General features: G+C 67.6%; 404 protein-coding genes, 7 tRNA genes, 1 other RNA gene and 6 riboswitches (2 of these 418 cut by a window edge). Of the genes, 214 read left to right on the top strand and 198 right to left on the bottom strand.

Annotation, left to right across the window (positions count from 1 at the left end; genetic code table 11):
- The 13 genes from KIH07_RS13200 to KIH07_RS13265 form a co-directional block, all read left to right on the top strand.
- A protein-coding gene (locus KIH07_RS13200; RefSeq protein ID WP_226492409.1) for a hypothetical protein crosses the window boundary here: on the top strand, positions 1-174 show its 3' end. It extends 1116 nt beyond the left edge of the window; only the last 174 of its 1290 coding nucleotides appear in the window; the start codon falls outside the window, past its left edge; its stop codon occupies positions 172-174.
- 99 nt (positions 175-273) lie between these two features.
- A complete protein-coding gene (locus KIH07_RS13205) occupies positions 274-873 on the top strand; it encodes a hypothetical protein (RefSeq protein WP_226492410.1) in 600 nt (199 codons plus the stop codon).
- Positions 873-1544 (top strand): hypothetical protein, encoded by a 672-nt coding sequence (locus KIH07_RS13210; RefSeq protein ID WP_226492411.1) that lies wholly within the window; start codon positions 873-875, stop codon positions 1542-1544. The genes KIH07_RS13205 and KIH07_RS13210 overlap by 1 nt, the downstream gene beginning before the upstream one ends.
- Positions 1545-1558: 14 nt before the next feature.
- A complete protein-coding gene (locus KIH07_RS13215; protein ID WP_226492412.1) occupies positions 1559-2326 on the top strand; it encodes a type II secretion system protein in 768 nt (255 codons plus the stop codon).
- 56 nt (positions 2327-2382) lie between these two features.
- Entirely contained in the window at positions 2383-4095 is a 1713-nt protein-coding gene (gene mshL, locus KIH07_RS13220; RefSeq protein WP_226492413.1) for a pilus (MSHA type) biogenesis protein MshL, read from the top strand.
- The gene (locus KIH07_RS13225; protein ID WP_226492414.1) at positions 4092-5051 is read left to right on the top strand and encodes a tetratricopeptide repeat protein; all 960 of its coding nucleotides are present in this window, start codon (positions 4092-4094) and stop codon (positions 5049-5051) included. The genes mshL and KIH07_RS13225 overlap by 4 nt, the downstream gene beginning before the upstream one ends.
- Entirely contained in the window at positions 5048-6586 is a 1539-nt protein-coding gene (locus KIH07_RS25360) for an ExeA family protein (RefSeq protein WP_264181837.1), read from the top strand. Before KIH07_RS13225 ends, KIH07_RS25360 begins: the two co-directional genes overlap by 4 nt.
- Positions 6570-8240 (top strand): GspE/PulE family protein, encoded by a 1671-nt coding sequence (locus KIH07_RS13240; protein ID WP_226492415.1) that lies wholly within the window; start codon positions 6570-6572, stop codon positions 8238-8240. The genes KIH07_RS25360 and KIH07_RS13240 overlap by 17 nt, the downstream gene beginning before the upstream one ends.
- A 3-nt stretch (positions 8241-8243) precedes the next feature.
- The gene (locus KIH07_RS13245; protein WP_226492416.1) at positions 8244-9518 is read left to right on the top strand and encodes a type II secretion system F family protein; all 1275 of its coding nucleotides are present in this window, start codon (positions 8244-8246) and stop codon (positions 9516-9518) included.
- Positions 9518-11752 carry a type II secretion system protein gene (locus KIH07_RS13250; protein WP_226492417.1) on the top strand — a complete coding sequence of 745 codons (2235 nt, stop codon included), beginning with the start codon at positions 9518-9520 and terminating at the stop codon, positions 11750-11752. The genes KIH07_RS13245 and KIH07_RS13250 overlap by 1 nt, the downstream gene beginning before the upstream one ends.
- Complete coding sequence (locus KIH07_RS13255; RefSeq protein ID WP_226492418.1) at positions 11749-12963, top strand: type II secretion system protein; 1215 nt, start codon at positions 11749-11751, stop codon at positions 12961-12963. The genes KIH07_RS13250 and KIH07_RS13255 overlap by 4 nt, the downstream gene beginning before the upstream one ends.
- Positions 12960-14273 (top strand): type II secretion system protein, encoded by a 1314-nt coding sequence (locus tag KIH07_RS13260; protein WP_226492419.1) that lies wholly within the window; start codon positions 12960-12962, stop codon positions 14271-14273. The genes KIH07_RS13255 and KIH07_RS13260 overlap by 4 nt, the downstream gene beginning before the upstream one ends.
- Positions 14274-14301: 28 nt before the next feature.
- On the top strand, positions 14302-15039 hold the full coding sequence (locus KIH07_RS13265) for a type II secretion system protein (protein ID WP_226492420.1): 738 nt from the start codon (positions 14302-14304) through the stop codon (positions 15037-15039).
- Positions 15040-15140: 101 nt separating this feature from the next.
- Here KIH07_RS13265 and KIH07_RS13270 read toward each other — a convergent pair whose 3' ends face one another.
- The 15 genes from KIH07_RS13270 to KIH07_RS13340 form a co-directional block, all read right to left on the bottom strand.
- On the bottom strand, positions 15141-17687 hold the full coding sequence (locus tag KIH07_RS13270; RefSeq protein ID WP_226492421.1) for a DUF6493 family protein: 2547 nt from the start codon (positions 17685-17687) through the stop codon (positions 15141-15143).
- A gap of 61 nt (positions 17688-17748) precedes the next feature.
- Positions 17749-19110 carry an SWIM zinc finger family protein gene (locus KIH07_RS13275; protein ID WP_226492422.1) on the bottom strand — a complete coding sequence of 454 codons (1362 nt, stop codon included), beginning with the start codon at positions 19108-19110 and terminating at the stop codon, positions 17749-17751.
- 8 nt (positions 19111-19118) lie between these two features.
- Positions 19119-21089 (bottom strand): B12-binding domain-containing radical SAM protein, encoded by a 1971-nt coding sequence (locus KIH07_RS13280; protein ID WP_226492423.1) that lies wholly within the window; start codon positions 21087-21089, stop codon positions 19119-19121.
- Between the two features lie 71 nt (positions 21090-21160).
- Positions 21161-22060, bottom strand: a complete 900-nt coding sequence (locus KIH07_RS25480; protein WP_226492424.1) for a lipase secretion chaperone — start codon at positions 22058-22060, stop codon at positions 21161-21163.
- 41 nt (positions 22061-22101) lie between these two features.
- Positions 22102-23022 carry an esterase/lipase family protein gene (locus tag KIH07_RS13290; RefSeq protein WP_226492425.1) on the bottom strand — a complete coding sequence of 307 codons (921 nt, stop codon included), beginning with the start codon at positions 23020-23022 and terminating at the stop codon, positions 22102-22104.
- 154 nt (positions 23023-23176) lie between these two features.
- Positions 23177-24568, bottom strand: a complete 1392-nt coding sequence (locus KIH07_RS13295) for an L-serine ammonia-lyase (RefSeq protein WP_226492426.1) — start codon at positions 24566-24568, stop codon at positions 23177-23179.
- Positions 24569-24608: 40 nt separating this feature from the next.
- Complete coding sequence (locus KIH07_RS13300) at positions 24609-25865, bottom strand: D-amino acid dehydrogenase (RefSeq protein WP_226492427.1); 1257 nt, start codon at positions 25863-25865, stop codon at positions 24609-24611.
- A 59-nt stretch (positions 25866-25924) separates the two neighbouring features.
- A riboswitch (glycine riboswitch) is annotated at positions 25925-26033 on the bottom strand.
- A gap of 18 nt (positions 26034-26051) precedes the next feature.
- Positions 26052-26146, bottom strand: a riboswitch (glycine riboswitch).
- A 63-nt stretch (positions 26147-26209) separates the two neighbouring features.
- Complete coding sequence (gene gcvP, locus KIH07_RS13305) at positions 26210-29137, bottom strand: aminomethyl-transferring glycine dehydrogenase (RefSeq protein ID WP_226492428.1); 2928 nt, start codon at positions 29135-29137, stop codon at positions 26210-26212.
- A gap of 167 nt (positions 29138-29304) precedes the next feature.
- The gene (gcvH, locus tag KIH07_RS13310) at positions 29305-29670 is read right to left on the bottom strand and encodes a glycine cleavage system protein GcvH (RefSeq protein WP_226492429.1); all 366 of its coding nucleotides are present in this window, start codon (positions 29668-29670) and stop codon (positions 29305-29307) included.
- 36 nt (positions 29671-29706) lie between these two features.
- The gene (gene gcvT / locus KIH07_RS13315; RefSeq protein WP_226492430.1) at positions 29707-30843 is read right to left on the bottom strand and encodes a glycine cleavage system aminomethyltransferase GcvT; all 1137 of its coding nucleotides are present in this window, start codon (positions 30841-30843) and stop codon (positions 29707-29709) included.
- A 76-nt stretch (positions 30844-30919) separates the two neighbouring features.
- Positions 30920-31024: riboswitch (glycine riboswitch) on the bottom strand.
- Positions 31025-31036: 12 nt separating this feature from the next.
- Positions 31037-31149, bottom strand: a riboswitch (glycine riboswitch).
- A gap of 6 nt (positions 31150-31155) precedes the next feature.
- Positions 31156-33318, bottom strand: a complete 2163-nt coding sequence (locus KIH07_RS13320) for a glycosyltransferase family 39 protein (RefSeq protein WP_226492431.1) — start codon at positions 33316-33318, stop codon at positions 31156-31158.
- Between the two features lie 240 nt (positions 33319-33558).
- Positions 33559-34221 carry a nucleoside/nucleotide kinase family protein gene (locus KIH07_RS13325; RefSeq protein WP_226492432.1) on the bottom strand — a complete coding sequence of 221 codons (663 nt, stop codon included), beginning with the start codon at positions 34219-34221 and terminating at the stop codon, positions 33559-33561.
- A 13-nt stretch (positions 34222-34234) separates the two neighbouring features.
- Positions 34235-35566, bottom strand: coding sequence for an ABC transporter substrate-binding protein (locus KIH07_RS25370; RefSeq protein WP_264181838.1), 1332 nt, complete (start codon positions 35564-35566; stop codon positions 34235-34237).
- Positions 35563-36882 (bottom strand): TAXI family TRAP transporter solute-binding subunit, encoded by a 1320-nt coding sequence (locus KIH07_RS13335; RefSeq protein ID WP_226492433.1) that lies wholly within the window; start codon positions 36880-36882, stop codon positions 35563-35565. The genes KIH07_RS25370 and KIH07_RS13335 overlap by 4 nt, the downstream gene beginning before the upstream one ends.
- Before the next feature lie 130 nt (positions 36883-37012).
- Positions 37013-38695: an electron transfer flavoprotein-ubiquinone oxidoreductase gene (locus KIH07_RS13340; protein WP_226492434.1), complete on the bottom strand. Its 1683-nt coding sequence runs from the start codon at positions 38693-38695 to the stop codon at positions 37013-37015.
- Positions 38696-38836: 141 nt separating this feature from the next.
- Here KIH07_RS13340 and KIH07_RS13345 point away from each other — a divergent pair, with 141 nt between their 5' ends.
- From KIH07_RS13345 to KIH07_RS13355, 3 genes are read left to right on the top strand one after another with little or no spacing between them, the layout of a single operon-like run.
- On the top strand, positions 38837-39619 hold the full coding sequence (locus tag KIH07_RS13345) for an SDR family oxidoreductase (RefSeq protein WP_226492435.1): 783 nt from the start codon (positions 38837-38839) through the stop codon (positions 39617-39619).
- A gap of 3 nt (positions 39620-39622) precedes the next feature.
- Positions 39623-40582 (top strand): DMT family transporter, encoded by a 960-nt coding sequence (locus KIH07_RS13350; protein ID WP_319004804.1) that lies wholly within the window; start codon positions 39623-39625, stop codon positions 40580-40582.
- Positions 40583-40596: 14 nt separating this feature from the next.
- A complete protein-coding gene (locus KIH07_RS13355; protein WP_226492436.1) occupies positions 40597-41016 on the top strand; it encodes an acyl-CoA thioesterase in 420 nt (139 codons plus the stop codon).
- A 15-nt stretch (positions 41017-41031) separates the two neighbouring features.
- Here the strand turns inward: KIH07_RS13355 and KIH07_RS13360 are convergent, their stop codons facing one another.
- Positions 41032-41628: a peroxidase-related enzyme gene (locus tag KIH07_RS13360; RefSeq protein WP_226492437.1), complete on the bottom strand. Its 597-nt coding sequence runs from the start codon at positions 41626-41628 to the stop codon at positions 41032-41034.
- An 80-nt stretch (positions 41629-41708) separates the two neighbouring features.
- Between KIH07_RS13360 and pcaC the strand changes: the two genes are divergently transcribed.
- The 3 genes from pcaC to KIH07_RS13375 all read left to right on the top strand — a co-directional run bounded on the left by pcaC (position 41709) and on the right by KIH07_RS13375 (position 44643).
- Positions 41709-42086: a 4-carboxymuconolactone decarboxylase gene (gene pcaC / locus KIH07_RS13365; protein ID WP_226494704.1), complete on the top strand. Its 378-nt coding sequence runs from the start codon at positions 41709-41711 to the stop codon at positions 42084-42086.
- A 40-nt stretch (positions 42087-42126) separates the two neighbouring features.
- Complete coding sequence (locus tag KIH07_RS13370; protein ID WP_226492438.1) at positions 42127-43113, top strand: Bug family tripartite tricarboxylate transporter substrate binding protein; 987 nt, start codon at positions 42127-42129, stop codon at positions 43111-43113.
- 243 nt (positions 43114-43356) lie between these two features.
- A complete protein-coding gene (locus KIH07_RS13375) occupies positions 43357-44643 on the top strand; it encodes an ABC transporter substrate-binding protein (RefSeq protein WP_226492439.1) in 1287 nt (428 codons plus the stop codon).
- Between the two features lie 11 nt (positions 44644-44654).
- Here KIH07_RS13375 and KIH07_RS13380 read toward each other — a convergent pair whose 3' ends face one another.
- A complete protein-coding gene (locus KIH07_RS13380) occupies positions 44655-45233 on the bottom strand; it encodes a LuxR C-terminal-related transcriptional regulator (RefSeq protein WP_226492440.1) in 579 nt (192 codons plus the stop codon).
- A gap of 71 nt (positions 45234-45304) precedes the next feature.
- Between KIH07_RS13380 and KIH07_RS13385 the strand changes: the two genes are divergently transcribed.
- The 3 genes from KIH07_RS13385 to KIH07_RS13395 all read left to right on the top strand — a co-directional run bounded on the left by KIH07_RS13385 (position 45305) and on the right by KIH07_RS13395 (position 47538).
- A complete protein-coding gene (locus tag KIH07_RS13385; RefSeq protein ID WP_226492441.1) occupies positions 45305-46006 on the top strand; it encodes a CoA transferase subunit A in 702 nt (233 codons plus the stop codon).
- Positions 46007-46075: 69 nt separating this feature from the next.
- Positions 46076-46714, top strand: a complete 639-nt coding sequence (locus tag KIH07_RS13390; RefSeq protein ID WP_226492442.1) for a CoA transferase subunit B — start codon at positions 46076-46078, stop codon at positions 46712-46714.
- 64 nt (positions 46715-46778) lie between these two features.
- Positions 46779-46950: riboswitch (yybP-ykoY riboswitch) on the top strand.
- 6 nt (positions 46951-46956) lie between these two features.
- Positions 46957-47538, top strand: coding sequence for a TMEM165/GDT1 family protein (locus tag KIH07_RS13395; protein WP_226492443.1), 582 nt, complete (start codon positions 46957-46959; stop codon positions 47536-47538).
- Between the two features lie 85 nt (positions 47539-47623).
- Here the strand turns inward: KIH07_RS13395 and KIH07_RS13400 are convergent.
- Together KIH07_RS13400 and KIH07_RS13405 are read right to left on the bottom strand one after the other, a co-directional pair.
- Positions 47624-47697 (bottom strand) — tRNA-Gly (locus KIH07_RS13400).
- 32 nt (positions 47698-47729) lie between these two features.
- Complete coding sequence (locus KIH07_RS13405; protein ID WP_226492444.1) at positions 47730-49205, bottom strand: inorganic phosphate transporter; 1476 nt, start codon at positions 49203-49205, stop codon at positions 47730-47732.
- Between the two features lie 302 nt (positions 49206-49507).
- On the opposite strand from KIH07_RS13405, the gene KIH07_RS13410 reads away from it, so the two are divergent.
- Positions 49508-49969: an RT0821/Lpp0805 family surface protein gene (locus KIH07_RS13410; RefSeq protein WP_226492445.1), complete on the top strand. Its 462-nt coding sequence runs from the start codon at positions 49508-49510 to the stop codon at positions 49967-49969.
- 185 nt (positions 49970-50154) lie between these two features.
- Here the strand turns inward: KIH07_RS13410 and KIH07_RS13415 are convergent, their stop codons facing one another.
- From KIH07_RS13415 to KIH07_RS13470, 12 genes are all read right to left on the bottom strand, one after another.
- A complete protein-coding gene (locus KIH07_RS13415; RefSeq protein ID WP_319004806.1) occupies positions 50155-51633 on the bottom strand; it encodes an NAD-dependent succinate-semialdehyde dehydrogenase in 1479 nt (492 codons plus the stop codon).
- Between the two features lie 104 nt (positions 51634-51737).
- Complete coding sequence (locus KIH07_RS13420; protein ID WP_226492447.1) at positions 51738-52814, bottom strand: ABC transporter substrate-binding protein; 1077 nt, start codon at positions 52812-52814, stop codon at positions 51738-51740.
- A gap of 84 nt (positions 52815-52898) precedes the next feature.
- Positions 52899-53183 (bottom strand): cupin domain-containing protein, encoded by a 285-nt coding sequence (locus KIH07_RS13425; RefSeq protein ID WP_226492448.1) that lies wholly within the window; start codon positions 53181-53183, stop codon positions 52899-52901.
- A 26-nt stretch (positions 53184-53209) separates the two neighbouring features.
- Positions 53210-54169, bottom strand: a complete 960-nt coding sequence (gene speB / locus KIH07_RS13430) for an agmatinase (protein WP_226492449.1) — start codon at positions 54167-54169, stop codon at positions 53210-53212.
- Positions 54170-54269: 100 nt separating this feature from the next.
- The gene (locus KIH07_RS13435) at positions 54270-54875 is read right to left on the bottom strand and encodes a GNAT family N-acetyltransferase (RefSeq protein WP_226492450.1); all 606 of its coding nucleotides are present in this window, start codon (positions 54873-54875) and stop codon (positions 54270-54272) included.
- A gap of 33 nt (positions 54876-54908) precedes the next feature.
- The gene (locus KIH07_RS13440) at positions 54909-55757 is read right to left on the bottom strand and encodes an isocitrate lyase/PEP mutase family protein (RefSeq protein ID WP_226492451.1); all 849 of its coding nucleotides are present in this window, start codon (positions 55755-55757) and stop codon (positions 54909-54911) included.
- A gap of 22 nt (positions 55758-55779) precedes the next feature.
- The gene (locus KIH07_RS13445) at positions 55780-56598 is read right to left on the bottom strand and encodes an ABC transporter permease (protein WP_226492452.1); all 819 of its coding nucleotides are present in this window, start codon (positions 56596-56598) and stop codon (positions 55780-55782) included.
- 12 nt (positions 56599-56610) lie between these two features.
- Positions 56611-57909, bottom strand: coding sequence for an ABC transporter permease (locus KIH07_RS13450; RefSeq protein ID WP_226492453.1), 1299 nt, complete (start codon positions 57907-57909; stop codon positions 56611-56613).
- Positions 57909-58937, bottom strand: coding sequence for an ABC transporter substrate-binding protein (locus KIH07_RS13455; protein ID WP_226492454.1), 1029 nt, complete (start codon positions 58935-58937; stop codon positions 57909-57911). Before KIH07_RS13455 ends, KIH07_RS13450 begins: the two co-directional genes overlap by 1 nt.
- 148 nt (positions 58938-59085) lie before the next feature.
- The gene (locus KIH07_RS13460; protein ID WP_226492455.1) at positions 59086-60171 is read right to left on the bottom strand and encodes an ABC transporter ATP-binding protein; all 1086 of its coding nucleotides are present in this window, start codon (positions 60169-60171) and stop codon (positions 59086-59088) included.
- A 349-nt stretch (positions 60172-60520) separates the two neighbouring features.
- Entirely contained in the window at positions 60521-61375 is an 855-nt protein-coding gene (locus KIH07_RS13465) for a DUF2189 domain-containing protein (protein ID WP_226492456.1), read from the bottom strand.
- A gap of 126 nt (positions 61376-61501) precedes the next feature.
- Positions 61502-61948 (bottom strand): bacteriohemerythrin, encoded by a 447-nt coding sequence (locus tag KIH07_RS13470; protein ID WP_226492457.1) that lies wholly within the window; start codon positions 61946-61948, stop codon positions 61502-61504.
- A 166-nt stretch (positions 61949-62114) separates the two neighbouring features.
- Here KIH07_RS13470 and KIH07_RS13475 point away from each other — a divergent pair, with 166 nt between their 5' ends.
- On the top strand, positions 62115-62855 hold the full coding sequence (locus KIH07_RS13475) for a 2OG-Fe dioxygenase family protein (protein WP_226492458.1): 741 nt from the start codon (positions 62115-62117) through the stop codon (positions 62853-62855).
- A 34-nt stretch (positions 62856-62889) separates the two neighbouring features.
- Here the strand turns inward: KIH07_RS13475 and KIH07_RS13480 are convergent, their stop codons facing one another.
- The 8 genes from KIH07_RS13480 to KIH07_RS13515 form a co-directional block, all read right to left on the bottom strand.
- Complete coding sequence (locus tag KIH07_RS13480) at positions 62890-64428, bottom strand: VWA domain-containing protein (protein WP_226492459.1); 1539 nt, start codon at positions 64426-64428, stop codon at positions 62890-62892.
- Positions 64425-65810 carry an AAA family ATPase gene (locus tag KIH07_RS13485; RefSeq protein WP_226492460.1) on the bottom strand — a complete coding sequence of 462 codons (1386 nt, stop codon included), beginning with the start codon at positions 65808-65810 and terminating at the stop codon, positions 64425-64427. Before KIH07_RS13485 ends, KIH07_RS13480 begins: the two co-directional genes overlap by 4 nt.
- 145 nt (positions 65811-65955) lie before the next feature.
- Complete coding sequence (gene bktB / locus KIH07_RS13490) at positions 65956-67140, bottom strand: beta-ketothiolase BktB (RefSeq protein WP_226492461.1); 1185 nt, start codon at positions 67138-67140, stop codon at positions 65956-65958.
- A 114-nt stretch (positions 67141-67254) separates the two neighbouring features.
- Complete coding sequence (locus KIH07_RS13495; RefSeq protein ID WP_226492462.1) at positions 67255-68034, bottom strand: SDR family NAD(P)-dependent oxidoreductase; 780 nt, start codon at positions 68032-68034, stop codon at positions 67255-67257.
- 14 nt (positions 68035-68048) lie between these two features.
- A complete protein-coding gene (locus tag KIH07_RS13500; protein ID WP_226494705.1) occupies positions 68049-68663 on the bottom strand; it encodes an RluA family pseudouridine synthase in 615 nt (204 codons plus the stop codon).
- Positions 68664-68719: 56 nt separating this feature from the next.
- Positions 68720-69208, bottom strand: a complete 489-nt coding sequence (locus tag KIH07_RS13505) for a HugZ family protein (RefSeq protein ID WP_226492463.1) — start codon at positions 69206-69208, stop codon at positions 68720-68722.
- A 15-nt stretch (positions 69209-69223) separates the two neighbouring features.
- The gene (locus tag KIH07_RS13510) at positions 69224-69838 is read right to left on the bottom strand and encodes an OmpA family protein (protein ID WP_226492464.1); all 615 of its coding nucleotides are present in this window, start codon (positions 69836-69838) and stop codon (positions 69224-69226) included.
- Between the two features lie 20 nt (positions 69839-69858).
- On the bottom strand, positions 69859-70338 hold the full coding sequence (locus KIH07_RS13515; RefSeq protein ID WP_226492465.1) for a FecR domain-containing protein: 480 nt from the start codon (positions 70336-70338) through the stop codon (positions 69859-69861).
- 158 nt (positions 70339-70496) lie between these two features.
- Here KIH07_RS13515 and KIH07_RS13520 point away from each other — a divergent pair, with 158 nt between their 5' ends.
- The 3 genes from KIH07_RS13520 to KIH07_RS13530 all read left to right on the top strand — a co-directional run bounded on the left by KIH07_RS13520 (position 70497) and on the right by KIH07_RS13530 (position 74109).
- Positions 70497-71501, top strand: a complete 1005-nt coding sequence (locus tag KIH07_RS13520) for a tRNA dihydrouridine synthase (protein WP_226492466.1) — start codon at positions 70497-70499, stop codon at positions 71499-71501.
- A gap of 33 nt (positions 71502-71534) precedes the next feature.
- On the top strand, positions 71535-73106 hold the full coding sequence (gshA, locus tag KIH07_RS13525; RefSeq protein ID WP_226492467.1) for a glutamate--cysteine ligase: 1572 nt from the start codon (positions 71535-71537) through the stop codon (positions 73104-73106).
- 112 nt (positions 73107-73218) lie between these two features.
- Entirely contained in the window at positions 73219-74109 is an 891-nt protein-coding gene (locus tag KIH07_RS13530; RefSeq protein WP_226492468.1) for a dienelactone hydrolase family protein, read from the top strand.
- 100 nt (positions 74110-74209) lie between these two features.
- Here KIH07_RS13530 and KIH07_RS13535 read toward each other — a convergent pair whose 3' ends face one another.
- Both KIH07_RS13535 and KIH07_RS13540 read right to left on the bottom strand, forming a co-directional pair.
- Entirely contained in the window at positions 74210-74506 is a 297-nt protein-coding gene (locus tag KIH07_RS13535; protein WP_226492469.1) for a 2Fe-2S iron-sulfur cluster-binding protein, read from the bottom strand.
- A 327-nt stretch (positions 74507-74833) separates the two neighbouring features.
- Complete coding sequence (locus KIH07_RS13540; protein ID WP_226492470.1) at positions 74834-75304, bottom strand: SRPBCC family protein; 471 nt, start codon at positions 75302-75304, stop codon at positions 74834-74836.
- A 117-nt stretch (positions 75305-75421) separates the two neighbouring features.
- On the opposite strand from KIH07_RS13540, the gene ylqF reads away from it, so the two are divergent.
- The 3 genes from ylqF to KIH07_RS13555 all read left to right on the top strand — a co-directional run bounded on the left by ylqF (position 75422) and on the right by KIH07_RS13555 (position 77475).
- Complete coding sequence (gene ylqF, locus KIH07_RS13545) at positions 75422-76363, top strand: ribosome biogenesis GTPase YlqF (RefSeq protein WP_226492471.1); 942 nt, start codon at positions 75422-75424, stop codon at positions 76361-76363.
- Positions 76364-76392: 29 nt separating this feature from the next.
- Complete coding sequence (locus tag KIH07_RS13550) at positions 76393-76794, top strand: carboxymuconolactone decarboxylase family protein (protein WP_226492472.1); 402 nt, start codon at positions 76393-76395, stop codon at positions 76792-76794.
- An 87-nt stretch (positions 76795-76881) separates the two neighbouring features.
- The gene (locus KIH07_RS13555) at positions 76882-77475 is read left to right on the top strand and encodes an NAD(P)H-dependent oxidoreductase (RefSeq protein ID WP_226492473.1); all 594 of its coding nucleotides are present in this window, start codon (positions 76882-76884) and stop codon (positions 77473-77475) included.
- Between the two features lies 1 nt (position 77476).
- Here the strand turns inward: KIH07_RS13555 and KIH07_RS13560 are convergent, their stop codons facing one another.
- From KIH07_RS13560 to KIH07_RS13570, 3 genes are all read right to left on the bottom strand, one after another.
- Entirely contained in the window at positions 77477-78487 is a 1011-nt protein-coding gene (locus KIH07_RS13560) for a transglutaminase family protein (RefSeq protein WP_226492474.1), read from the bottom strand.
- 129 nt (positions 78488-78616) lie between these two features.
- Positions 78617-81223, bottom strand: coding sequence for a circularly permuted type 2 ATP-grasp protein (locus KIH07_RS13565; RefSeq protein WP_226492475.1), 2607 nt, complete (start codon positions 81221-81223; stop codon positions 78617-78619).
- Between the two features lie 233 nt (positions 81224-81456).
- Positions 81457-84954: a DUF2126 domain-containing protein gene (locus tag KIH07_RS13570; protein WP_226492476.1), complete on the bottom strand. Its 3498-nt coding sequence runs from the start codon at positions 84952-84954 to the stop codon at positions 81457-81459.
- A gap of 143 nt (positions 84955-85097) precedes the next feature.
- Here KIH07_RS13570 and KIH07_RS13575 point away from each other — a divergent pair, with 143 nt between their 5' ends.
- The 3 genes from KIH07_RS13575 (at position 85098) to KIH07_RS13585 (ending at position 90117) form a co-directional block, all read left to right on the top strand.
- On the top strand, positions 85098-87611 hold the full coding sequence (locus tag KIH07_RS13575) for a DNA internalization-related competence protein ComEC/Rec2 (RefSeq protein ID WP_226492477.1): 2514 nt from the start codon (positions 85098-85100) through the stop codon (positions 87609-87611).
- A gap of 100 nt (positions 87612-87711) precedes the next feature.
- Positions 87712-89151 (top strand): circularly permuted type 2 ATP-grasp protein, encoded by a 1440-nt coding sequence (locus tag KIH07_RS13580; RefSeq protein ID WP_226492478.1) that lies wholly within the window; start codon positions 87712-87714, stop codon positions 89149-89151.
- Positions 89152-89154: 3 nt separating this feature from the next.
- Entirely contained in the window at positions 89155-90117 is a 963-nt protein-coding gene (locus KIH07_RS13585) for an alpha-E domain-containing protein (protein WP_226492479.1), read from the top strand.
- A 28-nt stretch (positions 90118-90145) separates the two neighbouring features.
- Here the strand turns inward: KIH07_RS13585 and mltB are convergent, their stop codons facing one another.
- The 4 genes from mltB to KIH07_RS13605 all read right to left on the bottom strand — a co-directional run bounded on the left by mltB (position 90146) and on the right by KIH07_RS13605 (position 95676).
- Positions 90146-91255, bottom strand: a complete 1110-nt coding sequence (gene mltB, locus KIH07_RS13590; RefSeq protein ID WP_226494706.1) for a lytic murein transglycosylase B — start codon at positions 91253-91255, stop codon at positions 90146-90148.
- A gap of 2 nt (positions 91256-91257) precedes the next feature.
- Positions 91258-93300, bottom strand: a complete 2043-nt coding sequence (locus KIH07_RS13595; RefSeq protein ID WP_226492480.1) for a transglutaminaseTgpA domain-containing protein — start codon at positions 93298-93300, stop codon at positions 91258-91260.
- Between the two features lie 166 nt (positions 93301-93466).
- Entirely contained in the window at positions 93467-94522 is a 1056-nt protein-coding gene (locus tag KIH07_RS13600; protein WP_226492481.1) for a DUF58 domain-containing protein, read from the bottom strand.
- A gap of 233 nt (positions 94523-94755) precedes the next feature.
- Positions 94756-95676 (bottom strand): AAA family ATPase, encoded by a 921-nt coding sequence (locus KIH07_RS13605; protein ID WP_226492482.1) that lies wholly within the window; start codon positions 95674-95676, stop codon positions 94756-94758.
- A gap of 26 nt (positions 95677-95702) precedes the next feature.
- Between KIH07_RS13605 and KIH07_RS13610 the strand changes: the two genes are divergently transcribed.
- Genes KIH07_RS13610 through KIH07_RS13620 form a run of 3 tightly spaced genes read left to right on the top strand, consistent with a single transcriptional unit; the run spans position 95703 to position 98791 of the window.
- Positions 95703-96656 carry a histone deacetylase family protein gene (locus KIH07_RS13610; RefSeq protein WP_226492483.1) on the top strand — a complete coding sequence of 318 codons (954 nt, stop codon included), beginning with the start codon at positions 95703-95705 and terminating at the stop codon, positions 96654-96656.
- A complete protein-coding gene (locus KIH07_RS13615) occupies positions 96649-97440 on the top strand; it encodes an enoyl-CoA hydratase (RefSeq protein WP_226492484.1) in 792 nt (263 codons plus the stop codon). Before KIH07_RS13610 ends, KIH07_RS13615 begins: the two co-directional genes overlap by 8 nt.
- Before the next feature lie 22 nt (positions 97441-97462).
- On the top strand, positions 97463-98791 hold the full coding sequence (locus KIH07_RS13620; protein ID WP_226492485.1) for a mechanosensitive ion channel family protein: 1329 nt from the start codon (positions 97463-97465) through the stop codon (positions 98789-98791).
- On the opposite strand, the gene KIH07_RS13625 is transcribed toward KIH07_RS13620, so the two are convergent.
- The 3 genes from KIH07_RS13625 to KIH07_RS13635 form a co-directional block, all read right to left on the bottom strand.
- Positions 98778-100073, bottom strand: a complete 1296-nt coding sequence (locus KIH07_RS13625) for a TRAP transporter large permease (protein WP_226492486.1) — start codon at positions 100071-100073, stop codon at positions 98778-98780. The genes KIH07_RS13620 and KIH07_RS13625 overlap by 14 nt on opposite strands.
- Positions 100070-100573, bottom strand: a complete 504-nt coding sequence (locus KIH07_RS13630; RefSeq protein WP_226492487.1) for a TRAP transporter small permease — start codon at positions 100571-100573, stop codon at positions 100070-100072. Before KIH07_RS13630 ends, KIH07_RS13625 begins: the two co-directional genes overlap by 4 nt.
- Before the next feature lie 104 nt (positions 100574-100677).
- Positions 100678-101691, bottom strand: coding sequence for a TRAP transporter substrate-binding protein (locus KIH07_RS13635; protein WP_226492488.1), 1014 nt, complete (start codon positions 101689-101691; stop codon positions 100678-100680).
- 369 nt (positions 101692-102060) lie between these two features.
- Between KIH07_RS13635 and KIH07_RS13640 the strand changes: the two genes are divergently transcribed.
- The 4 genes from KIH07_RS13640 (at position 102061) to KIH07_RS13655 (ending at position 106914) form a co-directional block, all read left to right on the top strand.
- A complete protein-coding gene (locus tag KIH07_RS13640) occupies positions 102061-102810 on the top strand; it encodes an electron transfer flavoprotein subunit beta/FixA family protein (RefSeq protein ID WP_226492489.1) in 750 nt (249 codons plus the stop codon).
- 148 nt (positions 102811-102958) lie between these two features.
- A complete protein-coding gene (locus KIH07_RS13645) occupies positions 102959-103891 on the top strand; it encodes an electron transfer flavoprotein subunit alpha/FixB family protein (protein WP_226492490.1) in 933 nt (310 codons plus the stop codon).
- 162 nt (positions 103892-104053) lie between these two features.
- Positions 104054-105844: an acyl-CoA dehydrogenase gene (locus KIH07_RS13650; protein ID WP_226492491.1), complete on the top strand. Its 1791-nt coding sequence runs from the start codon at positions 104054-104056 to the stop codon at positions 105842-105844.
- 89 nt (positions 105845-105933) lie between these two features.
- Positions 105934-106914: an NAD(P)H-dependent flavin oxidoreductase gene (locus KIH07_RS13655; protein WP_226492492.1), complete on the top strand. Its 981-nt coding sequence runs from the start codon at positions 105934-105936 to the stop codon at positions 106912-106914.
- Positions 106915-106994: 80 nt separating this feature from the next.
- Here the strand turns inward: KIH07_RS13655 and KIH07_RS13660 are convergent, their stop codons facing one another.
- Both KIH07_RS13660 and KIH07_RS13665 read right to left on the bottom strand, forming a co-directional pair.
- Positions 106995-109319, bottom strand: coding sequence for a penicillin-binding protein 1A (locus KIH07_RS13660; protein ID WP_226492493.1), 2325 nt, complete (start codon positions 109317-109319; stop codon positions 106995-106997).
- A 140-nt stretch (positions 109320-109459) separates the two neighbouring features.
- Positions 109460-110485, bottom strand: a complete 1026-nt coding sequence (locus KIH07_RS13665; RefSeq protein ID WP_226492494.1) for a LacI family DNA-binding transcriptional regulator — start codon at positions 110483-110485, stop codon at positions 109460-109462.
- 180 nt (positions 110486-110665) lie between these two features.
- Here KIH07_RS13665 and KIH07_RS13670 point away from each other — a divergent pair, with 180 nt between their 5' ends.
- The 5 genes from KIH07_RS13670 to KIH07_RS13690 all read left to right on the top strand — a co-directional run bounded on the left by KIH07_RS13670 (position 110666) and on the right by KIH07_RS13690 (position 115638).
- Entirely contained in the window at positions 110666-111214 is a 549-nt protein-coding gene (locus KIH07_RS13670) for a gluconokinase (RefSeq protein WP_226492495.1), read from the top strand.
- The gene (locus KIH07_RS13675; protein WP_226492496.1) at positions 111211-111702 is read left to right on the top strand and encodes a TRAP transporter small permease; all 492 of its coding nucleotides are present in this window, start codon (positions 111211-111213) and stop codon (positions 111700-111702) included. The genes KIH07_RS13670 and KIH07_RS13675 overlap by 4 nt, the downstream gene beginning before the upstream one ends.
- Positions 111703-111706: 4 nt before the next feature.
- Positions 111707-112999, top strand: coding sequence for a TRAP transporter large permease (locus tag KIH07_RS13680; protein WP_226492497.1), 1293 nt, complete (start codon positions 111707-111709; stop codon positions 112997-112999).
- 36 nt (positions 113000-113035) lie between these two features.
- Entirely contained in the window at positions 113036-114058 is a 1023-nt protein-coding gene (locus tag KIH07_RS13685) for a TRAP transporter substrate-binding protein (RefSeq protein WP_226492498.1), read from the top strand.
- Between the two features lie 263 nt (positions 114059-114321).
- On the top strand, positions 114322-115638 hold the full coding sequence (locus KIH07_RS13690) for an enoyl-acyl carrier protein reductase FabMG (RefSeq protein WP_226492499.1): 1317 nt from the start codon (positions 114322-114324) through the stop codon (positions 115636-115638).
- A 115-nt stretch (positions 115639-115753) separates the two neighbouring features.
- Here the strand turns inward: KIH07_RS13690 and KIH07_RS13695 are convergent, their stop codons facing one another.
- The 7 genes from KIH07_RS13695 to KIH07_RS13725 form a co-directional block, all read right to left on the bottom strand.
- Positions 115754-116689 (bottom strand): AraC family transcriptional regulator, encoded by a 936-nt coding sequence (locus KIH07_RS13695; RefSeq protein ID WP_226492500.1) that lies wholly within the window; start codon positions 116687-116689, stop codon positions 115754-115756.
- 102 nt (positions 116690-116791) lie between these two features.
- Positions 116792-117580, bottom strand: coding sequence for an L-iditol 2-dehydrogenase (locus KIH07_RS13700; RefSeq protein ID WP_226492501.1), 789 nt, complete (start codon positions 117578-117580; stop codon positions 116792-116794).
- A complete protein-coding gene (gene dalD / locus KIH07_RS13705) occupies positions 117577-118992 on the bottom strand; it encodes a D-arabinitol 4-dehydrogenase (protein ID WP_226492502.1) in 1416 nt (471 codons plus the stop codon). Before dalD ends, KIH07_RS13700 begins: the two co-directional genes overlap by 4 nt.
- 46 nt (positions 118993-119038) lie before the next feature.
- A complete protein-coding gene (locus KIH07_RS13710) occupies positions 119039-120073 on the bottom strand; it encodes an ABC transporter ATP-binding protein (protein WP_226492503.1) in 1035 nt (344 codons plus the stop codon).
- Between the two features lie 20 nt (positions 120074-120093).
- Positions 120094-120924: a carbohydrate ABC transporter permease gene (locus KIH07_RS13715; protein WP_226492504.1), complete on the bottom strand. Its 831-nt coding sequence runs from the start codon at positions 120922-120924 to the stop codon at positions 120094-120096.
- Between the two features lie 7 nt (positions 120925-120931).
- Positions 120932-121792, bottom strand: coding sequence for a carbohydrate ABC transporter permease (locus KIH07_RS13720; protein ID WP_226492505.1), 861 nt, complete (start codon positions 121790-121792; stop codon positions 120932-120934).
- Between the two features lie 188 nt (positions 121793-121980).
- Positions 121981-123237 (bottom strand): ABC transporter substrate-binding protein, encoded by a 1257-nt coding sequence (locus KIH07_RS13725; protein WP_226494707.1) that lies wholly within the window; start codon positions 123235-123237, stop codon positions 121981-121983.
- 282 nt (positions 123238-123519) lie between these two features.
- Here KIH07_RS13725 and creB point away from each other — a divergent pair, with 282 nt between their 5' ends.
- The 5 genes from creB to KIH07_RS13750 all read left to right on the top strand — a co-directional run bounded on the left by creB (position 123520) and on the right by KIH07_RS13750 (position 129261).
- Positions 123520-124221: a two-component system response regulator CreB gene (creB, locus tag KIH07_RS13730; protein ID WP_226492506.1), complete on the top strand. Its 702-nt coding sequence runs from the start codon at positions 123520-123522 to the stop codon at positions 124219-124221.
- 154 nt (positions 124222-124375) lie between these two features.
- Complete coding sequence (gene creC, locus KIH07_RS13735; RefSeq protein WP_226492507.1) at positions 124376-125815, top strand: two-component system sensor histidine kinase CreC; 1440 nt, start codon at positions 124376-124378, stop codon at positions 125813-125815.
- 83 nt (positions 125816-125898) lie between these two features.
- Positions 125899-127281 carry a cell envelope integrity protein CreD gene (gene creD, locus KIH07_RS13740; RefSeq protein ID WP_226492508.1) on the top strand — a complete coding sequence of 461 codons (1383 nt, stop codon included), beginning with the start codon at positions 125899-125901 and terminating at the stop codon, positions 127279-127281.
- A gap of 16 nt (positions 127282-127297) precedes the next feature.
- Positions 127298-127870 carry a metal-dependent hydrolase gene (locus KIH07_RS13745; RefSeq protein ID WP_226492509.1) on the top strand — a complete coding sequence of 191 codons (573 nt, stop codon included), beginning with the start codon at positions 127298-127300 and terminating at the stop codon, positions 127868-127870.
- Positions 127855-129261, top strand: coding sequence for a B12-binding domain-containing radical SAM protein (locus tag KIH07_RS13750; protein WP_226492510.1), 1407 nt, complete (start codon positions 127855-127857; stop codon positions 129259-129261). Before KIH07_RS13745 ends, KIH07_RS13750 begins: the two co-directional genes overlap by 16 nt.
- A gap of 233 nt (positions 129262-129494) precedes the next feature.
- Here KIH07_RS13750 and KIH07_RS13755 read toward each other — a convergent pair whose 3' ends face one another.
- Entirely contained in the window at positions 129495-129992 is a 498-nt protein-coding gene (locus KIH07_RS13755; RefSeq protein WP_226492511.1) for an Lrp/AsnC family transcriptional regulator, read from the bottom strand.
- A 133-nt stretch (positions 129993-130125) separates the two neighbouring features.
- Here KIH07_RS13755 and KIH07_RS13760 point away from each other — a divergent pair, with 133 nt between their 5' ends.
- From KIH07_RS13760 to KIH07_RS13770, 3 genes are read left to right on the top strand one after another with little or no spacing between them, the layout of a single operon-like run.
- The gene (locus tag KIH07_RS13760) at positions 130126-130434 is read left to right on the top strand and encodes a 4a-hydroxytetrahydrobiopterin dehydratase (protein ID WP_226492512.1); all 309 of its coding nucleotides are present in this window, start codon (positions 130126-130128) and stop codon (positions 130432-130434) included.
- Position 130435: 1 nt separating this feature from the next.
- The gene (phhA, locus tag KIH07_RS13765) at positions 130436-131332 is read left to right on the top strand and encodes a phenylalanine 4-monooxygenase (protein ID WP_226492513.1); all 897 of its coding nucleotides are present in this window, start codon (positions 130436-130438) and stop codon (positions 131330-131332) included.
- A 2-nt stretch (positions 131333-131334) separates the two neighbouring features.
- Positions 131335-132039: an SDR family oxidoreductase gene (locus KIH07_RS13770; RefSeq protein ID WP_226494708.1), complete on the top strand. Its 705-nt coding sequence runs from the start codon at positions 131335-131337 to the stop codon at positions 132037-132039.
- A gap of 5 nt (positions 132040-132044) precedes the next feature.
- On the opposite strand, the gene KIH07_RS13775 is transcribed toward KIH07_RS13770, so the two are convergent.
- The 5 genes from KIH07_RS13775 to KIH07_RS13795 form a co-directional block, all read right to left on the bottom strand.
- Complete coding sequence (locus tag KIH07_RS13775; protein ID WP_226492514.1) at positions 132045-132452, bottom strand: nuclear transport factor 2 family protein; 408 nt, start codon at positions 132450-132452, stop codon at positions 132045-132047.
- A gap of 25 nt (positions 132453-132477) precedes the next feature.
- Positions 132478-133389, bottom strand: a complete 912-nt coding sequence (locus KIH07_RS13780; RefSeq protein WP_226492515.1) for an RNA polymerase sigma factor — start codon at positions 133387-133389, stop codon at positions 132478-132480.
- Positions 133390-133450: 61 nt separating this feature from the next.
- Complete coding sequence (locus KIH07_RS13785; protein ID WP_226492516.1) at positions 133451-134977, bottom strand: amidase; 1527 nt, start codon at positions 134975-134977, stop codon at positions 133451-133453.
- A 4-nt stretch (positions 134978-134981) separates the two neighbouring features.
- Entirely contained in the window at positions 134982-135959 is a 978-nt protein-coding gene (locus KIH07_RS13790) for a Bug family tripartite tricarboxylate transporter substrate binding protein (protein WP_226492517.1), read from the bottom strand.
- On the bottom strand, positions 135956-136618 hold the full coding sequence (locus KIH07_RS13795; protein ID WP_226492518.1) for a TetR/AcrR family transcriptional regulator: 663 nt from the start codon (positions 136616-136618) through the stop codon (positions 135956-135958). Before KIH07_RS13795 ends, KIH07_RS13790 begins: the two co-directional genes overlap by 4 nt.
- Before the next feature lie 128 nt (positions 136619-136746).
- On the opposite strand from KIH07_RS13795, the gene KIH07_RS13800 reads away from it, so the two are divergent.
- From KIH07_RS13800 to KIH07_RS13860, 13 genes are all read left to right on the top strand, one after another.
- Positions 136747-137340 (top strand): TetR/AcrR family transcriptional regulator, encoded by a 594-nt coding sequence (locus KIH07_RS13800; RefSeq protein ID WP_226492519.1) that lies wholly within the window; start codon positions 136747-136749, stop codon positions 137338-137340.
- Between the two features lie 278 nt (positions 137341-137618).
- Positions 137619-138977 (top strand): MATE family efflux transporter, encoded by a 1359-nt coding sequence (locus KIH07_RS13805; RefSeq protein ID WP_226492520.1) that lies wholly within the window; start codon positions 137619-137621, stop codon positions 138975-138977.
- A gap of 74 nt (positions 138978-139051) precedes the next feature.
- A complete protein-coding gene (locus KIH07_RS13810; RefSeq protein WP_226492521.1) occupies positions 139052-139852 on the top strand; it encodes a hypothetical protein in 801 nt (266 codons plus the stop codon).
- A 3-nt stretch (positions 139853-139855) separates the two neighbouring features.
- Positions 139856-140464, top strand: coding sequence for a nucleotidyltransferase family protein (locus KIH07_RS13815; protein WP_226492522.1), 609 nt, complete (start codon positions 139856-139858; stop codon positions 140462-140464).
- Positions 140461-141141 (top strand): VOC family protein, encoded by a 681-nt coding sequence (locus KIH07_RS13820; protein WP_226492523.1) that lies wholly within the window; start codon positions 140461-140463, stop codon positions 141139-141141. The genes KIH07_RS13815 and KIH07_RS13820 overlap by 4 nt, the downstream gene beginning before the upstream one ends.
- Positions 141142-141538: 397 nt before the next feature.
- Positions 141539-142615, top strand: coding sequence for a DUF4062 domain-containing protein (locus KIH07_RS13825; protein ID WP_226492524.1), 1077 nt, complete (start codon positions 141539-141541; stop codon positions 142613-142615).
- Between the two features lie 565 nt (positions 142616-143180).
- Entirely contained in the window at positions 143181-143825 is a 645-nt protein-coding gene (locus KIH07_RS13830; RefSeq protein ID WP_226492525.1) for a hypothetical protein, read from the top strand.
- A 388-nt stretch (positions 143826-144213) separates the two neighbouring features.
- The gene (locus tag KIH07_RS13835; protein WP_226492526.1) at positions 144214-144621 is read left to right on the top strand and encodes a DUF6896 domain-containing protein; all 408 of its coding nucleotides are present in this window, start codon (positions 144214-144216) and stop codon (positions 144619-144621) included.
- 94 nt (positions 144622-144715) lie between these two features.
- Positions 144716-145336 carry a hypothetical protein gene (locus tag KIH07_RS13840; RefSeq protein ID WP_226492527.1) on the top strand — a complete coding sequence of 207 codons (621 nt, stop codon included), beginning with the start codon at positions 144716-144718 and terminating at the stop codon, positions 145334-145336.
- An 86-nt stretch (positions 145337-145422) separates the two neighbouring features.
- Positions 145423-145854, top strand: a complete 432-nt coding sequence (locus KIH07_RS13845; RefSeq protein ID WP_226492528.1) for a GNAT family N-acetyltransferase — start codon at positions 145423-145425, stop codon at positions 145852-145854.
- Between the two features lie 12 nt (positions 145855-145866).
- The gene (locus tag KIH07_RS13850) at positions 145867-146424 is read left to right on the top strand and encodes a DUF4256 domain-containing protein (RefSeq protein ID WP_226492529.1); all 558 of its coding nucleotides are present in this window, start codon (positions 145867-145869) and stop codon (positions 146422-146424) included.
- Positions 146425-146439: 15 nt separating this feature from the next.
- Positions 146440-146829 carry a DUF1801 domain-containing protein gene (locus tag KIH07_RS13855; protein ID WP_226492530.1) on the top strand — a complete coding sequence of 130 codons (390 nt, stop codon included), beginning with the start codon at positions 146440-146442 and terminating at the stop codon, positions 146827-146829.
- On the top strand, positions 146801-147229 hold the full coding sequence (locus KIH07_RS13860; protein WP_226492531.1) for an ACT domain-containing protein: 429 nt from the start codon (positions 146801-146803) through the stop codon (positions 147227-147229). The genes KIH07_RS13855 and KIH07_RS13860 overlap by 29 nt, the downstream gene beginning before the upstream one ends.
- Positions 147230-147269: 40 nt before the next feature.
- Here the strand turns inward: KIH07_RS13860 and KIH07_RS13865 are convergent, their stop codons facing one another.
- From KIH07_RS13865 to KIH07_RS13900, 8 genes are all read right to left on the bottom strand, one after another.
- Positions 147270-147638 (bottom strand): methylglyoxal synthase, encoded by a 369-nt coding sequence (locus tag KIH07_RS13865; protein ID WP_226492532.1) that lies wholly within the window; start codon positions 147636-147638, stop codon positions 147270-147272.
- Between the two features lie 25 nt (positions 147639-147663).
- Positions 147664-148155, bottom strand: coding sequence for a low molecular weight protein-tyrosine-phosphatase (locus tag KIH07_RS13870; RefSeq protein WP_226492533.1), 492 nt, complete (start codon positions 148153-148155; stop codon positions 147664-147666).
- Positions 148156-148175: 20 nt separating this feature from the next.
- On the bottom strand, positions 148176-149792 hold the full coding sequence (gene pgi / locus KIH07_RS13875; RefSeq protein ID WP_226492534.1) for a glucose-6-phosphate isomerase: 1617 nt from the start codon (positions 149790-149792) through the stop codon (positions 148176-148178).
- A 119-nt stretch (positions 149793-149911) separates the two neighbouring features.
- Positions 149912-150550: a bifunctional 4-hydroxy-2-oxoglutarate aldolase/2-dehydro-3-deoxy-phosphogluconate aldolase gene (locus KIH07_RS13880; RefSeq protein WP_226492535.1), complete on the bottom strand. Its 639-nt coding sequence runs from the start codon at positions 150548-150550 to the stop codon at positions 149912-149914.
- A 118-nt stretch (positions 150551-150668) separates the two neighbouring features.
- A complete protein-coding gene (gene edd / locus KIH07_RS13885; protein ID WP_226492536.1) occupies positions 150669-152492 on the bottom strand; it encodes a phosphogluconate dehydratase in 1824 nt (607 codons plus the stop codon).
- A 100-nt stretch (positions 152493-152592) separates the two neighbouring features.
- Positions 152593-153285 carry a 6-phosphogluconolactonase gene (pgl, locus tag KIH07_RS13890; RefSeq protein ID WP_226492537.1) on the bottom strand — a complete coding sequence of 231 codons (693 nt, stop codon included), beginning with the start codon at positions 153283-153285 and terminating at the stop codon, positions 152593-152595.
- The gene (gene zwf, locus KIH07_RS13895) at positions 153285-154760 is read right to left on the bottom strand and encodes a glucose-6-phosphate dehydrogenase (RefSeq protein ID WP_226492538.1); all 1476 of its coding nucleotides are present in this window, start codon (positions 154758-154760) and stop codon (positions 153285-153287) included. The genes pgl and zwf overlap by 1 nt, the downstream gene beginning before the upstream one ends.
- A 111-nt stretch (positions 154761-154871) precedes the next feature.
- Positions 154872-155885, bottom strand: coding sequence for a PfkB family carbohydrate kinase (locus KIH07_RS13900; RefSeq protein WP_226492539.1), 1014 nt, complete (start codon positions 155883-155885; stop codon positions 154872-154874).
- Positions 155886-156029: 144 nt separating this feature from the next.
- On the opposite strand from KIH07_RS13900, the gene KIH07_RS13905 reads away from it, so the two are divergent.
- The 5 genes from KIH07_RS13905 (at position 156030) to KIH07_RS13925 (ending at position 160803) form a co-directional block, all read left to right on the top strand.
- Positions 156030-157031, top strand: a complete 1002-nt coding sequence (locus KIH07_RS13905) for a sugar ABC transporter substrate-binding protein (protein ID WP_226492540.1) — start codon at positions 156030-156032, stop codon at positions 157029-157031.
- 258 nt (positions 157032-157289) lie between these two features.
- Entirely contained in the window at positions 157290-158249 is a 960-nt protein-coding gene (locus KIH07_RS13910) for an ABC transporter permease (protein ID WP_226492541.1), read from the top strand.
- A complete protein-coding gene (locus tag KIH07_RS13915) occupies positions 158249-159055 on the top strand; it encodes an ATP-binding cassette domain-containing protein (protein ID WP_226492542.1) in 807 nt (268 codons plus the stop codon). The genes KIH07_RS13910 and KIH07_RS13915 overlap by 1 nt, the downstream gene beginning before the upstream one ends.
- A 9-nt stretch (positions 159056-159064) precedes the next feature.
- The gene (locus KIH07_RS13920; RefSeq protein WP_226492543.1) at positions 159065-159517 is read left to right on the top strand and encodes an RbsD/FucU family protein; all 453 of its coding nucleotides are present in this window, start codon (positions 159065-159067) and stop codon (positions 159515-159517) included.
- Positions 159518-159645: 128 nt separating this feature from the next.
- A complete protein-coding gene (locus KIH07_RS13925; protein ID WP_226494709.1) occupies positions 159646-160803 on the top strand; it encodes an ROK family protein in 1158 nt (385 codons plus the stop codon).
- Positions 160804-160934: 131 nt separating this feature from the next.
- Here KIH07_RS13925 and KIH07_RS13930 read toward each other — a convergent pair whose 3' ends face one another.
- The 12 genes from KIH07_RS13930 to KIH07_RS13985 all read right to left on the bottom strand — a co-directional run bounded on the left by KIH07_RS13930 (position 160935) and on the right by KIH07_RS13985 (position 175810).
- Positions 160935-162578, bottom strand: coding sequence for an alpha-glucosidase family protein (locus KIH07_RS13930; RefSeq protein WP_226492544.1), 1644 nt, complete (start codon positions 162576-162578; stop codon positions 160935-160937).
- A 28-nt stretch (positions 162579-162606) separates the two neighbouring features.
- Entirely contained in the window at positions 162607-163962 is a 1356-nt protein-coding gene (locus tag KIH07_RS13935; RefSeq protein ID WP_226492545.1) for a GH1 family beta-glucosidase, read from the bottom strand.
- Positions 163963-164110: 148 nt separating this feature from the next.
- A complete protein-coding gene (locus tag KIH07_RS13940) occupies positions 164111-165286 on the bottom strand; it encodes a carbohydrate ABC transporter permease (RefSeq protein WP_226492546.1) in 1176 nt (391 codons plus the stop codon).
- Positions 165283-166287 (bottom strand): carbohydrate ABC transporter permease, encoded by a 1005-nt coding sequence (locus KIH07_RS13945; RefSeq protein WP_226492547.1) that lies wholly within the window; start codon positions 166285-166287, stop codon positions 165283-165285. The genes KIH07_RS13940 and KIH07_RS13945 overlap by 4 nt, the downstream gene beginning before the upstream one ends.
- A 141-nt stretch (positions 166288-166428) precedes the next feature.
- Positions 166429-167730, bottom strand: coding sequence for an ABC transporter substrate-binding protein (locus KIH07_RS13950; protein WP_226492548.1), 1302 nt, complete (start codon positions 167728-167730; stop codon positions 166429-166431).
- A 74-nt stretch (positions 167731-167804) separates the two neighbouring features.
- A complete protein-coding gene (locus KIH07_RS13955; protein WP_226492549.1) occupies positions 167805-168806 on the bottom strand; it encodes an ABC transporter ATP-binding protein in 1002 nt (333 codons plus the stop codon).
- Positions 168807-169037: 231 nt separating this feature from the next.
- Entirely contained in the window at positions 169038-170090 is a 1053-nt protein-coding gene (locus KIH07_RS13960; protein ID WP_226492550.1) for a LacI family DNA-binding transcriptional regulator, read from the bottom strand.
- A 199-nt stretch (positions 170091-170289) separates the two neighbouring features.
- Complete coding sequence (locus KIH07_RS13965; RefSeq protein WP_226492551.1) at positions 170290-171198, bottom strand: carbohydrate porin; 909 nt, start codon at positions 171196-171198, stop codon at positions 170290-170292.
- 414 nt (positions 171199-171612) lie between these two features.
- The gene (locus KIH07_RS13970) at positions 171613-172305 is read right to left on the bottom strand and encodes an ABC transporter ATP-binding protein (protein ID WP_226492552.1); all 693 of its coding nucleotides are present in this window, start codon (positions 172303-172305) and stop codon (positions 171613-171615) included.
- A gap of 194 nt (positions 172306-172499) precedes the next feature.
- Positions 172500-173480, bottom strand: a complete 981-nt coding sequence (gene miaA / locus KIH07_RS13975) for a tRNA (adenosine(37)-N6)-dimethylallyltransferase MiaA (protein ID WP_226492553.1) — start codon at positions 173478-173480, stop codon at positions 172500-172502.
- Positions 173477-174814, bottom strand: a complete 1338-nt coding sequence (locus KIH07_RS13980; RefSeq protein WP_226492554.1) for a multidrug effflux MFS transporter — start codon at positions 174812-174814, stop codon at positions 173477-173479. The genes miaA and KIH07_RS13980 overlap by 4 nt, the downstream gene beginning before the upstream one ends.
- A gap of 153 nt (positions 174815-174967) precedes the next feature.
- A complete protein-coding gene (locus KIH07_RS13985; protein ID WP_226492555.1) occupies positions 174968-175810 on the bottom strand; it encodes an alpha/beta hydrolase in 843 nt (280 codons plus the stop codon).
- A gap of 98 nt (positions 175811-175908) precedes the next feature.
- Here KIH07_RS13985 and KIH07_RS13990 point away from each other — a divergent pair, with 98 nt between their 5' ends.
- From KIH07_RS13990 to KIH07_RS14000, 3 genes are read left to right on the top strand one after another with little or no spacing between them, the layout of a single operon-like run.
- The gene (locus tag KIH07_RS13990; RefSeq protein ID WP_226492556.1) at positions 175909-176985 is read left to right on the top strand and encodes an HlyD family secretion protein; all 1077 of its coding nucleotides are present in this window, start codon (positions 175909-175911) and stop codon (positions 176983-176985) included.
- Positions 176982-177926, top strand: a complete 945-nt coding sequence (locus KIH07_RS13995) for an ABC transporter ATP-binding protein (RefSeq protein WP_226492557.1) — start codon at positions 176982-176984, stop codon at positions 177924-177926. Before KIH07_RS13990 ends, KIH07_RS13995 begins: the two co-directional genes overlap by 4 nt.
- Positions 177923-179056 carry an ABC transporter permease gene (locus KIH07_RS14000; protein WP_226492558.1) on the top strand — a complete coding sequence of 378 codons (1134 nt, stop codon included), beginning with the start codon at positions 177923-177925 and terminating at the stop codon, positions 179054-179056. Before KIH07_RS13995 ends, KIH07_RS14000 begins: the two co-directional genes overlap by 4 nt.
- A gap of 1 nt (position 179057) precedes the next feature.
- Here KIH07_RS14000 and KIH07_RS14005 read toward each other — a convergent pair whose 3' ends face one another.
- On the bottom strand, positions 179058-179735 hold the full coding sequence (locus KIH07_RS14005; RefSeq protein ID WP_226492559.1) for a GNAT family N-acetyltransferase: 678 nt from the start codon (positions 179733-179735) through the stop codon (positions 179058-179060).
- A gap of 19 nt (positions 179736-179754) precedes the next feature.
- Positions 179755-181773 carry a DNA mismatch repair endonuclease MutL gene (mutL, locus tag KIH07_RS14010; protein WP_226492560.1) on the bottom strand — a complete coding sequence of 673 codons (2019 nt, stop codon included), beginning with the start codon at positions 181771-181773 and terminating at the stop codon, positions 179755-179757.
- A 184-nt stretch (positions 181774-181957) separates the two neighbouring features.
- On the opposite strand from mutL, the gene KIH07_RS14015 reads away from it, so the two are divergent.
- A complete protein-coding gene (locus tag KIH07_RS14015) occupies positions 181958-182608 on the top strand; it encodes a DedA family protein (protein WP_226492561.1) in 651 nt (216 codons plus the stop codon).
- A gap of 36 nt (positions 182609-182644) precedes the next feature.
- Here the strand turns inward: KIH07_RS14015 and KIH07_RS14020 are convergent, their stop codons facing one another.
- Both KIH07_RS14020 and tsaE read right to left on the bottom strand, forming a co-directional pair.
- On the bottom strand, positions 182645-184075 hold the full coding sequence (locus KIH07_RS14020; RefSeq protein ID WP_226492562.1) for an N-acetylmuramoyl-L-alanine amidase: 1431 nt from the start codon (positions 184073-184075) through the stop codon (positions 182645-182647).
- Between the two features lie 61 nt (positions 184076-184136).
- Positions 184137-184715 carry a tRNA (adenosine(37)-N6)-threonylcarbamoyltransferase complex ATPase subunit type 1 TsaE gene (tsaE, locus tag KIH07_RS14025; protein ID WP_413465804.1) on the bottom strand — a complete coding sequence of 193 codons (579 nt, stop codon included), beginning with the start codon at positions 184713-184715 and terminating at the stop codon, positions 184137-184139.
- Here tsaE and queG point away from each other — a divergent pair.
- Positions 184698-185804, top strand: coding sequence for a tRNA epoxyqueuosine(34) reductase QueG (gene queG, locus KIH07_RS14030; protein WP_226492563.1), 1107 nt, complete (start codon positions 184698-184700; stop codon positions 185802-185804). The two genes, tsaE and queG, sit on opposite strands and share 18 nt — an antisense overlap.
- A gap of 14 nt (positions 185805-185818) precedes the next feature.
- On the opposite strand, the gene KIH07_RS14035 is transcribed toward queG, so the two are convergent.
- Positions 185819-186268, bottom strand: a complete 450-nt coding sequence (locus KIH07_RS14035; protein WP_226492564.1) for a MarR family winged helix-turn-helix transcriptional regulator — start codon at positions 186266-186268, stop codon at positions 185819-185821.
- A 119-nt stretch (positions 186269-186387) separates the two neighbouring features.
- Between KIH07_RS14035 and KIH07_RS14040 the strand changes: the two genes are divergently transcribed.
- Positions 186388-187194: a siderophore-interacting protein gene (locus KIH07_RS14040; RefSeq protein WP_226492565.1), complete on the top strand. Its 807-nt coding sequence runs from the start codon at positions 186388-186390 to the stop codon at positions 187192-187194.
- A 37-nt stretch (positions 187195-187231) separates the two neighbouring features.
- Here the strand turns inward: KIH07_RS14040 and KIH07_RS14045 are convergent, their stop codons facing one another.
- On the bottom strand, positions 187232-188803 hold the full coding sequence (locus KIH07_RS14045; RefSeq protein WP_226492566.1) for an acyl-CoA synthetase: 1572 nt from the start codon (positions 188801-188803) through the stop codon (positions 187232-187234).
- A 140-nt stretch (positions 188804-188943) separates the two neighbouring features.
- Here KIH07_RS14045 and KIH07_RS14050 point away from each other — a divergent pair, with 140 nt between their 5' ends.
- The 3 genes from KIH07_RS14050 to KIH07_RS14060 all read left to right on the top strand — a co-directional run bounded on the left by KIH07_RS14050 (position 188944) and on the right by KIH07_RS14060 (position 191600).
- Entirely contained in the window at positions 188944-189750 is an 807-nt protein-coding gene (locus tag KIH07_RS14050; protein ID WP_226492567.1) for an MlaE family ABC transporter permease, read from the top strand.
- 6 nt (positions 189751-189756) lie between these two features.
- Positions 189757-190770 carry a mammalian cell entry protein gene (locus tag KIH07_RS14055; protein ID WP_226492568.1) on the top strand — a complete coding sequence of 338 codons (1014 nt, stop codon included), beginning with the start codon at positions 189757-189759 and terminating at the stop codon, positions 190768-190770.
- A 170-nt stretch (positions 190771-190940) separates the two neighbouring features.
- A complete protein-coding gene (locus KIH07_RS14060; protein WP_226492569.1) occupies positions 190941-191600 on the top strand; it encodes a hypothetical protein in 660 nt (219 codons plus the stop codon).
- A gap of 70 nt (positions 191601-191670) precedes the next feature.
- On the opposite strand, the gene KIH07_RS14065 is transcribed toward KIH07_RS14060, so the two are convergent.
- From KIH07_RS14065 to KIH07_RS14080, 4 genes are all read right to left on the bottom strand, one after another.
- Positions 191671-191746: transfer RNA gene (locus KIH07_RS14065), tRNA-Lys, on the bottom strand.
- A gap of 7 nt (positions 191747-191753) precedes the next feature.
- Positions 191754-191829 (bottom strand) — tRNA-Ala (locus KIH07_RS14070).
- A 118-nt stretch (positions 191830-191947) separates the two neighbouring features.
- Positions 191948-192850: an NAD(P)-dependent oxidoreductase gene (locus KIH07_RS14075; RefSeq protein WP_226492570.1), complete on the bottom strand. Its 903-nt coding sequence runs from the start codon at positions 192848-192850 to the stop codon at positions 191948-191950.
- A gap of 128 nt (positions 192851-192978) precedes the next feature.
- Positions 192979-193698 (bottom strand): GntR family transcriptional regulator, encoded by a 720-nt coding sequence (locus KIH07_RS14080; protein WP_226492571.1) that lies wholly within the window; start codon positions 193696-193698, stop codon positions 192979-192981.
- Between the two features lie 97 nt (positions 193699-193795).
- Between KIH07_RS14080 and KIH07_RS14085 the strand changes: the two genes are divergently transcribed.
- Positions 193796-194680, top strand: a complete 885-nt coding sequence (locus KIH07_RS14085) for an alpha/beta hydrolase (RefSeq protein ID WP_226492572.1) — start codon at positions 193796-193798, stop codon at positions 194678-194680.
- Between the two features lie 203 nt (positions 194681-194883).
- On the opposite strand, the gene KIH07_RS14090 is transcribed toward KIH07_RS14085, so the two are convergent.
- Positions 194884-195852, bottom strand: a complete 969-nt coding sequence (locus KIH07_RS14090) for a GMP reductase (RefSeq protein ID WP_226492573.1) — start codon at positions 195850-195852, stop codon at positions 194884-194886.
- A 245-nt stretch (positions 195853-196097) separates the two neighbouring features.
- Between KIH07_RS14090 and KIH07_RS14095 the strand changes: the two genes are divergently transcribed.
- Positions 196098-198605 carry a UvrD-helicase domain-containing protein gene (locus KIH07_RS14095; RefSeq protein ID WP_226492574.1) on the top strand — a complete coding sequence of 836 codons (2508 nt, stop codon included), beginning with the start codon at positions 196098-196100 and terminating at the stop codon, positions 198603-198605.
- A 134-nt stretch (positions 198606-198739) separates the two neighbouring features.
- On the opposite strand, the gene KIH07_RS14100 is transcribed toward KIH07_RS14095, so the two are convergent.
- Together KIH07_RS14100 and KIH07_RS14105 are read right to left on the bottom strand one after the other, a co-directional pair.
- Positions 198740-199720, bottom strand: coding sequence for a porin (locus KIH07_RS14100; RefSeq protein ID WP_226492575.1), 981 nt, complete (start codon positions 199718-199720; stop codon positions 198740-198742).
- Positions 199721-199907: 187 nt separating this feature from the next.
- Positions 199908-202118 carry an esterase-like activity of phytase family protein gene (locus KIH07_RS14105; RefSeq protein WP_226492576.1) on the bottom strand — a complete coding sequence of 737 codons (2211 nt, stop codon included), beginning with the start codon at positions 202116-202118 and terminating at the stop codon, positions 199908-199910.
- A gap of 134 nt (positions 202119-202252) precedes the next feature.
- On the opposite strand from KIH07_RS14105, the gene KIH07_RS14110 reads away from it, so the two are divergent.
- Positions 202253-202723, top strand: coding sequence for a MerR family transcriptional regulator (locus KIH07_RS14110; RefSeq protein ID WP_226492577.1), 471 nt, complete (start codon positions 202253-202255; stop codon positions 202721-202723).
- Positions 202659-203042 (top strand): carboxymuconolactone decarboxylase family protein, encoded by a 384-nt coding sequence (locus tag KIH07_RS14115; protein WP_226492578.1) that lies wholly within the window; start codon positions 202659-202661, stop codon positions 203040-203042. Before KIH07_RS14110 ends, KIH07_RS14115 begins: the two co-directional genes overlap by 65 nt.
- Here KIH07_RS14115 and KIH07_RS14120 read toward each other — a convergent pair.
- From KIH07_RS14120 to KIH07_RS14130, 3 genes are all read right to left on the bottom strand, one after another.
- On the bottom strand, positions 203039-203320 hold the full coding sequence (locus KIH07_RS14120) for a hypothetical protein (protein WP_226492579.1): 282 nt from the start codon (positions 203318-203320) through the stop codon (positions 203039-203041). The genes KIH07_RS14115 and KIH07_RS14120 overlap by 4 nt on opposite strands.
- 125 nt (positions 203321-203445) lie before the next feature.
- The gene (locus KIH07_RS14125) at positions 203446-204210 is read right to left on the bottom strand and encodes an alpha/beta fold hydrolase (RefSeq protein ID WP_226492580.1); all 765 of its coding nucleotides are present in this window, start codon (positions 204208-204210) and stop codon (positions 203446-203448) included.
- Positions 204207-205214, bottom strand: coding sequence for a M14 family zinc carboxypeptidase (locus KIH07_RS14130; RefSeq protein ID WP_226494711.1), 1008 nt, complete (start codon positions 205212-205214; stop codon positions 204207-204209). The genes KIH07_RS14125 and KIH07_RS14130 overlap by 4 nt, the downstream gene beginning before the upstream one ends.
- 142 nt (positions 205215-205356) lie before the next feature.
- Here KIH07_RS14130 and KIH07_RS25375 point away from each other — a divergent pair, with 142 nt between their 5' ends.
- A complete protein-coding gene (locus tag KIH07_RS25375) occupies positions 205357-205485 on the top strand; it encodes a hypothetical protein (RefSeq protein WP_264181844.1) in 129 nt (42 codons plus the stop codon).
- Positions 205486-205498: 13 nt separating this feature from the next.
- Entirely contained in the window at positions 205499-205636 is a 138-nt protein-coding gene (locus KIH07_RS14135) for a hypothetical protein (protein WP_226492581.1), read from the top strand.
- A 30-nt stretch (positions 205637-205666) separates the two neighbouring features.
- On the opposite strand, the gene KIH07_RS14140 is transcribed toward KIH07_RS14135, so the two are convergent.
- The 5 genes from KIH07_RS14140 to KIH07_RS14160 form a co-directional block, all read right to left on the bottom strand.
- Positions 205667-207835 carry a PhoX family protein gene (locus KIH07_RS14140; protein WP_226492582.1) on the bottom strand — a complete coding sequence of 723 codons (2169 nt, stop codon included), beginning with the start codon at positions 207833-207835 and terminating at the stop codon, positions 205667-205669.
- Positions 207836-207999: 164 nt separating this feature from the next.
- The gene (locus tag KIH07_RS14145; RefSeq protein WP_226492583.1) at positions 208000-208749 is read right to left on the bottom strand and encodes a FecR family protein; all 750 of its coding nucleotides are present in this window, start codon (positions 208747-208749) and stop codon (positions 208000-208002) included.
- A complete protein-coding gene (locus tag KIH07_RS14150) occupies positions 208746-209561 on the bottom strand; it encodes a BPSS1780 family membrane protein (RefSeq protein WP_226492584.1) in 816 nt (271 codons plus the stop codon). Before KIH07_RS14150 ends, KIH07_RS14145 begins: the two co-directional genes overlap by 4 nt.
- Positions 209562-209578: 17 nt before the next feature.
- Positions 209579-210589 (bottom strand): homoserine kinase, encoded by a 1011-nt coding sequence (locus KIH07_RS14155; protein WP_226492585.1) that lies wholly within the window; start codon positions 210587-210589, stop codon positions 209579-209581.
- A gap of 17 nt (positions 210590-210606) precedes the next feature.
- Positions 210607-210954: a DUF2782 domain-containing protein gene (locus KIH07_RS14160; RefSeq protein ID WP_226492586.1), complete on the bottom strand. Its 348-nt coding sequence runs from the start codon at positions 210952-210954 to the stop codon at positions 210607-210609.
- An 80-nt stretch (positions 210955-211034) separates the two neighbouring features.
- Here KIH07_RS14160 and polA point away from each other — a divergent pair, with 80 nt between their 5' ends.
- The 3 genes from polA (at position 211035) to KIH07_RS14175 (ending at position 216342) form a co-directional block, all read left to right on the top strand.
- Positions 211035-213890 (top strand): DNA polymerase I, encoded by a 2856-nt coding sequence (gene polA, locus KIH07_RS14165; RefSeq protein WP_226492587.1) that lies wholly within the window; start codon positions 211035-211037, stop codon positions 213888-213890.
- Positions 213891-214458: 568 nt separating this feature from the next.
- Positions 214459-215358, top strand: a complete 900-nt coding sequence (locus tag KIH07_RS14170; protein ID WP_226492588.1) for a dienelactone hydrolase family protein — start codon at positions 214459-214461, stop codon at positions 215356-215358.
- Positions 215359-215466: 108 nt separating this feature from the next.
- The gene (locus tag KIH07_RS14175) at positions 215467-216342 is read left to right on the top strand and encodes a ZIP family metal transporter (RefSeq protein ID WP_226492589.1); all 876 of its coding nucleotides are present in this window, start codon (positions 215467-215469) and stop codon (positions 216340-216342) included.
- Positions 216343-216355: 13 nt separating this feature from the next.
- On the opposite strand, the gene KIH07_RS14180 is transcribed toward KIH07_RS14175, so the two are convergent.
- The 5 genes from KIH07_RS14180 to KIH07_RS14200 form a co-directional block, all read right to left on the bottom strand.
- The gene (locus KIH07_RS14180) at positions 216356-218929 is read right to left on the bottom strand and encodes a PAS domain-containing sensor histidine kinase (protein ID WP_226492590.1); all 2574 of its coding nucleotides are present in this window, start codon (positions 218927-218929) and stop codon (positions 216356-216358) included.
- Positions 218930-218942: 13 nt separating this feature from the next.
- Positions 218943-221531, bottom strand: coding sequence for a PAS domain S-box protein (locus tag KIH07_RS14185; RefSeq protein ID WP_226492591.1), 2589 nt, complete (start codon positions 221529-221531; stop codon positions 218943-218945).
- Between the two features lie 84 nt (positions 221532-221615).
- The gene (locus KIH07_RS14190) at positions 221616-222491 is read right to left on the bottom strand and encodes a sulfurtransferase (RefSeq protein WP_226494712.1); all 876 of its coding nucleotides are present in this window, start codon (positions 222489-222491) and stop codon (positions 221616-221618) included.
- Positions 222492-222575: 84 nt separating this feature from the next.
- The gene (locus tag KIH07_RS14195) at positions 222576-223466 is read right to left on the bottom strand and encodes a DMT family transporter (protein WP_226492592.1); all 891 of its coding nucleotides are present in this window, start codon (positions 223464-223466) and stop codon (positions 222576-222578) included.
- A gap of 107 nt (positions 223467-223573) precedes the next feature.
- Positions 223574-224713 (bottom strand): aromatic ring-hydroxylating oxygenase subunit alpha, encoded by a 1140-nt coding sequence (locus KIH07_RS14200; protein ID WP_226492593.1) that lies wholly within the window; start codon positions 224711-224713, stop codon positions 223574-223576.
- Between the two features lie 324 nt (positions 224714-225037).
- Here KIH07_RS14200 and xseB point away from each other — a divergent pair, with 324 nt between their 5' ends.
- From xseB to dut, 7 genes are all read left to right on the top strand, one after another.
- Complete coding sequence (xseB, locus tag KIH07_RS14205) at positions 225038-225307, top strand: exodeoxyribonuclease VII small subunit (RefSeq protein WP_226492594.1); 270 nt, start codon at positions 225038-225040, stop codon at positions 225305-225307.
- Between the two features lie 5 nt (positions 225308-225312).
- Complete coding sequence (locus KIH07_RS14210; protein ID WP_226494713.1) at positions 225313-226209, top strand: polyprenyl synthetase family protein; 897 nt, start codon at positions 225313-225315, stop codon at positions 226207-226209.
- Between the two features lie 37 nt (positions 226210-226246).
- Positions 226247-228142 (top strand): 1-deoxy-D-xylulose-5-phosphate synthase, encoded by a 1896-nt coding sequence (gene dxs, locus KIH07_RS14215; RefSeq protein WP_226492595.1) that lies wholly within the window; start codon positions 226247-226249, stop codon positions 228140-228142.
- A 249-nt stretch (positions 228143-228391) separates the two neighbouring features.
- Positions 228392-229471, top strand: coding sequence for a TRAP transporter substrate-binding protein (locus KIH07_RS14220; RefSeq protein WP_226492596.1), 1080 nt, complete (start codon positions 228392-228394; stop codon positions 229469-229471).
- Between the two features lie 176 nt (positions 229472-229647).
- Positions 229648-230268: a TRAP transporter small permease subunit gene (locus KIH07_RS14225; protein WP_226492597.1), complete on the top strand. Its 621-nt coding sequence runs from the start codon at positions 229648-229650 to the stop codon at positions 230266-230268.
- 2 nt (positions 230269-230270) lie between these two features.
- On the top strand, positions 230271-232079 hold the full coding sequence (locus KIH07_RS14230; protein ID WP_226492598.1) for a TRAP transporter large permease: 1809 nt from the start codon (positions 230271-230273) through the stop codon (positions 232077-232079).
- A gap of 25 nt (positions 232080-232104) precedes the next feature.
- Positions 232105-232554: a dUTP diphosphatase gene (gene dut, locus KIH07_RS14235; RefSeq protein WP_226492599.1), complete on the top strand. Its 450-nt coding sequence runs from the start codon at positions 232105-232107 to the stop codon at positions 232552-232554.
- 75 nt (positions 232555-232629) lie between these two features.
- Here dut and KIH07_RS14240 read toward each other — a convergent pair whose 3' ends face one another.
- A complete protein-coding gene (locus KIH07_RS14240) occupies positions 232630-233184 on the bottom strand; it encodes an FKBP-type peptidyl-prolyl cis-trans isomerase (protein WP_226492600.1) in 555 nt (184 codons plus the stop codon).
- Positions 233185-233198: 14 nt separating this feature from the next.
- Between KIH07_RS14240 and KIH07_RS14245 the strand changes: the two genes are divergently transcribed.
- From KIH07_RS14245 to KIH07_RS25550, 3 genes are read left to right on the top strand one after another with little or no spacing between them, the layout of a single operon-like run.
- Positions 233199-234350 (top strand): cupin domain-containing protein, encoded by a 1152-nt coding sequence (locus tag KIH07_RS14245; protein WP_226492601.1) that lies wholly within the window; start codon positions 233199-233201, stop codon positions 234348-234350.
- Positions 234351-234377: 27 nt separating this feature from the next.
- Positions 234378-234896, top strand: a complete 519-nt coding sequence (locus tag KIH07_RS14250; RefSeq protein ID WP_226492602.1) for a hypothetical protein — start codon at positions 234378-234380, stop codon at positions 234894-234896.
- Between the two features lie 27 nt (positions 234897-234923).
- Complete coding sequence (locus KIH07_RS25550) at positions 234924-235418, top strand: hypothetical protein (RefSeq protein WP_413465743.1); 495 nt, start codon at positions 234924-234926, stop codon at positions 235416-235418.
- Positions 235419-235522: 104 nt separating this feature from the next.
- Here the strand turns inward: KIH07_RS25550 and bamC are convergent, their stop codons facing one another.
- The 5 genes from bamC to KIH07_RS14275 all read right to left on the bottom strand — a co-directional run bounded on the left by bamC (position 235523) and on the right by KIH07_RS14275 (position 239585).
- On the bottom strand, positions 235523-236620 hold the full coding sequence (bamC, locus tag KIH07_RS14260) for an outer membrane protein assembly factor BamC (RefSeq protein WP_226492603.1): 1098 nt from the start codon (positions 236618-236620) through the stop codon (positions 235523-235525).
- A gap of 73 nt (positions 236621-236693) precedes the next feature.
- Positions 236694-237581, bottom strand: a complete 888-nt coding sequence (gene dapA, locus KIH07_RS14265) for a 4-hydroxy-tetrahydrodipicolinate synthase (RefSeq protein ID WP_226492604.1) — start codon at positions 237579-237581, stop codon at positions 236694-236696.
- Between the two features lie 79 nt (positions 237582-237660).
- On the bottom strand, positions 237661-238215 hold the full coding sequence (locus KIH07_RS14270; RefSeq protein WP_226492605.1) for a class I SAM-dependent methyltransferase: 555 nt from the start codon (positions 238213-238215) through the stop codon (positions 237661-237663).
- Positions 238216-238344 (bottom strand): hypothetical protein, encoded by a 129-nt coding sequence (locus tag KIH07_RS25380; protein ID WP_264181845.1) that lies wholly within the window; start codon positions 238342-238344, stop codon positions 238216-238218.
- Complete coding sequence (locus KIH07_RS14275; RefSeq protein ID WP_413465744.1) at positions 238341-239585, bottom strand: MFS transporter; 1245 nt, start codon at positions 239583-239585, stop codon at positions 238341-238343. Before KIH07_RS14275 ends, KIH07_RS25380 begins: the two co-directional genes overlap by 4 nt.
- A 167-nt stretch (positions 239586-239752) precedes the next feature.
- Between KIH07_RS14275 and KIH07_RS14280 the strand changes: the two genes are divergently transcribed.
- The 6 genes from KIH07_RS14280 (at position 239753) to KIH07_RS14305 (ending at position 247675) form a co-directional block, all read left to right on the top strand.
- Positions 239753-241723 carry a DNA topoisomerase IV subunit B gene (locus KIH07_RS14280; RefSeq protein ID WP_226492607.1) on the top strand — a complete coding sequence of 657 codons (1971 nt, stop codon included), beginning with the start codon at positions 239753-239755 and terminating at the stop codon, positions 241721-241723.
- Positions 241720-242481: a lytic transglycosylase domain-containing protein gene (locus KIH07_RS14285; RefSeq protein ID WP_226492608.1), complete on the top strand. Its 762-nt coding sequence runs from the start codon at positions 241720-241722 to the stop codon at positions 242479-242481. Before KIH07_RS14280 ends, KIH07_RS14285 begins: the two co-directional genes overlap by 4 nt.
- 23 nt (positions 242482-242504) lie before the next feature.
- Positions 242505-244844, top strand: a complete 2340-nt coding sequence (gene parC / locus KIH07_RS14290) for a DNA topoisomerase IV subunit A (protein WP_226492609.1) — start codon at positions 242505-242507, stop codon at positions 244842-244844.
- A 5-nt stretch (positions 244845-244849) separates the two neighbouring features.
- Positions 244850-245023, top strand: a complete 174-nt coding sequence (locus KIH07_RS14295) for a hypothetical protein (RefSeq protein ID WP_226492610.1) — start codon at positions 244850-244852, stop codon at positions 245021-245023.
- A 152-nt stretch (positions 245024-245175) separates the two neighbouring features.
- Positions 245176-246327 (top strand): MBL fold metallo-hydrolase, encoded by a 1152-nt coding sequence (locus KIH07_RS14300; protein WP_226492611.1) that lies wholly within the window; start codon positions 245176-245178, stop codon positions 246325-246327.
- A 67-nt stretch (positions 246328-246394) separates the two neighbouring features.
- The gene (locus KIH07_RS14305) at positions 246395-247675 is read left to right on the top strand and encodes an alanine racemase (protein ID WP_226492612.1); all 1281 of its coding nucleotides are present in this window, start codon (positions 246395-246397) and stop codon (positions 247673-247675) included.
- A 174-nt stretch (positions 247676-247849) separates the two neighbouring features.
- Here the strand turns inward: KIH07_RS14305 and KIH07_RS14310 are convergent, their stop codons facing one another.
- Both KIH07_RS14310 and KIH07_RS14315 read right to left on the bottom strand, forming a co-directional pair.
- Positions 247850-248434, bottom strand: a complete 585-nt coding sequence (locus tag KIH07_RS14310; RefSeq protein WP_226492613.1) for a hypothetical protein — start codon at positions 248432-248434, stop codon at positions 247850-247852.
- A gap of 131 nt (positions 248435-248565) precedes the next feature.
- Positions 248566-249036 (bottom strand): RidA family protein, encoded by a 471-nt coding sequence (locus KIH07_RS14315; protein WP_226492614.1) that lies wholly within the window; start codon positions 249034-249036, stop codon positions 248566-248568.
- Positions 249037-249116: 80 nt separating this feature from the next.
- Between KIH07_RS14315 and rmuC the strand changes: the two genes are divergently transcribed.
- The 4 genes from rmuC (at position 249117) to nhaA (ending at position 254460) form a co-directional block, all read left to right on the top strand.
- Entirely contained in the window at positions 249117-250643 is a 1527-nt protein-coding gene (gene rmuC, locus KIH07_RS14320; protein WP_226492615.1) for a DNA recombination protein RmuC, read from the top strand.
- A gap of 99 nt (positions 250644-250742) precedes the next feature.
- Positions 250743-252026 carry a sodium:proton antiporter NhaD gene (nhaD, locus tag KIH07_RS14325; protein WP_226492616.1) on the top strand — a complete coding sequence of 428 codons (1284 nt, stop codon included), beginning with the start codon at positions 250743-250745 and terminating at the stop codon, positions 252024-252026.
- A gap of 30 nt (positions 252027-252056) precedes the next feature.
- Positions 252057-253229, top strand: coding sequence for an MFS transporter (locus KIH07_RS14330; RefSeq protein ID WP_226492617.1), 1173 nt, complete (start codon positions 252057-252059; stop codon positions 253227-253229).
- A gap of 85 nt (positions 253230-253314) precedes the next feature.
- Positions 253315-254460, top strand: a complete 1146-nt coding sequence (gene nhaA / locus KIH07_RS14335) for a Na+/H+ antiporter NhaA (protein ID WP_226492618.1) — start codon at positions 253315-253317, stop codon at positions 254458-254460.
- A 13-nt stretch (positions 254461-254473) separates the two neighbouring features.
- Here nhaA and KIH07_RS14340 read toward each other — a convergent pair whose 3' ends face one another.
- On the bottom strand, positions 254474-255175 hold the full coding sequence (locus KIH07_RS14340; RefSeq protein WP_226492619.1) for a TetR family transcriptional regulator: 702 nt from the start codon (positions 255173-255175) through the stop codon (positions 254474-254476).
- Between the two features lie 178 nt (positions 255176-255353).
- Between KIH07_RS14340 and KIH07_RS14345 the strand changes: the two genes are divergently transcribed.
- The 3 genes from KIH07_RS14345 to KIH07_RS14355 all read left to right on the top strand — a co-directional run bounded on the left by KIH07_RS14345 (position 255354) and on the right by KIH07_RS14355 (position 261487).
- Entirely contained in the window at positions 255354-256646 is a 1293-nt protein-coding gene (locus KIH07_RS14345; RefSeq protein ID WP_226492620.1) for an efflux RND transporter periplasmic adaptor subunit, read from the top strand.
- Between the two features lie 11 nt (positions 256647-256657).
- Entirely contained in the window at positions 256658-259804 is a 3147-nt protein-coding gene (locus KIH07_RS14350; protein WP_226492621.1) for an efflux RND transporter permease subunit, read from the top strand.
- Between the two features lie 288 nt (positions 259805-260092).
- On the top strand, positions 260093-261487 hold the full coding sequence (locus tag KIH07_RS14355) for an efflux transporter outer membrane subunit (RefSeq protein ID WP_226492622.1): 1395 nt from the start codon (positions 260093-260095) through the stop codon (positions 261485-261487).
- Between the two features lie 108 nt (positions 261488-261595).
- Here the strand turns inward: KIH07_RS14355 and KIH07_RS14360 are convergent, their stop codons facing one another.
- From KIH07_RS14360 to earP, 4 genes are all read right to left on the bottom strand, one after another.
- The gene (locus KIH07_RS14360) at positions 261596-262468 is read right to left on the bottom strand and encodes a TIGR00730 family Rossman fold protein (RefSeq protein WP_226492623.1); all 873 of its coding nucleotides are present in this window, start codon (positions 262466-262468) and stop codon (positions 261596-261598) included.
- A 60-nt stretch (positions 262469-262528) separates the two neighbouring features.
- Positions 262529-263407: an AEC family transporter gene (locus KIH07_RS14365; protein WP_226492624.1), complete on the bottom strand. Its 879-nt coding sequence runs from the start codon at positions 263405-263407 to the stop codon at positions 262529-262531.
- 113 nt (positions 263408-263520) lie between these two features.
- Positions 263521-264075 carry an elongation factor P gene (efp, locus tag KIH07_RS14370; protein WP_226492625.1) on the bottom strand — a complete coding sequence of 185 codons (555 nt, stop codon included), beginning with the start codon at positions 264073-264075 and terminating at the stop codon, positions 263521-263523.
- Between the two features lie 149 nt (positions 264076-264224).
- A complete protein-coding gene (gene earP, locus KIH07_RS14375) occupies positions 264225-265364 on the bottom strand; it encodes an elongation factor P maturation arginine rhamnosyltransferase EarP (RefSeq protein WP_226492626.1) in 1140 nt (379 codons plus the stop codon).
- Positions 265365-265426: 62 nt separating this feature from the next.
- Between earP and uvrC the strand changes: the two genes are divergently transcribed.
- From uvrC to KIH07_RS14390, 3 genes are all read left to right on the top strand, one after another.
- Positions 265427-267547: an excinuclease ABC subunit UvrC gene (gene uvrC, locus KIH07_RS14380; protein WP_226492627.1), complete on the top strand. Its 2121-nt coding sequence runs from the start codon at positions 265427-265429 to the stop codon at positions 267545-267547.
- An 80-nt stretch (positions 267548-267627) separates the two neighbouring features.
- On the top strand, positions 267628-268197 hold the full coding sequence (pgsA, locus tag KIH07_RS14385) for a CDP-diacylglycerol--glycerol-3-phosphate 3-phosphatidyltransferase (protein ID WP_226492628.1): 570 nt from the start codon (positions 267628-267630) through the stop codon (positions 268195-268197).
- Positions 268198-268220: 23 nt separating this feature from the next.
- On the top strand, positions 268221-269126 hold the full coding sequence (locus tag KIH07_RS14390; RefSeq protein WP_226492629.1) for a DMT family transporter: 906 nt from the start codon (positions 268221-268223) through the stop codon (positions 269124-269126).
- Here the strand turns inward: KIH07_RS14390 and KIH07_RS14395 are convergent.
- Positions 269077-270048 carry a LysR family transcriptional regulator gene (locus KIH07_RS14395; RefSeq protein WP_226492630.1) on the bottom strand — a complete coding sequence of 324 codons (972 nt, stop codon included), beginning with the start codon at positions 270046-270048 and terminating at the stop codon, positions 269077-269079. The two genes, KIH07_RS14390 and KIH07_RS14395, sit on opposite strands and share 50 nt — an antisense overlap.
- A gap of 65 nt (positions 270049-270113) precedes the next feature.
- On the opposite strand from KIH07_RS14395, the gene KIH07_RS14400 reads away from it, so the two are divergent.
- The 6 genes from KIH07_RS14400 (at position 270114) to KIH07_RS14425 (ending at position 274913) form a co-directional block, all read left to right on the top strand.
- Positions 270114-271010, top strand: coding sequence for an alpha/beta fold hydrolase (locus KIH07_RS14400; RefSeq protein WP_226492631.1), 897 nt, complete (start codon positions 270114-270116; stop codon positions 271008-271010).
- Positions 271007-272098: a tartrate dehydrogenase gene (locus KIH07_RS14405; protein WP_226492632.1), complete on the top strand. Its 1092-nt coding sequence runs from the start codon at positions 271007-271009 to the stop codon at positions 272096-272098. Before KIH07_RS14400 ends, KIH07_RS14405 begins: the two co-directional genes overlap by 4 nt.
- A 292-nt stretch (positions 272099-272390) precedes the next feature.
- Positions 272391-272663, top strand: a complete 273-nt coding sequence (locus KIH07_RS14410; protein ID WP_066158910.1) for an HU family DNA-binding protein — start codon at positions 272391-272393, stop codon at positions 272661-272663.
- Positions 272664-272684: 21 nt separating this feature from the next.
- Positions 272685-272760 (top strand) — tRNA-Val (locus KIH07_RS14415).
- Between the two features lie 92 nt (positions 272761-272852).
- On the top strand, positions 272853-274772 hold the full coding sequence (locus KIH07_RS14420) for a SurA N-terminal domain-containing protein (protein WP_226492633.1): 1920 nt from the start codon (positions 272853-272855) through the stop codon (positions 274770-274772).
- 65 nt (positions 274773-274837) lie between these two features.
- Positions 274838-274913, top strand: a tRNA-His gene (locus KIH07_RS14425).
- A gap of 63 nt (positions 274914-274976) precedes the next feature.
- On the opposite strand, the gene KIH07_RS14430 is transcribed toward KIH07_RS14425, so the two are convergent.
- Positions 274977-276080: an oxidoreductase gene (locus tag KIH07_RS14430; RefSeq protein ID WP_226492634.1), complete on the bottom strand. Its 1104-nt coding sequence runs from the start codon at positions 276078-276080 to the stop codon at positions 274977-274979.
- Positions 276081-276121: 41 nt separating this feature from the next.
- Positions 276122-277108 carry an NADPH:quinone oxidoreductase family protein gene (locus tag KIH07_RS14435; protein ID WP_226492635.1) on the bottom strand — a complete coding sequence of 329 codons (987 nt, stop codon included), beginning with the start codon at positions 277106-277108 and terminating at the stop codon, positions 276122-276124.
- Between the two features lie 156 nt (positions 277109-277264).
- Between KIH07_RS14435 and surE the strand changes: the two genes are divergently transcribed.
- The 5 genes from surE (at position 277265) to rlmD (ending at position 282367) form a co-directional block, all read left to right on the top strand.
- Positions 277265-278086, top strand: coding sequence for a 5'/3'-nucleotidase SurE (gene surE / locus KIH07_RS14440; RefSeq protein ID WP_226492636.1), 822 nt, complete (start codon positions 277265-277267; stop codon positions 278084-278086).
- Positions 278083-278934, top strand: coding sequence for a protein-L-isoaspartate(D-aspartate) O-methyltransferase (locus KIH07_RS14445; RefSeq protein ID WP_413465745.1), 852 nt, complete (start codon positions 278083-278085; stop codon positions 278932-278934). The genes surE and KIH07_RS14445 overlap by 4 nt, the downstream gene beginning before the upstream one ends.
- A gap of 86 nt (positions 278935-279020) precedes the next feature.
- On the top strand, positions 279021-279944 hold the full coding sequence (locus KIH07_RS14450; protein ID WP_226492637.1) for a peptidoglycan DD-metalloendopeptidase family protein: 924 nt from the start codon (positions 279021-279023) through the stop codon (positions 279942-279944).
- A gap of 133 nt (positions 279945-280077) precedes the next feature.
- Positions 280078-280863 (top strand): 3'-5' exonuclease, encoded by a 786-nt coding sequence (locus tag KIH07_RS14455; protein ID WP_226492638.1) that lies wholly within the window; start codon positions 280078-280080, stop codon positions 280861-280863.
- Positions 280864-280900: 37 nt separating this feature from the next.
- The gene (rlmD, locus tag KIH07_RS14460; protein WP_226492639.1) at positions 280901-282367 is read left to right on the top strand and encodes a 23S rRNA (uracil(1939)-C(5))-methyltransferase RlmD; all 1467 of its coding nucleotides are present in this window, start codon (positions 280901-280903) and stop codon (positions 282365-282367) included.
- Positions 282368-282383: 16 nt separating this feature from the next.
- Here rlmD and KIH07_RS14465 read toward each other — a convergent pair whose 3' ends face one another.
- Both KIH07_RS14465 and KIH07_RS14470 read right to left on the bottom strand, forming a co-directional pair.
- Positions 282384-282740 carry a hypothetical protein gene (locus tag KIH07_RS14465; RefSeq protein ID WP_226492640.1) on the bottom strand — a complete coding sequence of 119 codons (357 nt, stop codon included), beginning with the start codon at positions 282738-282740 and terminating at the stop codon, positions 282384-282386.
- Between the two features lie 142 nt (positions 282741-282882).
- Positions 282883-283578, bottom strand: a complete 696-nt coding sequence (locus KIH07_RS14470; protein WP_226492641.1) for a Bax inhibitor-1/YccA family protein — start codon at positions 283576-283578, stop codon at positions 282883-282885.
- A gap of 253 nt (positions 283579-283831) precedes the next feature.
- Here KIH07_RS14470 and KIH07_RS14475 point away from each other — a divergent pair, with 253 nt between their 5' ends.
- The gene (locus KIH07_RS14475; RefSeq protein WP_226492642.1) at positions 283832-284239 is read left to right on the top strand and encodes a GlcG/HbpS family heme-binding protein; all 408 of its coding nucleotides are present in this window, start codon (positions 283832-283834) and stop codon (positions 284237-284239) included.
- Between the two features lie 256 nt (positions 284240-284495).
- Here KIH07_RS14475 and hemP read toward each other — a convergent pair whose 3' ends face one another.
- The 9 genes from hemP to KIH07_RS14520 all read right to left on the bottom strand — a co-directional run bounded on the left by hemP (position 284496) and on the right by KIH07_RS14520 (position 291438).
- The gene (gene hemP / locus KIH07_RS14480) at positions 284496-284696 is read right to left on the bottom strand and encodes a hemin uptake protein HemP (RefSeq protein WP_226492643.1); all 201 of its coding nucleotides are present in this window, start codon (positions 284694-284696) and stop codon (positions 284496-284498) included.
- Between the two features lie 38 nt (positions 284697-284734).
- Entirely contained in the window at positions 284735-285154 is a 420-nt protein-coding gene (locus KIH07_RS14485) for an ExbD/TolR family protein (RefSeq protein ID WP_226492644.1), read from the bottom strand.
- Positions 285155-285169: 15 nt separating this feature from the next.
- A complete protein-coding gene (locus KIH07_RS14490; protein ID WP_226492645.1) occupies positions 285170-285904 on the bottom strand; it encodes a MotA/TolQ/ExbB proton channel family protein in 735 nt (244 codons plus the stop codon).
- Positions 285905-285944: 40 nt separating this feature from the next.
- A complete protein-coding gene (locus KIH07_RS14495) occupies positions 285945-286598 on the bottom strand; it encodes an energy transducer TonB (RefSeq protein WP_226492646.1) in 654 nt (217 codons plus the stop codon).
- 140 nt (positions 286599-286738) lie between these two features.
- Positions 286739-286879, bottom strand: coding sequence for a hypothetical protein (locus KIH07_RS14500; protein ID WP_226492647.1), 141 nt, complete (start codon positions 286877-286879; stop codon positions 286739-286741).
- Between the two features lie 122 nt (positions 286880-287001).
- Positions 287002-289224 (bottom strand): TonB-dependent receptor, encoded by a 2223-nt coding sequence (locus KIH07_RS14505; protein WP_226492648.1) that lies wholly within the window; start codon positions 289222-289224, stop codon positions 287002-287004.
- Positions 289221-289577 (bottom strand): DUF3325 domain-containing protein, encoded by a 357-nt coding sequence (locus tag KIH07_RS14510; RefSeq protein ID WP_226492649.1) that lies wholly within the window; start codon positions 289575-289577, stop codon positions 289221-289223. Before KIH07_RS14510 ends, KIH07_RS14505 begins: the two co-directional genes overlap by 4 nt.
- Positions 289574-291178, bottom strand: coding sequence for a PepSY-associated TM helix domain-containing protein (locus tag KIH07_RS14515; RefSeq protein WP_226492650.1), 1605 nt, complete (start codon positions 291176-291178; stop codon positions 289574-289576). Before KIH07_RS14515 ends, KIH07_RS14510 begins: the two co-directional genes overlap by 4 nt.
- A gap of 5 nt (positions 291179-291183) precedes the next feature.
- Positions 291184-291438 (bottom strand): iron transporter, encoded by a 255-nt coding sequence (locus KIH07_RS14520; protein ID WP_226492651.1) that lies wholly within the window; start codon positions 291436-291438, stop codon positions 291184-291186.
- Positions 291439-291619: 181 nt separating this feature from the next.
- Here KIH07_RS14520 and KIH07_RS14525 point away from each other — a divergent pair, with 181 nt between their 5' ends.
- The 3 genes from KIH07_RS14525 to ahpF all read left to right on the top strand — a co-directional run bounded on the left by KIH07_RS14525 (position 291620) and on the right by ahpF (position 294282).
- Complete coding sequence (locus KIH07_RS14525) at positions 291620-291826, top strand: hypothetical protein (protein WP_226492652.1); 207 nt, start codon at positions 291620-291622, stop codon at positions 291824-291826.
- 92 nt (positions 291827-291918) lie between these two features.
- Positions 291919-292482, top strand: a complete 564-nt coding sequence (ahpC, locus tag KIH07_RS14530) for an alkyl hydroperoxide reductase subunit C (RefSeq protein WP_068166484.1) — start codon at positions 291919-291921, stop codon at positions 292480-292482.
- Positions 292483-292701: 219 nt separating this feature from the next.
- Positions 292702-294282, top strand: coding sequence for an alkyl hydroperoxide reductase subunit F (gene ahpF / locus KIH07_RS14535; protein WP_226492653.1), 1581 nt, complete (start codon positions 292702-292704; stop codon positions 294280-294282).
- Positions 294283-294358: 76 nt separating this feature from the next.
- On the opposite strand, the gene KIH07_RS14540 is transcribed toward ahpF, so the two are convergent.
- The 3 genes from KIH07_RS14540 to KIH07_RS14550 form a co-directional block, all read right to left on the bottom strand.
- A complete protein-coding gene (locus KIH07_RS14540; RefSeq protein WP_226492654.1) occupies positions 294359-300019 on the bottom strand; it encodes a CHAT domain-containing protein in 5661 nt (1886 codons plus the stop codon).
- Positions 300020-300210: 191 nt separating this feature from the next.
- The gene (locus KIH07_RS14545; protein WP_226492655.1) at positions 300211-301938 is read right to left on the bottom strand and encodes a cation acetate symporter; all 1728 of its coding nucleotides are present in this window, start codon (positions 301936-301938) and stop codon (positions 300211-300213) included.
- A complete protein-coding gene (locus KIH07_RS14550) occupies positions 301935-302243 on the bottom strand; it encodes a DUF485 domain-containing protein (protein ID WP_226492656.1) in 309 nt (102 codons plus the stop codon). Before KIH07_RS14550 ends, KIH07_RS14545 begins: the two co-directional genes overlap by 4 nt.
- Positions 302244-302625: 382 nt before the next feature.
- Here KIH07_RS14550 and KIH07_RS14555 point away from each other — a divergent pair, with 382 nt between their 5' ends.
- The 3 genes from KIH07_RS14555 to KIH07_RS14565 all read left to right on the top strand — a co-directional run bounded on the left by KIH07_RS14555 (position 302626) and on the right by KIH07_RS14565 (position 305150).
- Entirely contained in the window at positions 302626-302892 is a 267-nt protein-coding gene (locus KIH07_RS14555) for a DUF4212 domain-containing protein (protein ID WP_226492657.1), read from the top strand.
- Positions 302893-302908: 16 nt separating this feature from the next.
- A complete protein-coding gene (locus KIH07_RS14560; protein ID WP_226492658.1) occupies positions 302909-304711 on the top strand; it encodes a sodium:solute symporter family protein in 1803 nt (600 codons plus the stop codon).
- A 61-nt stretch (positions 304712-304772) separates the two neighbouring features.
- Positions 304773-305150, top strand: a complete 378-nt coding sequence (locus tag KIH07_RS14565; RefSeq protein ID WP_226492659.1) for a hypothetical protein — start codon at positions 304773-304775, stop codon at positions 305148-305150.
- 19 nt (positions 305151-305169) lie between these two features.
- Here KIH07_RS14565 and KIH07_RS14570 read toward each other — a convergent pair whose 3' ends face one another.
- Positions 305170-305991, bottom strand: coding sequence for a pyruvate, water dikinase regulatory protein (locus KIH07_RS14570; protein WP_226492660.1), 822 nt, complete (start codon positions 305989-305991; stop codon positions 305170-305172).
- A gap of 251 nt (positions 305992-306242) precedes the next feature.
- Here KIH07_RS14570 and ppsA point away from each other — a divergent pair, with 251 nt between their 5' ends.
- The 5 genes from ppsA (at position 306243) to KIH07_RS14595 (ending at position 314529) form a co-directional block, all read left to right on the top strand.
- Entirely contained in the window at positions 306243-308651 is a 2409-nt protein-coding gene (gene ppsA / locus KIH07_RS14575) for a phosphoenolpyruvate synthase (protein WP_226492661.1), read from the top strand.
- A 217-nt stretch (positions 308652-308868) separates the two neighbouring features.
- The gene (locus KIH07_RS14580) at positions 308869-309081 is read left to right on the top strand and encodes a hypothetical protein (protein WP_226492662.1); all 213 of its coding nucleotides are present in this window, start codon (positions 308869-308871) and stop codon (positions 309079-309081) included.
- A gap of 18 nt (positions 309082-309099) precedes the next feature.
- The gene (locus tag KIH07_RS14585) at positions 309100-311895 is read left to right on the top strand and encodes a sensor histidine kinase (RefSeq protein ID WP_226492663.1); all 2796 of its coding nucleotides are present in this window, start codon (positions 309100-309102) and stop codon (positions 311893-311895) included.
- Positions 311892-312266 (top strand): response regulator transcription factor, encoded by a 375-nt coding sequence (locus KIH07_RS14590; RefSeq protein WP_226492664.1) that lies wholly within the window; start codon positions 311892-311894, stop codon positions 312264-312266. Before KIH07_RS14585 ends, KIH07_RS14590 begins: the two co-directional genes overlap by 4 nt.
- A gap of 61 nt (positions 312267-312327) precedes the next feature.
- Positions 312328-314529 carry an exonuclease domain-containing protein gene (locus tag KIH07_RS14595; RefSeq protein WP_226492665.1) on the top strand — a complete coding sequence of 734 codons (2202 nt, stop codon included), beginning with the start codon at positions 312328-312330 and terminating at the stop codon, positions 314527-314529.
- 224 nt (positions 314530-314753) lie between these two features.
- Here KIH07_RS14595 and KIH07_RS14600 read toward each other — a convergent pair whose 3' ends face one another.
- Positions 314754-316613, bottom strand: coding sequence for a putative nucleotidyltransferase substrate binding domain-containing protein (locus KIH07_RS14600; protein WP_226492666.1), 1860 nt, complete (start codon positions 316611-316613; stop codon positions 314754-314756).
- A gap of 172 nt (positions 316614-316785) precedes the next feature.
- On the opposite strand from KIH07_RS14600, the gene KIH07_RS14605 reads away from it, so the two are divergent.
- From KIH07_RS14605 to KIH07_RS14650, 10 genes are all read left to right on the top strand, one after another.
- Positions 316786-317082, top strand: coding sequence for a hypothetical protein (locus tag KIH07_RS14605; RefSeq protein ID WP_226492667.1), 297 nt, complete (start codon positions 316786-316788; stop codon positions 317080-317082).
- Entirely contained in the window at positions 317073-317654 is a 582-nt protein-coding gene (locus KIH07_RS14610; protein ID WP_226492668.1) for a tetratricopeptide repeat protein, read from the top strand. The genes KIH07_RS14605 and KIH07_RS14610 overlap by 10 nt, the downstream gene beginning before the upstream one ends.
- 145 nt (positions 317655-317799) lie before the next feature.
- On the top strand, positions 317800-318060 hold the full coding sequence (locus KIH07_RS14615; protein WP_226492669.1) for a DUF4212 domain-containing protein: 261 nt from the start codon (positions 317800-317802) through the stop codon (positions 318058-318060).
- Positions 318061-318064: 4 nt separating this feature from the next.
- Positions 318065-320182, top strand: a complete 2118-nt coding sequence (locus KIH07_RS14620) for a sodium:solute symporter family protein (protein WP_226492670.1) — start codon at positions 318065-318067, stop codon at positions 320180-320182.
- A 201-nt stretch (positions 320183-320383) separates the two neighbouring features.
- Entirely contained in the window at positions 320384-320758 is a 375-nt protein-coding gene (gene rpsF / locus KIH07_RS14625) for a 30S ribosomal protein S6 (protein ID WP_068166413.1), read from the top strand.
- A gap of 40 nt (positions 320759-320798) precedes the next feature.
- A complete protein-coding gene (gene priB / locus KIH07_RS14630; RefSeq protein WP_226492671.1) occupies positions 320799-321071 on the top strand; it encodes a primosomal replication protein N in 273 nt (90 codons plus the stop codon).
- Positions 321072-321082: 11 nt separating this feature from the next.
- On the top strand, positions 321083-321364 hold the full coding sequence (rpsR, locus tag KIH07_RS14635; RefSeq protein ID WP_068166407.1) for a 30S ribosomal protein S18: 282 nt from the start codon (positions 321083-321085) through the stop codon (positions 321362-321364).
- Between the two features lie 13 nt (positions 321365-321377).
- A complete protein-coding gene (gene rplI, locus KIH07_RS14640; protein ID WP_226492672.1) occupies positions 321378-321830 on the top strand; it encodes a 50S ribosomal protein L9 in 453 nt (150 codons plus the stop codon).
- A 219-nt stretch (positions 321831-322049) separates the two neighbouring features.
- On the top strand, positions 322050-323477 hold the full coding sequence (dnaB, locus tag KIH07_RS14645) for a replicative DNA helicase (RefSeq protein WP_226492673.1): 1428 nt from the start codon (positions 322050-322052) through the stop codon (positions 323475-323477).
- Between the two features lie 85 nt (positions 323478-323562).
- On the top strand, positions 323563-323952 hold the full coding sequence (locus tag KIH07_RS14650; protein ID WP_226492674.1) for a VOC family protein: 390 nt from the start codon (positions 323563-323565) through the stop codon (positions 323950-323952).
- Here KIH07_RS14650 and KIH07_RS14655 read toward each other — a convergent pair.
- The 4 genes from KIH07_RS14655 to KIH07_RS14670 form a co-directional block, all read right to left on the bottom strand.
- The gene (locus KIH07_RS14655; RefSeq protein WP_226492675.1) at positions 323889-324590 is read right to left on the bottom strand and encodes a helix-turn-helix domain-containing protein; all 702 of its coding nucleotides are present in this window, start codon (positions 324588-324590) and stop codon (positions 323889-323891) included. The two genes, KIH07_RS14650 and KIH07_RS14655, sit on opposite strands and share 64 nt — an antisense overlap.
- Before the next feature lie 21 nt (positions 324591-324611).
- Positions 324612-326408 (bottom strand): PhoH family protein, encoded by a 1797-nt coding sequence (locus tag KIH07_RS14660; protein WP_226492676.1) that lies wholly within the window; start codon positions 326406-326408, stop codon positions 324612-324614.
- Between the two features lie 195 nt (positions 326409-326603).
- The gene (locus KIH07_RS14665) at positions 326604-327080 is read right to left on the bottom strand and encodes a peroxiredoxin (RefSeq protein WP_226492677.1); all 477 of its coding nucleotides are present in this window, start codon (positions 327078-327080) and stop codon (positions 326604-326606) included.
- Positions 327081-327325: 245 nt separating this feature from the next.
- Complete coding sequence (locus KIH07_RS14670; RefSeq protein ID WP_226492678.1) at positions 327326-327718, bottom strand: Mth938-like domain-containing protein; 393 nt, start codon at positions 327716-327718, stop codon at positions 327326-327328.
- Positions 327719-327876: 158 nt separating this feature from the next.
- Between KIH07_RS14670 and KIH07_RS14675 the strand changes: the two genes are divergently transcribed.
- The 8 genes from KIH07_RS14675 to KIH07_RS14710 all read left to right on the top strand — a co-directional run bounded on the left by KIH07_RS14675 (position 327877) and on the right by KIH07_RS14710 (position 335356).
- Positions 327877-329157, top strand: a complete 1281-nt coding sequence (locus KIH07_RS14675; protein ID WP_226492679.1) for a pyridoxal phosphate-dependent aminotransferase — start codon at positions 327877-327879, stop codon at positions 329155-329157.
- A 62-nt stretch (positions 329158-329219) separates the two neighbouring features.
- Positions 329220-330542, top strand: a complete 1323-nt coding sequence (locus tag KIH07_RS14680) for a homoserine dehydrogenase (RefSeq protein WP_226492680.1) — start codon at positions 329220-329222, stop codon at positions 330540-330542.
- Position 330543: 1 nt separating this feature from the next.
- Positions 330544-331986 carry a threonine synthase gene (thrC, locus tag KIH07_RS14685; RefSeq protein ID WP_226492681.1) on the top strand — a complete coding sequence of 481 codons (1443 nt, stop codon included), beginning with the start codon at positions 330544-330546 and terminating at the stop codon, positions 331984-331986.
- 1 nt (position 331987) lies between these two features.
- The gene (gene mobB, locus KIH07_RS14690) at positions 331988-332521 is read left to right on the top strand and encodes a molybdopterin-guanine dinucleotide biosynthesis protein B (RefSeq protein WP_226492682.1); all 534 of its coding nucleotides are present in this window, start codon (positions 331988-331990) and stop codon (positions 332519-332521) included.
- 34 nt (positions 332522-332555) lie between these two features.
- Complete coding sequence (gene glp, locus KIH07_RS14695; RefSeq protein ID WP_226492683.1) at positions 332556-333839, top strand: gephyrin-like molybdotransferase Glp; 1284 nt, start codon at positions 332556-332558, stop codon at positions 333837-333839.
- A complete protein-coding gene (gene moaD, locus KIH07_RS14700) occupies positions 333836-334087 on the top strand; it encodes a molybdopterin converting factor subunit 1 (RefSeq protein ID WP_226492684.1) in 252 nt (83 codons plus the stop codon). The genes glp and moaD overlap by 4 nt, the downstream gene beginning before the upstream one ends.
- On the top strand, positions 334084-334563 hold the full coding sequence (locus tag KIH07_RS14705; RefSeq protein WP_226494716.1) for a molybdenum cofactor biosynthesis protein MoaE: 480 nt from the start codon (positions 334084-334086) through the stop codon (positions 334561-334563). The genes moaD and KIH07_RS14705 overlap by 4 nt, the downstream gene beginning before the upstream one ends.
- 7 nt (positions 334564-334570) lie before the next feature.
- Positions 334571-335356 (top strand): GNAT family N-acetyltransferase, encoded by a 786-nt coding sequence (locus KIH07_RS14710; RefSeq protein WP_226492685.1) that lies wholly within the window; start codon positions 334571-334573, stop codon positions 335354-335356.
- Here the strand turns inward: KIH07_RS14710 and KIH07_RS14715 are convergent.
- On the bottom strand, positions 335314-336222 hold the full coding sequence (locus tag KIH07_RS14715) for a DMT family transporter (RefSeq protein WP_226492686.1): 909 nt from the start codon (positions 336220-336222) through the stop codon (positions 335314-335316). The genes KIH07_RS14710 and KIH07_RS14715 overlap by 43 nt on opposite strands.
- Positions 336223-336342: 120 nt before the next feature.
- Between KIH07_RS14715 and KIH07_RS14720 the strand changes: the two genes are divergently transcribed.
- The 3 genes from KIH07_RS14720 to KIH07_RS14730 all read left to right on the top strand — a co-directional run bounded on the left by KIH07_RS14720 (position 336343) and on the right by KIH07_RS14730 (position 341636).
- On the top strand, positions 336343-337266 hold the full coding sequence (locus KIH07_RS14720; RefSeq protein ID WP_226492687.1) for a helix-turn-helix transcriptional regulator: 924 nt from the start codon (positions 336343-336345) through the stop codon (positions 337264-337266).
- 111 nt (positions 337267-337377) lie between these two features.
- Positions 337378-339996, top strand: coding sequence for an ATP-dependent chaperone ClpB (gene clpB / locus KIH07_RS14725; protein ID WP_226492688.1), 2619 nt, complete (start codon positions 337378-337380; stop codon positions 339994-339996).
- Between the two features lie 209 nt (positions 339997-340205).
- Positions 340206-341636, top strand: a complete 1431-nt coding sequence (locus tag KIH07_RS14730; protein ID WP_226494717.1) for a coniferyl aldehyde dehydrogenase — start codon at positions 340206-340208, stop codon at positions 341634-341636.
- 52 nt (positions 341637-341688) lie between these two features.
- On the opposite strand, the gene KIH07_RS14735 is transcribed toward KIH07_RS14730, so the two are convergent.
- Positions 341689-341940 (bottom strand): hypothetical protein, encoded by a 252-nt coding sequence (locus KIH07_RS14735; RefSeq protein WP_226492689.1) that lies wholly within the window; start codon positions 341938-341940, stop codon positions 341689-341691.
- A gap of 289 nt (positions 341941-342229) precedes the next feature.
- Between KIH07_RS14735 and KIH07_RS14740 the strand changes: the two genes are divergently transcribed.
- Complete coding sequence (locus tag KIH07_RS14740) at positions 342230-344677, top strand: DUF1631 family protein (protein ID WP_226492690.1); 2448 nt, start codon at positions 342230-342232, stop codon at positions 344675-344677.
- A gap of 23 nt (positions 344678-344700) precedes the next feature.
- On the opposite strand, the gene KIH07_RS14745 is transcribed toward KIH07_RS14740, so the two are convergent.
- Positions 344701-345549 carry an AraC family transcriptional regulator gene (locus KIH07_RS14745; RefSeq protein ID WP_226492691.1) on the bottom strand — a complete coding sequence of 283 codons (849 nt, stop codon included), beginning with the start codon at positions 345547-345549 and terminating at the stop codon, positions 344701-344703.
- Between the two features lie 89 nt (positions 345550-345638).
- Between KIH07_RS14745 and KIH07_RS14750 the strand changes: the two genes are divergently transcribed.
- The 4 genes from KIH07_RS14750 (at position 345639) to KIH07_RS14765 (ending at position 350078) form a co-directional block, all read left to right on the top strand.
- Positions 345639-346901 (top strand): MFS transporter, encoded by a 1263-nt coding sequence (locus KIH07_RS14750; RefSeq protein ID WP_226492692.1) that lies wholly within the window; start codon positions 345639-345641, stop codon positions 346899-346901.
- Positions 346898-348607, top strand: a complete 1710-nt coding sequence (locus KIH07_RS14755) for a thiamine pyrophosphate-binding protein (protein ID WP_226492693.1) — start codon at positions 346898-346900, stop codon at positions 348605-348607. Before KIH07_RS14750 ends, KIH07_RS14755 begins: the two co-directional genes overlap by 4 nt.
- Before the next feature lie 118 nt (positions 348608-348725).
- Positions 348726-349421, top strand: coding sequence for a helix-turn-helix transcriptional regulator (locus KIH07_RS14760; RefSeq protein ID WP_226492694.1), 696 nt, complete (start codon positions 348726-348728; stop codon positions 349419-349421).
- Between the two features lie 6 nt (positions 349422-349427).
- Positions 349428-350078 carry a Crp/Fnr family transcriptional regulator gene (locus KIH07_RS14765; protein WP_226492695.1) on the top strand — a complete coding sequence of 217 codons (651 nt, stop codon included), beginning with the start codon at positions 349428-349430 and terminating at the stop codon, positions 350076-350078.
- 105 nt (positions 350079-350183) lie between these two features.
- Here the strand turns inward: KIH07_RS14765 and KIH07_RS14770 are convergent, their stop codons facing one another.
- The 4 genes from KIH07_RS14770 to KIH07_RS14785 all read right to left on the bottom strand — a co-directional run bounded on the left by KIH07_RS14770 (position 350184) and on the right by KIH07_RS14785 (position 355721).
- Entirely contained in the window at positions 350184-352118 is a 1935-nt protein-coding gene (locus tag KIH07_RS14770; RefSeq protein WP_226492696.1) for a hypothetical protein, read from the bottom strand.
- A 61-nt stretch (positions 352119-352179) separates the two neighbouring features.
- Positions 352180-353115, bottom strand: a complete 936-nt coding sequence (locus KIH07_RS14775; protein WP_226492697.1) for a phosphatase PAP2 family protein — start codon at positions 353113-353115, stop codon at positions 352180-352182.
- Positions 353116-353305: 190 nt separating this feature from the next.
- Positions 353306-355141: an adenylate/guanylate cyclase domain-containing protein gene (locus tag KIH07_RS14780; protein WP_226492698.1), complete on the bottom strand. Its 1836-nt coding sequence runs from the start codon at positions 355139-355141 to the stop codon at positions 353306-353308.
- A 142-nt stretch (positions 355142-355283) separates the two neighbouring features.
- The gene (locus tag KIH07_RS14785; protein WP_226492699.1) at positions 355284-355721 is read right to left on the bottom strand and encodes an SWIB/MDM2 domain-containing protein; all 438 of its coding nucleotides are present in this window, start codon (positions 355719-355721) and stop codon (positions 355284-355286) included.
- A gap of 260 nt (positions 355722-355981) precedes the next feature.
- On the opposite strand from KIH07_RS14785, the gene rraA reads away from it, so the two are divergent.
- Complete coding sequence (gene rraA, locus KIH07_RS14790; protein ID WP_226492700.1) at positions 355982-356488, top strand: ribonuclease E activity regulator RraA; 507 nt, start codon at positions 355982-355984, stop codon at positions 356486-356488.
- Between the two features lie 35 nt (positions 356489-356523).
- Here the strand turns inward: rraA and KIH07_RS14795 are convergent, their stop codons facing one another.
- From KIH07_RS14795 to KIH07_RS14810, 4 genes are all read right to left on the bottom strand, one after another.
- Entirely contained in the window at positions 356524-357339 is an 816-nt protein-coding gene (locus KIH07_RS14795; RefSeq protein WP_226492701.1) for a sulfite exporter TauE/SafE family protein, read from the bottom strand.
- A 159-nt stretch (positions 357340-357498) separates the two neighbouring features.
- A non-coding RNA gene (gene ssrS, locus KIH07_RS14800) (6S RNA) lies at positions 357499-357678 on the bottom strand.
- An 85-nt stretch (positions 357679-357763) separates the two neighbouring features.
- Positions 357764-358141: a cell division protein ZapA gene (locus tag KIH07_RS14805; protein WP_226492702.1), complete on the bottom strand. Its 378-nt coding sequence runs from the start codon at positions 358139-358141 to the stop codon at positions 357764-357766.
- Positions 358138-358371, bottom strand: coding sequence for a DUF904 domain-containing protein (locus KIH07_RS14810; RefSeq protein WP_226494718.1), 234 nt, complete (start codon positions 358369-358371; stop codon positions 358138-358140). Before KIH07_RS14810 ends, KIH07_RS14805 begins: the two co-directional genes overlap by 4 nt.
- A gap of 50 nt (positions 358372-358421) precedes the next feature.
- Positions 358422-358677, top strand: a riboswitch (cobalamin riboswitch).
- A 77-nt stretch (positions 358678-358754) separates the two neighbouring features.
- Between KIH07_RS14810 and KIH07_RS14815 the strand changes: the two genes are divergently transcribed.
- The 20 genes from KIH07_RS14815 (at position 358755) to KIH07_RS14910 (ending at position 379377) form a co-directional block, all read left to right on the top strand.
- A complete protein-coding gene (locus tag KIH07_RS14815; protein WP_226492703.1) occupies positions 358755-360587 on the top strand; it encodes a TonB-dependent receptor domain-containing protein in 1833 nt (610 codons plus the stop codon).
- Entirely contained in the window at positions 360584-361930 is a 1347-nt protein-coding gene (locus KIH07_RS14820; protein WP_226492704.1) for a cobyrinate a,c-diamide synthase, read from the top strand. The genes KIH07_RS14815 and KIH07_RS14820 overlap by 4 nt, the downstream gene beginning before the upstream one ends.
- Positions 361927-362745, top strand: a complete 819-nt coding sequence (locus KIH07_RS14825) for a cobalamin-binding protein (protein WP_226492705.1) — start codon at positions 361927-361929, stop codon at positions 362743-362745. Before KIH07_RS14820 ends, KIH07_RS14825 begins: the two co-directional genes overlap by 4 nt.
- Positions 362738-363298, top strand: coding sequence for a bifunctional adenosylcobinamide kinase/adenosylcobinamide-phosphate guanylyltransferase (locus KIH07_RS14830; RefSeq protein WP_226492706.1), 561 nt, complete (start codon positions 362738-362740; stop codon positions 363296-363298). Before KIH07_RS14825 ends, KIH07_RS14830 begins: the two co-directional genes overlap by 8 nt.
- A complete protein-coding gene (locus tag KIH07_RS14835; protein WP_226494719.1) occupies positions 363298-364194 on the top strand; it encodes an ABC transporter substrate-binding protein in 897 nt (298 codons plus the stop codon). Before KIH07_RS14830 ends, KIH07_RS14835 begins: the two co-directional genes overlap by 1 nt.
- A gap of 35 nt (positions 364195-364229) precedes the next feature.
- Positions 364230-365231, top strand: a complete 1002-nt coding sequence (locus KIH07_RS14840) for a FecCD family ABC transporter permease (protein WP_413465805.1) — start codon at positions 364230-364232, stop codon at positions 365229-365231.
- Positions 365232-365259: 28 nt separating this feature from the next.
- Positions 365260-366048 (top strand): ABC transporter ATP-binding protein, encoded by a 789-nt coding sequence (locus tag KIH07_RS14845; RefSeq protein ID WP_226492707.1) that lies wholly within the window; start codon positions 365260-365262, stop codon positions 366046-366048.
- Positions 366049-366063: 15 nt separating this feature from the next.
- Complete coding sequence (cobO, locus tag KIH07_RS14850; protein WP_226492708.1) at positions 366064-366729, top strand: cob(I)yrinic acid a,c-diamide adenosyltransferase; 666 nt, start codon at positions 366064-366066, stop codon at positions 366727-366729.
- Between the two features lie 7 nt (positions 366730-366736).
- Positions 366737-367426 carry a 5,6-dimethylbenzimidazole synthase gene (bluB, locus tag KIH07_RS14855; protein WP_226492709.1) on the top strand — a complete coding sequence of 230 codons (690 nt, stop codon included), beginning with the start codon at positions 366737-366739 and terminating at the stop codon, positions 367424-367426.
- A 33-nt stretch (positions 367427-367459) separates the two neighbouring features.
- Positions 367460-368503: a biotin synthase BioB gene (gene bioB, locus KIH07_RS14860; protein ID WP_226492710.1), complete on the top strand. Its 1044-nt coding sequence runs from the start codon at positions 367460-367462 to the stop codon at positions 368501-368503.
- 5 nt (positions 368504-368508) lie between these two features.
- The gene (bioA, locus tag KIH07_RS14865) at positions 368509-369888 is read left to right on the top strand and encodes an adenosylmethionine--8-amino-7-oxononanoate transaminase (RefSeq protein ID WP_264181846.1); all 1380 of its coding nucleotides are present in this window, start codon (positions 368509-368511) and stop codon (positions 369886-369888) included.
- Positions 369878-370558, top strand: a complete 681-nt coding sequence (gene bioD, locus KIH07_RS14870; RefSeq protein WP_226492712.1) for a dethiobiotin synthase — start codon at positions 369878-369880, stop codon at positions 370556-370558. Before bioA ends, bioD begins: the two co-directional genes overlap by 11 nt.
- Positions 370559-370569: 11 nt before the next feature.
- Positions 370570-371835 (top strand): 8-amino-7-oxononanoate synthase, encoded by a 1266-nt coding sequence (bioF, locus tag KIH07_RS14875; RefSeq protein WP_226492713.1) that lies wholly within the window; start codon positions 370570-370572, stop codon positions 371833-371835.
- Positions 371836-371839: 4 nt separating this feature from the next.
- Positions 371840-372826, top strand: coding sequence for an adenosylcobinamide-phosphate synthase CbiB (gene cbiB / locus KIH07_RS14880; RefSeq protein WP_226492714.1), 987 nt, complete (start codon positions 371840-371842; stop codon positions 372824-372826).
- A complete protein-coding gene (locus tag KIH07_RS14885; RefSeq protein WP_226492715.1) occupies positions 372823-373812 on the top strand; it encodes an aminotransferase class I/II-fold pyridoxal phosphate-dependent enzyme in 990 nt (329 codons plus the stop codon). The genes cbiB and KIH07_RS14885 overlap by 4 nt, the downstream gene beginning before the upstream one ends.
- Complete coding sequence (locus tag KIH07_RS14890; protein ID WP_226492716.1) at positions 373809-375401, top strand: cobyric acid synthase; 1593 nt, start codon at positions 373809-373811, stop codon at positions 375399-375401. The genes KIH07_RS14885 and KIH07_RS14890 overlap by 4 nt, the downstream gene beginning before the upstream one ends.
- Before the next feature lie 16 nt (positions 375402-375417).
- The gene (gene cobT, locus KIH07_RS14895) at positions 375418-376485 is read left to right on the top strand and encodes a nicotinate-nucleotide--dimethylbenzimidazole phosphoribosyltransferase (RefSeq protein ID WP_226492717.1); all 1068 of its coding nucleotides are present in this window, start codon (positions 375418-375420) and stop codon (positions 376483-376485) included.
- A 121-nt stretch (positions 376486-376606) separates the two neighbouring features.
- A complete protein-coding gene (locus KIH07_RS14900) occupies positions 376607-377416 on the top strand; it encodes an adenosylcobinamide-GDP ribazoletransferase (RefSeq protein WP_226492718.1) in 810 nt (269 codons plus the stop codon).
- Between the two features lie 10 nt (positions 377417-377426).
- On the top strand, positions 377427-377981 hold the full coding sequence (locus KIH07_RS14905) for a histidine phosphatase family protein (RefSeq protein WP_226492719.1): 555 nt from the start codon (positions 377427-377429) through the stop codon (positions 377979-377981).
- Positions 377982-378114: 133 nt separating this feature from the next.
- Entirely contained in the window at positions 378115-379377 is a 1263-nt protein-coding gene (locus KIH07_RS14910) for a DUF445 domain-containing protein (protein ID WP_226492720.1), read from the top strand.
- 35 nt (positions 379378-379412) lie between these two features.
- Here KIH07_RS14910 and KIH07_RS14915 read toward each other — a convergent pair whose 3' ends face one another.
- From KIH07_RS14915 to KIH07_RS15025, 23 genes are all read right to left on the bottom strand, one after another.
- On the bottom strand, positions 379413-379892 hold the full coding sequence (locus tag KIH07_RS14915; protein WP_226492721.1) for a MerR family transcriptional regulator: 480 nt from the start codon (positions 379890-379892) through the stop codon (positions 379413-379415).
- Between the two features lie 404 nt (positions 379893-380296).
- Positions 380297-380932, bottom strand: coding sequence for an endonuclease III (gene nth / locus KIH07_RS14920; RefSeq protein ID WP_226492722.1), 636 nt, complete (start codon positions 380930-380932; stop codon positions 380297-380299).
- A gap of 49 nt (positions 380933-380981) precedes the next feature.
- Positions 380982-381482, bottom strand: coding sequence for a hypothetical protein (locus tag KIH07_RS14925; RefSeq protein WP_226492723.1), 501 nt, complete (start codon positions 381480-381482; stop codon positions 380982-380984).
- Between the two features lie 12 nt (positions 381483-381494).
- Complete coding sequence (locus KIH07_RS14930) at positions 381495-384671, bottom strand: DUF6519 domain-containing protein (protein WP_226492724.1); 3177 nt, start codon at positions 384669-384671, stop codon at positions 381495-381497.
- A 13-nt stretch (positions 384672-384684) separates the two neighbouring features.
- Positions 384685-386760 carry a hypothetical protein gene (locus tag KIH07_RS14935; protein ID WP_226492725.1) on the bottom strand — a complete coding sequence of 692 codons (2076 nt, stop codon included), beginning with the start codon at positions 386758-386760 and terminating at the stop codon, positions 384685-384687.
- Between the two features lie 127 nt (positions 386761-386887).
- The gene (locus KIH07_RS14940; RefSeq protein ID WP_226492726.1) at positions 386888-389689 is read right to left on the bottom strand and encodes a putative baseplate assembly protein; all 2802 of its coding nucleotides are present in this window, start codon (positions 389687-389689) and stop codon (positions 386888-386890) included.
- Complete coding sequence (locus tag KIH07_RS14945) at positions 389689-392286, bottom strand: putative baseplate assembly protein (protein WP_226492727.1); 2598 nt, start codon at positions 392284-392286, stop codon at positions 389689-389691. The genes KIH07_RS14940 and KIH07_RS14945 overlap by 1 nt, the downstream gene beginning before the upstream one ends.
- Positions 392283-392651 carry a GPW/gp25 family protein gene (locus tag KIH07_RS14950; RefSeq protein WP_068166235.1) on the bottom strand — a complete coding sequence of 123 codons (369 nt, stop codon included), beginning with the start codon at positions 392649-392651 and terminating at the stop codon, positions 392283-392285. The genes KIH07_RS14945 and KIH07_RS14950 overlap by 4 nt, the downstream gene beginning before the upstream one ends.
- 2 nt (positions 392652-392653) lie before the next feature.
- Positions 392654-392974: a hypothetical protein gene (locus KIH07_RS14955; RefSeq protein WP_226492728.1), complete on the bottom strand. Its 321-nt coding sequence runs from the start codon at positions 392972-392974 to the stop codon at positions 392654-392656.
- A gap of 4 nt (positions 392975-392978) precedes the next feature.
- Positions 392979-393497 carry a phage baseplate assembly protein V gene (locus KIH07_RS14960; protein ID WP_226492729.1) on the bottom strand — a complete coding sequence of 173 codons (519 nt, stop codon included), beginning with the start codon at positions 393495-393497 and terminating at the stop codon, positions 392979-392981.
- A gap of 127 nt (positions 393498-393624) precedes the next feature.
- Positions 393625-394767, bottom strand: a complete 1143-nt coding sequence (locus tag KIH07_RS14965; protein ID WP_210829036.1) for a hypothetical protein — start codon at positions 394765-394767, stop codon at positions 393625-393627.
- The gene (locus tag KIH07_RS14970; RefSeq protein ID WP_226492730.1) at positions 394757-395119 is read right to left on the bottom strand and encodes a LysM domain-containing protein; all 363 of its coding nucleotides are present in this window, start codon (positions 395117-395119) and stop codon (positions 394757-394759) included. The genes KIH07_RS14965 and KIH07_RS14970 overlap by 11 nt, the downstream gene beginning before the upstream one ends.
- Entirely contained in the window at positions 395119-395778 is a 660-nt protein-coding gene (locus KIH07_RS14975) for a carbohydrate porin (protein ID WP_226492731.1), read from the bottom strand. The genes KIH07_RS14970 and KIH07_RS14975 overlap by 1 nt, the downstream gene beginning before the upstream one ends.
- Entirely contained in the window at positions 395775-397292 is a 1518-nt protein-coding gene (locus tag KIH07_RS14980; protein WP_226492732.1) for a DUF4157 domain-containing protein, read from the bottom strand. The genes KIH07_RS14975 and KIH07_RS14980 overlap by 4 nt, the downstream gene beginning before the upstream one ends.
- Positions 397293-397310: 18 nt before the next feature.
- Positions 397311-398906, bottom strand: a complete 1596-nt coding sequence (locus KIH07_RS14985; RefSeq protein ID WP_226492733.1) for a DUF4157 domain-containing protein — start codon at positions 398904-398906, stop codon at positions 397311-397313.
- Positions 398903-399157, bottom strand: a complete 255-nt coding sequence (locus KIH07_RS14990) for a hypothetical protein (protein ID WP_226492734.1) — start codon at positions 399155-399157, stop codon at positions 398903-398905. Before KIH07_RS14990 ends, KIH07_RS14985 begins: the two co-directional genes overlap by 4 nt.
- A complete protein-coding gene (locus KIH07_RS14995; RefSeq protein ID WP_226492735.1) occupies positions 399154-401088 on the bottom strand; it encodes an ATP-binding protein in 1935 nt (644 codons plus the stop codon). The genes KIH07_RS14990 and KIH07_RS14995 overlap by 4 nt, the downstream gene beginning before the upstream one ends.
- Positions 401085-402413 carry a DUF4255 domain-containing protein gene (locus KIH07_RS15000; protein ID WP_226492736.1) on the bottom strand — a complete coding sequence of 443 codons (1329 nt, stop codon included), beginning with the start codon at positions 402411-402413 and terminating at the stop codon, positions 401085-401087. The genes KIH07_RS14995 and KIH07_RS15000 overlap by 4 nt, the downstream gene beginning before the upstream one ends.
- Positions 402410-403189, bottom strand: coding sequence for a hypothetical protein (locus KIH07_RS15005; protein WP_226492737.1), 780 nt, complete (start codon positions 403187-403189; stop codon positions 402410-402412). The genes KIH07_RS15000 and KIH07_RS15005 overlap by 4 nt, the downstream gene beginning before the upstream one ends.
- Positions 403190-403215: 26 nt before the next feature.
- Positions 403216-403923: a hypothetical protein gene (locus KIH07_RS15010; RefSeq protein ID WP_226492738.1), complete on the bottom strand. Its 708-nt coding sequence runs from the start codon at positions 403921-403923 to the stop codon at positions 403216-403218.
- Positions 403924-403934: 11 nt separating this feature from the next.
- Positions 403935-404459, bottom strand: coding sequence for a phage tail protein (locus KIH07_RS15015; RefSeq protein ID WP_226492739.1), 525 nt, complete (start codon positions 404457-404459; stop codon positions 403935-403937).
- 11 nt (positions 404460-404470) lie between these two features.
- A complete protein-coding gene (locus KIH07_RS15020) occupies positions 404471-406063 on the bottom strand; it encodes a phage tail sheath family protein (RefSeq protein WP_226492740.1) in 1593 nt (530 codons plus the stop codon).
- Positions 406064-406443: 380 nt separating this feature from the next.
- Complete coding sequence (locus KIH07_RS15025) at positions 406444-407262, bottom strand: phosphate/phosphite/phosphonate ABC transporter substrate-binding protein (RefSeq protein ID WP_226492741.1); 819 nt, start codon at positions 407260-407262, stop codon at positions 406444-406446.
- 192 nt (positions 407263-407454) lie between these two features.
- On the opposite strand from KIH07_RS15025, the gene KIH07_RS15030 reads away from it, so the two are divergent.
- Complete coding sequence (locus KIH07_RS15030) at positions 407455-408645, top strand: PLP-dependent aminotransferase family protein (protein WP_226494721.1); 1191 nt, start codon at positions 407455-407457, stop codon at positions 408643-408645.
- A 59-nt stretch (positions 408646-408704) separates the two neighbouring features.
- Complete coding sequence (locus tag KIH07_RS15035; protein WP_226492742.1) at positions 408705-409202, top strand: GNAT family N-acetyltransferase; 498 nt, start codon at positions 408705-408707, stop codon at positions 409200-409202.
- Positions 409203-409263: 61 nt separating this feature from the next.
- Here KIH07_RS15035 and KIH07_RS15040 read toward each other — a convergent pair whose 3' ends face one another.
- Positions 409264-409857 (bottom strand): lysophospholipid acyltransferase family protein, encoded by a 594-nt coding sequence (locus KIH07_RS15040; RefSeq protein WP_226492743.1) that lies wholly within the window; start codon positions 409855-409857, stop codon positions 409264-409266.
- Between the two features lie 93 nt (positions 409858-409950).
- Here KIH07_RS15040 and KIH07_RS15045 point away from each other — a divergent pair, with 93 nt between their 5' ends.
- Positions 409951-410787: an alpha/beta fold hydrolase gene (locus tag KIH07_RS15045; protein ID WP_226492744.1), complete on the top strand. Its 837-nt coding sequence runs from the start codon at positions 409951-409953 to the stop codon at positions 410785-410787.
- The gene (locus KIH07_RS15050; RefSeq protein WP_068166182.1) at positions 410784-410999 is read left to right on the top strand and encodes a DUF3820 family protein; all 216 of its coding nucleotides are present in this window, start codon (positions 410784-410786) and stop codon (positions 410997-410999) included. The genes KIH07_RS15045 and KIH07_RS15050 overlap by 4 nt, the downstream gene beginning before the upstream one ends.
- Before the next feature lie 15 nt (positions 411000-411014).
- On the opposite strand, the gene KIH07_RS15055 is transcribed toward KIH07_RS15050, so the two are convergent.
- On the bottom strand, positions 411015-411611 hold the full coding sequence (locus tag KIH07_RS15055; protein ID WP_226492745.1) for a 3'-5' exonuclease domain-containing protein 2: 597 nt from the start codon (positions 411609-411611) through the stop codon (positions 411015-411017).
- 85 nt (positions 411612-411696) lie between these two features.
- Here KIH07_RS15055 and KIH07_RS15060 point away from each other — a divergent pair, with 85 nt between their 5' ends.
- Together KIH07_RS15060 and KIH07_RS15065 are read left to right on the top strand one after the other, a co-directional pair.
- On the top strand, positions 411697-412005 hold the full coding sequence (locus KIH07_RS15060; RefSeq protein ID WP_226492746.1) for a hypothetical protein: 309 nt from the start codon (positions 411697-411699) through the stop codon (positions 412003-412005).
- Positions 412006-412060: 55 nt separating this feature from the next.
- Positions 412061-412405, top strand: a complete 345-nt coding sequence (locus KIH07_RS15065) for a DUF6172 family protein (RefSeq protein ID WP_226492747.1) — start codon at positions 412061-412063, stop codon at positions 412403-412405.
- 3 nt (positions 412406-412408) lie between these two features.
- On the opposite strand, the gene KIH07_RS15070 is transcribed toward KIH07_RS15065, so the two are convergent.
- On the bottom strand, positions 412409-413659 hold the full coding sequence (locus KIH07_RS15070) for a DEAD/DEAH box helicase (protein WP_226492748.1): 1251 nt from the start codon (positions 413657-413659) through the stop codon (positions 412409-412411).
- Positions 413660-413726: 67 nt separating this feature from the next.
- Between KIH07_RS15070 and KIH07_RS15075 the strand changes: the two genes are divergently transcribed.
- On the top strand, positions 413727-414089 hold the full coding sequence (locus KIH07_RS15075; protein ID WP_226492749.1) for a translation initiation factor Sui1: 363 nt from the start codon (positions 413727-413729) through the stop codon (positions 414087-414089).
- Between the two features lie 33 nt (positions 414090-414122).
- Here KIH07_RS15075 and KIH07_RS15080 read toward each other — a convergent pair whose 3' ends face one another.
- Genes KIH07_RS15080 through KIH07_RS15095 form a run of 4 tightly spaced genes read right to left on the bottom strand, consistent with a single transcriptional unit; the run spans position 414123 to position 416126 of the window.
- The gene (locus KIH07_RS15080) at positions 414123-414665 is read right to left on the bottom strand and encodes a redoxin domain-containing protein (RefSeq protein ID WP_226492750.1); all 543 of its coding nucleotides are present in this window, start codon (positions 414663-414665) and stop codon (positions 414123-414125) included.
- Between the two features lie 2 nt (positions 414666-414667).
- Positions 414668-415021, bottom strand: a complete 354-nt coding sequence (locus KIH07_RS15085) for a hypothetical protein (protein ID WP_226492751.1) — start codon at positions 415019-415021, stop codon at positions 414668-414670.
- The gene (locus KIH07_RS15090) at positions 415018-415677 is read right to left on the bottom strand and encodes an RNA polymerase sigma factor (protein WP_226492752.1); all 660 of its coding nucleotides are present in this window, start codon (positions 415675-415677) and stop codon (positions 415018-415020) included. The genes KIH07_RS15085 and KIH07_RS15090 overlap by 4 nt, the downstream gene beginning before the upstream one ends.
- Complete coding sequence (locus tag KIH07_RS15095; RefSeq protein WP_226492753.1) at positions 415674-416126, bottom strand: DUF3106 domain-containing protein; 453 nt, start codon at positions 416124-416126, stop codon at positions 415674-415676. Before KIH07_RS15095 ends, KIH07_RS15090 begins: the two co-directional genes overlap by 4 nt.
- Before the next feature lie 184 nt (positions 416127-416310).
- Between KIH07_RS15095 and KIH07_RS15100 the strand changes: the two genes are divergently transcribed.
- Positions 416311-416673, top strand: coding sequence for a hypothetical protein (locus KIH07_RS15100; protein ID WP_226492754.1), 363 nt, complete (start codon positions 416311-416313; stop codon positions 416671-416673).
- Position 416674: 1 nt separating this feature from the next.
- On the opposite strand, the gene serB is transcribed toward KIH07_RS15100, so the two are convergent.
- The 3 genes from serB to mfd all read right to left on the bottom strand — a co-directional run bounded on the left by serB (position 416675) and on the right by mfd (position 421576).
- The gene (gene serB, locus KIH07_RS15105) at positions 416675-417400 is read right to left on the bottom strand and encodes a phosphoserine phosphatase SerB (protein ID WP_226492755.1); all 726 of its coding nucleotides are present in this window, start codon (positions 417398-417400) and stop codon (positions 416675-416677) included.
- Between the two features lie 37 nt (positions 417401-417437).
- Positions 417438-417944: a DUF4405 domain-containing protein gene (locus KIH07_RS15110; protein ID WP_226492756.1), complete on the bottom strand. Its 507-nt coding sequence runs from the start codon at positions 417942-417944 to the stop codon at positions 417438-417440.
- Between the two features lie 140 nt (positions 417945-418084).
- Positions 418085-421576, bottom strand: coding sequence for a transcription-repair coupling factor (gene mfd / locus KIH07_RS15115; protein WP_226492757.1), 3492 nt, complete (start codon positions 421574-421576; stop codon positions 418085-418087).
- A 123-nt stretch (positions 421577-421699) separates the two neighbouring features.
- Here mfd and ispD point away from each other — a divergent pair, with 123 nt between their 5' ends.
- Positions 421700-422422: a 2-C-methyl-D-erythritol 4-phosphate cytidylyltransferase gene (gene ispD, locus KIH07_RS15120; RefSeq protein WP_226492758.1), complete on the top strand. Its 723-nt coding sequence runs from the start codon at positions 421700-421702 to the stop codon at positions 422420-422422.
- A 13-nt stretch (positions 422423-422435) separates the two neighbouring features.
- The gene (ispF, locus tag KIH07_RS15125) at positions 422436-422933 is read left to right on the top strand and encodes a 2-C-methyl-D-erythritol 2,4-cyclodiphosphate synthase (protein WP_226492759.1); all 498 of its coding nucleotides are present in this window, start codon (positions 422436-422438) and stop codon (positions 422931-422933) included.
- Positions 422934-422964: 31 nt separating this feature from the next.
- Here ispF and KIH07_RS15130 read toward each other — a convergent pair whose 3' ends face one another.
- Positions 422965-424296: a sensor histidine kinase gene (locus KIH07_RS15130; protein ID WP_226494722.1), complete on the bottom strand. Its 1332-nt coding sequence runs from the start codon at positions 424294-424296 to the stop codon at positions 422965-422967.
- A 204-nt stretch (positions 424297-424500) separates the two neighbouring features.
- Complete coding sequence (gene ompR / locus KIH07_RS15135) at positions 424501-425232, bottom strand: two-component system response regulator OmpR (protein WP_226492760.1); 732 nt, start codon at positions 425230-425232, stop codon at positions 424501-424503.
- A gap of 168 nt (positions 425233-425400) precedes the next feature.
- Between ompR and KIH07_RS15140 the strand changes: the two genes are divergently transcribed.
- On the top strand, positions 425401-425688 hold the full coding sequence (locus tag KIH07_RS15140) for a hypothetical protein (protein ID WP_226492761.1): 288 nt from the start codon (positions 425401-425403) through the stop codon (positions 425686-425688).
- 3 nt (positions 425689-425691) lie between these two features.
- Complete coding sequence (locus KIH07_RS15145) at positions 425692-426444, top strand: SIMPL domain-containing protein (RefSeq protein WP_226492762.1); 753 nt, start codon at positions 425692-425694, stop codon at positions 426442-426444.
- A gap of 72 nt (positions 426445-426516) precedes the next feature.
- On the opposite strand, the gene KIH07_RS15150 is transcribed toward KIH07_RS15145, so the two are convergent.
- Positions 426517-427287, bottom strand: a complete 771-nt coding sequence (locus KIH07_RS15150; RefSeq protein WP_226492763.1) for a 3-hydroxybutyrate dehydrogenase — start codon at positions 427285-427287, stop codon at positions 426517-426519.
- Between the two features lie 79 nt (positions 427288-427366).
- Between KIH07_RS15150 and KIH07_RS15155 the strand changes: the two genes are divergently transcribed.
- The 5 genes from KIH07_RS15155 (at position 427367) to rimO (ending at position 432966) form a co-directional block, all read left to right on the top strand.
- On the top strand, positions 427367-428284 hold the full coding sequence (locus KIH07_RS15155) for an alpha/beta fold hydrolase (RefSeq protein WP_226492764.1): 918 nt from the start codon (positions 427367-427369) through the stop codon (positions 428282-428284).
- A gap of 18 nt (positions 428285-428302) precedes the next feature.
- Positions 428303-430633, top strand: coding sequence for a RelA/SpoT family protein (locus tag KIH07_RS15160; RefSeq protein ID WP_413465746.1), 2331 nt, complete (start codon positions 428303-428305; stop codon positions 430631-430633).
- 63 nt (positions 430634-430696) lie between these two features.
- Positions 430697-430773, top strand: a tRNA-Val gene (locus tag KIH07_RS15165).
- Between the two features lie 198 nt (positions 430774-430971).
- Positions 430972-431514 (top strand): polyhydroxyalkanoate synthesis repressor PhaR, encoded by a 543-nt coding sequence (phaR, locus tag KIH07_RS15170; RefSeq protein WP_226492765.1) that lies wholly within the window; start codon positions 430972-430974, stop codon positions 431512-431514.
- Positions 431515-431580: 66 nt separating this feature from the next.
- A complete protein-coding gene (rimO, locus tag KIH07_RS15175; protein ID WP_226492766.1) occupies positions 431581-432966 on the top strand; it encodes a 30S ribosomal protein S12 methylthiotransferase RimO in 1386 nt (461 codons plus the stop codon).
- A gap of 172 nt (positions 432967-433138) precedes the next feature.
- Here rimO and KIH07_RS15180 read toward each other — a convergent pair.
- Positions 433139-433223 (bottom strand) — tRNA-Leu (locus KIH07_RS15180).
- 46 nt (positions 433224-433269) lie between these two features.
- On the opposite strand from KIH07_RS15180, the gene rnr reads away from it, so the two are divergent.
- The 3 genes from rnr (at position 433270) to KIH07_RS15195 (ending at position 437205) form a co-directional block, all read left to right on the top strand.
- Entirely contained in the window at positions 433270-435558 is a 2289-nt protein-coding gene (gene rnr / locus KIH07_RS15185; RefSeq protein ID WP_226492767.1) for a ribonuclease R, read from the top strand.
- A gap of 14 nt (positions 435559-435572) precedes the next feature.
- Positions 435573-436541 carry a gamma-glutamyl-gamma-aminobutyrate hydrolase family protein gene (locus tag KIH07_RS15190; RefSeq protein ID WP_226492768.1) on the top strand — a complete coding sequence of 323 codons (969 nt, stop codon included), beginning with the start codon at positions 435573-435575 and terminating at the stop codon, positions 436539-436541.
- A 112-nt stretch (positions 436542-436653) separates the two neighbouring features.
- Complete coding sequence (locus tag KIH07_RS15195) at positions 436654-437205, top strand: YggT family protein (protein ID WP_226492769.1); 552 nt, start codon at positions 436654-436656, stop codon at positions 437203-437205.
- Here the strand turns inward: KIH07_RS15195 and KIH07_RS15200 are convergent, their stop codons facing one another.
- Both KIH07_RS15200 and KIH07_RS15205 read right to left on the bottom strand, forming a co-directional pair.
- Positions 437206-438813: an NAD(P)H-hydrate dehydratase gene (locus KIH07_RS15200; RefSeq protein WP_226492770.1), complete on the bottom strand. Its 1608-nt coding sequence runs from the start codon at positions 438811-438813 to the stop codon at positions 437206-437208. It lies immediately after the preceding gene.
- Between the two features lie 295 nt (positions 438814-439108).
- Entirely contained in the window at positions 439109-440395 is a 1287-nt protein-coding gene (locus KIH07_RS15205; RefSeq protein WP_226492771.1) for an FAD-dependent oxidoreductase, read from the bottom strand.
- A 344-nt stretch (positions 440396-440739) separates the two neighbouring features.
- Between KIH07_RS15205 and rpsB the strand changes: the two genes are divergently transcribed.
- The 9 genes from rpsB to bamA all read left to right on the top strand — a co-directional run.
- Complete coding sequence (rpsB, locus tag KIH07_RS15210; protein ID WP_068166092.1) at positions 440740-441495, top strand: 30S ribosomal protein S2; 756 nt, start codon at positions 440740-440742, stop codon at positions 441493-441495.
- A 116-nt stretch (positions 441496-441611) separates the two neighbouring features.
- Positions 441612-442529, top strand: a complete 918-nt coding sequence (gene tsf, locus KIH07_RS15215; RefSeq protein WP_226492772.1) for a translation elongation factor Ts — start codon at positions 441612-441614, stop codon at positions 442527-442529.
- 182 nt (positions 442530-442711) lie between these two features.
- Positions 442712-443422, top strand: coding sequence for a UMP kinase (pyrH, locus tag KIH07_RS15220; protein ID WP_068166087.1), 711 nt, complete (start codon positions 442712-442714; stop codon positions 443420-443422).
- A 42-nt stretch (positions 443423-443464) separates the two neighbouring features.
- Positions 443465-444025, top strand: a complete 561-nt coding sequence (gene frr / locus KIH07_RS15225; RefSeq protein ID WP_226492773.1) for a ribosome recycling factor — start codon at positions 443465-443467, stop codon at positions 444023-444025.
- Between the two features lie 55 nt (positions 444026-444080).
- Positions 444081-444854, top strand: a complete 774-nt coding sequence (uppS, locus tag KIH07_RS15230) for a polyprenyl diphosphate synthase (RefSeq protein WP_226492774.1) — start codon at positions 444081-444083, stop codon at positions 444852-444854.
- Entirely contained in the window at positions 444847-445680 is an 834-nt protein-coding gene (locus tag KIH07_RS15235; RefSeq protein ID WP_226492775.1) for a phosphatidate cytidylyltransferase, read from the top strand. Before uppS ends, KIH07_RS15235 begins: the two co-directional genes overlap by 8 nt.
- A 4-nt stretch (positions 445681-445684) precedes the next feature.
- A complete protein-coding gene (gene ispC / locus KIH07_RS15240; protein ID WP_226492776.1) occupies positions 445685-446872 on the top strand; it encodes a 1-deoxy-D-xylulose-5-phosphate reductoisomerase in 1188 nt (395 codons plus the stop codon).
- Between the two features lie 75 nt (positions 446873-446947).
- The gene (gene rseP, locus KIH07_RS15245; protein ID WP_226492777.1) at positions 446948-448312 is read left to right on the top strand and encodes an RIP metalloprotease RseP; all 1365 of its coding nucleotides are present in this window, start codon (positions 446948-446950) and stop codon (positions 448310-448312) included.
- Positions 448313-448325: 13 nt separating this feature from the next.
- Positions 448326-448417: the start of an outer membrane protein assembly factor BamA gene (bamA, locus tag KIH07_RS15250; RefSeq protein ID WP_226492778.1), read on the top strand. It continues 2209 nt past the right edge of the window; the window shows 92 of its 2301 coding nt (coding positions 1-92); the start codon lies at positions 448326-448328; the stop codon falls past the right edge of the window.

Here is a 448417-nt window from a genome sequence, read left to right on the forward strand (position 1 = left end):
CCCCGCTTCCGTGTGGACGGCGTGGTGGACGGCCAGGCCAACCAGGAGTTGCGCCGCTTTCTGGCCGAGCTGCTGGCCCAGGGCTGGCAGGTCGAGTCGGTGTCTCCCAACGACGGTTCGCCCGGGGCGTTCGCCTACCTGTTGAAACCGGCCGCGCCGGGCAAGAGCGTCTGAGCGCCCAAGGCGCCCCCGGCCCGTGAGCGGGTGGCCCGTCGCTTGGCGGGTCCCCGGTCCGGTGGCTTTTTCCGAGAACAGCATCCAGCGACACAGCCCATGAAATACGTAGCCCTGACTCTCACCACCGCCGCCACGGCGCTGCTGGTACTGGCGATGGCGGGCATTGCCCAGCAGATCGGCGTCAATGCCCGGCCGATGCCGCCGCTGCAGGTCACGCTCAGCCCCTTGAGCGCGCAGCAGATGCGCGAGCAGGACGAGGTGAAGGACGCCCTGGTGGTGCTGCGCGGCGCGGCCGTGGGCCGTCCGCACGGGCTGGCCCAGGTTGGCCGGCTCCCGGCCGCGCCGGTGGACCAGGGCGTGCAGGCCCAGGCCGATTACGGCAGCATCTTCGCCCTGCCGCCGGAGGTGGTGGCCACGAAGGCGGTGAAGAGCGGCCCACGGCCCGAGCGGGTCGCGCTCTCGGCCGTGGCCCTGCCGCGGGTCAGCGTGGTGCTGCGCGCCGGCAGCGAAGGCAAGGCCGTGGTCGACGGCTATCTGGTGGGCGTGGGCGACCAGGTGGCGGGAGGCCTCGTGGTCAAGTCCATCCGCATGGAGACGGTCACGTTCTCCGCCGGGGGCGAAGACATGGAGGTTGCCGTCCCGCTGGAGCGCCTGCGCGTGCTGGGCGCCTTTCCTTCGCGGGTCAAAGGCAACTGATGAACAAGGGTGTGCTCGTCGGGGGTGGGCTGGGTCTGCTGCTGCTGGCGTTTCTGGCCGGTGTCTGGCTGTCCAGGCCGGCGCCCGAGCCGGGCCCGGTCGCCGCGCTGCCCGCCGCGCCTCAAGCGCGCCCGCCGGCCGGCGGTGCGGCGGACGCGCCCGCGGGCCTGCCGGCCTCGCCCGCCGATGCGCCGGCAGCACCCACCGGCCCCACGCCGGGTGGGCCAGGGCCGGGCGCTGAGGGCGGTGCGCCGCCCTGGGCGCTGAGCCCGAGCCCGGCCAGCGGCCCGGGCGCGCCCGCCCTGACGCGCGAGCAGCGCCGCCAGGCCCGGGCCCAGATCCGCGTGAAGGTCAACGAGCTGCTGAGCAAAGGGCCGCAGCTGTCGCTGGCCGAAACCCAGGGGCTGCTCGACGAGATCGAGCGGCTGGGGCAGGGCCAGTTCGACCCGCGGTACTTCCAGATCATGCGGCAGATGCTCCAGCACAGCGCGCAGGCCCAGCGCCTGAGCGCGGAACTGAACCGCATCGCCAACAGCACCGCGCCCAAGGACGTGGCGCGCCGCCAGGCCATCCTGGGCGAGCTGCGCGAGATCGGCGACCGCGTGGCCAACGGCTCGAAAACCATGCAGTCGTACTCGCGCGATCTGCTGGCCGGCCAGCAGAAACCCTGAGCGAGCACCCGACCATGCACGCCACCCGCTCCCACCGACCCGCGCAGACCGGCTTCACCTTCGTGGAGATGGCCGTGGTGCTGGTCGTGGCCGGTTTGCTGAGCTGGGCCGCTTTTTCCGCCTACGACACGGTGCTGGACGCCAAAGACCGACGCCAGGCCCAGGACATGGCTCGCCAGGTGCAGTCCCAACTGCGCGCCTTTGCCGTGCGGCATGGGCGCCTGCCATGCCCCGACGCCAGCGCCGCCGGCACGGGCCTCGAGAGCCTGGTGGGCGGTGTCTGCGGCAGCGGCAATCTGATCGGCTGGTTTCCCTACGTCAGCGTGGGCGCTGGCCTGCCCGTGGCCGAGCACCGCGCCCGTTACGCCGTGTACCGCGCGCCCAACGCCAGCGCGGCCGCCGACGCGGACCTGGCGCTCGCCCTGGAGCGCAGCGGCGACGCGATCGGCCACGTGAACCACGGCGACGTGGGCGATTTGATCGTGGCGCTGAACAACGTGGCCGGCCTGGCGCTGGCGAGCGACCAGCCCCACCTGAGCGGCGACGGGGGCGTGGCCGGCGCGGTGGACTGCGCCGCCAACCGGCTGATGTCGGTCGCCTACTGGATCGTGGTGCCGCTCAAGGATCGCAGCGGCGACGGTGAGCGGCTGGACCCGCCGCATGCCAGCACCGGCCTGTGTGTGTTCAGCCCGGGCACCCCCGTGAGCGCCACCAACGACGACGTCGTCCTTTCCGAATCGCCAGCGCAGCTGGCCGGCTGGCTGCGCCAGAGCCTGCCCTGAACCTGCCCCGAGCCGCCGCCTTTTCCTTCACCGTTTTCTCCGCTTCAAAGACCGCCATGCACCACTTCAAGATCTCCATGTTCAAGCCCGGAATGGCCACCACCACCGCGATTGTTTCGGCAGCCTTGCTGGGCGCCTGCGTGGCACCGCCGCCCCAGAGCGCCAAAAACCTGGGCGACCCCGACGTCGATTCCTTGAAGCGCATGCAGGAGGTGACGCGGGCCGAGTCCGCGAAGCTGCTGGCCCAGCAGGAGCAGATCCTGCGGGAAATGCGGCGCACCGCGGCGGCCAAGCCGCTGGAGCCCGCCGCCCCCACCTACGACCCGCTGGAGGGCAAGACCATCAGCGTGGCGGTGTCCAACGGCAACATCAGCCAGATCCTCACGGCGTTCGCCGACGCGGCCAAGGTCAACCTCATCGTCGAGCCGGCGGTGGTGCAGCAGGGCGCGCTGACCGACATGTTCCTCAAGGACGTGTCGCTGCGCGAGGCCTTCAACGAGCTGCTGCGCAGCTACGACGTGGCCGGCGAAATCCGCAACCAGACCCTGCGCGTGAAGCTGCACGAAGAGAAGTTCTTCGCGATGGACTTCCTCAACATCAACACCCAGATGTCGCTGAACTCGGGCGGCAACGTGTTCGGCTCCAACTCCACCGGCGCCAACTCCGCGATCTCGGGCAGCCTGTCCATGAGCGCCGCGGCCGGCAGCCGCGCCGACCCCTACACCGAGATCGAGAACAACCTCAAGACCATCCTGGGCGAGGCCCGCCCGCCCGCGGTGGACCCGGCCGCCGCGGCCCGGGGCAACCAGGACCCGACCCAGGTGGTGCAGCCCAACCAGCAACACGGCTTCACGCTGAACCGCACCTCCGGCACCCTGTTCGTCAAGGCCCGCCCGTCCCAGATGCGCTCGGTGGAAAAGCTCATCAAGAACACCCAGGACATGCTGACCAAGCAGGTCTACATCGAGGCCCAGTTGATCGACGTGACGCTCAACGACGGCTACGAGTTCGGCATCGACTGGACCCAGCTGCGCAGCCGCCTGGCGCTGAACTTCGGCTCCAGCGCGCTGGAACTGGCCGGCGGCGTGGCCAGCCTGCCGAACTCCTCGCGCACGCGCAACTACCCCGCGAGCAGCCTGACCATTCCCTCCCGGCTGGTCGGGCCGGGCACGGGCCAGACCGGTGGCGGCGTGGCCTACCAGGACAGCAGCGGTTCGACCGTGATCAACGCCCTGCGCTCGTTCGGCAACCTGCGCATCCTCTCCAACCCGAACATCCAGGTGCGCAACGGAACCCCCGCGATGCTCTCGGTGGGCACCAGCCAGCGCTACGTGTCCAAGTCGAGCTCGGCCGAGAACAACATCGGCGGGGGCGCGACCACCACCTCGTCCGAGGTGCAGACCGACGCCGTGTTCTCCGGCGTGATGGTCGGCGTGCTGCCCATGATCCGCGAGGACGGGCGCATCGAACTGCTGATCAACCCGGTGCAGAGCGACGTGGACCCCTCCAGCCTGGCCCTGGTCGAGGTGAACGACTCCAACCGCGTGAGCCTGCCCCAGGTGGCCTACAAGGGCCTCACCACCACCCTGAACGTGAACGATGGCGACGTGGTCGTGGTCGGCGGTCTGATCGACCAGAAGAGCGGCAACAACAACGGCGGCCTGCCCTTCCTGTCGGACGTGCCTTTCTTCGGCAAGCTCGTCACCAAGGAAAACACCAGCCAGTCCGCCCGCGAACTCATCGTCGTGCTGCGTGTTCGCCTCCTATGAGCCTCATCTACCAGGCGCTCAAACAAACCGAACAGCAGGCGGCGCCGGCCCAGCGGTCTGGCCGTCGGTGGACCGGCGTGGCCGCGCCCGCGCCGGCCAGGCGCGGCTGGAACCCGATACCGGCCTTGTGGGGCGTGGGGATCGCGGCCGTGGCGGTGCTGGCCGGTTGGGTGGTGAGCCTGGCCCTGGCGGCCCCGCATGGGCCGTCCGCGGTGCCAGTGCCTGCGCCCGTGGTGCCGACGGCGCGGGGCGGCGCCGGCGCGCTGCCGCTCGCACCCCTTGCCCCGCCCGCGGCGGGCACGGCCCGGGTGGTCTGGCCCGACGCGGCGCTGCCTGAAGCGGCCCTGCCCAAGGCGGACCTGCCGCTGCCCACCGCCTCGCCACGGCTGGCGCTCTCGCGTGCCTTGTCGGTACCGGCCGGCACGGGCGCGGCTTCGGCCCCGCCCGTGGCGGCGCCGGCCGCACCGCCGCAGAACACGCAGAACGTTCAGGACACGCGCCCTCCCGCCGAGCCCGCGACCGGGAAGAAGGGGGCCGCCGACAGTCCGCGTGCGCCAGCGAGCGCGCCGGTGTCCCAGCCCACGCCCGACGAGCTGCCGGCCCTGTTCGATGCGCTGAACCAGGCGCTGGCCGGCCACGAGGTGGACACGGCCCGCCAGCAGCTTCAGGCGATCCAGGCCAGGCTGCCGGCGTCTTCGGTGGCCCGCCTGCGCGCCGAGGCCTGGTTTGCCCACCAGAGCGACGATCTGGACGGGGCGCAGCGCCTGTACCGGCGCCTGCTGGACAAGCTCTCGGGCGACGAACACGCCAGCCTCAATCTGGCGGCCATCGAGCGCCAGCGCCAGCGCTTTGACCAGGCCAGGGACCTGCTGACCAAGTCCCTGCGCCAGAACCCGAATTCGGCCGCGCTGCGCACGGCGGTGGATCAGTTGGCCCGCAGCGAGACCAGCCCATGAACGCCCGCAACAGCCACCTGGCCGCCCTGGGCCTGGTGCGCAACCCCTTTCCCTACACGCCCGATGCGGGCTGCTATTTCACGACCCCGCATCTGGACGAGCAACTGGTCGAGCTGGAGCACTGCGTGGTGTCGCGCAAGGGCTTCTCGCTGCTCACGGCCGAGGTCGGCATGGGCAAGAGCACGCTGGTGCGGCGGCTGATGACGGACCTGGCGGCCAAGAACGTGGTCTCCGCGCTGGTGTTCAACACCTTCCTGCAGGGCCCGGAGCTGCTGGCCGCCGTGCTGCAGGACTTCGGCCTGGAAGGCACCGGCACGCTGTCGTCCGACATCTCCGCCCTCAACACCTTCCTGCTCGCCAACCACCGCGAGGGCAAGACCTGCCTGCTGATCATCGACGACGCGCAGAACCTCTCGGCCAACTCGCTGGAGCTGATCCGGCTGCTGTGCAACCTGGAGACCGACCAGGAAAAGCTGCTGCAGATCCTGCTGGCCGGCCAGCCCGAGCTGGAAGAGATGCTGTCGCAGCACAGCCTGCGCCAGTTGCGCAGCCGGCTGGTGAAACATTCGCGGTTGTACGGCCTGACCAGCACCGAGATCGCCGACTACGTGCGCTTCCGCTTCGAGTCGTCGGGCAGCGACGGCGCCCTGGTGTTGCAGACCGATGCCTGCCAGCTGCTCTGGCGCGAAACGCAGGGCGTGCCCCGGCAGATCCACCTGATCATGGACCGCTGCCTGTACGGGCTGGCGGCGCGCAACGGCAACGTGATCGACTCGAACCTGATGAAAGAGGCCGTCAACGACAGCCGGGTCGATCTGGTGGGCGCCCCCACGGCGGACGCCGTGGGCGTGGTGCCACCGTCGCGCGCCCGCCGGCCGTGGCTGGTCGCCGCCGCCTTCGCCGGCCTGGTCGCCACCGGGGCGGCGCTGGGCTCGCGTTTTGGCGGGGTGGACGGCGGCCCCGGGCAGCCGCGGGCCGATGGCGCGGCGGCCCAGGTGGTCGCGCTGGCCCCAGCGTCGCCCGACCCTGCACCGGCCCCCGCGCCGCAGGCCGCAACGCCAGCGGCACCGGCCGTGGCGGCGCTGTCCGTTGCGCCCGATGCCTCCGCCGCCCAGGGCGTGCCCGCCGTGGCACCCGGCGGCCTCTTCGGCGCTGGCTGTGAGCCCGCCACCGAGCAGCCCGCCGGGCGCATGGTGGTGAGCCAGCCCCTGGCGGAACTGACCCACCAGCTGCTGGGCGCGCGCCTGGCCCGCCTGGCCGACGTCTGCCTGGACAACCGCCAGGGCCAGGTGTGGCTGACCTGGAGCACGCCCCAGGCCGGCCACGCCGTGAACCAGCGGCTGACCGCGGCCCGCTTCCAGATCGCGCTGACCGAATACGGCAGCCTGCTGCCCCGGGAGGTGGACGGCATCTGGGGCGAGCGCAGCCGCGGCGCCCTGCGGCAATTCCAGAACGAACTGGGCCTGAGTCCCTCGGGCGAGGTGGACCCCCTGAGTGGCCTGCTATTGGAGAAGTTCTATGTACAAGAACAGTGAGACCGGGATGGAACCCATGATCGAAATCCGCCAGAGCTTCAGCCAGATGCTGGTGGCCAACGGGCTGGTCAGCCAGATCGTGATCGACTACGTGCGCCAGAAGCAGGCGGTCGAAGGGCAGAAGCTTGGGCGCATGTTGGTGGAGCTGGGCTTCATCAGCGCCAAGGACCTGGCGCGCCAGCTCGCGATCCAGCGCGGCATCGCGTTCAAGGAGGTGCCCGCGGTCGACCCGGAAGTGGCCGCGGCCTTCAACCGCAGCCTGTGCCTGACGCACAACTTCCTGCCGGTGGGCCGCGAGGGCGACAAGCTGCGGGTGCTGCTGGGCGACGCCGAGCCCGAGGCCGTGGCGACGCTGATCCAGCGCCGCGTCGGGCAGGAGGTGGTGTTCTGGCAGGGCGAGTTCTTCGCCGTTGTCGACGCCATCCACCAGCACTACTACTTCCAGGAAAACCCGGTCGAGCGGCTGATCGAGGCCGAGATCCGCAAGCTCGGCGACGACCGCGACCACGCCTACAGCCCCGACCGGCTGATGGAGCTGATCCTGCACACCGCCGTGCGCGAGCGCGCCACGGACGTGCACCTCGCCCCCACCGCCCGCAGCCGCGGGGTGCTGATGCGCATCGACGGCGTGTTGCGCCCGATGTTCGCGATGCCGCCCTCGCTGGACCGCCTGGTGTCGTTCATCAAGCTCAAGGCCGACATGGACGCCAGCGAGCAGCGCCTGCCGCAGGATGGCAGTTTCACCATCAACCTGATGGACGCGACCTACACGATCCGGGTCTCGACCATGATCTCGGAGTTCGGTGAGCGCGTGGCCATGCGCCTGCTGGCCGAGCGCAGCGACCTCGACCGCCTGCAGGACCTGGGCTTTCTGGAAGAAGACGTGGCCGAGATGGAAAAGGCCTTCGCGCGCCCGCACGGCCTGATCCTGATCACCGGCCCCACCGGCTCGGGCAAGAGCACCACGCTGCACGCCGCGCTGCGGGTGCAACCGCTGGTGGAGCGCAACGTGTTGACGGTGGAGGACCCGGTGGAGTACCGGGTGCCGGTGGCCTGCCAGACCGAGGTGAACCGGCGCGCGGGCTACGACTTCGCCAGCGCCATGCGGCACTTCCTGCGCCACGACCCGGACATCATTTTGGTCGGCGAGGTGCGCGACGCCGAAACGGCGCGGGCCGCGCTCGACGCCTCGTCCACCGGCCACCTGGTGCTCTCCACCCTGCACGTGGGCGGCATCTTCGGTGTGGTGCCCCGCCTGCGGCTGCTCGGCGTGGACGCCGAGACCGTGGCCGAGAACCTGGTGGCGGTCATCAACCAGCGCCTGGTGCGCTGCATCTGCCCCCACTGCAAGACCCAGCGCGCTGCGACCGACGACGAAAAAGCCTGGCTCGGCCCCGAGGTGTCCATGGTGCACCACGGCGCCGGCTGCACCCACTGCCGTGGCACTGGCTACCGCGGCCGGTTGCCGGTCTATGAAATCCTGACCGTCAAACGCGAGCTGGCCGACGCCATCGTGGGCGAGGCACCGCGGGCACGCATCCGCGAGCTGGCCGAGGCCAGTGGGCTCAAGCCCATGGTGCGCCTGGCGCGCTACCGGGTCCTGCAGGGCGAGACCACGGTGGACGAGGTGCGCCGCGCCATCGGACTGGAGTAAGCCATGAGCACCGCCGCCGGTCTGCGTACCTACTACTACCGCGTGCTGCTGCCCCACGGCAAGGTCCGCAGCGGCTTTCTGCGCCTACTGGTCGAGCGCGACCACTCGGTGCGCCTGCGCCTGGAACAGACCACCGAGGGCGCCGTGCTCAGCCTGGTGCGCCTGCCGGCCTGGATCACGGCGCTGAACGACCTGCGCATGCGGCTGTTTCGCCGCCACGTGCGCCAGCAGGACCTGGCCGGTTTCCTGCGCGACATGGGCATCATGCTGGACGCGGGCGTGCCGATGATGGAGGCGCTCAAGACGCTGGTAGAAGACGAGTCCGGCGACGACGGCGTGGCCGAGGTCGCGCAGCGCGTGCACACCGACCTGGGCTCGGGCATGCGCATGCCGCAGTCGTTCGCCCGGCACCCCGACGTGTTTCCGGAAACCGTGCGCAACCTGGCGGAGATCGGCGACCAGTCGGGCGAACTGCCGCGCATGCTGCTGGAGTCGGCCTCGCACATCGAGCGGCTGATCGACATCCGCCGCGACATCCGCACCGCGCTGATCTACCCGGTGCTGGTGTTCACCACCATCCTGGGCGTGGGCTTCTTCTGGCTCTATTACGTGGTGCCCAACATGGCCCAGCTGTTCAAGCAGCTCCAGGCCAAGCTGCCGCCGCTCACGCAGTGGCTGATCGCGGTGTCGGACGCGCTGGTCCATTACCTGGTGCTGTTCGCGGTCGGCGTGGTGCTGCTGATCATGGCGCTGATGTGGCTGTACCGCTCGATCCCCGGTTTCAGGCTCGCCTGCCACGAGCTGCTGCACCGCCTGCCGATCGCGCGCACCCTGTCCACCTCCTCGGGCATGGCCTTCATCAGCGAACACCTGGCCCTGCTGGTGCGCGCCGGCCTGGACTTCATGCTCAGCCTGGACGTGTTGTCCCGCGCCACCACCGACCAGTACTACCGCGAGCGCCTGCTGCGGGTGCGCGACGGCGTGGCGCGCGGCGAGGGCATCGGCGCGTCCATGCGCCGCGTGGGCGGTTTCCCGGCCATGGCGGTGCGCATGATTTCCGTGGGCGAGGAGTCGGGCTCGCTGGACAAGCAGCTCGACCGCCTGGCCACCGAATACCGCAAGCGGCTGGACGTGGTGGTCAAGTCGCTGGGCGAGATCATCAAGCCCGCGCTCATCCTGCTGGCCGGCGCGCTGTTCATCTTCCTCATCGTCGCGCTGCTGCTGCCGATCTACGACCTGGTGCGCCAGTCGGTCAACCACTCGCTGGGAGGGGGCTGATGCGGTTGACGCCCCGGGCCGGCGTGCCCGCCCCGACCACCCGGCGCCGCCAGCGCGGCCTGGGCCTGCTCGAAGTGCTGCTGTTCATCGCGATCGTGGGCGGGCTGGCCACGGTCGGTTACCTCGAATGGCGCGAACGCTCCGCGCTGCAGAGCTCGCGCCAGGAACGCGCGTCCCTGTCCCAGGCGGACACGGCCGTGATCACCTTCGCCACGGTGATGCGCCGCCTGCCGTGCCCCGACACCGACCGCGACGGGCTGGAGGACTGCGGCGCCGGCGCCCAGAAGGGCTGGCTGCCGTCGGCGTCGCTCAAGCTGGCGGGCGCCGATGCGGGCGTGGGCGTGGCCCAGCTGCGCTACCTGGTGCAGCGCGGCGCCAGCACCTACGACCTCGCGGTGCTGGGCGACGACTGGCGCCCGCTGGAATACGACGACGGCGCGACCACCTTCGCGGCCATGCGCGACACCGTCGGCAACGGCGGCAGCTACCAGGCCAACATCCTCACCCTGCCCGACCTGTGCCAGCGGGTGGGGCAGGGCGTGGCCGCCACCTTCGGCGCGGGCATGGCCCACGTGACCTCGTCCCCCTTGCGCCCGGTGGCCTATGCGCTGGTGCACCCGGGGCTGGAGGACACCGACGGCGACGGCTCGCTGTTTGACGGCGTCAACGGCGCCGCGGGCAACACGGTGGAAGACCCGGACCGTTCACCGCTGCTCAGCAGCTACGACGACGTGGTGCGCGAACGTTCGTTGGCCAGCCTGCAGTCGGCCTTTCACTGCCAGCCGCTGGCGCAGTCGATCGATACCGTGGCGCTGGGGCTGGACGTGGTGGACCAGGTCGACGAGATGCGCGAGGACAACATCGACGCCGCCGAGCGGGCGGTGATCTTCGCGGCCCTGGGCGCGGCGATCACGGCGGTGGAGCTGACCGCGTCGGTGGTGGAGGCCGCTTCGGACACCGGCAACGCGGTGGCCGAGGCCACCCTGTGCGGCGCCACGCTGGGCCTGGCGGTGAACGCCTGCGCGGCCTTCCCGCAGCACATCGCCTCGGCCGTGCTCGCCGGGGTGTCCACCGCGGCCAACATCGCCACCATCGCCCTGAATGTGACGGCCGCGATCATGGCGGGCAACGCCCTGGTGCTGGCCGACAACAGCCGGCCGCCGGCATCGGTGTCCTGCCCCGTGCCCGACGTCAGCGCGGCGCTGGCCGCGTCGCTGGACGAATGGAACAAGGCCAGGGCCGAGGTGACCCGCCTGGAGGGCGAGGTGGCGGCCAAGCAGATTGAGCTGGCCAATGCGAACGCCACCAAGACCGATGCGATCAACGCCCTGTATTTCTGGGTCCGGTACGGCGGCTCATCGTCCGACCTCGACGGCACCGTGGACCAACTGATCAACGGCTCGAACACCTGGAACCAGGAGGCGCTGGACTACGCCGATGCGCAGGCCACCCGGACGCTCTACCAGACCGAATACGACAGCTGGAGCGGCATCGTCGTGCGCTACAACGACATGCTGGCCAACCGCACCACGCTGATCCCCCAGGTGGAGGCGGAGATCGCCGCGCTGGACATCCTGATCGCCGCCGAGACGGACCAGACCGCCAAGGAAGCGCTGCAGCTCCAGCGCAGCAACAAGCAGGGTGAGCTGGCGTTGCTCAACGACGTGACCACGCTCACCTCGGAGCGCGACAACGCCATCGTCAAGCGGGACCAGGCCTACGTGAACCTGCAGGCCGCCATCACGGCCGAAGCGAGCGCGCTGGCGGTGCTCAACAGCGCGCGCGGCAGCTACCAGACGGCCTACACCAACCTCGCCAATGGCAGCCTGGGCCCCTACAACTTCTATTACCCCCCCTTGACCTTCGTTGCCTGCACCACGAAGCCCCTCCCGGCACCGGCCTGCCCGGCGGACAGCTATTCGAGCAGCCCGTTTGTGCTGTCGGCGATGCGGGATCTGTACGGCTCGGGCGGCGACACCGGATCGACACAACCCCACGCAGACAGCAAATACATGAGGCCTTTGACGATACAGCGCCAGCTCGACGGCCTGAACGCGCAGCTCACCGCCGCGCGGGAGATGGAAGTCGATACCAAGAAGCGCTACGACGACCTGAAAGCCCAGGCCGACAACCCGCCGGCCTGCAACCTCACCGGCACCGGCGTCACGCCCTGGTCGCCCACGACAGCCTCCGATCTGCTCATCAACGTCGACGTGAAGGGGGGCACACGATGAACCGCTTCTTCATCCGTCGGCAGCGTGGGTTCTCGCTGATCGAGCTGGGCGTGTCGCTGGTGATCGCCGGCGTGATCGGGCTGATGCTCTGGCGCTGGATCGCCGCCACGCAACAGCCCGTCTCGGCGCAGGACATGCGCCGCCAGCTGGGCGAGGCGCAATCGGCGGTCGAAGGCTTCGTGCTCACGCGCCACCGGCTGCCGTGCGCCGCGGCCAACACCGCCGGGGTGGAAGCCTGCGGCACGGCCGACGCCGTGTTCCTGCCCTGGAAAACGCTGGGCCTGAGCAGCGACCTGAGCGTGCTGCACTACGGCGTCAACCGCGGCGGCGGGGCCGACCTGGCCGCCACCGGCGCGCCCTGGATCGCACCCGACCTGAACATCAACTTCACCGGCGTGCCGGTGCTGCCGGTGGCCACGGCCGACGCGCCGGCCGCCGCCGCCGCGGCCACGCAGGTGACCAGCCTGATCACCACGGCGGCGGCCCGGCGCACGGCGGTCAACGGGCTGGACTGGTGCCGCGTGCTGCGCGGTTTCGCGGCCAACCCCACGGCGGCCGGCGTGTTGAGCGCCGGCAACATCACGGCCAGCCTGCCGGTGGCGTTCACGCTGGTGCACCCGGGCCTGAACGGCCAGTTCGACGGCAACAACCGGGTCGGCGCAGGCGGTTCGTGGCGGTTCGATCTGCCGGGCCGTGCGCAGGACGAGGGCTTCGACGACATCGGCCTGGCCGTTGGGCCGGCGGACCTGTCCGCCCGCATGGGCTGCGTGGCCCGGCTGAGCGCTGCCCAGGGGTCGGCCCAGGCGGCCTTCGCCCAGTACGACACCACCCGCGTGATGCAGGAGTACTGGTCGCTGCGCAAATTCGACGTGACGACGGCCGAAGACGGCGTGAGCGGCGCCGAGACCGGCGTGGCCATGGCCGCCATGGGCCTGGCCATTTCGACCACCAGCACCCTGGTGGGGCTGGCCTCGGCCGCCAACACCGAGGGCCTGACCGTCTATGCCGTGGCCATCGCGGCCGTCAACATGGCCGTGGCCGTCACCGAAACCGTGCTGGCCGCGCAGGACCTGGTGGACGCCCAGCAGGCCCTGGTGGACTCCCGGGCCAAGCTCGTGGCCACCAGTACCTACGCGGCCGGGGTCTACACCGCGCTGGCCGATGCGCTGGGCCAATCGATCGCACTCGACACGAAAGGACTGAACCCATGAGACAGCGGATGAGGGGGTTCACGCTGGTGGAAATCTCGGTGGCCCTGCTGGCGCTGGGCCTGATCGTGTGGGGGGCGGTGGCGTTCTGGCAGCAGTCGGCGGGCCAGCGGGTGTCGGCCGTGCAGCTGGACGCGCAGCAGCAGGCCCGCCAGTCGGTGCTGGGTTTTCTGTACGCCCGCCACCGCCTGCCTTGCCCGGCGGCCGACGCCAACGGCGTGGAGTCCTGCTCGCTCGCGGGCGGGGGCCTGCGCCAGGTGGGCTACGTGCCCTGGCAGACGCTGGCCTTGCCGCGCCCCGAGGCCGGCCGGCTGCGCTACGGCGTGTTCCGCGAGGCCTCGGCCACGGCCCACCTGGACCGCGACCTCGCGGTGGCGCAGGACCGCATGAACCCCTTGCGCGTGCGCACGCCCAACCCGCGCCCGCAGAACGGCAACGCCCCCAACGGCAACGCGCCACCCCTGCCCGTGGCCACGGCGGGGCTGCTGGGCGCCACCCAGTCGGGTGACGTGGCGGCCCCGCTCAACAGCGCGTGCAATGCGGCCAACGCGCCGCCCTGCAGCCTGGGCGGCGCGGCCTCGGTCAACCAGGTGGACGTGTGCCTGGCGCTGAACACCGCCTCGGACGCCGCCACCGCGCCCGCCGGGTCGCTCGGTGTGATGTCCGCCGGTGTGCGCCGCCCGGCCGCGTTCGTGATCGCCGCGCCGGGCCTGCTCGACGCCGACGGCAACGGCCAGGCCTTTGACGGCGCCAACGCCACGGCCAGCGACGCCTCGCCCACCTTCGAGTCGTCCAACACGCGCTCGACCCACGCCTACGACGACACCGTGCTCGCCGCCAGCCACGCCGAGCTGTTTGCCACGCTGGGCTGCGAGACCGGCCTGTCGGTGGCCGAGCACGCCCATTTCAACGCCGCCACCGGGGCCTTCGTGCTGGAGCGCGCCCTGTACGACTACCGGGACCAGCTGTACGTGATGGTCAAGCTGGCGGAGGCGGACGTCGCGGCCGCCACGGCGGGCGTGACCAGCGCCATCGCCGGCGGGGCCGACGCTGCCCAGGCGATGCTCTCGGCCACCGCCGACACCACCATGAGCGCGGGCGCGCGTTCGTTCCAGATCGGCCTGGCCGCGGTCGGGATCGCCGCCGCCGTGGCGGGCGGCATTGCCGCGGGCGTCGCCATGGGGCTGTCCGTGGACTCGCTGGTGGACGCCCAGGACACGCACAACGCATTCGCGGCCCGCACCACCGCCATCACCGACCTGTCCATCTCCATCAACCGCAACGCGCTGCTCGCGGATGCGATCGGCTTCTGAGCCCTACTGTGTTTTCGGGGTACGCACCATGAATCGACCGACCAACGCCCAACCCGCCAAGTCCGCCGCGCCAGGCCATCGCCAGCGCGGCTTCACCCTGGTGGAGCTGAGCATCACCCTGCTGGTGATCGGCCTGCTGCTGGGCGCCGTGGCCGTGGGCCGCGACCTGCAGCGCAGCGCGGCCAACCAGCGCCTGTCCACCGACTTCGTGCAGGGCTGGCAACTGGCCTACGAGGCCTATGTGAACGGCGTGGGGCGCCCGCCCGGCGACAGCGCCACCAACCCGACCGGGCAGATCAACGGCGGCACCGCCCCGGCGGGCACCCAGCTCTGCGGCAACGACATGCTCAACGCCTTCCTGGCCGCCGGCGTGCGCCTGCCGGAAGGGCGCACGGCCGGCAGCGCGGACCGCTACGTCTACCTGGACAGCAACGGCAACCCGCAGGAAGTGCGGGTCTGTTTCCAGAGCGTGGACTGGGCCGAACCCGGCGCCACGGTCAACACCTACGCTACCCGCCCGCGCAACGTGATGGTGCTCAGCAGCGTCACCCCCTCGCTGGCGTCCATGCTCGACCAGCAGATCGACGGCCGCAACGACGCCCGCTTCGGCCGCTTCCGCGATGTGTCGTTCGCCAACGCCATCGCAACCACCGACGGGCAGATCTGGCCCATCGACGACCGCATGGCCTTTGGCACCACCGTGGCCACCTCGCTGGACGAATCCCAGGTGGCTGTGACCACGGCTTACCTGCAGATGATGCGCTGAGGGCGCGTCTCCACCGTCTTCCATGCACAGGCCCGTGCATGCGGTTGTAGGTCGCCACGCTGGGAACCGTTGAACTCGGACCTTTGTGGAGCTGCGCTGGATCAGCACAGGTGAGTAAGCACCGCCTGCATTTGCTTTTTCAGCTTACCGGTCGCATCGACCTGCTGCAGCATGGTGGCGCAATCGGGCGGCAATCGCAGCTTCTGGGCGAGCCCTACCTCCAGCATCAGATCCAGCAACGCTCCCAGGTCTTTGATCGGATGGGTCTGGTGGGCACGCACGATGTCACAGACACAGGCAAACACCAGCGGACCGGCTTCGGGGTTGTTGCGTTGCGCGCTGCCCAGGCTGGCGGCGTAGCGTTTGGCTTTCACCAATGGCGTTTTGAACAAAGCTTGCAACACCTGGCCCAGGGCGATTGGATCAATTCGCCGCTGTGCATGGGCCTGTGCCAAGGCATCGACCGCCATCGCGGTCTGCCCCGGCTGTTTGCCACCCAGCGCCAAGGCAAGTGTCAGCACCGCCATCGGATGGTCCGCGTCGATCACAGTGCTGGGCTCCAGCAGCCGCTCGATATAGGCCTGGTTGACCCAGCGGGCCTCCCACCAATCCAGGTTGCTTGCCAAGGCCTGCGATCCTTCGGCAAAAAAGGGTTCCAGTTGTCCCGGCATGGTGCTGGCGAGATAGCGCAAATCGGCCAACGCCAAGTGCTCCAGGTAGAAATGCTCGGGCGCAACACCCTGCTGGGTTCGAATGTCGAAGTGCGGGGAGTGGGTGACATGCCCGTCGTATTCGCGCGTTCGGGTTCCACCTGTCCAGACAAATTGGGGCTGCTTGGTGGGGCGTGGCAGGGCACGCTGCCGTGCCAAATCAAGTTCAGTGGCCGAAACAGTCAAACTGCGATCCTGGTAGATTTTCAGACGGCTTTGCAGTTCGGCAGCATCCAGAAAGCCGCCTTGGTGGCTGGGCGTTGAAATGGGAATGAGTCCCCAGCCTTGTGCTGCCTGATCGATCAGATCGTCAATGCGGAAAGCGAAGCGTTCCAGTGGTGTGGGCGTCTGTGGCCCACTGTAGATGGAGTGGTGCTGCTGATTGGCGTTGGGTTGCCGTTGGCCGGCCAATACAAAAATCAGCAACCGTGAAAGTTCGGCGGGCATCGACCGGGCCTTCATCTTCCTGGCCCGCTTGAGCAAGGGCGCACATTGCTGTTGCTGCTCGGCCGGGAGCGGAGCGGCTTGCACCAGGGTTGCCAGCGCGCATTCCACTTCATCAATGGCGCCCGGATTCTCGAGAGCAAACGCAATGCGCTCAATGCCTTCAGCATCGAGGACCCAGGGCCTCAGTCGCCGTGCTTCGCTCAAGGGGTTCCAAGGTTCGAGTGGCGCTACCGCTTGGGTGGGCACGGTATCGACGGCCGGCTCCGAAGTTGCGGCTCCAAGTAACTTGCTCAGTGCACCGCGATGCACCTGGGCGATTCCCGTGGCATAGGTTCGCAGTTCTTCGCGTTGCTGCTCGTCCAGCCCCCATGTGTGCAAGGCTGCCAATATGGCCGCTTGCACATCGCTTGCGGGGTGTAGCAGGCCCGGCATCGCAACACGGCTGGCCAGTGGCTTGAGCGATGGGTCTTTCAGACTCGCGGCTTGGGCCAGCTTCAATGCGCCCAAAACATGGGCTTTTGCCGCAGCGTAGAACACGGGCGCAAGCGATGGGAGCAGGTCGGCCCCCTGGATCACACCAGCCGAGAACAACGTTCGCAACGCATCGAGTGCCAGAGCAACCGTGGGAGGGATGCGGCTGTGTGTCAGGCCCAGATAGCGCTCGCAAAAAGGAGCCATCTCGTCGGCGCTGGGTGCGAGCAACTGATGAAACCTTGAAAACCATCCAGCGCGCATCTGTATCCAGTCGCTTTCCAGGGTGCCCAGCGTTTTTTCCAGCAGTTGAGCGCGCGTGTAGTGGCCCTGGTCAATACCGTCGAGAAAAACGCGAGACCAAAGAACCTGACCTGTTTTTGCATACTTTTCCACGGATGCAAGGTTGTTTTCCGCGCTGCCTTGTTCTTCAAAAAATGCCAGGAACGCCTCATGCAGTCCGGGGTCGGCCTCTAGCCGCGCCGCCCAGCCGCCCGGGCTCTGCCAATGCATCAAGCGCGGCCATCCGATCAATGCGGTGGTGTAGTCGTGTCCTGTTGGGCGATCTGCGCATCCGCTAGCGATCAGGCGCTGTATGGCTTCGATCCCCCATACGTGCTTGGCCAACTGGTTTCCGATGACCCGTTGCAAGGCCTGTCGCCAGACCATGGGGTCTTTCCCCAGTGCGGTCAGAAAGGCCGATGCTTCCTCCCACCGCATGCCCACGTATTCGACCAGGTTGAGCAGGTCCTCAGGATCGCCGCAGGCCAGAGTGGCCAGGTCGTGGGCACGGTGGTGCGCAGCGTTTGCCGGGCGCTTCCAGTGGCCCTTCCCATGGGCTGCAGGCCACAGGCTGTGCTTGATGTCCTGTCCCAGCTCCACCAAGCCCGCCGCACAAGCCCGACGCTGCTGGGGTGTCATGGCCAGACACAGTGTTTTTACCGCCTCGGCATCGCCTTTCTCAATGGCTTCAACAAGTGAATCGTTGAAGGGGCCGACATCGGTTGGTCGAGCATTCATGTTGGAAGTGCTGGAGAAAAATTTAAAGGGCAAAGGCCTTGTCGATCGATCGGCGGTGTTTTCAATGAGGTATCGCTTTTGCCGCGGCTGCTTCTACAGCGAGCACATGTTTGCAAGGTCCGCGTTCGTCCTGGTGCTTGCCGTACCAGGGGCAGGTGCAGCGCCATTGCCCGTCGTGCTCTCGCACGGCGTGAACCGAGTCGCCCTTACCCACGCTGGCCGTCACCGGTGAGAGGCTGTGCAGGGTCACACACCCGCTGTCCAGCAGCTCACTCGCACCGGCGAGGCGGGGGTGCATGTCGTGCAGGGCGGTCAGATCAAAGGGCAGCACACGATGAAAGTAGCAACCATCGGTGAGATCGAATCCCAAGAGCCCACTGGCGCCCAGCACGTGAAGGCCTTGCTGGATTTGTTGCAGTGGCATGTCCAGGCGCTCGCCCAGGTCGGACGCGATCAGCCGGGCTTGCCAATGCAGCTGAGCGCGCAGCTCGGGCAGCTTGGCGTGGTTCTGCATGTGCATGAGGGCTTGCAGGGCCTGGCCTTCACCGCTGAAGGCGCGCCAGGGTTCGGCACTCAAGGCCAGTGTGAGGCGTGCGCCCGGGAGGTCGAGTACCCAGGCGCTGGCCTGCTGGTGGGCGTCCGCATAGACGGTGACCCGCTGCGTGAATGGCAACAAGGGTTCGAGCACGCGCAGGCGGCGGGTATCGCTCAGACGCACGCCGTTCGGGTTGTCGAGTGTGGAGCTGACCAGTCGCCCAGCAACCTGTGTCAGCCACAAAGGGGTGTGGTGGGTATTGCCTTTGGGCAGGTGGCGAAACCACTGGATGGCTTCGATTCCGCTGAAGCGCAGCGTCGCGCGCATGTTGGCCAGATAAGACTGCACCTCCACCATGCCACGAAGCCAGCGCAAAGGCAGATCCACCTTGCGCTCGATGATCTGGTCGCGCCCACTCGTGAGATGTACCGCGTCATGCCCGACCGACAAGGCCAGTCCGTCTTCATCGCGAACACGCGCCAGCGCAGAGCGCGTGGGCAGGTTGAAGTCGACGTTGGTGGTGCCTTTTCCCAATACCTCACCCTCATGGCTTTCGGGGAGAAAGTCGGCGCGGATGTAGGCGCTGCAGCAGGAAGAAAAGCCTTCAAACCGAAGCCGCTCTCCATTGACGGTGATCACGGGGTCGGCCAGCGCGATCGCCTTGGCCACGCTGTTGGCCGGGGTGAAGAAGCGCGAACCCACCAGGAGGTGCACCGCGCTGAGCAGGGCGGCGGCCTGGCGCGGAGCAGTGAAGCGCCCTTCGTAGAGATGCGGGTGCGAACTGGCGTCGCTTCCAGGGTTCGATGTCGCAAGATGCAGACTCGATGTGTTTCCCTGGCGCAGTTCGGATCGCGCCAGGTACTGGTAGGCATGGGCGACTCCAGCCATATCCAGCTTCAGTGGGTCGCGGCGGCCAGCGCCTTGGCGATGCGGTGCCGGCTCACCGTGGGCTTGGGCACTTTGTGCGGCAGGTGCTCGAACCAGCGGCGCACGTCGTCTTCCACGCACAGGCCGTGCATGTAGTTGTAGATCGCCTTGCGCAGGCCGATGCCGAGCGCGTCGTGGTCGGTGCCGCTGGGGTCGATGAAGCCGATGTCGTTCTTGGCGAAGCTCACGGGCGGCAGCGGGATCAGTTCGATGCCGTAGGCCGCCGGGTCCAGGCCCACGGGGGAGTGCACCGTGCAGCTGAAGCGGTGGAAGAAACCGCTCTGGATGCAGCCGGCCTCGAACAGCTGGCGCACGTATTCGAGCGCATCCACCGTGTCCTGCAGCGTCTGCGTCGGAAAGCCGTACATCAGGTAGGCGTGCACCAGGATGCCGGCGTCGGAAAAGCCCTTGGTGACGCGCGCCACCTGCTCGACCGACACGCCTTTTTTCATCAGGGTGAGCAGGCGGTCGCTCGCCACTTCGAGGCCACCGCTCATGGCGATGCAGCCGCTTTGCGCCAGCAGCTCGGCGAGCTCGGGCGTGAAGGTCTTTTCAAACCGGATGTTGCCCCACCACGAGATGTTGAGCTCGCGCCGGATCAGCTCTTCGGCCAGCGCTTTCAGCGCCTTGGGCGGAGCGGCCTCGTCCACGAAATGGAAGCCGGTCTGGCCGGTTTCTTCCACGATGGCCTGGATGCGGTCGGCCAGTTTGCTGGCGGTTGCCGTTTCGTAGCGGCCGATGTAGTCCAGGCTCACGTCGCAGAAGCTGCACTTCTTCCAGTAGCAGCCGTGCGCCACGGTGAGCTTGTTCCAGCGGCCGTCGCTCCACAGGCGGTGCATAGGGTTGAGCATGTCGAGCAGGCTCAGGTAGTGGTCCAGCGGCAGGCCGTCCCAGGTGGGCGTGCCCACGTCTTCGAACGGGATGTCGGGCTCGGCGAGGTGGATGTAGCGCACGGTGGCTGCGTTGGCTTCCGCCCCTTGGCCCTCTCCCTCTGGGAGAGGGCCGGGGTGAGGGCTCTCTCGCACGAAGGTCCGAACCAATCGCTGCTTCGAGCGCCGACCCTGCAGGTGTTCAATCAGCGACAACACCGGCCGCTCGCCCGCGTCCAGCGTCACGAAATCCACGAAGTCGAACACGCGCGGGTCCGACAGCTCACGCAGCTCGGTGTTCACAAAGCCACCGCCCAGGGCGATGCGGATGTGCGGGTTGTGTGACTTGATGGTCTGCGCGATGCGCAAGGCCGCGTAGACCGAGCCGGGAAACGGCACCGAGAGCAGCACCAGCGTGGGCTGGTGGCGGTGGATGGCGGCCAGCGTCAGGTCGCTCAGCAGTTCGTCCACCAGCGTGGGCGGCGCGGCGAGCGCGGCGGCCAGCGGGTCGAAGGTGGGCTGGCTGCTGGCCAGCGACTCGGCGTAGCGCACGAACTCGAAGCGCTCATCGACCGCGTCGCGCAGCACGTCGGCCAGGTCGTTCAGGTAGAGCGTGCAGAGGTGGCGCGCCTTGTCTTGCACGCCCAGCGCGCCGAAGGCCCAGGCCAGCGGGTCGCCGCTGCCGTCGTCCACATACGCGTCCAGCGCGGCAAAACGCGGGCCCTCGGGCAGCAGGCCGCGCGCGGCGATGCGGTGTGCCAGCGTGGAGTCACGCCCTTGCAGGTAGGCGATGGCCGGGCCGATGGTGCTGCGGTAGGCGTCGAACTGGTCCAGGAAAGCGTGCACGCTGCCTGAGCGCTGCGCCTCGGGCAAGGCCAGCGCGCGGCCACGCACGGCCTCCAGCCCGGCGGGCGTGAACAGCTTCAAGACCAGCGCCAGCGCCAGGTCTTCCTGCACCGCGTTGATCCCGCGCGAGCGCAGGAAACCGGTGAGGTAGGCGGTGGATGGGTAGGGCGTGTTGAGCTGCGTCATCGGGGGGATGAGGCTCAAGACGCGGAAATCGGTGGTCATGGGGCGGGCGGCGGTGGTGGGCCGCTGGGCGAGGCGGTCGGGGCGCTGCCGGTGCAGCGCCAGCCGGCAGTTTAAAGGCCCAGCAGCGCGCTTGCACGCAGCCGTTCAGAACCCTGGAAATGCTGGTTCAACCAGTTCTGTACCGCTTCCTGCCGCTGACCCGGCGAGAGCTCGGGCGCGCGGGACAGGCGCTCGATGGTGGAGCGGGCGGTGGTCAGTCGCTGTTCCCAATCGGCCTGGGCACGTTCCTCGGCCTGCAGCCGATCCGCCGCCTCCTGGCCCAGCGCCGCCACCCGCTCGCGGTGCCATGCCTGCGGCTCCAGGCCCGCGGGCGCAGCGGCGGTCCACGCCGGTTCGGCCGCGCCCTGGTTTTCCGGGGTCCGGTCCAGGCGCTGGCGCAAGGCCGCTTCTTCTTCCCGGTAGAACGCATCGGCCCAGGCCATGCCCAGCACGTCTCGCCTGACCAGTTGGCGCTCCTGCAGCACGGACGCCCAGCGCTCGGGCCGATTCAGGTCCATGGTCTCGCGGAAGGCGTGTTGCTGCAGTTTCAGGTAGCGGTCCCACACCTCCAGCACCGCCTGTGCGCCCGGGGCGCCCAGGTCGCGTTCGGCCAGCCACGCCACCAGCTGGCGCAGTTCGTCGGGTCGTGTTTCGCCAAGGGTGGTGAGCAACTGGTCGAAGCGGCGGCGCAAGTCGGCATGGGGCATCAGTCGCTGTCCGTCCCAGGCGCCCCAGGCGCCATCGAGTTCGGCGCCGCGCAGGGACCCCTCGGTCAACAGGGTGTGCCACAGGTCTTCAGGCGCCACGGACGGGCGGGGCGCCTGCTGGGCGGCGTTGGCCTGTGGGTTCTCTGCGCCGCCCAACGCCAGCAGGCTCCAGCCTGGATCGGCGCTGCGGTGTGCAGCCGAAGGCGGGACCGCTGGTGACGGGGCCAGCAGGAACAACAGCCCCGCCACACCGGCGACCCCCACCACGGCTCCCACGGCCCGGAGCCGCTGTTTGCCCCCCATCGTCAGAGCCCGGCTTGCTTGAGGCGGTTGGCGTGGGTGCGGTAGAAGGCCACCGGGTCGGGGGTGAACAGCCCGCGCAGGCCGAAGGCCTGATTGACCTCGTCGAGGTGGTTCCACGGGTAGTTGTCGCGCAGCACCACGCCCCAGTGTGAGGCGCAGCGACCCACGAGCCCGTCGTTGGCGCCACCCTTGAAGCTCAGCGAACCCACGGCCAACAGGCCGTCGGTGGGGTCGAGCAGGTTGGTGACCACGCCCGTGCCGCCGACGGAGTAATAGCGCACGTTGTTGACCACGGCCAATCCTTCTCCGCAGGGCTCGCTCGGCTTGCCAGCGGGGAAACGCTGGGTGAACGCCGCGCTGCCCTGGGTGGTGAGCGAGCGCATGGCCGCTTCGGAGTTCTGGGGTTTTGCCTCACCCGACAGGGCACTCACGAGGCCGGCGAAGGCATCCATCAGCTTCGCGGCCACGGCCGTGCTGCCAGTGCCGTCCACCGCAGCCGCAATGTTGTCGGCCACGGGGCTGCCGGCGTGGGGCGAGCCCACACTGGTGGCCGAGGCCACCAGCTCGGGTGCCACGGCCGCCACATAGCGGATGGTGTGACCGCCGTGGCTGTGTCCGATCAGGTTGAATTTCTGGTGCCCGTAGGCGGCTTGCAGCCGGCGCAACTCGGCCAGTAACTGCTCACCACGCACCTCGCTGGCATTGGCCGCCGATTGCTGGGTGACGTACACCTTGGCCCCACTGCTGCGCAACGCCGCCGGAACGCCCCACCAGTAGTCGACCGGGCCGATGGCGTCGAACCCGAACAGGCCGTGCACCAGCACGATGGGATGCCGGGTCTGGGTGTAGCCGCTTTGGGCGCTGGCGGGCATGGCAACGCACGCCGCCACTGCCAGCACGGCGATGGGCAAAAGCTTTCTCATGTGGTCCGTCTCCTCGTTGTAGGTGGATTGGTACCGATTGGTACCAATCGGCCATCACTTTGTAATAGAACGACCGTTCGCTCGGGGAGAGGGTTTGTACCGACGGGTGCGATGGAAAGCAACAAGCGGTGGCGCCGCAGGCGGCGCGGGGGGATCAGCACTCCACGATATTCACCGCCAGCCCGCCGCGCGAAGTCTCCTTGTATTTGGTCTTCATGTCGGCGCCGGTCTCGCGCATGGTCTTGATGACCTTGTCCAGGCTGACGTGGTGCACGCCGTCGCCGCGCATGGCCATGCGCGCGGCGTTGATGGCCTTGACCGAGGCAATGGCGTTGCGTTCGATGCAGGGGATCTGCACCAGGCCGCCCACCGGGTCGCAGGTCAGGCCCAGGTGGTGCTCCATGCCGATCTCGGCCGCGTTCTCCACCTGTTCGGGCGTGCCGCCCAGCACGGCGCACAGGGCGCCGGCCGCCATGGAGCAGGCCACGCCCACCTCGCCCTGGCAGCCGACCTCGGCACCGCTGATGCTGGCGTTTTCCTTGTAGAGGATGCCGATGGCCGCGGCGGTGAGCAGGAAGTCGACCACGCCCTCGTCGGTGGAACTGGGCACGAAGCGCCGGTAGTAGTGCAGCACGGCGGGCACAATGCCGGCCGCGCCGTTGGTGGGCGCGGTGACCACGCGGCCACCGGCGGCGTTTTCCTCGTTCACCGCGAGCGCGTAGAGGTTGACCCAGTCGAGCACGGCCAGCGGATCGGTCAGGGCCTTTTCGGGGTGTTGTGTGAGGTCTCGGTAGAGCTGCGGTGCGCGGCGGCGGACCTTGAACCCGCCGGGCAGCACGCCGTCGGTGCGGCAGCCGCGCTCCACACAGGCCTGCATCGCCACCCAGATGCGCAGCAGCCCTTCGCGCACCTCGACGTCGCTGCGCCAGTGGCGCTCGTTGGCGCGCATCACGCCGGCGATGGACAGGCCCTGCTCGCGGCAGCGCTGCAGCAGTTCGTCGCCCGAGCGGAACGGCACGGGCAGTTGTGTGGCATCGGGTGCGATCACTTTCTGTTTGCTGCCGTCGGCGGCCACCTCATCACTGACCACGAAGCCGCCGCCCACCGAGTAGTAGGTGCGCTCGGCGAGCAGCGTGCCGGCGGCGTCCCAGGCGCTCAGGCGCATGCCGTTGGCGTGGAAGGGCAGGGTCTGGTTGCGGAAGAAGGAGAGGTCTTCGCGGTCGTTCCAGGCCACGGTGTGCTGCTCCAGCAGCTGGATGCTTCCGCTGGAGCGGATGCCGTCGATGGTCGGTTCCACCGACTCGATCGGCACCGACTCGGGCTCATGCCCGCACAGGCCGAGCAGCACGGCCTTGTCGCTGCCGTGGCCCTTGCCGGTGGCGCCCAGCGAACCGTACAGCCCACAGTGCACGCGCGCCACCTGCGCCAGCAGGCCCTGGGTCTGCAGACCGGCGACGAACAGCCGCGCGGCCCGCATGGGCCCCACGGTGTGCGAGCTGCTGGGACCGATGCCGATCTTGAACAGATCAAAAGCCGAAATGGCCATGGTGTCTCCTGGTTGTTGTGTGGTCTTGTATGGGGCGGTTTCAGGCCGTGGCGGATCGCAGTGTGGCGTGGGGCGACAACCGCTCTTGCCACTGTGCCACGTGCCCGGTCAGCTGGTGCGCGGTGATGGCAGAGAGCGTCCAGCCCAGATGGCCATGGCCGGTGTTGTAGAACACGTTGGGCTGGCGGCCGGGGCCGACGCGCGGCAGCATGTTGGGCATCATGGGCCGCAGGCCGGCCCAGGGCTCCACGCGGCGCGTGCTCACGCCGGGGAAACACCGGTTCACCCAGTCCACCAGCGGGCGGATGCGGTCGGCGCGAATGTCCAGGTTCATGCCGTTGAACTCGGCCGTGCCGGCCACGCGGAAGCGGTCCAACCCGAGTCGGCTGGTGACCAGCTTGGTTTCATCGTCCAGCAGGCTCACCGTGGGCGCTGCGGCCTGGCTGTGCTCGTCGTTCAGCATCACGGTGATGGAATAGCCCTTGACCGGGTAGACGTTGAGCCGGTCGCCGAGCTGCGCGCCCAGGGCGCGGCTGTGCACGCCGGCGCAGACCACCACGGCGTCGGCGCTCAGCACCTCGCCGCTGGCGAGCGTGACCTGTGCCGCTGTGCCGTTGCTCTGCACACGCGCCACGGTCTGGCCGGTCAGCAGCTTCACGCCCAGGCGCTCGCAGGCCAGGGACAGGCCGTGGGTGTACTTGTGGATGTCACCGGTGCTGTCGCTCTCGGTGTAGTAGCCGCCGAAGTACTCGCCGGCCAGCGTGGGCTCGATGGCGCGCATCTCGTCGGGTGTGACGGCGCGGCGCGGCAAACCGCCTTCGGCCAGCAGCTTCGAGACTTCACCCGCGTGCTCGAAGCCAGCCTTGTCGCGGTAGATGTGCAGGATGCCCTGCTGCTTCAGATCGAAGGCTATGCCCTCGGCCTGCGCCCAGCCGAACAGGTGCTCGCGCGCGGCGATCGCCAGCCGCGCAGTGGAAATGGTGTTGTCGCGGTACTTGGGGATGGACGCCACGAACTCGGCGAACCAGCTCAGCTTGTGCCAGCTGGGCTTGGGGTTGACCAGCAGCGGTGCATCGGCCTTGAGCATCCACTTCAGGCCCTTGATGAGCGTGGAGGGGTGGGTCCAGGTTTCGGCGTTGGAGGCCGAGAGCTGGCCGCCGTTGGCGTGGCTGGTTTCCATGCCCGCGTAGCGGTGTTTTTCGATCAGGGTGACCTGGTGACCCTGACGGGCCAGGGCGTAGGCGCTGGTGACGCCGGTGATGCCGCCGCCGATGACGATGAGGTGTGGCTGTGCCATGGGAATCTCTTTCAAAGCCGTCAAACAAAGGGGCACGAACCGCACACCGTGTGCGGGCCATGACCCCCTCTGTTTGTGACCTGAGAGATTCGCCGGCCCCGAGGGGACAGGCTTGCTCCTGCGGTGGGCCGGGACGACGAATCCCGGCCGCTCTTCAGAGTGTGTGGTGCGGCGATACGCACCGAATGCGCCTCAGCGGTCTGGGGTGCCTGAGAGTTTCCGGGGTGGTTGCTCCTTCGGCGCCAGGGCTCGCTGGCCCTGGTCTCTCCCGCTGTGGCGGTCTATTCAAGCGATGGTTTTGTCCGTTGCTTCGTCAAGGGGTGGCACCGAAGGCGACGCGGGGGTCAGTCCCCCACCGGCACGCAGCTGCAGAACAGGTTGCGGTCGCCGTAGACGTTGTCGATGCGACCCACGGGCGGCCAGTACTTGGCGTGTGCGCGGGTCGATGCGCTGGCGGCGCCCACGTCGCGTGCGTAGGGGTGCGGCCAGTCGGCCTTCATGAGGCTGTCGGCCGTGTGCGGCGCGTTCTTCAGCGGGTTGTCGTTCTGCGGCCACTCGCCCTTTTCCACGCGGCGGACTTCCTCGCGGATCGCGATCATGGCGTCGATGAAACGGTCCAGCTCTTCCAGCGTCTCGCTTTCGGTCGGTTCGACCATCAGGGTGTTGGCCACCGGGAAGCTCAGCGTAGGCGCGTGGAAGCCGTAGTCCATCAGGCGCTTGGCCACGTCCTCGGCCATCACGCCGCTGGTTTCCTTCAACCCACGCAGATCCAGGATGCACTCGTGCGCCACGTGGCCGTTGGCCGAGGCGTAGAGCGTGGGGTAGTGCGGCGCCAGGCGCTTGCTGATGTAGTTGGCGGCCAGGATGGCGGCCTCGGTCGCGTGTTTCAGGCCGTCGGCGCCCATCATGCGGATGTACATCCAGCTGATCGGCAACACGGCGGCGTTGCCCAGCGGCGCTGCAGAGACCGCGCCGACGCGGAACTTGTCCTGCTCTTCTGGCGTGCCGCACACGCCGGCCGGCTCGGCGCCCGTGCGGTGACCGGGCAGGAAGGGCACGAGGTCGGCCACCACGCAGACCGGGCCGACGCCGGGGCCGCCACCGCCGTGGGGAATGCAGAAGGTCTTGTGCAGGTTCAGGTGGCTCACGTCGCCGCCGAACTCGCCCGGCGCTGCCACGCCCACCAGCGCGTTCATGTTGGCGCCGTCCACGTAGACCCGGCCGCCGTGGCTGTGCACCAGGGCGCAGAGCTCCTTGACCGTGGTCTCGAACACGCCGTGGGTGCTGGGGTAGGTGATCATCACGCAGGCCAGGTTGGCGCTGTGTTTTTCGCACTGCGCCTGCAGGTCGGCCATGTCCACGTTGCCGCTCTCGTCGCACTTGGTCACCACCACCTGCAGGCCCGCCATCTGGGCCGACGCGGGGTTGGTGCCGTGGGCCGACGAGGGGATCAGGCAGATGTTGCGATGGGCTTCACCCCGCGAGGCGTGGAAGGCCCTGATGGCCAGCAGGCCGGCGTATTCGCCCTGCGAGCCCGCGTTGGGTTGCAGGCTGATGCCGGCGTAGCCCGTGGCCTGGCACAGCCAGGCGCGCAGCTGTTCGTCCAACTCCTGGTAGCCCTGGAGCTGGTCGGCCGGGGCGAAGGGGTGCACACCCGCAAACTCCGGCCAGGTGATGGGGATCATCTCGCTGGTGGCGTTGAGCTTCATGGTGCAGGAACCCAGCGGGATCATGCTGCGGTCCAGCGCGAGGTCCTTGTCGGACAGCGCGCGCAGGTAACGCAGCATGCCGGTCTCAGAGTGGTGGCTGTTGAACACCGGGTGCGAGAGGTAGGCGCTGGTGCGGCGCAGCTCGGCGGGGATCAGCGGCTCGATGCCTTTTTCGAAGGCGTCGAAGCTGGGCAGGGCCTGACCGTCTTTCGCGAACACCGACCACAGCAGGGCGATGTCGTCGCGCGTGGTGGTTTCGTCCAGCGACAGGCTCACGTACTGGCCCCACGACAGCTTCAGGTTGGCACCCTTGGTCACGGCCTTGGCCACGATGGCCTTCGCTTGGGCCGCGTCGGCGGCCTTCACGGTCAGCGTGTCGAAGGCCGATGTGCTCGTCAGCGTGTGGCCCAGTTGCGCCAGCCCTTGCGCCAGCACCGCGGTGTACGCGGCCACGCGCTGCGCGATGCGCTTCAGACCCTGCGGGCCGTGGTACACGACGTACATGCTGGCCACCACGGCCGGCAGCACCTGCGCCGTGCAGATGTTGGAGGTGGCCTTCTCGCGGCGGATGTGCTGCTCGCGCGTCTGCAGCGCGAGGCGGTAAGCCGGGTTGCCGTGGGTGTCCACGCTCACGCCCACCAGGCGGCCGGGCAGCGAGCGCTTGAACTCGTCGCGGCAGGCCATGTAGGCGGCGTGCGGGCCACCCGCGCCCATGGGCATGCCGAAGCGCTGAGTGGTGCCGATCGCGATGTCGGCGTCGAACTCGCCTGGGGGCACCAGCAGCGTGAGCGCCAGCAGATCGGCCGCCACGATGAACGCGGCCTGCTTGCCGTGCACGGTCTGCACCTCGGCGCGCAGGTCGTCGATGCGGCCGCTGGTGGACGGGTACTGCGCGAGCACGGCGAAGTAGTCGTCTGCCTGGAGCGCTTCGGCCCATTCGGGCGCCGAGTTCGCGAGCTTCACCGTCAGGCCCAACGGCTTCGCGCGGGTCTGGATGACCTCGATGGTCTGCGGGTGCGCGTCACCGGCCACCACGATCACGTTGCCCTTGGCCTTGACCGAACGTTTGGCCAGCGTCATGGCTTCGGCGGCGGCGGTGGCTTCGTCGAGCATGGACGCGTTGGCGATCGCCATGCCGGTCAGGTCGGTCACCATGGTCTGGAAATTCACCAGCGCTTCCATGCGGCCCTGTGAAATCTCGGCCTGGTAGGGCGTGTAGGCGGTGTACCAGGCGGGGTTTTCCAGCACGTTGCGCAGGATCACGCCCGGCGTGTGCGTGCCGTAGTAGCCCTGGCCGATGAAGCTCTTGAACACCTGGTTCTTGGCCGCAATGGCCTTGAGCTCGGCCAGCGCAGCGGCTTCGGTCACGGCGGGCGGCAGGTCCATGCCCGTGCTGCGCGCGATGCTGCGCGGCACGATGCCGTCGATCAGGGCGCGGCGCGAGGCCTCGCCGATCACGGACAGCATCAGCGTTTCGTCGGCTTCGCTGATGCCGATGTGGCGGGCAATGAACTCGCTCGGGTTTTCGAGTTCATCCAGGGGTTTGACGGACGGCATCAGCATGGGACGACCTTGTGGGGGAATAGGAAAGTCAAAAATTCAAACAAGCGAATAAAACCCGCCGCGAGCGAAGTGCCCCGATTCAAGGGCGCCGCGGAACCGGCTTCGCCGGGCCGCCAGCGCCGCCCCCTTGAGGGGGACGCGCGCAGCGCGGCAGGGGTGGGTCAAGCTCAAGCGGCGAAAGCGGCGTAAGCGGTTTCGTCGAGCAGGGCGTCAAGCTGCGAAGCGTCCGACAGCTTGGCCTTGAAGAACCAGCCGGCGCCCAGCGGGTCGCTGTTGGCCAGGGCCGGGTCGGCGCGCAGGGCCTCGTTCACTTCGGTGATGACGCCGCTCACGGGCATGTACACATCGGCCGCGGCCTTGACGGACTCGACCACGCCGGCCACGTCCTTCTGGGCCAGGGTCTTGCCCACTTCGGGCAGGTCCACGAACACCACGTCGCCCAGCGCGTCCTGCGCGTGGTGGGTGATGCCGACGGTGGCGATGTCGCCGTCAACGCTGATCCATTCGTGGTCTTCGGTGTATTTGGTGGTCATGGTGGGCTCCGGTGAAGAAAGTTGAAATGGGGCGGCTCAGCCGCGGAAGTATCTATTGGGAACGAAGGGCATGGGCGCGACCTCCATCGGCACGGCCTTGCCGCGCACGAGCGCGTTCACACGGGTGCCGACGGCGGCGAACTCGGGTGCGACGTAGCCGATGGCCACGGGCTTGTCGGCCGTCGGGCCGAGCAGGCCGCTGGTGACTTCGCCGATCTTCACGCCGGCCGGGCTCTGCAGTTCCACGTGCTCGCGCACGGGCACGCGCTCCAGCGCGACCAGGCCCACACGCTTGCGCGTCAGGGCTTCGCTGCCGTCGAGCTGGCCGAGCACACGGGCCGCGCCCGGGAAACCGCCGGCGCGGGCACCCCCGGTGCGGCGCACCTTCTGCATCGCCCAGTTCAGCGCCGCCTCGACCGGCGTGGTCGTGGTGTCGATGTCGTTGCCATAGAGGCACAGGCCGGCTTCGAGGCGCAGCGAATTGCGCGCGCCCAGGCCGATGGGTTTGACTTCAGGCTGGGCCAGCAGGGCTCGGGCAAAGGCTTCGGCGCTGGCCGCGGGCAAGGAGATTTCGCAACCGTCTTCGCCGGTGTAGCCGCTGCGGGTGACGAACAGGTCGGCGCCGTTCCAGGTGAAGGCGGCGCCGGTCATGAACACCAGTTTTTCCACGCCGGGCAGCAGGCGCTGCAGCGCGGTCACGGCCTGCGGGCCCTGCAGGGCGAGCAGGGCGCGGTCGAATTGTGGGGTGACGGTGCAGCGTTGGCCAATGCGCAGGGCGATGTGGGCCAGGTCGCCGTGCTTGCAGGCGCCGTTGACGATCACGAAGATGTCCGAGCCCCGGTTGACGAACATCAGGTCGTCGATGATGCCGCCTTCGTCGGTCAGCAGCAGGCCGTAGCGCTGCTTGCCCACGGGCAGGTCGATCACGTCCACCGGCATGAGCGACTCGAACGCGGCGGCGGCGTCGGGGCCGCTGAGCGTGAGCTGGCCCATGTGCGAGACGTCGAACAGGCCAGCGGCGTTGCGGGTGTGGTGGTGTTCGGCCATCAGGCCGGCGGGGTACTGCACCGGCATGCTGTAGCCGGCAAAGGGCACCATGCGGGCACCGAGTTCGAGGTGCAGGGCGTGCAGCGGGGTCTGGAGCAGGTCGGTACTGGCGGAGCTGTGGGACACGGCGGGCTTTCCGGAACGCTCGGGCGTTCATTGGGGGGCAGGCCTCTGGGCAGAGGGTCAACACGGTGCATCCGTGCGCTGCCCCTCTGTCCGCTTTACCTGAGAGATTCGCGCGGACGATGCCGCACTTGCTCCTTCGGTGGACCGCCTCGGGGGGCGGCCTCTCTCCAGTGGGGGACACCGCCCGTGAAAGCGGTGGTTGCCAGTCCTTTTGCCTGAGCGTTCAGGACCTTCCCGCGATATGCGGCCCGGTCTCCTGCGCCTTCGGCGGCGCCCTGTGCGGGCACGCTCTCCTGACCGGCGGAGTTTACCTCAGGCCGCGGCCACCACGGGGCTGGGGCGGCGCGAGAGCTGCGCGTTCAGGAGCGCCGCCACCACCGCCACCAGCAGGATCAGCATGATGGGGTGGGCCGGCGACATGTAGCGCGGGATGTTGTGGGACACAAAGGCATAAAAGGACATCAGGCCGAACGGCAGCACGGTCAGGGCCAGCAGGTCGGGCCGCCGCCGCAGCATTCCCACGAAGAACGCCGTCAACAGCGCCAGACCGGCCAGCAGGTTCAGCACCTCCACGATGGTGTCCTGCGTCGCCAGGCTTACGAGCGGAATCTCGACCTTTTTCAGGCCCCAGAAACCGTGCCAGAAAAAGGGCAGGGTCATGAACAGGTGGCGCACCGGACGCTCCTTGAGCATGCGGATCGCTTCATCGCGCCGTTGGCCGTCGACCACCTCCTCTGGGTAATGGTTGCCCTGTACCCTGAGCTGGTTGAGCAGGATGGTGTACCTCGCGCCGGCTTCGGCGTGGAAGCTCACGGCGAGGTCCGGACGGCCCGCGCGAATGGCCTCGATGTCCGATTTCCAGAAGCTGGACAGTCCCCGGTTGAGCCGTTGCCAGCGCCCGCCACGCTCGAACTCGTCGCGGTCCGTCTGGCCGAACCGCGTGCCGTCAACGAGTTTTCGGTAGATGGTGGGGCTCTTCTCGTAGATCAGGCCAATGACTTCGTCGTTGGTCATGTTGTTGAGCGTGGCCCGGCCGTGCAGGATGAGACCCCCGCGGTCCGAGATGCGCATGCTGTCGAACTGCAGGTGGTTGCGGACCATCCAGGGCGCCACGACCACCGCCAGCCCCAGGCCCATGGCCAGCCCCCAGGTGGCGATCCGGCCCACCGAGACCTGCATGCGCTGGCGCGCAAACAGCATGACGGCCACCAGCAACAGCAAGGCGACCAGGTTGATGTAGAGCGACGAGGCCTTGGTGAGCGCAAGCAGCCCCATGGCGGCGCCACCGGCCAGGAAGTAGCCGATCTTCTGGTCTTTCACGCCGCGGTACAGCAGGTACGAACCCCAGACGATCGCCGTGGCCGTGGTCAGCTCGGTGTAGAAGGTGTCGATGTACTCGCGGGCGTTGAAGAAGAACACATAGGTCAACAAGGTGGCCGCCAGGGTGGCGGCGATGCTGTGCGTGAGCCGGCGCGTGAGCAGCCACACCCCGAGCAGCCCGGTGAACACCCAGATCAGGTTGCTCATCTTCACGAAGCGGGTCAGCTCACCGGCCCGGAAATGGCCGAACCCCAGGTGCTCGCTGTGGTTGGGCGCGAAGAGCGCCAGGTAGGCGTAGGCCACCATGGGCGGCAGGGGTTCGCGGAAGTTGGTGGGCTGGGGGTTGGCACCCCCTTCGTGCGAGAACACGCCGTGTTTGTACAGATTGGTGGCGATCAGCAGGTTCTGGATGCCGTCGCCGAGCACGGGGCTGTCGGTGATGTTGCGTTCGCTGTGGTAGGTCAGGCCGGCACAAAGCAGCAGGGGCAGGGCCCAGCCGTGAACGAAGGAGCGTCGGACCCGGGCATAGAGGGCCGGCTGGCGGCGGGCCAGATGGCTGACCAGCACCTCCAGCAGCAGCCAGACCGCCGCGATCTTCAGGCCCCACAGCAGCCCACGGGGGATCACGACGCCAAGATCCGGCTGGAAGAAGGCTTTGGGGATCTTGACGCTGAGGAAGGGATCGGCACCGGTGCTCTGGAAGCTGATGCCTTGTGGCGTGGTGTCCAGTGCCTTCACTTCCGCGTTGGGGTGAAGCGCTGCCCGCAGCGCCTCACCCTGAAGCCGCCGTTCGGCCCAGCGGCTCGACAACCTGACCTCACTGATCTCGAACCGGCCCGGCTGGGTCAAGGGGTCGATGCGAACTTCCTGGATCGCCCGGTAGCCGCGGATGGCAATCGAATAGCGTTGCCAGCTGTCCTGGGCGGCTCTGCGGGTTTCGCGCAAGCGGGGGTCGAAGTGGCTGCCCGGTACGTCGTAGTAGATCTCGACCGGGCCGCTGTGATCGACCCGCATCTCGAAGTCGACGTCCAGGCTCTGGTGAAGGTGGGCCAGGGCGATGTAGGTCGCCAGACCCAGCAGAAGCACCAGCAACGTGCGGACGACCGAACCGCCCAGTGACAGGGTTCGGAAAGAGGCGATTCGGTCTGCGGGCATACAGCGGGCGGGGTTTGTGGGGCGTGTGACAGGACGCCTGGTGCCTTGTGCTGCCGTCGGTCTTCACGACGTGCGTTGACAAAGTCTTGCGATTGTGATTTTAGTGTGACCAATGTCACCAAAAGACCGGACCGAGCGGTACCACGTGCCTTTGGGAAGCGTTCTCCCTCTTTGTGGAGGGTTTGTGCGGCGCCAGTTGCTCTGGTGCAACGCTGGTTGCCGCAATCCCCTGTATGGGCCTCAGATTGGGCGGAATTCGTAACAGCCCGAAACCGGGTTCCAGACCACCTGCCGCTGCGCCCGGCTGCGGCAGGCCTCGATCCGGCGGGCGTTGGGCTCGTCGGTGCTCTCGATCCAGGCCAGCGCCTGTTCCCGGGTTCGGCCGAACTGCTCGTGCCGGCGTCTCAGGCGCTCCAGCCGCAGGGCGGCGTCCACGTGCAGGTACCAGACTTCGTCGAGCAGGTCGGCCACCGGCAGCCAGGCCGGGTCGTCGTCCAGCAGCAGGTAGTTGCCCTCGGTGATGATCAGTGGCGTGCGGGCGAACACCGGCAGGGCGCCGGCCACGGGTTCTTCGATCTCGCGCCGGAAGTCGGGCGCGTAGACCACGTCGTGCGGCGCCTGGTCGCGCAGGCGCCGCAGCAGGGCGGCGTAACCGGCGGCGTCAAAGGTGTCGGGCGCGCCCTTGCGCTGGGCGCGGCCCAGGCGCTCCAGTTCCACCTGCGCCAGGTGGTAGCCGTCCATGGGAACGGCCTGGGCCCGGTCGCCCAGGTGATCGGCCAGCAGCGTGGCCAGGGTGGATTTGCCAGAGCCGGGGGCCCCCACGATACCCAGCAGGCGGCGCGGACCGTTGGCGAGCGCGTCGAGCTGGTGGATCAGGGCGGGGTCGAGGCGGGTGGTGGGCATGGCGTGGCGTGGGTCATGGGGCGGTGGCCTCCGAGGGGAGGGATTGTCCACCGTCCTGGCGCAGGCTCTGCAGCCGCTCACGCGCCGCGCCCAGGTGTTCGCGCAGGGTGTACCAGCGGTCCGCGTAGCGGTCGGGCAGATCGATCTGGGCCACCTGTTTGTCCAGTGCGTCCAGGCGGGTGAGCACTTCGCGGTGGGCCACGGGGTCGGTCGGCGGGGCCCGAGACAGGTCTTCTTCCAGAAACTTGAGCTGGCCGTAGAAGTACTGCAACGCCGCGTCCACGCGCCATTCGATGTAGCGGGGCGCGCGCAGCAGCAGCACCATGGTCAACAAGCCCAGCGGGACATAGACGAACAGGATCAGTTCGGCCCACTGGGCGGTGCGGTAGGGCAGCAGCGTCTCCAGCCAGGGTTGTTTGCCGTACCGGCTGCGCAGGGCCACGGGGGAAACCGGGAAATCGTTGCCAATGGTGCTGGGGTACTGGCCCTGTCCTTCCAGGAAACCGGCCATGGCGTGCAGTTCGCCGGCCACGTTGAGCAGGGCGCGTTGCAGGGCCGGGTGCAGGTCGGGGCGCACCAGCAGGTGCGTCAGCGTCACCATGGTCGGCAGGTCCGCCGCGGGCAGGTTGCTGCGCAGCTCGATGGATCCCTGGGGCATGACCACCGCCCGCAGCGTGGGCACCCGGGTGGCCAGAGCGCCGGCCCGTTCGACGGGCAGCAGGTGGACCTTGTCCAGCCGGGCCAACGTGGCCGCGGTGTGCGAGTCGCCCGAGGCCACATGGACCACGGCGTCCACCCGGCCCTCGGCCAGGGCCGCCACCGCGTCGTCGCCGACGGCGGGCACGAAGCTCACTTCACCCGGGGTGATCCGCGCGTGGGCCAGCAGCAACTCGGCGGCCATGCGGTTGGAGGCACCGGGGACCGATGCGGCAATGCGTTGGCCCCTGAGCTGATCGAGCCGGTCGATGCCCTCGCGCGCGACCACCCAGACGATCTCGTGCCCGATCACCGACAGCGCCATCACCTGGGGCGCCGTGGGCGCGTACAAGCCCTGGGCAAACGTGACGTCGATCACTGTGTCGCCTTCGGCCATGCGCTGCAGCGGGTCCTGGGGGCGGGGGTGGGCCACGATGTCGACGGCGATCCCCATGCGCTCCAGCCGCTCGGCGTACAGGCGCGCCACGCGCAGGTAGCTGCTCTGGGCCGGCCCGGTGCCGATCACCACGCGCTGGGGCGGCAGGGGCCTGACAAACAAGGTGGCCAGCACCATCAGCAGCACGCTCCCCGCTGTGATCGGCAGGTACAGCAGCCACCAGCGTCGGCGGTAGAGCAGGGGCAGTCTCATCGGCCCCGGTAGCTCCGCATGCGCCTGCGGACGAAGTCCACATGCTGGAGCAGGGTGTGCCAGCGCTGGGCCAGCTCCTTGGGCAATGGCATGGCGGCGATGGCCGCCTCCATCTTTTTGAGGCGGGCGTTGATGCGGCTGAGTTCGATTCCGCCGATGTCGACGTTGTGGTGGGCCAGGTCGTGCTCGATGAAGCGCAGTTCACCGTACCAGCGCGTCATCCGGCTCTCCAGCCGCACGCGCAGCAAGGCTGGAATGAACAGGAACAGCAGGCCGGCCACCAGCAGCAGCGGGACGCAGATCACCAACAGCCGCTGCACCACCTGGGCCCACCAGAAGGGCAGCAGGCGTTCGAGCCGGTTCAGGCCGCCGCCGAGCACCTGCCGGGCCTGGGCCGCGGCGGGAAAGTCGCTGCGCCGCAGGTTGGGGAAGTCGCCCGCCCGGTGAAACGGGCCGGCCTGCCCATGCACCTCCATGGCCACGGCGGTCGCCATGCGCTTGAGGGCGGGGTTCAGGTCTTCCCGGGCCAGCAGGTGCGTGGGGGTGGTCAGCAGGGGGGTGTCGGCCGCGGGCAGGTTCCGCCCCAGCCCGTCCTGGGGCAGCAGGCGGGTTTCGAGAAAGCCGTTGCGCTCGGAGAGCGCCGCAGTGCGCTGCAGCATGGCCAGGTGGACGCCGGGCGTGGTCAGCAGGGCCAGCACCCCAGGCGCCTGGGACGATGCGACCATGAACACCGCGTCCACCTCGTGGCGGACCAGGGCATCGCGCGCGGCCGCGCCGCTCAGAGCGGACCAGCGAACTTCGTCCAGGCCGATGCGTTGTTGCGAGAGCAGGCGTTGAAACAGCACACGGTGCCCGCTGCCCTGCGGCCCGGCCGCCACCTGCAGGCCCGCCAGCCCCTCCAGCGAAGTGAGCGCCGAGTCCCGGCTGAACAGCCACAGACCCTCGATATCCACACTGGCCAGGGTCTGCACCCCACCCAAGCGCTCAGGCTGCCCGGGCTGGGACGACCAGCCGAACCCCCCTTGCACGAAGGCCAGATCCGCCTGCGCGGGGCTGTGACGCAGACGTTCCAGATTCTGTTGCGAGCCGTCCGAGGTTTCGATGGTCAGCGCGATGCCGTGGCGGGCAAAGGCCTGGGCATAACGATCGGCGAAGAGCCGGTAGGCCCCGTCGGGCTGGCCGCTGCTGATGGTGAGCCGGGTCTCGGGCATGGGGTACAGCCAGATCCAGGCCAGCCCGGCCAAGGCTGCCGCCACCAGGGCCACCGGCAGGCGGATCATCAACCAGCGGTGGCGGTACAGGGTGGCGGAGTTCATGCAGAGTCCATCCGGAACGTGGTCGGACTATATCGCCCACGTAACTTTTCGTACAACCCCGTTCGCACCGCAGCGGAAAAGAAAAAGGCCACCGGCTGGTGGCCCTGAAGAGAGCGGATTGTGCGCGGGCTCACATGCCCGCGTAGTTCGGCCCGCCGCCGCCTTCGGGCGTGACCCAGACGATGTTCTGCGTCGGGTCTTTGATGTCGCAGGTCTTGCAGTGCACGCAGTTCTGCGCGTTGATCACCAGTTGGTCGGCGCCGTCCTTGTTCACGAACTCGTACACGCCGGCCGGGCAGTAGCGGCTCTCGGGGCCGGCGTACTTGGCCAGGTTGATCGCCACCGGCACCGAGGCGTCTTTCAGCGTCAGGTGCGCCGGCTGCTGCTCTTCGTGGTTGGTGTTGGAGACGAACACGCTGGAGAGCCGGTCGAAGGTGATCACGCCGTCGGGCTTGGGGTAGCTGATCTGCGGCATCTCGGCGGCTGGGCGCAGCTTGGTGTGGTCCGGGGTGGTGTTGTGCAGCGTCCAGGGCGGCACGCTCACGCCCACCTTGGGCAGGAACCAGTGTTCGATGCCGGTCATGAGCTTGCCCACCAGCGGGCTCTTCTTGAACCAGTTCTTGAAGTTGCGGTAGGTCCACAGTTCCTCAAACAGCCAGCTCTTCTGGAAGCCTTCGGGAAAGGCCGTGAGTTCGTCGCTGCTGCGGCCGGCGGCCACGGCTTCGAACGCGGCCTCGGCACACAGCATGCCGCTCTTGATGGCCGCGTGGCTGCCCTTGATGCGCGCGGCGTTCAGGAAACCGGCGTCGCAACCCACCAGGGCGCCGCCCGGGAACACCGTCTTGGGCAGGGCCTGGGGTGTGCCGTTGTTCAGCGCGCGGGCGCCGTAGCCCAGGCGCTTGCCGCCTTCGATGTGGGCCTTGATGCTGGGATGGGTCTTCCAGCGCTGCATCTCTTCAAACGGAGAGAGCCAGGGGTTCTGATAGTCCAGTCCGATCACATAACCGAGCGTGACCTTGTTGCCTTCAAGGTGGTACAGGAAGCCGCCGCCAAAGGTGTCGTCGGCCAGCGGCCATCCGGCGGTGTGCACCACCAGACCGGGCTTGGCCTTGTCGGCCGGCACTTCCCAGAGTTCCTTGATGCCGATGGCGAAGGTCTGCGCGTCCTTGCCTTCGTCGAGTTTGTATTTGGCGATCAGCTGTTTGCCCAGGTGGCCGCGGGCGCCTTCGGCGAACACGGTGTACTTGGCGTGCAGCTCCATGCCGATCTGGAAGCTGTCCATCGGTTCGCCGTCCTTGCCCACGCCCAGGTTGCCCGTGGCCACGCCCTTGACGGAACCGTCGTCGTTGTAGAGCACTTCGGCCGCGGCGAAGCCGGGGAAGATTTCCACGCCCAAGGCCTCGGCCTGCTCACCGAGCCACTTGGTGACCGCGCCCAGGCTGATCACGTAGCAGCCGTGGTTGTCGAAGTTGCGCGGCATCAGCCAGTCGGGCGTGCGGGTGGCACCGGTTTCACTGAGCACCAGCAGGTCGTCACCGGTCACGGGCTGGTTCAGCGGGGCGCCGAGTTCCTTCCAGTTCGGAAACAGTTCGGTGATGGCCTTGGGGTCCATGACCGCACCGCTGAGGATGTGCGCGCCGGGCTCGGAGCCTTTCTCCAGCACGCAGACGTTGCACTCGCTGCCTTTTTCGGCGGCCAGCTGTTTCAGGCGGATGGCGGTCGCGAGGCCGGCCGGGCCGCCGCCGACGATCACCACGTCGTATTCCATGGCTTCGCGCGGGCCAAACTGGGCAAGGATTTCTTCAGAGGTCATGGGGGGTCTCGCGGATAATGGTTCTGGTGATCTTCACCCACGCGGTGCGTGCGTGCATGTCATCGGGCGGACAGCATTCTATGCTGCAGCGCCAGAAAATCGAACGATCGTGCTAATTTGCACCAGCCCGGAGATTATCCCGTGACCTACCAGATCGATTTGTCGGGCCGAGTGGCCCTCATCACCGGCGCGTCGGGTGGACTGGGCGAGCAGTTCGCCAAGACGCTGGCCCACGCGGGCGCGGCCGTGGTGCTGGCCGGCCGCCGCACCGACCGCCTCATGGCGCTGCGTGCGCACATCGAGGCCGAGGGCGGCGACGCCCATGTGGTGGCGCTGGACGTGACCGACATCGCGTCCATCAAGGCGGCGATCGCGCACGCGGAAACCGAAGTCGGCGCCATCGACATCCTGATCAACAACTCGGGCGTGAGCACCACGCAGCGTCTGCAGGACGTGCGCGAGGAAGACTACGACTTCGTCTTCGACACCAACACCAAGGGCGCCTTCTTCGTGGCGCAGGAAGTGGGCAAGCGCATGCTGGCGCGCGCCAACGGCGCGGCACCCGGTACCTATGTGGGCGGGCGCATTGTCAACATCGCGTCGATGGCCGGGCTCAAGGTGCTGCCGCAGATCGGCGTGTACTGCATGAGTAAGGCCTCCGTGGTGCACATGACCAAGGCGATGGCCATGGAGTGGGGGCGTTTCGGCATCAACGTGAACGCGATCTGCCCGGGTTACATCGACACCGAGATCAACCACCACCACTGGCAGACCGAACAGGGCCAGAAGCTCATCAACATGCTGCCGCGCAAACGCGTGGGCCAGCCCGCCGATCTGGATGCGGTGCTGATGATGCTGTGCGCCAACGAGAGCCATTTTATCAACGGCGCGGTGATCGCGGCGGACGACGGCTTTGGGGTCTGAGGCTTGACGTCGGTTGACGCGGTGCGGCCCTCGGTCTGGCCGCCCGGCATGGTGACGGGCATTCTCGCGGGGCTGGGCGCGGGCGCTTTCTGGGGCATGACCTTCATTGCTCCGCTGATGGTCGAGGGCTTCAGTTCGGTGGACTTCACCGTGGGCCGCTTCGTGGCCTGCGGCCTGTTCTCGGTGCTGTTGCTGGCGATGGGGCATGTGCACCGCGCCGCCGGCGGGCCGGTGCCGCGCGTGCCCACGCTGCGGCAGGCCGGGGCGGCACTGGGCCTGAGCGTGCTGGGCTACACCGGTTATTACCTGTTGCTCGTGCTGGCCATCGCCGACGCGGGCGCGGCCTTGCCGGTGCTCATCATCGGCACGATCCCGCTGTGGGTCATGGTGCTGGGCAAGCCGCACGCGCTGCGCTGGAGCGCATTGGTGCCCGGGCTGCTGCTGACCGGGCTGGGCATGCTGCTCATGATGCGGGTCACGGGCGACACCGCCGCGGACGCCGGCGGCGCGCACCTGTGGCGCGGGATTCTGTACGCCGTTGGCGCCATGGCGAGTTGGACCGCCTTTGGCCTGCTCAACGCGGCCTGGTTGCGCCGCCACCCGGAAGTGAATTCGACCGACTGGGCCAACTGGCTGGGCGTGGCCGCGGGCGTGGGCGCATTGGGGCTTTGGGCCTTGTGGGGATCGGGCTGGGCCGGCATGACGGCCCAGCCGGGGGTCTGGCGTTTCGTGGCCGTGTGCGCGGTCACCGGCATCGGCTCGGCCTGGGTCGCCGCCGTGTTGTGGAACATGGCCAGCCGGCGCCTGAGCCCGAGCCTGGCCGGCCAGCTCATCGTGAGCGAAACCGTGTTCGGCCTGCTGTACACCTTCGTCTGGAGCGGGCACTGGCCCGCCCCCCTTCAATGGGCAGCCTGTGTGCTGTTCCTGCTGGGCATCCTGGCTTCGATCAACGCTCACCGATAGCTGTCGTACCCCACATGAAACTCGAACTCCCCGCACAGAAGAAACGTGTGTTCAGCATGACCCTGCCGATCCGCTGGGGCGACATGGACGCCATGGGGCATGTGAACAACACGGTCTATTTCCGCTACCTGGAGATCGTGCGCATCGAATGGATGCGCTTCATCGGTTGCGAGCCCGACCCGAAAGGCGAGGGCCCGGTGATCGTCAACGCCTTCTGCAACTTCTACAAACAGCTCGAATTCCCAGGCGAGGTGATCGCGACCCTGTACGTGAGCGACGCGGGGCGCAGCAGTTTCGAGAGCTGGTGCACGCTCAGCCGTGCCGACGACCCCGAGACGGTGTACGCCGCCGGTGGCGCCACCACCGTGTGGGTCAACTTCCCGCAGCAGAAATCGACCCCCATGCCCGAGCACATGCGGGCCCATCTGGTCTGAGCGGCTGACGAGGGGTCATTTCCCCTTCGGCACCCGCCCCATCAGGTAGAACTCGGGGTTGGGCACCATGCCGCTGAAGCTGGCCATGCGGTTGGACAGGCCGAAGAAGGCGGTGATGGCGGCGATGTCCCAGGCGTCTTCGTCGCTGAAGCCGTGGGCGTGCAGGGCCTCGAAGTCGGCGTCCTCGATCTCATGCGAGGCCAGGCAGACCTTCATCGCGAAGTCGAGCATGGCGCGCTGGCGCGGCGTGATGTCGGCCTTGCGGTGGTTCACCGCCACCTGGTCGGCCACCAGCGGCTTTTTCTCGTAGATGCGCAGGATCGCGCCGTGCGCCACCACGCAGTACAGGCAGTGGTTGGCCGCGCTGGTGGTGGTGACGATCATCTCGCGGTCGCCCTTGGTGAGACCACTCTCTCGGCCCACGGTTTCGGGCGCCATGAGCGCGTCGTGGTAGGCGAAGAAGGCGCGCCATTCGGCCGGGCGCCGGGCCAGGGCGAGAAACACGTTGGGCACGAAGCCGGCCTTTTCCTGCACCTCCAGGATCTTGGCCTTGAGGTCCTCGGGCAGGGTGTTGAGGTCGGGCAGGGGATAACGTGGCGGGGTGCTGCTCATGGGTTGTCTCCGGGTCAGGTCGGTGTTTGCCAGGAAGTTTATCCTTGGCACCCGTCATCCACCCAACCCTGGAGCACCCCATGCAGGACGAGCAATACCACCGTGGCCTGGCCACCCGCCGCGAGGTCATGGGCGATGCGTTCGTGGACCGCGCGCTGGCCGGCGCCACCCCGTTCACCCAGCCCATGCAGGACCACATCTCGCGCGCCGCCTGGGGCGACGTCTGGCAGCGCGAGGGGCTGGACCGCAAGACGCGCAGCCTCATCACCGTGGCCATGCTGACGGCGCTGGGCAAGCAGCACGAACTCAAGGGCCATGTGCGCGGTGCGCTCAACAACGGCGCGACCGTGCAGGAAATCCAGGAGGTGTTGCTGCACGCCGCGGTGTATTGCGGCGTGCCCACCGCGGTCGACGCGTTTCGCAGCGCGGCCGAGGTGGTCGATGCGCCTGCGCCCTGAACCGATCCCGTTTCTTCCACAACCTTTGTCAGGAGTTTTCATGCACAGCTTTCGCCGGCATTTCATCGCCCATACCCTGCGTTGCGCGCTCGCCATCGGCGCCACCCTGGGGGTGGGTCTGGCCGCGGCCCAGACGCAATCCACCCGGATCATGGTCGGCTTTCCAGCCGGTGGCGGCACCGACGCGATCGCCCGCATCCTCGCCGAGCGCCTGCAGGCCGACCTGGGCGCACCGGTGGTGGTGGACAACAAGCCCGGTGCGGGCGGCCAGCTCGCCGCGCAGGCGCTCAAGGCCGCGGCGCCCGATGGTCACACCCTGTTCCTCAGCCACGACCACAGCATCACCATCCTGCCCATGGTGACGAAGAACCCGGGCTACGACTCGGCGAAAGACTTCGTGCCAGTGGCCGGTTTCGCCACCTTCGTGAACGCCATCGCCCTGTCGGCCGGCACACCCGCCACCTCGCTCAAAGGCTATGCCGACTGGGTGCGCCAGCAGGGCGGCGGCAAGGGCACGGTGGGCATTCCCGCGCCCGGTTCGGTGCCGCAGTTTCTGGTGCAGGAGATCGCGAAGAAGAACCAGCTGGACCTCGTGGCCGCGCCGTACCGGGGCAGCGCGCCCATGATGGGCGACATGCTGGGCAACCAGATTCCGGCCGGTGTGGCCTCCATCCCCGACTTCATCGAGAACCACAGGGCCGGCAAGCTGCGCGTGGTTGCCGTCATGGGCACGCAGCGCCAGGCCGCCATGCCCGAGGTACCGACCTTTGCCGAACTCGGGCTGACGGGCTTTGAAGAGGTGCCGTACTACGGCGTGTTCGCGCCCGCGGGCACCCCCAAGGCGACGCTGGACAAGCTGGGCGCCGCGATCCAGAGGGCGATTGCCGTGCCCGAGGTGAAAGACCGGCTCACCGCCATGGGCCTGACCGTGGGCTACATGAGCTCCGAACAACTCGCCGCGCGCGAGCGCAGCTACGCGAAGGTGTGGGCCAAGATCATCAAGGACAGCGGCTTCCAGCCGCAGTGAGCCGTCGGGTGGTTGCCGGCGCCGCCTTGCCATGTCCGCGCAAGGCGGGCCAGGCGGCTGCGGTCTGGCTGGTGGTGCAAAAACCGATGCAATCGTATGCATTGAAGCCTGCGGGTTTTGCCATTTGGCAGGGTTTCTTGGTAGAAACCCTTGCATGGACATGGATACTATGCATGGTTTCCACAATGTTTCCATTCCCCCATGCTTCATAAAAATCAATTGCGCGGCCTGGTTGCTGCTGGGATGACCCTGCTGGGCAGCACCTGTATTCAAGCCGGAGAGGTCGAGGTTCTGCACTACTGGACCTCGGGCGGCGAGGCCCAGTCGGTGCAGGAACTCAAGGCCACGATGACCGCACGGGGCCATTCCTGGAAAGACTTTTCCGTGGTGGGCGGCGCTGGTGAAAACGCCATGGAGACCCTGAAGCAGCGCGTGCTCGAAGGCCGGGCACCGGCCGCCGCCCTGATCAAGGGGCCTGCGATTCAGGAATGGGCCGAGCTGAACGCGCTGACCAGTCTGGATTCCATGGCGCTGTTTGACAAATGGGATGACGTTCTGCCCAAGGTGGTGGCCGACCAGATGAAGCACAAGGGCCACTATGTGGCGGTGCCGGTCAATGTGCACCGTGTCAACTGGCTGTGGGCCAACTCGGCGGTGCTGAAAAAGGCCGGGGTCACGGCCATGCCCCGGACCTGGGACGAATTTTTTGCCGCCGCCGACAAGATCCGTGGTGCGGGTCTTGTTCCCTTGGCCCATGGCGGACAGGACTGGCAGGACTTCACGGTGTTCGAGACCGTGGCGCTGGGTGTTGGTGGGCCTGAGTTCTACGACAAGGCGCTGCTCAAACTGGACAAGACCGCCATCGCCAGCGACGCGATGAAAAAGACCCTGGAAACCTTTCGCCGCCTCAAGACCTATGTCGATGACAAGGCACCCGGTCGCGACTGGAACGTCGCGACCGACATGGTGATCAAAGGCAAGGCCGGATTCCAGTTCATGGGAGACTGGGCCAAGGGCGAGTTCCTGGCCGCTAAACAGCAGCCGGGCAAAGACTTCACCTGCACGCCCGCGCCCGGCACGGCCAATGCCTACACCTTCAACGTCGATTCCTTTGCCATGTTCCAGCTCAAGAGCTGGGAGGCTCAAAAGGCCCAGGGCTATCTGGCCTATTTGCTGATGGGCAAAGACTTCCAGGAGCGGTTCAACCTGCGCAAAGGCTCTATCCCGGTGCATCTGAACCTGAACATGGACAAGTTTGACGAATGTGCGAAGCGCTCCAATGTTGACTTCGCGGCAACGGCCAAGGCGGGCACCTTGGTGCCTTCGGTGGCACACGGCATGGCGCTGTCGACGGCACAGCAAAAGGCCATGCGTGCGGCCGTGAGCGAGTTCTGGAACACGGACTCGATGTCGGTCGGTGATGCCATTGCCCGGCTGCAGACGCTCAATGCCCCCGTTGCGCCGATGGTGCCTGTCGTGGCCAAGCCGACCGCCGAGCCCAAGCCGGGGAAGGCCCCCCAGAAGAAATAGCCATCGGTGACTCAGCCCGCCAGCAAGCGGTGCACCAGATCCGGTGTGCTGTGTGCCTGGTATTTGCGCATCAGCCGCGCGCGGTAGATCTCGACCGTGCGGTGGCTGATGCCCAGCACCTTGCCGATCTCCTTGCTGGTCAGACCATCCATCAGAAAGGCGGCCACCTCGCGTTCGCGCCCGGTCAGTTCGGCCTTGACCGCGCGGCGGGAACTCAGGTCCTCAAAGCTCCAGATGCCGGCCTCGTGCGGCGCTTCGCGGCGCAGGGCCCGGCCGGTGACGTGGCACCAGAAGGTTTCGCCCTTGAGGCGGCCGTCCACGCGTTTCATGATGCGGTCGTCGGCGTAGCTGCCGCTGCGCCCGAGGATCGGTGCGATGCGTGCACCGGTGCGCTCGTACTCGTCGGCACTGGGGTAGAGCACCTGGAAACTCTGTCCGATGAGTTGCTCGCGGGTGGCGCCAAACATCTCGCACAGGGCCTGGTTGCAGTCCACAATCGTGCGCTGACGCGAGAGCACCAGCCCGAGCGGCGCCAGATCGAAGGCGAGGCGGTAGTCGATGCCGGAGAGGTCGGTGTTCGGGTTAGTCATTAGGTCAAACTACGTATGTTGTTACGTAGTATCGTTGCAGTCACCCCTGTTCAACCACTGGAGCAACCGACGTGAACAAGATTTACCCGAGCGCAGCCGAAGCCCTCAAGGGCGTGGTGGCCGACGGCCAGCTCATCGCCGTGGGCGGTTTTGGCCTGTGCGGCATCCCCGAGGCGCTGATCGACGCGCTGCGCGATTCCGGCGTGAAAAACCTGACCGCCATTTCCAACAACGCCGGCGTGGATGGCTTCGGCTTGGGCAAGCTGCTGGAGACGCGACAGATCAAGAAAATGATCTCGTCCTATGTGGGCGAAAACAAGGAGTTCGAGCGCCAGTACCTGGCCGGTGAGCTCGAACTCGAATTCACGCCGCAGGGCACGCTGGCCGAGAAGCTGCGCGCCGGTGGCGCCGGCATTCCCGCCTTCTTCACCAAGACCGGCGTGGGTACGCTGGTCGCCGAGGGCAAGGAGCTGCGCGAGTTCGACGGCGAGACCTACGTGATGGAGCGCTCGCTGCTGCCCGAGGTGTCGCTGGTGAAAGCCGATGTGGCCGACATGTCCGGCAACTTGCGCTTCAACATGACGGCGCGCAATTTCAACCCCGCGGCCGCCACCGCCGGCAAGATCTGCATCGTGGAGGTGGAGCGCATCGTGGCCACCGGCGAGATCGCCCCCGACGACGTGCACCTGCCCGGCATCTACGTGCACCGCATCGTGCTCAACGCCAACCCGGAAAAGCGCATCGAGAAGCGCACCACCCGCGATAGGAAGTAATACCTTGTGGGACAGACCGCAGACGCGAAGCGGCCAGCTCTGTCCCCAACCGACTAAAGGAGATTTGAAATGCCTTGGACCCAAGACCAGATGGCCGCGCGTGCGGCGCAGGAGCTGCAGGACGGCTTTTACGTGAACCTCGGCATCGGCATCCCGACGCTGGTGGCCAACCACGTGCCCGACCACGTGGAGGTGTGGCTGCAGAGCGAGAACGGCATGCTGGGCATCGGCCCGTTTCCGTACGAGGACGAGGTGGACCCGGACCTGATCAACGCCGGCAAACAGACCGTGACCACGATGAAAGGGTCGGCCATTTTCGGCAGCGACCAGTCGTTCGCCATGATCCGCGGCGGCAAGATCAACCTGTCCATCCTGGGCGCCATGCAGGTGACGGACAAGGGCGATCTGGCCAACTGGATGATTCCCGGCAAGATGGTCAAGGGCATGGGCGGCGCCATGGACCTGGTGGCCGGCGTCAAGCGCGTGATCGTGCTGATGGAGCACGTCGCGAAGAAGAAAGACGGCAGCGAAGACCTGAAGATCCTGCCCCAGTGCACCCTGCCGCTGACGGGCAAGGGCGTGGTCAACCGCATCATCACCGACCTGGCCGTGATGGACGTGACGCCCGAAGGCCTGAAGGTGGTGGAACTGGCGCCGGACGTGAGCCGCGAGTTCCTGCAGTCCAAGACCGGTGTCCCCTTGATCTGACACGGCGGTGGCCGCGCGCCGTCCGGCGTCCGGTCGCCAGCCACCCGTCGTCTATACTCGCGCCTCACCCGTCATCGGGGAGTAGCCGCTCTGCACCACGCAGAGGTCCGCGTCAACACACTTGGCCCCCATGGCCATGGCGCCGACAGCTTCAAGCCTGGCAAGACCTTTGACCGCACAGTCTCCGGAAGGGCCGGGGCTGCTGTGCGGTCTTTTGGTTTTCCGGCCCCTGGAGCATTGTTTTGGACGCCTTCCTCCTTTCCACCGGAATCGTCGCCCTGGCCGAAATGGGCGACAAGACCCAGCTGCTGTCGCTGGTGCTGGCCGCGCGTTTCAGGCGCCCCTGGCCCATCCTCTGGGGCATCCTCGCGGCCACGCTGCTCAACCACGCCCTGGCCGGCGCGGCGGGCGCCTGGGTCATGGCCACGGTGGGTCCGAACGTGATGCGCTGGGTGCTCGGTCTGTCCTTCATCGCCATGGCCGGCTGGATGCTGATCCCCGACAAGCTCGACGATGACGACGCCATGCCCCAGCGGCAGTTCGGCGTGTTCGCCACCACCACCTGGACGTTCTTCCTGGCCGAGATGGGCGACAAGACCCAGATCGCCACCGTGGCCCTGGGCGCCCAGTACGCGCCGCTGGTGGCCGTGGTCGCTGGCACCACCCTGGGGATGATGCTGGCCAACGCGCCGGTGGTGTTCTTCGGGGACGCCCTCACGCGGCGCGTGCCCATCAAGGCGGTGCACGTCTTGGCGGCGCTGATCTTCGCGGTGCTGGGGGTGCTCGCGTTGCTCGGGGTGGGGTCGTCGTTCGTTGGCGGATGAGGGGTCGGTACCTTCCTCTTTTCCGCCCAGCGCAGTCCTGCGCAGACGTGAAACGAGGCCCGCTGGGGGCCTCGTTTCATTGTTCTGGAGCGGGTGAAGGGAATCGAACCCTCGTATGAAGCTTGGGAAGCTGCCGTTCTGCCATTGAACTACACCCGCGAGGCCTAGGAGTGTAAGCGATGGCGGGTGGCTCAGGCGATGAAGACGCGATGGGCCATCCAGTACAGGCCGGCGGCCAGCGCCATGGACACCGGCAGTGTCAGGACCCACGCAATCAGGATGCTGCTGATGGTCTTGCTTTGCAGGCCACTGCGGTTGGCCACCATGGTGCCGGCCACGCCGGACGAGAGCACGTGGGTGGTCGATACCGGTAGCGAGAACACGTTGGCCATGCCGATGGCCATGGCGGCGGTCACCTGCGCGCTCATGCCCTGGGAGTAGGTCATGCCCTGCTTGCCGATCTTTTCACCCACGGTCTTGACCACACGTTTCCAGCCGATCATGGTGCCGATGCCCAGCGCAAGGGCCACCGCAATCACCACCCAGAAAGGGGCGTATTCGGTGGACGCGGTGAGGTCCTTGCGCAGGCGCGCGAGATCGCGCTTTTCTTCCGCGGGCAGGTAGGCCAGGCGGGACACCTTGCGAGCCGTGTCGTCCAGGCACAGGATGTAGCGGCGGATGTCCACGCGGGTACGGGGGGCAAGGGTGGTGTAACTGGTCACGCCAACCAGACCGCGCTGCAGTGCGGCGATGGTGATTTCGGTCTGGTGCGGGTCGCAGCGGAATTTCGCGGGCAGTTCGCTGCCGTTCGCCTTGCCCAGCGCAAGGTACGTGGACAGCGTGGCGTTGTTGCGCTGGTAAAAATCGCTGAGGTACACGGCGGCGTCCCGCGTGCGGTCGATCTCGTATTTGCTGCTGCTCAGGTCGAGCACGAAATAGGAAGGCACGATGCCGATCAGCACCAGCATGATCAGGCCGATGCCCTTCTGTCCGTCGTTGGAGCCGTGCACAAAGCTCACGCCCAGCGCCGAGAGCACCAGTACCATGCGGCTCCAGAAAGGGGGGTGTTTCTTGCCCACGTCTTCCATCCGCTTTTCGGGCGTCTTGTGCATGGTCGATCGCGGTTTCCACCATTTCAGTACCACCAGGATCAGGCCCGCCACCAGGAAACCCGCCAGGGGCGACAGGACCAGCGAAATCGCGATGTCGATCGCCTTCTGCCAGTTCACGCCTTGCGACAGCTCGATGTCTGTGATCAGGGCATTGGCCATGCCCACACCCAGGATGGAGCCGATGAGGGTGTGTGAACTGGACGCGGGAATGCCGAGGAACCAGGTCCCCAGGTTCCAGGCGATGGCTGCGGTCAGCAGCGAGAACACCATGGCCAGGCCCCGGCCGGAGTCCACGTCGATCAGCAACTCGACCGGCAGGAGGTGCACGATGGCGTAAGCCACGCCCACGCCACCCAGCAGCACGCCGAGGAAGTTGAACACGCCGGAAGAAAAGACCGCCACCGAGGGTGGCATGGCCCGGGTGTAGATCACGGTTGCCACCGCGTTGGCGGTGTCGTGGAATCCGTTGATGAATTCAAAGGCGAGAACGAACAGCAGGGCCACCAGCAGGCTGATGAGGAGCCAGGGTTCGAGGCTTCCGAGCATGGAGATCATGAATAGGGGGGCGAATGCGCAAAGAGGCTGCCATGGATGGCAGCCTCTTTACAGTGATGTGAAAGTTTTGTGACAACCCGGATTTTCGCTCATTCAGGAACAGGGCCCCGGCCCAGGACATGAACACGGCGCGCCTCGGCTGATCCGCCGGGGGTTGAACTACGCCCGCGATATCGGTTCGAACAATCACGCACGGGCGTGGTGCCGGTTTGAGCGGCTGTTTGTGTTCCCGGGAACACCCGCGCAGACCGCCTCGATGACCGATCAGGCGTCTATCTCACAGATCTTTCAAGGAGTTGCATATGCGTTTCCCTGCACAAATGGTTCTCGTTGGCGCGCTCACAGCGGCGCTCGTCGGATGCGGCGCAACGGGTGGTCCGAAAGAGACCGGTGGCACGGTCATTGGCGGCGTGCTCGGCGGCGCCCTGGGGTCGCAGGTGGGTGGTGGGCGGGGGCGCACGGCGGCCACGATTGTGGGCGCCCTGATCGGCGCCAACATCGGCGCCAACGTCGGGCGTTCCATGGACGACAACGACCGGCGGCGCACGGCCTATGCCCTGGAAACCTCCAGCACGGGCCAGCCGACCCAGTGGGTCAACCCCGATACCCGCAACCAGTACACCGTGACGCCCACACGCACCTATGAGTCGGCGGGCGCACCCTGTCGCGAATACACGATGCGGGCGGTGGTGGGTGGACGTCCCGACGACGTGTATGGCCGGGCCTGCCGGCAACCCGATGGCAGCTGGCAGGTGGTGAACTGAACGGCGCCGGAGATACCGATCTCCCCTCTGTGACCGATCGACTCCGGAGCGCGCATCACCGCGAACGGAAGCGCCTCCGCCCAGAAGCGACAAGGGTCCGGCTCCGCCGGCCCAAGGCGCTGTCCCCCTCCCAGCCGAAGGCGCAAGAGAGGGGGAAACCGCGTCAGCGGCGCAGGGGGAGCGTTCTATTTCTGGATGTCGCCCAGGCAGAGGTACTTGATCTCGACGTAGTCGTCCATGCCGTGGTGCGAGCCCTCGCGGCCCAGGCCCGATTGCTTCACGCCGCCGAACGGCACGTGTTCGGTGGCCAGGATGCCGACGTTGATGCCGACCATGCCGTATTCCAGCGCTTCGGCCACGCGGTAGATGCGGCCGATGTCGCGGCTGTAGAAATAGCTGGCGAGGCCGAACTCGGTGTTGTTCGCGGCGTCAATCGCTTCCTGCTCGGTCTTGAACTTGAACACCGGCGCGAAGGGGCCGAAGGTTTCCTCGCGGGCGCAGAGCATGTCTGAGGTGGCGTCGGCCACCACGGTGGGTTCGAAGAACTGGCCGCTCAGGCGGTTGCCGCCGACCAGAACCCGGCCACCCTTGGCGCGGGCGTCGTCCACGTGGCGCTGCACCTTCTCCAGCGCAGCTTCCTCGATCAGCGGACCCTGGTTCACGCCGTCTTCAAAACCGTTGCCGACCTTGGCGGTCTTGACCTTGGCGGCGAACTTGGCGACGAACTCGTCGTACACGCCTTCTTGCACATAGAGGCGGTTGGAGCAGACGCAGGTCTGGCCGGCGTTGCGGTACTTGCTGGCGAACGCACCTTCGACCGCCGAGTCGATGTCGGCGTCGTTGAACACGATGAAGGGCGCGTTGCCGCCGAGTTCCAGCGACATCTTTTTCACCGTGGGCGCGCTCTGCGCCATCAGGATGCGGCCGACTTCGGTGGAGCCGGTGAAGCTGATGTGGCGCACCACGTCGGAGGCGCAGATGACCTTGCCCACGGCGATGGAGTTGGACGCATCGGCGGTGATCATGTTGAGCACGCCGGCCGGGATGCCGGCGCGGATGGCCAGCTCGGCCGCGGCCAGCGCGGTCAGCGGCGTGAGTTCGGCGGGCTTGATGATCACCGGGCAGCCGGCCGCCAGCGCGGGCGCGACCTTGCGCGTGATCATGGCCAGCGGGAAGTTCCAGGGCGTGATGGCCGCGCAGACGCCGATCGGCTGCTTGAGCACCATCAGGCGTCGGTTGTTGTCGAACTGCGGCAGGGTCTCGCCGTTGACGCGCTTGGCCTCTTCGGCGAACCACTCGACGAAGCTGGCGCCGTAGGCGACTTCGCCCTTGGCTTCCGGCAGGGGCTTGCCCTGCTCGGCGGTCATGATGCGGCCCAGGTCGTCCTGGTTGGCCATCAACAGGTCGTACCACTTGCGCAGAATGATGCTGCGCTCCTTGGCGGTCTTGGTTTTCCAGCCGGCCCACGCGGCGTTGGCGGCGGCAATGGCCTTTTCGGCATCGGCCGGGCCGAGGTTGGCCACATCGGCCAGCTTCTGGCCGGTGGCCGGGTCGAGCACGTCAAAGCGGCTGCTGCCCTTGACCCACTCGCCGTTGATCAGCGCGTCGGTTTTCAGCAGGGTCGGGTCCTTGAGCAGGGCCAGGGGGGAAGTCTTCATGTCCATAGGGTCTCCTTGGATGGGTTGGGAGGAATTTTATTTAACTTATTAAACAATTGCGGCCGGAGGGTGATGCGGCGCCTCCGGCTTCGCGGGGTCTGGATCGGGATTCACTTCAGCAGCTCGGCCAGCTTCTTTTCGATCTGCGCACCGTTGCTCACCCAGTATGATGGGCTGAAAGCCAGCGAGCGACGCAGGTTGCCGGGGGCCGAGGGCAGGTCGCTGGGCGCCATCGACAGGTCGATCAGGTGCTTGTCGTCGAGCACTCGCTTGCGGCCGGTGTCGTAAGCGAGGATCGCGTTGTAGTTGGTCGGGCCGTAGGTGATCTCGCGCGAGAAGGCCAGTTGCGCCGGGTCCGACGTCGCGAAGTTCACGAAGGCGCGCGCCCGGTCGGCACGGGGCGAGCCCTTGACGATGGCCCAGTAGTCGAGGTCGTAGATCGCGTCGTTCCAGGCGATGGTCAGGCCATCAGCACCGTCGGCCACGGCGGCCGAGATGCGCCCGTTGTAGGCCGTGCTCATGACCCATTCGCCGCTGGCCAGCGCCTTGGGCGGTTGTGAGCCCGATTCCCACCAGACGATGTGGGGCTTGAGCTGCTGCAACTTGTTGAGCGCACGCTGCAGGCCGGCCTCGGTGCCCAGCGTGGCGTAGACGTCGCGGCGGTGCACACCGTCGGCCATCAACGCGAATTCGAGGTTGTAGCGGGCGCCCTTGCGCATGCCGCGCTTGCCCGGAAATCTCTTGACGTCCCAGAAATCGACCCAGCCGGTCGGTGCGGTCTTCAGCGTCGCGCTGTTGTAGGCCAGCACGGTCGACCAGACGAAAGCGCCGACACCGCAGGCCTGCACGCTGCCGGGCATGAGCATCGACGCGTTCTTGACCTGGGCCTTGTCGAAGGGCTCGAACAGACCTTCCTTGCAGCCCACGGTCAGTTCCGACGACTCCACCTCGACCACGTCCCAGGTGGGCTTCCTGGCCTGCACCATCTTGCGCACCGCGCCGAGGTCGCCGTCGTACTCCACGCCCTGGGCGGCCGAGTTCGATTCACGGGCAAAGGGTTTGAGGAACGCGACTTCCTGGGCCTTGCCGTTGGCGCCGCCGAAATTGGCGACCACCAGGGGTGCCGTCTGGGCCGATGCCATCACGGGGAGTGCGAGGGCCAGCAGAAAAAGGCGTGGGGATGGCATGGTGATGGGGCTTCGGCGGCGTCCGCCATGGGGCTTCAGGTCCGCCGGATGAATCTGGTCGGGTGGTGGGGCGACGGCAGGCGTTCAGCGCATTTCGATTTCCACGAACACGACTTCGTGTTGCGTGGGGTTGATGACGTTGTGTTCCACGCCGACGTTGCGCGTGTAGGACTGTCCCGGTGTCAATGGCGACGTGCGGTGGCCTTCTGGGGTTTCCAGCAGCAGTTCGCCACCGGTCATGGGGACGACCACATAGTCGTGCGCGTGGCGGTGCCAGCCGGTTTCCGCGCCGGGTGCGAACCGCCACTCGGTGACGATGACGCGTTCATTGGAAATCTGCACGGTGGGGACGGCCTGGGGGCGACTCATGGGGTCTTCCTTGTGACAACGGGGATTCAGCGGTAGGCCACGCCGGGCAACACGCAGAGCATTTCAAACAGCAGGTTGGCGCCCAGCAGCGCGGTGTTGCCGCTGGTGTCATAGGCCGGAGAAACTTCGACCAGGTCGCAGCCCACCAGGTTCAGGCCGCGGCAGCCGCGCACGATCTCCAGCGCCTGCGGCACGTTCAGGCCACCGATCTCGGGCGTGCCGGTGCCGCCGGCGTAGGCCGGGTCGATGCCGTCGATGTCGAAGCTCAGGTAGGTGGGCGTGTCGGGGCCGATCCTGTCGCGGATCTGCGCCATCAATGGCGCCAGGCTGGTCCACCAGACCTCGTGCGCGGGCACGATGGTGAAGCCCTGCTGGCGCGGCCAGTCGAAATCGTCGGCCGAATAACCGCTGCCGCGCAAGCCGATCTGCCAGACCTTGTCGCCGACCAGCAGGCCTTCTTCCACCGCACGGCGAAACGGTGTGCCGTGGGCGATGGCCTCGCCGAACATGTCGGGGTTCACGTCGGCGTGGGCGTCCACGTGGATCATCGCCACCGGGCCGTGTGTCGCTTTCATGGCGCGCAGGATGGGCAGGGCGATCGTGTGGTCGCCGCCCAGCGTGAGCGGGATGCAGCCGGCCTCGATGATGGGGCGGTAGTGCTGCTCGATGAGGTCCACCGACTTCAGCAGGTTGTAGGTGTTGATGGCCACGTCGCCGAGGTCGGCCACCTGCAGCGCGTCGAAGGGCGCGGCGCCGGTCGCCATGTTGTAGGGGCGGATCAGGCAGGACTCGGCGCGGATCTGGCGCGGGCCGAAGCGCGCGCCCGGGCGGTGGCTGGTGCCGGTGTCCAGGGGCACGCCGATGAAGCCGGCGTTCAGGCCGTGGGCACTGGTTGCGACCGGCAGCCGCATCATGCTGGCCAGGCCACCGAAACGCGGCATGACGTTGCCGCCCAGCGGCTGGTTGAAATGGGTGGGATGGGGCATATGCGGTGTCTTCACCAGCACGCGCCGTGGAACCGGCTTTGCCGGGCCACTGGTGCGGTCTCCCTGAAGGGGGAAGACGCGAAGCGGCGCAGGGGGTGTTTCATGTTCGGGGGCGTGTCAGCTGGTAATCCAGATGGGCCTTCACCGTCGGCCACTCGGTCGCGACGATGCTGTAAACGCAGGTGTCGCGCAGCGCGCCCTGCGCGTCGGGGTGGCGGTTGATCTGGTGCGATCGCAGCACGCCGTCCAGTTTGGCGCCCAGGCGCTCGATGCCGCGCCGGCTCTGGTGGTTGAAGAAGTGGGTGCGGAACTCCACCGCGATGCAGTCCAGCGTCTCGAACGCGTGGGTCAACAGCAGGCGCTTGCACTCGGTGTTGAGCGGGCTGCGCTGCACGGCGGTGCGGTACCAGGTGGAGCCGATCTCGACCCGGCGGTTGGCGGCGTCGATGTTCATGAAGGTGGTCATGCCGACCGCTTTGCCGCTGGCGTCCAGCACCGCGAACGGCAGCATGCTGCCGGTTTTCTGCAGGCCCAGGCGGCGTTCGATTTCGGCGGCCATGCCCTCGGGTGTGGGGACGCTGGTGTACCAGAGCTTCCAGAGTTCGCCGTCGCGCACGGCCTCGACCAGGTCGTCGTGGTGGGCGGGGCGCAAGGGCACCAGCTGGGCGTGCTGGCCGGTCAGGGTGGTGTCGGTGGTGAAGGTCATGGGGGAGGATTTTGAGGGGTGCTGGCCGGTTGCTCAGTAGGGGCCCTGGCGCCTGGCGGTGGCGTCATCCAGGGCAAAGAAGCCACAGAGCTCGGCGTCTGGAATCTGCTGTTCAGCGTAGTCGAACCGCCCGTGTTCCAGCATGGTCCGTGCGGCTCGGCGCACCAGTCCGAGGCTGGCGCGCGCGAGGCTGCCCCCGACGCTGATGCGCCGCACGCCCAGGCCGCGCAGGTCCGCCACCGTCAACGAAGACGAGGCCAATCCCATCACGGCATTGACCGGCGCGGCCACTTCGTGGACCAGTCGTTCGATGTCAGCGGCGGTCGTCAGGCCTGGAACAAAGACGCAATCCGCGCCCGCCTCCACGAAGGCCTGGCACCGTTCGATGGCCTGCGGCAGGGCCTGTGCACCACCGGTCAGGCAGGTGTCTGTCCTCGCGGTGAGCGTGAACCAGGGGCTTGCGGCGCGTGCCGCGCGAATGCGGTCAACGGCGAGTGCCAGGTCGTACAGACCGGTTGGGCTGTCGGGGCTGGCATCCTCGATGTTGCCGCCAACGGCGCCGGCCTGGATGGCCATGGCAACGGTTTGCGCCACCTCGTCCGGGCCGGTACCGAAGCCCGCCTCCAGGTCGGCGCTGACGGGCACCGAAACCGATGAGGCGATGCGGTGCACGGCGTCCATCATCTCGGCGCGACCGAGGGCCTCCGCGCCGTCCGGAAGCCCGCGTGAAAACGCGATGCCGGCGCTGGTGGTGCCCAGTGCCGAGAACCCCTGGGCCGACAGGATGCGGGCGCTGCCCGCGTCCCAGGCATTGGGCATCAGGAAGCAGCCGCTGTTCCCATGCAGATTCCTGAAAGCGGTGGCCTTTTCTGCGGTGTTCATGGATCGAGCCCCAGGGGGCCTTTCACTTGCGGCGCCCGCGCAGCCACTCCAGCGTGAGCATGAGCGCGGTGGTGAACAGGATCAGCAACGTGGCAACGGCGGCGATGGTGGGCGAGATGTTTTCGCGGATGCCGGTGAACATCTGGCGCGGCAGCGTGACCTGCTCGGGGCCGGCGAGGAACAGTGTGACCACGACCTCGTCGAACGAGGTGGCGAACGCGAACAACGCGCCCGAGATCACCCCGGGCGCGATGACCGGCAGCGTGACGCGGAAGAAGGTTTCCAGCGGGCTCGCGCCCAGGCTCAGGCTGGCCTTGACCAGGTTGTGGTTGAAGCTCTGCAGCGTGGCCAGCACGGTGGTGACCACGAAGGGCGCACCCAGCGCCGCGTGCACGATCACCAGGCCCAGATAGGTGTCGTTCAGGCCCCATCTGGCGAAGTACAGGTAGCTGCTCACGCCGACCACCACGATCGGCACCACCATGGGCGCGATCAGCAGGCCGGTGATGAATCCCTTGCCGAAGAACCGGCTTTGCGACAGCCCCACGGCGGCGAGCGTGCCCAGTACCGTGGCGAGCAGGGTGGCCAGTGGGGCCACGATGAAGCTGTTGCGGGTGGCACGCGCCCAGTCGGACGAATTCCACATCTCGCGGTACCACTGCAGCGACCAGCCTTCGATGGGGTAGGCCAGAAAGGACGAGTCGCTGAACGACAGCGGAATGATCACCACCACCGGCAACAGCAGGTAGGCCAGCACGGCGATGCCGGTGCCGCGCAGGGCAAACCAGCCGAGCTTGTCGAGCAGCTTGTAGTAGGCGGGGAAGACGGGCAGGAGTTTCATGGCGGATGGCTTTCAACCCAGGCTCAGTTCGGCCTTTGAGACCTTGCGGTAGAGCACGTACAGCACCATGGTGGCCGTCAGCAGCACGCCACCGAGCGCGCAGGCCATGCCCCAGTTGACTTCGACGTTGGTGTACTGCGCCACGTAGTAGCTCAGCATCTGGTCGCCCGGGCCACCGAGCAGGGCGGGGGTGACGTAGTAGCCGATGCTGGTGATGAAGACCAGCAGACCACCGGCGGCCACGCCGGGGTAGGTCTGCGGCAGGTAGACGCGGAAGAACGCCGCCAGCGGCGGGCTGCCCAGCGACACGGCGGCCCGCAGGTAGTTGGAGGGCACCGATTTCATGACGCTGTACAGCGGCAGGATGGCAAAGGGCAGCAGGATGTGCACCATGGCGACGATCACACCCAGGCGATTGAACAGCAGGGGAATGGGCGCATCGGTGGCGCCCAGCCAGATCAGGAACCGGTTGACCAGGCCGTTGTTCTGCAGCAGCACGATCCAGGCCGCGATGCGCACCAGCACCGAGGTCCAGAACGGCAGCAGCACCAGGATCAGCAGCACGTTGGCTTTGCGCTCGGAGAGCGTGGAGAGCCAGTAGGCGAGCGGGTAGGCCATCAACAGGGCGATCACCGTGACGATGGCGCTGATCTGGAAGGTGCGGCCCAGGATGTCGCTGAAGGCGGCTTCGCCGGCGCCCACGCGTTCGATGTCGCCTTGCGCGTTGCGCTTGAAGTCGATCGCGGTCAGCAGGTAGTCGGGTGTCCAGCGCGAGCTGTTCTTGGCGATGGTCTGCCAGTAGGGCAATTCTTCCCAGCGCGCGTCGTGTTCGATCAGTTTGGCGCGGGCTTCGTCCGGGCCCAGGTTGTCGCCCAGGGGCAGGGCGCGGTAGGTGCCCATAACCAGCGAGCGTGCGCCGGCCACTTCGCTGTTGAGGCGGCGGGCCAGCACGCCGGCCTGCGCGGTCTCTTCAATGGCCGAGAGGTCGGCCAGCACCGCTGCGTAGGCAGCGGCGGGGGGCGGGCTGTTGCGGTCCCAGTCGGCCAGCGCCTGCCCCGTGCGGGGCAGGGCGTCGGCCACTTCCGGGTTTTCAACCGCCCGCACGAGCAGTGACGCCAGCGGAACCAGAAAGAACACCAGCAAAAACGCCAGCAGCGGCAGCGTGAGCGCCAGTGCGCGCAGCTTCTTGCGCCGATCGGCCCGGCGCAACTGCCGGGCCAGGCTGCCGGTGCCGCCAGCCCCGGCGCTGCCGGGTGCCGGCCCGGACGGGAGCGTGCCGGCCAATGGCTGGGTGGTTCCGCTGTTCGCCATCACTGCGCGGCCCAGGCGGAGAAGCGCTTCTCCAGGGCTTCACCCTGGTCGGCCCAGAAGCCGATGCCGAACTGCAGCGCGTCCTTGCTGTTGGCCGGCGAGGTGGGCAGCATGCCCAGCACCTTGGCGTCGAGCTTGGTCAGGGCCTTGTTGTTGGTCGGGCCGTAGCTGATGTTCTTGGCGTATTCGGCCTGCGCGTCGGGCGAGCTGGCCATGGCGATGAACTTCAGGGCGGCGTCCTTGTTGGGCGTGCCCTTGGGCATGACCCAGTAGTCCAGGTCGTAGATGCCGCCGGTCCAGGTGATCTTGAGGTTCTTGCCTTCGCGCTGGGCGGCGTCGATGCGGCCGTTGTAGGCGGTGGTCATGGCCACGTCACCCGCCACCAGGAACTGCGGCGGCTGCGCGCCGGCTTCCCACCACTGGATGTTGGGCTTGAGTTCGGTCAGCTTCTTGAACGCACGCTCGGCGCCGTCCTTGGTGGCCAGCACCTTGTAGACGTCGGCGGTCTTGACACCGTCGGCCATCAGGGCGAATTCGAGGTTGTAGCGGGCGCCCTTGCGCATGCCGCGCTTGCCGGGGAATTTCTTCACGTCCCAGAAATCGGCCCAGGTGGTGGGCGCGGTCTTGAGCTTGTCGCCGTCGTAGGCCATCACGGTGGACCAGACGAAGGTACCGACGCCGCATTCGTGCACGGCGGCTTTCTGGAAGTCGGCCTTGTTGCCGACCTTGGCCCAGTCCATCTTCTCGAACAGGCCTTCGTCACAGCCGCGGCTCAGGTCCGGGCTCTCGACTTCGACCACGTCCCAGGTGACTTTCTTGGCTTCGACCATGGCCTTGATCTTGGCCTGTTCACCGTTGTATTCCACCGGCACCACCTTGGCGCCGGTCTTTTCAAAGGGCTCGAAATAGGCCTTCTTCTGGGCGGCACCGTTGGCGCCGCCGAAGTTCACCACGGTGAGCTGGCTTTGGGCGAAAGCGGGCAGGCTGGCCATCACGGCCACGGCCAACAGGACGGGTTTGAGTTTCATGGGGAGGATCTCCTGGGTTGAGGAACGGGTGAAGGAAAAGCAGGGGTGCACCGGAGCGTGTCTTCACTGGGGCAGCCGTGGAACCGGCTTCGCCGGGCCACAGGCTGCGTCGTCCCCCAGGGGGAAGACGCGAAGCGGCGCAGGGGTGTCATCGGTATATCCGCAGGTGCTCGGGCGGGATGTGCAGGCCAATCGATTGGCCCGGATCCATGTGGCCGACGTGCTGCAGCGGCACTTTGACGCTGATCTCGGGTTGCTGGGTGACCAGGCAGCGCAGGCGCAGGTGGTCGCCGAAATAGATCACGTCGCCCAGGGCCGCGTCGAGCCGGTTGCCGCTGGGGCCGCCGGCCCCGTTGAGCACCGCGATGCGCTCGGGGCGCACGCTGCATTGCACCGTCTCGCCGACCTGGGCCTGGTTGACGTTGATGCCGGTGAGCACGGTGCCGTCGCCCAGCTGCACGTCGCACTGCGCGCCCGAGGTCTGCAGCACCTTGGCGTCGAGCACCGAGTTGTCGCCCACGAAGCTGGCCACGAATCGGTTGGACGGGGTTTCGTAGAGCCGGTCCACCTGGTCGATCTGCTGGATCACGCCTTCGCTGAACACCGCCACGCGGTCGGACATGGTGAGCGCTTCCGACTGGTCGTGCGTGACGTAGACGAAGGTCACGCCCAGGCGGCGGTGCAGCGCCTTCAACTCCAGCTGCATGTGTTCGCGCAGCTGCTTGTCCAGTGCGCCCAGTGGCTCGTCCATCAGCACCAGCTGCGGGTCGAACACCAGGGCGCGGGCCAGCGCCACGCGCTGCTGCTGGCCACCCGAGAGCTGGCCGGGGTAGCGGCTGCCCATGTGGCCCATCTGCACCATGTCGAGCGCGCGCTTGACCTTGGCCTCACGATCGTCCTTGCCCAGCTTGCGCACGGTCAGTGGATACGCGATGTTGTCGGCCACCGTCATGTGCGGGAACAGTGCGTAGTTCTGGAACACCATGCCGAAGTTGCGCTTGTGCGGCGGGGTTCGGGTGATCGGCACGCCGTTCAGGCTGATCTCGCCCGAGGTGGGCGACTCGAAGCCGGCCAGCATCATCAGGGTGGTGGTCTTGCCCGAACCCGAGGGGCCCAGCAGCGAGAGGAACTCCCCCTTCTGGATCTCCAGATTCAGGTCGCGAACCACGAGGGTGTCGCCATCGTAGGTTTTTTGGACACCGGTGAAGGTGACGAGGGCTTGTGCGGATTCCATGCAGACAAACGCTTTCGCAGGTGACGATGGCGCGACTGTAATGCCCGTGACACGATGTCAACATATACAGATGTGCTGTGGCGCCGGCCCACTGTACAGCGACCGACCCCTGTACACAAAAACCCTTATGGTGCACTGCGGAAAACGGGCGCCCCAGGGTGGTGAGCCGGGCCCGGTTTTGGCCCCGTTTCGGCGCATTTCAGCCGCGCTCCAGGCGGCATCTGGCTGGCCCGTGGCCACCTGTTTGCAACTTGCCCCGGTACAGCGGGCAACTCAGGGCGTCGAACCTGCACCGGCGCGCCGGGCCGATCGTCGGCTCCCCACAACAACGGAACGTTCAGGCCATCGATCAGGGGGCTGGCACGATGTGGCGGTAGGCGTGCCAGGTGGCGTGGCCGATCACCGGGCCCACGATCAGCAGGCCGAGGAACACCGGCAGCATGGCCAGACCGATCAGCACCGTGATCAGCGCGCCCCAGATCAGCATGACGCCCGGGTTCTGCAGGCAGGCGCGGATGCTGGTGAGGCCGGCCGAGATCGCGTCGGTCTCGCGGTCCATGATCATCGGGATCGAGATCACGCTGGTGACGAAGATCAGGCCGGCGAAGATGCCGCCCACGATGGTGTAGGTGATCAGGAAGCCGAGGTTCTCCGGGTTGATGAGTTGCGGCAGCAGCTTCTCGGTCGAAGGCATGGTGTTGAAGGTGACGGCAAACACCACCAGCGAGGCCCGTCCCCAGAGCAGTTCGAGGATCAGCAACACGCCGGCGAAGATGCCCATGGTGCCCTTGGTCGGCCGCCACGCCAGCAGGGACGCGCGCAGCGAAGGCCGGTGGTCGTAAGTCTGCATGGCCTTGCTCGCGTCGTACAGGCCCAGGCACAGGAACGGCCCCATCAGCAGGAAGCCGGCGCTCAGCGCCAGCACGTAGGCAGGGGCGTTCTGGAACACCGCCAGCAAGGCGTGGCCCATGGCGAAGAAGCACAGGCCGTAGAACAGGCCGATGCGCGGGCAGCGCTGGAAGTCAGCCCAGCCCAGGCGAAGCCAGCGCACCGGGTCGGACGGGCTCAGGTCGGCCAGCGTCAGGGCGAAAACCGAGGGGCCGCGTTGTTCGGCGTTGGCAGGCTGCGCCGGTGGTGCGGCCTCGGGCGTGCCGGGCTCGGACGGGTCGTCGTGCGACGCGTCAGCGTGGATGGCTTCGGCCATGGCGGTCTCCTTCTGTCGGAGCAATATAGCCACCACCGCATGTGGCACGCACATGGTTTACCCGATACCCGTGAGGGTTGTGGGGATCGGGCCGCGGACCTGCCCGCCCGGGCCGGCGGGCGCGGTCTATCCGGGGGACGCGTGGGCGCCGCGCCCGCCGCGCGGGCGGTGCGCCGTGCTCACCGGCGAGGGCTCGCGGCGCATGTGCAGCGCCAGCGCCGCGTCCAGCGTCTGGGTGTGCTTGGCGAACCAGACCGCCAACTCGCCGGCCATCTCGCGCACCGGGTCCATCTGGCCGGCCTGGGCCATCGCCAGGCCTTCGCGCAGCAGGTTGAGCACCACCCGGTGCTGCAGGATGTGGTTGTCGGCCGAGGCGAAGCCGGTGCGTTGCATCCATTCGTCCTCTCGGCCAAAGTGGCGCACCGTGTGGGCGACGACCGCGGCCCAGGTCTGCGGCAGTGCCGCGTCGGACGCGTTCTGCGCCGCCGCCAGAAGGTCCACGAACTCCCGGTGCACGGTGTCCATGGGCTCGTAATCCAGCAGCAGCGCATCGGACCATTCAACAGTGTTCATGACAGCCTCCAAATCCAATCTGTGGCCGAAAGCTTGACAGCACCCGCAGGGTGTGGATTTGATCCAGCGCAGGAATTGCACACGGTGGTGAACAGGCATTAACCGCCTGTTACGCCTGCCCCACGGAGCGGGGCCGCTGGCGGGCTGCCCGCTACACTGCCTGCCCATGACCAGCCAATTCCAGCCACCTTATGTGCCCCTGGCCGGGCTCGACCAGAGCCTGAAGACCCAAGGGTTTGCCCTGATCAGTGCCGCCGATGTGCAGCAGTGGCTGTCCGCCACGCCGGACGAACTGCAGGCTCTGCACAGTGGCTGGAACGATCTGCCGGCCGATGGCTACCTGAAGGACGGCGGGCACTACCGCCGGCGGCGCCACAGCTGTTTCGAGGTGCGGGGGGAACAGGTGCAGCAGGTGCCGCACCGCGCCCACTGGCAGCCGCTGGAATACAACGCCCTGCATGGCGGCATGCAGCGCCTGTTCGAGCCCATGGACCCGGCGCTGGTGGCGCGCCCGGTGTGGCCACGCTTGCTGGGGCGGGTGGGGGCGGTGGTCTCGGCCCTGCGCGGCGAGCAGCCCTGGTTCGTGGAGGCGCACACTTTTCGCATCGACACCACCGACGGCATCGGCCGGCCCACGCCGGAAGGCGCGCACCGCGACGGTGTGGACCTGGTGGCGGTGTTCATGCTGGAGCGCCACCTCATCAAGGGCGGCGAGAGCCGCGTGTTCGAGGCCAACGGGCCGGCCGGCCAGCGCTTCACGCTGCTCGAACCCTGGTCGCTGCTGCTGCTCGACGACCAGCGCGTCATCCACGAAAGCACCCCGATCCAGCCATTGCAGGCCGATGGCTTTGGCTGGCGCGACACCCTGGTGCTGACCTACCGCGCGGGCGGCTTCCAGGGCGACTGATCCCGGTGTTTATCGGTTGGCCTTCCAGGGGGGCTTACCTCCTGATTGCGTTCGGGAAATACAGGGCGGTCAGGCTGCGGCTGTGCACCGGCGAGAAGTTCTCGCCCACCGCGGCGGCGCCGTTGCCGTAGCGGCGCCACTCACGCACCCAGTACAGGTGGTCGCAGACCTCCATCAGGCCGATGGTTTCGCGGTCGCCGATCAGCACGCCGTGCGCGCGCAGCGCCAGCCGTTCCTTGGCCTCGCGCAACCGCCGCAGCGTGGCGGGCGTGACGCCGAACTCGCCGTCGCTCACGATCAGCAGGTCGGCCTCCTGCCAGCCGGCGGTTTGCACCAGTTCGATGGCGCGTTCGATGGGGGACTGCACGTCGGTGCCGCCGTCGAAGCTCTGGCCCATCAGGTCCAGCAGGTGTTCCAGCCCGGCGGCGTCGAGCGTGAGGTCGCGCTCCAGCAGCTCGCTGGGGCCGCCAAAGGCCAGCAGCCGGCAGGCGCGCTGGCCGGTGTGGGCGCTGCGCAGGGCCTGCAGCACGCAGGCTTTGGCCACGTTTTCCGGTGCGCCGCGCATCGAGCCCGAGGTGTCCAGGCAGACGATCAGCGGGCCACGCCCGGCGTGCGCCGCTTGTCGGCGCTGGGGCTGCGGTTCGGGGCGCGGCAGGGGGCGCGGGGAATGTTCGCGGGCGCGGTCGTCGTAGCTCAGCAACTGGGCTTCGGCAAAACGCGCGCGCCACAGCCGGTGCAGCACCGGGTGGGTGAGGTTCAGGCTTTCGCCGCCGGTCATGCGGGCGAGGTTGCGTGAGCGGCGCACGCCGTCCACCGCGGTGGGTTCGGGGCGGCGTTCTTCGTCGTCGGCGGGGCGCTGCGCGGCTTGCGCGTCGGGCGCCGGGTCGGGCCGGGCGGTGTGGGCCGGCGGGTGCCGGGGTTCGAACGCGCGCCGGCCCACGCCGTCGATGAACGCCGCCAGTGCCGGCAGGCGCTGCAGCAGCTCGCCGATGCGGCGCGCTTCCTGCCACTCGCGCCGGTTGAGCTGGCCGGCCAGGTCGTCCCAGCGCAGGTGCGCCAGATCGCCCAGCGACTGCAGCAGCGCCAGCGCCTCGTCCCAGCCTTTGCGCTGCAGGTCCCAGCTCTCGCGGAACACCGCCTGCATGCGGGTGATGGCCTGTGCGCGGGGTTCGTCGGCGGGTCGGTCGATCAGGCTGTCCAAGTTCCACATCAGGCTTTGCAGCAGTTGCCGGGTGAGCGGCGCGCTCTGGCGCGTGAGGGTGAGCAGATCGAGCTCGGTCAGCAGCGGGCGCAGCGCCTGGGTGGCGGCAGCGTCGCCGAAGTCGTGCGCCGCATCGGGCAGGGCGCCGTCCATCAGCGCACGCGCCCACTGCGCCAGCTCGGGGACGCGCCGCGCCGCGTGGCCGCTGCTGCACACCACGGCCCAGCGCCAGAGTTCGCGCGGCAGGGCGTCGAGGTGGTGGTAGGGCCGGTCGGGAAAGTTCTGCCCTTCGACAGGCTCAGGGCGAACGGTGGCCGTTGGCGCGGTGTCGACCGATCCACCCGTTCGGGCTGAGCCTGTCGAGGCCTTCACGGGGATTCCCACGGCACCGGCGCCGGTGCGTGGGCGGCGGCATCCACCTCCACCGGCAAGGCCGCGAAGCCGTTGCGCGTGGACTGGTGCTGCGCGCACAGGCTGGCCAGGTGGCCGCCGCGCTCGGCGTGCACGGCCTCGATCTGCAGCAGCCAGGACGGGGGCAGCCAGGCGTGCGCGCGGGCCTGGGCCAGCACCTCGCGCGCCACCGCCAGCCACTCGCCGTGCAGTGCCATCAGCCGCTCCAGCAGTTCGTCGCACTGCGCCACACGGGCTTCGATGTGCACGGGGCTGTAGCGACGCTGGGCGCGCTCGCTGGTGATGCGCAGCATCTCGCTTTCTTCGCCCGGCCGGCTGATGGCGCGCGCCAGCGCCAGCTTGCCCGCGCTGTCGTCCTGCGCGTCGGGCGGGGCGCGGCGCTCGGTGTCGAGCTGCTGTTCGAACGCCTGCACCGCGCGCTCCAGACCCTGCACGGATATCGGTGCGGTCCGGGCCACGCTGTGCAGGAACAACCCGGTCCAGCCGGGCACCTGGGCCGGGTCGGCGGCCAGCACGAAGGGCAGCAGCCACAGGTCCCAGGGCCCGACCTCGCTGGCCTGGCGGCTCGCGGCCTGCAGCTGCAGCAGCGCGACCAGCTGGCGCCAGCGCCGGTCCGACACGGTCTGCCCGCTCTCGCTGGCGTGTTGTCGGGCCTGCAGCAGCAGCGCCAGTGCGGCCTCCCCCAGCGGGACCCGCGGCGCACGCTCGCGCAGGGCCTCCACCACCGCAGGGTCGATCAGCGCATTGGCCGGGGTGTCGCCCGCGCCTGGCGCATCGGCCAGCAGCAGGGCGGTGAAATGCGCGTCGTCCACCGGCTGCACCGGCACGCGCAGCAGGAAGCGGTCGTAGAACGCGTGCAGGCTTTCGTCCTGCGGCACCTCGTTGCTGGCGCCCACCAGGCACACCAGCGGCACCGGCAGGCGCTGGCTGCCGTTGTCGAACTGGCGCTCATGCAGCAGGCCGAGCAGGGTGTTGAGGATGGCCGAGTTGGCCTTGAACACCTCGTCGAGAAACGCCACCTCGGCGCTCGGCAGGTAGCCCTCGGTCAGGCGCTCGTAGCGGTCCTCTTCGAGCGCGCGCAGCGACAACGGACCGAACAGCTCCTCGGGCACGGTGAAGCGGGTGAGCAGGCGCTCAAAGTAGTGCGCGCCGGGCAACAGGCGCTGCAGGCGGCGCGCGAGCTCGCTCTTGGCGGTGCCGGGCGGGCCCAGCAGCAGCACGTGCTCGCCCGCCAGCGCCGCCAGCAGCAGCGCACGGGCGGCCACGTCGCGCTGCAACAGGCCGCGCTCCAGTTCGTCCAGCATGGGCGCCCAGGTAGCGCCAGTGGTGTGTTCACTCGTCATTTGAAGCGGGTGCGAACGGTTTCACAAAAAACTCAGAGTGTCCGGAGCGCGTGCCCCACCCAGGATGCGGTGGAACCGGCTTTGCCGGGCCACTCGCATCGCCCCCTCCGGGGGGGTGACGCGAAGCGGCGCGGGGGGCGGGTGTTCACACCCGCTCAAACACCGCAGCGATGCCCTGACCGCCACCGATGCACATCGTCACCAGCGCGTAGCGGCCGTTGATGCGCTGCAGCTCATACAGCGCCTTCACCGTGATCAGCGCGCCGGTGGCGCCGATGGGGTGGCCGAGCGAAATGCCCGAGCCGTTGGGGTTGACCTTGGCCGGGTCCAGGCCGAGGTCTCTGGACACGGCGCAGGCCTGGGCGGCGAAGGCCTCGTTGGCCTCGATCACGTCGAGGTCGTTGACGGTCAGGCCGGCTTTCTGCAGCGCCAGCTTCGAGGCCGGCACCGGGCCGATGCCCATGTACTTCGGGTCCACGCCGGCGTGGGCGTAGGCCACCAGTCGCGCCAGCGGCGCCAGGCCGCGCGCCTTGGCGGTGGCGGCCTCCATCAGCACCACGGCGGCGGCCGCGTCGTTGATGCCCGAGGCGTTGCCGGCGGTGACGGTGCCGTTTTCCTTCACGAACACCGGTTTGAGCTTGGCCAGCTCCTCCATGCCGCAGTTGGGGCGGAAGTGCTCGTCGGTGGCGTAGGCCACTTCGCCCTTGCGACTCTTGAGCATGACCGGAACGATCTGTTCCTTGAAGCGGCCTTCTTCGGTGGCGCGCTGGGCGCGGTTGTGGCTTTCCAGGGCCAGCTGGTCCTGGTCTTCGCGGCTGATGCCCCACTTGGCGGCGATGTTCTCGGCGGTCACGCCCATGTGGATGGTGTGGAAGGGGTCGTGCAGGGCACCGACCATCATGTCGACCATCTTGGTGTCGCCCATGCGGGCGCCCCAGCGCATGTTGAGCGAGGCAAACGGCGCGCGGCTCATGCACTCGGCGCCGCCACCGATGGCGATGTCGGCGTCGCCCAGCAGGATGGACTGCGAGGCCGAGACGATGGCCTGCAGGCCCGAGCCGCAGAGGCGGTTGACGTTGAAGGCGGGCGTGCCTTCGGCGCAGCCGCCGTTGATGGCGGCCACGCGCGAGAGGTACATGTCCTTGGGTTCGGTGTTGACCACGTGGCCGAACACCACGTGGCCCACGTCCTTGCCGTCGAGCTGGGCGCGGGCCAGGGTTTCCTTGACGACCAGCGCGCCGAGTTCGGTGGGGGGCACGTCTTTCAGGCTGCCACCAAAGGTGCCAATGGCGGTGCGGGCGGCGCTGACGATGACGACTTCTCGGCTCATGGGGGTCTCCAGACAGGTTGGGATGGATGGTTCCGCTCGGGGCCGGGCGGCCGCGCCACGGAAAACAACACATCGTACCCCCGCGGCGCCGATGCCAAAGGGCGTGCGCCGGGCTCAGTCGCGCACGTCGGCCACCGGCTGCTCGCCAAAGTCCGGCCGCTCCAGCCAGGCCAGCACGCGCGCGGCGGCGGCCTCGGGGGCGGCGAGCTGGCCCTGGCTTTGCAGTTCCACGAAACGCTGCCGGTCGGGGAAGGCGGTGGGGTCGCCCGCGCGCAGCTGCACCTGCATGTCGGTGTCGATCACGCCCGGTGCCAGCGACACCAGCCTGGCGCCGTGCGCGCGCCGGGCTTCGTCGAGCGCGCTGCAGCGGGTGAAGTGGTCCATGCCGGCCTTGGCCGCGCAGTAGGGCGCCTGGGCGGCCATGGGGGTGCGGCCCAGTCCCGACGAAATGTTGAGCACCTTGCGCGGGCCGCGCCAGCCCGCGTTCACCCAGGCGGCGGTCGCGGCCAGAAACGCCGCGGTGAGCTGCATCGGGGCTTCCAGTCCCACGCGCAGCGCGTTGGCCAGTTCGTCGGGCGGGCAGGCGTCGAGCGGGCCGATGCGCGGGATCACCCCGGCGTTGTTGATCAGCGTGGCGCTGGCCAGCGCAGGCGGTTGTTGGCCCTCAAGCCAGTGCCGCAGCCGCGCGGCCGCGGCGACGGTGTCGGCCAGGTCTTGTGACCACTGGACCAGGCTGGCGCCGTGCCGCGCGGCTTCGGACTCCAGCGCGGGCGATGCGTGGCGCGAGATGCACAGCAGCAGGCGCCCGGGCGTGAGCAACTGGCGCGCCATGGCCAGGCCCATGCCGCGCGAGGCGCCGGTGAGGATGGTGAGGTGTTGCGTGACTGGGTTCATGGCGGCTCCTGGGCTCAGAACGGACAGGGACATTCGAACCGCAGTGTCTCGCCCGTGACTGGGTGTGGCAACTCCAGCGCTTGCGCGTGCAGCAGCAGGCGATTGGCCAGCGCCTCCTGGGCCGGGCTGGCGTAGAGCGGGTCGCCCACGATGGGGTGGCCAATGGCCTGCAGGTGCACACGCAGCTGGTGCGAACGGCCGGTGACGGGTTCGAGGTCCAGCCGGGTCATGTCCGGCCCGGGCGCGGGCGCCGCGGCCAGCCGCCAGTGTGTGATGCTGGGTTTGCCGAACTCGTGGTGCACGATGCTGCGCGGTCGGGCGAGCCAGTCCAGGATCAGGGGCAGGTCGATGGTGTTCCAGCCGTTGTCGGGCTGCGGGTTGTCCAGCGCGCCGACCACCACCGCCGTGTAGCGCTTGTGCACGCGGCGCTTTTCGAACGCCGTGCTCAGGGTGCGCTGGGCGTCGATGCCGCGGGCCATGACCACGATGCCGGAGGTGGCCATGTCCAGCCGGTGCACCACCAGGGCGTCGGGCCAGACCGCCTGGGCGCGGGTGCTCAGGCAGTCCTGTTTGTCCGGGCCGCGCCCGGGCACGCTCAGCAGGCCGGAGGGCTTGTCGAACACCAGCATCGCCTCGTCGGCGTACAGCGGGTTCAGGCCGTGGTCGTCCACCGCGTGGCCGCCGGTCAGGGCGCGGGGCCGAGGGCCCGCGTCAGCTCGGCGGCGTCCAGGCTGCGCGCCGCGCCAAAGCCGGCCACCTGGCGGGCGCCGCTGGCGCGCAGGCGCACGAAGCGGAAGTCGCCGAGCGCGGTCATGGGTTCGGCGTCGGGGAACCGTTCCAGATAGACCGCGCGGCAGGCCAGCGCTTCGGGGCTGCCGGGTTCGGCCACGAGGGCGGTGGCGTCGAGCGTGACGCGCGGCAGGGCGTGTACTGGTTCGCCCGCCACCTCGGCCTGGCAGACCAGCACCGACACGCGGGGCGAGCGCTGCAGGTTGCGGCTGTGCGCGGCCAGACCGCTGACGTGGATCACCAGGCTGTGATCGACCCGGTCCACCGCAAACGGGACCATGGAGACAAAAGGTGCGCCGTGTTCGTCCAGCGTGCCGAGCGCGGCGGTGCGCTGGCTGGCCAGCAGTTCACGCAGGGCGCGGGTCAGGCTGTGTTCGGTGGCCATGGGGTGGGGGCGTGCTCAGCGCACGTCGATCACGGCGCGGCGGTTGCGGGGCTCGGCGACCTCGTCGTCGGTGGGCACCAGCGGTTCGCGCTCACCGCGGCCCACGGCCTCGATCAGGTCGGCCCGCAGGCCACGCTCGATCAGCTGGTCGCGGATGGCCTGGGCACGTTCCAACGAGAGCGCGTCGTTGGCTTCCAGCGGGCCCTGGCGGTCGGTGTGGCCGGTCACCACGATCTCGCCGCCGGGGCGGGCCTTGGCGCGGGCCACCACGTGGTCCAGCTGCGCCTGCGACTCGGGGGTGAGCTGCGGGGTGGCGGGCTCGAATTCCAGCACGAAGCGCTCGGGCGGCGGCGGCTGCAGCGCGATCAGGCGTGGGTAGGCTTCGCGCACCTTCTCGGCCGTGGTGGTGTCCACGCTGAGCGCACCGCGCGCGCCCACGTTGGCCACCTGGTAGGGGCGGTCGATCACCTGTTCGCCCCGGGCGGTGCTCACCGCCACCGCGCTGGGCGCGCCGTTGGCCTGGGGCAGCAGGATCACGCGCGTGGTCGGCGCGCAGGCCGACAGCACGCTGCCCAGCAGCATCGCGAGGAGGGCGGTGGATCGGTGGTGCAGCGGATGGCTGGATTGCATGGGGCTGGGGTTCGGGTGGTTCAGGGTTGCGCCGGGGCGTCCACGATGAAGTCGGTGCCGCGCACGCCCACCACCGAGGTGGGGGTGGTGATCTTGAACAGATCGGGGTTGATCTTGGCCAGCAGGCCGGTGACGACGCGGATCGAGCCCTGCAGCAGCTCCAGCGCGAGGTTGCCCGACTGGGTCGTGGGGTTGTACTGGAATTTGCTCAGTTCCACCAGGGTGTCGGGGCCCATGGTGACCACGGTGCCGTCCTTGAGGGTGATGGTGGCCGCGCCGGTCTTGCCGGTGCGCAGGCGGTCGGCCTCGTGCAGGCCGTCACCGGGCACGGGCGTGCGGCGCGCCTCGGCCGGGCCGACCCAGATCTCGCCTTCCACGTGTTTGAAGGTGCCCACACGGCCCGCATCGACCGCCGCGGCCGGTGGCGGCTGCTGCGCCCCGGCCTGGGGCAGCACCGCCAGCAGGAAGGCGGCCAGAAACAGGGAGAGGGGCGCACGCATGGAGAACTCCGGGGTGTACGAAACAACCCGCGATGGTACCGGACGGCGCTCGGCCGCGGCCCATGCGCGACGACGGGTGTCTCGATAGAATCCCCAGGGTCCACCCGCACCGTCGCGGCCCTTCGCCGCCCACGGCCGCCCACACCCTCCACCCACCCATGACCCTGCTGCTCGCGCCCATGGAAGGCCTGCTCGACGCGACCTTGCGCGACGTGCTCACGCGCACCGGTGGCATCGACCGCTGCGTGAGCGAGTTCATCCGCGTCACCCAGACCCTGCTGCCCGAGCGCGCGTTCCTGCGGGTGGTGCCCGAGCTGCTCAACGGTGGGCGCACCCGCGCGGGCGTGCCGGTGCGCCCGCAGTTGCTGGGGTCGGACCCGGCCTGCCTGGCCGAGAACGCGGCGCGGCTCGCGGGCCTGAGCCCGTTCGGTGTGGACCTCAATTTCGGCTGCCCGGCCAAGACGGTGAACCAGAGCCGGGGCGGCGCGGTGCTGCTGGACGAACCCGAGCTGATCGGCCGCATCGTGGCCGCGGTGCGCCGCGCGGTGCCGGCCCAGGTGCCGGTGTCGGCCAAGATGCGCCTGGGCTTCAACGACGACCACCGGGCCGAGGACTGCGCACACGCCATCGCCGAAGCGGGGGCCGACGAACTGGTCATCCACGCCCGCACCAAGGCGCACGGCTACCGCCCGCCCGCCTACTGGGAGCGCATCGCGCAGGTGCGGGCCTCGCTGCCGGCGGGCGCGCCCATCACCGTGATCGCCAACGGCGACATCTGGAACGTGGCCGATGCCGAACGCTGCCGCGCCGTCACCGGTTGCGACGCGCTCATGATCGGTCGCGGCATGGTGACCGACCCGGGCCTGGCGCTGGCCATCAAAGGGCAGGGCGGTGTGCCCTGGCAGCAGCTGCCACCGCTGCTGCTCGCGTTCTGGCAGCAGGTGAGCGTGCGCGTGGAGCGCCGCCACCGCGCCGGGCGGCTCAAACAGTGGCTCAACTACCTGCGCCAGCGTTACCCGCAGGCCCAGGACGCGTTCGACGAACTGCGCCTGGTGCACGACCCCGCCGCCATCGAGGCCTGGCTGCGGCAGGCGCAAATCCGCCCGCCTATTACCACAGAGCCGATCCCGGCGCTGGCAGCGGAGTTGGCGCAGCCGTGTTAACTTCCGGCCCCGGACCTGAACCACGACGCCTGTATGACCTCTGTAAAACCCCGGCTGGATGCCCTCACGGCTGAGCGCCTGCGCGGCATGCGTCGCGGCATCGAGAAAGAAAGTCTGCGTGCGCAGCCCGACGGCCGGCTGGCCCTGACGCCACACCCCGCCGCGCTGGGCAGTGCCCTGACCCACCCGCACATCACCACCGACTACAGCGAATCGCAGCTGGAGCTGATCACCGGTGTGCACGACAGCGTGGCCTCGTGCCTGGCCGAACTCACCGAGATCCACCAGTACACCGTGCGCAGCCTGCGCAAGGCCGGCGACACCTCGGGCGAGGAAATGCTCTGGGCCTCCAGCATGCCCTGCGGTCTGCCCACCGACGAGACCATTCCGCTGGGCCGCTACGGCTCGTCCAACGTCGGGCGTGCCAAGAGCGTGTACCGCATGGGCCTGGGCCACCGCTACGGCCGGCGCATGCAGACCATCTCGGGCATCCACTACAACTGGTCGCTGCCGGGCGTGGACAACGACGGCTACTTCGCGCTGATCCGCAACTTCCGCCGGCATGCCTTCTTGCTGCTCACACTGTTTGGCGCCTCGCCCGCGGTGTGCTCCACCTTCGTTGAAGGCCGCGAGCACGAGCTGTTGCCGCTGGGCAGTGGCGGCAGCCTGCACATGCCCTACGGCACCTCGCTGCGCATGGGCCGCCTGGGCTACCAGAGCGACGCGCAGGCCACGCTGGACGTGAGCTACAACGGGCTCGAAGGTTACGCGGCCTCGCTGCACGACGCGCTCACCCGGCCCTGGCCGGCCTACGAGGCGCTGGGCATCCGCAACCCGGGCGGTGACTACAACCAGCTTGCCACCACGCTGCTGCAGATCGAAAACGAGTTCTACGGCACGATCCGGCCCAAGCGCGTGATCTACCCCGGCGAACGCCCGCTGCACGCGCTGCGCGAACGCGGCGTGGAATACGTCGAGGTGCGGCTGATGGACCTCGACCCGTTCGAGCCCATCGGCATTGGCGCGCCCACCCTGCGTTTTCTCGACGTGTTCCTGCTGCACTGCCTGCTCAGCGACAGCCCGCCCGACACGCCGGACGAAATCCACGAACTCAAGCGCAACCAGCACCTCACCGCGGCACGCGGGCGCGAGCCCGGCCTGCGCCTGGAGCGCCGGGGCCAGAGTGTGCCGCTGGTGCAATGGGGCAGCGAGATCCTGGACCAGCTCGATCCCATCGCCCGTGCGCTCGATCTGTCCCAGGGGGGCGACGCCCATGCCGAGGCGGTGAACCAGGCCCGCGCCGGGTTGCTGGCGCCCCAGACCCTGCCCTCGGCGCGGGTGCTCGCCGCGATGCGCCAGGAGCACGGCGATTCCTTCGTGGCGTTCGTGCGCACGCAGTCGCAACAGATCCATGCCCACCTGCTGGGCCTGCCCTGGAGCGCCAAGCAGCAGGCCCGCTATGAAGCCATGGCCGCGCAGTCGGTGCTGGACCAGCGCGCGATCGAAGCGGCCGACACCATGCCGTTCGACATCTATCTGCAGGAATACACCTCGCCCGCGCGCCTGGGCAGGCCCAACGCTTCGCCACTCGCCGCCGCTGCCTGAGCGGAGGGGCAGGCCCCGCGCCGGTTACCCCTTGAAACCCGCGTTTCGCCTGCGTGTGTTCATCGCGGAGGTGCCTGGCGCTAAGCTGCGAGGTCGTTGACAAGGGGCACACATGGCACGATTGACCGCAGCGGACTTTGACCAGGAACTGCTGATCCTGTTTGACGCCTATGTGCATGGCGACATCGATCGCCGTGCCTTTCTGGAGCGGGCCAGCCGCTTCGCCGTGGGTGGCGTCACGGCGGTCGGGTTGCTGGCCGCGCTCAGCCCCGATTTCGCGGCCGCCCAGGTGGTGCCCAAGGACGACAAGCGCGTCTTGACCCTGGTGGTGGACGTGCCCTCGCCGTCGGGGTCGGGCACCGTCAAGGCTTATCTGGCCAAACCCGCCACGGGCACGGCCAAGCTGCCCGGGGTGCTGGTGGTGCACGAAAACCGGGGCCTCAATCCCCACATCGAAGACATCGCCCGGCGCTTGGCCCTGGAGGGCTATCTGGCGCTCGCGCCCGACGCGCTCACGCCATTGGGCGGCTACCCGGGCGACGAGGACAAGGCACGCGCCCTGTTCGCGCAACTCGATCAGACCAAGACCCGGCAGGACTTCATCGCCGCGGCCGAGGCGCTGAAAGGCCGCCCCGAGTGCACGGGCCGCATCGGCGTGGTGGGCTTCTGTTATGGCGGCGGCATCGCACACATGCTGGCCACCCAACTGCCCGACCTGGCCGCGGCGGTGCCGTTTTACGGCAACCTGCCCCCGGTCCAGGACGCGGCAAAAGTCAAGGCGCCGCTGCTGATCCACTTCGCCGGCATCGACGAGCGCATCAACGCCGCCTGGCCCGCCTACGAGGCCGCGCTCAAGGCCGCGGGCGTGCGCTACACCGCCTACCAATACCCGGCCACCCAGCACGGCTTCCACAACGACACCACGCCGCGCTACGACACCAACGCCGCCCAACTGGCCTGGGATCGCACCCTGGGCTTTTTCAAGCAGAGCTTGATGACATGAAACACCCCCGCCGCGCTGCGCGCGACCCCCTCAAGGGGGCGGCACTGGCCGTCCGGCAAAGCCGGCCCGGCGGTGCCCTGGGTTGGGCCGCGGGTGGACCTCAGTCGCCGGGGCCGATGAGCGTCACGTCCTCCAGCGGGTAGGCCGCGCAGGGCAATACGCAGCCCGCGGCTTTTTCTTCGGGCAGCAGACCGGGCCATTCGATGCCGTAGCGCACGCTCCCCCGCAGCAGCCGACCGATGCAGGCGCGGCAACTGCCGTTGCGGCACGAGGCCGGCCAAGCCACGCCCGCGCGCAGCAGGGTTTGCAGCAGCGTGTCGTCGGCGCGGGCGGCCAGGGTCTGGCCTGTCTCGGGCAGGTGCAACTGGAAGACGGTGGGCTGGGGCGGGGTGCTCATGTGCACAAATCCAGACACGGCGGCTTGCTCATAGGCGGTTCTGGGATGCTGCACGCACTGCCTGTTGAATGGGCAATTTGAAGAACTTCGTTGTGTGACAAGCACTTATCTTGACCGTACAGAACTTGCCATCACTTATGCACAGCCTTGTCCAAGGTTTTGCTGAACAAGTGGATAAATGCGCTGGCCCGGGTGCCCGTTGTGCAGGCAGTTTGAAGAAGCACTTAGGGCCACAAGCACTTGCGCGCCCCGTACACGGCTGACCCCGGGTTATGCACAAACTTATCCAGTGTTTCGCTGGACAACTCACGGAAGAAGAGACGAGGCTCAGGCCTCGCCGCCGAAACGCTGGATCAGGTTGTCGATGTACTTTTCCACCAGCTTCTCGAACTCGCCCTGCACCACGGGCACCACGATCATCTTCATCAGGCCGGGCAGCGGCACCTCGATCTCGCCCTGGATGGCGAGCGTGAGGCCGGTGGACTTCTTGTTGTCCACGATCTTCCAGTGGCCGCCCACCAGCGCGTTGCCCACCCCCTTGACGGGGGTCCACTTCACCGTGCCCTTGGTTTTGTCGCTGACGTATTTGCTGGCGTACACGGTCTGGATGTTGACCTGCGCCGTGCCCACCTTTTCCATCTCCCACTGGTAGACGCCGTCGCCCAGATCGGTGAGTTGCTCGACTTTGGGAAAATGGCTGACCGAGGCCGGCACGTCCGAGAGCAGCTCGAACACCTCGGCGGCCTTGGCCTTGACGTCGAATTCGTAACCCAGATCAATCTTGACGGTGATGCTCATGTGTCTCCTCTTGGGGGTGTGGGAAGGGGGAAATCATTGTGGCATGGCGACCCCGGCGCGCCGATAGAGTGCGCTACCCAGAGCACAATCCCCGTCTCACCGAAAGAACACCAACCCATGAGCATCCAGTGGTTTCCCGGGCACATGCACCTCACGCGCAAGGCCATCACCGAGCGCGTGAAAGAGATCGACGTCGTGATCGAAATGCTGGACGCGCGCCTGCCCGGCTCCAGCGCCAACCCGCTGCTGGCCGAGCTCACCAGCGGGCGGCCCACGCTCAAGGTGGTGAACAAGCAGGACATGGCCGACCCCAAGCGCACCGCGCTCTGGCTGGCGCACTACAACGCCCAGGCCAACACCCGCGCGATCGCGCTCGACGCCAGCGTCACCGCGCCCGCGCGTGCCCTCATCGACGCCTGCCACGCGCTGGCGCCGCTGCGCGGCGACATGGTCAAGCCCATGCGGGTGCTGATCTGCGGCATTCCCAACGTGGGCAAGTCCACGCTCATCAACACGCTCAAAGGCAAACGCGCGGCCAAGACCGGTGACGAGGCCGGCATCACCCGCACCGAGTCGCGCATCGTCCTGGCCGACGGCTTCTACCTGTACGACACGCCGGGCATGCTCTGGCCGCGCATCGTCGTGCCCGAGAGCGGCTTCAACCTGGCCGCCAGCGGCGCCGTGGGGCGCAACGCCTACGACGACCAGGAGGTGGCGCTGGAGTTGCTGGACAAGATCAAGGCCGCTTACGGTGCCGAGCTCGACGCGCGCTACAAGCTGGGCCTGTCGCCGCAGGCCATCGCCGAACTGCCCGACGAAGAGCTGATGGCCGCCATCGCGCGCAAGCGCGGCGCCATCGGGTCGGGCGGCAGCATCAACTGGCAAAAGGCCGCCGAACTGGTGATCGCCGATTTCCGCAGCGGCATTCTGGGCCGCATCACGCTGGAGACGCCCGAGCAGTTCCAGCGCTGGCTGCACGCGGGCCAGGAGGCCGACGCGCAGCGCCAGGCGCGCAAGAAGGAACGCAACAAGAAACCCGCCAAGCCCGACAAACGCTGAGGCGCCGGCCCATCACCCAGGAGCAACCCATGTCCACCACCGCCCCGCCGGTCCACCCCGAGAACGATCCCCGCGTCAAGGCGGTGTTCGACGACATCCGTGCCACGCGCAACACGGACTTCATCAACAACATGTGGCGCTACCTGGCGTTTGATCCGGCGCTGCTGGAGCAGACCTGGGCCGAGGTCAAGCGGGTCATGGCGACGCCTTCCAGCCTGGACCCGCTGACCAAAGAGATGGTCTACATCACCGCGTCCATCATCAACGGCTGCAGCTACTGCGTGCACTCACACACCGCCGCGGCCAGCGCCAAGGGCATGACGCGCGAGCAGCACGCCGAGCTGCTGTCCATCGTGGCGCTCGCCGCCAAGACCAACCAGCTTGCCACCGCGCTGCAGGTGCCGGTGGACCCGGTGTTCGACAAGGGCTGATCCCGGTTCGGAGCTGGCTTGACGCGGGTCAACCCGCGCAGACCGCGGTGGTGCCAGCATGGTCCTTTCCTGAACGGAGGTGTTTCCATGTCCGATCCGCGTCGCATCCTGCTCATCAACGGCCACCCCGATGCCGGGGCGCACCATCTCATCCACACCCTGGCCGACGCCTACGCCGAGGGCGCGCAAGCCGGCGGACATGCGCTGCGTCGCGTGGAGGTGTCGGCACTGGACTTTGCGCTGCTCAAAAGCCAGCACGAATGGGAACATGGCGAGTTGCCGCCCGCGCTGCGGCCCGCGCAGGACGCCATTGCCTGGGCGCAGCACCTGGTGCTGTTGTTCCCGCTCTGGATGGGCGACATGCCGGCCATGCTCAAGGGCTTTCTGGAGCAGGTGGCGCGGCCCGGGTTCGCGTTTCACCGCGATGAAAAGAATCCGTTTGGCCGCAAGGCACTGGGTGGGCGCTCGGCGCGCATCGTGGTGACCATGGGCATGCCCGCGCTGGTCTACCGCTGGTATTTCCGTGCCCACAGCGTCAAATCGCTGGAGCGCAACATCCTGGGGTTTGTCGGCATCGCCCCGGTGCACGAAACGCTGATCGGCTTGGTGGATCAGCTGGGCACGCCGGGCGTGGCGAAGTGGCAGGGCAAGTTGCGCGCGTTGGGGCGGCAGGGGCGCTGAGTCAGGCCCCGTCCAGCAGGTCGGCGATCTCGTCGGGCGGCGCCACGGTCACGCCCACGTGCAGCGTGTGCCGGGCTCCGCCCTGGATCACGCCGCGCATGGGTGAGACGTCGGAGAAGTCGCGGCCGATGGCAAGGGTCACGTAGTCCTCACCCGGGCTGCCCCAGCCACAGCGGTTGTTGGTGGGGTCGAAATCGAACCAGGCGCCGCCGAGGGCCGCGGCCACAGCTTCTTCGCTGGCGGCGGGGGCTTCGTCATCGGCATCGGCACCGCCATCGGCGCTGGCGCCGGCCGGCAGCGGCACATAGACCGAGACCCAGGCGTGCGACGCATCGGCACCGATCAGGCGCGGCTTGCCGGGCGGCGGCTGGGTCAGCAGGTAGCCGCTCACGTAGCGCGCGGGCAGGCCCAGGCTGCGCAGGCAGCCGAGCATGATGTGGGCGAAGTCCTGGCACACGCCCTTGCCTTGCTCCAGCGCCTGCAGCGCGGGGGTGTTGACCTCGGTGCTGTCGGTCTCGTACCGCAGCTGGGTGTGGATGCGCTCCATCAGCGCGCGCGCGGCCTCCAGCACCGGCAGGCCGGCGGTGAACGCCGGGCGCGCAAAGGCCGCAAAAGCATCGTCGCGCGGCACGTAGGGCGAGGCGAACAGGAATTCGCAGGCCGGGTCGTAGGGCGCGTGCGCACGGTAGCGGAAGTGTTTGCGCACGCTCTCCCAGCCGGTCTGTTGCCAGGCCGGGCTGTCGGGCAGCGGCCGCGGCGCCTGGGTCTCGACCAGGCTGTCGGCCTCCACGGTCAGGGTGTCGTGTGGTGCCTGCAGCGAAAAGAAGGTGCGCAGGTTGCCAAACGCGTCGGTGGTCTGGCTGCGCGCCGACGGCTCGGGGCGCACGTGCAGGGTGTGCGCCAGCAACTTTTGCGTGGGCGTGTCGCGCGGCGAGAGATGCACCATGTGCTGCGCCATGTCGATGGTGCCGTGGTAGCGGTAGCGGGTGCGGTGAAGAATGCGAAGCAACATATCAGGTGCGCAGTGGATCCGCATTCACCGGGAACACCGCGGAACCGGCTTTGCCGGGCCGCTGGTGTTGCCCCTTGAGGGGCTGAGCGGCTACGCGCAGCGAGCAAGCGATGGGGGGGAGCAACATTCTTATGCTCCAACACTCTGGTTGCCGCGGTCGGCGTGGCTGAAGTGCAGGCGCGTGATGTCTTCGGACAGCGCGCACGCGGCGGCCTCGCAGTCGTCGAGCAGTCCGGCCAGTTCGCTCCAGGTGCGCTGGCCGTCGGGCGCGCGCTGCCAGTTGCTCAGATCGGCCAGTACCCAGGTGTCGGGGTCGGGCAGGTCCATCGCCAGTGCCGCGTCCTGCGGCATGGCGCTCAGCGAAAGTTTGGCCAGGCGTGAGCGCAGGGTCTGCACCACCCAGGCCAGCGACCTCGGGTTGTCGCGGTCCATCACCAGGAGATCGATCAGCGCCACCATGTCGCGGCGCTGCTGGTACAGGGCGTGGAAGGTGATGGTGCTGTCGAACAGCGCCACCAGTGCTTCAAAGCCTGCTGGGTCGTGCACGCAGTGGTGTTCGAGCCCGAGCGCGAGCGCACGCGAGAGGGTGATGAGGCGTTCAATGTGGCGGCCCACCGAGAGCAGGCGCCAACCGTTGTCGCGCACCATGCGGTCGGTCTGCGCGCCGGTGATGGCGGCGAGCAGTTCGCTGGCGTTCTGCAGCGCTGCCAGGGCCTCGGCGGTGCCGTATTCGGCGTCGGCGGCCATGTCGGCGCAGTCGTGGGCGAATTCGGCCTCGGTGCGTTCGATCAGGTTCCAGTGTTCCTGCGACAGGCGCTCGCGCACCTGCGCGGCGGCGGCCTTGAGCGCGCGCAGGTTGAAGCCCACGCTGTAGGTCTGGCCGGCCAGCGGCGTGCCCGGTTCGGGCGACAGGCCGGCCATGAGGCTGCGCGCGAACACGCGGGCGGATTGTTCGGCCCCGGGCACGTCGGGCAGCACCAGCGAGTTTTCGCGTGCGGCGGCCGAGAGCCAGGCCATCAGCGGGCGCGAGCTCGGTTCTTCACCGGCCAGGTGGTTGAGCGCGATCTGGGCCAGGCGGATGCTGTTTTCAGCACGCTCGGTGTAGCGGCCCAGCCAGAACAGGTTTTCGGCGGCGCGGCTGGTCACCGGGCGTTTCTGGTGTGCCAGCGCCAGCGTGCTCGGCGCGGACTGAAGCAGGCTGGTGTGATCGACCAGGCCTTCGGTCTGCACCCAGCAGTCGGCGCTGCTGCCGCCGCGCTGCATGGAGGCCATGAGCTGGCCGCGCGGCGCCAGCCGCACCAGGCCGCCGGGCAGCACGCGCCAGGACTGCGGGCCGTCGGCCAGCGCGAACACGCGCAGGATGGCCGAGCGCGGCATGAGCCGTTCGCCCGACCAGGTGGGCGTCTGCGACAGTGGCATCCAGGACTGCACGGTGTAGTCGTCGGGGTGGCGTGCCATGCGACCCGACCACTCGTTGAGTTCGCGCGGGTTCAGGCACTGGCCCATGGCCGTTTCGAGGCCCGAGCTCGGGTAGGTGGGCTTGATCACGCTGTCTTTCAGCAGCGGCAGCACCTCGCGCAGCGCCGCGCTTTCGCCGCACCACCAGGTGGCCAGCGAAGGCAGGCTGAGTTCCTCCCCCAGCAGGTGGCGGCTGATCGCGGGCAGGAAGCCCAGCAGCGCGCTGGATTCCAGCGGGGCCGAGCCGGGCGCGTTGGCCAGCAGCAGGTTGCCCGCGCGCAGCACCTGCAGCAGGCCGGGCACGCCCAGGCGCGAGTCCGAGCGCAGCTCCAGCGGGTCCAGCCACTCGTCGTCCAGCCGCTTGATCAAAGCGTGCACCGGCTCCAGGCCGCTCAGGGTCTTGAGGTACAGGCGCTGGTCGCGCACGGTGAGGTCGTGGCCTTCGACCAGGGTGAGGCCGAGGTAACGCGCCAGGTAGGCGTGTTCGAAATAGGTTTCGTTGTAGGGGCCGGGCGTGAGCAGGGCGATGCGGGCGTTTTCGCCCTCGGGCGCCATGGCCTTGATGCCGTCCATCAGCGCGCGGTAGCTCGCGGCCAGGCGTTGCACCTTCATGCCGGCGAAGGCCTTGGGGAACTGGCGCGAAATGGCGATGCGGTTTTCCAGCAGGTAGCCCAGACCCGAGGGCGCCTGGGTGCGCTGGCCCACCACCCACCATCGGCCATCGGGTCCGTGGGCGAGGTCGAAGGCCACGATGTGCAGCCAGGTGTCGCCCGGCGGTTTGACCCCCTGCATCGACCGCAGGTAGCCCGGGTGGCCCTGCACCAGCGCGGCCGGCAGCAGCGCCTGCTTGAGCAGGTCGCGTTCTCCGTAGAGATCGGCCATCACGGCGTTGAGCAGGCGGGTGCGCTGCATCACGCCGGCCTCGATCCGGGCCCAGTCCTGCGGGGGAACGATCATCGGGAACAGGTCCAGCGCCCAGGGACGCTCCTGGCCCGACGCGTCGGCGTAGACGTTGTAGGTCACGCCGTTGTCGCGGATCTGGCGTTGCAGGTTGTCGGAGCGGCGGTTCAGCTCGGCAAAACCATCGGTGCCGATGTGTTCAAAAAAACTGGCCCATGGCGCCGACAGGCCGCTGCCGCCCTCGCCACCCGCGGACGGGGGCAGGCGCAGCTCGTCCCGGTGGCCTTCATCGGCCGGGACGGACAGGGACAGCGCCCAGTCGCCAGGCGATTCGGGGCTGAGCTCGTCAAACAGGGTGTCGGGGGCGTCGTGGTTCACGGGTTCCGAGTATGCCTTCGCTGGCCGAGCAAGGGCCTGGGGCGAAACCCGATCCGTGGGGGGGCGTGTGCCGTCCTTCACGTTGGTGTGCTCGCCGTTAGGTGGGGTTCAAGGACGACGGAGCGCGATATGAAACGCATGAGGCGACGCCAACCCAGGCCAGCGCGGAACCGGCTTTGCCGGGCCGCTGCTGGCGCCCCCTGGGGGGTGACGCCGCAGGCGGCGCGGGGGGGTCAATACCGCAAATCCAGTGTGAACGGGAACTCGCGGCTCGGCGTGGCGGGGGCCACCACCAGCTTGCCCGGGGTGTGGCCCATCTGGAAGAAGCGCGACATGCGTCGGCTCTCGGCCTCGTAGGCGTTGATCGGGAAGGTGTCGTAGTTGCGACCGCCCGGGTGGGCCACGTGGTACTGGCAGCCGCCGAGCGAGCGCTGCATCCAGGTGTCCACGATGTCGAAGGTGAGCGGCGCGTGCGCGGGGATCGACGGGTGCAGTGCCGACGGCGGGCTCCAGGCCTTGTAGCGCACGCCCGAGACGAATTCGCCCACGGTGCCGGTGCTTTGCAGGGGAATGGCGCGGCCATTGCAGGTGATGAGGTAACGGCTGTCGTTGTAGCCACTCACGCGCACCTCGATGCGCTCCAGCGACGAATCGACATAGCGCACGGTGCCACCGGGCGCGCCTTCTTCGCCCATCACGTGCCAGGGTTCCAGCGCGCTGCGCAGCGTGAGTTCGATGCCACGCGCCGAGACCTCGCCCACCAGCGGGAAGCGGAACTCGAAGTGCGGCTCGAACCAGGCCATGTCCAGCGGGTAGCCGAACTCGGTCAGGTCGGCGAGCACGTCTTCGAAGTCCATGCGGATGAAGGTGGGCAGCAGGAAGCGGTCGTGCAGCTCGGTGCCCCAGCGCGTGAGCTTGTGGGCGAAGGGCTGTTGCCAGAAACGCGAGACCAGGGCGCGCAGCAGCAGCTGCTGGGCGATGCTCATGCGGGCGTGCGGCGGCATTTCAAACGCCCGCAGTTCCAGCAGGCCCAGGCGGCCGGTGGACGAGTCGGGTGAAAAGAGCTTGTCGATGCAGAACTCGCTGCGGTGGGTGTTGCCGGTGACGTCGATCAGGATGTTGCGCAGCGTGCGGTCCACCAGCCAAGGCGGCATGTCCTGACCGTGGGTCTCGCGGTTTTTCTCGATTTGCGCGAGCGCGATCTCCAGTTCGTAGAGCTGGTCGTTGCGGGCTTCGTCCACGCGCGGCGCCTGGCTGGTCGGGCCGATGAAGAGGCCGCTGAACAGGTAGGACAGCGAGGGGTGGTTGTGCCAGTAGGCGACCAGGCTGCCCAGCAGCTCGGGGCGGCGCAGGAAGGGCGAGTCGGCCGGTGTGGCGCCACCGAGCACGAAGTGGTTGCCGCCGCCGGTGCCGGTGTGGCGGCCGTCGGTCATGAACTTCTCGGCGCACAGGCGCGTCTGGTAGGCCGCGTCGTACAGGAACTCGGTGCGCTCGACCAGCTCGTCCCAGCTGCTGCTGGGGTGGATGTTGACCTCGATCACGCCGGGGTCGGGCGTGACCTGCAGCATCTTCAGGCGCGGGTCTCGCGGCGGCGGGTAGCCTTCGAGCACGATGCTCATGCCCAGCATCTCGGCCGTGGCCTCCACGGCGGCCAGCAGGTCCAGGTAGTCTTCGAGCCGCTGCATGGGCGGCATGAACACATACAGGTGCTGGTTCTTGCCGCCGTGGGCCTTTTCCGCCTTCGGGCCGTTGGCGCGGTGCGGGTCGCGCGCTTCCACGCAGAGCGCGGTGCGCGTGAGCCAGGCCGCCGATTCACCGCGCTGCGGGAGCTTGGACGACAGCGCCTGGGCGGGCGCAGCGCCCGTGCCGGGCTGGCCGTCGATGGCCGGCCCACCGGCGGGGCCAAAGTCGGTGCCCTGCAGCGACACCGTGCCGCCTTCGGCAAAGCCACCGCCCACTTGGTGCGGCGAGAGCTGGTGCAGCACGGTGGCGCCCTTGGGCAGCGGGTCGCGCGGGGCGTGCGGGTCCTGCTCGATGTGGTACGGGTAGTCGGCGGCTGAGACCCAGGGCAGGGAATCGAGCGGCAGGCGGTAGCCCATGGGCGAGTCGCCGGGCACGAGGTACATGCGCTCGTCGCGGAAGAACCAGGGGCCGGTGGACCACACCGTGCCCGAGACGCGGTGGTAGCCCTCGCTCTTGCCGTTGTTCGTCAGCGGGCCGTGGCCATTGGCCATCAGCGGCAGCACGAAGCCCACGGTGGCGTCCAGTCCCTGGGTGAACACGCGGCGCAGGCGCGCACGCTCCAGCTCGTCGTCGAGCTTGGCGTCGAAAGGGTCCACGTTCACCGGCAGGCGGCGTTCGCGCCAGAGGTAGTACCAGGTGTCCTCGTAGCCGGGGGTGATGTACTGCGTGGACAGGCCGAGCTGGCGAGCCAGTGCCTGCGTGAAGCGGCGCGCATCGTCGGCGTCGTATGTCGCGGCGTCGCGTTCGTCGGCCAGCAGGGCCGGGTTGTTCCAGCAGGGCTCGCCGTCGGCGCGCCAGAACACCGAAAGCGCCCAGCGCGGCAGCTGTTCGCCCGGGTACCACTTGCCCTGGCCCATGTGCACGAAGCCGCCCGCGCCGTAGTGCTCGCGCAGCCGGCCCAGCAGCTCGGTGGCGTAGCCGCGTTTGGTGGGGCCGAGCGCGTCGGTGTTCCATTCGGCGGCGTCGCGGTCGGCCGTGGCCACGTAGGTGGGTTCACCGCCCATGGTCAGGCGCACGTCGTGTTTCTCCAGGTCGGCGTCCACCTTCTGGCCCAGCGCCACCACACCGGCCCACTGTTCTTCGGTGTAGGGCTTGGTCACGCGCGGTGATTCGTAGACGCGCGTCACGCCCATGTGGTGCTCGAACTCGACCTCGCACTTGTCCATGGCGCCTTCGACCGGCGCGGCGCTCGAGGGCTGCGGCGTGCAGGCCAGCGGAATGTGGCCTTCACCGGCCAGCAGGCCCGAGGTCGGGTCCAGGCCGATCCAGCCGGCGCCGGGCAGGAACACCTCGCACCAGGCGTGCAGGTCGGTGAAGTCTTTCTCAGGGCCGCTGGGGCCGTCGATGGCTTTCACGTCCGGGGTCAGCTGGATCAGATAGCCCGAGACGAAGCGCGCGGCCAGGCCGAGGTGGCGCAGCATCTGCACCAGCAGCCAGCCGGTGTCGCGGCAGGAGCCGCTCTTGAGCTTGAGCGTTTCTTCGGGTGTCTGCACGCCCGGCTCCATGCGGATGGTGTACGAGATGTCGCGCTGGAGCATCTGGTTGATGTCCACCAGGAAGTCGATGGTGCGGCGCTTCTTCACGTCCACCCGGGCCAGGTAGGCCTTGAGCTCTTCGGTCAGCGGCGCTGTGGCGAGGTAGGGCGCGAGTTCCTGCTGTTGCGAGGCGTCGTAGCTGAACGGGAATTCCTCGGCGCGCGGCTCCAGGAAAAAGTCGAACGGGTTGTGCACCGCCATTTCCACCACCAGGTCGATCGTGACCTTGAACTCGGTGGTGGGCTCGGGAAACACCAGGCGCGCCTGGTAGTTGGCGAACGGGTCCTGCTGCCAGTTGATGAAGTGGCCCGCCGGTTCGATCTTCTGCGAGTACGACAGCACCTTGGTGCGGCTGTGCGGCGCCGGGCGCAGACGCACCACCTGGGGACCGAGTTTGACCAGGCGGTCGTACCGATAATGGGTGATGTGGCTCAGGGCAACATGAATGGCCATGCTGGTGTCTTTCAACAGGGGGGTGAGAAAACAATGGATTCGCAGGCCAGGCATTGGTACGCGCGGCTGGCAGGCATGCTAGCAAGTCTTGCGCCAAATGGTGATGACAACCCTGCCGTTCGCAGTGGGCCGGGGTGCGACCAATGAGCCTGCGGCGCAGCGCCCAGGCCGGGCTGCCGGCCGGTGTGGCGGGCGTGGCCCTGCAGTTGCAGCAGGCTGGCCTGTGGCCCTGGGGTGGGTACCTCGGTGCCTTGTGCGTGGGCCTGCTGCTGGTGGGCTGGTTGTGGTGGCGCTTGCTGTCCGGGTGCGCCGTGCTAGGGCGGGGACGGGTCGGCGCGGCGCTGGGCCTGGTGGTGGTGATCACCGCGGGCCTGCTGACCGGCTTTGGCCTGACCGGCGTGCGCGCGGTCCACTTCGCGGCCGGGGCGCTGCAGCCCGGCCTGCAGGGCCTGGACATCGAGGTGACCGGCCGCGTGGCCTCGCTGCCGCAGCGCACTTCGCTGGGCGAACGCTTCGAATTGGCGGTGGAGACGGCCACGCGCAACGGACACCCGGTGCCGCTGCCCGGCCTGTTGCATCTGAGCTGGTTCCGCGGCGCCGGGCCCGGCGTGGCGCCGGCAGCGGCCGAACGCCCCGGCCCCAATCTGTTCGCTGGCGAGCGCTGGCGCTTCACGGTGCGCCTGCGCAGCCCGCACGGCGACGCCAACCCCCATGGTTTTGACCGCGAACGCTGGCTGTGGGAGCAGGGCGTGGGCGCCACCGGCTATGTGCGTGACGGCCCACGCGATCCACGGCCACAGCGGCTGGGCCGCACCCGCTGGCACCCGGTGGAGGCGGCACGCCAGTGGGTCAGCGAGCGCATCGAGCAGCGCGTGGACGATGGGCGCAGCGCCGGCGTGCTCGCCGCCCTGGTGGTGGGCGAGCAGAGCGCCATCGAGCGCGCCGACTGGGACCTGTACCGCAGCACCGGGGTGGCCCACCTGATGAGCATCTCCGGCCTGCACGTGACCATGTTCGCCTGGCTGGCCACGGCGCTCATCGGTGGCCTGTGGCGGCGGCTGGCCCGGGTCTGGCCTGGCGCGCTGCTGGCCGTTCCCACGCCGCTGGCGGCGGGCCTGGGCGGGGTGGCGCTGGCGGCGGCCTACGCACTGTTCTCTGGCTGGGGCGTGCCCTCGCAGCGCACTGTGGTCATGCTGGCCGTGGTGGTCGGCCTGCGGCTCTCGGGCCGGCACTGGCCCTGGCCCGCGGTGTGGCTGCTGGCCATGGTGGCGGTGCTGCTGCTTGACCCCTGGGCCTTGCTGCAGCCGGGCTTCTGGCTCAGCTTCGTGGCGGTGGGCATCTTGTTTGCCACCGACCCGGGCCGGCGCACCGCCCGCCAGGCTGCAGACGACGGGGCGCGCCCGCAGCGTGCGCTGCGCGCGGGCGGGGCCCTGTTGCGCGAGCAGGCGGTGGTGACGGTGGCGCTCGCGCCCTTGTCGCTGCTGCTGTTTGGCCAGTTCTCGGTGGTCGGCCTGCTGGCCAACCTGCTGGCCATTCCCTGGGTCACGCTGGTGATCACGCCACTGGCGATGTTGGGCGTGGCGCTGTCGCCGTTGTGGGACGCGGCGGCGCTGGCGGTGCAATGGCTGGGCGTGGGGCTGCAGTGGCTGGCCCAGTGGCCCTGGGCTTCGATCCACCGCGCGATACCGCCGGCGCCGCTGGCGCTCGCGGCCGTGCTGGGCGGTGCCCTGCTGGTGTTGCGCCTGCCCTGGGCGCTGCGCGGCGCCGGCCTGCTGCTGGTGTGGCCCGCGCTGCTGTGGACACCAGCGCGTCCGGCGCCGGGCCAGTTTGAGCTGCTGGCGCTGGACGTGGGGCAGGGCAGCGCGGTGCTGGTGCGCACCGCGGGCCACAGCCTGCTCTACGACACCGGGCCGCGCTACAGCCCCGAGAGCGACGCCGGGCAGCGCATCGTCGTGCCGGTGCTGCGCGCCCTGGGCGAGCGGCCCGACGCGGTGGTGGTGAGCCACCGCGACAGCGACCATGCCGGCGGCTCGGTGGCGGTGCAGACGGCCTGGCCGCAGGCGCGCTGGCTCTCGTCCTTTGACCGCGACCCGCAGCGGCGCTGCCTGGCGGGCCAGCGCTGGCACTGGGACGGTGTGGACTTCGAGCTGCTGCACCCCACGCCCGAGCATTACGCGCCCGATGGCAGCGGGCGGCTCTCGAGCAACGCCATGTCGTGCGTGTTGCGGGTGAGCGGCGCGGGCCAGAGCGCCTGGCTGAGCGGTGACCTGGACGCCGAGCGCGAAACCCGCCTGGCGCTGGCCCGCCCGGAACTGCGCGCCAGCGTGCTGCTGGCGCCGCACCATGGCAGCCGCACCTCGTCCAGCCCGGTGCTGCTCAACACCCTGCAGCCCCGCTGGGTGCTGGTGCAGTCCGGCTACCGCAACCGCTTTGATCACCCGGCCGCCACCGTGCTGGAGCGCTACCGCCAGCGCGGCATCCGCTGGGTGAACTCGCCCGATTGCGGGGCCGCGCGCTGGCACAGCGCCGAGCCCGACGTGGTGCATTGCCACCGCGAAGAGCACCGCCGCTACTGGCACCACCGCCCGGTGCCCGACGCGCCGCTGCCCGCCAGGGAGGAGGGTGCCATTGCGCCGGGATCGGGCGGTGCCGATTGAGTTGGTTGGAAATTCAGGGGGTGAAGAGGCCCGGTTGGGCGCGCCACAACGCACTCCCTGGCCCAGTCCTTGCTATGCTGTGGTCAGGAGAAAAATGCCCATGAGCCAACCGATGTTTGACGAAATGAACGCCTCGCCCAGCGAGGTCCGGGCCCACTATCAGAACTACGCCCGATGGTTGGCGCAGCAACCCGAGGAGGTGATGGCGGCCCGGCGCGAAGAGGCCGAAATGATCTTCCGGCGCGTCGGCATCACCTTCGCCGTTTACGGTGCCAAGGACGAAGATGGCGCCGGCACCGAGCGGCTGATCCCCTTCGATCTGATCCCGCGCATCATCCCGGCCCACGAGTGGAAGAGCATGGAGGAGGGGCTGGTGCAGCGCGTGACGGCGCTCAACCGCTTCATCCACGACGTCTACCACGACCAGGAAATCATCAAGGCCGGCCTCATCCCGTCCGAGCAGATTTTCCAGAACGCGCAGTTCCGCCCGGAGATGATGGGCGTTGACGTTCCCAACCAGATCTATTCGCACATCTCGGGCATCGACATCGTGCGCGCACCCAACGCCGAGGGCGTGGGCGAGTACTACGTGCTCGAAGACAACCTGCGCGTGCCCAGCGGTGTGAGCTACATGCTGGAAGACCGCAAGATGATGATGCGGCTGTTCCCCGAACTCTTCGGCCAGAACCGCGTGGCTCCGGTGGCCCACTACCCCGACCTGCTGCTGGAAACCCTGCGCGCCGTGAGCCCGGCCACCACGGCCGAGCCCACCGTGGTGGTGCTCACGCCCGGCATGTACAACAGCGCCTATTTTGAACACGCCTTCCTCGCGCAGCAGATGGGCGTGGAGCTGGTCGAAGGGCAGGACCTGTTCGTCAAGGACAACTTCGTCTACATGCGCACCACGCGCGGCCCCAAGCGCGTGGACGTGATCTACCGCCGCGTGGACGACGACTTCCTCGACCCGCTGGTGTTCCGTCCCACCTCCACGCTGGGCTGCGCCGGCCTGCTGGGCGTGTACCGCAGTGGCAACGTGACCATCTGCAACGCGGTGGGCACCGGCATCGCCGACGACAAATCGATCTACCCCTACGTGCCCAAGATGATCGAGTTCTACCTGGGCCAGAAGCCGATCCTGAGCAACGTGCCCACCTTCATGGGCCGCAACCCCGAGGACCTGAAATACATGCTCGCCCACATGGACGAACTGGTGGTCAAGGAGGTGCACGGCGCCGGCGGCTACGGCATGCTGGTGGGGCCGGCGTCCACCCGGGCCGAGATCGAGGAATTCCGCGCTGTGGTGAAGGCCAAGCCCGACGGCTACATCGCCCAGCCCACGCTGAGCCTGTCCACCTGCCCCACCTATGTGCAGAGTGGCGTGGCGCCGCGCCACATCGACCTGCGGCCCTTCGTGCTCAGTGGCAAGGAGGTGCAGATGGTGCCCGGTGGCCTGACGCGCGTGGCGCTCAAAGAAGGATCGCTCGTCGTCAACTCGTCACAGGGCGGCGGTACCAAAGACACCTGGATACTTGAGGACTGACACATGCTTTCACGCACCGCCGATCATTTGTTCTGGATGTCCCGTTACACCGAGCGCGCCGAAAACACCGCGCGCATGCTCGACGTGAACTACCAGACTTCGCTGCTGCCGCAGTCCGCCGCCGTGGCGCAGGTGGGGTGGGAGGGCCTGCTCGTCATCAGCGAGCTCATGCCGGCCTACACCACCAAGTACGGCAAGGACATCACGCCACGCAACGTCATGGACTTCATGGTGCGCGACGAGTCCAACCCATCGAGCATCATCTCCTGCCTGCGCGCCGCGCGCGAGAACGCGCGGGCCGTGCGCGGGGCGCTGACCACCGAGCTGTGGGAAACCCAGAACAGCACCTGGCTGAAGCTCTCCAGTTACCTCAAGTCCAAGGACTTCGAGCGCGACCCCGGCGCGTTCTTCGAGTGGGTCAAACACCGCTCGCACCTTTCGCGCGGGGTGGCGGTGGGCACCATGCTGCAGGATGAAGCCTTCCATTTCTACCGCATGGGCTCGTTCCTGGAGCGGTCCGACAACACGGCCCGTCTGCTGGACGTGAAGTTTCACGCGGTGCAGAGCGACTTTTTCGGCGCCGCCAGCGAGCAGGATCAGGAATACGACTTCTACCACTGGAGCGCCATCCTGCGCTCGGTCTCCGGCTTCGAGGTCTACCGCAAGGTCTACCGCGACGTGATCACGCCCGAGCGCGTGGCCGAGCTGCTGATCCTGCGGCCCGACATGCCGCGCAGCCTGGCCGCCAGCATGAACGAGGTGGTGGCCAACCTGAGCGTGGTGGCCAACGAGATCTCGGGTGAAACGCTGCGCCGCGCCGGCAAGCTCAAGGCCGATCTGCAGTACGCGCGCATCGACGAAATCCTCGCCACCGGCCTGCACGCTTTCCTCACGCAGTTCCTGGACCGCGTGAACGAACTCGGTGGCCGCATCAGCCAGGACTTCCTCGTGCCCACGGTGCATTGAGCGAACCGGGAAGCGGCCGCTTCCCGGGCTACCGCCCCTCCACCAGCGCCTGCACGGCCTGCCCCAGCTCGATCACCGCGAGCGCGTAGTAGCTGCTCCAGTTGTAGCGCGTCACCACGTAGAAATTCTCGGTGCCGGCCAGGTAGCTCGGTGGGGCGCCGCCGTTGGCGGGGTCGCCGTTCTGCAGCTCGATCAGGGCCAGCTTGCCGCTGTGTTGCAGGGCCGCGCCTTCGAGCACGGCGCCGTGGGCGGTGAAGCGTTCCACGCTGAAGGTGGGCAGGATGTCGGGCGCGAGCAGGGCGTCCAGGTCCAGCGTGGCCGGGTCGAACGCCACCGGGTAGTGGGTGGGCAGACCGGTCTGCCAGCCGAAGTGCTTGAAATAGTTGGCCACCGAACCGATCGCGTCGGCCGGGCTGCCAGAGAGGTCGATCCGGCTGTCGCCGTCGAAGTCGATGGCGTACTTGCTCCAGCTGCTGGGCATGAACTGGGGCCAGCCCATGGCACCGGCGTAGCTGCCGCGCAGGGCCAGCGGGTCCTGGCCGGTGCGCTGGGCCAGGCTGAGGTATTGCTCCAGCTCGCTGCGGAAGAACTCGGCGCGCGCGGCCGCCCGGGGGTGGCTGGCGGGGAAGTCGAAGGCGAGCGTGGTGAGCGTGTCCATCACGCGGAAGTTGCCGGTGTGCCGCCCATACAGCGATTCCACGCCCAGCACACCCACGATCAGGCTCGCGGGCACGCCGAACTCGCGCTCGGCGCGCTCCAGCGGCTCGCGGTGGGTCTGCCAGAACTGCAGCCCGGCCTGCAAGCGCACCGGCTCGATGAAGCGGGCGCGGTAGGCCGCCCAGTTCTTGGCCGTGCCGCTGGGGGCGGGGGTGGTCAGCCGGATCACGGCCGGCAGCCGCTGGGCCGCGCCGATCTGCTGGCGCACCCAGGCCGGGTCAAGGTTGCGGCGGCTGGCCAGGTCGTCGGCGAAGGCCATGGCGGCCTCGTGCTGGTCGTAGGTGAAGGGGGGCGGCGGGCTGGCGTTGCCGTGGTTGCCGTTCTGGGCCAGGGCGGTGGCGCTGTGCAGGCACAGCGCCACGAGCAGTGCCGACGCGCTCGACGCCGCGCGCCGCGCGGCGGAAGAGAGGCGAAAGGTGATGGTCAATGGAGGGGTTTCCGGGGCCAGGTGAGTTGCTGGAATTCGCGTTGCAGCGCGGCCAGCGTGAGCGGGCTGTGGCGGCTGTAGCGCTGCGCTTCGAGGCGCAGCAGCCATTGTGCGAGGCGGTTGCTGAATTCGGTGGAGCCAAAGTGCCGCTGCACCTGGGCGGCCAATTCGCGCGGGGGCAGGTGGTCGCCGCTGTCCAGGCCCAGCTGCCGCAGCCGTTTGCGGCTGCGCTGCAGCAGGCGCAGCCAGGGGTCGTGCTGCTGGCGTTCCCAGAGCGTCCAGGCCGCGCCGAGCAGGCTCACGCCCACCACCACGCCGATGAGCACATAGGCCAGGTCGGTCCAGCTGGGCGAAGAAAAGCCCAGCTTCTTCAGCAGGTCGAGCTGCTGGCCCTGGGTGTAGTTCAGCACCCACTGGTTCCAGCGGTTGTTCACCGCTTCCCAGGCCGCGCGCAGCTGGGTCGTGAGCGTGGGGCTGAGGTTGCGGAAGGCGCCTGCGATGGCGCCCTCGGGCGCCCGCAGGCGCTCGAACGAGCCGATGCGGCCCGGCGACACCGCCGAGGTCGGGTCCACGCGCACCCAGCCCCGGCCCTGCAGCCAGACCTCGGCCCAGGCGTGGGCGTCGCGCTGGCGCACCGTCCAGTAGCCGTCCACGGCGTTGAGCTCGCCGCCCTGGTAGCCGGTGACGATGCGCGCCGGGATGTCCATCGCGCGCATCAGGATCACGAAGCTGCTGGCGATGTGTTCGCAGAAGCCTTCGCGTTTGTCGAACCAGAATTCGTCGGCCGTGTGCTGGCCGTACACGCCGGGATCGAGGGTGTAGGTGTATCCGCCGGTGCGCAGGCGCTGCATCACGGCGTCGATCAGCGCCGCGTTGGCCTGCGGCCCGCTGCCGTGTTCGCGGCGCAGCGCCTGCGCCAGCGCCAGCGTGCGCGGGTTGTAGCCGCCCGGCAGTTCGATGTGGTCCTGCAGGGCCACCACCGGGGTGAGCGGACCGTGGCGGAAGTTCACGTGGCTCTCGGCCCGGTAGCGCACCAGGGTGTCCATGGGCCGCATGGTGATCCACTGCAGGTCGCTGTTCATGCGCGCGTGCGTGCCCGGCACCTCGGGGACCTGCGTGGCGGCCTCCAACACGAACAGCCAGGGCCGGCGGTTCGGCTCCATGGTGACTTCGTAGCGCACCGGTGGGCCCGAGACGCTGAGGTCGGCCGGCAGCGCCATCGAGGTTGGAAACCCCGAACGCAGGGCGCGCCATTCGATGCCGTCGAAGTCGCTGAGCACCGGGCCGCGGAAATACAGCTGGCCCTGGGGCGGCGGCGCGTCGTCGAACCGCACGCGCAGCGCGATGCCATCGTCGAGCGCCAGTTCGGCGAAACGGCCCACCCGCATGCTGCTCGACAGGCCACTGCGGCCGGTCTCGTCCTGACCGGGCATGCCCCACAGCGGCGACAGCCGGGGGAACAGCAGGAACAGCACCAGCATGATGGGCGCGCCCATGGCCGCCATGCCCGCGGCGATGCGGGCCGCCTGGGCCAGGGGCGGGCGGCCCACCGGCATGTGGGCGTTGACCAGCGCGGTCAGCAGGCCCAGCAGCGCGATCAGGATGCCGGCCGCGGTGAGCAGCGACTGCGAATGGAAAAAGTGCGTGAGCAGGGTGAAGAAGGCGAGGAAGAACACCACGAAGGCGTCGCGCCGGGCGCGCAGCTCCAACGTCTTGAGCGCCAGCAGCACCACGATGAGCGTGACGCCAGCCTCTCGCCCCAAAAGGGTGCGGTGGGTCCACCAGGTGGCCGCCACGGTGAGTGCCAGCAAACCCATGCGCCAGGCCCAGCCCGGCAACGGCAGCCCGCGCAGCGCCAAGGTGGTGCGCCAGGCCAGCACCCCGGCGGTGAGCGCCGTGCACCACCACGGAATCTGGCCGATCTGCATCATCACGACCCAGGCGATCACGGCCAGCAGGAACAGCGTGTCGCGGGTGTCCCGGGGCAAAGACGAGGCCGGGCGAACGGCGGACGACGCGAAGCGGCGCGGGAATTTCATGTCAGTTTTCCAAGGTGCCGGAGCGACACCCGCAACGCATGAAGCGGTCCAGCCCAGGACACCACCGGGCCGCAGTGTCCGATCCGAGAAGCCGGCGGAACCGGCTTTGCCGGGCCGCATCGGCTTGCCCCCTTGAGGGGGTAGCGCGAAGCGCTGCGGGGGTGCTTCATACCAACGCCAGGGCCTCCAGGCAATCGGCACGGTGACCCGGGCCCTGGTCGGGCGCAAGCTCGCGGCCGGGCAGCCGCAGGCCGTAGTCGAGCCCCAGGCCCTCGGCCATGAGCACCCAGGCGGTCAGGCGCGAAAGGCGGGCCTCCACGTCGGACACTCCGGTGTGGGCGAAATCGAGCCAGAGTTGCTGGCGTTGGGTGGACAGGGCGTCGCGGCTGACCAGGTCGTCTCGCCCGGCGGCGAAGGTCTGGGCGGCTTTTTTCCACACCACCGCCTTGAGCGGATCGCCGCGCCGGTAGGCGCGCACGCCGTCGAACTCGCCCGTGCTCTGCACCCGCGCGGCGCCCGAGCTGCCGGCGAGCGGTTCACCCGGGGGCAGCGGCGGCGGGTGCGCTTCGGGCGCCGGGTACACCAGCACCTGCGCCGCCGGGCGCCAGACCGTCCAGACACGGAAGGTGCCGAGCGGAAACAGCGTGAGCGCGGTCAGCGGGGGCAGGCGGTGCAGCCCGCGAGTGGGGGGCGCCCAGGCCACCTGCAACAGCGCGCTGCCCTGCGCGGGCACGTCGGTCCAGGCCAGGTGGGCGTCGGCGGGGCCGGCGATGCGGTCGCCCAGCACCCCCAGGCCAATGCCGTAGCGCGGTCGGCGCCGTTCGCTGGACAGCCGGATGTCCAGCGCCGCGGCCTGGCCGGCGTGCACCGGCGCGGGCGCCCCCAGGTGCAGGGTGAGGCCGCGCAGATTGGCGTGGCACACGTAAACGCCCACCACCGCGCAGCCCGCCAGCAGGAAAGTGAGCAGGTAACCCAGGTTGAGCTGGTAGTTGATGCTCGCGACCAGCAGCAGAAGCAGGGTGAGGGCCAGCATCCAGCCCGGCCGGGTCGGCAGGATGTAGACGTTGCGCTGGGCCAGGACCAGGGTGTCGGTCAGCGGCAGCCGGCTGTGCCACCAGCGTTGCAGTCGCCCACGCAAGGCCCGCAGCGGGTGGCGCCAGCCAGCCGGCACAGCAGCGTTGCCCGGAGCGGCAGCGGGAGGGCGCAGGGCGGCAGGGCTCATGCCGGTTCAAAAGGGAACAATCAGCCACCCCGTCGGAGCGAAGTGCCCGAACCCAGAAACACCGCGGAACCGGCTTTGCCGGGCCGCATATGTCGATCTCTTGGGAAGGCACTCAAAAGCCAGCCACCCTGCCGGAGCGAAGTGTCCAAACCCAGAAACACCGCGGAACTGGCTTTGCCAGGCCGCTGGTGTTGCCCCCTTGAGGGGGTCGCGCGCAGCGCGGCGGGGGTGGTTCATGGAAGCGGCGTCGCTTCCAGCATCGCGCGCACCTGCTCCACCGCGCCGCGCCCGGCGCTGCTCACGGGGATCAGCCGGTGCGCCACGGTCTGGGGCAGGATGGAGGCGATGTCGTCGGGCGCCACGTAGTCGCGCCCGCTCAGGTAGGCCTGCGCCTTGGCCGAGCGCACCACGGCGAGCGCGGCGCGGGGCGAGAGCCCCTGGGCGAACCAGCGCCCCGAGCGCGTGGCGGCCACCAGGTCCTGCAGGTACTCCAGCACCGGCTCGGCGGTGTGCACCTCGGCCACGGCCTGTTGCAGCCGGGCCAGGTCGGCCGGGGTCAGCACCGGCTGCAGGTGTTCGAGCATGTCGCGCCGGTCGGCGCCGCGCAGCAGTTCGCGTTCGGCGGCGCGGTCCGGGTAACCGAGCGAGAGCCGCATGTGGAAACGGTCGAGCTGCGACTCGGGCAGCGCGTAGGTGCCCAGCTGGTCGTGCGGGTTTTGCGTGGCGATCACGAAGAAGGGGTGTGGCAAGGCGCGCGTCTCGCCTTCCACCGTCACTTGCTTTTCTTCCATGGCTTCGAGCAAGGCGCTCTGGGTCTTGGGGCTGGCGCGGTTGATCTCGTCGGCCAGCAGCACCTGGGCGAACACCGGGCCGGGGTGGAACACGAAATTCTCGCGCCCGCGCTCGTAGATGGACACCCCCACCAGGTCGCTGGGCATCAGGTCGGCGGTGAACTGCACGCGCGAAAACTGCAGCCCGAAAGACCTGGAAAGCGCGTGCGCGAGCGTGGTTTTTCCCACCCCCGGAACGTCTTCGATGAGCAGGTGGCCACCCGCGAGCAGACAGGCCACGCAGTCGGAAACCTGGGCCGATTTGCCCACAATGACCGTGTTAAGCTGAACCAGAAGTTGGTGTATTTTTGTGTCGGCGTGCATGCCGCGAACCATACCGTAAAACCACCATGAGTCAGGCCACCGGCTTTTTCACACACAAGAATTGTTGGAGACACGAGATGGGCGACGGGCACCCCGAATGCCCTCAGCGGCTCGACGCGATCGAAGACCGCCTGCTCATCACCGGACTCGACCACGCGCTGGAGCGCCGCGAGGCGACTCCCGCCTCCATGGCCGACCTGGAACTGGCCCACGGGCGCATGCACCTGGCGTCGCTGCGCGGCCTCTCCGACGGGCTGCGCGACGAGATCGCCGCTGGCGGCCCGACGCACGCGCAGGTCGATCCGGACACCTCCATCAACATCCACTCCTGGGACGCGATCCTGGTGGCCGCTGGCGCCGCCATCGATGCCACCGACGCGGTGCTCGCCGGCGAGCTGCTCAACGCCTTCTGCGCCGTGCGCCCGCCCGGCCACCACGCCACCCGTAACCAGGCCATGGGCTTCTGTTTCGTTAACAACGTGGCGGTGGCCGCCAAGTACGCGCTGGAGCGCCACGGCCTGAAACGCGTGGCCATCGTCGATTTCGACGTGCACCACGGCAACGGCACCGAGGACATCGTGGCCGGCGACGAGCGCATCCTCATGTGCAGCTTCTACCAGCACCCGTTCTACCCGGTGTGCGAACACTCCACCGCCAGCAATCTGGTCAACCTGCCGGTGCCGGCCTACACCAAGGGCATGGACATCCGCGAGCTGATCGACACGATGTGGCTGCCGCGGCTGGACGCGCACCGGCCCGAGCTGATTTTCATCAGCGCCGGCTTCGACGCCCACCGCGAAGATGACATGGGCCAGCTCGGCCTGGTGGAGCAGGACTACGCCTGGATCACGCAGCGCATCAAGGAAGTGGCGCAGCGCCACGCCCGGGGCCGCATCGTCAGTTGCCTCGAAGGCGGCTACGACCTGAGCGCGCTGGCGCGCAGCGTGGAAGCCCACCTGAGGGTTCTTGCCGATGTCTGACACCACCCATACCCCCCTGCTGTTGACGCACCACGATGCGCGCGGCGTGCACACCCTCACGCTGAACGCGCCGCGCAGCTTCAACGTGCTCTCCGAAGCCATGATGGCCGCGATGCAGGCCGCGCTGGACGCGGTGGCCGCCGACCCGCAGGCGCGCGCGGTGGTGATCGCCGCCAACGGCCGCGCCTTCTGCGCCGGACACGATCTGAAGGAAATGAAGGCCCGGCCTGACGTGGCGTACTACCAGGCGTTGTTTGCCACCTGCTCGAAACTGATGATGAGCATCCGCAAACTGGAGGTGCCGGTGATCGCGCGGGTGCAGGGCCTGGCCACGGCTGCGGGCTGCCAGTTGGTGGCGCAGTGCGATCTGGCGGTGGCCGTGAGCGAGGCCAGTTTCGGCGTGAACGGCATCGACGTCGGCCTGTTCTGCGCCACGCCCAGCGTGGCCCTGTCGCGCAACATGCTGCCCAAACAGGCGATGGAGATGCTGCTCACCGGCGATTTCATCTCGGCCGAGGAAGCGAAAAGCCGGGGACTGGTGAACCGCGTGGTGGCCGCCGACGCGCTCAACGCGGAGCTGGCCACGCTGGTGGATCGCATCGTGGCCAAACCGCGCGAGGCCCTGGCCATGGGCAAGGCGCTGTTCTACCGCCAGCTGGAGACCGGCATGGAGTCGGCCTACCAGCTCGCCGGGCAGACCATGGCCTGCAACATGGCCCACGAGGTGGCCCAGGAAGGCGTGCAGGCCTTCATCGACAAACGCGCGCCCCGCTGGCGCGCCTGAACATTTCCCGTTTTCCTGCTTCATGTCCATTACCGTTTCCACCACCCCCCAGCCCATCGACGACTTCGACCTCTGGATCGCGGGTTTCACCCAGCCCACCGTGCTGATCGAGCTTGGTGCCCTGGCCCTGTGCATCGCCCTGGCCAGCGGCCTGACCTGGCTGCTGCGCCGCTCGCTGGTCATGCAGGACGAGAAGACCTCCGTGCTGTTTGGCCGGCACCTCGTTGACGGGGTGATGTTTCCGCTGCTGCTGCTCACGCTGGGGTACATCGCGCGTGCCCTGCTCACCCAGACGGTGCCGCTGGCGGTGTTCAAGGTGGCCATTCCGGTGCTGGTCTCGCTGGTGGTGATCCGCGTGGGCGTGAAGGTGCTGCAGGTCGCTTTTGCCAGCGCGCCCTGGGTGAAGGTGCTGGAGCGCACCATCTCCTGGCTGGCCTGGCTGGCGATGGTCCTGTGGGTCAGCGGCCTGCTGCCGGTGGTCCTCAACGAGCTGGACCAGATCCAGTGGAAGATCGGCGCCTCCACCATCAGCCTGCGCACCATGATCGAAGGCGCGCTCACCGCCGGTGCGGTGCTCATCCTCTCGCTGTGGGTGTCCTCCGCCATCGAGCGGCGGTTGTTGCGCAAGGCGGTCGGCGGAGACCTCTCGCTGCGCAAGGCAGTGAGCAATGCCACGCGTGCGCTGCTCATGTTCCTGGGGCTCATCCTGGCCCTGTCGGCGGTGGGTATCGACCTCACGGCGCTCTCGGTGCTGGGCGGCGCCATCGGCGTGGGCATCGGCTTTGGCCTGCAGAAACTGGCGGCCAACTACGTCAGTGGCTTCGTGATCCTGGCCGAGCGCAGCATGCGCATCGGCGACAACGTCAAGGTGGATGGCTTCGAGGGGCGCATCACCGACATCAATGCGCGCTACACGGTGATCCGTTCGACCACGGGCCGCGAGTCCATCGTGCCCAACGAGATCCTGATCACCAACCGGGTGGAGAACCTGTCCCTGGCCGACGGCCGCCTGTGGCAGTCGACGGTGGTGTCGGTGGCCTACAACAGCGATGTGGAGCTGGTCTCGCGCCTGCTGATGGAGTCCGCCATGGCCCACCAGCGCGTGCTGATCGAACCGGCGCCTTCGGTGGCGCTGTCGGCCTTCGGCGCTGACGGGCTGGAGTTCACGCTGGGCTACTGGATCGCGGACCCCGAAAACGGCACGCTCAATATCCGCTCGCTGATCAACCGCAGCGTTCTGCAGGCGCTGCGCGCCCACCGCATCGAAATCCCGTACCCGCAGCGCGTGCTGCACATCCAGCCGCGGGCTGCGGCGGAGGTGGCGCCCATCCCGCCCGCTAGCGACTCATGAAGCCGGGCAGCCACAAGGCGATGGCCGGGAACGCGATCAGGATGCCCAGCCGCACCACGTCGGCCATCACGAAGGGCCACACGCCCTGAAAGATGCTGCGCAACCGAACGCCCGGCAGCAGCGAGTTGATGACGAACAGGTTCATGCCCACCGGTGGCGAGATCATGCCGATCTCCACGATGGTGACGATCAGGATGCCGAACCACACGGGATCAAAGCCGAGCGCGGTGATCACCGGGTAGAACACCGGGATGGTCAGCAACACCATGGACAGCTCTTCCATGGCCAGGCCCAACACGATGTAGATGGCCATCATCACGATCACCACCATGATGGGGTTCGGGCTGAATTGCACGATGAAATCGCGCAGATCGCCGGGCATGCTGGTGAAGTTGACGAAGTTGCTGAAGATCATGGCACCGATCAGGATGGTGAACAGCATGGCGGTGGTGCGGGTACTTTCCACCAGGATTTCCAGCACCTCGCGCGGGCTCAGCGTGCCACGCAGCAGGGCGAACAGGAAGGCGCCCGAGGCGCCGATGCCCGCGCCTTCGGTGGCGGTGAACACGCCACCATAGATGCCGCCGATGACCAGCCCGAACAGCACCGCCACACCCCAGATGCCGCTCAGCGCCTTGAGACGCTGGCTCCAGGTGCTGCGTTCGGCACGCGGACCGGCCGATGGATCGCGCCACGTGATGAACACCACGGCCAGGCAAAGACAGACGATGGCCAGGATGCCCGGAAGGATGCCCGCCACGAACAGCTTGCCGATGTCGGTCTCGGTGATGATCCCGTAGATCACCATGATGGTGGACGGCGGGATCATGATGCCCAGCGTGCCACCGGCCGCGATGGCGCCCGTGCTCAGCGAGTCCTTGTAGCCGTGCGCCTTCATCTCCGGATAGGCCACGCGTGTCATGGTGGCCGCCGTGGCGATGGACGAGCCACAGATGGCCCCGAAGCCGCCCGAGGCAATGATGCTCGCCATGGCCAGGCCGCCGCGTTTGTGGCCCACAAAGGAGTTGGCGGCCGAATACAGTTCGCGCGCCATGCCGGCTCGGGCCACGAAGTTGCCCATCAGGATGAACAGCGGGATCACCGAGAGCACGTAGTGAAAGCCGGTTTCGAAAATCACCTGGCTGGTGCTGGCGAAGGCGGGTTGCCAGCCGCGCAGGATACCCAGCCCGGCCAGACCCACGATGGACATGGAGATGGCCAACGGAATGCGCGCCAGCGCGAGCATGAAAACAGCGATGAACCCCAGTCCGGCTTCGATCATGTGGCCGCTCCCGGGTGGCCGCCGGCACTTTCGCGGACATGAGGCGCGAACACGAACACCAGATGGATCAGGGCGGTGACCACCAACAATCCGGCCATCAGCCAGGCCACGGGCGCAATTGACAGCTGAAGGTGCACCGTGGTGTCACCGTACTCCTCGAAACGCTCGGCGCGCATGGCCATGAGCCGTCCCAGGAAGCCGAAGGCTCCGGCACACACCAGGTTGACCAGACGGGCCTGCACCGATCGCAGCCATTCGGGGATGTAGCCATCAAAGGAGTCGAACACCACGTGTTCGTTGCGCCACGACACCAGGGGCAGCGCGGCAAAGATCACGATCACCATCAGCACTTCGGTGATCTCCAGCCCGCCCGGGACCGAGTGGTCAAAGAACTTGCGCCCAATCACGTCCACGAGGGTGAGCCACATCAGGGAAAAGAGCGCCATGGCGGCCATGATGCCGGTGGACCAGTACAGCAACCGGTCGAGTTTTTTCAGCATGTCGTGCTTTCAGGATGTAAAGAAGCCGATGGGTGACAGCTCGGGCTGTCGGTCCCATCGGCCTGCAGATGCGAGCCAATGCAAGAAACGTGCTCGACGTCTGTCTATTTCGCCTTGGCGATTTCGGCGCGGAACTCGGCCAGCACGCCCTTGGGGTTCTTCAGCCCCTTGACCTGCGCGGCGGCGGCCCACTTGGTTTCCAGGTAGTCCTGCTTGTCCATGACCGCCTTCACGAACGCCTTGTCGGCGGCGACGCGGGTCACCCCCATGGACTTCTGCATGTCGCGGCTGGCCGCATCCACCTTGTCCCAACCCTCGCCGAACATGCGCGCGGCGACTTCGCCGGAGAGTTTGTCCACCACGGCCTTGTCCTGCGGCGACAGGCCCTTGTACTTGTCCTCGTTCATCATGAACACGAAGCTGGTGTTGTACAGACCGCCAGGGAAGGTGGTGGCGTGTTTGACCATGCCGAGCTTGAACGACGCCACGGATTCGTCGGGGAAAAAGGTGCCGTCCATCACACCGGTGGAAAGCAGCTCGAAAGACTCGGGCGCCGGCTTGAGCGTGGTGTTCCAGCCCATGGCTTTGGAGAGCTCGTTGATGTTGCCCCCGCCAATGCGGAACTTCAGCGTGGCCGCGTCAGCGGCCGAGGCCACCGGCTTCTTGCTGTTGAAGATGATGCCGGGGCCGTGCGTGAACACCGCCAGCGCCTTCACACCGCGGTGCTCGCCCAGCGGCGCGAAGTATTTGCTGTAGATGCGCTGGTAGGCCACCGAAGTCGCCACCGAGCTGTCGCCCAGGAACGGAAACTCGGCCACCTGGGTGTTGATGAAACGGCCCGGCGTGTAGCCGTCCACGGTGTAGGAGATGTCGGCCAGACCGTCGCGCACCGCGTCAAACGTGCCGGGAGGCGCGGCCACGCTCTTGGGCAGGATGTTGCACTTCATGCGGCCCGCGCTTTCCTTCTCCAGCAGATCGCACCAGTTCTTCTGCACCGTGCTCAGCGTGTGCGTGGGAGGCAACCAGCTGGAGACGGTGAAGACGGTCTGGGCAGACGCGAGCCCGCTGGTCAGTACCGTGGTGGACAGGGCGGCGGCGAACAGGTGGCGAAGTTTCATGCAGGGTCTCCGATGATCGGCGGGGCGGTGGAACGAGCGTGCGGGACGTCCATAGAATGGTCCGATTCAATATAGGCGAAGACCCCGGCGCTCCAACTCCAGACTTACCCGAATTAGCCGACCGAATGGTTGGTTAATGTGTTCCGAAGCCACCGTTTTGAACCTGCGAAGACCAAGGGGCTTTGTGTCGCGCCAGCGTTCCCCTATAATCCTGAAAAAGCACGACCGTTCGTTTTTTGGTGCTGACGCATGGGCGGCACCGGCGGGCGGTTCCTTCCTTGCCCATACAAGGGGGCGTCATACAATCTCTGGAATTGACGTGCACGTCAATTCGGACCCTGTTTTCACAACCATCTGGAGCAACCCAACATGAAGGTCATCGTCCCCGTCAAACGCGTGGTGGATTACAACGTCAAGGTGCGCGTCAAGAGCGACGGTACGGGCGTGGACATCGCCAACGTCAAGATGAGCATGAACCCGTTTGACGAGATCGCGGTGGAAGAAGCCGTGCGCCTGAAGGAGAAGGGCGTCGTCACCGAAGTCATCGCCGTCTCCTGCGGCGTGACCCAGTGCCAGGAAACCCTGCGCACCGCCATGGCCATCGGCGCGGACCGCGCCATCCTGGTGGAAACCGCCGAAGAACTGCAGCCCCTGGCCGTGGCCAAGCTGCTCAAGGCCCTGGTGGACAAGGAACAGCCCGGCCTCGTGATCCTGGGCAAGCAGGCCATCGACGACGACTGCAACCAGACCGGCCAGATGCTCGCCGCCCTGGCGGACCTGCCGCAAGGCACTTTCGCCAGCAAGGTCGAGGTGGTCGACGGCAAGGTGAACGTGACCCGTGAAGTCGACGGCGGTCTGGAAACCCTGAGCCTGTCGCTGCCGGCCATCGTCACCACCGACCTGCGCCTGAACGAGCCGCGCTACGTGACCCTGCCCAACATCATGAAGGCCAAGAAGAAGCAGATGGACATCGTCAAGCCCGAAGACCTCGGCGTGGACGTGAGCCCGCGCATCAAGACCTTGAAGGTCAGCGAGCCGCCCAAGCGCGGTGCGGGCATCAAGGTGCCGGATGTGGCGACCTTGGTCGAGAAGCTGAAAAACGAGGCGAAGGTGATTTGACCCCCCGCGCCGCGGGACCGGCCCCCCCGCGCCGCCTGCGGCGTCACCCCCCAGGGGGCGCGCCTGGTGGCCCGGCAAAGCCGGTTCCACGGGCGCCTGGAAAAAGACACCTCATTTGATCCGTATCTGGTTTTAAGGAATTCAAGTCATGACCGCACTCGTCATTGCCGAACACGACAACGCCACCATCAAGGGCGCCACGCTCAACACCGTCGCCGCCGCCGCCCAGTGCGGGGGTGAGGTGCACGTGCTGATCGCCGGCCACAACGCCGGCCCGGCCGCCGCTGCCGCTGCCCAGATCGCCGGCGTGTCCAAAGTCATCCACGCCGACGCCGAGTACCTCGCGCACGGCCTGGCTGAGAACATGGCCGCCCAGGTGCTGGCCATCGCCGGCAACTACAGCCACATCCTGTTCCCCGCCACCGCCAGCGGCAAGAACATCGCCCCGCGCGTGGCCGCCAAGCTCGACGTGGGCCAGATCAGCGACATCACCAAGGTGATCGCCGCCGACACGTTTGAGCGTCCGATCTACGCCGGCAACGCGATTGCCACCGTGCAGAGCGGCGACGCCACCAAGGTCATCACGGTGCGCACCACCGGCTTCGACCCGGCCGCCGCCACCGGTGGATCGGCCGCCGCGGAAACCCTGGCAGCCCAGGCCGACAGCGGCAAGAGCACGTTCCTGGGCAGCGAAATCGCCAAGAGCGACCGCCCCGAACTCACCGCCGCCAAGATCATCGTCTCGGGTGGCCGGGCGCTGGGCAGCGCCGAGAAGTTCAACGAAGTCATGACCCCGCTGGCCGACAAGCTCGGTGCCGCCCTGGGCGCGAGCCGTGCCGCGGTGGACGCGGGCTACGCCCCGAACGACTGGCAGGTCGGTCAGACCGGCAAGATCGTCGCGCCCCAGCTGTACGTGGCCTGCGGCATCTCGGGTGCGATCCAGCACCTGGCCGGCATGAAGGATTCCAAGGTGATCGTGGCGATCAACAAGGACCCCGAGGCCCCGATCTTCTCGGTGGCCGACTACGGCCTGGAGGCCGATCTGTTCGAGGCCGTGCCCGAGCTGATCAAGGCGCTGTAAGCCTGAACGGACTTCCACGCTGTCATCGAGGCAGCAACTTCACAAGAGCGACAACGCCATCCAGCAGCAGCCGCGGAACCGGCTTCGCCGGGCCGCAGGCTGCGCCCCCTTGAGGGGGTGACGCGCAGCGGCGCGGGGGTGGATCTAATTTCTGGAGACCACATGAGCTACACCGCACCCCTCAAGGACATGCTGTTCAACATCCAGCACCTGGCTCGCATCGACCAGGTGGCGCAGCTGCCCGGTTTTGAGGACGCCGGGTTTGAAACGGCGCAGGCCGTGCTGGAGGAGTGCGCCAAGCTCAACGAGGGGGTGATCGCGCCGCTGAATTTCGAGGGCGACAAGAACCCCTCTTTCTTCAAGGACGGCCAGGTCACCACCACGCCCGGCTTCAAGGACGCCTTCCGACAGTACGCCGAAGGCGGCTGGCAGGGCCTGCAGCACCCGGTGGACTTCGGCGGCCAGGGCCTGCCCAAGACCATCGGTTCGGCCTGCACCGAAATGCTCAACAGCGCCAACATGAGCTTTGCGCTGTGCCCGCTGCTGACCGACGGCGCCATTGAAGCGCTGATCACCGCCGGCAGCGACGACCTGAAAGCCATCTACCTGGAAAAGCTGGTGAGCGGCGAATGGACCGGCACCATGAACCTGACCGAGCCGCAGGCTGGCAGCGATCTGGCCGCGGTGCGCAGCCGCGCCGAACCCCAGCCCGACGGCAGCTACAAGGTGTTCGGCACCAAGATCTTCATCACCTACGGTGAACACGACATGGCACAGAACATCGTGCACCTCGTGCTGGCCCGCGTGACCGGTGCGCCCGAGGGCGTGAAGGGCATCAGCCTGTTCGTGGTGCCGAAGTTCATGGTCAACCAGGACGGCTCGCTCGGTGCGCGCAACGACGTGCATTGCGTCAGCATCGAACACAAGATGGGCATCAAGGCCTCGCCGACCGCCGTGCTGCAGTACGGCGACCATGGCGGCGCCGTGGGCTACCTCGTGGGCCAGGAAAACCGTGGTCTGGAATACATGTTCATCATGATGAACGCCGCGCGTTACGCCGTGGGCGTGCAGGGCATCGCGATCGCCGAGCGTGCCTACCAGAAGGCCGTGGGCTACGCGAAGGACCGTGTGCAGAGCCGCCCGGTCGACGGTTCGCTGAGCGCCGCCGCGCCCATCATCCACCACCCCGATGTGAAGCGCATGCTCATGACCATGCGCGCCAGCACCGAGGGTTGCCGCGCGATGGCCAGCGTGGCCGCTGCCGCCTACGACGCGGCGCACCACCACCCGGACGCCGATGCCCGCAAGGACAACGCGGCGTTCTACGAGTACCTGGTGCCGCTGGTCAAGGGCTACAGCACCGAGATGAGCCTGGAGGTCACCTCGCTGGGCGTGCAGGTGCACGGCGGCATGGGCTTCATCGAAGAAACCGGCGCCGCCCAGTACTACCGCGACGCCAAGATCCTCACCATCTACGAAGGCACGACCGCGATCCAGGCCAACGACCTGGTGGGCCGCAAGACGGCGCGCGACGGTGGCACCAACGCCAAGGCCATCGCGGCACAGATCGAGAAAGCCGAAGCCGAACTCACGGCCTGCGGCAGTGCCAACGCGCTGGCCGTGGTCAAGCGCCTCACGGCCGCGCGCCAGGCCTTCGTGGAGGTGGTGGAGTTCATCGCCGCCAACACCAAGAGCAACCCCAACGCCGCCTTCGCCGGCAGCGTGCCCTACCTCATGCTCGCGGGCAACGTGGTGGCGGGCTGGCAGCTGGCGCGTGCGCTGCTGGTGGCCGAAGACCAGCTGGCCGCCGGCACCGACGTGGCCTTCATGCAGGCCAAGATCACCACCGCGCGCTTCTACGCCGACCACATCCTGAGCCGCGCTCCGGGCGTGCGCGACAGCATCTGCGAAGGTGCCGACGCGGTCACGGCCATGGCCATCGACGCGTTCTAGACCCCCTGCACCCTGTTGCTGCGGCGACAGGGTGTTCGGGCTCGCTGACCCAGAATCCAGCCAGCTTTTCGATCCACCACGGAGACACCATGACCACCCGCCAACGCTACCTGCCCCCGGTGCTGAAGAACATCCGGTTCCCGGTGATCGGCTCGCCGCTGTTCATCATCAGCAACCCCAAGCTCGTCATTGCCCAGTGCAAGGCTGGCGTGGTGGGCGCCATGCCGGCGCTCAACGCGCGCCCGGCCGCCCAGCTGGAAGACTGGCTGGCCGAGATCACCGAGGCCCTGGCCGCGCACGACGCCGCCAACCCGGACAACAAGGCCGCGCCTTTCGCCATCAACCAGATCGTGCACAAGAGCAACGACCGGCTGGAGCACGACATGGGCCTGTGCGCCAAGTACAAGGTGCCGATCATCATCACCAGCCTGGGCGCGCGCGAAGACGTGAACCAGGCCGTGCACAGCTGGGGCGGCGTGGTGCTGCACGACGTGATCAACAACGTGTTCGCGCACAAGGCGATCGAGAAGGGCGCCGACGGCCTGATCCCGGTGGCGGCCGGTGCCGGCGGCCACGCCAGCGTGAAGAGCCCGTTTGCCATGGTGCAGGAGATCCGCGAGTGGTTCGACGGCCCGATCGCGCTCTCGGGCGCCATCGCCTCGGGCGGCGCGATCCTGGCCGCGCAGGCCATGGGCGCCGACTTCGCCTACATCGGCTCGGCCTTCATCGCCACCGAGGAGGCCCGCGCCGTGGACGGCTACAAGCAGATGATCACCGAGTGCAATTCGGACGACATCGTCTACAGCAACTTCTACACCGGCATCCACGGCAACTACCTGAAGGGCAGCATCCGCAACGCCGGCATGGACCCCGACCACCTGCCCGAGAGCGACCCGAGCAAGATGAACTTCTCCACCGGCGAAGGCGCCAACGCGGCCAAGGCCTGGAAAGACATCTGGGGCTGTGGTCAGGGCATCGGCGCGATCCGCGAGGTGATGCCGGCGGCCGATCTGGTGGCGCGCTTCAAGCGCGAATACGCCGAGGCCAAGGCGCGCATCTGCATGGGCTGAGCGCGTCGCGGACCGTTTGAAAAAGCCGGCCTTGGGCCGGCTTTTTCGTGTCGGCCGCGCGGTGGTCCCGGCTGGCGCGCTCAGGGCGTGATCACGCCCTGCAGCAACTCCAGCAGGCTCTTGGGCCGCTCCGTTTCAGGGGGCTGCGGGGGCGTGGCGTACTGCGTGCCGCCGGTGTCGGAAATGCTGCTGACCCAGTGGCCGCCCAGCCACTCGCTGTAGAGCCAGTCGCTGCCCGCGTACGCCAGCCCGGCGGGTGGTTCGGCGGGCGGGGCCTCGGGCACGCCCTTGAGCGCCGCGGCCATGTAGTCGGTCCAGATCGGCAGCGCCAGCCGACCGCCGGATTCGCGCTCGCCCAGGCTGCGCGGGTTGTCGAAGCCCATCCAGACCGCGGTGGCCAGCGTGGGCTGGTGGCCGACGAACCAGGCGTCCACCGCGTCGTTGGTGGTGCCAGTCTTGCCATAAATGTCGGCGCGCTTGAGCGTGGCCTGGGCCCTGGCCCCTGTGCCCACGCGGGCCACGTCGTTCAGCAGGCTGTTCATCACGAACGCATTGCGCGCGGGGATGGCGCGGTTGTCGTCGGTCAGGGGTTCCGGCGGCGGTGCCTCGAACAGCAGCTTGCCCTGGGCGTCGGTGATCTTTTCCACCACCACCGGCGCCACGCGCCAGCCACCGTTGGCCAGCGTGGCGTAGGCCCGCGCCATCTGCAGCGGCGTGGCGCTGCCCGTGCCCAGCGCCAGCGTGAGGTTGTCGGGCTGGCGCTGCGCTTCCAGGCCAAACCGGGTGACCCACTCGCGCGCGCGTTGCGTGCCCACATGCTGCAGCACGCGCACGCTCGCCAGGTTGCTCGACTTCGTCAGCGCTTCCCGCAGCGTGATCGGGCCGGCGTGCTGACCGCTGCTGTTGTCCGGGCTCCAGCCGTTGGCCGCGGTGTAGGGCGTGTCGTCCACCAGGGTGGCGGGCATCACGCGCTCTTCCAGCGCGGCCGAGTACAGCAGCGGCTTGAAGGCCGAGCCGGGCTGGCGCCAGCCCTGCGTCACGTGGTTGAAGGGCTGGCGTGTGAAATCGAAACCGCCGACGAGCGCACGCACGCGGCCGGTGTGCGTGTCCAGCGCCACCAGCGCGGCCTCGGCCTCGGGCCATTGCGAGATCGCCCACGTCGGCTCGGTCTTGCCCTTGCCGTTGCCCGTGTTCACCACCCGCACGATGGAGCCGCGCTCCAGCTTCAGCGGTGCCTGGGCCTTGGGCGCGAGCCCCGCCTGTGCCCAGCGCAGGCCCTCGCCCTGCAGGCTGATGTGTTCCCCGCTGGCGAGCTGCACTTTCAGCAGCTTCGGGCTGGCCGTCAACACCACGCCCACGCGCAGCGTCTCGTCGTCGGGGTGGTCTTTCAGCGCTTGCGCGGCCGCGCGCTCCAGCTCGGGGCCGTCGTTGTCGTCGGGCAGGGTTTCGTGGTCTTCCGGGCCACGCCAGGCGCCACGGCGGTCGAAGGCCAGCACGCCGCGCTGCACCGCTTCGTGGGCGGCGCGCTGGTCGGCCGCGCGCAGCGAGGTCGTCACGCGCAGCCCCCGCGAATAGGCGTCGGTGCCAAAACGCTCCACCACCGCGCGGCGCGCCATTTCGGCCACATGCCCGGCGTGCACGCTGCGCAGGCCCTGCGGGCGCACCACGATCTCTTCGGCGCGGGCGGCGGCCAGCTCCTGGTCGGTGATCACACCCACGGTGCGCATGCGCGAGAGCACCACGCGCTGGCGCTTGATGGCGCGCTCGAAGTTGCTCACCGGGTTGGCGTAGTAGGGGTTCTGCGGCAGGCCGGCGAGCAGGGCGGTCTCGGCCAGCGAGAGCTGGTCCATGGGTTTGCCGAAATAGGTCTGCGCCGCCGCGGCAAAGCCGTAGGCACGCTGGCCGAGGAAGATTTCGTTGAGGTAGATCTCCAGGATGCGGTCTTTGGAGATGGCCTGCTCCAGCTTGAGCGCGAGCACGATTTCCTTGGCCTTGCGCTCGGCGGTGAACTCGCGCGTGAGCAGCATGGTGCGCACCAGTTGCTGCGTGATGGTGGAGGCGCCCTGTCGGCGCCCGCCCGTGAGCGCGGCCACCACCGCGCGCGCCATGCCTTTGGGGTCCACCCCGGAATGTTCGCGAAAGCGCGCGTCTTCCACGGCCAGCACCGCGTCCTGCAGCAGCTTGGGCGTTTGTGCCAGCGGCACGTATTCGCGCCGCTCGGCGCCGAACTGCGCGATCTCCACGCCGTCAGCGGTGAACACCTGCAGCGGCAGCTTGGGCGTGTAGTGGACGATGCGGTCCAGGGGCGGCAGCTCGAAGGTGGACGCCGCTGCGGGGGGCAGGGCGAGCGCGGTGGGCAGCAGCACCAGGGCGAGCCATGCGCGGTGCGGGAAAAACTGGAACATGGGACGGAATTGTCCGGGATGTGTGTGAAGCGAATAAGGAGCGGCCGAGATTTCCGGTATCCGGGCGTGATTGTCGTGCAGGAGGGCCGCTCTGCGCGTCCCATCCGGACGCGGTGCCCGCCCTGGCGGGCGCGTCCGGGTCAGGTGCTGCCGCGCACCACCAGCTCGAAGCCCAGGTCGAGCGCACCCGGCGAGGGGGAGTCGCCCCGCATGAGCTCCAGCAGCATCTGCGCGCTGGCTTCGCCCATGGCGCGCCGCGGGGTGCGCACGGTGGTGAGCGGGGGCACCATGAGATCGCTGCCCGAGAGGTCGTTGAAGCCGGCCACCGCGATGCGCTCGGGCACGGCGATCTTCAGGCGCAGCGCCGCGAGCAGGCCGCCCTGGGCCAGATCGTCGTTGCAGAAGAACACGGCGTCCACCTCGGGCCGGGTGCGCAACAAATCCTCAAGCAGTTCGCCGCCCAGGCGCATGGAGGAGGGCTGTGGGCTGAGCAGTTCCAGTCGCGCGTCGTACACGCCGTGTTGGCGCAGGCAGCGCCGGTAGCCCTCGGCGCGCTGCATGGTGCGGGGGTCGAGCTGGGCCGCCACGAACGCGATGCGCTGGCGCCCGCGCTGCAGCAGGTGTTCGGCGATGGCGTAACCCGCGTCGATCTGCGAAAAACCCACGCAGTGCACGCCGGGGGCGGTGGTCAGTTCCATCAGGTGCACGCAGGGCACGCCACTGGTGGCGAGCAGGGCCCGCGCGGCCTCGGTGCGGTCGAATCCGGTGAGCAGCAGGCCGGCCGGGCGGTGCGCCAGGTAGCTGCGCAGCAGTTGCTCTTCCTGCAGGGGTTCGTAGTGCGTCACGCCAATGAGTGTCTGGTAGCCGTGGGGCAGCAGGGTGCGGTGCACGGCTTCGAGCACATCGACGAACAGCGCGTTGGACAACAGGGGCACCAGCACCGGCACTTGCGTGCTGCGTTGCGAGGCCAGGGCGCGCGCGGCCGGGTCGGGCACATAGCCCAGTTGCTGCGCGGCCTGCTTCACGCGCTCCACCAGCCCGGCGGCCACGCCGCGTTCGCCACGCAGCGCCCGCGAGGCGGTGATGGGGCTCACATCGGCCGCGCGGGCCACGTCGCTCAGGGTGGTGCGGCCACTGTGGCGGCGCTTGCGTTCGGTGGGTTCCAAGGGTTTTCCCGGTATGTGTGGTGGAAATGTTGGCGTTAGGATAGCGCTGTCCAATGGATTTCACCCCCCGAACTTACCCTGAACGCTTCCCCGTATGTTGCCGCAAAATATCCACCATGCCGATCTGCAGCGGGTCTCTTGTCGCCGCTTTTTTTTGAACCGATGGGATAGCGCTACCAAATGAAAAATTTCCCCAAAAACGGCAGCCTGGTCGTGATGGGCGTGGCGGGTTGCGGCAAGTCCAGCCTGGGCCAGCTCTGCGCCGAAGCGCTCGGTCTGCCGCTGCTCGAAGGCGACGATTTCCATTCCCCCTCGAACGTGAGCCGGATGCGCAGTGGCACGCCGCTGAGTGACGACGACCGCGCCGCCTGGCTCGACACCCTGGCCGGGCAGTTGCAGGCCCATCCGCAGGGGGTGGTGCTCACCTGTTCGGCGCTCAGACAGCGCTACCGCGACCGGCTGCGCGCCGCAGCGCCCGGTCTGCGCTTCGTTTTTCTCGACCTCACGCAGGAACAGGCGCGCGAACGAGTGGCCGCCCGGTCCGCGCACTTGTTTCCGGTGAGCCTGGTGGCGAGCCAGTTCGCCACGCTGGAAGACCCGAGCGAAGAGCCCGGTGTGCTGCGACTGGACGCTACCCGCCCGCTGTCCGAGTTGGGCGCCGCCGTCGTGCGCTGGATGCGTGGCACCGAAGCCAGCGCTCTGGCGCAACCCCTGGAGACCAAACCATGAAACCGGGTCATTTGCTCAAACACGGGGCCGAGGCCCTGCTGGCGCTGTGTCTGCTGGGCATGGTGGTCTGCGTGTTCGGCAACGTGGTGCTTCGCTACGGCTTCAACAGCGGCATCAACGCGACCGAAGAGCTGTCGCGCCTGTTGTTCGTCTGGATGGTGTTCCTGGGCGCGACCGCTGCTTACCCGATGGGCCAGCACATGGCTTTCACCAGTCTGGTGGGGGTGCTGCGCGACCGGCCCGTGGTGTTCGCCATCGCCACGCTGGCCATCCGCCTGCTGGTGCTGCTGGCCTGCGTGCTGCTGGGCCGCGGCGCCTGGCAGCAGGTGGTGGTGGGCATGGACAGCAACTCCGTGGTGCTGGGCTACCCGGTGGCGCTGCTGCCGCTGCCCGCGCTGCTGTGCGCGCTGGCCATCGGGTGCATGGTGCTGATCGAGATCGTGCGGCGCACGCCGCTCGACCTGGGCCACCAGGCCGAAATGGAGTGACACGATGACCATTGAAGCAATGGCCTTCGTGGTCTTCATCGCCGGCATGGTGGTGCTCATGGGCATCGGCATGAACATGGCGTTCGCGTTGCTGCTCACCGGGGCCGCCATGGCCTGGGTGATGGATTTCTGGGACACCCAGCTGCTGGCCCAGAACATGGTGGCCGGCGTCGACAGCTTTCCGCTGCTGGCCGTGCCTTTCTTCATCCTCGCGGGCGAACTGATGAACACGGGCGGCATCAGCCGCCGCATCATCGACATGGCGCAGGCCTGGGTCGGCCACGTGCGCGGCGGGCTGGGCTATGTGGCCATCGGCGCCGCGGTGCTGCTCTCGGCCATGTCGGGCTCGGCGCTGGCCGACGCGGCGGCCATGTCCGCCATCCTGCTGCCCATGATGCGCAAGCACGGCTACCCGGTGGCCTCGTCCGCCGGGCTGATTGCCGCGGGCAGCGTGATCGGCCCGATCATCCCACCGTCGATGGCCTTCGTGATCTACGGCGTGACGACCAACACCTCGATCTCGGCGCTGTTCATCTCGGGCATCGTGCCCGGCCTGATCATGGGCGCCGCGCTGGTGGTGACCTGGCGCGTGGTGCTGCGCAAGATGGCGTTGCAGAGCCACCCGCCGGTGCCCATGGCCGAGCGTCTGCGCCTCACCGGCCGCGCGGTCTGGGCGCTGTTCATGCCGGTGATCATCATCGGCGGCATGAAAAGCGGCGTGTTCACCCCGACCGAGGCCGCCGTGGTGGCCGCGGCCTACGCGCTGGTGATCGCGCTCTTCGTGCACCGCGAGATGCGCCTGCCCGAGCTGTATGGGGTGCTGGTGCGCGCCGCGAGCACCACCTCGGTGGTGATGTTCCTGTGCGCCGGTGCCGCCGTGGCCAGCTACATGATCACGCTGGCCGACCTGCCGTCCACACTCACCGGCTGGCTGGGGCCGCTGGTGGAGCACCCGCGCGTGCTCATGGTCACCATGATGCTGGTGCTGGTGCTGATCGGCACCGCGCTCGACCTCACGCCCACCATCCTGATCTTCGCGCCGGTGATGCTGCCCATCGCCGTGAAGGCGGGCATCGACCCGGTGTACTTCGGGCTGATGTTCGTGCTCAACGGCGCGATCGGCCTGGTCACGCCGCCCGTGGGCACGGTGCTCAACGTGGTGGCCGGTGTGGGGCGCCTGCCCATGCACCAGGTCATCAAGGGCGTCAACCCGTTCCTGCTCGCCTACCTCATCGTTCTCGGCCTGTTCATCGTGTTCCCGCAGATCGTCACCGCGCCCGTGGCCTGGATGCGCTGACGTTTCAACCTTACCCACTGCTCCAAGGAGACTGTCATGACCCTGTTTCGCCGCACCCTCATCGCCGCCACCGCCGCGGCCGCGCTCGCCACCCCGTTCACCGCCAGCTGGGCGCAGGACATCAAGCCGCGCATCATCCGCTTCGGCTACGGCCTGAACGAAATCTCCAACCAGGGCCGTGCCACCAAGGTGTTCGCCGACGAGGTGGAAAAAGCCTCGGGCGGCAAGATGAAAGTCCGTGCCATCGGCGCGGCCGCGCTCGGCTCGGACGTGCAGATGCAGCAGGCCCTGATCGGCGGCGCGCAGGAAATGATGGTGGGCTCCACCGCCACGCTGGTGGGCATCACCAAGGAGATGGCGATCTGGGACACCCCCTTCCTGTTCGACAACGCCAAGGAGGCCGACGCCGTGCTCGATGGCCCGGTGGGCCAGAAGGTGATGGACAAGCTGCAGGAAAAGGGGCTGGTCGGCCTGGTGTACTGGGAGAACGGTTTCCGCAACCTCACCAACAACAAACGCGCCGTGACCAAGCTCGAAGACATGGACGGCATCAAGCTGCGCGTGATGCAGAACACCGTTTTCATCGACAGCTTCAAGACCCTGGGCGCCAACGCCGTGCCGCTGCCGTTCTCCGAGCTGTTCACCGCGCTGGAAACCAAGACCGTCGACGGCCAGGAGAACCCGTACAACACCATTCTTTCCAGCAAGTTCTACGAGGTGCAGAAGTACCTGACCGTGACCAACCACGTCTACAGCCCCTGGATCGTGCTGGTGAGCAAGAAGTACTGGGATGCCCTGAGCCAGGCCGAGCGCACGGTCTTGCTCAATGCCGCGAAGAAGAGCCGCGACTTCGAGCGCCAGGACACGCGCACCGAGGCCGACAAGGCGCTGGCCGACCTGAAGGGCAAGGGCATGCAGATCAACCAGCTCTCGCCCGCCGAAGCCAACCGCATGCGCGCGAAGCTGGAGGCGGTGAACACCGGCATTGCCGCCAATGTGGGTGAAGGCCTGTGGAAAGAGGTGCAGGGCGCCGTGGCGCAGGCGCGCGGCGGCAAATAATCGCTGCCCCTGCGCTGCGGTGAAGCCGGCCTTGCCCAAGGCCGGCTTTCTTCTTTCTGGTTTGAGGGGCGATTGCGCGATCCGGCCGCGGACCGGTGCTGGCGGGCCTGTAACCGGGCGGAAACGGCGGCGCCCGCTCTCCGGTAGAGTACGCCCCTCAAACGGTTCGCACGTTTGGGGGTAGCCTTGGTGGCCCCGGACTGCCGCGAGACCGACCCGGCTGCGGCCGCGGTGCTCCCTCTTCACACACCCACAGAATCGACATGAACGGTCCTATCGCCCTGACTCAACTTCCCCAGAAAAACATCTTTCGCGCAGGCGACGTGTTCGTGCTGTTCGGTGAACTGTTCGGCCGCGGCTACGCCAACGGCCTGGTCAACGAAGCACGCCAGGCGGGCATGACGGTCATTGGCATCACCGTGGGCCGCCGCGAAGCCGACGGCACGCTGCGCCCGCTGACCGACGAAGAGCTCGCCGCGGGCGAAGCCAACCTGGGCGGCAAGATCATCAACGTGCCGCTGATGGCCGGTTTTGACATGGACGCCCCGGCCGGCACCCCCACGCCCACGGAAATGCTGGGCAAGCTCACCCTCAAGACCTGGACCGAGGACAAGCTCGACTGGGACCACATCGCGACATGCCGCGAGGTCGGCGTGGCGCGCTTCAAGACCTCGCTGGCCCAGGTCATGGCCACGCTCGACGGCATGATCCCCGACGGCCGCAACGTCTTTTTCGCCCACACCATGGCCGGTGGCATCCCCAAGGCCAAGGTCTTCCTCGCCATCGCCAACCGCGTCTACAAGGGCCGGGGCGATCGCCACCAGTCCTCGCAGGTGCTGCTCGACAGCGATCTGGGCAAGCTGATCCTGCAGAACTTCGACGAAGTCTCGGCCAACACCTTCGGCCACCTCATCGAAGCCAGCGCGGCCATCCGGGAGCGCGCCGAGCGCAACGGCGGCCAGGTCCGCTACAGCGCCTACGGCTACCACGGCACCAGCATCCTCATCGGCGACGAGTACCTGTGGCAGACCTACAGCAACTACACCCAGGGCTACGCCAAGATGCGGCTGGAGCGCATCGCCCAGGCCGCGTGGGAGCAGGGCATCCGCGCCACGGTCTACAACTGCCCCGAGATCCGCACCAATTCGTCGGACATCTTTGTCGGCGTCGAGCTGCCGCTGTTCTCGCTGCTGCGCGCGCTCAAGCGGGAAAACGGCGGCGCCTGGGCCGAAGCCCAGTGGCAGGCCTGCCGCGAGCTGCTGAGCGAGGCCGGCGCGCTCGACACCGTGATGCAGAAGATCGCCGACTTCTACGCCACCGACGTGATGAAGGGCTACGGCAACTTCGCCGCCTGGCCCATGCCCAACAGCCAGGGCCTGGCCGACCTGATGATCGGCGCCTCCGACGACATCGTGGCCATGCACAAGGAGCGCACAGCCCTCATCACCGACCTGCTCAGCGCCCTGGTGATCGAAGCCTCCGGCACCCTGATGTTCCGCGAATGCTCAGCCCCCAGCGGCCCGGTGCTCTGGCTCAACCACGACATCATCGCCCGCCAGCTCAACCAGGCGCACGGCTGAGCGGGAGCGCGACCCGCCACGCAAGAAGGGACTTATCCCAGGGCACCGCCGGGCCGGCTCCGCCGGACGGCCAGTGCCGCCCCCTGGGGGGGTAGCGCGAAGCGCTGCAGGGGGGTCAAACAGCTCCACGAAACCGGGTGAGCGACTGCTTGCGGAACTCGCTCGGCGTCATGCCCTTGATTTCGAGGAAGCGGCGGTTGAAGTTGGCCACGTTGTTGAAGCCCACTTCGTAGCAGATGTGGGTGACCTGCTGCTCGCTGTCCATCAGCAGTTGGCAGGCGCGGCTGATGCGCACGCGGTTGACGAAATCGGTGAAGGTGTTGCCGGTGGCGCGGCGGAAGAAGCGGCTGAACCTGCTCTCGCTCATGCCCAGTTCGGCGGCCAGCGCGGCGGCGGAGTGTTCTTCCGACAGGTGCTCGGTGATGCGGCTGACGACGGCGTCGATCTGGTCGAGCGAGGCGTCGTCGTCGGTGCTCTGCAGCTGCACGGCCGACAGCAGCCGGTAGTCGGTGCAGGCGGCCAGGTCGCACATGAAGTCGCAGAACGCGGTGAAGCGGCGCAGGCCGCGTGTGTTCTTGACCTTGTGCCAGTGGGCCTCGGCGGCCTCGGACAGGCCGAAGAACTCGATGCCGTGTTTGGCGCGCTCCAGCAGCGGCAGCACCTCGGCCAGTTCGGGGATGGTGTCGCTGGCGCGCACCAGCGGCTCGTGTGAAAACTGGATCACCAGGTCGCGCAGCGGCACCCCGCCCTGGGGCAGGTCCATGCTGACCCAGTTGTGCGGCAGGCGCGGGCCGGTGAGCACCAGCTGGCCGGGCTGGAACGGCCCGATCCAGTCGCCCACGAAGACCTTGCCGCTGGTGGCGGTGATCAGGTGCAGTTCGTATTCGTCGTGGTAGTGCCAGCGTGCCAGCGGGGTGGGAAAACCGTGGGCCAGGCAGCGCACGAAACCCACCTCGGTCGGCGACTCGTAGCCCAGGTCGGGCGAGCGCGCGTACTCGTGTTCCAGCTCGGGCCTGAGCTGGCGCGGGGTGGCGTGCGTCTTGGCGGTCATGGCGTTGCGAAACGGGATGCCCGCCGGGCCGCCCCAAGGGCGTCCGCGCCCCCTTGGGGGGCAGCGACCCGCGCAGCGGTGGAGCGTGGGGGCTTCATGTTTTCAGTTCATGACGTTACCACCGTCCACATTCAGCGTCTGCGCCGTGATGTACGAGGCCTCGTCGCTGGCGAGGAAAATCGCGGCGCCGCACAGGTCGGTGGGATCGCCCATGTGGCCAAGGGGAACGGCCTCGCCGACGCGCTTTTTCTTCTCGCCGATCGGCAGGTTTTCGTATTTGGCGAACAGCGCGTCCACGTCTTTCCACATGGGCGTGGCGATCACGCCGGGGGCGATGCCGTTGACGCGGATCCGGTGTGGCGCCATGGCGAGCGCGGCGCTCTGGGTGTAGCTGATGATGGCGGCCTTGCTCGCGCAGTAGTGCGACACCAGCGCCTCGCCGCGACGACCGGCCTGCGAGGCCATGTTGATCACCGCGCCGCCCTGCACCTGGTTGGCCACCATGTGGGCCAGCACCTTTTGCATGACGAAGAACGCGCCCTTGACGTTGACCGCGAAGATCCGGTCGTACATGGCTTCATCGCTTTCCAGCAGCGGCGCCATGTCGAAGATGGCGGCGTTGTTGAACAGCGTGGTGATGGCGCCGAAGCGGGCGCTGGCCGCGTGGATCAGCGCGTCCACCTGTTCGGGCCGGGTCACGTCGGTGGGCAGGTATTGCAGGCTGTCGGGGTAGGCCTGGAGCAGCCGGGTCAGCTCGGGCGACGCGGCCTTGCCGATGTCGGCCACTGTGCAGCGTGCGCCCTGTTGCAGGTAGGCGGTGGCCACGGCCAGGCCGATGCCGCCCGCGGCGCCGGTGAGCAGGGCATGTTTGTGGGTCAGTCGAAGGCTCATGGTGTGGTGTGTTCGCGGATGAAGGATTGAACGCGCGCGAAGGCATCGCGCAGGGCTTGGACGAGGCGGGGATCGCTGGCCAGCGCGCCCCAGAGCGTGGGGTCGGCGGCGAAGGCGGCCACCGGGTCGGCGGCGTCGCAGATGGCGTGGGCCGCGGCCGGGTCCATGGCCTGGTCCTGGTAGGCGTAGGGCAGCGTGCCCTGGTGCCAGCGCTGCAGGCAGGCCAGGAAGAGGGCGGGCAGCAGGGCCACGCTGGCGATGCTGTCGGCGCGCGCGAGCCTGTCGCGGATGGTGGGCGCGATCATGCCGGGGATCTTGGCGAAACCGTCCATGGCCACGCGCTGGTTGGTGTCCTGGATGGCGGGGTTGCCGAAGCGGTCGAGCACCACGTCGCGGTAGGCCGCCAGATCGATCGGGCTGGGCAGCAGCACGGGAATCGCGTCGTCGCTGACGTAGTCGTGGGCCATCTTCCGGATCGCCGGGTCGTGCGTGCCCTCGTGGATGTAGCGGTGTCCCACCAGCGTGCCGGCCCAGGCGATGCAGCTGTGGGTGGCGTTGAGCAGGCGGATCTTGGCTTCCTCGTAGGGCTGCACCGAGTCCACCAGTTCCACGCCCACGCGCGCCCAGTCGGGCCGGCCGGCGATGAAGTGGTCTTCGATCACCCACTGGATGAAGCTCTCGCCCATGACCGGGGCGCGGTCGTCCCAGCCGGTGGCGGCCCGCACGCGCTCGGCCACGTCGGGCGTGGGGCGCGGCGTGATGCGGTCGACCATGGCGTTGGGGCTGGTGGTGTGGGTCTGCACCCAGTCGGCCAGCGCGGTGTCGCCCAGGGCTTCGATGAACTGCAGCAGGCCACCGCGCGAGCGCTCGCCGTTGTGGCGCAGGTTGTCGCAGTTGAGCAGGGTGACGGGGCCGCTGTGGTGCTGCATGCGCGCGCGCAGCAGGGTGGCGAGCGCGCCGTAAAGGGTGTGGCCGGCCTGGCCGGCGCGCACGGCCTCCAGGTCGGCGCGCAGGTCGGGGAAGCTGGGCCAGTCGAGGCGGTCGTTCGCGTCGAGGTAGTAGCCGGCCTCGGTGACGGTGAAAGAGATGATGCGCGTGGACGGCGCCACGGCCAGGGCGATCAGCGGCGCCAGATCGGCCTGGTAGGGCAGCACGTGGCGGATCGACTCGATGCGCGTGTAGCTGCGCTCGCCCTGCGGCGTGACGGTCTCCAGCGTGTAGGCGCCGCCCTGGGCGCGCAGCGCGGCCACCGTCTCGGGCATGTCGGGCCGCAGGTTGCCGCCCGCGATCACCCAGCGGGCGTCGCCCAACTGGTGCAGCCGGTGCAGGTAGAGCGCCTGGTGGGCGCGGTGGAACGAGCCCAGCCCCAGGTGCAGGATGGTCAGCTCGGCGGAAGAAGAAGGCGTGCTCATGGTGGCGAAGGGAAGGCGCGGATAGAGAGGGGAAGAAGGGGGCGGCTCAGGCGTTGACCACGCGGCCGCTGCTGTCGAACCAGTGGGCCTGGCCGGTCGCCACGTCCAGCGTCACGGCGTCGCCGGGGCTCAGGTGGGTGCGCTCGCTCTGGCGCGCCACCAGCTGCGCGCCCTCGGCGGTGTGCACGTAGATCAGCGTTTCGGCGCCGAGCGCCTCTACCAGATCGACCCGGCCCCGCACCAGGCCTTGGTCGTCCTGCCGCACCACCACCGTTTCCGGGCGCAGGCCGATCGAGCCGCCCTGGGCCCCGGGCGGTACCAGTGGCATCGCGGCGGCGGGCAGTTGGGCGCTGGGCACCACGTTCATCTGCGGCGTGCCGATGAACTGCGCCACGAACTGGTTGGCCGGCTTGTCGTACAGCTCCAGCGGCGTGCCCACCTGTTCGATCAGACCGTCGCGCAGCACCACCACGCGGTCGGCCAGCGTCATGGCTTCCACCTGGTCGTGCGTCACGTAGATGGTGGTGGCGCCCAGGTCGCGGTGCAGTTTGGCGATCTCCACGCGGGTCTGGCCGCGCAGCGCCGCGTCCAGGTTCGACAGCGGTTCGTCGAACAGGAACACCTTGGGCGCACGCACGATGGCGCGGCCGATGGCCACGCGCTGGCGCTGGCCGCCCGAGAGCTCCTTGGGCGTGCGCTGCAGGTAGGGCGCGAGGTTCAGGATGTCGGCCGCGCGATTCACCTTTTCGGCGATGACCTTCGGGTCCACCTTGGCCAGCTTGAGCGCGAAGCTCATGTTTTCAAACACGCTCATGTGCGGGTAGAGCGCGTAGCTCTGGAACACCATCGCGAGGTCGCGCTTGCTCGAAGGCAGGTGCGTGATGTCGCGGCCCTCCAGGCTGAGCGTGCCGCCGTCGATGTGCTCCAGCCCGGCGATCAGCCGCAGCAGCGTGGACTTGCCGCAGCCCGAAGGCCCGACGAAGACGACGAACTCGCCTTGCTGGATGTCCAGATCGATGCCCTTGATGGCGCGGTGTTCACCGAAGAATTTTTCGATGCCTTTGAGTTGCAGGTAGGCCATGGTTCTTGTCCTGAAGATGTTTACTTGACGGCGCCGAAGGTGAGGCCTTGGACCAACTGCTTTTGGCTGAACCAGCCGAAGATCACGATGGGCGCGATGGCCATCAGCGAGGCGGCGGAGAGCTTGGCCCAGAACAGGCCTTCGGGGCTGGAGTAGCTGGCGATGAGCGTGGCCAGCGTGCCGGCCTGGGCGGAGCTGAGGTTCAGGCTCCAGAAGGCTTCGTTCCACGAGAGCACCAGGCACAGCAGGCCGGTGGACGCGAAGCCGCCGAGCGACAGCGGCAGCAGCACCTTGGTGGCCTCCTGCCAGAGCGTGGCGCCGTCCATGCGCGCGGCCTCCAGGATCTCGTTCGGAATCTCCTTGAAGGCCGAATACAGCATCCACACCATGATGGGCAGGTTCGACAGCGTGAACACGATGATCAGCGCGAGCTGGGTGTCGAGCAGGTGGCTCTTTTGCGCCAGCACGTAGATGGGCACCAGCGCGCCCACGGCCGGCATCATCTTGGTGGAGAGCATCCACATCAGGATGTCCTTGTCGCGCTTGCCCTTGAAGAAGGCCATGGCGTAGGCCGCGGGCGCGGCGATGGCCAGACCGAGCACGGTGGACACCACGCTGGTGACGACCGAGTTCCAGGCGTAGTGCAGGTAATCGCTGCGTTCCTGCACCTCGTGGAAGTTCTCCAGCGTGGGCGTGAAGAACAGCTCGGGCGGGATGGCGATGGCCTGCAGCTCGGTCTTGAACGCGGTCAGCAGCAGCCAGCCGAGCGGGAAGAACAGCAGCAGGGCCACGGCCCAGGCACCGACGGTGCGCAGCGCGTAGGCGGGGGTGTAGGTGGATTGGCGTGCCATGTTGATCTCACTTGTCCAGGTTTTTTCCGACCATGCGGATGAGAAAAATGGCCGCGATGTTCGCCAGCAGCACGGCGAACAGCGCACCGGCCGAGGCCACGCCCGCGTCGAAGTTGAGCAGCGCCTGCTTGAAGATCAGGAAGGCCACGTTGGTGCTGGCGTCGCCCGGGCCACCACCGGTGGTGGTGTAGATCTCGGCGAACACGCTGAGCAAAAAGATCAGCTCGATCATCACCACCACGGCGACCGAGCGGCCCAGGTGCGGGATGTAGAGGTAACGCAGTTGCTGCCAGTAGGTGGCGCCGTCCATGCGCGCGGCCTCGAGCTGCTCGCGGTTCATGCTCTGCAGCGAGGTCATGAAGATCAGCGTGGCAAAGGGCAGCCACTGCCACGACACCATCACGATGATGGAGAACAGCGGGTGGTCGGTCAGCCAGTCCACCGGGGTGGCGCCGAAGAAGGCCCACACCTGGGCCAGCACGCCGTAGATGGGGTTCATCATCATGTTCTTCCACATCAGCGCGTTGACCGTGGGCATGACGAAGAACGGCGAGATGAGCAGCACGCGCACCAGGCCGCGGCCGGCAAACGGCTCGTTGATCAGCAGGGCAATGGCGATGCCGAAAACCACGGTGATCAGGATCACGCTGCCAAGCAGCAGCAGGGTGTTCATCACCGCCGTGCCGAAAGACGGATCGGTGACGAAGTATTCGAAGTTCTCCAGGCCGATGAAGCCGGTCTGGTCGGGCTGCATCAGGTTGTAGCGGATGACGCTGAAATAGATCGTCATCACCAGCGGCACGATCATCCAGAGGAAGAGCGTGGCCACGGCGGGCGTGAGCAGCAGTCGGGGGAGCAGGCGGTTCATGGGGAGGCCTTGGAGAAAACAAAAAAACGGAAGGCGATCGGCTTCAGAACTCCCTCCCCCGCTGGGGGAGGGTGGGGGTGGGGGCCGGTTCGGTGCCAGGGTGTTCGCCGACAGCGCACCTGCCCGCGGGCCCCCACCCCAGCCCTCCCCCAGCGGGGGAGGGAGCCAAGCGCCGTCTGGGGCGCCTCTTACTTGTAATAACCCGCCTTCTTCATCTCCCGCTCGGCCGCCACCTGACCGGCCTTGAGCGCGGCGTCCACCGTGGTCTTGCCGGCCAGGGCGGCGCTCATCTGCTGGCCCACGGCGATGCCGATCGCCTGGAACTCCGGGATGGCGGCGAACTGCACGCCCACGTACGGGCTCTTGGGCAGGGTCGAATCGTTCGGGTTCGCGGTGTCGATGGCGAGCTTTTCCGCCGGTGCAAACCGCGCGGCCTTCAGGAAGTCCGCGTTCGCGTAGGTGCTCTTGCGCGTGCCGGTGGGCACGGTGCCCCAGCCGTTGGTCTTGCCCACCAGGTTGATGTAGTCCTTGGAGGTGGCCCAGCTGATGAACTTCTGCGCCGCGTCCACCTTCTGAGAGCCGGCCGGGATGGCCAGCGACCAGGCCCAGAGCCAGTTCGCGCCCTTGGGCGTCACTTGCGTGGGCGCCTGGGCAAACGCCATCTGGTCGGCCACCTTGGACTGCTTGGGGTCGCTCACGAACGAGGCGGCGATGGTGGCGTCGATCCACATGCCGCACTTGCCCGAGTTGGTCAGCGCCAGGATCTCGTTGAAGCTGTTGGCGCTGGAGCCGGGCGGGCCGTAGTTCTTCAGCAGGTCCACGTAGAAGGTGATCGCGTCTTTCCAGGGCTTGCTTTCCAGCTGTGGCTTCCAGCTTATGTCGAACCACTGGCCGCCGAAGGTGTTCACCAGGGTGGTGAGGAAAGCCATGTTGTCGCCCCAGCCCGGCTTGCCGCGCAGGCAGATGCCGTACACGCCGTCCTTGGGGTTGTGGATCTTCTTGGCCAGATCGGCGATCTGGGTCCAGGTGGGGCGCTCGGGCACGGTCACGCCGGCCTTGTCGGCCAGGTCCTTGCGGTACATCAGCATCGAGCTTTCGCCGTAGAACGGGGCGGCGTAGAGCTTGCCGTTCACCGACAGGCCGTTGCGCATGGCGGGCAGCAGGTCGTCCACGTCGTAGGCAGCGTCGGTCTTGAGTTCCTGCAGCCAGCCCTTCTTGCCCCAGATCGGGGTTTCGTACATGCCGATGGTCATCACGTCGAACTGGCCGCCCTTGGTGGCGATGTCGGTGGTGACGCGCTGGCGCAGCACGCCTTCTTCCAGCGTGACCCACTTGAGCTTGATGTCGGGGTTGGCGGCTTCGAAGTGTTTGCCGAGTTTCTGCATCTCGATCATGTGGCCGTTGTTCACGGTCGCGATCACGAGTTCGGTGGCGGCGTGCGCCATGCCGGCGCTCAGCAGCGCGGCGGTGAGGACGGAAGCGAGGCGGAATTTCACAGTTTGTCTCCTTGGAGGATGGTGGGTGCTCGTTCGACGGCCATCTCTGGACCGTGGGGGAATTCTCACCACCGTGCCGCGCATGATTTGTACGGAAAGGGGCAAGGTATGTACTCTCTTGCATTCAAAGCATGGGATTTACCCTATGAAGTGGCGCAAAGTTTGTGTCCTGGGCCATCGCAGACCCCACGGGTAAGATCGCCGGCACCCCCGAAACCCACGGTGATCCCCATGCGCAAGCGCATCCTTTTGCTGGAAGACGAACAGGCGATTGCCGACACGCTGCTCTACGTGTTGCGCGGCGACGGGTTCGAGGTGCGCCATGCGCGCCTGGTCAGCGAGGCGCTGCAGGCCCTGCACAGCGAGCCACCCGACCTTGCCATCCTCGACGTGGGCGTGCCCGACGGCAATGGTTTCGACGTCTGCCGCGCGATCCGCAAGACCAGCGAGCTGCCCATCGTTTTCCTGACCGCGCGCAGTGAAGAAATCGACCGCATCCTGGGCCTGGAACTCGGCGCTGACGATTACGTGAGCAAACCCTTTTCGCCGCGCGAGGTCTGCGCCCGTGTGCGCGCCATCCTGCGGCGCAGCGCGCCCGGGCGCGACGCAGCTGCTGCTTCCTCGAACGGGGGGGCGTCCGTGCCTGCGGCGGCGCTGCAGCTCGACGAGGCGGCGCAGCGCATCCGCTGCGGCGACGATTGGCTTTCGCTCACGCGCTACGAATACCTGTTGCTGGCCACCCTGCTCAAACGCCCGCAGCGCATCTTTTCGCGCGCCGAACTCATGGACCTGGTGTGGGCCGAGGCGCTGGACACCTCGGAGCGCACGGTGGATGCCCACATCAAGCTGCTGCGCGCCAAGCTGCGCGAGCGCGGGGTGTCGGCCGATCTGATACAGACCCACCGCAACATGGGCTATTCGCTCAGCCTCTGAGATGCACCCCCTGCGCCGCTTCGCGTCTTCCCCCTCTCTCGCCTTCGGCGGGAGGGGGACGGCACCAGAGGCCCGGCAAAGCCGGTTCCTCGGTGCCCTCGGGTGGCGTGGTTTCTTGCGTTGTGGGTGTCGCTCCGGCACAAGGATGGACTGAATGCGCATCGGCCTTCGACTCCTGCTCGGCTTCTTCCTGGTCCTGGGCCTGGCGCTGTTCGTGGTGCTGCGCATCTTTCTCGAAGAGGTGAAACCCGGTACGCGCCTGGCCATGGAAGACAGCCTGGTGGACGCGGCCTACGGATTTGCGCAGCTCGCCGCGCCCGACATGAAGGCCGGGGTGATTGCCAGCGGCGGCTTCGCGCAGGCCATGAGCGCGCTGCCCGCGCTCAAGCCCAACGCCTCGATCTGGGGTTTCCAGAAGGACCGCATTCACACCCGCATCACCGTCACCGACGCGCGCGGCATCGTCGTGTTCGACAGCCGTGGGCAAGACCTGGGCAAGGACCATTCGCGCTGGAACGACGTGTACAAGACCCTGCGTGGCGAATATGGCGCGCGCTCCAGCGGGGAGAGCGCCTACGACGCCGATCGCACGGTGATGCATGTGGCCGCGCCCATCCGCGATGGTGAACGGATCATCGGCGTGCTCACCGTCTCGCGGCCCAACCAGACGCTGGAGCCCTACATCCAGCGCAGCCGCGACCGCATCCTCAACTGGTCCTGGGGCCTGCTCGGCATCTCGCTGTTGGTCGGCCTGTTGTTCACCTGGTGGATGGCCAGCTCGCTTTCGCGTCTGCGCGGCTACGCCAACGCGGTGGCGCGCGGCGAGCGCGCCGAGTTGCCGCGCATGGGGCGGCTCTCCGGCAACACCGAGTTCAGCGACCTGGCCCAGGCGGTCGAGCGCATGCGCCTCAAGCTCGAAGACAAGGCCTACGTCGAGAACTATGTGCACACCCTCACGCACGAGCTCAAGAGCCCGCTGGCGGCCATCCGCGGCGCGGCCGAACTGCTGCAGGAGCCCCTGCCCGAGGCCGAGCGCGAACGCTTCGCCGCCAACATCCAGCGCCAGACCGAGCGCCTGCAGCAACTGATCGACAAGCTGCTCGGCCTGGCCGACGTGGAGCAGATGCGCCAGCTGCGCGACGTGGAAAGCGTGGACCTCTCCGCCCTGACGCGCGAGCTGATGCACACGGTCGAGCCCCGCACCCGGCGCAAAGGGCTTCGCGTGGTGGACCAACTGGGCGATGGCGTGGTGGTGCGGGGCAACCGCTTCCTGATCGCGCAGGCGCTGCAGAACCTGCTGGACAACGCCATCGACTTCTCGCCCCCGGGCGGTGCGCTCACACTGCGCCTGGCGCAGGCCGGCGGCGGCGTGGAATGGTCGCTGCGCGACGAGGGGCCGGGCGTGCCCGACTACGCGGTCGGCAAGATCTTCGAGCGCTTCTATTCGCTGCCACGCGGCGAGGCTCAGGAAAAAAGCTCCGGCCTGGGTCTGTGCCTGGTGAAGGAGGTGAGCGACCTGCACGGCGGCGAGGTCCGCGTGGACAACGTTGAAGGGCCACGCGGCTGCCTGGCCACCTGGCGCCTGCCGGCCTGATTTCACACCCGCTTCACACAGGTCGCGCGAGCGCCGCACACCTGTTTTCAAGAATCGCTCCGTCCCCAACAACGGAGTGAGAAGTGAACAAATATCCCCTGCTGAGCAAGACGCTGGTCATCGGTTTTCTGATGCTCCTGCTGTCCATTCCCCTGATGATGGTGCGCGACGTGATCCAGGAGCGCAGCACGAACCGGCGCGCCGCCACCGAGGAAGTGGCGCGCGCCCACTCGGGCAGCCAGACGCTGACCGGGCCGGTGTTGCACGTGCCCTACACCGAGACCTACACCCGCACCCTGATCGTCGACGTCGAGAAGAACACGAAGCGCGAAGAGACCGTCAAGGAAACCCGTGTGGCGACCGTGTTCCCGACCACCATGGACACACGCAGCCGCCTCGACACCGAGACGCGCTGGCGCGGCATCTTCCCCGTCACCGTCTACAACAGCCGGCACGACAGCACCGGGCGCTTCGTCTGGAGCGGTGTGGAGCCGCGCGAGAGCGGCGGCCAGATCACGCTCGGGCAACCCTGGCTGACGCTGGGCGTGAGCGACCTGCGCGGCCTGCTGGGCCGGCCCGAGCTCACCCTGGGGGGCAAGCCCCTGGCCATCGCCGCGTCCCCGGCCGCTGAGCAACTGCCCTTGCCACTGGCCGCCCCGGTGGACGCCACCTGGCTGCAACCCGGCACCACGCTGGACTTCACGCTCGGCATGGACCTGGCGGGCACCGGCCGCATCGGCTTCGTGCCACTGGCCGACGACAACAAGGTAACCCTGGTCTCGCCCTGGCCGCACCCGAGCTTCGTCGGCGACTTCCTGCCGCGCAGCCGCACGGTGTCTCCCCAAGGCTTCGAAGCCAGCTGGAGCGTGCCGTCGCTCTCCACCCAGGCGCAGCAGCAGTTCCTCTTGGCCGGCAAAGAGCGCGCCGGTGTTGACAGCTTCTCGGTCTCGCTCGAGAACCCGGTGGACGTGTACCGCCTCACCGAGCGCGCCACCAAGTACGCCATGATGTTCATCGTGCTGACCTTCGCCGCCTTCTTCGTGTTGGAGATGGTCAAACGCTGGCGCATCCACCCCATGCAGTACCTGATGATCGGTGCCGCGCTGGTGCTGTTCTTCCTGTTGCTGCTCTCCTTGTCGGAGCACCTCGACTTCGTCGGCGCCTACCTGCTCGCCAGCCTGGCCTGCATCGCGCTGATGGGCCACTACCTGCGCCACGTGCTCGGCGGCTGGCGGTCCAGCCTGGGCATGAGCGGCATGCTGGTGGCGCTGTACGGCGTGCTCTACGGCATCCTGATCTCCGAAGACAACGCGCTCATGATGGGCTCGCTGCTGCTCTTCGGCGTGCTCGCCGCCATCATGGTCGCCACCCGCAAGCTCGACTGGTACAACGTGATGGGCAGCGAGCCCAAGCCGACCGAGCCACCGCGTTCACCGCGGAGGCCCGCACCGGAACCCGTGGTCTGAGCGGGGCAGAGCGGCCATGGCCACCTACCTCCACTTCGCCCCGGCCATCGCGCTGGCGGTGGCGATCGGCCCGCGCACCGTCGGCTGGCGGCTCACGCTGGCGGGCGCTTTCTGCGCCGTGTTGCCCGACGCCGACTTTGCCCTCGTCACGCTCGGGCTCGACCGGTACAGCGGCCCCTACGGGCACCGAGGGTTCATGCACTCCCTCGGTTTCGCCCTGGCCCTGGGGGCCTTTGGCGCCCTGTGGGCGGGGCCCGGGCGAGGCCGGCGGCTCGGCGCGGCGGCCTTTCTCGCGCTGTGCACGCTGTCGCACCCGCTGCTCGACGGCCTGATCGACCGGGGCATCTGCAACGCCTGGCTCTGGCCATTTGATGACACGCGCATCTGCCTCGACTGGCGGCCGATTCCGATGCGCGGTGTGCCCCTCTTTGGCATGGAGCGCTTGCGCAAGGAGCTGATCTGGATCGGCATCCCGCTGGTTGTGTCCAGCCTCTTGGCGGTGTTGCTGCGCTGGGGCTGGCCCCGGCTGTGCTCTGCCATCACCACAACACCCGCTCGGGCGAAAGGCCGGACATGTACGTCAAACTGATTCTTCCCGCCTTGAAAGAAGCGGGCACCGTGCAGTGGCGGCCCATCAAGTACGCCCTGTTCCCGCCGTTGGGGCTGGCGACGCTCGCTGCGTACCTGGACCCGACGGACACGGTCGATCTGGTGGACCAGCACGTCGAGGCGCTGGACTTGAATGACACGCCCGATCTGGTTCTGATTCAGGTCTACATCACCAACGCCCGACGCGCCTACCAGATCGCGGACCACTACCGCGCCAAGGGTTGCCACGTCTGCCTCGGCGGTTTGCACGTGACCTCTCTCCCTGACGAAGCGGCGCAACACGCCGACACCGTTTTCCTGGGGCCGGGTGAAGACACCTTCCCCCGCTTTCTGGCCGATTTCCGCAAATGCCAGCCTCGGGCGCGCTACGCCTCGACGCTGCGCACGCTCGACGGCATGCCCCCGGTGCGCCGGGACCTGATCCGGCGTGAGAACTACCTGGTGCCCAACGCCATCGTGGTGAGCCGGGGCTGCCCCTACCGCTGCAACTTTTGCTACAAGGAGGCCTTTTTTGAAGGCGGCAAGTCGTTCTACACGCAGAAGGTGGACGCAGCGCTCGCCGAGATCGACCGGTTGCCCGGCAGGCACCTGTACTTCCTCGACGACCACTTGCTGGGCGACGCGCGCTTTGCACGTGAGCTGTTTGCGGGCATGCGCGGCATGAACCGTTTGTTTCAGGGGGCCTCCACCGTGAACGCCATCACCCAGGGCGACCTGATCGAACACGCGGCCGAGGCGGGCTTGCGCAGCGTGTTCATCGGCTTTGAGTCGCTGGGGCAGGAGAGCCTGGGGTTTTCCAACAAACGCCAGAACCTGGGGCGCGACTACGACGAGGCGATCAGCCGCCTGGACAGCCTGGGCATCAAGATCAACGGCAGTTTCGTTTTCGGGCTCGATGGCGACACGCCCGACGTGTTTGCCCGCACGGTGGACTGGGCCGTCTCGCGCGGCCTGACCACCGCCACCTTCCACGTCGCCACGCCGTACCCCGGGACGGCGTTTCACCGGCAGATGTCGCAAGAGGGGCGCCTGCTGCACGACGACTGGGACCTCTACGACACCCGCCACGCGGTGTTTGAGCCCCGGGGCATGAGCGCCGCGCAACTGGAGGCGGGCTATGCGTGGGCCTATCAGAGCTTCTATTCATGGCGCAACATCGGTCGCGCCAGTCTGTACCACGCTGACCCGCTGGCTGGCCTGACCCATTTCGCGTACAGCGCTGCCTGGAAAAAGGCCGAACCGTTGTGGAACCTGGCGATCCAGACGGGGCTGCTGGGCCGGACCCGGCGGGGGCTGGAGTGGGTGCTGGGTGCTCGGCGCACGCAGGGCCGTTCGCGTTCGGCCGTGGCTGCGCAGGAGCTGCGGTCATGAGAGCTTCCTCGGCCGCGCTGCATCAAGAACTGGCCGACACGCGGGAAGCTCTGCGATCAGGCGCTCACCTGGACTGGGCACCGAGCGAACAGCGCCAACGCCGCGCCCTGGCCGGACGGCTGTTCCTCCTGGCGCTGCAATTGCACTGGAGGGGGTGTTCAGGGCCGTCCGTCAGAGGCCCATCGTCTTCGCCATTGCCGCCGCTCGGGGCACCCTGATTCGCCGGCGCGGTTTCAATCCAGCGGCAGCGCGCTCGTGCACTTGAGCTCGTTCAGGCAGATGCTGGAGCGCACGCTGCTCACGCCCGGCAGCTGCGCCAGGGTGCCGAGCAGGAAGTCGGACAGGCCCTTGAGGTCGCGCGCCACGATCTTGCAGACGTAGTCGAAATCGCCCGTCACGGCGTAACACTCCAGCACCTCGGGCATCTTGCCCACGGTGCGCTGGAATTTCAGCACCTCCTTGTGCTGCCCGCGCTCCATCGACACGTGCACAAACGCGGTCACGCCCAGGCCGAGCCGGTGCGCGTCCAGCCGCGCCTCGTAGCGCTGGATGTAGCCCGCGCTCTCCAGCCGCTTGTGGCGCCGGTTGCTCTGCGCGGGCGAGAGGTGCACCGCCTGCGCCAGCTCCTGGTTGCTCATGCGCCCGTTCTGCTGCAGGGCCGACAGGATGCGGCGGTCCAGCCGGTCGAGCGCTGAGGGATGCAAGGAATCTTCGGTCAAGTCGTTGTTCATGCAAGGGTTTCTTCAATGGGAGGCCATCCGTGGCCCGATATGAGAGCAAATTGTCTTCGATGCGGCGCAAACTGCACAGCTGTTTGCAGGGCCACGATCGAGCCTTGCCCAACACAACGAAGGAGACCGCCCCATGACCCCCCTGGATGCACAAACCGCCCGCGAGCAGATGGCCCATCTGCCCGGCTGGGCATTGAACGCCGAGCGCGGCGCGATCTCGCGCAGCTTGCGCTTTTCCAACTTCGCCGAGGCCTTCGGCTTCATGGCGCAGATGGCCCTGGTGTCGGAGCGGCTGGACCACCACCCCGAGTGGTTCAACGTCTACAACCGCGTCGACATCACCCTCACCACGCACGACGCCAACGGGCTGTCGGAGCGCGACATCACCTGGGCCAAGGCCGCCGACGGCGCCTACGCCGCGTTCACGCGCAACGGAGGCTGAGATGCTGACCGACACCGCTGCACCCAAACACGGTCTGGCCGCCGGTGACGCCGGCCGCCCCGAGAACGCCGACTGGACCATCTCGCAAGGCTGGGAGCACTACACCCCCGCCGACCACGCCACCTGGAAGACCCTGTACGAGCGCCAGACCCAGCTGCTGCCCGGGCGTGCCTGCGACGAGTTCGTGCAGGGCATGCGCGACCTGCCCATCGGCGCCGACGAGATCCCCGACTTCCGCCATCTGAGCGAGGTGCTGATGCCGCGCACCGGCTGGCAGGTGGTGGCCGTGCCCGGCCTGGTGCCCGACGACGTGTTCTTTGACCACCTGGCCAACCGCCGCTTCCCCGCGGGCAACTTCATCCGCAAGCCGCACGAGCTGGACTACCTGGAAGAGCCCGACGTGTTTCACGACGTGTTCGGCCACGTGCCCATGCTCATGAACCCGGCCATCGCCGACTTCATCCAGGCCTACGGCCAGGGCGGCCTGCGTGCGCAGAAGCTGGGCAACCTGAGCCAGCTCGCGCGGGTGTACTGGTACACGGTGGAATTCGGCCTGCTGCAGCAGGGCGACGGCCTGCGCCTCTACGGCTCGGGCATCGCCTCGTCGTACACCGAGTCGCAGTTCTGCCTGGACAGCCCCTCGCCCAATCGCATCCGCTTCGACCTGGAGCGCGTGATGCGCACCAACTACCGCATCGACGATTTCCAGGAAACCTATTTCGTGATCCGCGATCTGGACGAACTGCTCGAATTCACCCGCATCGACTTCGCGCCGCTGTACGAAAGCGCCACGCGAGCCCCGGAGCTGCAACCCGGCGACGTGCTGCCCACCGACCAGGTGTTCAGCCGCGGCGACGGCAGCTACCACCGCGCCAGAAAACAAGGAACCGCTGTATGAATATGAACAAAGCCCCCCAGAGCGTGATCGTCACCGGCGCGGCCGGCAACCTCGGGCAGGCCGTGGCCCACGCCTTCGGGGTGCGGGGCTACCGGCTGGCCTTGTTCGACCTGAACGCCGAGGCCCTGCGCAGCGTCTACGGGCCCGACAGCGCCGACCAGCTGTGCGTGCCGCTCAACCTGCTGGACAAGCTCCAGGTGGAGGCGGCGGTGCAGCAGGTGGCCGGGCAATTCGGCGGCGTGGACGTGTTGTGCCACCTCGCCGGCGGCTTCCGCATGGGCGAAGCGGTGCACGCCACCAGCGCCCAGACGCTGGACTTCCTGCTCGACATCAACCTGCGCGCGCTGCTGCCCATCAGCGCGGCCGTGGTGCCGCGCATGGTGGCCGCGGGCGGCGGGCGCATCGTCACCGTGGGCGCCATGGGCGCGCAGCGCGGCGGCGCACAGATGGGGGCCTACGCGGCGTCCAAGAGCGCGCTGATGCGCATGACCGAGTCCATGTCGGCCGAGCTCAAGGGCAAGGGCATCAACGTCAACTGCGTGCTGCCTTCCATCATCGACACCCCGGAAAACCGCGCAGCCATGCCCGCGGCCGACCCCACGCAGTGGGTGACGCCGCAGGCGCTGGCCGACGTGATGGTGTTCCTGGCCTCCGACGCCGCGCGCGCCGTGCACGGCGCGTCGATTCCGGTCACCGGGCTGGTCTGATCCGCTCAGTTCGCCGGGTAGGCGGAGTACTGGTCGGCCACCGCCCACCACTGCCCGCCTTCTTTCACGAAAAAGAACATGTCGCGCCCGCCCATCTGAACCGTCTGGCCGTTCATGTCGAAGGACATGTCGAAGTCGTACGCGACGACGGCCGAGTCGCCATACACGTGGATGACGGGGTCGATCTCCGTCCAGTGGTGGATGCGGGTGGACGTGGCGAAGCCCTTCCAGCCCGCCACGCAGGCCGCGCCGCCGTTGATGCGCTCGCGCTCGGTGGCCGTGATGGCGACCATGTTGCGGTGGAAATAGCGCGCGAGGTCATCCGGGTCGCCCTGGGTCCAGGCGTCGTTGAGGGCGCGCAGCGTGGCCCAGATCTCCTGTTGTACGGGGTCGTTGAATGGGGGCACGGGCATGGTGCGGTTCCTTGTGAGTGGTCGGTCAGTTGATGTGAAGCAGCGATTGAAAGCCGTCGCTCGCCAGTGTCTGGCGCAAGCCCGCGACCAGATCGGGCGCCTCGACGAACGGGTGATCGCGGTACAGGGCGGTGTTGGTGTCGCCCACCAGGCGGTCAAACGCGTTGCGGCCCTGGATGGAAATGTCTTTGATGCGGATGTAGTGCGTTCTGGCGAACACCAGCTGCTTCGGGTCCACCACGCCGTCGCGCACGAAGGCCCGGGTCTTGCGCGCGCAGCGGCAGGGGTTGCGCGGATTCACCAGGCCGCAGCGGTCTTGCATGAAAGCGCTCAAGTCCTTGCGCGCACGGGACAGCAACTGGCGAAAGTTGTCTTTGCTGATGTCCAGCACCTGGCTGCCCACGGTGTCGTTCACCTCGAACACCTCGCCCAGCACGAACACCAGACGCTGTTGGCGGTCCAGGCACAACAGCATGCCCATCATGCAACTGAGCTTGGCTTCTTCCACCAGCAAATGCCGCTCGGGGGCGGAACCATGCTCGGCGCCCAGGTCTTCGTCCGAGGCATGCGCCAGGTAGTCGGCATAACAGTCAAAACCCTGTACCGCAATCTCCGGGCGGCTGCGCTTGCGGTCCAGAAGGAGATTGAAGGCGATGCGGTACGCCCAGGTGCTGAAGGCGCTGTCGCCCCGAAAAGTGGACAGGTGGGTGACGATCTTCAGCAAGCTCTCTTGCGTGGCTTCTTCGGCGTCTTGTGGTTGCTGGAGCATGCGCAGCGCCACGTTGTACAGCCAGGCCTGGTGGCGGCGCAGCAAGGTGTCCAGCGACGCAACGTCACCGGTCAGCGCGAGTTCCACCAGACGCTCGTCGGTGGTGTGCGTGGCGCTGCTGGCGTTGTCCTGGGGAAGGGGTTGGGCCGATGGTGTTTCGTGTTCCATGCCTGATTAGACGGGATGGCCGACCCCACCGTGACAGTTCCCCGAGGAAATCGAAACACTTTCAAACCGCGGTGCGACCTTCGGCACGACCCTCGGTAGATAAGGCGGCTGAGCCGCCGAACAGCGGCGGATGCGTCACCAGGCTTTTCAGCGCCGGTGTGGGCTGGGCCAGCACCGCTTCGGCCGGGCGGGGCCGGCACAGTTCGGGCTGCGTGGCGAAGGCGGCTTCGATGGCGCTGGCCATGGCCAGCAGGCGGTCGTCGGCGTGCAGCGGGGCGATGAGCTGCAGGCCGAAGGGCATGCCGTGTTCGTCCACGCCGCAGGGCAGCGAGAGCGCTGGGTTGGTGGCCAGCGTGACGAGGTAGGTCAGGCCCAGCCACTCGTAGTAGTTGCGCATGGCCTGGCCGTCGATGCGCTCGGCGTACAGCTCGCTCCAGGGGAAGGGTGAGACGGGCGTGACCGGCGCCACGATCAGGTCCACGTGTTCAAACGCGCGTTCAAAGCGCCGTGCGATGCGCGTCTGCTCCAGGTGCGCCCAGGCGCGGTCGCCCAGCGTGATGGCGTGGGCCATCTCCACGTTGGCGCGCACGTTGGGGCCGAGCGATGCCGGGTCGTTCCGGTAGGTGTCGGCGAAGGCCGCCACGAAGCTTTCGGCGCGCATGACGTCAAAACACCGGTGGCCGTCGGGCAGGTTCAATTCCACGGGTTCGCAGGAGCGGACGTGGCGCGCCAGCGCAGCCACCCGCTGGCGGAACGTGCGGCGGATGCCGGGCTCCACCGCGCAGGCGCCGAAGTCTTCCACCGTGCCGATGCGCAGGCCGGCCAAGTCCGCGGCCAGCAGTGGCCAGCCCTGGCAGACACCGGACACGCTGAGCGGGTCCATGGGGTGGCGGCCCACGCTGGCCGAGAGCATGAGCGCGGTGTCGGCCACCGTGCGCCCCATGGGGCCAAGCACCGAGATGACTGACCAGCCCAGCGGGCGCGCGTCGTTGGCCACCACGCCGGGCGAGGGCCGCAGGCCGACCACGCCGCACAGCGCGGCCGGGATGCGCAGCGAGCCACCGGTGTCGGAGCCGGTGCACAGGGGCAGCATGTCGGTGGCCAGGGCGGCGGCCGATCCGCCCGACGAACCGCCGGCGTTGAGCAGCGGGTTGAAGGGGTTGCCGGTGGCGCCCCACACCGGGTTGCGCGTGTTGGCGCCGGCGCCCATGTCGGGCACGTTGGTCTTGGCGGTGACGATGGCGCCCGCCGCGCGCAGCCGCGCCACCAGCGCGTTGTCGTGCTGCGGCACGTGGCCGCGCCGCCCCACGTTGCCGCTGGTGGTGAGCAGGCCGGCGGTGTCCTGCAGGTCTTTCACACCCAGCGGCAGGCCGTGCAGCGCGCCCAGCGGCTCGCCGCGCAACACCTGCGCCTCGGCCACGCGGGCGGCGGCGCGGGCGCGCTCGTAGTCGGTGGCGCAGATCGCGTTCACCGCCGGGTTCACCGCTTCGATGCGCGCGATGCAGGCTTCGAGCAGCTCGACCGGTGAAATCTCCTTGCTGCCGATGCGCCGGCGCAGCTCGACCGCGCTCAGTTGAACGAGGGACATGCGTTCACTCCAGCGGAATATTGGCCTTGTGCACGTAGGCGCGCAGCAACGGCAGTTCGCGCGCCACGCGCGCGTCGTAGGCGCTGCCCGGCTCGTAGGCCACCTCCACGCCGATCTTCTCCAGCTCGGCGCGGGTGGCCGGATCTTTCACCGTGTCGGCCAGCGCCTTGCCCAGGGCCGCGCGCACCGGCTCGGGCAGGCCACGCGGCGCCACGATGGCGATCCACGGCACCATCTCGTAGTCGGGGAAACCAGCCTCGGCGATGGTGGGCACGGTGGGCATCTGCGGCGAGCGCTTCTTGGACGTGACCGCCAGCGCCTTCACCTTGCCCGCGGCCATCTGCGGCATGGCGGCCACGTTGGTGTCGAAGCTCAGGGGAATCTGGCCGCCGATCAGGTCCGTCATGGCCGGGGCGCTGCCCTTGTAGGCGATGTGCACCAGGTTGGCCCCGGCCATCACCTTGAGCATCTCGCCGGCCAGGTGGGCGGTGGTGCCGTTGCCGAAAGAGCCGAAGTTCATCCCGCTGGGCTCGCGTTTGGCCAGGGCGAGCAGCTCGGGCAGGTTGCTGGCCGCCACCTTGGGGTTGGCCAGCAGCACCAGTGGCGAGCTGCCGATGGTGCCGATGGACTCGAAGCCCTTCTGCGGGTCGTAGGGCAGCTGGCGCTTGATGGCCGCGTTCACCGTGAACGTGGTGTTCGACGAGATCAGCAGCGTGTAGCCGTCGGCCGGCGCCTTGGCCACCAGGGTGGCGCCGATGGCGGTGCCCGCGCCCGGGCGGTTTTCCACGATCACGTTTTGCCCCAGGCGCTTGCCCAGCGGCTCCATGAGCTTGCGGGCGATGGTGTCGGTGGCGCCGCCGGGCGGGTAGGGCACCACCAGGGTGATGATCTTTTCGGGGTAGGCGGCGTGCGCCAGCAGCGGCAGGGCCAGCAGGCCGGCGGCCAGGCGCGCGGTGCGCCGTGTGAACGTGATCAGCTTCATGGGGCTTTCCTTCGCGGGGTGGGTGGTGGGGCCAGGCTCTCGCAACGCTGCACCAGCAGGGCGGCCAGTTGGTCCAGCTGGGCCGCCATGGCCGCATCGGCCGGGCCGAACAGGCGCACCAGGCCCATGCCGCGCAGGGTGGACATCACGAGATCGATCAGGGCCGGGGTGTCGGGCGAGGCCGACAGCTCGGGAAACACGGTCAGGAAGCGCTGGCGCAGCTGGTCCTGCTGCGTCTGGCGCAGGCCGGCGACGTAGTGCGTGATCTCGGGGTCGGCGCCGCAGCCCATGTAGACCTGCCACGCCACCAGAAAACGCTCGGGCTCGTAGATGCGCTGCCACAGCAGTTGCAGCGTCTGGCGGGCGCGCTCGGCCAGGGGCAGGTCGGCCGCGGGCCACCCGGGCGCGTTGTAGTCGCTGGCCGCCACCAGCTCGTCCACCACCCGCATCATCAGCACCGCCTTGGTCCCGAAGTGGTGCTGGAAAGCGCCCGGCGTGAGGCCGGCGGCCTTGGCCACTTCAAACACCGAAGCGCCCTGGTAACCCTTGTCGCGCACCACCTGGATCGCCGCCCGTATCAGTTGCGCGCGCGTGGCTTCGCTGCGCTCAGCGTGGCGGCTGGCGCCGGATGGCCGGGTGGGGGAGGGCTGAATGTCCATGTCTTCAAGAATATGCATTACAGGTGTAATGCGTATTGGGGTTTCCCCGCCGTGGTCGGCATGAAAACCCCAAGGCGATTGCGGGTAGTAAATATGATGATCATCATATTTATGGCTAAAATGCCGCCATGACAACCGCACCCAGCCGCAAGGCCCTGACCCACGAACGCATCGTCGACACCGCGGCGCGGGCGATCCGGCGTGCCGGCTTCGCCGGGGTTGGCGTGGCCGACATCATGAAAGAGGCGGGCCTGACCCATGGCGGGTTCTACGCCCACTTTGCCTCCCGCGATGCGTTGCTCGTCGAGGCCCTGGCCCATGCCGGGCAGCAAGGCGTGGACCGCCTGGGCCAGGGCAACGCCTTGCGCGCGGCGCGCGGCGCCAGCCCGTTCCGCGCGCTCATTGAAAGCTACCTCTCGGACCGCCACCTGAGCGGCACCGAAAACGGCTGTGCGGTCGCGGCGCTGGTTTCGGAGATGCCGCGCCAGTCGGCCGAGGTGCGCGCCGCGGCCGTGCAGCGTGTGCGCAGCCTGGTCGCGCTGGTCGCGCAAACCCTGCCCGCCGACGCCGCGCCCGACAGCGCCGCTGCCATCGCCAGCCAGATGGTGGGCGCCCTGCAGCTCGCGCGGGCCCTGGGCGACAACGCCGAAGGCCAGGCCCTGCTGGCCGCCAACCGCAGCGCCCTGCTGGCGCGTTACGACGCCCCCCCACCGGCGGCCTGAAGCATGCCCGTCCATCACGTGCCCACCAGGGCATTTCTTTCGGTTCGGATTTGAATATGACGATCGTCATGAGTCCATCGATGAACCGTCTTGCTTTTTTCGCCCACCCAGGAGCCGACACACCATGAAACCTCACAACGCCACCGTCCTGATCACCGGCGCCAGCCGCGGCCTGCCGGCCGAGCCGGGCACCTACCTGCGGGGCACGAAAGCATGAGCGCCGCGCCGGGCCGTTCCCAAGCCAGCTCGCACCGCAGTGCACCGCACGGAGGTACTCCATGAGCGCCGCCATCGCCCAGGCCCGTGTGCAGCAGATGCTGCACGCGCCGCTGCTGCCCACGCTGCTTCGCCTGGCCACGCCCAACGTGATGGGCCTGTTCGCAATGACCATCGTGATCGGCTACGACGGCTACATCCTCGGCCGTCTGGGCCCGGACGCGCTCGCCGGCATCGCACTGGTGTTCCCGCTCTCGATGCTGATGCTGCAGATGTCGGCGGGCGGCATCGGTGGCGCCACCACCGCCGCCGTAGCGCGAGCCCTGGGCGCCGGGCGCAGCCAGGACGCCAGCCGCCTGGCGCAACAGGCGCTGCTCCTCGGCGCCTTGCTGGCCGCGCTGTTCATGCTGGTCATGCTCGGCTTCGGGCGCGGCATCTTTGGCGCCATGGGCGGGCGCGGCGCGGCGCTCGAAGCCGCGCTCGTGTATTCGAACGTGCTGTTCAGCGGTGCGCTGCTCATCTGGTCCACCAACGTGCTGGCCGCCGTGGTGCGCGGCGCGGGCAACATGGTGCTGCCCTCGGTGATGCTGCTGGGCACGGCGCTGCTGCACCTGGTGCTGTGCCCGCTGCTGGTGTTCGGCTGGGGGCCGGTGGCCGGCCTGGGCATGGCCGGCGCTGCCGCCAGCACGCTGGCCGTGAACGCCGTGGCCACGCTGGTGATGGCGGCCCACCTGTGGCGCCGCGACGGCGCCGTGCAGCTGCGCGCCTCGCCCTGGCGCCTGCACCTGCCGCTGCTGCGCGACATCCTGCGCGTGGGCCTGCCCGCGTCCTTGAGCCCGGTGATCAGCAACGCCTCCATCGCCGTGACCACGGCCTTCGTGGGCAGCTACGGCACGGCCGCGCTCGCGGGCTACGGCGTGGCGGCGCGGCTCGAATACATCCTGGTGCCGATCGCCTTCGGCTTCGGCACCGCCCTGACCGCGATGGTGGCGACCAACATGGGCGCCGGCCAGACGGTGCGCGCGGTGCGCGTGGCCTGGGCCGGCGGCGCGCTGGTGGCCATGATCACCGGTGCGATCGGCCTGGCCACGGCCATCGCACCAGCGCTGTGGATGGGCCTCTTCACCGGCGATGCCGACGTGCTGGCGGTGGGCGCCACGTATCTGAACATCGTGGGCGGCTGCTACGCCTTCTTCGGGCTGGGCCTGGCGCTGTTCTTTGCATCGCAGGGCGCGGGCCGCATGTTCTGGCCGCTGGCCGGCAGCATGGGCCGCCTCGTGATCCTGTCGGTCGGCGGCTGGCTCTGCGTGCACACGTTCCAGACCCCCGCAACCGGCCTCTTTGCCGTTGTCGCGCTCAGCCTGGTCGTCTACGGCTCCACCCTCGCCATCGCGATCCGCCTGGGGAGCTGGGGGCGCTGATGCCGGGCCTGCGAGGCTGCACGGTTATGGGTTTGCGCGGAATGGGGGCCGGAGTCGGCAGGTAACATGCCCGCATGACCCGACTGCACACCGAGTACCAGCGCCTGTACCTGCCCCCCGGCGCCGGGGTGGACGACACCGCGCCCCTGCGCCTGGCCGACAGCGACGGCCGCGTGCGCGCCATGGTGCTGGCGCTCGGCCACCCGGCCGACTGGGCCACCCTCTCGCCCGTCTGGCGCGGTGTGCAGGCCGAGCTGGCCCTGCCCGCGCCGGCCATCGCCGTCAACGGCGTGGACGCCTTCGAGCTCTGGTTCTCGCTGGCCCAGCCCGTGCCGGCGGCAGAGGCCGCCGCCTTCCTGCAAGGCCTGCGCCAGCGCTACCTGGCTGGCGTGAAACCCGGGCGGCTGCGGATGCTGCCCGCCCCGGATGCGCCGGCGCCCCCGGCCGTGCAAGCCGCCGCCTGGGTTCCCGCGCTGCAGGCCGCCACCGGCCAATGGTCCGCCTTCGTCGCGCCCGACCTGGCCGCCGTGTTTGGCGACGCCCCGTCGCTCGACTTCCAGCCCGGCAACGACGCCCAGGCCGAACTCCTGAGCCGCCTCGCCAGCACACCGCCAGACGCGTTTGAGGCGGCCCTGGCCCAACTGCAGCCCGCAGCGCCCCAGCAGGCCTCGGCAGCGCCAGCGCTCAGCGAACCGGTGGCCCCGCCGGCACCGGGCGGCCCGGCCCACGCCGCGCTGGCCGGCCCGTACCAGGACCCACAAAGCTTCCTGCGCGACGTGATGAACGACCCCACCGTGGCGCTGGCCCTGCGCATCGAAGCCGCCAAAGCCCTGCTGCCGCACGGCACCCCTGGGGCTCCCGCCGGCACCGCCTGAGCCATGGGCCACACCGGCATGCCCCAGGCCAGCGAGCTGACCCCCGCCGCCTTCATCGCGCAGGCCCTCAGCAACCCCGTCAACGCCGAACTGCTGCAGCGGCTGGACAGCCTGCGCCTGCCCCAGTGCCACCTGACCGCCGGCTGCCTGTTTCAGGCCGTGTGGAACCGGCAGACCGGCCGGGCGCCCGACTGGGGCGTGAAGGACTACGACGTTTTCTACTTCGACGATACCGACCTCTCGTGGGAAGCCGAAGACCGCGTGATCCGCGCCGTGCAGGCGCTCACCGCCGACCTGCGCGTGGCCGTGGAAGTGAAGAACCAGGCGCGCGTGCACCTCTGGTACCGCAGCCGCTTCCAGGCCGACTACCCCCAGCTCACCCGCGCCACCGACGGCATCGACCGCTACCTCATCGCCTGCACCTGCGTGGGCATAGACACCCGCAGCCGCGCCCTGTACGCGCCCAACGGGCTGGACGAACTGCAACGCGGCATCCTGCGCATGAACCCGCGCTTCGCCCAGCCCGCCATGTTTCGCGACAAGGCGCGCAGCTACCAGGCGCGCTGGCCGTGGTTGAGCATCGTGGCGGCGGAAGAAGAGGGCGGCGCATGAAAGAACACCGCGTGGAGATCGACCATCTTTTCATGTTCATCGAGCCCGACGGCCCCGAGATCGACGCCCTGAAACGCCAGGGGCTGACAGAAACCTACCGCCGCGCGCACCCCGGGCAGGGCACGGCCAACGTCTGCTTCGGATTCGACAACCTCTACCTTGAACTGCTCTGGCTCACCAGCGAAGCCGAAGCCCGCAGCCCGGCCATGGAGCGCACCCGTCTGTGGGAGCGCAGCCAGTGGCGCAGGCTGGGCACCTGCCCGTTCGGCGTGGCTTTCCGTGGCGACCTCGCCAGCGCCGGTGTGCCCACCTGGGACTACCGGCCCCCGTACCTGCCCAGCCATCTGCCGCTGGACATGAGCATCCAGGTTGCCACCGACAGCGACGACCCGATGCAACCCATGTTGTTCAGCTTTCCGGGGAGCACGGCGCCGAGCGAGTGGCCGGCGGAGCGGCGAGGGCGGTTGCAAACGGGCGGTGGTTGGAGCCAAGCCGTTGGCTTGACGTTGCGCTTCCCGGCGGGCACGGCGCCCAGCGCCGCGTTGCTCGCGCTCGCGGCTGCGTCAGGGCTTGAACTGGAGCAGGGCGAGGGCCCAGCCTATGGCATGGCCTTGGATCTGATGGGCGCGGACGGCTCGGTGACAAAGACTTTGGTGATGCCGGATGGGCTCAGATGACGGCGACACGGCTGGGTTGGGGTATCGCATTTGATCCAGAGCCCGCATCCGAATCAAAGGCCCAAAGCGGTCGTACCGGATGCACCTGAATCTGACATTGAGCTGCCAAAAAACCGAACCCAATACAGGTAGACATTTTCGATCTTGAGGCTATAGTGCAGACATCGAATTCGCTCACGAACCTGCCCAGAAAGCGCTTAGACACCAGCGGTGGCACGGCGACTTTGTCAGTTTGTTATATCTGTTCATATGGCCCGTACATGAGGGCAGGTACATGATGTCAAAAGCTTTTTTAGTCTCGGCGCCGCCACGTTATCCGACGATTGCCGGGAATATCTGGTGAAAAGTCGTCTACATCAAAGTTAGGTTTCGCAATTCCCACTCGCTCAGGAGCAGCATGAAACGCCGTCTGCAAGTCTTCATTTCCAGCACCTACACCGACTTGATTCACGAGCGCCAAGCCGCTGTCAGTGCCGTTCTAAAGTCCAGCCACATTCCGGCGGGAATGGAACTTTTTACCGCGGCGGATCGCTCTCAAATGGTAACAATCAAACAGTGGATCGACGACTCAGATGTGTACATGCTAATCCTCGGTGGAAGATATGGAACGGTCGAACCAACTTCTGGCCTAAGCTACACCGAACTGGAATACGACTACGCGATTCAACAGAACAAGCCCGTCTTCGCTGTCGTTACAACAGAAGCGGCACTGGAGTTGAAGGTCAAGGCAAACGGAACGACCAATATTGAGCGTGACAATCCAAAAGAGCTCGCACTCTTCAGGAAAAAGGTGTTATCAAATATCTCTTCGTTCTTCGAGGACTCAAAGGATATAAAACTCTGCGTTCACGAGAGTCTTGCTGACTTTGCGGCAAATCGAGATCTTAAGGGTTGGGTCTCTGCAGACGAGATCCAAGATACCAAGCCTCTGTTCGAAGAAATTCGAAAGCTCTCGGATGAAAATCGCGAGCTGAAGGAAACAATTTCAGCGCTGGAGAAGAAGACAGCAGCGGGCACCGGAGCCTCCATTTCAAAGCAGAACGAAGATTTCACTGTTCTCAGCAGTGTTCTGTCAGCGATCGAGATCAAGGTACCGGCAGAGCTCGCCGCCAACGGAAAGGAGTACGACACCACTTTGCTGAAGCTGTTCTATGACAACAAGGAGGCGTTCGTCACTGGAGTGACGAACTCTGGGAACGCATCTGATGCCGAGACGTTCTTTTTCCACAACATTTGTCCGAAACTTCAAGTGCATGGGCTAATTGCAAGCGAGAAGGTTCCTGGAGTCCGATATCGCAGAAGTGCGGTGTCGACGAAGGGGCATAGCTTTCTTGCTGAGATGGAGCGGAGGCTTCTCCTCGCCAAGAAGCCAAACGCCTCATTAGTCGAAGCATCGGCAAGCACTTCGAGCCCCTCCGCGGTACCTGCCAAGCGAGCAACCCCAACTGCTAAAAAGGTGGTCCGCCCCAAGTGAAACCTAACCCCTCGCTCAAGTGGAGCGACAACGGCAGGCCACCAGGCCCGGCCTGGTGGTACGCGGTACATTTTCACCAGCCTGGGCCTAGCGTCCTGCCGTTGTCGCCCGCTTAGCTCGAACGTTAGCCATTCAGATATCTATTTACCAATCGGCGATTTAAGAAGGGATCTCGTATGGAGGTATTCGTTCTAATTACTCACTATATGAATGGAGTTCAAGAATCTGGGGTTTTTGCATCCTTTCAAGATGCAGTATCTCATCTTGTTGAGGACCAAATCGGTGGCAGGCCGGAAGTTATCAAGTGCAACGTCATTGGTGAACTAATCGAGAACAACACCGTATTTACGGCCTCTTCATATGATCGCTCGAGCGACATACATAACTTTCAAGGCGTGTATGGAAGCTACGATCTGGCAAAGAACTCCGTTGGCGACAAAGGGTTAGTGCTAAACAGAACCATAAACACGCTGCTTAAAAATGGCTAACCCATCACTCCACCGAACCTGCGTGAAAAGCCGCGCAGGCCGGTGAATTCAAACGTTGAGCGTCACAGTGAACGGAAATGAGCACGTACCCACAGCGAGTTCGAGACAACATTCTTCCTCTGTCAGTAGGAAGTACGTTGCCTGAGGCGTTCGAGGAATGGTCATTTACGGAGAGGACCGAAGACCACGAGCAGCCAATCGAGACGTGCCAACTCTGTGAGCACGAAGATCTTCGCTATCACTTCGAAATCCGCAACAGCCTCACGAAGAAAACTCTCTGGGTCGGTTCCCAGTGCATTCTGAAGTTCGGCCTTTCCGTCTTCGAAAGTGGTCTTCGGTTGTCGGAAGGAGACGCGAAGAAGAAGCTTGACCGGTTAATGCAGAAAATGCGCTTAGAGTCGTGCATTCGCGCTCTAGAGAAACTCGCAACAGCTGAGAAAAGCGAAATTCTTTCAAATGCGCTTGAGTACTACAAGAAGAACAAATACCTCTCGCCGAAGTTCGCGTTCGTTGTCTTGTGGCGGCTTCAGAGCAACAAAGTCGATCACAGTCCCTCCTTCTTCAAAGTTAACCTGAAGCGAGGAAAGTACCAGCGAGATCTCCAGGACATGAAGCTCAGTCATGTGCATGTTATCTGGCCGGCGTTGTCCTCATCGCAGCGAGATATGGCAATCCGTATGGGGCACAGTGCGCCAGGTGCCGCCGAATTTTTCAATCGATAGGCTTGCCTCGGCAAGCCGGGTCAAGCCTCTCATCTCAAACGCTATGCATCGGTGTTTTATCTGAAATTTTTTAACGACGTGGAACAAAGGGAAGGCTATGCACAAGTTTATTATCAACAAGCAACAGCAACAAAACGGCGACTTTGAAGTCCACAATACAACTACGGGTTGTGGCTACATGCCGCAACTACACAACCAAGTTGACCTTGGTTATCACTCTGACTGTAGCGGAGCTGTCTCTGCAGCGAAGAGGGCAAATCCGACCTTAAGAATCAACGGTTGCTACTACTGCTGCCGGGCATGTCATACCAGTTAACTAGTTGTGTAGAATAAAAATCATTCGAACCGACTTGCTAAAGCGGTCGGCCTAGGTCAAACGTTATACGCCATGAACCAGGGGCTAACTGACCTAATTCGCGACTATCAAGCTGCAGTTGAAAAGGCCATCGAGTTGTTGGAGGGTTCAGGCATTCCAAGACCGGCAACCTCAACTGACTGGGTTGGGTACGACATTCCTCAGCGAGGGCAACTCGCCGATGGCGTGAGCTATTTCAAACATGGGTACGGTTGCGCGGTATTTCTGCCGTCGGGTAAAGTCGATTTTGATTTCGGTGCTGAAGGCCAAATCAATGGCTTTGATCTTTGGCGCCTTACCCACTTCGCCGGGAACCGGTTGAAGAGCTATGGCTTCCCTTCGGAGCAAGCTATTAAGTCGGCATTCCAAATGGCCATAGAGTCCGGTGAAATTGTCCCGTCCGCATACATCCTCCACTACTTGGCGCCAAATGCCGCATAGCCATCCAGTCAACCGGACCGCCGAACACCCGCCTTTGGGCTTCCGCAAGCCGCCCCGCGCGGTGTCCGGGTACCGTCATCTTTAGGGTGCATCGATGCTCGACGACCTGCCCCAGTTCATGTCTGCACCCACCTCCTGCCAGTTCGCGAAGGACGGCGCATGGGAAGACGCTTGGTCTTTCCCCAGCGGGCGTCTGCCGTCCCGCTCTGAGCTGGTTTCCTACCTCGCACAGAGCACCGAGGTCGCCTTTGAGGCGTTCTTCGGCCGCTCATTCTTCGGTGCCCGCATCGTTGGTTCAGCGCTCGAGGTGGAAGCCTTCTCCATCAAGTGCCTTCAGGCCGTCCGAGCTCAGCGGTCGTTCTTCGGCGTCTTCCGCCAAGAGCTTGGGTGTCCCCTTCCAGGTCAGCCGCCTGCCTTCGCCGAGATCGGTTGCGTCAACGCCTGGCGCAGCGTCGGAGCTGTCCGCATCTCCGAGCCGCACCTGGCTTCGTCAGGGTTCGCACGTCTCTGGCATTCGGTGCTCCACAGCTCGGTAGGTCGGAACACCCGCCATGCCAAGGCAATCGAGTTCGCGTTCGAATACCCGCTCGCACACTGGTTCGGCGTGCCCGTTTCGGTCACTGGTGAGTCAAACTTGGTTTCCGAGGCCTTGCTTCGCCAGGCCATAGGGCTTGTCGCGTCACCCGAACCACAGCCCGCCCGGAATGCGCCCTGACCCTTCGCTGGGGCGACTCGCGCCTCAGCTCAAACATTCGGCGTCCGTCCATCCCAAACGGTTCGCTTTCACAAGAGGAGCACAACGTGCCGCTGGTTTGGTCTCACTCGATCGATGGTCTCGACTGGAATGAACTTTCCGCCCTTTACGCCGCTGCGCCGCTGGGAAACAAGAACCCGGCCGGGCTGAAGACCGCGTTCACGAACAGCATGTTCAGGTGTTTCGTCTATGACGACGGAAAGCTGGTCGGGGTCGGGCGGGCGCTGGCTGATGGCGTGGACTGCTCATACATCTGCGACGTCGCGCTGCTGCCCAGCCATCAAGGTCTGGGCCTTGGAAAACAGATCGTTGCCAGGCTGGTGGAGTTGTCCCGAGGGCACAAGAAGATCATCCTCTACGCGGTACCCGGCAAGGAGTCGTTCTACAAGAAGCTGGGGTTCAAGCGCATGAGCACCGCCATGGCCATCTTTGAAAACCAGGCCGGGGCGTTGGTGCAGGGGTATGTCAACGAAACCTAGAGGGGGGCAGTCATGGCCGAGAAGATGAAAACCACCGAACGCGAAGCATTGCTCCAAGTGCTCAAGACCCGGTTCGAGAAGCACATGCACCGGCACGCCGGGACGGCATGGTCAGACGTGCTTGCCAGGCTCGAACGCCATCCCGCTGCGCTGAGGTCGCTGCAGGCGATGGAGGCCACGGGGGGTGAACCGGACGTCATGGGGGATGCCAAGGATTCCGGGCACGTCGTCTTTTGTGACTGCTCCCCGGAAAGCCCCACGGGGCGCAGAAGCACTTGTTTCGACGGCGAGGCGCGGGCGGCCCGCAAGGAGAACAAGCCCGAGAGCAGCGCGGCCGAAATGGCGGCCGAGATGGGCGTTGAGCTGCTGACCGAAGAACAGTACCGGGCACTGCAGCAGCTCGGTGAGTTTGATTTGAAGACGTCCAGCTGGCTCCAGACGCCGCCCGAGGTCCGGGCGCTCGGTGGCGGCCTCTTTGGTGACCGGCGCTATGGCCGGGTGTTCGTCTATCACAACGGCGTGCAGTCGTACTACGCGGCCAGGGGCTTCCGGGGTTGGCTTCGGGTGTGAGGATGGGGCAACAAGATGAAAATGGTTCTGACGTCTGCGACGAGTCCCGATGGGTACATGGCCTGTCTCAGCGGGTGGCAACAAAGTTACGCGCAGGCCTTGCGCTCTGTGGTTCGCAGCGCCGCACCCGAGCTGGAAGAGCGGCTGAAGTGGGGCCACCTCGTCTACTTCGCCCATGGCCCGGTGTTGCTGATTCGGGCGGAACCCACCCGCGTCTTGTTCGGTTTCTGGGAAGGTCAGCGCCTGCGGCATATCGAGCCCCGCCTGAGGCCCGGGGGCAAGTACCAGATGGCCACCCTGGAGCTGAAAGAGGGCACGCCGCTTCTCCAGGAAACCGCCGTTCGTCTGGCCACGGAGGCCTCTAAACTCGCCCGCCATGAGCAACCCCGTCTCGAATCTCGCTGAGCTTCTTCAAACCATGCAGCCCACGCTGAACGAGGGGGTCTATGTGTTCGCTTCCGTGTCGCCGGACGCGGACATCCGCTCACTGGAGCCGTTGGCCACGTTTCGGGAAGCCGAAGGCCTCACGCTCATCGTGGAGGAACAGCGGGCCCGAAAGGCGGGGCTGCCCGTCTTGTTCCGCGCCGCGTGGATCACGCTCACGGTGCATTCCGATCTCCAGGCCGTGGGCCTCACGGCGGCGGTCGCCACCGCGTTGGCCCAGGCCCACATCAGCTGCAACGTCGTGGCCGCGGCGTTTCACGACCACCTCTTTGTGCCCGTCGAGTCGGGGGGTGAAGCGCTGGCCGCTCTGCAGCGGCTTCAGCGGCGCAGCAGCCGGGGCGCCGAGCCGCCGGTCAACTGACGCTTTGATCGAGAGCTTGCGCCGTCAAGCTACCGCCGGCTCAACGTCGCGCCAGATCGTCCAGCAGCAGTCTCGCCGTCGACACGTTCGTCGCACACGGCACGTTGTGCACGTCGCAGGCGCGCACCAGCGCGTTGATGTCGGGTTCGTGGGGTTGGGCGGTCATGGGGTCGCGCAGGAAGATCACGCAATCCACCTCGCCCATCGCGAGCCGCGCGCCGATCTGCAGGTCGCCGCCGAGCGGGCCGCTGAGCAGGCATTCCACGTTGAGGCCGGCTTCCGCTTGCAGGCGAGAGCCGGTGGTGCCGGTGGCCATGAGGGTGTGTTGCCGCAGCAGCGGCGCGAATTCGGTGGCCAGGGCCACCATGTCGTTCTTCTTTTTGTCGTGGGCGACGAGGGCGATGTTCATGGTGGGGCGTGGGTTGGTTGCTTCGTCAGCGGGTGGGCAGGCCGTGCTGTTGCCGCAGGTGTTCCAGCAGCTCGGCGCAGGCGTCTTCAATGATGTCGAGCACGTGCTCGAAGCCGGCCGCGCCGCCGTGGTACGGGTCGGGCACGTCGCGTGAGTTCACGCGGCGGCTGTGCTGGGTGAGCAGGCGCACTTTGTGGGCGTGTTCGGGCGGGCACAGCTGCAGGGTGTCGCGCAGGTTGGCTTCGTCCATCACCAGCACGTGGTCGGCGGCGGCGCAGTCGCTGGCGCTCAGGCGGCTGGCGCGCAGGTCCGACAGGTCGTAGCCGCGCCGGGCGGCGTGGGCCTGGCTGCGCTCGTCGGGCGGGGCGCCCACGTGGTAGCCGTGGGTGCCGGCGGAGACGACGGTGATGTGGTCCTGCAGCCCGGCCTGGCGCACGCAGTGGCGAAACACGCCGTGCGCGCTGGGGCTGCGGCAGATGTTGCCCATGCAGACGAAGAGCACGCGCACGGGGGGCATGGCGGGCTTCTCCGGTGCGTTCACTGGCCGGCTTTCTCCATGGCCTTGGCCATGGTCTTGCCCAGTTCCACGCCCCACTGGTCGTAGGCGTTGATGCCCCAGATGGCGGCCTGGGTGAACACCTTGTGTTCGTACAGCGCGATCAGCGCGCCGAGACTGTGCGGGGTGAGCGCGTCGAGCCAGACGGTGCTGCTGGGCACGTCGCCTTTGAAGGCGCGTTGGCTCACGAAGGCCTGGGCCTGCTCGGCGCTTTGGCCTTCGGCCATGAGGGCTTGCAGGGTGTCGACCTCGCTGCGGCCCACGGCCAGGGCCTGGGCCTGCGCGCGCAGGTTGAGGTTGACCACGCGGTGGTGTTCGGCGGCCAGGGGCAGGGGCGTGTCTTCGCTTTGCACGCCGATGAATTCGACCGGCACGCGGTGCGTGCCCTGGTGCAGCAGCTGGAAGTAGGCGTGTTGCCCGTCGATGCCCAGGCCGCCCCAGAGGATGGGGCCGGTGTCGGTGTCGCAGGGCTGGCCGTCTTTGCGGGTGCGTTTGCCGTTGCTCTCCATGTCCATCTGCTGCACGAAGGGCGCGAAGCGCACCAGGCGGCTGGGGTAGGTGGAGAGCAGCTGGGTGGGGCACTGCAGGAAGTTGCGGTTCCACACGCCGGCCATGGCCAGGACGACGGGCAGGTTCTGCGCCAGCGGCGCGCTGCGGAAGTGCGCGTCCATGGCCTGGCCGCCGGCCAGGAATTCGCGGAAGGCTTTCGACCCGATGGCCAGCGCCAGCGGCAGGCCGAGCGCGGACCAGATGGAGTAACGGCCACCGACCCAGTCCCAGAAGGTGAAGGTGTGTTCGGCGGGGTAGCCGGCGGCGCCGGATTTCTGCGGCGCGGCGGTGATGGCGACGAGGTGCGGGCTCTGCGCCGAACCGGTGATGCCGGCGTCTTGCAGCCAGCGCCGCGCGGAGGCGGCGTTGGTCATGGTTTCCTGCGTGGTGAAGGTCTTGCTGGCCACGATGATGAGCGTGGTGAGCGGGTTCAGGTCGCGCAGCGTGCTGTGCAGCGCCCAGGCGTCGGGGTTGCTGACGAAGTGCACGCGCAGGCCCGCGGCTTTGGCGTGGTGGCCACCGCTGCACCACGGGGCCAGCGCGTCGGCCGCCATGCGCGGGCCGAGGTCGGAGCCGCCGATGCCGATGTTCACCACGTCGGTGATGGCCAGGCCGGTGCTGCCTTTCACCTCACCCGAGCGCACGCGGTCGGCGAAGGCGCAGACGCGGTTCAGTTCGTTCTGCACCAACTGCTGGATGGCGTCGCCCCAGGGCGCATCGTTGCCGGTGGCGCCGGGCGCGCCGCGCAGGGCTGTGTGCAGCACGGCGCGCTGTTCGCTGGTGTTGATCACGTCGCCGCGGAACATGGCGTCGCGTTGGGCTTCCACGCCGGCCTGCTGGGCCAGGTCCATCAGCGCGGCCCAGACGGCGCCGTCCAGCGCCTGGCGGCTGAAGTCGATCTGGATGCCGGTGCCGGTGGCGGCAGCCTGCATCTGTTCGCGGCCGGGCTCGGCGAGGCGATCGCGCAGGTGGGGTTGGGGCGCGGCGGCGAGGTCGGCGAGCTGTTGCCAGGCGGGGAGGGAGGTGGGTGAGGTCTGCGGGGTAGACATGGGGCGGCGGCCTTGTTTCTCTCCGTTCGCCCTGAGCCTGTCGAAGGGCTGGCGCGGTGTGTCGGTACGAGGGCTTCGACAGGCTCAGCCCGAGCGGTAGCTGGGTGGTGATTGTGCCGTCAGGCGCCGGCGGCCAAGGCGGTGGCCTCCTTGGCCAGCTGCGTGATCTTCTTCCAGTCACCGGCCTTCAGCGCGTCGGCCGGCGTGAGCCAGGAGCCGCCGGCCATGGCCACGTTGGGCAGCTTCAAAAAGTCTTTCAGGTTCTCGGGGCTCACGCCGCCGGTGGGGCAGAACATCACGTCGGGGATGGGTGCGCCCAGCGCCTTGAGCATGCCCAGGCCGCCGGCCTGCTGGGCGGGGAACAGCTTCATGAGGCTGAAGCCTTGTTCGCGCCGGTGCATCACTTCGCCGGGCGTCATCACGCCGGGGATGAAGGGCAGCTTGGCGGCCTTGACGGCTTCGACCAGCGCGTCGGTGCAGCCAGGGGAGAGGGCGAAGCTGGCGCCCGCGTCGATCACGCGCTGCACCTCGGCCACGCGGGTCACCGTGCCGGCGCCGGTGTGCATCTGCGGCACAGCCTTGGCCACGGCTTCGATGCTGGCGAGCGCGGCGTCGGAACGCAGGGTGATCTCCATCACGTCGATGCCGCCTTCGAGCAGGGCGTGGGCCAGCGGCACGGCGTGGGCCGGGTCGCTGAGCACGATGACGGGCACGACGCGGGAGGTGAAGGCGGGGCGGGAGAAGCAGGTGGTGGTCATGGCAGTCTTTCGTGCAACAGGAAAAAGAGGGGGAGCCTGTCGGGATCAGCGCGGAACCGGCTTTGCCGGGCCGCTGCTGATGCCCCTCGGGGGGTGACGCCGCAGGCGGCGCGGGGGGTCAAGTGAACAAAGGCGACGCGCCACATTCGGGCGTGCTCGCGTGCGCGCGGAACAATCCAAACAGCTCCCGGCCGGTGCCGTGGGCGTTGTGGCTCAGGTCGGGGTGGCTGATGTTGCGGGCGGCCAGGGTGGCGGCGTCCACTTCGAGTTCGAGCACGCCGCGCTCGCAGTCCAGCGTGATCCAGTCGCCGTCCATCACGCGGGCAATCGGGCCGTCGGCCAGGGCTTCGGGGCTGAGGTGGATGGCGGCGGGCACCTTGCCCGATGCGCCGCTCATGCGGCCGTCGGTCACCAGCGCCACCTTGAAGCCCAGGTCTTGCAGCACGGCCAGCGGTGGTGTGAGCTTGTGCAGCTCGGGCATGCCGTTGGCGCGCGGGCCCTGGTAGCGCACCACGGCGATCAGGTCTTTGTTGATCTTCCCGGCGTTGAACAGGGCCAGCAGGTCCTGCTGGTCGCTCACCACCACGGCCTGGGCGCGCACCACGCGGTGCTCGGGTTTCACCGCCGAGACCTTGACGACGCTGCGGCCCAGGTTGCCTTTGAGCAGGCGCAGGCCGCCGTCGGCGCTGAACGGGTCGGCCACCGGGCGCAGCACGCTGGTGTCGCCGCTCGTGGTGGGCACCGGGCGCCAGGCGAGGGCGCCGTTGTCCAGCCAGGGCTCGTTGACGTAGGCCGTGAGGCCCGCGCCCATCACGGTCATGACGTTGGCGTGCAGCAGGCCGTGGGCCAGCAGTTCGTGCATGAGGAAGCCCATGCCGCCGGCGGCGTGGAAGTGGTTCACGTCGGCGCTGCCGTTGGGGTAGACGCGCGCCAGCAGCGGCACCACGGCCGAGAGTTCGGCGAAGTCGTCCCAGTCGATCAGCACGCCGGCCGCGCGCGCCATGGCCACGAGGTGGATGGTGTGGTTGGTCGAGCCGCCGGTGGCGAGCAGGCCGATGATGCCGTTGACGACGGCGTTGACGCTCAGGATGTCGGCCAGGCAGATCGCGGGCTCGCCGGTGCGACCGGTGTTGACCACGGCGCGCTGCATCGCGGCTTGGGTGAGGGCATCGCGCAGCGGTGTGCCGGGGTTCACGAACGAAGCGCCGGGCAGGTGCAGGCCCATGATCTCCATGAGCATCTGGTTGCTGTTGGCGGTGCCGTAGAAGGTGCAGGTGCCGGGGCTGTGGTAGGCCTGGGCCTCGCTCTCCAACAGCGCCTCGCGGCCCACCAGGCCCTGCGCGTACTGCTGGCGCACCTTGGCCTTGGCGTCGTTCGAGAGGCCCGAGGTCATGGGGCCGGCGGGCACGAAGACCGCGCTCAGGTGGCCGAACTGCGCCGCGCCCATGAACAGGCCGGGCACGATCTTGTCGCAGATGCCGAGGAAGAGCGCGGCGTCGAACACGTTGTGCGACAGCGCCACCGAGGTGGCCAGCGCGATCACGTCGCGCGAGAACAGCGAAAGCTCCATGCCGGCGGCACCCTGCGTGACGCCGTCGCACATGGCGGGCACGCCACCGGCCACCTGCGCGGTCACGCCCAGGGCGTGCGCGTGCTGGCGCAGCTGCTCGGGGTAGTGCTCGTAGGGCTGGTGGGCCGAGAGCATGTCGTTGTAGGCGGTGACGATGCCGACGTGTGGCGCGCGCTCGGCGTGGATCTTGAGCTTGTCGTTGGCGGGCAGGGCGGCCGTGGTGTGCGCCATGTTGGCGCAGCCCATGCCGCTGCGCTGGGTGCCGGCCTTGCGCTGCGCGGCCATGCTGGCGAGGTAGGTGGCGCGGGTGCCGGCGCTGCGCTGGGCGATGCGCTCGGTCACGTGGGCGATGGTGGGGTGAATCTGTGACATCGTGGGCCTTCCTTCAGGGGTTCTGTTCAGAAATACCGCGGAGCTGGCTTTGCCAGGCCGCAGGTGTTGCGGCTTCGCGCAGCGAGCCAGCGACGGGGGGTCATGCCATCCAGACGCTGACGGGGGTCTGTGTCTGGTTGATCACCAGCGAGACTGGAAGTGCCGCGTCGGCCTGTTGGGCGGCGCGGCGGTAGACGGCGAGCTTGCTCTCGCCGGCGATGGACAGCACCAGCTCGCGCGCGGCGAGCAGGCTGGGCAGGGTGAGCGTGAGGCGCGCGTGGGGCGCGGTGGCGGGCGTGACCCAGGCCAGCCGCTCGGTGGACTCCAGCGCGTGGGCACAGCCCGGGGCGCCGGGAAAGAGCGAGGCGGTGTGCGCGTCTTCGCCCATGCCGAGCACGGCCAGGTCCAGCGGCCAGGGCAGGTGGGCGATGCGTTCGTTGGCGTCCTGCGCCAGTCTGTCCAGCACCTGTTCGCTGAGCACCGCGGGCAGCTCGCGGAAGAAGGGCACGAAGCGGGCCGCGGCCGCCGCACCCTGCAGCAGGTGGCGGGCCACCAGGGCGGTGTTGCTGTCGGCGTGGTCGCGCGGGACGACGCGCTCGTCCACCAGGATCACGCTGACCTTGGCCCAGTCCAGGTCTTGCCCACGCAGGGCTTCGAAGAGGGCGATGGGCGACTTGCCGCCCGAGACGGCCAGGCTGGCCCGGCCACGCTCGGCGATGGCGCTGCGCAGGGCGCTGGCGATGTGCGCGGCCAGTGCGGCGGGGGTGGCGTTGGGGTGTTCGGTCACCGCCATCAGGATTCCTCTACCCAGGAGCTTCCCTCGCGCGCCATCAAGGCGGAAGACGCCGCCGGGCCCCAGCTGCCCGCGGTGTAGGCCTTGGGTTTTTCGTTGAGCTGCTGCCAGCCGTTGATGATGGGTTCGACCCAGGTCCAGGCGGCTTCGAGTTCGTCGCGGCGCATGAAGTGCGTGAGGCGGCCCTTGATGACGTCGATCAGCAGGCGCTCGTAGGCTTCGGCGCGGCGTTCGGAGAAGGCGGTTTCGAGGTCGAGGTTCAGGCTCACCGGGCGCAGCTTCATGCCGCTGCCGGGCTCTTTGGCCATCATCTGCAGCTGGATGTGTTCTTCCGGCTGCAGGCGGATCATCAGGCGGTTGACCGACTGGCGCGGCGAGTCCTGGAAGATGGTGAAGGGCAGGTCGGCGAACTCGATCACGATCTCGGACTGGCGCGCCGCCATGCGCTTGCCGGTGCGCAGGAAGATCGGCACGTTGGCCCAGCGCCAGTTGTTGATGTGGGCCTTGAGGGCCACGAAGGTTTCGGTGCTGCTGTGGTGCGGGATGTTGGCTTCCTGCAGGTAGCCCACGGCGGCGTCGCCGTTGGCCGCGCCCGCGACGTACTGGCCGCGCACGGTGTCTTTGGCCACGTCGGCCATGGTCATGGGGCGCAGCGAGCGCAGCACCTTGAGCTTTTCGTCGCGCACGGCGTCCGGGTCGAGCGACACCGGCGGTTCCATGGCGACGATGCACAGCAGCTGCAGCAAATGGTTCTGCACCATGTCGCGCATGGCGCCGGTGCCGTCGTAGAAGCCGGCGCGGCTGCCCACGCCCACACTCTCGGCCACGGTGATCTGCACGCTCTTGATGTAGGGGCTGCGCCAGAGCGGCTCGAAGATGGTGTTGCCAAAGCGCAGCACCATCAGGTTCTGCACCGTCTCCTTGCCCAGGTAGTGGTCGATGCGGAAGATCTGCTGTTCCTGGAAGTACTGGCCCACGTCGTCGTTGATCTGCCGCGCCGAGGCCAGGTCGTGGCCCAGCGGTTTTTCCAGCACCACGCGCGAGTTCGCGTCGATGAGGTTGGCGCCGGCCAGGTTGGCGCAGATGCCCACGAACAGGCTGGGCGCGGTGGCCAGGTAGTACACGCGGTCCGAGCCGGGCTGCAGGGCGGCGCCGAGTGCGGCGTAGTCGGGCGCCTGCGTGGCGTCGAGGGCGACGTAGTCCAGCCGCTCCAGAAAACCCTGCCACGAGGCCATGTTGTAGGCCTTGGCCTCGATGAAGCCGGGCACCTTTTCCTGGATGAATTCGACGAAGGCGGCGCGGTCCCAGGGCTGGCGGCCCAGCGCGTGGATGCGCGTGGACGGGGGCAGGTTGTTGTGCAGGTGCGCCATGTACAGCGCGGGCAGCAGCTTGCGCACGGAGAGGTCGCCCACCCCGCCAAAGATCACCAGATCGAGAGGGGAAGCCGCGGCGGGGGAGGGCGTGGAGGTGCTCATGTCTCTAATTTAGTTACGTGAATGGCTTGATTTTAATGTAATCAAGTTACATGCGGGTTACCGGTTGTGATCGGGTTTTTCGCGGGTTCCGATGCGCGGGCGGCCTGGGGTTCAAAGCGCCTCGAACACCGGCGGCACGGCGGCCACGCGCGCCACCACCTCGGCCAGGCTGGGCGGCACGCAGCCGGTCTGCATCACGCACAGGCTGGCGCTGGCGACCGCCCGGCCCAGGATGTGGCGCACGTCTTCGGCGTCGAGCGCGATCTGGTCGGCCTGGCTGGCGGCCTGCACCACCGGGCGTTCGAGCAGGGCGGCCAGCAGGCCGGCGAGGAAGCAGTCACCGGCGCCCACGGTGTCGGCCACCCGCACCGGCTGCGGCTCGGCGGCCTGCCAGCCGTGGCCGTCGCGGTGCAGCAGCACGGCGCCTCGGGGCCCTAGCGTGAGGGCCAGCCAGGTGGCGGGCGTGGCCCGCAGCAGCTCGCGGGCCGCCTGCAGCGGGTCGGCCGCGGTGAAACCCAGCGTGACCAGATCGTCGTCGCTCACCTTGACCAGGTGGGCCTGGCCGAGCGCGGCCATGACGCTGGCCTGGTAGGCCGCCATGTCCGGCACGATGGCCGGGCGCAGGTTGGCGTCCACCGCCACGAAGCGGCCCGCGGCGCGCTGGGCCTGGAGCCAGGGCAGGTATTTGGCGCTGTCGTCGGCCACCAGGGCCAGGCAGCCGGTGGCCACCAGCTTGAGCTGTGTTTCGGCCGCGCACTGGCGGCTCATGTCGGCCGCGTTGACCTGGCGGTCGGCCACGCCGTCGCGGTAGAAGCTGTAGCTGGCCTTGCCCTGTTCGTCCAGGCCCACCACCGCCAGCGAGGTGGGTTCGTGCGCGGGCGTTTCCTGCGCCAGCACCACGCCGGCCTGGTGGATGCCCTCGGCCAGCAGGCGGCCGAAACGGTCGCCCGAAAGCGGGTTGAGGTAGAGCGTGCCGACACCCTGCAGGCCCAGCGCCCGCGAGAGGTTGTAGACCGCGCCCCCGGCGCAGGGGCGCAGCCGGCCGTCGGACTCCTCGATCAGATCGATCAGGGCCTCGCCAGCGGTGGCGACGTGTAAAGCTTGATGTTGCCTAGGGAAAACCATAACTAAATCCAGTTGATTTATTAACCTGAAGCGAAATATAGTTCAGTCACTCCGCAGCGCCCACCGTGTAAACCCCAAGGGGACGGCTGCCGGGGTTTGCGTCTCGTTCATCTGCCCATCATCCATCCCTTCGAGGAGACACCTGTGAAAAAACTCGTTCCCGCCTTCGCCTTCACCGCTCTGGCCCTGGTCGTCGGCACGGCTTGCGCCGCCGAACCCGTGATCGGCCTGATCACCAAGACCGAGTCCAACCCCTTCTTCGTGAAGATGAAGGAAGGCGCCACCGCCGAAGCCACCAAGCTCGGCGCCAAGCTGCTGTCGGCCGCGGGCAAGACCGACGGTGACAACGCCGGCCAGGTGACCGCGATGGAGAACATGATCGCCGCCGGCGCCAAGACCATCCTGATCACCCCCAGCGACGCCAAGGCCATCATCCCCGCCATCAAGAAGGCGCAGGCCCAGGGCGTGATGGTGATCGCGCTGGACAGCCCGACCGACCCGGCCACCGCCGTGGACGCGCTGTTCGCCACCGACAACTACAAGGCCGGCGTGCTGATCGGTCAGTACGCCAAGGCGGCCATGGGCGGCAAGAAGGCCGTCATCGCCACGCTCGACCTGTTCCCCGGCCACCCGGTGGGCGCCCAGCGCCACAACGGCTTCCTCAAGGGCTTTGGCCTGACCGCCCCCGACGCCAAGAGCAACAACCTCGGTGGCGCCGCCGCCGGCGTGGCCTGCATGGCCGACAGCTTCGGTGACGCGGCCAAGGGCCAGACCGGCATGGAAAACTGCCTGCAGAAGAACCCCGGCATCAACCTGGTCTACACCATCAACGAACCCGCCGCCGCCGGTGCCTACAAGGCGCTCAAGGCCGCTGGCAAGGAAAAAGACGTGGTCATCGTCTCGGTGGACGGCGGCTGCGCGGGTGTGAAGGACGTGGGCGCGGGCGTGATCGCCGCGACCAGCCAGCAGTACCCGCTGAAGATGGCCGCCATGGGCGTGGCCGCGGGTGTGGAATACGCCAAGTCCGGCAAGAAGGTCAGCGGCTACACCGACACCGGCGTGACCCTGATCGCGGGCAAGGCCGTGGCTGGCGTGGACAGCAAGGATGTCAAGACGGGTATGGACCTGTGCTGGGGTAATAAATAAGGGTCTCCCCCCTGCGCCGCTTTGCGGCTTCCCCCCTCCCTGGCGCCTTCGGCTTGGAGGGGGGACGGCACCTTGGGCCGGCGGAGCCGGACCCTTGGTGCCCTTGGGTGAGGGGGCGCCTCGCTTCGCTTGGCGCTACGTGCCTTCGCTGTTCCTTTGACTGAGAGCCCGCGTCAGACGGGCACTCCGTGAGCACCGCCCTGGCCTGAACGGGGTGTTGCTGCAACCACATTTCTTCTGATCGGACGGGCCACCGCCATGAATTCCCTCAAAGCCAAACTTCCGCCCATGGGCACGCTCGGGCCTTTCATTGCCCTGGTGGTCGCCTGCGGGTTCTTCGCGACCCAGAGCGACCGTTTCCTGTCGCTGCAGAACTTCTCGCTGATCCTGCAGCAGGTCATGGTGGTGGGCACCATCGCCATCGGCCAGACCCTCATCATCCTGACCGCCGGCATCGACCTCTCGTGCGGCATGATCATGGCGCTGGGCAGCATCGTCATGACCAAGATGGGCGCCGACTTCGGCCTCTCCGCCCCGGTCGCGATCACGCTGGGCATTGGCGCCACGGCGCTGTTCGGCGTGGTCAATGGCCTGCTGGTCACCAAGGCCAAGCTGCCACCCTTCATCGTCACGCTGGGCACGCTGAACATCGCGTTCGCCATCACCCAGCTGTACTCCGGTTCGCAGACCGTCACCGAAGTGTCCGAAGGCATGACCTGGCTGGGCAACTCGTTCCGCATCGGCGAGACCAACATCCTCTACGGCGTGGTGCTGATGCTCGCGCTGTACCTGCTGACCTGGCTGTTCCTGCGCGAAACCGCGCCGGGCCGCCACATCTACGCCGTGGGCAACAGCCCCGAGGCCACGCGCCTCACCGGTATCTCGACCGACAAGGTGCTGCTGGGTGTGTACGTGCTGGCCGGCGTGTTCTACGGCATCGCCTCGCTGCTCTCCGTGGCGCGCATCGGCGCCGGTGATCCGAACGCCGGGCAGACCGAAAACCTCGACGCCATCACCGCCGTGGTGCTGGGCGGCACCAGCCTGTTCGGCGGCCGCGGCATCGTCCTCGGCACCCTGGTGGGCGCGCTGATCGTGGGCGTGTTCCGCAACGGCCTCACGCTCATGGGTGTGTCCTCGGTCTACCAGATCCTGGTCACCGGCGTGCTGGTGATTCTGGCGGTGCTCACCGATCAAATGTCCCGCAAAGGAGCCCGTTGATGTCTACCTCTCCCAATGCTCAAAGCCCGCTCGTGATCCAGGCCAAGGGTCTGGTCAAGCGCTACGGCCAGGTCACCGCGCTCGACGGTGCCGACTTCGAACTGCGCGCCGGGGAGATACTGGCCGTGATCGGCGACAACGGCGCCGGCAAGTCTTCGCTGATCAAGTGCCTGGCCGGCGCCACCATCCCGGACGAAGGCGAGATCTACCTCGACGGTGCCCGCGCCCACTTCAAGAGCCCGATCGACGCGCGCCGCGCCGGCATCGAAACGGTGTACCAGGACCTCGCCGTGGCCCCGGCGATGACGATCGCCGAGAACCTGTTCCTCGGCCGCGAAATCCGCCGCCCCGGCTTCCTCGGCAGCGTGCTGCAGATGATCGACAAGAAGCGGATGCTGGAAGAAAGCATCGCGCGCATGAACGACCTGAAGGTCGGCATCCGCTCCATGACGCAGGCGGTGGAAACGCTCTCGGGCGGCCAGCGCCAGTGCGTGGCCGTGGCGCGCGCCGCGGCCTTCGCGCAGCACGTGGTCATCATGGACGAACCCACCGCCGCGTTGGGCGTGAAGGAGGGCAACATGGTGCTCGAACTGATCCGCCGCGTGCGCGACAAGGGCCTGCCGGTCATTCTGATCAGCCACAACATGCCGCACGTGTTCGAGATCGCCGACCGCATCCACATCGCCCGCCTGGGCAAACGCGCGGCGGTGGTCGACCCGAAACACATCAGCATGAGCGACACCGTGGCCGTGATGACGGGCGCCAAGTCGGTCGACGATTTGCCTGCGCAAGCGTTGGCGCACTGAAAGACCAAAATGCTCAAAGGCATTGATCCTCTGCTCAGCCCGGACCTGCTCAAGCTGCTGGCCGAGATGGGCCACGACGACGCGGTGGTGCTGGCCGACGCCAACTTCACCGCCATGAGCCTGGGTGCGGGCAAGCCGGTGCTGCGCCTGCCGGGCATCGGCATGGTGCGCACGGTGCAGGCGGTGGCCAGCGTGCTGCCGCTGGCGCAGGACGTGCCGCACCCGGTGGCCTACATGCAGGTCGGCGGGACCGAGCCCGGTTACCGCTCGGCCTTGCAGCGCGAGACGTTGGCGGTGTTGGCCGCCGAAGGCCTGCGGGACGATCAGGCCGAGGCGGTGGAGCGTTACGCGTTTTACGAGCGCGTGAAAAAGGCCTATGCCATCGTCGTCACCGGTGAGCTGGAGCCCTGGGGCAATTTCATCCTGCGCAAGGGCGTTCTCGGCAACAGCCTGCGGGTGTAGGCATGTCAAACTCGGCGGCTGTGACCGATCAAAACCCGACCGAATCCGCCGACGGGCCTGCCGCCGAACCCAGCCCGGAACCCGCCGACAACCCCCGGCTGCGCCCGCGTGGCTCCAACCAGGTGGGCATGCGCCAGTTCAACGACCGCGTGGTGCTGCAGGCCCTGCGCGTGCACGGCAGTTGCCCCAAGGCCGAGCTGGCGCGGCTCACCGGCCTCACGGCCCAGACCATCGGCCTGATCACCGCCCGGCTCGACGAGGACCAGTTGCTCACCCGCGAAGCGCCGGTGCGCGGGCGCGTGGGCCAGCCCTCGGTGCCGATCGGCCTGAACCCCGACGGCGCTTTTGCCGTGGGCATCAAGATCGGGCGGCGCAGCGCCGACTGGCTGCTGGTCGACTTCACCGGCCATGTGCGCGAGCGCCTGGTGCTGGACTACCCCTTTCCCGACAGCGAAACCCTGCTGCCCGCCATCGGCGAAAACCTGAACCGCCTGCTCGACGGGCTGGGCGCGCTGCGCAGCCGCGTGGTGGGCGTGGGCGTGGCCGCGCCGTTCCAGCTCGGCGGCTGGCACCGCATGCTGGGCCTGACCGAAGCGCAGTCGCAGGCCTGGAACCAGATCGACCTGGCCGCCGAGGTGCAGCGCCTCACCGAGTTGCCGGTGAGCTACGCCAAAGACACCGCCGCCGCCTGCGTGGCCGAGCTGCTGCAGGGGCGCGGGCGCGACCTGCACAGCTACCTTTACCTGTTCATGGACACCTTCGTGGGCGGCGGGTTGGTGATCAACTCGCACCTGCACCGCGGCACCCACGGCAACGCCGCCGCGGTGGCTTCCCTGCCGTTGCAGGTGGCGACGCCCCACATGAAGGAACTGCCCGCGCAACTGATCAGCCAGGCTTCACTGTGGGACCTGGAGCAGCGCTTTCGCGAACACGCGCTCGACCCCATGGCCGCCTACGACGCGCGCGCCATGCAGGCGCCCTGGCTGCCCTACACCCGCGAGTGGATCGCCCGCGCCGCGCTCGCGCTGGCGCACTGCATCGTGTCGGGCACCGCCTTTCTGGACCTGGACGCGGTGGTGATGGACGGCTCCACCGCCGCACCGTTGCTGCAAGGCCTGCTGCAGCAGACCACCGAGGCGCTCAAGGCCTACAACTGGGAAGGTCTGCAGCAGATGCCGCGGCTGGAACTGGGCAGCATCGGCTCGGACGCGCGCGCGCTCGGCGGTGCGCTGCTGCCGCTGCACGCCTGCTTCGCGCCAGACCGGGACGTGTTCCTGAAGGTCTGACGGCCGCCGACCCCTTGAGCCTTTCCGGAGTGAGGCGACTCCCTCCAGAGATACCGTGGAACCGGCTTTGCCGGGCCACTGGTATCGCCCCCTTGAGGGGGTAGCGCGAAGCGCTGCGGGGGTGTTTTCATTCAGCTCTCCAGGAACAGCCCGCCCCAGGGTTCGCACACCAGGGTATCGCCGTCGATGCGAGCGCCACCCAGACCGCTGCCTTCGAGCACACGGGCGTTCGACCAGTCCGCGGGCAGCGCGAGCGAGGCCGGTGCGTCGCTGAAGTTGAAGGCGCAGAGCACGCGCTGCGAGGCTGTGGCGCGCACAAAGGCCAAGACCTGTTCGCCCGCGGGCAGCAGGTCCATCTCGCCCTGCCACAGTGCCGGCTGATCGCGGCGCCAATGGAGCAGCTGTGTGAAATAGCCCAGCAGCGAACCGGGTTCGCCCCGCTGGCGGTCCACCGCGAAGGGCCGGTGCTCCGGCGGCACCGGCAGCCAGCAGCGTTCACTTTCGGAGAAGCCGGCGTGGGGCGCCTCGGCGGCCCAGGGCATGGGAGTTCTGCAGCCGTCACGGCCCTTGAGCTCGGGCCACATGGTGATGCCGTAGGGGTCCTGCAGATCTTCAAAAGCGACACTGGCTTCGGGCAGGCCCAGCTCTTCGCCCTGGTACAGGCAGACCGTGCCGCGCAGGCTCAGCTGGAAGGCCGCGGCCAGGCGCAGCAGGCGCGGGTCGGGGTGCTCGCCGCCCCAGCGCGTGCTCACCCGCGCCACGTCGTGGTTGGACAGCGCCCAGCAGGGCCAGCCGTCGCCCGCCACGCGCTGGAACTGGTCGATCACGTCGTGCAGGAAGGGGGCGCTGTGCGAGGCACCGAGCAGGGTGAAGCAGTAGGCCATGTGCAGCTTGTCGCTGCCGCCGGTGTAGTCGGCCACCATGGTCAGCCCGGCCTCGTCGCCGATCTCGCCGACCATGGTGGTGTCGTCGTACTGATCGACCAGGGTGCGCAGGCGGCGCAGGAAACCGAGCGCTTCGGGCTGGCTCTTGTCGTACCGGTGGTGCTGCCACGAGTAGGGGTTGGACGACGGGGCCGAGGGGTCTTCCACCAGCGGCACGCCGCGCCCCGGGTTGTCGCGCAGGGCCGCGTCGTGGAAGCAGAAGTTGATGGCGTCGAGGCGGTAGCCGTCCACGCCGAGCTCCAACCAGAACTTCACCGTGGCGAGCAGCGCGTCCTGCACCTCGGGGTTGTGGAAGTTCAGATCGGGCTGGCTGGTGAGGAAGTTGTGCAGGTAGTACTGGCGCCGGCGCGTGTCCCACTGCCAGGCGCTGCCGCCGAAGATGGAGAGCCAGTTGTTGGGCGGCGTGCCGTCGTGGCGCGCATCGGCCCAGACGAACCAGTCGGCCTTGGGGTTGTTGCGGCTGGATCGGCTCTCGACGAACCAGGGGTGCTGGTCGGAGCAGTGCGAGAGCACCTGGTCGATCATGACCTTGAGGCCCAGCGCGTGGGCGCGGGCCAGCAGGGCCTTGAAGTCGCCCAGGGTGCCGAACATCGGGTCCACGTCGCAGTAATCGCTGACGTCGTAGCCGAAGTCCTTCATGGGGCTCTTGAAGAAGGGCGAGAGCCAGACCGCGTCGGCGCCGAGCGCGGCGATGTGGTCCAGGCGCTGGGTGATGCCGGCCAGGTCACCGATGCCGTCGCCGTTGCTGTCCTGGAAGCTGCGCGGGTAGATCTGGTAGATCACGCCGCCGCGCCACCAGGGGTTGTTTCGGGAAAGGTTCTGAGGGTTCATGGGTCGGATGAACGGGTTGTGAGGGGTTTCAGAGGTCGGGGGCCGCGCTCGCGCTGCGCTGCATGACGGTCTGCAGCCAGCGGGCGCTGTGTTTGAGGGTGCGGGTCTGCGTGGCGTAGTCCACGTGAACGATGCCGAAACGCTGGCTGTAGCCCTGTGCCCACTCGAAGTTGTCGAGCAGGCTCCAGACGTAGTAGCCGCGGATGTCGAAGCCCGCTTCGATCAGGCTGGCCAGCTCGGCCAGGTGGGCCTGCAGGTAGCGCACGCGCATTGCGTCGCGGCATTCGCCGTGGCTCACGCCGGTGTTGTCGGCGGCGCCGTTTTCCGTGATCCAGATCGGCGGCAGGGGCCATTGGCGGCTGAGGTTGCGCACCACGCGGCCCAGACCCGATGGGTAGATTTCCCAGCCGATGTCGGTCAGGGGCAGCTCGGCCCCGGTGGGCGGCACGAGGGCATAACCCCGGCGGGTTTCGCTCGCGCTGGTGGGCGCGCGCGCCACCGAGCGGGTGTAGTAGTTCAGGCCGATGAAGTCCAGCGGCTGCGCGCAGATGGCCAGGTCTTGTGGCCGGCGCTCGTGCGCGCGCGTGCCGATCTGGGCCAGCATCTCGGCGGGCCACTCCCGGCCGAACAGGGGGTTGAGGAACACCTCGTTGCGTTCGAGTTCGGCCATGCGCGCGGCCGCCACGTCCCCGGCGGCGTCGCTGGCCGGGTCACTCAGCTCGGGGTTGAGCACGATGCCCAGCGCGGTGTCCGCACGCACCGCGCGCCAGGCCTGCACTCCCAGGCCGTGGGCCAGCACGAGGTGGTGGGCCGCGACCAGCGAGGCCTCGCGGTCTTGCCCTCCGGGGGCGAACACGCCCTGATCGTGGCCGAGAAAGGCGCTGCACCAGGGTTCGTTGAGCGTGGCCACGCGCGGCAGCCGGTCGCCCAGCTCGCGCGCGATCAGGGCGGCGTAGTCGGCGAACCGGTACGCCGTGTCGCGGTTGAGCCAGCCGCCTTCGAGGTGCGAGGGCAGGTCCCAGTGGAACAGGGTGGCGTTGGGGGTGATGCCGTGCCGGTGCAGCTCGTCGAGCAGGCGCCGGTAGAAGTCCAGGCCCGCCGGGTTGGGGCGGCCTTGCGCATCCATCACGCGGGTCCAGGCGATGGAGAAGCGGTAGTGCCGGAAGCCCAGCCGGGCCATCAGCGCCACGTCTTCGGGGTAGCGGTGGTAATGGTCGCAGGCCACGAGGCCGTCGCTGCCGTCCTTGATGCGGCCGGGTTGCGCGCAGAAGTCGTCCCAGATGCTGGGCAGCTTGCCACCCTCGTGGGCACCGCCTTCGATCTGGAAAGCGGCGGTGGCGCAGCCCCATTCGAACGAAGAAGGGAAACTCAAAACATCGGTCATCGTTGATTCAAAAGAAATGGGGGCGGAGAGAAATGTCCGTTCCAGTACACGCCGAAGATCCGGCTCCGCCGGTCAGAGGGCGTGGTCCCCCTGGGGGGAAGCCGCGCAGCGGCGCAGGGGGGGAGCAATGCTCACGGCGCAGGGGGGGTCATTTCACCGATCCAGAGAGCAGCCCCCGCACGAAGAAGCGTTGCAGCGAGAAGAACACCAGCACCGGCACGGCGATGGAGACGAAGGCGCTGGCGGTGAGGATCTCCCAGCTCTCGCCGCGCGAACCGAGCAGGTCGTTGAGCCGGATCGTCAGCACCACCTGGTCGGGGGACTTGCCCAGGAACACGAGCGCGATCAGGAAGTCGTTCCAGACCCAGAGGAACTGGAAGATGGCAAAACTCGCCAGCGCGGGGATGGACAGCGGCAGCACGATGCTGGTGAAGATCTGGAAATGCGTGGCGCCGTCCATGCGCGCGCTTTCGATGATGTCGCGCGGCAGCGAGGCGATGTAGTTGCGCAGCAGGTAGATGGCCAGGGGCAGGCCGAAGGCCGAGTGCGCCATCCAGATGCCCAGGTACGACTTGGACGGCATGCCCAGCGTTTCGCCGAGGTCGTTGTACAGCCGCAGCAGCGGGATGAGCGACATCTGCAGCGGCACGACCAGCAGGCCCACCACCACCACGAACAGCCAGCGCCGGCCGGGGAACTCCATCCAGCTGAAGGCGTAGGCGGCGAAGGCCGCGATCAGGATGGGGATGAAGGTCGCGGGAATGGTGACCTTGAAGGTGTTGAGGAAGGCATCGCCCACGCTTTCGGACGCCACCACCTTCTGGTAGTTGGTGGTCGTGAAGGAGGGCGGCTTTTCGGCCACGAAGAAGATGCGCACGCCGCGGTCGCTCTCGTAGGCCTGGTTCAGCACCAGCCGGTAGCTGCCGTCGGCGGCCACGCTGAGCGTGCCGTCGGGCCGGCCGTCTTCGTCGTCGAACACCTGGGCATCGGCCAGCTCGACCGTCTTGCCGACGCGGAACTCGCCCGGGTTGGACGACTTGAGCGAGAAGCGGCTGAGCTTGACCGACGCGCCTTCGGGGAACAGGCGCCCGGCGATGACGAAGTGGTCGCCCTCGGGCACCACGCTCTGGGCGCCGCCGGTGCGGCGCATGTCGGGCCGGGTCTGGGTGGACAGGGCGGTCCACCAGCCACTGCCCACGATCTGCTCGCGGTCGCGGAAGCTGGAGACCAGCAGACCGAAGGTCGGCAGCACCCAGGCCACCACGATCACCAGCAGCAGGGCATGGGCGGCCAGCGAGGCCAGGTTGATGCGGCGGGGTTTCATCGTTGGGCCTCCTCGGCGCGGAAGCGGCGGATGTTGAAGGCCATCACCGGGATCACGGCCAGCATGAGCACCATGGCCAGGGTGGAGCTGCGCCCGTAGTCGCCGCCGCCGCGGAACATCCAGTCGTACATCAGGTTGGCCAGCACGCTGGTGTCCCACTGGCCGCCGGTCATGGCCATGACGATGTCGAACACCTTGAGCACGGTGATGGTGATGGTGGTCCAGACCACGAGGATGGTGGACATGACCTGCGGCACCATGATTTCAAAGAAGATCTGCAGCTCGCTGGCGCCGTCGATGCGGGCGGCTTCGAGGGTGTCGTTGGGCACGCCGCGCAGCGCGGCCGAGAGGATCACCATGGCGAAGCCGGTCTGGATCCAGATCAGGATGGCCATGAGGAAGAAGTTGTTCCAGAACGGCAGCGTGACCCAGGCCTGGGGCTGGAACCCCATGCCGGTGACGATGGCGTTGAGCAGGCCGATCTGTTCGGCGTCGGGCCCGCGGAAGTCGAACACGAATTTCCAGATCACGCTGGCGCCGACGAAACTGATCGCCATGGGCATGAACACCAGCGTCTTGGCCACATGGCCCCACCACACACGGTCGGCCAGCACGGCCACCACCAGGCCCAGCGCGGTGGACACCGCGGGCACCACCAGCAGCCACATGAAGTTGTTGCGGATGGTGATGAGGAAGTTGTCGTCCTTGAACACCCACACGTAATTGGCCAGGCCCACGAAGGTCTGGCCCACGGTGTCGAAGAAGCTCAGGCGGAAAGTCTCGAACAGCGGATAGACCAGGTACACGCCCAGCAGCAGCAGGGCCGGCGCCAGGAACAGCCAGGGCTGCACGTTCGAGCGGATCGCCTCGCGCCGGTTGCGCGTGGCAAAGGGCAGGGCCACGATGCGGTCCAGCAGGAAGTTGCTGCCTGCGAAATACAGCAGACAGAAACCGACGCTGACCACCACGGCCAAGAATGTCTGGAAGATTGAATCAGTCATGGTGGTCAACAGAACGGCAAACAAACAGACGGGGCGGCACGCGCGCCACTTCGCCTTCCAGGGCTCCCGTGGAACTGGCTTTGCCAGGCCACTGGGAGCGTCCCCCCTTCAGGGGGGAAGACGCGAAGCGGCGCAGGGGGGTTACTTGAGTGTTTCCCAGGACTTCTGGATGTCGTCCGCCACCGCCTGGGCCGACTTGCCACCCGAGTAGTCGACCATGCCCTTCCAGAAGCTGCCGGCACCCACGGCGCCGGGCATCAGGTCGGAACCGTCGAAGCGGAAGGTGGTCGCGCCCTGCAGGATCTCACCCTGCTTGCGCAGCGCCTTGGTCTTGTACTTGCCCAGGTCCGCACCCTTGTGTGGGGTCAGGAAGCCGCCTTCGGCCATCCAGATCTCGTGTGCCTGCGGGTGCTGCAGGTATTCCATGAAGGCCTTGGCGCCCTTGCTGTCCTTGGTGATCGTCATGATCGTGCCGCCGCCCAGGACCGGGTTGCCCAGCTTCTTGCCGGCGTAGGACGGGAAGTAGAAGAAGTCGGCGTCTTCGGCCTTGCCGTCGGGGAAGAAGGCGGGGATGAAGCTGGCCTGGCGGTGCATGTAGCACTTGGGCGGCGTGCCGAACAGACCCTTGGGGCTGTCCTTGAAGCTCACGGTGGCCACGGCCTTGGCGCCGCCGTCCACGTAGGCGTCGTTGCGGGCGAACCAGCCATAGGCCTCGATCGCCTCGACCACGCGCTTGTCGTTGAACTTCATCTTGTTGTTGGTCCACTCGTCGTAGACCTGCGGGCTCTGGGTGCGCAGCATCATGTCTTCCACCCAGTCGGTGGCGGGCCAGCCGGTGGCGGCGTCGCTGCCCAGGCCGATGCACCAGGGTTTGCCACCGTCGGCGGCGATCTTCTTGGTCAGCTCCTGCAGCTCCTCCATGGACTTGGGCACCTTGTAGCCCTTTTCCTTGAAGTTCTCCGGGATGTACCAGACCAGGCTCTTGACGTTCACGTTGTAGAAGAAACCGTAGAACTCGTCCTTGCCGGCCTTGTTCTTGTAGGTGCCCAGGTCGGCCCAGGAGCTGCCGGCGGCGTAGTTGGCCTTGACCCAGTCGCGTGCCTTGTTGCCCAGCGGCGTCAAGCCACCGACGGCGGCCATGTTGGCGGCCAGGCCGGGCTGCGGGAACACGGAGATGTTGGACGGTGAACCGGCCTTGATGTCGATCACGATCTGCTGCTCGGAGCTCTGCGAGCACGAGTGCTTCACCGTGGCGCCGGTGGCCTTCTCGAAGTTGGCGATGACCTTCTTGAACATGCCTTCTTCGGCGCCGGTCCAGGGGCAGGTGATGGTGACCACCTCACCCTTCAGATCGGGCCCCTTGTAGTCGGCGGCCATGGCCGCGCCACTCAGGGAGGTCAGGGCCAGGGCGGCGGCCCCGGCGATGGTGCTTGTCTTGAACATCTTGTGTTGCTCCTCTGTCGGCATCGCGGACCATCCGCGGCGCCATGGGTTGGATATCCCCGGGATGGGGTCCGTCAAATGCGCAGCCCCGCCGCATCGAAGCGGTACAGGTGCTCCGGCTGGTAACCCAGCCTCAGGCGCTCGCCCGGCTCCACGGTAATGGAGCCGTCGATGCGCGCTGTCAGATCGCCCAGCGGACCGGCGTCCACATAGGCAAAGGTTTCGTTGCCCAACTGCTCGGCGTGGCGCAGGGTGCCCTCCAGCGGGCCCGCTGCGTCGATGCGCAGGTGCTCGGGTCGCACGCCCACGGTCTGGGCGCCGAACTGCTGCGCGTATGCGCCTTCCATGAAGTTCATCTGGGGCGAGCCGATGAAACTGGCCACGAAGCGCGTGGCGGGGCGGTGGTAGAGCTCCAGCGGCGCGCCCACCTGTTCGATGCGGCCCTTGTTGAGCACCACGATCTTGTCGGCCAGCGTCATGGCCTCGATCTGATCGTGAGTGACGTAGACCATGGTCGCGCCCAGGCGACGGTGCAGGGTGGCCAGCTCCACGCGCATCTTGGTGCGCAGGGCCGCGTCCAGGTTGGACAGCGGCTCGTCGAACAGGAACACCTTGGGATCGCGCACGATGGCGCGGCCGATCGCCACGCGCTGGCGCTGCCCGCCCGACAGGGCCTTGGGCAGCCGCTCCAGGTACTCGGTGATCTGCAGAATCTCCGAGGCCTCACGGACCCGGCGGTCGATTTCGGGCTTGGGCACCTTGGCGATCTTCAGGCCAAAGGCCATGTTGTCGTAGACCGTCTTGTGCGGGTAGAGCGCGTAGCTCTGGAACACCATGGCCACGCCACGCTCGCTGGGCGGCAGATCGTTCACGGTCTGACCGGCGATGGAGAGGGTGCCCCCGGTGATGTCTTCGAGGCCCGCGATCATGCGCAGCAGCGTGGTCTTGCCGCAGCCCGAAGGGCCGACGAACACCACGAATTCGCCTGGCTCGATGTCCAGATCCACGCCGTGAATGACCTGGACCTTCCCGTAGCTTTTCTGGATGTTGCGCAAGCGCAGATTGGATTGGCTCATGGACGTGTGATGGGTCGCGGGAACCTGATGGTTGGTGGTGAATGTGGCCTCTGGAGAAAATGAATTAAAGCACCAATGCAAACGATTGCATGCTGGTAATTACCCTTAGAAGAATATTGGTGCGGTCGCTCGGGCGGTCGCATGAGGTCGGCGCAAGGTGGGGGTCAACGCCTCGCGCGCCCCGTTGCCGCATTCTTCTGGAAAACCGGGTGCAGGCCCGGTCAGACCCTGCTAAAGGCTGCTGTCGCGGACGATCAGCTCGGTGGGCAGGACGATGTTGCGGCGGGGGGCGCCGGCGATGGACTCGAACAGCAGCGCGACCAGCGCCCGGCCGGCCTGTTCGATGGGCTGGCGCACCGTGGTGAGCGTGGGGTGGACGTGCATGGACAGCAGGATGTCGTCGTAACCAACCACGCGCACCTGCCCGGGGACCGGAATGCCACGCTCGCGCAAGGCACCCATGAGCGATATGGCCGTCACGTCGCTGCAGGCAAAGATCGCGTCAAAGTCCAGATGCTGGTTGAGCCAGCCTTCGATGGTTTCCCGGATGCGCGCGTCGCCAAACAGGTAGTGCTGCCGTAGGCGGGGATCGGCTTCGAGGCCGGCCTCTTGCAGGGCCCGCTCGTAGCCTTGAAAGCGCAGGCTTGCCTCCGGGTGGTTGGTGTCGCCGAAGAAGGCGATGCGGCGGCAGCCCTTCTCGATCAGGTGGCGCGTGGCGAGGTAGCCTCCCCGCAGGTTGTCGCCGCCCACCACTGGGTACAGGGCGTCTCCCAGGCTGGCGCCCCACACCGCCATGGGGATGCCCTGCTGCACCAGCTCATTGAGGTGGTCGTGCAGGGAGAGCTGGCCGATCACCACCAGGCCGTTGACCTGGCCCGACTCCACCATCGAGCGCATCTGGTCCTCGCGGTTTTCCTGCAGGCGGGTCAGCAGAAGATTCATGCCGAGGTCGTTCACCGTGTCGGTCAACGAGCCCAGGATGCCCAGCACGAAAGGGTCCGAGATCATCTGCGTGCTGTCGCTCAGCAGCACGACACCGATGGTCTGCACGTCGCCCTTGCGCAGATTGGCCGCGCCCACGTTGACGCGGTAGTGGAGCGAACGTGCCAGTTCGGTGATGCGGTTGCGCGTGGCCTCGGGAATGAGCGAGCTGCCGCTGAGTGCGCGCGAGACGGTGGAGGTGGAAACACCCGCCATGCGCGCGATGTCGATCATCTGCACGCGTCGGCGCCCTTTGTCTGGCGGTGTGAGGGCAGCGGGGGTGGTGTCGGTGGTGGGGGGCATCGGGGGAAGGGATGGAGGGGTGCGTGACATCGTTTCATTATTTCACCCCATTAGGCCGTGCATCGGTCGCGCAGCGGATACCCCGGTACCGCGTTCGTCCCAAAAAAAACGCCCGGGCTTGGAAGCGCCGGGCGAAACTGATTGCCTTGAAGAAAACGGTGCGGGCTGGGCCTGGCCCCTCGCCCGCGAAACGCGTGGATCAGAACGCGTAGTTGATGCGCACGCGGGCAGCGAACTGGTTGTCGGTGCCGGTGCCGCCCTTGGCGAAGCTGACGGCCGGGGTGATGGTGGCGCCCTTGACGCCGAACAGCGGCAGGGCATAAGCCGCGTAGAAGGTGGTGTTCTTGGCCGAGTTGGCACCCTTGTCCAGGATCACGCCCACGCCGGCCGGGCCGAAGGTGGCGTTGACGCCGAAGGACTTGTCGTCCTCCATCTTGGCGAAGTTCAGGTTCAGGCTGCTGTCCTTGTCCAGCGCGTAGCCCATGGACAGGCCGACACCGTTGGTGCTGTCGCCGCCGCCGACGACCTTGACCGACTCCACGCCGGCGCGCAGGGTGATGGGGCCCGTGGTGTAGCTCACCGCGGGACGCACGCCGCGAACCGCGTCGGTGTCCTTGCTGTAGACCAGGCCCACTTCAATGCGGGCGGGGCCGGCGTTGACGCCCAGTGCGCCGTGCGCGGTGTCGCTGCCAAAACGGCCGCGCAGCTTGTTGGCGTGGTAGCCGCCGTAGCCGCTGTTTTCAACCACGATGTCCTTGCCCAGGGGGAACAGGTCCATGGCTTCGAAGCGGCCCATCTTGATGTCCATGCCGGCGTTGCCGAACTTGACCCACATGTCGTCGGTGCCGGTGTCGCCGTCTTTCTTCAGCAGCAGGGAGGCACGGGCCTCCACGAAGGCGTCGCCGTTGGCGGCCTTGCCACCGACGTTGACCTCCACCCGGCCGCCCATCGACAGGTCGCTCTCGCGGGCGTTGGTGGCGGGCGCATCGACCGCGCCGAAGTAGGTGGTGTCGAGTTCCAGGTTGGCGTCGAAAGTGACGTCAGCGTGGGCGGCAGCGGCGGTGGCACAGAGGGCGGCCAGGGCAGCCAGTTTGAAAACGTGAGACATGTGTTGCTCCGGGGGGTTTTATGGATGAAGGCCCTTTCCTGTCGTTGGCGCATGTGAAACAAAACGCAACAGTCGGAAAAGGTGGCCGTATTCGATCATTCGGGCAAACGGTTGCATTTGGTGTAAACCCTCGAAACCCGGTACGTAACCGTAACGTAACCAACAAATTTGTCCTGCTACCACAGGTATGGAAAGCCCGAATATTGCAAAGGTTTGCATTGAGTTAAGGAGGGGTTTTCCGGTATGGAAATACCACTGCTTGGCGGCTTGTGGTAAGCGTTTTCGAGGGGGTGATGCGCCGCTGAACGAGGGGTCTTGCCGCCTCGCCGGGGCCATGGCGCGGCTGCGGGGGCGGGCGGTCTGCCGTGGTCGGGTGGGCGCGGTCGGCGCCCGGCGCTCACCCGGGCCGCGGCGTCAGCGACAGCCCGAGGCCGTCAGCCGCAGCACGCGCTGCGCCCGCGCCGCCGCGGCTTCCGAGTGCGTCACGAGGACCAGTGCCGCGCCGCTTTCCGCAGCCTGTTGCTGCAGCACGGCCATGACCTGCGTGGCGGTGCCCGGGTCCAGGTTGCCGGTGGGTTCGTCCGCCAGCAGCAGGCTGGGGCGGTGCACCAGCGCGCGGGCGATCGCCACGCGCTGCAGCTGGCCGCCCGAGAGCTGGGCCGGCAGGCGCTCACCCAGGCCGCCCAGACCCACCGCTTCGAGCATCTGCGCCACGCGTGCCGGGTCGGGGCGCTTGAGCAGCAGCAGGGGCAGGCCCACGTTTTGCGCCACGTCCAGGTGCGGCAGCACGTGAAAGGCCTGGAACACGAAGCCCAGGTGTTCGCGCCGCCAGTGGGCGCGCTGGGTTTCGCTGAGCGTGCCGAGATCGACACCGTTGTGTGTGATCGTGCCTTCGCTCCAGTCGTCCAGCGCGGCCAGGCAGTTGAGCAGGCTGGACTTGCCCACGCCCGACTCGCCCACGATGGCAATGAATTCGCCCGGCTCCACGCGCAGGTTGACGTGGCTGAACACGGGGGTGTCGCCGTAGCGTTTGTGCAGGTTCTGCACCAGCAGGCTCGCCGGGTTCGCTGGAGGACCTTCGCCCTCCGGGCTGCGGTGCGAGCTCACTGGACTACCCTCCGTGCTGCGCACTGCGGGGCTGAGCGCCTTCGGAACGGCCGGGCGCCGCTCATGCCCCATGCCCCCAGACCAGGAACACCACCACCAGCACCACCAGCCAGACCAGATGGCCCAGCGTGCAATGGCAGCGCAGGGCCGGCGGCAGGCGGTTGATCAGGCGGCGCAGCATGGTGTGATGCGGTTCAGGCCTGGGTGGGTGGCCCCAGCAGGCCCTGCACCGATTGCAACACGCGCGCCAGGGCGTCGGGCGCATCGCAGGCGATGATCTGGCGCTCGGGCATGGAGCGCAGCCAGGTGAGCTGGCGCTTGGCGAGCTGGCGGGTGGCGAAGATGCCGCGGTCGCGCAGTTCGGCGAGGCCGGCGTCGTCCAGCGCATCACCCGCCGCGTCCAGAGCGTCCCAGGCCTGGCGGTAGCCCACGCAGCGCATGGACGGCAGCCCGGTGTGCAGGTCGCCGCGCGCGCGCAGCCGCCGCACCTCGTCCAGAAAGCCGGCGGCGAGCATGGCGTCGAAGCGCTGCGCGATGCGCGCGTGCAGCCAGGCGCGGTCCAGGGGTTCGAGCGAGAGCAGGGCGTGGGGGGGCAGCGGGCTGCTGTGCGCCGTGCCACCGGTCTGCAGCGCCGACAGGGGCTGGCCGGAGATTTCGAACACCTCGAGCGCACGCTGGATGCGCTGCGAGTCGTTGGGGAACAGGCGCGCGGCCGTCACCGGGTCCACCCGCGCCAGTTCGGCGTGCAGCGCGGGCCAGCCGAGTGCGTGGGCACGGGCTTCGATGCGCGCGCGCACCGCGGCGTCGGCGCGGGGCATGTCGTCCAGGCCCTGCGTGAGCGCCTTGAAATACAGCATGGTGCCGCCCACCAGCAGCGGCGTGCGGCCGCGCGCGGCGATGCCGTCGATCAGCCGCGTGGCATCGGCCACGAAATCGGCCGCGCTGTAGGTCTCCAGCGGGTCGCGGATGTCGATCAGGTGGTGCGGCACCTGGGCCAGCTCGGCCGGCGTGGGCTTGGCGGTGCCGATGTCCATGCCGCGGTACACCAGCGCCGAATCGACGCTGATGATCTCCACCGGCCAGCGCTGCGCGATGGCCAGCGAAGCCGCGCTCTTACCACTGGCCGTTGGGCCGGCGATGGCGATGCAACTGACCAGCGATGGTGGTCCGCTCATGGGTTGGCACGAGAGGGTTCAGTCGAATCGGGCTGCTGTTGGCCAGCTTCCAGCACACACCGTGGAACCGGCTTTGCCGGGCCACTGGTGTGGTCCCCCCCCTGGGGGGGGAAGACGCGAAGCGGCGCAGGGGGGGCTTCCTCACCATGGCGCTGGACCAGCGTCCAAGCCGTGGTGGCCACCAGCACGCTCCAGAACCACACGCCGTTGGTCAGTGGCAGCACCGTGCCCGCACCATCCCCGGTGGCGGCCAGGCTCTTGCCCAGCCAGCCACCCATGAAAAAGGCGGCCACCATCATCAGAAAACCGCTGAGCGCCGAAGCCGCGCCGGCCGCCTGCGGAAACGGGCTCACCGCGCCGCTCTGGCCGCAGGGCTGGTGCACGCCGTGGCCCAACATGAACAGGTAGAACGGCAGGATGATGGCCCACAGGCTCTGCACCCCCAGCAGGCCGATCACGCCCATGAGCGTGCCACCCGTGAGCGTGAAGAACCCGGCGATCGCCACCGTGCGGCGCACGCCGAAACGCGGCAGCAGGCGGCGGCAGGCCAATGTACCCACGATGTAACTCAGCGACATGGTGAACATCAGCAGGCCGTAGACCGTCTTGCTCAGGCCCAGCACCTTGATGAAGACGAATGAGGACGCCGCCAGAAAGGTGAACAGCCCGCCGTAGGTGGTGGTGGCCAGCAGGGCAAAGGCCCAGAAGGTGGGATGGCGTGCGATCTGCCACCAGGTGCGCAGCAGGGTGGCGGGCTCCAGCGCACGCGGGTTTTTCTGCCGCAGGGTTTCCTCGAAGCGCCACGCCAGCAGGGCCAACGTGATGGCGCCGAACACGGCCAGCGCCATCAGGGCCACGCGCCAGCCGAACTGCTCGGACAGCAGGCCGCCCAGTGGCGCGCTGCCGCAGGCGATCACGCCCAGCCCGGTCAGCCCCTTGGACATCATCCGCGCGCCTTCGACCGGGGCGTACAGGTCGCGCACGATGGCGCGCGCGCACATGACCCCCGCGCCCATGGCGATGCCCTGCACGATGCGCCAGACGATGAGCTGTTCCATCGACGGCGAAAACGTGCTGCCGATCGACGCGACCACGAAAAGGCTTGTGCCCAGCAGCAGGATGGGGCGGCGCCCGAAGCGGTCCGACAGCGGGCCCCACACCAGTTGCGACAGACCGAAAGCGAGCAGCAGCGAGGTCAGCGTGAGCTGCGCCTGCGACATCGAGGCGCCAAAGCCGTCGGTCAACGCGGGCAGGGCGGGCAGGTACAGATCGGTGGTGATGGGCTGCAGACCCAGCAGCAGCGCGAGCACCAGCACGATCAGGCCGGGCGACATGGAAGAGGGCTTGGCGGACATCCGGTCGAGGGTAGCAGAAGCGCACCGGGCCGACGGGTCGCCGGAGCGCCACCCAGGGCACCGCCGGGCTGGCTCTGCCAGACGGCCAGTGCCGCCCCTTGGGGGGTGACGCGAAGCGGCGCGGGGGGTGTTCTATTTCAGGCCGAACAGCTCGCTCAGCGCCGCCCGGTACTGCGGCTGGCCCACCGAGTTGGTGTTGTGGTGCGAGCCGCCCTCCACCAGCACGAAGGCCTTGCGACCGGTGGCCGCTTCAAACAGGCGCCGCCCCAGTGCGGGCTGGATCAGCCGGTCGGCTCCGCCGTGCACCACCAGCAGCGGCGAGCCGATGGTGGGCACGCGCTTGACCGCTTCAAAGCGCTGGGTGATGAGCGGCCCCACCGGCAGCCAGCCCCACTTGAAGGTGCTGACCACGTCCGGGATCGAGGTGAAACTGCCTTCGACCAGGGTGCCCGCTTCGTTTTTCACCTGGGCCGCGAGCTCGATGGCGATGGCGCCGCCCAGCGAGTGGCCGAAGATGTAACGCGGCCGGTCCGGGTGGTGATGGCCCAGCCAGTCCCAGGCGGCGCGCGCGTCTTCGTAGGCCGTGGTTTCCGAGGGCAACCCCGGCGAGCTCTTGCCGAAGCCGCGGTAGTCGATGGCGAGCACCGAAAACCCCAGCTCCTGCATGCGGCGCGCCCGGAAGGCCGAGCCGGTCACGTTGAACCGAGCCCCGTGCAGGTAGAGCAGCACCGGGGCGTCCGGCCGGGTGCTGAAGTTGTCATGCGCCAGCCACAGGCCGTGCAGCTTCACCGGCTGGCCGGTTTCCGGTGACGGGAAGTGAATCCAGACATCGTCCATGCCCTCTGCGGCTTCGGTGCCGCGCGACCAGCTGAGGTCGGAAGGCTGGAAGATCCAGGCCCGCTGCCGCTGGTCGAGCGTGGCGCAGCCGGTGAGCAGAGCGACCGTGGCCAGCAGGAGGATCAGGAAACGTTTCATCGCAAGGAATGATGCGACCCACCGCGAAAAGTTCAAGGCAGAATGAACCCGGCCGGCGGAGCTCCCGCCCCGCCAGGCTCCTACCGGACGACCCGCCCATGACCGACAGCGTGTTCACCCACACCCTCCGCCGAAAAGCCCCGGTGGCCACCGTGTCCGAGGATGGCCACGCCATCGCCGCAGGGCTACAACCGCCGCCCGATGGACGGCGCGCCACCCGTCTGGCCGCGGTGCTGACCGTGGTCGCTGGGCTGCTGGCCTGCGGCGAGGCACCGCCCGCGGGCTGGTCGGGCTACGTCGAAGGCGACTATGTGCATGTGTCGTCCCCGTTGGGTGGGCGGCTCGACACGCTGGCCGTGCGGGCGGGGGACCGGGTCCGGCAGGGCGACGCCTTGTTCGCGCTCGACGCGCAGGCCGAACAGGCGGCGCAGGCCGAAGCCCAGGCCCGCCTGGCCGGCTCGCAGGCCCAGGCCGCCAACACCACCAAAGGCCGGCGCAGCGACGAGGTGGCGGTCACCCGCGCCCAGCTGGCGCAGGCCCGCGCCCAGGCAGCCTTGGCCCAGACCGCCTGGGCGCGCCAGCGCGATCTGGTGGCCAAGGGTTTTGTGTCGCAGGCCAGTCTGGACGCGGCCAAGGCCGCGCTCGACCAGGCGAACGCCCGGGTCGCCGAGCTGCAGGCCGCCCTGCGCGTGGCGGCCCTGCCGGCGCGCAGCGACGAGCGCGACGCCGCCCAGGCCCAGGCCGAAGCCGCGCGCCAGGCGCTGCGCCAGAGCGACTGGCGGCTGGCGCAGAAGCAGCAGCCCGCACCCGCCGATGCCCTGGTGGCCGAGGTTTTTTTCAGGGTCGGCGAAACCGTGGCGCCGGGGCAGCCGGTGCTGTCGCTGCTGCCGCCGGGCGGTGTGAAGGCCCGGTTCTACGTGCCCGAGACCGAGGTCGGCGCGCTCGCCACCGGCCAGTGGGTGGGCCTGCGCTGCGACGGTTGTGGCGAGCCGATTCCGGCGCGCATCGTCCGCATCGCCAGCGGCCCGGAATTCACGCCGCCGGTGATCTACTCCAACGCCCAGCGCGCCCGGCTGGTGTTTCTGGTGGAAGCGGCGCCTCGCCCGACCGACGCCAACCGCTTGCACCCCGGTCAGCCGCTGGACGTGACCCGGTTGGCGCAGGAGCCCCAGTGAACGCCCTCGCCATCGACGTGCGTGGCCTGACCAAGCGCTACGGCGGTCGCGCCGTGGTGGACGACGTGACTCTGCAGGTGGGGCAGGGCCGCATCTGCGGTTTCCTCGGGCCCAACGGCAGCGGCAAGACCACCACCATCCGCATGCTCTGCGGCCTGCTGCGCCCCGACGCGGGCGAGGGCCAGTGCCTGGGGCTGGACTTCCGCCGCGAGGCCGCCGCCATCAAGCGCCAGGTGGGCTACATGACGCAGAAGTTCGGCCTCTACGACGACCTCTCGATCCGCGAAAACCTGGACTTCGTGGCCCGTTTGTTCGAGCTGCCCACCCGCCGCGCGGCGGTGGACCTGGCGCTGGAGCGGCTGGGCCTGCAGGGCCGCCAGAGCCAGCTTGCCGGCACGCTCTCGGGCGGCTGGAAACAGCGCCTGGCGCTGGCCGCCTGCCTGATCCACGAACCGCGCCTGCTGCTGCTCGACGAACCCACGGCCGGCGTGGATCCCAAGGCCCGACGCGACTTCTGGGACCAGATCCACCAGCTGGCCGCGCAGGGCATCACGGTGCTGGTGTCCACCCACTACATGGACGAGGCCGCGCGCTGCCACGACCTGGTCTACATCGCCTACGGCAAGGTGCTCGCGCGTGGCAGCGAGCGCGAGATCGTCGACGCGGCGGGCCTGAGCGTCTGGGCACTCGAAGGCGCTGCCGACCCGGCCTTGAGTGAACGCTTGCGCGGATTGCCCGGGGTGCAGAACGTCGTCGCCTTTGGCACCACGTTGCATGTGGCCGGGCGCGACGCCGCGCTGCTGGCGCAGTCGCTCGGGACCCTGCAGGCTGAGGGCGGCTTGGTGTTGCACGAAACACGCGCCAATCTGGAAGACGTGTTCATCAGCCTGATCGACCAGGCGCAGGACAACTTCGGCCACAGCCAGGCGGGGCGCACATGAAATGGTTTTCGCCCGCGCGCACCTGGGCCGTGTTCATCAAGGAGTTCCAGCAGATGCTGCGCGACCGGCTCACCTTCGCCATGGCGGTGGGTGTGCCGGTGATGCAGCTGGTGCTGTTCGGTTACGCCATCAACACCGACCCCAAGGGCCTGCCCACGGCGGTGGTGGCGGCCGACGCCGGTCCGCTGGCGCGCAGCCTGGTGGCCTCGCTGCAGAACACTGGCTATTTCAAGCTGGTGCACCAGGGCACCAGCGAAGCCGAGGCCGATGCCCTGCTGGCGGCGGGCGAGGTGCAGTTCATGATCGTGATTCCCCCGGACTTTTCGCGCGATGTGGTGCGCGGCGAGCGCCCGGCGGTGCTGGTCTCGGTGGACGCCACCGACCCCTCGGCATCGGGCAACGCGATCGCCGCGCTCGGCGAGATGACGAACCTGGCCCTGCGCCACGATCTCACCGGCCCGCTGCGGTCGTTGCAGAAGGGCGCGGCGCCGTTTGAACTGCGAATCCACCGGCGCTACAACCCCGAGGGCCTGTCGCGCTACAACATCGTGCCCGGCCTGATCGGCACCATCCTCACCATGACCATGGTGATGCTGACCAGTCTGGCCATGACGCGCGAACGCGAGCGCGGCACGATGGAAAACCTGCTCGCCACGCCGGTGCGGCCGCTGGAGGTGATGGTGGGCAAGATCCTGCCCTACGTGGTGATCGGCTATGTGCAGCTGTGCGTGATCCTGGGCGCGGCCTGGCTGCTGTTCGAGGTGCCGATGGTGGGCAGTTTCGCGTTGCTCATGGCGATGATCGGCGTCTTCATGGTGGCGAATCTGGCGGTGGGCTTCACGTTTTCGACCATCGCGCGCAACCAGCTGCAGGCGATGCAGATGACCTTCTTTTTCTTTCTGCCCTCGATGCTGCTCTCGGGTTTCATGTTTCCGTTCCGCGGCATGCCGGTCTGGGCGCAATGGCTGGGCGAGGGCCTGCCGCTGACGCACTTCCTGCGCATCGTGCGCGGCATCATGCTCAAGGGTAACCAGGCGCCGCAGCTCTGGGCCGATCTCTGGCCCATGCTGCTGTTTCTGGCGGTGGCCGGCGCCGTGGCGCTCAAACGCTACCGCCAGACCCTGGACTGACTCAGGCCAGCGCAATGACGCGCACCACCGATTCGCGGTGGGTGCGAAAACCCATGCGCTGGTACAGGCCCAGGGCGCCGGTGTTGGCGCTCATCACGTGCAGGAACGGGGTTTCTCCGCGTGCGAGCTGGCGCGCGATCAGTTTGAGCATCAGCCGCCGCGCCAGTCCGCGGCCCTGAAAGTCCGGGTGGGTGCAGACACCACTGACCTCGCGCAGCGTTTCGGCCTGACAACGTTCCCCGGCCATGGCCATGAGCCGCTCACCGTCGAACAGGCCGAAGTATTCGCCGAGCTCAATGGTGCGCGGGCCGAACGGCCCGGGTCGGGTGAGCTCGGCCAGGGCCAGCACCTGGTCCAGGTGCTCCGGACCGATGGGCCGTGCCTCGGGGGCTTCGTCCCGCACCGGGGTTTCGCCGGCCCAGATCATTTTGTGCATGGTGGCCTCGGCCTCCACCACCCAGCCCGCGGGCGCCGGGCCCGACCAGCCGTCGCAGTAGAAATGTTCGTCGGGGCCGCAGTGCGGCGCCAGGGCATCCAGATCGGGCTGCGCCGGGTTGGCGAAGCCGACGATGGGTGAGAAGCCCGCAGCGTATCGGCGCGCGCCGCCCGAGCCGACGGCCCAGCAGGCCTGCGGGCCGGTCAGGCTGTGCCAGAAGATGTTGTCGAGCAGGTGCACCATGGTGGTCGACTCCCCTGGGTCAGCGTCCGCGCAGGAACAACGCGTCCAACTCTTTCATGCCGACCTGGCGCCAGGTCGGGCGGCCGTGGTTGCACTGGTCGGAGCGCTCGGTGACTTCCATCTGGCGCAGGAGCGCGTTCATTTCGTCGATGGTCAGGCGGCGGTTGGCGCGCACCGCGCCGTGGCAGGCCATGGTGGCCAGCAGCTGATTGCGCGCGCGTTGCACCACGGTGGAGGCGTCGTGCTGGCTCAGCTCGGCGAGCACGCTGCGCGCGAGCTCCACCGGGTCGCCCTGGGCCAGCGTGGTGGGCACGGCGCGCACCGCGAGCGTCTTTGGCGAAAACGGCACCACTTCCAGCCCCAGCATGGCCAGCACCACGCCGCTGTCTTCGGCGGTGGCCACTTCTTCGGGCGTGGCGGCGAAGGTGGCCGGGATCAGCAGTGGCTGGCTGGCCAGTTGCTCGTTGTCCATCTGCTGCTTGAGGCGTTCGTAGACGATGCGCTCGTGCGCGGCGTGCATGTCCACCACCACCAGGCCTTGCGCGTTTTCGGCCAGGATGTAGACGCCCTGCAGCTGCGCGATGGCGCGGCCCAGCGGCCAGTCGCCTTCGGGCAGGGGGCGGGCTGTCGCGAGGGCAACGCCCGCCTCGGCCCGAACGGAAGCCGTGTTGGCCAGCGTGGCATCCGGGGAGGTCGCCCATCCCTCCGTTCGGGCCGAGGCGGTCGTTGCCCCTTCGGAAGCACCGCCCCACAAAGCCCCGAGATCGCTCACCCGCTGGCCGATGGTGTCGGGCGGTGTGTAGCGCTGGAACGGCAAGGCGTTCTGCGCCGTGCCCCAGGTGGATGGCAGGCGCTCGGGCGCGCTCCAGGCCGCACCGGGCGGCATCGTCGAAGCCGCATCGGAAGGTGTCTCGCCGGGCATGAGCGTGGTTTGCGCCGCCACAGCCGCGGCCGAACGCGGCGCGGCCAGCGCGGCCTCCACCGCGTGGCGCACGGCCTGGTGCACCTCGCGGCTGTCGCGGAAGCGCACCTCGATCTTGGTTGGGTGCACGTTCACGTCCACCCGCGTCGGGTCCAGGCTCACGCAGAGAGCGTAGACCGGCTGGCGGTGGCCGTGCAGCACGTCTTCGTAGGCGCTGCGCGCGGCGTGGCCGATCACCTTGTCGCGCACGAAACGGCCGTTCACGTAGGCGTATTGCCAGTCGCTGCGCGAGCGCGCCGCGTCGGGCACGCCGGCAAAGCCCCAGACGCGAAGGCGCTGCACGCCATCGGCCAGGGCCGTTTCGCCGGGCACGGCGTCGGCCGGCCAGTTGACCGCCACCGCCTGTTGAATGAAGTCTTCGCCCAGCACGTCGGCCAGGCGCTGGCGCAACGCGTCCAGCATGCCGCCACCGGCAAGGTCGGCCACCACAGCGCGCCACTGCGCCACCAGCTTGCCGTCGTGCCAGATCGCAAAACCCACCTCGGGCCGCGCCAGCGCGTGGCGGCGCACCGCCTCGATGCAGTGGGCCAGTTCGGTGGCGTCGGTCTTCAGGAACTTGCGCCGCGCCGGCGTGGCGAAAAAGAGTTCGCGCACCTCCACCGTGGTACCGGGGTTGCGCGCGGTGGGTTGCAGCTCGCCGCTGCGGCCATCGAGCAGCCAGCCGTGCGGTTCGTCTCCGCTGTCCACGCGCGTGAGCACCGAGACTTCGGCGATGGAGCAGATGGCGGCCAGCGCCTCGCCGCGGAAACCCATGGTGCCCACGGATTCCAGGTCGGAGAGGCTGGCGATCTTGCTGGTGGCGTGGCGCTTGAGCGCGGTGGGCAGCTCGGTGCGGTGGATGCCCCAGCCGTTGTCTTCCACGCTGATGAGCCGCACGCCGCCGGCCTGCAGGCGCACGGTGATCTGGGTGGCGCCCGCGTCCAGCGCGTTGTCCACCAGCTCGCGCACCACCGAGGCGGGGCGTTCGACCACCTCGCCGGCCGCGATCTGGCTGACCAGTTCGTCGGGCAGTTCGAGGATCGGGCGGCGGGTGGAGGGGGGGAGGGCGGCGTTCACCGGCAAATTGTAGGCCGCGGGGATAATGCGGGTTTCCCCCTGCGCCGTTGCGCGGCTTCCCCCGAGGGGGATCACACCCGTGCCCGTCCAGAGCCCGTCGAAGGGCGGTTCCACGGTGTGGGCTGGCAGGGGCCTCTCCTTTCCGGCTCCTCGCGCCGATCCGTCCACCATCGCACTCACATTTATGGAACTTGTCACGTTCTTGATCGACTTCATCCTGCACGTGGACCAGCACCTGCAGGCCTTCGTGCAAGCCTACGGCGCCTGGGTCTACGCGCTGCTGTTTCTCATCATCTTCGTGGAGACGGGGTTGGTGGTCATGCCCTTTCTGCCGGGCGACTCGCTGCTGTTCATCGTGGGCGCGCTCTGCGGCGCGGGCCTGATCGACTACCCGCTGGCCGCCGGCCTGATGCTGGCGGCGGCCATCCTGGGCGACCAGACCAACTACAGCATCGGGCGCTACTTTGGCCCGAAGGTGTTCCAGTGGGAGAACTCGCGCTTCTTCAACAAGAATGCCTTCAACCAGGCACACGCGTTCTACGAGCGCTACGGCGGCGTGACCATCATCCTGGCGCGCTTCATGCCCTTCATCCGCACCTTCGCCCCCTTCGTGGCGGGCGTGGCCGAGATGACGCGCAGCAAGTTCACCGCCTACAACGTGGTCGGCGGCTCAATCTGGGTGATCGGCCTGACCGCCGCCGGTTACTTCTTCGGCAACCTGGCCTGGGTGCAGGCCAACCTGTCCAAGATCATCTGGGCGCTGATCTTCGTGCCGGGGCTGATCGCGATCTTTGGTGGCTGGCGTGCGGCCCGGGCTGAAAAGGCAGAGGTATAGCCCACCCGAGCCGCAGGCGGCGCAGGGGTGGGCCATTCAAATCTGCCGGGTTTTCGCCAGCGGCGGATTGGCGCCGAAGTATTTGACGATGCCCTTGAGCAGGGCGTCGGCCAGATCGCTCTGGTAGCGCTCGCTGCGCAGGCGCTGCTCTTCCTGCGGGTTGCTGATGAAGGCGGTCTCCACCAGCACGCTGGGGATGTTGGGCGCCTTGAGCACCGCGAACCCGGCCTGTTCCACATGGGGCTTGTGCAACTTGCCCACCCGGCCCACCTCGCCCAGCATGGCGCTGCCCAGTTTGAGGCTGTCCTTGATCTGCGCCGTGGTGCTCATGTCGAGCAGGGCACGCTGCACCGTGGCGTCCGCGGCCTTGACGTTGATGCCGCCCACCAGGTCGGCGGCGTTTTCCTTGTTGGCCATCCAGCGCGCGGCGGCGCTGCTGGCGCCTTTGGTGCTGAGCGCAAACACGCTCGCGCCCTGGGGCTGGGGCGTCATGAAGGCGTCGGCGTGGATGCTGATGAACAGGTCGGCCTGGACCCGCTGGGCCTTTTGCACCCGCACGTGCAACGGCACGAAGAAGTCGGCATCGCGGGTGAGGTAGGCGCGCATGGGGTTGCCGTTGACGCGGGTGGCGTTGATGCGGTCGCGCAGGCGCTGGGCGACCCGCAGCACCACGTCTTTTTCGCGCGTGCCGCCCGGGCCGATGGCGCCAGGGTCTTCGCCGCCGTGGCCGGGGTCGAGCGCCACGATGATCAGGCGCTCGGTGGCGTCGGGTTTGCTGGCCGTGGCGCGTTCGGGGGGCGCGGGCTTGGGCCGCGGACCGGTGGCCGGTGGCCGGGCCGTCACGGGGGAATCGACCGCCGCGCGTTCGTGTTGCGCGATCAGCTCGCCCAGCGGATCGGCGGCGGAGCCGTCACCGTCACCGCCCGAGGGTGGGTCGGGTTCCATTCCCAGCCCCAGCAGTTGGGCAGCGCGCGCGCTGGCCTCGTCCAGCTCTTTCATGCGCTGGCTGATGAGTTCTTCCAGGGGATCGCGGGTGACCACCGGGTACAGGTCGAGCACCAGCCGGTGCCGGTAGGCCGCCACCGGTTCCAGCTGGAACACCTGGGGTTTGATGGCCTGTTTCAGATCGACCGTCAGGCGCACGAGGTTCGCACCGCTCTGCGAGACGCGAATGCCCGCGATGTTGGGGTCGTCGGACTTGAGCTTGCCGACCAGCTCGCGCAGACCCTCCACCAGATCGATGCCTTCGATGTCGACCGACAGGCGCGGCGGGTGGCTCACCGTGGTCTGGCGGGCCTTGAGCGCGCCGTCGGACTCGATGGTCACGCGCGTGTAGTCTTCCGCGGGCCAGATGCGAACCGCGAGCACGCTGGCGCCACGCGCGATGTGCTGCGTGCCCAGCAGCAGCACCAGCGAGCCGGCCTGCAGCAGCCAGCGGCGGTTGGGGTGGTCGGGCGCGGTGCTCACTGGACGACCCTCCGTGCTGCGCACTGCGGGGCTGAACGCCTTCGGAGCGGCCGGGCGGCGCTCATGCCTGCAGCGCGGCCAGCAGATGGCGGCCCGCGGGGGTGAAGGCGGTGAACGTGACGCGGCGCGCGGCGTCGGCGTCGTCGGCTCGTGTGTCGGGGCTCATGGGTTCTGGCTCAATGTGGATGTCGGCATCAATGCTGGGCAGGGTGTCGGCCGCGCGCTCGGGCCATTCCACGAGCTTGAGGCCGGGGCTGGCGAAAAGTTCGCGAAACCCCGCGTCTTCCCACTCGCGGGGATCGCTGAAGCGGTAGAAATCGAAGTGCCAGATGTGCAGCACCTCGCCCTCGGGCATGAGCGCGCAGCTGGTGCTGCTGTGCGGTTCCACCACCGCGTAGGTCGGGCTCTTGATGCGCCCGTTCACGCCCAGGGCGCGCAGCAGGTGGCGCACGAAGGTGGTCTTGCCCGCGCCCAGGTCGCCGTGCAGGGTGAGCGTGGCGTGGGCGATGGCGGGGCACTCGGCCAGGCGCAGGGCAAAGGCCCGGGTGTCGTCTTCATGGGCCCAGTGTCCGTGCCAGCGCGGGGCGCCCGCATCCGCGCCCGTTCCTACAATGGGTGCAACATGAAGTCCGGTTTTGATGCTGCTCAACTCGTCTCACAGATACAGGCCTGGGGCCGGGAGCTCGCATTTTCCCAAATTGGGGTCGCTGGTGTCGATCTTTCTGCGGCCGAGCCCGGTTTGAAGGCCTGGCTGGCCGCCGGGTTTCACGGCGACATGGGTTACATGGCCAGCCACGGCCTCAAGCGTGCACGCCCGGCCGAGCTGGTGCCGGGCACGGTGAGCGTGGTCACTGCGCGCATGGACTACCTGCCGCGCGACACGCCCGACGACTGGCCGAGCCGGGAACTGGCCCGGCTGCAGCGACCCGGCGAAGCGGTGGTGTCGGTCTACGCGCGGGGGCGGGACTACCACAAGGTGTTGCGAAACCGTCTACAGAAACTGGCCGAGCGCATCGCCCAGGCCGTGGGGCCGCTGGGCCACCGCGTGTTCACCGACTCGGCCCCGGTGCTCGAAGCCGAACTGGCCAGCCGCAGTGGCCAGGGCTGGCGTGGCAAACACACGCTGGTGCTCAGCCGTGAAGCGGGGTCCATGTTTTTCCTGGGTGAGATCTATCTGGACATTGCCCTGCCGCCGAGCGAGCCCGTGAGCCCGCACTGCGGCAGCTGCAGCGCCTGCATCGAGGTGTGTCCGACCCAGGCCATTCTCGGCCCGCACCGGCTGGACGCGCGCCGCTGCATTTCTTACCTGACGATCGAACACGCCGGCGCCATCCCCGAAGACCTGCGCCCGCTGATGGGCAACCGCATCTACGGCTGCGACGACTGCCAGTTGGTCTGTCCGTGGAACAAGTTCGCGCAGCGCAGCCCGCTGCCCGACTTCGACGAACGCGAGGGCCTGAGTGGGGCGACGCTGATCGAGCTGTTTGCCTGGACAGAAGACGAGTTCCTGCGCCGCACCGAAGGCAGCCCGATCCGGCGCATTGGGCACGAGCGCTGGTTGCGCAACATCGCGGTGGCGATGGGCAATGCGCTGCGGGCGGACCCCGATGCCAGCACCCGGCAGGCCCTGCGCGCCGCGCTGCAATCGAAGGCCGCGGACGCCAGCGCGCTGGTGCGCGAACACGTGGCCTGGGCGCTGCGCCAGGCCAGCGGCGGCGACGCCTTCTGAGGCCGCCCCCTCGCTCAGGGCTTTTCGACGTTGGCCTGCATGCGTTCGAGCTGAGCCTGCAAGGCGGCGAGTTCGGCGGCATCGAAGCCGCGCGTGAGCGCCTGTTCAAACCGCATGCGGTGTTGCTGCATCCGGCGGTGCATGGTGTGGCCCTCGGGGGTGAGCCGCAGCCGCTGGCAGCGACCATCTTGCGGGTCGGGTGCACTTTCCAGCAGGCCGCGTTCGTGCAGCGTCTTGACGATGCGGGCGATCTGGGCCTTGTCGCGCCCAGAGTGGAGCACCAGCTCGCGCTGGCTGCTGCCTTCGTGGCGCGCCAGGAAGTTCAGCGCGCGCGCTTCCATGAGTGCCAGCCCGTCGCCGTCGTCGCGCACCGCCTCGTGCATGTGGCGGTGAAAAAAGGTCACCAGACTGTGCAGGCGCTCCAGCACCTCGGACTTTGCGGGAGAGGGTTTGGTGGGGGTCATATGGTTGACGGTATCATCTAATTAATCCAGAATGGTTGTATCTATCAACCAATGAATCGACTGTACACCAGGACCTCTCGGCCTTGCGAGGCGGGTGCCATAGCCTGTTCCATACCCTCATGACCACAGACCACACCACCCATTCCCTGGCCGTTCAGCGCCTGCGCCATCCCCTGAAAGTGCGCCGTGTGCAGGTGCAGCAGGTCCACAGGCTCAGCCCGCACCTGGTGCGCGTGCGCTTTGCCGGTGAAGACCTGCGCGATTTCCACAGCGCCTCGTTCGATGACCACGTCAAGCTCATGCTGCCCGCCGATCCGGATGGCCCGCTGGTGTTGCCCGAGCTCGGCCCCGACGGCCCGGTGCTGCCGCCGGACGTTGCGCGTCCGGTCATGCGCGACTACACGCCCCGCCACTTCGATCCGCTGGCGGGTGTGCTCGACATCGAATTCGCCTTGCACGGCGAAGGCCATGCCGCCTCGTGGGCCGCGCAGGCGCGGGTGGGCCAGCAGGCCGGCGTGGGGGGGCCGCGCGGCTCTTTCGTGGTGCCGTTGGGTTTCGACTGGCACCTGCTGGTGGGCGACGAAACCGCCTTGCCCGCCATCGCCCGGCGGCTGGAGGCACTGCCGGCGGGCAGTCGGGCCATCGTGATCGCCGAGACGGCCGACCCCGCCGATCGCCGCGAGCTGCAAACCTCGGCGGCCCTACAGCTGCGCTGGCTCACCGAGGGTGTCGATGGCGGACTGGCCGCGGCGGTGGGCGAGCTGCGCCTGCCCGCTGGCGAGGGCTATGCCTGGGCCGCCGGGGAAGCGACCGAGATGGCCGCAACACGCCGCGTGCTGGTGGAGCAGCATGGGCTGGCCAAGGAGCGCCTGCGCGCCGCAGCCTATTGGAAACGCGGGGCCTCGGCCCACCACGAGAACCTGTGATTCTGGAGACGGCAGCGGCCCGTCCAGCTTGTTGTTCTCAGGCTGCGTGGCGTTGGCGCAGCTCGCGTTTGAGCAACTTGCCACTTGGGTTCTTCGGCAGGCTGTCGGTGAACACGACGCGCTTCGGGCATTTGAAGCTGGCCATGTGTGCGTTGCAATGCGCCACGACCTCGTCTTCGGTCAGCGCCTGACCGGCCTTGACCACGATCACCGCCGTCACCGCCTCGACCCACTTCGGGTCGGGCAGGCCGATCACCGCCACCTCGCTCACCGCGCGCAGGCGGTAGATCATTTCTTCCACCTCGCGGCTGGCCACGTTTTCGCCGCCGGTCTTGATCATGTCCTTCTTGCGGTCCACGACGGTGATGAAGCCTTCGCTGTCGATCATGGCGAGGTCGCCGCTGTGGAACCAGTCACCCTCGAAGCTGGCGGCGGTGCGCTCGGGGTCGTTGAAATAGCCGAGCATCAGGTGGGGCGAGCGGTGCACGATCTCGCCGACCTCGCCCGCGGCCACGTCCTGCATGGCGTCGTTGACCACCCGGGTCTCCACGTTGAGCACCGCCTTGCCGCAGGAGCCGGGTTTGCGCAACTGGTCGTCCGGGCCGAGCATGGTGGCCAGCGGCGCGATCTCGGTCTGGCCGTACAGGTTCCACAGCCGCACGGCCGGCAGGCGTGTGGCCAGTTCCTTCAACACTTCGACCGGCATGATGGACGCGCCGTAGTAGCCCTTGGCCAGGCTGCCCAGCTTGTTGGCGTCGAACAGCGGCGAACGCAGCAGCGCGATCCACACGGTGGGCGGGGCGAAGAAGCTCGTGATTTGCAGCCTCTCAATCAGTGCGAGCAGGTTGTCCGGCGTGGGCTTGCTGGTGATGACGTTGCTGCTGCCGATGTAGATGGCCGGACCGAAGAACACGTCGAGCTGCGCGCAGTGGTACAGCGGCAGGGCGTGCAAGGCGCGGTCGGCCTCGGCGATCTCGGCGTTGATCACGCAGCTCACGTACTGCCACAGCACGGCGTCGTGCGTGAGCATGGCGCCTTTGGGGCTCGACTCTGTGCCGCTGGTGTAGACGATCTGGGCCAGATCCAGACTGCCCAGCGCCACCTCGGGCAGGGTATCGGTGCAGGCGGCGAGTTCGTCGAAGTGGTGCATGCCATCCGCGGGCTCGCTCGGGTCTTCGCTGGGCAGCCAGATGAACTGTTGCACCTGCGTCTCCAACGCCGAGGCCTCGCGCGCCAGCCCGGCCAGGCCGCTGTCGGTGGCCAGTGTCCGGGCGCCGGCGTGTCGCAGGATGTAGGCCACCTCATCGGCCTTGAGCATGAAGTTGATCGGCACCAGCACCGCGCCGCGGCGGGCCAATGCGAAGCGCAGCGCCGCGAAGCCGTGCGAGTTGCGCGCCAGCACGGCCACCTTGTCGCCTTCACCCACGCCGATGCGGTGCAGGCCGGCGGCCAGGCGGCTGACCAGGGCGTTGAACTCGGCGTAGGTCCATTGCGTGCTGCCGCAGACGACGGCGGTCTTGCCGGGCAGGCGGGCGGCGGTGCGGTGCAGGGCGTCGGCGATGGTCTGGCGGCGAACCACCGGGGCGATGGGCAAGGCAAGGGACGACATGCGGAAAACTCCTGTTACAGCGAGGCCCGCCAAGCGGGGCAAGATGCCCGATTGAAAACCAGTGAACGCTTTTTGCCATGGGCGTTTACACCACCCCCAGCGCTGCCTGCTGCACAGGTGCGGGGACTATCATCCCAGCCATGAATCCCGCCTCATCCACGCAAAACGCCTTGTACCGCTGGGGTCGGCAACTGGTCGCTTCGGTGCTGACCTGGTGGCATGTGCTGTTGCTGGGGGCGCAGATCATGGTGCTCGCGCTCCTGCCGTCGAGCTATCAGGCCGGGGCGCAGCGCCTGGCCGTGCTGCGCAATATCTACCTCGCCACCGCGCCACTGCTGACCTGGTTTCTGGTGCTCTCGGCGCTCATCAGCCTGGTGCTGATCCGCATCGTGGTGGCCACCGCCTACAGCTATGGCCTGTCGCAGTACGCGCTGGAGGTGCTGGTGCGCACCCTGGTGCTCGAACTCATTCCCCTGTACGCCGCGATGTTCGTGGCGGTGCGCTACGCCATGCCCGGCGCGCAGGCCGTGCGGCGCACCCTGTCGCGCCAGCTGCGCGAAGGCGTGGTGCGCGATCACCAGGAGTTGCTGCGCACCGAGCTGCTGCCGCGCGCCCTGGCCAGCCTGTTTTCGGTGTTGCTGCTGGCCGCGCTGAGCTGTGTGATCGCCATCGTGCTGACCTACCTGAACGTGTACGGCTTTTCCCACTGGGCGCTGCCCGCGTACGCGCGCAGTGTGGGCAGCGTGTTCTCGCCCGCCGTGACGCTGATCTTCTGCCTCAAGACCTTCTTCTTCAGCCTGGCCGTGGCCGTCGTGCCCATGGCCGGCAGCGCCGCCCGCGATCGTGACGGTGGCTACGGCTACCGCAGCGACATCACCGAATTCGCGCGGCTGCTCTCGGTGGTCGTGCTCATCGAAGTGGCCTCGCTGGTCGGCAACTACTATTGACACCCCATGAACCCGACACCCACGCCTCCCCCCCCCGACCAGCCGCCGCCGGTGAAGAACCTGGAGCTCAAGGCGGTCATCCTGTTGTTGCTCATGCTGGCGTTGGTGGTGGGCTCGGCGCTGTATGTGATGTACGCGCGCGGCATGTTCGAGCGCACGCAGCGGCTGGTGCTGGTGTCCGACGACTCCGAGGGGGTGGTGGTCGGCATGGACATGACCTTCGCGGGCTTCGCGATCGGCCGCATCTCGCGCATCGAACTCGCCGACGATGGCAACGTGCACTTCCTTGTCGACGTGCCGAGCAAGGACGCGCGCTGGCTGCGCACCTCCAGCATCTTCACCATGGAACGCAGCCTGGTGGGCGGTACCCGCATCCGGGCCTACAGCGGCATGCTGGAAGACCCCCCGCTCGAAGACGGCGCGGTGCGCCAGGTGCTGCGCGGCGACGCGGCGGCCGAAATCCCCAAGCTCACCGCCTCCGTTCGCGAACTGCTGGACAACCTGACCGCGTTGACCCAGTCCGACGCGGCGCTGGCGCAGAGCCTGACCAACGTGCGGAGCGTGACCGAGCAGCTCAAGGGCCCACAGGGCGCCCTGGGCGTGTTGCTGGGCAACGAGGCCGACGCCAAGAAGCTTCTGCTCGCCATCGACCGCGCCAACGCGCTGCTGGCACGCTCCGATACCTTGGTCCAGCGGCTCGACAGCCTGGTGGCCAATGCCGACCGGCAGGTCTTTGGCCAGGGCGGCGGGCCCGGCGGGCAGGGTGGTCTGGTCAACGACGCACGCGCCACCGTGCAGCAGCTCAACGGCCTGCTCACCGATGCCCGTGGCAGCCTGACAAAGGTGGACGCCCTGCTGGTGGAGGCCCAGGGCATTGCCAGCAACACCAAAGAGGCGACGACCGATCTGGGCGCGCTGCGCAGCGAGGTGGACGCCAGTTTGCGCAAGGTGGACGCGCTGATGAACGACATCAACCGGAAATGGCCGTTTGCCCGCGAGACGGAGATCAAGCTGCCATGACGATGCACACCCCCGTTGCTTGCTCGCTGCGCGTAGCCGCATCCCCCTTCAAGGGGGCAACACCTGTGGCCCGGCGGAGCCGGTTCCACGGTGTTCCCGGGTTCGGGCACTTCGCGCCGGATGGCGCCCTTGCCGCATCTCCATGGCAACGGATCGCTCGCTGGGCCGTTGTGGTCCTGGGGCTGGCGCTGGCGGCCTGCGGCAACAACCCGCCCGCGCCCGACTGGCAGATGAATGCCAAGGGCAGCAGCGAGCGTGCTGCCAACGCCTGGCTCGGGGGCAACAACCGGGTGGAAGCAGCGGAGTTCGCGCGTGCGCGCAGCGAGCTCGCGCGCACGGGGCGGGCCGACCTGCTGGCGCGCATCGAGCTGTTGCGCTGTGCCACGCGTGTGGCGGCGCTCGAATTCGAGCCTTGCACCGGGTTTGACGCGCTGGCCGCCGATGTCGCGCCGGCCGAACAGGCCTATGCGCGTTACCTGGCGGGCGGTGCCACGGCGGCCGACGTGCGCCTGCTGCCCCCGGCCCATCAGGCGGTGGCGCAGGTGGTCAACGCGCCCGATGCTGCGCTGGCCTCAATCGAAGAACCCTTGTCGCGTCTGGTGGCCGCCGGTGTGCTGTTCAAACGGGGCGTGGCCACACCCGGCGTGATCGCCCAGGCGGTGGACACGGCCTCGGCACAGGGTTGGCGCAGGCCCTTGCTGGCCTGGCTGAAGGTGCAGCAGCAGCGCGCACAGGCCGGTGGTGCGGCGGACGAGGCGGCGCGGATTCAGCGGCGCATTGAGCTGGTGCTGGAGACCGGTGCCGCCACGGTGCCCGCGCCGGCGAAGTGACGCGGGCGCGTCCAGCGCCGCCCATGAAAAAGCCGGGCAGATGGTGACACCTGTCCGGCTTCCTGCATGTTGGTGGGGGCAGTAGGATTCGAACCTACGACCTACTGATTAAGAGTCAGCTGCTCTACCAACTGAGCTATACCCCCTGGGCGATGGTGGAGACGAGGAGGATCGAACTCCCGACCTTCGCATTGCGAACGCGACGCTCTCCCAGCTGAGCTACGTCCCCAGAAGCCGCAGATTGTAGCAGCCCTTTGCGGGGCTTCCGGCCGGTACAAGGTGGCTGGCTCGCCATTTTTGAGGCGATGCGAACGGCGCCACCGTCGGCCGGCTGGCCGGCCGAGCGATCACGCCATGCCGTTGCGGCTGGCGAGCTCCACGAACAGGGCCGAGTGGTCCAGGTCGGCCAGACCGTGGTCGGCGGCCTGCGCGAACAGCTGTTCGAACAGCGCGGTGATCGGGGCTTCAAAGCCGATCTCGCGCGCCGTGGTCATCGCGTTGCGCATGTCCTTCAGTTGCACCGAGATGGCGCCGCGTTTGGCGAAATCGCGTTCGACCATGCGCTGGCCGTGCACCTGCAGGATGCGGCTATCGGCAAAACCACCGGTGATGGCCTGCCGGACCTTGGCCATGTCGGCGCCGCCTTTCTCACACAGCAGCAGCGCTTCGGCCACCGCGCCGATGGTGATGCCCACGATCATCTGGTTGGCGAGTTTGGCGAGCTGGCCCGAGCCGTGCGGCCCCACGTGGGTGGGGCGTCCCAGGTGCTCGAAGACGGGTCGGGCACGCTCGAAGTCCGCCGGTTTGCCGCCCGCCATGATGGCCAGCGTGGCCTGTTCGGCGCCCACCGTACCGCCGGACACCGGTGCGTCCAGATGCTGTACACCAATGGCGGCGAGCCGGGCCGCGTGGTCGCGCGCCTGGCGCGGCTGGATCGACGACATGTCCACCATCAGCGTGCCGGGGCGCAGTCCATCGGTGGTGCCCTGCCGGAACAGCACGTCTTCGACCACCTTGCCGTCTTCGAGCAGGGTGATCACCAGATCGGCCTGCGCCACCGCCAGCGCCGGGGTGTCGCAGACCTGGGCGCCAAAGGGCCGCAGGCGTTCGGCCTTGGCGGGCGAGCGGTTCCAGGCGCTCACCTGGTAACCGGCCTCGCACAGCCGGCGGGCGATGGGCCAGCCCATCATGCCGATGCCGAGCACGGCGATGTTCTGAACAGGGGAGGGGGTTAGGGTGTCTGGGGTCACGGAAGAAAAAGGGTGAAAGGGAGCATCGGGCCCCCGGGAAAAATTGTAGGTGGCGCTGCCGGTGCGACAGCGCCGTCAGGGCAAAAAAAGCGGGTTCCAGGCCAGGCCCGGAACCCGCACCAAGTGGTTCATCGAACCACGGAGTTGTCGGGTGCCACGGCGGCGCCGGTGTGGGCGTCCATCTGTGCTTCCAGATGGGCGCTGGCCTGACCGCTGTGTTGGCGCATCAGGGTTTCGGCGCGCTCGGCGTCGCCGGAGGCCACCGCCTGCGCCATGGCCTCGTGTTCGTCCCACACCGATGCGCGCAGGCTCGACGATTGCAGGGCCTCGCCCATGGCGCGGCGGATGTGGTGCCAGTGCAGCAGGGCGCTCTGTTCGATCAACGGGTTTTGCGAGGCCTGGTACAGCGCGCGGTGAAAGGCCAGGTCGGCGTCGATCATGGCCTTGATGTCGCCGGAGCGCACCGCGTCGCGCCCCTGCGCAAGCAGAGCGGGGTCGATGCGGGTGCGCCGGGCCGCCGCCAGCCGGACCGCCAGCGCATCCAGCGCGCCGCGCACTTCGTAGACATGGGCGATCCATTGCGCATCGAGCGGGGCCACCTGCAGACCACGGCTGCGGCCGCCCGGCCCGCCAGCGACCGGCGCGTCCTGCACAAAGCCGTCTTTCTTCAGCAGGCGCAGGGCCTGCATGACCGGCTGGCGCGACACCGCCAATTGCTCGGCCAGTTCTTCCTGGGTGATGCGCTGCCCAGGCGCGAGCGAGCCTTCGCTGATGGCATCGAGCAGCGCGCGGTACACCTGATCGGCCAGATCCGGGGTGGTTTCAAGCTGGAGCAGCTGGGCTGTCATGGGATGGTATTTTTGATGAATTCTGTACTCTGTATTCAGAATACACGAAACGGGCGACCCTGTCACAACACACCCCTGCATGACACAATCCGCCAACATGAAAGCACCCGCCCAACCCGATCCCGCCTGGCTCGACAGCCAGTACAACAACCGGGCGCTGGTGCCCGAACACGCCCGGCATTTCGAGCGCTGGGCCAGCGAATCGCAGGCGGCGCGCCAGCAGCTCGACGGCATGCTGGATGTGGCCTACGGCCACGGCGCTGGCGAGACGCTCGACCTGTTTCCCGCGCCGCGCCCGCACAACGCGCCACCCGCGCCGGTGCTGGTGTTCATCCACGGGGGGTACTGGCGCAGCCTGGACAAGGCCGACCACTCGTTTCTCGCCCCGGCTTTCGTGAAGCAAGGCGCCTGCGTGGTGGTGCCGAACTACGCGCTGTGCCCGGCGGTGGGCATACCCGACATCGCGCTGCAGATGGTCGGCCTGCTGGCCTGGGTGTACCGCAACATCGCCGTGCATGGCGGTGACCCGCACCGCATCACGGTGGCGGGCCATTCGGCCGGCGGGCAACTGGCGGCCCTGCTGCTGGCTTGCCGCTGGCGGGACGTGGGGGCCGACCTGCCCGACGCGCTGGTGAAAAACGCGCTGTCCATTTCGGGGCTGTACGACCTGGAGCCGCTGCGCCACACCCCGTTCCTGCGCGACTCGCTGCGGCTGACCCCGGCGCAGGTGAAAAAAGTCAGTCCGGCGCTGCTGCCGGCACCCCCCGTGCGCGAAGGCCGGGGCCTGCTGTACACCGTGACCGGCGGTGACGAAAGCAGCGAGTTCCTGCGCCACAACCGGATGATCCAGGAGGCCTGGGGCAACGACGTGGTGCCGGTGTGCGAAACCCTGCCGGGGCTGAACCACTTCAGCGTGCTCGAAGCGCTGGTACAGCCCGGGCACCGGCTGAACCAACTGGCGCTGGAGCTGCTGGAGGGGTAGGACCACCCCCGCGCCGCCTGCGGCGTCACCCCCTCAAGGGGGCGATGCGAGTGGCCCGGCGGAGCCGGTTCCACCGCATCCTCGGGTCAAGACACGTCACGCCGGAGGGGAAGTTGGTCCCAGGGCACTGCGGAACCGGCTTTGCCGGGCCGCCAGTGCCGCCCCCTTGAGGGGGTGACGCCGCAGGCGGCGCGGGGGTGGGCCTACATCACATTTGCGTTGTCTCCGCCCAGGATCACGTAGTTCACCTTGCGGATGTCCATCAGCTTGGTGCCGCCCGAATAGCTGATCGAGCTCTGCACGTCCTGTTCCATCTCAATCAGCGTGTCGGCCAGCTTGCCCTTGATCGGCTCCAGGATGCGCTTGCCTTCGACGTGCCGGTACTCGCCCTTGTTGAAGTCGCTGGCCGAGCCGTAGTACTCCTTGTAGAGCTCGCCGTCGACCTCGACCGTTTTTCCGGGCGACTCTTCGTGCCCGGCGAACAGCGAGCCGATCATGACCATGGAGGCCCCGAAGCGCACGCTCTTGGCGATGTCGCCGTGGCTGCGGATGCCGCCGTCGGCGATGATGGGTTTGGTCGCCACGCGAGAGCACCACTTGAGCGCGCTGAGTTGCCAGCCGCCGGTGCCAAAACCGGTCTTGAGCTTGGTGATGCAGACCTTGCCCGGGCCCACGCCCACCTTGGTGGCGTCCGCGCCCCAGTTTTCCAGGTCGATCACCGCCTCGGGCGTGGCCACGTTGCCGGCGATCACGAAGCTGGCGGGCAGTTTGTCCTTGATGTGGCGGATCATGTCGCGCACGCTGTCGGCGTGGCCGTGCGCGATGTCGATGGTGATGTACTCCGGCACCAGCCCCTCGGCGGCCAGCGTGTCCACGGTCGCGCGGTCGGCGGCCTTCACACCCAGCGAGATCGAGGCGTAGACGCCCGCGGTGCGCATGTCGCGCACGAACCGCACGTTGTCCAGATCGAAGCGGTGCATCACGTAGAAGTAGCCGTTCTGCGCCATCCAGAGGCTGATGCTCTCGTCCACCACCGTCTTCATGTTGGCCGGCACCACCGGCAGGCGGAACCGGAGCCCGCCCAGCTCCACGCTGGCGTCGCACTCCGAGCGGCTCTCCACGCGGCACTTGCGCGGCAGCAGCAGGATGTTGTCGTAGTCGAATATCTCCATAAAACCAGGCTCCAGGAAACTGTTGTGGATGAACAGGGAGAGCGCTTGGCTTGGGTCCGGCTTTCGGTTCGGCGGGAAGCCATCCGGCCAAAAAGAAACCGGGCGCAAGAATCTTGGGCCCGGTGATTGATTCTAGGCGCTCCGGTGCGGGTCGAACAGGGTGCCGGCCGGGCCGGGGGCTTATAGAGGTCATACGGCCGGACGTATGGACCCGGCGTGGCGCCGTGGCTTCCTACAATCGAACCATGCTGTTTGAAGAACCCGTTGCCTCCTCCCCGCTGCTCGCGGGCCTCAATGCCGAACAGGGTGCGGCCGTCACCTTGCCGGCCGAGCATGCGCTCATCCTGGCCGGTGCCGGCTCGGGCAAGACGCGCGTGCTCACCACGCGCATCGCCTGGCTGCTGCAGACCGGCCAGGTGACGCCCGGTGGCGTGCTGGCCGTGACCTTCACCAACAAGGCCGCCAAGGAGATGATGACGCGGCTCTCCAGCATGCTGCCCATCAACGTGCGCGGCATGTGGATCGGCACTTTCCACGGCCTGTGCAACCGCTTCCTGCGCGCGCACCACAAGCTGGCCAACCTGCCGCAGACCTTCCAGATCCTGGACACGCAGGACCAGCTCTCGGCCATCAAGCGGCTGTGCAAGCAGTTCAACGTGGACGACGAGCGTTATCCACCGAAACAGCTGCAGTACTTCATCAGCGGCTGCAAGGAAGACGGCCAGCGGCCGATGGACGTGGTCGCGCGCGACGAAGAGACGCGCAAGAAGGTGGAGCTGTACGCGCTGTACGAAGAGCAGTGCCAGCGCGAAGGCGTGGTGGATTTTGGCGAGCTGATGCTGCGCAGCTACGAAGTGCTGCGCGACAACGACCCGGTGCGCGAACACTACCAGCGCCGTTTCCGCCACATCCTGATCGACGAGTTCCAGGACACCAACCGCCTGCAGTACGCCTGGATCAAGATGTTCAGCACGCCACCGCTCGAAGGCCTCACGCCTTCGGGCAACGCGGTGTTCGCGGTCGGCGACGACGACCAGAGCATCTACGCCTTCCGTGGCGCGCGCGTGGGCAACATGGCCGACTTCGTGCGTGAGTTCCGGGTGCAGCACCAGATCAAGCTGGAGCAGAACTACCGCAGCGTCAGCAACATCCTGGACTCGGCCAACCAGCTCATCAGCCACAACAGCAACCGCCTGGGCAAGAACCTGCGCACCGACGCGGGCGCGGGCGAGCCGGTGCGCGTGTTCGAGGCCACCAGCGATTTCGCCGAGGCGCAGTGGATCGTGGACGAGATGAAGCAGCTCGCGCGCGAGGACATGCCCAAGAGCGAAATGGCCGTGCTCTACCGCAGCAACGCGCAGAGCCGCGTGGTGGAAACCGCGCTGTTCAACGCCGGCATGCCCTACCGCGTGTACGGCGGGCTGCGCTTCTTCGAGCGCGCCGAAATCAAGCACGCGCTGGCCTACCTGCGCCTGCTGGAAAACGCGAACGACGACACCAGCTTCCTGCGCGTGGTGAACTTCCCGCCGCGCGGCATCGGGGCGCGCAGCATCGAGCAGCTGCAAGACGTGGCGCGCACCAGCGGCTGTTCGCTGCACGACGCGGTGAGCGCCGTGACGGGCCGGGCCGGCGCGGCCATCGGCGGCTTCGTGGCCAAGCTCGATGTGCTGCGCGAGCGCTCGGTGGGCATGACGCTGTCCGAGATCATCGAGCTGGTGCTGGACCACAGCGGCCTGGTGGAGCACTACCGCGCCGAGCGCGAAGGGCAGGACCGGGTGGAAAACCTGGAGGAACTGGTGAGCGCCGCCAAGAGCTTTGTCGGCATCGAGGGCTTTGGCCGCGACGCGGTGGCGCGCACGGTGGATGCGCAGGGGCGGCCACTGACGCAGAGCCCGGTGAGCCAGGGGCTGGAGCCGGGGGAGCCCTCACCCCAACCCTCTCCCGCTAGCGGGAGAGGGAGTGAATCGCCCCCTCTCCCGCTGGCGGGAGAGGGAGGAGGTGAGGGTCTTCCCGCCCCCGACGCCGACACCGGCGAAACCATGAGCCCGCTCGCGGCCTTCCTCACACACGCCGCGCTCGAATCCGGCGACAACCAGGCCCAGGCCGGGCAGGACGCGGTGCAGCTCATGACGGTGCACGCGGCCAAGGGCCTGGAGTTCGACTGTGTGTTCATCACCGGCATGGAAGAGGGGCTGTTCCCGCACGAGAACTCCATGAGCGACCGCGACGGGCTGGAAGAAGAACGCCGCCTGATGTACGTGGCGATCACGCGCGCGCGCAAGCGCCTGTACCTCAGCCATTCGCAGACGCGCATGTTGCACGGCCAGACGCGTTACAACCTCAAGAGCCGCTTCTTTGAAGAGCTTCCCGAGAGCTGCCTGAAATGGCTCACGCCGCAGCAGCCGGCCTGGAGCGGTGCTGGCGCGGGATCGGGCGGCGGTGGTTGGCAGGGCGGTCGCGGTGGCTACGGCACGCGCGGTGCCGGTGCACCCGCCGTGCTGCAGCCCGCGTGGTCACCCGGCTGGGCCTCGGGCAGCGACCCCAAAGGCCTGGGGGGCAAGAGCAACCCCGAGCCCGACCGCGGCACCGACATCAAGGCCGGCATGAAGGTGTTCCACAACAAGTTTGGCGAAGGCAAGGTGCTGGCGCTGGAAGGCGCGGGCGCCGAAGCGCGGGCCCAGGTGAATTTCTCGCGGCACGGCGTGAAGTGGCTGGCGCTGTCGGTGGCCAAGCTCACGCCGGTGGACGACTGAGCTTCGCGCACAAAAAAGCCGCGACGGGCCAAGCCGTCGCGGCTGTAAAAAATCACGCGGTCTCTGATTGACGGGTGTCTCCGCGCAACCGGGGAGCATCCACGGCGTGCGCGAGGCACGCCGTTTCGGTCACATCAGAAGTCGTGGCGCACGCCCACGGCGAAGAGTCGCGTGTCGGCGGTCTTCACGCCGGCGCCGTCTTCCACCTCATGGGTGCGGTAGCCGGCGTACAGCTTCGAGCGCTTGGACAGCGTGTAGGTGGCGCCCAGGCCAAAGCCCGAGGCCTTGGACGAGGTGAAGCCGCCGACCTTGGTCTTGCTGGTGGCGAAACCGGCCGACAGGTTGATGGCGCCAACGGGCACGTCCACACCCACGCTCAGCTCATCGTCGTCGCCCGTGGCGTCGGTGCCGCTGCGGGTGTTGTAGCCGGCGGACAGCTTGGCCACGCCCAGGTCGTAGGCGGCGGCCAGTTGCAGGTACTTGTCCGACTTGCCTTTTTCGTTCTGGTGACCCAGGGCGAAGTTCATCGGGCCATTCTTGTAGCCGACCAGGACGGCGGTCATGGTGTCGTCTGCGCCAGCGTTCTGTTCGAAGGCGTAGGACAGGCCACCGTAGACGCCACCCATGCTGGGCATGTCGTAGCGCATCTGGTTGTTGAAGCGGCTCGAGTAGTCACCACCCGACTTGAACACGCCGTTGCCCGACGGCGTGAACGCCGAGTCGAACACCGAGTTGCTGTTGGACAGGGCGCGTGCATCGTCGTACACACTGTAGGTGCGACCCAGGGTCAGCTTGCCGAAGCCACCCATCAGACCCATGCTGGACTCGCCCTTGAAGGACGGGCTCTGCAGGGCGCCGGTTTCGGCGTCGATGCGCTGTTCGAGCTTGAAGTGGGCCTTCAGGCCGCCACCGAGGTCTTCGACGCCGCGAAAGCCCAGGCGGGGCGTGGTCAAGCCACCGCTGCCGCCGTTGAACATCTTGGTCTCGCTACCGGCGCCCAGTTCCTTGATGTTGCCGACCGACAGGTCCACGCGACCGTAGACGGTGACGGACGACTGCGCCATGGCGGCGCCCGAAGCGGCCAGCACGGCCAGAGCGATGAGGCTCTTTTTCATGAAAATATCCTTTAAGGGGTGAGAATGAGAATAGCCACCAATATTATTGCCGCATGCTTGTGTCTTGATACAGAAATTTCCTTTCTTTGCACATTCGCATGTGCATCTATTTCACCAAACGACCACAAAAGCTCTGTGACACCCGCCGGATTTGTTTTCGTTGTTGCAATGCGGCAACAAGCATGTTTCAGGGCTTGCCGGCGTTGACCCAGCGCGTCCAGCCCGCGCCGTCGTTGTCGTTGACGACCCACAGATCGCCGTTGAAAACCACCATGCCTTCGGCCTTTTCCTGCAGGTAGCTGAAGTCCTTGCGCAGGTCGCGCACCAGGGTCTTGGTGAGGGTGGCGCCTTCGGTCACGTCGGCGGCTTTCACGCTGTAGATGCGCTTGACTTCGGCGTGGATGGCCTGGCCTTCGCCGCCGCCCTTGTCGCGTTCGAGCAACAGCAGGCGGCCGTCGTCGGTGAGTTGGATTTCGGACAGACCCATCCAGAATTTTTTCGCGTCCTTGCTGTGTTGGTCCAGCGGATAGAGCGCCGTGGTCCAGGTTTGGGTGGGCAGGTGTAGCTTCAGGATGGCGGCCTGGGGTTTTGCCGGGTCGAAGCCGCGCTGCACGGCCATGTAGAGCGTCTGGCCATCGGCGCTGGCGGTCACACCCTCGTAGCCGGTGCTGGTCTTGGGGCTGGCGAACTTCGCCTGCACGCTGGCGGGCAACTTCACGCGCTGCTGCACCACGCCGGCCATGTTCACCTTGATGAGCTCGTTGTCGGCGACGGTCTTGCCCTCCGAGGCGATCCAGAAGCCGTCGGCCACCTTGGCGATACCTTCGGGGTCGACCTTCAGCGCGTTGCCGTCGGCCTCGGTGAGCAGGGTCACCCGGTCCAGGGCCAAACGGCCCTGCGCCGCATCCGTCGGGTCGATGCGGAAGATGCGCGACTGGCCGAAGGCGTTGTCGGGCACGGCGTAGAGGTGTGTGCCGTCGGTGCTCAGGCCCGAGAGCGCGCCCCAGGGCATGCCCGCGTCCCGGGCTTCCAGTTGGGGTTCGCTGGCCTGGCTGTTGAAGCGGTAGATGTTGAGCGAACCGTCCCCTTCGTTGGCCGTCACGAACAGCTGTTGGCCGTCGCGGCGCTGCGTCACCGTGGTCAGGCCCTCGGGCGACATGCCGGTGGGCAGCAGTTGCACGAACTGCGGCTGCTTGAGATCGTCCACGCGGTAGACCTCGACAAAGGCGCCGCGCTCCGAACCCACCAGCAGGTAGGGCTTGCTGCCGAATCGGCCGGCCGCCACAGCTTCGACTTCCACGCCCTTGGACACCGAGCGCCCATCGGGGTAGTGGCCGCGCACGAGGGCATGCAGCTCGGTGCGTTCACCGGTTTCGTAGACCACCTCGCCGCGGGTGTTCATGAGCGTGAAGCCGCGTGCGCCAGGCAGCACGCCGTTCTTGTCTTTCTTGCCGTCGCCTTCGTTGGCCGTGGCGAACACACCCGGCGCCACCCAGGCCACCGCGTCGGCCTCACGGCGCGCGGTGAAGCTGTCCTTGAACACGACTTCCTTGTCCTTCTTCAGGTCGGCGTTGCCATTGCGGGTCACGGTGCCGGTGGAGAACATGCGCTCCAGGCGCGCACGTGTCGGATGGCTCAGATCGATGAGGGCAACCGCGTTGTTCTCCTGCAAGGACACCACCGCTTGTTGGGTGCGTGCGTCGATGGCGACGAATTCGGGCTGCGGATCGTTCGGGTAGACGACGCCGGGCGCGGCCTGCAGCGCCCGCACCAGTTCGATCGACTGCACACCGCTGCTGGCGCCGCCATACAGGTCCTGCAGACCGACCACGTCGATGCGGCCGGGGCGCTGACCGTCCAGCGTGGCGTCGCCCTCGGCATCGGTTTCTTCGTCTTCGATCGCCACCACGGCGCGCAGCGTGCGGCCCTGGCCGGTGAGCGCCAGCGAATCGGGGCCGATGCCCACGGTGATGTCCTTCACGTGTTTCACGGCGGCGGGCTGGCGGATGTCGTACACGCGCACCAGGCCGCGCCGGGCGTTGGCCACGTCGTCACCCAGGCGCACCGCGACCACGGCGAAGCGGCCGTCGGGCGAGATCGCCACCGAGGTCGGTTCACCCACGCCCATCAGCCGCACGTTCACGCGTGGCAACAGCACCGGCTGTTCGGGTTTCGTGATGTCGATCAGGCCGAGCACGCCCGCATCGGCGCTGGTGTAGACCAGGGTCATGCCGTCGGGCGTGGCGGCCACGATCTCGGCCACGCCGTCCACCGGCAGGTGGTGGACCATGGCAAAGCGACCGGCCGACGGAGCCGCCGGCGCTGCCTGGGCCAATGAGGTGAAGGCGAAGGAAGCGGCCAGCGCCGCGGTCAGGGTGTAGAGGCGAAGGGTGTTCATGGAAAGTGGTGAGCGAGGAAAGAACCTCGTCAGCCTAGGTTTTACATGTGTCATGGCCGTGACCCGAAGACGTCACAAGCCATGGCAGATAAAGTGGTTGACTTGGAGTGCACTCCAACTTCTAGGATCACCCCATGGAATCCCCTCTGAGCATTGACGAAGCAGCCAAGCGAACGGGCCTGACGGCCCACACCCTGCGGTATTACGAGCGTATCGGCTTGATTGCGCCTGTCGCCCGTGCCGCCGGTGGGCAACGACGCTACGCGGCTACAGATATGGCCTGGATCGAATTCCTGCTGCGGCTGCGGACGACGAAGATGCCCATCGGCAAGATGCAGGCGTTCGCAAAACTACGTGGCGTTGGGGACTCGACGGTGCCGGATCGCCGCCAGATGCTGGAAGCACACTTGACCGATGTTCTTTCAGGCATCGAGGCGATGCGTCAATCTGCGCAAGCTTTGCAAGCAAAGATCGAGCACTACCGCTCGTTCGAGAAGTCCCTGGCGTCGGGTTCACTCTCTGACGAAGGACGTGTTGACGATGTTGATGAACACCCAGAACCGCTACGAACGCGGACTCGCAAAGCTGCGGGAAATCGACGGTGAGGCCGGTGACCGAGTGCTGGAAAGCCTCGACGGCATCGCTCCCGACTTTGCCCGCTACCTGATCGAATTTCCTTTTGGAGACATCTACTCCCGACCGGGCCTCGACCTGAAAAGCCGGGAAATTGCGGTCGTCGCTGCGCTGACCGCATTGGGGAATGCGACCCCGCAGCTCAAAGTGCATATTCAAGGTGCGCTCAACGTGGGGGTGACCCGCACGGAAGTTGTCGAAACCATCATGCAGATGGCGGTCTATGCGGGGTTTCCGGCGGCCTTGAACGGACTCGCGGCCGCCAAGGAGGTGTTTTCCGCAGGGGCTTAGGCGGCCTGGGGTATCGCTTCCGGGGTCTGGGCCTTTTGCTGGCTCACCTGCATCGACAGGTCCAGCAGGACGGCCTTGCTGGTGTAGTAACGGTCCAGGCGCCACTCGGCCATGATCTCCATGGCGAGATGGAATTCGTCGTAGTCCAGCCGGTACAGGTCCGACAGCTGGAACGGCACTTCCGACTCCAGCGCCAGCACCAGCCGGGACAGGATCTCCGCCTTCGGCTTGCCGGCGTGGTTCTCGATCAGCTTGCGGGCTTTTTTCAGGGCAATCATGGGATCTCGCTCTCTCTCAACGGTTTGTGAAACGAAGGTGTGCGTGGCGCAAAGCCTCGCGCCAGCCACCATGCAAAGAGCATAGCGGCCAGGGTCCGGGATTTCATGACGAAACGATGACTTGCTCATGACGCTGCTGCGTCGTTCCCTCTCCACCGCTGCACCTGATCGGCCACCCAGCCAGGGTCGTCCAGTGGCAGGTCGTGCCCTGCGGTCGGGTGCATCGCCAGCGGGCAATGCCAGGCGTGTGCCAGCGCCTGCGAGCAGCGGCTGTCCACCAGGCGGTCGTGCTGGCTGGCCAGCAGCAGCACTTGCGGGATGGGGGCCACCGCGGGCGCGGTGAAGCGCGCGGCCGCCACCAACTGGCGCAGGGCATTGGCCACGGACACCGGGCGCTGCGTGCGCGCGGCCGCCCAGTCCTGGATCACTGGGTCATGGGCTTGCACGTGGTTGCTGGTCATGCGCAGGATCGCCTGTTCGGCGTCTTGGGGTGAACCGGGGGCGAGCGCCAGGCGCAGCAGGGTGGTGTGGTTGTGGGGCCGCAGGCGCTGGTAGAACGGGCTGAAGGGGCGCACGCTGGTGTTGATCAACACGCAGGCGGCCACCTCGGCCGGTGCCACGCGTGCCCATTCGATCGCCACCATGGCGCCCAGCGACATGGCCAGCAGGTGGACCGGTGTGGCGATGCCTTGGCGGGCGACTTCCGCACGGCACGCGGCCACCATGCCCGCGACCGAGGCCGGACTGGCTTCGCGGTGGCGCTGGCCGTTGCCGGGCAGGTCCGGGGTGAGGATGCGGGCTGCGGGCATGGCCCGCTGGAACACGGCCGGGAAGCCGCCCCAATGCGCCGCTTCGCGTGTGAGGCCGCGCAGGAAGATCCAGGTGGTCATGGGGTGTGCCGTGCGCCGTACCAATGCGCCAGGGCTTCGGCGCGGCGTTGATCGCGGGTGTCCGCGCCCGGCGTCCAGTGCGCGTGGCTGCAGGCCGCCCGCGTGAGGAAGTCCAGCAGCGAGAGGTGGCGGCGCAGCACGCGCTGCTGGCGGTGGTCGATCAGGGGGTTGAAGATGCCCTTGCGCGAAAACAGCTGGCGCGGGTTCTTCTTGATCCACAGCCACGAGCCCATTTCCAGCGTGAGCGGCAGAAAGGTGTGTTCCGGGTGCTCGGCGCGGGCCTGCAGGTAGAGGTGGTCCCAGAGGTCGCCGTGGGCCAGGTACTGCGCGCTCTGGGGTTCGATGATGTAGCGGTGGTGGCTGTGCGCTTGCAGAAAAATGTCCTTGAGCGCGTGCAGCTCCGCCAGGTGCGGAATCGGCTCGCGCGTGTGGGCAAAGGGGAACCACAGGCGGTCGCTCACGCCGAAGCCCGAGTGGCAGTCCAGCGCGATGCTGAACGGGCGGGCCAGCAGCTCGTTCTGAACCACGTCGCACAGCGCCTGGCTCTCCGCTTCCATCGGCTCACCGGGTCGCCCGCGGTACCAGGGCAGGCCCGCGCTCAGGCGCTGCCCCCCGAGCAGGTAGGGCACCTTCTCCCGCGCTTCCACCGGGGCGTTGCGCATCAGGTCCACGCCGCGCGGGTTGGCCCGCGTGGCCGACCACATCCCGCCGGGGTTGACGATGGGCATGAAGACCAGCCGGACCTGCTCCAGCAGCCGTGTCAGGGTCTGGTCCCAGCGCAGCCGCATGACGACGTGCTGCAGGAACGCGATCACCACCTGTGCGCCGATCCGCTCGAGGCCGTGCACCCCGCCAAAGAACCCGACCGCAGGGGCCTGCGGGTCGGCGGTGCCCAGGGTGATCGCGTGGACGGGAAAGCGGTGACCCGCCGCCACCGACACCTCGCACACCACCCGCGCCTGCAGATGGGGCGCACCCTGCCCGACGATCTTCTCCAGCGCCATCAGTTCGGGCAGAGCGCCGTGGGGTATGGTGTTGAAAGAGGTGGTTTTCACATGGGTGTTCAGGGCGTGCCGCGCGCTGACGCGAAACGGTCACACGGACGGCTTATCTTGACAGGCATCCTGGCTTGACGAGGGGTTTTTCATGGTCTGGAAACTGCTCGGTCTTCAGCGACTGCTCGATCAACTGTTTGACGAGGGCTGGCACGCCTTCGGCCTGTTCGGCATGGAAGGGTTCTCCTGTGATGAATGCGTGGTCACCCCGGAAGACTGAGGCACAGCGTTTCGTGCTGTCGTTCTGCATGATCGCCTGCGGCGTGGCCTGGGGGCTGGTGGAGTTGTTCGCGCTGCACCGTTCGCGCTACCGGGCCTGGCGCGCGGGCCTGGGCCCGCCCTATGAACAAGGGCCCGGCCCCGCGCCCTGAGGCGCGAGGGGCGGGCCCCTCGGGGAAACATCAGCTGCCGATCAGGCCGCCGTCGTTCTTGGTGATGGCGATGGTGGCCGAGCGCGGGCGCTTGCCGGCGCCGTAGCCGGCGTTGGCGGGCCACTGGCTCTGGTACTTGGCCGGGTCGTTCACGTCGGCCATCTTGGTGCTTTCGCCCGGGTGCTGGATGTTGATGAACACCGCGCGGCCATCGGGCGTTTCGCACCAGCCGGTGATCTCGCAGCCCTTGGGGCCGACCAGGAAGCGTGCCAGCGTGGTGGGCGTGGGGGTCTTGCCCACGTAGGTGGTGACGTCCTTGTCGCCGTGCTTGACCGTGCGCGCGCCGCCGTCGCCCACCTTGCCGGGGATGGCCGCGAGCATCATGCAGTTGGTCTTGTCGGTGTAGGCGCCGTCGTCGGTCTGGATCCAGCAGATGCCGGTGGCCGGGCTGAACACCAGGCCGTCGGGCGAGGACATGTCGTTCTCGTCGGTCAGGCTGGAGAGGTTCACGCTGGACTTGTCCGCGTCGGCCTCGGCGCCGAACACGTAGATGTCCCACTTGAAGGCCGAGCCAGCGGACGAGGCGTCGGCCAGGCGCACGATGTGGCCGTGCACGTTGCCCTTCTGCTCCTTGCTGCCCTTCATGTCCTTGTAGGAACGCGGGTTCACCGCGTTGGTGCCTTCGGGGCTGCGGTTGCTGTTGTTGGTGAGGGTGAAATAGACCTCGCCGGTGCGCGGGTGCACGCCGTTCCATTCCGGGCGGTCCATCTTGGTCGCGCCCACGGCGTCGGCCGCCAGGCGGGTGAAGACGGCCACGTCGGCGTCGGACTTGAACTCGAAGTAGGAGCTGCCGGCGATCACCGGGTTGTTCATCGAGAGTTCCAGCCACTCGCCGCTGCCGTCGCCCTTGAAGCGTGCGGCAAACAGCGTGCCCTTGTCGAGGTACTTGTCGCCGGCGGCCAGGCGGTTGGCCGGGCTGGCGTCCTTCGGATCCCACTTGGCGTCGGACACGAACTTGTAGATGTATTCACCGCGTGCGTCGTCGCCCATGTAGGCCACGATCGGCTGGCCGGCCACCGGCTTGGCGAAGGCCACGCTCTCGTGGGCGAAACGGCCCAGGCCGGTGCGCTTGCGCATGGGGGCCTGGGTGTCGTAGGCGTCCATCTCGACCACATAGCCGAAGGTGTTCATCTCGTTGCGGTAGTCGGCTTTGGCGCTGGCGGCCAGGGCGCTGTTGTTCCAGCGCACGAAGCGGTCATCGCTGCCGGCACTTTCCCAGCCGTGGCGGCTGGCTTCGCCAGCCTTGCGGCCGTAGCGCTTGAGCGCCTGGACCTGCTTGTCCTTCTTGCGGGCGTCGTCGTCTTTCGCGTCGCGGAAGAAATAGCCGTACCAGTTTTCTTCACCCGAAACAAAGGTACCCCAGGGCGTCTTGCCGGTGCCGCAGTTGTTGAGCGTGCCGCGGCACTGGGTGGCGTCGGCGCTGTATTTCGTGACCAGGTGCTCGCTGCCGCGCGCCGGGCCGTGGATGGCGCCCGGCGTCATGGTGGTGACACGGCGGTTGAAGGCCGAGCCCGGCTGGTAGGCCCAGCGCTTGCCGTCGGCCCGCACTTCGACGAACGACAAGCCGTGGATGGCCAGTTCCTTGTCCACCTCGGCGGCGGGGCGGGGCAGGGTGGCGGTGCCGCCGTTGGCGTGGATGAAGAAGGACGACAGCTTTTCGTCGGTGGTGGCCTCGTGGTTCATGGCCAGGAGGCCACGGCTGTTGAAGCTGTTCGAAGGCTTGCCAGAAGCGTCCAGGCTGAACCACTCCATCCCGTCGTGGTGGTCGCCGGCGCGGTGCTCGAAGTCGGCGTCGGTGCCGTCGTTCTTGAAGGCGGGGGTGCTGGCGGTGAGCGGGTCGCCCAGCGCGTAGACGACCTGGGCGGTATAGCCCTCGGGCACGATGACCGCGTCGGCCAGGCTCTTGGCCACGGGCTTGAAGCCCAGGCGGTCCACCGAGGTGGCGCTGCTGCCGGTGGTGGCGCAGCCGGTCATGGCGGTCGCACCCAGAGCCACGCCGGCCAGGCCTGCGCCCTTGAACAGGCTGCGGCGGCTCAGGCGGGTGTCGAGCACCTGCTCGAAGTGCGGGTTGGACGAGGTGTTGGAGTCCTCTTCGTTGAAGTCCGTTTGCGTGTTGTTGTGTGGGGTGTGTTCGCGCATGCTTGCCTCAGGGCGTGGTTGAAAAACGCCATGTTGGAGAGCTTGCGTGACACAGGTGTGATGACTGTGTGACGGTTTGAAGACGGCGCCACAGATCAGCGCATTTCCTGCACCCGTGGCCCGGCGACCGCGGCCCTGTGCCGAGCCCGGGCGGGGGTCTGCCTTTACCTGGGCATGGCCGGGTGGTCCTGCGGCGGGCGCTGTTCCATGTAGCCCATGCCGTCTTTCACGCCCTTCTTGCCTTCGATCTGCCAGGCGGTCTGCTGGCCCACCAACTGGGCCAGAAACTCGACTTCTTCGTCGGTGTGGTTGATGGCGTTCGCGGGCGTGAGGAAGCGGCCGTTCTTCGGCTCGACCTCGCCCCAGAACGACTGGTGGTAGCTCGCCTGCGAGAGTGCGCTTTGGCCGCGGGCGTTCATCTCCACCGTGCCGTAGCAGTTGCAGAAATAGCTGCGCTGGTCGGGAAAGACCTCGGCGTACACCCCGGTGCCCCGGATGCCAGCGGTGAGCGTGGGCATGACGATGGCGCGGCGCGGGCCGCGTCCGAACGCGCTGACCACCGCGCCGGTGAGCAGGCGCAGCAGGCTCACGGTGTTCAGCGTGCTGCCGCGCTGGACCGACATGCGCGTGTTCTGCCGCACATGAAACGCGGCGTTGCCGATCACGAACACCAGCCGCGAGGCCGGGCCGGTGACGATGTCGTCGCCGGTCTGGATGGTTTGCTGCTGCACCATGCGCCGGCCGTTGAGCAGCACGTCGCCCACGAACTCCACCACGTTGCTGCGCTGCTGGGCCATCGCCCCGGGCAGGCCGCCCAGGGCCACCCACGCGGCGGCGGCCTTGAGGGTGTCGCGCCGCTGCGTCCACAGCACTTCGGATTCCAGGCGGCCAGACAGGCTGTGGGGGTGGGTCATGCGTCGTCTCCGGTGGCGGGGTTGGGTGGGGCCAGGGCTTCGTCGTCGTCCGCGAGGAAGCTGTCGCGGAAGGTGAAATAGATCGAGGCGTGGAACATCGAGGCCATGAACAGCACCGAGGGGTAGAGGATGATGCTCATCGCCTGGGTGCCGCCGAGCATGGCGCCCAGCAGGCTGATCACCAGCCCCATCAGCATGAACACGCCCACCCAGCTCAGGCCGTAGACCAGCATGGCGCCCTTGTTGGCCCAGCACGCGGCGGCGCTGAAGAACAGGCTCTTGACCGGGCTCACGCCGTGCCAGTGCACCAGCGCCGGCGCATGCCAGAAGGCCATCATCACCGGCACGTAGACCACCATTGCCAGCCACAGGCCGCCGCTGAACAGGGTCGAGCGCACCATCTCGGGCGTGACCTCGGCCTCGTTGAGCGCCACCTCGGCGCCGCCGCCCGCCCCGCCCAGCAGGGCCGCCGCACCCAGCACCAGCATCAGCGCGCCGGCGTACATGGCGCCGAGCACCAGCGTGTGCTGGGCGCGCACCGGGCCCGAGCGAAACGCGGTGATCAGCGTGGTGGGCATGGGAAAGCGGCCCTCATGGGCTTCGCGGCTGGCCGCCATCAGCCCCAGCGTGGCCGCGGGCACCAGCAGCAGCGAAATGGCCGAGCCGATCACCGGCACCAGCGAAACCACCGACACCACGGCCATGAACATGAAAAACAGGCCCGAGAGGGCCAGGGGCTGGCGAAAGAAGGTTTTCACCCCCAGTTTCACCCATGTGATGCCGGTGAGGGCGGGGACGAGGTGGAGTTTCATGCAGGGGTTGGGTGGGGTCAGGCGGCCACGCAGGCGTCTTCAAGCAGCGAGGCCGACAGGGCCTGGGCGTGTCGCACCCGCTCGCGCAGCACGCGCTCGAAATGGGTCGGGTCGTGCGGTTTCAGCATGCTCGCGTCGCGGGGCAGGTGCCAGTCCCACAGGCGCGAAAGCCAGAAACGCAGGGCGCCCGCGCGCAGCATGGCCGGCAGCAGTTGGCGCTCGGCCATGCTCAGGGGCCGCACCGCCTGGTAGGCCGCGATCATGGCCCGGGCGCGCGCCGCGTCGTGCTGGCCATCGCGCTCGTCCGCCGCATGCTGGATGCACCAGTCGTTCAGGCAGACCGCCAGATCGAACAGGAAGCTGTCGTTGCCGGCGAAATAGAAGTCGAAGAAGCCGGTGAGCTCGCCGTCGTGAAACATCACGTTGTCGCGGAACAGGTCGGCGTGCACCGGGCCACGCGGCAGGGCCGTGTAGGCCGAGCCCGCGGCCACGTGGTTCTGGTAGGCCAGCTCGGTGCGGATCAGCACGCTCTGGCTCTCGCTCAGGTGCGGCAGCACCACCGGCACCGTCTCGTTCCACCAGGGCAGGCCGCGCAGGTTGGGCTGGCTCATGCCGAAGCCGCGCCCGGCCAGGTGCATGCGCGCGAGCATGTCGCCCACGGCGCGGCAATGCGCCTCGGTGGGTGCGAGCTCGCTGTGGCCCCGCAGCTTGTTCACCACGGCGGCGGGTTTGCCCTGCACGCTGTGCAGAATTTCGCCGCGCTCGTCGGCCGCGGGCTCGGGCACCGGAATGCCCTGGCCCGCCAGGTGCTTCATGAGGTGCAGGTAGTAGGGCAACTGCTCGAAACTCAGGCGCTCGAACACGGTCAGCACGTACTCGTGCGCCACGCCGTCGCGCACCGTGGTGGCGAAATAGTTGGTGTTTTCAATGCCCCCCTGGATGCCACGCAGCTCGGTGAGATCACCCAGGCTCAGGCGGTGCAGCAGGGCGGCGGCTTCGCCAAACGCGACTTCGGTGTAAACGGCCATGAAGGTGCGGCGGGCGATCAGAAGTTCAGGATGCGCCAGCGGCTGCGGCCGGACGCACCCGTGGTCTTGTTGGCACCTTCACCGAGGTCCGCGGCGCCCTGGGCGGGCACGATTTCGTAGGCGGGCGCGCCGTTCTTGGGCTGCACGGCGATGTGGCGGGTCTGGCCGCCCACGCGCAACTCGTCGATGCGGGAGTGGTCGTCTTCGTGGGTGATGCGCTCGATGCGCTCACTGAAAGCCGGCGCCGGGGCCTCGGCGGCGGGCTCGGTGGTGGGTGGGGGTGTCTGGGCCATCGCCGGCAGGCAAGCCAGGATGGCCAGCGCCAGCAGCGACTGGCGGATGAGGGGGGTAGGGTGTTGGCACATGCCCCATTGTAGGCAGGCATTGCCCCGCCGGCCCCCGCCAGTGGCACGGCCTGACGCACGGATTCCCCCACAATCGCGCCATGTCTGACGAAAAAACGCCCACCCCCACCCTGCTGCTGGTCGACGGTTCCAGCTACCTCTACCGCGCGTTCTTTGCTGGCGGCGATGCCATGAGCACCACCTTGCCCGACGGCACGGTGCAGAAGACCGGTGCCATCCGCATCCTGATCAACATGATGCAGAAGCTGCTCAAGGACCATCCCGCCGCCTATGGCGCCTGCGTGTTCGACGCCAAAGGCCCGACCTTCCGCGATGCCCTCTACCCCGAATACAAGGCCCAGCGCAGCCCCATGCCGGACGATTTGCGCTCCCAGATCGCCCCCATCCACGAGGTGGTGCGCCTTACCGGCTGGCCGGTGCTGGACGTGCCGGGCGTGGAGGCCGACGACGTGATCGGCACCCTGGCCGTGACGGCGGCGCAGCAGGGCATGAACGTGATCATCTCCAGCGGCGACAAGGACCTGGCCCAGCTGGTGAACGAACGCATCACCATCATCGACACCATGAGCGGCAAGGTGCGCGATCTGGCCGGGGTCGAGGCCGAGTTCGGCGTGCCCGCCCGCCTGATGCTGGACTACCAGATGCTCGTGGGCGACCAGGTGGACAACGTGCCCGGCGTGCAGGGCGTAGGCCCCAAGACCGCCGTGAAACTGCTGCAGGAATACGGCTCGGTGGACGCCCTGGTGGCGCAGGCCGACCAGATCAAGGGGGCGGTGGGCGAGAAGCTGCGCAAGGCGCTGGACTGGTTGCCCACCGGTCGCCAACTGCTGACCATCAAGACCGACTGCGACCTCAACGGCTGGGTGCCCAACCTGCCCGCGCTCGAAGCCATCCGCATCGGCCAGCCGCAGACCGAACCGCTCAAGGCCTTCTACGAAACCTACGGTTTCAAAGGCCTGGCCAAGGCGCTGGGCGGCGGCGAATCCCCGTCTTCACCCCCTCGCCCCAGCGGCGCAGGGGTTTCACCCCCTCGCCCCTCTGGGGAGAGGGCCGGGGTGAGGGGCGAGCCCACCAACGACCTCTTCAGCGAAGCCGAACCCACCGAGGCCAGCGAAGCACCCGCCAGCGCCAGCAACCTCCACTACGACACCATCCTCACCTGGGAGCTCTTCAACACCTGGCTCGCCAGGGTCGAAGCCGCCGAGCTCGTGGCCGTAGACACCGAAACCACCTCGCTCGACGAAATGCGTGCCGAAATCGTCGGCATCAGCTTCAGCGTGAAACCGGGCGAAGCCGCCTACATCCCGCTCAAACACGCTGGCCCCGACGCGCCCGAACAGCTCCCGTTCGACGAGGTGCTGGCCAAACTCAAGCCCTGGCTGGAAAACCCCGCCAAACACAAGCTCGGCCAACACATCAAGTACGACCGCCACGTCTTCGCCAACCACGGCATCGAAGTGCAGGGCTATGCGCACGACACCATGCTGCAGAGTTACGTGCTTGAAGTGCACAAACCGCACGGCCTGGCCAGCCTGGCCGAGCGCCACCTGGGCCGCAGCGGCATCAACTACGAAGACATCTGCGGCAAGGGCGCGCACCAGATCCCATTTGCGCAGGTCGACGTGGCCAAGGCCGCCGAATATTCGTGCGAAGACAGCGACCAGACGCTGGACGTGCACCGCGCGCTGTGGCCCCAGCTCGAAGCCGACGCGAAACTGCGCTTCATCTACGAGCTGGAGATCGCCAGCAGCGAAGCGCTCTACCGCATCGAGCGCAACGGCGTGCTGATCGACGCCCCCACGCTCGCCAAACAGAGCCACGAACTCGGCCAGCGCATCCACGCCCTGGAGCAAGAGGCCTACGAGATTGCCGGCCAGCCCTTCAACCTGAGCAGCCCCAAACAGCTCGGCGAAATCTTCTTCGACAAGCTCGGCCTGCCCGTCATCAAGAAAACCGCCACCGGCGCGCGCAGCACCGACGAAGAGGTCTTGGAAAAGCTCGCCGAAGACTACCCGCTGCCCGCCAAGATCCTGGAGCACCGCGGCCTCTCCAAACTCAAGGGCACCTACACCGACAAGCTCACCCTGCTCACCCTGCCGCGCACCGGCCGCGTGCACACCCACTACGCGCAGGCCGTGGCCGTGACCGGGCGCCTCTCCAGCAACGACCCCAACCTGCAGAACATCCCCATCCGCACACCCGAAGGCCGGCGCGTGCGCGAAGCCTTCGTGGCGCCTGCCGGCAGCGTCATCGCCAGCGCCGACTACTCGCAGATCGAGCTGCGCATCATGGCCCACATCAGCGGCGACGCGGCCCTGCTCAAGGCCTTCCACGAAGGCGTGGACGTGCACCGCGCCACTGCCGCCGAGGTGTTTGGCCTGGAGCCCGAGCAGGTCAGCAGCGAGCAGCGCCGCTACGCCAAGGTCATCAACTTCGGCCTCATCTACGGCATGGGGACCTTTGGTCTGGCCAAGGCGCTGGGCATCGAGAACGCGGCAGCCAAGACCTACATCGACCGCTACTTCGCGCGCTTTGCCGGCGTCAAGCAATACATGGACGAGACCCGCGCCTTGGCCAAGGCCCAGGGCTATGTGGAAACCGTGTTCGGCCGCAAGCTGGTGCTGCCCGACATCCAGAACGCCAAGGGCGCGAAGCAAGCCGCGCTGGAACGTCAGGCCATCAACGCACCCATGCAAGGCACGGCGGCCGACCTGATCAAGCTGGCCATGGTGGCGGTGCAGAAGGCGCTGGACAAACAGCAACGGGCTACCCGGATGATCATGCAGGTGCACGACGAACTGGTGTTCGAAGTGCCCGAGGGCGAGGTGGACTGGCTGCGCACCGAGATTCCCAACCTCATGGCCAGCGTGGCCGAACTCAAGGTGCCGCTGCTGGCCGAGGTGGGGGTGGGGCCGAACTGGGACAAGGCGCACTGAACCTGGGTGCTGGCAGACGTGTCGCCATTTTTGAAAAACGACGACATGTTTCGTTGACATGTCGTCGGCGACGACATGAGTTGAGTTCTCAAGGAATACAACACCATCGACGCAGAATCCGTTGACCTCACCTGAGCGCCCAGGAGAAGACCATGGACATCCGCCCCATCCACACCAAGACCGACCACAGGGCCACGCTTAAAGGAAATTTCCGCTTTGATGGAAAGCGACCCTGCGGCAAGTACGCCGGACGGGGCCCGCTTGGACATTCTGGTCACGCTGGTTCAGGGGTACGAAGCCAAACACATGCCCATCAGCGCTCCCCGACTAGGGCGAGGCCATCAAATTCCGTTTGAAGTTGAGATACCAAACTGGCATCTCAAGTCGATCCTTTCGGTCACGGAATCGAGTGGGCGGTACCAATTTGGGACAACGTCGTGCGGAGCACTGGCCCTGGCTACGTCTTTTGGAGTTCGGGATGAAACAATTCAGAGCCGATTCGGTCAACGCATCTGCGTCCGTGAAAGGCGCCAGTTCAATTCCCTCAACTCACCCAAGGAGACGCACGATGCTCAACGAAAACCAGACCCAGGACCTCGAGGCTTTGCTTCCGGGCCAGTCCACCGAACTTGGCGCCACGCGCCGCACCGCGCTCAAGGCGGCGCTGGGCGTGGGTTATGCCGCTGCGGCCATGCCCATCATGGCGCAGACGGCGGTGAAAACGCCCGCCGACGGCCTGACGGCGGGTGAGGTGATGATCGATGTGAACGGTTTCAAGATGCCGGCCTACCGGGCGGCGCCCGCGGGCAAGACGGGCTTGCCGGTGGTGCTGGTGCTGTCCGAGATTTTTGGTGTGCACGAATACATTGCCGACACGGCGCGGCGCTTTGCCCAGGCCGGGTATCTGGCGATCGCACCCGAGCTGTTCGTGCGCCAGGGTGACGCGCAGAGCTACGGCGAGATCAACAAGCTGATCGCCGAGGTGGTGTCCAAGGTGCCCGACGCGCAGGTGATGGGCGACCTGGACGCGGCGGTGAAATGGGCGGCGGCCAACGGCGGCGACACCCGCAAACTGGGTGTCACTGGCTTCTGCTGGGGCGGGCGCCATGTCTGGCTCTATGCGGCGCACAACCCGGCGGTCAAGGCCGGTGTGGCCTGGTACGGCCGGCTGGTGGGGCAGGCCAGCGAGCTGAGCCCGAAGCACCCGGTGGACGTGGCCGCCGGGCTGCACGGCCCGGTGCTGGGGCTGTACGGCGGGGCCGACACGGGCATTCCCCTTGACACGATTGATAAGATGAAGGCCGCCCTGGCAGCGGGGAGCGCGGCGGCCAAGGCCTCGACTTTTGTGGTGTACCCGGACGCGCCCCACGCCTTCCACGCCGACTACCGGCCGAGTTTCCGCAAGGAGCCGGCCGAAGACGGCTGGAAGCGCGCCACGGCCTGGTTCAAGCAGCACGGCGTGGCCTGAAACCCGGCGTGAGAAGATGACGAGGGCCGCTGACCAGCGGCCCTTTTTCTATGGGTGCGCCCCGCAGGCTCGCGCGGCGCACCGTTTTTGTGAGCTGAGCAGAACAAGATGATCCTGATAGCGATCCTGATCGGAACCGTGGCCGCGGGTGTGGGCAGTGTCTGGCTGGCGGCCTTTCTGGGCTTTTCCATGCTGGCGCGCTACACCCAGCACATGCTCAGTCTGGCCGCGGGCGCGCTCATGGCCACGGCTTTCATGCACCTGCTTCCCGAGGCGTTCGAGAGCCAGGCCAGCGCCCAGGAGCTGTTTGCCACGCTGCTGGCGGGCCTGGTGTTCTTTTTCCTGCTCGACAAGGCCGAACTCTGGCACCACGGCCACGAGCACCACCATGAGCACCACCACGACCTCGGTGAGGGTTCCGGGCACGGCGCCGCGCCGGGCCATGCGCAGCACGACCACGACCACGACCACGACCACTCTCCTGCCGGTGCGGCGGCGCACGCCGGCCGCCAGCATCACCACCACGAGCCGCGCGCGGGTGGCTGGGCGGTGCTCGCGGGCGACAGCGTGCACGCGCTGGGCGACGGCATCCTGATCGCGTCGGCCTTCATGGCCGACATGCGGCTGGGCGTGGTCACGGCGCTGGCGGTGCTGGCCCACGAGGTGCCGCACCACATTGGCGATCTGGTGGTGCTGCGGCTGACGTCGGGCACGCAGCGCGCGGCGCTCGTGAAGGTGTCGCTGGCGGGCACGGTCACGGCGCTGGGTGGGCTGGTGGGGTATTTCCTGCTGTCGCGGCTGGAAGACTTCCTGCCGTATTTCCTGGTGGTGGCGTCCAGCAGCTTCATCTACGTGGCGCTGGCCGACCTGATCCCGCAGCTGCAAAAGCGCCTGGGCCTGCGGGAAACGGCGGCTCAGGTGGCCTGGCTGCTCGCAGGCATCGGGCTGGTGATGCTGGTCAGCGGGCTGGCGCACGGCCACTAGACACACCTGCCGTTCAGTCCACCGCCTGGCGCCCAAAGGAAAACCAGAAGCACGCGCCCCGGCCCACCGTGCCTTCGCCGCGGATGTGGCCGCCGTGGCGCTCGATGATGCGGCGCACGGTGGCCAGACCGATGCCGCTGCCTTCGAACTCGCGGGGCGAGTGCAGTCGGGTGAAGGGCTGGAACAGGCGCTCGGAGCGCGACATCTCGAACCCGGCGCCGTTGTCGCGCACGCAAAACACGGGGGCTTCGCCGGGTGGGGTGTCGAGCTGTTGTGACAGCTCGATGCGCGGCCGGGGCTGCTGGCGGGTGTATTTCCAGGCGTTGCCGAGCAGGTTTTCCAGCACGATCTGCGCCATGCGGGGGTCGCAGTCGGCCACCATGCCCGGGGCGATCACCACTTCCACTTCGCGCCCCGGGTCGCGGTGGCACTCCTGGCGCAGCACGTCCTGCGCCAATGCGCTCAGGTTGACGGCGGTGCGTTGCAGGGTGCCCTGGCTGACCCGGGCCAGCGCCAGCAGATCGGTGATCAGACGGTTCATGCGCGCCACCGAGCCCGCCACGTGTTGCAGCAGGTCTTCGTCTTCGGGGGTCAGGCGGCCGGCCATCCGCTCCTGCAGGATGTGCATGAAGCCGTCGATGGCGCGCAGCGGGGACTTCAGGTCGTGCGAGACGGTGTAAGCGAAGGCGTCGAGCTCGCGGTTGAGGTACTGCAGCTGTTCGGTGCGGGCCGCCACGCGCTGCTCCAGCGTGTCCTGCAGTTTGCGGATTTCGCGGTCGCGCCGCAGCCGCACCAGCTCGGCGTTGCAGCGGCTGGCGAAGATGGTGAGCATGGCCCGCGTGTCGGCGCCCGGCTCCTGCGGGTGGACCCAGGTGGCCGCCAGCAGGCCGATGGCGGTGCCGTCCGGGTCGCGCAGCACCACGCCGGCCAGGGTCTGGACCCGGTCCGGGTCGAAGGGCGGGGTGCTTTGCCGCAGCGGGTGGGCGCTGGCGTCTTCGACCAGCAGGTCCTGGTGTCGCAGGATGCTCGCGTAGCTGGTCTGCTCCAGGCTCAGCGTCTGGTGGGGCAGCAGCTCGCCGTCGTTCAGCAGGGCGAGGGTATCGAGCCGCTTGTGGTCGGCGCTGAGTTCGCCGATCACCACCCCATGGGCCCCGACGGCCTGGGCCAGGCGCTCGGCCAGCGAGAGGAAGAAGGCTTCGCCGGTGGCCGAGGAGACGCCTTGGGCCACGTTCATGAGCAGGGCCCGCTGGCGCTTTTCTTCGGCCACGTTGATCGTGAAGGTCAGCGCGCAGGGTTCGCCATCGAGCTCGATGGACTCGGCCCACATCCGCACCTCCACCACCTCGCCCTGCTTGTTGCGCATGCGGGTTTCGTAGCCCAGCAGATGGCCGTCCTGGCGCAGCCGCCGGGTGTAGTCGTCGCGGTCGGCCGGGCAGAGCCAGATGCCGACTTCCAGCGCGGTCTTGCCCGCGCAATCGGCCTGGCTGTAGCCCAGCACACGTTCGCTGGCGGGGTTGACCTCGATGTAGCGGCCGTCGGACAGCCGCGTGATGGTCATGCCCAGCGGGCTGAAGTTGAACGCCTTGGAGAAACGCTCTTCCGATTTTTTCAGGGCCTGGCGCGCCCGCTCTTCCATGCTCACGTCGATCACCATCACGATGAGCAGGCGCTCGGGGCCGTTTTGCAGCACCTCGGCGTACAGCAGGGCTTCGAACAGGCTGGCGTCGCGCCGCCGCCCGAGAGCCCGCATGCCGCGCACACGGCCATGGGCCTTGAGCTCCGCGCGGAAGACCTCGCTCTGTTCGGGCTTGGCCCAGAGCAAGGGCGGGTGCTGGCCAATCATTTCCTGCCGGCTGAAGCCGCTCATGTCGGCATAGGCATCGTTGACGTCGACCACCAGGCGGTCGCTGAGGGACTGCACCAGGCAGGCGGCGGGGTTGCCCCGGAACAGGGCCCTGAAACGCTCTTCGCTGGCGCGCAGATCGGCTTCGGCCTCCAGGGTCTGGTTCAGGCTGTGCGCCAGGCGTCGGTAGGCTTTCATCAGGCGGTGGCGCCCGAAGAACACGCTCACCAGGATGGTGGCGATCACGGACGTTTGCACCAGCCAGACCGCCCAGCCCATCCGCATGGCGCTGGGCACGAACACGCCGCGCTGCTCCAGCCAGTTGAACAGGCCCAGCACGAGGGTGCAGTAGAGGCCCACGGCGATCATGCCGCGGCGCGGCAGGAAGCTGCCGGCCAGCACCACGGTCGCCACCATGGCGGTCACGGCGCTGCTGCGAACGCTGCCGTCGAGCGCCGTGGCCAGCGTGGTGCCCAGCAGCATGAAGCCGATCAGCGCATGGGCCACCAGCCGTATCCGGCCTTGGCGAAACGGCAGCCACAGCGTCCAGAGAACGACGGACAGCAGCGCGATCACCACGACCACGCGGGAGGCACCGTCGCGCAGGAACACGGCGGCCGCGATCGCCGGCGCGGCCAGACACAGGGTCAGCAGCAGCGCGCGCACCGCCTGCTCCTGGTGGCGTTCGATCACGCCCGTCTGTCCCGGGGCCAGCGGATCGTCGGTCAAGGTGGAGTCTTCCATGAGGGGGCAGTGGTTACGCGGTGGGGGAGGGGACTGGCGGTGGGGGCGCGCCCACCGGCCCGGTGCCGGCCGCCAGCGTGAAGTGGAACACCGCGCCCTGGCCCGGCGCGGCCGAGCCGCTGATGTTGCCGCCGTGGCGTTCCACGATGCGGCGCACCGTGGCCAGGCCGATGCCGGCGCCCTCGAACTCGCTGGGCATGTGCAGGCGCTGGAAGGGTTTGAACAGCTTGTCCGCGTAGGCCATGTTGAAGCCCGTGCCGTTGTCGCTCACGAAGAAGGCTGGCGCCGACGGCCCGTAGCCGGGTAGGCGGCCGAAGGTGATCCGGGCGTCGGCCTGGTCGCGCGAATATTTGACGGCGTTGCCCAGCAGGTTCTCCAGCGCGATGCGCACCAGCCGGGCGTCGCACTGGCAGTGGAGCTCGGGTTCGATGTGCCAGTGGATGCTGCGTTGGGGCTGCCGGCTGCGCTCGAACTCCAGGATGCAGTGCGCCATGTCGCTCAGGTCCACCAGCTCGCGTTTGAGCGTGCTCTGGCTGATGCGCGCCAGGGCCAGCAGGTCGGCGATCAACTGACCCATGCGCCGGGTGGAGGCGAGCACGCGCTGGAGCAGCTGTTGTTCGTCGGGTTTCAGGCGGTCGTGCAGCTGCTCCGTGAGCAACTGCGTGAAGCCGTCGATGGCCCGCAGGGGGGACTTCAGGTCGTGCGACACGGAGTAGGCGAACGAGTCGAGCTCGGCGTTGAGCTTTTTCAGCTCGGCGGTGCGTTCGCTCACCCGCTGTTCCAGCGTTTCGTTCAGGCGCTGGATCTCGCGCTCGCGGCGCAGGCGCACCAGTTCGGCCCCGGCGCGGCTGGCAAAGATGGAAAACAGCGCTTCGATCTCGGGTTTCATCTCGATGGGGCGGGTCCACAGCGCGTTGATGACGCCGATGGGCGTGTCGTCGGCGTCGCGCAGCGACTGGCCCACATAGGCCTGAAAGCCGGCCCGCACCAGCGGGACGTAGTGGGGGAAATGCCGGGCGAGGTCGCTGGGGTAGACCACCAGGCCGGGCTGGTCGATCGCCTGGCCGCAGGGCACGTGGTCAATGTCGAAGCTGAAACCGGCGCCTTCGATGCCATCGCGCGAGACCGCGAGCGTGCGCACCCGCCGCTGCGGGGCCAGTTCGCCCACGATGACCATGTCGGCCCCCAGCGCCTGGGCCATGTAGCGGGTGAGCTCGCTGAAGAAGGCTTCTCCGGTGTGGCCCGACACGCCCCGCGCGATGTAGAGCAACTGCGCCTCGCGCTGTTTTTCCGCGCTGGTGTCCACCGTGCAAGACAGCATGCATTCCTCGCCGTCGATCTCGATGAGCTCGGCCCAGAGCCGGGCATCGGCCATGCTGCCGTCCTTGCGCCGCACACGGATGTCGTGCCCATGCACGTGCTCTTCGCGGCGCAGCCGTTCCACGAACGCGGCGCGCTCTGCGGCGCTGGACCAGGCGCCGGTTTCCAGCGATGTCCGGCCCTTGAGTTCGTCGCCGCGGTAGCCCTGCAGGCTTTCGCGGGACACGTTGACTTCCAGGTAGGTGCCGTCCGAGAGGCGGGTGATGGCCATGTTCAGGGGGCTGAAGTTGAAGGCCTTGGCGAAGCGCTCCTCGGAGCGGCGCAGGCGCTCGGTCGCCTGGGCCTGCCGGCTGATGTCGGCCACCGTGGTGATGATCAGCCGGTCCTCGGCGTCGTTGCCCAGCTCCGAGGAGATCAGGGCATCGAAGGTGCTGCCGTCGGCCCGCAACCCGGTGACGGGCTGTTCCGTCACACGGCGCAGCGCGAACAGGCGCTGCGCATGGACTTCGCGCTCGGCCGGGGCGCCCCAGAGGAAGTGATCGGTGCGACCCAGGACCTGTTCGCGGGTGTAGCCGTAGCAGCGCTCGAACGCGGGGTTCACGTCCAGAATCATGCCGGTGCGGGCCGACTGGGCGATCATGGGGCTGGGGTTGGTGCTGAAGATGAGGGCGAAGCGCTCCAGGCTGCGGTCGCGTTCCTGCTCGGTGCGCCTGCGCAGTTCCAGCTCCTGCATCTGCCGGTCGAAGGCCTGGCGCGCGCGCATGCGGCTGTAGAACACCATGATGCCCACCAGCACCAGCGTGGCCGAGTGGGTGAGCCAGACGCTGATGCCCACGTCGAAGCCGGCCGGGTGCAGCCAGCCCCGCGTTTCCGCGTAGCTCAGCAGCCCGAGCGCCGCCACGCTGAAGGCCACCGAACCCACCAGGGCGGCGCGCCCGAGGAAGATGCCCGCGCCCGCCACCGCGGCCACGAACAACACCACCCCGGCCGTGCGCACGGAGCCGTAGGCCAACACCGCGAAGACCGCCGCGAAAAGCACCGAGAACACCAGCACGTGCGCGACGTAGCGCGTGTAGCCGCGGCGCAGCATGATCAGGGCGCCCCACCCGGTGAGGGCGATCAGGGCCGGTGCGATGACTTGCTGCGGATAGGACGTGTTCAGGTAGACCAGCGGCGTGACCAGGGTGGCGACCGCGCCGATCAGCAGCGAGATTCTCTGCAGGGTGACCGGTCGGGACGCGCTGTCGGCGTCGGTGGGGTGCGATGGGCTGGGGTGGGGCACGGGTCGGCTCGGGTGGGGGCGCCGCAGTGGGGCCTGGGTTCAGGTTCCAAGCGGGCGCCGTCGGACCCCTGTTGTATCGGCCGATCAGGCCGGGACTTGACTGCGGGCGCAGGGCACGCCGGGCGTGTTGCACCACTCGCTCCAGCTGCCCGGGTAGAGCCGGGCCGTGCCCAGGCCCGCCACCTCCATGGCCAGCAGGTTGGGGATGGCGCTGACGCCGCTGCCGCAGTGGTGCACCACCGTGGCGGGGTCGCGCTGGCCGAGCAGTGCGCGGAACTCGGCGCGCAGTTGTTCCGCGGGTTTGAACCGGCCATCGGGCCCCAGGTTTTCGCTGAACGGCCGGTTCAGGGCGCCCGGGATGTGGCCGGCGACGGGGTCGAGGGGTTCAACCTCGCCCCGGAAACGGGCGTTGGCCCGCGCGTCGATCAGGGTCAGGCCGGCGTCGCCGATGCGCGCGGCGATCTCGCCGGTGGTGGCGGTGCCCACCCGGGCCGGGCCCAGTGGGTAGGGCGTGGCCTCGTCGGGCAGCGCCGGGCCGGGGCCGCTGTCTGTGGTGCCGCCGGTTTCCAGCCAGGCCTGCAGGCCGCCGTCAAGCACGGCCACCGCCTCGTGGCCGCACCACTTGAGCATCCACCACAGGCGGCCACAGTAGTTGGCGCCCTGGCGGTCGTAGACCACCACCTGCGCGCCAGGCGCGAGGCCGGTGCGGCCCAGCCAGCCGGCCAGGCGCTCGCGCGAGGGCAGGGGGTGGCGCCCGCCGCTGGCGCGGTCGGGGCTGGCCTTGTCGCTCAGGTGGATGTCCAGGTCGGCGTGGATGGCGCCCGCGATGTGGCGGGTTTCGTATTGCGCGCGGCCGGCCTGCGGGTCCATCAGGTCGAAGCTGCAGTCGTAGATGCGCAGCGGCGCGCCGCTGTCCATCAGGTGTTGAAGTTCGGGGGCGGAGATCAGGGTGGAATGCATCGGGCCATTGTGCGGCAGCCGCACGGTCTTGACGATGCCACCAGGGCGCTGCATCCCTGCCGCGGCGTGCAGGGTTTCACGGCCTCAGTGTTCTTCTGCGGGGGCGTTGGGCACCGCGCGCGTGCGCAGCACGGTGGCGGTGATGCCGCTGACGATGATCAGCCCCATGCCCAGCCAGCCGATCAGCGGCAGCCGGTCGCCGAACACGGTCAGGCTGTACAGGCCCGCGAAGACGATGCCCGAGTACTGCAAGTTGGCCACCACCAGGGTGGCGCCGCTGGCGTAGGCGCGCGTCATGCACAACTGCCCGAGCACCGCGAGCAGGCCAATCGGCAGCAGCCACAGCGCGCTGGGCCAGTGCCAGGCGCTCACCCCGGTGAACACCATGCCCAGCCCGCCCGCGAGCACCGCGCCGATGGAGAAATAGAACACCGTGCGGCTCTCGGGCTCGCCCAGGCGCGAGAGCGCCGTCACCTGCAGGTAGGCGAAGGCCGCGAAGAGGCCCGAGAGCAGCCCGACCAGGGCACCGAGCACCTGGTCCGGGGCCAGCGTGGGGCGCAGCATCATGGCCACGCCGCCGAAGCCGGCGAGCACCGCCAGGAACAGCGGCCCCTGTTGTTTGATGGGTGCGTTGCGGCCCTGCGTCAGCAGCGCGCCGCCGAGCAGGAAGGTGGCGATCCAGACGCTGCTCATGTAGTTCAGCGTCATGGCCGTGGCCAGGGGCAGCGCGGCGATGGCGTAGAACCAGGCGGTGAGCGAGATCACCCCCACCACGCTGCGCCAGACGTGCATCATGGGCACCTGGGTGCGCAGCGAGACGCCGCGCAGGCGGGTCAGGCCGATCAGGAAGACCACCCCCACCATGCCCCGGTAGCAGACGATCTCGAAACTGTTGAAGTGCACCGACGCGAATTTGATGCAGACCCCCATGGAGGCGAACAGCAGCGAGGCCAACAGCATCCACAGGGCTTGCACGCTTCAACCCCCCTGCGCCGCCTGCGGCGTCACCCCCCCAGGGGGGCGCCACTGGCGGCCCGGCAAAGCCGGTTCCGCGGTGGCCTGGGGCAAATGCGCGCGGATGCTCACTCCGTTCGCATCCGCGACCTGTACCACTCGTGGAAATGCTGCATGCCGTCTTCCATCGGGCTTTGGTAGGGGCCGACCTCGTTGTCGCCGCGCAGCAGCAGCGCCTTGCGGCCTGCGTCCATGCGCTCACCGATCTCGTCGTCCTCGATGCAGGTTTCCATGTAGGCCGCCTGCTGGGCCTCGACGAATTCGCGCTCGAAAGCGGCGATTTCCTCGGGGTAATAGAACTCCACCATGTTGAGCGTCTTGTCCACGCTGACCGGGTGCAGGGTGGAGACGGTCAGCACATGCGGGTACCACTCCACCATGATGTGGGGGTAGTAGGTCAACCAGATCGCGCCGTGTTCGGGCGCCGCCCCGTTGCGGTACCGCATGAGCTGTTGCTGCCAGCGCTGGTACACCGGGCTGCCGGCCTTGCCCAGCAGGTTGGCCGCGCCCACGGTCTGCACCGAGTACTCGGGCTTGAATTCCCAGCGCAGGTCGTCACAGGTGACGAAGCCGCCCAGGCCGGGGTGGAACGGGACGACGTGGTAGTCCTCCAGATAGACCTCGATGAAGGTCTTCCAGTTGTAGTTGCATTCGTGCAGCTCGACGTGGTCCAGCACCATGCCCTCGAAATTGAGCGCCGCGCGCGGGCCCATGTTCGCCAGGTCGGCCTCGATGTCGCGCCCGTTGTCCTCGAACAGCAGGCCGTTCCAGGAGCGCAGCGGGTAGTTGTTCAGGTCCAGGCAGGGGTCGTGCTCGAAATGCGGCGCCCCCAGCAGGCCGCCGGCCTTGCCGCCCTGGCCGCCGCTGTAGGTCCAGCGGTGCAGCGGGCAGACGATGTTGCCCCCGGCGCTGCCGCTGCGGTTGTCACCCAGATTGCCGCGGCCCTTGAGCATGATGGCCTGGCGGTGGCGGCAGATGTTGGACACCAGTTCCACGCCGGCGTCGGTGCGCACCAGTGCCCGGCCACCCGCTTCCTGGGGCAGGGCGTGGTAGTCACCTCGGTTGGGAACCGCGAGTTCGTGTCCCACATAGCGGGGACCTCGCTGGAAGAGGGTTTCCAGTTCGCGCTGGAACAGCGCCTGGTCGAAATAGCTGGAAACCGGGAGTTGGCTTCTGGCCTGCTGGAGTTGAAGACTTAAATCAGACATGGAGGTCTTGACCTAGAGACTCCCCCTATGAAGGGGCAGGGTAAGCGCTGGTCGAAAATCGAATTCGCGCGGGATGGGTGGAGTGGTGCGTCCCTCCGGACAGGGGCTGTCCGTCAGTGATGAAAAAGGAGGCGGATTGTACCCCGGGGGTGTCGGCGAGGCCCCCGCTGGCGCCGGGTGGTCGGGCGCGGCACGCGGTTTCTTGGGCCACAGGGCTAAAATCCGCGATTCGGTGGGCTGGCCGGCCAGATGCGCGGCGCGCACCCCGTTGGGGCCGGCCGTGGCCCGCCCCCGCGGGCTCTCCGATTGCTTTGCAACTGCTCCATGACCTCACCCTCCACTCCCAAGAAAACCCCATCATCGGCCCGCGCCGGTGCGGCCAGTGACGTGGCCACCAGCTACGAAGCCGCTCAGGAAGAGCTGGAGCAACTGGTGGCCCAGCTCGACGCCGGCCAACTGCCCCTGGACCAACTGCTCACGCGCTACCAGCGCGGGGCCGAACTGCTCGCTTTCTGCCGCGGCCGGCTCGAAGCGGTGGAAAACCAGATCAAGGTGCTGGAAGGCGGCGAACTCAAACCCTGGGACGCCGCGTGAACACATTGCTTTCAGACACCCGCGCCTTCGTTGCCTGGCGCGAAGCGCAGCAGGCGGCGGTGGAACACGCTTTGTCCGGGTGGGTGCCGCTGGACGCGCCCGCCGGCCTGGGCGAGGCCATGCGCTACGCCGTGCTTGACGGGGGCAAACGCCTGCGCCCCTTGCTGGTGCTGGCCACCAGCGGTGCCGTGAACGGCGCGCCGGGTGCCGCGATGCGCGCGGCCTGCTCGGTGGAGCTGATCCACGCCTACTCGCTGGTGCACGACGACATGCCCTGCATGGACAACGATGTGCTGCGCCGGGGCAAGCCCACGGTGCATGTGCGGTTTGGCGAGGCCCAGGCCCTGCTCGCGGGCGACGCCCTGCAGGCCCTGGCTTTTGAGCTGCTGGTGCCGGGCGACGGCAGCCTGGAGGCGGGCATGTCCGCCACCCTGTGCCGGCTGCTGGCGCTCTCGGCCGGTGCCGAGGGCATGGCCGGCGGGCAGGCCGTGGACCTGGCCAGCGTCGGCTTGGCGCTGGACCAGGCCGCGCTGGAAGCCATGCACCGCCAGAAGACCGGTGCCCTGCTGCAGGCCAGCGTCATGATGGGCGCGGCCACGGGGCAGGCCTCCGAAACCACCCGCACGCAGCTGGCGCGTTACGGCGCCAGCCTGGGCCTGGCGTTCCAGGTGGTGGACGACATCCTCGACGTCACCGCCGATTCGGCCACCCTGGGCAAGACCGCGGGCAAGGACGCCGCCTGCGACAAACCCACCTTTGTTTCCCTGATGGGGCTGGACCAGGCGCAGGCCTACGCGGACCGCGTGCTGGACCAGGCGCACGATGCGCTGCGCCACAGCGGCCTGACCCACACCGACACCCTGCACGCCCTGGCCGACTGGGTGGGCCGCCGTGCCCACTGATGAGCCCCGTCCCTCAAGAGACCCAAGCGACAACCCCATGAACCCATTGCTGCCCACCATCGAGTCGCCCGCAGATCTGCGGCGCCTCGCGCGCACCCAGTTGCAACCCCTGGCCAATGAGTTGCGGACGTTCGTGCTGGAGAGCGTGGCACGCACCGGCGGCCACCTCAGCTCCAACCTGGGCACGGTGGAGCTCACCGTGGCGCTGCACTACGTGTTCAACACCCCCGAGGACCGGCTGGTCTGGGACGTGGGCCACCAGACCTACCCGCACAAGATCCTCACCGGTCGCCGCGACCGCATGCACAGCCTGCGCCAGCAGGGCGGCATCAGCGGTTTTCCGCGCCGCGAGGAAAGCGAATACGACACCTTCGGCACGGCGCATTCGTCCACCAGCATCTCGGCCGCGCTGGGCATGGCGCTGGCCTCCCGGATCAAGGGCGAGAAGCGCCATTCCGTGGCCATCATCGGCGACGGCGCCATGACGGCGGGCATGGCCTTCGAAGCGCTGAACAACGCGGGTGTGGCCGAAGGCCGGCTGCTGGTGGTGCTCAACGACAACGACATGTCGATCAGTCCGCCGGTGGGCGCGCTCAACCGCTACCTGGCCCAGCTCATGAGCGGCCAGTTCTACGCCGCGGCGAAAAACGTGGGCAAGCAGGTGTTGCGCGGCGCGCCGCCCCTGTTCGAGCTGGCCAAGCGCCTGGAAGAACACGCCAAAGGCATGGTGGTGCCGGCCACGTTGTTCGAAAAATTCGGTTTCAACTACATCGGCCCGATCGACGGCCACGATCTCGACTCGCTCATCCCCACGCTGGAGAACATCCGCCACCTGCTGGAGACCGACAGCGGCCCGCAGTTCCTGCATGTGGTCACCAAGAAAGGCCAGGGCTACAAGCTGGCCGAAGCCGACCCGGTGGCCTACCACGGCCCGGGCAAGTTCGACCCCGCCGTGGGGCTGACGAAACCCGCCACGCCGCCCAAGACCACCTTCACCCAGGTGTTTGGCCAGTGGCTGTGCGACATGGCCGAGGCCGATCCGCGCCTGGTCGGCATCACGCCGGCCATGCGCGAGGGTTCGGGCATGGTCGAATTCGAGCGCCGTTTTCCGGCCCGCTATTTCGACGTCGGCATCGCCGAACAGCACGCGGTCACCTTCGCCGCGGGCCTGGCCTGCGAGGGCATGAAGCCGGTGGTGGCGATCTATTCCACCTTCCTGCAGCGCGCCTACGACCAACTGATCCACGACGTGGCCCTGCAGAACCTGCCGGTGGTGTTCGCGCTGGACCGTGCGGGCCTGGTGGGGGCCGATGGCGCCACCCACGCGGGGGCGTACGACATCGCGTTCCTGCGCTGCATCCCCAACATGGCCGTGGCCTGCCCGTCCGACGAGGCCGAATGCCGCCAGTTGCTGAGCACGGCCTTCGAACAGGACCACCCGGTGGCCGTGCGCTACCCGCGCGGTGCCGGTGTCGGCGCGGTGCAGCCCAGCGGGCTGGAGGCGCTGCCCTACGGCCGCGGCGAATGGACCCACAAAGGACGCGGCGTGGCGATCCTGGCGTTCGGCACCCTGCTGCACCCGGCGCTCGCGGCGGCGCAACGCCTGGGGGCGAGCGTGGCCAACATGCGCTGGGCCAAACCGCTGGACCTGGCGCTGTTGCGCGAACTCGCGGCCTCACACCAGGCGCTGGTGACGGTCGAGGAAGGCTGCCTCCAGGGCGGGGCCGGTAGCGCCGTGCTCGAAGCCCTGCAGGCCGAGGGCCTGACACTGCCGGTGCTGCAACTGGGGCTGCCCGACGAGTTCATCGAGCACGGTGACCCGGCCAGGCTGCTGGCCATGCTGGGGCTGGACGCCGCCGGCATTGAGCGCTCGGTGCGCGCACGCTTCGCGGACCTGCTCGACGCCGCTCCGGGCCTGAAAGTCGCGGCCTGATCGGCGCTGCGTCCGCTGCCGCGGGCTGAAGAAATTTCACGCCCCTGTTGAGCCTGCTTTCATGGGCCGGACCGGGGGTCGGCCGAAGCTTGCAGAACACTGAACACCTGTGCCAAAAGGGCGGTTCTTCGAGGGAAAACCCGCAAGAGGTGGGGGAGGGGTGTTCCTACAATGGCCCGGACTGTTGAAAGTCCCTGGCCGCATCAGAACCGGCCGGGTTGTGCAGAACCAACCACGGAGTCAATCAATATGGATCGTCGTTCCCTCATCAAGCACGCAGGCATCGCCGGTGTGCTGGCCGCAGGAGCCGCCCCCGCCGTTCATGCGCAGGCCGCCATCCGCTGGCGTCTGGCTTCCAGCTTCCCCAAGGCGCTGGACACCATCTACGGCGCAGCCGACGTGTTTGCCAAGAAGGTCGGCGAAATGTCCGGCGGCAAGTTCAGCATCACGGTGCACCCCGGTGGTGAGCTCATGCCCGCCTTCGGTGTGGTGGACGGCGTGCAGGAAGGCACCGTGGAGTGCGCGCACACCGCGCCTTATTACTTCTTCGGCAAGGACGACACCTTCGCCATGGACTGCGCCATCCCCTTCGGTCTCAACAGCCGCCAGATGACGGCCTGGATGTACGAAGGCAACGGCATGAAGCTGTTCCGTGAGTTCTACGAAGGCTACAACATCGTCAACTTCCCCATGGGCAACACCGGCGCCCAGATGGGCGGCTGGTACCGCAAGGAAATCAAGACGCTGGAAGACATCAAGGGTCTGAAGATGCGCATCGGCGGTTTCGCCGGCAAGGTGCTCACCACCATGGGTGGCGTGCCGCAGAACATCCCCGGCGGCGAGATCTACCAGGCGCTGGAAAAAGGCACCATCGACGCCACCGAGTGGGTGGGTCCGTACGACGACCAGAAGCTGGGCTTCAACAAGGTCGCCAAGAACTACTACTACCCCGGCTGGTGGGAAGGCGGCCCGCAGCTCTCGCTGTACGTCAACAACAAGGCCTTCAACGCCCTGTCGGCAGAAAACAAGGCCATCGTGGAGTGCGCGTCTGCCATCGCCCACACCACCATGCAGGCCAAGTACGACGCCCTGAACCCGGCCGCGCTCAAGCAACTGGTGGCCGCCGGTACCAAGGTGCTGCCGTTCCCCAAGGTCGTGATGGACGCCGCGTTCAAGAACTCGATGGCGCTGTACGACGACATCAGCTCCAAGAATCCGAAGTGGAAAAAGATCTACACGGACTACGCGGCTTTCCGCAAAGACCAGAACCTCTGGTTCCGTTTCACCGAAGCCCAGTTCGACCGCTACATGCAGTCGGCCAAGCTCTGATCGGTGCAGCGTCCGGCAAAAAGCCCCGCCCCGGCGGGGTTTTTTGCTCGGGCCTCGGCCGGCGCCCGACGGGGTGTCTGCCGGAGTCGTCCGTCAGGGCTTGTTCAGCCAGGGCGTGATCACTATGCATAGACTGACCGGTTGTCTTTGAACACCCAAACCCCGCGGGGAATTCCATGAAGCTTTTATTAACGCTCTCGCGTCTGATCGACGCCATCAGCCAACTCATCGGCAAGCTGGCCATGTGGCTCATTCTGGCGGCCACCCTCATCAGCGCGGGCAATGCCATCGTGCGCAAGCTTTTCAACACCAGTTCCAACGGACTGCTGGAAATCCAGTGGTATCTGTTCGCGGCGGTGTTCATGCTGGGCGCGGGCTACGCCTTTATGCGCAACGCCCATGTGCGCATCGATTTCATCTCTTCCAAATTCAGTGCGCGCGGGCGCAACTGGGTCGACATCTTCGGCATTCTGGTGTTCCTGTTCCCCCTGTGCTACATGATGGCCACGCTGGGCTGGCCGCTGTTCGAGCGCGCCTGGACCACGGGTGAGATGTCGTCCAACTCGGGTGGCTTGATTCGTTGGCCGGTGTTTCTCCTGATTCCCCTGGGTTTCACACTTTTGTCCGCGCAGGGCGTGAGCGAATTGATCAAACGCATTGCCTTCCTGACCGGCAACGGCCCCGATGCGCTGGCCCACGAAGGCCCCAGCGACGAAGAGCTGCTGGCCCAGCAACTGCTCGAAGAAGAAGAGCAGGAGCGGCTGAAACAAGAACAACAACTCAAGGGAGTGCAGTGATCATGGTTGAATTTCTGACTGCAAACTTCGTGCCGCTGATGTTCGGTGGCCTGTTGGTGTTCCTGCTCTCGGGGTTCCCGGTGGCGTTCGCGCTGGCCGCCACGGGCATGTTCTTCGGCTTCATCGGCATGGAAGTCGGGCTGTTTCCGTCCAACCTGTTCCAGGCTTTGCCGTTGCGGGTGTTTGGCATCATGCAGAACGACACCCTGCTGGCGATCCCGTTCTTCACGCTCATGGGCATCATCCTGGAACGCAGCCGCATGGCCGAAGACCTGCTGGCCACGGTGGCGCAGGTGTTCGGTCCCGTGCGCGGCGGTCTCGCCGTGGCGGTGATCCTGGTGGGCGCCTTGCTGGCGGCCACCACGGGCGTTGTGGCCGCTGCGGTGATCTCGATGGGGCTGATCTCGCTGCCCATCATGCTGCGCTATGGTTACAACCGCACGATTGCAACCGGCACCATCACCGCTTCGGGCACCCTGGCGCAAGCCATTCCGCCGTCGCTGGTGTTGATCGTGCTGGCCGACCAGTTGGGCCGTTCGGTCGGTGACATGTACTCCGGTGGTCTGATCCCCGGCCTGATGCTGGTGGGCCTGTACCTGCTGTTCATTGCGGTCGTGGCCATCGTCAAACCCGATTGGGTGCCGGCTCTGCCAGCCGAAGCGCGGGTCTTCAACGAACCCAATGGCAGCAGTGGTCACCGGTCCTTGTTGATCCTGTTGGCGATTTGCGGCGTTGCGGGCTATGCGTGGTCGCAGGTGCATCAGTCCGTCATCAACCCCCTGATCGGGCGCGAGATGGATGCGCCGGGTGACGAAATCGTCATCATGTCGCTCACGGTGGCCTCGTTCCTGGCGCTGTTCATGGCCCTGGTCAACAGCCTGTTCAAACTGGGTCTGCTGTCGCGACTGGCCGGTCAGGTGACCTTTGTGCTGATTCCGCCGCTGGTGCTCATCTTCCTGGTGCTGGGTACGATTTTCCTGGGCATTGCCACGCCCACCGAAGGTGGTGCCATGGGTGCCCTGGGCGCGCTGATCATGGCCGGTTCGCGCAAGCGCCTGTCGTGGAGCCTGATGACCCAGGCGCTGGAGAACACCACCAAGCTCGCGATCTTCGTGCTGTTCATCCTGATCGGCTCCACGGTGTTCAGCTTCACCTTCAACGCCGCCGACGGCCACATCTGGGTGGAACACCTGTTCGCCAAGTTGCCGGGTGGCCAGATGGGCTTCCTGCTGGTGGTGAACATACTGGTGTTCGTGCTGGGCATGTTCATCGACTTCTTTGAAATCGCCTTCATCGTGATCCCCCTGCTCGCGCCGGTGGCCGACAAACTGGGCATCGACCTGATCTGGTTCGGCATCATCCTGGCGATGAACCTGCAGACCTCGTTCCTCACGCCGCCCTTCGGTTTCGCGCTGTTCTATCTGCGCAGTGTGGCCGCTCGCAGCGACTACACCGACCACATCACCAAGAAGCGCATTCCGGCGGTGACCACGGCACAGATCTACAAGGGCTCGATCGCCTTCATCGTGCTGCAGCTCATCATGGTGGCGGTGGTCGTGTTCAACCCGGGGCTCGTCACCGGCAATCTGCAGAAAGCCGCCGTGGTCGACGACGCCACAGTGACCGACATGCTCAACAACATGCCAGGTATGGAGGAAGACACGCCAGCCGAGGGGGCCGAAGAAAGCGATCCCACCAAAGGCATGGAGGGCGCGGACTCCCAGCCCGCCGAACCCGCTGCGGGTGAAGCGCCGGCCGCCGAAGACGACCCGGCCAAGGCGCTGGAAGAGGCCATCAAAAAGGCCGAATGACGTTCACCGCGAGGAGCTTGACGACATGCAGATCGACGTGAAGGTGCTGGACCCGCGCATGGCGGACCAGTTGCCCGCCTACGCCACTCCCGGCAGCGCCGGCCTGGACCTGCGTGCCTGCCTGGACGCACCGCTGACCTTGGCGCCCAACGCCTGGCAACTGGTGCCCACCGGGCTGGCCATCCACCTGGCCGACCCGGGTTTCGCGGCCATGATCCTGCCGCGCTCCGGGCTTGGCCACAAGCACGGCATTGTCTTGGGCAATCTGGTGGGCCTGATCGACAGCGATTACCAGGGCCAGCTCATGGTGAGCGCCTGGAACCGCAGCGACGTGGCCTTCACCATCGAGCCCATGGAGCGCATCGCGCAGATGGTCATCGTGCCGGTGGTGCAGGCACGCTTCAACCTCGTGGAAGACTTCGCACAGGCCAGTGAGCGGGGCGCCGGGGGCTACGGCTCCACCGGTCGGGGTTGAGCCACCGGTCTTCGCCGGCCGCAAAGAAAAAGGGCGCCTTCGGGCGCCCTTTTGCATGGGGGGCTCGACGGGCGGTCAGTGCAGCGTGCGGGGGCCCGGTGGCGTGTCGTCCATGGTGCTGTCGGCCGGACCCTCGGTGTCCACCTGCATGCGGAAGAAGCCGGTGCCCAGCGTGCCGCGGCCCACTTCGCTGATCTGTGCCTCGCGCACGGTGTGCACCTTGAGCGTGATGCGCAGCGCGATGCCCGCCAGCGGGTGGTTGCCGTCCAGCACCACGTGTTCGGGGTAGATGTCGCTCACGAAATACAAGCGGTCTTGGGGCGCGGCCGGGTTGCAACCCGGGGGCAGACCCTCGAAGCCCATGCCTTCTTCGAGTTCCTCGGGGAACAGGTGGCGCGGTTCGAGGAACAGCAGGCGGTCGTCGTAGTCGCCGAAAGCGTTCTGGGGTTCCAGGTGCAGTTCCACCGTGTCACCGGCCGCATGGCCGAGCAGGGCTTCTTCGATTTTTGCGAGCAGGTCGCGCCCGCCCACCAGGAATTCAACGGGTTCGTCGAGCACGTCCAGCTCTTCACCCAGCGTGTCTTTGAGCGTCCAGGTCAGCGCCACGACGCATTGTTCGGTGATTTTCATCGGACAATTGTCCCATGACACAAGCCCCACACTCCAGCGCTGCAGAGACGCCCGACACCCCCCGCACCATGCTCGGTGGTCTTTCCCCCGCGCAGTTCATGCGCCGCTACTGGCAGAAAAAGCCCCTGCTGATTCGCAACGCCTTCCCCGGTTTCACCCCGTTCGTGAACCGGCAGGCGCTGTTTGCCATGGCGGCCGACGAGGTCGTGGAGTCGCGGATGATCGTGCACAAGGCCTCGGGCTGGACGCTGCGGCACGGTCCGTTCGCCCGCACGGTCTTCCCGCCGCTCAAGCAGCCGCGCTGGACGCTGTTGGTGCAGGGGGTGGACCTGCACCTGGACACCGGGCGCGAGCTGCTGGAGCGTTTCCGCTTTGTGCCCGACGCCCGGCTGGACGACCTGATGATCTCCTGGGCCAGCGACGGTGGCGGTGTCGGGCCCCATTTCGACAGCTACGACGTGTTCCTGCTCCAGGCCAGCGGCCAGCGCCACTGGCGCATCGGCCGCCAGAAAGACCTGTCGCTCGAACCGGACGTGCCACTGAAGATCCTCAGCCACTTCGAGCCCGAAGAAGAGCACCTGCTCAACCCCGGCGACATGCTCTACCTGCCGCCGCGCTGGGCGCACGACGGCGTGGCCGTGGGCGACGACTGCATGACCTACTCCATCGGTTTTCGCGTGCCGCAGCGCGGCGGTCTCGCGGGTGAGCTGTTGCAGCGCATGGCCGACGAGTTCGACGACACCACGCTCTACCGGGACCCGGACCAGGCCGCGACCGACACACCGGCCGCCATGCCTCCGGCCCTGGAGGCCTTTGCCGCCGACGCGCTGCAGCGGCTGCTGGCCGAGCGCCAGTCGCTGGCCTGCGCGCTGGGCGAGGTCATGACCGAGCCCAAACCCAAGGTCTGGTTCGAAGAGCCGCAGCACGACTGGGTGCCTGGTGCGCTGACGCTGGACCGGCGCACCCGCATGATGTACGACGCGCGCCATGTGTTCATCAACGGCGAGGGCTTTCGTGCCGCTGGGGCCGACGCCCGGCTGATGCGCAGCCTGGCCGACACGCGCTGCCTGGGCGCGCGGCAGGTGGCGCTGGCCAGCCCCGCCGCGCTGGCGCTGCTGCAGGACTGGTTTGAGGCCGGCTGGCTGCACTGCGCACCGACAGCCTGAGTTCATCCTTCTTCAGGAGGTCTCCACATGACCCACAGCGATGGCAACAGCGAACCGGTTCCGCAGGCCCTGCCCGTGGGGCGCATCGAGGGCCGGGAGGCCTTTGCCGGGCTGATCCGGCAGGCGCTGGCCTGCGCGGCGCGCGAAGGCTGGCCGCAGCTCGTGCTGAGCGACCCCGACTTCGCCGACTGGCCCCTGGGTGAGCGCGCGGTGGTGGACTCGCTGCAGGCCTGGTCCGGCCGTGGCCGGCACATCCAGTTCATGGCGCGCGACTTCGCGCCCTTGCGGCAGCTGCATCCGCGCCTGGTGCAATGGCGCACGACCTGGTCACACCTGGTGGAGGCCCATGCCTGCACGGGCGCCACTGGGGCCGACCTTCCCAGTGCGATCTGGTCACCGGGCTGGACCCTGGAACGGCTCGATGTGCTGCGCTGCACCCTGGTGGCCAGCGACGACGCCGAGCGGCGGGTGGCGCTGCGCGAGCGGCTTGATGCCTGCTGGCACAAGGGCAGCCCCTCGTTCGCTGCGACCACCCTGGGTTTGTGACGAATCGCTCTTTGGCAACAGATGGTTGTGAGAAAAAGAAAAAAGTTGATAGGGGTAAATGGGGATGGTTTTTTGAACCTATCATTGATCTCCAGTCGGGAGACCGCACAACGGTTGTCTGACTGGGTCAATCAATCCCGGATGCCGCATTCGGTTTTTTTTTGGTTGATTCACAAAAATCGAAATGAATGTTTGTCTGTCTCATCCATAGGAATTGATGCCATGAAAAAAACCCTCCTGCTCGCCAGTCTGCTTGCCGCGATGGCCCTGACCGCTTGCGGTAAAAAAGAAGAAGCTGCTGTGGAAGCTCCGGCGCCTGCCGCAGCACCGGCCCCCGCTGACGCGGCACCGGCCCCGGCACCCGCTCCGACGCCTGCAGAAGCCGCAGGTGCTGCCGCTGACGCTGCCAAGGACGCCGCCGGAGCCACTGTCGATGCCGCGAAGGAAGCCGCTGACAAGGCCGCCGAAGCTGCCAAGGCCGCTACGGACGCCGCCAAGGAAGCCGTCAAGCCGGCGCAGTGATCCGGTTCCGAGGCACCTCGTCGTCGGTGCCCTGGACGTGAAAAAGCCGCCCGAGGGCGGCTTTTTCACGTCCGCGCTGCGCCGGACCGTAGCGCAGGCAGGGGTTATTTCAGGTCGTCGGCCAGCAATTGAATGATGCGCTGGGCGTTGGCCGTGGTGTCCGGCTGGCCCTGGGCATTGAGCACCGAGACGGTGCTGCTGGTGTCGTTGCCGCCGCGCACCACCACGCGGTATTTTGCCGGCGTGGGTTCGGCCGCGGAACCGCCGAACAGGCGCCCGAAGAAGCCCGGCTTCTTGGTGTCGGTGGTGGCGGTGGCCGGCACGTAGCGCACAAAGTAGACGCCCTGGGTGCGATCGCGGTCTTCCACGGTGAAGCCGGTGCGGTCCAGCGAGAGGCCCACGCGGCGCCAGGCGCGATCGAAACCATCTTCGAGCTGTACCACCGGCTGGTTGTTCACCGTGGCCACGCGGGCGGCGGCCTGAGGCGGTGCGGAGGCCGCGATGGCTTTGGACTGGACTTCGCTCACGCCGAGCTTGACCATCAGGCGCCGCAGGAATTCGGTTTCCAGTTCAACGTCGGACGGGCGCGGTTGCCAGATGGTCTGGTCTTTCTGGGTGCTGGTGTAGACCTCGATCATGCCCCGATGGCTGATGTAGATCTCGGTGCCGCCAGCGGGATTGCGCTCCAGCCGGGTGCGGAATTTGTCGCGTTCGCCGGTGGAATACAGGTTGTCGAACACCTTGCCGATGGTGGAGCGGATGAAATCCTGGGGCAGTTTGGCGCGGTTTTCGGCCCAGTCCGTTTCCATCACCCCCAGTTTTTCCTGGTCGAGTTCGAGCAGGAAACCGTTTTCCTGCCAGAAATCGCGCACCGGGCCCCAGAGCTTGTCGGCCGGTCGATCGATCACCAGCCAGCGCTGGTTGCCCGCGCGCTCGATGCGCACGTCGCCCACGCTGTTGACCGCGGTGGTGCTGTCCGACGCTTGGGCCGGCTGGGCCGACTGGTAGCCGCTGGCGGTGACCACCGAGCCCGGCACGTTGTAGCGCGAGTCCCGGCTGAGCTGGGTCAGGTCGGGCGGCACCTCCAGCGTGCTGCCGCGTTGCGCGGTCTTGTAGTCGATCTTGTCTTCCTGCAGCACGGAGCAACCCGTGGCCAGCGTCGCCGCCAGCGTGATCAGGCCAAGGCGGGCAAATGAAGGCATGGGGCTGGGTTTGTGAAGGTGCATGGTCTGGCTTTGCGGAAAAGGAAAAGCAGGAGAAAAGGCGTCGGCCCGCTCAATCGATCAGGCCGCTGTCTTTGAGCGCGGATTCAACCACAGGTTCAAAGGCGCGGGACATGGGGGTCAGCGGCAGGCGCATGGTTTCCGCGCACAGGCCCATGCGGGCCATGGCCCATTTCAGCGGGATCGGGTTGGCTTCGACGAACAGGTTCTTGTGCACCGGCATCAGCCGGAACTGGATGTCCATGGCCTTGCGAATGTCGCCCGAAATGGCGGCCATGCACAGCTCGTGCATCAGGCGCGGGGCGATGTTGGCCGTCACGCTGATGTTGCCCTGGCCGCCGCAGAGCATGAGCGCCACGGCGGTGGGGTCGTCACCCGAGTAGATGGCAAAGCCTTCCGGCGCTTCGCGGATCAGCCATTGCGCGCGTTCGATGTTGCCGGTGGCTTCCTTGATGCCAACGATGCCGGGCACCTGCGCCAGGCGCAGCGCCGTGTCGACCGACATGTCGGCCACGCTGCGGCCCGGCACGTTGTAAAGCACGACGGGCAGGTCGCCCGTGGCTTCGGCGATGGCCTTGAAGTGCTGGTACTGGCCTTCCTGGGTCGGCTTGTTGTAGTAGGGCACGACCTGCAGCTGGCAGTCGGCACCGACGCTGCGCGCGAACTTCGCCAGCTCGATGGCTTCGGCGGTGGAGTTGGCGCCGCAGCCGGCCATGATGGGCACGCGTTTGGCGGCCTGTTCGACCGCCACGCGGATGATCTCGCAGTGTTCTTCGACCGTGACGGTGGGCGATTCGCCCGTGGTGCCGACCACGCCGATGCAGTCGGTACCTTCGGCGATGTGCCAGTCGATGAGTTTGCGCAGGGTGGGGTAGTCCACGCTGCCGTCTTCTTGCATGGGCGTGACCAGGGCCACGATGCTGCCGGTGATGGGGTTCATAGCTAAAGGCTCAAGTGGTGGGCACCTGCGCAACGGCCGACCAAAGGGGCGGCGTCAGCGGGCGCACGAATCTGACATTCTACCCAGTGGCATCCAGCGGATACCGCTCGGGCAGACCCGGGAGATCCGGACGTTTTCGCACCGCCGCGATGCGCTGCACGAAGCGCTCGGGCCGGTCGATGAAGCCGTCCTCGAAGACCACCACGTGCAGGCCGGTTGTGGCCTGCAGCAGCTCGCCGGGGCGGAGCAGGAAATCGGGTCGTGACGGCTTGCCCACGGTCTCGTTTCCCTGGGCAAAGGTCTCGTAGATCAGCACGCCGCCCGGTGCCACGCTGGACACGATCTGCGCCAGCAGGGGGCGCCAGAGGTAGTTCGTCACCACCACCGCGTCGAACGTTTCGTCCGCGAAGGGCCAGGGGCCGTTCTCGATGTCGGCCTGCACCGCGCGCCCCAGCCCGGACACGGCTTCGATGGCTTCGGCCGAGCGGTCCACGCCCGTCACCGGATGGCCGCGCCCAGCGAGCCAACGCAGATGGCGGCCATGGCCGCAGGCCACGTCGAGCACCGACCCCGCGACGGGAACCAGATGCGACCAGCGCTGTACCCAGGCCGAGGGCGCTTCGGTGCCGTGCATCTAGAAACAGCTCCAGAGCTGGTCGGCCAGGTTCACGAGAAAGTCGGGCCGCTGGTAGAGCGCAAGGGTGCCCAGCAGGACCAACAGCACGCCGGCCCAGACCAGGGTCTTGAGCGCCAACGGTCTCATGCGGCCGCTCCCGCGCGCTGCGGGCCGCCGCGGACGATGGGCGACTCGCGCACCGGCAGATTGATCAGCGCGGCGAACACCCCCAGCGCGATCGAGATATACCAGACGACGTCGTAGCTGCCAGTGCGGTCGTACAGATAGCCACCCAGCCACACGCCCAGGAAACTGCCGATCTGGTGGCTGAAGAACACGAAGCCGCCCAGCATGGACAAATGCGCCACGCCAAAGATCTGCGCCACCACGGCGTTGGTCGGCGGCACGGTGGACAGCCACAGCACGCCCATGACGGCGGAAAACACATACACGCTGGCGGGCGAGAGCGGCACGATCAGGAAGATGCTGATGGCCACGGCCCGTGCCAGGTAGATGAAGGCCAGGATGTGGCGCTTGGCCATGCGCTGGCCCAGCGCGCCCGCGGCGTAGGTGCCGATCACGTTGAACAGGCCGATCAGCGCCAGCGCGTAGCTCGCCACCTGGGGCGACAGGCCGTTGTCTTTCAGGTAGCTCGGCATGTGCACGCCGATGAACACCACCTGGAAGCCACAGACGAAATAGCCGGCCATCAAGAGCTGGAAGCTGCGGTAGCGAAACGCCTCGCGCAGCGCATGAAGAATGGTCTGTTCGCGCCGGGGCGGCGAACCTCCCGCAAAGCCCGGTTCGCGCAGGCCCATGGCCAGCGGCATGATGAGCAGGACCGCGGCGCCCAGGAACAGCAGCGCTTCCTGCCAGCCGAAGCGGCTGATGAGCCAGCCCTCGATCGGCACCATCAGGAACTGGCCGAACGAGCCGGCCGCGGCCGCCACGCCCATGGCCCAGGAGCGCTTGTCGGCCGGGATCTGGCGCCCGATCACGCCGTAGATCACGGCGTAGGTGGTACCCGCCTGGGCCGCACCGATCAGGATGCCGGCGGTCAGCGCAAAGCCGACCGGGCTGGTGGACCAGGCCATGCCGGCCAGGCCCAGCGCGTAGAGCACCGCGCCTCCCAGCAGCACGCGCATGGCGCCAAAACGGTCGGCCGCCATGCCGGCGAAGATGCCGAACACCCCCCAGGACAGGTTCTGGATCGCCAGCGCAAAGGCGAAGGTCTCGCGCGTCCAGCCCTGGGCCGTGGTGACGGGCTGCAGCCACAGGCCGAAGCCGTGGCGGATGCCCATGGAGAGGGTGACGATGAAGGCACCGCAGGCGAGCACCTGGAGGGTCGAGAGTCGGGGCGCGGGGGTGGTGGCCAATGGCGATGTCATCCCGAGACTGTAGCGAATCCGCTCATTTCGCGGGTGTCACCCCGGCGCGTGGGGTCATGAAATCGGCGGCCCCGATTGATGCGCGGAACGAATCGCCGGAGATGGCGGGTGTTTCCTCTGTATTTGCATCCAGTGGTTTTTGATCGGGGCGCATACAATCCGCCCCCATGGCGACCCAATCTCCCAACGAATATTCCGAAGGCTCGATCCGCGTCCTCAAGGGACTGGAGCCGGTCAAACAGCGGCCGGGCATGTACACCCGCACCGACAACCCGCTGCACATCATCCAGGAAGTGCTGGACAACGCGGCCGACGAAGCGCTGGCCGGATTCGGCAAAAAGATCAAGGTCACGCTGCACACCGACCACTCGGTGAGCGTGGAAGACGACGGCCGTGGCATTCCCTTCGGCCTGCACCCGGAAGAAAAGGCCCCGGTGGTCGAGCTTGTGTTCACCCGGCTGCACGCCGGTGGCAAGTTCGACAAGGGCAAGGGCGGCGCCTACAGCTTCTCGGGTGGCCTGCACGGCGTGGGCGTGTCGGTCACCAACGCGCTCTCGACCCGGCTCGAAGTCACCAGCTTCCGCGAAGGCCAGGTCGCCAAACTCGCGTTTTCCGCGGGTGACGTGATCGAGCAACTGGTGATCACGCCCAAAGGCGAGGGCGACCGCAAGCAGGGCACCACGGTGCGCGCCTGGCCCGATGGCAAGTACTTCGAGTCCGCCGCCCTGCCCATGACCGAGCTCACCCACCTGCTGCGCAGCAAGGCGGTGCTGATGCCGGGCGTGACGGTGACCCTGGTCAACGAGAAGACCAAAGACACCCAGACCTGGCTCTACAAGGGCGGCCTGCGCGACTACCTGCAGCAGACGCTCAACGGCGAACCGGTGATTCCGCTGTTTGAGGGCGAAGGCTTTGCCGACGCCAAGGACGACACCTTCGCCGACGGCGAGGGCGCTGCCTGGTGCGTGGCCTTCACCGAAGACGGCCAGCCGGTGCGCGAGAGCTACGTCAACCTGATCCCCACCAGCGCCGGCGGCACGCACGAAAGCGGCCTGCGCGACGGCCTGTTCCAGGCGGTCAAGGGCTTCATCGAGCTGCACGCGCTGCTGCCCAAGGGCGTGAAGCTGCTGCCCGAAGACGTGTTTGCCCGCGCTTCGTATGTGTTGAGCGCCAAGGTGCTGGACCCGCAGTTCCAGGGCCAGATCAAGGAGCGCCTGAACTCGCGCGATGCGGTGCGACTGGTTGGCAGCTTCGTGCGCCCGGCGCTCGAACTCTGGCTCAACCAGCACGTGGACTACGGCAAGAAGCTCGCCGAACTCGCCATCAAGGCCGCGCAGTTCCGCCAGAAGGCCGGCCAGAAGGTCGAAAAGCGCAAGGGCTCGGGCGTGGCCGTGTTGCCCGGCAAGCTGACCGACTGCGAAAGCAAAGACCTGGCGCACAACGAGGTGTTCCTGGTCGAGGGCGACTCGGCCGGCGGCAGCGCCAAGATGGGCCGCGACAAGGAAAGCCAGGCCATCCTGCCGCTGCGCGGCAAGGTGCTCAACACCTGGGAGGTCGAGCGCGACCGCCTGTTCGCCAACAACGAGATCCACGACATCGCGGTCGCCATCGGCGTGGACCCGCACGGCCCGCTGGACACGCCCGACATGAGCGGCCTGCGCTACGGCAAGGTCTGCATCCTGAGTGACGCCGACGTGGACGGCTCGCACATCCAGGTGCTGCTGCTCACGCTGTTCTTCCGCCATTTCCCCAAGCTGATCGAGGCCGGCCATGTGTACGTGGCGCGCCCGCCGCTGTTCCGCGTGGACGTGCCCGCGCGTGGCAAGAAGCCCGCGAGCAAGCAGTACGCGCTGGACGAGGGCGAGCTGCACGCCATCCTGGACAAGGCCGAGAAAGACGGCGTGGTGCGCGACAAGTGCCAGATCAGCCGTTTCAAGGGCCTGGGTGAGATGAACGCCGAGCAGCTCTGGGACACCACGCTCAACCCCGATACCCGCCGCCTGATGCAGGTCAACCTGGGCACGCTGGATTTCGCCGGCACCGAAGCCCTGATCACCAAGCTCATGGGCAAGGGCGAGGCCGCGTCGCGCCGCGAGCTGATGGAGCTGCACGGCGATTCGGTGGAGGTGGACGTTTGAGCCGCAACACACTCCGTTGGCCCCGGGCCCTGGCGTTGGGGTGGCTGCTGGTGTGGGCGCTGGGATGGTCCGCGCCCGCCGCAGCGGAAATCTGGGGCTATGTGGACAAGCGCGGCGTGTCGCACTTCGCCGACCACCAGGTGGACCGGCGTTACGAGCTGTTCTACGGCGGCGGTGCCCGGTCCGCGGGCGTGTCACGGGAACTGCCGCGTGGGGACGCCCATGCCTCACCCAGCGTGCAGGCGGTTTTTCAGGTTTCCACCTCGTACAAGGCGGTGCGCCACCTGATCCGCGAGGCGGCCACGGCGTACGGGCTGGAATACGAGCTGCTCAAGGCGGTGATCGCCACCGAATCGGGGTTCAATGCCCATGCGGTCAGCCCCAAGGGCGCCATCGGCCTGATGCAACTCATGCCCGACACCGCGCAGCGCTTTGGCGTGAAAGCCAGAGCCAATGAATCGCTGCAGGAGCGCCTGACCGATCCGCGCACCAATCTGCAGGCGGGCGCGCGTTACCTGGCCTGGCTGCTGAAGTATTTCGACGGCCAGACCGAGCTGGCGCTGGCGGCCTACAACGCCGGCGAGGGCGCGGTGCTGCGCGCCGGGCGCCAGATCCCGAACTACCGGGAAACCCAGAACTATGTGCGCAAGGTGACACAACTGCGGCAATCGCTGCAGCCGCCGCGCGCCCTGAGCCAGCGCTATGTGCCGGAGCCCGCAGACATGCAGGCCAGGGCCCAGACACCCGCGCCGCTCTGAACCGGATTCACGCAACAGACTTCATGGACACCATCAACCCCGAACTCCCGCTGGACACCCCAGAAGACAACGACAACCTCGCGGCTTACGCCCAACGCGCCTACCTCGAATACGCCCTCTCCGTCGTCAAGGGCCGGGCCCTGCCCGATGTGTGCGACGGCCAGAAGCCGGTGCAGCGCCGCATCCTCTACGCCATGGACCGCATGGGCCTGGGCTACAGCGGCAACACCGCTGCCAAGCCGGTCAAGAGCGCGCGCGTGGTCGGCGACGTGCTGGGCAAGTACCACCCTCACGGCGACAGCGCAGCCTACGACGCGCTGGTGCGCATGGCGCAGGATTTCAGCCAGCGTTACCCGCTGATCGACGGCCAGGGCAACTTCGGCAGCCGCGACGGCGACGGCGCCGCCGCCATGCGCTACACCGAAGCGCGCCTGGCCAAGATCACTGGCCTGCTGCTCGACGAGATCGACCAGGGCACGGTGGACTTCATCCCCACCTACGACGGCTCGTTTGAAGAACCCAAACAGCTGCCCGCGCGCCTGCCGTTCAACCTGCTCAACGGCGCCAGTGGCATTGCCGTGGGCCTGGCCACCGAAATCCCCAGCCACAACCTGCGCGAAGTGGCCGACGCCTGCGTGGCGCTGATCAAGACGCCCAAGCTCAGCGACGACGAGCTGTTCGCCATCATCCCCGGCCCGGACTACCCGGGCGGTGGCCAGATCATCAGCCCGGCCGGCGACATTGCCGATGCCTACCGCACCGGCCGTGGCAGCCTCAAGGTGCGGGCGCGCTGGAAGATCGAGGACCTCGCGCGCGGCCAGTGGCAACTGGTGGTCAATGAACTGCCGCCCGGCGTGAGCACCCAGCGCGTGCTGGAAGAAATCGAAGAGATCACCAACCCCAAGGTCAAGGCCGGCAAGAAGGCGTTGAGCCAGGAGCAGACGCAGCTCAAAGCGAGCATGCTGATGGTGCTGGACGTGGTGCGCGACGAGTCGAGCAAGGACGCGCCGGTGCGTCTGGTGTTCGAGCCCAAGAGCAGCCGCATCGAGCAGAGCGAACTCATCACCGCGCTGCTGGCCCACACCAGCCTGGAAAGTTCGTCGCCGATCAACCTGACCATGATCGGTCTGGACGGGCGGCCGACGCAGAAGAGCCTGCGGCTCATGCTCAATGAGTGGATCGAATTCCGCCAGGGCACCATCGTGCGCCGCACGCAGCACCGCCTGAACAAGGTGCTCGACCGCATCCACATCTACGAAGGCCGGCAGCTCGTGTTGCTGAACATCGACGAAGTGATTGCGATCATTCGTCACAGCGACGAGCCCAAGGCTGCATTGATCGAGCGCTTCAAGCTCAGCGATCGGCAGGCCGAAGACATTCTTGAAATCCGCCTGCGCCAACTGGCGCGTCTCGAAGCCATCAAGATCGAGCAGGAGCTGAAGGATCTGCGCGAAGAGCAGGGCAAGCTCGAAGACATCCTGGGCAACCCGGCCAGCCTGAAGCGCCTGATGGTCAAAGAGATCGAGGCCGACGCCAAGACCTTCGCCGACCCGCGCCGCACGCTGATCCAGACCGAGAAAAAGGCCGTGGCCGAAATCAAGGTGGTGGACGAGCCGGTCACGGTCGTCATCTCCAGCAAGGGCTGGGTGCGCGCGCGCACCGGCCATGGCCACGAGGCCGGCAGCTTTGCCTTCAAGGCGGGCGATGGCCTGTACGGCACCTTCGAATGCCGCACGGTGGACACGCTCATCGTCTTCGGCAGCAATGGCCGCGTCTACAGCGTGCCCGTGGCCAGCCTGCCCGGCGCGCGCGGCGACGGCCAGCCCATCACCACGCTGATCGAGCTCGAAAGCGGCACGCAACCGCTGCACTACTTCGCCGGCCCGGCCAACGCCACGCTGCTGCTCAGCGGCACCGGCGGCTACGGCTTCCTCGCCACGGTGGACAACCTGGTGTCGCGCCAGAGAGCCGGCAAGGCCTTCATCAGCGTGGGCGAGGGCGAGACCATCTGCGCACCTTCGCACGTGGCCCACACCACGGCCAGCCAAGCCTTGCCGCCCGCCACGCACGTGGCCTGCGCCTCCACCGGCGGGCGCATCCTCACTTTCGAGATCGGCGAACTCAAGGCCATGGACAAGGGCGGGCGCGGCCTGATGCTGATCGACCTCGATGCCAAGGACACCTTGGCCGGCGCCGCGGCCTACACCCGCAGTGTGAAGATCGAAGGCATCGGCCGCGGCGGCAAGGAGCGCGACGAGACGCTGGAAATCCGCAGCCTGAACAATGCCCGCGCCGCGCGCGCCCGCAAGGGCAAGGCCGCGGACTTGGGTTTCAAACCGAACCGCGTGACGCGCGTGGAGTGACGGGCATGGACGGCACCGGCCTTCTCGTGTTGCTGGCCAGCGGTGCCGTGACCTTTCTGGTGGGTCGCTTCGTCGGCAGGCGTTACCGTGCCCGCCGCGCCGCGCAGCAGGCGCAGCGCGAGCTGGCCGGGCAAAGCCGCCAGGTGCGGCGCGCACAGGCACGCAAGAACCGGCGCTGACCCGCCCCGGTTGGGGCGCGGCTTGGTGCCGTTTGACCTTGGTTGAGGCGGGGGCGCCAACGCGCGCGACAATGGCGCGCGCCGGGTTGAGTTCCGGCCCATCGCTGCCCTGTGCGGTGGTCTTGCAACCCTGCTGAAAGCAAAGGATCGCCATGAAGTCGTTGGGCAAACGGGCCGAAGGCCTTCGCCTGGAGCGCATGAAGGCCTCGGTGCAATGGCTGGGCGAGGGTTTCCGCAATGTGTTTCCCGTCGCGCCCGGCCTGCGCGACCCCCATGCGCCGTTCCCGGGCGTGCGCGATTTCCTGTGCGGCGGCGAGCGCCGCGTGCCCAGCGCGCCGCTGCCTTCGGTCGATCCGCGCGAGGCCTGGGCCAGGCCGCCGCAGAGCGGTTTGCGCGCCACCTGGCTTGGCCACTCCACCGTGATGATCGAGATCGAAGGCAAACGCGTGCTGACCGATCCGGTCTGGGGCCTGCGCGCCTCGCCGTCGAACCTGGTGGGCCCCAAGCGCTTTCAGCCCGTGCCGGTCGCGTTGAAGCAACTGCCACCGGTGGACGTGGCCCTGGTCTCGCACGACCACTACGATCACCTGGACTACCCCACCGTGCGCGAGCTGAACCGGCGCGAGGTGCCCTTCGTCACATCGCTCGGCGTGGGCGCGCATCTGCAGGCCTGGGGTGTGCCACCCGAGCGCATCACCGAGCTGGACTGGTGGGAAAGCCATCGCCTGCCCGGCAGCGAGGTCACCATCACCGCCGCGCCCTCGCAGCATTTTTCCGGCCGCAACCTCAAAGACCGCAACGCCACGCTGTGGTCTTCACTGGTGGTCCGCTCGCCGCGCCACAGTGTGTTCTTCAGCGGTGACACCGGCCTCACCGGCGAATACAGCGAGATCCGGGACCGCCTCGGTCCGTTCGATCTGGTCATGCTCGAAGTGGGCGCCTTCCATCCCGCGTGGGGCGACATCCACCTCGGGCCGGACAACGCGCTCAAGGCCCACCAATTGCTGGGCGGTGGCGTGTTGTTGCCGGTCCATTGGGGCACCTTCGCCCTGGCCATGCACGCCTGGGACCAACCCGCCGAAGTCTTGCTCGCACAGGCCGAGCGGCAGAACACCCCCCTGCTGATGCCCATCCTGGGTCAGGCTGTCGAGCCCGCGCATGCGGAGAAGACCCGGCCCTGGTGGCGCAGCGTGGAAACCCAGGCCGCGCCCGCCGCGGCGCCCCCGCGCGCGGGCACGGCCAGCGAGCCCGCACCGGAGCCCGACGCAGCGCTGCCCAAGGGCATGAGCTGGCCGCTCGATTGAGCGCCGTGCTTCCGCCAGGGAGCCACGAGGCACCTGGACTTCGATCACACCCCAGAAACACACCGCCATGAACCCGACCGAGCCTCTCTTCGGCCCCCACCTCAAAGGCTTTCCCACCGGGCAAACGCCGCTCATGCGCGAGCAGATCGCCAGGCAGGGCTGGCAACTGCTGCGGGGCGATCTGGCCCTGCCACTGGCGGTGATCAGGCAGTCCGCCCTGCAGCACAACCTGCACTGGATGCGCGACTTCTGCGCGCAGCGCGGCCTGTACCTTGCGCCGCACGGCAAGACCAGCATGTCGCCCGAGCTCTGGCAGATGCAGCTGGACGCCGGGGCTTGGGGTATCAGCTTCGCCACCGTGTTCCAGGCGGCGGTGGGTGCGCGCCACGGTGTGCCGGTGCTGCTGATCGCCAACCAGGTGATCCAGCGCGCCGAGCTGGACGCGCTGGCGGTGTTGCACGCCGAACGCCCCGCGCTGCGTTCCATGTTCCTCGTCGATTCGGTGGGACAGGTGGACGCCATCGAAGCCTGGGCCACGGCACGCGGTTTCGCAGGCCGGTTCGAGGTGTTGTTGGAACTGGGCATCGCCGGTCAGCGCACCGGCTGCCGCACCGCCGACGAGGCGCGGCAAGCCGCGCAGCGCATCCACGCCAGCCCGGTGCTGCAACTGGCCGGCATCGAGTGCTACGAAGGCACCACCGCCACCTGCGACCACGCCAAAGACCGCGCCACCGTGCAGGACCTGATGGACCGCGTGGAGGCAACAGCCCGCGAAGCCATCGCGCAAGGCTGGTTCGCGCAAGACGAAGTCATCCTCAGCGCCGGTGGCTCCGCCATCTTCGATCTCGTGGCCGAACGCCTCACGCCGAACCTCGGCCGCCCTGTGCGCGGCGTGCTGCGCTCGGGTTGTTACCTCACGCACGACCACCAGCGCTACACGCGGTACCTCTGCTGTGTGGCCGAGCGCCTGAACCTGCGCGAGACCCTCAAGCCCGCGCTGGAGGTGCTGGCCTGCGTGCAGAGCGGCCCCGAGCCCGGCCTGGCGTTGCTCAGCATGGGCCGGCGCGACGTGTCGCACGACCTCGACCTGCCGCTGCCCATCTGGCGCTCGGACGGGCAGGGCGGTGCACCGAAGGCGGTGCCCGCGCACTGGCGCATTGACGTCCTGAATGACCAGCACGCCTACCTGCGCTACGACCCATCGGCCCCGAAGGACGAATGGCCGGCGCTCGGCGAAACCGTGGCCTCGGGCATTTCACACCCCTGCACCACGTTCGACAAATGGCGCTGGCTGCCGGTGGTGGACGACGGCTACCGCGTGGTGGACGCGGTCACGACCTGGTTCTGAACACCGGCAACGCGCCGGCTGTACGCAAGGAACACCTCGTCGCGCACCCACCCCAGCCGCGACCGCGCCTTGAGGTTGGTCCTGGCCGTGGTCAGGTCCATTCGGACCTTGCCGCCTGCATGTTTTGGTTGGAGGCGGTTGTGTGGGTTGCGGGCATGGGCGGAGGTTCTGACGTCACAGCTTGCCAGCCTCTTGCCACCACTGATCCCTGGGGATGCGTGCGGCCCACGCGTTGAAACGCACGCGGTGCGCCTCCCACGGTTCGGCCAGCGGCGCACGTGGGTCCAGGCTCAGGCCATAGGCCATGCCTTCGACAAACCACGTGGGCATGAACAGGCGGCGCATCACGCCCAGGCGCTGGCCCTGCAACACGTGGATCAGTTCGTGGCGGACGTAGTAGGGTTTCCAGGCGCGAGGGCCGATGACGATGCCCCAGTTGGCGATGGTGACCGCCGACCGCGCGCCCAGCCCGAAGCTGTCGGCACAGGCATTGGTGGAGCAAAAGATGACGCGGGGAGGGCGCTGCAGCGGCGCGATGGTGTTCGATACGAACGCGACGGCCTCGGCGTGGAGCGCGTTCGCCGCCTGCAGCCGCTGCGGGTCGTCCACGCACACGGGAGCCTCAGCGCCACAAGCAATCCCCACCAGCCCTGGTGCCAGCACGCGGACCGGCTTTACCAGCACCCACGCCGCCAGCGGGACGACGACGAACCGCAGGAGCGCGAGGCGCTGGACGGCGGGACGTTTGGCGTTGTTCATGCTTGAGCGCTGCGCGCGCCATTCGGCACAAGCCCCAGGCGCTGCGAGCCGATTGAGCAGCCGGCCGGCTTTCCTGAGCGGGACAGGCCGCATGGGCGTGTCCTCACGCCCATCCCGGATGCTGCTTGGGCTCAGCCCAGCTCGGCGATCAGCTCGATCTCCACACAAGCGCCCAACGGGATCTGCGCCACGCCGAACGCGCTGCGGGCGTGGGCGCCGGCTTTCGGGCCGAAGACTTCGCCCAGCAGTTCGCTGCAGCCGTTGGTGACGAGGTGTTGCTCGGTGTAGGTGGCGGTGCTGTTGACCAGGCTCATGACCTTGACGATGCGCGTCACGTCGTCGAGCGTCTTGCCGGCGGCCAGGCAGGCGGCGGCGAGCGTGCCCATGAGGTCGATGGCGATGGCGCGGGCGGCGAGCTTGCCCTCTTCGGTGGTCATGGTCAGGCCGAGCTGACCGACCCAGGGTTTGCCGTCTTTCTTGGCGATGTGGCCGCTCAGAAAGACGAGCTTGCCGGTCTGCACGAAGGGCACGTAGGCGGCGGCGGGAATGGCCACGGGGGGCAGTTCGATGCCGAGTTGGGAAAGCTTGTCGTAGACGCTCATGAGATGCTCCAGAAAAGGGAAGCGGGTCATTCTATAGAGCGACCTGAGGGGCCTTCTGGCACTCACCGATAATCGTTCGCATGTTTGAAGCTGTGTCGTTCTGGATGGTGTTGGGTGTGCTGCTGCAGGTGTTGATCCTGCTGGCGTTGTTGTGGCTGCTGTTGCGGCGCCGGCCCGTGGACGTCGAGGAACAGGCGCATCGCCAGGCGCTGCTGGCCACACTGCAAAACCAGGGGCAGCAGACCACCCAGCGCATCGAGCGCGTGGAAAGTGAGCTGCGCCGCGAGATCGGTGACAACGCGCGCGGTGGCCGGCAGGAAATCCAGCAGACTCTGGCCACCTTTCAGGAAACCCTCACGCGCCAGGACGCCGAGGCCACCCGCACACAGAACACCCAGCTCGATGCGTTCGCCCAGCAGCTGCTGCAGCTGCGCGGCACCCTGGGCGACACGCTGACGCAACAGCTGCAGGCGATCAGCCTGGGCATGGGGCAGCAGGCCGCGGAAGCCACGCGCACGCAGAACGCGCAGATCGACGCTTTTGCTCAGCAGCTGGTGCAGCTGCGCGGCACGCTGGGCGACACGCTGACCAGCCAGCTCAAGGCGATGATGGAGAGCAACGAGCGCCGGCTGGGGGAGATGCGCGCCACCCTCGAAGGCCAGCTCACGCAACTGCAGCAGAACAACGCCGCCAAGCTCGACGAGATGCGCGCCACGGTGGACGAAAAACTGCAGAGCACGCTGCAGGCCCGCCTGGGTGAGAGCTTCAAGCAGGTGGCCGACCGGCTGGAGCAGGTGCACAAGGGCCTGGGCGAGATGCAGACGCTGGCGCAGGGCGTGGGCGATCTGAAGCACCTGCTGACCAATGTGAAGACCCGCGGCATGTTCGGCGAAGCCCAGCTCGGCGCCTTGCTGGAGCAGGTGTTCGCGCCCGACCAGTACGCCACCCAGGTGGCCACGCGCCCGGGCAGCCGCAACGTGGTCGATTTCGCCATCAAGCTGCCGGGCCGGGGCGACGAAGGCGCGCCCTGCTGGCTGCCGATCGACGCCAAGTTCCCGAACGAGGACTACGAGCGCCTGCTCGACGCCCAGCAGCGTGCCGACGTGGAAGGCGCCGAGCTGGCCGCGCGCGGGCTGGAGCAGCGCATCCGGCTCGAAGCCAAAAGCATGGCCGACAAGTACCTGGAGCCGCCGCACACGACCGACTTCGCGATCCTGTTCCTGCCCACCGAAGGCCTGTACGCCGAGGTGCTGCGCCGCCCGGGGCTGATGGAGGTGCTGCAGCGTGAGTACCGCGTCACGCTCGCCGGTCCGACCACGCTGATGGCCATGCTCAACTCGCTGCAGATGGGCTTTCGCACCCTGGCGCTGGAGAAACGCAGCAGCGAGGTCTGGCAGGTGCTGGGCGCGGTCAAGACCGAGTTCGGCAAGTTCGGCGATGTGCTGGCCAAGGTCAAGGCCCAGACCCAGACCGTGCTCAACACCCTGGACAGCGCCGAGACCCGCAGCCGCGCCATGGGCCGCGCGCTCAAGACCGTGGAGGCGTTGCCGCAGGAGCAGGCCAGCGCCTTGCTGCCACTGGACCCGTTGGGCGACGACGGGGTGTAGGCGCCATCCGTCAGCCCTTTCTCAGCTGTCGCTTCATACAATACCTGGCTGCAAGAAAACCGGCGGCCGTGGAGCCCCCAACAACATTGAGGAGACAAAATGCTTACTGCCGTGGTCGTGATTTTTGTTTTGGCCTATGCCGCCATCGCACTGGAACACCCCATCAAGATCAACAAGGCGGCTTCGGCGCTGATTGGCGCCGGCCTGCTGTGGACGGTGTACGCGATGTCCAACGGCGACGCCCATCTGGTGGGCGAACAGCTGAACGAATCGCTGATGGGCACCGCCCAGATCGTGTTCTTCCTGATCGGTGCCATGACCATCGTCGAGGTGGTCGACGCCCATGATGGTTTCGAAGTCATCACCACCCGCATCAAGACCACCAAACTTTCCACGCTGATGTGGCTGGTGGGCTTCGTCACGTTTTTCTTGAGTTCCATTCTGGACAACCTGACCACGACCATCGTCATGATTTCGCTCATGAAGAAGCTGCTGGACAAACAGGGTGATCGGCTGTTCTTCGCCGGCATCATCGTCATCGCAGCCAATGCGGGCGGCGCCTGGAGTCCCATCGGCGATGTGACCACGACCATGTTGTGGATCGGTGGCCAGATCACCGCCATGGAAATCATCAAGGGCGTGTTCCTTCCCTCCATGGTCAATCTGATGGTGCCCTTGGCCATCACGGCCTATGTGCTGCGGGGCCGCCTGGTTGAAGCGCCCCAGAAGGTCGAAGTCCGCGAAGGACACCACACCACTTCGTTTGAGAAGAACATGATGTTCTTCCTGGGTTTGGGCATTTTGGTGGCCGTGCCGGCCTTCAAGACCATCACCCACCTGCCGCCCTTCATGGGGGTGCTGTTCGGGTTGGGCATCCTGTGGCTGGCGGGTGACCTGATCCACAAGAACAAGAACGAGGACGACAAGTATTCCTTGACCCTGGCGCACGCGCTCTCGCGCATCGACATGGGCTCCATCGTGTTCTTCATCGGCATTCTGTTGTCGGTGGCCACGCTGGAACACACCCACATCCTGACCTCGCTGGCCGGCTGGCTGGACCAGACCGTGGGGCGCCAGGACATCATCGTGATCCTCATTGGCCTGGTCAGCGCCATCGTGGACAACGTGCCGCTGGTGGCTGCATCCATGGGCATGTACAGCCTGGATCAATACCCCCCTGACAGCTTCCTGTGGGAGTTCATGGCGTACTGCGCCGGTACCGGCGGCTCCATCCTGATCATCGGTTCGGCCGCGGGTGTGGCGGCCATGGGACTGGAAAAGATCCACTTCTTCTGGTATGTCAAAAAGATCAGTGGCCTGGCCCTGGTGGGCTATCTGGCCGGTGCGGCCGTGTACATCGTTCAATACGGCCTGTTGCACTGACACCCGGGATTGCCGGTTGATGAACATCGTTTGAAGCCTACGCAACGAACCGAACTCGCCCGGTTGATCACCGCCCAGGTGTGCCTGCACGCCTGCATGACCGGCTTTCGCATGGCCGCGCCACTGATGGCGCTGCGCGAGGGCCGCAGCCCGGTCGCGGTGGGCACGCTGCTGGCGCTGTTCGCGTTGGCCCAGGTGTTTCTGGCCTTGCCGGCCGGCCGCTACGCCGACCGCCGGGGCCTCAGGAAGCCGGTGCTGCTGGCCGTGGGCGTGGCCACCGGGGGCGCGTTGCTCGCGGTGTTGTTCCCGATGTATGGCGTGTTGTGTTTCACCGCCTTGACCTGCGGGGGCGCCACCGGGATGGCCGTGATTGCGCTGCAGCGCCATGTGGGGCGGCTCGCGACAGATGCCACCGCGCTCAAGCAGGTGTTCAGCTGGATGGCCATCGGGCCGTCCATTTCCAACTTCCTGGGCCCGCTCGCCGCGGGCGTGATGATCGACAGCTTCGGCTTTCGCGCCGCGTTCCTGTTGCTCGCGCTGCTGCCCTCGTTGGCCTGGTTCTGGATGCGGGGCACGGTGGATCACGAGCCGGTGGCCCCGGAGCAGCGAAACGCCAGCGGATCGCCATGGAACCTGTTGCGCGATGCTGCGTTCCGCCGCCTCATGCTGATCAACTGGATGCTGGCCTCGTGTTGGGACGTGCACACCTTCATCGTGCCTGTGATTGGACACGAGCGGGGCCTGAGCGCGACCGCGATCGGCGCCGTCCTGGGGGCCTTTGCGCTGGCCGCCACCGCCATCCGGTTGGTCATGCCCTGGCTGGCCGCGCACCTGCGCGAGTCGGTGGTGATCGGCACGGCCATGGTGTCGACCGCGCTGTTGTTTGCGCTGTACCCCCTGGTGCAGGCGACCTGGGCGATGGGGCTGTTGTCCATCCTGCTGGGGTTGGCGCTGGGGTCGGTGCAGCCGATGGTCATGAGCACGTTGCACCAGCTCACGCCCCGGCACCGGCACGGTGAAGCGCTGGGCATGCGGGCCATGGCCATCAACGGATCGAGCGTGGTGATGCCGCTGCTCTTTGGTTCGGTCGGAGCGCTGGTGGGCGTGGCCTGGGTGTTCTGGGTGGTGGGCGCGGTGGTGGGCGCGGGCTCGCGCCTCGCCTGGCGCTTGCCACATTCCTTCGGTTCGCGCCCGGGCGAGTGAGCCGGCCTGCGGTGCGCTCGGGCCGCCTGTGGGGACTTGGGCGATCTGTGGACACTTCGCCCGAACCTCCCCCTAAGATCGCTCCATGAACACAGCACAACGAGATGGCCTTTTGTTGGCGGGCAGCGCGGTGGTCGGCATGGCCCTGATGAACAGCCCGATGTCCGACGGCATGCAGCAACTGCTGGCGTTGCCCTTCCAGGTGGGGGTGGGCGGGTACGTGCTTGCCAAGCCATTGGAGTTGTGGATCAACGACTTTCTGATGGCCATCTTTTTTCTGCTGGTGGGGGTGGAGATCAAGCACGAGTGGCTTCACGGCGCTCTGGCCACGCCGCAGGCGCGCATCCTGCCGTTTGGTGCGGCCGTGGGGGGCATGGCGGTCCCCGCTCTGATTTTTGTGCTGTTCAACTGGAACCAGCCACCCAACCTCGCGGGCTGGGCCATTCCTGCGGCCACGGATATTGCGTTTGCCATCGGTCTCATGGCGCTCGCAGCCCCGAACATCCGTGGTGCGCTGCTGGCGTTCCTGACGGCCGTGGCGGTGCTGGACGATCTGGGCGCGATCATCGTGATCGCGCTGTTCTACACCGATCAGTTGAGCAAGACCATGCTGGGTTTTGCCGCCGTGGGGGTGGGTGCGTTGTTCATCCTCTCCAGCCTGCGGGTGCAGCGCATCTGGCCTTATGTGGCGGTGGCCCTGTTTCTTTGGGTCTGCGTGCTCAAGTCGGGTGTGCACGCCACGCTCGCGGGCGTGGTGGTGGGCCTGTTCCTGCCGGCGGCGCAGGATGGCAACAGCCCGGCGGAGAAACTGGACCATGCCCTCAAACCCTGGGTGAGCTGGCTGATCCTGCCGCTGTTCGGGGTGGTGAACGCGGGGGTGTCGCTGGCGGGCTTTTCATGGGCCGCCCTGGCCCAGCCGGTGACCCTGGGCGTGGCGGGGGGGCTGCTGCTGGGTAAACCTTTCGGCATTCTGGCGGGTACCTGGGTCGCGAGCCGGCTTGGCGGTGGCTTGCCCGATGGGCTGCGCCTGCGCGACTATGTGCCGGTGGCGTGCTTCTGCGGCATTGGATTCACCATGGCGTTGTTCATTTCCACGCTGGCCTACCCGCCGGGCAGCGATCCAGGCGATGCGGCCAAGCTCGGCGTTTTGCTGGGAACCGTTTGCGCCTTTGCGTTGGGGGCTCTGGTGGCCCGCTGGGACGGGTCAGGCCGCTCGCCTGCAAGCGCCTGACCGGGGCATTCATTCACCCGATTGGCTCGGGTACGGGTGTCTTGGCCCGGGTATTCGCGGCGCGTCGGGCCGAGGTTCTTTCCCCCGCTTTGATCGGAAAACCGAGCCCGCTCAGGAAGGTGTCGACCACCTGCCGGCCACTGCGCCGCAGGTCAAATGCCTTGGGGTCGAGCAGCCAGTTCTGGATCAGGCCGTCGATCATCACGTGCAGACCGAGCGCCGCGCTCTGCACGGGGATGGCGAGGGTCAGCCCCTGCTGGTTCGCCGCCGACTGCAACACCTCGGCGGTCTGCCGCATGCAGTCGTTGCGGCCCTGCAGGTGGCGTGCGCGCACCGCGTGCATTTCGTCGTGGTATTCCACCTGCAGGGTGGCGATTTCGAAAACGCGGCGCGTGCGCTCGTCGGTGGCGGTCTTGTGCAGGGCGTGCGCGATGGCATCGCGCAGGGCTTGCAGTGGGTCCTCCAGGTCCGAGGGTTTTTTCCCTGTCCCATTCAGGGTTTCTTCCAGTGGCAAAACCACGCGTTCCATCATCGCGTTGAATAGATCGGCCTTGTCCCTGAAGTGCCAGTAGATGGCGCCGCGGGTGGTGCCGGCGGCCACGGCGATGTCGTTGAGCGAGGTGCGCGAGACCCCGCGCTTCTGAAACAGGTGCTCGGCCGCGTCGAGCAGGCTGTGGCGGGTGGCCTCGGCGTCGGCCTTGGTGCGTCGAACCATGTGATGTCTCCAGTCGATTGACCTTATGGAAATGTGGGGGCTTGTTGGGTTGGGACTATACATACATTCACGAATGTATGTATAGTTCGACCCCTTGCCCTCGTTGGTCATCGCTCGCGACGGTCATGTCAGCCGCTTCTCAGGCGGCTTCCCCGATTTCATTGCCCTAAGGATTCCCATGCCTGCTCAGAGTCCCCAGTCTTCCGTTTCGTTCAACCCCCCGCTGGCGACATCCGGTCGCGCCGTGCAGTGGGCCCGCCGCCTGTCGGTGATCTCCGCCGCTGTGTTGCTGGTGGCCTGCGGCAAAGGGGAGGCGCCGGCCGCCGCAGCGCCAGGCGGCGGCATGCCCGCGCCCGAGGTGGGCGTGGTCAAGGTCGCACCGGGCGATGTGGGCCTGTTGACCGAGTTGCCGGGCCGGCTGGAGGCCTCGCGCGTGGCCCAGGTGCGGGCACGGGCGGCGGGCATCCTGCAGCAGCGGCTGTTCCGCGAAGGCAGCGATGTGAAGGCCGGTCAGGCGCTGTTCCGCATCGACCCGGCACCGTACGCCGCCGCCCAGCAGAGTGCGCAGGCCAGTCTGGCCCGGGCCCAGGCCAACCAGGCCCAGGCCACGGCGCTGGCCGAACGCTACAAGCCGTTGGTGGCGGAGAACGCGATCAGCCAGCAGGAGTACGCCAACGCGGTGGCGGCCCAGAAAGCCGCCGAGGCCGACGTGGCGGTGGCCAAGGCGGCGGTGCAGACCGCCAGCATCAACCTGAACTACGCGAACGTGACGGCGCCGATCTCGGGCCGCATCGGCCGCGCGCTGGTGACCGAGGGTGCGCTGGTGGGGCAGGGCGAGGTGACCCAGCTGGCCGTGATCCAGCAGGTGGACCCGATGTATGTGAACTTCACCCAGTCGGCGGCGGAGACCATGAAGCTGCAGCGTGCGCTGGAGAGTGGCCAGCTCAAGGGCGCGGGCGTCGGCGCGGCCAGCGTGCGTGTGGTGCTGGAAGACGGCAGCGAATACCCCAAGGCGGGACGCCTGCTGTTCTCCGATCTGTCGGTGGACCCCACCACCGGCCAGGTCACGCTGCGTGCCGAAGTGCCCAACCCCGGCGGCGCGCTGCTGCCGGGCCTGTACGTGCGGGTGCGCCTGGAGCAGGCGACCGCGCGCGATGCCATCGCGCTGCCGCAGCAGGCGGTGACGCGCTCGGCCCAGGGCGACTCGGTGTCGGTGGTGGCCGCTGACGGCAAGATCGAGCAACGCACGGTGAAGATCGGTGGCCAGCAAGCGGGGCAGTGGGTGGTGCTGGACGGGCTGAAGGCCGGTGAGCAGGTGATGGTGGACGGCTTCCAGAAGCTGCAGATGATGCCGCCGGGCACACCGGTCAAGGCTGTTCCCTGGCAGGCGCCGGGCACCGCACCCGCCGCAGCCGCGCCCGCCGCTGCCCCTGCAGAAGCTCCGGCCAAAGCTCCGGCTGCGTCGAAGTAAGGAGCGCCGGCATGGCAAGATTTTTCATCGACCGGCCCATCTTTGCGTGGGTGATCGCGCTCTTCATCATGGTGATGGGCGCGGTGTCCATCACCCAGCTGCCGATCGCGCAGTACCCACCGGTGGCGCCTCCGTCCATCGTCATCAACGCCACCTACCCCGGTGCTTCGGCCCAGACGCTGGAAGACAGCGTGCTGTCGGTCATCGAGCAGGAAATGAACGGCTCGCCCGGCCTGATCTACATGGAAGCCGTGGCCCAGGCCAACGGCACCGGCAGCATCACGCTGAGCTTCGAGCCCGGCACCAACGCCGACCTGGCGCAGGTGGACGTGCAGAACCGCCTCTCGCGGGCCACGCCGCGCCTGCCCTCGGCGGTGACGCAGCAGGGTGTGCGCGTGGACAAGTCGCGCAACAACTTCCTGCTGTTCACGATCCTCTCCAGCGACGACCCGGCCTGGGACCCGGTGGCCCTGGGCGACTACGCCTCGCGCAGCATCGTGCCCGAGCTGCAGCGCCTGCCCGGCGTGGGCCAGGCCCAGCTGTTCGGCACCGAGCGCGCCATGCGGGTCTGGATCGATCCGGCCAAGCTGCTGGGCTTCAACCTGAGCGCGGCCGACGTGACCAACGCCATCCGCGCCCAGAACGCTCAGGTCTCGGCCGGTGAAATCGGCGCGCTGCCCAACGTGGCGGGCCAAAGCATCGCCGCCACCGTGGTGGTCAACGGCCAGCTCGCCAGCGTGGAGCAGTTCGGCAACATCGTGCTGCGCGCCAGCGCCGACGGCGCCAGCGTGCGCCTGAAAGACGTGGCCCGCATCGAGCTCGGCGCCCAGGCCTACGCCACCTCGGCGCGCCTGAACGGCAAGCCGTCCACCGGCATCGGCGTGCAGCTCTCGCCCAGCGGCAATGCGCTGGCCACGGCCGAGGCGGTGCGCGCGAAGATGACCGAGCTGGAGCGCTTTTTCCCCAAGGGCATGTCCTGGGCCATTCCCTACGACAGCTCCAAGTTCGTGAAGATCTCCATCCAGGAAGTGGCCAAGACCCTGGCCGAGGCGGTCGCGCTGGTGTTCCTGGTGATGTTCCTGTTCCTGCAGAACTGGCGCTACACGCTGATCCCGACGCTGGTGGTGCCGGTGGCGCTGCTGGGCACCTTCGCCGGCCTGCTGGCGATGGGCTTCTCCATCAACGTGCTGACCATGTTCGGCATGGTGCTGGTGATCGGTATCGTGGTGGACGACGCCATCGTGGTGGTGGAGAACGTCGAGCGCATCATGAGCGAAGAGGGGCTGCCGCCGCTGCAGGCCACGCGCAAGGCCATGGGCCAGATCTCGGGCGCCATCATCGGCGTGACCGTGGTGCTGATCTCCGTGTTCGTGCCACTGGCCTTCTTCAGCGGCTCCGTGGGCAACATCTACCGCCAGTTCGCGGCGGTGATGGGCATGTCCATCGGCTTCTCGGCCTTCATGGCCTTGTCGCTCACGCCAGCGCTCTGTGCCACGCTGCTCAAGCAGGTTGAGGCGGGCCATGCGCACGCCAAGACCGGCTTCTTCGGCTGGTTCAACCGCGGTTTCTCGCGCACCGCCAAAGGCTACGAAGGTGGCGTGGCCAAGCTGCTGCCGCGCGCCGGCCGCACGCTGGTGATCTATGTGGCCATCGTCGCCGCCGCCGCGGTGGTCTACCTGCGTCTGCCGACCTCGTTCCTGCCCAACGAAGACCAGGGCAACCTGCTGGTGAACGTGCAACTGCCGCCGGGCGCCACGCAGGCGCGCACGCTGGAGGTGATGAAGCAGGTGGAAGGCTTCATGCTCCAGCAGCCCGAGGTGCAGAGCATGGTCGGTGTGCTGGGCTTCAGCTTCTCGGGCCAGGGCCAGAACGCCGCACTTGCTTTCGTCACGCTCAAGGACTGGTCCGAACGCTCCGGCGAAGGCAGCTCGGCCCAGGCCGTGGCCGGCCGCGCCTTCGGAGCGCTCTCGGGCATCCGCGACGCGTTCATCTTCCCGCTGAGCCCGCCGCCCATTCCCGAGCTCGGCGCCTCGTCCGGCTTCAGCTTCCGGCTGCAGGACCGCGCGGGTCGGGGCCACGACGCGCTGCTGGCCGCGCGCAACCAGATGCTGGGCATGGCCTCGCAGAGCAAGCTGCTCACCCAAGTGCGCCCGGACGGCCTGGAAGATGCACCGCAGCTGCAGATCGACATCGACCGCGACAAGGCCAACGCCCAGGGCGTCGGGTTCGACGCGATCAACAGCGCCATCGGCACCGCGCTGGGCTCCAGCTACGTCAACGACTTCCCCAACGCGGGTCGTCTGCAGCGGGTGGTGGTGCAGGCCGATGCCCTGGCGCGCATGCAGCCCGAGGACCTGTTGCGCATCAACGTGCTCAACAGCAAGGCGCAGGCGGTGCCGCTGTCGGCCTTCGCCACCACACGCTGGGTCACCGGCCCGATGCAGACCGTGCGCTACAACGGCTACCCGTCCATGCGCATCAGCGGCAGCGCCGCGCCGGGCGTGAGCACCGGCCAGGCCATGGCCGAGATGGAGGCGCTGGCGGCGAAGTTGCCGCAAGGCTTCGGTTTTGAGTGGACCGGTCAGTCGCGCGAGGAAAAGCTCGCGGGCTCGCAGGCGCTGATCCTCTATGGCTTCGCGGTCCTGGCGGTGTTCCTCTGTCTGGCCGCGCTGTACGAGAGCTGGAGCATTCCGCTGTCGGTGGTGCTGGTGGTGCCGCTGGGCGTGCTCGGCGTGCTGCTCGCCACGCTGTTGCGGGGTTACTCGAACGACGTGTACTTCCAGGTCGGCCTGATCACCATCATCGGCCTGTCGGCGAAGAACGCGATCCTGATCATCGAATTCGCCAAGGACCTGCAGGCCCAGGGCAAGGGTGTGATCGAGGCGGCGCTCGCGGCGGCGCACCTGCGGTTCCGTCCCATCATCATGACCTCGCTGGCGTTCACGCTGGGCGTGTTGCCCCTGGCCCTGTCGGGCGGCGCGGGCTCGGCCAGCCAGCGGGCCATCGGCACCGGCGTGATCGGCGGCATGCTCACGGGCACGGTGCTGGCGGTGGTGTTCGTGCCGATCTTCTTTGTGGTGGTGCGCTCCCTGTTCAAGGGCAGCGATCGCCAGCACCGTCGGGAAGCCGAAGAGGCCGAACACCATGGCGTGCATTGATATGAAACACCCCCGCCGCGCTGCGCGCGACCCCCTCGAGGGGGCGGCACTGGCCGTCCGGCAAAGCCGGCCCGGCGGTGCCCTTGGTTGCACCGTTTCATACGTTGCGGGTCACGCTCCGGTGTGGTGGACAACCGATATGAACACCCCCTTGCGCTGCTTCGCGTCTTCCCCCCAAAGGGGGGACCACACCAGCAGCCCGGCAAAGCCGGTTCTGCGGTGTGTGCTGGACGGCGCTTCTTCTTTCGTTGCATCGCGCATTTTGCGCAGCTCGGTGGAGCAACAGTCATGAAATCTCGTTCTAACCTGCGCCTCGGCGCCCTGGCCCTGGCAGCTCTTGCGCTGACCGGCTGCTCTTTCATTCCCACCTACGAACGGCCGGCCGCTCCGGTGGCCGCCGACTGGCCCGGCGCTGTGCCCGGTGGTGCGGCGGGCTCGCCCGCGGCGGCCGAGATCGCCTGGTCCGACTTCGTCACCGATGCGCGGCTGCGCGAAATCATCGGCCTGGCGATCCAGAACAACCGCGACCTGCGGGTGGCGGTGCTCAACATCGAGCAGGTGCGGGCGCAGTACCAGATCCGCCGTGCCGACCGCTTCCCCACGCTGAACCTGGCCGCCACCGGCAACCGCCAGACCAGCACCGACGACAGCATCACCAGCGTCTACACCGCCGGGCTCGCCATGAGCAGCTGGGAGCTCGACTTCTTTGGCCGCGTGGCCAGCCTCAAAGAGGTGGCGCTGGCGCAGTACCTGGCCAGCGAAGAGGCGCGCAAAGCGGCGCAGACCAGTCTGGTGGCGTCGGTCGCCAGCACCTGGCTGAGCCTGCAGGCCAGCGACGAGCTGCTCGCGCTCACGCAGCGCACCCTGGCCACGCGCCAGGATTCGCTGCGCCTGACCAAGCTGCGCTTTGACAACGGTGCGGCCTCGGCGCTCGACCTGCGCCAGGCCGAGTCGCTGACCGCGGCGGCCGAGTCCGCGCTGGCCCAGCAGCAGCGCCAGCGCGCGCTGGACCTCAACGCGCTCACCCTGCTCGTGGGGCAGCCGCTGCCGGCGCCGCTCGCCGATCCCGCGAGAGAAGCGGTCACCACGCAGTCGCTGTTCCGTGATGTGCCCGCCGGTCTGCCCTCGGACCTGCTCACCCGCCGTGCCGACATCCGCCAGGCCGAACAGCAGCTGATCGGCGCCAACGCCAACATCGGCGCCGCGCGCGCGGCCTTCTTCCCGCGCATCTCGCTCACCGCCAGCGTGGGCTCGGCCAGCAGCGAACTCTCGGGTCTGTTCAAGGACGGCTCCTGGGGCTTCACGCTGGCGCCGCAGGCGCTGCTGCCCATCTTCGATGCGGGCCGCAACCAGGCAGGCCTGGCGTCGGCCAAAGCGGGCCGCGAGATCGCGGTGGCGCAGTACGAGAAGGCGATCCAGACGGCGTTCCGCGAGGTCGCCGATGCGCTGGCCGGGCGCGCCACGCTGGGCGAACAGCTGCGCGCCCAGCAGGCCCAGGCCACGGCCGAGGCCGAGCGCTTCCGCCTGGCCGAGCTGCGCTACCGCAATGGCGTGGCCAGTTTCCTCGACGTGCTCGATGCGCAGCGCTCCCTGTTCGCCACCCAGCAGGCCCTGACACAGACCCGCCTGGTGCAACAGCAGAACCAGGTCGCGCTCTACAAGGCGCTTGGCGGAGGCTATTGATCGGGCCTCTCCGAAGCGAAGTGCCCGACGCAGCACACACCGCGGAACCGGCTTTGCCGGGCCGCTGGTGTGGTCCCCTGGGGGAAGTCGCGCAGCGGCGCAGGGGGGTCAAACGCTGGGCAAATCGTAAAAACGCATGATGTAGTCCCAAGCCGCCTGCGGGTCGTCCACGTACTCGAACAGCTTCAGGTCTTCGGGCGAAATCATGCCTTCCTCGACCAGCACGTCCAGGTTGATCAGGCGCTTCCAGTGTTCGCTGCCGAACAGCACGATGGGCACCGGCTTGGCCTTCTTGCACTGCACCAGGGTGATCACCTCGAACAGCTCGTCCAGCGTGCCGAAGCCGCCGGGGAAGGCCACCAGCGCCTTGGCGCGCATCATGAAATGCATCTTGCGCAGCGCGAAGTAGTGGAACTTGAAGCTGAGCTCGGGTGAGATGTAGGGGTTGGCCGACTGTTCGTGGGGCAGGGCGATGTTCAGCCCCACGTTGAGTGCGCCCTCGTCGTGGGCGCCGCGGCTGGCCGCTTCCATGATGCCGGGGCCGCCGCCGGTGCAGATGAACAACTGGTCTTCCTTCGGGCAGCGGGCGCTGTAGCGCGCCACGATGCGACCGAACTCGCGCGCGTGTCCGTAGTGGCGGGCGTTGCGCACCATGGCGCGGGCGCGTGCCACGGCCTGGGGGTCGCCGCTGGACTCGGCGTCGATCATGCGTGCCCGGGCGATCTCGGGCTCGTGCACGCGCGCGCTGCCAAACACCACGATGGTGTTTTCAATGCCCAGATCGCGCTGGGCCAGGTCGGGCTTGAGCATTTCCAGCTGGAAGCGGATGCCGCGGGTCTCGCGGCGCAGCAGGAATTCGGGGTCGGCAAAGGCCAGACGGTAGGCGTCGGCCTGCAGCGGATGGCCTTCGCTGGCGTGCGACTGCAGTTCGGCCCAGGCATCGGCCAGGCGGCGTTCTTTCAGGTCTTGGGTGGCTTCCATGGGGGCTCCTTGTTGCATGTGTTGGATTGTCTGTCCTGTCGCCCGGCACCCCGGGGCGGCTCAGAGGCCGATGGCCAGCGCCAGTGGCACGAAGGCCACGGCCAGTGCGTTGCCGAGCATGATCATCGCCCCCACCTTGTCGGGTTCCTGGTGGTAACGGTCCGCCAGCATGAACTGCATCACCGCCGGCGGCAAGGCCGCGAACAGCAGCAACTGGCCACGCGCGGCGCCCTCCAGTCCCAGCGCCCAGGCCAGCGGAATGCCGATGGCCAGCCCGATCAGCGGCCGTGCCAGCGCGCCCAGCAGACCGAGCGCCAGACCGCTGCGGGTCAGGGCCGTGAGCCGCACGCCGAGCGCGAACAGCATCATGGGCAGCATCGCGTCGCCCAGCAGCTTCAGACCGGACAACACCACCTCGGGCGGGCGCAGGTCGGCCAGGGCGCTGACGAAGCCGAGCGCGGTGGCGATCATCAGCGGGCTGGTGAGCAGGTCGCGGGTGCGGGCGTGGCTGCTGGTGATGCGCGCGCCGAGCGAGAAGTGGAACAGGTTGCTGACCGAGAACAGCGCCACGGCGGCGCCGAAGTGCGCCGGCCCAAAGGCCAGCAGGGCCAGGGGCAGGCCCATGTTGCCGCAGTTGTTGAACATCACCACCGGCACCAGGGTGCGTGGCTGCGCACCAAAGGCGCGGGCCAGCGGCCAGGCCAGCAGCCCGCTGCCGAGGATCAGCACTGTGCCCCCGATCAGCAGCGGCACGTGGTCCGCGAGTTGGAAGTCGCGCGAGGCCAGCGCCGAATACACCAGCAAGGGGGCCAGCACATCGAGCGCGATGCGGTTGAACGCCGTGAGGTCGGGCCGCTGGCGGCGCGCATAACCGTAGCCGATGGCCACGATCAGGAACACCGGGATGATGACGTCGGCGATACGGGTGATGAGGTCCATGTGGGCCTTGATGAAAGCGAAAAGGCTCCCGCAGGAGCCTTTTCAACGAACCGGTTCGATATCCGTTTTCCGCGGCACCGGAGCGCCACCCGCGGCGCGGGGGGTGTTTCGCTTCAGACGCGCTTGCGGTATTCGCCGGTGCGGGTGTCGATTTCGATGCGGTCGCCCTGGGCCACGAACAGCGGTACGGAGATTTCGAAACCGGTGGCGATCTTGGCGGGCTTGAGCACCTTGCCGGACGTGTCGCCCTTGACGGCGGGCTCGGTCCAGGTGATTTCGCGCTCGACGCTGGTGGGCAGTTCGACCGAGATGGCCTTGCCGTCGTAGAACACCACTTCAACGGCCATGCCGTCTTCCAGGTAGTTCAGGGCGTCGCCCATGTTTTCGGCTTCGACTTCGTACTGGTTGTAGTCGGCGTCCATGCAGACGTACATCGGGTCGGCGAAGTAGGAGTAGGTGCAATCCTTCTTGTCCAGAATGATCTGGTCCATCTTGTCGTCGGCCCGGCAGACCACTTCGGTGGCCATGTTGTTGAGCAGGGCCTTGAGCTTCAGGCGCACCGTGGCCGCACCACGGCCACCGCGGGCGTATTCGGTTTTCAGGACGATCATCGGGTCCTTGCCGTGCATGATCACATTGCCGGCGCGGAGTTCTTGAGCGATTTTCATAAGGATTCCAACGGTTGGGCCGCTTGTTCCTGTCGGGACCGAAGGACCCGGGAACGGTGCTGATGGCTGCGATCTGTGCGGCGAGGCAGATGGCGGGAGGAAAAGGCCGTTTCGGTAACCCGGACCAGTTTTCCGCAAAGCCTTGAATTTTATCGCTTTTCGGCGACGAATCCGAGCAGCTGGGTTGTCAGGTCGGTCTGGTCCAGCAGACGCTGGCGGGCCGCTTCGGCGCAGGCACGCCAACTATCCACCACGGACCAGCCGGGCCAGACAGCGCCCGTCGCGGTTTCGATGCCGTTCCAGACGCGGTGAAACGTCCGCAACGAGGGCGGTGCCTGCAGCCAGTCGAGAAAGGCTTCGAGCTTGGCGTGGTGGGCGTCGTCGTGTTGCGGGTAGATGTGCCAGACGAAGGGGCGGCCGGCCCAGAGCGCGCGCACCAGTGAGTCTTCGCCGCGTACGAGATTGAGGTCGCAGCTCCAGAGCAGGTGGTCGTAGTCGCGCTGGGTCAGGGCGGGGAGGGTGTGCAGCCTGCAGCCGGGCCCTGGCTCCCCGCACTCGGACGCCGCAGCGGCCACCGCCAGTGAGGCCCGACCCGACGTGACCAGCCAGTCGCTGGCCTGCGCGTCCTGGCTCGCCTGCCTCAGGACCACGGGCAGGGCGCTGGGTTCGTAGCAAAACAGGCTCACGCGGCGCGCGGCGGCCAGCGGCAACGCCCGCGAGCGCAGCCAGGTGGGTGCGTCAAAGGCCGCCTGTCGGGCGGTCAGATCGGCCTCGCGCAGCAGACCGCCGGTGGCGGGCGTGAAGCCTGGGTAGAAAAACCACGTGGTCAGGCCCTTGAGCGGCCCGCTCATGATGGGCGATGGCAGTCGGTGCGAACGCTCCACATAGGACTCGGCGCTCATGTACTCCAGGTTGAGCCAGACCGGCGGCCGCTGCCCCAGAAGCAGGGCGGCGGCAAGGTGGTCCTTGATTTCCGGTGGCAGATGGCAGCCGAAGGTCTCGACCCAGACGTCGGCCACGGGCAGGCTGGCGGGCAGCGCCGGTGGCAGCGGCTGCGTCCAGTGCAGCACCTGGATGCCCGGCACCTGCCCGAGCAGCGCGCCGGGCACCATCCAGGCCAGGTGTTCGGGTTGGTCGATCCACAGCCGCACCTGGTGGCCACGTGAGGCCAAGTCCGCGCAGAAGCGCCAGCACACGCCCGCGTCGCCCAGGTTGTCGATGACCTGGCAGAAAACGTCCCAGCGCAGGGAGGGGAGCGGGCGGTGGGTGGACAGATCGTTTGTTGACATGGGCGTGATCTTGCCACCGGCCGGCGCTGCGGGTGGCGGGTGCGCCGTTCACAATACCGCCCATGTCCCGACCCGAATCCGATGCACCGCATTCCGAACAACTGCTGAGCGAAGTGGCGGCCCTGCCGGGCCTGCCGGGCGTCTACCGCTATTTCGATGCGCAGGGCCAGTTGCTCTACGTGGGCAAGGCGCGCAATCTGAAAAAGCGGGTGGCGAGCTATTTCCAGAAGAACCACGACGGCACGCGCATCGGCCACATGGTGAGCAAGATCGTGCGCATGGAGACCACGGTGGTGCGCTCCGAGGCCGAGGCGCTGCTGCTGGAAAACAACCTCATCAAGACGCTGGCGCCGAAGTTCAACATCCTGTTTCGCGACGACAAGAGCTACCCCTATCTGAAGATCACCGGCACGCGCGAGACCTTCCGCACCGCGGGCCGCCAGCCGCCGCCCTCGCTCGCGTTTCCGCGCATGGCCTATTACCGCGGCGTGGTGGACCGGCGCCACAGCTACTACGGCCCGTACCCGAGCGCCTGGGCGGTGAAGGAGTCGATCACGCTGCTGCAGAAGGTGTTCCGGCTGCGCACCTGCGAAGACACGGTGTTCGCCAACCGCACCCGGCCTTGCCTGCTGTACCAGATCAAGCGCTGCAGCGGCCCCTGCGTGGACCTGATCGACAGCGAGGCCTACGCGCGCGACGTGGCCGATGCCGAGCGCTTCCTGCGCGGCGAAACGCAGGCCGTGCTCGACACGCTGGAGCAGCGCATGATGGCGCACGCCGAGAAGCTCGAATTCGAGCAGGCTGCCGAACTGCGCAACCAGATCACGGCGCTCTCGCGCGTGTTGCACCAGCAGGCGGTGGACAACGTGTCGGACCAGGACGTGGACGTGCTGGCGGTGAAGGTGCAGGGCGGTCGCGCCTGCGTGAACCTGGCCATGATCCGCGGAGGGCGCCACCTGGGCGACCGGCCGTACTTTCCCACCCACGTGGAAGACGCCACCGCCATCGACAGCCTGATGAGCGACGACGAGACCGCCGAGGCGCCGTCCGCCGACCCCGCCGAGCGCGTGGCGATCCAGGTTCTGGAAGCCTTCATCGCCCAGCACTATCTGGGCGTGGCCATGCCGCACACCCTGGTGACCAGCCACCCCGTGGGCCGGCCGTTGCTGGACGCGCTCACCGAGCAGATCGGCGCCAAGGTCAATGCCGTGCACCATCCGCGTGAGCACCGCCGCATCTGGCTGGAGATGGCGCAGAAGAACGCCGATATCGCGCTGGCGCGGCTGTTGGCCGAAGAGGGCTCGCAACAGGCCCGAACCCGCGCCCTGGCCGATGCGCTGAACCTGCCCGACGACCAGCTCGATGCGCTGCGCATCGAGTGCTTCGACATCTCGCACACCGCGGGCGAATCGACCCAGGCCTCGTGCGTGGTGTTCGAGGCCCACAAGATGCAGAACAGCCAGTACCGCCGTTACAAGATCGAAGGCATCACGCCCGGCGACGACTACGCCGCCATGCGCCAGGTGCTGCTGCGGCGCTACGGCAAGATCGCCGAGGCGCTGCGGGCGGAAGACGCTGCGCCAGCCGCCCCCCAGCCGGCGGCGGTCGATCCCGCCGCGGCCGACCCGGTCCCGGCCGTTGCCCCAGCGCCTGTGGACGGGGCCACCGCAGCGACCAGTGCGCCGGACGATGTCGCCGCCACCGAACCCTCGGTCGAGTCCGTCGCCGGCCCGCGCATGCCCGACCTGGTGCTGGTGGATGGCGGCAAGGGTCAGGTGAGCATGGCGCGCGAGGTGTTCCAGCAGCTCGGCCTGGACCTCTCGCTCATCGTGGGCGTGGAAAAAGGCGAGGGTCGCAAGGTGGGCCTGGAAGAGCTGGTGTTCGCCGACGGCCGGGAAAAGGTGTACCTGGGCCACGACTCGGCCGCGCTCATGCTCGTGGCCCAGATCCGCGACGAAGCGCACCGCTTCGCCATCACGGGCATGCGCGCCCAGCGCGCCAAGGTGCGCACCGGTGGCAGCCGGCTCGAAGACATTCCCGGCGTGGGGCCGAAAAAACGGGCCCGTCTGCTGCAGCGTTTTGGTGGCGTGCGCGGCGTGGCCTCTGCCAGTGTGGACGACCTCTGCACGGTGGAAGGCATTTCCACCGAACTGGCCGATGCCATCTACCGGGCGCTGCATTGAACCGGGTTTCGGAGATGGCCTGCCAGGCGGCAAAACCCCCGTGACGATTCGCGCAGGTGGCGCTCCGCCATAATCGCGGCATGTTCTTCAACCTTCCCACCCTGCTGACCTGGGCGCGCATCGTCGCCATCCCGCTGATCATTGGGGTGTTCTATCTGGAAGGCATGAACCCGGCACGGCAGAATCTGATCGCCACGGTGATGTTTGTGGTGTTCGCCGCCACCGACTGGGCCGACGGCTTTCTGGCGCGCAAGCTCAACCAGACCTCGGCCTTCGGCGCTTTCCTGGACCCCGTGGCCGACAAGTTCCTGGTCTGTGCCAGCCTGCTGGTGCTGGTGCATCTGGAGCGGGCCGACGTGTTCGTGGCGCTCATCATCATCGGCCGCGAAATCGCCATTTCTTCCCTGCGCGAGTGGATGGCCATCATCGGCGCGACCAAGAGCGTGGCGGTGCACATGATCGGCAAGCTCAAGACCACGGTGCAGATGACGGCGATCCCCTTCCTGCTGTTCAACGGCAAGCTGTTCGGGGTGATCGACACGCATCTGTGGGGCACCTGGCTGATCTGGATTTCGGCGGTGCTGACCGTCTGGTCCATGGTGTATTACCTGCAAAAAGCCCTGCCGGAAATCCGCGCCCGTTCGCACTGAGCGCGCCCGCGCGCTTCTCCCCCATGACATCTCCCGTGCAAGACAACGCGTGGCTGCGCGCCATGCCCTGGGTGTTCGTGCTGATCTGGAGCACCGGCTTCATCGTGGCGCGCTACGGCATGCCACACGCGCCGCCCATGAAGTTCCTGGCGGTGCGTTATGCACTCTCCATCCTGTGCTTCCTGCCCTGGATCTGGTTCGCCGGGGTCCGGTGGCCGAAGAGCCGCGCCCAGTGGCTGCACCTGTTGGTCACCGGGGTGCTGATGCACGCGGGCTACCTCGGTGGTGTCTGGGCCGCGGTCAAGGCCGGCATGGGTTCGGGTCTGTCTGCGTTGATCGTCGGCATCCAGCCGGTGCTCACCGCGGTCTGGCTCAGTTCCATGGGAGGCCCCGGTTCCCACGTGTCGCGCCGCCAGTGGGTCGGTCTGCTGCTGGGCTTTGCCGGCCTGGTGCTGGTGGTCTTGCGCAAGTTCGGCGCGGGCGGGCCGGGCGACCAGGCCAATTGGCTCAACCTCTGTTTTGCCGTGATGGCGCTGTTCGCCATCACCACCGGCACGCTGTACCAGAAGCGTTTCGTGCAGCCCTGCGACGTGCGCAGCGCCAACACCGTACAGCTGATCGCGGCGCTGGTGGTGACGCTGCCGCTGGCGTTGCTGGAGACCGAGGCCATGCGCTGGAACGCCGAGCTGGCCGGCGCCATGGCCTGGTCGGTGCTGGGGCTCACACTGGGCGGCAGTTCGCTGCTCTACATGCTGATCCAGCGTGGCGCGGCGGCCTCGGTCACCAGTCTGATGTACCTGGTGCCGCCCTGTACGGCGCTGATCGCCTGGGGCCTGTTCGGTGAGCCGATCACGGTGGTGACCGTGGCGGGCATCGCGCTCACCGCTTTCGGGGTGAGCCTGGTGGTGCGGCCACCAAAGCCGGCCTGAACCTCCAGGGTTCGTCGGCAAAGCGCTGCGCCAGAAAGTCGACCAGCAGCCGGATGCGCCGCGGCACCTGGGGCCGGTAGGGCGCCAGCCAATGAATGTGTGCATCGGGCATGGCGTAGGCTGGCAATACCCGCACCAGTTCGCCGCTGGCCAGTTGCGGCGCGATGTCCCACAGGCTGCGCAGCATGATGCCGTGCCCCGACAGACACCAGTCGCGCACCATCTCACCCGAGTTGCTGGACAACGGTCCACGCACCGGCGTGTGCCGCACCGTCGATTCCCCTTCGCGTTGCAGGCGCCAGTGGTCAAAGCGCTGGCCCGGCCCGCCCCCGTTTTCCCGCACCACGAGGCAGGCGTGGTCGGCGAGGTCCTGCAACTGGCGGGGTGTGCCGTGCTGCTGGAGGTAGCGAGGCGCGGCCACCAGCACACGCTGGTTGCCTGCGAGCCGGCGCGAGACCCATTCGGTGGCCCGCTCGCCGGGCGCGTTCCAGAGCCAGATGGCGCCGTCAAAACCGTCCACCGCCAGATCGGGCAGTTGTTCGGTGAGCTGCAGCTGGACCTGGGTGCCCGGGTGGCGGGCCTGGAAGTCCGCGAGCGCGGGCCCGACCCAAAGCCGGCCGAAACCGAAGGTGGCCGCCAGGCGGATGGGGCCGGCCGGCTCGGCCTGACGTTCCCGCAGTTCGGACTCGACCTCGTCAAAGGCCCGCAGCAGGTGGACGGCGCGTTCGCACAGGGTGTCGCCCTCGGCCGTGGGGCTCACGCGCCGGGTGGTGCGCTGGAACAGGCGCAGGCCCAGGCGGGCCTCCAGCGCGGCCAGGCGTTTGGTGACCGCCGAGGGCGCCAGCTGCAGCGCCTTGGCCGCCATCACCAGGCTGCCGTGCTGGCGCACGGCGAGCACGAGTTCAAGATCGGAGCGGTCCAATTGTTTCCTTAGGAGAATGAATTGATTGCTAAATTATTGCTGCAACGGGGGCTATGCTTGCGCCCATGTTGAACGGTTTTCTGCCCCACACCGTGGAACGCGATGGCGTGCAACTGCACACGCGCGTGGCCGGCGAGGGGCCTCCCCTGTTGTTGTTGCACGGCCATCCGCAGACCATGGTCATGTGGCACCGCGTGGCGCCCGCGCTGGCCGAACGCTTCACCGTGGTGTTGATGGACCTGCGCGGCTACGGCGATTCCGCCCGCCCCGCGCCCGACGATGCGCACCAGGCCCATAGCAAACGCGAGATGGCGTGCGATGCGTTGGCGGTGATGGCGCACCACGGCTTTCAGCGCTTCGATGTGCTGGCGCACGACCGCGGCGCCCGCGTGGCCCACCGGCTCGCGGCCGACCAGCCGCGGGCGGTGCGCCGGCTGATGCTGCTCGACATCGCGCCCACCTTGGCCATGTACGCGCAGACCTCCGAGGCGTTCGCGCGGGCGTACTGGCACTGGTTCTTCCTGATCCAGCCGCCACCCCTGCCGGAGGCGCTGATCGCGTCCGACCCCGCGCGTTACGTGCGCAACGTGATGGGCAGCCGGTACGCGGGACTCGCCCCGTTCGACGCTGCGGCACTGGCCGAGTACGAACGCTGCGCCGCGCTGCCCGGCACGGCAACTTCGATCTGCGAGGACTACCGCGCCAGCGCCAGCATTGATCTCGAACACGACCGCGCCGACGTCGCGGCCGGCCATCGGCTCACGCAGCCTCTGCGCGTGTTGTGGGGCGAGCACGGCACGGTGGCGCGCTGTTTCGATGTGCTGGCGCTGTGGCGCGAGCGCGCCATCGAGGTGTCGGGCCGCAGCCTGCCCTGTGGCCACTACTTGGCGGAAGAGGCCCCAGCGCTTCTGACCGCCGAAGCCTTTTCATTCTTTTCAGTGGATACCCAGGAGAACCCATGAGCAAACACCGCATCGCGGTCATCGCCGGCGACGGCATCGGCCAGGAAGTCATGCCCGAAGGCATTCGTGTGCTGGAGGCCGCGGCCTCCAAGTTCAACATCCCGTTGCAGTTCGACCACTTCGACTTTTCGAGCTGCGACTATTTCGAAAAGCACGGGAAGATGCTGCCCGACGACTGGAAGGAGCAGATTGGCGGCCACGACGCGATCTACTTTGGCGCCGTGGGCTGGCCCGACAGGGTGCCCGATCACGTCTCGCTCTGGGGCTCGCTGTTGTTGTTTCGCCGCGAGTTCGACCAATACGTCAACGTGCGTCCCGCCCGGCTCATGCCGGGCGTGACCGCGCCGGTGGTGCGCCGCGATGGCAGCCCGCGCCAGCCGGGCGAGATCGACATGGTGATCGTGCGCGAAAACACCGAAGGCGAGTACTCCAGCATCGGCGGGCGCATGTACGCCGGCACCGAGCGCGAGATCGTGGTGCAGGAAACGGTGATGTCGCGCATCGGCGTGGACCGCGTGTTGCGCTATGCGTTTGAAGTGGCGCGCTCGCGACCCAAGAAGCACCTGACCAGCGCCACCAAGTCCAACGGCATCGCGATCACCATGCCCTACTGGGACGAGCGCGTGGCCGAGATGGCCCAACAGTACCCGGACGTGAAGGTGGACAAGTTCCACATCGACATCCTCACCGCGCACTTCGTGCAGCGCCCCGACTTCTTCGATGTGGTGGTGGGCAGCAACCTGTTTGGCGACATCCTGTCCGATCTGGGTCCGGCCTGCACCGGCACCATCGGCATCGCGCCCAGCGCCAACCTCAACCCGACGCGCCAGCACCCTTCGCTGTTCGAACCGGTGCACGGCTCGGCGCCGGACATCGCGGGCAAAGGGATCGCCAACCCGATCGGCCAGATCTGGTGCGGCGCCATGATGCTCGACCACCTGGGCCATCGCGACGCGCACGACGCGGTGATGCGCGCCATCGAGTCGGTGCTGCAGCCGGGCAGTGGTGCGCCGCGCACGCCCGATCTGGGGGGCACGGCGGGCACCGCCGATGTGGGCCTTGCCATAGCGCAGGCGCTCGGTGCCTGACGAAGATCATGTGTGCTGCGACCCGGATGTGCCATATTTCACGCCACCGGTTTCGCAGGTGATCAAAGCGTCTAGAATCTCGCGTTCCGTTCAGGCGGCCCGTGCCGCGGTGCCAGTGCGTATTGACAGCGGGCCAGCCCCGTGGGTCTAATCACCTGGCATTGCTTCCGGTCCCGCCGCCTGACAAATACGATCTAGAGCGATCAAGGTTTTTTGCCCGCGGACGCTGCACCGTTTCTGGCAAGCAACTTGTCCATACAGATTCTTCCAATCACTTCATGAGGGGCTATTTGTGAACAAAACAGAACTCGTCGAGCACATTGCAAAGCATGCCGATATTTCCAAGGCGGCCGCAACCCGTGCGCTGGACTCCACCATCACCGCGATCCGCACCACGCTGAAAAAGGGTGGCACGGTTTCCTTGGTGGGTTTTGGTTCTTTTGCTGTGACCAAACGTCCCGCCCGCAAGGGACGCAACCCCCGCACCGGCGCTGAGATTAAAATCAAGGCCGCCAAGGTGCCGAAGTTCCGTCCGGGCAAGGCACTGAAGGATGCGCTGAACTGAAGCGCCTCCGGTTTTCCGGTGGGGTGCTTAGCTCAGTCGGTAGAGCGGCGCCCTTACAAGGCGTAGGTCGGCGGTTCGACCCCGTCAGCACCCACCACCATCGAAAAGGCGAACCCGGGTTCGCCTTTTTTGTTGTCGGCTCAGGCACTTGTCCGCCGGAGCCGACTTCCTGTTTCAGGGTTTCAAGGCATGTTCGATTCCATCCGCAATCACAAGAAGTACCTGATGGGTTTCTTGATGATTTTGATCATCCCTTCCTTTGTGCTGTTCGGCATCCAGGGCTTCACCGACTTCAATGCGCGGGGTGAACCGGTGGCCTCGGTGGATGGGCAGGACATCACCAAGACCGAATGGGACCAGGCGCACCAGGCCGAGTCGCAGCGCCTGCGCGAGGCCATGCCCACGATCGATGCCAAGCTGCTGGACAGCGATCAGGCGCGCTACGCCACGCTGGAGCGCATGGTGCGCGAACGCGTGCTGGCGACGGCGGCGCAGAAGTTCAACCTGTACACCAGCGATCAACGGCTGGCCAACGAACTGCAGGGCAATCAGATGATCGCCGCGTTGCGCAAGCCCGACGGCACGCTCGACGTGGAAGCCTATCGCCAACTCGTGGGGCGCCAGGGTATGACGCCCGAGATGTTCGAAGCCCGGGTGCGCACCGACCTCTCGCAGCAACAGGTCGTGCAAGGCATTCAGGGCTCGGGTTTCGCGCCCGGCGCGCTGGCCGAGGTGTCGCTCAACGCATTCTTCGAGCGCCGGGAAGTGCGCGTGGCGCGTTTCGCCGCCAGCGACTTCGCGGCCCGCGTGTCGCCCAGCGACGCCGAGATCGAAACCTTCTACAACGCGAACCCGGCGTTGTTCCAGGCCCCCGAGCAAGCCGATGTGGAGTACCTGGTGCTTGACGCCGCGGCATTGCAGCAATCGATCGTGTTGGCCGAGGCCGACGTGCGCGCCTATTACGACCAGAACGCCAGCCGCCTCTCCGGTGACGAAGAGCGCCGCGCCAGCCACATCCTGCTGAGCGTGCCGGCGGGTGCATCGGCGGCCGACAAGGACAAGGTGCGTGAACGCGCGTCGGCCTTGTTGGCCCAGGTGCGCCAGGCACCCCAGACCTTTGCGGCGGTGGCGAAAGCCAATTCGCAGGACCCCGGTTCGGCCGCCAACGGGGGCGATCTGGACTTCTTCGCCCGCGGGGCCATGGTCAAGCCTTTTGAAGACGTGGTGTTCTCGCTCGCCAAGGGCGGCATTTCCGATCTGGTGGAAACCGAGTTCGGTTTCCACATCATCCAGCTCACCGACATCAAGGCGCCCAAGCGGCGCAGCTTTGACGAGATGCGCGCCGAGATCGAGGCCAGCCTGAAGAAAGAGCAAGCACAGAAGCAGTTCGCTGAAACCGCCGAAGCCTTCAGCAACATGGTGTACGAACAGGCCGACAGCCTGAAGCCCGCCGCCGACCGTTTCAAGCTGACGCTGCGCACCGCCAAGGGGCTGACCCGTCAATCCCGGCCCGATGCGGGTGTGTTGGCCAACGAACGCCTGCTCGGCGCCATTTTTGCCCCGGACTCGATCGAGAAAAAGCGCAACACCGAGGCCGTCGAAACCGCGTCGGGCCAACTGGCCTCGGCACGGGTCGTGCAATACACCGCCGCACGGACCCAGCCGTTGGCCGAAGTGCGTGACCGGGTGCGTGCCCTGCTGGTGGCCCAGCGTTCGGCCGAACTGGCCAAGAGCGAAGGCATGAAGCAGCTCGATGCCTGGAAATCCGGTGGCGAAGCCACGGGCCTGGCCGCGGCACTCACGGTGTCGCGCGACAAGGCGCAGGGGCTGGCCCAGCCGGTGCTCAATGCCGCGCTCAGCGCCGATCCGCGTGCGCTGCCGGCCTGGGTCGGCGTGGACCTGGGCGATCAGGGATACGCCGTGGTGAAGGTTGAGAAGGTGTTGCCCCGCGAGACGCGGGACGCACCGGTTCTGGCGCAGGAGGTTCAGCAGTACAGCCAGTGGTGGGCATCGGCCGAGAGCCAGGCCTATTACGAGGCGCTCAAGGAGCGCTTCAAGGTTCGCATGCTGGTGCCGGAACCCGCCGCTGCGCCGGCCGCTGCGCGCTGAGTTTGAAATCGGCCCGTTCCCGCTCCGGTGGGGCGGGTTCTTCGCGCTATAATGCAAGGCTTGCGGTGGCTGTAGCTCAGTTGGTAGAGTCCAGGATTGTGATTCCTGTTGTCGTGGGTTCGAGCCCCATCAGCCACCCCAAAAAATTCAAGGCGCTACAGCTGCAATGGCTGTAGCGCCTTTTTCATGTTTCTCCATTCGGCGCTACGTGAGCGCCGCATCGGGCACGGGCAACTCGCGCCGCTCCGCCGCACTTTGAGTGCCCAGATCGAGCAGCCGCATCACGTCCAGCGCCTGGGGCGCGGGCACGGGGTTGGGGGCCAGGCCGCGCAAGGCATCGCGGATTCCGGCGTAAAAATCCGGATAGCGCCCCGGCGCCGTGGGCCAGTCCTGTTCCATCGGTGCGGCATCCGTTAGCGCGTCTGGCGCCAGCACGGCCAGCCGTCCCACCGCCGGATCGTGTCCCCACGCCTGTGGGTGCGCGGCGTCGGGCTTCTGCCCGGCTTTGAGCGCGTCTTCCTGGCGGTCCAGGCCCCACTTCACCCAGCTGCCTCGGGTGCCGTGGAGCGCGAAACGCGGGCCGGGCAGGGCGGACAGCGCACTGCCATGCAGATCGGCGCGCAGGCCACTGGCCCAGCGCAGGCGGGCATGGAACAGATCGGTGGCCTGGGCGCCGTCGCGCGCGGCCACGAGGTCGGCGGCGATCGCCACCGGCCGTCCAAACAGCTGCATGGCCTGATCGAGCAGGTGAGGCCCCAGGTCCATCCACAGGCCCGCTCCCGGCCCGTCCGCATCGCGCCAGCGCGTCCGAACCACGGGTCGGAAGCGGTCAAAGTGCATCTGGGCGTGGACCATGCGGCCCAGTTGGCCACTCTGGACCAGCGCTTGTGCGGTCAGCATGTCGCCGTCCCAGCGCCGGTTGTGGAACACGCTCAGCAGCAGACCCCGCTGCCTGGCCTCGGCGATCAGCTCCTCGGCCTGGGCCGCGTTCAGGGTGAAAGGCTTGTCCACGACGACCGCGCGTCCAGCCTGCAACGCGGCCAGGGCCAGGGGGTGGTGGCTGTCGTTGGGGGTGGGGATGACCACGAGGTCGACGTCGTCGCGGGCCAGTATCGCGCGGGCATCGGGTTCGACCGGCATGCCCGGGCCCAGCGCCGCGCGAACGGCTTCGGGTCGGCTGCTCACCACGGCCACGAGATCGAGCCCGGGCGTGCTCATGATCAACGGCCCATGGAACACCTGGCTGGAGCCGCCCCAGCCGATCAGGCCGACACGAATGGTTTTCTGGGTGAGCGCTGGTGGGTTCATGGCCCGTTTGTACACGCCTCGCGGCGTCCTGCGCGGGGTGTTCAGTTCACCAGCACCAGTTTTCCCTTCACCGAGCGCGAACCCATGATGGCGTAGGCCCTGGGCAGTTCGCTCATGGGCAGGGTCTGGTCGATCACCGGTTTGACCTGGCCTTTGGCGTACATGCCGGCCAGGGTCTGCATCATCTGGGCATCGGCCTGCGGTTCGCGGCGCGCGAAGTCGCCCCAGAACACGCCCACGATGCTCGCGCCCTTGAGCAGGGTCAGGTTCAGCGGCAGGCTGGGAATGGGGCCGCTGGCAAAGCCCACCACCAGGTAGCGCCCGCGCCAGGCGATGGAGCGGAACGCGGGTTCGGCGAAGTCACCACCCACCGGGTCGTAGATCACATCCGGCCCCTTGCCGTCGGTGAGGCGCTTGATCTCGTCGCGCAGGCCCGCCTGTGGCGTGTGCACGCTGTAGTTGATGGTGGCGTCGGCACCCAGCCGACGGCAGAGTTCGCACTTCTCGTCGTTGGACGCTGCGGCGATCACGCGCGCGCCAGCGGCCTTGGCGATCTGGATCGCGGCCGTGCCCACGCCGCCGGCCGCGCCGAGCACCAACACGGTTTCGCCGGCCTTGAGCGCGGCGCGGTCCATGAGCGCGTGCCACGAGGTGGCGTAGATCATGGTGAAGGCCGCCGCGTCCACCGGCGGAAACCCGGGCGGCAGCGGCATGCACAGCACAGCGGGGGCCAGGGTGTGGGTGCCAAAGCCGCCCGTGCCGCTCAGGCAGGCCACGCTCTGGCCCACCTGCAGGTGTTTCACGCCTTCGCCCACCGCGCGCACCACGCCCGCGTATTCCGAGCCGGGCACGAAGGGCAGGGCGGGCTTCATCTGGTACTTGTTCTGCACGATCAGCAGATCGGGAAAGTTCAGGCTGGCGGCCTGGATCTCGATCAGCACCTCACCCGCCTTGGGCTCGGGGGTGGGCAGTTCTTTCCAAGTGAGGGCTTCGACGCCCACAGGGTTCTCGCACAGCCAGGCTTGCATGGTCTCTCCTCGTTGGACAATGGTCATCGAACGATGATAGGCACCGCGCAGGCCGCGCCCCATCGGGTAAGCCCGCTTTGCTGTCGCTGTGGGGACCGCGGAAAACCACCGGGTATCCGCCGGTCATGGGCATGCAATCACCCTAGAATTGCTTCAATGAAAATCCTCATCTCCAACGACGATGGTTACCAGGCACCGGGTATCGTCGCGCTGTACGAAGCGCTCAAGGGGCTGGCCGAGGTGGAGGTGGTGGCACCCGAGCACAACAACAGCGCCAAGTCCAACGCCCTGACGCTGCATTCGCCGCTGTACGTGCACACGGCGGCCAACGGTTTTCGCTACATCAACGGCACGCCCGCCGACTGCGTGCACATCGCCCTGACCGGCCTGCTCGGCTACCGGCCCGACCTGGTGGTCTCGGGCATCAACAACGGCGCCAACATGGGCGACGACACGATCTATTCGGGCACGGTCGGCGCGGCCATGGAAGGCTACCTGTTCGGCATACCCGCGATCGCGTTCTCGCAGACCGAAAAGGGTTGGGCCCACCTGGACACCGCCGCCCAGAAGGCCGCCCAGCTGGTGGCCCAGCTGCTGCCGTCGGTGGGCGAAGCGGCCCAGCGCGGCGAGCCCTGGCTGCTCAACGTGAACATCCCGAACCGGCCCGCGAACGAGATCCGGGGTTTCAAGGTGGCCCGGCTGGGTCGGCGCCATGCGGCCGAGCAGGTGATTTCGCAGACCAACCCGCGTGGCGACACCATGTACTGGATCGGCGGGGCCGGCCCCGCCAAGGACGACACCGAAGGCACCGATTTCCACGCCGCGGCCCAGGGCTACGCCACCATCACGCCGCTGCAGGTGGATCTGACGGACCACGACCGTTTGCCGTACTGGGCGCCCACGGCGGTGCACCTGTCGCAGCCGGCCGAGCAGGCCGTCCTGGCGGGTGAGGTCCCGCAGGCCGGAGCGTCGGCATGAAACGCCATCTGCCAGGCCCGGCCACGTCCGCCGGCCCGACGCCGCCCAAGCCCCGTCCCGGCTTTCCGGCGCGGCTGGTGTCGTCGCCAGCGACCCTGGCAGCGAAAGTGCCACGTACCGTGGCGACATCCCCTGCGGCCAGTGCCCGATCCGCGGCCTCCTCCCGCTCGCCCGGCCCATCGCCACAGGCGCCCAGCGGCACCGGCATGGACTCCCAGGCCGTGCGGTGGGCGATGGTGCGCAAGCTCGAGGCCCAAGGGGTGAGCCACCCGGCGGTACTGGCCGCCATGCGCACGGTCGAGCGGCACCGGTTCGTGGACTCGGCGCTGGCCAATCAGGCCTATGAAGACACCAGTTTGCCTATTGGTCTGGGGCAAACCATATCCAAACCCAATGTGGTGGCGCGCATGAGCGAGCTGCTGTGCCAGGGGCGCAGCGAAAAGCTGGGCCGGGTGCTGGAAATCGGCACCGGTTGTGGTTACCAGGCCGCCGTGCTCAGCCATCTGGCGCGCGAGGTGTACAGCATCGAGCGGCTGCGGGGCCTGCACGACAAGGCGCGTGAGAACCTTCGGGGCATGCGCCTGTCCAATCTGCACCTTTTGTTTGGCGACGGCATGCTCGGGTACGTCAAAGGAGCGCCTTACGCGGCCATCATCGCCGCTGCAGGCGGGAACGACATCCCCGATGCCTGGATCGATCAGCTGGCGGTGGGCGGGCGCCTTGTGGCGCCGGCCGTCACCGGGTCGGGTCGCCAGAATCTGGTGGTGATCGACAAGACAGCCACCGGCGTGGTGCGCACAGTGCTGGAAGCCGTGCTGTTCGTGCCACTAAAATCGGGAGTCGCATGAAGTTCACTCTGCCAATCGCAGGGTTGACGTGTTTTTATCCGGGTCTGCCTCTCATGGCAGAACCCTTGCAACAGCTGGGAAATTGCATGAACAAGCGTTTGAAACCGGTGCTGGACCGCGGTGCACAGGTGGTCCGTCCCGCGTGGCAAGGCGCCGCGGTGTTGACGGTGCTGGCGGCCCTGCTGGTGACGGCGGGTTGCTCTTCGCGTCGCGTGATGCAGCCCGCGCCGGTGGAGGACCGTTCCGGCGCCACGCGTCCGACGGACGTCAAGCCCCTGCCCGGGGCTGAAAACGCCGGCAAACCCGGTTATTTCACCGTTCGGCCAGGCGACACGCTGTACCGCATCGCACTGGAAAGTGGCCAGAGCTGGCGCGATGTCCAGGCCTGGAACAACCTGGCCAATCCGAACGTGCTGGAGGTCGGGCAGGTGTTGCGTGTGGCACCTCCCGTGGGTGCGGCTCCAACGACCGCCGCTCCGGGCGCGGTTGTCGCCACGCCTGGGGTGTCGTCCACCTCGCCCGTGACGCCCTCTGGCGTCGTTTCGCGCCCGCTGTCGCCTGCGGGCACGACGAACACCGCCACGCCGACGCCCACACCCACCCCGTCCACTCCCGCCGCGCCCGAAACGCCGATGGGCGCCGACGAGTTGAGTTTCGTCTGGCCCGCGCAGGGCACGGTCGTGGCCACCTTTGACGAGGCCAAGAACAAGGGCGTGTCGATCGCCGGGCGCATTGGCGACCCGGTGCTGGCCGCCGCCGATGGTCGTGTGGTGTACGCCGGTGCCGGCCTCAGGGGCTATGGCAACCTGATCATTCTCAAGCACAACAACACCTACCTCACCGCCTACGCACACAACCAGGCCTTGCTGGTGCGCGAAGACCAGTCGGTGCGCCAGGGTCAGAAGATCGCCGAGATGGGCAGCAGTGACACGGACCGCGTCAAGCTGCATTTCGAGGTGCGGCGCCAGGGCAAGCCGGTCGATCCGCTCAGCTTCCTGCCGAAGAGGTAACCCCCCCTGCGCCGCTGCGCGGCTTCCCCCCAGGGGGACCACACCTTTGGACCGGCGGAGCCGGATCCTCGGTGTGTGCTGGATGTGATCTCGCGCTCCGGTGGCGCCTCGAAACGCTTAGGGGGACAACTCCATGGCTTGGCCTGTTCTGGTTTTCGACATCGAATCCATCCCGGACATCGAGGGCCTGCGTGCGCTGCGCGGCGAATCCGCCGAGGCCAGTGACGAGCAGGTTTACGCGGCCTGGCTGGCGGAGCGCAAGGAGAAAGGGCAGAGCGACTTCATGCCGCTGCACCTGCAGCGCGTGCTGGTGATCAGTGTGGTGTTTCGCAACGCCGAGGGGCTGCGCATCCATTCCTTCGTGGACCGCGATGGCCAGAGCGAAGGCAAGGTCGTGCAGACCTTCTTCAACACCATTGAAAAGCACCAGCCCCAGCTGGTGAGTTGGAACGGCGGCGGCTTTGACCTGCCGGTGCTGCACTACCGCGGTCTGCGCCACGGCGTGGAAGCCAGCAAGTACTGGGACATGGGTGAGGACGACCGCGAGTACAAGTGGAACAACTACATCGGTCGTTACCACATGCGCCACCTGGACCTGATGGACCTGCTGGCGATGTACAGCCCGAAGAACAATGCGCCGCTCGATGCCATGGCCAAGCTTTGCGGTTTTCCCGGCAAGCTCGGCATGGATGGCTCGCAGGTGTACGCGCAATACCTCGCCGGGCAGACCGATGACATCCGCCGCTACTGCGAGACCGACGTGATGAATACCTACCTGGTGTATTGCCGTTTCCAGAAGATGCGTGGCGGCCTGACCGAGGCCGAGTACGAGCAGGAGATCACCCACGTCAAAGAGACCCTGGGTCAACTGGCGCCCACCGAGAGCCACTGGGACGAGTACCTCAAAGCCTGGGCTTGAAGCGGCATCCCGTCTCGCGTCCTGAGACAATTGGAGGATGACCGCACCCCTCGCCCACGAAAACAGCCTGCTCACCACCGCGCGCGACGACGCGCCCGCCGCCGCCGACGCCTCCTTGCCCGAGGGCTGGCTGGCGGTCGAATCCCTCGACATCGATGCCCAGGGCATCGCCCGCCGCCCGGACGGCAAAGTCGTCTTCATCGAAGGCGCCTTGCCCTTCGAGGTGGTCAGCACCAGCGTGCACCGCAAGAAGAACAACTGGGAGGCGGGCGTCGTCACCGCCATCCACCGCGAATCCTCGCAGCGCGTGCGCCCGGGTTGCCCGCATTTCGGGCTGCACGCCGGCGCCTGTGGCGGCTGCAAGATGCAGCACCTGCACGAGGGCGCTCAGGTGGCCATCAAGCAGCGCGTGTTGGAGGACAACCTCTGGCACCTGGGCAAGGTGAAGGCGCAGACGATGCTGCGCCCCATCGAAGGACCGGCCTGGGGCTACCGCTACCGCGCACGCCTGTCGGTGCGTTTCGTGCACAAGAAGGGCGAGGTGCTGATCGGCTTTCACGAGCGCAAGAGTCGCTACGTGGCCGACATGCAGGTCTGCCCGGTGCTGCCCCCCCACGTGAGCGCGATGATGATGCCGCTGCGCGAGCTGATCTTCGGCATGGACGCGCGCGAAACCTGCCCGCAGATCGAATTGGCCTGTGGCGACGAGGTCACGGCGCTGGTGCTGCGCCACCTGGAGCCTCTGTCCGAAGACGATACGGCCCGGCTGCGCGCTTTTGGCGCGCAACACGGTGTGCAGTGGTGGTTGCAGGCCAAGGGGCCGGACACCGTGAAGCTGCTGGACGAGGGTGGGCCGCTGTTGTCGTATGCGCTGCCCGACTTCGGCATCACCATGCCGTTCAAGCCCACCGATTTCACCCAGGTCAATCCACACATCAACCGCGTGCTGGTGACGCGTGCACTGCGCCTGCTGGAGGCCCGGAAACCTGAGCGCGTGATCGACTGGTTCTGTGGTTTGGGCAATTTCACCCTGCCCATTGCCACCCAGGCGGGCGAGGTGCTGGGTATCGAGGGCAGCGAGACCCTGGTGGCGCGTTCACGCGAAAACCTGGCCGGCAACCAGGCCGGGCGAACCACCCCGCTGGCGCCCACCCGCTTCGTGGCGCGCAACCTGTTCGAGATGACGCCGGCCCAGCTGGTGGCCGACGGTGTGGCTGACAAATGGCTGGTCGATCCGCCGCGCGAAGGCGCATTCGCGCTCGCCAAGGCGCTGGCCGACCTGCACCAGCAGCCCGAACTGCGGGGTGGCTGGACGCCCCCGCGGCGCATCGTCTATGTGAGTTGCAACCCGGCCACGCTGGCGCGCGACGCCGGGTTGATGGTGCACCAGGCCGGCTACCGTTGCCTGGCTGCTGGCGTGGTGAACATGTTTCCGCACACGGCGCACGTGGAGAGCATGGCGGTGTTCGAACTGGACTCTGCCGACACGACGCCCGCGGGTTGAAACGCCGAGCGGCGTTTCAGGAGTTGCGCGAGCGGGTGGACGCCTTGTTGGACGGGGTCTCGATCTCGTCGATCACTTCGGGCTCGGCGCGCGAGGGGCCGGGCGTGTTCGGCATGCCGACGACCGCGTTGTCGCGCATGTACTGGTCCATGTCCTTCCAGCCGGCAAACACCGCGGCCTTGCCGGCCTTGGGGTTGCTGGAAAAACACTCCTCGATGCCGCGCACCGCGTAGCGGCAGGCGCTGCCAATGGCCCGGGCTTCGGCTTCCTTGCGGGCGTTCACCTGGGTCGCGGTTTCGATGCCCAGCGCGTCGCAGCCGGCCAGCAGGCTGGCGGTGATCAGCAGGCCAAGGGTGAGGGCGGTGTGTCGCATGGTGGTTCGGGTGGGGTTTGAAGGTTCTTTCGGCGTTTTCTCCGCGAACTTGATGCCCGCTCCCAGGCCCCACACCGTGCCGGGCATCGAACAGGCAAAGAAAAAGGACCCGAAGGTCCTTTTTCCGGGAAGCGTTGAAGACTCAGTCGCGCTCGCCGCCAAAGATGCCCAGCAGGGCCAGCAGGCTCTGGAAGATGTTGAACAGGCTCAGGTACAGGCCCAGCGTGGCACTGATGTAGTTGGTTTCGCCGCCGTCCACGATGCGCTTGAGGTCGTACAGCAGGTACATGCTGAACACCACGATGGCCAGGGTGGCGATGGCGGCCATGCCGGCCGTGCTGCCCACGAAGACGTTGATGATGGCGCCCACCATGATGGCCAGTGCGCCGACAAACAGCCACTTGCCCATGCCGGAGAGGTCGCGCTTGATCACGGTCGAGAGGTTGGCCATGACCAGGAACACGCCGGCCGTGCCGCCGAACGCCGTCATGATCAGGCTGGAGCCGTTGCTGAAGCCCAGCACGGCGGCCAGCATGCGCGAGAGCATGAGGCCCATGAAGAAGGTGAAGGCCAGCAGCACCGGCACGCCGGCGGCCGAGTTCTTGGTTTTTTCGATCGCGAACATGAAGCCAAAGGCGCCGCCCAGAAAGACGATCAGGCCCAGGCCACCGGTCAGGCCAGCGGTGATGCCGGTCTGCACACCGATCCAGGCTCCCAGCACGGTGGGCAGCATGGACAGCGCGAGCAGCCAATAGGTGTTGCGCATCACCCGGTTGCGCAGTGCATCGGAGGAAACGGCGGTGCCGAAGCGGCCGCTGGTTTGCGTGTGGTCGGTCATGGTGGTGAGCTCCTTCATCATCTGACTCGGTGATCGGGTTGTCGGCCCTCTGCTTCCAAGGGGTCAACGGCGTGTGTTGCATTGTAGGCCGCAGGGGGTCATGGGCTGACGGCCGGGCGATCCCCCGCCGTCGATAGGGTCACTTGCCATGCCAAACCCCTGTGGGGAGGGCCATCCCCGTCACCGGGCGCCTGAGCGTTTAAGCTTGGCGCCTGCAACCCTTTCTCAGACACCTTAACCGGGGCAATAGTTCATGAAAAACAAAGCCGTGCTCGAACTCGCCGACGTCAAACTCATCGCAGCGGCGGCCGAGGCCGAAGCGCTGAAAAACAACTGGGCCGTCACATTCGCCGTCGTCGACGACGGCGGCCACCTGCTGTGGCTGCAGCGCCTGGACGGCGCGCCCGCCATCTCCTCGCACATCGCACCGGCCAAGGCGCACACGGCGGCGCTGGGGCGGCGTGAGAGCAAGGTCTACGAGGACGTGATCAACCAGGGCCGGGTGTCGTTCCTGAGCGCGCCGGTGGTGGCGGGCATGCTCGAAGGCGGTGTCCCGGTCATGAAAGACGGCCAGTGCATTGGCGCTGTGGGCGTGAGTGGCGTGAAGTCGGCCGAAGACGCGCAGATTGCCCGCGCGGGCATTGCCGCTCTTGGGTTGTGAACAAGTACCCCTGCCGCGCTGCGCGCGACCCCCTCAAGGGGGCGATGCGAGTGGCCCGGCAAAGCCGGTTCCACCGCATCCTGGGCTGAGTTGCTGCAGCATCAATTTGGTCACGCGGGGAAAAAATGCCTGGCTATCGGAAGCGGTGCTTCCCTGGCTGGCTAAAAACGACGCGCTGGGAAGGTGAAATCCCCGCGTCGCCCCACGATGAAAAAAGGGTCTTGGTCAGCGGTCGCGGCCATGCACCGCGCAGCATTTATTTGGTCAGTATGAGCTTGCCCTGGCGGGTGGTCTGCAGCCGGTAGAGCGCACCGTTGTGGCTGATGGCGACCGCTTTGTGGCCGCGCAGCACGTCCTGGCTGGCGAGCACGGGCTGAGTTCCTTCGGCCGGGATCGCGGCGAGGTCGGGCCCGGCCGAAGACTGCGGGCGGGTCTGGGGGCTGGGTGGACGGTGCATGGCGTTTTCCATTGGGTGGGTTGACTCGGCCGGTTGGCTCAAGGGGACGCCGTGGTCGGCTCGGTGATGAAACCGATCTTGCGCACGCCCGCGCGCTGCGCGGCGGCCATGGCCAGGGCCACGCGCTCATAGCGCACCGCCTTGTCGCCACGGATGTGCAGCTCGGGTTGTGGCTGCTGGGCTGCGGCAGCGCTCAGGCGCTGTTCGAAATCGGCGTCTTCCACGCGCGCATCGTTCCAGTAGTAGAGGCCGTCGGCGTCCACCGACAGGCGGATGTTGTCGGGCTTGTCGAGCACCTTCTCGTTGCTGGCGCGCGGCAGGTCCACGTTCACCGCGTGTTTGATCACCGGTACGGTGATGATGAAGATGATGAGCAGGACCAGCATGACGTCGATGAACGGGATCATGTTGATCTCGCTGAGCATCTCGTCGCTGTCGTTCTGGGTTCCGATGGCCATGGTGATCTTTCGGGCTCAGGCCTTTTTCATCGGCAGCACCTTGGCGTCGCCACCGAGGCTGACGCGGGCGCCGGTGACGAAGTAGGCGTGCAGGTCGTGCGCGAAGCGGTTGAGCTGGTGGGCAATGCCCTTGTTGCCGCGCACCAGCGCGTTGTAGCCCAGCACGGCGGGAATGGCGACCAGCAGGCCCAGAGCGGTCATGATCAGCGCCTCGCCGATCGGGCCGGCCACCTGGTCGATGCTGACCTGGCCGGCCGCGCCGATGCCCAGCAGCGCGTGGTAGATGCCCCAGACGGTGCCGAACAGGCCGACAAAGGGCGCGGTGGAGGCCACCGAGGCCAGCACCGACAGGCCGCTCTGCGCGCGCGCCTGGTGGTCGTCCACGCTCTTGCGCAGGCAGCGTTCGACCCAGTCGCTCACGTCCAGGCTGTCGTGCAATTGCGTCCCGGGGCGACCGTCCTTGTGCAGGATGTGACGGGCCGCCTCACGGCCTTCGAGCGCCACGGCGCGAAACGGGTTGCCCTCGGTGGTGCCGAGCTTGTCCAGGCCCTCGGCGAAGTCCGCGCTGTGCCAGAAGCCTTCCACGCCTTTGGCCTGGGCGCGCTGGGCGCGCTGGTCCAGCGCTTTCCACAGAACGATGATCCAGGTGGCCAGCGACATGGTCAGCAGAATCAGGGCCACGGTCCGGGTGACGGCGTCGCCCTGGGTCCAGACGTGGGCGAGGCCGGAGGAGGTGAGAGAGGTGTCCATGAGCGGGAAGGTCCAGTGAAAGTCGGTGAGAGCGGGACGGTTATTCAATGACGAAGTGGATCGGGATGGTGACCCACATGGCTTCAGGCACACCCGCGCGCTTGCCCGGCACGTACCGCCACTTGAGCGCGGTCTGAAGCGCGGTCTGGTCGAGCCGGGCGTAGCCGCTGGATTGGGACACATCGGCCTTGCTCGCGGTGCCGTTGGGTTCGATGTAGGCTCGGATCCAGACGGTGCCTTCCTCTCCGAGGCGCTCGGAGAGTTGCGGGTAGGGTGCCTTCGGGTTGCCCAAGAAGGCCGCATTCGACGACGGCGGTTCGATCTTGGGGGGCGCGGGCGGTGCGGGTGGCGTTTCGACGTTGTTCATCGACGCCGTAAGCGGTTCGGCCGCGGGAGGTGGCTGGGTGGTGCCGGATGGCGCCTCGCTCGCGGGCGCCGGCTTCGGTTCGGCGATGGCCATGGGTTGAGGGGCCGGTTTGGGCACGGGGCGCTGCTTCTGCACCGGCTCGGGTCGGGGCTCGGGCGGTGGCGGGGTCGGTGTCACCTGCGGTTGCGGTGCTTCGATGAACTCGGCCAGCACGTTCACCGGGATCACGAGTTCCACCGCGCGCCGGAGCAGGCCGGCCTGCAGGGCCCACAGGCCCAGCACATGAAAGCCGATCACGGCCATCACGATGAACAGGCGACGGTTCATTCGGGGAGCGCGGTTCGGGGCCGACAAGGGCCCAGAAGAAGGGAGCGCAGAGGCTGCGCTGGCGAAACTCATAGTGTAGGCGTGAGGGGTGGCCGGATGGATGGCGGTGGAGGCGTGTCGGTTGGCTGCGGCGGGCTGTGTCACTTCTGGCGCAGAACCCACCACGCCGCGCCCAGGATCAGCAGCAGACTGCCGCCCAGGATGGAGATGCTGATGCCCATGATCGTCCTTTCCAGAGGGTTGGGTGCGATGCACAAATTATAAATGCGAATCTGTCGCATTTACTATTTTCGGGCGTTTTTTTGAATCAGCCGGCGATGGGGTTGCTGCGTGCAGCGTTTTTGTTATATGCAGGATCGGCGACGCGCTGCGCGCCGCCGATCACAGGCCTCCCTGCGGTGCTTCAGAAACTGCGCCGCCACGACACCGTGTAGGTCCGGCCACGGCCCGCGAAGTAGTCGCTGTCGGTACCGGACGGCCGGGCCTGCGCGTAGTAGCCGATGTACTGGCGGTCGAACAGGTTTTGCACGCCCATGCTCCAGTCGCCCACGCTGGTTTTCCAGCTGAACAGGGCATCGGCCACGGTATAGCCGTTGAAGTGCTCTTCGAGGTTGGCGGTGCCGACGGTGCGGCCGGCATTGACGTGACGCGAGGCGTAGTGGCTGGCCTGCAGGCGTGCGGACATGCCCGGTGCGAAGGCCCAGCGCGTGGCCAGCACGATCTTGTCCGGGCCCTGGTAGCGCGAGCTGAGCGCCACGTCCAGTGGTTGACCCTCCGCAGTGGCGGTCATGCCGCGGATGCGCGCGTAGTTGGCCGTGACCGTCCAGTCGGGCGCCGGGCGCAGCTCCCCGCCGAACTCGAAGCCGCGCACGCGCACCGGCACGCGCACCACCGAGCCGATGCCGGTGGTGGCGTTGATGCGAACCTGACCGCTCAGGTCGGAACTCGATTCGTAGATCGAGGTCGTGAAGCTGCCCAGCTTGTGCTGCCAGGTCAGGCCGACTTCCTTGTTTTCGGTGAGGATGGGCTCCAGCGCGGCCAGGTCTTCCACCGAGCGGTCGTCCACGTTGACCGCGCGCAGTACCAGGCCGACGTCGGGCAGGCCGAAGCCCTCGTTGTACGAGGCGAAGCTCGACCAACCGGGCGCGAAGCGCCAGACCAGGCCGAGGTTCTTGACCTGCTGGTCGAACGAGCGCTTGCCGCCCCGCACTTCGCGGCTGCCGTAGGCCGCCAGCGTGTTGTAGGTGTCGACCTCGAGTTCCGCGTGCTCGTGGCGCAGCCCGCCGCGCAGGGTGAAGTCGCCGAACTCGTACTCGAGCTGGGCAAAGGGCGCCAGGCTCTGGAACTGCAGTGGCGGCACCCAGTCGCGGTCGGTCAGCGCAAGGCGCTGTTTGGAGGTGTCGGCCAGCCAGTCCAGGCCCCCGGTGAACTCCAGGCCCGTCAGACCCAGGTCGGGTCTGACCCAGGAAGCGCGCAGGCCCTTCTTGTCGGCGACGATGTCGCTCTGGTCGACCAGTGTCCCGACGGGCGCGATGCTGGCGTCCTGAAAATTCGCGAAGTTGCCGGCGCCATACAGAGAACGGAAGTCCTGCTTGTACAGCTGCACGCTGGCCATGCCGCCGGCCAGGTCGGCGTGGGTCCATTCGAGGGCCGAGGTGCGCACGTCGTTGCGCGGCGGTTCGCCCAGCACGCTGCCGCCTTTCTGCGCCGAGGTGGTCAGGCCCGTTGCCCGATCGCCGTCCACACGTGTCCAGTCGCCGCCGCCGGCCACGCTGAAGTGGTTGTACGAGGCCTGCAAGCGTTGGGACGGGGTGACGCGCCAGCCGAGCTTGACAAAAGCGTCGTGACCGCTGCTGTCTTGCAGATCGCCCTGGGTGGTCTCCAGACCCAGGCGCCGGCCGTCGCCGTCGACGCCCACCCCGCTTTGCAGGCCGCCGACATAGACCAGGGCATCGAAGGCATCTTTTTTGTGTTCGAGCAGGTAGCTGGTCTTGAGGGTGGCGTCGTCAGAGTGGCCCTGGGTGCTGAACTTGGCGTCGATCGTGTGCGTCGTACCTTCCTTGCGCGGGGTGCGGGAGATGTAGTTGATGATGCCGCCGGTGGCGCCCAGACCCTGCACCGCCGAGGGGCCGCTGACCACTTCGATGCGCTCGATCAGCAGAGGGTCGGCGAAATAGCCTTCGCGCGAGCCCGCGCGCAAGGGGTTGCTCTGCGGAATGCCGTCAAAGAGGATGAGCGCCGCCCGTCCGCGCATCGATTCGCCCGCGCTGCTGAGCTTCTGCGTGGATGGGGCGTAGCCCGGGATCTGTGCGGCGAGCACCGCGCTGAGGTCTTCCGCCACGCCGAGCTGTTCATCCAGCTCCTTGCGCGTGATCACGCTCACCGCGCCCGGAATCTTGTCAACGGCCTTGCTGCCGCGCGTGGCCGTGATCACCACGACCGGCATCTGGCCGACGCCAGCGTCGTCGGTGCCGGGGTTTGGTGTGGCGCTGGCCGGTGGTGTTTCCGACACCGTGTTGGTGGTGACCTGGGCCCAGCCCGGCACGCAGCACCAGGCCGCGGCGAGCGCCACGGCGCAGCGCCGGGCCTTGACGCCATTCTTCTTGTGGACGGTCTTGACGTTCATTCAAATATTCCTAAGGGTTGGAGTGAAAGAAAGAGAGCGGGACAGGCCAGCAGCGTGCCGAGCAAGGCAGCCGCCGCCGCCAGCGAGGCGCAGGCGCGCGGCGCCCAGGCGAAGAGGGCGGGCACCAGCAGGCCCGCCACGCCCAGCGCGGTGACGCCGTGCAACAGGCCCAGGGCCCAGCCTTCGGTGAATACCGGGAAGAGCAGCGCTGCCGCCAGGCCGAGGGCCCCGCCGTGGCACCAGCGGCGTCGCACCTGGGCTGTGCCCTCGTGGCCAAACGCCTGTTCGTGGTGGCGCGCCATGGCCAGGGCGAGCGCACACCAGGCGGCAAACGACCACAGCAGGCTGCTCACGCGGCGGCTTTCGAAAAACCGTGTGCGTCGCGGTGGGCCCGCGCGCTTCGGAGCTGCCGCAGGGCAATGAGCGCGGCGCCCACCGCGACCAGCAGCAGACCCGTGTTCACGCCCAGCGCGGCCGGGTGGCTGCCTGGCCAAGGCTCCCATGCACGGCCGCTGTTGAGCAGCAGGTTGGCCGCGATGGTGGTCACCGCGGTCACGGCCAGGGCCATGCACTGCTGGGCCACGTGCCGCGTGCCATGGCGCATCAATACCGCGTGCAGCAGACTGGCGCTCCAAAGGCCGAAAAACCAGCGCATCGAGGCCTGCAGCGGTGAGGCGTCAAGGGTCCACCACGCATGTGGCAGGCAGTTGAGCAGCATCACACCAACACTCGCCAGCAGCGGACCGCACACGGCGGCGAGCGTCAGCGCCTGCATCCAGCGCACGCCGGACTGGCCGGGTCGGGCGTGCCGCTGTGCGCGTTTTTGCACCCAGACGATGCTGCCCGTGGCGAGCATCGCGCAGCCGCTCAGACCCAGGGCGAAATACAGCCAGCGCAGTGTCCCATGATGGAACTGGATCAGATGCATGCCGACGATGAAGCGCTGCACGCGCGACACGGTGGGCAGCGCCTCGGCATGCAGCAGCGCGCCGCTGGCCGCGTCGAAGTACAGCGTGCCATGTTCCAGGCCGACACGCGCCCCGCTGGCGCGGCGCATCTCGACCATGGCCTTGGCGTCGTGGGGTTGGCGCACGATGACGAGTCCGACCTCGCCGGGCTGGCCGGACGCGGCCCAGTGCGCCCGTGCCTGCACGGCCATCTCGTCGAGCGAGGCCCTGTGCGACAGCGCTGCCTTGGCGGGCGCCCGGCTGTAGCGCGACAAAGCCTCCTTGGTGTAGGCGCCGCGCTCGGGGCCATAGACCCAGGCGATGGCGGGTTGCAGGTAGACGGCCGCGAAGATGATCAGGCCCGACAACGGGATCAGGAAGAGAAAGGGCAATGCGAACACCGCCGTCACGTTGTGCAGGTCCAGTGCGCTGCGCTGCAGGGTCTTGCGCGGTCGGAAGGTGAAGAAGTCCTTGAAGATGCGCCGGTGCGTTGCCACGCCCGAGACGATGCCCACCAGCATGGCCATCGCCGCCAGCCCGACCAGCCATTCGCCCAGGTCCAGCCATGTCAGGTGCAGGCTGTGGTGAAACGGGTAGAAGAGTTGCGTGCCCAGGGGCGCGCCTTGCTCTGGCAAAAGCGTGGCACTGAACGGGTTGAGGTCGCGATAACCCCGCTCGATGTGCTCGCCCGACCAGCCCAGCCGCAGCGTGGGCACACGGTCGCCGGGCGGGTAGATCAACCACAGCGTTGCCTGCTCCGGCGCCAGCCGGCTCAAGTGAGGCAAGGCCTGGTCGAGCGACGGCACTTCGCCCACGGCCGGGGCGGGCAGGCGCGTATGGGGCTGCGCCCAACGGTCGATCTCGCGGTCGAACACCGACAGCGTGCCCGTCAGGAAGATGACGAACAGGAAGCCGCCGAAAAGGACCCCACACCAGGTGTGCAGAGCGCCCATGCGTTGGCGAAAGCCCGGCGCGCCCGGCTGCGCCTGCTGTGCGGCTTGTCTCATGCCGCTCAACGCCAGTGTTCGGCCAGCGCCGCCAGCACAGCGGTGCCGAAGCACAACTCGGCCCAGGCGCGACGGGCGCTGTGCGTGGCGAAGGCGCGCAGTGCTGCGAGCAGGTAGATCACGAAGGCGGGCAGGGTCGCGGTCATCGTTGCTTCTGCGCGGGTCCAGCCGGCGGCGTGTTGCAGCCCCAGGCCGAGCGCCGCCGTGAAGGCCAGTGTCAGCCCATAGCCACCGAAGCAGGCCGCCAGTGCGCGTGACATCGCCGACAACCGGCGCTGTTTCGCTGCGCGCAGGGGGACGGCTTGTCGTACCCCGGTTGTGGGCGAGGTGGTGTCGGGGGCGATGGACTGCGCGGGCATGGTGGCGAAAGGGGAGTGGAGACCAGAAACCACCGTGCAGCCCATGGGACGCAGTGGTTACGACATACATATGGTAACACGAATGATTCGCAAACACATTCCGAAATTTGTGGAAAATGAATGCCTGTGCCTGTGCCTGTGCCTGTGCCTGTGGTGGATTGGGCATGCCTGCCATCCAACAGCCTGTGCGGCGGTGTTGCCGGGGGCGATCACCTTCCTGCCGCAGAACGGAATCCTTCGAATGCTGCGTAGCAGCAAAAGCTATGCAGCCAATAAACACTATCAATGATGTTTGTTGATAGCGTATTGCTATAATTCACCCATGGCAACAGCCGTTGCGTCCTTTTCACCGTTTCCCTCAACCTCAATCTAGGAAAAACCATGTCCCTGATCAACACGCAAGTTCAGCCTTTCAAAGCCCAGGCCTTCCACAACGGCAAGTTCATTGAAGTCTCCGACGAAAGCCTCAAGGGCAAGTGGTCCGTGCTGATCTTCATGCCGGCCGCTTTCACCTTCAACTGCCCGACCGAAGTGGAAGACGCCGCCGACAACTACGCCGAATTCCAGAAGGCCGGTGCCGAGGTCTACATCGTCACGACCGACACCCACTTCTCGCACAAGGTCTGGCACGAAACCAGCCCAGCCGTGGGCAAGGCCAAGTTCCCGCTGGTGGGCGACCCCACCCACGCCCTGACCAACGCCTTCGGCGTGCACATCCCCGAAGAAGGCCTGGCCCTGCGCGGCACCTTCGTGATCAACCCCGACGGCGTGATCAAGACGATGGAAGTGCATTCCAACGAAATCGCCCGCGACGTCAAGGAAACCCTGCGCAAGCTCAAGGCCGCCCAGTACACCGCCGCCAACCCCGGCCAGGTGTGCCCGGCCAAGTGGAACGAAGGCGCCAAGACGATCGCTCCTTCCTTGGAACTCGTCGGAAAAATCTAAGCCCCCCTGCGCCGCGCCTTGCGGCGCGTCTTCCCCCCATGGGGACAACGCGAGCGGCCTGGCAAAGCCAGTTCCGCCGCGTTCTGGGCGAAGGCACTTCGCTCCACCATTGTTTCTGGCAGTACCGCTGCCTCATGGGCTTCCGTCACGAGCGGTGGCTCATGCACCAGCGGCATTGGTTCCGCACGTCCCGCTTTTCCGCTTCTTCAGGAGTCCACCATGCTTGACGCTACCCTAAAATCCCAGCTCCAGACCTACCTCGGCATGCTGCGCCAGCCGATCCGGCTGATTGCTTCACTGGATGACAGCGATACCGGCACCGAGATGCGCGGCCTGCTGGACGACATCGTTTCTTTGTCCGACAAGGTCACGCTGGACACCTCGGGCAACGATGCGCGCAAGCCGTCGTTCGTGGTGGCGCGTGACGGTGAAACTCAGGGCGTGCGCTTCGCTGGCCTGCCGCTGGGCCACGAGTTCACCTCGCTGGTGTTGGCCCTGCTCTGGACGGGTGGCCATCCGCCCAAGGTGGAGGCCGAGGTGATCGACTCGATCAAGGCCCTGGACGGTGACTTCAGCTTCGAGGTCTACATGTCCCTGACCTGCCACAACTGCCCGGACGTGGTGCAGGCCCTGTCGCTGATGGCGATCTTCAACCCCAAGGTCAAGACCGTGGTGATCGAAGGCGGCGCTTTCCAGCAAGAGGTGACCGAGCGCGAGATCATGGCCGTGCCCATGGTGTTCCTGAACGGCAAGGTCTTCGGTTCCGGCCGCATGTCGGTGGAGGAAATCGTGGCCAAGCTGGACACCAACGCCGGTGACCGCGACGCCGCCAGGCTCAACGCCAAGGACCCGTTCGACGTGTTGATCGTTGGCGGCGGCCCCGCCGGCGCGGCCGCTGCCGTGTACGCCGCCCGCAAGGGCATCCGCGTGGGCGTGGCGGCTGAGCGTTTCGGTGGCCAGGTGAACGACACCATGGCGATCGAGAACTACATCTCGGTGCTGGAAACCGACGGCCCCAAGTTCGCCGCCGCGCTCGAAGCCCAGGTGCGCCACTACGAGGTGGACATCATGAACCTGCAGCGCGCCGACAAGATCATCCCCGCGGAAGAGCCGGGCGGTCTGGTGCAGGTGCGGATGGCCAACGGCGGCGTGCTCCAGGCGCGCAGCGTGATCCTCTCCACCGGCGCGCGCTGGCGCAACGTCAACGTGCCCGGCGAACAGGAGTACAAGAACAAGGGCGTGGCCTACTGCCCGCATTGCGACGGCCCGCTGTTCAAGGGCAAGCGCACGGCGGTCATCGGCGGCGGCAACTCGGGTGTGGAAGCGGCCATCGACCTCGCCGGCATCGTGCAGCACGTGACCCTGGTCGAGTTCGCCGACCAGCTCAAGGCCGACGCTGTGCTGGTGAGCAAGCTGAAAAGCCTGCCCAACGTCACCATCCACGTGAACGCGCAGACCACCGAAATCATGGGTGCCGATGGCAAGGTCAACGGCCTGAAATACAAGGATCGTGCGACGAATCAAGAGCACCTGGTGCCGCTGGAAGGCGTGTTCGTGCAGATCGGCCTGGTGCCCAACACCGAATTCCTCAAAGGCACGGTCGAACTCAGCCGTTTCGGCGAGATCGTGGTGGACGCCAAGGGCCACACCAATGTGCCGGGCGTGTTCGCCGCCGGTGACTGCACCACGGTGCCGTACAAGCAGATCGTGATCGCCGCAGGCGAGGGCGCCAAGGCCGCGCTCAGCGCGTTTGACCACCTGATCCGCCAGCCGGTGGTGGCCGAGGCCGTGGCGGCCTGATCCGCCAGGCCGGGGCAGCGCAAAGGGCTTCGGGTATCCGAAGCCCTTTGTCGTTGAAGCCGGGAATCGGCGGCTCTCAGGCCCGGGCGTAGGCCTGCAACACGTCCAGCAGCTGGCGCACCGCCTGTGCCTCGGTGCCCTGTCGGCCCGCGAAGTGCCGCAGCACAAAGCCCGCCTGATCGACGACGGAGGCCCACATCCAGGCCGTGCCGGCCCGGCTGTGCAGGTCTTCGTACACCGACAGGATGTCCGGCAGGCGGGTGGCCAGGTTGCGCGCGGCCAGCGCTTCGTACATCGCCAGCTCGGGCAGCCCGACCACGCTCCAGAAGTCGGGGTCGTCGCGCCGCTTGCGCTCCAGGCTTTGCCGCAGGGCGGCGGTGTCGGCCGGGGTGAAACCTGGCCAGCCGCCCGCGTCGGTGTGGGCGATCAGCTCGGCCGCCATGCGGTTGAGCGCGGGGTAGAACCATTCGGCGTGGCCGGTCCGGCGCGCCAGGGCCTCGGCGCGGCCATAGTGCAGCGCCATCCGTTCGATGGCCTGCGCGGCCGGGGCCGGGCGCCCGGCCGCCGTCTCCAGCAGGTGCAGCCGCTTGTGCGCGGAGCCCAGCAGGCTTTCGCGTTCGATGGTGGGGCCGATGGCCACCAGCGCGTCGAGCTGCTCAAGCGCGGCCTGGATGTCGCGCCGCCCCTGGGCCATCAGCCGCTGTTGCGTGCGTGCCGACCGCCGCTGGCGGTGGGCCTGCTCCACCCGCTCCCAGGCCAGGCGCGCGCTCAGGTTGGCGAGCTGCTCGCCGGCCTTGACGGAGGCGCTGGCGTCGTTGGCGGCGAGCGCGCGGCGGTACCAGTGGATGGCGCGCTCGATGTCGTGCGCCGCCGCGCAGGCCACGCCAAAGGCCTCGGCCACCGCGCCCATGCCGCCCCATTCGACTTCAAAACGCGCTTCCAGGTAGCGGATCTTTTCGCGCTGGGACTCGGGCGCGGCGCCCTGGGTGCTGCTTTCCACGGCCAGCGTCTCCAGCGCCAGGGCCAGCGCCACTGGGGACGCGATGGCGGCGTAGGCCTGCCCCACCGGCGCTCGTGTCCGGTGGGTGTCGCGGTGGTCGGGTCGCCAGACCCACTCCGGGTCGCCGTAGCACTGGTAGGCGGCCCAGGTGTTGCCCTGGGGGCTGGCTTCGAAAGCCGCCACGCGCCCGGTGTGCACCGCGTCCATGAAGCGCTCGCCGCGCAGCAGCGCCTGGTAGAAGGCGATGGCGAAGCGGTTGGCGGCGTCGTCCTCCACCGCCCAGCCCGCCGCGACCACGCAGCGCACGCCGATGCGGATCAGCTGCTTGGCCACTCCTGCGGCGAAGGCGGCGCGGTCGTAGCCCTGCAGCAGGTGGTGTGGGTCGGCCGCGAGGTGGCAGCAGTTGAGGAACACCAGCTCGGGCACCACGCGCATCGCCTCCACCTCGCGCGGCCCCAGGAAGGTGCCGTCGCTCAGGACCACGCCGCGCAGCACCGGGGCCAGCCCCTCGCGCAGCAGCTCGGGCTCGCCGTGCCCGGCGATGTGCACGATGCGGTAGGGCCTTGCCAGCAGGGCGTTGGTGACGGTGGCCGCGTCGGCGCCCTGTTGGTTGTCGGGGGCGATGAGCGCGTGCACGCGGTCCGCGTCCAGGCCCGCCGGGCCCCCCAGCGCCTCCACCACCGCCCGTGCCTCGGCGCGGGCCGCGGGCAGCGGCGGGTAGAACGCGGGGTCGCACAGCGGCTCGCCGATCACCAGCACGGCGTCTTCGAGGCGCGCGTCGCTCACCTGGCCGCGAAAGCGCACGGTGCGCAGCTTGCGCAGCAGCTTGTTGCGGATGGTCCAGGGCCGGGTGGGGCCGCCGCGCCCGTCGTTCGGCGCGTCCAGCAGCTCCCAGGGGATGCCGGCCGTGCCGTCGTTGAGCTCGAGCAGCAGCTCGCTGCTGCCGCGCAGGCTGGCCTCCATTTCCACCGGCACCAGCAGTTGGAACAGCGTGCGGCCGATCTGCGGATCGCGGTTGGCCTCGTTCGAGGCCCGCCGCACCAGTTCGCTCACCAGCCGCGCCTGCGTGGCCTGCACGCGCGCTTCGGAGCGGGCACGCTGGGTGTCCAGGGTGTAGGTGATGATGGGTTCGCCCGCTTCGTTCTTCTCCGAGATGGCGCTGATGAAATCGTGGCCGGTGCCGCGGTAGCCGCTCTCCAGCGGGCGGCGCAGTGCGCCGAGGCCCGAGAGCACGGTGGGCGTGAGCGCGTAATGCTCGGGCGCCGACAGGGCCAGCAGGTGCAGGGCGTGCCAGGCTTCGGTGGCGCGGTCCAGGTACAGCTCGATCAGGCGCAGGTGGCCGACCTGCGGCCAACCATGGATGGCGAGTTTTTCGTTCGCCTCGCGCACGCCCTGCGCCACCGCCTGGGCCGCGGCCGCCGCCGTCACGCCCACGCCACCGCTGCCGATCAGCGTGGCGCACAGCTCGAACTGCGCGGCGGCGCTGCCGGGCGTTTCGGCCACGCGCTGGGCCCAGGCCAGGGTGGCCTGGCGCACCGTGTGGATCATGTCGGCGCCGCGCAGCTTGCCTTCTTCGCCCAGCCCGGCCACCACCACGTGGGGCGGGCGCGGCAGCGCCAGCGGGCTGTCGGGGTCCTGCCGGTGGTTGGTGAAGAACTGGTGCGAGCCCGGCGCCTCGGGGTACAGGCCCACCGCCAGCGAGGCCGACATGGCGCCGCCGATGAACTGGTCGACCACGCCCTCGGTGCCGGTCAGGGTGGACGCACCGTAGTGCCCGACCATCACCGTGGCGCTGATGAATTTGAGGTTGCCGTTGTGCACGCTGACGCGCAACGCGGCGCGCTGGGTGCGCACCGGGCGCGGCGCCTCATCGTCCAGGCGGAACACGTCGCTGGGGTCGGTGGGGGGCTGCAGCGGGCCGCTGCGCTGGCGCGACGGCCGGCTGCGCACCAGGGCCGCCGCCACCGCGCCGCCGCTGCGGGCGGTGGAGACCGGCGGCAGGCGCTGGGTGTCGCCGTGCTGGAGCAGTTCCCGGTAGGCCTCGAACGCGCCTTCGGCGTCGGCCAGGCCGCCGTGTTCGCAGTCCACCCGCCAGGCTTTCACGCCGGGCAGCAGCGCGCTGTCGAGCGTGACGCGGCCGTCGCCATCGTCCGGGGCGTCCAGGTACATCAGGCCTTCGCTGGCGCTGAGCTCAAAGCCGGCGGGCGTGAAGCGCGCACGGCCGACCACCACCAGCACCCGGTCGCGAAAACGCTCCAGCCCGCTGGCGCGCTGCTGGTCCAGGCGCTGGCGCAGGGCGATGGCCTGGTCGAGCACCGGTTGCGGCGGCACGCCCCAGCGGTAGATGTTGCGCTGGCTCTCGCCGTCGTGCCACCAGCTGGCGTCCCGCAGCAGGGCCATGTCCTGCTCGGCCAGGGCCTTCCAGCGCTCGCTGTGCCCCAGCCCGAGCGCGGCGTCGAGCAGGCCGGCCTGCAACTGGATGAAGCCGGGCATCGCGGCCATGATCTGGCGCGCCTGGTGGTCCTGGAACGGCAGGCCGAACGCGGCCAGCGCGTTGCCGAAGCTGTCGTCGCCCGAGAGGACCTGCATGGGAGCGAACGAGCCGCCGTTGGGCGTGCCCAGCATCAGCAGGCGCGATCCGGGCCGCTCCAGCCAGCGCTGCCACACCTCGGGCCGCTCCAGCTGCACGGTGCGGGCCACCAGCCCGCCCATGGAGTGCGCGAGCAGGTGCACCGGCTGGCCGGTGGCGCTGCGCGCGCTCAGGGCCTGGTCCATGGCATCGGCCAGGCGGCGGGCCTCGTGTTCGATCGGGCGGCGCCAGTCGAAGGAAAACTCGATCACCTCGTGGCTCTGCGAGAGGAATTCGGCCAGATCGTCGTAGCTGCGGCCCATGGCGCCGTCGGGCAGCACGTTGCGCGCGTCTTCGCGGTAGGCCAGCCGGCCCAGGCCGCCCAGGATGCGCAGGCTCAGCCAGACCCGCTTGCCGTCCACGCTGAGGTGGCTGCCCAGGATGCCGGGCAACAGGATCACCGCCGGGCGCGCGGCCGCGGGCTCGGACGGGGCCGTGCGTGGTACGCCGCGCAGGCCGTCGCTGGAACTGCCGGCCCACGACATCGGGCCGATGGGGCGAAAGCCCGCGGGTGTGTCCTGGGTCAGGCCGTTGCACACGGCCTCGGCGGTGCGCGGGTTGCTGAAGTAGCCAAAGTGCGTGACCTCGCCGCCCTGGTCCAGCAGGAAGCTGGCCGCGGCGTGGCCGCCGGCCGGCGCGCGCGGGCCGCCGCCGTACATGGAGCGGGTCTGTACCACGAGGTCGTTGTCGGTCCAGTAGAAGGCGTCGGCCAGCAGGGTCTTGACCCAGGTGGTGACGGAATCGCCCTCGATGTCGCCGGCCACCACGCGCAGCTGGCCGGGCAACGGGCCGTCACCGCCGTGCAGCCACTGCAGCAGCGGGCTCTGTGGCGTCATGGCCTCCAGCCCGGGCAGCAGCCCGGGGTCGGTGCGGTGGCTGGCCACTTCGGCCACGAAGTCGAGCAGGGCGGGCGCCACCGGGATGCCGGCGAGTTCCAGCGTCCACTTCAGCACCGACACATAGGCGTCCAGCCGCCGCGAGGCCAGCAGCGTGCCGCGCGCCGGGCAGGCCACGCGCACCACCCGCTCGATGCGGATGTCGCGCCCCTGGAGCTCGGTGGCCAGCTGGCGCAAGGCGGTCAGCTGCGCCTGGTGCGCGCCGCCCTTGAACGGCGCGAGCGAGGCTTCGGGCAGGCTGGGCTGGGCACAGGCCCGCGCCAGCACCTCGGCCACCAGGCCGCCACGCGAGTGGGTGAGCAGGTGCACGCGCGCGCCGTCGGGCAGGGTGCGCGCGAGCATCAGCGCGTTGTCGATCGGGCTGGCGGTGAGCGTGGGGTGGTCCAGCCCGTACACCCGCTGGCCGTAGTGCGCGAACAGCTCGCGCACCTTTTGCGGGTGTTGTTGCCACAGCTTGCCGAAGGTGCCGTGGGTTTCGGAAAACGTGCCGTGCAGCAGCACCAGCATGGGCTCGCCGGGCGCGGCGGCGGGCACGCGGTCGAGCTTGTGGCCGTTGCCCTTGAGCGGCGCGCCCAGGGCGTCGGCACTCAGTCTGTACACGCCGGGGTCCACCTGTTGGTCCAGCCGGGCCCCGATCCGGGCCGCCGCGAGCTCGCTCACGGGCCCGGTGAACAGGTCGGTCACCACCTCGATGCCCGAGAGCAGCACCTCACCCAGCCGCCCGCGCGTGGCGCCGGCCGTCTGCGCGCTCTGCCAGCCCAGCTGGACCGGGACCTCCACCTCGGTCGGCGCGTCGTCGGTCGTCTCGCCCGCGCGCGAGCGCGAGGCGCCGCGCACGGCGCTGCGGGTCAGGCCCGACTGCGCCAGCATCAGGTCGCGTGCGGTCTCGGGGTGCAGCATCAGCGAGGGGCCGTTGCCGATGTGCAGCACCACCGCGTCCAGGCCCGGGCGGGCCGTCATGCGCACGGTGTCGGCCCCGCTGCTGCGGCGCGCGCCCGGCTGCACCTTCTGAATGACCTGGCCGCTGCCTCCAAAGCCGCTGGGGATGGCCGGGCCCGGGTCGCCCCGCGTGGCGCCGTGGGTCTGCAGCGCCTGGCCGCGCACGATGAAGCTGAGGGGGGCCGCAGGGGCGGCGTTGACCGCGTCGGGTCCGGTGCGCCGTGGTCGGCCTGGAGGTTCTTCGGGGGTGGTGACGACTGCTTTGCGGGCCATGATGTCCTCCCCGGGGTCAAGGCTTCAAAACGTGCAATTCGTCACAAATTCTGTTCCTGTCGTTGGGGCGACGCCAAGCGCAAGTTGTAAGCGTTTGTCTCGCCCGCAGGGCTTTGGTGCACGCTGGAAAATGGCAAGGGCCGAAGGCACAACACCTTCGGCCCTTGGCCCTTCGCGTCAGAAGGGGGAGGTCAGTGGCCCGACGCGCCCGATGCGCCGATGCCGGTTTCCGAACGCACCTGCTGTGCCAGGAAGCCGCCACGGTCCACCTTGGCGCGCTGGCTGTTGTCCAGGATCGAGAACAGCCAGATGCCCACGAAGCCGATCGTCATGGAGAACAGGGCCGGCGAGGTGTAGGGGAACAGCGCCGAGCCCTTGGGGTTGCCCAGGGTCACTTCCCACACCGAGGGCGAGACCACGGTGAGCGCCACCGACGAGATCAGGCCCAGGAAACCACCGATCACCGCGCCCTTGGTGGTGCAGTCTTTCCACAGCACGCTCATGAACAGCACGGGGAAGTTGGCCGAGGCCGCGATGGCGAACGCCAGCGACACCATGAAGGCGATGTTCTGCTTCTCGAAGGCGATGCCCAGCACCACCGCGATGATGCCCAGCGCGATCGTTGTCGCCTTGGACACGCGCAGCTCCGAGGCGCTGTCGGCCTGGCCCTTCTTGATCACGGTGGCGTAGAGGTCGTGCGACACGGCCGAGGCGCCCGACAGCGTGAGGCCAGCCACCACCGCGAGGATGGTGGCGAAGGCCACGGCGGAGATGAAGCCCAGGAACACGTTGCCACCCACGGCGTTGGCCAGGTGAACCGCCGCCATGTTGTTGCCGCCCAGCAGGCCGCCCTTGGCGTCGAGGAACTGCGGGTTGATCAGCACGAAGGTGATGGCGCCGAAACCGATGATGAAGGTCAGCAGGTAGAAGTAGCCGATCCAGCCGGTGGCCCACATCACCGACTTGCGCGCTTCCTTGGCGCTGGGCACGGTGAAGAAGCGCATCAGGATGTGCGGCAGGCCGGCGGTGCCGAACATCAGCGCCATGCCGAAGCTGATGGCGGAGATCGGGTCCTTCACGAAGTTGCCCGGGCCCATGATGGACTGCCCCGCAGCGGTGGCGGCCTCGGCGATCTTGCCGTCCTTGAGGGCGAGGTCGGTCTTGATCTGCACCGCGCCGGCGAACATGGCCTCGGGGCTGAAGCCGAAGTGCCACAGCACCGACAGCGCCATGAAGGTCGCGCCGCCCAGCAACAGGCAGGCCTTGATGATTTGCACCCAGGTCGTGGCCGTCATGCCGCCGAACAGCACGTAGACCATCATCAGCGCGCCCACGATGATCACGGCGATGTAGTACTCCAGGCCGAACAGCAGCTTGATCAACTGGCCGGCACCGACCATCTGCGCGATCAGGTAGAACGCCACCACCACCAGCGTGCCCGAGGCCGCGAAGATGCGGATCGGGGTCTGGTTGAAGCGGAAGGCGGCCACGTCGGCGAAGGTGAACTTGCCCAGATTGCGCAGGCGCTCGGCCATCAGGAAGGTGATCACGGGCCAGCCCACCAGGAAACCGATGGAGTAGATCAGGCCGTCAAAACCGCTGGCCATCACGGCGGCGGAAATGCCCAGGAACGAAGCGGCCGACATGTAGTCACCCGCGATCGCCAGGCCGTTCTGGAAGCCGGTGATGCCGCCACCGGCGGTGTAGAAGTCCGAGGCCGACTTGGTCTTGGCGGCGGCCCATTTGGTGATGAACAGCGTGCCCACCACGAACAGGGCGAACATGCCGATGGCGGTCCAGTTCGTGGCTTGTTTCTCTGCCTGACCGAGGTCGGCACCCGCGGCCCAGGCGACGGCCGAGACGCCGAAGAGTGCGAGCAGGGTGAGCAGGCGGCGCAAGGAGTTTTGATCGGGCTTCATTTGTAGGCGGCCTTGGTCACTTCGTTGGAGAGATCGTCAAATTCGGTGTTGGCGCGTTTGACGTAGAAGGCGGTGATGACGATGGTGAAGACGATCACGCCGAAGCCGACGGGAATGCCAAGGGTCATGACACCGTCGCCCATCCTCTGGGACAGCAGCTCCTTGTTGAAGGCCACCAGCAGGATGAAGCCGTAGTACACGACCATCATCGCCAGGGTGAGCCACCAGCCGAAGCGGGATCGCTTGGCTTTGAGTTCTTGATATTTGGGATTGCTGGCAATCCGCTGGACCAGATCATCTTGCATGAATGATGTCTCCTGTTGTGGTTAAAGCAGGCCGCAGCGTATGGCCAGGTTCTTACCGCGCACTGACCGCAAACTGAACGGGGACTGACAAATTTGGTGATGTGTCGCTCCGGTTCTGTGGGCCTTTTTTTACGGTTTTTCCTCTGAAGAACTCGTGCGTCAAACGTGTCGGGGAGCGTGTTCTGCGCACCCCAAATCCCACCGTCGAAAGCGTGTAGGGATTTACCCTTGATTCCGGAGCACGGGCAATGTCATGCAATTTGTCTGTAAGGAGAAACCCAGAGAGTGCGTCTGCTGTGTCTTCCTTTGCACGAAGACATACGGCCCGGTGCGGATCCATCCGCCAAAGAAGGCAAATCCCCATTGCAAGGAGACGGATCTCATGACGACTGCAGCCGAAAGCAATGCAAAGGCCTATTGGTCAGCGACATTGGGATTGCTGGCCAGGGTCTTGCTCATCTGGTTCCTGGCTTCCTATGGCGCAGGCATCCTGTTCGCCGATGTCCTCAATGGCTTCAAGTTCGCTGGTTATCCCGTCGGGTTCTGGTTCGCCCAACAGGGCTCCATCTATGTGTTCATCGCGCTGATCTTCTATTACGCCAAGAAGATGGGCGACCTGGACCGCAAGTTCGGTGTTCAAGAAGACTGAACAGGGGGCCTGAAGCATGGACTTGCAAACCACCACCTATCTGATCGTCGGAACCAGTTTCGTGCTGTACCTCGGCATTGCCTTCTGGGCGCGTGCTGGCAGCGTGTCCGAGTTCTACGTTGCCGGCGGCGGGGTGCACCCCATCACCAACGGCATGGCCACCGCCGCCGACTGGATGTCGGCCGCGTCCTTCATCTCCATGGCCGGCCTGATCTCCCAAATGGGCTACGGCGGCGCCGTGTTCCTGATGGGCTGGACCGGTGGCTACGTGTTGCTGGCCATGCTGTTGGCGCCGTACCTGCGCAAGTTCGGCAAGTTCACCGTGCCGCAGTTCATTGGCGACCGCTTCTACTCGAAGACCGCCAGCACCGTGGCCGTGATCTGCCTGCTGAGCGCATCCACCACCTACATCATTGGTCAGATGACCGGTGTGGGCGTGGCGTTCTCGCGTTTCCTGAACGTGTCGAGCGACCATGGCATCTACATCGGCCAGGCCATCGTGTTTTTCTACGCGGTGTTTGGGGGCATGAAAGGCATCACCTACACCCAGGTGGCGCAGTACATCGTGCTGATCTTCGCGTACATCATTCCGGCCGTCTTCATTTCACTGAACCTGACGGGCAGCTTCCTGCCGCAGCTGGGTCTGGGCGCCAACGTGGCTGGAACGGACACGGCTCTGTTGGCCAAGCTGGACCAGGTTGTCACCGATCTCGGCTTCAACCAGTACACCACCAGCAGCGCCGGAAGCATGCTCAACATGTTCTTCTACACCGTGTCGCTGATGATCGGTACCGCCGGCCTGCCCCACGTCATCGTGCGTTTCTTCACCGTGCCGAAGGTGGCCGATGCCCGTGCCTCCGCCGGTTGGGCCCTGGTCTTCATCGCTCTGCTATACACCACCGCGCCCGCCGTGGGTGCCATGGCCAAGCTGAACCTGCACAGCACGGTCAACACGGCGGTGATGAGCAATGGCGACCTGCATGCCACCGAATCCAGCATCAAGAACGAAGACCGTCCGGACTGGATGAAGCGCTGGGAAAAGACCGGCCTGCTGAAGTGGGAAGACAAGAACGCCGACGGCCGCATCCAGTACTACAACGACGCGACCAAGAACGAAATTGCCAAGGCCAAGGCCGAAACCGCTGGCTGGAAAGGCAACGAGCTGTCCGTGAACGCCGACATCATCGTGCTGGCCAACCCGGAAATCGCGCTGCTGCCCAACTGGGTGATCGCACTGGTGGCCGCCGGCGGTATCGCGGCTGCGCTGTCCACCGCAGCGGGCCTGTTGATGGCCATTTCGTCGGCCGTGTCGCACGACCTGATCAAGAACGTGTTCAACCCGAACATCTCTGAAAAGGGCGAGTTGCTCGCGGGCAAGATCGCCATGGCGGTCGCCATCGTGCTGGCCGGCTGGCTGGGCCTGAACCCCCCGGGCTTCGCGGCAGGTACTGTCGCATTGGCCTTCGGTATCGCGGCTTCGTCGATCTTCCCGGCCATCATGATGGGCATCTTCAGCCGCACCATGAGCGACAAGGGCGCCATCGCCGGCATGTTGTCTGGTCTGCTGGTCACGCTGTTCTACGTGTTCGCCCACAAAGGCCTGTTCTTCGTCAAGGGCACGGACTTTGTCGACATGGTGGGCGGCGTCAACGGCTGGTTCGGCATCACGCCCGAGGCCGTGGGTACCGTGGGTGCCATCGTCAACTTCACCGTGGCCTTCCTGGTCAACAAGCTGACCGCTCCGGCGCCGAAACACATCCAGGAGCTCGTGGAGTCGATCCGTGTGCCCAAGGGTGCCGGCGCTGCAACCGGGCACTGAGCGCAACGGTTGATTTCGCAAAGGACTGGCCCGCCGGGCCTGTGTGCACCAGGATGCTGGAATGGACTTTGGTTTGAGCGTTTTCCCCGTACGCATCGTTTTTTTCCTGGCCTTGTTTCCCGTGGCCTTCTTCTGGTTGCGTCGAACCTGGCGCATCCTGATGAAACGGGACTTCTCGGAAGTGGCTTTGAAGAAGGGGCTTCCACCCGCCAACGCCGAGAAGTACGCGCCCTACGAGATGGCCATCAACGGGATCGCGGGGGTGGCGACGGTGGGCGTGATCGTGGCGGTGCTGCTGGGTCGGCTCGACTACGACACCTGGGTGGCCATCGCCGGCTCCACCCTTTGGATCAAACTGTTTGCGTCCTTCGCGCTGGGACGCCAGGCGCACGGACTGGGCCCGGGGCGCAAAGCAACCAAGCCCGATCAACCGGGTTGAGCGCACCCCGGCCCGGGGCTCAGTACTCCAGCCGCTCCGGGCGGATTTCCTGCAGGATGGTGGTGGCGATCTCCTCGATCGACTTGGTGGTCGTCGAGAGCCAGCGGATGCCCTCGCGGCGCATCATGCCTTCGGCCTCGCTGACCTCCATGCGGCAGTTCTCCAGGCTCGCGTAGCGCGAGTTGGGCCGGCGCTCGTTGCGGATCTCGGACAGGCGCTCGGGGGCGATCGTCAGGCCAAAGATCTTCTTGCGGTGCGGCACCAGGGCCGGCGGCAGCTTGCGGCGCTCGAAGTCTTCCGGAATCAGCGGGTAGTTGGAGGCCTTCAGACCGTGCTGCATGGCCAGGTAGAGCGAGGTCGGGGTCTTGCCGCTGCGGCTCACGCCGACCAGGATCACGTCCGAGCCGGCCAGATCGCGGTGGCTCTGGCCATCGTCGTGCAGGAGCGAGAAATTGATGGCCTCGATGCGGTCGTGGTATTCCTTGCTTTTGGATACATCCGAGAAACGGCCCACGCGGTGGTTCGACTTGATGCCCAGTTCGGCTTCCAGGGGTTCGACGAAGGTGCCGAACATGTCCAGGATCATGCCGTTGCAGTGTTCCTTGACGACGCGCAGCACGTCCATGTTCACCACGGTGGTGAACACCAGCGGGCGCCGGCCTTCGACCTCGGCCGTGTGGTTGATCTGGCGCACCGCCTGGTGGGCCTTGTCGACGCTGTCCTGGAAGGGCAGGCGCACGCGGCGCACCTGGGTCTCGAACTGGGCCAGGATGGCGTTGCCAAAGGTTTCGGCGGTGATGCCGGTGCCGTCGGAGACAAAAAAGACCGTTCTGGTGGGCATGGTGGGGTCGTGCGGATGGGGTGGCGGGACGGTTCAGACCGGGTTGCAGTGCGTTTCAGACCCGTCAGCTTGGGCGCGACGCCTGTCAGGGTGGCGCCCTACAATGTCGGGTTCGGGCCGTGGCGCCATTATCAATGCCGCCCGCCCGTCCGATTTCAGCCCATTGCCCGGCGACGGACCCATAACAGAACCACAGGTCAGGAGCGCGGCGCATGGAGCCCCCGGTTTTTTAACTTGAGCGGAGTCTATCCATGTCCAACCTGTTTTCCCCGACCGATCTGGTCGTGCCTTTCGAGCATCTGCGGATGAGCGACGTCGAATCCGTCGGCGGCAAGAATGCCAGCCTCGGCGAGATGATCTCGCAACTGCCCAGCGGCGTGAAGGTGCCCACCGGCTTTGCCACCACGGCACACGCCTTTCGCGAGTTCCTGAAGTACGACGGCCTGACCGACCGCATCAACGCGCGCCTGAACGCGCTCGACACCGAGGACGTGCGCGCCCTGGCCGAAGCCGGCGCCGAGATCCGGGCCATGGTGGAGAACCAGCCGTTCCCCGCCGATCTGGAAAAAGCCATCCGCGACGCCTTCGTCACCCTGGTGGGTGACAACGACAAGGCCACCTTTGCCGTGCGCTCGTCGGCCACCGCCGAAGACCTGCCCGACGCCTCGTTCGCCGGCCAGCAGGAAACCTTCCTCAACGTGCACGGCATCGACGAGGTGCTGCACAAGATGAAGGAGGTGTTCGCTTCGCTGTACAACGACCGCGCCATCAGCTACCGCGTGCACAAGGGCTTTGCCCACGCCGACGTGGCCCTGTCCGCCGGCGTGCAGCGCATGGTGCGCTCCGACACCGGCGCGGCCGGCGTGATGTTCACCATCGACACTGAATCGGGCTTCGAAGACGTGGTCTTCATCACCTCCAGCTACGGCCTGGGCGAGACGGTGGTGCAGGGCGCCGTGAACCCCGACGAGTTCTACGTGCACAAGCCCATGCTCAAGGCCGGCAAGCGCGCGCTGATCCGCCGCAACCTGGGCTCCAAGCTGATCCAGATGACCTTCAGCACGGCCGAAGAAAAGGCCCAGAGCGGCAAGCTGGTCAAGACCATCGACGTGCCGGTCGAGCAGCGCAACCGCTACAGCCTGACCGACGCCGACGTGGAACAACTCGCGCACTACGCGCTGGTGATCGAGCAGCACTACGGCCGCCCGATGGACATCGAGTGGGGCAAGGACGGTACCGACGGTCAGCTCTACATCCTGCAGGCGCGTCCCGAAACCGTGAAGAGCCAGAGCGCCGGCAAGACCGAGGTGCGCTACAAGCTCAAAGGCAAGGGCACCGTGCTGGCCTCGGGCCGCGCCATTGGCCAGAAGGTCGGTACCGGCCCGGTGCGCCTGGTGCACAACATCAGCGAGATGGACAAGGTTCAGCCCGGCGACGTGCTGGTGACCGACATGACCGATCCGAACTGGGAGCCGGTCATGAAACGCGCCAGTGCCATCGTGACCAACCGCGGTGGCCGCACCTGCCACGCGGCCATCATCGCGCGCGAGCTGGGCATCCCGGCCGTGGTGGGCTGTGGCGACGCCACCGAGACCCTCAAGGACGGCACCCTGGTGACCGTGAGCTGCGCCGAGGGCGACACTGGCCACATCTACGACGGCCTGCTCGAAACCGAGGTCACCGAAGTGCAGCGCGGCGAGATGCCCCCGCTGGACGTGAAGATCATGATGAACGTGGGCAACCCCCAGCTGGCCTTCGACTTCTGCCAGATCCCCAACGGCGGCGTGGGCCTGGCGCGGTTGGAATTCATCATCAACAACAACATCGGCGTGCACCCCAAGGCCATCCTGGACTACCCGCAGATCGACGCCGACCTGAAGAAGGCGGTGGAGTCGGTGGCCCGCGGCCACGCTTCGCCGCGCGCCTTCTACGTGGACAAGGTGGCCGAGGGCGTGGCCACCATCGCCGCGGCCTTCTGGCCCAAGCCGGTGATCGTGCGCCTGTCGGACTTCAAGTCCAACGAGTACCGCAAACTGGTCGGTGGCAGCCGCTACGAGCCCGATGAAGAAAACCCCATGCTGGGCTTTCGTGGCGCGGCACGCTACATCAGCGACGACTTCCGCGAAGCCTTCGCCATGGAATGCGAAGCCATCAAGCGCGTGCGCGAAGACATGGGCCTGAACAACGTGCAGGTGATGGTGCCTTTCGTGCGCACGCTGGGCCAGGCGCAGCGCGTGACCGAGCTGTTGGCCGAGAAGGGCTTGAAGCGCGGCGAGCACGACCTCAAGGTCATCATGATGTGCGAGATCCCGAGCAACGCGGTGCTGGCACACGACTTCCTGCGGTATTTCGACGGCTTCTCCATCGGTTCCAACGACCTGACCCAGCTCACCCTGGGCCTGGACCGCGATTCCGGCCTGGAGCTGCTGGCACACGACTTCGACGAACGCGACCCGGCCGTCAAGGCGTTGCTGAAGCTGGCCATCGGCGCCTGCAAGGCCGAGGGCAAGTACGTCGGCATCTGCGGTCAAGGCCCCAGTGACCACCCCGACTTCGCCCAGTGGCTGCGCGACGAGGGCATCAGCTCCATTTCGCTGAACCCCGACTCGGTGGTGGACACCTGGCAACTGCTGGCCTCGTCGGCGAAACCGGCGGCGTGACGGACCGCGCCAGAGGGCGCGAAACCATGACGCAGCGCGGCCGGCCCGCGTTGCGTTGAACCAGGCGGCAGGGTGCAGACCCTGCCGCCTTTTTTGCGCTTGTGTTCGTGCGCCGGTGTTTGTGCACCTCAGCGTAAGCGGTCGGTCAGTGCGTGGGGCACAATCGTCGGCGAGGAGCCGCGGCCAAGCACCGCACCCACCGCACGAGGAGACACGCATGTTTCAAGGTCTTGCCGCCCAGCGCCTGGTGGCCCTGTTTTTTGCCGGCTGGGCGCTGTTCAACTTTCCACTGCTGGCCCTCTGGGACCACGATGCCCGGGTGTTTGGCCTGCCGCTGTTTCCACTGGCGCTGTTCGTGGTCTGGGCGCTGCTGATCGCGGCCCTGGCCTGGGTGGTCGAACGCGACACCGACGCCAGCGCTGCCGGCTGACCCCAGCCAGGACCGGTCATGCTCTCCGCTCCCCTGGTCATTGGTGTCTCGTTTGCCTACCTGTTGCTGCTGTTCGCGGTGGCGCACTGGGCCGACCTGCGGGCCGCTCAGGGGCGCTCGGTCATCGCCAGCCCCTGGGTGTACGCGCTGTCGCTGGCGGTCTATTGCACCGCCTGGACCTACTTTGGCAGCGTGGGGCGGGCCGCCACCTCGGGGGTCTGGTTCCTGCCCACCTACCTCGGGCCCATGCTGGCCATGATCCTGGCCTGGATGGTGGTGCGCAAGATGATCCGCATCGCCAAGACCTGGCGCATCACCTCGATCGCCGACTTCATTGCCAGCCGCTACGGCAAGAGCCCGCTGCTGGCCGGGCTGGTGACGCTGATCACCGTGGTGGGCATCGTCCCCTACATCGCGCTGCAGCTCAAGGCCATCGCCAGCGGCTACGCGGTGCTGACCTCGCCCCTGGGCCAGCCCGCCGTGCAGAGCGCGCAATGGTGGACCGACAGCACGCTCTACCTGGCCGTTGCGCTGGCCGGGTTCACCATCGTCTTCGGTGCCCGGCACCTGGACAGCACCGAGCGCCACGAGGGCATGGTGGCCGCGATCGCGTTCGAGTCGGTGGTGAAGCTGATGGCCTTCCTGGCGATCGGCCTGTTCGTGAGCTTCGGCCTGTTCGGCAACCCGGCCCGGCTGTTTGACCAGGCCCTGGCGGTGGCCGAATTGCGCCGTCTGCTGCAATTCGGCCAGGGCCAGCCCTTTGCGTACGCGCAGTGGCTGGGCCACACGCTGCTGGCCATGCTGTCGGTGATCTTTCTGCCGCGGCAGTTCCAGATGATGGTGGTGGAAAACGTAGACGAGCGGCACCTGCGGCGCGCGGTCTGGGCGTTCCCGCTCTACCTGTTGCTCATCAACCTGTTTGTGCTGCCGATCGCCGTGGGTGGGCTGCTGCATTTTGGCCCCGGGCAGATGGACCCCGAGACCTTCGTGCTGTCGCTGCCGCTGTCGCAGGGCCACCATGCGCTGGCCCTGTTCGCCTTCGTCGGGGGCCTGTCCGCCGCCACCGGCATGGTGATCGTGGAGGCGATTGCGGTCTCTACCATGGTGTGCAACGACCTCGTGATGCCATTGCTGCTGCGCATGCGGCGCTTCGGCGCGCGCGCCAGCGGTGACCTCACCACGCTGCTGCTGACCATTCGCCGGCTGGCGATTCTGGGCATTCTGCTGTTGGGCTACCTGTATTTCCACCTCGCGGGCGAAGCCTACGCGCTGGTGAGCATCGGCCTCATCAGCTTCGCGGCGGTGGCGCAGTTCGCGCCGGCGATGCTGGGCGGCATGTACTGGAAGGGCGGTACGCAGGGCGGAGCGCTCACGGGCCTGCTGCTGGGGTTCGGTTTCTGGGCCTACACCCTGATGCTGCCTTCGCTGGCCAAGTCGGGCTGGCTGCCGGGCGACTTCCTGGTGCACGGGCTGTGGGGCCTTAACTGGCTCAAACCCGAGGCCTTCCTGGGCCTGGCCGGGCTGGACAACATCACGCACTCGCTGTTCTGGAGCCTGCTGGCCAATCTGGTGGGCTATGTGGGGGTCTCGCTGTGGCGCCCACCCTCGGCGCGCGAGACCAGCCAGGCCCTGTTGTTCGTGGACGTGTTTCACCGCGCCTCGGGTTCCCGCCCGGTGTTCTGGCAGGGCAAGGCCCAGGTGTCCGCGCTGTTGCCACTGGCCGGTCGGTTTCTGGGGGTGGAGACCGCGCGGCGCCTTTTCAACGAATACGCGCAAAGCGTGGGGGTGGGGCACATCGACCAGATTCCCGCCGACGCGCGGCTGGTGCATTTCGTGGAAACGCAGTTGGCCGGCGCCATCGGCAGCGCTTCGGCGCGGGTGATGGTGGCCTCGGTGGTGGAGGAGGAGGCGCTCAACCTGGACGACGTGATGCGCATCCTCGACGAGGCCTCGCAGTTGCGCGCCTACTCGCACGCGCTGGAAGACAAGTCGCGTTCGCTCGAACGCGCCACCAACGAGCTGCGCGAAGCGAACGAAAAACTCAAGAGCCTGGACCGGCTCAAGGACGATTTCATGTCGTCGGTGACGCACGAGCTGCGCACGCCCTTGACGTCGATCAGGGCCCTGTCGGAGCTGATGCGCGACGATGACCAAATGGACTTGGCTCAGCGCCAGCAGTTTCTGGGCATCATCGTGGCCGAGGCCGAGCGCCTGAGCCGCCTGGTGAACCAGGTGCTGGACATGGCCAAGATCGAGGCCGGGCACGCCGAGTGGCACAACACCGAGGTGGACATGTGCGAGCTGCTGGAGCAGGCCGCGGGCAGCATGGGCGAGACCTACCGCGAGCGGGGCGTGGTCCTCGAACTGCGTTTGCCCGCATCGGTGGCGCCGCTGTGGGCCGATCACGACCGCATCACCCAGGTGGTGCTCAACCTGTTGTCCAACGCGGCCAAGTACGCGCCGCGCGACAGCGGCCGGGTGGTGATGGGTCTGCGCGTGGTGGAAGGTGGTGTGGAGGTGGAGGTGCAGGACAACGGCCCGGGTATCGCGCTCGACCAGCAGACCATGGTGTTCGAGAAATTCCGCCAGGTGTCGGGCGACGAGCACTACCGCCCGGGCGGTACCGGGCTGGGCCTGCCCATCAGCCGCCAGATCGTGGAACACTTTGGTGGCCGCATGTGGCTGCAATCCAGCCCGGGGCAGGGCGCGCGCTTCGGCTTTTTCCTGCCGCGCACCGACCCCGCGCGCGAAACCGGATCAGACCCGATGGCGGCCCATGGGGCCGCCATCAACCTCACAGGAGCACAAGCATGAGCCAGAAAATACTGATCGCCGACGACGAGCCCAACATCCTGATTTCGCTCGAGTTCCTGATGAAGCGCGAAGGCTACGAGGTGGTGGTGGCGCGCGACGGGCAGGAGGCCATCGACGCCATCGTGCGCGAGCGCCCGGCGCTGGTGCTGCTGGACGTGATGATGCCGGTCAAGACCGGGTTCGACGTCTGCTGCGAAGTGCGGGTCCACGAGCTGGTGCGCGACACGCCCATCCTCATGCTCACCGCCAAGGGGCGCGACACCGACATCGCCAAGGGCCTCGCGCTGGGCGCCAATGCCTACATGACCAAGCCGTTTTCCACCAAGGAACTGGTGCAGAAGGTCAAGGCAATGCTTGGAGCTGCGGCATGAGCGCTGCCCGGCCGTTCCGAAGGCGCTCGGCCCCGCCGTGTGCGACACGGAGGGAGGTCCAGTGAGCGGTCATCGCAAGACCGACCGGCGGTTGTGGTGGCTGCTGGGGGTGGCGGCCGTGGTGTCCATCGCCTGGCTGCTGGCGACCTTCGGATTGGTGGGCGCGACCATGGACCCGCAGGACCGCGACACGGTGTGGGGTCTGCTGGAAAGCCGCCTGACGCTGATCTGCCTGACCTGGGGCGTTGGCATGGCCGCCATCGCCTGGGGGCTGATGCGCTGGTTCGACCACTGGGTCACGCCCTCGGTGCAACTGGCCGAAGAGGCGCAGGTGCTGCTGCGCACCGACGTCGTGCGCAACCTGCACCCCAAGGGCAACGTCGAGACCAAGGTGCTCGCCGACCTGTTCAACCAGCTCGTGGTCCAGCGCGAGGAGTTGCGCCGCCAGATGGACGCAAGGGTCAGCGAGGCGGCCCAGGGCATTGAGCAGGAGCGCTCGCGGCTGGCCGCGCTCATGTCCGAGCTCACGCAGAGCGTGGTGGTCTGCAACCTCGACGGGCGCATCCTGCTCTACAACAACCGCGCGCGCATGCAGTTCCGCGCGCTCTCGCAGGCGCCCGGGGTGGCCGGCGGGGCCGAACTGATCGGCCTGGGCCGCTCCATCTACAGTGTGTTCGACCGCAAGCTGGTGGCCCACGCGCTGGAAAACATCCAGCAGCGCATGCTGCGCGGCGCGGGCCAGCCCTCGGCCCAGTTCGTCACCACCACGGTGGCGGGCCAACTGCTGCGGGTGCAGATGGCGCCGGTGCGCTCGGTTCAGACCCAGATGATGGAGTCCGCCGCCGACCGCATCGAGCTCACCGGCTTCGTGCTGATGCTGGACAACATCACGCGCGACTACGAGGCCGAATCGGCCAAGGACCATGTGCTGCATGCGCTGACGGAGGGCAGCCGCTCGGCGCTGGCCAACATGCAGGCGGCGATCGACATGCTCGACTACCCCGACCTCGACGCCGCCATGCGCGAGCGCTTCCTGGGCGTGATCCGCGACGAAACGCGCTCGCTGAGCCAGCGCATCGCCGCGCTGGAATCGGGCTCGGCCGACAGCCTGAAGACCCGCTGGCCGCTGGAGGACATGCTGGGCGCCGACCTGGTGAACGCGGCCCTGCGCCGCATCGAGATCATCACCGGCCTGCCGGCTTCCAGCGTGGAAGTGGATGCCTCGCTGTGGCTCAAGGTGGAGAGCTTTTCGCTGCTGCAGGCGCTGGTGTACCTGACCGGGCGTCTGGCCGACGAGTTCGATGTGCGCTTCGTGCAACTGCGCCTGGGGGCGGCCAGCGGCAGCGCCGGCAAGGCCCAGCTGGACCTGATCTGGTCGGGCCAGGTGATGAGCACCGAGACGGTGATGAGCTGGGAGATGGACCCGATGAAGGTTGGGACCGAAGCCACGCGCCTGACCGTGCGCGACGTGGTCGAGCGCCACGGTGGCGCGTTCTGGTTCGAGCGCGAGCGCGTCCGCCACCAGGCCTTCTTCCGTTTCCTGCTGCCCCTGGCCAACCCGCAGGAGCAGGTGGACGCGGCCCTGTTCGTGAAGGGCGAGAGCCGCCCGGAGTACTACGACTTCGATCTGTTCAAGACCACCGAGCAGACGCGCACGCTGGACGATTGCAAGCTCGTCGATCTGGTCTACACCGTGTTCGACACCGAGACCACGGGGCTCAACCCGTCGGAGGGCGACGAGATCATCCAGATCGGCGCGACGCGCATCGTCAACGGCAAGCTGCTGCGCCAGGAATGCTTTGAACAGCTGGTGGACCCGAAGCGGTCGATCCCCGCCGCGTCGATTCCCATCCATGGCATCCAGCCCGGGATGGTGCTCGGCCAGCCCACCATCGATCAGGTGCTGCCCGCGTTTCACGCTTTCGCGCAGGACACCGTGCTGGTGGCGCACAACGCGGCGTTCGACATGCGTTTTCTGCAGCTCAAGGAAAAGCTCACGGGGCTGGTGTTCGACCACCCCGTGCTCGACACCCTGCTGCTCTCGGCGGTGATCCACCCCAACCAGGACTCACACCGTCTGGAAGCGATCGCCGAGCGTTTCAACGTCACCGTCATCGGGCGCCACACCGCCCTGGGCGATGCCATGGTCACGGCCGAGGTGTTCATGAGACTGATTCCCCTGCTGGCGGAAAAAGGCATCCACACCCTGGGCCAGGCGCGCGAGGCGGCGCAGAAGACGTATTACGCCCGACTCAAGTATTGACCCCCCCCCCGTGCCGCGCCTAAGGGCGCGTCACCCCCCAGGGGGCGGCACTGGCGGCCCGGCAAAGCCGGTTCCGCGGTGCCCTGGAACCAAGCTCCCCCTCTTTGAATGGCATCGCCTCTCCGGAGCGCGTGCCCGAACCCAGGATGCGGCGGAACTGGCTTTGCCAGGCCGCTTGCATCGCCCCCTGGGGGGTGACGCGCCCTTAGGCGCGGCGCGGGGGGTCAGAAGTGATATCGCTGACCCAGCACGCTCTGCAGCGACTGCACCACCGTGAACGCGTCCTTGAGCTGGGTCCGTTCGAGGTTGGAGATCTCGGCCGGGTTGAGGTGGTTGTTGGGCGGGAGGCCCTGGGCGATCTGCCGGGCCTGGTGCTGGATGCGGATGAAGGCCATGAATTCCAGCGCGTCGCGCAGGTCGCGGGCGCTCTGTTCGCTGACGGCCCCGCCCGCGGCCGCGCTCAACAGGCGGTCGTGCGTGTTGACCGCCGCGTCGCCCCCGGCCAACGCGTACACGCGGGCCAGGTCCACGATGGGCACCACGCCGTTGTGTTTGAGGTCGATCGTGCCCTTGTGTTCGCCGCTGCGCGCGGTGGAGATGCCCTTGAACATGCCCAGCGGCGGCGTGTGGGTGAGCGCGTTGCCCACCATGTGCGCCAGAAAGATGGTGTTGTCCTTGGTGCGTTCCAGCACGTCGCGGCGCAGGCCGTCGAGCAGCGCGCTCTGGCCATGCACCGCACGCAGGTCGAAGAACACGCAGGTGAGCATGAGGGCCTTGGGGTCCGGCTGGCCGGTCCAGCGCGCGAAGTACTCGGCCCAGCGACGGCGCGGCTGGCGCCAGGTGTCGGTCATGGCCATCATCTCGCCCGGGCAGTACACGTACCCGCAGGCGTCCAGCCCGTCGCAGACGAACTGCGAAAGGGACTTGAAATAGGCGCCGTGCAGCGCTTCGTCGTAGCGGTCGTCGAGCACCATGCAGTTGTCCTGGTCGGACCGGGCGGTCTGCTCGCTGCGGGCCTGCGAGCCCGCCGCCACCCACACATAGTCCACCGGCGCCGGGCCGAAGCGGGCCTCGCCCAGTTGCAGCAGGCGGCTGGTGATGGCGTCGGTGATGGCGGTGATGATGTGGCCGGTGCTGTAGGCCGAGGCCTCGGCCGCGGCCAGGCTCTGCTGCAGCCGCTTGATCTTGGTGCTGGCTTGCTGCAGGCCCTCGACCGTGCCCTGTTTGTAGATGTCACCGGCCAGGTACACCGCCGATGTGCTGTGCTGTTCGGTCAGGTCGGTGGCCGTGATCATGCCCACGATGCGCTGGCCGTCGAGCACCGGCACATGGTGGATGTTGTGGCGCGCCATCAGCAGCAGCGCGTCGAACGCCGGGTTCTGCACGCCGATGGTCAGGGGCGCCAGGGTGGCGATGTCGATCAGGGGTCGCGCCGTGTCCATGCCGGCGGCGATCACGCGGTTGCGCAGGTCGCGGTCGGTGACCAGTCCGAACAGCAGGCCCTGTTCCACGATCAGCACCGAGGACACGCGTTGTTCGCTCATGACCCGCGCCGCTTCCCGGATGCTGATTTGGGGGGGCAGGGTGATCGGCTCGCGCCGGATGACGGCGCGCACCGGCGTGGTCATGAGGTTGAGGGCCGGGTCCGTGCTCCTGGCGTCCGCGATGCCGCGAGCGGCGGTGTGGGTGTGGTCGAGGTGGCGCAGCAAGTAGCCCAGGGCGGGCGTTTCGCCGCGCAGCTCTTCCACCAGCGCACTGTCCAGGCTCACCAGCTCGCTCGGGGTGCGGGCCCGCGCGCTCTGCACGTTGGTGGCCCCTGCGGCCTGCAGACCGAAGATCTCTCCAGGCTGGAGCGTTACCACCGGCTGAGCCTGCGCGTCCAGCAGCGTCATGGCGCCTGAGAGCAGCCAGTAGAGCGTCGGATGCGCGGCGTCGACCGCTTCCAGCGCTTCGCCCGCTTCGAGCGACTGCACCACCAGCGTGTCAGCCAGCCGCTGCCTGGACCCTTCGGACAGCAGCCCAAAGATGCGGTGCTGCCGCAGCTGTTCGGGCAAAGGCAGGGCAGGGGAGACAGGGTGGATCATGGAGCTGATACCGGTCGCACGGAGGGTGCCGTGGATGCTACACCGGCCCCCTGGTCAGGCTTGCGGGTAAACCCTCAGAGGGTTTGACCTGCATCAGGCCCCGGAAGACCACTTTTGTAAGAACTCGGTAAGGTCCGAATTCAGAATGGCTTCACCTTTACCAGAACCTTACATGTTGACACTGATTACCGCCGTCAAGCTGATCGCAGAAATCGCCCTGCTGGCCCTGTTCGGCCAGTGGGTGCTGGGCTTGTTGGCCGGGCAGCGCAAGGACCAGAATTTGTTTTATCAGGTCCTCCAACTGCTCGGCAAACCCTTTGTGCGCGTGGCACGCTGGGTGACGCCCCGGTTTGTCCTCGAGCGCCACCTGCCTCTGGTGGCGTTTCTCATTCTGGGCTTCGTGTGGGTCGGTGTGACTTTGGCCAAGGTCAATCACTGTTTGAAGATCGGAGTGGCACTGTGTCAGTAACCCACTCACTCAATCACCTGTTTGCCCGCTGGCAGGTTCGCTCCTTGCTGGTGTTTGGCCAGCGTCAGGCCGCGCTGGATCGCCTCGACGGTCTGCTGCGGGCCGACGCCGACGACGTGTACGCGCTGGCCACCCGAGCCCATCTGCTGGCAGAGTTGGGCGACAAGGCCGGGGCGCTGCAGACGCTGCAGCGGCAGGTTGCTGTGGCACCTGGCGCCGCGCCCGGTTGGTTCAACCTGGGTTTTCTGAGCGAAGAGATGGGGCTGCTCGAACAGTCCGAGGCAGCGTTTCGCCGCACCATCGAGATCGACCCCAAGCTGGACCGGGCCTGGTATGGCCTGGCGCTCAGCCTCATCCGCCAACGCCGCTTTGACGAAGCGGTGGTCGCGCTGCGGAAAAACACCGAACTGCAACCCATGAGCCCCTACGGCTGGTACCAGCTGGCCCGGGTTCATGTTGACCGGCAAGAGCCCGATGAGGCCGCGAAGATCATTCGCCACCTCCGCGGGTTCGAGCCCAAAGTGGCGGCACAACTGGAGCGCGAAACGGGTCTGGGCCACGTCCAGGCTTGATCGAGCGCTTCGGCCGTGCGGCTGAAAAAGGGATGGTCGGCGCCAGCCGATCATCGAAAAACGCGGACCGGTTGCAGGCTGCCTTGAGGAGACAGGCGGTGTTCGTGATGTGCCCGAGAGGGTTTCGCTGATGGAGGTCGATCCCATGGAACTGACTGATAACCACCGCCGTTACTGGCGGAAAAACCTCAACATCACGGCCATATTGCTTGCAATCTGGTTCGTGGTGACATTCGTCCTGAGTTACTTTGCGCGAGAACTGAGCTTCAACTTCTTTGGCTGGCCGTTCAGTTTCTGGATGGGTGCCCAGGGCGCGCTGGTGGTGTACTGCCTGATCATCGGGTACTACGCTTGGTACATGAACAAACTCGACATCGAACACGGTGTCGAAGAGACCGAGGAATAACACCATGGCAGGCATGTTCGAAACCAAGGCGGGTATGAGCGCCGGGGACTCCAACCGGGCGTTCCGCAAACAACTCAGCAAGGTGTACACGTGGTACACGGGCGGTTTTCTGGGTTTTGTGGTTGTTCTGGCGGTCCTGGAGCAGATGGGTTTGCCACGCGAGTGGATCGGCTTCATCTTCCTTCTCGCCACCATTGGCCTGTATGCCGGTATTGGCATCATGAGTCGCACCACCGATGCGGCCGAGTACTACGTGGCCGGACGCCGCGTGCCCGCGGTCTACAACGGCATGGCCACGGGCGCGGACTGGATGTCGGCGGCGTCCTTCATCGGCATGGCCGGCACGCTCTACCTGACCGGCTACGGCGGCCTTGCCTTCATCATGGGATGGACAGGAGGCTATTGCCTGGTGGCGCTGTTTCTTGCGCCGTACCTGCGCAAGTTTGGCCAGTTCACCATTCCCGACTTTCTGGGCGAGCGGTACGGCGGCAACCTGCCGCGCTTCATTGGCATCTTCGCCGCGATCCTGTGCTCGTTCACCTACGTCGTGGCACAGATCTATGGCGTGGGCATCATCACCTCGCGCCTGACCGGTGTGGCGTTTGAACTGGGCGTGTTCCTCGGTCTGGGCGGCATTCTGGTCTGCTCTTTCCTGGGCGGCATGCGCGCGGTCACCTGGACGCAGGTGGCGCAGTACATCATCCTGATCGTGGCCTACATGATTCCGGTGGTGTGGCTCTCGGTGAAACAGACCAGCATTCCAGTGCCGCAGGCCATCTACGGCTACCAGCTGGAGAAGGTCACGGCCAAGGAAAAGCTGCTGACCAACGATCCCAAAGAGCTGGAAGTGCGCGCCATCTACAAGAAGCGTTCGGACGATCTGGCCGCCAAACTCAATGACCCGGGCGCTGCGCTGGCCGCCGACAAGGCCGCTGCCGAAGCCAAGCTGGCCGAGTTGCGCGCAGCGAACGCGCCGTCGGCGGACATTTCCGCCGCGGAGAAGGCGGTGTCTGCGCTGCCCAAGGACGAAGCTGCGGCGAAAAAAGCCTGGACAGCGGCGAAGGCTTCGGCTGACGGCAAGGCCAAACCGCTCAATGGCATGCCTCCCCATGCTCAGCAGTTTGCCGGCGACCCGAACGGGGATGCCAAGGCCGTGGAAGCTTATGACACCTCGCGTCGCAACTTCCTGGCGCTGATCTTCTGCCTGATGATCGGTACGGCCGCACTCCCCCACATCCTGATGCGCTACTACACGGTGCCCAGTGTGAAGGAAGCCCGGCAGTCGGTGACCTGGTCGCTGTTCTTCATCTTTCTGCTCTACTTCACCGCGCCGGCCCTGGCTGTGCTGGTGAAATACGAGGTGTTCCACATGGTGGTGGGTACACCGTTCGATCAGTTGCCCGCCTGGGTATCTTCGTGGAACAAGGTCGATCCGACACTGATGGCGATCACCGACATCAACAAGGACGGCATCCTGCAGCTCGGCGAGATGACCATTGGTGGCGACATCGTGGTGCTGGCGACGCCGGAAATCGGAGGACTGCCCTACGTGATCTCGGGTCTGGTGGCCGCCGGTGGTCTGGCTGCTGCGCTGTCCACCGCCGACGGCTTGCTGCTGACCATCGCCAACGCGCTGTCGCACGACCTCTATTACAAGATGATCGACCCCAACGCTTCCACTGCACGCCGCGTGACCATTTCGAAAGTCCTGCTGCTGATCGTGGCGCTGCTGGCGGCTTACACGGCGGCGCAGAAGCCGGCGGACATCCTGTTCCTGGTTTCGGCGGCCTTCTCGTTCGCTGCGGCGGCGTTCTTCCCTGCGCTCGTGCTGGGTATCTTCTGGAAGCGCGCCACGGGCATCGCTGCCTCTGCAGGCATGCTCGCCGGCCTGGGCATCACGTTCTACTACATGGTCACCACCCAGCCTTGGCTGCGTGGGGTGTTTGGCGTGACCTCGCCGGTGGAACTCTGGTGGGGCATTCAGCCCATTTCGGCAGGACTTTTCGGTGTGCCCGTGGGCTTTGCCGTGATCATCCTGCTCAGTCTGGTGACGCCGGAGCCCAGTCGCAAGGTGCAGGAACTGGTGGAGCACGTGCGCTACCCCAACCTGCGCTCGGCCTGATGCGCCGCATCGAGCCTTGAAGCCATCCGCCCGGCGACCTGACGCCGGTCGGATTTTCCAGAACCCGGCCAGTTTTGCGACTGGCCGGGTTTTTTGCTAGAATCGCGGGCTTGCCTTGCTGCACCCCGAATCGACGCTGGGGGCAGCTCACCTCAAGCGCCCACGCATCGTGTGGGCGTTGTCCATCCACAAGGAGAGTCTATGCGTCACTACGAAATCGTTTTGCTGATCCATCCGGATCAAAGCGAACAGGTTCCGGCCATGCTGGAACGTTACAAGGGCATGATCACCGCCGGTGGCGGCCAGATCCACCGTGTTGAAGACTGGGGTCGCCGTCAGTTGGCCTACCAGATCAACAAGCTGTCCAAGGCCCACTACCTGTGCGTCAACATCGAGGCCGATCAGGCCGTGATGGCCGAACTGGAACACGCTTTCAAGTTCAACGACGCCGTGCTGCGCCACCTGACCGTTCTGCGCAAGAAGGCCGACACCGGCCCATCTTCCATGATGAAGGCGGTCGAGCGCGAAGAAGCCCGCAAGTCCCAGCAACAACCGCAGGAACAGGCCGCGGCGTAAACGCGCTGCGTGACGTCGTCAGCGGGTGAACCAGCTTCAAATGTCCGCCGTGGTGGTGCAGGTGCAGAGCCTGCGTTACACACCGGCAGGCGTTCCGGCCTTGAACATCGTGCTCGAACACGAGTCCGAGGTCGTTGAAATGGACACTCCCAGACAGGTGAAGCTGCAACTGAGGGCCGTGGCCTTCGGGGCCCAGGCCGAAACGCTGTCCCGCCAGGGGCTTGATGCGGTTTGTGAGTTTCACGGGTTTCTGACGAATGCGCGCAACGGCAAAGGCGTTGTGTTCCATATCCAAGATTTCAGCAAGACATAGGAAGGCCCATCATGGCTGCACCCAAACGTTTCAACAAAGACAAGCGCCCCAAGCGCAACACCCAATCGCTGCTGTTCAAGCGCAAGCGCTTCTGCCGCTTCACCGTGGCGAACGTCGAAGAAGTCGACTACAAGGACGTGGACGTCCTGCGTGACTTCATCGCCGAAAACGGCAAGATCATCCCCGCGCGCCTGACCGGCACGCGTGCCTTCTACCAGCGCCAGGTCAACACCGCCATCAAGCGTGCCCGCTTCCTGGCCATGTTGCCTTACAGCGACCAGCACCGCGTCTGAAAGAGAGCCTGACATGCAAATCATTCTGCTCGACAAAGTTGTCAACCTCGGTGCCCTGGGCGATGTGGTCAAGGTCAAGGACGGCTACGCCCGCAACTTCCTGATCCCCTCGGGCCGCGCCCGCCGCGCGACCCAATCGGCCATCGCCGAATTCGAAGCCCGCCGTGCCGAGCTCGAAAAAGTGGCCGCCGCCAAACACGCCGAAGCTGTTGCTCTGGGTGAGAAGCTCGCCGCCGTGACGGTCAAGCTGTCGCAAAAGGCTGGTGTGGACGGTCGCCTGTTCGGTTCCGTCACCAACCACGACGTGTCCGAAGAGCTGAACAAGCAAGGCTTCAAGGTCGCCAAGTCGCAAGTGCGTATGCCCAATGGTCCGCTGAAGAACGTGGGTGATTACACGGTGAGCGTGAACCTGCACACCGACGTGACGGTCGACGTCAACGTTTCCGTGCTGGGCGAAACCGCCTGATTCCGCGCGCAGGCGCCTGCGCGCCTCGCCCGAGAGCCGCTGTCCTGACGGACCGCGGCTTTTTTCTTTTTCAGACGATGGTCGCGACGCAGCACGCTGTCGAGGGTGTGCCGGGGGCTTTCCCGCGAAATCCACGCGCCGTGCACCGCTTGTCCACAGGGTTGTCCAATGACGCGCACCCGTGTCGGGCGTACCATTGCAGATCAACCAAGAAAGCCCATGGCTGCAGTTTTTTCGAGCTCCTTCCCGTCCTTCGATGCCAGCCTGGAAGAGGTTGGCCTGGGGGGCGATCCCCAGATCAATCAGTTGCGGGTGCCCCCGCACTCCATCGAAGCCGAATCCAGCGTTCTCGGGGGGTTGCTGCTGGATAACGCGGCCTGGGACCGGGTCGCCGATCTGGTCAACGACTCCGATTTTTACCGCTACGAACACCGGTTGACCTATTCGGCCATCGCCACCCTGGTCAATGCCAGCAAGCCGGCGGACGTGGTGACCGTTTACGAGCACTTGCAGAATCTGGGCAAGGCCGAAGAGGCGGGTGGCCTGGCTTATCTGAACTCGCTGGCGCAGTACGTGCCCAGCGCGGCCAATATCCGGCGCTACGCCGAGATCGTGCGCGAACGTGCGATCCTGCGCAAACTGATCGCGGCGAGCGATGAAATAGCGACCGCTGCCTTCAACACGCAAGGCCGGCCGGTCGAAAAAATCCTGGACGAGGCCGAGCAGAAGATCTTCCACATCGGGGAAGAGGGCTCGCGCATGAAGGAGGGCTTTCAGGGTATGGACACGCTGGTGGTCGATCTGCTCGACCGCGTGCAAGAGATGGCGGACAACCCGAACGACATCACCGGTGTGCCCACTGGCTTCATCGATCTGGACCGCATGACATCGGGCTTGCAGGCGGGCGACCTCGTGGTGCTGGCCGCCCGACCGTCCATGGGCAAGACCGCCTTCGCCATCAACATCGCCGAACACGTGGCGCTCAATGAAGGGCTGCCGGTGGCGGTGTTCTCCATGGAAATGGGGGCGTCCCAGCTGGCCGTGCGTATCGTCGGCTCAATCGGTCGTATCAACCAGAGCCACCTGCGCAACGGCAAGCTCACCGATGACGAGTGGCCGCGCCTGACCGAGGCGATCGAGAAGCTGCGCAACGTGTCGCTGCACATCGATGAAACCCCGGGTCTGTCCGCCAGCGTGCTGCGCGCCAATGCCCGGCGGCTTTCGCGGCAGTGCGGCAAGCTGGGTCTGATCGTGGTCGACTATTTGCAGCTCATGAGCGGCAACGGTGGCGACGGTGACAACCGTGCTTCCGAGCTGGGTGAGATTTCGCGCGGCCTGAAAATGCTCGCCAAGGAGCTGCAGTGCCCGGTGATCGCGCTCTCGCAGCTCAACCGCAGCGTGGAGCAGCGCACCGACAAGCGCCCCATGATGAGCGACCTGCGCGAATCCGGCGCCATTGAGCAGGATGCGGACATCATCATGTTCATCTACCGCGATGAGTACTACACCAAGGATGCGTGCAAGGAGCCGGGCGTGGCCGAAATCATCATTGGCAAACAGCGTAACGGCCCCACCGGCACCGTGAAACTGGCGTTCCTGAACATGCTCACACGTTTCGAGAGTCTGGCGGGCGGCGGCGATTTCTGATCGCGCGGCCATCGCTGTCGGATTTCTTCAAGACCCACGGCGTTTCCATCGGTAGAGTCCGGGGCTCTCTGTTCAAGGAGTCTCTATGCAACTGGGTTACACCATCCTGTACGTCGAGGACGTCAAACGGTCCGTCGAGTTCTACCAACAAGCCTTTGGCCTGGCCGCGAAGTTCGTCCACGAGGAGGGCGATTTCGGCGAGCTGGACACGGGCAGCACCTCGCTCGCGTTTTCCTCGCGTGAACTGATGCGCCGGCTGGGCAAACAGCCGCAGGCCGCCCGGGCCGACGCACCCTGTTTCGAGATCGCCTTCACGACCCCCGATGTGGCTGCCGCGGTGGAGCGTGCGGTGAACGCGGGGGCTGTGTTGGTGCAGGCTCCCCAGGCCATGCCCTGGGGGCAGACGGTGGCCTATGTGTCCGACCGGGATGGATTCCTGGTCGAGCTCTGCACCCCGATGACCGGGTCGCCATAGCCCGACTGGGCCAAGAGGAAGCGCCATGAAGCGCTGGCCTGCGCGCGGGCTGGGGTGGTGCCCAGCCAGCGACGGAATTCTCGCGTCATGTGGGCCTGGTCCGAGAACCCGTGATCGACCGCCAGTTCGGCCAGTGGCGCATCCGAAGACAGGGCCTGTGCCGAGCGGCGCAGCCGGGCCAGGCGCCTCCAGTAAACGGGTGTGCGGCCGGTGCCGCTGAGCAGCAGCCGTTCCAGGCTGCGTTCACTCAGGCCCAGCGCCCGAGCCGCGGTGGTTACGTTCGGCGCGGCTGCCAGCGCGTCGAGCGCTTCCGACGTGCCGGCGTCCATGTGGGCGAAGGCTTCCAGCAGCGCGCATGCCCGCTGGATATCGGCCGGATCGCCCGCGCGTGCGAGCCGCAGCAAGGCATCGTTATCGATGCGGACACCCGGTCGCAGGCGGTATCCGGTGTAGATCGCACCGGCAACGCTTTCAACGGTGTAGCCGCTGTCGGCCAGGGGCGAAACCAGCCATCGCGCGGGCTGCCCAGGGGCCTCCATGGCGATCAGGTCCCGACAGCCGTCGGGCACCACCAGCGTGCGGGACGCCGTAGGGCTGGCGTGTCTCCAGGCTTCGAGCAGGGCGGCGGGCCAGTTCATGCCCTCGCACCCGGTTCGAAATCAGAGCACCTCGCTGGCGAAGTCGGCCAGTCGCGAGCGCTCGCCACGCGCCAGGGTGATGTGCCCGCCATGTGGCCAGCCCTTGAAGCGGTCCACGGCAAAGGTCAGCCCCGAGGAGCCTTCGGTGAGGTAGGGCGTGTCGATCTGCGCCAGGTTGCCCATGCAGATGATCTTGGTGCCGGGGCCGGCGCGCGTGATCAGCGTCTTCATCTGCTTGGGCGTCAGGTTCTGCGCTTCGTCGATGATGACGTACTTGTTCATGAAGGTGCGGCCGCGCATGAAGTTCATGCTCTTGACCTTGATGCGGCTGCGGATCAACTCATTGGTGGCGGCACGCCCCCATTCGCCGGCGTTGCCCCCATCGCCCTTGGCCAGGAATTCGAGGTTGTCGTCCAGCGCGCCCATCCAGGGGCCCATCTTTTCCTCTTCGGTACCGGGCAGGAAGCCGATGTCCTCGCCCACGCTCACCGTGGCACGCGTCATGATGATCTCGGTGTAGCGGCGGTCATCGAGCACCTGCGTGAGGCCGCTGGCCAGGGCCATCAAGGTCTTGCCCGTGCCGGCCGTGCCGGCGAGCGTCACGAAGTCAATCTCCGGGTCCATCAGCAGGTTCAGCGCGAAGTTCTGCTCGCGGTTGCGGCTGGTCACGCCCCACACCGCATTCTTCAGGTGTGTGAAGTCCTTGAGCGTCTTGAGCACCGCGGTCTTGTCGCGGATCTCAGTGACCCGGGCGTACAGGGATGGTTCGCCGGGGGCTTCGAAATAGACGAACTGGTTGATGTAGAACTGCCCCACGGCCGGGCCACTGACCCGGTAGAAGGTGTGGCTGCCACTCTGCCAGCTCTCGATGGTCTTGCTCTGGCGCGTCCAGAAGTCCTGCGGCAGGGCGAGCGCGCCGGCATACAGCAATTCACCGTCGTCCAGGGTCTTGTCGTTCTGGTAGTCCTCAGCCGCCAGACCCAGCGCACGGGCCTTGACCCGCATGTTGATGTCCTTGGACACCAGAATGACTTCGCGCAGCGGATGCTTGTCGCGCAGAGCGTGCACCACGCCCAGAATCTGGTTGTCCGCCTTGCCCTGGGGCAGGCTGCTCGGGAGCTGGTTGTCCAGTGGCTCGGTCTGGAAGAACAGCAGGCCGCGTGCCGTCTGGTGGCCGGTGGCGGAGAGCTTGAGGCCGCGCGTCATGTCGCCGCCCTGCTGAGCAGCGAGGGCGTCCAGGGTGCGGCTGGTCTGCCGTCCATTGCGCGCCACCTCGGTCATGCCCTTTTTGTGGCCGTCGAGTTCTTCGAGCACGATCATCGGCAGGAAGATGTCGTGTTCCTCGAAGCGGAACAGGCTCATGGGGTCGTGCAGCAGCACATTGGTGTCGAGCACGAACAGGCGGGACAGCCCCGCGCCGTTCGGTCTGCCCGGTGAGCGGCGGCGGTTGCTGGCCACCGGCGAAGGGGTGGACGCCTTTTCCGCCACCGCGGGCAGGTCCTGGCGCGACTTCTCGATCCGTGCCTCGGTGGGTTGCACCACGGGCAGGGCGACGACGGTCGCTGTTCCTTCGGCCTTGGTTGGCGCCGAAGGCCTGTCGGTCGGGGGCGACTTGCGGGTGCGGCTCTGGGGGCTGCGGCGGCCTGTCTTGGGCGTCAATGCGGTGACGGTGGTCTCGACCCGTGGCGCGGGGGCTGCGACCGGCTGGGGCTGATCCAGCGTATCGGCAAGGTCGAACGGATCGTCTGCGGCTTTCAGGTTGTAGGCGTCGGGAGAGAGCAGGGCTGCGCGTTTGGAGGGGGCGGGTGGCAGTGGCATGGAGGGCGTTGTTGTTCAGCGCAGGATGAAAAAACAAAAAGCCGCCACGGTGACCGGGCGGCTTTCTGGGCTGCTGGGGGCAAGGAAAGAAGGAGGGGCTGACTGGCTTCCCGTTGTCATGAACCCATTATGCATGACTGCCGTGACAGGCCCATACCCATCACGGGGAGTGGGGTGTCGAGGCCGTCCCGGCGTTCAGGCGGCCTTCTTCAGGGTCTTGACCGCCTTGAGCACATCTTCCACATGGCCCGGCACTTTCAGTCCGCGCCATTCTTGCTTGAGCACGCCGTCAGGGCCAATCAGAAAGGTGCTGCGCTCGATGCCTTTGACCTTTTTGCCGTACATGATCTTGTTCTTGACCACCCCAAACATGTGGCACATCTTTTCTTCGGTGTCGGCGATCAACTCGAACGGCAGTTCCAGCTTGGTCTTGAAGTCGTCGTGTGACTTCATGTTGTCACGCGAGACGCCAAATACCTGGGCGCCCGCCTTGACGAAATCCTTGTATTTGTCGCGGAACTGCATGGCTTCGGTCGTGCAACCTGGCGTGTTGTCCTTCGGGTAGAAGTACAGCACGATGGTCTGGCCAAGGTGCGTCTGGTTGCTGACCTTGACGCCGCCGGTGGCCAGCGCTTCAAATTCGGGAATGGGTTTATTGACAACGACTGCCATACTGCGTGGGCCCCTGACGTAAGTTGGTGGTGATTCGTTGGCTTCCCGGTTGCATGATGCACGCCCTGCAGCTGCTCTGGCTTGCAAGGGGGCATGGCAGGAAACAATCGGGTATTTTACCCTGAATGGGCCCCTGGCGCTGAGAGACGGGAGTAACTGCCTGTCTGGTACCGGCGCTCGCGCGGCCATTGGCGCCTCCGTAGCCGGCCACCCCGCCGGTCGGGCCGCAAACATCTGCCGCCGCGTCAGTTCTCCATCAGCAGGGCGGTGAGCACTCGGCGTCCTTCGCCGGCCAGGATGTTGTGGGTCCGGCAGGCGGCCAGGGTGTCCATGGTTTCCACGCCGATGCGTCGGTCGATCAGGCTCTGCAGCAGAGCGGGGCGCACGAATCGCAGCCGCGCACCGCTCCCGAACAGCACCAGTTCCGGCACCCATCCGGGCGGTAGCGCGGTATCTGTGAGCAACTGTTCAAAATGCGCGGCGCTCAGGTCTTCGAAGCGCGTGCAGGGCCAGGGCACCAGCAGCCCGCTCGACGACAGGACCAGGCTGTGCGCGTGGCGCTGGCCGTTGATGGCGATCCAGCCGTCGCCATAGGACGTGATGGTGTGCAGGTCCGGTTTGTCGGCGTGCAATTTCATCGGGATATGGCTCGGGGTTCGGGGGGTGATGACGCACCGTGAGGGTGCGGAACTGTGGTCAAATTGCAGGTTTTCCCCTGCTGGGCCTGCTGAATATAGCGTTTCGCCATGCCCTTGGCGTTTCCCCACTTATCCGACCGCTCCCGAACGGAGGGACTTTGAAAACCATCCAGAAATCCGCCAAGCTTGCCAACGTCTGTTACGACATCCGGGGCCCCATCATGGACGCGGCCATCCGGATGGAGGAAGAGGGGCACAAGATCATCCGGTTGAACATCGGCAACATGGCACCGTTCGGGTTCGATGCTCCCGAAGAAATCCAGCAGGACATGATTCGCAACCTGCCGAACTCGGCCGGGTACTCGGACAGCAAGGGGATTTTTGCGGCGCGCAAGGCGGTGATGCACGAGACGCAGAAACAGAATGTCAAGGGTGTCACGCTCGATGACATTTATCTCGGCAATGGCGCGAGCGAACTGATCGTGATGTCGGTCAATGCCCTGCTGGACGAGGGCGACGAGCTGCTCATGCCCGCGCCCGACTACCCGCTGTGGACGGCTGCGGTGAGCCTGTCGGGTGGCACGCCGGTGCATTACATGTGCGACGAGTCCAACGGCTGGATGCCCGATCTGGACGACATCCGCCGCAAGATCACGCCGGCCACCAAGGGCATCGTGGTGATCAACCCGAACAACCCGACCGGCGCGTTGTACTCGGACGACCTGCTCAAAGCCATCGTTGGACTCGCCCGTGAGCACGGTTTGGTGATCTTTGCCGACGAGGTCTACGACAAGGTGCTGTACGAAGGGGCGAAGCACACGGCGATCTCCAGCCTGTCCGAGGATGTGTTGACCCTGACGTTCAACTCCCTGTCCAAGAGTTACCGCTCCTGCGGCTACCGCGCCGGCTGGATGGTGGTGTCGGGCGATAAGAAGCCGGCTCGGGACTACATCGAAGGCCTGAACATGCTCTCGAACATGCGCCTGTGTGCCAACGTGCCGGGTCAGTGGGCGATCCAGACCGCGCTGGGCGGGTACCAGAGCATCAAGGATCTGGTGTGTGAAGGCGGCCGGCTGCGCCGCCAGCGCGACCTGGCCTACGAGCTGATCACCGCCATCCCCGGTGTGAGCTGTGTCAAGCCTTCGGCCGCGCTGTACATGTTTCCGCGACTCGATCCGGCGGTGTACCCGGTCGAGGACGATCAGCAGCTGTTCCTGGAACTGCTCCAGGAAACCCGCGTGATGCTGGTGCAGGGCTCGGGTTTCAACTACCCGGACAACCAGCACTTTCGCATCGTGTTCCTGCCGCACGAGGACGATCTGCGCGAGGCCATTGGCCGGGTCGCGAAGTTCCTGGAGGGCTGGCGCAAGCGCCATGCGATTCAGCGCGCATCAATCGCCCCTGCGATCAGCAACACCGCGGACGCGGCGGCTCCCTAAACTCGAGCGGCCGGGTCCGGGTGGGCGCGGCGCCGACATTTTCCGAAGCAGAGAGAACAACGATGAAACCGATCCAAGTAGGCCTGTTGGGCATAGGCACCGTGGGCAGCGGCACGTTCAACGTGCTGCAGCGCAACCAGGAAGAAATCCGCCGTCGTGCGGGTCGCGGCATTGAAATCACCATGGTGGCCGACCTCGATGTGGCCCGCGCCCAGAGCATCGTCGGCCCCAACGTGAAGGTGGTGAACGACGCGCGCGCCGTGATCGCCAACCCCGAGATCGACATCGTGATCGAGCTGATCGGTGGCTACGGCATCGCCAAGGCCCTGGTGATGGAGGCCATTGCGGCGGGCAAGCACGTGGTCACCGCCAACAAGGCGCTGCTGGCCGTGCACGGCACCGAGATCTTCGCGGCGGCGTCGGCCAAGGGCGTGATGGTGGCGTTCGAAGCGGCGGTGGCCGGCGGCATTCCCATCATCAAGGCACTGCGCGAAGGCCTCACGGCCAACAGCATCCAGTGGATCGCCGGCATCATCAACGGCACCACCAACTTCATCCTGTCCGAGATGCGCGACAAGGGGCTGGACTTCGACGTCGTGCTCAAGGAAGCGCAGCGCCTGGGCTACGCCGAAGCCGACCCGACCTTCGACATCGAAGGCGTGGACGCGGCGCACAAGGTCACGCTCATGAGCGCGATCGCCTTCGGCATTCCGGTGCAGTTCGACAAGGCCTATGTGGAAGGCATCACGAAGCTGGGCGCCACCGACATCAAATACGCCGAACAACTCGGCTACCGCATCAAGCTGCTGGGCATCACCAAGCGCACCGACAAGGGCATCGAGCTGCGTGTGCACCCGAGCCTGGTGCCGTCCAAGCGCCTGATCGCCAACGTGGAAGGCGCGATGAACGCGGTGGTGGTGCAAGGCGATGCCGTGGGCACCACGCTGTACTACGGCAAGGGCGCGGGCAGTGAGCCCACCGCCAGCGCCGTGATCGCCGATCTGGTGGACATTACCCGCCTGCACACCGCCGACCCGCTGCACCGCGTGCCGCACCTGGCGTTCCAGCCCGATGCCATGAGCGACCTGAGCGTGCTGCCCATGAGCGAGGTGGTGACCAGCTATTACCTGCGCCTGCGCGTGGCCGACGAGGCCGGCGTGCTCGCCAAGGTGACCGGCCTGCTGGCCAACGCTGGTATCAGCATCGACGCGGTGCTGCAGCGCGAGGCCGACGAAGTGGGTGGCGAAGGTGCCACGTCCACCGATCTCATCATCCTCACGCACGACACGCGCGAAGGCACGATGAACGAGGTGCTGGCGCAGATGCAGGCGCTGCCGAGCGTGCTCGCGCCCATCACGCGGATACGAAAAGAAGAGCTGAACTGAGATGCTGTACCTCTCCACCCGCGGCCACCCGGACCGCAAACACTTTTGCGACATCCTGCTCGAAGGTCTGGCGCCCGATGGTGGTCTGTATTTGCCCGAGCGTTATCCGCAGGTGGACGCAGCCATGCTGGCGCGTTGGCGCGGCGTGTTCAACGGCGGCGCGCCCGGTGGTTACGCCGCGTTGGCGTTCGAGGTGCTGTCGCTCTACATCGACGGCATTCCTGCCGCCGACCTGAAGGCGCTGTGCGACAAGACCTACACCGAGGCGGTGTACGGCACAGCAGCCATCGTGCCGTTGAAGCCGCTCGAAAAGGGCTTCTATCTGGAAGCCCTGTCCAATGGTCCGACGCTGGCCTTCAAGGACATGGCCATGCAGCTGCTGGGCAATCTGTTCGAGTACCAACTGGCGCGCCGCGGCGAAGAACTCAACATTCTGGGCGCCACCAGCGGCGACACCGGCAGCGCGGCCGAATACGCCATGCGCGGCAAACACGGGGTGCGCGTCTTCATGCTCAGCCCGCACGGCCGCATGAGCCCGTTCCAGCAGGCCCAGATGTTCAGTCTGATGGACGAGAACATCCACAACATCGCGATCGAAGGCGTGTTCGACGACTGCCAGGACATCGTCAAGAACGTGTCGAACGACCTGGCGTTCAAGCGCCAGTACAAGATTGGCACCGTCAACTCGATCAACTGGGCGCGTCTGCTGGCGCAGGTTGTTTACTACTTCGCGGGCTACTTCCAGGCGACCACGGGCAACGACCAGAAGGTGGACTTCACCGTGCCCAGCGGCAACTTCGGCAACGTCTGCGCCGGCCATGTGGCGCGCCAGATGGGCCTGCCGATCCAGACGCTGGTGGTGGCGACGAACGAAAACGACGTGCTTGATGAGTTCTTCCGCACCGGCGTCTACCGCGTGCGTTCGAGCGCTGACACGCACGAGACCTCCAGCCCGTCGATGGACATTTCCAAGGCCAGCAACTTCGAGCGCTTCGTGTTCGATCTGCTGGGCCGCGACGGCGCGCGGGTCAAGGCGCTGTTTGGCGACGCGCTGGCTCGCGAAGGCCGGTTCGATCTGGGCGGGGACCCGGTGTTCGCCGAAACGGCCAAACACTACGGCTTCGTCAGCGGCAAGAGCACCCACGCCGATCGCCTGGCGACCATCCGGGACACCTGGGCGCGTTTTGGCGTGATGATCGACACCCACACCGCCGACGGCGTGAAGGTCGCACGCGAGCACCCGAACCCGGCCGTTCCGATGATCGTGCTGGAAACGGCCCTGCCGATCAAGTTCGCCGAAACCATCGTCGAAGCGCTGGGCCGTGAACCGGACCGCCCGGCGAAGTTCGACGGCATCGAAGCCCTGCCCAAGCGGGTGCAGGTGATGCCGGCCGACACCGCGGCCGTGCAGGCGTACGTCGCGCAGCACTGTCCGCGCCCGTGACATGAAAGTGGTCGGTTTCGCGGGCTACTCGGGCTCCGGAAAAACCACCCTGGTGGAGCAGCTGATCCCGGCGCTCAAGTCGCGCGGACTGCGTGTGTCGGTGGTCAAGCATGCCCACCACAAGTTCGACATCGACCATCCCGGCAAAGACACTTGGCGCCACCGCGAAGCCGGCGCTTTCGAGGTGGTGGCGGCTTCGTCGAAACGGCTGGTGTTGATGCGGGAGTTCGAGCAGTCCGCCGAGCTCTCGGTGCACCACCTGCTGGCCGAGCTCTACCCGGGTGTGGACTGGGTGCTGGTGGAGGGCTTCAAGAACAGCGATCTGCTCAAGATCGAGGTCTGGCGCGATGCCAGCGCCCGACCCGTGCAGTACACCGACGACCCGTTCATCGTGGCGATCGCCACCGACAGCCCGGCGCAGCTGCCCGAGTCCACCCTGAGGCCCGTGCTGGATTTGAACGACGCCGACGGGGTGGCGGGCTGGCTGGTCGACAATGGGGCGCGGTTCGAATACAACCCGCAGGCGTATCTCTGACGCCGTACCGCCGACCACCTCCACACCGCCCGCCATGACCGCTGCCGCCCCCAAATCCGCCCGAACGCCGTTGATGCCGCTGGACGACGCGCTGGCCGATCTGCTGCGCCGGGTCGAGCCCTTGTCCCGCCACGAAACCGTGGCCACCTTCGAGGCCGACCGCCGGGTGCTGGCCGAAGACCTGATGTCCGAGCTGCATGTGCCGCCGCAGGACAACTCGTCCATGGACGGCTACGCCCTGCGCGCGGCCGACGTGGGCGAACCCGGCGTGGTGCTGCCGGTGTCGCAACGCATCGCGGCCGGACACGCGGGGGAAGCCCTGCGGCCCGGCACCTGCGCCCGCATCTTCACCGGCGCACCCCTGCCCGAGGGGGCGGACGCGGTGGTGATGCAGGAAGAAACGCGCGAGGTGGGGGGCGACCTGCATGGCGTGCACATCGACGCCGTGCCCACCCCGGGCCAGTGGGTGCGCCGGGCCGGGGAAGACGTGGCGCGCGGTGCGGTGGTGCTGGCCCGTGGCGAGAGGCTGACGCCCGCGAGCCTGGGTCTGGCCGCCAGCATTGGCCGCGCGCAGCTGCAGGTGCTGGCGCGCCCGCGCGTGGCCCTGTTTTCCACCGGCGACGAGCTGGTGATGCCGGGCGAGGTGGCCCCGCGGGACATGCCGCCCGGCGCCATCTACAACTCCAACCGCTTCTTCCTGCGCAGCCTGCTGCAGCGCCTGGGCTGCGAGGTGAGCGACCTGGGCATCGTGCCCGACCGGCGCGAGGCCACGCTGGCCGCGCTCAAGACCGCGGCCGACCACCACGACCTGATCCTCACCAGCGGCGGCGTGTCGGTGGGCGAGGAAGACCACATCAAGCCCGCCGTGCAGCAGCTCGGCAGCCTGGACCTGTGGCAGATCGCCATGAAGCCGGGCAAGCCCTTCGCCTATGGCACCGTGCGGCGCGACGCCGGCGCGGGCATCGACGCTGCCCAGGCCTGCCACTTCATCGGTCTGCCGGGCAACCCGGTGTCCAGCTTCGTCACCTTCCTGCTGCTGGTGCGCCCCTTCCTGCTGCGGCTGCAGGGTGCGCGCGTGCCCACCTCCCAGCCGATCCTGCTGCCGGCGCATTTCGATCTGCCCCGCGCCGACAAGCGCCGCGAATTCCTGCGGGTGCGCCGCAATGGCGCCGGAGGGCTGGATCTGTTCGCCAACCAGAGTTCGGGTGTGCTGACCTCGGCCGTCTGGGGCGATGGCCTGGTGGACCATCCGGCCGGGCGCACCATCGCGCGTGGCGACCTGGTGTCCTACATCTCATTTGCGGACCTGCTTGCATGAAAGTTCAACTGCGTTATTTCGCGTCCATCCGCGAAGCCATTGGCACCGGCAGCGAGTCGCTGGAAACGGCCGCCATCACGCTCGCGACCCTGCGCGACGAGCTGATCGCCCGCGGCGGTGCCTACGCCGAGGTCCTGGCGCATGGCCGCGCCGTGCGCGTGGCGCTCAACCAGACCATGAGCGACGAGGCCGCGGTGCTGAGCGACGGCGCCGAAGTCGGCTTCTTTCCGCCTGTGACGGGAGGCTGAGCGTGAATCCCCGCGTCAGCATCCAGACCGGCGACTTCGACCTCTCCACCGAAGTGGCTGCGCTGCGCGAGCAGGACAAGCGCGTGGGCGCGGTCTGCAGCTTCATCGGCACGGTCCGCGACCGCAACGATGGCCAGAGCATCCGCACCATGGAGCTGGAGCACTACCCCGGCATGACGGAAAAGGCGATCGAGGCCATGATCGACGAGGCGTTCAAGCGCTTCAACATCTACGCCGCGCGGGTGATTCACCGTGTGGGCCTGTTGCAGCCGCTGGACCAGATCGTGCTCGTGGCCGTGAGCTCGGCACACCGCGGCGAGAGCTTCCAGGCCTGCGAATTCCTGATGGACTACCTCAAGACCCAGGCGCCGTTCTGGAAAAAGGAACAGACGCCCGAGGGCGCGCGCTGGGTCGATGCCCGCGAAAGCGACGACGCGGCCCTGGCCAAGTGGGGCATTGAGAGCCGCAACGCCTGAGCCGCGCATGAACGACACCCTCTGCCTGAGCACGCAGGACATTGAAGCGATCGAGCGGGCCACGCTGGTGGCGGTGGCGCCCGAGCGGGTGGACGCCATCGACGGCTGGCTGCTGCCCATGGACAGCGGCACGGTCGGCCGGGCCCACAGTGCGGTGCCGCTGCACCACGGTGCACACGATCCGGCGCTGATCGACCGCATCGCACAACGTTATCGGAACGCTGGCTTGCGGCCGGTGTTTCGCCTGCCGGATGTGCCCACCTTCGAGGCCTGGTGGCCGGCGTTGGCGGCGCGGGGTTTTCAGCGCAAGCAGCCGACGCTGACACAGACCGGCGCGTTGGCAGGCCTTCTGGGGCTGGCCCCCGACACCGAGGGTGTGTCGCTGGACCCGCGGCCCGATGCGGCCTGGATGGCGATGTTTCTGGGCGAAGGGCTGGACCCGGTGGACGGCGCGAGCCGCTCGCGCGCACTGTCGCGGGCCGAGGGCACGCTGTTCGGCAGTCTGCGTGTGGGGGGACAGACCGTGGCTTGCGGCGCCGCCTGTTACGCCGAGGGCTGGCTGAGCATGCACGGCCTGCGCACGGCGGCCAGCCAGCGCGGGCGCGGGCTTGCGGGTCGGCTGATCCGCGCCATGGCGCTGGAGGCGCAGCGCCGGGGCATTGCCCGGGTGTTCCTGCAGGTCGACGGCGCCAACGCGCCGGCGCTGGCGCTCTACCGCCGCGCTGGCATGACCACCGCCTGGTCCTACGCCTACTGGCGGCTGCCGGCCACCGCGACCGCCGCCGCGGGCTGAACGCGGCGCGGCGGGCGAAACACCAGCACATTGCCCAGCATCACCAGCACCAGTCCGGCCAGGGCCGGCGCGGTCCACTGGTAGCCTTCCAGCCAGGCCGACACATTGAGCGCCACCACCGGGAACAGCACCGTGCTGTAGGCCGCGCGCTCGGGCCCGAGGCGCCCCACCAGCGTGAGGTAGGCGGTGAAGCCAATGACCGAGCCGGGAATGGCCAGGTAGAGCAGGGCGCCGGTGTAGCGCCAGGTCGGCTCAAAGCTCAACGGCAGGCCGGCCAGCAGCGCGTAACCCAGCAGCACCAGCGTGCCCACCAGCATGCCCCAGGCGTTGGTCTGTACGGGTTTGAGGCCCTGGCCCTGCAGCGCTGCCGACAGCAGGTTGCCGCAGGAAAAACACAGCGTGCCCGCCAAGGCCCAGGCCAACCCGGTGAGGCTGCCCGCACCGGCATGGCGGATTTCGGGCCAGAACAGCAGCACCAGCCCGGCCAGCCCGAGCGCACCGCCGGCCAGTACCTGGGGCGCGAGCCGGCGGCCATGGATCAGGCGCGCGAGCAGGGCGTTCCACAGGGTGGCGCTGGAAAACACCACCGCCACCAGGCCGCTGGCCAGGGTCTGGCTGGCCTGCAGGAAACACACGAAGTTCAGGCAGAACAGGCACAGGCCCTGACCCAGCACCCACCACGCGGCCTGCCCGCGCGGGCGCACCAGCTGCCGCCGCCAGGCCAGCCAGCCAAACAGCAGCAGGGCCGCCAGCCCGAAGCGGTAGGCGATCGACAAGGCGATGGGCACGGAGCCCAGTTGCCACTTCAGGGCGATCCAGGTGGTGCCCCAGATCAGCACCACACTGGCGTACAGAACAGCATTCACGGTGTTTTCTCCAACAGATGCCCCGAGCATCGGGCCTGCGCAGCGTGGCCGGTTGCAGATTCCTGCGGTTTTGTGGCCCCGCCCGGCGCCGGCAGGCAGCCGCCTCGCTACGATGCGCAGGTGACCACCGCCATCCCCGCCGCTTCCGCGCGCCCGCCCACCACCCGACCCCCTGGGGTGTTCGAGGTGTTGAGCCGATCGCGCGCGCGGCTGGAACGATCCGTCCTGCTGGGCGATGCCCTGCTGCTGGCCCAGTGGCACAACGCGCTGGACCGCCCGAGCTACCAGCGGCCCGGGCACCACACGCTGTCGGTCTACCTCGAAGGCGGGCAGGGCACACGGCTGGTGGGCCGCGCGGGGGAGCCCGGCGCGCCCGGCCTGCACTGCGTGCTGCCGGCCGAACACGAGTCGCACTGGCAGGTGGAGCAACCGTTCCGTTTTCTGCACCTGTACCTGTCGGAGCAGGCCTGGGCCGACCGCGTGGTGCGCCTGCTCGACGCCGAGCCACGCGCCCACACCCTGGAGCCCTGCATCTTCGGCTCGGACCCGGCCCTGGCGGGCTGGGCGCAGGCGGTGGCCGGGCTGGACTGGAACGACGCATCGGCCCGTCTGCGCGCCAACGCCTGGAGCCAGCAGGCGCTGGACCGCCTGGTGCTGCGCGCCGCCCGGCCACGCGCCCGCGCCGCGGCCCAGCGGCCGCTGGGTGGGCTGTCCACGGCGGTGCGCCGCCGGGTGCTGGAGCACATCGACGCGCACCTGGACGGCGCCCAGGACGCGCTCACGCTGGGTCGCCTGGCCGCGCTGGCCCATTTGTCCGAGTTCCACTTCGCGCGCATGTTTCGCGTCTCCATGGGCTGCAGCGTGCTGGGCTGGATCATCCAGCGCCGCATGGCCCGCGCCCAGGCCCTGCTGGCGGCCGGGCGGCTGCCGCTGGCGCAGGTGGCGATGGACTGCGGGCTGGGCAGCGCCAGCCACCTGAACCAGCTGTTCCGGCAGCGGCTGGGCGTCACGCCGCTGCAGTACCGGCGGTTCGCCGCGACCTGATCTGGATCAAACCCGCGCTGCGGGCGGATACTGCGTGGAGGTATCCGCCTTGAAATGCCGGGGACCAGCTCCACATGTCGGGCAATACCATTCATTCGGGAGTGCCCATTCATGCGACTCGACAAACTCACCACCAAGTTCCAGGAAGCCCTGGGGGAAGCCCAGACGCTGGCGCTGGGTGCCGACCACGCCTACATCGAACCGCCCCACCTGCTGCTGGCCCTGCTGCGCCAGGCCGATGGCCCCGCCTCGCTGCTGCAGCGTGCGGGCGTCAACGTGCAGGGCCTGGCCAAAGCGGCCGAAGCGGCCATGAAGCGGCTGCCCGAGGTGCAGGGGCAGGACCAGGTGCAGGTCGGCCAGGAGCTGGGCAAGCTGCTGCAGGCCACCGAAAAGGAAGCCATCAAGCGCGGTGACCAGTTCATCGCCAGCGAGCTGTTCCTGCTCGCCGTGGCCGACAGCAAAGGCGATCTCGGCCGCATCGCGAACGAAAACGGCCTGAGCCGCAAGAGCCTGGAGGCGGCCATCACGGCGGTGCGCGGCGGCCAGAAGATGGACAGCCCTGAGGCCGAAGGCCAGCGCGAGGCGCTCAAGAAATACACGCTCGACCTGACCGAGCGCGCCCGCCTGGGCAAGCTCGACCCGGTGATCGGCCGCGACGACGAGATCCGCCGCGCCATCCAGGTGCTGCAGCGCCGGACCAAGAACAACCCCGTGCTGATCGGCGAGCCCGGTGTGGGCAAGACCGCCATCGTCGAAGGCCTGGCGCAGCGCATCGTGGCCGGCGAAGTGCCCGATTCGCTCAAGGGCAAGCGCGTGCTCAGCCTGGACATGGCCGCGCTGCTGGCCGGCGCCAAGTTCCGCGGCGAGTTCGAGGAACGCCTGAAGACCGTGTTGAACGAATTGGCGAAGGACGAAGGCCAGACCATCGTCTTCATCGACGAGCTGCACACCATGGTGGGCGCTGGCAAGGCCGAGGGCGCGATGGACGCCGGCAACATGCTCAAGCCCGCATTGGCGCGCGGTGAGCTGCACTGCGTGGGCGCGACCACGCTGGACGAATACCGCAAATACATTGAAAAGGACGCCGCGCTGGAGCGCCGCTTCCAGAAGATCCTGGTGGACGAGCCCAGCGTGGAGGCGACCATCGCGATCCTGCGCGGCCTGCAGGAGAAGTACGAGGTGCACCACGGCGTGCAGATCACCGACCCGGCCATTGTGGCCGCGGCCGAGTTGAGCCACCGCTACATCACCGACCGTTTCCTGCCCGACAAGGCCATCGACCTGATCGACGAGGCCGCGTCCAAGATCAAGATCGAGCTCGATTCCAAGCCCGAGGTGATGGACCGGCTCGACCGCCGCCTGATCCAGCTGCAGATCGAGCGCGAGGCCGTGAAGCGCGAGAAGGACGAGGCGTCGCAGAAGCGGTATGGCCTGATCGAAGAAGAGATCGGCCGGCTGGAGAAGGAAATCTCCGACCTCGACGAGATCTGGAAGGCCGAGAAGGCGGCCGCGCTGGGCTCCAAGGATGTGATGGAAGAGATGGACCGCATCCGCTCGCAGATCAAGAGCTACACCGACAAGGGCGACTTCAACAAGGTCGCCGAGCTGCAGTACGGCAAGCTGCCCGAACTGGAGAAGCGCCTGAAGGACGCGCAGGCGGTGGAGTCGGGCAAGGCCGCGAACAAGGACGGCAAGGGCCGCCCGCAGCTCTTGCGCACCCAGGTCGGTGCCGAAGAGATCGCCGAGGTGGTGGCGCGCGCCACCGGCATCCCGGTGAGCAAACTGATGCAGGGTGAGCGCGACAAGCTGCTGCTGATGGAAGGCAAGCTGCACGAGCGCGTGGTGGGCCAGGACGAGGCCATCGGCGCCGTGGCCAACGCCATCCGCCGTTCGCGCTCGGGCCTGTCCGACCCGAACCGCCCGACCGGCTCCTTCCTGTTCCTCGGCCCCACCGGCGTGGGCAAGACCGAGCTGTGCAAGGCGCTGGCCGGCTTCCTGTTCGACAGCGAAGACCACCTGGTGCGCATCGACATGAGCGAGTTCATGGAGAAACACTCCGTGGCGCGTCTCATTGGTGCACCGCCCGGCTACGTGGGCTACGAAGAGGGCGGCTACCTCACCGAAGCCGTGCGCCGCAAGCCCTACAGCGTGCTGCTGCTCGACGAGGTGGAGAAGGCCCACCCGGACGTGTTCAACGTGCTGCTCCAGGTGCTCGACGACGGCCGCCTGACCGACGGCCAGGGCCGCACCGTGGACTTCAAGAACACCGTGATCGTGATGACGAGCAACATCGGCTCGCACATGATCCAGGCCATGGTGGGCGAGCCCTACGAGGACGTGAAGGACGCCGTGTGGAGCGAGCTGAAGAACCACTTCCGGCCCGAGTTCCTGAACCGCATCGACGAGACCGTGGTGTTCCACGCGCTGGACGCGCAGCACATCGAGTCGATCGCCGCGATCCAACTCAAGGTGCTCGAAGCGCGCCTGGCCAAGATGGACCTGTACCTGCAGGTCTCGCCCGCCGCGCTGGCCGAACTGGCCAAGGTGGGTTTCGACCCGGTGTTTGGCGCGCGCCCGCTCAAGCGCGCGATCCAGCAGCGCATCGAGAACCCGCTCTCGAAGTACCTGCTGGAAGGCCGCTACCCGCCGAAGTCGGTGATTCCGGTCGGCGTGGACCCGGTGCGTAACCCGGGTGTGTTCGAGTTTGGCGAGGCCGTGGAAGCGGCGTAAGCCTTCCCGCAGAGGGGTTCAGGCCCGGTGCCGTCTTGGCGCCGGGCCTTTTTCATGCGCGCTGCGCCGCCACGCATGGCCGCGATCAGCTGGGCCGGGTCCAGACTGACACCGGCCTGGGGCACCACCACGGCCACCACGCCTTCGCCAAAGTCCGGATCGGGCGCGTGCTCTACACAGCGGCGGTGACCGGGCCTATCATCGAATCCATGACCCAGATTCCGCCCACCCTTCCCTTGCAGGCCCTGTTCGAAGCGCAGCGCAGCGCCAGCCGCGCGCAGATCGACGTGCCGCTGGCGCTGCGGCGCGAGCGCCTCGGGCGGCTGCACGACCTGATCGAAACCCATGCACCAGCGCTGTGCGAGGCGGTGCAAGCCGACTTCAGCGTGCGCTCGGCCCAGCTCACCGAAGTGGCCGACCTGTTCGTGCTGCGCGCCACCATCGGCCAGCTGCGCAAGCAACTGCCCAGGTGGATGAAGCCGCAACGCGTGGCCACGCCCCTGTACCTGCTGCCTGCGCGCGCCCACATCCAGCGCCAGCCGCTGGGCGTGGTGGGTGTCATCGGCCCATGGAACTACCCGTTGCAGCTCACTTTCGGCCCGGCCGCCACCGCGCTGGCCGCGGGCAACCGCGTGATGCTCAAGCCCAGCGAACTCACGCCGCACACCTCGGCGCTGATGGCCACGCTGGTGCAGCAGACCTTCTCGGCCGACGAGTTCTGCGTGGTGCTCGGCGGCGCCGATGTGGCGCACGATTTCGCCAGCCTGCCGTTTGACCACCTGTTCTTCACCGGCTCCACCGGTGTAGGCCGCAAGGTGGCCGCCGCAGCCGCCGCCAATCTCACGCCGACCACGCTGGAGCTGGGTGGCAAGTCTCCTTGCGTGGTCGACGCATCGTGCGATCTGTCCGACGCGGCGCTCAAGATTGCCCACGGCAAGCTGCTCAACGCCGGGCAGACCTGCGTCGCGCCCGACTACGTGCTGCTCCCGCGCGGCCATGAAGCCGCGTTCGAACAGGCCTACACGGCGGCCGTGGCACGTCTTTTCCCCCGCATCGTGGGCAACCCCGACTACGCGGCCATCCTCAGCGACCGCCACCACGCCCGTCTGGGCGCGTTGCTCGACGAAGCGCGCGGCCAGGGTGCCCGCGTGGTGGATGTGGCCCCCCAGGGCGCGGCTCCCGGCCAGACCCCGTACACGCGCCAGATGAACCCGACGCTGGTCTTCGACGCGGCGCCCGGGTTGCGGCTGATGGACGAGGAAATCTTCGGCCCGGTGCTGCCCGTGCTGCCCTACGACACGCTGGACCAGGCCATGGCCTTCATCAACCAGCGACCCCGCCCGCTGGCGCTGTACTGGTTCGGCTCCGACACCGCGTCGCGCGATCGCCTGCTGCACGGCACGGTCAGCGGCGGCGTCACGGTGAACGACACGCTCATGCACCTGGCCCACGAGGGCCTGCCCTTTGGCGGCGTGGGCGAGAGCGGCTGGGGGGCTTACCACGGCGAGAGCGGCTTCCTGCGCTTCACCCAGCAAAAGCCGGTGCTGGTGCAGTCGCGCTGGGCCATGGGCCAGCTGTTCTATCCGCCGTACGGGCCGCGTTTCGATCGGGTGATGGGCTTGCTCAAGCGCTGGCTTTGAGGCTCGGGCGAGCGCAGTTGGTGGTTGCGCACGCGCGCAATCACCGGTGGGGTCAGGCGTTGGTGCTCGCGCCTTCGTCGGGATCGCCGTTCACCGGCAGCGCCGTTTGTTGAAGATAGCCCTGCCTGAGCAGGGTGTGCATCAGTCCGGTCACGTCGTCGCCCAGCAGCAGCGAGAGTTCGCGGTCGCTGCGCCGCCCATTGACCATCAACAACAGCGAGTGGACCGGTTTGCCCACCAGATCGGGACGTGCCAAGGCCTCCCAGGCCTTCACCGTCTTGGCGCAACGCATGATCGTTTGCATGTTCCGTTTACCCCCTGATTCCATGGCCGGATTCTGACCTCTGGGCCACCATGTTGACTGTCAGGTATGACAGGGTGTTGACAGCTTGGCCCGACGGGTGCGCGCGGGTCCTGCTGTACATCCCGCCCAACACCATGAGGTCTTTCTTATGACTGCCTGAGCGGCAGAAGGGGGTCGCGGCGTGATTTTTTTGGCACGGTCACGTCGGTGGGCCGTCCGGCAGGTATAACTGCGGTTTGATTCACCGGTTTGATTTATCCAGGCCCCACAGGCCCTCGCACAGAGAGACATGAAGGTGCACTCCCCATTGTTGCAGCAGTGTTTTGCTGAAGTGCTCGCAGAAGCGCCCAAACTGGTGGGACGCTGCGTGGATGCTGCTGTGATTGGGCTGCAGGAGGCCGAGAAACAGGGGCGCGAGGTCGCGCAGCGCGACCGCCTGGCCACCGCCTGGTGGCACCTGCAGCAACTCAAACCCCTCTGGGTGAGAACCTACCCCGAAGCCTTGCGCAAGGCGCTTCAGGGCGAGGACTTCGATGCCTCGCTCTCGCGGCCCATGCCGCTGTCGGAGTCGACCTATCTCTCGCTCGTTGAAGACGAGGCGGTCACCGAGTCGATGGAATCCACCCGCCTGGTACAGTCCGTGCAGCCCCTGGTGGAGCAGGAGCTGTCGGTGCTGGATGCCCTGATGAGCTCGCTGCTCGGGCTGGACCAGATCCGCGCCGAGATGAACCCGCTGCGCCCCGAAGTCTTCGTGCGTGTGCTGCGCGACGTGTTCAGCGCAAACGAGACCGACGTTGACATCCGCACCCTGTGGCTGCGGCACTGTGGCCGGCCGTTGGGCGGCGAGCTCAAGACCCTCTATGGGCGCCTGGTCCAGCTGCTGCAGCGCGCCCAGGTGCGCGAGGCGGGCTACCGCGTCCGGTTGACCGCGCAGAGCCCGTCAGGCCGGACCGGGGGAACCACGGCGCCGGGCGCTCTGCGGGGGGCCGATGGCCGTGGCGTGCCCGACACCGGTTTCGATGCACTGCCCGAAGACGGTTCGGGCCATGGCCTGCCGTCCATGCCGCAGCTCGGGCGCATCCGGCCCCGTTTCGAAACGCAGCTGTACCAGGACTTCTTCCAGCGGGAAGACAGCCGCTACGAACAACCGCTGGAGCCGTCTTATTACCGGCAGGTGAACCGCGAGATCGCGGCCATGGAGCAGGCCGCTGTCGATGATCACGTCGACGAATCCAGGGTGCAGGAGAACCGCACCCAGTACCGCGACCTGCCCGTGGTGGACCGGCCCGCGCGCGAAGTCGACATCTCGACCCAGCTCAGCCAGCGCGACTGGGGCGACTACGCCACCGCCCATCAGCGCTCGCGCGTGCTCATGGAGCTCAAGCAGAAGGCCCGGCGCGTGGCGCAGGCGGTCGGTCTGGATGTGGTGCGCACGCTGGTCAACCAGGTGGCCCAGGACCCGCAGTTGTTGGCGCCGGTGCGCGAAGCGGTGGTGGCGCTGGAGCCGGCGCTGCTGCGCATGGCCATGGCCAACCCGCGTTTTTTCCGGGAAGACGTCCACCCGGCGCGCCGCCTGGTCGAGAGCGTGGCGCAGCGCAGCTTCAAATACAACGACGAATTTGCCAGCGAGTTCGAGAGCTTCTTCCTGCCGGTGCAGCAGGCGTTCAACGGGCTCAATGCCTCGAAGACCGAAGATCCGGAGGTTTTCGCAGGCGTCCTGGCCGGTCTTCAGCAGCGCTGGGACGAGCAGGACCAGGAGGCGCTCAAGCAGCAGGACGATGGCCTGCAGCACATCCGCCACGCCGAAGAGCGCCAGGCCCTGGCCGATCAGGTGGCCTGGGAGCTGAGCCAGCGGCCGGACGTGGACCACGCACCTGGCGTGATTCTCGACTTTCTCTATGGCCCCTGGGCGCTGGTGATCGCCTCTGCCCAACTGGCCGACCGGGAGGGCAAGACCGACCCGGGGGGCTACCGAAAGGCTGTCTCCAACCTGCTGTGGAGCGTGCGCAAGGAAGTGACGCTCAAGCGCCCGGCCCAGCTGTTCCAGATCATCCCCAGTCTGTTGAACACGCTGCATTCGGGCCTGGACATGCTGGGCAAGACCCGCGAAGAAACCAAGCCCTTCTTCGACGCCCTGATGCGCCTGCACGAGCCCGTGTTGAGCCTGCGGCGCGCGTGCATCCGCGGTGACGCCAGTGCTTCCGCGCCGGCGCCGCTGGAAATCTCGACGGGCTCGATGTCGATGGAGCTGGACGAAACCTTGCCGGCCACACCCGAGCAACGCAAGCCCCGACAGAACGCCCAGCCCTGGCTGGGCCGGCACGAGATCGAAGCGGCGGGCTTCGCGGACACCGTGCCCACGGATTTCGCCGAACTGCACGAGCTTGAGCCCAGCAAGGCCAGCGCGCCCGACGCCAGCGGCGCCGAGCCGGACCAAGAGGACGATCACGAGATCAACGCCGCGGCGGTGCTGGCCGGCCTGCGCGAGGGCGATTGGGTCGATCTGTTCTCGCGGCGTGAGTGGCTGCGTGCCCAGTTGATCTGGGCCAGCAGCCGGGGAACGCTGTTCATGTTCGTGAGCCGTGGCGGGTGCCCGCACTCCATGACCAAGCGCAGTTGCGAACGCCTGATCGCCGGCCGCCTGCTGCGGCCCATCGACTCCCGGGGCGTGGTGCACAAAGCCATCAAGACCCTGGCCGAGCAGCAGACCCGTTCGGAAGAACCGGTCTCGGCCTGAGAGGCTGGGACCACCCGCACGTTTCAGGATTCTCCGCGCATCGAACGCGTGGGAGACTGGCCCATGGCCGCCTTGAACATGGCGGTGAACGCGCTGTCGCTGGCATAGCCACTGGCCGCGGCCACCTGACCCACCGGCATGCCCCGCGCCAGCATAGGCAGTGCATGGGCCAACACCACCTGCTGGCGCCAGCGCTGGAACCCCATGCCCAGCTCCTCGCGAAACCGACGCGCCAGCGTGCGTTCGCTCGCCCCGCTGTGGGCCGCCCAGGCCGACAGCGTGGCGTGCTGCGCCGGTGCGTTCAGCACCGCTTCGCACAGCGCGCGCAGGCGGCGGTCGCCGTGCAGCGGGTCGGGCATCGGCACGCCCAGCGGTTGCGTGGGCGCATGCGCCATCTCGGCCAGCACCAGCGTGGCCAGGGCCTGCTGGCGGGCGGTGTGTCGGGCGTGCTGCGGCTGGTCCATGCCGAGCACCAGTTCGCGCAGCAACGGCGAAACCACCAGCACGCGCGAGCGGTTCCAGCCGTCGGGCACCGCCGAGGCGTCGATGTACAGCGTGTGCAACTGCGAGGCTTCGAGCATGGTGACCGCGTGCCGCGCGCCCGGTGGAATCCACACCGCACGGGACGGCGGCACGATGGCGGTGGTTTCGCAGGCGAGGGTCTCGCCGGTTTCCCCGGGGGGCGCCGACACCGTGACCTGCAGCAGCCCGCTGGCGCAGTAGGCCAGCTGCCCCCAGGGGTGGTGGTGCGGTTCGAACTGCGTGTCGTGGCCCATGGCACGGGCGCGGCAGCGCACCGGTTGTGCGGGCGAGGGCGCGTAGGGGTCGGTATCGCCGACGGGCACGGCCTGGCGGGGGCGACGGGGTCTCATGGGCGGAGCAGGGTGGTTTGGCTGGAATTCGACAGGACTTGTCTTTTTATCGCAAAACACCGTCAAACACCAACCGTACGATTGGCCGCATGAACACAGCCACCCTCGGCGCCGCAGCGCCCACCAACCCCGTTCCCCTGAAGCAGGACGCCAGCGTCATCGGCCTGGTGGGCCTGGCGCACGCCACCTCGCACTTTTCGCATCTGCTGCTCGCACCGCTGTTCCCGGTCTTCATGCGCGACTTCGGCCTGAGCTACTCGGACGTCGGCCTGCTCATGAGCATCTTCTTCGTCATCTCGGGTTCGGGCCAGGCCGTGGCCGGCTTCGTGGTGGACCGTTTCGGCGCGCGACCGGTGCTGTTCGCGGCCATCAGCTGCTTTCTGCTGGCCGCGCTGGCGGCTTCGCAAGTCACCGGCTATGGGGGGCTGGTCCTGGTGGCCGTGCTCGCCGGGCTGGGCAATGCGCCGTTCCATCCGGCCGATTTCACCATCCTGAACCAGCGGGTCTCGGCGCCCCGGCTGGGGCACGCGTTCAGCACGCACGGCCTCACCGGCAACCTGGGCTGGGCGCTGGCGCCGGCCTTCCTGGTGGGCATCACGGCGCTGGCCGACTGGCGTGTGGCCTATTACTGCGCGGCGCTGCTGTACGCGACGGTGCTCGCGTTGCTGTTCTGGCAACGCGACAAGCTGCTGACCGAGGTGGTGGTGCGCCACCCCGACGCGCCCAAGGGCGCCGATCTGGCTTACCTGAAACTCCCGGTGGTCTGGTGGTGCTTCTCGTTCTTCCTGCTCTCGACCATGACGCTGGCCGTGGTGCAGAGCTTCGCGCCATCGATCCTCAAGAACCTGCACGGCGTGAGCGTCGAAGCCGCCACGCTCACCATCAGCGCCTACATGCTGTGCGGCGCCTTCGGCATGCTGGTGGGTGGCTTTGTGGCCGCGTACGGGAGCAGCCACCGCCTGTCGAGCGACCGTGTGGTGGCGCTGTCCATGTCCGGCGGCGCGTTGCTGTTGCTGGTCTGCGCCACCGGCTGGCTGGGCGCGGCGGGCACCATGGTCGCCCTGGCCGCCACCGGTTTTGCGGTGGGGGTGGGTGGCCCCAGCCGCGACATGATGATCAAGAAGGCCACACCGAAAGGCGCGACCGGCCGGGTCTATGGCACGGTGTATTCGGGCCTGGACGTGGGCTTCGCCATCTCGCCCGTGGTGTTCGGTGGATTCATGGACCGCGGCTGGTACGCGCTGACGCTGGCGGGCGCGGCGGTGGTGCTGTTCATCTCGGTCTACGCCGCGCTGGGGGTGGGCCGCCGCACCGGCCCACAGGGCTCCGGCGCGGCACAATCGGCGGCATGACACAAAAAATCGCTGGCCACCTGCTCGTTGAATGCCTGATCGCCCAGGGCGTGACCCACGCCTTTGGCGTGCCCGGGGAAAGTTACCTCGCCGTGCTGGACGGCTTTCACGCCCACGCCGACCGCATCCGTTTCGTGACCAACCGGCAAGAGGGCGGGGCCGCCTTCATGGCCGAAGCCCAGGGCAAACTCACCGGGCGCCCGGGCGTGTGTTTCGTGACGCGCGGGCCGGGTGCGACCAACGCCTCCATCGGCCTGCACACGGCCTTTCAGGACTCCACGCCCATGGTGCTGTTCGTGGGCGATGTGGCCAGCGATGCACGCGACCGCGAAGCCTTCCAGGAGGTGGATTACCTGAGCTTTTTCGGCCCCAGCACCAAAGGCATGGCCAAGCGCGTGGAGCGCATCGACGATCCACGACGCATCCCCGAGTACGTGGCGCGTGCCTTCGCCACCACCATGAACGGCCGACCCGGCCCGGTGGTGCTGGTGCTGCCCGAAGACATGCTGACCCAAACCGTGGACGCCGAACCCTTGCCACGCGTGGAGCCGGTGCAGGCCTGGAGCGACCCGGGCGCTCTGCGCACCCTGCGCGAACTGCTGCTGCAGGCCAAAGCCCCGCTGGTGATCGCCGGTGGCGGTGGCTGGACGCCGCAGGCCGCCGCCGCCTTGCAACGCTTCGCCGAAAACTGGCAACTGCCGGTGGCCAACGCCTTTCGCTTCCAGGACTGTTTCGACAACCACCACCCCAACTACGCGGGCGACGTGGGGCTGGGCATCAACCCGGCGCTGGCCGCGCGCGTGCGCGAGAGCGATCTGCTGATCGCCATCGGCCCGCGTCTGGGTGAAGCCACCACCGGCGGCTATGCGCTGATCGAAGCGCCGGTGCCGAAACAGAAGCTGGTGCACATCCACGCCAGCGCCGAAGAGTTGAACCGCGTCTACCAGGCCACGCTCGCCATCAACGCCAGCATGAACGCCGCCGCGCGCAGCCTGGAGGTCTTGACCGCGCCCCCGGGATTGGCCTGGGGCCAGTGGACCCAGGCCTGCCACGCCGATTACCTCGCCAACATCGACCCGGCCAACGGCGGCACCGTGCTGCCCGGCAGCATCGACATGCCGGCCCTCATCGCCACGCTGCAGCGGCACCTGCCGGCCGACGCCGTGCTAACCAACGGTGCGGGCAACTTCGCGTCGTGGCTGCACCGCTTCTACCGCTACCATGGCCTGGCCAAAGGCCACAAGACCCAGCTCGCGCCCACCAATGGCGCCATGGGCTACGGCGTGCCCGCCGGCATCGGTGCGGCCATCCTCAGCGGGCGCACCGCCTTCACCATCGCGGGCGATGGCGACTTCCTCATGAACGGTCAGGAGCTGGCCACCGCCGTGCAGCACGGCGCCAAGAGCATTGTGCTGCTGCTCAACAACGGCACCTACGGCACCATTCGCATGCACCAGGAGCGCGAGTACCCGGCCCACGTGAGCGGGTCGGACCTGCGCAACCCCGACTTCTGTGCGCTCGCCCGTGCCTATGGCTATGCGGCCGAGCACATCACCCACACGGCCGAGTTCGAGCCCGCGCTGCTGCGGGCCCTGGCCGCGCCCACGGGGACGGTGATCGAGGTGGCGCTTGATCCCGAAGTGATCACCACCCGGGGCACGCTCTCGGCGATCCGCCAGTCCGCCCAGACATCCCGCCCGGCCTGAGGCGGGGCGGCGCTGTTACAAGGCGTGAATAAGTCACACAAAACAAGGCAACTGGCCGCTCGTGTTGCTTGGCCCGCGTTCGTAAGCTTCCTCCATCGACACGACGGAGGAAACCCAAATGTGGCAAGCCAACGAACAACTCTCGAACCGTGGTTTTTTTCAGACGATAGCGCCCGTGGCGCGGGACGATCTGGCGCAGTCGCTGCTGCTGCGCGTGCTTGACGAGGTGGACTATGGTCTGCTGGTGATCGACGGGTCCGGCCGCATCCGCCACGCCAACCACCTGGCCCGCCACGAGATGGCCAGCGGGCGGGCCATCATGACGCACGGCAACGTCCTGCTGGGCCGCACGACCGAGTTCACCGCGCAGATCCAGCAGGCCATCGAACAGGCTCTGCGGGGGCAGCGCCGGCTGGTCTCGCTCAACCTGGGAGGGAGGGACTTTTCCATCGCGTTCGTGCCCCTGAGTCACCCGCTGGAGACCGACGCGCCGTGTGTGCTGGTGTCGCTCTCGCGCCAGGGTGCCTGCGAAAACCTGGCCGTGCGCATGTACGCCCGCTCGCAAAACCTGAGCCCGAGCGAAGAGTCGGTGCTCTTGGGGCTGTGCCGGGGCCTGTCCATCCCCGACATCGCGCGCCAGCACGGGGTGGCGCAGTCCACGGTGCGCAGCCAGATCAAGGCCCTGCGCGAGAAAACGGGCTGTGGCAGCATCCGCGAGCTGTTGCAGCTCGTCAACAGCCTGCCCGCGGTCGTGCCCGCCTTGCGCATCGTCTCGCCCATGCCTCACAATGCCACGGAGTACGCACAACCATGACCCCGGATGCCCGCCTCCGCCGCCCAACCTGCTCACACCCCACCCAGCACCCACGTTGAAGCGCTGGCGGCGCTCGGCGTGCAGCGCCGTTACCGGCGCGGCGCCCTGTTGATCCAGGAAGGCGACACCGGCGACACCCTCTACATCGTTCTGCAAGGCCGCCTGCGGGCCTTTCTGGCCGACGCCGGCGGCAAGGAACTCACGCTGGGCACCTACGGCCCTCTGGAGTACGTGGGCGAGATGTCGCTCGACGGCGGGCCCCGTTCGGCCAACGTCGAAGCCATGGAAGCGAGCACCTGTTCGGTGGTCTCGCGCGCCACACTGCTGGACTACATCGCCGTCCACCCCGAATTCGCCCTCGAACTCATGTCCCGGCTGATCCGTCGCGCCCGCCTGGCCACCGAGAGCGCACGCAGCGTGGCCCTGATCGACGTCTATGGCCGCCTGGCGCGCCTGCTGGGCGAGCTGGCCCGCGAGCCCGATGAACATGGTGAGCGCCCCCTGAAAGAGCGCCTGACCCACCAGCAGATGGCCCAGTACCTGGCCTGTTCGCGCGAGATGGTCAGCCGCCTGCTCAAAGACCTGGAGATCGGCGGCTACATCGCCGTCCGCGAGCGCTGGATCTGGCTGCTCAAGCCGCTACCGGCGCGCTGGTAGACGCTCCCCAGGGGGCAACACCAGCGGCCCGGCAAACCGGTTCCACGGTGTTCCCGGGTGGCCTTTGTTGTATCGGGTGGGGTTCGCACACCGGTGATCGGGGACTCAGAGTCCGTTGAGCAGGGCGCGGGCTTCCAGCGGTGCCGCCGAACTGGTGCCGACCAGGCGCACCGTGCTGCCGCTGCGGCTGCCCGCGGCGCGCACACCCCACAACGCCACGTTGTCATCGCTCACCTGCAGCGTGTCGGGCACCTTCTTCACGCCGGGGCGCTGGGGCCGGCTCGCGTCCGGGTCGGGCTTGCGCGGGGAATAGAGCGCGAAATGTCCGCTGGGCGATGCATCGCGGCGGATGCCACCCACGCTCACCGTGTTCTGGCCGGTCGATAAGCTGTTGAAGGTGCCGCTGCGCCGGATCGGCGTGGGATCGTTCTTGTGGTCCACGTAGGCGCCGATGTTCCCGCTGGTGTCGTAGTCGGCATCCTCAAAATACGACTGCCGCGCGCCCGTGTTCTGGCCGATGGCCACATCGTCGCGCTCAATGTAGGCGTCGAACGTGATCTCGCTTGTTCCCGTGTTGGTGAGGCTGACCTGCCAGACCCCGAACGGCGCGGTGGCCGCCGAGCGCTTGCGGCTGAAAGTGGGTTCGAGCGCCAGCAGGATGCAGGTGCCCTGGCTGCCCAGGGCGGAGGTGGTGGGGTAGATCAGGCCGCATAAGGGAGCCGAGCCGTCCCCGGTCCACACGCCCGACTGGCCCATGCACCGGGCCGGCAGGGGCTCGGTCTGCCCCGGCGGCGTCACGCAGACCTGCACGGCCTGCGCGCCATCGGGCAACCAGATTTCCAGAAAACTCTGGGTGCGGTCGTCGGGCTGCACGCGCCAGTGCAGCGGCAAGGTCTGGTTCGGCTGCAGCGTCGCGTTGGCGTGGGTGCGGCTTTGGTAGGCGTTGCCCGCGGGCACGGCGATCTGCAGCCGCCCGCCATAGAGCGCGATCAACTGGTCCATGGCCGCTTCCAGGATGGAACTGCCGTCGTGCGGCCCCGCCAGGGTGCCCCAGCTGATGTTCACCACCACCTGCGCGCTCGGCGCGCAGCGCGCCAGGATGTACATCAAGCCGTCGAGCACGCTCACGTTCATGGCGCCGCCCGAGGTGTCGAGCACGTTGGACCAATCGAGCTGCACGACCACCAGGTTGGAGCGGCTGGCGTCATCGTGGATCGGATGCAACGGATTGCCCGGCCCGCAGGCCAGGCTCATCACGTGGGTGCCGTGGTTGACGGGTTTGCTCAGGTCCCAGAGCTGCAGGTGCTGGTAGAGCGCGTCTTCGTCCACCTGACCCTGCCGGGTGTAAGCCGCCATGGCCGCGTCAATGGCCGCGCCCGAGAGTTCGTGGCCGTAGCCCATGTCGTGCGGCGTGGGGCCGGCGCGCGCCGGGTCCAGCGGTTCGCGGTGGCGCGGCTGGTTGCCGGGCCAGTTGCCGTTCTGGTAGGCGTCCTGTCGCCAGAAATGCCGGATGCGCGTGTGACCGTGTTGGTCGAGGAAGGCGCTGTTGGCCAGGGCCAGGCCGCCGTCGATCAACCCAAGCACCTTGCCGCCAAGCAGGCCGCTGGCCGGGGTGAGTGGGCTGTTGGGCATGCAGGGGTCGATGAGCGCATGGGTGTGCGGCTCCACCGGCAGGCCAAGCTCGAAGCGCTGGATCAGGCTGCGCAAATGCGAGTCGTTGCGCAGCTTGTCGAAGAAGCGCGGCTTCACGCGCGCGCTGCAAAAGCGCAGGTTCGGCACGTTCAGGTACACCCTGGGAATCTGCAGCCAGGCGGTGCGGGAGGCGGCCACCAGCGCGGGCACGTCAGCCCCTGGCGAGAGTTCGATCACGATGGGCAGCCACTTCGGTGGCTTCTTGTCGGAGCCTCGCCGGTAGCCCGCGAAGTGGTCGGCCTCGGCCCAGATCAGGTAGGGGTCCTGCCCATCAATGGCGCCGGGCGCGCTCCAGTCGGTGCCGGTGAATTCACCCTGTGGCAGGGGCGACCAGGTCGGCGCGCTCATGCGAACACCTCCGTGCCGCGCACGGCGGAGCGAGCCCCCTTCGGAACGGCCAGGCGGCGGCTCATGCCCACTCCTTGATCGCTTCCTCCCAGAGCCAGGCGAGCAGCGGGGCGTTGCCCACGCCCGTGCTGGCGGCCGAGCGTGTGTAGGCTGCCTGCCTCTCGGGGCCTTCCATCTTCTGGTGCAGGCTGAAGTCCAGCGCCTCGCCGTTCGCGCCTTCGAACAGGCGGCCGTCAAAGCCTCGCTCGTGCACCCGCGTGCCGGTGGCGCGGGCCACCAGGAACTCGGCCAGCGCCGTGCCGAGCAGGCGGCCAGCCGCGCTGTCTACCGGGAAGTGCACGCCGGCCACGGTGCGGTTCACGGCAATGCGTGCGGCCAGGCGCTGCAGCTGTTCGTGGCTGGCCGTGCCGTTGGGCGTGGCGACACCTTCGGGCGAGGCGGCGTTGAGCAGCGCTTCCAGCAATACCGCCGAGGCGAATGCTTCGGTGGCGTGGCCGCTGGGCCAGCTGCCGTGTCCCGGCGTCTGGATCATGGGCTGGATCTGCGGTGAAAACGCCTCGGGCCGCAGGCTGGCGAAGATGTGCTTGAAGCGCATCTCGACATGCACGCAGAGCGCAAAAACCAAGTCCAGCAACTGCAGGGTTTTCTTGTGGCGGTGCGCCGTCAGCCCGACCATGGACGACCAGAACGCCAGCGGCGGCGTCAGCTGCGCCACCACCTCGGCCGCGCGATCGGCGCGCAGATCGGCGTAGGCGGCCACCAGATCCAGCTGCTTCTTGAACTGCGCCTTGGTGGGCGCGCGCAGGCGCACCAGCGGTTTGCGCTGGATGTTGCTGGACTGCAGGTTGGCGAATTCGAGCGCCGCTTCTTTGGGGCCGTTGCGGGTCTTGAACAGCAGACCTTCGACGAGCTCGGTGAAACAGGCCTCGACACGCGGCCCGTCGGCCCAGAGTTTGAGGTTCGACGGCTCGTCGAAGCCGGGTTCGGTGACGTGCAAGGACGCGCCTGTGAACGGGCCGACGATGGCTGCTCGGCTGAGGATGAGGGCGTCGGCATAGACCACCGAGTTGCTTGCTCCCCCACTGGCTCCTCCACTTGCTCCTCCACTTGCGCCCCCACTTGCGCCCCCACTCGCTCCTCCGCTTGCTCCTCCACTCATGCTTCATCTCCTCGTAGATGGCCAAAATTCAGTGCTGTCGTAATCCCAGTTCTGCGAAAACTTTTGCACCACGTTGTCTCAATCTGCTATGGCTTCCTGCTGCAAGATACTTGTCCATGGTCAAGTCCGGCTGCAGCCTTAGTATCAAAGAAAAGGTTTCGGTGGCTTCCTTGACTTGCCCTATTTCGAATTGAGCGATTAGCAACGCACGAAGTGTGGGCAGGTGGTAGCGGTTTTTTTGCAGCGAAGATCGGCACAGATCGATTGCCTGTTCCAGTCGCCCCAGTGCTAAGAAGCTGTTGGCCAGCATCATTTCGAAATAGTATTTTTGTGGATCCAGCGGAGAGAGGTGCAGGGCGTTTTCGGCCTCGATCATCGAATCCTTGGGGGTGCCCCACATGGTTGACCACACGCTGTTGTACAGCCAGGCCATGGGATCGTTCGGGTTGCTGTGGGTGGCTTCCTGCAGCAGGCGGTGCGAGGCGTCCACGTCTTCGCCCAGGTGGCACAACGCGTGGCCCTTGATGGCCATGGCGAGCGAGCTGGAGGGCTCCAGGTCGAGCGCGCGATCGGCGGTGTCGATGGCGCGCTGGAAGTCTTTGGCCGGTTCGCCCGAGAGGCCTTGCACCACCTGCATGATGTGCCACTTGGCCAGCCAGGCCCAGGGCGTGGCCACACGCCGGTGCCGCGCCACCACGGCTTCGAGCAGTTGGTGGCTGCGCTGCAGATCGCGCGGTGTGGATCGGTGCATGAGCGTGATGCCGCCGAGCATGAGCGCGTTGCTGTCGAGCTGGGGAACGGGCAGCACCAGGGTGCGCTGCACCAGGTCGTTGAGCAGGGCCTTGGCGCAGGCGGCGCTCAGCGCATCGAGCAGGCCACTCTGGGCTTCCAGCAGATCGTGGGTGTCGCCGGTGAGCCGTTCGGCCCAGATCACTTCGCCGCGCTTGTTGTCGGACAGCTCGGCCATGATGACGACCTTGTCGCCCAGGGTCACGTAGCTGCCACCCAGCACGAAGGCCGCGTCGAGCCGCTGGCCGATCTCTTCGGTGGTGCTCTGGCGCCCACGGAAGGCGGTGGTGGACAGGCGGGAGATCACGCGCAGGTCCTGGCTGCGCGAGAGCTGGGCGATCACGCCGTCGGCGATCAGCTCGCCAATGACGAACTGCTCGCTCGCGTGGCTGCGCGTTTCGAACGGCACCACGGCGATCGACGGGCGAAAGTCGGTCGGCACCCCTTCGGGAACGCGCGGGCGCACCGCGGCCGAGCCGTGGCTGACAGGGAACAGCCGCCAGGTGCGCACCGGCTCGGGCCAGTGTTTGAGGTAGCTCTCGCCACAGTCTTCCACCTCGGCGTCGACGCCGATCACGATGCCGTCGAACACGCTGGCGGTGACCAGTGTGTCGCCGGGCGAGGCCAGGTCGGTCACGCGCGCGGCGAGGTTCACGCCATGGCCGTAGACATCGTTTTCGTCCGCGTACAGATCGGTGGCGTTGATGCCTGCGCGCAGGTGCAGCTGCTGGCTCTGGGGCAGGCGGCGGTTGATGGGCGCGAAGTACTGGTGCAGCGCCAGCGCGGCCCGCACGGCATCGGTGGGGTGTTCGAATTCGACCAGCAGGCCGTCGCCCAGGCTCTTGACCAGACGACCCCGGCACGCGGGCAGCACCTGGGTGGTGGCGTGCTGCATGAAGCCACGCCACTGGCTCACCACCTCGGCTTCGTTGTCGGCCATGAGCCGGACCGATTCGACCAGGTCCATCACCAGCACCACCTTGTGCTGCTGCTCGGGCAGCGGCGGCGGTGGCGCGCACGCCTCCTCGTCTTCGACAAGGTGCGTGGGGCGAATCGGTTGCGGGCTCTCGGTCATGCCTGTGGAGGTCTTGAAATTTTGTTGCAGTTTCTCACAGCTCCGCGCAGATGCCATGGCTGCGGGGCCCAAAAACAGCAAAGCCGGCTTGGCGCCGGCTTTGCAGGGACTCACGGCACCATGAGGGTGCGAGGTCGGTGGATCACTTCAGGTGTTCGTTGATCATCTTGGTCATTTCGAACATGGACGCCTGGGCCTTCTTGAAGATTTCCTTCAGCTTGGCGTCGGCGTTGATCATGCGGCGATTGACTTCGTCCTGCAGCTTGTTCTTCTTGATGTAGGCCCAGACCTGCTTGGTCACTTCGGTACGGGGCAGCGGGCTGTTGCCAACGATGGCAGCCAGCGCGGCGCTGGGCGTCATGGCCTTCATGAAGGCAGCGTTGGGGGTGCGCTTCTTGGCCGGTGCGGCCTTCTTGGCGGGAGCGGCTTTCTTCGCCGGAGCGGCTGCCTTCTTGGCAGGAGCAGCCTTCTTCGCCGGAGCGGCGGCTACCTTCTTGGCCGGTGCGGCTTTCTTCGCCGGTGCTGCAGCCTTCTTGGCCGGGGCCGCTTTTTTCGCGGGAGCTTTTTTTGCAGTTGCCATGATTGAATTTCCTTCTAGAAGTGAAACATTGACCAGCAGGAAACGCGCTTCCTCGCTGGTGTCTCGCATGCTAATGGAGTTGTTTGTGCATTCCAAGGTGGGCGGCCTGGTTTTTTGCGGGTTTTCATAGGGGAGACGCCGCTTTTTGGCCCGGAAAACAACACTTCAACACCGCGTGCCTGCAAGCGCTCTGTCAGAGCCGCTCGGCATGCTGAAAATCCGCAGTGCCATGCTCCTTCAACCGAACCTGAGAAAGCGCCATGTCTTCGACCCCAACTCTTGCCACCTGCGATCTGTGTGACGCCCACAAAAACGACGGCTCGGGCGGCTTTCGTGTGTTGCCGCCGGTGTTGCGCGACTTCGGTGCCGTGCGCCGATTCTCTGGCCCGGTGGCCACGGTCAAGTGCTTTGAAGACAACACGCCGGTGAAGGCCGCGGTGGAGAGCCCGGGCGAGGGCCGGGTGCTGGTGGTCGATGGGGGTGCCTCGCTGCGCCGCGCGCTGCTGGGCGGCAACCTCGGCGCCGCGGCCGCGCGCAACGGCTGGGCCGGCGTGGTGATCGATGGTTGCGTGCGCGACGTGGCCGAGCTGGCCGTGTGCAATGTGGGCATCCGCGCTCTGGCCTCGATGCCGCTGCCGACCGAACGGCGCAACGAGGGCCTGCGCGATCTGGCGGTGCAGATCCAAGGTGTGTGGGTGCGGCCCGGCGACTGGCTCTACGCCGACGAGGATGGCGTGGTGGTGTCGGACCGCGCGTTGGTGGGGTGAATCCCCTGCGAGCGGCACCCAGCGGCGGCAGGTGTTCAGATGCTCAGGCCTTTGTAGAGCATGTAGGCCGCGAGCAGGTACAGGATGCCGGCGAACACCCGCTTGAGCGATTGGACGGGCAGGGCGTGTGCGGCTTTCACGCCCAGCGGCGCCATGAGCACGCTGGCGATGGCGATCACCAGCAGCGCCGGTGTGTACACGTAGCCCACCGCGCCCACGGGCAAGTCCGCCACGCCCTGGCCCGCCACCACGTAGCCCAGCGCGTTGGCCAGCGCGATCGGGAAGCCCAGCGCCGCGCTGGTGGCCACGGCGTTGTGGATGGCGACGTTGCACCAGGTCATGAACGGCACGCTGACGAACCCGCCACCCGCGCCCACCAGCCCCGACAGAAAGCCGATGGCCGAGCCCGCGCCGAGCTGGCCCGCCGTGCCCGGCAGGGTGCGTGTGGGCTTGGGCTTCTTGTCCAGCAGCATCTGCGTGGCCGAGAAGCCGACGAAGGCGGCGAACACGATGGCGAGCCACGCGCCCTTGAGCAGGGCGAACACGCCCAGGCTGGCGAGCGCCGCGCCGAGCACGATGCCGGGCGCGAGGCGCTGGACGATGTCCCAGCGCACCGCGCCGCGCCGGTGGTGCGCGCGCACGCTGGAGATCGAGGTGAAGATGATGGTGGCCATGGAGGTGGCGATGGCCATCTTGACGGCGAGATCGAGGGCGACGCCGCGCGCGCTCAGGATGGCGCTGATGAAAGGCACCATGAGCATGCCGCCACCAATGCCCAGCAGGCCAGCCAGGAAGCCCGTGCACAGGCCCAGGACAACCAGTTCGGCAATGAGCAGAGGTTCAAGAAACATGAAACATGAGGGGGACTGCGGCCAGTCGCCGGAAGCACGAGCGGGGGAGCGCGGCATCAAGGGTGCCCGTGGAACCGGCTTCGCCGGGCCACAGGGCATGTCCCCCCTCCCGCAGGAGAGGGGGGAAGCCGCGAAGCGGCGCAGGGGGGTGTATCGAATAAGGTGCCTGCAAGTGCCGCCGGACCGTCATCCTGAACCGGGGTTCAGGTGGGCCAGGGCAGCGTGACTTCGGGTTCATCTGACGCGAGATGCTCACACCCATCAGGCAATGTACCTAGTCCGTGCTCAATGAGCATTGGTTCAAGGAAATATAAAGCCCGGCGCGCACTGCAGACGGTTCAAATTGTAGGCGCTGCGGTGACCTCATGTGGACCGCTGGTCCAGAAAAAAAGCAGATCGACCGACGGGCTGCGTGTCCGCTGACTCAGATCAACTGGCCGTCGCGTCCGAGTGTGTGGTCCAGGCGGCGGATCAGTTCATCCATGCGGGCCTGGGCCGCCGGGTCCAGCGGTTCGGCCGCCGACGCTTCCGCGGTGTCCGGGCCTGGTTCGGTGTGGTCGAAGGACGAGGCCTGGTAGATCTGGGATTCTTTCTGCGAGAGCTCGAACGCGAGGTTGAGCGAGGCCAGCACCGCGATGCGGTCGCGTGCCTTCACCTTGCCTGCGTCGCGGATGCGGCACATGGCCGTGTCGACCCGTTCGACCGCGTCGAGCAGCGCGGATTCGCCACCGATCGGGCACGCGAGCAGGTAGCTCTGCCCCATGATCTGGACTTCAACCTGTTTGCTCGCGGGCTTGTTCATTCGCTGTCCTTGCGATGGGCCTCGGGGGTGTCGGCCTCCGGCAGGCGTTCGAGCAGCGCTTCGATGCGTGCACGCGCCGTGTTCAGGCGCGATTTGAGCAGGTCGCGCTCGGCCTGCAATGCCAGCACCTGGTCCATCAACAAGGCGTTGGTGCGCTGGAGTTCCTCATGGCGCAACAGCAGGCGCTCCACGCGTTCGGTGATCTGGTCAAGGTACTTGGGATCGGCCATGGTGACGAATTGTTGCTGAGACATTGTAGGGTTGCCGCGAAAACCCGGGGCTTACAATGCCGCTTGTTGGTGCTCGCGGTGTGGTTCACACGCCGCAGTTCAACGGGAAGCAGGAGGGAATGTTCACGCCGAACGGACCTAACCTGCGCTGCCCCCGCAACGGTAAGCAGACGAGCCGCCTGATGCTCTCAGGTCGCTCCGCGTTCATCCCACAGCCACTGGAGAACTGGTTCAGGCCAGATCACCGGGAAGGCGATGAAGGTCGATCTGCCAGCCCGGATACCGGCCAACGAGGTGGTGGTGCGTTCATGAAGGGCGTGCCGTCGTGACGCTCAGGCACCGTCGGGGAAGGCGGTGAGGGCACATCAGCTCCCTTGTTTCTCATGAAAAACCGTTTCTCGCGCGCTCCCACGGCGGCGCTGCCTTTGGCCATCCTCGTCTCGTCCTTGTCCCATGCCCAGACCGCGCCAGCACCGGATCTGCCCGAGGTCGTGGTCACGGCCACCCGCTCCGACACCCGTGCCGACATCCTGCTCAGCGACGTGGTGGTGATCGAATCCGAGGCGATCCAGCAGGCGTCGGGCCGCACGTTGTCCGAGCTGCTGACCCGAAACGCCGGCCTGCAGATGTCGTCCAACGGGGGCCTGGGCAAACAGTCGGGGCTTTTCGTCCGCGGTACGGAAACCCGCCACGTGTTGTTGTTGATCGATGGCGTGCGCTACGGTTCGTCCACCTCGGGCGCGGCCTCGTGGGACAACATCCCGCTGAGCGCCATCGAGCGCATCGAGGTGCTCAAGGGCCCGGCCTCGGCGCTGTACGGCAGCGACGCGGTGGGCGGTGTGGTGCAGATCTTCACGCGGCGCGGCGAGCCCGGCTTTCACCCCAACGCCAGCGTCACGCTGGGCAGCTACGGGCACCGCAGCGCCAGCGCCGGCCTGAGCGGCGGCAGCGAAACCTTCACCTATTCGCTCAACGCCGGCACCGTGCGTGAAACCGGTTTCTCCGCCACCAACCCAGACGTGGCCTTTGGCGGCCACAACCCCGACAACGACGGGTTCGATCAGGACAGCGCCTCGGGCTCGATGCGCTGGACCCTGGCCCCCGGCTGGACCACGGATGCGCATTTCAGCCAGGCCAACGGAAGCTCCGGCTTCGATCGCGGGCCGGGCGACTTCGACGTGCACTCGGACGCGGTGACCCGTGTGCTGGGCTGGGGTCTGGAGCGCCAATGGTCGCCCCAGGCGCGCACTCAGCTGAAGCTCTCGCGCAGCGACGACCGCTCCACCTCTTTTGAGGAACTGTCCACCTCGCGTTTCGACACCGAGCAGACCCAGTTGACGCTGCAGAACGACTGGAAGACCGCGCTGGGCAATGCCATCGTGGGCTTCGACGCCGTGAAGGAGTCGGTGGACAGCACGCAGGCCTACGCGGTCAACTCGCGCACCACCCGGGCGCTGTTCGCGGGCCTGCAGGGCGAGGCGGGCCGCCACCTCTGGCAGGCCAACCTGCGGCGCGATCAGAACTCGCAGTTCGGGGGCGCCACCACCGGCGTCGCGAGCTACGGTTTCCAGCTCACGCCCCATTGGCGCCCGCACCTGGCCTACGGCACCTCGTTCAAGACACCGTCGTTCAACACCCTGTACTGGGTGTCGCCCTTCTTCGTGGGCAACCCGAGCACCCAGCCCGAGCGGGGCAAGAACCGCGAGTTCGGCCTGACCTACAACCGCGATGCGCATGAAGTCAAGCTGACCCGTTTCGATAACCGCGTGCGCGGCTTCATCACCACCCAGCCGGTGGTGGAAAACGTGCCGCAGGCGCGCATCGAAGGCTGGTCGCTGGCGTACGCGGCATCGGCCGGGGCGTGGTCGTGGAGCACGCAGCTGGAGCTGCTGGACGCGCGCAACCTGGCCAACGGGCGCAAGCTGCAACGGCGCGCCGATGAAACCCTGACCGCCAGCCTGGACCACCAGCTCGGCGCCTGGACCTGGGGCGCGTCCCTGCTGGCCATGTCGGGCCGTTTCGACGACGCGGCCAACACCGTGCCGCTGGCCGGCTTCGCCACGCTGGACCTGCACACACGCTACCGGCTGGACCCGAACTGGTCGCTGAACCTGCGCCTGAACAACCTGGCCGACAAGGCCTACGAGACGGCGCGGGGCTACAACCAGCCCGGCCGGGCCGCCTACGTGACCGTGGACTGGAGGCCGCAGCGGTGAAGACCACCTGCCCGGCCATCCTGGTCGCGGCCCCGGCCTCGGGCCAGGGCAAGACCACCGTGACGGCGGCGCTGGCGCGCCTGCACGCGCGCGCCGGGCGGAGGGTGCGGGCGTTCAAGTGCGGGCCCGATTTTCTGGACCCGATGTGGCTGGAGCTGGCCACCGGCCACCCGGTGCACAACATGGACCTGTGGATGACCGGTGAGGCGGACGCGCGGGCGCGTCTGCACGCGGCCGCGCAGGAGGCCGACCTGATCATCGTCGAAGGGGTCATGGGCTTGTTCGACGGCGAACCGAGCGCGGCCGATCTGGCGCGGCGCTTCGGCCTGCACGTGCTGGCGGTAATCGACGCGTCGGCCATGGCCGGCACGTTTGGCGCGCTGGCCTTTGGTCTGCAGCACTACCGCCCGGGTCTGCCCTGGGCGGGCGTGCTGGCCAACCGCGTGGCCAGCGAGCGGCACGCGCAGATGCTGCGCGACGCGCTGCCCGCGGACGGCGGCGCGGCGCCGTCGGGCTGGCTGGGCGCGGTGATGCGCAACCCGGCGTTCACGCTGCCCGAGCGCCACCTGGGCCTGACCGTGGCCACCGAGCTGCCCGACGCGCTGGCCCGGCTCGACGCCGCGGCCGACGCGCTGGTGGACACCCCGCTGGGCCAGATGGACGCGGCCGCACTGACGCGCTGGTCGGTGGTGTTCGAGGCGCCCGCCGAGCCGGCCGCGGTGGCGCCGCTGCTGGCCGGCAAGACCGTGGCCGTGGCGCGCGACGCGGCGTTCTGTTTCATCTACGCCGCGAACCTGGACACCCTGCGCGCGCTGGGCGCCCGGGTGGTGTTCTTCTCGCCGCTGGCCCATGAACCCCTGCCCGCGTGCGACGCGGTCTGGCTGCCCGGCGGCTACCCGGAGCTGCACGCCGAGGCCTTGTCCGCCAGCCAGGTGAGCCGCGACAGCCTGGCCGCGCATGTGGCTGCCGGGCGCCCGGTGTGGGCCGAATGCGGCGGGATGATGGCCCTGTTCGATGACCTCGTGGACCCGCAGGGCCAGAGCCATGCCCTGTGGGGCCTGCTGCCCGGCGTGGTGCGCATGCAGCCGCGCCTGGCCGCGCTGGGGCCGCAGAAGCTCGCGCTGGCGCAGGGCGAACTGCGGGGCCACACCTTCCACTATTCGCGCTGCGAGACGGCGCTGGAGCCGGTGCTGCACACCGCCTCGGCGCGCGCAGGCGCGGCCGGTGCGGGCGAGGCGGTGTACCAGCGCGGCGCGCTGCGCGCCAGCTATTTCCATGCCTGGATGGCCTCCAGCCCGGCGGCCACGGCGGCGCTGTTTCTGCCCGAAGGAGCCACCGCGTGAACACCCACCTGGGCCCGCAGCGCATCGTCTGCCTGACCGAAGAGACCACCGAGTGGCTCTACCTGCTCGGACAGGAGCACCGCATCGTGGGCATCTCGGGCTACACAGTGCGCCCGCGCCGTGCGCGCGAGGAAAAGCCCAAGGTGAGCGCGTTTCTCAACGCGAAGATCGACAAGATTCTGGAGCTGCGGCCCGACTGCGTGTTCGGTTTCTCCGACCTGCAGGCCGACATTGCCGCGGCGCTGATCCGCGCCGGTGTGCAGGTGACGGTGTTCAATCAGCGCAGCGTGGACGAGATCTTTTCCATGCTGTACCAGGTGGCGGCCATGGTGGGGTGTGCCGAAGAAGGGCTGGCCTGGATCGCCGCCACGCGCACCCGGCTCGACGCCATCGGCCAGTCGGTGCGGGTGCTCGAAGCGTTCGGCAAGCGCCGCCCGCGGGTGTTCTTCGAAGAGTGGGACGAGCCTCACATCAGCGGCATCCGCTGGGTGTCCGAGCTGCTGGGCATCGCCGGGGGCGAAGACGTGTTTCCGGAGTTGGCGCTTGAGTCCCTGGGCAAGAACCGCATCATCGCCGACCCGGCCGAGATCGTGCGCCGCAACCCCGACATCGTCATCGGCTCCTGGTGTGGCAAGAAGTTCCGGCCCGAAAAAGTGGCCGCGCGCGCCGGCTGGCAGGACGTGGCGGCGGTGAAGACCGGGCAGCTGTTCGAGATCAAGTCGGCCGACATCCTGCAGCCCGGCCCGGCCGCGCTCACCGATGGCGTGGCGCAGATGCAGCGCATCGTTCTGCAATGGATGGAACAGCATGGTTGACGTGGCGCGCAGCGAATTCATCCTTGGCGGCCAGAAGAGCGGCAAGTCGCGCCGCGCAGAAATGCTGGCGCGGCAATGGCTGGACGCGTCTCCCGCGCACCGCGCGGTGTTGATCGCCACCGGCCAGGCCTGGGACGATGAGATGCGCGAGCGCATCGCGCGCCACCAGCGCGATCGCGCGCAGCGCGTGCCGGGCATGGCGACGGTGGAGGAGCCGCTGGCGCTGGCCGAGGCCCTGCGCCAGCACAGTGCGCCGCACACGCTGGTGGTGGTGGACTGCCTCACGCTGTGGCTGACGAACCTGCTGATGCCGATGGACGGCGCGGCGGCCGACCCCACCGAGCCGGCCCGGGTCTTGTGCGGCGCGATCGAACAGGCCGCCGGCCCGGTGGTGCTGGTAGGCAATGAAATCGGTCTGGGCGTGATCCCGATGGGGCGCGAGGTGCGGGCTTTCGTGGACGCGCTCGGCGGCTTGAACCAGGCCGTGGCCGCCGCCTGCGAGCGTGTCACGCTGATGGCGGCGGGCCTGCCACTCCTATTCAAAGGGACATGATGATTCACCTCCCGAAGTTCCTTGGGCGCCTCTGGCGATGGGGGTTCGCGGCCTGGCTGCTGGTGGGCGCGGGCGCGCTGCACGCCGCAGGCATCGAGGTGGTGGACGACCGCGGTGTGACCGTGCGCTGGGACGCGCCGCCGCAACGCATCGTGACGCTGTTGCCGTCGCTCACCGAAACCGTGTGCGAGCTCGGCCAGTGCGGGCGGCTGGTGGGGGTGGACCGCTATTCCAACTGGCCCGCGTCGCTGGACAAGCTGCCGCGTGTGGGCGGCGGCATCGATCCCAACGTGGAGGCCATCGTGGCGCTGCGGCCCGATGTGGTGCTGCTGGCGCAGTCCTCGCGGGTGATCGATCGGCTGGAGGGACTGGGTCTGAAAGTGGTGGCGTTGGAGCCCAAGAGCCATGCCGACGTGCAGCGCGTGCTGGGCAAGGTGGGGAGGGTGCTGGGCGTGGACGCCGCGCAGAGCCAGCGCGTGTGGCGCCACATCGACGCGGCGGTGTCGGCGGCGGCGCAGTCGCTGCCGGCGCGCGTGAAGAACACGCGGGTGTATTTCGAGGTGAACCGCGCGCCCTACGGTGCGGGCACCTCGTCGTTCATCGGCGAGACGCTCACGCGTCTGGGCGTGCAGAACATCGTGCCCGCGCACCTGGGGCCGTTCCCCAAGCTCAACCCCGAATTCGTGGTGCGCGCCAACCCGGACTTGATCATGGTGGGCGACCGCAACTTCGAGGGCATGACGCAGCGGCCCGGCTGGCGCGGCATCCGCGCCGTGCGCGAAAACCGCCTCTGCGTGTTCCCCGACGCCGAATCCGACGTGCTGGTGCGACCCGGCCCGCGCATGGCCGAAGCGGCGCGCCTCATGGCGCGCTGCCTGCAGGACAAAGCCCCATGAGCCCAGGCAACAACGCCGCCGCACACCCCGCCGCCATGGCCCCCATGCCCCGTCCCGTCACCCGCGCGCTGAGCCTGGCCGTGGGGCTGGTGTTGCTGGGCGGGGTGCTCGGAGTGCTGGGCCTGGGGGTGGGCAGCACCGGTCTGGAAGCGGTGTGGACCATGCTCGCGGACCCGGTGGCCGCGCAGATCGTCTGGGACATCCGCGCGCCGCGCACCGTGGGTGCCTTCGCGGCCGGGGCCCTGCTGGGCCTGGCCGGCGCGGTGGCGCAGGGGCTGTTTCGCAACCCGCTGGCCGATCCGTTTCTGCTCGGCAGTGCCTCGGGCGCTTCGTTGGGCGTGGCGCTCGCGCTGGCGGGCCTGGGTGTCTCGCCGTTCGCCACGCAGTGGGTGGTGCGCCTGGGCCTGACCGGCGCGGCCTTCGTGGGCGCGGTGCTCGCGGTGCTGCTCACGCTGGCGCTGGCGCGCGGTGTGCAGCACACGCTGCGCCTGCTGCTCGCGGGGGTGGTGGTGGGGGTGGTGCTGGGCGCCATCACCTCGTTGGTCACGCTCAGCGTGCCCGAAATCCTGCAGGCCATGCAGGCCTTCATGCTGGGCTCCACCGGTTTCGTGGGCTGGGCGTCTTGCCTGCTCATGGGCGGCATCGGCTTCGTGTGCCTGCTGCTGGCCTGGGGCCTGTCGCGCGTGCTCGACGGCCTGGCGCTGGGCGAGGCCACGGCGCTCAGCCTGGGCCTGCCGCTGGTGCCGCTGCGCGCCGCGCTGGTGGGGGTGCTCGCGCTGGCCACCGGCACGGCCGTGGCGCAGACCGGCTTGATCGCCTTCGTGGGCCTGGCCGCGCCGCACCTGGTGCGCGCCGTGGTCAAGACCACCCACGCCTGGCTGGTGCTGCTCGCCAGCCTCATGGGCGGCGTGCTGCTGATGCTGGCCGACACCCTGGCGCGTGGCCTGATGGCGCCGCAGGAGCTGCCGGTGGGCGTGCTCACCGCCGTGCTGGGCGGCGGCTACCTGCTCTGGCTGATGCGCCGGCGGGTGGGGTAGGGCAAAGGAAGACCCGATGGACATCTGTATGGAACAAGCCACCGCACTGCAGGCGCTGAACCTGAGCGCCAGCCTGGGCCACGGCGCCGCGCACCGGCTGGTGCTGCACGGCATCGATGTGTCGCTCGCGGCGGGCCGCTGGACCAGCATCGTCGGCCCCAACGGCGCGGGCAAGTCGACCCTGCTGCGCGCGCTGGCCGGTGTGTTGCCGCACGGTGGCGAGGTCCTGCTGCACGGCGAGTCCATACCCGGCATGGCGCCGCGCGAACGGGCCCGTGCCCTGGCCTGGCTGGCGCAGAGCGGCGCGGGCGAGGCCAGCGCCGACGACCTCACCGTGCACGACGTGGCGCTGCTCGGGCGCCTGCCGCACCAGGCCTGGCTGGCCCCGCCGAGCGACGCCGACCACGCGGCGGTGGAGCGCGCGCTGCGTCAGACCCAGGCCTGGGAATGGCGCGCGCGGCCGCTGGGCTCGCTCTCGGGCGGCGAACGCCAGCGCGTGTTGCTGGCGCGACTGCTGGCGGTCGAGGCCGGTGTGATGCTGATGGACGAGCCGCTGGCCAACCTCGACCCGCCGCACCAGGCCGACTGGATCGCGCTGGTGCGCGAGCTGGTGGGCCAGGGCCGTACGGTGGTGAGCGTGCTGCACGAGATCACGCTGGCGCTGCTGGCCGACGACATCGTGGTGATGCAGCAAGGCCAGGTGCGCCACACCGGGCCCTGTGCCGAGCCTGCGGCGCACCGCGCGATCGAAGCCGTGTTCGACCACCGCATCGCCATCCATCCCCTGGGCACGCGCTTCGTCGCGCTGCCCCCATAGACCCCAAGGAACCCCATGCAGATCGAAACCCCACCCACCGAGAAGCGCTACGAGAAGCCCGAGGGCGAGCGCCGAGGCCTCGTGATCGTGCACACCGGCGACGGCAAGGGCAAGAGCACGGCCGCCTTTGGCCTGGCCATGCGCGCGCTGGGCCGCACGCACGTGCACGGCAAGCGGGTGAAGATTTTCCAGTTCATGAAAGTGCCCAGCGCGCGCTTCGGTGAGCACCGGGTCTTCGAGTGGCTGGCGGAGGTCGGGCCGCCGCCGGGCCGCTTCCAAGGCGGGCCCGCCCCCTCGGAGGGCAGCGAGCCGCAAGGCAGCGCAGCGTGGGGGCCCCTGATCGAGGGGCTGGGCGATGGATTCAGCTGGAAAAGCCAGGACCTCGAACACTCCGCCCAGCTCGCGCGCGACGGCTGGCAGAAGGCGAAGGCGGCGATCCTCGGCGGTGAACACTTCATGGTCACGCTCGACGAGCTGACCTACCCGCTGATCTACGGCTGGCTGCCGCTGGACGATGTGCTGCAGACGCTGCGCGAGCGCCCACGCGACGTGCACGTGGTCATCACCGGGCGGCGCTGCCCGCCCGAGATCATCGAGCTGGCCGACACCGTGACCGAGATGACCCTGGTGAAACACGCGTTCAAGGCGGGCATTCCCGCGCAACGCGGCATTGAGGACTGAAGCCCCCATGCCCCATTCGCCCACCCCCAGCCAGGCCTTCTCCCCGGTCGAACGCGATGCCGTGTACCGCGCCATCTTCGAGCGGCGCGACATGCGCCACTTCGCGGGCGGGGCGGTCGCTCCGGAGGTGATGCAACGCCTGTTGACCGCAGCGCACCACGCGCCCAGCGTGGGGTTCATGCAGCCCTGGCGCTTCCTGCGCGTGGCGTCGCCGGCGTTGCGGCGCGCGCTGCAGGCGCTGGTGGAGCAGGAACGGGTGCTGACCGGGCATGCGCTGGGCCAGCGCGAAGACGCGTTCATGCGGCTCAAGGTGGAGGGGCTGATGGACGCGGCCGAAGTCTGGGTGGTGGCGCTGGCCGACGGCCGCGAGCGGCATGTGTTTGGCCGCAGGACCCTGCCGCAGATGGACCTGGCCTCGGTCGCCTGCGCCATTCAGAACCTCTGGCTCGCCGCACGCGCCGAGGGGCTGGGCATGGGCTGGGTTTCGATGTTTGACCCGGTGGCCGTGGCCTCGCTGCTGGGCATGCCCGCCGGGGCCGAGCCCGTTGCCTTGCTGTGCATCGGGCCGGTGCACCATTTTTACGAGGAGCCGATGCTCCAGCAGCAGCGCTGGGCCCAGCGCAGTGCGCTGGACAATATGCTGTTTGAAGACGCCTGGGGCCAGCCCCTGGGCCAACGTGAAACGGTGGCGGGGTGACCCCCCGTTGCTTGAACCCTAGGAGACCTACCGATGACCACAACCACGACCACCCTTCCTGCCGCCGGGCAGCCCCTGCATTTCCATGCCCCGCGCAAAGCACCGGCTCCCGCGGTCGACACCGGCCGGCGGGTCTGGGCGGTGGACGAGGTCCAGGCGCTGTTCGACCTGCCGTTCTCCGATCTCATGTACCGCGCGCAGACCGTGCACCGCGAGCACTTCGACCCGACCGAGGTGGAGCTGGCCACGCTGTTGTCGGTGAAGACCGGCGGCTGCCCCGAAGACTGTGGCTACTGCCCGCAGTCGGTGCATTTCGACACCGGCGTTGAGGCCGGCAAGCTCATGGGCGTGGACGCGGTGCGCGAGGCCGCCCAGCGCGCCCGGCAGGCCGGGGCCACGCGCTTTTGCATGGGGGCCGCCTGGCGCGCGCCCAAAGACCGCGATGTGCAGGCCGTGGCCGAGCTGGTGCGCGCCGTGAAAGAGGAGGGCCTGGAGGCCTGCGCCACCCTGGGCATGTTGTCCGAGGGGCATGCCGAGACCCTGCGCGACGCCGGCCTGGATTACTACAACCACAACCTGGACAGCGCGCCCGACTTCTACGGCGAGGTGATCACCACGCGCGACTACCAGGACCGCCTGGACACGCTGGAGCGCGTGCGCGGCGCGGGCGTGAAGGTGTGCTGCGGCGGCATCGTGGGCATGGGCGAGTCGCGCCTGCAGCGCGCCGCGCTGGTGGCCCAGCTCGCCAACCTCTCGCCCGACTATCCCGAGTCGGTGCCGATCAACCACCTGGTGAAGGTGGCGGGCACGCCGCTGGCCGACCAGCCCGACCTGGACCCGCTGGAATTCGTGCGCACCATCGCCGTGGCGCGCATCACCATGCCGCGCGCGCGGGTGCGCCTGTCGGCCGGGCGCCAGCAGATGAGCGATGCCGTGCAGGCCCTGTGTTTCGTGGCCGGTGCCAATTCCATCTTCTACGGCGACAAGCTGCTGACCACCGGCAACCCCGACGTGGAACGCGACCGCGAGCTGCTCAGGCGCCTGGGCCTGAAAACCCGCCACACCTTCGGCGGTTGACGCCGATGACCGGCGTGTCGACCAACGCCGCCTGGCGCCAGCGCAGCCTGGCCGCCGTGTGGCATCCCTGCACCCAGATGAAGCTGCACGCGCCCGATGGCGCGGCGTTGCCACTGATCCCGGTGGCGCGGGCCGAAGGCGTGTGGCTGCACGACCACGAAGGCCGGCGCTATCTGGACGCGATCAGCTCCTGGTGGGTCAACCTGTTCGGCCACAACCACCCCGCGATCCGCGCGGCGCTGGTGGACCAGCTCAACACGCTGGACCACGTGATGCTGGCCGGTTTCACCCACGCGCCGGTGGTTGAACTCTCCGAGCGGCTGGCCGCGCTCACCGGCCTGGGCCACGCCTTCTACGGCAGCGACGGCGCCAGCGCCACCGAGATCGCGCTGAAGATGAGCGCCCACCATTGGCGCAACGCCGGGCGCGCGCGCAAGAACCGGTTTGTCGGCGTGGCCGGGGGTTACCACGGCGAGACCGTGGGCGCGCTGGCCGTGACCGACATTGCGCTGTTTCGCGAAGCCTACGCGCCGCTGGTGCGCCTGGCCGCCACCGTGCCCAGCCCCGACGCCCGCGGCGCGGCACCGGGCGAATCGCCCGCCGACGTGGCCGAGCGCGCGTCCGCGGCGCTGGGCGATTGGCTGGCCGAACACCACGAAGAAACCGCAGCGCTGATCGTCGAGCCGCTGGTGCAGTGCGCCGCCGGCATGGCCATGCACGACCCCGTGTACCTGCGGCGCGTGCGCGAGCTCTGCGACCGCTACCAGGTGCACCTGGTGCTGGACGAGATCGCGGTCGGCTTTGGCCGCACCGGCACCCTGTTTGCGCACGAGCAGGCGGGCATCCGGCCCGACTTCCTGTGCCTCTCCAAAGGGCTCACCGGTGGCACGCTGCCGCTGTCGGTGGTGCTTACCACCGACGCGGTGTTTGCCTCCTTCTACGACGACGAGGTGGCGCGCGGTTTCCTGCATTCGCACAGCTACACCGGCAACCCGCTGGCCTGCCGCGCCGCGCTGGCCACGCTGGATCTGTTTGACCAGACCGACGCCCTGCGCCAGAACGTGGTCACCAGCCAGCGGCTCGCCGCGCAGTTCGCGCCTCTCACGGCGCATCCCCGCGTGCGTTTCGCGCGACGCAAGGGCATGGTCTTCGCATGGGACGTGGCGAGCAGCCTGCCCGACTTCGGCCGCCGCTACGCCCGCCACGCGCTGGCGCAGGGGCTGCTGCTGCGCCCCATCGGCCACACGCTCTACGCCATGCCGCCCTATGTGATCGACGAGGCCGAGGGCGAGCTGCTGGCGCGGGGCGCGCTGGCCGCGCTCGACGCCACGCTGGCCGAAGAAACCGGCCCGGCGCCGGTGAGCGGGGTGCCCGATGGCGTTTGACGGCTGCTTCGTCACCGGCACCGACACCGGCGTGGGCAAGACGCTGGTGAGCGCGGCGCTGCTGCACACGCTGGCGCGCCGGCACCGCCGCGTGGTCGGCATGAAGCCGGTGGCGGCGGGTCTGGTGCAACAGGGCGGCGCGTGGGTGGCGGAAGACGCGCTGGCGTTGCGCGCCGCGTCCACCGTGGCCGTGCCGCCCGAACTGGACTGCCCTGTGGCGCTGCCCGAGCCGCTGTCGCCTCACCTGGCGGCCGCGCGCGCGGGCCGGCGCGTGGGCGTGGCCGAGCTGGTGGCCGCGCACCGCAAGCTGCGGAGCCTGGCCGACGTGGTGCTGGTGGAGGGCTCGGGGGGCTGGCGCGTGCCGCTGAACGAAGACGAGACCCTGGCCGACCTGGCAGTGGCACTGGCCCGGCCGGTGGTGCTGGTGGTGGGCCTGCGGCTGGGTTGCCTGAACCACGCGCTGCTGACGGCCGAGGCCATCCGCGCCGATGGCCTGCACCTGGCCGGCTGGGTGGCCAATGCGATCGACCCCGGCATGGCTTGCCGCGACGAAAACATGGACACGCTGCGCCACTGGCTGCCAGCGCCGCTGCTGGGCGTCGTGCCCTGGCACCCACAAACCCCCGACGCACGCCAGATCGTGCTGAACCTGCCCGACACCTGGCGATGAAGGATCTGCAAATGAGCTGGTTGAACGAATTCGATGACCGCCTGGCCGCGCTGGACGCGCAGGCGCTGCGCCGCGTGCGCCGAGCCGTGGTGCCCGAGCAGGGCGCCCGCCTCAACGTGGACGGCGTGTCGCTGCTGGCCTTCTGCAGCAACGACTACCTGGGCCTCGCGCAAGACCCGCTGTTGCGACAGGCGGTGCACGCTGCGGTGGACCGCTACGGCGTGGGTTCCGGTGCCTCGCCCATGGTGAGCGGTCACAGCGTGGCCAACGCGGCGCTGGAGCGCGAGCTGGCCGAGGCCGTGGGCCTGCCGCGCGCGCTGTATTTCTACGCCGGCTACGCCACCAACGCCAGCACCGTGCCGGCCTTGGTGGGCGAGGGCGATGCGCTGTTTTCCGACGCGCTGAACCACGCCTGCCTGATCGACGGCGCGCGCCTGTCCAAGGCCACGGTGCACCGCTACCCCCATGGCGACCTGGCCCGGCTCGCCGCCTTGCTGGCCGCCAGCCCGGCGCGCCGCAAGCTGGTGATCAGCGACGCGGTGTTCAGCATGGACGGCGACGTGGCCGACATCACTGGCCTTCACGCGCTGTGCGAGCGGCACGACGCCTTGCTGCTGCTGGACGACGCGCACGGCTTCGGCGTGCTGGGGCCGCAGGGGAGGGGCGCACTGGCCGCCGCCGGCCTCACCGGCGCGGGTGCCTCGCCGCGTGTGCTCTACATGGCCACGCTGGGCAAGGCGCTGGGCGTGGCGGGGGCGTTTGTCGCCGGACCCGAGCCCCTAGTGGAGTGGTTGCTGCAGAAGACCCGCAGCTACACCTACGCCACCGCCGCGCCGGCCTTGCTGGCCGAGGCCGTGCGCGCCGGCCTGCGCTGTGTGCTCGGCGCCGACGGCGAGCGCCGGCGGCAGCACCTGGCCGCGCTGATTGCCCAACTGCGCGAAGGCCTCGCGCCCGGCGCCAACGTGGCGGTGGACGCCGCCGGCTGGACCCTGATGCCCTCGCACACCGCGATCCAGCCCCTGGTGATCGGTGACAACGAAGCCGCGCTGACCGTGATGGCCGCGCTGCGCGAGCAGGGCATCTGGGTGCCCGCGATCCGCCCGCCCACGGTGCCGGCGGGCACCGCGCGGCTGCGCATCGCGCTGTCGGCCGCGCACCAGGCCGAGGACGTGGACGCCCTGCTGGGCGCGCTGCGGGCCGCTGCGGCCGGTTTGAGCGCGGGCCGCGCCGAAGAGGCGGGCCAGCACCGCGTGGCCGTGGCTGCGTTGGAGGCTTGAGCCCATGGCCGAGCTGGCAGCGCTGCCGACCTGGACCGTGATGGCCTTCGCCATCGGGGTGGCGCTGTTCATCGACCGCTGCTGGGGCGAGCCACCACCCCGCTGGCACCCGGTGGTGTGGATGGGCCACTACCTCGGGGCGCTGGGTCGGCGCATCGCACCGGTGATGGGCGGGCCGGCGGCCGGTGCGGCGAGGCCGTTCGTGGCGGGCGCGCTGGCTTGGGCCTTTGGGGCGCTGCTGGTGGTGGTGATCGCTTTCGCGGCGACCCGGGCCGTGAGCGGAGGGCCGCTGTGGTTGCAGGCGTTGCTGCTGGGGGTGTTGCTCAAGCCGATGCTGGCCTGGCGCATGCTGCGCGACGAGGTGCGCGCGGTGGAGACGGCGCTGGGCGAGTCCACCGAGGCGGGGCGCGCGCGCCTGGCCTGGCTGGTCAGCCGCGACGTGGCGCCGCTCTGCGAGCGCGAGGTGCGCGAAAGTGCCATCGAGACCCTGGCGGAAAACCTCAACGACTCGGTCGTGGCACCGCTGTTCTGGTTTGCCGTGGCCGGCCTGCCCGGCGCGGCGCTGTACCGCTTCGCCAACACGGCCGATGCTATGTGGGGCTACCGCGGCGAGCGCCAGGGCCGCGACTGGAGCTGGGCCGGCAAGTGGGCGGCGCGGGCCGACGATGTGTTGTCTTGGCTGCCCGCGCGCATCACGGCCGCATTGCTGGGTCTGCTGGGTCTGCTGGGTGCGGCGGGCACGCTGCGGCAGTTGCCGGCGCAGGCGGGCCTGACGCCCTCACCCAACAGCGGCTGGCCCATGGCCGCCATGGCGCTGGCGCTGGACGTGCGCCTGGGCAAACCCGGTGTCTACACCTTGCATCCCCAAGGGCGCGGCGCACTGCCGGCCGACACCGCGCAGGCCTTGCGGCTGGCGGGCCGTGTGGTGTTCACTTGTGCCCTGTTGGCCGCGGCGTGGGCAGCGGCGGGTTTCTGGAGCCTGTTCCGATGACACATCCACACGGCGGCCCCGACGCGATGGGCGTGCCCCGCTGGGACTTTTCCACCAACGCCAACGCCTGCGGGCCAAGCCCCATGGCGCTGGCCGCGGTGCGGCAGGCCGACGCGGCGCATTACCCCGACCCGCAGCACACGGCGTTGCGCGAGGCGCTGGCCGGGTTCCACGGCGTCGCGGTCGAACGCATCGTGATCGCGGCCAGCGCCAGTGAGTTCATCGCCCGCATCAGCGCCAGTGTGGCCCGCGCGGGCGGGCAGCGCGCCTGGTGGCCTGCGCTCGCTTACGGCGACTACGCGCATGCCGCGCAGGCCTGGGGTCTGCAGCGGGTGAACGATCCCGCGCAGGTCGACCTGCTGTGGCTGTGCGAACCGTCGAGCCCGCTGGGCAGCGCCGAAGCCATGGCGAGCGCCGTGGCGCAGCAGGGCGGTGTGATCGTGATCGACCGCGCCTACGAGCCGCTGCGCCTGTCCGGCCGCAGCAGCCTGGGTGCCGAGGCGCTGGACCGCCTCTGGCAGCTCTGGACGCCCAACAAGGCGCTCGGCCTCACGGGGGTGCGCGGCGCCTACGCCATCGCGCCGGTGCAGAGCCAGGAGCTGGCGCGCGCGCTGGAGCGGCTGGCGCCGTCCTGGCCGCTGGGCGCGCATGGCGTGGCGATGCTGCGGGCGTGGGTGCGGGCCGATACACAACAATGGCTGACCGAGAGCCTGGTGAGCCTGCGTGACTGGAAAGCGCAGCAGATGGCCCTGTTGGCCGGGCTGGGCTGGACCTGCCTGCCCAGCGAGGCCAACTACTTCTGCGCCCGCGCACCCGTAGCCCTGGATACACCGGCCCTGCGTGCCCAGGGCATCAAGTTGCGCGACACGACCTCGCTCGGCCTGCCCGACCACTGGCGCCTGGGTGTGCGGTCGCCCGCCGCGCAGGCGGCCCTGCGCGATGCCTTGCAGCGCGCCACGCTGCGCTGCGTGGAGGTGTCCGCATGACCGCCGTCTGCGTGATGGTGCTCGGCACCACCAGCGGCGCGGGCAAGAGCTGGCTGACCACGGCGCTGTGCCGCCACTACGCGCGCCAGGGGCTGAAAGTTGTCCCGTTCAAGGCGCAGAACATGAGCAACAACGCTCGGGTGGTGCTGGGGCCCCAAGCTGAAACAGCCCCCACGGAGGGCAGCGATCCGCGTGGGCGGTGGAGCGTGGGGGCGGAAGCGTTCACCGCCGGGCCGCCCCAAGGTGAAACAGCCCCCTCGGGGGGCAGCGACCCGCGTGAGCGGTGGAGCGTGGGGGCCGAAATCGGTTCTGCGCAGTACTTCCAGTCGCTCGCTGCCAACGCCGAGCCCGACGTGCGCATGAACCCGCTGCTGCTCAAGCCCGAGGCCGATACGCACAGCCAGGTGGTGCTGATGGGGCAGGTGAGCCAGGCGCTGTCGGAGATGCCGTGGCGCGGTCGCAGTCTGCACGTCTGGCCCCAGATCGCCGCCGCGCTGGATGCGCTGCGTGCCGAGAACGACGTGGTGGTGATTGAGGGTGCGGGCTCGCCGGCCGAGATCAACCTGCACGGCAGCGACATCGTCAACATGCGGGTGGCGCTGCACGCGCAGGCGCGCTGCCTGCTGGTGACCGACATCGACCGCGGTGGGGCCTTCGCCCACCTTTACGGCACCTGGGCGCTGCTGCCGGCCGACGAGCAGGCGCTGATCCGCGGCTTTGTGCTCAACAAGTTCCGTGGCGACGCCGCGCTGCTCGCGCCCGCGCCGCGGATGCTGCAGGACCTGACCGGCGTGCCGGTGGTTGCCACGCTGCCGATGTGGTGGCAACACGGCCTGCCCGAAGAGGACGGCGTTTTCGATGACCGCACCCTCGCTTGCGGCGCGGTGCGGAAAACGATTGCCGTGATCGCCTGGCCGCGCATCAGCAACCTCGACGAGTTCCAGCCGCTGAAGAACGTGCCCGGCCTGCGCCTGGTCTGGGCGCGCACGCCGGCCGATTGTGTGGGCGCCGACTGGATCGTGCTGCCGGGCTCCAAGTCCACGGCGGCCGATCTGGCCTGGCTGCGCGCGCAGGGGCTGGACCGCGCCGTGGCCGCGCACGCCGCGCAGGGCGGGGCGGTGCTGGGCGTGTGCGGTGGGCTGCAGGTGTTGGGCGAGGCGCTGATCGACCCGCATGGCATCGACGGCAACGCGCCCGGCCTGGGCCTGCTGCCGCTGGTGACGCGCTTTGACCTGCAAAAAACCGTGCGCCACACCGAGTCCCGGTTTGGCGCGCTCACCGGCCCCTGGGCCCCGCTCTCGGGCGTGACCGCGGCGGGCTACGAAATCCACCACGGGCAGACCACCCAACACCCGGCCATGGCCGCCAAGGGCGACGTGGCGCGCGAGGTGTTGCCCGGCCTGGGCTGGCAGAACGCCGCTGGCAACGTGCTCGGCGTGTACCTGCACGGCCTGTTCGAAGACCCGCGCGTGCTGCACGCGCTGTTTGGGGCCACCGCGCCCACGCTGGAGACCGTGTTCGACGGCCTGGCCGATTTCATGGAATCCCATTTCGAGCCCGGCGTGCTCGACCAACTCATCCAACCCTGAACCCCTGGAGCCTGCCATGTCCTACACACCACCCGCCATCGCCGACATCGCGCAAACCGCGCTCGCCGAGCGCCTGCAGCACAAGCTGGACAACAAAACCAAGCCGCTGGGCTCGCTCGGCCGCATCGAGGCCCTGGCCCAGCGCATCGGCCTGATCCTGGGCAGCGAAACGCCTGAGCTGAAAGCGCCGCAACTCGTGGTGTTCGCCGGCGACCACGGCCTGGCCGCGCGCGGCGTCTCGGCCTACCCGAGCGACGTGACCTGGCAGATGGTGGAAAACTTCCTGGCCGGCGGTGCCGCGGTGAGCGTGCTCGCGCGGCAACACGGCATCGGCCTCACGGTGGTGGACTGCGGCGTGCGGCACGACTTCGCGCCGCGGCCCGGGCTGGTGAACTGCAAGGTCGCACCGGGCACCGCCGACGCGCTCGAAGGCCCGGCCATGAGCGCCGATCAGTGCCAGACCGCCCTGGCCAACGGCGCGGCGCTGGTGCGCGATCTGCCGGGCAACGCGCTGCTGCTGGGCGAGATGGGCATCGGCAACACCTCGGCCGCCTCGATGCTGCTGGCGCGCCTGGCCGGCCTGGCCGTGGCCGACTGCACCGGTGCCGGCACCGGCCTGGACGCCGAGGCCGTGCAGCGCAAGATCGGCATCCTGCGCCAGGTGCTGGAGCGCCACCCCGATGCCAAGGACCCGCTGGCCGCGCTGGCCGCGTTCGGCGGCTTCGAGATCGCCACCATGGTGGGCGCCGTGTTGCAGGCGGCCAGCGAGCGCCGTGTGATCGTGGTGGACGGCTTCATCGCCAGCGCCGCCGTGCTCGTGGCCAGCCATGTGCAGCCCAACGTGCTGCAGCGCTGCGTGTTCGCGCATCGCTCGGGCGAACGGGGCCACGCGCTCATGCTCTCGCACCTGCGCGCCGAGCCGCTGCTCGATCTGGGCCTGCGCCTGGGCGAAGGCTCGGGCGCCGCCATGGCCTGGCCGCTGCTGCAAAGCGCCTGCGCCGTCCTGTGCGAGATGGCGAGCTTCGAGTCGGCCGGTGTGTCGCGGCAGGACGAAGCCCCGGCCGACACCGCACCCGCCGCCTGAGACACAGAGGAACGCCGTGGAGCAAGGCCCCCCCACCAAGAGCGACCGTGGAACCGGCTCAGCCGGGCTGCAGACTGCGCCCCCCCTGGGGGAAGACGTGCAGCGGCGCAGGGGGGTGTCCATGCCGCTTCGCCACTTTTTGCTTGCGTTGCAGTTCTTCACCCGCATCCCGGTCACGGGGCGCCTGGCCGACTGGGTGGGCTTTTCGCCCGCCATGCTGCGCGCGAGCGCCGCGCATTTCCCGGGCGTGGGCTGGGTGGTGGGTGGGCTCACGGCGGTGGTGTTCTACGGATTGCTGACACTGCTGCCCGCCCAGCCCGCGGCGCCCTGGGTCGCGGCCGTCGCCTGCACCGTCTTCAGCGTGCTGCTCACCGGCGCATTCCATGAAGACGGGCTGGCCGACACCGCCGATGGCCTGGGCGGCAGCCCGAGCCGCGAGCGCGCGCTGGAGATCATGAAGGACTCGCGCATCGGCAGCTACGGCGCGGTGGCGCTGGTGCTGGCCTTTCTGAGCAAGGCGGCGTTGCTGGCGCTGCTGGCGCAGGCGGGCGGCACGCTGCTGGCGACGGCTGGCCTGTTCGCGGCGCACGTCAGCTCGCGCCTCATGCCGCTGTTCATCATCCGCACGCTGCCGCACGTGGGCGACACGCCCACCTCCAAGTCCAAGCCGCTGGCCGAGAGCATCGGCAATGCCGGTCTGGCCACTGGCCTGCTCTGGTGGGCGCTGGCCATGGCGCTGGTGGGCTGGGCACTGCCGGGCGCGCCCTGGCCGCAGGCGGTGCTGGGCGCATTGCTGGGCCTGGCCTGGATGTGGCGCCTGCTGCGCCGCCGGCTGCAGGGTTTCACCGGTGACGGTCTGGGCGCCACGCAGCAGGTGAGCGAGCTCGGGTTCTACCTCGGGCTGGTGCTGTGCCTGCCCGCCACGCCATGAGGGCGCGCGCATGACGCTCTGGCTGTTGCGCCACGCGCCGGTGGTGCTCGACGCCGGGCGCTGCTACGGCGCCACCGACGTGCCCGCGAACCTAGCGCTCACGAGCCAGGCCGCGCGGTCGATGGCGGCGCTGCTGCCCGAGGGCGCGCCGCTGTGGGTCTCGGGCCTGCAGCGCGCCCAGCAGCTCGCGCGTGAATTGCACACACTGCGGCCCGACCTGGGCGCGCCCGCCACCGACACGCGGCTGAACGAAATGAACTTCGGTCGCTGGGAGCTCAAGCGCTGGGATGCCATCCCGCGCCAGGCCTTTGACGTCTGGTTGGCCGATTTCGCGCACCACCGCTTTGGCGGCGCCGAGAGCGTGCAGCAGCTGATCGACCGGGTGGCCGTGGCGCTGGCGGCGGTGCGCTTGAAACAGCAGGGCCAGGCCGTCTGGGTGACCCACGCGGGCGTGATCCGCGCCGTGCAGTACTTGGTGGCCCATGGCAGCGCGCCGATCAGCGACGTGGACCAGTGGCCCCGCGAGGCGCCAGCGCCTGGGGGTCATCTGTGCCTGACGCTGTGATAGGGTTTCGCCTTCAAACGTATCACCGCGTTGGTTCGCCTTGCCGTGCCACAGCACGGTCCGCGGCTCCCGCCTTGTTCCACGCTTGAATGCAACACCGCATGTGCCGCCTCCAGCGTGCACACTGGCGCCCATGAAGAGCCCGTCGCCACGCCCTCCCGCCAGCCTGGCCCGCATGAAAGCGCTGGCCCTGGGCCTGCTGCTGTTCGCCGCCCTGGTGTATGTGCTGGCCACGCTGCTGGGGCCGCGCCACCTGGCCTGGGGTTACGTGGCGGCCGCGGCCGAGGCGGCCATGGTGGGGGCGTTGGCCGACTGGTTCGCGGTGGTCGCGCTGTTCCGCCACCCGCTGGGTCTGCCCATTCCCCACACGGCCATCATTGCCGCCAACAAGGACCGCCTGGGCGCGCAGCTGGCGCGTTTTCTGGGCGAACATTTCCTGACCGCCGAACACGTGCGGCCCACGCTGGCGCGCTGGGACCTGAGCCTGGAGGCCGGCCAGTGGCTGACCCGGCCCGAGTCGGCGCAGCGCGTGGGCGAGTGGCTGCGGCAGGCCACGCCGGCCATCCTGTCCGCGCTCGACCAGGCGCCCGTGCGCCAATGGGTGGCGCGGCTTGCGCAGCGCCTGCTGCGCGAGGTGGACCTATCGGCGCTCGGTGGCCAGGCGCTGGGCGCGCTCACCGAACACGGCCACCACCAGCAGTGGCTCAACGGCCTGCTCCAGCAGCTCTCGAGCTGGGCCGGGCAGGACGCCGTGCAGGAGCGGCTCACGGACGCCATCGCGCGCGAACTCAAGGAGCTCAAATACGTCGGGCTCGACCAGGTGGCCGCTCGCCTGGCCACGCGCAAGCTGGTGGCCGCGCTCACCCGCACGCTTGCCGAGGTGGCGCAGGACCCCGATCACGAGCTGCGCCACCGCTTCGACGGCTGGATGGCCGATGCCATCGAGCGCCTGCAGCACGACGCCGACTGGCGTGCCCGTGTGGCGCTCTGGCGCGATGCCTGGTTGGCCCAGCCGGCTTGGAGCGCCCCCATCGAGGCCTGGTGGCGCGCACTCCTGGGCCACCTGAGCGAGGAGGCCATGAAGCCCGAGACCGCGCTGGCCGAGCGCATCGCCGGCGTGGTGCAGACCGTGGGGCAGCAGTTGCTGGCCGACGAGGCGCTGCGTGGCTGGATCAACGCCCAGGCACAACACGTCTTGCTGCGAGCGCTGGACGGCAGCCGCGAGAGCATCGTCGGCTTCGTGGCGCAGCGGGTGCAAGCCTGGGACGCTCAGGAGATGAGCCGCGTGCTCGAAAACAACATCGGCCGCGATCTGCAGTTCATCCGCATCAACGGCACGCTCGTGGGGGCGCTGGTGGGGCTGGTGCTGCATGCGCTCACGCAGCTGGTGTTGTAAGCCCCGTGCGCCGTGCTAACGCCGCGTGGCGCGGCTTACGAGCAGCACCCGGCTGTCTCGGTCGACGATGACAGGCCTTGGCGAAGGTCGGTCAGGATGGTGCAGTCGGGCGCGGGGCCACCGGCACAGCCCTCGCTGCAGGCCCGGACATAACGCGACAGACTTCGCTCCAGGCGGCGCAACTCCGCCATCTTGGCCCGCACGGCTGTGAGATGCCCCTGGGCAATCGCGCGTGCCTCCACGCAGTCGCGTTCGGCACTGGTCGACAGCGTGACGAGCTCGCGGGTCTCATCGATGGAAAAGCCCAGGTCGCGGCAGTGCCGGATGAGGATGAGCACGTCTTGCGCCGACTCCGGGTAGACACGATGACCGCTCTCGCGGCGCATGGCCGCCGGTATCAAGCCCACTTCCTCGTAGTACCGGAGGGCGGATACCGCGAAGCCGACCCGCTTGGCCAGGACGCCAATGGTCAGCAGTTCGGGTGGGGGTTCTGTGGTGGTTGCGGGTTTTTTCACTGCGGGCCTTGTATCTCAAGTTGCTTGAGATTTTACAGTTGGCCCACGGGAATCGACCCGCATGGATCAACTGGAGAAGACGCGTGAAAAAACCTGTATTGACAGCCCTGGGCGTGGCCGGAGCGTGTGTGGCCTGCTGCACCATCCCCTTGGCGATCCCATTGTTCGGGGGAGCGGCTGCGCTTGGGCTGACGTCCTGGCTGGGCGTGCATTTCCAGATCGCTCTGGAGTGGCTGGTGCTGGTGGTGATGGTGTCCATGGCGGCGCTGGTCTGGGGCACCATGGTCTTGGTGCGTCGCAGGCGCGCCAAGACATGCGAGAGTGGGCCATCGAGCGGAGGTGCGTGTGCGGTGAGCCCAGACGCCGAGGGATGCGGCTGCGCCCCTCGGTAGGAGCGGTCGGTATCAGCCCAGCGTCTTCGGCTTGAAATCGCAGTACGCCGACACCGCGCATTGGTGGCACAGCGGCTTGCGCGCCTGGCACACATAACGCCCGAGCAGGATCAGCCAGTGGTGCGAGTCCACCGCGTAGGCGGGCGGCACGCGTTTCATCAGCTGCTGCTCCACCGCCAGCGGCGTTTTGCCCGGGGCCAGGCCGGTGCGGTTGCTGACGCGGAAGATGTGCGTGTCCACCGCCATGGTGGGCTGGCCGAAAGCCACGTTGAGCACCACGTTGGCGGTCTTGCGGCCCACGCCGGGCAGGGCCTCCAGCGCCTCGCGCGTGCGCGGCACCTCGCCACCGTGGCGCTCCACCAGGATGCGGCAGGTTTCCATCAGGTGCTTGGCCTTGCTGCGGTACAGGCCGATGGTCTTGATGTACGACTCCAGGCCCTCCTGCCCGAGGGCCAGAATTTTCTGCGGTGTGTTCGCCACCGGGAACAGCTTGCGCGTTGCCTTGTTCACGCCCACGTCCGTGGCCTGGGCCGAGAGCAGCACGGCGGTCAGCAGCTCGAACACGCTGGTGTATTCGAGCTCGGTCACAGGGTGTGGGTTGGCGGCCTGCAGGGTGGCGAAGAAGGCTTCGATGGCGGCGGGTTTCATGCCGCGCAGTGTAGCGGGGCAGGGCGCGAGGAAGGCCCCGCGCCAAGCTTCAAGCACTCGCCTGCTTCAGGTCTTTCAGCATGTCCTGGATCGCCGCCTCCACCGTTTTCGCGCGCTCCGCGAGCTCCTTGCCGCGCAGTTCCAGTGCCTTGGTGGTCAGTGCGGCCTGTTCTTTCAGTTCGGGCGATTTTTCCAGGGCGCGTTTGAAGGCGTCGCTGCGGATCAGGGCGCTGTGTTCCTTGTTGTCGGCCAGGCCCTGCTGGGTGCGTTGGGCCAGTTGTTTGCCGTAGCCGGCCAGCGCCTCGCCGATCTCGCTGGCGACCTGGGCCGGCGGGTCGTCCACTTCACGGCGGGCCTTGGGCCGCAGCTCCGGGATGTCGGGCACCTTGAGCACGGCGCCCTTGGGCAGGGTGCTCAGGTCGCTCAGCCGCGGGTTGGCTTTCAGGATGGCGGCTTCGGCCTTTTCGCGCTGCTTGGGCGTCAGGCGTTCGAACATGACGTCGGCGATCTCGGCCACGGATTTTTCGCCTCGGAAGCTGGTGATCGGCATGGCAAGACTCCTTCAGAGACCGATGACGTTGGTCAGGTTGATGTCGGCCGGGGTGGGCGTGCCGCCTTGCACCACGATCGGGCCGGTGCTGGTGTTGCCCATCACGATGGCGCGCTTCAGCTCGGGGAACAGGAACAGGGTCTGCAGGTCCCCCAGGCCGATCAGCCGGTTGTTGCTGGCGTTGAGCGTGCGCGCCCCGAGCTGGCCGACCACCGGTTGCGCGCTGCTCTCGCCCACCGCTTCGCAGTGGTTGGTGTTGAATAGACAGTCGACGACGCCGGTGCAGCGGTTCAGCGGCACCGAAGAGTGGTGGCCGCGCAGCCGGTTGCCGCGGATGGACAGGATGCCCGTGCGCGCGGGCACCGCCGCCGCCAGGCTTTCGGTCAGCAGGAAGCCCATTTCGCCCGCCGAGACGAAGCTGGCCATGGCGAAGTGGGTGAAGCGCACGCCGCTGCCGGGCGCGATGTTGATCGCCCGCCAGGCCAGCGGCTCGGGCTTCTGGCCGTCGTCGCCAATGCGCTCCACCTGGTTGTCGTCGATCGCGCAGTGTTCAAACGGCGGCGGCACATGCAGGCCGCTGATCTGGCCGCTGCCGCGGTCCGGGCCGATGCCGAAGCAGCGGTTGCCCGCGATGCGCAACTGCCCCATGGCCAGCGCGCGCACCGCGTCAATCGCGGGCGAGCCGGTGGCCGTGCGCGCGACCCGGCCCAGGCTGTTGTCGAGCAGGTCGGCGCGCTCCACGCGGACCAGCTGGATCGCTGCGAAAGCGGTGTTCTCCACGTTGGCGGCCTGGCCGAGGTCGTGGCACTGGTTGCCTGAAAAGCGCAGCACCCCGGCCGAGGCGCTGCGCGCCATCACCAGCGCGCCGAGCCCGAGCTGTTCGAAATGGTTGTCGCTGATCACCGCGTGCTCGACGCGGTGGTTGATCACCACGCCGTTGCCCCGCAGCTCGCGCAGGCGGTTGCCGCCGATGCGCGCGCGATCCAGCGCCACCGGGTCCAGGCCCTCTTCGAGCACGATGCCGTCGCCGCTGCGCTCGTTGGAGCCGGAGATCTCGTTGCCCTCGATGCACAGGCCATCGACCCCGGCCCGGATGCCGTCGCCGGCGGTGTAGATGACGTTGCTGGTGATGTCCATGGGCGAGCCGGGCAGGGTGGCGCCGGTGGCGACCACGGCGGCCTGGTTGCCCACCAGCATCAGGTTGTCCACGATGCGCGTGTTGCCGAAGTGCAGGCTGATACCGTCGAGGTTGACCGCGCGCTGGCTGCAGAACATCAGGTTGCGCGCGATCCGCAGTTCGGCGGTGAGCAGGTGCTTGCGCTCCCGGTCGGGCACCGACGCGATGCCGCGTTCGGCCACCAGCGCGCACTGCTCGATCTTCGCGCCGAGCACGTTGCCGGCCAGCCCGATGGCCACGCTGGTGCCGTCGCCCACCGACAGGCCGAGCACGTTGATGTGCTGTGCGAGCAGGTCGATCACCTGGGTGGCCAGCAGCACGGCGGTGGTGCCCGAGGTGCGCGCCGCGCCCAGCAGGCTGAGGTTTTCCAGCGCCACGCCGTTGCTCTCGCTGATGTTCACCACGGTGCCGGGCTCGGTGCCCTGCAGCACGGTGGCCCAGCCCTGGCCGCGGATGCGCAGCGAGCGCGCGCCCTCGATGTTCAGCGGCGCCGACAGGTTGTAGCTGCCGATGCCCAGGCAGACCGTGCCGCCGGTGGCCTTGAGGCTGTCCACCGCCTGTTGCAGCGTGGCGCTGCCGTTGTTGTGGTTTTCCGCGCTGACGCAGACCGAGCAATCGCAGCCATGGCCCTCGGGCATGGGCGGCCACAGCGTGCGGCAGTCGGTCTCGGCGTCGGGGAAGTTGACCACAGCGAGCCGGGCGTGGTGGTGGTGGATGCCCAGCGACGGGGCGCGGTCCAGTTCTTCGATCGTGGCGTTGGTGCTGCGCGCGGCGAACACCCAGTGGTCGCCGCTGCGGAACAGGCCACCGGCCGGATCGAGGCTGAATTCAACCAGGATGCCGTGCTCCAGGAACAGGCGCGTGCCCAGCGGCGGGATCAGGATCGCACCGTTGCTGGCGGGCGCGTCCAGGTCCTGGCCGGCCACCGCGCTGCCGTCTTCGCGGCGCACCTGGCCCGACTGGTCCCAGCGCCGCACCCGGGTGTTGCGCAGCGGGTCGGTGGCCTGTTGCGCATCGGTGGGGAACAGGCCGGCGCTCAGCGGCTGGTCAAAAGTCAGCGTGCGCGCGATCGGGTCCACCCCGCTGGCGGCGCGGATGCGGCGCAGCTCGCCGGGCAGGCCGTGCAGCTCGCGGTGGTCGTCGGTGACTTCGACCCAGTCGCCGTCGTTGAAGCGCAGCACGTCGTCGCGCCCGATACTCTCCACCGTGACGCGGTCTCGCGCCGGGTTGATGTGGGTCGCGCGCGAGGCCACGCTGGCGTTGTCGCGCGACCACTTGAAGGTGGCCGTGCCGAGCGCGCCGCCCTGGTGCACCTCCACCCGGTAGAGCTGGTTCTCCAGCCCTCGGTAACCCGCGGCCGGCGGCACGCTGCAGGGGTTGGGCTCGAAGCCAGGGTCGCCGGTGGCGGTGGACAGGCGCGCGGCCGACGGCGCGGTGGCGGCCACCCAGGCGGGAATGTCCTCGTCGGGCGTGGCGCAGCTGATCGCGCCGTCGATGGGCAGCAGCTTCACCTGCCACACCGTCTGGCGCCGGCCGGTGGTGTCCACGCCGACGGCCGGCTCGATGAGCCCGGGCACCTGCAGCGCAGTCACGTCGCGTTGCCAGACGTCCAGGTACACCAGGTGCGGCCCGGCGGCGGGCAGCGCGGGCGGCTCGGGGTAGTAGGGCTGGTCCAGGTAGTCCAGCGCGGTGGTGCCGGCCAATTCGGCCAGGTGCGGGTCCCAGGCGTCGGGCGTGCCGCCGTGGTTTTCGGCCAGCAGGCCGTCCACGTACATGCGCCCCGCGCCGATGCTCAGGGCGCCACCGGCCGCCTCGATGCGGAAACCGTCGGGCGTGGTGCGCGGCACCACGCTGCCGTTGAAGGTGTCCCAGCTGCCGGCCTGCAGGCGCCGGCCGAGCTGGGCCACCCATTCGTTCCAGTCCGCATCCAGCTGGACGCGGCCCTGTTGCATGACCACGCCCAGGAAGTCCTGGCGGGCGTCAAAGCGCACGCGGCTCAGATCGAAACTCATGGTGCTCCCTCCTTCAGGATTCGTAGAAGATGCCGGCCCGCAACCCGACCCGCAGGTACTCGGCGAGGCGGATGCGCAGGTTGGCTTCGCGCTGCGCGCCGTGCAGGTGGTGAAAGACGCCCATTTCGCTTTCGTCGTCGGCGCCGCGCAGCACCTCGGGCGGTGTGGAGCGGGCGAGCTGGGCGTAGGCCGGGGTGCCGTAGACCAGCGAACTGAAACGCGGCGCGATGTGCTGCGCATCGCTGGCCGAGCCGGGCTGGCAGCGGAAGCGCGTGGGCACGATGGCGCTCAGCGGCAGCCAGGAGAAGCGCACGCAGCCCACCTGCTTGCGCGCGGCGCGCACCGGCACGGCCCAGCTGTCGCCCTCGGCCAGGGCCGCGAGCAGGATGCTGTTGGACACGCTCATCTGCGCCGCGTGCAGCTTGCCCACCACGGTGCAGGCCTCCAGCGTGAGCGCCGCGCCGGGGCCGCTGCCATCGAGCGCGGCCAGCGCCACGCCGCTGCGCGCGGTGGCGTCGATCAGGCTGTCTTGCGCGCTCAGGCTGGCGCGCTCGTGGCAGCGCACGGCGCCCACGATGCAGCGCTCGATGTGCGTCTGCAGGCCGGCGAGCTCCAGCAGCAGGCTGGGGCTGGCGGGTTGCGCCGGGCTGGCGTCCGGGTTCAGGGCGATGCCCGGCACCAGGGTGCAGTGCAGCAGGTTGAGCTGTTTCAGGGCGTTCGTGCCGTCGTCGGGCACCACCAGCGGCGCGCCGGTGATCAGCAGGCCGTTGAGCGTGCAGGCGGCGTTGGCCCCGCCGGTCACGGTGCAGCCGCCCAGGTCGAGCACCGGGCGGCGGCCGTTCTCGGCCCGGATCTCGATCTGCCCGTCGGCCACCACGGCCAGGGTCAGCGTTTCCGTGTAGCGGCGGCTGTCGCGGATTTCCACCACGCCGTTGCCCGCGATCTGGGTCAGCGCCGCGCCGATGGTGGGCTGGTCATCGGGCACGCGCACCACCAGCGTGGTGTTGGCCGGCGCCGGCAGGCTCTCGCCGCGCTCGTATTCGCCGCCGCCCAGATCGGCGCTGAAGCCTTCGTGCCAGGTCAGGCTGAGCTCGGCCGGGTCGTCGGCCTCGGGCGGCAGGGCGATGCGCCCGAGCACCGGGTCGATGGCGTAGACGCCCGCCGGCGGCGGGGTGTGGGCCCAGGTGGCGCCGTCGTCGCCCAGGTCGCAGACCACAATCTGGTCGCGCTCGATCGGCGTGCCGCCGACGCTGAGCAGCAGCGCGGGCTCTGCGTTGTCCAGCGGCGCCGCGGCGTTGGCCCGCGTACCGTAGTGCTGCGCCAGCTCGGCGGCCAGGCGCCGGCGCGAGAGCGGGCCGGGCACATGGGCCGGCTCGGCCAGGTGGGTGATGTCGTCCTCGGCGCGCGGGCGGTTGTACAGCGGCAGGTCGTGGTTGAGCGGGCTCACCCGGTAGCGGCGCGGCCCCACCCGCAGCGCCGGCGTGTCGCGGTGCCGGTAGGCCTGGATGCGCCACAGGTGCAGGCCCACGTTGGGGATGTTGTGGCGCCCCCGGCCCGACTCGATGCGCCGCATGTCCACCGTGCGGTTGGCGCTCTCGAACGCCGTGCCCACGAACTCCAGCGCCGTCCCCTGCCGCAGGTCGGGCGACTGCAGGTTGTGCGGGCGGGTGTGGTTCATGTACTGCGTGGTCACGATGCGCTGGAAATACTCCACGGCGCGCGCGTCCCAGCCGGTCACGTCGCGCGCGAGCTGCTCCAGCACCAGCGCCGTGCCCTTGCGCCGGCGCAGGGCGATGGTGTGGGCCACCTCGGCGCGCGCGCTGGCCACCCGGGGCGTGACGCCGTGCAGGCTCTGGTAGCCGATGAGGTCGCCGATGTAGGGCACGACCCAGTCGGCGCAGGTCTCGATGAACAGATCGTCGTGGAGTTGCTCCAGGCTTTCCCCGGCCACCGCGATCTGCTCGGCCAGCACGCCGATCAGCTCTTCGAGCGGCCCGCGCTCCAGGCCCAGGGCCTGCGCAAGCTCGGCGTCGCGGATGCGGTGGATGGCCGGCAGCAGTTCAAAGAGCGACTGGGTGTCTGTGGTCATGGGACTTTCCTCCGTGCTGCGCCCTGCGGGGCTGAGCGCCTTCGGAGCGGCCGTGCAGCGCTCACTGGAGTACCTTCGCCCTGCGGGCTGCGGTGCGAGCTTGCTTGGGAGCGGCCCGGCGCGGCGCTCATGGCATCACCTCCAGTTCCACCGGCTCGTCGGCCAGGGTGAGCAGTTCGGCCGGCAGCGGCTGGCCGGTGAGCGAGGCCACGGGCAGGGCCGCGAACAGGCGCGGCACCAGGCCCGGGGCCTGGCCCACGCGGTGCAGGCGGGTGACATGCACCGCCTGCACGCCCGCCACCGCCTGGGCCACGGCCGCCACCTCGTCCACCGAGACGGTCTGGCCGAAGTCGCGGCGCGCGAAGCTGAAATGCGCGCGCAGCGCGGCCTCCAGGGCCTGGAGCACCGGGTCGGTCTCGTGGCTGGCCAGCACCTTCACCGAGAGCCGCACGCGAAACCGCACGCCGAGGTGGTTGCGCAGGTGCAGCGGCACCAGCGCGTCGCCGTGGCTGCGCAGCGCCGCGCCCAGGCTGGTGAAGGTGGCGCCCGACGGCGGCACCACCGCGCCGTCCACCCCGGCGATGCTGAGGAACACGCCCCGCGCGGGGCCGGCGGGAATCCACAGCGCGTGGGCCTTGTCGATGCCGGCGAAGGCGCGCGCGAAGCTGGCGTAGTCGGTGATCGAGACCGCGCGGTCCAGCGTCAGCACGGTCAGCGGCGCGTTGTCGCGCGCGCGCTCCAGCCGCTCGCCGTCTTCGCCGCCGGTGGCGGGCTCGGGGTTCACCACCTCGCTGACGCCGAGTGGGCGCGACAGCAGCGTGGTGAGCTGGCCCGCGGCCACGTTGCCGGCCACGCCCAGGCCCTTGCGGTAGCGCGCGCGCACATTGCTCTGTCCGCTGGGCAGGCGCGCGCCTTCCACGCCGTCGCCAAACTCCACCGTGGTCAGGCCGTCGTCGTCCTGGCGCGTCTGGTAGACGCGGGCGCCGGGGCTGGCCTGGTAGAGCGTGGGCGCTTCGGTCCACAACACGTCGGCCACGCGCAGCTCCAGCGTGGACGCGCCGCCGCTGGGCGTGGGGGCGCTGACGTAGGTCAGCGGCGCCTGGTTCAGCACGAAGCGCTGGCCCGCGCTGCCCGCGTCGCCGTTGCCCAGCAGCGCCTCGACCGTTTCGCCGTGCGTGGCGGGCGCCACGTTGCCGTTGATCCGGACGCTGGCGCGCTCGTACACGTGGCGCAGCGCGGCGTCGAGCTTCAACTGCGTGTGGTCGCGCTCCAGCAGCACGGCCTGCCCGGTGTTGGCGATGTGGGCGATCTCCCGCACCAGCGGGTCGTCCTTGCGTGCCGGCGCCAGCCGGATCTCATGGCCCTTGGCCACCAGCGTGCCGCTGCGGCCGTCGCGGTCCATCAGGGCGAGCCGCAGGCGCACGGTGGACTGGCCGAGCAGTGCGGTGAAGGCCTCGGCGCCGAGCGTGACGGAGGTGAAGAACAGCAGGCGGCTGGCCGGCGCGGTCATGAAGAGTTCGTCGCCCTCGGTCAGCGCCACGCTGCCACCCTGCGCGAGCTGCAGCGACAGGCCCTGGGCACCCGCGGCGATGGCGATGCGCTGCCGGGTGCCCGAGACCGCCAGCGCCTGGCCAGGCAGCAGGCCTTCCACGCGCTGGCCCAGCGTGAGCGCGTCGCCGTGCACCGGGTGGAACAGCGGCGTGTCCACCGTGGCCAGGCGCTCGCTCTGTGCGAGCACCAGCGTGTTGCGCAGGCCGAAGCGGGCGGCGCTCAGGTTTTCGGTGGTGTCGGGCGTGAGGCGGGTGGTCTTGCCCGAGATGCCGAAGTCGTTGCGGCTGAGCTGGCTCACACGCTGGACGCGGTAGAGCCCGGTGTAGCCCGGCAGGTCGGCGTTGCCCTGGCCGGCCTCGTTGGACACCAGCGCGAACCAGGTGCCGGCGGTGATCTTGGGGTTGGCGCTCTCCAGGTCCAGCGTTGTTTCGTTGATGTGGAACTGCTTCCAGACCCAGTTCGAGGGCGTGCTCCTGTCGATCTTCTGCGCCAGGTTGGAGCCGCGGCCGCTGAGCAGGTTGGGGTCGGGCGCGTTGTGGCCGAAAAGCGCCGTGCGCTGGCGGAACGCGTGCACCTCCACCCCCACGCCGGCCGGGCTCATGGGCGGGAACGCACTGCCCAGAGGATGTTTCCACAGCACGCGGGTGCGGGCGTTGGCGTTGTCGGGCAGCACCGCGCTGAGCACGCGCACGTCCCAGTGTTCGCCGTCGGGGTCGCTGATGCGGTCGCTGCCCACGATCAGGATCGGATCGCCCGGCTGCAGCTGGGTGGCCAGGCCGTCGAGCCAGAGCTCGGTGTTGCCCGACTGGGGCCGCCAGGGCACGCGGGTCTGCACCGGCATGGCGTTCCACTGCACCCGCGCGGGGATGTCGGCCACGGTTTCGAAGCTCTGGGCCGTCTCGTCCTGGCCGGGCACGCTCTGCACCCGCGTGCCCACCGGGATCTGGATCGGCTCGGACGGCGCCCCCGGCGCCTCCAGCAGCTTGAACGCCAGGTGGGTGCTGGCGGCCACGCCGGGCGCGAGCCGGTAGCCGATCAGGCGCGCCATCTCGCGCACCGACAAGCGCTCGGTGGCGGTGCGCAGGTAGTGTTCCTGCGCGTAGCGTTCGGTGTAGAAGCTCAGCACGTCGAGCGAGGTGGCCATGGCGTCGGCCAGCGCCAGGCTGAAGTCGCTCAACTCGCGCGTGCCCAGGGCTGCTAGGGCCGGTGTGTCGGTGCTGGACAGCCGGGCCTGCATCGAGGCCAGGAAGTCGCCGTGGCGGCCCACCCGGTAGGCGATGGCCGGCTGGCCGGGCGGGTTGTGCACGCGCGCCGGGGTGTCGGCGTCCACGCCGGCACAGCAGCCGCAGTCGTCGGGGGAGGTGTCCTGGCCGCTCATCACTTGCCTCCGTGCAGTTCCAGCCGCAGCACACCGTGCTCGGGGAAGTTGGGGTCGTTGTCCAGCCGCGCGATTTCCAGCCGGCCCAGGGTCATGAAGCCGTCGGCCAGGGGTTTGGGGTCGGGCTGGCCCTGGCGCTGGAAGCGCGTGACCTGGACCGAGCCCACGCCGGCCACGGTGCGAGCGGCCGCGTACAGGGGGCTTAAGAACACGGTCTGGCCGAAGCTGAAGTGGTCCGGGTGGAACAGGCCGCGGGTGCCGTCGGCGCGGGTGCGGCTGCTCAGCACGTCGAGCAGGCCGCGGCTGACGTCGCTGCGGAAATGGTCCTTGTGGACGCAGACCAGCAGGTCGATCTCCAGCGACACCGCGATCGGGTCGTGGATGCGCAGGTCGTGGCCGGCCATGCGGTAGCGGTCCAGGTGGTGGCCGACCTGGGTGGCGAAGGCGGGGTCGATGGCTTCGCCGTCCTGCCGGTCCATGGTGACGAACACGGTGTGCCAGCTGCCGGTCCAGCGCAGGCTGGCGGCGGCGCGCTGCACCTCGGGCAGGCGCTCGGTGACGGCGGCGTAGTCGGCCATGGTCACGGCGCGCTCCTGGGTGCGAAAGGCCTGCGGCGCGCGCCTGCGCACCTCGGCGGTGGTCTCGGGCGCCACGCCGCCGCGCGCGGGCATGGGGTTGACCACCGCGTTGATGCCGCCCTGCGTGGTCACCACATGGGCGATGGCGCCCGCGCCCACGTTGCCCTGCGGCCCGTTGCCCACGCGGTAGTGCGCGCTGAAGGCGGTGCCGCTGTCGGGCCGGCGGCCGTGCCGGTCGTCGCCAAAGCGCAGCCGCGCGCTGCCGTCGTCTTCGGCCTCGATCACGAAGTGGGTGTCGGTGGCGCGGCTGGCGAGCAGGTCGCGGCGCGGGCTCCAGGGCTCGCTGCCACTGCCCTGGGTGGCGGTGAGGCCGATCCGGGGCAGCGCGTCGGCGGTGCGCCAGCGCATGGCGGCGCTGGCCGAGTCCTGCGGGTCGAACAGCAGGCGCTCGCTGGTGCGCACGCCGTTCTCGACCCGCGTCACGAGCACCGTGCCCTGGTGGGTGAGCGGCGCGCCGGCCAGCTGCGGCCGGTAGCGTGGGGGCAGGGGTTGCGGCGCCTCGCGCTGGCAGGCGTCGCCCGCCACGGCCGGGTGGTGCAGCCGGGGCGGCGGCACGCTGCCCAGCGGCTCGTCTTCGATGCGCTGGCCGTGATCGACCAGCACGTTGTTGCCCAGCGCGGTGCTCACGCCGTGGATCAGCACGCTGCCGTGCGCCTCGTCGGTCTCGCTGGAGATGCACAGGGCGAAGGGCAGGGCGTCGGCCGGGTGCCAGGAGATCTCGGTGATCTCGGTCAGGGTGGTGGGGTCGGCCGGGTCGGGGGGCAGCGGGTCGGTCAGTGGATCGCTGCCGTCGAAGGCGCGCACGGCGCTCAGGCGCACCGCGTGGCGGTGGGCGGGGTCGGCATCTTCGGGCTCACCGCTGAGCGGGCCGAGCTGTTCCTGGAAGATCAGCACGTCGCCCGCCTGCAGCTCGGGCCAGTGGCCGCGCAGCGTGGCGCGGGTGGCGCCCCGGGGCAGGCAACAGCGGGTGTCGCCCCAGGTGTGGAATTCAAAGCTGTTGTGCGCCTCGCGCAGGGTCGCGCCGTGCAGCGGCTCGAACACCAGGGGCCGGGCCTGCAGCGCGGCGCGCTCGGCGGGCGAATCGGGAACGATGCGCGGGGGCACACCCGCCACCCGGGTATAGAAGCGCAGGTCGTCGGGCAGGGGGAAGGGGCCGCCGCTCACGTCGATGTGCAGCCAGGCGCGGGCGTTGCACCCTTCGTGCACCGCGTAGTCCACCAGCAGGGCGTGGCGGCGCAGGCTGCTGCGCCGGCGGGCGGTGTGCAGGTAGGCCTCGGTGGCGACGGCGTCGAGCTGGTAGTGCTGCAGGTCGCCCACGTAGGCGATCAGCTCGGCCAGCGTGGTGGCCAGATCGGCCGGGCTGCGGTCGCGCCAGCCCGGCATGTTGCGCGCCAGGCGGTCGATCACCAGCCGGCGCAGGCTCTCGTAGTCGCGGGCGAGGTAGTTGATGTCGGGCGTGGGCTTGGCGGGTTCGGTGCAGCCCGGGGGCGTGCGGCAGTCGAAGTCGCTCGGGCATTCCACCTTGAAGCGGAATTCGATCTCGGAGAGCCGGGGGTCGAAGTCGGGCAGCGGGGTGGGCGTGGCCGGGTCTTGCGTGAGCCGCAGGGTATAGCGCGAGAAGTCGCCCGCGCTGTCGGTGCGCACCAGCAGCACGTGGTCGGCCTCGGCCAGCGCGCTGAACAGGGCCTGCTCGGCCGCGTTCGCCTCGGCGGGCGGCGCGCTGGCCACGCCGATCCACTGAACCTCGATGCGGCGGATGCGCTCGCCGCCTTCGATCACGACCTGTTCGCGCGTGAGACCGGCCGGCACCGGCTTGAGCAGGCGCACGAGCAGGGTGCGCTGGCGCGGGCTGCCCAGGGGGGCGTCGAGGTCCAGCACCTCCAGCCAGTCGATGCCGTTGAGCGTGGGGTGGGCGTCCACCGCCGTGCGCCGGTTCTGGTCGCAGCAATGGAAGATCATGGCTGGCCCCCCTGGGTGAAGGTCTCGCGCTGGCGCGAGGCGTTGCGCCGTATCAGGTACTGCACGGTGACGCTGAGCGCGGCGTCCACCGCCCGCACTTCGACCGCCTCGACCGTGATCAGACCCGAGAGCCAGCGCTGCAGCGCGCCCTGCACCAGGAACTGGGTGGTGGCCGCGAGCTCGGGGCTGTTGGGGGCGAACACCAGCTCGCGCAGGCCGCTGCCGAAGTCCGGGCGCATCACGCGCTCGCCCGGCGCGGTGAACAGCACCTGCTCGACCAGGCCACGTATCCAGTCCGCCTCGTCGGCCTCGCGGGTGAGGCCGCGGCCGTCGAACTGGTAGGGGAAAAACAGGCGTTGGGTCATGTTCAGCTCCCGATCACGCGGGGTTGCGCGGCCACCGGCATCAGCGGTGTGCCGTTGGGCACGCAGACCGCCTGGCTGTCCATCAGCACCAGGGGCTGGCCGTTGGACTGCACGCGCAGCGCGGCCACGACCCACTGCCCGGTGACGCAGGGCACCGGGCTGCCCGAGACGTTGAACGGACAGCCCGCGATGGCGTAGGGCGCGCTCATCACCACCGTGGGCTGGCCGCTGACCAGCACGCGCGGGTTGGGCGCCGTGGGCGTGGCGCTGCCGCCGTGGGCACAGAGCACGGTGGCGCCGACGTGGAGCAGGGGGCCGGGCATGGTGTCAGGTCACCGTGAGGGCGCCGTTGTTGATGGTCACCACCGGGCCCACCAGGGTGATGGCCGCGCCCTTGCCGTTCTGGATGTAGATGCCGGTGTCGTTGACGATGAGCATCGCGCCGGTGGTGCTCTTGATCATGATGCCGCCGGTGGGCCCGGGCACGTCGGAGATGGTCAGGCCGTTCTGCAGCGGCGTCTGCAGCGTGATCGCCGGCACCGCCGGGGGCGTGAGCAGGGCCAGCGCGGGCACTTCCGCCGCGCTGCCCCAGAAGCCGCCGACCCAGATGGGATAGTCCGGGTCGCCCTGTTCGAATTCGACCCAGACGCCCGAGCCGGGGATGGGCAGGGCGAACATGCCGTTCTGGATGCCCGCGATCGGCACGCAGGGCATGGCCCAGGTGCCGGGGATCAGGCCGCCCACATCGGGCACCTGCACCATCAGCCGGCCCTGCTGCATGGGGTCGATGTTGGAGATCACCATGCCGCGGTATTTGCCGTAGTACTTCTGCGCGCCATTGCTCATTGGAAGACCCTCCGTGCTGCGCACTGCGGGGCTGAGCGCCTTGGGAACGGCCCGGCGGTGCTCACTGGAGTACCTTCGCCCTGCGGGCTGCGGTGCGAGCTTGCTTGGGAACGGCCCGGCGCGGCGCTCATACCGGAATCCTCGGTGTGATGGAGATCAGGCCGTTGCGGCTGAGGTCGAAGCTCTGCTTGAACTCGCCGCGCTTGAGCGTGCTCTTGACGCTGGAGACGTAGTACAGGCCGTCGTAGGCCAGGCCCACGCCGCGCACCCCGACCAGCCCGCGCGACTTGAGCGGACGGCCGTAGCGCAACACGTCGAGCTCGCCACTGGCGGTCACCGAGTCCTGCGATTTCTTGGCCTCGGCCAGACCGCGCGAGATCGCCTGCATCGGGTTCATGCGGGCCGTGTCCTTGAGCATGGTCAGGTTCGACAGCGGTGTGGACAACACGCCCAGCGGCGGCTGCAGCGGGTTCAGGTTGGGGATCGGAATGGGGATGGGCGCGCGGGTGAGCTGGTTCTGGATGAATACGATGGGCAGCACGCCGGCGGTCGGGTCGAAGTTGAAGCTCAGGTTCTCGACGTTGGTAAGCGCGTCCATGTCCACGTTGAGCGCGGGCTGGGGCACGCCGATCTTGATCTCGGGGCCGAAGTAGGCGATGTTGGTGCCCGGCGCCGGCCCGGGCTCGATGTAGAACACGTAGCCCACCTGCTCGGCGAGCTGGCGGATGTAGGCCAGATCGGTGCCCTGCTGGGCGGGGATTTTGTCCACCGGGATCGGCACGTCGGGGAACAGCGCCGGGATCACCAGCGGGATTAGGCCGAAGGGCGCGTACTTGGCGCAGAGCAGGGCCACGCGCGCTTCGATCGGCATGGCCGGAAACGGCAGGCCGCTCCAGTCCTGGGTGTCCATCACCTTGGTCAGGTCTTCGCCGGTGACGGTGACCGTGCCGGGCGAGCCCTGGCCGCCGGCCTGCACCTCCACATGGGTCATGACGCCGTCGAACAGCGGCTGCGGCGAGCCGTTGAGCGTGACGATCAGCATCACCCGCAGCGGCGGCGTGCCCAGCCCGGTGTTCTGCGCGCCGGCGATCAGGAAGATGGTGTTGAGCTCGGAGCGGGAACTGAACTGGAAGGTCAGCGTGAAGCCGCTGGCGCTGCCCGCGGAGCTGCGCACCTCCACGCTCTCCAGCGCGTCCATCACCACCCGCGGCGCCGGCACCGCGATCACCGGGCCGATCAGCAGGGTGAGCTGGATGCCCTTAGCCAGCATCGCTGTCTCCCGGGATGCCTTCGGGCAGGGTGATGCGCAGCAGGCGGCCCACGGTGGCGGTCAGCTCGCTCGGGTCCATCGCACCATTGGCGTCGCACAGGCGCCAGTACTGCAGCGGGTCGCCCAGGTAGCGCGCGGCCAGGTTGTCGATCCGGTCGCCGCTGGCCACGGTGTGCTCCGTGAGGGTCGAGAAGCGCTCGGGCGGCGGCACGAAGCGCCGCTTGACGAAGGTGATCACCGTGCCCTCGGGCGTGGTGGTCTGCGCCGAGCCGATACCGTGGTAGCGGCTGGTGGGCGCAAACAGCGGAGTGGCCAGCGCGTGGGCCTGCATGAATGCCTGAACGGGGTCCATCAGCCGATTCCTCCTATGCCCAGGGCGCCGAAGCTGCCCGCCTGCGCCTGGCCGGCGAGCCGCTCCTTGCCCTGCAGATACGCCATGAACAGGCTGCCGCCCTTGTGGGAGAAGCCCAGGTCGTCCACCGACAGCACGCGCAGGCCGATACTGACCTTGGCGACGATGGGGTTGAGCGCCGGGTCGAAGGCCTCTTCGGTGACCGAGAACTCGGTCAGCCGCACCGGCACGATGCGGTTCTTGCCCCACACGAACAGCATCAGCGGGGCCTCCATGGGCGCGATCTCCAGCGTGCCGGAATCGGCCTGCCGGTGCACTTCGAGCAACTGCGCGCTGCCCGGGTTCGCCAGCGCTTCGAGCACGGCCAGCTGGGGCGCCACGCCGTGGTCCACGGTGCCACGGTTCTGGTCGGGAAACTCCAGCTGGTCGGCCGCGTCGATGTCGGCTTCGAGCCGGAAGGTCTCGATGGCCGGCCCCTTGAAACGCATCGCCTCGCTGCGGTTGGCCGCCTCGCCACCGGCGGCCTGCACCTGCAGGCTGCGGGTGAGTTTTTCCGGGTTGTACTGCAACGAGATGACACGCAACACCCGCGACGACTCGGGGTCAATCAGCACCAGACCGCCTTTGAGGACTTTGGGGGAGTTGGGGAAGCTGGTCATGGGGCCCCACCTCCTTCTTGCGGGCAGGTAACGCCACTGCTTCCGAGGTCCACGTGCTTGCCGGCACGGTACTCATCCCGTGAGGGGATGTACCGCAGCATGCCCCCTTCGCTGTTGATGAGGTAGTAGTCGATTCGCCGGTCCTCTGCTTCTTCGGTGTCGCCGACAGTGCGGCCGTTCATGCCGGGCTTGGAGAAACCCAGTCCCTGACCTTCGGGATGGCTGTGGTAGTAAGCAACCAACTGATCACCTGGACGGGGCCTGTCGACGGCACCACAAATGCCCACGTCTCCCCGGTGTGGTCCGGTGGCGCGCAACGTGCCGTCGTCCGACCGGATGATGTTGCCGCAATGCTCGCGCCCTGTGCGCTTGGTGCGGCACAGGATATCTTTGAGTGCCGGAATGGCGACTCCATCCAGGGCATCTTGTTTGTAGGGTTTCGGTTCGGCTGGTTTGGCCGGCCCGGGCGCTGCGGACGTATCAGCCTCCGTGTGTGCCGAAGCGAGGTGGTGCAGCAAGCCATGACCTTTGGCGTAGTCCGCCTCTTTCCCCTGGGTCTTGGCCAGGATGGCCGAGCGCAGTTCAATGACCCGCTTCAGCAAGGTCTCTCCGGTGGTGCCCAATACAAATTGACGGCCTACCGTGATCGAGATCGAATTCGGCGAGGTTTCTACCCGCACCCCTTCCTGTGCCGCCGAAAAGCCGACAGCACCGATCTGATCAGCCTGTTTGGGGAGATACAAGCGGGCCAGCCGATAGACGATTTCGGAGGCGCTGAGCATCATGCGCGTGTCGTCTTTGGCGTTTTTGCGTGCACGGTCGGCTGCGCACAGCACCTTCACTTCTTCGGGATCGCGCATCTTTCCAGGGTCCTGTTCATTCCTGGCTGCCTCGCATTCGCCCGGGGCCGTGTCCCGCTGCAGCAGGCCCGCCTGCGGCGAAGCGCCCTGCTGGATCACATGCGCCAGCTCGTGCGCGATCAGCCGCTGCCCCTGGCGCGTGTCGGGCGCGAACTGGCCGGCGTTGAAAGCGATGTGCTCGCCAACGGTGTAGGCCCGGGCACTCACGTCGCGGGTGGATTGCTGAGCCGATCCGCCAGCGTGTATTCGGACCCGCGAAAAATCGTGGCCAAAGCGCTGTTCCATATCGCGCCGAAGCGTTGGCGCCATTGGTGTGCCGGCCTCCGAGAGCGTGTTGTCCACGCTCGCCGGTGCCATGCCTGCATGTGCCAATGGCTGGCTGGCCAGGCGCTGGATGTGGGGTGTGGCCCGGGCGGCGGCGTGGGGCGCTGCCGCCAGCGCCTGGTCGGCTGAGCGGTCGGCTTCCTGTTCCAGCGGGTCGTTGCTCGATCCCACCGACAACTTCTTCTGCAGGGTCTTTTGCCGGCAGGTTTCGCATTCGCCGCTCATGCCCGCACCACCGCCACAGGCGCAGCTGCGCTGCAGCAAGGGGCTGCGACGCAGCGTCACCCCCGATGGGCTGTGGGCCGGTGCAGGGCTGGTACGGGTCTTCATGGTGGCTCGCTGGTCGTGTCACGGTGCCCGGGGATCGGGCACGCCGGCGGAGTAGTCGCCCTTGACCTTGCACTTGTTGTCTGCATCGGTCGCGCTCATGGACTTCCAGGCCTTGCCGTCCCAGAACTCGATCGTTCCAGCGCCGATGTCCAGCACCCCTCCCCGGACGGCGCTTCCCTGGGTCTTTTCCACGGCCGATTTCCAGGCGCTGATCGCACCCGACAGACCCGGTGCGCCAGGATCGAACAGGAGATCCTGGGGCAGGTTCTTGACGAAGGCATTGGCCAGCACGGAACCCTTCAACGGGGTCGAGCGTGCCGCGCCCAGGAACACCGCATTGGGGAAGAGGCTCTTCCAGAGCTGGTAGGCCTCGGTGCACAGCGTGGCGCAGCTGGTGCTGATGAGCAGCTTGACGCTGGGCAGCGGTCCGGTGAGGCCACGCGTGTCCAGCGTCACATCCCAGTTGCCCGTGTTCCAGACGCCCGGCAGTTTGTACTGCGCGTACTGGTGGCCCGAGAACACCAGCACATTGGCCTTGGAGAACGCGCTTTGCACCTTGCTGTGCTTGGTGGACTCGCCCTGTTTGTCCGCAAAGTTCTGGAAGGACTCGTGTCCTGGTGCGAGCGTGCCACCCATCTTCTGCCGGTTGGCACCGGTCATGAAACGGTTGGCCGTGTCAAACCCGCTCAGGTAGTAGCCAGCAAAAGGTTTCAGGCTTTCCGCCCAGGCCAGCTTGCGGTCGTCGCTTCCAATTGCCTTGACCTGAGCCTTGGAATAGCCTTTCAGGGCCGACTTTCTTTCGCTCTCGGTGTAAAGAACAGTTGAGGCGGGAACCAGCGCGAGGTAAGCCGCCTCGTCAAAATCGGTATGGCAGGCACGGGCCCGCTTCAGAGCCAGGTAGAGCTCGGTCAGTTGTGCGTGATCGGCCACGGCGGCGGTGGTCTTGTCCAGCACGTCCTTGTCGCTGTCCGCCCGCTTCTTGCCTTTGCAGCTGTCTGGCGCGCGGCGGATATGCGTTGCTGCCGCGCCGCCTTGCTGCACCACGTGGGTGAGTTCGTGCGCCAGCAGCCGCCTGCCGTCCTGCGTGGCGGGATTGAACTGGTGTGAGCCAAACACCAGGTGGGAACCGGCGGTGTAGGCCCTGGCCTGCACATCCCTGGCCGACTGTTCTGCCTGGGCGCCGGTGTGCACCCTCACGCGCGAGAAATCGTGCTGGAAACGTCCTTCCATGTCCTGCCGCAGCGCCAGCTCCAGCGGGCTGCCCGTGCCCGACAGGGTCCGTGCCACGCTCGCCGGCGCAGGGCTGGCGTCCGTGCTCGCGGGGGTGGCCCGACGCTGGATACCCGGTGGCGCCTGCCGCACCGCCGGATGTCCTGGTCGTGTCAGGACCTCATCGGCGACCCGGTCGGCTTCACGCTCGTGAACGTCGTTGCTGGAACCCACAGCGAGTTGGCGTTGCACCCCAACGGGCCGGAGATCGTCTTCCAGGTTGGTGTGGTCCGATGCGGACGAACAGCGCTCGCATTTGCGCTGCAGGAGGCTGGTCCGCACGGGCGACAGGACGCCGTGGGTCCTGTGTCTCGCGGCGGGCATGGTCAGTGCGTGCCTGTTCATGATCCGATCCCCCGCACAATGCCCTGCGCGGTCTGCTCACCCACCGCCGTGGCCCGCGCGCCCGGCGCGATGCGCAGGGCCGCGATCTTCAGCCGGGGCACGCTGTGTTGCGCCATCAGCGCCTGTGCCGCCTGCGGTGTGGCCAGCAGCCGGCCGAGTTCTTCCCGCAGCCCTTCGGCGATGCCGGTCCGGTCGGCGCGGTCGAAGCCGCGCAGCACCAGCCGGTCGATGTGCAGCACGACGCGGTTCATGCCCACCCCCGGGTTTCGGCGTCGCTCAACGGGCGTTCGCGCTTCAGGGCTTCGGCTTGCGCGGCCCGCAGCACATGGCCCATGCCGATCGGCTGTGCGTCTTCGGCGGCGTGGAAAGCGGCGTTGAGCGCGATGTTGCGGATGTTGCCGCCCGCCATCTGCAAGCGGGAGAGCCGGGCGTGGTCCAGCCCGGCGGTGGGTGTGTTGCCTGGGAACACCCGGCGCCAGATGGCTTCGCGTTCGCTGGCCTCCGGGAACGGGAAATGCACCACGAAACGCAGCCGGCGGTGAAAGGCCGGGTCGAGCGCGGTTTTCTGGTTGGTGGTGAGGATCGCCAGCCCGCGGTAGGCCTCCATGCGCTGCAGCAGGTAGCTCACCTCGATGTTGGCGTAGCGGTCGTGGCTGTCCTTGACCTCGCTGCGTTTGCCGAACAATGCGTCGGCCTCGTCGAACAGCAGCACCGCGCCGCTGTCTTCGGCCACGTCGAACACGCGGGCGAGGTTCTTTTCGGTTTCACCGATGTACTTGCTGACCACGGCCGAGAGGTCGATGCGGTACAGGTCCAGGTGCAGCTCGTTCGCCAGCACCTCGGCCGCCAGGGTCTTTCCGGTTCCGCTCTCGCCCGCGAAGAGGGCGGCGATGCCCAGGCCGCGCGCGCCCAGCCTCGCAAAGCCCCAGTGCTCGTGCACCGTGGTCCGGTGCCGCAGGTGCGAGGCAATCTCGCGCAGGGTGGCTTTCTGAGCCTCGGGCAGGACCAGGTCGTCCCAGCCCGCGACGGCCTCGATGTGCTGGGCCAGGCCAGCCATGCGCCGGCTTTCCAGGCCGCGACAGGCCTGCCACAGGCTGCGCTCCAGCGCCGCGTCGTCGCTGTGAGGGTCGAGTGTTTGCGCAATGCGCTGGATGTCGTGGGTGCTGAGCCTGAACTCGGCGGCCACGCCGGTCGTCGCGTGGCGCAGACCTTCGGCGCTGGCACCCAAAGTGGCTCGCCACAAGTGTCGCTGGTCGCTGGCGCCGGGTTTTTCCACGCGCACACGCAGGTCGCGCCGCGCCAGCGCCGCGGGCTCGGGGGCCGCGATCAGGCAGACGCCACCGATGCGCTCCACGAAACGCAGCGCCTGCGGGGGCAAGGAGGTGTCGGCGCATTCGATCAACAGCGCTGCGTCGCTCAGCACCGCTTCGCGCTGCCAGAGCCAGACCAGTGCGTCAAGCTCCTGGGGCGGGGAGGGCAGGTCGTCGGTCTGGATGGCATAGAGCTGCAGGCCGAGTTGTGCCGCGGCGTGGGCGGCCACGTCGCGCTTGCCGTGCGGGTCCTTTCCCGGCAGTTGCACCACCGGCAGGGCCGGGCCGGCCCGCTTCCATTCGGCCACGATGTGCAGGGCCGTTTGCCGCTGCGCCTGTGCCATCAGGTCGGGTTCGGCGACCCGTTGCATCAGGGGCTGCAACCGTGTGTCCAGAAAGCCGATGCCGGCCAGGAAGTGCAGCACGCGTTCGTCCAGCCGCAGGCGGGCCGTGACCAGCGCGGTTTCTTCCGCGATGTCCAGCATGCGGTACAGCCGCAGCGGCCGCACCGGGGTCAGCGCGCTCCAGTGCGGGTCGGGCAGCACGGCCAGAGCCAGGCCGAAGGTGGCCCAGGGGCGCTGGCCGCTGGGTGAGGCGCCCGCGCAGAGGGCGCCGATCTCGCTGTCCATTTCGACGCCGGCCGCGAGCAGCAGGATGTCGCGCTCGAAGCGGGAGAGGTCGAAGCGTTCGACCAGCTGGTCAATCGCTGCCGGCTGGTCCAGTTCTTCTCGGCATTGTTCCAGCCGGGCCTGTGCAGCCGCCTCGTCCTCACCGCGCAGCCGGGCCTTGATCCGCGCGAACTCGGCCGACAGCAGGCGCTGGTTGGCCTCGGTCCAGTCGGTGGGCGTGCGGGTGGTGTCGCGGGCGTTCATGTGATCACCACACGTGTGTTCAGGAAGGTCGGCGGCACGGCGGTGCGGTCGATGACGGGGCTGTCGATGCCGTCGATGCGCAGGCGCGCCAGGTGGCCGGGGGGCTGGCCCGGTGGGGGCGGCGGGGAGACGGGTGCGTCTTGAATCACGAAGTCGAGCGAGGTGGTGGGCGTGGTGAAGGCCTGGGGCGCGTATTCCTGCTGGCCCAGCACCAGCACCACGCTTTGCCCGGCGCGCAGGGCGGGGTGGAAGTTGATCGTGAAGCTGGCGCTGTCGTCGCCCGCGCGCACCACGTTCAGCGGCAGCCCTGTGATCTGCGGCGCCAGCGTCATGGCCAGGCGGTTGCTGCTGCGCGGGGCGCTCTCGCTCGGGCGCAGCACGCTCACGCCGACGCGGTAGACACCCACCGGAAAGTTCGCGGCGTCGGCCACCGGGATGTTGAACCGCACCAGGGCCGCGCCGCCGGAAGCGAGCGCGGGCAGGCTGAGTTCGCTCTCGAAGCGGTCGTTGCTCAGCAGCACGGTGCGCCCGGTGCCGTCCAGGTGGTGGCCGGTGAGGTCGATGTCTTCGCCGAGCCGGGCGACGATCTGTCCGCCGGGCGGCGACACCGCCTCCAGCGTCGGGATCGCGGGCTCCAGGCCAGGCGCCACGAACACGCCGCGCTCGCGCCCGCTCTGCGGGTCCACGCCGCCGCGCGTGAGCACCGGCAGCGCCGAGCGCACCGGCTCCGTGGCTTCGATCAGCACCACCGTGGCGCGGTAGGCCGCGGTCGGGCGCAGATGGCTTTGGGTGGCGGTCCAGAGCTTGGACATTTCCTCGGTGTCGAGGTGCTCGGGCGTGATCTTGATCAGCTCGACCTGATCGGCCAGGCCCGAGTCGAACAGCGCGCGTTCGAGCGGTGTGCCGGGCAGGGGCGTGGGCGTGAGGGCCTGGCGGATCAGGCCGCGCGTGAGCAACGGGGATTCGTGCAGCCACTGCATGGCGTAACCCAGCAGGATCTCGGCGTGCAGGTCGCCGCCGCTGTAGGCCGAGAGCAGGTAGTGCAGGTCCAGCGCCAGCGGCGCGTTGCTCAGCCGGTTGCGCCCGGACGCATCGCGGCTGGGCAGGCCTTCGTTGCGCCAGCCGGTGTTGGCGCTGACGCGGTGCAGGAACAGGTTGAGCTGCGAGGCCTCGGTGCCGTTTTGCGGCACCACGCGGTCGGGCGGCAACACGCTGACGGTGGCGGTGCTGCCCAGCACACCGCTGAGGTTGTGCTCCACCAGCCTTTCGCTCAGCAGGCTGCGCAGGGTGGCGGTGACCGCGGCGATGCCCAGGGCGGTGGTCATGGGCGGCCCCCTTGGCGCCGGGCCAGGTATTCGTCCAGCGACACCGGCGCTTTGCGGCGCGCGGCCGGGCGCTGCGCGGGTGCGGCCGGTTCGTGGATGGCCGTGAGCTCGATGCGGCCGATGCTGACGTGCACTTCGGTGGTCTCTTCGACCCGGCCACCGTGCCCCGGCCGCCGAGGTTCCAGGGGTTGCGCGTGGGCGGTGGCGGGCTGGCGCACGCGGATCACCGGTGAGAGCAGCGGCTGGAGCTGATTCCAGGCAGGGGGCGCTTCGGTTGACGATCCAGGCGACGTTGTTGCCAGTGTCGCGTCCGGCCTCGGGGTGGTGGGTTCGCCAGTTGCGAGGTGCACGCTGCGGGCCGCCAGGGCTTTGTCCACTGGGTCCGGCGCGCGTGGGTTGGACGTCGGTGCATTGGCACGCGCCTCCCGCGCTGGCGTGGGCGCCGCACCGGCTTCGTCGGCGGGTGCCAGCAGCGGGGCGGGGGCGAAGGCCGTTGGCGCGCTCTGCCCGCGCCTAGACGCATGCAGAACCGGTTGATGCGGTGCTTCGGCCGGTGCGAACACCGGGTCGGGAAAGCCGGGGCTGGCGCCCGGGGGCGTGCTGGCGGTCGTGTCGGCTGGCTGAACTGGCGTGGTGGGCTCGGGCGCCAGAGCGCCGTCCTGCAGCGGCGTGTGTGGTCCGAGCAGCTCGGGTGCGAACCGCGCGCCCGATGCGGCGCGCACCGTGCGGGCGGTTCCGTTGGCCCGTTGGGCGAGACGTTGCAAGAATCCGGTCATGGTCTGCCTCGTCTCCTGGTGGTTTCTCAGTCCCGGACCAGGTCCAGATAGGCGGCGCGCCTGACCGGGCTGAGGGCGAACACCTCGCCTTCGGTCCAGCCGTAGGCCTGCGCCAGGCTGTGCACCTGGCCGAGCAGGCCCCGGGCGTGCTGCTGTACGTCGCCCCACAACAGGTCGCCCGCGTCCAGCGAGGCCTGCGTCGGCTGGCCGCAGGCCTCACAGGCCACGCTCAGCCGCAGGTCGGCCAGCGGGTCGGCGGCTTCGAGCTGTTCTTCTGCCTCGCTCAAGACGTCGGCCAGCGTGGCGGGGGCATCGGGGCGCGCCACACAGCAGCGCTCCAGCAGACGCAGCGCGGCGGCCTGCGCATCGGTTTCATGGGCCAGGGCCGCGAGATCGCGGCTGTGGGGCACGCGGAACCGGAACCCCTGCAGCGCCACGTCCGCACGCTCGTCTTGTGCGCTGGCGCCGGCCAGCAGCTCGCCGATGTCCAGCGCCAGCTCCAGGTGTTCGCCACAGTGTTCGCAGTCCAGCTGAACCTCGACGTGCGCACCAAACAGCGCGGCCCGCATGCGCAGCAGCCCGGCGTTGACCACACCCAGCGGCAGCTGCGCGAAGCGCTCGGGCGCCACGTCGGGCCGGGCCCAGGCGCAGAGCAGCAAGGCCCGGTCAATGGGATGGCGGGTCTGGCCGCTTTCCCAGAGGCTGAGCAGCTCGGCTTCGTCGAGCGCGCGCATGGCGGCGGGCCTCAGGCCGGTTCGGTGAAGCGTGGCTCGGCCGGTTCGGTGACGTCGTAGTCACGCTCCCAGCCTTCGTTCTCCAGCTTGATCGACTGGATGGCCACCGCGTTGGCGTTGGCGTCCAGGTCGGGCAGCGCCTGGTATTCCGAGACCCAGCAACGAAACACCTTGTAGGCCAGGACGAGCTGGCCGGCCTCGTTGTAGACCTCGATGATCAGGTCCTTGCGGAAGTCCTGCAGCGAGACCTCGGCGCCCAGGCCGGAGCCGAAGTTCCAGACCTTGTTGGCCCAGCGCTCGAACTCGGGGTCGTGCGTCACGCCGCGCTCCAGGCTGATCGCCTCGAACTTGGTGCGCCCGGGCGACTTGCGCGTGACCGAAGGGTCGCCGCCCTCCCGGTGCTCGACGAGTTCGGTGCTGCGCTTGAGCGCGCCGACCTTGCTGATGCCCGCGACGTAACGGCCGTCCCACTTGACGCGGAATTTGAAGTTCTTGTAGGGGTCGAAACGCTGTGCATTGACGCTGAACTGAGCCATGACGGTTCTCCTTAGACTTCGACCTGACCGGCCATCTGCTGGATCTTGAGCACCACGAATTCGGCCGGTTTCAACGGCGCGAACCCGACCAGGATGTTCACGATGCCGAGGTTGATGTCGTTCTGCGTCGTGGTCTCGCGGTCGCACTTGACGAAATAGGCTTCACGCGGGCTGCGGCCCTGGAACGCGCCCTGGCGAAACAGGTTCTGCATGAAGGCGCCCACGTTGAGCCGGATCTGCGCCCACAGCGGTTCGTCGTTGGGTTCGAACACCACCCACTGGCTGCCGCGGTACAGGCTCTCTTCGAGGAACAGCGCGAAGCGCCGCACCGGCAGGTATTTCCACTCGGAGGCCAGTTGGTCGGCGCCGGCCAGCGTGCGCGCGCCCCACACCAGGTTGCCCGTGACCGGGAAGCTGCGCAGGCAGTTCAGCCCCAGCGGGTTGAGCAGGCCGTTCTGACCGTCGGTCATGGTGTAGCTGAAGCCCTGCACACCGGAGAACGAGGCGTCCAGGCCCGCCGGGGCCTTCCAGACACCACGCTGCACATCGGTGCGCGCGATGATGCCCGCGACCGCGCCGCAGGGTGCGAACTCGGCGAGGCGGTTTTCGCTCAGCGGATCGGCCATGCGCAGGCGCGGGAAGTACACCGCGGCATTGCGGGCGTCGTCGTTGCCCGTCGCGGCGCGCATCGCGTTCACACCCGTCTGCGCGGTGCTGATGGCGGTAGCGGCGTTGGCGGTCCAGGCGGCGGGTGAGTCGATGATCAGCATCGCGCGCCGGTCCTGGCAGTACGAGGCGGCCAGGGCCCAGGTGGCCGGGGCGACGTCGGCCTCGTGCGTCAGCGGTGGCAGGCACAACAGGTTGAACAGGTCGGCCGCTTCCAGCGCGTACATGCCTTCGCGGTTGGCGATCGCCGTGGCGTTGGTGGGCACGAGCTGGGTATCGGTGATCGCCGCGCCATCGGCGGTCGCAACGCCCACGGCCGCCACGTTGGGCAGGGTCGGGTCGGCCGGATCGTCCGGGCTGGCATCCGTCGGCGCGGGGGTGCGTACCCTCACCAGGGCCGACTGTTCGTTGAGCACGGTGTCGACGAAGCGCGGGCTCAACGGCGAGACCGAGACGTTGCGAAAGCTCTCCGCGGCCACCACCTGGCTGCCGCCCACCCGGTCGAGCTCTTCGACCGTGAGGTTGAAGAGCAGCGCATCGGCGGGGTCGCGGGTGAGGTGGTCGACCCGGGCCCGCAAGGCCTGGCCCCACAGGCCCGGGCTGGCCGCCTCCAGCACCAGGTTGCCGGCGCCCGCGGGCAGGGTGATGGTGGCCGTGCTGGCGGCGATGTCGCCGTTGAACACGCGCACGATCAGCGCGTCTGCCCCGCCGTGTTGAAAGAAGTGGCTCACCGCGTAGCCCATGGTGCTGTCGCGCCAGAGGCCGCCGAAGATGCGCGCGTATTCCGTAAAACTTTGTACCCGTACCGCCCGGTTGACCGGGCCGCGCGTCGAGCGGCCTATGAAGGCTGTGATGGACGTGGCGACACCGGTGATGGTGCGCACACCACTGGGAACCTCTTCGACGTAAACCCCAGGATATGTGAGGGCTGAAGGCATGGTGGACGCTCCTTGTTGACTGTGTTGGTCGGGTGCCCGGAGTGCGCCTCGTGGCGCCTGGTGAAGCCAGCGGTGTGCTTCAGGACCGAGAGGCTACGAACTTCATCGGTCCGATGTTGTGACAGTTTGTGTCGCTCGATCCCTTGTCCCACCACTGCGATCCGTGGGCCAAACGCTGGTTCTTCTGGACCGCATTGCGCCACAGATCGGTGCAACCGACATACCTCAAACGGAGGACGAAACCAGGCTGACGGGACGCGAAAGAACGTACCGGAAACGGCGGGATCGGGCCCACCAGGAGGCCTGCGTCGAGGACGGTGGGGTGGCGGGTTTCATGGCCGCCGAGTGGGGTGTCGAGATCGTTCGGTGCGGGCGCGCCGTCAGAGTCCGAGCCAGGGCAGCAGGTTGCGCAGGCGCTTTTCGGTGCTGGTGTCAAAGCCCTGGATACCGATGCTCTTGAGCACCTCGCGGCCCGGCTCGGTTTCGGGCAGTGCACGCAGCGCCGATTGCATGGCCGCGATCTGCGCGGCGGTGAGGGCCCTGTGTGCAATGAGGGGGAAGTAGGGCTGCGACACGCTGGTGTGCAGAACACGGTGCCCGGTCTTGTCCAGGGCCTTGGCCACGCTCGAGTACGAGGCCACGCCCCCCACGTCGCCGAACTTGTTGTTCAAGTAAAACGGCACCGCCCCTTGTTCGCGCACCCATTCGATGCGCTCCTTGCTCAGGTCGATGCCCTGGTCGCGCAGCTCGGCGCCGCAGAACTTCGCCATGTAGGACGCCGCATCGGGCAGGACGATGCGCTTGCCCTTGATGTCGGCCAGCGTCTGGTAAGGCGAATCCTTGGGCACGATGAGCACGCAGTGTCCATCGGGTCGGGCCGACGCCACGTACTGGTAGCCGTGGTCGCGCATGCCACGCGCGGGGTAGTCGCTCGGGCGCGCGATCGCCAGATCGAAACGGTTGTTCTTGAGCCCGTCCTCAAGCGCCGCGAACTCCCGGATGAACACCACGTTGACTTTTTGGCCGAGGCTCTGACCGATGACATCGGCCAGCCCCTGGTACTTGGCAATCACACGGGCGTGATCGGTGCCGCCCGAAGAGCCTTCGCTGATGGCCAGCATGAAGTCCCGCGACCACGCTGTTTCCATGCCCATCTGCAATGCGATATATATAAGTAGTAATTTCAGATATTTGCGCATTCAAATATTCAAGTTAACAAGTTTTTGCATTCTAGGGACATCAACGTCCGATTGGGCCCCCGATAACACCGGCAACATCCGGGAGAACCCTCGGTCTCACACGCCGCGCGCGCAAGTCCTTTGGCAGGGCGACGGGGCCTGTTTCGCCTAAGATCGCACGCACTTTCTGACACTGGAGATTTGTTCATGCCTTTGCAATTTGCCGACCGTCTCAACAACGTCGAGACCTCTGCCATCCGCGAACTTTTCAAACTGCTGGGCAAGCCCGGCATCATCAGCTTTGCCGGGGGCTTTCCCGACAGCGCCATGTTCGACGTGGATGGCATCCGCGAAGCCGTCAACACCGCGTTGACCGAAGAACCCGGCGGTGCCCTGCAATACGGCGCCACCGAGGGCTACAACCCGCTGCGCGAACAGCTCGCCGCGTTCATGACCAGCAAGGGCAACCAGGGCGTGACGGCCAACGACCTCATCGTCACCACCGGCAGCCAGCAGGCGCTGGACCTGCTGGGCAAGACGCTCATCTCCCCCGGCGACAAGGTCATCGTCGAAGGCCCCACCTTCCTTGCCACCATCCAGTGCTTCCGCCTCTACGGCGCGCAGCTCATCACCGCGCCGGTGGACGGCAACGGCGTGAAGACCGACGAGCTGGAAAAGCTGATCGAAGAGCACAAACCCAAATTCGTCTACCTCATCCCCACCTTCGGCAACCCCAGCGGCGCCATGCTCAGCCTGGAGCGGCGCAGACAAGTGCTCGAAATGGCGGTGAAACACAACACGCTGATCGTGGAAGACGACCCCTACGGCGATCTCTACTTCGGCGAAGCGCCGCCACCCAGCCTGCTCGCGCTCAGCGCCAGCGTGCCCGGCAGCCGCGAGCTGTTGGTGCATTGCGGTTCCTTGAGCAAGGTGCTCAGCCCTGGCCTGCGCGTGGGCTGGATGATCGGCCAGGCCGCGCTGCTGGCCAAGGCCACCATGTGCAAACAGTTCAGTGACGCCCACACCAGCACCTTCGCCCAGGCCACCGCCGCGCAGTACCTCAAAGCAGGCCGCATGCCCGCCACGCTCGCCAAGGTGCGCGCGGTGTATGCCGAACGCGCCACCACCATGGGCAACGCCCTGCGTCGTGAGCTGGGCGACGCCATCGAGTTCGTGCAACCCAAGGGCGGCCTGTTCGTCTGGGCCCGCCTCACCGGCGCGGGCGGCAAGGTGGCCGACGGCGGCGAGCTGGCCAAACGCGCGATTGAAAAAGGCGTGGCCTTCGTGCCCGGCGCACCGTTCTACGCCTCCAACCCCGACCACGCCACCCTGCGCCTCTCCTTTGCCACGGTGGGGGTGGAGAAGATTGAAGAGGGTGTGGGGCGCTTGGGGGCAGCGGTTTGATCTGTTGACACCCTTTTCTCCAGCGTCCAAAAAACCGAGGCATTGACAGCCCCCACACCATGATCCGGCCCGAGACCCCCGCCGACGCGGCCGCCATCGCCACCCTGACCACGGCCGCCTTCCTCAACGCGCCCCACACCAGCCACACCGAAGCCTTCATCGTCAACGCGCTGCGACGTGCCGGTGCGCTGAGCGCCTCGCTGGTGGCGGAGCAGGGGGGCGAGCTGGTGGGGCATGTGGCGACCTCGCCGGTGGGGGTGTCCGACGGCACGCCGGGCTGGCATGGGCTGGGGCCGATCTCGGTGTTGCCGGTTTACCAAGGCCAGGGCATCGGTTCGGCGCTGATGCGGGCGGCGCAGCAGACGCTGCGCGGGCAGGGCGCGGCCGGCATCATGCTGGTGGGCGACCCGGGCTACTACCGGCGCTTCGGCTTTCGCAACGAGCCGCAGCTGGAGTACCCGGGTATCCCGCAGGCGTACTTCATGGTGCTGCCGTTCTCCGATGTGTTGCCACGGGGAACGGTGACCTTTCACGAGGCCTTCGGCGCCACATCCTGAGCGCATGGAACGCTGGGACGCCGCTGGCGGCTGAGCTGGGCCTGGCCACGGGCGGCCGGTTTCAGGTCACGTTCTCGAACTGGTCTGCGTTCTTGCCTTTGAACGGCGCGTAAAACGCCTTGATGGCCGCCATGTCGGCGTCCATGTCGCCGGTGGGCTCGAACAGTGGGCCCAGGCCGCTGCGTTTGGTGGCGTAGTCCATGTACGCCATCACGATGGGCACCTGGGCGCCCAGGGCGATGTAGTAGAAGCCGGTTTTCCAGTAGCGCGTCTTGCTGCGTGTGCCTTCGGGCGGCACGATGAGCTGCAGCGGTCCGTCGGCGGCGCGGATGGCGTCGGCCGAGGCGGCCACGAGGTTGCTGGATTGCGCTCGGTTCACGGGAATGCCGCCGAGCCAGCGCATCAGGCCGCCAAATGGGGCTTTGAAGATGCTCTGCTTGCCCATCCAGTAGATGTTGAGCCGCAGCGCGAACGCCACCATCAGGGTGTAGGGCAGGTCCCAGTTGCTGGTGTGCGGCGCGGCGATCAGCACGCTCTTGCGCGCCACCTCGGGCAGGGCGCCTTCGACGCGCCAGCCGGTTAGCTTGAGGTAGGCGATGGAGAAGCCACGTAGCAGGGTGTTGACGACCGGGGTGGTGAAGACGGTGCGGTGCATGGCGGGCGAGTATCGCCGATGACATTTGCGCGACGCGCCCCGGCCCGCCGCGCGCTACCATCGCCGCCACCTCAACTTGACGGAGATCAACGGATGCAAACCACCCTCGACGTGCAGGGCCTGAACGTGATCGTCGAAGGCCGCGGCCCGACCGTGGTGATGCTGCATGGCTGGCCCGATACGCGGGCGCTGTGGGACGACACCGTGGCCGCGCTGCGCGACGGCTACCGTTGTGTGCGGTTTTCGCTGCCGGGTTTTGATCTCTCCAAGCCGCCGCGCCCGGTGTCGGTGAACCAGATGTGCGAGCTGGTGGGCGCGGTGGTGGACACCGTGAGCCCGGGTGAGCCGGTGACGCTGCTGTTGCACGACTGGGGCTGTTTCTTCGGCTACGAGTACGCCGCGCGCCAGCCGCAGCGGGTGGCGCGGGTGGCGGCCGTGGACATTGGTGACACGAACTCGGGCACCTACCTGAAGTCGCTCAAGCCGAAGGAAAAGGCCTTGATCGCGGGCTACCAGCTCTGGCTGGCCCTGGCCTGGAAGCTGGGCCCCTGGCTGCCGTGGCTGGCCAACCGCATGACGCGCTTCATGGCGCGCGCCATGGGATGCCGCACCGCGCCCGAGCGCATGGGCTGGCAGATGAACTACCCGTATGCGATGCAGTGGTTGGGTGCCTTTGGTGGGCTGCGGGGCGTGGCGCGGGTGGACAGGGTGTTTGGCCCCGTCATCCCGACGCTGTTTTTCTTCGGCAAGCGCAAGTCCTTCATGTTCCATTCGGCGCGCTGGTTGGCCGCGCTGGCCACCACGCCGGGCAGCGCCGTGCACGGCCTGGACACGGGGCATTGGGTGATGCGGCAAAAGCCCGTGCAGTTCCACGCCTGGCTGCGCGCCTGGCTCGACCAGCCCATGGCGAGCAGGGACGAAACAACATGAAGCCCGAAGACCTGGAGCGTCTGCTCACCGTGGAAATGCCCTACGGCAAATACAAGGGCCGGCCCATCGCCGATCTGCCAGGCAACTACCTGAACTGGTTCGCTCGCGAAGGGTTCCCGCCGGGCGAGGTGGGTCGCCTGCTCGCGCTGATGCACGAGATCGACCACAACGGGCTGAGCGATCTGCTCACGCCGCTGCGGCGGCCGCGCTGAGCGCAGCGGGTGCGCTCAGCCCAGCGCCAGCGCGTCAAGCACCCGGGCCGCGGCGTAGGCGTCGTTCGCCGCGTAGATCAGTTGGGCCTCGCTCAGGCGCGGGTTGGCCCAGTTGGAGGTGGCGGCCTTCTTGGACTTGATGAAACGCTGGTTGAACAGCACGGCCACCGCACCTTTCACGCCCATGTCCTTGCGGTAGCCGCGCTGGCGAAACACCGCGTTGAGTTCCAGCACACCGGCGGGCTCCACCAGCAGCTTGGAGACGATGCGCTTGGTATCGTCGCCCAGGCCGAAACCGGCCTTGGTGTGGGCCGCTTCGGCCAGCAGGCCGGCCACCAGATCGCGGCAGGCCGGGTCGGACAGCTGGAACACCCAGGCGTGCTGCAGTGTGGCGAGCTGTACGATGTGCGGCCCGTCGGACACCTGGTCCTTGAAGAAGGTGGGTTTGGACTCGGTGTCGAAGCCCCAGGCCGCGTGATCGCGCAAGGCGGCGCAGGCTTCCACGGCCCGGGGGCCGCTGTCCACCAGGGTGATGCGCTCCAGGCCCAGGCGGCCAAATTCGGGCAACAGCGCGATCTCTTCTTTGCTGGGCGTGGGGCGGGTGGTTTGCATGGGTTCGGGGGGAGGGCTGGCGTCCCGGGGCGGGATCGATAATCGGGGCATTGTGCAACGCGCTGCGTTGCCCCCTCGCCACCCCATGACCTACTCCCTCAAACTCTACGTGTCCGACGACACCACGCCCGAGCAACGCCGGGCGGCCGAACGGCTGTTCCGGCAGGCGCTCGAATCCGCGCTCGGCGACGCCGCCCTGGTGGCCCCGGTGTATGCGGCCTACCAGGGCATCGTGGCCCAGCACGGCGAAACGCCCGACCCCGAAGCCCTCACCACCGACGAACGCATGGTGCTGGAGCACTGGCAACTGGCCGAGAGCGCCGCGCTGCAGGCCGTGTTCGGCCCGCATCGCCACCTGGACGAGGGCGGCTACGAGATCGGCTTGCCCGCATAATCAGCCCCCCGTTGCGCGTCCTCTCAGGGCGATCACCCTCTTTGAAGGACATTCCATGCGAAAAATCTACCCCCTGCGGCCCGAAGGCAAACACCCGGACCGCGTGCTCGACGCCGTCAAACACGACATCCGCAAATACATGAAGCGCGAGCGCCGCCGCGCATTGCCCGAAGGCGCGAGCTTCTGGGACTTTGACTGCCGCTTCGGCGCCGACAAAGACAGTGCGCAAACCGCGAACCCGGCCGAGCTGATCGGCCTGCTCGACGCGCTGGCCAAGGCCGGTGGCGAGCAGTGCTATGTGGAACTGCTCGCCAAACCCGGCGTGCGCCAGCCGCGCCCGGCGGAAGAACCGGCCAGCCCCGCCGCAGCCGCCCCCGGAACGGACGCGGCCGAGGACTGAGTCTTACGGTTTGGTGGGGGCCTGCGCCGCGGCAGCCGCTGCGCGCAGCTTGTCTTTCTTGCTCGGGCGTTTGCCCTTGACGCCACCCGTGCCCGGCTCGGCCTGCGTGGCAACCTCGCTGGGTTCGAACCCGGCCACTGCTTCCAGCGGCAGGCTCATGCCCTGGCGCTTTTCGATCAGGCGCCAGTGGGGCAGGGTCGATGCACTCACGAAACTCACCGCCAGCCCACTTTCGCCCGCACGGCCGGTGCGGCCGATGCGGTGCACATAGTCCACCGCCGAGCGCGGCAGGTCGTAGTTCACCACCACGGGCAGTTGCGCGATGTCGATGCCGCGCGCGGCCAGGTCGGTGGTGACGACCACGTCCCAGCGCTTTTCCTTGAACTCGGCCAGCGCCTGTTTGCGCGCGCCCTGGCTCAGGCCGCCGTGAAACGAGGTGGCGAACAGGTCGCCGTGGTGCAGCTTATTGGCCACGCGATCGGCGCTGTACTGCGTGGCCACGAACACCAGCACACGTTCCCAGCGGTTGTCTTTGATGAGCTGGCGCAGCAGCTGGGTGCGCCGGCTCGCGTCGACCATGATCGCGCGCTGCAGCACCACGGCCTCGGCTTGCGCTGGTGTGGGCACGTCCACCCGCTGCGGGTCGCGCAGCAGGCCACCGGCCAGCGCCTGCACCGCGGGCGGGAAGGTGGCCGAGAAAAACAGGTTCTGGCGCTGCGCCGGCAACTGCGCGAGCACGCGCTGGAGTTCGTCGGCAAAGCCCAGGTCGAGCAGGCGGTCGGCTTCGTCGAGCACCAGCAGCTCCACCGCCGACAGGCGCAAGGCGTTGTGCTCCACCAGATCGAGCAGGCGCCCGGGCGTGGCGACCACCACGTCGGCACCGCCGCGCAGCGCCATGAGCTGCGGGTTGATGGACACGCCACCGAACGCCACCGCCACCTTGGGCCGGTTCGGCAGGTGCTGCGCCAGGCTGCGCACGACCTCACCCACCTGGGCGGCGAGTTCGCGCGTGGGCACCAGCACCAGGGCGCGCACGCGCCGTGGCGTGTGCACCGCGCCGGTCTGCAGGCGTTGCAGCAAGGGCAGGGCAAAGGCTGCGGTCTTTCCGGAGCCGGTCTGGGCCGTGGCCAGCAGATCGGCGCCGCCCAGCACCGCGGGAATGGCTTCCAGCTGAATGGGGGTGGGGGCGGTGAAGCCGAGTTCGGCGGCGGCTTTGGCGAGGGATGGGGCAAGCCCGAGGGATGTGAATGGCATGGGTCGGTGTTTTGGCCCAGTTTAACGGGCGCCTCCCGCGCGGCAGCCCGCGTTACGATCCGGGCCCATGAAAAGCAAGTTGTCTTCCTTGGGCGGCCTGGTGTATTCCACCGAAGCGGGTCGCATGTGCCCCGGTTGCCGCCAGCCGGTGGCGCAATGCACCTGCGGCCAGAAGCCGGTGCCGGCGGGCGACGGCACCGTGCGCGTCTCGCGCGAAACCAAGGGCCGCGGCGGCAAGGCCGTGACCCTGGTCAAGGGGGTTGCGCTGGACGCTGCCGGGCTGGCCGCGCTGGGCAAGCAACTCAAGGCGGCCTGCGGGACCGGGGGCACGGTGAAAGACGGCGTGATCGAGATCCAGGGCGACCACATCGAGCGGGTGATGGCGGCGCTGAAAGCGCAGGGTCACAACGTCAAACGCGCGGGTGGTTGAAGCGAAAACCGACCCCGCGGCGCTTCGCTGCGGCTAAAAGAGCCGCGCCCACCACAGTCGCAGCCGCATGCCGATCTCGCTGGTGTAGCCGACGCTGGCACCGCGCAGCTGGCCTTGGGCATCGACCACCACAAAGGCCGGGACCGCCTTGAAGCCGAGGGTGTGGGCGATCTCGCCCTGCGGGTCCACGGCGGTGGCCCAGGGCAGCTGCCGCTGCGCCAGCACGCGGGCCACGGCCTCGGGCGGACCGGACTGCATGGCCACGGTGAGCACCGGCCAGTCGCGCGCCAGGCGGGTGACGCTGTGTTCTTCGGTGCGGCAGATCGGGCACCACTCGGCCCACAGGTGCAGCGCCACCGGCTGCCCGGGGTGGGTGGCGCGCCACGCGCCCAGCGTGGTGTGGGTGCGGCTGCCGTCGGGGTTCAGCAGGGTCAGGTGGAGCCCGGGGTCGGGAGCGGGCGGCACATCGCGCGTCTGCCAGGCCTGCACACCCACCACCACGGCCACCACCAGCAGCAGGGTGCCGAGGTGGCTTTTCCACCGCTGACGCAGTTGGGCCAGACGTTGTCGCAGCACGTTCAGAGTTCGCCGACGGCGATCAGCGACAACAGATCGGGCTGCATCAGCTCGTCGAGGGCGGGGTCGGGCGGGGCCCAGAGCCTGAGCAGCAGCACGGCCGCCAGGCCCAGGGCCAGCAGCGTGCCGCTCCACGCGATCGGGTGGTGGCGCCAGCCGGCCTGCAGGGCCGCCAGCGGGCCCGCGGGCAGGCTCTGGCCCTGCGCGGTTCGCATGCGCCACTGCTCCAGGGCCCGGGACTCCAGCGCCTCCAGGCCGTCGGCGGGTGCATGGGCCAGGGTTTCGCGCAGGCGTTGGCGCAGTCCGAGGTCGTCCGGCGGGGCAGGCGGTGTGGCGGGTGGTTTCGGGGTGTTCATGGGGCGGCTTCCTGCAACAGGCTTCTGAGGGCCATTTTGGCCCGGTACAGCAGTTGATGCGCGGCGTTGGTGTCGAGTTCCAGGGCGCGAGCAATCTGCGGGACATCGGCGTCGGCGTAGGCCCACATGGCCAGGGCCATGCGCTGGCGGGCCGGCAGCCGTGCCATGGCGGCCTGCAGCTGCGGGGCGCTCAGGGCCGGCAGCGGGTCGGCGTCGGCCCGCTGGGCGTGCTGCCACGCGTCGGAGAGTTCGACGAGCTGCTCGTGGTCGGCGCTGAGTTCGTGGCGCCGGGTCAGCCAGGTCTTGCAGCGGTTGATGACGATGGTGTTGAAGTAGGTGGCCAGCGTGGCGCCGTGGGCATCGCTCGGGCGGCTGCCCCACAGGCGCAGGAAGGCCTCCTGCACCACGTCTTCAGCGTCTTCGCGCCGCGCCAGCATCTGCATCGCCAGGCCGTGCGCCTGGGGTGTGAGCTGGTGCACCAGCCGGGTGGCGCTGGCGGCGTCGCCCGTGCAGGCCGCGTGCCACAGGGCCCAGCCGTCGGGACGGCTACCGGACAAGCCGGGCGGCAGCAGCGCGCGGCCGACCCAGCGGCCCAGCTGGGTGAGCGAGCCGCCGAAGCTGGCCGCCGCCTGGGGGTCTTGTAGGGGCGCGCTCACGGGGCCGAGAGCTTTTCGCGCAAGGCCCTGCGCTCTTTGGGACTGAGCTTGTCCAGCATCTCGCGCCGCTGCCGCAACAGCTCGCGACGCTCGGCCGGCGTCATGGCCCGCACCTGTTCGCGGCGCTCGTCGGCGAAGCGGCGTTTTTCCTCGGGCGTGAGGGCCTGCCAGCGCTGGCGGGTCTGTTCGATCAGGGCCTGGCGTTCGCTGGGCGAAAGGGCTTCGAGCTGCTGGCGCAGCCGCTGGCGGAAGGCCTTGCGTTCCTCGGGCGAGGCGAGCTTGAGCTGGCGTTTGATCTCGGCCTGGCGCTCGGCCTGCTGTTGGGGCGTGAGGCGGGCCCAGTCCTGGGCGTCGGGCACCGCGACGGGGGCGGCCTGTACGGTGGCGCAGACCAGCAGCACGCTGGTGGCGAACCAGCGGCACAGGCGCGAACGGAAGGGCGTTTTCATGGGGTGGGTGATCAGGCGGTATGGGTCTTTCCCGTTTGAACCCCGCTCCAGACAGGTTCTTACGCGATACCCCAGGGTTTTACCCGGAATTGCCCGGCGCCGCGTAAGCCGGCGACCGTGCGCAGGTTCAAGGGAGGCATGGGCCAGCCCGGCCCCTGTGATTCAACCACCAAGGAAAAACACCATGACCACCTGGCTCACATCCTTCACCGCCGCCACCATCGCCGCCGTTGGCCTGACCGTGTTCGCGGGCAGTGCCAGCGCGCAGACGCCGGCCAGCCTGGCCGATCGACAGGAGCAGCGCGTGGACAACCGGCAGGAGCGGCAGGCCGATCGCATCGAGGACGGCGTGGCGTCGGGCCAGATCACCCGCCGCGAGAAGTTGCGCCTGGAGCGGCAACAGCGGCACATCAATCGCATGGAGCACCGCGCCGAGGCCGACGGGAAAGTGACGGTCCGGGAGGCCGTGCGCATTGAAAAGGCGCAGGACCGTTCCAGTCGCACGATCCGCCACGCCAAGCACGACCGCCAGCGGCGCGGCCAGTGAATCAGCGCAGTACTTCGAGCAGGCGGTCCAGCCCGCCCTCGTTGATGGCGACCATGGCCTGCTCGCGCACCTTGGGTTTGGCGTGGTAGGCCACGGACAGGCCCGCCTCGCCCATCATGGGCAGATCGTTGGCGCCGTCGCCCATGGCAATCGCCTGCTGGGGGCTGATGCCCAGCAGCGCGCAGGTCTCCAGCAGCATCTTGCGTTTTTCGGCGCCGTCGCAGATGTCGCCCCAGGGCTGGTCCACCATGCGGCCGGTCAGCTGGCCGCAGTTGGGGCCGCTTTCAATTTCCAGCACGTTCGAGCGCGTGTAGTCGATGCCCAGGCGGTCGCGGACGCGGTCCGTGAAATAGGTGAAACCGCCCGAGACCAGCAGCACTTTCATGCCCGCAGCCTTGCAGGCTTTCACCAGCGCCTCGGCCCCGGGATTCAGCTGCAGGCGTTCGGCCAGCACCTGTTCCATGTGGGCCACGGTCACGCCGCGCAGCAGCCGCACGCGCCGGCGCAGGCTTTCCTTGAAATCGGCGATCTCGCCGCGCATGGTGGCTTCCGTGATGGCCGCCACCTCGGCCTTGAGCCCGGCCGCGTCGGCGATCTCATCCACGCACTCGATGTTGATGAGCGTGGAATCCATGTCGAACGCGATGAGCTTGAAGTCCTTCAGGTTCAGCGGCGGCGTGAAGCCCTGGACGATGAGGCCGGGGGCGAATTCGGAGGTGGAAGTCATCCCGGAATTATCGCGGGAGCCGGGAACACCGTTCCGCTCAGGACTTGGGTTGCGCCAGCACCTTGGAGATCGTGCCGATCTGCGCCCTCAGATCGTCGCCCACCAGATCGGCCACCGATTGCTGGTCGCTGGTGACGGTGAAGCCGGCGGCCTGCAGCCGGTTTTTGACATCGTCGGTGCTGGTGCCGGCCACCTGGGCCAGCACGGTGATCGGGGCCTTGGCCAGGGCGCGCACCGGTGGCGCAAAGCCGGGCTCGCTGCCTCCAGCGCCGCCGACCGGGATGAAGCTCAGGGCCAGCACCGCGAACGATCCGATCACCACCCAGCGCCCGGAGGAGTTCTGCAGATGCCGTTTCACGGCAGGCAGGTTGAGCAGCGCATGCAGCACCACGGCGCCCAGCATCAGCCAGCCCAGCCATTCGTGCGCCGCCTTGTTCAGGCCGGTGTCGAGGTGGAAGAACATCAGGGCGCCCGTCACAGCGGACAGGGCAAAGCTGCCCATCACCAGAGGGGTGATCCAGGGGCGTTGATTGGCGAGGTTCATGGTCGTTTTCTCCGTCAAATGATCGAGCCGCAATGGTGCGGCTGGCATTTGAAGTTTGGTTTCCGGCGCATGAACGCCACGTGAACGGGGCCGCTGCGGGCACCCCGGCGCACGTCAGAAGGGGGTTCCCTTGATCTGGGTCAAACCGCGCCAGCGGCGCGGGGGGCGCTCATCGGCTGACCCAGGGCCTTGAGCACGTCGCGCACCAGTTGCACCCGGTCTTTCACCTCGGGCAGCGCGCGTTCAATGCGCAGCTTTTCGTTGCCCGCGAGCTTGATGTGCCGGTTTTTCTGGATCAGCTCGATGATGCGCATGGGCTCGACCGGCGGGTTGGCCTTGAAGGTGATGTTCGTGACGCCGGGTGCCGCATCAACCTTCACCACGCCATAGGGCGCGCTGATGCAGCGCAGGCGGTGCACGTCGATCAGCGTCTGTGCCTGGGCCGGCAGCTTGCCGAAGCGGTCCACGATCTCTTCGAGCAGACCATCCACCTGGTCGGTGGTCTTGGCCGTGGCGAGTTTCTTGTAGAACGACAGTCGCAGGTGCACGTCGCCGCAGTAGTCGTTGGGCAGCAGGGCCGGGGCGTGCAGGTTGATGTCGGTGGTGACCGAGAGCGGCGAGAGCAGGTCGGGTTCGCGTCCGGCTTTGAGCGAACGCACGGCTTCGTTGAGCATCTCGTTGTAGAGCTGGAAGCCCACTTCGAGCATGTTGCCGCTCTGGTTCTCGCCCAGCACCTCGCCGGCGCCGCGGATTTCCAGGTCGTGCATGGCGAGGTAGAAACCGCTGCCCAGTTCTTCCATCTGCTGGATCGCGTCCAGTCGCTGCGAGGCCTGTTTGGTCAGGCCTTCGATCTCGGGCACCAGCAGGTAGGCGTAGGCCTGGTGGTGGCTGCGGCCCACGCGGCCGCGCAGCTGGTGCAGCTGGGCCAGGCCGAACTTGTCGGCGCGGCTCATCACGATGGTGTTGGCGGTGGGCACGTCGATGCCGGTTTCGATGATGGTGGAGCACAGCAGCAGGTTGTAGCGCTGGGCCACGAAGTCGCGCATCACGCGCTCCAGATCGCGCTCGGGCATCTGGCCGTGGGCGATGGCGATGCGCGCCTCGGGCAGGATCTCTTCGAGCTTCTGCTTGCGGTTCTCGATCGTCTCGACCTCGTTGTGCAGGAAGTAGACCTGGCCGCCGCGCTTCAACTCGCGCAGCACGGCTTCGCGGATCACGCCGTTGCCTTCGTTGCGCACAAAGGTCTTGATCGCCAGTCGGCGCTGCGGCGCGGTCGCGATCACGCTCAGATCGCGCAGGCCTTCGAGCGCCATGCCCAGCGTGCGCGGGATCGGCGTGGCGGTGAGCGTGAGCACGTCAACCTCGGCCCGCATGGCCTTCATGGCCTCCTTGTGGCGCACGCCGAAGCGGTGTTCCTCGTCGATGATGAGCAGGCCCAGGTCGTGGAACTTGGTCGATTCGCTCAGCAGCTTGTGCGTGCCCACCACGATGTCCACGGTGCCGTCGGCAATGCCCTTGATGGCGGCCGTGATCTCCTTGCCGGAACGAAAGCGCGACACCTCGGCCACCTTCACCGGCCACTTGGCGAAGCGGTCCACCAGGGTCTGGTAGTGCTGCTCGGCCAGCAGCGTGGTCGGTGCGAGGAACGCCACCTGGCGCCCACCCGTCACGGCCACGAAGGCGGCGCGCAGGGCGACCTCGGTCTTGCCGAAACCCACGTCGCCGCAGACCAGGCGGTCCATCGGGCGCGGGCTGATCATGTCCTGGATCACGGCGTGGATCGCGCCGCGCTGGTCGGCGGTTTCTTCAAAGCCGAAGTCGTTGGCGAAGATCTCGTAGTCTTGCGCCGAGAAACGGAACGCATGGCCCTGGCGCGCGGCGCGGCGGGCGTAGATGTTGAGCAGCTCGGCGGCGGCGTCGCGCACCTGCTCGGCGGCCTTTCGTTTGGCTTTCTCCCACTGGCCGCTGCCCAGGCGGTGCAGCGGCGCCTCGTCGGCGCTCACGCCGGTGTAGCGGCCGATCAGCTGCAGTTGGCTCACCGGCACGTAGAGCACGGCCTTGTCGGCGTACTCCAGGTGCAGGAACTCCATCAGCGCGGGCGTGCCGTCCGGGTTCTTCTCGCCCATGTCCATGTGGATCAGGCCGCGGTAGCGGCCGATGCCGTGGGCGTTGTGCACCACCGGGTCGCCCACGTTGAGCTCGGACAGGTCCTTGATCAGCGCGTCGACGTCGCTGACCTGTTCCTGCTTCTTGCGCCGGCGCGTGGTGGGGCCGGTGGCGAAGAGTTCGGTCTCGGTGACGAAGTCGATGCCGCCTTCGAGCCAGGAGAAGCCCACCGTCAAGGCGGCGGTGGCGATGCCGGTTGGTTCATCGCTGCCCTGGAATTCGGTCAGCGAATCGAAGGCCGGCGGGTTCAGGCCGCTGGCGCGCAGGAAGTCCAGCAGGCTCTCGCGCCGGCCATCGCTTTCGGCCAGCAGCAGCACGCGGTGCGCGCTGTTGCGCATGTGGCCCTGCAGGCGCGCGAGCGGGTCTTCGGCGCCGCGCAGCACCGACAGATCGCCCAGCTTCTGCGCGAAGGCGTTGTCGGCCACGTCTTCCACCGCCGGTCGGATGGCGAGCTGGGCGTGGGCGTTGGCTCCGGTGTAGAACTGCTCGGCCGAGAGAAACAGGCTCTCGGGCGGCAGGGTGGGGCGCTCGGGGTCGCCCTTGACGAGGCGGTAGCGGTCCTGCGTGTCCTGCCAGAAGCGCTGGAAGGCGGGCTCCAGGTCGCCATGCAGCACCACGGTGGCTGCTTCACCGAGGTAGTCGAACACCGTGGCGGTCTGCTCGAAGAACAGCGGCAGGTAGTACTCGATGCCGGCGGTGGCCACGCCGTTGCCCATGTCTTTGTAGATGCGGCTCTTGGTCGGGTCGCCGTCGAGCAGTTCGCGCCAGCGGCTGCGGAATTTGGCGCGCGCCGCGTCGTCCATCGGAAACTCACGCCCAGGCAGCAGCCGCACCTCGGGCACCGGGTACAGGCTGCGCTGGCTGTCGGGGTCGAAGGTGCGGATGCTGTCGATCTCGTCGTCGAACAGGTCCACGCGGTAGGGCACGGGCGAGCCCATGGGGAAGAGGTCGATCAGGCCGCCGCGCACCGCGTACTCGCCCGGGCTCACCACCTGGGTCACGTGCTGGTAGCCGGCCAGCGTGAGCTGGCTCTTGAGTTTGGCCTCGTCGAGCTTTTGCTTGACCTTGAAGTGAAAGGTGTAGCCGGCCAGAAAGGCCGGCGGCGCCAGCCGGTACAGCGCGGTGGTGGCGGGCACCAGCACCACGTCGGCGCCGGTGTCCTTGTCGTGCTGCTGGATGCGCCAGAGCGTGGCCAGGCGCTCGGAGATCAGGTCCTGGTGCGGCGAAAACGTGTCGTAGGGCAGGGTCTCCCAGTCCGGGAACAGCGCGCAGCGCAGGCCAGGCGCGAAGAACGCCATCTCGTCGATCAGGCGCTGCGCGTCGGTGGCGTCGGCGGTGACGATGGCGGTGACCCGGCCGGCGGCCTTCTCGCGCTCACCGAGCCGGGCCAGCAGCAGAGCGTCGGCCGCGCCGCTGGGGCGCGGCTGCGTGAAGCGTTTGCCGGGGGTGAGTTTGGGCAGGTCCATGCGGGCGGGGGTGGTGAATGAGGGCGGTGGGCGCGGCGGGCCAACCGGACCCGCCATGACGAACACCCCCCGTCCAGCTGGGCGGGGGGTGTGAAAACACTGATTCTAGAATGCGCACAAGCCATGACCGATACCGCCCACCCGATTCCCCCCGCGCTTGCTCCCCGTTGCCACGTGCTGCTGCCTTGTGCAGGAACTGGGTCGCGCGCGGGCACGGCGGGTCCCAAGCAATACGAGCGCGTGGCCGGCTTGCCCATGGTGTTGCACACCCTGGCCGCGTTTCAGGCCGTGCCACGCATTGCCCAGTGCCTGATCGTCATCGCGCCGGGGGACCGGTTTCTCAGCGTGGACCACCCGAGCGTGGTGCTGGCGCGCTGCGGTGGCCGTTCCCGCGCGGAGAGCGTGTTCAACGGCCTGCACGAGCTGCTGGCCCAGGGAGCGGCGCAGGACGACTGGGTGCTGGTGCACGATGCGGCGCGCTGCCTGGTCACGCCGGCCCAGATCAACGCCTTGCTCGACGCCTGCGAAAACGACCCCGTGGGCGGGCTGCTGGCGCTCAAGCTGCCCGACACCCTGAAGACCGAGGCTGGCGGCCGCGTGGCGGCCACGGTGGACCGCTCCGACAAATGGCTGGCCCAGACGCCGCAGATGTTCCGCCTCGGTGCGCTGCGCGACGCGCTCGCCGCGCAGGCCGACAGCGGGTTCGCCGGGGTGACCGACGAGGCCAGCGCCATGGAGCTGGCGGGCCACCGTCCGCTGCTGGTGCCCGGCAGCGCGCAGAACTTCAAGGTCACCTACCCGGAAGACTTTGCCCTGGCCGAGGCCATTCTGAACAACCGAACCTGAGCAGGAACCCCCAATGAATCCCTCGCCATTCAGTCTGCGCATCGGTGAAGGCTGGGACGTCCACGCATTGGTGCCCGGCCGCCCGCTCATCGTCGGTGGGGTGCGCATCCCGCACATGTTGGGCTTGCTCGGACATTCGGACGCCGACGTGCTGCTGCATGCGATCACCGACGCCTTGCTGGGCGCGGCCGCGCTGGGCGACATCGGCCGTCACTTCCCCGACACCGACCAGCACTTCAAAGGGGCCGACTCCAGCGTGTTGCTGGCCGAAGCGGCGCGCCGCGTGCGCGATGCCGGTTTTGAAATCGTCAACATCGACAGCACCGTGATTGCCCAGGCGCCCAAGCTGGCGCCGCACATCGGCGCCATGTGCGAGAGCATTGCGCGCGCCCTGGGGGTGGCGGTCGGCCGGGTGAACGTGAAAGCCAAGACGGCCGAGAAGCTCGGGCCGGTGGGGCAGGGACTGTCGATGGAAGCGCGCGCCGTGGTCCTGCTGAACGCGCAGGCATAGCGCCGGGCAGCGACCCGCGCGGCGGCTGGACTCAGTCCGGGGCTTTGGGCAGTTTCATGTGGGCGGACAGGCCGCCTGTGCTGCTGTTGGCCATGGCAAAGCGCCCGCCCATGCGGGCGATGGCCCGCTCCACGATCGCCAACCCCAGGCCGGTGCCAGTGGCCGACGAGCGCGAGGCATCGCCCCGGAAAAACGGTTGTGTGAGGTGTTGCAACTGATCGGGGCTGACCCCGGGGCCGTGGTCGCGCAGCTTGACGAGCACCCAGTCGTCCCGAATCTTGGCGGCGATCCCCACTTCGGCCATGCCCGTCTCCGGATTGCGACCGTAGCGCTGGGTGTTCTCCAGCAGGTTGGAGAACACCCGCTGCAGCTCCACCGCCTCACCCAGCACGAAGGTGTCGGGGGGAATCTGGGTTTCGATGATCAGGGTGGGGTCGTTGCCCAGCGAAAAGATCGCGGCGTCGACCACCTGGTTGAGGTTGACCCGGTCGGGCTTCAGCTGGTCGGGGCGTGCGTAGTCCAGGAACTTGTCGATGATGGCGTTGACCTGTTCGATGTCCGCCGTCATGTGTTCACGGGCCTGCGGGTCGGCCACGCTCATCTCGGTTTCGAGCCGCAGCCGCGCCAGTGGCGTGCGCAGGTCGTGCGAGATGCCGGCCAGCATGAGCGCGCGGTCCTGCTCGACCTTGGACAGACGCTGTGCCATGCGGTTGAAGCCGATGTTGACTTCACGGATCTCGCTGGTGGCGACCATTTCGTTGAGTTGACTGGCGTTGAAGTCCCCTTCGCGCACCCGGCTGGCGGCAAACGAGAGCTTCTTCAGGGGGTGGTTGATCAGCCGCGCGATCAGCGCCGCACCGGCCAGGGACAGCGCGGCGGCGGTGGCCAGCCAGATCAGCCAGGTGGCGCCGGTCACCGGTCCGACGCGGGAGGGGTCGGTCAGCAGCCAGTAGGGGTCATCGTCGATGTTGAATCCCACCCACAGCCCGGGAAAACCGTTGACCTCCCGGGCGACCACGGTGCCCGGGCCCAGCCGCGCGCTCAGGCGCTCGCTGATGTTCTGGCTGAGCGAGTCGGTGTTGTAGAGCTTGTAGGTGTCGTTGGGCTCGCGCGGCGCGATGCGCACGCCTTCTTCGTCGGCCAGTGTCTTGACCAGCGATACCCGGGCAATGGAATCCGAATGCACCAGCGCGGCGCGGCTGAGGTTGACCAGCGAGGCCAGTTGCTGCGCGCTTTGCAGCGCGCGCGGCTCGAACTCCAGCGCACGAAAGGTTTGCAGCCAGGCAACGATGCAGCCCACGAGAAGCAGGGCGAGGAAGAAAAACGTGCGCCAGAACAGGCTCACGCCGCGTTGCGGACGCATCTCCAGCGGGGCCGGCGCGGTCTCCAGCGCCGCCGGCTGGGTTTCAAAAGGGACGCGCGAGTCGCGCGTCGGTACAGCGCTCACTGGACTACCTCCGTGTTGCGCACTGTGGGACTGAGCGCCTCGGCCGGGCAGCGCTCACCGGAGCACCTTCGCCCTGCGGGTTGCGGTGCGAGCTTGCTTGGGAGTGGCTCGGCGCGGCGGTCATGTGTTGCCGTCGGGAACAAAGACATAGCCCACACCCCACACGGTCTGCAGGTAGCGCGGCGAAGCAGCGTCTTCTTCAATGAGTTTGCGCAGACGCGAGACCTGCACGTCCAGGCTGCGGTCGAACGGCTCGAACTCGCGACCACGCGCCAGCTGCGCGAGTTTTTCGCGTGAGAGCGGCTGGCGGGGGTGGCGCACCAGGGCCTTGAGCATGGCGAATTCGCCGGTGGTCAGTGGCAAGTCCTCGCCCTGCTTGCGCAGCGTGCGCAGGCTCAGGTCGAATTCGAACGGACCGAAGTTGACCACCTCGGCTTCCTGCGACGGGGCGCCCGGTACTTCGGTGGGCGGGCGGCGGCGCAGCACAGCGTGGATGCGGGCCAGCAGTTCGCGCGGGTTGAACGGTTTGCCCAGGTAGTCGTCGGCACCGACTTCCAGTCCGACGATCCGGTCCACGTCTTCGCTCTTGGCGGTCAGCATGATGATGGGGGTCCGGTCACCGTTGGCGCGCAGGCGTCTGCAGATGGACAGACCATCCTCGCCGGGCATCATCAGGTCCAGCACGATCAGGTCGACCGACTCGCGCTGGAGCACCCGGTTCAGTGCCTTGCCGTCTTCGGCCAGCATGACTTCAAAGCCTTCCTGCATCAGGTAGCGGCGCAGCAGATCACGGATGCGGACATCGTCGTCCACAACCAGAATCTTGTTGGGGCGGGCGTTGGTTTGCGACATGGAAGTGACCTCCGGAAAATGTAACAAACGCGATTGTGGCAGCGGTAAACGCCTGTCAGCACTGGTTTTTTGTTTTCCTGACCGGCTGTTACAAATGTTGCGTCGGATGGCATCTGCTTCACCGGGCGCGCATCTCACAATCGCTGAAACGTGGATACTTGGTGGCTCATGAAGACGTATTTGTCATCCCTGATGTTGTTGTTCGTGCTCGGTCCGGTCTTTGCCCAGGCGCCGAATGGTCGCGGTGATGCCCTGATGGGCGCCACGGTGGAGGTCGTGCCATCCGAGGCCGGCGAAGAGCGCGAGACACGCAGCCATACACGGCTGCGTGACAGCCTGCGGCTTCCACTGGATGAACGGGATGACGTCGGCAAGCCGTACCGGTTGACGCTGGAAGAGCGCCACCTTTTGCGCGAGCAGCTTCGCAGCCAGACCAACAACCTCCACAAAAAGTAATTCATGTCGCCATTTTCCGGACGCTCCGCCTTTTCTGACCGATTTCATCGCCGCCTTGTCATCCTCATCCTGTTGATCGCCAGTGGCGGTGGCAGCGCCTGGGCCCAGGCGCCCCAGGAGGGCAAAGAGCCGGCCAACATCGTGAACATCGCAGCCAGCGGGTTTCTGGAAGTCCAGCAGGACTGGCTCAGCATGAGCCTGAACACCACCCGGGACGGTCCCGACGCCGCCACCGTGCAGAACCAGCTCAAGGTGGCACTGGACGCTGCGCTCGTGGTGGCCAGGACGGCGGCCCAGCCCCAGCAAATGGAGGTGCGCACCGGTCAGTTTTCTCTATACCCGCGTTACGGCACCAACGGCAAGATCAACGGTTGGCAGGGCAGTACCGAGCTCGTGATCGAAGGGCGCGATTTCGCGCGCATCAGCACCACGGCCGGAAAGATCCAGACCCTGACCATGGGCCAAGTGGGCTTTTCGCTTTCGCGAGAGGCACGGCAAAAGCTGGAGGCCGACGTGCAGGCCCTGGCCATTGATCGTTTCAAGGCCCGGGCCAATGACGTGGCCAAGGGGTTTGGTTTCACTGGCTACACCTTGCGCGAGGTCTCCATCAGTTCGGCCGACCAGGAGAACGCTCCGATACCCATGCGCATGCTGGCCCAATCGGCCAAGTCGGTGGCGGATACCTCTCCCGTGTCCGCGGAAGCGGGCAAGAGCATGGTGAACGTGACCGTGTCCGGTTCCATCCAGCTGCGCTGAAACGGACGGGTGTTCCGCGCAGCAAAAAGGCCCGCGAAGCGGGCCTTTCCATCGATGACGGGATTTGCAGCCTTATTGCGCCACCCAGCCACCGTCCATGTTCCAGGCCACGCCGCGCACATTGTTGCCCGCCGGCGAGCAGAAAAACACCGCCAGTTCGCCCAGCTCTTCGGGTGTGGTGAACTGCATGGACGGCTCCTTTTCGCCGAGCAGCACCTTCTTGGCGTCCTCGTTGGAAATGCCCAGGGCTCCGGCCTTGGCATCCACCTGCTTTTGCACCAGCGGCGTGAGCACCCAGCCCGGGCAGATCGCGTTGCAGGTCACGCCGGAGGTGGCGTTTTCCAGCGCGGTGACCTTGGTCAGACCGATCACACCGTGTTTGGCCGCGACGTAGGCCGATTTTTCGGCCGATCCCACCAGGCCGTGGACCGACGCCACGTTGATGATGCGGCCCCAGTTGGCGGCCCGCATGGCTGGCAGCGCCAGGCGCGTGGCGTGGAACGCGCTGGTGAGGTTGATGGCGATGATGGCATCCCAGCGTTCCACGGGAAAGTCCTCCACCCGGGCCACGTGCTGGATGCCGGCGTTGTTGACGAGGATGTCCACCTGGCCAAACCGGGACGCGGCAAACGCCATCATGTCCTCGATCTCGGCGGGTTTGCTCATGTCGGCGCCGTGGTAGGCCACCTTCGCGCCCAGTGCCGCGATCTCGGCCTTGGGGCCTTCGGCGTCACCAAAACCGTTGAGCACGATGTTGGCGCCCTGACGCGCCAGCGCCTTGGCAATACCCAGTCCGATGCCGCTGGTGGAGCCGGTGACAAGGGCGGTTTTGTTTGCAAGCATGGGTAAGCTCCAGTTCCATTACGATTCGTTGAGAGACGCTGAAAACATTATCACGGACGCTCAGGGGCACAAGACCAGCATGCAGGAACCCACGCTCAACTTTCTGCCCGTCAGCGGGCCCGCCGCCCAGGGTGGTGTGCCACGGCGCATGGCCTATTGGGACTGGCCCACGACCGGTGCCACCACGGCCCACGTGGTGGTGTGCGTGCATGGCCTGTCGCGGCAGGGGCGCGACTTCGACACCCTCGCGCGCAGCCTGACCAGCCGCTGCCGCGTGATCGCGGTGGACGTGGCGGGGAGGGGTCACAGCGACTGGTTGCAGGACCCCATGGCCTATCAACTCGGCACGTATGCGGCCGACCTCGCCACGCTGTTGGCGCAATTGCGCGCGCAGACGCCCGGGGTGCGGATCGACTGGGTGGGCACCAGCATGGGGGGGCTGATCGGTATGGCGCTGGCGGCGCAGCCCGCACTGGCGCCACACAGGCTGGTGCTCAACGATGTCGGGCCTGTGATCCAGTGGGAGGCCTTGCAGCGCATTGGCAACTACCTGGGGCTGAACCCGTCGTTTGCGAGCGAACAGGCGGCGATGGACTACCTGGCGTCCATCTCGCCGGGGTTCGGACCGCACAGTCCGGAGCAATGGCGGGCCTTGTCATTGCCCATGCTGCGTGAGCGCGATGGCCGCTGGTGGCTGCATTACGACCCGGCGATCGCGTTGCCTTTCAAGGCTTTGATGGCCGGGGACGAGTCCGTTTCGAGACAGGCCGTGCGCGAGGGTGAAGCAGCCCTGTGGGCACTGTACGACAGCATCACCGCACCGACCTTGCTGCTGCGTGGCACCGGGTCGGATCTGCTCACGCCGGAGACGGCGGAGCTGATGACCCGGCGCGGTCCTTGCGCGCGTTGCGTGTCGTTCGAGGGTGTGGGCCATGCGCCCACGCTGGTGGCCGCCGATCAATGGTCCGCGGTTCGGGATTTTTTATGGGCTGCGTGAGTGCGTCCCGGGATTGACATGAAGCGTTCGACGTCACTTGCATCAAACGGCGCACCGCAGGCCTTCAACGCGGAGACCGCCCCTGTGGGCACGGTGATGCCCTCGGCCATCGTCGCGGCGACCTCCGACAGTTTGCCGCACCAGGCGCAGGCGCTGGCCCGTGCCCGCGCGTTTGCGGAACCGCTGCTCGCCTGCGAGCAACTGGACACGGGCGAAAACATCCTGGCGCACGCCGACGCGGTCGCGGCCATCCTGAACGACATTGGCGGTTCCGAGGCCATGCAGGCCGCCGCCTACCTGGTGTATGCCTGCCAGTACCTCAACCGTCCGCACGACGTGATTGCCAAGGCCTTTGGCGACAATTTTGCGGACCTCGCGGTGGAGACCACCAAGCTGGTCCAACTGCAGCGCCAGGCGCGCTACAAGGCGGCCGAGGTGCAAGCCAAAAAGGATGAAGAGCGCGCGGTGGCTCAGGAACTGTCCTTGCCGCTGGTGTCACCCAACAAGGCGCCGGTTTCGGAGCTGGCGGCGAGCCAGACCGAAAACGTGCGCAAGATGCTGCTGGCGTTCTCGCGCGACCTGCGCGTGGTGATGCTGCGCCTGACTTCCCGGCTGCAGACGCTGCGCTATTTCGCTGCCTGCCGTGGCGAGCCCGGCGAAGCCCTGGCCAGTGAGTCGTTGCATGTGTTCGCACCGCTGGCCAACCGGCTCGGCATCTGGCAGATCAAGTGGGAAATGGAAGACCTGGCGTTCCGTTTCCTGGAGCCGCAGACCTACAAGCAGGTTGCCCGTCTGCTTGACGAGAAGCGGGGCGAGCGCGAGGACCATGTGGAGCAGGTGCGCCAGTCGCTGGAAAACCATTTGCAGCGGATGGGTGTGAAGGCTTCGGTGCAGGGTCGTCCCAAGCACATCTACAGCATCGTCAAGAAGATGCGCGGCAAATCGCTGGACTTTGATCAGGTGTTCGACATCCGGGCCTTGAGGGTGATCGTGCCCGAGGTGAACGACTGCTACGCTGCGCTGGCCTACGTGAACTCGCACTTCACGCCGGTTTCCGAAGAGTTCGACGACTACATCGCCAAGCCCAAGCCCAATGGCTACCAGTCGCTGCACACGGTGGTGCGCGATGAGCAAGGGCGCGCGTTTGAGATCCAGATTCGCACCCAGGCCATGCACGACCACGCCGAGCACGGCGTGGCGGCCCACTGGGCCTACAAGGAGGCCGGAGCCAAGGGCTATGCCGGCGTGTCGGCCAGCTCCGACTACGACGCCAAGATCGCGGTGCTGCGCCAGTTGTTGGCTTGGGAGCGCGACCTGAGTGGCGCGGCCGAGGGGCTGTTTGACGATCGCATTTACGTGCTCACGCCCGACGCCGCCATCGTGGAGCTGCCCCAGGGAGCCACCGCGGTGGACTTCGCCTACAGCGTGCACACCAGTCTGGGGCACCGTTGCCGCGGTGCGCGTGTTGATGGCGCCATGGTCACGCTCAACACGCCGCTGCAGAACGGGCAGACGGTGGAGATCACCGCGGCGAAGGAGGGCGGTCCGTCGCGCGACTGGCTCAACGCCGATCTGGGCTATCTGGTCAGTCACCGCGCCAAGAGCAAGGTGCGCGCCTGGTTCAACGCCCAGGCCATGGAAGAGACCGTGGCGCGAGGGCGCGAGGCCGTGGAAAAGCTGCTCCAGCGCGAAGGCAAGACGGCCCTCAAGCTTGACGATCTGGCGGTCGCCCTTGGCCTGTCGTCGGCGCAGGAACTGTTTGAACAGGTGGGCAAGGACGAGCTCTCGCTGCGTGCCATTGAGACCCATCTGCGGCCGCCCGAACCCGAAGCTCCATCGGAGATACCGGCCTGGCTCAAGAAGCCGCGCAAGGCGTCCGGCCAGCCCAGTGGTGGTGTGCTGGTGGTTGGGGTGGACTCGCTGATGACGCAGCTGGCCAAGTGCTGCAAACCCGCACCACCCGACGAGATCGGCGGCTTCGTCACCCGTGGCAAAGGGGTGAGCATTCACCGGGCCGATTGCAGCGACTTCGCCCATCTGCAGCGCAAGAGCCCGGACCGCGTGATCGAGGTGCAGTGGGGTGGACAAAGCAGCCCCGGTCGCGATGGTAGTGCTGCGGTGTACCCGGTGGACGTGGCGGTGGAGGCATTGGACCGCCAGGGCCTGCTGCGCGACATCTCCGACGTGTTCGCCCGTGAAAAGATGAACGTCATCGGAGTGCAGACGCAGTCGGTGCGCGGCATTGCCTGGATGACCTTCACCATCGAAGTGCTCGACGCGCGCCAGGTGGCCCGCGCCATGGCGGTGGTGGGGGACGTGCCCGGTGTTCGTGTGGTGCGTCGCAAATGATGTTCGTCGGTTTTCAGAAATCGCTGAAAAAACAGCTATACTGCGAGGCTTCGAACAGTTTGTAGGCGCGTAGCTCAGCTGGTTAGAGCACCACCTTGACATGGTGGGGGTCGTTGGTTCGAGTCCAATCGCGCCTACCAAACCTATTCGATGCACCCAAGGGCCGGACGTTTCGTCGGGCCCTTTTGCTTTGTACGATGGCTCGCGCCGGCCACAGCTGCCGGATACCGCACAGGGTAAACCCATGCAGACAGCCGTCGACCGGGCTTTCTAGAATGTGCCGTATGCTCTGAGCTGTTCAGGGCGACCGTGCCCAGTCCCATTCTGAAAGTCCCGTCGTGCAAAAAAGCAAGGCCGAAGCCAGCAGCGCCAGTCCGGGCGCCGTGCGGGTGATCAAAAAATACCCCAACCGACGTCTGTACGATACCGACACCTCGTCCTACATCACGCTGGCGGAGGTGAAGGCGCTGGTGATGGACAACGAGCGGTTTGTGGTGCGCGATGCCAAGACCAACGACGATCTCACCCGCAGCATTCTGTTGCAGATCATTCTGGAAGAAGAAACGGCGGGTGTGCCCATCTTCACCGAGCAGGTGCTGGCCAACATCATCCGTTTTTACGGCAACGCCATGCAGGACTTCATGGGTGCCTACCTGGAGAAGAACGTCCAGATTTTCATGGACCTGCAGCACAAGATGTCCGAGCAGTCCAGCGGCCTCAATCCCGAGGCGTGGAAACAATTTGCGAACATGCAGTCGCCCATGATGCAGGGCATGATGGGAGCCTATATGGAGCAGTCGCGCAGTGCCTTTACCCAGATGCAGGAGCAGATGCAGAAGAGCAGCGAGCAGATGCTCGCGGCAATGGGGCTCAAGCGCTGAGTGCTGGCGGGCCGCGCGGTGGCCGCTCCGCGCACGCGACAGGCCATGGTCTGAGACAATCGGACCATGATTGAAACTGTTGCCACCCCGGGCGCTGCGGCGCCCAAGGTCGGTTTTGTCAGCCTGGGTTGCCCCAAGGCGCTGACCGATTCCGAACTCATCCTCACGCAGCTCAGCGCCGAGGGTTATCAGACCTCCAAGACTTTTGCCGGTGCCGACCTGGTGATCGTCAACACCTGCGGCTTCATCGACGACGCCGTGAAGGAAAGCCTGGACACGATTGGCGAAGCCCTGGCCGAGAATGGCAAAGTGATCGTGACCGGTTGCCTGGGCGCGCGCGCAGGTGAGGACGGCGGCAATATGGTGCGGCAGATGCATCCCAGTGTGCTGGCCGTGACGGGGCCACATGCCACGCACGAAGTGATGGAGGCGGTGCACCAGCACCTGCCCAAGCCGCACGACCCGTTCGTGGACCTGGTGCCGGCGCAGGGGATCAAGCTCACACCGCGTCATTACGCTTACCTGAAGATCAGCGAGGGCTGCAACCACCGTTGCACGTTCTGCATCATTCCGTCCATGCGTGGCGACCTGGTGAGCCGTCCCATCGGCGACGTGCTCACCGAGGCTCGCAAACTCTTTGAGGCTGGTGTGAAGGAATTGCTGGTGGTCAGCCAGGACACCTCGGCCTATGGTGTGGATGTGCAATACCGCACCGGTTTCTGGGATGGGAAGCCGGTGAAAACGCGCATGTTCGATCTGGTGCGCTCGCTCGGTGAGCTGGCCAAGGGCTATGGCGCATGGGTGCGGTTGCACTATGTGTATCCGTACCCGCATGTGGATGACGTCGTCCCGCTGATGGCCGAAGGCCTGTGCCTGCCTTACCTGGATGTGCCGCTGCAACACAGCCACCCCGACGTGCTCAAGCGCATGAAGCGCCCGGCCAGTGGCGAGAAGAATCTGGAGCGCATCGCGCGCTGGCGTGAACTGTGTCCGCAGATCGTGGTGCGCAGCACCTTCATCGCCGGTTTCCCCGGCGAGACCGAAGCGGAGTTCCAGCACCTGCTGGACTTTGTTCAGGAAGCGCAGATTGATCGGGCCGGTTGTTTTGCCTATTCGCCGGTGAACGGTGCCGCGGCCAACGCGCTGCCGGATGCCGTGCCGGATGCGGTGCGCGAAGAACGCCGTGCGCGTTTCATGGCCGTGGCCGAGGCCGTGTCCGCGGACAAGCTGCGCCAGCGCGTGGGTGCGACCATGCAGGTGTTGGTGGACTCGGCGCCCGGTCTGGGCAAGAAGGGTGGCGTGGGGCGCAGCTACGCCGATGCGCCCGAGATCGATGGTGTGGTGCGTTTGTTGCCACCGGAAAAAATCAGCAAGACGCTCAAGGTGGGTGAATTCACCAAGGCGCGCATCGTGGCGGCGGAAGGCCACGATTTGCTGGCGGTTCCGTTTTGACCGCAGCCACCGGCACAGTGCGCTGCGATAGCCGCCGGCCGGTGGGGGTCAAAGCCCGTCCTTGTTTTCAAGAGAAAAGCCGCGACGCTGCGAACGTGGCGGCTTTTGTGGTTTCCCGCGAGGGAATAATAAAAAAGGGCTTGCAAACATCACGTTTGCAAGCCCTTATGATTGGTGCCCAAGAGAGGACTCGAACCTCCACGCCTCTCGGCGCTAGTACCTGAAACTAGTGCGTCTACCAATTCCGCCACCTGGGCATCTCAGGAAAAACGCTAGTATAGCACGGAAAATTGAATTTAAAAAGTGAACGAAAAAAACAGCCTGTTGGCCGAATTTGAAGGTGTCGTGTCGGGTCATCGTGACGGACATGGCTTTGTGATCCGCGACGACGGACAGGCAGATATCTATCTGCCGTCCAATGAAATGCGGGCCGTGTTGCACAAGGACCGGGTCAAGGCGCGCATCGTGCGACTGGACCGCAAGGGCCGCCCGGAGGGGCGCGTCACGGAAATTGTCGAACGCGCTAACGCGCCCATCATCGGGCGGCTGCTTCAGGAGAGCGGTGTCTGGCTTGTCGCTCCCGAAGACAAACGTTATGGGCAGGACGTGTTGATCCCCAAGGGCGCGACCGGATCGGCCAAGCCCGGGCAGGTGGTGGTGGTCGAACTGACCGAGCCGCCCGCGCTGTATGGGCAGCCTGTGGGGCGGGTCAAGGAAGTGCTGGGCGAGATCGACGACCCCGGTATGGAGATCGAGATCGCGGTGCGCAAGTACGGCGTGCCCCACGAGTTTTCCGAAGCCGCACTGGCGCAAGCCCGTGCCTTGCCGGATCACGTGCGTGCTTCGGACCACAAACACCGCGTCGATCTGCGCGATGTGCCGCTGGTCACGATCGACGGCGAAGATGCTCGCGATTTTGACGACGCAGTCTATTGCGAGCCGGCCAAGGTCGGGCGAACCAAAGGCTGGCGTCTGCTGGTGGCCATCGCCGACGTGAGCCACTACGTGGAGACCGGCTCTGCCATCGATGTGGATGCCTATGACCGGGCGACCTCGGTGTACTTTCCGCGCCGCGTGATTCCCATGCTGCCCGAGAAGCTGTCGAACGGCCTGTGTTCGCTCAACCCCGGTGTGGAGCGTCTGTGCATGGTCTGCGACATGCTGATCAATGCCAAAGGCGAGGTGCACGCCTACCAGTTCTACCCGGCGGTGATGTTCAGCCATGCGCGTTTCACCTACACCGAGGTGGCCGCCATCCTGCAGAACACCCGGGGCCCCGAGGCGGCGCAGCGCAAGGCGCTGGTGCCCTATCTGTTGAACCTGCACGACGTGTACCGTGCGCTGCTGGCGGCGCGCAATGTGCGTGGCGCGGTGGACTTTGAAACCGTGGAGACCCAGATCGTCTGCGACGAGTCGGGCCGGATCGAGAAGATCGTTCCACGCACCCGCAACGATGCGCACAAGCTGATCGAGGAGGCCATGCTGGCAGCCAACGTGTGCTCGGCCGATTTCATTGGCGAAGGCAAACACACGGGTCTGTTCCGGGTGCACGAAGGGCCCACGCCCGAGAAGCAGGACATCCTGCGCAATTACCTCAAGGCCATGGGGGTCACGCAGACCATCAGCGACAACCCGCATCCTTCGGAGTTCCAGCTGATCGCCAACGCGACCAAGGACCGGCCCGAGTCGCAGCAGATCCACACGATGCTGCTGCGTTCGATGCAGCAGGCCATCTACACGCCGCTCAATGCCGGTCACTTTGGTCTGGCCTTTGACGCCTACACCCACTTCACCAGCCCGATCCGGCGCTACCCGGATTTGTTGGTGCACCGGGTCATCAAGGCGATTCTGGCCGGCAAGCGCTACCAGTTGCCGGCCTTGCCCACGCCAGGGGAGGCGCATGCCAAACTGAGCAAGCGCCTGGCCAGTCGTGCCAAGCCGGTCACCGGGGAACCGGTGAAGAAGCCGTCGGCCGACACGCTGGCCTGGCAGGCTGCGGGCCTGCACTGCAGCGCCAACGAACGCCGTGCCGACGAGGCCAGCCGCGACGTTGAGGCTTGGCTCAAGTGCAAGTACATGCGCGAGCACCTGGGCGAGGAGTTCAGCGGCGTGGTCAGCTCGGTGACAAGTTTCGGCTTGTTCGTGACGCTCGACGCCATGTATGTCGAAGGGCTGGTCCACATCACCGAACTGGGTGGCGAGTATTTCCGCTTCGACGAAGCGCGCCAGGAATTGCGTGGGGAGCGCACGGGCATCCGGTACGCACTGGGCTCGCGTGTGCAGGTGCAGGTCAGCCGGGTGGATCTGGATGGGCGTCGCATCGACTTCCGCCTGGTCACGGGTGAAGACGATCTGGTGCTGCGGGCCATGCGCGACAAGACCGGCCAAACCGAAGGCGGGTCTTCCAGCGGCCGCGGTGGGAAGCTCCGTCGGGGCCGCAACGAAACCCAGGGGCAGAGCCGGCAGGCCGGGGGGGCGTTGCCGCCGGTGATGGAGGTCAAGGCGTCCGTGCGCAAGGCTGCCACCAAGAAGGGTGAGCGAGGCGGCGGTGCCCGCGGTACCGCCGGCAAGGCCCGCAAGAGCCGCCGTTAGGAAGGATGGACCGCATGTCCGGCGCTGCCAGCACCCCCTCCGTGCGGCGCAAGCCGGCGGGCTCGGTGGGTGCCGAAAACGGCGCTGCACCTGGAAAACCGGTGCAGCGGCGGCGCAAGAAGAGCGCGGGGCCCGTGGAGCGGCCTCTGCGCATCGGCGTGTCCGCCCGTCTGCTTTACCAGGTGCCATCCGAGCTGGGTTTTCGCAACAAGAACCTGCAGTACATCGAGCAGTCGCTCGCGCACTGGATCATGGAACACGGTGCGGTGGCCTTCATGGTGCCGGCCGTGGCGCACGACAGCAAACACGCGGCGCGCCACCTCAAGGTCGAACTCGTGGTGCAGGAGCTGGACGCGTTGGTGCTGCAGGGCGGGGCTGACGTGGCGCCGCAGACCTACGGTCAGACGCCGATCGATCCACGCTGGCACGGTGACGTGGTGCGCGACCGCTATGAACTGGCGTTGCTGCGGGCCTTTCTGGCACAGAAACGACCGGTGCTCGGGGTGTGCCGTGGGGCGCAGTTGCTCAACGTGGCCTTTGGTGGAACGCTGTACCAGGACATCGCCATGCAGTGCCCGGCAGCGCATGCCCACGTGGACACCGATCTGTACGACCAACTCGAACACGACGTCACGTTTCTGCAGGGCAGTGCGCTGACCAGGCTGTACCCCACCTCGTCGCAATTGCGCGTCACCAGCATCCATCACCAGGCGGTGGCGGAGCTGGGCAAGGGCATGGTGGTGGAGGCGGTGTCCACACTCGACGGTCTGGTGGAGGCGATCCGCTGGACCGGTGACGCGTACGCCCGGGGTGTGCAATGGCACCCGGAGTTTCACCACGGGCGAGACTCCCTGGCCGACAGCTCGCCCATCATGCTGGACTTTCTGCACGCCTCCCGATCGGCCGCGCTGGAGCGGCTGGCCGCCGGTCTGGAGCCCGACCCCAGGGTGCCCAGGGCCCCGCTCAGACTGCCCGCGGGTTGAGGCGGCGCCGGCGCCGGGGCCGGTGCTCTGCCTCTAAACTCGGTGCACAACGCTTGGCTCGATGGCATGTTTGCCGCAATCCTCTGCCAGGCCAGCCCACTGGACCACCCTTATGCGCATCGTCTTCTTTCTGTTGGATACCCTGTTTTTCTTCCTGGTGGCGGCCGCGCTGCTGCGCGCGTGGATGAACCATCAGCGGGTCCATATGTCGGCCCAGCCGGGGCGGTTGGTGATCGCGGTGACCAATTGGCTGGTGGCGCCGGTGCGGCGCGTCTTGCCCCGCAGCCTGGCGCAAAGCCGGGTGGACTGGGGCAGTCTCATGGCGGCGCTGCTGCTGGCCATGGCGTATGGCGGCATCTGGATGATGCTGGCCATGGCGCTGTCTCCCGTGTCGGCTTCGCCTGCTGCCCTGGTCCTGGCCATTCCGGTGATGGCCGTCAAGTTCCTGTTGCGCACGCTGCTGCAGGGTCTGATGGTGCTGTTGCTGGCCTATGCGGTACTGTCGTGGGTGCAGCCCCACTCGCCCGTGCTCGCCACGCTGGACCGGCTCTGCGCTCCCATCCTGCGCCCCGTGCGCCGGATCGTGCCCATGGTGGGCGGTGTCGACCTGTCGGTGTTGGTGCTGGTGATCCTGTTGCAGGTCGGGTTGATGCTGCTGGGTTAGCTACACGCCACCCATGGGCCGCACCCGCGCCGCCAGCCGGCTGGCACTCAGCGCTTCGGTGCGGTGGCCAGGCGGTGCATCTTCGGTGCTCCAGTGATCGGCCAGCCAGCCATGCTGGAACACCGAGCCGGCCACCAGGTCCAGCCGGTGACGCTCTGTGACGCCTGGCAATGCCACAGCGCGGCCGATCATGCCGGCGAGCACGTCGCCGGTGCCGGCTGTGGCTAGCGCTGCGTTGCCGGTGGGATTGATTCGTGGGATCTGGCCGGGTGCGACGATCAACGTGCCCGAGCCCTTGAGCACGCACACCACACCAAAACGCTCGCTCAGGGTGCGTGCGGCCAGCAGGCGGTCGGCCATCACGGTGGCTGTGTCGCTGCCCAGCAGGCGAGCCGCTTCGAGTGGGTGTGGCGTGATCACCGTGAACCAGCCGCGCGCGCTGCGTTGGCGCAACAGGGTTTGCAGGGCGCTGTCCGCGGCCACGGCGTTCAGGGCGTCGGCATCGAGCACCAGGCGCGGCGCGCGGGACAGCACCCTCGGCAGCACCCTGGCCACCGCAGAACCGCCGCCGCAACCACAGACCACGCCCGCGGTTTTGAGCAACTTGGATTCCAGCAAAGGGTCGATTTGCCGGAACATCAGCTCCGGGCATACCGGGTCCCACCGGACGTTGCTGACCGAGGAGGGGGCTTCGAGCAAGCCGACGAAAACCCGTCCCGCACCAGCGTGCAACGCCGCACGGGCGGCCAGCAGGGCAGCGCCGGTCATGCCCGCGCCATCCGCTGCCATGTCCTGCCCGCCGATGACCAGCACGTCGCCAAAACTGCCTTTGTGGCTGGCGTGTGGCGGTTGTGATGCCGCGACGCCGCAGCCACTGTGGCCCGACAGCCAGACGGACACCGGTACGTCGGGTTCCGGGTTGATGCCCAGATCGTCGAACCAGACCACTCCGGCCGCGTCTCGCCCCTGGGCGGTAAAGAGGCCGGGCTTGACCGTGAGCAGCGTCAGCGTGTGGCGCGGGCCATGGGGTGTGGTGCCGCGGGTTGGCTGGGTGAGCGTGGACATGTCCACCCATTGCCCTGTGTCGGCATTGAGTCCGCTCGGAACGTCAACACACAGGACCGGCGTCGTCGAGGTCTGCAGTTGCTCCATCCATCGGGCCATCGTCCCTTGCGGCGCACGGGTGGCGCCAATGCCGAGCAAGGCGTCGATGGCGAGGTCCCACGACGCGGGTGGTTCGGCGCAGAAACGCAGGCCGGCGGCGCGCGCCTGATTCAAAGCATTGCGGGCATCGGCGGGCAGGCGGCTTTCATCGGCCGGGTCCCCGAGAAAGTGGGTGACACATACCTCGGCACCACCGTTGGCCTGGGCCCAGCGGTGCAGGTGGGTCGCCGCGATCAGGCCGTCGCCGCCGTTGTTACCGGGACCGCAGGCGACCCAGATGCTGCGCGCGTGGGGTCGCAGTGCCTGGGCCAGGCGCGCCACCGCGAGGCCGGCACGGGCCATCAGCGTGTGGGGGGGTAGGGCACTGGCCGCCGCCCGCTCCATCTGGCGGGTGGCCTCAACGCTGTACAGCGCCTGCGCTTGGGTGTGATCGATCTGACGCATCGCCCCGCAACAGTCGTTCAGGCCGCGGCCTGGGCCTTGCCGGTGCCCAGCAGCTTTTCGTCGGGCTCATCGAGGAAACTGAACATGTCCATGGTGGTGCTCCTGGAGAGATGGGGGAAAAGCCAGCAGGCATCCTGCGGGTCCGTGCGCCAACCGTCAAGTCCACCGCATGGCGACCGCCGGCCTTGGCGCATGGCACCTGCCCACGCCTGCGCTGACGGTGAGCCTGTTGATGGCATTTCAACACGGTCGCGCGGCAGTCCGGCAACCCGGCACCGGGCGATCACATCGGTGGTCAGAGGTCAAAGCGCTGCGGCGAGTACGTGCTCAAGTCGATGTCGGGCGAGCCGCCCCGGATGGCGTCGGCCAGCGCTCGTGCGCTGCCGCAGGCCGTGGTCCATCCGCTGTCGCCATGGCCCAGGTTCAACCACAGGCCCGGCAACCGGCTCGCACCCAACACCGGCGGGCCGTCCGGTAGCATGGCGTGGGCGCCTTGCCACTCCAGCACGCTGTCTTGCTGACCTCCCATCCGGGCGGCACCGGGGAACCAGTCAGCGAGCACCTGGTACAGGCGGCGCAGTTCCGTGGCCGATTTCAGCCCGGGGCGGCCACCCAGGCGGGCGCCGCCGGCCACCCGCACCCGCTGTCCGAGCCGCGTGATCGAAACACCGTGCCGCGCGTCCAGCACGCCGGACAGTGGTGCGTCCATGGGCTCCCGAATGGCGGCACTGATGGAGTGCCCATACACCGGCTGCAGGGGAATCCGCAGCCCCAGCGGGCGCAGCAGTTCGGCGCTGGCGGCGCCGGCACAGAGAACCGCTGCGTCAAAGCGTTCGCTGGATGGCGCCTCCGATGGGCTGGCGCTGTCGACGGGCGCGTGGGTCAGGGTGACGCCACCGTCCACATCGATGCGCTCGACGCGGGTGCCAAACGCAAAGCGGCAGTTGAGCGACTGCGCCTGTGCTTTGATCAGCAAGGTGAACTGGCGGCAGTTCGCCACGGCGTCTCCGAACAGCTCGATTCCGGCGTGCAGCGGGGTGTCTGGGTTCAGCGCGGGTTCGAGCAAACGGGTGTCCTGGCCGGACAACTCCCGCACTTCCACGCCAAGTGTCCGCATGAGCTGTAACGCCCCCTGCATCTGTTCAGCCTCCTGCGGGGTGCGCCACAACGCGAGCAACCCCTGGCTGCGGTCGTAGTCCAGCTGCATCGCGGTGCTGAGGGCCTGCAGCCGCTGGTGGCTGTAGCTCGCGAGTCGGTGCACGTGTTCCAGGTGGCCGACCTGCGCACCAGGCTGGCCCGCGCGCTGCCATTGCCACAGCCACGGCCATTCGCCTGTGCGCGGAAGACGCTCCAGTTTCAGGCCCGATCCCGCGGCCGCCCAGGGCGTCAAGGACCGCCACCCACGTCGATGGCCCGCCAGGGCCAGGATCCAGCCCGGGTGAATCAGTGTGCCGTTGGCAAAGCTGGCCTCTTCGGCCACGGTGTGCCGACGCTCAAACACCGTGACTTCGTGGCCATCGAGTGCCAGCTCGTAGGCTGTGGTGGTGCCAACGACGCCGGCCCCGATGATCGCGAGCTTCATGGCAGCCTCCGGCTTGGATCTGTCCGCCGGGCGGACGGCTGGTTCAGCAGGGCTTGCACGGGGGAACGCGGGGGAGGCATGGGGTTGGGCACAAAAAACTCCCGGCTGTGCGGGAGCGGGCACAACCGGACGGGCTTGGAGGAATGGGTCGGTGTCGGTCCGGCTGCTATAATTGACAGGCTTTGCTACCCCATGGGTCTGAATATCCTTTCAGGCCCATGCAGCGAAGCCAATCGCAAACCAGCCCAACCGGGTGTTGCCGAGGGATGTGGCGGTGCATGATGCGCCGCACAACCCAGGTGATCAGGGCTGGATTTTAGTCTCAACCTCTGGAAAGAAATCTCATGTCTATCTCCATGCGCGAAATGCTGGAAGCGGGTGTCCATTTCGGTCACCAAACCCGTTTCTGGAACCCCAAGATGGCTCCGTACATCTTCGGTCACCGCAACAAGATCCACATCGTCAACCTCGAAAAGACGCTGCCCCTGTTCGAAGAGGCCGCCAAGTTCGTGCGCCAGCTCTCCGCCAACCGCGGCACCATCCTGATGGTGGGCACCAAGCGCCAGTCGCGTGACATCGTGGCCCAGGAAGCCCGCCGCGCCGGCGTGCCCTTCGTGGACCAGCGTTGGCTCGGTGGCATGCTGACCAACTTCAAGACCGTCAAGACGTCCATCAAGCGCCTCAAGGACATGCAGGCCCAGAAGGAAGCCGGTCTGGACAGCATGTCCAAGAAAGAGCAGCTGACCTTCTCTCGCGAAATGGAAAAGCTGGAAAAGGACATCGGCGGCATCCAGGACATGGCCGCGCTGCCCGACGCCATCTTCGTGATCGACGTGGGTTTCCACAAGATCGCGGTGCTCGAAGCCCAGAAGCTGGGCATTCCGCTGGTGGGCGTGGTCGATACCAACCACTCGCCCGTGGGCATTGACTATGTCATCCCCGGCAACGACGACTCCGCTCGCGCCGTGGCCCTGTATGCCCGTGGCATCGCGGATGCGATCCTCGAAGGCCGCAACAACGCCGTGAACGACGTTGTCAAGGCCGTGGCTGCCGAAGGCAGCGACGAATTCGTCGAAGTCAAGGACAGCGCAGCCGCCTGATTGCTGCCCTTGCGCGAAAGAGGGGCTCGCGTGGCCCCTTTTTCGCACGCGAAAACCGATCAATTGACTAGTCCGCTCACGTCCTGCGGGGTGCAGCGGTCAACGGAGAACTGAAAATGGCAATTACTGCAAGCATGGTGGCCGAACTGCGCGCCAAGACCGACGCCCCCATGATGGAATGCAAAAAGGCGCTGACCGAAGCCGATGGCGACATGGCCAAGGCCGAAGAACTGCTGCGCGTCAAGCTGGGCACCAAAGCCGGCAAGGCCGCATCGCGCGTGACCGCCGAAGGCGTGGTCGCGAGCTTCATCGACGGCACCACCGGTGGCCTGATCGAAGTCAACTGCGAAACCGACTTCGTGACCAAGAACGACAGCTTCCTGGCCATGGCCAATGCCGCAGCCAAGCTGGTGGCTGAGCACAACCCGGCCGACGTCGCCGCCCTGGGCGCGCTGCCCTACAGCCAGGACAGCTTCGGCCCCACGCTCGAAGACGTGCGCAAGGGTCTGATTGGCAAGATCGGCGAGAACATGAGCTTCCGCCGTTTCAAGCACTACAGTGGCGCGGCCAGGCTGGTGAGCTACCTGCACGGCACCCGCATCGGTGTGGTGGTGGAGTTTGACGGCGAGGAAACCCCCGCCAAGGACACCGCCATGCACATCGCTGCCATGAAGCCTGTTGCGCTGACCAGCGCCGACGTGCCGGCCGAGCTGATCGAGCGCGAGCGCTCGGTGGCGACCGCCAAGGCCGACGAGGACCGCAAGGTCGCCGAGGCCGCAGGCAAGCCGGTGCAGTCCGCCGAAATCGTGACCAAACGCATCGAAGGTGGCGTGCAGAAGTACCTCAAGGAAGTGTCGCTGTTCAACCAGCCCTTCGTGAAGAACGACAAGCAGACCGTCGAGCAGATGCTCAAGGCCGCCGGAACCACCGTCAAGGGCTTCACGCTCTACGTGGTGGGCGAAGGCATCGAGAAGAAGGTCGACGACTTCGCGGCCGAAGTGGCGGCCCAGGTCGCAGCAGCCAAGGGCGCCTGATCCGTCGCTGGACGATTGGCCAGCCCCTTTGCTGAGTGAGACAACGGGCCGTGAGGCCCGTTGTCTTGTGGGGTGCCGTTTTTTCGATCGCATGCGGGGCCGCTGCCCTGCATAGGCTGGTCGCTGCTCGCTACACTTGCGGGTTGAGTTTTTCGCTGATTCATTTCCAGAAAGTTGTCCCCATGCCAGCCTACAAACGGATCCTGCTGAAATTGTCGGGCGAAGCCCTGATGGGCGACGATGCTTTTGGCATCAACCGGGCGACGATCGTTCGCATGGTGGAAGAAATTGCCGAGGTGACGCGCCTGGGCGTGGAGGTGGCCATCGTCATCGGTGGTGGCAACATCTTTCGCGGCGTGGCGGGTGGCTCGGTCGGCATGGACCGAGCCACCGCCGACTACATGGGCATGCTGGCCACGGTCATGAATTCGCTGGCCCTGGCCGACACGATGGAAAAGGCGGGTCTGGTGGCACGGGTGATGTCGGCCATCGCGATCGAGCAGGTGGTCGAGCCCTATGTGCGTCCCAAGGCCCTGCAGTACCTGGAGGAGGGCAAGGTCGTGGTGTTCGCCGCCGGCACCGGTAACCCGTTCTTCACCACCGACACCGCAGCCGCCCTGCGTGGCGCGGAAATCGGCGCCGAGATCGTGCTCAAGGCCACCAAGGTCGATGGCGTCTACAGCGCCGACCCCAATAAGGACCCGTCGGCCACCCGCTACACGACCATTTCGTTTGACGAAGCCATGGCGAAAAACCTGCAGGTGATGGACGCCACGGCGTTCGCCCTGTGCCGCGACCAGAAACTGCCCGTCAAGGTGTTCTCGATCTTCAAGCCGGGCGCCCTGCGCAATGTGGTGCTGGGCGGGGACGAGGGCACCCTGGTTCACGTCTGACGCAAGCCGAAACACCGAACACTGTCGATTGGAGGAGCATTCATGAGCATCGCTGAAGTCCGTCAAACCGCTGAGCACAAGATGCAGCAGTCGGTGGAGTCGTTCAAGGGCAACCTGGCCAAAGTGCGGACCGGGCGGCCCAATCCACAATTGCTCGACACGGTGCATGTGGACTACTACGGTTCCATGTTGCCGTTGTCGCAGGTGGCCAACCTGACGCTGCTCGATGCGCGCACCATTGGCGTGGCGCCGTGGGAAAAAGGCATGGGCGCCAAGATCGAGAAGGCGATTCGCGAATCCGATCTCGGCCTCAACCCGGCGAGCCAGGGCGACCTGATCCGTGTGCCCATGCCCCCCATGACCGAGGAGCGCCGCCGGGAGCTCACCAAGGTGGTGCGTGGTGAAGGCGAGGCGGCCAAGATCGCCATCCGCAATTTGCGCCGCGATGCCAACGACGCGGTGAAAAAACTGCTCAAGGACAAGCTGGTTTCTGAAGACGATGACCGCCGTTCGCAAGAGGACATCCAGAAGCTGACCGATCGCATGATCTCGGAAGTCGACCGTCTGGTCACCTCCAAAGAACAGGACATCATGGCGGTCTGAGGCGTCCAGCCTCTCACCTCCTGCCTTGTCCCATGGCCTCCTTTCCAACACCCTGATGGCAGACGCTCCCGTCCCCGAGTTCTCAACGCCCGCCGGTGTGCCGCGCCACGTGGCCATCGTGATGGACGGCAATGGTCGCTGGGCCCAAAAGCGCCATCTGCCGCGTGTCGCTGGGCACAAGCAGGGTGTGGACGCCTTGCGAGGTACGGTGCGGGCCTGCCTGGACAGGGGCATCCCCGTGCTCACGGTGTTTGCCTTTTCCTCGGAAAACTGGAACCGGCCGGTGGAGGAGGTGTCCAGCCTCATGGAGCTGCTGGCCCTGGCCTTGTCGCGCGAGGTGCCAAAGCTCAGCGAAAGCGGTGTGCGTCTGTTTTTCCCGGGTGATCGCACGGGTCTTTCCAAGCGGGTGGTGCAAGGCTTGCAAGCCGCCGAAGACAAGACGGCGCAGAACCAGCGGCTGGTGCTCAACGTCTGTTTCAACTACGGTGGGCGCTGGGACATCGCGCAGGCCGCACGCCGGCTGGTGGCCGCTGGCCGGGAAATCACCGAGCAAAGCCTGGCCGAAAACACCGCGCTGGCCCATGTGGGTGACCCGGACCTGATGATTCGCACCGGTGGGGAGATGCGCATCAGCAACTTCCTGCTGTGGCAGGCGGCCTACACCGAGCTGTTTTTCACCCCATGCCTCTGGCCCGACTTCGATGATGCGGAGCTGGATCGGGCACTGGCAGATTTCGCCAGCCGAGAACGGCGCTTTGGCAAAACGTCTGGACAGTTGGAAAAGCCCGTGCCCGGTGCCGCTTCGGTGGGCGGGTTGCACCATGCTTAAGCAGCGGGTGATCACCGCGCTGGTCTTGCTGGCTTTCTTGTTGCCGGCGCTTTTCTATCCGACGATTGAACCCTTTGCCGTGCTGGCCCTGGTGGTGGTTGTGGCAGCGGGCTGGGAATGGGCACGCCTCAATGGGTGCAGCGAGCGTGCGGCGAAGGCTTTGGGGCTGGGGTTTGGGCTGATCCTCGGATGCGTCTGGATCGCGGGTGGACTGGAGCTGTCGTGGCGCAGCCTCTGGCTGGCCGCTGCGGTCTGCTGGGTGTTGTTGGCGGTGGTCATGTTGCGACGCGGTGTGCCCGGGTGGAGCGCCTGGTCGGCGCCCTGGCGCCTGGGGCTTGGCCTGGTGTTGATCGCCTGCGCCTGGCTGGCCCTGGTGCAGGCCCGTATGCTTGGGCTGGGTTTCCTGCTGTCGGTGCTGACGCTGGTCTGGATGGCCGACATCTCGGCCTATTTTGGTGGCAAGACCTTTGGCCGTCACAAACTGGCGCCCACCGTGAGTCCTGGCAAAAGCTGGGAAGGGGTGTTCAGTGGCATGGCGGGTGTGTTGCTGTTGGCGCCAGGCTGGCTCTGGATCGATGCCCAAGGGGTCTTTGCGCAGCCCAGTCTGTTCTCCCGCCTGTGGGCCTGGGGCCCCGTGCTGGCGGTGCTGGGCGGTGTCTTTCTCGTCACCATGAGCGTGGTCGGTGACCTGGTGGAGTCTCTTGTGAAGCGCAGCGCGGGCATGAAGGATTCGAGCCAGTTGTTGCCCGGGCACGGCGGGGTGTTGGACCGGGTCGATGCGCTGCTGCCTGTGTTGCCGCTGGCCATGATGCTGGCCACTTTCTGAAACCATGACTTCATCCAGACAAACCGTCACCATTCTCGGCTCCACCGGGTCGATCGGCGTGAACACGCTTGACGTGATTTCCCGCCATCCTGACCGCTACGAGGTCTTCGCCCTGACGGCGTCCACCCAGGTTGAGGCCCTGCTGGCCCAGTGCCAGGCGTTTTCGCCGCGCTATGCGGTCATGGCCAGCGCCGACCATGCGCGGCAACTGTCCGCACGGGTGAAAGAGCTGGGCCTGCGGGTCCAGGTTCTGGCGGGGGCCCAGGCCTTGTGCGAGGTCAGTGCGGACCCTGCGGTACAGGTGGTGATGGCCGCCATCGTGGGTGCCGCCGGGTTGGCGCCGACGCTCGCGGCGGCCCACGCCGGGAAAAAGCTGTTGCTGGCCAACAAGGAGGCGTTGGTGGTCGGCGGCGGGCTGTTCATGGACGCGGTGCGCGACGGTGGCGGCACCCTGCTGCCCATCGACAGCGAACACTCGGCCATCTTCCAGTGCCTGCCGGAAGACGCGCGGCATTGGCCGTCCCGGCTGGACCACATCCTGCTGACCTCGTCGGGTGGGCCGTTCCGGGAAACCCCCCTGTCGGCACTGCCTGGCATCACGCCCGATCAGGCCTGCGCGCATCCCAACTTCGTCATGGGGCGCAAGATATCGGTGGATTCGGCCACCATGATGAACAAGGCGCTTGAAGTCATCGAGGCGCGCTGGCTGTTCGATCTGCCTCCGGAGAAGATCAAGGTGCTGATCCATCCGCAGCAGATCATCCACTCGATGGTGCAGTTCAAAGACACCTCGGTGCTGGCCCAGCTGGGCACCCCGGACATGCGCGTGCCCATTGCCTATGGCCTGTCGTGGCCGGAGCGCATGGAAAGCGGCGCGCAACCGCTGGATTTTTCCTCACTGGTTTCGATGACGTTCATGGACCCGCAGCGCGAACGTTATCCGGGCTTGTACCTTTCCTGGGACGCCCTGTTGGCGCCGGAAGGCACGACCACCGTGCTCAATGCCGCCAACGAGGTGGCGGTCGCCGCATTCCTCGGACAGCGGCTGCGGTTTGACCAGATTCATGCGGTCAACCATGCAACTTTGACGGCTGTGTTGCCCTCCAAGCCGCACAGCCTGGACGAGCTGATGGCCATCGACGCGGAAGCCCGCGCGCAGGCCGAAGCCCAGGTTCATCGGCTCCGGGCCTGAACCCAGCCCGGGCCATCGCCCTGGATCGATGGACCCCGGACATCCCTATCCAGGCGGCACAACGGATACCCAGACATGCTCACACTCGTTGCCTTTGTGGTGGCCCTTGGACTTCTGATCGCCGTGCACGAATACGGCCACTACCGCGTGGCGGTGGCCTGCGGGGTGAAGGTGCTGCGTTATTCGGTTGGCTTTGGCAAGCCCCTGCTGCGCTGGCACCGCAAAGGCAGTCCCACCGAATTTGTGCTCTGCGCGCTGCCCCTGGGGGGCTATGTGCGCATGCTTGATGAGCGCGAGGCGCCGGTGGATGCCGCCGAACGCCATCTGGCCTTCAACACGCAACCCCTGCGATCGCGGGCCGCCATCGTTGCGGCAGGCCCCTTGGCCAATTTGCTGCTCGCCGTGGCGCTGTACTCCGTGGTGAACTGGACGGGTGTCGAAGAGCCCAAGCCCGTGCTGGGCAGTCCCGTCGCGGGTTCGCTGGCCGCTGGCGCGGGCTTGTCTGGCGGGGAATGGGTGGCCCGGTCCAGCACAGCCGATGCGGAACCGGCCGATGTGGGTTCGTTTGAAGACCTGCGCTGGCGCCTGACCCAGGCGGCGCTGTCGGGTGAGGACATGACGCTTTGGGTGGGGCGGGAGGAGGGCGGCAGCACACATGCTGTGACCCTGGCGCTGAGCGAGCTGAATGTGCGCGAGGCCGATGCCAGCCTGTTTCAGCGCATCGGCATCACGGCACCATGGACAGCGCCGCTGGTGGGCGAGGTGATGCCGGATGGGGCTGCGGCGGCTGCCGGTTTGCAGGCAGGGGACCGGGTGCAACAGGTGGATGGTCGGCCCGTGGCGGATGGTCAGGCCCTGCGCGCCTTGATCAAGGCCGCGGTCGGCCCCGGCGGGCAGGCGGTCGAGCAGCGCTGGGTGGTTGAGCGTGCCGGGCGCCTCGTGGAGCTGAGTGTCAAGCCAGCACCCGAGCGGCAAGGTGAGTTGTGGATCGGGCGCATAGGCGCCTACATTGGCGCAGCCCCACAGATGATGACTGTGCGCCACGGTTTTCTGGACGGCCTGACCCTGGGGGTGGTGCGAACTTGGGAAGTGTCCTGGCTTACGCTCAAGATGATGGGGCGCATGCTGATCGGCGAAGCCTCGGTCAAGAACCTCAGCGGGCCCCTCACGATCGCCGACTACGCAGGCAAGTCGGCCAGCATGGGTTTGACCTCCTACCTGTTGTTTCTCGCTCTGATCAGTGTCAGTCTGGGGGTGCTCAACCTGCTGCCACTGCCCGTCTTGGACGGAGGGCACCTGATGTATTATCTTTGGGAGGGTGTGACCGGACGCAGCGTTTCCGACGTCTGGATGGAGCGCCTGCAGCGCGGAGGTATCGCGGTACTTCTGGCCCTCATGTCCGTCGCCTTGTTCAATGATGTGGCCCGCTTGGCTGGCTGAACGTACTTCTCCCATGAAAAAAATCAAAACCGGTCTGCGTGGCCTGACTCTTTCGGCCGTGGCAACGGCGCTGCTCGCGGCCTTGCCGGCCTGGGCAGCCGATCC

Origin of the sequence: Hydrogenophaga taeniospiralis, from assembly GCF_020510445.1 — a bacterium.
In the GTDB taxonomy this organism is placed as follows: domain Bacteria; phylum Pseudomonadota; class Gammaproteobacteria; order Burkholderiales; family Burkholderiaceae_C; genus Hydrogenophaga.

Excerpts from the sequence above, each read along its gene's own strand:
- KIH07_RS14970 (WP_226492730.1), bottom strand. The coding sequence starts at position 395,119 with ATGGACCCCGTTCAGGCATTCATGCAGGCCCACGCGCTGGCCACTCCG.
- KIH07_RS13595 (WP_226492480.1), bottom strand. The coding sequence starts at position 93,300 with ATGAAATTCCCGCGCCGCTTCGCGTCGTCCGCCGTTCGCCCGGCCTCG.
- KIH07_RS13835 (WP_226492526.1), top strand. The coding sequence starts at position 144,214 with ATGAACCAGGGGCTAACTGACCTAATTCGCGACTATCAAGCTGCAGTT.
- KIH07_RS14890 (WP_226492716.1), top strand. The coding sequence starts at position 373,809 with ATGACCGCCGTCTGCGTGATGGTGCTCGGCACCACCAGCGGCGCGGGC.
- KIH07_RS13855 (WP_226492530.1), top strand. The coding sequence starts at position 146,440 with ATGAAAATGGTTCTGACGTCTGCGACGAGTCCCGATGGGTACATGGCC.
- KIH07_RS25380 (WP_264181845.1), bottom strand. The coding sequence starts at position 238,344 with ATGAGACCGTTGGCGCTCAAGACCCTGGTCTGGGCCGGCGTGCTGTTG.
- cbiB (WP_226492714.1), top strand. The coding sequence starts at position 371,840 with ATGGCCGAGCTGGCAGCGCTGCCGACCTGGACCGTGATGGCCTTCGCC.
- KIH07_RS14615 (WP_226492669.1), top strand. The coding sequence starts at position 317,800 with ATGGAACTGACTGATAACCACCGCCGTTACTGGCGGAAAAACCTCAAC.
- KIH07_RS13570 (WP_226492476.1), bottom strand. The coding sequence starts at position 84,954 with ATGGCCATTCATGTTGCCCTGAGCCACATCACCCATTATCGGTACGAC.
- KIH07_RS14760 (WP_226492694.1), top strand. The coding sequence starts at position 348,726 with ATGTGGCAAGCCAACGAACAACTCTCGAACCGTGGTTTTTTTCAGACG.
- KIH07_RS14190 (WP_226494712.1), bottom strand. The coding sequence starts at position 222,491 with ATGCATTCCACCCTGATCTCCGCCCCCGAACTTCAACACCTGATGGAC.
- KIH07_RS14500 (WP_226492647.1), bottom strand. The coding sequence starts at position 286,879 with ATGCGACAGATTCGCATTTATAATTTGTGCATCGCACCCAACCCTCTG.
- KIH07_RS14740 (WP_226492690.1), top strand. The coding sequence starts at position 342,230 with ATGAAGGTGCACTCCCCATTGTTGCAGCAGTGTTTTGCTGAAGTGCTC.
- KIH07_RS13585 (WP_226492479.1), top strand. The coding sequence starts at position 89,155 with ATGCTTTCACGCACCGCCGATCATTTGTTCTGGATGTCCCGTTACACC.
- KIH07_RS13520 (WP_226492466.1), top strand. The coding sequence starts at position 70,497 with ATGACCCTGCTGCTCGCGCCCATGGAAGGCCTGCTCGACGCGACCTTG.
- pgi (WP_226492534.1), bottom strand. The coding sequence starts at position 149,792 with ATGTCTACCCCGCAGACCTCACCCACCTCCCTCCCCGCCTGGCAACAG.
- rplI (WP_226492672.1), top strand. The coding sequence starts at position 321,378 with ATGCAAATCATTCTGCTCGACAAAGTTGTCAACCTCGGTGCCCTGGGC.
- KIH07_RS13795 (WP_226492518.1), bottom strand. The coding sequence starts at position 136,618 with ATGGACATTCAGCCCTCCCCCACCCGGCCATCCGGCGCCAGCCGCCAC.
- KIH07_RS13935 (WP_226492545.1), bottom strand. The coding sequence starts at position 163,962 with ATGACCGATGTTTTGAGTTTCCCTTCTTCGTTCGAATGGGGCTGCGCC.
- KIH07_RS14955 (WP_226492728.1), bottom strand. The coding sequence starts at position 392,974 with ATGCCCGGCCCCCTGCTCCACGTCGGCGCCACCGTGCTCTGTGCCCAC.
- KIH07_RS13535 (WP_226492469.1), bottom strand. The coding sequence starts at position 74,506 with ATGAGCACCCCGCCCCAGCCCACCGTCTTCCAGTTGCACCTGCCCGAG.
- nhaD (WP_226492616.1), top strand. The coding sequence starts at position 250,743 with ATGCTTACTGCCGTGGTCGTGATTTTTGTTTTGGCCTATGCCGCCATC.
- creC (WP_226492507.1), top strand. The coding sequence starts at position 124,376 with ATGCGCATCGGCCTTCGACTCCTGCTCGGCTTCTTCCTGGTCCTGGGC.
- edd (WP_226492536.1), bottom strand. The coding sequence starts at position 152,492 with ATGTCACAGATTCACCCCACCATCGCCCACGTGACCGAGCGCATCGCC.
- KIH07_RS13610 (WP_226492483.1), top strand. The coding sequence starts at position 95,703 with ATGAGTCAGGCCACCGGCTTTTTCACACACAAGAATTGTTGGAGACAC.
- KIH07_RS13770 (WP_226494708.1), top strand. The coding sequence starts at position 131,335 with ATGAACAAAGCCCCCCAGAGCGTGATCGTCACCGGCGCGGCCGGCAAC.
- KIH07_RS14555 (WP_226492657.1), top strand. The coding sequence starts at position 302,626 with ATGACGACTGCAGCCGAAAGCAATGCAAAGGCCTATTGGTCAGCGACA.
- ahpC (WP_068166484.1), top strand. The coding sequence starts at position 291,919 with ATGTCCCTGATCAACACGCAAGTTCAGCCTTTCAAAGCCCAGGCCTTC.
- KIH07_RS14900 (WP_226492718.1), top strand. The coding sequence starts at position 376,607 with ATGCCGCTTCGCCACTTTTTGCTTGCGTTGCAGTTCTTCACCCGCATC.
- KIH07_RS14580 (WP_226492662.1), top strand. The coding sequence starts at position 308,869 with ATGTTTCAAGGTCTTGCCGCCCAGCGCCTGGTGGCCCTGTTTTTTGCC.
- KIH07_RS14520 (WP_226492651.1), bottom strand. The coding sequence starts at position 291,438 with ATGTCACGCGCACTGGCGGCCTGCTTCGGTGGCTATGGGCTGACACTG.
- rmuC (WP_226492615.1), top strand. The coding sequence starts at position 249,117 with ATGTTTGAAGCTGTGTCGTTCTGGATGGTGTTGGGTGTGCTGCTGCAG.
- KIH07_RS13635 (WP_226492488.1), bottom strand. The coding sequence starts at position 101,691 with ATGAAACTTCGCCACCTGTTCGCCGCCGCCCTGTCCACCACGGTACTG.
- rpsB (WP_068166092.1), top strand. The coding sequence starts at position 440,740 with ATGTCTATCTCCATGCGCGAAATGCTGGAAGCGGGTGTCCATTTCGGT.
- KIH07_RS14340 (WP_226492619.1), bottom strand. The coding sequence starts at position 255,175 with ATGGTTCGACGCACCAAGGCCGACGCCGAGGCCACCCGCCACAGCCTG.
- KIH07_RS13950 (WP_226492548.1), bottom strand. The coding sequence starts at position 167,730 with ATGTTCAAGACAAGCACCATCGCCGGGGCCGCCGCCCTGGCCCTGACC.
- ispC (WP_226492776.1), top strand. The coding sequence starts at position 445,685 with ATGACTTCATCCAGACAAACCGTCACCATTCTCGGCTCCACCGGGTCG.
- xseB (WP_226492594.1), top strand. The coding sequence starts at position 225,038 with ATGACCTCACCCTCCACTCCCAAGAAAACCCCATCATCGGCCCGCGCC.
- KIH07_RS14280 (WP_226492607.1), top strand. The coding sequence starts at position 239,753 with ATGGCGACCCAATCTCCCAACGAATATTCCGAAGGCTCGATCCGCGTC.
- KIH07_RS15005 (WP_226492737.1), bottom strand. The coding sequence starts at position 403,189 with ATGACCGGATTCTTGCAACGTCTCGCCCAACGGGCCAACGGAACCGCC.
- KIH07_RS14975 (WP_226492731.1), bottom strand. The coding sequence starts at position 395,778 with ATGACCAGCTTCCCCAACTCCCCCAAAGTCCTCAAAGGCGGTCTGGTG.
- KIH07_RS15060 (WP_226492746.1), top strand. The coding sequence starts at position 411,697 with ATGACCTACTCCCTCAAACTCTACGTGTCCGACGACACCACGCCCGAG.
- KIH07_RS15015 (WP_226492739.1), bottom strand. The coding sequence starts at position 404,459 with ATGGCTCAGTTCAGCGTCAATGCACAGCGTTTCGACCCCTACAAGAAC.
- rseP (WP_226492777.1), top strand. The coding sequence starts at position 446,948 with ATGCTCACACTCGTTGCCTTTGTGGTGGCCCTTGGACTTCTGATCGCC.
- KIH07_RS13450 (WP_226492453.1), bottom strand. The coding sequence starts at position 57,909 with ATGGCGAACAGCGGAACCACCCAGCCATTGGCCGGCACGCTCCCGTCC.
- KIH07_RS14470 (WP_226492641.1), bottom strand. The coding sequence starts at position 283,578 with ATGACCGACCACACGCAAACCAGCGGCCGCTTCGGCACCGCCGTTTCC.
- KIH07_RS13340 (WP_226492434.1), bottom strand. The coding sequence starts at position 38,695 with ATGACCTCTGAAGAAATCCTTGCCCAGTTTGGCCCGCGCGAAGCCATG.
- KIH07_RS14155 (WP_226492585.1), bottom strand. The coding sequence starts at position 210,589 with ATGGCCGTTTACACCGAAGTCGCGTTTGGCGAAGCCGCCGCCCTGCTG.
- KIH07_RS14930 (WP_226492724.1), bottom strand. The coding sequence starts at position 384,671 with ATGAGTTTCGATCTGAGCCGCGTGCGCTTTGACGCCCGCCAGGACTTC.
- KIH07_RS14660 (WP_226492676.1), bottom strand. The coding sequence starts at position 326,408 with ATGCCACTGCCACCCGCCCCCTCCAAACGCGCAGCCCTGCTCTCTCCC.
- rlmD (WP_226492639.1), top strand. The coding sequence starts at position 280,901 with ATGACCGCACCCCTCGCCCACGAAAACAGCCTGCTCACCACCGCGCGC.
- KIH07_RS13745 (WP_226492509.1), top strand. The coding sequence starts at position 127,298 with ATGGCCACCTACCTCCACTTCGCCCCGGCCATCGCGCTGGCGGTGGCG.
- KIH07_RS13495 (WP_226492462.1), bottom strand. The coding sequence starts at position 68,034 with ATGAACCCAGTCACGCAACACCTCACCATCCTCACCGGCGCCTCGCGC.
- KIH07_RS13550 (WP_226492472.1), top strand. The coding sequence starts at position 76,393 with ATGTCCACCACCGCCCCGCCGGTCCACCCCGAGAACGATCCCCGCGTC.
- KIH07_RS13265 (WP_226492420.1), top strand. The coding sequence starts at position 14,302 with ATGAATCGACCGACCAACGCCCAACCCGCCAAGTCCGCCGCGCCAGGC.
- KIH07_RS14080 (WP_226492571.1), bottom strand. The coding sequence starts at position 193,698 with ATGACAGCCCAGCTGCTCCAGCTTGAAACCACCCCGGATCTGGCCGAT.
- KIH07_RS14965 (WP_210829036.1), bottom strand. The coding sequence starts at position 394,767 with ATGCTGGCTAAGGGCATCCAGCTCACCCTGCTGATCGGCCCGGTGATC.
- bioB (WP_226492710.1), top strand. The coding sequence starts at position 367,460 with ATGACCACAACCACGACCACCCTTCCTGCCGCCGGGCAGCCCCTGCAT.
- KIH07_RS13805 (WP_226492520.1), top strand. The coding sequence starts at position 137,619 with ATGAGCGCCGCCATCGCCCAGGCCCGTGTGCAGCAGATGCTGCACGCG.
- uvrC (WP_226492627.1), top strand. The coding sequence starts at position 265,427 with ATGTCCCGACCCGAATCCGATGCACCGCATTCCGAACAACTGCTGAGC.
- KIH07_RS14240 (WP_226492600.1), bottom strand. The coding sequence starts at position 233,184 with ATGAAAATCACCGAACAATGCGTCGTGGCGCTGACCTGGACGCTCAAA.
- KIH07_RS13250 (WP_226492417.1), top strand. The coding sequence starts at position 9,518 with ATGCGGTTGACGCCCCGGGCCGGCGTGCCCGCCCCGACCACCCGGCGC.
- tsf (WP_226492772.1), top strand. The coding sequence starts at position 441,612 with ATGGCAATTACTGCAAGCATGGTGGCCGAACTGCGCGCCAAGACCGAC.
- KIH07_RS13660 (WP_226492493.1), bottom strand. The coding sequence starts at position 109,319 with ATGTTCCAGTTTTTCCCGCACCGCGCATGGCTCGCCCTGGTGCTGCTG.
- KIH07_RS14560 (WP_226492658.1), top strand. The coding sequence starts at position 302,909 with ATGGACTTGCAAACCACCACCTATCTGATCGTCGGAACCAGTTTCGTG.
- KIH07_RS14845 (WP_226492707.1), top strand. The coding sequence starts at position 365,260 with ATGGAACAAGCCACCGCACTGCAGGCGCTGAACCTGAGCGCCAGCCTG.
- KIH07_RS13715 (WP_226492504.1), bottom strand. The coding sequence starts at position 120,924 with ATGGCACGCCAATCCACCTACACCCCCGCCTACGCGCTGCGCACCGTC.
- KIH07_RS14940 (WP_226492726.1), bottom strand. The coding sequence starts at position 389,689 with ATGAGCGGCCAGGACACCTCCCCCGACGACTGCGGCTGCTGTGCCGGC.
- dut (WP_226492599.1), top strand. The coding sequence starts at position 232,105 with ATGCAGATCGACGTGAAGGTGCTGGACCCGCGCATGGCGGACCAGTTG.
- KIH07_RS14045 (WP_226492566.1), bottom strand. The coding sequence starts at position 188,803 with ATGTCGTCCCTTGCCTTGCCCATCGCCCCGGTGGTTCGCCGCCAGACC.
- KIH07_RS14815 (WP_226492703.1), top strand. The coding sequence starts at position 358,755 with ATGAAAAACCGTTTCTCGCGCGCTCCCACGGCGGCGCTGCCTTTGGCC.
- KIH07_RS15075 (WP_226492749.1), top strand. The coding sequence starts at position 413,727 with ATGAAAAGCAAGTTGTCTTCCTTGGGCGGCCTGGTGTATTCCACCGAA.
- KIH07_RS14545 (WP_226492655.1), bottom strand. The coding sequence starts at position 301,938 with ATGAAGCCCGATCAAAACTCCTTGCGCCGCCTGCTCACCCTGCTCGCA.
- KIH07_RS13695 (WP_226492500.1), bottom strand. The coding sequence starts at position 116,689 with ATGACCGCCAAGACGCACGCCACCCCGCGCCAGCTCAGGCCCGAGCTG.
- pyrH (WP_068166087.1), top strand. The coding sequence starts at position 442,712 with ATGCCAGCCTACAAACGGATCCTGCTGAAATTGTCGGGCGAAGCCCTG.
- KIH07_RS13445 (WP_226492452.1), bottom strand. The coding sequence starts at position 56,598 with ATGAAACTCCTGCCCGTCTTCCCCGCCTACTACAAGCTGCTCGACAAG.
- KIH07_RS13290 (WP_226492425.1), bottom strand. The coding sequence starts at position 23,022 with ATGAGAAAGCTTTTGCCCATCGCCGTGCTGGCAGTGGCGGCGTGCGTT.
- rraA (WP_226492700.1), top strand. The coding sequence starts at position 355,982 with ATGTCTTCGACCCCAACTCTTGCCACCTGCGATCTGTGTGACGCCCAC.
- KIH07_RS13720 (WP_226492505.1), bottom strand. The coding sequence starts at position 121,792 with ATGAACCGCCTGCTCCCCCGACTGCTGCTCACGCCCGCCGTGGCCACG.
- KIH07_RS13750 (WP_226492510.1), top strand. The coding sequence starts at position 127,855 with ATGTACGTCAAACTGATTCTTCCCGCCTTGAAAGAAGCGGGCACCGTG.
- KIH07_RS13355 (WP_226492436.1), top strand. The coding sequence starts at position 40,597 with ATGAAACTCGAACTCCCCGCACAGAAGAAACGTGTGTTCAGCATGACC.
- clpB (WP_226492688.1), top strand. The coding sequence starts at position 337,378 with ATGCGACTCGACAAACTCACCACCAAGTTCCAGGAAGCCCTGGGGGAA.
- KIH07_RS14455 (WP_226492638.1), top strand. The coding sequence starts at position 280,078 with ATGGCTTGGCCTGTTCTGGTTTTCGACATCGAATCCATCCCGGACATC.
- KIH07_RS14840 (WP_413465805.1), top strand. The coding sequence starts at position 364,230 with ATGGCCCCCATGCCCCGTCCCGTCACCCGCGCGCTGAGCCTGGCCGTG.
- KIH07_RS14835 (WP_226494719.1), top strand. The coding sequence starts at position 363,298 with ATGATTCACCTCCCGAAGTTCCTTGGGCGCCTCTGGCGATGGGGGTTC.
- KIH07_RS14570 (WP_226492660.1), bottom strand. The coding sequence starts at position 305,991 with ATGCCCACCAGAACGGTCTTTTTTGTCTCCGACGGCACCGGCATCACC.
- KIH07_RS15040 (WP_226492743.1), bottom strand. The coding sequence starts at position 409,857 with ATGCACCGCACCGTCTTCACCACCCCGGTCGTCAACACCCTGCTACGT.
- KIH07_RS13725 (WP_226494707.1), bottom strand. The coding sequence starts at position 123,237 with ATGGCGCACGCCGCCACCGAACTCGTGATCGCGACCGTGAACAACGGC.
- thrC (WP_226492681.1), top strand. The coding sequence starts at position 330,544 with ATGCTGTACCTCTCCACCCGCGGCCACCCGGACCGCAAACACTTTTGC.
- KIH07_RS13780 (WP_226492515.1), bottom strand. The coding sequence starts at position 133,389 with ATGGAACACGAAACACCATCGGCCCAACCCCTTCCCCAGGACAACGCC.
- KIH07_RS13560 (WP_226492474.1), bottom strand. The coding sequence starts at position 78,487 with ATGTTGCTTCGCATTCTTCACCGCACCCGCTACCGCTACCACGGCACC.
- ispD (WP_226492758.1), top strand. The coding sequence starts at position 421,700 with ATGACCGATACCGCCCACCCGATTCCCCCCGCGCTTGCTCCCCGTTGC.
- KIH07_RS14105 (WP_226492576.1), bottom strand. The coding sequence starts at position 202,118 with ATGAACACCCTTCGCCTCTACACCCTGACCGCGGCGCTGGCCGCTTCC.
- KIH07_RS14830 (WP_226492706.1), top strand. The coding sequence starts at position 362,738 with ATGGTTGACGTGGCGCGCAGCGAATTCATCCTTGGCGGCCAGAAGAGC.
- serB (WP_226492755.1), bottom strand. The coding sequence starts at position 417,400 with ATGACTTCCACCTCCGAATTCGCCCCCGGCCTCATCGTCCAGGGCTTC.
- dxs (WP_226492595.1), top strand. The coding sequence starts at position 226,247 with ATGAACCCATTGCTGCCCACCATCGAGTCGCCCGCAGATCTGCGGCGC.
- rpsR (WP_068166407.1), top strand. The coding sequence starts at position 321,083 with ATGGCTGCACCCAAACGTTTCAACAAAGACAAGCGCCCCAAGCGCAAC.
- KIH07_RS13925 (WP_226494709.1), top strand. The coding sequence starts at position 159,646 with ATGCGCCAGTTCAACGACCGCGTGGTGCTGCAGGCCCTGCGCGTGCAC.
- KIH07_RS14315 (WP_226492614.1), bottom strand. The coding sequence starts at position 249,036 with ATGAGCGTCTACGACAAGCTTTCCCAACTCGGCATCGAACTGCCCCCC.
- KIH07_RS15195 (WP_226492769.1), top strand. The coding sequence starts at position 436,654 with ATGCGCATCGTCTTCTTTCTGTTGGATACCCTGTTTTTCTTCCTGGTG.
- KIH07_RS14585 (WP_226492663.1), top strand. The coding sequence starts at position 309,100 with ATGCTCTCCGCTCCCCTGGTCATTGGTGTCTCGTTTGCCTACCTGTTG.
- KIH07_RS14055 (WP_226492568.1), top strand. The coding sequence starts at position 189,757 with ATGAACCCGACACCCACGCCTCCCCCCCCCGACCAGCCGCCGCCGGTG.
- KIH07_RS14405 (WP_226492632.1), top strand. The coding sequence starts at position 271,007 with ATGAGCAAACACCGCATCGCGGTCATCGCCGGCGACGGCATCGGCCAG.
- KIH07_RS13980 (WP_226492554.1), bottom strand. The coding sequence starts at position 174,814 with ATGTCGCCCGGCCTGATCGTGCTGGTGCTCGCGCTGCTGCTGGGTCTG.
- KIH07_RS14665 (WP_226492677.1), bottom strand. The coding sequence starts at position 327,080 with ATGGCAGTCGTTGTCAATAAACCCATTCCCGAATTTGAAGCGCTGGCC.
- KIH07_RS14345 (WP_226492620.1), top strand. The coding sequence starts at position 255,354 with ATGCCTGCTCAGAGTCCCCAGTCTTCCGTTTCGTTCAACCCCCCGCTG.
- KIH07_RS13420 (WP_226492447.1), bottom strand. The coding sequence starts at position 52,814 with ATGCCATCCCCACGCCTTTTTCTGCTGGCCCTCGCACTCCCCGTGATG.
- KIH07_RS13670 (WP_226492495.1), top strand. The coding sequence starts at position 110,666 with ATGAAAAATTTCCCCAAAAACGGCAGCCTGGTCGTGATGGGCGTGGCG.
- KIH07_RS14620 (WP_226492670.1), top strand. The coding sequence starts at position 318,065 with ATGGCAGGCATGTTCGAAACCAAGGCGGGTATGAGCGCCGGGGACTCC.
- KIH07_RS14995 (WP_226492735.1), bottom strand. The coding sequence starts at position 401,088 with ATGAACGCCCGCGACACCACCCGCACGCCCACCGACTGGACCGAGGCC.
- KIH07_RS13800 (WP_226492519.1), top strand. The coding sequence starts at position 136,747 with ATGACAACCGCACCCAGCCGCAAGGCCCTGACCCACGAACGCATCGTC.
- KIH07_RS13810 (WP_226492521.1), top strand. The coding sequence starts at position 139,052 with ATGACCCGACTGCACACCGAGTACCAGCGCCTGTACCTGCCCCCCGGC.
- KIH07_RS15045 (WP_226492744.1), top strand. The coding sequence starts at position 409,951 with ATGCAAACCACCCTCGACGTGCAGGGCCTGAACGTGATCGTCGAAGGC.
- KIH07_RS13475 (WP_226492458.1), top strand. The coding sequence starts at position 62,115 with ATGACCAGCCAATTCCAGCCACCTTATGTGCCCCTGGCCGGGCTCGAC.
- KIH07_RS13990 (WP_226492556.1), top strand. The coding sequence starts at position 175,909 with ATGACCGACAGCGTGTTCACCCACACCCTCCGCCGAAAAGCCCCGGTG.
- KIH07_RS14985 (WP_226492733.1), bottom strand. The coding sequence starts at position 398,906 with ATGAACAGGCACGCACTGACCATGCCCGCCGCGAGACACAGGACCCAC.
- ppsA (WP_226492661.1), top strand. The coding sequence starts at position 306,243 with ATGTCCAACCTGTTTTCCCCGACCGATCTGGTCGTGCCTTTCGAGCAT.
- KIH07_RS13790 (WP_226492517.1), bottom strand. The coding sequence starts at position 135,959 with ATGAAGCTGATCACGTTCACACGGCGCACCGCGCGCCTGGCCGCCGGC.
- creB (WP_226492506.1), top strand. The coding sequence starts at position 123,520 with ATGCGCAAGCGCATCCTTTTGCTGGAAGACGAACAGGCGATTGCCGAC.
- KIH07_RS14100 (WP_226492575.1), bottom strand. The coding sequence starts at position 199,720 with ATGAAAAAGAGCCTCATCGCTCTGGCCGTGCTGGCCGCTTCGGGCGCC.
- KIH07_RS15020 (WP_226492740.1), bottom strand. The coding sequence starts at position 406,063 with ATGCCTTCAGCCCTCACATATCCTGGGGTTTACGTCGAAGAGGTTCCC.
- KIH07_RS14505 (WP_226492648.1), bottom strand. The coding sequence starts at position 289,224 with ATGAACGTCAAGACCGTCCACAAGAAGAATGGCGTCAAGGCCCGGCGC.
- KIH07_RS15065 (WP_226492747.1), top strand. The coding sequence starts at position 412,061 with ATGCGAAAAATCTACCCCCTGCGGCCCGAAGGCAAACACCCGGACCGC.
- KIH07_RS13390 (WP_226492442.1), top strand. The coding sequence starts at position 46,076 with ATGCCTTGGACCCAAGACCAGATGGCCGCGCGTGCGGCGCAGGAGCTG.
- dnaB (WP_226492673.1), top strand. The coding sequence starts at position 322,050 with ATGGCTGCAGTTTTTTCGAGCTCCTTCCCGTCCTTCGATGCCAGCCTG.
- KIH07_RS13840 (WP_226492527.1), top strand. The coding sequence starts at position 144,716 with ATGCTCGACGACCTGCCCCAGTTCATGTCTGCACCCACCTCCTGCCAG.
- rpsF (WP_068166413.1), top strand. The coding sequence starts at position 320,384 with ATGCGTCACTACGAAATCGTTTTGCTGATCCATCCGGATCAAAGCGAA.
- KIH07_RS13815 (WP_226492522.1), top strand. The coding sequence starts at position 139,856 with ATGGGCCACACCGGCATGCCCCAGGCCAGCGAGCTGACCCCCGCCGCC.
- KIH07_RS13820 (WP_226492523.1), top strand. The coding sequence starts at position 140,461 with ATGAAAGAACACCGCGTGGAGATCGACCATCTTTTCATGTTCATCGAG.
- KIH07_RS14245 (WP_226492601.1), top strand. The coding sequence starts at position 233,199 with ATGACACAAGCCCCACACTCCAGCGCTGCAGAGACGCCCGACACCCCC.
- KIH07_RS14000 (WP_226492558.1), top strand. The coding sequence starts at position 177,923 with ATGAAATGGTTTTCGCCCGCGCGCACCTGGGCCGTGTTCATCAAGGAG.
- KIH07_RS25360 (WP_264181837.1), top strand. The coding sequence starts at position 5,048 with ATGAACGCCCGCAACAGCCACCTGGCCGCCCTGGGCCTGGTGCGCAAC.
- KIH07_RS14250 (WP_226492602.1), top strand. The coding sequence starts at position 234,378 with ATGACCCACAGCGATGGCAACAGCGAACCGGTTCCGCAGGCCCTGCCC.
- mfd (WP_226492757.1), bottom strand. The coding sequence starts at position 421,576 with ATGGACCTGCCCAAACTCACCCCCGGCAAACGCTTCACGCAGCCGCGC.
- dapA (WP_226492604.1), bottom strand. The coding sequence starts at position 237,581 with ATGAACCCCATCACCGGCAGCATCGTGGCCCTGGTCACGCCCATGCAA.
- KIH07_RS13710 (WP_226492503.1), bottom strand. The coding sequence starts at position 120,073 with ATGGCCTACCTGCAACTCAAAGGCATCGAAAAATTCTTCGGTGAACAC.
- KIH07_RS14390 (WP_226492629.1), top strand. The coding sequence starts at position 268,221 with ATGACATCTCCCGTGCAAGACAACGCGTGGCTGCGCGCCATGCCCTGG.
- KIH07_RS14220 (WP_226492596.1), top strand. The coding sequence starts at position 228,392 with ATGGATCGTCGTTCCCTCATCAAGCACGCAGGCATCGCCGGTGTGCTG.
- KIH07_RS14770 (WP_226492696.1), bottom strand. The coding sequence starts at position 352,118 with ATGAGCGCGCCGACCTGGTCGCCCCTGCCACAGGGTGAATTCACCGGC.
- surE (WP_226492636.1), top strand. The coding sequence starts at position 277,265 with ATGAAAATCCTCATCTCCAACGACGATGGTTACCAGGCACCGGGTATC.
- speB (WP_226492449.1), bottom strand. The coding sequence starts at position 54,169 with ATGCCCCATCCCACCCATTTCAACCAGCCGCTGGGCGGCAACGTCATG.
- KIH07_RS14450 (WP_226492637.1), top strand. The coding sequence starts at position 279,021 with ATGAACAAGCGTTTGAAACCGGTGCTGGACCGCGGTGCACAGGTGGTC.
- KIH07_RS14905 (WP_226492719.1), top strand. The coding sequence starts at position 377,427 with ATGACGCTCTGGCTGTTGCGCCACGCGCCGGTGGTGCTCGACGCCGGG.
- KIH07_RS13880 (WP_226492535.1), bottom strand. The coding sequence starts at position 150,550 with ATGACCACCACCTGCTTCTCCCGCCCCGCCTTCACCTCCCGCGTCGTG.
- KIH07_RS14150 (WP_226492584.1), bottom strand. The coding sequence starts at position 209,561 with ATGAAACTCCACCTCGTCCCCGCCCTCACCGGCATCACATGGGTGAAA.
- KIH07_RS15190 (WP_226492768.1), top strand. The coding sequence starts at position 435,573 with ATGTCCGGCGCTGCCAGCACCCCCTCCGTGCGGCGCAAGCCGGCGGGC.
- KIH07_RS13985 (WP_226492555.1), bottom strand. The coding sequence starts at position 175,810 with ATGAAACGTTTCCTGATCCTCCTGCTGGCCACGGTCGCTCTGCTCACC.
- KIH07_RS14120 (WP_226492579.1), bottom strand. The coding sequence starts at position 203,320 with ATGATTGCCCTGAAAAAAGCCCGCAAGCTGATCGAGAACCACGCCGGC.
- KIH07_RS13755 (WP_226492511.1), bottom strand. The coding sequence starts at position 129,992 with ATGAACAACGACTTGACCGAAGATTCCTTGCATCCCTCAGCGCTCGAC.
- KIH07_RS14990 (WP_226492734.1), bottom strand. The coding sequence starts at position 399,157 with ATGAACCGCGTCGTGCTGCACATCGACCGGCTGGTGCTGCGCGGCTTC.
- bktB (WP_226492461.1), bottom strand. The coding sequence starts at position 67,140 with ATGAGCCGAGAAGTCGTCATCGTCAGCGCCGCCCGCACCGCCATTGGC.
- KIH07_RS14795 (WP_226492701.1), bottom strand. The coding sequence starts at position 357,339 with ATGTTTCTTGAACCTCTGCTCATTGCCGAACTGGTTGTCCTGGGCCTG.
- KIH07_RS14180 (WP_226492590.1), bottom strand. The coding sequence starts at position 218,929 with ATGGAAGACTCCACCTTGACCGACGATCCGCTGGCCCCGGGACAGACG.
- KIH07_RS15085 (WP_226492751.1), bottom strand. The coding sequence starts at position 415,021 with ATGAACACCCCGAAACCACCCGCCACACCGCCTGCCCCGCCGGACGAC.
- KIH07_RS14170 (WP_226492588.1), top strand. The coding sequence starts at position 214,459 with ATGCTCAACGAAAACCAGACCCAGGACCTCGAGGCTTTGCTTCCGGGC.
- KIH07_RS14765 (WP_226492695.1), top strand. The coding sequence starts at position 349,428 with ATGCCCGCCTCCGCCGCCCAACCTGCTCACACCCCACCCAGCACCCAC.
- KIH07_RS13860 (WP_226492531.1), top strand. The coding sequence starts at position 146,801 with ATGAGCAACCCCGTCTCGAATCTCGCTGAGCTTCTTCAAACCATGCAG.
- KIH07_RS15205 (WP_226492771.1), bottom strand. The coding sequence starts at position 440,395 with ATGAAGCTCGCGATCATCGGGGCCGGCGTCGTTGGCACCACCACAGCC.
- KIH07_RS13555 (WP_226492473.1), top strand. The coding sequence starts at position 76,882 with ATGTCCGATCCGCGTCGCATCCTGCTCATCAACGGCCACCCCGATGCC.
- KIH07_RS13915 (WP_226492542.1), top strand. The coding sequence starts at position 158,249 with ATGTCTACCTCTCCCAATGCTCAAAGCCCGCTCGTGATCCAGGCCAAG.
- KIH07_RS13460 (WP_226492455.1), bottom strand. The coding sequence starts at position 60,171 with ATGGAATCCGCACAAGCCCTCGTCACCTTCACCGGTGTCCAAAAAACC.
- KIH07_RS13680 (WP_226492497.1), top strand. The coding sequence starts at position 111,707 with ATGACCATTGAAGCAATGGCCTTCGTGGTCTTCATCGCCGGCATGGTG.
- KIH07_RS13270 (WP_226492421.1), bottom strand. The coding sequence starts at position 17,687 with ATGAATGCTCGACCAACCGATGTCGGCCCCTTCAACGATTCACTTGTT.
- KIH07_RS14085 (WP_226492572.1), top strand. The coding sequence starts at position 193,796 with ATGAAAGCACCCGCCCAACCCGATCCCGCCTGGCTCGACAGCCAGTAC.
- queG (WP_226492563.1), top strand. The coding sequence starts at position 184,698 with ATGAAGTCCGGTTTTGATGCTGCTCAACTCGTCTCACAGATACAGGCC.
- KIH07_RS14435 (WP_226492635.1), bottom strand. The coding sequence starts at position 277,108 with ATGCAAGCCTGGCTGTGCGAGAACCCTGTGGGCGTCGAAGCCCTCACT.
- KIH07_RS14780 (WP_226492698.1), bottom strand. The coding sequence starts at position 355,141 with ATGACCGAGAGCCCGCAACCGATTCGCCCCACGCACCTTGTCGAAGAC.
- KIH07_RS13785 (WP_226492516.1), bottom strand. The coding sequence starts at position 134,977 with ATGTCCCTCGTTCAACTGAGCGCGGTCGAGCTGCGCCGGCGCATCGGC.
- KIH07_RS14670 (WP_226492678.1), bottom strand. The coding sequence starts at position 327,718 with ATGAAATTGCACGCCGACAAACCGGACCTGCACACCATCACGTCCTAT.
- KIH07_RS13580 (WP_226492478.1), top strand. The coding sequence starts at position 87,712 with ATGAGCCAACCGATGTTTGACGAAATGAACGCCTCGCCCAGCGAGGTC.
- KIH07_RS13650 (WP_226492491.1), top strand. The coding sequence starts at position 104,054 with ATGAGCTACACCGCACCCCTCAAGGACATGCTGTTCAACATCCAGCAC.
- KIH07_RS13255 (WP_226492418.1), top strand. The coding sequence starts at position 11,749 with ATGAACCGCTTCTTCATCCGTCGGCAGCGTGGGTTCTCGCTGATCGAG.
- KIH07_RS14785 (WP_226492699.1), bottom strand. The coding sequence starts at position 355,721 with ATGGCAACTGCAAAAAAAGCTCCCGCGAAAAAAGCGGCCCCGGCCAAG.
- KIH07_RS13940 (WP_226492546.1), bottom strand. The coding sequence starts at position 165,286 with ATGAAACCCCGCCGCATCAACCTGGCCTCGCTGGCCGCCCATGCCCTG.
- bioD (WP_226492712.1), top strand. The coding sequence starts at position 369,878 with ATGGCGTTTGACGGCTGCTTCGTCACCGGCACCGACACCGGCGTGGGC.
- KIH07_RS14015 (WP_226492561.1), top strand. The coding sequence starts at position 181,958 with ATGGAACTTGTCACGTTCTTGATCGACTTCATCCTGCACGTGGACCAG.
- KIH07_RS13655 (WP_226492492.1), top strand. The coding sequence starts at position 105,934 with ATGACCACCCGCCAACGCTACCTGCCCCCGGTGCTGAAGAACATCCGG.
- KIH07_RS14540 (WP_226492654.1), bottom strand. The coding sequence starts at position 300,019 with ATGGCCCGCAAAGCAGTCGTCACCACCCCCGAAGAACCTCCAGGCCGA.
- KIH07_RS13300 (WP_226492427.1), bottom strand. The coding sequence starts at position 25,865 with ATGGCACAGCCACACCTCATCGTCATCGGCGGCGGCATCACCGGCGTC.
- rimO (WP_226492766.1), top strand. The coding sequence starts at position 431,581 with ATGATTGAAACTGTTGCCACCCCGGGCGCTGCGGCGCCCAAGGTCGGT.
- frr (WP_226492773.1), top strand. The coding sequence starts at position 443,465 with ATGAGCATCGCTGAAGTCCGTCAAACCGCTGAGCACAAGATGCAGCAG.
- gcvP (WP_226492428.1), bottom strand. The coding sequence starts at position 29,137 with ATGCTGATGCCGTCCGTCAAACCCCTGGATGAACTCGAAAACCCGAGC.
- KIH07_RS13370 (WP_226492438.1), top strand. The coding sequence starts at position 42,127 with ATGCACAGCTTTCGCCGGCATTTCATCGCCCATACCCTGCGTTGCGCG.
- KIH07_RS13215 (WP_226492412.1), top strand. The coding sequence starts at position 1,559 with ATGCACGCCACCCGCTCCCACCGACCCGCGCAGACCGGCTTCACCTTC.
- KIH07_RS13380 (WP_226492440.1), bottom strand. The coding sequence starts at position 45,233 with ATGACTAACCCGAACACCGACCTCTCCGGCATCGACTACCGCCTCGCC.
- KIH07_RS13275 (WP_226492422.1), bottom strand. The coding sequence starts at position 19,110 with ATGGCTGGAGTCGCCCATGCCTACCAGTACCTGGCGCGATCCGAACTG.
- KIH07_RS14430 (WP_226492634.1), bottom strand. The coding sequence starts at position 276,080 with ATGAACCCACCAGCGCTCACCCAGAAAACCATTCGTGTCGGCCTGATC.
- KIH07_RS15140 (WP_226492761.1), top strand. The coding sequence starts at position 425,401 with ATGAAGACGTATTTGTCATCCCTGATGTTGTTGTTCGTGCTCGGTCCG.
- KIH07_RS15235 (WP_226492775.1), top strand. The coding sequence starts at position 444,847 with ATGCTTAAGCAGCGGGTGATCACCGCGCTGGTCTTGCTGGCTTTCTTG.
- KIH07_RS14655 (WP_226492675.1), bottom strand. The coding sequence starts at position 324,590 with ATGAACTGGCCCGCCGCCCTGCTCGAAGCCTGGAGACACGCCAGCCCT.
- KIH07_RS25370 (WP_264181838.1), bottom strand. The coding sequence starts at position 35,566 with ATGAGACTGCCCCTGCTCTACCGCCGACGCTGGTGGCTGCTGTACCTG.
- KIH07_RS13455 (WP_226492454.1), bottom strand. The coding sequence starts at position 58,937 with ATGAAACTCAAACCCGTCCTGTTGGCCGTGGCCGTGATGGCCAGCCTG.
- KIH07_RS13360 (WP_226492437.1), bottom strand. The coding sequence starts at position 41,628 with ATGAGCAGCACCCCGCCACGTTATCCCCTGCCCGACCTCAACACCCTG.
- KIH07_RS13910 (WP_226492541.1), top strand. The coding sequence starts at position 157,290 with ATGAATTCCCTCAAAGCCAAACTTCCGCCCATGGGCACGCTCGGGCCT.
- KIH07_RS14110 (WP_226492577.1), top strand. The coding sequence starts at position 202,253 with ATGGAATCCCCTCTGAGCATTGACGAAGCAGCCAAGCGAACGGGCCTG.
- dalD (WP_226492502.1), bottom strand. The coding sequence starts at position 118,992 with ATGAGCACGCCTTCTTCTTCCGCCGAGCTGACCATCCTGCACCTGGGG.
- KIH07_RS14310 (WP_226492613.1), bottom strand. The coding sequence starts at position 248,434 with ATGAACAACGCCAAACGTCCCGCCGTCCAGCGCCTCGCGCTCCTGCGG.
- KIH07_RS14035 (WP_226492564.1), bottom strand. The coding sequence starts at position 186,268 with ATGACCCCCACCAAACCCTCTCCCGCAAAGTCCGAGGTGCTGGAGCGC.
- KIH07_RS14040 (WP_226492565.1), top strand. The coding sequence starts at position 186,388 with ATGACCACAGACCACACCACCCATTCCCTGGCCGTTCAGCGCCTGCGC.
- bamC (WP_226492603.1), bottom strand. The coding sequence starts at position 236,620 with ATGCCTTCATTTGCCCGCCTTGGCCTGATCACGCTGGCGGCGACGCTG.
- phhA (WP_226492513.1), top strand. The coding sequence starts at position 130,436 with ATGCTGACCGACACCGCTGCACCCAAACACGGTCTGGCCGCCGGTGAC.
- KIH07_RS14300 (WP_226492611.1), top strand. The coding sequence starts at position 245,176 with ATGAAGTCGTTGGGCAAACGGGCCGAAGGCCTTCGCCTGGAGCGCATG.
- KIH07_RS14925 (WP_226492723.1), bottom strand. The coding sequence starts at position 381,482 with ATGCCGATCACCAGCTTCCGAGGCGAAAAATCCGTGGCCGAGATCGCC.
- KIH07_RS15050 (WP_068166182.1), top strand. The coding sequence starts at position 410,784 with ATGAAGCCCGAAGACCTGGAGCGTCTGCTCACCGTGGAAATGCCCTAC.
- pcaC (WP_226494704.1), top strand. The coding sequence starts at position 41,709 with ATGCAGGACGAGCAATACCACCGTGGCCTGGCCACCCGCCGCGAGGTC.
- KIH07_RS15150 (WP_226492763.1), bottom strand. The coding sequence starts at position 427,287 with ATGCTTGCAAACAAAACCGCCCTTGTCACCGGCTCCACCAGCGGCATC.
- KIH07_RS13245 (WP_226492416.1), top strand. The coding sequence starts at position 8,244 with ATGAGCACCGCCGCCGGTCTGCGTACCTACTACTACCGCGTGCTGCTG.
- KIH07_RS13280 (WP_226492423.1), bottom strand. The coding sequence starts at position 21,089 with ATGACCACCGATTTCCGCGTCTTGAGCCTCATCCCCCCGATGACGCAG.
- KIH07_RS14350 (WP_226492621.1), top strand. The coding sequence starts at position 256,658 with ATGGCAAGATTTTTCATCGACCGGCCCATCTTTGCGTGGGTGATCGCG.
- KIH07_RS13240 (WP_226492415.1), top strand. The coding sequence starts at position 6,570 with ATGTACAAGAACAGTGAGACCGGGATGGAACCCATGATCGAAATCCGC.
- KIH07_RS15155 (WP_226492764.1), top strand. The coding sequence starts at position 427,367 with ATGCAGGAACCCACGCTCAACTTTCTGCCCGTCAGCGGGCCCGCCGCC.
- KIH07_RS13505 (WP_226492463.1), bottom strand. The coding sequence starts at position 69,208 with ATGGCCACCGAACACAGCCTGACCCGCGCCCTGCGTGAACTGCTGGCC.
- KIH07_RS14885 (WP_226492715.1), top strand. The coding sequence starts at position 372,823 with ATGACACATCCACACGGCGGCCCCGACGCGATGGGCGTGCCCCGCTGG.
- KIH07_RS15035 (WP_226492742.1), top strand. The coding sequence starts at position 408,705 with ATGATCCGGCCCGAGACCCCCGCCGACGCGGCCGCCATCGCCACCCTG.
- KIH07_RS14485 (WP_226492644.1), bottom strand. The coding sequence starts at position 285,154 with ATGGCCATCGGAACCCAGAACGACAGCGACGAGATGCTCAGCGAGATC.
- priB (WP_226492671.1), top strand. The coding sequence starts at position 320,799 with ATGTCCGCCGTGGTGGTGCAGGTGCAGAGCCTGCGTTACACACCGGCA.
- KIH07_RS14295 (WP_226492610.1), top strand. The coding sequence starts at position 244,850 with ATGGACGGCACCGGCCTTCTCGTGTTGCTGGCCAGCGGTGCCGTGACC.
- KIH07_RS14125 (WP_226492580.1), bottom strand. The coding sequence starts at position 204,210 with ATGACCACCTGGATCTTCCTGCGCGGCCTCACACGCGAAGCGGCGCAT.
- KIH07_RS14200 (WP_226492593.1), bottom strand. The coding sequence starts at position 224,713 with ATGTCTGATTTAAGTCTTCAACTCCAGCAGGCCAGAAGCCAACTCCCG.
- KIH07_RS13960 (WP_226492550.1), bottom strand. The coding sequence starts at position 170,090 with ATGCCCCCCACCACCGACACCACCCCCGCTGCCCTCACACCGCCAGAC.
- KIH07_RS13900 (WP_226492539.1), bottom strand. The coding sequence starts at position 155,885 with ATGGTTTTCCCTAGGCAACATCAAGCTTTACACGTCGCCACCGCTGGC.
- KIH07_RS13470 (WP_226492457.1), bottom strand. The coding sequence starts at position 61,948 with ATGAACACTGTTGAATGGTCCGATGCGCTGCTGCTGGATTACGAGCCC.
- KIH07_RS15095 (WP_226492753.1), bottom strand. The coding sequence starts at position 416,126 with ATGAAAACGCCCTTCCGTTCGCGCCTGTGCCGCTGGTTCGCCACCAGC.
- KIH07_RS13600 (WP_226492481.1), bottom strand. The coding sequence starts at position 94,522 with ATGAGCCCTGCCGCCCTGCGCCCTCCCGCTGCCGCTCCGGGCAACGCT.
- KIH07_RS14445 (WP_413465745.1), top strand. The coding sequence starts at position 278,083 with ATGAAACGCCATCTGCCAGGCCCGGCCACGTCCGCCGGCCCGACGCCG.
- KIH07_RS13760 (WP_226492512.1), top strand. The coding sequence starts at position 130,126 with ATGACCCCCCTGGATGCACAAACCGCCCGCGAGCAGATGGCCCATCTG.
- KIH07_RS13540 (WP_226492470.1), bottom strand. The coding sequence starts at position 75,304 with ATGAGCATCACCGTCAAGATTGATCTGGGTTACGAATTCGACGTCAAG.
- nhaA (WP_226492618.1), top strand. The coding sequence starts at position 253,315 with ATGAACACAGCACAACGAGATGGCCTTTTGTTGGCGGGCAGCGCGGTG.
- KIH07_RS14650 (WP_226492674.1), top strand. The coding sequence starts at position 323,563 with ATGCAACTGGGTTACACCATCCTGTACGTCGAGGACGTCAAACGGTCC.
- earP (WP_226492626.1), bottom strand. The coding sequence starts at position 265,364 with ATGTCAACAAACGATCTGTCCACCCACCGCCCGCTCCCCTCCCTGCGC.
- KIH07_RS14230 (WP_226492598.1), top strand. The coding sequence starts at position 230,271 with ATGGTTGAATTTCTGACTGCAAACTTCGTGCCGCTGATGTTCGGTGGC.
- KIH07_RS14980 (WP_226492732.1), bottom strand. The coding sequence starts at position 397,292 with ATGAAGACCCGTACCAGCCCTGCACCGGCCCACAGCCCATCGGGGGTG.
- KIH07_RS13435 (WP_226492450.1), bottom strand. The coding sequence starts at position 54,875 with ATGACCTTCACCACCGACACCACCCTGACCGGCCAGCACGCCCAGCTG.
- KIH07_RS14115 (WP_226492578.1), top strand. The coding sequence starts at position 202,659 with ATGTTGATGAACACCCAGAACCGCTACGAACGCGGACTCGCAAAGCTG.
- KIH07_RS13775 (WP_226492514.1), bottom strand. The coding sequence starts at position 132,452 with ATGCCCGTGCCCCCATTCAACGACCCCGTACAACAGGAGATCTGGGCC.
- uppS (WP_226492774.1), top strand. The coding sequence starts at position 444,081 with ATGGCAGACGCTCCCGTCCCCGAGTTCTCAACGCCCGCCGGTGTGCCG.
- KIH07_RS14095 (WP_226492574.1), top strand. The coding sequence starts at position 196,098 with ATGCTGTTTGAAGAACCCGTTGCCTCCTCCCCGCTGCTCGCGGGCCTC.
- KIH07_RS14805 (WP_226492702.1), bottom strand. The coding sequence starts at position 358,141 with ATGAACAAGCCCGCGAGCAAACAGGTTGAAGTCCAGATCATGGGGCAG.
- ylqF (WP_226492471.1), top strand. The coding sequence starts at position 75,422 with ATGAGCATCCAGTGGTTTCCCGGGCACATGCACCTCACGCGCAAGGCC.
- KIH07_RS15055 (WP_226492745.1), bottom strand. The coding sequence starts at position 411,611 with ATGCAAACCACCCGCCCCACGCCCAGCAAAGAAGAGATCGCGCTGTTG.
- KIH07_RS13225 (WP_226492414.1), top strand. The coding sequence starts at position 4,092 with ATGAGCCTCATCTACCAGGCGCTCAAACAAACCGAACAGCAGGCGGCG.
- KIH07_RS13865 (WP_226492532.1), bottom strand. The coding sequence starts at position 147,638 with ATGAACATCGCCCTCGTCGCCCACGACAAAAAGAAGAACGACATGGTG.
- glp (WP_226492683.1), top strand. The coding sequence starts at position 332,556 with ATGACCGCTGCCGCCCCCAAATCCGCCCGAACGCCGTTGATGCCGCTG.
- KIH07_RS13850 (WP_226492529.1), top strand. The coding sequence starts at position 145,867 with ATGGCCGAGAAGATGAAAACCACCGAACGCGAAGCATTGCTCCAAGTG.
- KIH07_RS14710 (WP_226492685.1), top strand. The coding sequence starts at position 334,571 with ATGAACGACACCCTCTGCCTGAGCACGCAGGACATTGAAGCGATCGAG.
- KIH07_RS15130 (WP_226494722.1), bottom strand. The coding sequence starts at position 424,296 with ATGCGTCCGCAACGCGGCGTGAGCCTGTTCTGGCGCACGTTTTTCTTC.
- KIH07_RS14945 (WP_226492727.1), bottom strand. The coding sequence starts at position 392,286 with ATGATCTTCCATTGCTGCGACCAGAACCGGCGCACGGCGGTGGACGCC.
- KIH07_RS14225 (WP_226492597.1), top strand. The coding sequence starts at position 229,648 with ATGAAGCTTTTATTAACGCTCTCGCGTCTGATCGACGCCATCAGCCAA.
- KIH07_RS13410 (WP_226492445.1), top strand. The coding sequence starts at position 49,508 with ATGCGTTTCCCTGCACAAATGGTTCTCGTTGGCGCGCTCACAGCGGCG.
- KIH07_RS13575 (WP_226492477.1), top strand. The coding sequence starts at position 85,098 with ATGAGCCTGCGGCGCAGCGCCCAGGCCGGGCTGCCGGCCGGTGTGGCG.
- mobB (WP_226492682.1), top strand. The coding sequence starts at position 331,988 with ATGAAAGTGGTCGGTTTCGCGGGCTACTCGGGCTCCGGAAAAACCACC.
- efp (WP_226492625.1), bottom strand. The coding sequence starts at position 264,075 with ATGAAAATCGCTCAAGAACTCCGCGCCGGCAATGTGATCATGCACGGC.
- KIH07_RS13415 (WP_319004806.1), bottom strand. The coding sequence starts at position 51,633 with ATGGACATGAAGACTTCCCCCCTGGCCCTGCTCAAGGACCCGACCCTG.
- nth (WP_226492722.1), bottom strand. The coding sequence starts at position 380,932 with ATGAAACCCGCCGCCATCGAAGCCTTCTTCGCCACCCTGCAGGCCGCC.
- KIH07_RS14730 (WP_226494717.1), top strand. The coding sequence starts at position 340,206 with ATGACCCAGATTCCGCCCACCCTTCCCTTGCAGGCCCTGTTCGAAGCG.
- KIH07_RS13630 (WP_226492487.1), bottom strand. The coding sequence starts at position 100,573 with ATGCTGAAAAAACTCGACCGGTTGCTGTACTGGTCCACCGGCATCATG.
- KIH07_RS13920 (WP_226492543.1), top strand. The coding sequence starts at position 159,065 with ATGCTCAAAGGCATTGATCCTCTGCTCAGCCCGGACCTGCTCAAGCTG.
- KIH07_RS14910 (WP_226492720.1), top strand. The coding sequence starts at position 378,115 with ATGAAGAGCCCGTCGCCACGCCCTCCCGCCAGCCTGGCCCGCATGAAA.
- KIH07_RS13830 (WP_226492525.1), top strand. The coding sequence starts at position 143,181 with ATGAGCACGTACCCACAGCGAGTTCGAGACAACATTCTTCCTCTGTCA.
- KIH07_RS13615 (WP_226492484.1), top strand. The coding sequence starts at position 96,649 with ATGTCTGACACCACCCATACCCCCCTGCTGTTGACGCACCACGATGCG.
- ahpF (WP_226492653.1), top strand. The coding sequence starts at position 292,702 with ATGCTTGACGCTACCCTAAAATCCCAGCTCCAGACCTACCTCGGCATG.
- KIH07_RS13205 (WP_226492410.1), top strand. The coding sequence starts at position 274 with ATGAAATACGTAGCCCTGACTCTCACCACCGCCGCCACGGCGCTGCTG.
- miaA (WP_226492553.1), bottom strand. The coding sequence starts at position 173,480 with ATGAGCGGACCACCATCGCTGGTCAGTTGCATCGCCATCGCCGGCCCA.
- KIH07_RS13675 (WP_226492496.1), top strand. The coding sequence starts at position 111,211 with ATGAAACCGGGTCATTTGCTCAAACACGGGGCCGAGGCCCTGCTGGCG.
- pgsA (WP_226492628.1), top strand. The coding sequence starts at position 267,628 with ATGTTCTTCAACCTTCCCACCCTGCTGACCTGGGCGCGCATCGTCGCC.
- KIH07_RS14145 (WP_226492583.1), bottom strand. The coding sequence starts at position 208,749 with ATGACCCACCCCCACAGCCTGTCTGGCCGCCTGGAATCCGAAGTGCTG.
- polA (WP_226492587.1), top strand. The coding sequence starts at position 211,035 with ATGTCTGACGAAAAAACGCCCACCCCCACCCTGCTGCTGGTCGACGGT.
- KIH07_RS13625 (WP_226492486.1), bottom strand. The coding sequence starts at position 100,073 with ATGATCGAAGCCGGACTGGGGTTCATCGCTGTTTTCATGCTCGCGCTG.
- KIH07_RS14275 (WP_413465744.1), bottom strand. The coding sequence starts at position 239,585 with ATGACATCGCCATTGGCCACCACCCCCGCGCCCCGACTCTCGACCCTC.
- KIH07_RS13465 (WP_226492456.1), bottom strand. The coding sequence starts at position 61,375 with ATGGCCGAAGCCATCCACGCTGACGCGTCGCACGACGACCCGTCCGAG.
- bluB (WP_226492709.1), top strand. The coding sequence starts at position 366,737 with ATGCCCCATTCGCCCACCCCCAGCCAGGCCTTCTCCCCGGTCGAACGC.
- gshA (WP_226492467.1), top strand. The coding sequence starts at position 71,535 with ATGACCTCTGTAAAACCCCGGCTGGATGCCCTCACGGCTGAGCGCCTG.
- KIH07_RS14305 (WP_226492612.1), top strand. The coding sequence starts at position 246,395 with ATGAACCCGACCGAGCCTCTCTTCGGCCCCCACCTCAAAGGCTTTCCC.
- KIH07_RS14005 (WP_226492559.1), bottom strand. The coding sequence starts at position 179,735 with ATGGTGCACCTGCTCGACAACATCTTCTGGCACAGCCTGACCGGCCCG.
- KIH07_RS14420 (WP_226492633.1), top strand. The coding sequence starts at position 272,853 with ATGTTCGATTCCATCCGCAATCACAAGAAGTACCTGATGGGTTTCTTG.
- ispF (WP_226492759.1), top strand. The coding sequence starts at position 422,436 with ATGAATCCCTCGCCATTCAGTCTGCGCATCGGTGAAGGCTGGGACGTC.
- KIH07_RS14810 (WP_226494718.1), bottom strand. The coding sequence starts at position 358,371 with ATGGCCGATCCCAAGTACCTTGACCAGATCACCGAACGCGTGGAGCGC.
- KIH07_RS14465 (WP_226492640.1), bottom strand. The coding sequence starts at position 282,740 with ATGCGACACACCGCCCTCACCCTTGGCCTGCTGATCACCGCCAGCCTG.
- KIH07_RS13930 (WP_226492544.1), bottom strand. The coding sequence starts at position 162,578 with ATGAACCCTCAGAACCTTTCCCGAAACAACCCCTGGTGGCGCGGCGGC.
- KIH07_RS13260 (WP_226492419.1), top strand. The coding sequence starts at position 12,960 with ATGAGACAGCGGATGAGGGGGTTCACGCTGGTGGAAATCTCGGTGGCC.
- gcvH (WP_226492429.1), bottom strand. The coding sequence starts at position 29,670 with ATGACCACCAAATACACCGAAGACCACGAATGGATCAGCGTTGACGGC.
- ompR (WP_226492760.1), bottom strand. The coding sequence starts at position 425,232 with ATGTCGCAAACCAACGCCCGCCCCAACAAGATTCTGGTTGTGGACGAC.
- KIH07_RS14515 (WP_226492650.1), bottom strand. The coding sequence starts at position 291,178 with ATGAGACAAGCCGCACAGCAGGCGCAGCCGGGCGCGCCGGGCTTTCGC.
- KIH07_RS14490 (WP_226492645.1), bottom strand. The coding sequence starts at position 285,904 with ATGGACACCTCTCTCACCTCCTCCGGCCTCGCCCACGTCTGGACCCAG.
- KIH07_RS14130 (WP_226494711.1), bottom strand. The coding sequence starts at position 205,214 with ATGGCGCTGGAGAAGATCGTCGGGCAGGGTGCGCCCCATCTGCAGGCG.
- KIH07_RS13210 (WP_226492411.1), top strand. The coding sequence starts at position 873 with ATGAACAAGGGTGTGCTCGTCGGGGGTGGGCTGGGTCTGCTGCTGCTG.
- KIH07_RS14495 (WP_226492646.1), bottom strand. The coding sequence starts at position 286,598 with ATGAACCGTCGCCTGTTCATCGTGATGGCCGTGATCGGCTTTCATGTG.
- moaD (WP_226492684.1), top strand. The coding sequence starts at position 333,836 with ATGAAAGTTCAACTGCGTTATTTCGCGTCCATCCGCGAAGCCATTGGC.
- KIH07_RS15100 (WP_226492754.1), top strand. The coding sequence starts at position 416,311 with ATGACCACCTGGCTCACATCCTTCACCGCCGCCACCATCGCCGCCGTT.
- KIH07_RS14160 (WP_226492586.1), bottom strand. The coding sequence starts at position 210,954 with ATGTGCCAACACCCTACCCCCCTCATCCGCCAGTCGCTGCTGGCGCTG.
- KIH07_RS25375 (WP_264181844.1), top strand. The coding sequence starts at position 205,357 with ATGGTCTGGAAACTGCTCGGTCTTCAGCGACTGCTCGATCAACTGTTT.
- KIH07_RS13440 (WP_226492451.1), bottom strand. The coding sequence starts at position 55,757 with ATGAACACCGCAGAAAAGGCCACCGCTTTCAGGAATCTGCATGGGAAC.
- KIH07_RS13690 (WP_226492499.1), top strand. The coding sequence starts at position 114,322 with ATGAACGGTCCTATCGCCCTGACTCAACTTCCCCAGAAAAACATCTTT.
- KIH07_RS13955 (WP_226492549.1), bottom strand. The coding sequence starts at position 168,806 with ATGAGCCAATCCAATCTGCGCTTGCGCAACATCCAGAAAAGCTACGGG.
- KIH07_RS13870 (WP_226492533.1), bottom strand. The coding sequence starts at position 148,155 with ATGCCCCCCGTGCGCGTGCTCTTCGTCTGCATGGGCAACATCTGCCGC.
- cobT (WP_226492717.1), top strand. The coding sequence starts at position 375,418 with ATGTCCTACACACCACCCGCCATCGCCGACATCGCGCAAACCGCGCTC.
- KIH07_RS15010 (WP_226492738.1), bottom strand. The coding sequence starts at position 403,923 with ATGCGCGCGCTCGACGAAGCCGAGCTGCTCAGCCTCTGGGAAAGCGGC.
- KIH07_RS14750 (WP_226492692.1), top strand. The coding sequence starts at position 345,639 with ATGAACACAGCCACCCTCGGCGCCGCAGCGCCCACCAACCCCGTTCCC.
- mshL (WP_226492413.1), top strand. The coding sequence starts at position 2,383 with ATGCACCACTTCAAGATCTCCATGTTCAAGCCCGGAATGGCCACCACC.
- KIH07_RS14525 (WP_226492652.1), top strand. The coding sequence starts at position 291,620 with ATGATTCGCAAACACATTCCGAAATTTGTGGAAAATGAATGCCTGTGC.
- KIH07_RS13945 (WP_226492547.1), bottom strand. The coding sequence starts at position 166,287 with ATGACTGATTCAATCTTCCAGACATTCTTGGCCGTGGTGGTCAGCGTC.
- KIH07_RS13405 (WP_226492444.1), bottom strand. The coding sequence starts at position 49,205 with ATGATCTCCATGCTCGGAAGCCTCGAACCCTGGCTCCTCATCAGCCTG.
- KIH07_RS14365 (WP_226492624.1), bottom strand. The coding sequence starts at position 263,407 with ATGGACCTCATCACCCGTATCGCCGACGTCATCATCCCGGTGTTCCTG.
- hemP (WP_226492643.1), bottom strand. The coding sequence starts at position 284,696 with ATGCACCGTCCACCCAGCCCCCAGACCCGCCCGCAGTCTTCGGCCGGG.
- KIH07_RS15070 (WP_226492748.1), bottom strand. The coding sequence starts at position 413,659 with ATGCCATTCACATCCCTCGGGCTTGCCCCATCCCTCGCCAAAGCCGCC.
- KIH07_RS14755 (WP_226492693.1), top strand. The coding sequence starts at position 346,898 with ATGACACAAAAAATCGCTGGCCACCTGCTCGTTGAATGCCTGATCGCC.
- KIH07_RS13700 (WP_226492501.1), bottom strand. The coding sequence starts at position 117,580 with ATGAGCCTTCGACTGACCCACAAACATGCCCTGCTCACCGGCGCCGCG.
- KIH07_RS13685 (WP_226492498.1), top strand. The coding sequence starts at position 113,036 with ATGACCCTGTTTCGCCGCACCCTCATCGCCGCCACCGCCGCGGCCGCG.
- KIH07_RS13320 (WP_226492431.1), bottom strand. The coding sequence starts at position 33,318 with ATGCCCGCAGACCGAATCGCCTCTTTCCGAACCCTGTCACTGGGCGGT.
- pgl (WP_226492537.1), bottom strand. The coding sequence starts at position 153,285 with ATGGCGGTGACCGAACACCCCAACGCCACCCCCGCCGCACTGGCCGCG.
- KIH07_RS14680 (WP_226492680.1), top strand. The coding sequence starts at position 329,220 with ATGAAACCGATCCAAGTAGGCCTGTTGGGCATAGGCACCGTGGGCAGC.
- KIH07_RS13645 (WP_226492490.1), top strand. The coding sequence starts at position 102,959 with ATGACCGCACTCGTCATTGCCGAACACGACAACGCCACCATCAAGGGC.
- KIH07_RS13485 (WP_226492460.1), bottom strand. The coding sequence starts at position 65,810 with ATGACGAGTGAACACACCACTGGCGCTACCTGGGCGCCCATGCTGGAC.
- KIH07_RS14090 (WP_226492573.1), bottom strand. The coding sequence starts at position 195,852 with ATGGAGATATTCGACTACGACAACATCCTGCTGCTGCCGCGCAAGTGC.
- KIH07_RS14735 (WP_226492689.1), bottom strand. The coding sequence starts at position 341,940 with ATGCAAACGATCATGCGTTGCGCCAAGACGGTGAAGGCCTGGGAGGCC.
- KIH07_RS14140 (WP_226492582.1), bottom strand. The coding sequence starts at position 207,835 with ATGCGCGAACACACCCCACACAACAACACGCAAACGGACTTCAACGAA.
- KIH07_RS14400 (WP_226492631.1), top strand. The coding sequence starts at position 270,114 with ATGTTGAACGGTTTTCTGCCCCACACCGTGGAACGCGATGGCGTGCAA.
- KIH07_RS14960 (WP_226492729.1), bottom strand. The coding sequence starts at position 393,497 with ATGAGCAATGGCGCGCAGAAGTACTACGGCAAATACCGCGGCATGGTG.
- KIH07_RS14590 (WP_226492664.1), top strand. The coding sequence starts at position 311,892 with ATGAGCCAGAAAATACTGATCGCCGACGACGAGCCCAACATCCTGATT.
- KIH07_RS15200 (WP_226492770.1), bottom strand. The coding sequence starts at position 438,813 with ATGCGTCAGATCGATCACACCCAAGCGCAGGCGCTGTACAGCGTTGAG.
- KIH07_RS15000 (WP_226492736.1), bottom strand. The coding sequence starts at position 402,413 with ATGACCACCGCCCTGGGCATCGCCGCGGTCACCGCCACCCTGCGCAGC.
- KIH07_RS14745 (WP_226492691.1), bottom strand. The coding sequence starts at position 345,549 with ATGAGACCCCGTCGCCCCCGCCAGGCCGTGCCCGTCGGCGATACCGAC.
- KIH07_RS14935 (WP_226492725.1), bottom strand. The coding sequence starts at position 386,760 with ATGACCACAGACACCCAGTCGCTCTTTGAACTGCTGCCGGCCATCCAC.
- parC (WP_226492609.1), top strand. The coding sequence starts at position 242,505 with ATGGACACCATCAACCCCGAACTCCCGCTGGACACCCCAGAAGACAAC.
- KIH07_RS13605 (WP_226492482.1), bottom strand. The coding sequence starts at position 95,676 with ATGCACGCCGACACAAAAATACACCAACTTCTGGTTCAGCTTAACACG.
- KIH07_RS14050 (WP_226492567.1), top strand. The coding sequence starts at position 188,944 with ATGAATCCCGCCTCATCCACGCAAAACGCCTTGTACCGCTGGGGTCGG.
- KIH07_RS13510 (WP_226492464.1), bottom strand. The coding sequence starts at position 69,838 with ATGCAATCCAGCCATCCGCTGCACCACCGATCCACCGCCCTCCTCGCG.
- KIH07_RS14360 (WP_226492623.1), bottom strand. The coding sequence starts at position 262,468 with ATGGAAGCCACCCAAGACCTGAAAGAACGCCGCCTGGCCGATGCCTGG.
- KIH07_RS13515 (WP_226492465.1), bottom strand. The coding sequence starts at position 70,338 with ATGCGTGCGCCCCTCTCCCTGTTTCTGGCCGCCTTCCTGCTGGCGGTG.
- KIH07_RS14270 (WP_226492605.1), bottom strand. The coding sequence starts at position 238,215 with ATGCACGGCACCGAAGCGCCCTCGGCCTGGGTACAGCGCTGGTCGCAT.
- KIH07_RS13500 (WP_226494705.1), bottom strand. The coding sequence starts at position 68,663 with ATGCTGGTGTTCGACAAGCCCTCCGGCCTGCTGAGCGTGCCCGGGCGC.
- cobO (WP_226492708.1), top strand. The coding sequence starts at position 366,064 with ATGCAGATCGAAACCCCACCCACCGAGAAGCGCTACGAGAAGCCCGAG.
- KIH07_RS15110 (WP_226492756.1), bottom strand. The coding sequence starts at position 417,944 with ATGAACCTCGCCAATCAACGCCCCTGGATCACCCCTCTGGTGATGGGC.
- KIH07_RS15025 (WP_226492741.1), bottom strand. The coding sequence starts at position 407,262 with ATGCGCAAATATCTGAAATTACTACTTATATATATCGCATTGCAGATG.
- KIH07_RS14475 (WP_226492642.1), top strand. The coding sequence starts at position 283,832 with ATGAAAAACAAAGCCGTGCTCGAACTCGCCGACGTCAAACTCATCGCA.
- KIH07_RS13640 (WP_226492489.1), top strand. The coding sequence starts at position 102,061 with ATGAAGGTCATCGTCCCCGTCAAACGCGTGGTGGATTACAACGTCAAG.
- bioF (WP_226492713.1), top strand. The coding sequence starts at position 370,570 with ATGAGCTGGTTGAACGAATTCGATGACCGCCTGGCCGCGCTGGACGCG.
- KIH07_RS13335 (WP_226492433.1), bottom strand. The coding sequence starts at position 36,882 with ATGAACTCCGCCACCCTGTACCGCCACCGCTGGTTGATGATCCGCCTG.
- KIH07_RS13325 (WP_226492432.1), bottom strand. The coding sequence starts at position 34,221 with ATGCCCACCACCCGCCTCGACCCCGCCCTGATCCACCAGCTCGACGCG.
- KIH07_RS14605 (WP_226492667.1), top strand. The coding sequence starts at position 316,786 with ATGTTGACACTGATTACCGCCGTCAAGCTGATCGCAGAAATCGCCCTG.
- KIH07_RS15160 (WP_413465746.1), top strand. The coding sequence starts at position 428,303 with ATGAAGCGTTCGACGTCACTTGCATCAAACGGCGCACCGCAGGCCTTC.
- KIH07_RS13425 (WP_226492448.1), bottom strand. The coding sequence starts at position 53,183 with ATGAGTCGCCCCCAGGCCGTCCCCACCGTGCAGATTTCCAATGAACGC.
- bioA (WP_264181846.1), top strand. The coding sequence starts at position 368,509 with ATGACCGGCGTGTCGACCAACGCCGCCTGGCGCCAGCGCAGCCTGGCC.
- KIH07_RS13530 (WP_226492468.1), top strand. The coding sequence starts at position 73,219 with ATGGCACGATTGACCGCAGCGGACTTTGACCAGGAACTGCTGATCCTG.
- KIH07_RS14950 (WP_068166235.1), bottom strand. The coding sequence starts at position 392,651 with ATGACCCAACGCCTGTTTTTCCCCTACCAGTTCGACGGCCGCGGCCTC.
- KIH07_RS14565 (WP_226492659.1), top strand. The coding sequence starts at position 304,773 with ATGGACTTTGGTTTGAGCGTTTTCCCCGTACGCATCGTTTTTTTCCTG.
- zwf (WP_226492538.1), bottom strand. The coding sequence starts at position 154,760 with ATGAGCACCTCCACGCCCTCCCCCGCCGCGGCTTCCCCTCTCGATCTG.
- KIH07_RS13825 (WP_226492524.1), top strand. The coding sequence starts at position 141,539 with ATGAAACGCCGTCTGCAAGTCTTCATTTCCAGCACCTACACCGACTTG.
- KIH07_RS14550 (WP_226492656.1), bottom strand. The coding sequence starts at position 302,243 with ATGCAAGATGATCTGGTCCAGCGGATTGCCAGCAATCCCAAATATCAA.
- KIH07_RS14600 (WP_226492666.1), bottom strand. The coding sequence starts at position 316,613 with ATGATCCACCCTGTCTCCCCTGCCCTGCCTTTGCCCGAACAGCTGCGG.
- KIH07_RS14355 (WP_226492622.1), top strand. The coding sequence starts at position 260,093 with ATGAAATCTCGTTCTAACCTGCGCCTCGGCGCCCTGGCCCTGGCAGCT.
- KIH07_RS13965 (WP_226492551.1), bottom strand. The coding sequence starts at position 171,198 with ATGTCTCACGTTTTCAAACTGGCTGCCCTGGCCGCCCTCTGTGCCACC.
- KIH07_RS13375 (WP_226492439.1), top strand. The coding sequence starts at position 43,357 with ATGACCCTGCTGGGCAGCACCTGTATTCAAGCCGGAGAGGTCGAGGTT.
- KIH07_RS14175 (WP_226492589.1), top strand. The coding sequence starts at position 215,467 with ATGATCCTGATAGCGATCCTGATCGGAACCGTGGCCGCGGGTGTGGGC.
- KIH07_RS15145 (WP_226492762.1), top strand. The coding sequence starts at position 425,692 with ATGTCGCCATTTTCCGGACGCTCCGCCTTTTCTGACCGATTTCATCGC.
- KIH07_RS13620 (WP_226492485.1), top strand. The coding sequence starts at position 97,463 with ATGTCCATTACCGTTTCCACCACCCCCCAGCCCATCGACGACTTCGAC.
- KIH07_RS13295 (WP_226492426.1), bottom strand. The coding sequence starts at position 24,568 with ATGGCCATTTCGGCTTTTGATCTGTTCAAGATCGGCATCGGTCCCAGC.